This window comes from Streptomyces alanosinicus, from assembly GCF_014650595.1.
Lineage (GTDB): Bacteria > Actinomycetota > Actinomycetes > Streptomycetales > Streptomycetaceae > Streptomyces > Streptomyces alanosinicus.
Window position 1 is genome coordinate 1 of record NZ_BMVG01000005.1, and the last position, 451,226, is coordinate 451,226.

General features: G+C 71.7%; 409 protein-coding genes and 19 pseudogenes. 203 read left to right on the forward strand and 225 right to left on the reverse strand.

Annotated features, from left to right (window positions below; translation table 11 throughout):
• Positions 1-54: 54 nt before the first annotated feature.
• From IE277_RS49460 to IE277_RS13060, 9 genes and pseudogenes are all read right to left on the reverse strand, one after another.
• Positions 55-210: a hypothetical protein gene (locus IE277_RS49460; protein WP_373310773.1), complete on the reverse strand. Its 156-nt coding sequence runs from the start codon at positions 208-210 to the stop codon at positions 55-57.
• Positions 211-408, reverse strand: a pseudogene (locus IE277_RS49465) (IS3 family transposase); the annotation flags it as partial.
• Between the two features lie 93 nt (positions 409-501).
• Positions 502-672, reverse strand: a complete 171-nt coding sequence (locus tag IE277_RS49470; protein ID WP_189951824.1) for a hypothetical protein — start codon at positions 670-672, stop codon at positions 502-504.
• A 252-nt stretch (positions 673-924) separates the two neighbouring features.
• Entirely contained in the window at positions 925-2,760 is a 1,836-nt protein-coding gene (locus IE277_RS13045) for a PrsW family glutamic-type intramembrane protease (RefSeq protein WP_229881515.1), read from the reverse strand.
• 433 nt (positions 2,761-3,193) lie between these two features.
• Positions 3,194-3,817, reverse strand: coding sequence for a DUF6082 family protein (locus IE277_RS13050; protein WP_189951826.1), 624 nt, complete (start codon positions 3,815-3,817; stop codon positions 3,194-3,196).
• An 89-nt stretch (positions 3,818-3,906) separates the two neighbouring features.
• Positions 3,907-4,119: a DUF6879 family protein gene (locus tag IE277_RS49475; RefSeq protein ID WP_373310786.1), complete on the reverse strand. Its 213-nt coding sequence runs from the start codon at positions 4,117-4,119 to the stop codon at positions 3,907-3,909.
• Positions 4,083-4,601: a DUF6879 family protein gene (locus IE277_RS13055; protein ID WP_189951828.1), complete on the reverse strand. Its 519-nt coding sequence runs from the start codon at positions 4,599-4,601 to the stop codon at positions 4,083-4,085. The genes IE277_RS49475 and IE277_RS13055 overlap by 37 nt, the downstream gene beginning before the upstream one ends.
• Entirely contained in the window at positions 4,594-4,863 is a 270-nt protein-coding gene (locus IE277_RS47085) for a hypothetical protein (protein WP_229881328.1), read from the reverse strand. The genes IE277_RS13055 and IE277_RS47085 overlap by 8 nt, the downstream gene beginning before the upstream one ends.
• A 1,286-nt stretch (positions 4,864-6,149) precedes the next feature.
• Positions 6,150-6,731, reverse strand: a complete 582-nt coding sequence (locus IE277_RS13060; RefSeq protein WP_189951830.1) for a hypothetical protein — start codon at positions 6,729-6,731, stop codon at positions 6,150-6,152.
• Between the two features lie 214 nt (positions 6,732-6,945).
• Between IE277_RS13060 and IE277_RS50085 the strand changes: the two are divergent.
• Positions 6,946-7,681, forward strand: a pseudogene (locus tag IE277_RS50085) (winged helix-turn-helix domain-containing protein); the annotation flags it as partial.
• A gap of 1,097 nt (positions 7,682-8,778) precedes the next feature.
• Here the strand turns inward: IE277_RS50085 and IE277_RS13075 are convergent.
• On the reverse strand, positions 8,779-9,225 hold the full coding sequence (locus tag IE277_RS13075; protein ID WP_189951832.1) for an Lrp/AsnC family transcriptional regulator: 447 nt from the start codon (positions 9,223-9,225) through the stop codon (positions 8,779-8,781).
• Between the two features lie 238 nt (positions 9,226-9,463).
• On the opposite strand from IE277_RS13075, the gene IE277_RS13080 reads away from it, so the two are divergent.
• Entirely contained in the window at positions 9,464-9,973 is a 510-nt protein-coding gene (locus IE277_RS13080; protein ID WP_189952528.1) for a rhodanese-like domain-containing protein, read from the forward strand.
• Between the two features lie 29 nt (positions 9,974-10,002).
• Entirely contained in the window at positions 10,003-10,518 is a 516-nt protein-coding gene (locus IE277_RS13085) for an immunity 21 family protein (protein WP_189951834.1), read from the forward strand.
• Positions 10,519-10,546: 28 nt separating this feature from the next.
• Here IE277_RS13085 and IE277_RS13090 read toward each other — a convergent pair whose 3' ends face one another.
• The 4 genes from IE277_RS13090 to IE277_RS13105 all read right to left on the reverse strand — a co-directional run bounded on the left by IE277_RS13090 (position 10,547) and on the right by IE277_RS13105 (position 14,272).
• Positions 10,547-11,785: a cytochrome P450 gene (locus IE277_RS13090; protein WP_189951836.1), complete on the reverse strand. Its 1,239-nt coding sequence runs from the start codon at positions 11,783-11,785 to the stop codon at positions 10,547-10,549.
• A 33-nt stretch (positions 11,786-11,818) separates the two neighbouring features.
• Positions 11,819-13,207: an NAD(P)/FAD-dependent oxidoreductase gene (locus tag IE277_RS13095; RefSeq protein WP_189951838.1), complete on the reverse strand. Its 1,389-nt coding sequence runs from the start codon at positions 13,205-13,207 to the stop codon at positions 11,819-11,821.
• Positions 13,197-13,442 carry a ferredoxin gene (locus IE277_RS13100; RefSeq protein WP_189951840.1) on the reverse strand — a complete coding sequence of 82 codons (246 nt, stop codon included), beginning with the start codon at positions 13,440-13,442 and terminating at the stop codon, positions 13,197-13,199. Before IE277_RS13100 ends, IE277_RS13095 begins: the two co-directional genes overlap by 11 nt.
• 158 nt (positions 13,443-13,600) lie before the next feature.
• Positions 13,601-14,272, reverse strand: coding sequence for a hypothetical protein (locus tag IE277_RS13105; protein ID WP_189951841.1), 672 nt, complete (start codon positions 14,270-14,272; stop codon positions 13,601-13,603).
• Between the two features lie 178 nt (positions 14,273-14,450).
• On the opposite strand from IE277_RS13105, the gene IE277_RS13110 reads away from it, so the two are divergent.
• On the forward strand, positions 14,451-15,320 hold the full coding sequence (locus tag IE277_RS13110; protein ID WP_189951843.1) for an SDR family oxidoreductase: 870 nt from the start codon (positions 14,451-14,453) through the stop codon (positions 15,318-15,320).
• A 19-nt stretch (positions 15,321-15,339) separates the two neighbouring features.
• Here IE277_RS13110 and IE277_RS13115 read toward each other — a convergent pair whose 3' ends face one another.
• Together IE277_RS13115 and IE277_RS13120 are read right to left on the reverse strand one after the other, a co-directional pair.
• Complete coding sequence (locus IE277_RS13115; protein ID WP_189951845.1) at positions 15,340-17,031, reverse strand: DUF885 domain-containing protein; 1,692 nt, start codon at positions 17,029-17,031, stop codon at positions 15,340-15,342.
• A gap of 52 nt (positions 17,032-17,083) precedes the next feature.
• Positions 17,084-17,569, reverse strand: coding sequence for an Lrp/AsnC family transcriptional regulator (locus tag IE277_RS13120; RefSeq protein WP_189951847.1), 486 nt, complete (start codon positions 17,567-17,569; stop codon positions 17,084-17,086).
• A gap of 60 nt (positions 17,570-17,629) precedes the next feature.
• Here IE277_RS13120 and IE277_RS13125 point away from each other — a divergent pair, with 60 nt between their 5' ends.
• Positions 17,630-18,829: a trans-sulfuration enzyme family protein gene (locus IE277_RS13125; protein WP_189951848.1), complete on the forward strand. Its 1,200-nt coding sequence runs from the start codon at positions 17,630-17,632 to the stop codon at positions 18,827-18,829.
• A gap of 32 nt (positions 18,830-18,861) precedes the next feature.
• On the opposite strand, the gene IE277_RS13130 is transcribed toward IE277_RS13125, so the two are convergent.
• The 4 genes from IE277_RS13130 to IE277_RS13145 form a co-directional block, all read right to left on the reverse strand.
• Entirely contained in the window at positions 18,862-20,310 is a 1,449-nt protein-coding gene (locus IE277_RS13130) for a GNAT family N-acetyltransferase (RefSeq protein WP_229881332.1), read from the reverse strand.
• A 298-nt stretch (positions 20,311-20,608) separates the two neighbouring features.
• Complete coding sequence (locus tag IE277_RS13135) at positions 20,609-22,192, reverse strand: alkaline phosphatase D family protein (RefSeq protein ID WP_189951850.1); 1,584 nt, start codon at positions 22,190-22,192, stop codon at positions 20,609-20,611.
• Between the two features lie 209 nt (positions 22,193-22,401).
• Complete coding sequence (locus IE277_RS13140) at positions 22,402-23,232, reverse strand: alpha/beta fold hydrolase (RefSeq protein ID WP_189951852.1); 831 nt, start codon at positions 23,230-23,232, stop codon at positions 22,402-22,404.
• Between the two features lie 105 nt (positions 23,233-23,337).
• The gene (locus IE277_RS13145) at positions 23,338-23,991 is read right to left on the reverse strand and encodes an NADPH-dependent F420 reductase (RefSeq protein WP_189951854.1); all 654 of its coding nucleotides are present in this window, start codon (positions 23,989-23,991) and stop codon (positions 23,338-23,340) included.
• 122 nt (positions 23,992-24,113) lie between these two features.
• Between IE277_RS13145 and sigJ the strand changes: the two genes are divergently transcribed.
• Both sigJ and IE277_RS13155 read left to right on the forward strand, forming a co-directional pair.
• A complete protein-coding gene (gene sigJ, locus IE277_RS13150; protein WP_189951857.1) occupies positions 24,114-24,998 on the forward strand; it encodes an RNA polymerase sigma factor SigJ in 885 nt (294 codons plus the stop codon).
• Positions 24,999-25,255: 257 nt separating this feature from the next.
• The gene (locus tag IE277_RS13155) at positions 25,256-26,017 is read left to right on the forward strand and encodes a GntR family transcriptional regulator (RefSeq protein WP_189951859.1); all 762 of its coding nucleotides are present in this window, start codon (positions 25,256-25,258) and stop codon (positions 26,015-26,017) included.
• 120 nt (positions 26,018-26,137) lie between these two features.
• On the opposite strand, the gene IE277_RS13160 is transcribed toward IE277_RS13155, so the two are convergent.
• The 3 genes from IE277_RS13160 to IE277_RS13170 all read right to left on the reverse strand — a co-directional run bounded on the left by IE277_RS13160 (position 26,138) and on the right by IE277_RS13170 (position 29,423).
• Positions 26,138-27,292 (reverse strand): ROK family transcriptional regulator, encoded by a 1,155-nt coding sequence (locus IE277_RS13160; RefSeq protein ID WP_189951860.1) that lies wholly within the window; start codon positions 27,290-27,292, stop codon positions 26,138-26,140.
• 115 nt (positions 27,293-27,407) lie between these two features.
• On the reverse strand, positions 27,408-28,064 hold the full coding sequence (locus IE277_RS13165) for a response regulator transcription factor (protein WP_189951862.1): 657 nt from the start codon (positions 28,062-28,064) through the stop codon (positions 27,408-27,410).
• A gap of 204 nt (positions 28,065-28,268) precedes the next feature.
• The gene (locus IE277_RS13170) at positions 28,269-29,423 is read right to left on the reverse strand and encodes a sensor histidine kinase (protein ID WP_189951865.1); all 1,155 of its coding nucleotides are present in this window, start codon (positions 29,421-29,423) and stop codon (positions 28,269-28,271) included.
• A gap of 108 nt (positions 29,424-29,531) precedes the next feature.
• Between IE277_RS13170 and IE277_RS13175 the strand changes: the two genes are divergently transcribed.
• Genes IE277_RS13175 through IE277_RS13185 form a run of 3 tightly spaced genes read left to right on the forward strand, consistent with a single transcriptional unit; the run spans position 29,532 to position 31,650 of the window.
• Positions 29,532-30,452: an ATP-binding cassette domain-containing protein gene (locus IE277_RS13175; RefSeq protein ID WP_189951867.1), complete on the forward strand. Its 921-nt coding sequence runs from the start codon at positions 29,532-29,534 to the stop codon at positions 30,450-30,452.
• A 2-nt stretch (positions 30,453-30,454) separates the two neighbouring features.
• The gene (locus IE277_RS13180) at positions 30,455-31,165 is read left to right on the forward strand and encodes an ABC transporter permease subunit (RefSeq protein ID WP_189951869.1); all 711 of its coding nucleotides are present in this window, start codon (positions 30,455-30,457) and stop codon (positions 31,163-31,165) included.
• Positions 31,166-31,206: 41 nt separating this feature from the next.
• Positions 31,207-31,650, forward strand: a complete 444-nt coding sequence (locus IE277_RS13185) for a hypothetical protein (RefSeq protein ID WP_189951871.1) — start codon at positions 31,207-31,209, stop codon at positions 31,648-31,650.
• 4 nt (positions 31,651-31,654) lie between these two features.
• Here the strand turns inward: IE277_RS13185 and mug are convergent, their stop codons facing one another.
• From mug to IE277_RS13230, 9 genes are all read right to left on the reverse strand, one after another.
• Positions 31,655-32,152: a G/U mismatch-specific DNA glycosylase gene (mug, locus tag IE277_RS13190; protein ID WP_189951874.1), complete on the reverse strand. Its 498-nt coding sequence runs from the start codon at positions 32,150-32,152 to the stop codon at positions 31,655-31,657.
• Positions 32,153-32,196: 44 nt separating this feature from the next.
• The gene (purB, locus tag IE277_RS13195) at positions 32,197-33,639 is read right to left on the reverse strand and encodes an adenylosuccinate lyase (RefSeq protein ID WP_189951876.1); all 1,443 of its coding nucleotides are present in this window, start codon (positions 33,637-33,639) and stop codon (positions 32,197-32,199) included.
• Between the two features lie 139 nt (positions 33,640-33,778).
• On the reverse strand, positions 33,779-34,567 hold the full coding sequence (locus IE277_RS13200) for an SGNH/GDSL hydrolase family protein (RefSeq protein ID WP_189951878.1): 789 nt from the start codon (positions 34,565-34,567) through the stop codon (positions 33,779-33,781).
• A 62-nt stretch (positions 34,568-34,629) separates the two neighbouring features.
• Entirely contained in the window at positions 34,630-35,649 is a 1,020-nt protein-coding gene (locus tag IE277_RS13205; protein WP_189951880.1) for a hemolysin family protein, read from the reverse strand.
• Positions 35,646-36,989 carry a hemolysin family protein gene (locus tag IE277_RS13210; RefSeq protein WP_189951883.1) on the reverse strand — a complete coding sequence of 448 codons (1,344 nt, stop codon included), beginning with the start codon at positions 36,987-36,989 and terminating at the stop codon, positions 35,646-35,648. The genes IE277_RS13205 and IE277_RS13210 overlap by 4 nt, the downstream gene beginning before the upstream one ends.
• A 152-nt stretch (positions 36,990-37,141) precedes the next feature.
• Entirely contained in the window at positions 37,142-37,567 is a 426-nt protein-coding gene (locus tag IE277_RS13215; protein WP_189951885.1) for a GNAT family N-acetyltransferase, read from the reverse strand.
• 45 nt (positions 37,568-37,612) lie between these two features.
• Positions 37,613-38,500, reverse strand: coding sequence for a TIGR03621 family F420-dependent LLM class oxidoreductase (locus IE277_RS13220; RefSeq protein WP_189951887.1), 888 nt, complete (start codon positions 38,498-38,500; stop codon positions 37,613-37,615).
• Positions 38,501-38,593: 93 nt separating this feature from the next.
• On the reverse strand, positions 38,594-41,188 hold the full coding sequence (locus IE277_RS13225) for an ABC transporter permease (protein ID WP_189951889.1): 2,595 nt from the start codon (positions 41,186-41,188) through the stop codon (positions 38,594-38,596).
• A gap of 4 nt (positions 41,189-41,192) precedes the next feature.
• The gene (locus tag IE277_RS13230) at positions 41,193-42,023 is read right to left on the reverse strand and encodes an ABC transporter ATP-binding protein (RefSeq protein WP_189951890.1); all 831 of its coding nucleotides are present in this window, start codon (positions 42,021-42,023) and stop codon (positions 41,193-41,195) included.
• Positions 42,024-42,188: 165 nt separating this feature from the next.
• Here IE277_RS13230 and IE277_RS13235 point away from each other — a divergent pair, with 165 nt between their 5' ends.
• Complete coding sequence (locus IE277_RS13235; RefSeq protein WP_189951892.1) at positions 42,189-42,428, forward strand: toxin-antitoxin system HicB family antitoxin; 240 nt, start codon at positions 42,189-42,191, stop codon at positions 42,426-42,428.
• A 4-nt stretch (positions 42,429-42,432) separates the two neighbouring features.
• Complete coding sequence (locus IE277_RS13240) at positions 42,433-42,807, forward strand: fic family toxin-antitoxin system, toxin component (protein WP_189951894.1); 375 nt, start codon at positions 42,433-42,435, stop codon at positions 42,805-42,807.
• Positions 42,808-42,832: 25 nt separating this feature from the next.
• Here IE277_RS13240 and IE277_RS13245 read toward each other — a convergent pair whose 3' ends face one another.
• From IE277_RS13245 to bioB, 4 genes are all read right to left on the reverse strand, one after another.
• On the reverse strand, positions 42,833-43,525 hold the full coding sequence (locus IE277_RS13245; protein WP_189951896.1) for a class I SAM-dependent methyltransferase: 693 nt from the start codon (positions 43,523-43,525) through the stop codon (positions 42,833-42,835).
• 96 nt (positions 43,526-43,621) lie between these two features.
• The gene (gene bioD, locus IE277_RS13250; protein WP_189951898.1) at positions 43,622-44,338 is read right to left on the reverse strand and encodes a dethiobiotin synthase; all 717 of its coding nucleotides are present in this window, start codon (positions 44,336-44,338) and stop codon (positions 43,622-43,624) included.
• A 1-nt stretch (position 44,339) separates the two neighbouring features.
• Positions 44,340-45,629: an adenosylmethionine--8-amino-7-oxononanoate transaminase gene (locus IE277_RS13255; RefSeq protein ID WP_189951900.1), complete on the reverse strand. Its 1,290-nt coding sequence runs from the start codon at positions 45,627-45,629 to the stop codon at positions 44,340-44,342.
• Positions 45,622-46,860, reverse strand: a complete 1,239-nt coding sequence (gene bioB, locus IE277_RS13260) for a biotin synthase BioB (protein WP_189951902.1) — start codon at positions 46,858-46,860, stop codon at positions 45,622-45,624. Before bioB ends, IE277_RS13255 begins: the two co-directional genes overlap by 8 nt.
• Before the next feature lie 147 nt (positions 46,861-47,007).
• Between bioB and IE277_RS13265 the strand changes: the two genes are divergently transcribed.
• On the forward strand, positions 47,008-48,135 hold the full coding sequence (locus tag IE277_RS13265; protein WP_189951904.1) for an 8-amino-7-oxononanoate synthase: 1,128 nt from the start codon (positions 47,008-47,010) through the stop codon (positions 48,133-48,135).
• An 88-nt stretch (positions 48,136-48,223) separates the two neighbouring features.
• Here IE277_RS13265 and IE277_RS13270 read toward each other — a convergent pair whose 3' ends face one another.
• Entirely contained in the window at positions 48,224-48,445 is a 222-nt protein-coding gene (locus tag IE277_RS13270) for a DUF397 domain-containing protein (protein ID WP_189951906.1), read from the reverse strand.
• Positions 48,446-48,454: 9 nt separating this feature from the next.
• Positions 48,455-49,315 (reverse strand): helix-turn-helix domain-containing protein, encoded by an 861-nt coding sequence (locus IE277_RS13275; RefSeq protein ID WP_189951909.1) that lies wholly within the window; start codon positions 49,313-49,315, stop codon positions 48,455-48,457.
• A gap of 213 nt (positions 49,316-49,528) precedes the next feature.
• On the opposite strand from IE277_RS13275, the gene IE277_RS13280 reads away from it, so the two are divergent.
• Positions 49,529-49,966, forward strand: a complete 438-nt coding sequence (locus tag IE277_RS13280; RefSeq protein ID WP_189951911.1) for an ATP-binding protein — start codon at positions 49,529-49,531, stop codon at positions 49,964-49,966.
• 13 nt (positions 49,967-49,979) lie between these two features.
• On the opposite strand, the gene IE277_RS13285 is transcribed toward IE277_RS13280, so the two are convergent.
• Positions 49,980-50,891: a LysR family transcriptional regulator gene (locus tag IE277_RS13285; protein ID WP_189951913.1), complete on the reverse strand. Its 912-nt coding sequence runs from the start codon at positions 50,889-50,891 to the stop codon at positions 49,980-49,982.
• A gap of 83 nt (positions 50,892-50,974) precedes the next feature.
• Here IE277_RS13285 and IE277_RS13290 point away from each other — a divergent pair, with 83 nt between their 5' ends.
• Positions 50,975-51,601, forward strand: a complete 627-nt coding sequence (locus IE277_RS13290) for a LysE family translocator (RefSeq protein WP_189951915.1) — start codon at positions 50,975-50,977, stop codon at positions 51,599-51,601.
• Between the two features lie 7 nt (positions 51,602-51,608).
• Here IE277_RS13290 and IE277_RS13295 read toward each other — a convergent pair whose 3' ends face one another.
• The 3 genes from IE277_RS13295 to IE277_RS13305 all read right to left on the reverse strand — a co-directional run bounded on the left by IE277_RS13295 (position 51,609) and on the right by IE277_RS13305 (position 53,622).
• Complete coding sequence (locus tag IE277_RS13295; protein ID WP_189951917.1) at positions 51,609-52,082, reverse strand: C40 family peptidase; 474 nt, start codon at positions 52,080-52,082, stop codon at positions 51,609-51,611.
• 576 nt (positions 52,083-52,658) lie between these two features.
• Entirely contained in the window at positions 52,659-52,964 is a 306-nt protein-coding gene (locus IE277_RS13300; RefSeq protein WP_189951919.1) for a hypothetical protein, read from the reverse strand.
• A 7-nt stretch (positions 52,965-52,971) separates the two neighbouring features.
• Positions 52,972-53,622 (reverse strand): ATP-dependent Clp protease proteolytic subunit, encoded by a 651-nt coding sequence (locus tag IE277_RS13305; RefSeq protein WP_189951920.1) that lies wholly within the window; start codon positions 53,620-53,622, stop codon positions 52,972-52,974.
• Between the two features lie 86 nt (positions 53,623-53,708).
• Here IE277_RS13305 and IE277_RS13310 point away from each other — a divergent pair, with 86 nt between their 5' ends.
• The 8 genes from IE277_RS13310 (at position 53,709) to IE277_RS13345 (ending at position 60,492) form a co-directional block, all read left to right on the forward strand.
• The gene (locus IE277_RS13310; protein WP_189951923.1) at positions 53,709-53,987 is read left to right on the forward strand and encodes a type II toxin-antitoxin system Phd/YefM family antitoxin; all 279 of its coding nucleotides are present in this window, start codon (positions 53,709-53,711) and stop codon (positions 53,985-53,987) included.
• 226 nt (positions 53,988-54,213) lie between these two features.
• Positions 54,214-54,516, forward strand: coding sequence for an urease subunit gamma (locus IE277_RS13315; RefSeq protein WP_189951925.1), 303 nt, complete (start codon positions 54,214-54,216; stop codon positions 54,514-54,516).
• A gap of 11 nt (positions 54,517-54,527) precedes the next feature.
• Entirely contained in the window at positions 54,528-54,839 is a 312-nt protein-coding gene (locus tag IE277_RS13320) for an urease subunit beta (protein ID WP_189951926.1), read from the forward strand.
• Complete coding sequence (locus tag IE277_RS13325; protein WP_189951928.1) at positions 54,832-56,553, forward strand: urease subunit alpha; 1,722 nt, start codon at positions 54,832-54,834, stop codon at positions 56,551-56,553. The genes IE277_RS13320 and IE277_RS13325 overlap by 8 nt, the downstream gene beginning before the upstream one ends.
• Positions 56,554-56,563: 10 nt before the next feature.
• The gene (locus IE277_RS13330) at positions 56,564-57,238 is read left to right on the forward strand and encodes an urease accessory protein UreF (RefSeq protein ID WP_189951930.1); all 675 of its coding nucleotides are present in this window, start codon (positions 56,564-56,566) and stop codon (positions 57,236-57,238) included.
• Positions 57,239-57,339: 101 nt separating this feature from the next.
• The gene (ureG, locus tag IE277_RS13335; RefSeq protein ID WP_189951932.1) at positions 57,340-58,017 is read left to right on the forward strand and encodes an urease accessory protein UreG; all 678 of its coding nucleotides are present in this window, start codon (positions 57,340-57,342) and stop codon (positions 58,015-58,017) included.
• On the forward strand, positions 58,005-58,778 hold the full coding sequence (locus IE277_RS13340) for an urease accessory protein UreD (protein ID WP_189951934.1): 774 nt from the start codon (positions 58,005-58,007) through the stop codon (positions 58,776-58,778). The genes ureG and IE277_RS13340 overlap by 13 nt, the downstream gene beginning before the upstream one ends.
• A gap of 118 nt (positions 58,779-58,896) precedes the next feature.
• The gene (locus tag IE277_RS13345) at positions 58,897-60,492 is read left to right on the forward strand and encodes an alpha/beta hydrolase (RefSeq protein ID WP_229881334.1); all 1,596 of its coding nucleotides are present in this window, start codon (positions 58,897-58,899) and stop codon (positions 60,490-60,492) included.
• Between the two features lie 73 nt (positions 60,493-60,565).
• On the opposite strand, the gene IE277_RS13350 is transcribed toward IE277_RS13345, so the two are convergent.
• Positions 60,566-61,291, reverse strand: a complete 726-nt coding sequence (locus IE277_RS13350) for a lysophospholipid acyltransferase family protein (protein WP_189951938.1) — start codon at positions 61,289-61,291, stop codon at positions 60,566-60,568.
• 286 nt (positions 61,292-61,577) lie between these two features.
• Here IE277_RS13350 and IE277_RS13355 point away from each other — a divergent pair, with 286 nt between their 5' ends.
• Both IE277_RS13355 and IE277_RS13360 read left to right on the forward strand, forming a co-directional pair.
• Positions 61,578-62,000: a DUF6153 family protein gene (locus IE277_RS13355; protein WP_229881349.1), complete on the forward strand. Its 423-nt coding sequence runs from the start codon at positions 61,578-61,580 to the stop codon at positions 61,998-62,000.
• 97 nt (positions 62,001-62,097) lie between these two features.
• The gene (locus IE277_RS13360) at positions 62,098-62,736 is read left to right on the forward strand and encodes a DUF305 domain-containing protein (protein WP_189951940.1); all 639 of its coding nucleotides are present in this window, start codon (positions 62,098-62,100) and stop codon (positions 62,734-62,736) included.
• 55 nt (positions 62,737-62,791) lie between these two features.
• Here IE277_RS13360 and IE277_RS13365 read toward each other — a convergent pair whose 3' ends face one another.
• From IE277_RS13365 to IE277_RS13410, 10 genes are all read right to left on the reverse strand, one after another.
• Positions 62,792-64,021 carry a PP2C family protein-serine/threonine phosphatase gene (locus tag IE277_RS13365; protein ID WP_189951942.1) on the reverse strand — a complete coding sequence of 410 codons (1,230 nt, stop codon included), beginning with the start codon at positions 64,019-64,021 and terminating at the stop codon, positions 62,792-62,794.
• A gap of 88 nt (positions 64,022-64,109) precedes the next feature.
• Positions 64,110-66,560: a SpoIIE family protein phosphatase gene (locus IE277_RS13370; protein WP_189951944.1), complete on the reverse strand. Its 2,451-nt coding sequence runs from the start codon at positions 66,558-66,560 to the stop codon at positions 64,110-64,112.
• A gap of 147 nt (positions 66,561-66,707) precedes the next feature.
• The gene (gene rocD, locus IE277_RS13375; protein WP_189951946.1) at positions 66,708-67,928 is read right to left on the reverse strand and encodes an ornithine--oxo-acid transaminase; all 1,221 of its coding nucleotides are present in this window, start codon (positions 67,926-67,928) and stop codon (positions 66,708-66,710) included.
• Complete coding sequence (gene ddaH / locus IE277_RS13380) at positions 67,928-68,737, reverse strand: dimethylargininase (RefSeq protein ID WP_189951949.1); 810 nt, start codon at positions 68,735-68,737, stop codon at positions 67,928-67,930. The genes rocD and ddaH overlap by 1 nt, the downstream gene beginning before the upstream one ends.
• Positions 68,738-68,890: 153 nt before the next feature.
• Positions 68,891-69,376, reverse strand: a complete 486-nt coding sequence (locus IE277_RS13385) for an Lrp/AsnC family transcriptional regulator (RefSeq protein WP_189951950.1) — start codon at positions 69,374-69,376, stop codon at positions 68,891-68,893.
• A gap of 76 nt (positions 69,377-69,452) precedes the next feature.
• Complete coding sequence (locus IE277_RS13390) at positions 69,453-69,641, reverse strand: hypothetical protein (RefSeq protein WP_189951953.1); 189 nt, start codon at positions 69,639-69,641, stop codon at positions 69,453-69,455.
• Between the two features lie 110 nt (positions 69,642-69,751).
• A complete protein-coding gene (locus tag IE277_RS13395) occupies positions 69,752-70,702 on the reverse strand; it encodes a cytochrome c oxidase assembly protein (protein ID WP_189951955.1) in 951 nt (316 codons plus the stop codon).
• A 103-nt stretch (positions 70,703-70,805) separates the two neighbouring features.
• Positions 70,806-71,831 carry a 6-phosphofructokinase gene (locus IE277_RS13400; RefSeq protein ID WP_189951956.1) on the reverse strand — a complete coding sequence of 342 codons (1,026 nt, stop codon included), beginning with the start codon at positions 71,829-71,831 and terminating at the stop codon, positions 70,806-70,808.
• A gap of 201 nt (positions 71,832-72,032) precedes the next feature.
• On the reverse strand, positions 72,033-72,761 hold the full coding sequence (locus IE277_RS13405) for a type 1 glutamine amidotransferase (RefSeq protein ID WP_189951958.1): 729 nt from the start codon (positions 72,759-72,761) through the stop codon (positions 72,033-72,035).
• A 21-nt stretch (positions 72,762-72,782) separates the two neighbouring features.
• A complete protein-coding gene (locus IE277_RS13410) occupies positions 72,783-74,021 on the reverse strand; it encodes a MurT ligase domain-containing protein (RefSeq protein ID WP_189951960.1) in 1,239 nt (412 codons plus the stop codon).
• A 149-nt stretch (positions 74,022-74,170) separates the two neighbouring features.
• Here IE277_RS13410 and def point away from each other — a divergent pair, with 149 nt between their 5' ends.
• A complete protein-coding gene (def, locus tag IE277_RS13415) occupies positions 74,171-74,710 on the forward strand; it encodes a peptide deformylase (protein WP_189951962.1) in 540 nt (179 codons plus the stop codon).
• 14 nt (positions 74,711-74,724) lie between these two features.
• Here def and IE277_RS13420 read toward each other — a convergent pair whose 3' ends face one another.
• Positions 74,725-75,369 (reverse strand): TetR/AcrR family transcriptional regulator, encoded by a 645-nt coding sequence (locus tag IE277_RS13420; RefSeq protein WP_189951964.1) that lies wholly within the window; start codon positions 75,367-75,369, stop codon positions 74,725-74,727.
• A 170-nt stretch (positions 75,370-75,539) separates the two neighbouring features.
• On the opposite strand from IE277_RS13420, the gene IE277_RS13425 reads away from it, so the two are divergent.
• A complete protein-coding gene (locus IE277_RS13425; RefSeq protein WP_189951966.1) occupies positions 75,540-76,769 on the forward strand; it encodes an acyl-CoA dehydrogenase family protein in 1,230 nt (409 codons plus the stop codon).
• Positions 76,770-76,852: 83 nt separating this feature from the next.
• Here the strand turns inward: IE277_RS13425 and IE277_RS13430 are convergent, their stop codons facing one another.
• Genes IE277_RS13430 through IE277_RS13440 form a run of 3 tightly spaced genes read right to left on the reverse strand, consistent with a single transcriptional unit; the run spans position 76,853 to position 79,680 of the window.
• Entirely contained in the window at positions 76,853-77,386 is a 534-nt protein-coding gene (locus IE277_RS13430; protein ID WP_189951968.1) for a cupin domain-containing protein, read from the reverse strand.
• A gap of 7 nt (positions 77,387-77,393) precedes the next feature.
• Positions 77,394-78,608, reverse strand: a complete 1,215-nt coding sequence (locus IE277_RS13435; RefSeq protein WP_189951970.1) for a cytochrome P450 — start codon at positions 78,606-78,608, stop codon at positions 77,394-77,396.
• A gap of 7 nt (positions 78,609-78,615) precedes the next feature.
• Complete coding sequence (locus tag IE277_RS13440) at positions 78,616-79,680, reverse strand: type III polyketide synthase (protein WP_189951972.1); 1,065 nt, start codon at positions 79,678-79,680, stop codon at positions 78,616-78,618.
• A gap of 324 nt (positions 79,681-80,004) precedes the next feature.
• Between IE277_RS13440 and IE277_RS13445 the strand changes: the two genes are divergently transcribed.
• On the forward strand, positions 80,005-80,511 hold the full coding sequence (locus tag IE277_RS13445) for a hypothetical protein (RefSeq protein ID WP_308433375.1): 507 nt from the start codon (positions 80,005-80,007) through the stop codon (positions 80,509-80,511).
• An 11-nt stretch (positions 80,512-80,522) separates the two neighbouring features.
• Here the strand turns inward: IE277_RS13445 and IE277_RS13450 are convergent, their stop codons facing one another.
• From IE277_RS13450 to IE277_RS13465, 4 genes are all read right to left on the reverse strand, one after another.
• On the reverse strand, positions 80,523-80,756 hold the full coding sequence (locus IE277_RS13450) for a DUF6213 family protein (protein WP_189951973.1): 234 nt from the start codon (positions 80,754-80,756) through the stop codon (positions 80,523-80,525).
• 25 nt (positions 80,757-80,781) lie between these two features.
• Positions 80,782-82,167, reverse strand: a complete 1,386-nt coding sequence (locus tag IE277_RS13455) for an NADP-dependent succinic semialdehyde dehydrogenase (protein ID WP_189951975.1) — start codon at positions 82,165-82,167, stop codon at positions 80,782-80,784.
• Positions 82,168-82,242: 75 nt separating this feature from the next.
• Complete coding sequence (locus IE277_RS13460) at positions 82,243-82,716, reverse strand: NUDIX hydrolase (protein WP_189951977.1); 474 nt, start codon at positions 82,714-82,716, stop codon at positions 82,243-82,245.
• The gene (locus tag IE277_RS13465; RefSeq protein WP_189951979.1) at positions 82,713-84,251 is read right to left on the reverse strand and encodes an ATP-dependent DNA ligase; all 1,539 of its coding nucleotides are present in this window, start codon (positions 84,249-84,251) and stop codon (positions 82,713-82,715) included. The genes IE277_RS13460 and IE277_RS13465 overlap by 4 nt, the downstream gene beginning before the upstream one ends.
• Before the next feature lie 152 nt (positions 84,252-84,403).
• Here IE277_RS13465 and IE277_RS13470 point away from each other — a divergent pair, with 152 nt between their 5' ends.
• The 6 genes from IE277_RS13470 (at position 84,404) to IE277_RS13495 (ending at position 89,586) form a co-directional block, all read left to right on the forward strand.
• Entirely contained in the window at positions 84,404-84,979 is a 576-nt protein-coding gene (locus tag IE277_RS13470; protein WP_189951981.1) for a helix-turn-helix domain-containing protein, read from the forward strand.
• 107 nt (positions 84,980-85,086) lie between these two features.
• Positions 85,087-86,052, forward strand: a complete 966-nt coding sequence (locus tag IE277_RS13475; protein WP_189951983.1) for an NADPH:quinone oxidoreductase family protein — start codon at positions 85,087-85,089, stop codon at positions 86,050-86,052.
• Complete coding sequence (locus tag IE277_RS13480) at positions 86,049-87,230, forward strand: acyl-CoA dehydrogenase family protein (RefSeq protein WP_189951985.1); 1,182 nt, start codon at positions 86,049-86,051, stop codon at positions 87,228-87,230. Before IE277_RS13475 ends, IE277_RS13480 begins: the two co-directional genes overlap by 4 nt.
• Complete coding sequence (locus IE277_RS13485) at positions 87,227-88,300, forward strand: acyl-CoA dehydrogenase family protein (protein ID WP_189951987.1); 1,074 nt, start codon at positions 87,227-87,229, stop codon at positions 88,298-88,300. Before IE277_RS13480 ends, IE277_RS13485 begins: the two co-directional genes overlap by 4 nt.
• A 124-nt stretch (positions 88,301-88,424) precedes the next feature.
• Complete coding sequence (locus tag IE277_RS13490) at positions 88,425-89,288, forward strand: phosphatidylinositol-specific phospholipase C/glycerophosphodiester phosphodiesterase family protein (RefSeq protein WP_189951990.1); 864 nt, start codon at positions 88,425-88,427, stop codon at positions 89,286-89,288.
• A 103-nt stretch (positions 89,289-89,391) separates the two neighbouring features.
• A complete protein-coding gene (locus tag IE277_RS13495; protein WP_189951992.1) occupies positions 89,392-89,586 on the forward strand; it encodes a hypothetical protein in 195 nt (64 codons plus the stop codon).
• Between the two features lie 2 nt (positions 89,587-89,588).
• Here IE277_RS13495 and IE277_RS13500 read toward each other — a convergent pair whose 3' ends face one another.
• Positions 89,589-90,773: a phosphodiester glycosidase family protein gene (locus tag IE277_RS13500; RefSeq protein ID WP_189951994.1), complete on the reverse strand. Its 1,185-nt coding sequence runs from the start codon at positions 90,771-90,773 to the stop codon at positions 89,589-89,591.
• A 138-nt stretch (positions 90,774-90,911) separates the two neighbouring features.
• The gene (locus IE277_RS13505) at positions 90,912-91,271 is read right to left on the reverse strand and encodes a DUF779 domain-containing protein (protein ID WP_189951996.1); all 360 of its coding nucleotides are present in this window, start codon (positions 91,269-91,271) and stop codon (positions 90,912-90,914) included.
• Positions 91,272-91,405: 134 nt separating this feature from the next.
• On the opposite strand from IE277_RS13505, the gene IE277_RS13510 reads away from it, so the two are divergent.
• Positions 91,406-91,888 (forward strand): hypothetical protein, encoded by a 483-nt coding sequence (locus IE277_RS13510; protein ID WP_189951998.1) that lies wholly within the window; start codon positions 91,406-91,408, stop codon positions 91,886-91,888.
• A gap of 89 nt (positions 91,889-91,977) precedes the next feature.
• Here the strand turns inward: IE277_RS13510 and IE277_RS13515 are convergent, their stop codons facing one another.
• The 12 genes from IE277_RS13515 to IE277_RS13570 form a co-directional block, all read right to left on the reverse strand.
• Positions 91,978-92,661: a DedA family protein gene (locus IE277_RS13515; RefSeq protein WP_189952534.1), complete on the reverse strand. Its 684-nt coding sequence runs from the start codon at positions 92,659-92,661 to the stop codon at positions 91,978-91,980.
• Between the two features lie 129 nt (positions 92,662-92,790).
• Positions 92,791-93,753 (reverse strand): alpha/beta fold hydrolase, encoded by a 963-nt coding sequence (locus tag IE277_RS13520; RefSeq protein WP_229881352.1) that lies wholly within the window; start codon positions 93,751-93,753, stop codon positions 92,791-92,793.
• Positions 93,754-93,803: 50 nt separating this feature from the next.
• Positions 93,804-94,577, reverse strand: coding sequence for a meso-2,3-butanediol dehydrogenase (gene budC, locus IE277_RS13525; protein WP_229881355.1), 774 nt, complete (start codon positions 94,575-94,577; stop codon positions 93,804-93,806).
• Positions 94,578-94,850: 273 nt separating this feature from the next.
• Complete coding sequence (gene sbnA, locus IE277_RS13530; RefSeq protein WP_189952001.1) at positions 94,851-95,885, reverse strand: 2,3-diaminopropionate biosynthesis protein SbnA; 1,035 nt, start codon at positions 95,883-95,885, stop codon at positions 94,851-94,853.
• Between the two features lie 36 nt (positions 95,886-95,921).
• Positions 95,922-96,992, reverse strand: a complete 1,071-nt coding sequence (gene sbnB / locus IE277_RS13535) for a 2,3-diaminopropionate biosynthesis protein SbnB (RefSeq protein ID WP_189952003.1) — start codon at positions 96,990-96,992, stop codon at positions 95,922-95,924.
• Entirely contained in the window at positions 96,989-97,993 is a 1,005-nt protein-coding gene (locus IE277_RS13540) for a TauD/TfdA family dioxygenase (protein ID WP_189952005.1), read from the reverse strand. Before IE277_RS13540 ends, sbnB begins: the two co-directional genes overlap by 4 nt.
• A gap of 64 nt (positions 97,994-98,057) precedes the next feature.
• Entirely contained in the window at positions 98,058-101,324 is a 3,267-nt protein-coding gene (locus IE277_RS13545; protein ID WP_189952007.1) for a non-ribosomal peptide synthetase, read from the reverse strand.
• Between the two features lie 54 nt (positions 101,325-101,378).
• Positions 101,379-103,994, reverse strand: coding sequence for a Pls/PosA family non-ribosomal peptide synthetase (locus IE277_RS13550; RefSeq protein WP_189952009.1), 2,616 nt, complete (start codon positions 103,992-103,994; stop codon positions 101,379-101,381).
• A 339-nt stretch (positions 103,995-104,333) separates the two neighbouring features.
• Positions 104,334-105,104: a type I methionyl aminopeptidase gene (gene map / locus IE277_RS13555; protein ID WP_189952011.1), complete on the reverse strand. Its 771-nt coding sequence runs from the start codon at positions 105,102-105,104 to the stop codon at positions 104,334-104,336.
• Positions 105,105-106,448: 1,344 nt separating this feature from the next.
• Positions 106,449-106,589, reverse strand: coding sequence for an EF-hand domain-containing protein (locus tag IE277_RS49485; protein ID WP_373310776.1), 141 nt, complete (start codon positions 106,587-106,589; stop codon positions 106,449-106,451).
• A gap of 517 nt (positions 106,590-107,106) precedes the next feature.
• On the reverse strand, positions 107,107-108,081 hold the full coding sequence (locus IE277_RS13565) for an NAD-dependent epimerase/dehydratase family protein (RefSeq protein ID WP_189952015.1): 975 nt from the start codon (positions 108,079-108,081) through the stop codon (positions 107,107-107,109).
• Entirely contained in the window at positions 108,078-109,226 is a 1,149-nt protein-coding gene (locus IE277_RS13570) for a glycosyltransferase family 4 protein (protein WP_189952017.1), read from the reverse strand. The genes IE277_RS13565 and IE277_RS13570 overlap by 4 nt, the downstream gene beginning before the upstream one ends.
• Positions 109,227-109,800: 574 nt before the next feature.
• On the opposite strand from IE277_RS13570, the gene IE277_RS13575 reads away from it, so the two are divergent.
• The 8 genes from IE277_RS13575 (at position 109,801) to IE277_RS13610 (ending at position 118,071) form a co-directional block, all read left to right on the forward strand.
• Positions 109,801-110,724: an aKG-HExxH-type peptide beta-hydroxylase gene (locus IE277_RS13575; protein ID WP_189952019.1), complete on the forward strand. Its 924-nt coding sequence runs from the start codon at positions 109,801-109,803 to the stop codon at positions 110,722-110,724.
• Positions 110,721-111,938, forward strand: a complete 1,218-nt coding sequence (locus IE277_RS13580; RefSeq protein ID WP_189952021.1) for a YcaO-like family protein — start codon at positions 110,721-110,723, stop codon at positions 111,936-111,938. Before IE277_RS13575 ends, IE277_RS13580 begins: the two co-directional genes overlap by 4 nt.
• 23 nt (positions 111,939-111,961) lie before the next feature.
• Positions 111,962-112,705, forward strand: a complete 744-nt coding sequence (locus tag IE277_RS13585; RefSeq protein ID WP_189952030.1) for a class I SAM-dependent DNA methyltransferase — start codon at positions 111,962-111,964, stop codon at positions 112,703-112,705.
• Positions 112,702-113,562 carry a class I SAM-dependent methyltransferase gene (locus IE277_RS13590; RefSeq protein ID WP_189952032.1) on the forward strand — a complete coding sequence of 287 codons (861 nt, stop codon included), beginning with the start codon at positions 112,702-112,704 and terminating at the stop codon, positions 113,560-113,562. The genes IE277_RS13585 and IE277_RS13590 overlap by 4 nt, the downstream gene beginning before the upstream one ends.
• 11 nt (positions 113,563-113,573) lie before the next feature.
• Positions 113,574-114,464, forward strand: a complete 891-nt coding sequence (locus IE277_RS13595; protein WP_189952034.1) for a phytanoyl-CoA dioxygenase family protein — start codon at positions 113,574-113,576, stop codon at positions 114,462-114,464.
• Positions 114,465-115,085: 621 nt separating this feature from the next.
• Complete coding sequence (locus IE277_RS13600; protein WP_189952036.1) at positions 115,086-115,721, forward strand: sulfotransferase family protein; 636 nt, start codon at positions 115,086-115,088, stop codon at positions 115,719-115,721.
• On the forward strand, positions 115,718-117,142 hold the full coding sequence (locus IE277_RS13605) for a sulfotransferase (RefSeq protein ID WP_189952038.1): 1,425 nt from the start codon (positions 115,718-115,720) through the stop codon (positions 117,140-117,142). Before IE277_RS13600 ends, IE277_RS13605 begins: the two co-directional genes overlap by 4 nt.
• An 11-nt stretch (positions 117,143-117,153) precedes the next feature.
• Positions 117,154-118,071 (forward strand): sulfotransferase family protein, encoded by a 918-nt coding sequence (locus IE277_RS13610; RefSeq protein ID WP_189952040.1) that lies wholly within the window; start codon positions 117,154-117,156, stop codon positions 118,069-118,071.
• A gap of 154 nt (positions 118,072-118,225) precedes the next feature.
• Here IE277_RS13610 and IE277_RS13615 read toward each other — a convergent pair whose 3' ends face one another.
• A complete protein-coding gene (locus tag IE277_RS13615; RefSeq protein WP_189952041.1) occupies positions 118,226-118,378 on the reverse strand; it encodes a hypothetical protein in 153 nt (50 codons plus the stop codon).
• A 515-nt stretch (positions 118,379-118,893) separates the two neighbouring features.
• On the opposite strand from IE277_RS13615, the gene IE277_RS13620 reads away from it, so the two are divergent.
• From IE277_RS13620 to IE277_RS13635, 5 genes are all read left to right on the forward strand, one after another.
• Positions 118,894-120,012 carry an ISAs1 family transposase gene (locus IE277_RS13620; protein WP_229881358.1) on the forward strand — a complete coding sequence of 373 codons (1,119 nt, stop codon included), beginning with the start codon at positions 118,894-118,896 and terminating at the stop codon, positions 120,010-120,012.
• A 1,032-nt stretch (positions 120,013-121,044) separates the two neighbouring features.
• On the forward strand, positions 121,045-121,263 hold the full coding sequence (locus tag IE277_RS13625; protein ID WP_189952045.1) for a hypothetical protein: 219 nt from the start codon (positions 121,045-121,047) through the stop codon (positions 121,261-121,263).
• 480 nt (positions 121,264-121,743) lie between these two features.
• Complete coding sequence (locus IE277_RS13630) at positions 121,744-123,756, forward strand: glycosyltransferase family 39 protein (RefSeq protein ID WP_189952047.1); 2,013 nt, start codon at positions 121,744-121,746, stop codon at positions 123,754-123,756.
• Positions 123,757-123,889: 133 nt separating this feature from the next.
• Complete coding sequence (locus IE277_RS47095; protein WP_229881518.1) at positions 123,890-124,042, forward strand: DNA-binding protein; 153 nt, start codon at positions 123,890-123,892, stop codon at positions 124,040-124,042.
• 141 nt (positions 124,043-124,183) lie between these two features.
• The gene (locus IE277_RS13635) at positions 124,184-125,272 is read left to right on the forward strand and encodes a tyrosine-type recombinase/integrase (protein ID WP_229881360.1); all 1,089 of its coding nucleotides are present in this window, start codon (positions 124,184-124,186) and stop codon (positions 125,270-125,272) included.
• A gap of 161 nt (positions 125,273-125,433) precedes the next feature.
• On the opposite strand, the gene adh is transcribed toward IE277_RS13635, so the two are convergent.
• From adh to xylB, 7 genes are all read right to left on the reverse strand, one after another.
• Positions 125,434-126,957: an aldehyde dehydrogenase gene (gene adh / locus IE277_RS13640; RefSeq protein ID WP_189952049.1), complete on the reverse strand. Its 1,524-nt coding sequence runs from the start codon at positions 126,955-126,957 to the stop codon at positions 125,434-125,436.
• Between the two features lie 57 nt (positions 126,958-127,014).
• A complete protein-coding gene (locus IE277_RS13645; protein WP_189952051.1) occupies positions 127,015-128,319 on the reverse strand; it encodes a helix-turn-helix domain-containing protein in 1,305 nt (434 codons plus the stop codon).
• 57 nt (positions 128,320-128,376) lie between these two features.
• Positions 128,377-129,045, reverse strand: coding sequence for an N-acetylmuramoyl-L-alanine amidase (locus tag IE277_RS13650; protein WP_189952541.1), 669 nt, complete (start codon positions 129,043-129,045; stop codon positions 128,377-128,379).
• A 163-nt stretch (positions 129,046-129,208) separates the two neighbouring features.
• Positions 129,209-130,222, reverse strand: a complete 1,014-nt coding sequence (locus tag IE277_RS13655) for an acetamidase/formamidase family protein (RefSeq protein WP_189952053.1) — start codon at positions 130,220-130,222, stop codon at positions 129,209-129,211.
• Between the two features lie 155 nt (positions 130,223-130,377).
• A complete protein-coding gene (locus IE277_RS13660) occupies positions 130,378-131,862 on the reverse strand; it encodes an APC family permease (protein WP_189952055.1) in 1,485 nt (494 codons plus the stop codon).
• Positions 131,863-132,191: 329 nt separating this feature from the next.
• Positions 132,192-133,397: an ROK family transcriptional regulator gene (locus IE277_RS13665; RefSeq protein WP_189952056.1), complete on the reverse strand. Its 1,206-nt coding sequence runs from the start codon at positions 133,395-133,397 to the stop codon at positions 132,192-132,194.
• Positions 133,398-133,432: 35 nt separating this feature from the next.
• Positions 133,433-134,887, reverse strand: coding sequence for a xylulokinase (gene xylB / locus IE277_RS13670; RefSeq protein ID WP_189952057.1), 1,455 nt, complete (start codon positions 134,885-134,887; stop codon positions 133,433-133,435).
• Positions 134,888-135,041: 154 nt separating this feature from the next.
• Between xylB and xylA the strand changes: the two genes are divergently transcribed.
• Positions 135,042-136,208, forward strand: coding sequence for a xylose isomerase (gene xylA / locus IE277_RS13675; protein ID WP_189952058.1), 1,167 nt, complete (start codon positions 135,042-135,044; stop codon positions 136,206-136,208).
• A 219-nt stretch (positions 136,209-136,427) separates the two neighbouring features.
• Here the strand turns inward: xylA and IE277_RS13680 are convergent.
• Positions 136,428-137,488: pseudogene (locus IE277_RS13680) on the reverse strand (SWIM zinc finger family protein).
• Between the two features lie 420 nt (positions 137,489-137,908).
• On the opposite strand from IE277_RS13680, the gene IE277_RS13685 reads away from it, so the two are divergent.
• From IE277_RS13685 to IE277_RS13695, 3 genes are all read left to right on the forward strand, one after another.
• A complete protein-coding gene (locus tag IE277_RS13685) occupies positions 137,909-138,334 on the forward strand; it encodes a winged helix-turn-helix transcriptional regulator (RefSeq protein ID WP_229881373.1) in 426 nt (141 codons plus the stop codon).
• Between the two features lie 396 nt (positions 138,335-138,730).
• Positions 138,731-139,291 (forward strand): carboxymuconolactone decarboxylase family protein, encoded by a 561-nt coding sequence (locus tag IE277_RS13690; RefSeq protein ID WP_189952059.1) that lies wholly within the window; start codon positions 138,731-138,733, stop codon positions 139,289-139,291.
• Positions 139,292-139,582: 291 nt separating this feature from the next.
• Complete coding sequence (locus tag IE277_RS13695) at positions 139,583-139,876, forward strand: DUF1330 domain-containing protein (protein WP_189952060.1); 294 nt, start codon at positions 139,583-139,585, stop codon at positions 139,874-139,876.
• A 543-nt stretch (positions 139,877-140,419) separates the two neighbouring features.
• On the opposite strand, the gene IE277_RS13700 is transcribed toward IE277_RS13695, so the two are convergent.
• From IE277_RS13700 to IE277_RS49490, 3 genes and pseudogenes are all read right to left on the reverse strand, one after another.
• Positions 140,420-142,501 (reverse strand): HelD family protein, encoded by a 2,082-nt coding sequence (locus IE277_RS13700; RefSeq protein ID WP_506005341.1) that lies wholly within the window; start codon positions 142,499-142,501, stop codon positions 140,420-140,422.
• A 352-nt stretch (positions 142,502-142,853) separates the two neighbouring features.
• Positions 142,854-143,947: pseudogene (locus tag IE277_RS13705) on the reverse strand (SNF2 helicase-associated domain-containing protein); the annotation flags it as partial.
• Between the two features lie 287 nt (positions 143,948-144,234).
• Positions 144,235-144,594 carry a response regulator gene (locus IE277_RS49490; RefSeq protein WP_189952062.1) on the reverse strand — a complete coding sequence of 120 codons (360 nt, stop codon included), beginning with the start codon at positions 144,592-144,594 and terminating at the stop codon, positions 144,235-144,237.
• Between the two features lie 265 nt (positions 144,595-144,859).
• Here IE277_RS49490 and IE277_RS13715 point away from each other — a divergent pair, with 265 nt between their 5' ends.
• Positions 144,860-145,042 carry a tail-anchor membrane protein gene (locus IE277_RS13715; protein ID WP_189952063.1) on the forward strand — a complete coding sequence of 61 codons (183 nt, stop codon included), beginning with the start codon at positions 144,860-144,862 and terminating at the stop codon, positions 145,040-145,042.
• 223 nt (positions 145,043-145,265) lie between these two features.
• Here IE277_RS13715 and IE277_RS13720 read toward each other — a convergent pair whose 3' ends face one another.
• Positions 145,266-146,126: a hypothetical protein gene (locus IE277_RS13720; protein ID WP_189952064.1), complete on the reverse strand. Its 861-nt coding sequence runs from the start codon at positions 146,124-146,126 to the stop codon at positions 145,266-145,268.
• Positions 146,127-146,563: 437 nt separating this feature from the next.
• On the opposite strand from IE277_RS13720, the pseudogene IE277_RS13725 reads away from it, so the two are divergent.
• Positions 146,564-147,469, forward strand: a pseudogene (locus IE277_RS13725) (oxygenase MpaB family protein).
• Positions 147,470-147,630: 161 nt separating this feature from the next.
• Here IE277_RS13725 and IE277_RS13730 read toward each other — a convergent pair.
• Complete coding sequence (locus IE277_RS13730; protein WP_189952065.1) at positions 147,631-148,230, reverse strand: class I SAM-dependent methyltransferase; 600 nt, start codon at positions 148,228-148,230, stop codon at positions 147,631-147,633.
• A gap of 151 nt (positions 148,231-148,381) precedes the next feature.
• Between IE277_RS13730 and IE277_RS13735 the strand changes: the two genes are divergently transcribed.
• The 5 genes from IE277_RS13735 to IE277_RS13755 all read left to right on the forward strand — a co-directional run bounded on the left by IE277_RS13735 (position 148,382) and on the right by IE277_RS13755 (position 153,491).
• Entirely contained in the window at positions 148,382-149,155 is a 774-nt protein-coding gene (locus IE277_RS13735; RefSeq protein WP_189952066.1) for an MHYT domain-containing protein, read from the forward strand.
• Between the two features lie 89 nt (positions 149,156-149,244).
• A complete protein-coding gene (locus IE277_RS13740; RefSeq protein ID WP_189952067.1) occupies positions 149,245-151,827 on the forward strand; it encodes a sensor histidine kinase in 2,583 nt (860 codons plus the stop codon).
• Complete coding sequence (locus IE277_RS13745; protein WP_189952069.1) at positions 151,824-152,261, forward strand: roadblock/LC7 domain-containing protein; 438 nt, start codon at positions 151,824-151,826, stop codon at positions 152,259-152,261. The genes IE277_RS13740 and IE277_RS13745 overlap by 4 nt, the downstream gene beginning before the upstream one ends.
• Before the next feature lie 20 nt (positions 152,262-152,281).
• On the forward strand, positions 152,282-152,695 hold the full coding sequence (locus tag IE277_RS13750) for a DUF742 domain-containing protein (RefSeq protein ID WP_189952071.1): 414 nt from the start codon (positions 152,282-152,284) through the stop codon (positions 152,693-152,695).
• A gap of 196 nt (positions 152,696-152,891) precedes the next feature.
• Positions 152,892-153,491 (forward strand): GTP-binding protein, encoded by a 600-nt coding sequence (locus tag IE277_RS13755; protein WP_189952073.1) that lies wholly within the window; start codon positions 152,892-152,894, stop codon positions 153,489-153,491.
• A gap of 63 nt (positions 153,492-153,554) precedes the next feature.
• Here IE277_RS13755 and IE277_RS13760 read toward each other — a convergent pair whose 3' ends face one another.
• Positions 153,555-153,983 carry a PPOX class F420-dependent oxidoreductase gene (locus tag IE277_RS13760; protein ID WP_189952076.1) on the reverse strand — a complete coding sequence of 143 codons (429 nt, stop codon included), beginning with the start codon at positions 153,981-153,983 and terminating at the stop codon, positions 153,555-153,557.
• Between the two features lie 89 nt (positions 153,984-154,072).
• Here IE277_RS13760 and IE277_RS13765 point away from each other — a divergent pair, with 89 nt between their 5' ends.
• The gene (locus IE277_RS13765; protein WP_189952078.1) at positions 154,073-154,486 is read left to right on the forward strand and encodes a roadblock/LC7 domain-containing protein; all 414 of its coding nucleotides are present in this window, start codon (positions 154,073-154,075) and stop codon (positions 154,484-154,486) included.
• 126 nt (positions 154,487-154,612) lie between these two features.
• On the forward strand, positions 154,613-155,620 hold the full coding sequence (locus IE277_RS13770; protein WP_189952080.1) for a DUF6397 family protein: 1,008 nt from the start codon (positions 154,613-154,615) through the stop codon (positions 155,618-155,620).
• Positions 155,621-155,653: 33 nt separating this feature from the next.
• On the opposite strand, the gene IE277_RS13775 is transcribed toward IE277_RS13770, so the two are convergent.
• Positions 155,654-156,520, reverse strand: a complete 867-nt coding sequence (locus IE277_RS13775; RefSeq protein WP_189952082.1) for an acyl-CoA thioesterase — start codon at positions 156,518-156,520, stop codon at positions 155,654-155,656.
• A gap of 40 nt (positions 156,521-156,560) precedes the next feature.
• On the reverse strand, positions 156,561-159,074 hold the full coding sequence (locus IE277_RS13780; protein WP_189952084.1) for a DEAD/DEAH box helicase: 2,514 nt from the start codon (positions 159,072-159,074) through the stop codon (positions 156,561-156,563).
• 145 nt (positions 159,075-159,219) lie between these two features.
• Here IE277_RS13780 and IE277_RS13785 point away from each other — a divergent pair, with 145 nt between their 5' ends.
• Positions 159,220-160,014 (forward strand): metal-dependent hydrolase, encoded by a 795-nt coding sequence (locus IE277_RS13785; RefSeq protein ID WP_189952086.1) that lies wholly within the window; start codon positions 159,220-159,222, stop codon positions 160,012-160,014.
• A 53-nt stretch (positions 160,015-160,067) separates the two neighbouring features.
• Here IE277_RS13785 and IE277_RS13790 read toward each other — a convergent pair whose 3' ends face one another.
• The 4 genes from IE277_RS13790 to IE277_RS13805 all read right to left on the reverse strand — a co-directional run bounded on the left by IE277_RS13790 (position 160,068) and on the right by IE277_RS13805 (position 165,096).
• Positions 160,068-160,334: a type B 50S ribosomal protein L31 gene (locus IE277_RS13790; protein WP_189952088.1), complete on the reverse strand. Its 267-nt coding sequence runs from the start codon at positions 160,332-160,334 to the stop codon at positions 160,068-160,070.
• 123 nt (positions 160,335-160,457) lie between these two features.
• A complete protein-coding gene (locus tag IE277_RS13795) occupies positions 160,458-160,928 on the reverse strand; it encodes a DUF5709 domain-containing protein (protein ID WP_189952090.1) in 471 nt (156 codons plus the stop codon).
• A 584-nt stretch (positions 160,929-161,512) separates the two neighbouring features.
• Entirely contained in the window at positions 161,513-163,294 is a 1,782-nt protein-coding gene (locus IE277_RS13800) for an ABC transporter ATP-binding protein (RefSeq protein WP_189952092.1), read from the reverse strand.
• Positions 163,291-165,096, reverse strand: coding sequence for an ABC transporter ATP-binding protein (locus IE277_RS13805; RefSeq protein ID WP_189952094.1), 1,806 nt, complete (start codon positions 165,094-165,096; stop codon positions 163,291-163,293). Before IE277_RS13805 ends, IE277_RS13800 begins: the two co-directional genes overlap by 4 nt.
• Positions 165,097-165,407: 311 nt before the next feature.
• On the opposite strand from IE277_RS13805, the gene IE277_RS13810 reads away from it, so the two are divergent.
• From IE277_RS13810 to IE277_RS13820, 3 genes and pseudogenes are all read left to right on the forward strand, one after another.
• A complete protein-coding gene (locus IE277_RS13810) occupies positions 165,408-165,992 on the forward strand; it encodes a hypothetical protein (RefSeq protein ID WP_189952546.1) in 585 nt (194 codons plus the stop codon).
• Positions 165,993-166,161: 169 nt separating this feature from the next.
• Complete coding sequence (locus IE277_RS13815; protein WP_229881379.1) at positions 166,162-167,775, forward strand: peptide-N4-asparagine amidase; 1,614 nt, start codon at positions 166,162-166,164, stop codon at positions 167,773-167,775.
• Between the two features lie 102 nt (positions 167,776-167,877).
• Positions 167,878-168,118 (forward strand): annotated as a pseudogene (locus IE277_RS13820) (cation:dicarboxylate symporter family transporter); the annotation flags it as partial.
• A 156-nt stretch (positions 168,119-168,274) separates the two neighbouring features.
• Here IE277_RS13820 and IE277_RS13825 read toward each other — a convergent pair.
• Entirely contained in the window at positions 168,275-168,724 is a 450-nt protein-coding gene (locus tag IE277_RS13825; protein WP_189952096.1) for a MarR family winged helix-turn-helix transcriptional regulator, read from the reverse strand.
• A gap of 114 nt (positions 168,725-168,838) precedes the next feature.
• Between IE277_RS13825 and IE277_RS13830 the strand changes: the two genes are divergently transcribed.
• Together IE277_RS13830 and mltG are read left to right on the forward strand one after the other, a co-directional pair.
• A complete protein-coding gene (locus tag IE277_RS13830) occupies positions 168,839-170,647 on the forward strand; it encodes an ABC transporter ATP-binding protein (RefSeq protein WP_189952098.1) in 1,809 nt (602 codons plus the stop codon).
• Between the two features lie 87 nt (positions 170,648-170,734).
• Positions 170,735-171,568, forward strand: a complete 834-nt coding sequence (gene mltG, locus IE277_RS13835) for an endolytic transglycosylase MltG (RefSeq protein ID WP_189952100.1) — start codon at positions 170,735-170,737, stop codon at positions 171,566-171,568.
• Between the two features lie 12 nt (positions 171,569-171,580).
• Here mltG and IE277_RS13840 read toward each other — a convergent pair whose 3' ends face one another.
• The 5 genes from IE277_RS13840 to IE277_RS49495 form a co-directional block, all read right to left on the reverse strand.
• Positions 171,581-172,660: an NAD(P)-binding domain-containing protein gene (locus IE277_RS13840; protein ID WP_189952103.1), complete on the reverse strand. Its 1,080-nt coding sequence runs from the start codon at positions 172,658-172,660 to the stop codon at positions 171,581-171,583.
• A gap of 207 nt (positions 172,661-172,867) precedes the next feature.
• Positions 172,868-173,881: an ABC transporter substrate-binding protein gene (locus IE277_RS13845; protein WP_189952550.1), complete on the reverse strand. Its 1,014-nt coding sequence runs from the start codon at positions 173,879-173,881 to the stop codon at positions 172,868-172,870.
• Between the two features lie 85 nt (positions 173,882-173,966).
• On the reverse strand, positions 173,967-174,704 hold the full coding sequence (locus IE277_RS13850; RefSeq protein WP_189952105.1) for an ABC transporter ATP-binding protein: 738 nt from the start codon (positions 174,702-174,704) through the stop codon (positions 173,967-173,969).
• A complete protein-coding gene (locus tag IE277_RS13855; protein ID WP_189952106.1) occupies positions 174,677-175,579 on the reverse strand; it encodes an ABC transporter permease in 903 nt (300 codons plus the stop codon). Before IE277_RS13855 ends, IE277_RS13850 begins: the two co-directional genes overlap by 28 nt.
• Positions 175,580-175,760: 181 nt before the next feature.
• A complete protein-coding gene (locus tag IE277_RS49495; RefSeq protein ID WP_313884353.1) occupies positions 175,761-175,844 on the reverse strand; it encodes a putative leader peptide in 84 nt (27 codons plus the stop codon).
• A 123-nt stretch (positions 175,845-175,967) separates the two neighbouring features.
• Here IE277_RS49495 and IE277_RS13860 point away from each other — a divergent pair, with 123 nt between their 5' ends.
• Positions 175,968-176,390 carry a secondary thiamine-phosphate synthase enzyme YjbQ gene (locus tag IE277_RS13860; protein ID WP_189952109.1) on the forward strand — a complete coding sequence of 141 codons (423 nt, stop codon included), beginning with the start codon at positions 175,968-175,970 and terminating at the stop codon, positions 176,388-176,390.
• 63 nt (positions 176,391-176,453) lie between these two features.
• Positions 176,454-177,398 carry a recombinase family protein gene (locus IE277_RS13865; protein ID WP_229881382.1) on the forward strand — a complete coding sequence of 315 codons (945 nt, stop codon included), beginning with the start codon at positions 176,454-176,456 and terminating at the stop codon, positions 177,396-177,398.
• 242 nt (positions 177,399-177,640) lie between these two features.
• Here IE277_RS13865 and IE277_RS13870 read toward each other — a convergent pair whose 3' ends face one another.
• Positions 177,641-178,882: an alpha/beta hydrolase family protein gene (locus tag IE277_RS13870; RefSeq protein WP_229881396.1), complete on the reverse strand. Its 1,242-nt coding sequence runs from the start codon at positions 178,880-178,882 to the stop codon at positions 177,641-177,643.
• 76 nt (positions 178,883-178,958) lie between these two features.
• Between IE277_RS13870 and IE277_RS13875 the strand changes: the two genes are divergently transcribed.
• Complete coding sequence (locus IE277_RS13875; RefSeq protein ID WP_189952110.1) at positions 178,959-179,366, forward strand: hypothetical protein; 408 nt, start codon at positions 178,959-178,961, stop codon at positions 179,364-179,366.
• Positions 179,367-179,375: 9 nt separating this feature from the next.
• Complete coding sequence (locus IE277_RS13880) at positions 179,376-179,594, forward strand: helix-turn-helix transcriptional regulator (protein WP_189952113.1); 219 nt, start codon at positions 179,376-179,378, stop codon at positions 179,592-179,594.
• Between the two features lie 42 nt (positions 179,595-179,636).
• On the opposite strand, the gene IE277_RS13885 is transcribed toward IE277_RS13880, so the two are convergent.
• The gene (locus IE277_RS13885; RefSeq protein ID WP_189952115.1) at positions 179,637-180,077 is read right to left on the reverse strand and encodes a hypothetical protein; all 441 of its coding nucleotides are present in this window, start codon (positions 180,075-180,077) and stop codon (positions 179,637-179,639) included.
• A 242-nt stretch (positions 180,078-180,319) separates the two neighbouring features.
• Here IE277_RS13885 and IE277_RS13890 point away from each other — a divergent pair, with 242 nt between their 5' ends.
• From IE277_RS13890 to IE277_RS13900, 3 genes are read left to right on the forward strand one after another with little or no spacing between them, the layout of a single operon-like run.
• The gene (locus IE277_RS13890) at positions 180,320-180,973 is read left to right on the forward strand and encodes a response regulator transcription factor (protein WP_189952116.1); all 654 of its coding nucleotides are present in this window, start codon (positions 180,320-180,322) and stop codon (positions 180,971-180,973) included.
• Complete coding sequence (locus tag IE277_RS13895; protein ID WP_189952118.1) at positions 180,964-182,232, forward strand: sensor histidine kinase; 1,269 nt, start codon at positions 180,964-180,966, stop codon at positions 182,230-182,232. Before IE277_RS13890 ends, IE277_RS13895 begins: the two co-directional genes overlap by 10 nt.
• Positions 182,233-182,270: 38 nt before the next feature.
• Positions 182,271-183,542, forward strand: coding sequence for a COG4705 family protein (locus IE277_RS13900; RefSeq protein ID WP_189952120.1), 1,272 nt, complete (start codon positions 182,271-182,273; stop codon positions 183,540-183,542).
• A gap of 478 nt (positions 183,543-184,020) precedes the next feature.
• Here the strand turns inward: IE277_RS13900 and IE277_RS13905 are convergent, their stop codons facing one another.
• Entirely contained in the window at positions 184,021-185,322 is a 1,302-nt protein-coding gene (locus IE277_RS13905; RefSeq protein WP_189952122.1) for a HAMP domain-containing sensor histidine kinase, read from the reverse strand.
• A 155-nt stretch (positions 185,323-185,477) separates the two neighbouring features.
• On the opposite strand from IE277_RS13905, the gene IE277_RS13910 reads away from it, so the two are divergent.
• The 6 genes and pseudogenes from IE277_RS13910 to IE277_RS13935 form a co-directional block, all read left to right on the forward strand.
• Positions 185,478-186,137, forward strand: a complete 660-nt coding sequence (locus IE277_RS13910; protein ID WP_189952124.1) for a hypothetical protein — start codon at positions 185,478-185,480, stop codon at positions 186,135-186,137.
• A gap of 5 nt (positions 186,138-186,142) precedes the next feature.
• Positions 186,143-186,904, forward strand: coding sequence for an ABC transporter ATP-binding protein (locus tag IE277_RS13915; protein WP_229881398.1), 762 nt, complete (start codon positions 186,143-186,145; stop codon positions 186,902-186,904).
• Positions 186,891-187,553, forward strand: a complete 663-nt coding sequence (locus tag IE277_RS13920) for an ABC transporter ATP-binding protein (RefSeq protein ID WP_189952126.1) — start codon at positions 186,891-186,893, stop codon at positions 187,551-187,553. The genes IE277_RS13915 and IE277_RS13920 overlap by 14 nt, the downstream gene beginning before the upstream one ends.
• Positions 187,550-190,201 (forward strand): FtsX-like permease family protein, encoded by a 2,652-nt coding sequence (locus IE277_RS13925; protein ID WP_189952128.1) that lies wholly within the window; start codon positions 187,550-187,552, stop codon positions 190,199-190,201. The genes IE277_RS13920 and IE277_RS13925 overlap by 4 nt, the downstream gene beginning before the upstream one ends.
• Before the next feature lie 56 nt (positions 190,202-190,257).
• Complete coding sequence (locus IE277_RS13930) at positions 190,258-190,992, forward strand: response regulator transcription factor (RefSeq protein WP_189952130.1); 735 nt, start codon at positions 190,258-190,260, stop codon at positions 190,990-190,992.
• A 626-nt stretch (positions 190,993-191,618) separates the two neighbouring features.
• A pseudogene (locus IE277_RS13935) lies at positions 191,619-191,995 on the forward strand (Sua5 family C-terminal domain-containing protein); the annotation flags it as partial.
• A 92-nt stretch (positions 191,996-192,087) separates the two neighbouring features.
• Here IE277_RS13935 and IE277_RS13940 read toward each other — a convergent pair.
• Positions 192,088-194,751, reverse strand: coding sequence for an ABC transporter substrate-binding protein (locus IE277_RS13940; protein WP_229881547.1), 2,664 nt, complete (start codon positions 194,749-194,751; stop codon positions 192,088-192,090).
• A gap of 176 nt (positions 194,752-194,927) precedes the next feature.
• Positions 194,928-195,104, reverse strand: a pseudogene (locus IE277_RS50090) (helix-turn-helix domain-containing protein); the annotation flags it as partial.
• A 238-nt stretch (positions 195,105-195,342) separates the two neighbouring features.
• Here IE277_RS50090 and IE277_RS13950 point away from each other — a divergent pair.
• The 4 genes from IE277_RS13950 (at position 195,343) to IE277_RS13965 (ending at position 201,285) form a co-directional block, all read left to right on the forward strand.
• Complete coding sequence (locus tag IE277_RS13950) at positions 195,343-196,338, forward strand: hypothetical protein (protein WP_189952137.1); 996 nt, start codon at positions 195,343-195,345, stop codon at positions 196,336-196,338.
• 570 nt (positions 196,339-196,908) lie between these two features.
• Complete coding sequence (locus IE277_RS13955) at positions 196,909-197,271, forward strand: effector-associated constant component EACC1 (RefSeq protein WP_189952139.1); 363 nt, start codon at positions 196,909-196,911, stop codon at positions 197,269-197,271.
• A 4-nt stretch (positions 197,272-197,275) separates the two neighbouring features.
• A complete protein-coding gene (locus tag IE277_RS13960; protein WP_189952141.1) occupies positions 197,276-199,879 on the forward strand; it encodes a caspase family protein in 2,604 nt (867 codons plus the stop codon).
• A 20-nt stretch (positions 199,880-199,899) separates the two neighbouring features.
• On the forward strand, positions 199,900-201,285 hold the full coding sequence (locus IE277_RS13965; protein ID WP_189952144.1) for an extracellular solute-binding protein: 1,386 nt from the start codon (positions 199,900-199,902) through the stop codon (positions 201,283-201,285).
• Positions 201,286-201,985: 700 nt separating this feature from the next.
• Here the strand turns inward: IE277_RS13965 and IE277_RS13970 are convergent.
• Positions 201,986-202,543, reverse strand: coding sequence for a nucleoside-triphosphatase (locus IE277_RS13970; RefSeq protein WP_189952146.1), 558 nt, complete (start codon positions 202,541-202,543; stop codon positions 201,986-201,988).
• A gap of 111 nt (positions 202,544-202,654) precedes the next feature.
• Between IE277_RS13970 and IE277_RS13975 the strand changes: the two genes are divergently transcribed.
• Positions 202,655-203,107 (forward strand): YbhB/YbcL family Raf kinase inhibitor-like protein, encoded by a 453-nt coding sequence (locus tag IE277_RS13975; protein ID WP_189952148.1) that lies wholly within the window; start codon positions 202,655-202,657, stop codon positions 203,105-203,107.
• A 256-nt stretch (positions 203,108-203,363) separates the two neighbouring features.
• Here IE277_RS13975 and IE277_RS13980 read toward each other — a convergent pair whose 3' ends face one another.
• From IE277_RS13980 to IE277_RS14000, 5 genes are all read right to left on the reverse strand, one after another.
• Positions 203,364-204,461, reverse strand: a complete 1,098-nt coding sequence (locus tag IE277_RS13980) for a baeRF2 domain-containing protein (RefSeq protein ID WP_189952149.1) — start codon at positions 204,459-204,461, stop codon at positions 203,364-203,366.
• Positions 204,462-204,849: 388 nt separating this feature from the next.
• Positions 204,850-205,062, reverse strand: a complete 213-nt coding sequence (locus IE277_RS13985) for a DUF397 domain-containing protein (protein ID WP_268252441.1) — start codon at positions 205,060-205,062, stop codon at positions 204,850-204,852.
• Positions 205,059-207,443 (reverse strand): tetratricopeptide repeat protein, encoded by a 2,385-nt coding sequence (locus IE277_RS48775; RefSeq protein WP_189952151.1) that lies wholly within the window; start codon positions 207,441-207,443, stop codon positions 205,059-205,061. The genes IE277_RS13985 and IE277_RS48775 overlap by 4 nt, the downstream gene beginning before the upstream one ends.
• A 209-nt stretch (positions 207,444-207,652) precedes the next feature.
• Positions 207,653-208,072 carry a hypothetical protein gene (locus IE277_RS13995; protein ID WP_189952153.1) on the reverse strand — a complete coding sequence of 140 codons (420 nt, stop codon included), beginning with the start codon at positions 208,070-208,072 and terminating at the stop codon, positions 207,653-207,655.
• Between the two features lie 295 nt (positions 208,073-208,367).
• Complete coding sequence (locus IE277_RS14000; protein WP_189952155.1) at positions 208,368-208,781, reverse strand: DUF5997 family protein; 414 nt, start codon at positions 208,779-208,781, stop codon at positions 208,368-208,370.
• A gap of 82 nt (positions 208,782-208,863) precedes the next feature.
• Between IE277_RS14000 and IE277_RS14005 the strand changes: the two genes are divergently transcribed.
• Positions 208,864-209,682, forward strand: a complete 819-nt coding sequence (locus tag IE277_RS14005; RefSeq protein ID WP_189952157.1) for a LysR family substrate-binding domain-containing protein — start codon at positions 208,864-208,866, stop codon at positions 209,680-209,682.
• 38 nt (positions 209,683-209,720) lie between these two features.
• On the opposite strand, the gene IE277_RS14010 is transcribed toward IE277_RS14005, so the two are convergent.
• From IE277_RS14010 to IE277_RS14020, 3 genes are all read right to left on the reverse strand, one after another.
• Positions 209,721-211,184, reverse strand: a complete 1,464-nt coding sequence (locus IE277_RS14010; RefSeq protein WP_189952159.1) for an MFS transporter — start codon at positions 211,182-211,184, stop codon at positions 209,721-209,723.
• A gap of 340 nt (positions 211,185-211,524) precedes the next feature.
• Complete coding sequence (locus IE277_RS14015) at positions 211,525-212,214, reverse strand: HAD family hydrolase (protein WP_189952161.1); 690 nt, start codon at positions 212,212-212,214, stop codon at positions 211,525-211,527.
• 28 nt (positions 212,215-212,242) lie between these two features.
• Positions 212,243-212,719, reverse strand: coding sequence for an Lrp/AsnC family transcriptional regulator (locus tag IE277_RS14020; protein ID WP_189952163.1), 477 nt, complete (start codon positions 212,717-212,719; stop codon positions 212,243-212,245).
• 230 nt (positions 212,720-212,949) lie between these two features.
• Here IE277_RS14020 and IE277_RS14025 point away from each other — a divergent pair, with 230 nt between their 5' ends.
• Both IE277_RS14025 and IE277_RS14030 read left to right on the forward strand, forming a co-directional pair.
• Positions 212,950-214,446 (forward strand): FUSC family protein, encoded by a 1,497-nt coding sequence (locus IE277_RS14025; protein WP_189952165.1) that lies wholly within the window; start codon positions 212,950-212,952, stop codon positions 214,444-214,446.
• 177 nt (positions 214,447-214,623) lie between these two features.
• Positions 214,624-215,661 (forward strand): lactonase family protein, encoded by a 1,038-nt coding sequence (locus tag IE277_RS14030; protein WP_189952167.1) that lies wholly within the window; start codon positions 214,624-214,626, stop codon positions 215,659-215,661.
• Between the two features lie 146 nt (positions 215,662-215,807).
• On the opposite strand, the gene IE277_RS14035 is transcribed toward IE277_RS14030, so the two are convergent.
• Positions 215,808-216,734 carry a sirohydrochlorin chelatase gene (locus tag IE277_RS14035; RefSeq protein WP_189952169.1) on the reverse strand — a complete coding sequence of 309 codons (927 nt, stop codon included), beginning with the start codon at positions 216,732-216,734 and terminating at the stop codon, positions 215,808-215,810.
• A 257-nt stretch (positions 216,735-216,991) separates the two neighbouring features.
• Positions 216,992-217,966 carry an N-acetylglucosamine kinase gene (locus tag IE277_RS14040; protein ID WP_189952171.1) on the reverse strand — a complete coding sequence of 325 codons (975 nt, stop codon included), beginning with the start codon at positions 217,964-217,966 and terminating at the stop codon, positions 216,992-216,994.
• Between the two features lie 233 nt (positions 217,967-218,199).
• On the opposite strand from IE277_RS14040, the gene IE277_RS14045 reads away from it, so the two are divergent.
• On the forward strand, positions 218,200-218,877 hold the full coding sequence (locus IE277_RS14045) for a uracil-DNA glycosylase (protein WP_189952173.1): 678 nt from the start codon (positions 218,200-218,202) through the stop codon (positions 218,875-218,877).
• Between the two features lie 140 nt (positions 218,878-219,017).
• Here IE277_RS14045 and IE277_RS14050 read toward each other — a convergent pair whose 3' ends face one another.
• Positions 219,018-220,106 (reverse strand): WD40/YVTN/BNR-like repeat-containing protein, encoded by a 1,089-nt coding sequence (locus tag IE277_RS14050; RefSeq protein WP_189952558.1) that lies wholly within the window; start codon positions 220,104-220,106, stop codon positions 219,018-219,020.
• Positions 220,107-220,392: 286 nt separating this feature from the next.
• Here IE277_RS14050 and IE277_RS14055 point away from each other — a divergent pair, with 286 nt between their 5' ends.
• Positions 220,393-221,004 carry an Rv1733c family protein gene (locus tag IE277_RS14055; protein ID WP_189952175.1) on the forward strand — a complete coding sequence of 204 codons (612 nt, stop codon included), beginning with the start codon at positions 220,393-220,395 and terminating at the stop codon, positions 221,002-221,004.
• Positions 221,005-221,324: 320 nt separating this feature from the next.
• Here IE277_RS14055 and IE277_RS14060 read toward each other — a convergent pair whose 3' ends face one another.
• Positions 221,325-223,307, reverse strand: a complete 1,983-nt coding sequence (locus IE277_RS14060; RefSeq protein WP_189952176.1) for a HEAT repeat domain-containing protein — start codon at positions 223,305-223,307, stop codon at positions 221,325-221,327.
• A 177-nt stretch (positions 223,308-223,484) separates the two neighbouring features.
• Positions 223,485-225,212 carry a DNA alkylation response protein gene (locus IE277_RS14065; RefSeq protein ID WP_229881401.1) on the reverse strand — a complete coding sequence of 576 codons (1,728 nt, stop codon included), beginning with the start codon at positions 225,210-225,212 and terminating at the stop codon, positions 223,485-223,487.
• 72 nt (positions 225,213-225,284) lie between these two features.
• Here IE277_RS14065 and IE277_RS14070 point away from each other — a divergent pair, with 72 nt between their 5' ends.
• Positions 225,285-226,043 carry a PaaX family transcriptional regulator C-terminal domain-containing protein gene (locus tag IE277_RS14070; RefSeq protein ID WP_189952177.1) on the forward strand — a complete coding sequence of 253 codons (759 nt, stop codon included), beginning with the start codon at positions 225,285-225,287 and terminating at the stop codon, positions 226,041-226,043.
• A gap of 180 nt (positions 226,044-226,223) precedes the next feature.
• Here the strand turns inward: IE277_RS14070 and IE277_RS14075 are convergent, their stop codons facing one another.
• Both IE277_RS14075 and IE277_RS14080 read right to left on the reverse strand, forming a co-directional pair.
• A complete protein-coding gene (locus IE277_RS14075) occupies positions 226,224-228,647 on the reverse strand; it encodes an SNF2-related protein (protein WP_229881404.1) in 2,424 nt (807 codons plus the stop codon).
• A 179-nt stretch (positions 228,648-228,826) separates the two neighbouring features.
• The gene (locus IE277_RS14080; protein ID WP_189952178.1) at positions 228,827-229,906 is read right to left on the reverse strand and encodes an NADH:flavin oxidoreductase/NADH oxidase; all 1,080 of its coding nucleotides are present in this window, start codon (positions 229,904-229,906) and stop codon (positions 228,827-228,829) included.
• Between the two features lie 131 nt (positions 229,907-230,037).
• On the opposite strand from IE277_RS14080, the gene IE277_RS14085 reads away from it, so the two are divergent.
• Positions 230,038-230,406, forward strand: a complete 369-nt coding sequence (locus IE277_RS14085; protein ID WP_189952180.1) for an ArsR/SmtB family transcription factor — start codon at positions 230,038-230,040, stop codon at positions 230,404-230,406.
• A 40-nt stretch (positions 230,407-230,446) separates the two neighbouring features.
• Here the strand turns inward: IE277_RS14085 and IE277_RS14090 are convergent, their stop codons facing one another.
• A complete protein-coding gene (locus IE277_RS14090) occupies positions 230,447-231,796 on the reverse strand; it encodes a nucleobase:cation symporter-2 family protein (protein ID WP_189952182.1) in 1,350 nt (449 codons plus the stop codon).
• Between the two features lie 175 nt (positions 231,797-231,971).
• Positions 231,972-233,306, reverse strand: coding sequence for an FAD-dependent oxidoreductase (locus IE277_RS14095; RefSeq protein ID WP_189952184.1), 1,335 nt, complete (start codon positions 233,304-233,306; stop codon positions 231,972-231,974).
• A 112-nt stretch (positions 233,307-233,418) separates the two neighbouring features.
• On the opposite strand from IE277_RS14095, the pseudogene IE277_RS49500 reads away from it, so the two are divergent.
• Positions 233,419-233,763, forward strand: a pseudogene (locus IE277_RS49500) (DUF6214 family protein); the annotation flags it as partial.
• A gap of 51 nt (positions 233,764-233,814) precedes the next feature.
• Positions 233,815-234,375: a DUF6214 family protein gene (locus tag IE277_RS49505; RefSeq protein WP_444544841.1), complete on the forward strand. Its 561-nt coding sequence runs from the start codon at positions 233,815-233,817 to the stop codon at positions 234,373-234,375.
• Between the two features lie 97 nt (positions 234,376-234,472).
• Here IE277_RS49505 and IE277_RS14110 read toward each other — a convergent pair whose 3' ends face one another.
• The 4 genes and pseudogenes from IE277_RS14110 to IE277_RS14125 form a co-directional block, all read right to left on the reverse strand.
• Entirely contained in the window at positions 234,473-235,141 is a 669-nt protein-coding gene (locus IE277_RS14110; protein ID WP_189952186.1) for a TetR/AcrR family transcriptional regulator, read from the reverse strand.
• 178 nt (positions 235,142-235,319) lie between these two features.
• The gene (locus IE277_RS14115) at positions 235,320-236,009 is read right to left on the reverse strand and encodes an HAD family hydrolase (RefSeq protein WP_189952188.1); all 690 of its coding nucleotides are present in this window, start codon (positions 236,007-236,009) and stop codon (positions 235,320-235,322) included.
• Between the two features lie 50 nt (positions 236,010-236,059).
• Positions 236,060-236,338, reverse strand: a pseudogene (locus IE277_RS14120) (phosphatase PAP2 family protein); the annotation flags it as partial.
• A 72-nt stretch (positions 236,339-236,410) separates the two neighbouring features.
• Positions 236,411-236,992 carry a DUF5134 domain-containing protein gene (locus tag IE277_RS14125; protein WP_189952190.1) on the reverse strand — a complete coding sequence of 194 codons (582 nt, stop codon included), beginning with the start codon at positions 236,990-236,992 and terminating at the stop codon, positions 236,411-236,413.
• Between the two features lie 144 nt (positions 236,993-237,136).
• On the opposite strand from IE277_RS14125, the gene IE277_RS14130 reads away from it, so the two are divergent.
• Both IE277_RS14130 and IE277_RS14135 read left to right on the forward strand, forming a co-directional pair.
• Positions 237,137-238,876, forward strand: coding sequence for an FUSC family protein (locus tag IE277_RS14130; RefSeq protein ID WP_189952192.1), 1,740 nt, complete (start codon positions 237,137-237,139; stop codon positions 238,874-238,876).
• Positions 238,873-239,565, forward strand: a complete 693-nt coding sequence (locus tag IE277_RS14135; protein ID WP_229881423.1) for a MarR family winged helix-turn-helix transcriptional regulator — start codon at positions 238,873-238,875, stop codon at positions 239,563-239,565. The genes IE277_RS14130 and IE277_RS14135 overlap by 4 nt, the downstream gene beginning before the upstream one ends.
• A gap of 206 nt (positions 239,566-239,771) precedes the next feature.
• On the opposite strand, the gene IE277_RS14140 is transcribed toward IE277_RS14135, so the two are convergent.
• A complete protein-coding gene (locus IE277_RS14140) occupies positions 239,772-240,164 on the reverse strand; it encodes a VOC family protein (protein WP_189952194.1) in 393 nt (130 codons plus the stop codon).
• Between the two features lie 292 nt (positions 240,165-240,456).
• Here IE277_RS14140 and IE277_RS14145 point away from each other — a divergent pair, with 292 nt between their 5' ends.
• Positions 240,457-240,996 carry a GNAT family N-acetyltransferase gene (locus tag IE277_RS14145; RefSeq protein ID WP_189952196.1) on the forward strand — a complete coding sequence of 180 codons (540 nt, stop codon included), beginning with the start codon at positions 240,457-240,459 and terminating at the stop codon, positions 240,994-240,996.
• Positions 240,997-241,031: 35 nt separating this feature from the next.
• On the opposite strand, the gene IE277_RS14150 is transcribed toward IE277_RS14145, so the two are convergent.
• Positions 241,032-241,715 (reverse strand): glycerophosphodiester phosphodiesterase, encoded by a 684-nt coding sequence (locus IE277_RS14150; RefSeq protein ID WP_189952198.1) that lies wholly within the window; start codon positions 241,713-241,715, stop codon positions 241,032-241,034.
• Positions 241,716-242,174: 459 nt separating this feature from the next.
• On the opposite strand from IE277_RS14150, the gene IE277_RS14155 reads away from it, so the two are divergent.
• The 5 genes from IE277_RS14155 to IE277_RS14175 all read left to right on the forward strand — a co-directional run bounded on the left by IE277_RS14155 (position 242,175) and on the right by IE277_RS14175 (position 247,436).
• The gene (locus IE277_RS14155) at positions 242,175-243,572 is read left to right on the forward strand and encodes a DUF6421 family protein (protein ID WP_189952200.1); all 1,398 of its coding nucleotides are present in this window, start codon (positions 242,175-242,177) and stop codon (positions 243,570-243,572) included.
• 38 nt (positions 243,573-243,610) lie between these two features.
• Positions 243,611-244,360: an SDR family NAD(P)-dependent oxidoreductase gene (locus tag IE277_RS14160; protein WP_189952202.1), complete on the forward strand. Its 750-nt coding sequence runs from the start codon at positions 243,611-243,613 to the stop codon at positions 244,358-244,360.
• Complete coding sequence (locus IE277_RS14165; RefSeq protein WP_189952204.1) at positions 244,357-245,427, forward strand: threonine aldolase family protein; 1,071 nt, start codon at positions 244,357-244,359, stop codon at positions 245,425-245,427. The genes IE277_RS14160 and IE277_RS14165 overlap by 4 nt, the downstream gene beginning before the upstream one ends.
• Before the next feature lie 84 nt (positions 245,428-245,511).
• Positions 245,512-246,105, forward strand: a complete 594-nt coding sequence (locus IE277_RS14170) for a transglutaminase-like domain-containing protein (RefSeq protein ID WP_189952206.1) — start codon at positions 245,512-245,514, stop codon at positions 246,103-246,105.
• Between the two features lie 83 nt (positions 246,106-246,188).
• The gene (locus IE277_RS14175; RefSeq protein ID WP_189952208.1) at positions 246,189-247,436 is read left to right on the forward strand and encodes a hypothetical protein; all 1,248 of its coding nucleotides are present in this window, start codon (positions 246,189-246,191) and stop codon (positions 247,434-247,436) included.
• A 54-nt stretch (positions 247,437-247,490) separates the two neighbouring features.
• On the opposite strand, the gene IE277_RS14180 is transcribed toward IE277_RS14175, so the two are convergent.
• Together IE277_RS14180 and IE277_RS14185 are read right to left on the reverse strand one after the other, a co-directional pair.
• On the reverse strand, positions 247,491-248,480 hold the full coding sequence (locus IE277_RS14180; RefSeq protein WP_189952210.1) for a hypothetical protein: 990 nt from the start codon (positions 248,478-248,480) through the stop codon (positions 247,491-247,493).
• Positions 248,481-248,683: 203 nt separating this feature from the next.
• Positions 248,684-249,412 carry a lysophospholipid acyltransferase family protein gene (locus tag IE277_RS14185; RefSeq protein WP_189952213.1) on the reverse strand — a complete coding sequence of 243 codons (729 nt, stop codon included), beginning with the start codon at positions 249,410-249,412 and terminating at the stop codon, positions 248,684-248,686.
• Between the two features lie 270 nt (positions 249,413-249,682).
• On the opposite strand from IE277_RS14185, the gene IE277_RS14190 reads away from it, so the two are divergent.
• The 5 genes from IE277_RS14190 (at position 249,683) to IE277_RS14205 (ending at position 252,790) form a co-directional block, all read left to right on the forward strand.
• Positions 249,683-250,051, forward strand: coding sequence for a TlpA family protein disulfide reductase (locus tag IE277_RS14190; protein WP_373310788.1), 369 nt, complete (start codon positions 249,683-249,685; stop codon positions 250,049-250,051).
• Between the two features lie 83 nt (positions 250,052-250,134).
• The gene (locus IE277_RS49510; protein WP_373310789.1) at positions 250,135-250,215 is read left to right on the forward strand and encodes a putative leader peptide; all 81 of its coding nucleotides are present in this window, start codon (positions 250,135-250,137) and stop codon (positions 250,213-250,215) included.
• Positions 250,216-250,259: 44 nt separating this feature from the next.
• Positions 250,260-250,769: a flavin reductase family protein gene (locus tag IE277_RS14195; protein WP_189952215.1), complete on the forward strand. Its 510-nt coding sequence runs from the start codon at positions 250,260-250,262 to the stop codon at positions 250,767-250,769.
• Positions 250,770-250,985: 216 nt separating this feature from the next.
• Positions 250,986-251,774, forward strand: a complete 789-nt coding sequence (locus tag IE277_RS14200; protein ID WP_189952217.1) for an electron transfer flavoprotein subunit beta/FixA family protein — start codon at positions 250,986-250,988, stop codon at positions 251,772-251,774.
• Between the two features lie 53 nt (positions 251,775-251,827).
• Positions 251,828-252,790: an electron transfer flavoprotein subunit alpha/FixB family protein gene (locus tag IE277_RS14205; protein WP_189952219.1), complete on the forward strand. Its 963-nt coding sequence runs from the start codon at positions 251,828-251,830 to the stop codon at positions 252,788-252,790.
• Positions 252,791-252,869: 79 nt separating this feature from the next.
• Here the strand turns inward: IE277_RS14205 and IE277_RS14210 are convergent, their stop codons facing one another.
• Positions 252,870-253,775 carry an endonuclease/exonuclease/phosphatase family protein gene (locus tag IE277_RS14210; protein ID WP_189952221.1) on the reverse strand — a complete coding sequence of 302 codons (906 nt, stop codon included), beginning with the start codon at positions 253,773-253,775 and terminating at the stop codon, positions 252,870-252,872.
• A 212-nt stretch (positions 253,776-253,987) separates the two neighbouring features.
• Between IE277_RS14210 and IE277_RS14215 the strand changes: the two genes are divergently transcribed.
• Together IE277_RS14215 and IE277_RS14220 are read left to right on the forward strand one after the other, a co-directional pair.
• Positions 253,988-255,286: a DUF6986 family protein gene (locus IE277_RS14215; RefSeq protein ID WP_189952223.1), complete on the forward strand. Its 1,299-nt coding sequence runs from the start codon at positions 253,988-253,990 to the stop codon at positions 255,284-255,286.
• 113 nt (positions 255,287-255,399) lie between these two features.
• A complete protein-coding gene (locus IE277_RS14220; protein WP_189952225.1) occupies positions 255,400-257,580 on the forward strand; it encodes a serine/threonine-protein kinase in 2,181 nt (726 codons plus the stop codon).
• Positions 257,581-257,643: 63 nt separating this feature from the next.
• On the opposite strand, the gene IE277_RS14225 is transcribed toward IE277_RS14220, so the two are convergent.
• Positions 257,644-258,693 (reverse strand): LacI family DNA-binding transcriptional regulator, encoded by a 1,050-nt coding sequence (locus IE277_RS14225; RefSeq protein ID WP_189952227.1) that lies wholly within the window; start codon positions 258,691-258,693, stop codon positions 257,644-257,646.
• 262 nt (positions 258,694-258,955) lie between these two features.
• On the opposite strand from IE277_RS14225, the gene IE277_RS14230 reads away from it, so the two are divergent.
• Entirely contained in the window at positions 258,956-259,906 is a 951-nt protein-coding gene (locus IE277_RS14230; RefSeq protein WP_189952229.1) for an ROK family protein, read from the forward strand.
• Positions 259,907-259,953: 47 nt separating this feature from the next.
• Here IE277_RS14230 and IE277_RS14235 read toward each other — a convergent pair whose 3' ends face one another.
• The 3 genes from IE277_RS14235 to IE277_RS14245 form a co-directional block, all read right to left on the reverse strand.
• Entirely contained in the window at positions 259,954-261,981 is a 2,028-nt protein-coding gene (locus IE277_RS14235) for an NPCBM/NEW2 domain-containing protein (RefSeq protein ID WP_189952230.1), read from the reverse strand.
• A gap of 216 nt (positions 261,982-262,197) precedes the next feature.
• Entirely contained in the window at positions 262,198-262,926 is a 729-nt protein-coding gene (locus IE277_RS14240) for a maleylpyruvate isomerase family mycothiol-dependent enzyme (RefSeq protein ID WP_229881428.1), read from the reverse strand.
• A gap of 68 nt (positions 262,927-262,994) precedes the next feature.
• On the reverse strand, positions 262,995-263,348 hold the full coding sequence (locus IE277_RS14245) for an ADP-ribosylation/crystallin J1 (RefSeq protein ID WP_189952232.1): 354 nt from the start codon (positions 263,346-263,348) through the stop codon (positions 262,995-262,997).
• 195 nt (positions 263,349-263,543) lie between these two features.
• Here IE277_RS14245 and IE277_RS14250 point away from each other — a divergent pair, with 195 nt between their 5' ends.
• Positions 263,544-263,774, forward strand: a complete 231-nt coding sequence (locus tag IE277_RS14250) for a hypothetical protein (protein ID WP_189952234.1) — start codon at positions 263,544-263,546, stop codon at positions 263,772-263,774.
• A gap of 143 nt (positions 263,775-263,917) precedes the next feature.
• Positions 263,918-264,961, forward strand: a complete 1,044-nt coding sequence (locus IE277_RS14255; RefSeq protein ID WP_189952236.1) for an NUDIX hydrolase — start codon at positions 263,918-263,920, stop codon at positions 264,959-264,961.
• A gap of 252 nt (positions 264,962-265,213) precedes the next feature.
• Here IE277_RS14255 and IE277_RS14260 read toward each other — a convergent pair whose 3' ends face one another.
• Positions 265,214-266,569, reverse strand: coding sequence for a dipeptidase (locus IE277_RS14260; protein WP_189952238.1), 1,356 nt, complete (start codon positions 266,567-266,569; stop codon positions 265,214-265,216).
• Positions 266,570-266,700: 131 nt separating this feature from the next.
• Here IE277_RS14260 and IE277_RS14265 point away from each other — a divergent pair, with 131 nt between their 5' ends.
• Positions 266,701-267,942 carry a geranylgeranyl reductase family protein gene (locus IE277_RS14265; protein WP_189952240.1) on the forward strand — a complete coding sequence of 414 codons (1,242 nt, stop codon included), beginning with the start codon at positions 266,701-266,703 and terminating at the stop codon, positions 267,940-267,942.
• Here the strand turns inward: IE277_RS14265 and IE277_RS14270 are convergent.
• Positions 267,932-268,393, reverse strand: coding sequence for a nitroreductase/quinone reductase family protein (locus IE277_RS14270; protein WP_189952242.1), 462 nt, complete (start codon positions 268,391-268,393; stop codon positions 267,932-267,934). The genes IE277_RS14265 and IE277_RS14270 overlap by 11 nt on opposite strands.
• A gap of 126 nt (positions 268,394-268,519) precedes the next feature.
• On the opposite strand from IE277_RS14270, the gene IE277_RS14275 reads away from it, so the two are divergent.
• From IE277_RS14275 to IE277_RS14285, 3 genes are all read left to right on the forward strand, one after another.
• Positions 268,520-269,206, forward strand: a complete 687-nt coding sequence (locus IE277_RS14275; protein WP_189952243.1) for a TetR/AcrR family transcriptional regulator — start codon at positions 268,520-268,522, stop codon at positions 269,204-269,206.
• A 188-nt stretch (positions 269,207-269,394) separates the two neighbouring features.
• The gene (locus tag IE277_RS14280; RefSeq protein ID WP_189952245.1) at positions 269,395-270,624 is read left to right on the forward strand and encodes a sensor histidine kinase; all 1,230 of its coding nucleotides are present in this window, start codon (positions 269,395-269,397) and stop codon (positions 270,622-270,624) included.
• Complete coding sequence (locus IE277_RS14285) at positions 270,621-271,286, forward strand: response regulator transcription factor (protein WP_189952247.1); 666 nt, start codon at positions 270,621-270,623, stop codon at positions 271,284-271,286. Before IE277_RS14280 ends, IE277_RS14285 begins: the two co-directional genes overlap by 4 nt.
• On the opposite strand, the gene IE277_RS14290 is transcribed toward IE277_RS14285, so the two are convergent.
• Both IE277_RS14290 and IE277_RS14295 read right to left on the reverse strand, forming a co-directional pair.
• Positions 271,247-271,531, reverse strand: a complete 285-nt coding sequence (locus IE277_RS14290; protein WP_189952249.1) for a DUF6332 family protein — start codon at positions 271,529-271,531, stop codon at positions 271,247-271,249. The genes IE277_RS14285 and IE277_RS14290 overlap by 40 nt on opposite strands.
• Before the next feature lie 71 nt (positions 271,532-271,602).
• Positions 271,603-273,093: an MFS transporter gene (locus tag IE277_RS14295; RefSeq protein WP_189952251.1), complete on the reverse strand. Its 1,491-nt coding sequence runs from the start codon at positions 273,091-273,093 to the stop codon at positions 271,603-271,605.
• Positions 273,094-273,178: 85 nt separating this feature from the next.
• Here IE277_RS14295 and IE277_RS14300 point away from each other — a divergent pair, with 85 nt between their 5' ends.
• Positions 273,179-273,592, forward strand: a complete 414-nt coding sequence (locus tag IE277_RS14300) for a MarR family winged helix-turn-helix transcriptional regulator (RefSeq protein WP_189952253.1) — start codon at positions 273,179-273,181, stop codon at positions 273,590-273,592.
• A 77-nt stretch (positions 273,593-273,669) separates the two neighbouring features.
• On the opposite strand, the gene IE277_RS14305 is transcribed toward IE277_RS14300, so the two are convergent.
• Together IE277_RS14305 and IE277_RS14310 are read right to left on the reverse strand one after the other, a co-directional pair.
• On the reverse strand, positions 273,670-274,413 hold the full coding sequence (locus IE277_RS14305; RefSeq protein ID WP_189952255.1) for a maleylpyruvate isomerase family mycothiol-dependent enzyme: 744 nt from the start codon (positions 274,411-274,413) through the stop codon (positions 273,670-273,672).
• Positions 274,414-274,492: 79 nt separating this feature from the next.
• Positions 274,493-275,689 carry an MFS transporter gene (locus IE277_RS14310; protein WP_189952256.1) on the reverse strand — a complete coding sequence of 399 codons (1,197 nt, stop codon included), beginning with the start codon at positions 275,687-275,689 and terminating at the stop codon, positions 274,493-274,495.
• Positions 275,690-276,209: 520 nt separating this feature from the next.
• On the opposite strand from IE277_RS14310, the gene IE277_RS14315 reads away from it, so the two are divergent.
• Positions 276,210-276,605 carry a luciferase domain-containing protein gene (locus tag IE277_RS14315; protein WP_189952258.1) on the forward strand — a complete coding sequence of 132 codons (396 nt, stop codon included), beginning with the start codon at positions 276,210-276,212 and terminating at the stop codon, positions 276,603-276,605.
• A 242-nt stretch (positions 276,606-276,847) separates the two neighbouring features.
• On the opposite strand, the gene IE277_RS14320 is transcribed toward IE277_RS14315, so the two are convergent.
• Positions 276,848-277,627, reverse strand: coding sequence for a DeoR/GlpR family DNA-binding transcription regulator (locus tag IE277_RS14320; protein WP_189952260.1), 780 nt, complete (start codon positions 277,625-277,627; stop codon positions 276,848-276,850).
• 123 nt (positions 277,628-277,750) lie between these two features.
• Here IE277_RS14320 and IE277_RS14325 point away from each other — a divergent pair, with 123 nt between their 5' ends.
• On the forward strand, positions 277,751-278,632 hold the full coding sequence (locus tag IE277_RS14325; RefSeq protein WP_189952262.1) for an SIS domain-containing protein: 882 nt from the start codon (positions 277,751-277,753) through the stop codon (positions 278,630-278,632).
• 96 nt (positions 278,633-278,728) lie between these two features.
• The gene (locus IE277_RS14330; protein WP_189952264.1) at positions 278,729-279,586 is read left to right on the forward strand and encodes a class II fructose-bisphosphate aldolase; all 858 of its coding nucleotides are present in this window, start codon (positions 278,729-278,731) and stop codon (positions 279,584-279,586) included.
• Positions 279,587-279,609: 23 nt separating this feature from the next.
• Here IE277_RS14330 and IE277_RS14335 read toward each other — a convergent pair whose 3' ends face one another.
• A complete protein-coding gene (locus IE277_RS14335) occupies positions 279,610-280,743 on the reverse strand; it encodes a methyltransferase (protein WP_189952572.1) in 1,134 nt (377 codons plus the stop codon).
• A gap of 80 nt (positions 280,744-280,823) precedes the next feature.
• Between IE277_RS14335 and IE277_RS14340 the strand changes: the two genes are divergently transcribed.
• From IE277_RS14340 to IE277_RS14350, 3 genes are read left to right on the forward strand one after another with little or no spacing between them, the layout of a single operon-like run.
• Positions 280,824-281,468, forward strand: a complete 645-nt coding sequence (locus tag IE277_RS14340; protein ID WP_189952267.1) for an alpha-ketoglutarate-dependent dioxygenase AlkB family protein — start codon at positions 280,824-280,826, stop codon at positions 281,466-281,468.
• 49 nt (positions 281,469-281,517) lie between these two features.
• A complete protein-coding gene (locus IE277_RS14345; protein WP_189952269.1) occupies positions 281,518-282,756 on the forward strand; it encodes an ROK family protein in 1,239 nt (412 codons plus the stop codon).
• Entirely contained in the window at positions 282,753-283,502 is a 750-nt protein-coding gene (locus IE277_RS14350; RefSeq protein ID WP_229881432.1) for an NUDIX hydrolase, read from the forward strand. The genes IE277_RS14345 and IE277_RS14350 overlap by 4 nt, the downstream gene beginning before the upstream one ends.
• Here IE277_RS14350 and ilvY read toward each other — a convergent pair.
• On the reverse strand, positions 283,487-284,347 hold the full coding sequence (ilvY, locus tag IE277_RS14355) for an HTH-type transcriptional activator IlvY (protein ID WP_189952271.1): 861 nt from the start codon (positions 284,345-284,347) through the stop codon (positions 283,487-283,489). The genes IE277_RS14350 and ilvY overlap by 16 nt on opposite strands.
• Before the next feature lie 88 nt (positions 284,348-284,435).
• Between ilvY and IE277_RS14360 the strand changes: the two genes are divergently transcribed.
• Complete coding sequence (locus IE277_RS14360) at positions 284,436-285,905, forward strand: ketol-acid reductoisomerase (RefSeq protein WP_189952273.1); 1,470 nt, start codon at positions 284,436-284,438, stop codon at positions 285,903-285,905.
• 14 nt (positions 285,906-285,919) lie between these two features.
• Here the strand turns inward: IE277_RS14360 and IE277_RS14365 are convergent, their stop codons facing one another.
• Genes IE277_RS14365 through IE277_RS14375 form a run of 3 tightly spaced genes read right to left on the reverse strand, consistent with a single transcriptional unit; the run spans position 285,920 to position 288,006 of the window.
• Positions 285,920-286,828 (reverse strand): phosphotriesterase family protein, encoded by a 909-nt coding sequence (locus IE277_RS14365; RefSeq protein WP_189952275.1) that lies wholly within the window; start codon positions 286,826-286,828, stop codon positions 285,920-285,922.
• On the reverse strand, positions 286,825-287,409 hold the full coding sequence (locus IE277_RS14370; RefSeq protein WP_189952277.1) for a DUF4865 family protein: 585 nt from the start codon (positions 287,407-287,409) through the stop codon (positions 286,825-286,827). The genes IE277_RS14365 and IE277_RS14370 overlap by 4 nt, the downstream gene beginning before the upstream one ends.
• A 6-nt stretch (positions 287,410-287,415) precedes the next feature.
• On the reverse strand, positions 287,416-288,006 hold the full coding sequence (locus IE277_RS14375; RefSeq protein ID WP_189952279.1) for a TetR/AcrR family transcriptional regulator: 591 nt from the start codon (positions 288,004-288,006) through the stop codon (positions 287,416-287,418).
• A gap of 231 nt (positions 288,007-288,237) precedes the next feature.
• Here IE277_RS14375 and IE277_RS14380 point away from each other — a divergent pair, with 231 nt between their 5' ends.
• The 3 genes from IE277_RS14380 to IE277_RS14390 are packed head-to-tail and all read left to right on the forward strand — an operon-like array spanning position 288,238 to position 291,832.
• On the forward strand, positions 288,238-288,528 hold the full coding sequence (locus IE277_RS14380) for an SHOCT domain-containing protein (RefSeq protein WP_189952281.1): 291 nt from the start codon (positions 288,238-288,240) through the stop codon (positions 288,526-288,528).
• On the forward strand, positions 288,525-289,274 hold the full coding sequence (locus IE277_RS14385; protein ID WP_189952283.1) for an ABC transporter ATP-binding protein: 750 nt from the start codon (positions 288,525-288,527) through the stop codon (positions 289,272-289,274). Before IE277_RS14380 ends, IE277_RS14385 begins: the two co-directional genes overlap by 4 nt.
• Positions 289,271-291,832, forward strand: a complete 2,562-nt coding sequence (locus IE277_RS14390) for an ABC transporter permease (RefSeq protein ID WP_189952285.1) — start codon at positions 289,271-289,273, stop codon at positions 291,830-291,832. Before IE277_RS14385 ends, IE277_RS14390 begins: the two co-directional genes overlap by 4 nt.
• Positions 291,833-292,237: 405 nt before the next feature.
• On the opposite strand, the pseudogene IE277_RS47140 reads toward IE277_RS14390, so the two are convergent.
• A pseudogene (locus IE277_RS47140) lies at positions 292,238-292,807 on the reverse strand (ATP-binding protein); the annotation flags it as partial.
• A gap of 248 nt (positions 292,808-293,055) precedes the next feature.
• Positions 293,056-293,379, reverse strand: a complete 324-nt coding sequence (locus tag IE277_RS14400; protein ID WP_189952289.1) for a hypothetical protein — start codon at positions 293,377-293,379, stop codon at positions 293,056-293,058.
• Positions 293,380-293,684: 305 nt separating this feature from the next.
• On the opposite strand from IE277_RS14400, the gene cds1 reads away from it, so the two are divergent.
• The 8 genes from cds1 to IE277_RS14440 all read left to right on the forward strand — a co-directional run bounded on the left by cds1 (position 293,685) and on the right by IE277_RS14440 (position 301,165).
• The gene (gene cds1, locus IE277_RS14405) at positions 293,685-294,809 is read left to right on the forward strand and encodes an L-cysteine desulfhydrase Cds1 (protein ID WP_189952291.1); all 1,125 of its coding nucleotides are present in this window, start codon (positions 293,685-293,687) and stop codon (positions 294,807-294,809) included.
• A gap of 232 nt (positions 294,810-295,041) precedes the next feature.
• Positions 295,042-296,247 (forward strand): ATP-binding protein, encoded by a 1,206-nt coding sequence (locus IE277_RS14410; RefSeq protein ID WP_189952293.1) that lies wholly within the window; start codon positions 295,042-295,044, stop codon positions 296,245-296,247.
• Positions 296,244-296,645, forward strand: coding sequence for a roadblock/LC7 domain-containing protein (locus IE277_RS14415; protein WP_189952295.1), 402 nt, complete (start codon positions 296,244-296,246; stop codon positions 296,643-296,645). The genes IE277_RS14410 and IE277_RS14415 overlap by 4 nt, the downstream gene beginning before the upstream one ends.
• A complete protein-coding gene (locus IE277_RS14420; RefSeq protein WP_189952297.1) occupies positions 296,642-297,016 on the forward strand; it encodes a DUF742 domain-containing protein in 375 nt (124 codons plus the stop codon). The genes IE277_RS14415 and IE277_RS14420 overlap by 4 nt, the downstream gene beginning before the upstream one ends.
• Positions 296,991-297,593 carry a GTP-binding protein gene (locus IE277_RS14425; RefSeq protein ID WP_189952299.1) on the forward strand — a complete coding sequence of 201 codons (603 nt, stop codon included), beginning with the start codon at positions 296,991-296,993 and terminating at the stop codon, positions 297,591-297,593. Before IE277_RS14420 ends, IE277_RS14425 begins: the two co-directional genes overlap by 26 nt.
• A gap of 112 nt (positions 297,594-297,705) precedes the next feature.
• The gene (locus IE277_RS14430) at positions 297,706-299,010 is read left to right on the forward strand and encodes a cytochrome P450 family protein (protein ID WP_189952576.1); all 1,305 of its coding nucleotides are present in this window, start codon (positions 297,706-297,708) and stop codon (positions 299,008-299,010) included.
• A 104-nt stretch (positions 299,011-299,114) separates the two neighbouring features.
• Positions 299,115-300,377, forward strand: coding sequence for a cytochrome P450 (locus tag IE277_RS14435; protein ID WP_189952301.1), 1,263 nt, complete (start codon positions 299,115-299,117; stop codon positions 300,375-300,377).
• On the forward strand, positions 300,374-301,165 hold the full coding sequence (locus tag IE277_RS14440) for an enoyl-CoA hydratase/isomerase family protein (RefSeq protein WP_189952303.1): 792 nt from the start codon (positions 300,374-300,376) through the stop codon (positions 301,163-301,165). Before IE277_RS14435 ends, IE277_RS14440 begins: the two co-directional genes overlap by 4 nt.
• Here IE277_RS14440 and IE277_RS14445 read toward each other — a convergent pair whose 3' ends face one another.
• On the reverse strand, positions 301,166-301,639 hold the full coding sequence (locus tag IE277_RS14445) for an SRPBCC family protein (protein ID WP_189952305.1): 474 nt from the start codon (positions 301,637-301,639) through the stop codon (positions 301,166-301,168). It lies immediately after the preceding gene.
• A 72-nt stretch (positions 301,640-301,711) separates the two neighbouring features.
• The gene (locus IE277_RS14450; protein ID WP_189952308.1) at positions 301,712-302,542 is read right to left on the reverse strand and encodes a DeoR/GlpR family DNA-binding transcription regulator; all 831 of its coding nucleotides are present in this window, start codon (positions 302,540-302,542) and stop codon (positions 301,712-301,714) included.
• A gap of 292 nt (positions 302,543-302,834) precedes the next feature.
• Between IE277_RS14450 and IE277_RS14455 the strand changes: the two are divergent.
• Positions 302,835-305,155: pseudogene (locus IE277_RS14455) on the forward strand (hypothetical protein); the annotation flags it as partial.
• On the opposite strand, the gene IE277_RS14460 reads toward IE277_RS14455, so the two are convergent.
• The 4 genes from IE277_RS14460 to IE277_RS14475 all read right to left on the reverse strand — a co-directional run bounded on the left by IE277_RS14460 (position 305,149) and on the right by IE277_RS14475 (position 309,848).
• Positions 305,149-307,590 (reverse strand): right-handed parallel beta-helix repeat-containing protein, encoded by a 2,442-nt coding sequence (locus IE277_RS14460; RefSeq protein WP_189952310.1) that lies wholly within the window; start codon positions 307,588-307,590, stop codon positions 305,149-305,151. The pseudogene IE277_RS14455 and the gene IE277_RS14460 overlap by 7 nt on opposite strands.
• Before the next feature lie 105 nt (positions 307,591-307,695).
• Positions 307,696-308,301, reverse strand: coding sequence for an Rv1733c family protein (locus tag IE277_RS14465; protein ID WP_189952312.1), 606 nt, complete (start codon positions 308,299-308,301; stop codon positions 307,696-307,698).
• 241 nt (positions 308,302-308,542) lie between these two features.
• Positions 308,543-309,367, reverse strand: a complete 825-nt coding sequence (locus IE277_RS14470) for an MOSC domain-containing protein (protein ID WP_189952314.1) — start codon at positions 309,365-309,367, stop codon at positions 308,543-308,545.
• A 43-nt stretch (positions 309,368-309,410) separates the two neighbouring features.
• A complete protein-coding gene (locus IE277_RS14475; RefSeq protein WP_189952316.1) occupies positions 309,411-309,848 on the reverse strand; it encodes a DUF6643 family protein in 438 nt (145 codons plus the stop codon).
• A gap of 292 nt (positions 309,849-310,140) precedes the next feature.
• On the opposite strand from IE277_RS14475, the gene IE277_RS14480 reads away from it, so the two are divergent.
• Complete coding sequence (locus IE277_RS14480) at positions 310,141-311,553, forward strand: TerD family protein (protein WP_189952578.1); 1,413 nt, start codon at positions 310,141-310,143, stop codon at positions 311,551-311,553.
• A 6-nt stretch (positions 311,554-311,559) separates the two neighbouring features.
• Here IE277_RS14480 and IE277_RS14485 read toward each other — a convergent pair whose 3' ends face one another.
• Positions 311,560-312,753 (reverse strand): glycosyltransferase, encoded by a 1,194-nt coding sequence (locus IE277_RS14485; protein WP_373310779.1) that lies wholly within the window; start codon positions 312,751-312,753, stop codon positions 311,560-311,562.
• A 39-nt stretch (positions 312,754-312,792) separates the two neighbouring features.
• Here IE277_RS14485 and IE277_RS14490 point away from each other — a divergent pair, with 39 nt between their 5' ends.
• Both IE277_RS14490 and IE277_RS14495 read left to right on the forward strand, forming a co-directional pair.
• Complete coding sequence (locus IE277_RS14490; RefSeq protein ID WP_189952320.1) at positions 312,793-313,581, forward strand: glutamate racemase; 789 nt, start codon at positions 312,793-312,795, stop codon at positions 313,579-313,581.
• Positions 313,582-313,687: 106 nt separating this feature from the next.
• Positions 313,688-314,233, forward strand: coding sequence for a hypothetical protein (locus IE277_RS14495; protein ID WP_189952322.1), 546 nt, complete (start codon positions 313,688-313,690; stop codon positions 314,231-314,233).
• Positions 314,234-314,281: 48 nt separating this feature from the next.
• Here IE277_RS14495 and IE277_RS14500 read toward each other — a convergent pair whose 3' ends face one another.
• On the reverse strand, positions 314,282-315,253 hold the full coding sequence (locus tag IE277_RS14500) for an O-antigen ligase family protein (RefSeq protein WP_189952324.1): 972 nt from the start codon (positions 315,251-315,253) through the stop codon (positions 314,282-314,284).
• A gap of 405 nt (positions 315,254-315,658) precedes the next feature.
• Here IE277_RS14500 and lnt point away from each other — a divergent pair, with 405 nt between their 5' ends.
• The 4 genes from lnt to IE277_RS14520 all read left to right on the forward strand — a co-directional run bounded on the left by lnt (position 315,659) and on the right by IE277_RS14520 (position 320,717).
• Complete coding sequence (lnt, locus tag IE277_RS14505) at positions 315,659-317,269, forward strand: apolipoprotein N-acyltransferase (protein WP_189952326.1); 1,611 nt, start codon at positions 315,659-315,661, stop codon at positions 317,267-317,269.
• An 89-nt stretch (positions 317,270-317,358) separates the two neighbouring features.
• Complete coding sequence (locus tag IE277_RS14510; protein WP_189952328.1) at positions 317,359-317,838, forward strand: NUDIX hydrolase; 480 nt, start codon at positions 317,359-317,361, stop codon at positions 317,836-317,838.
• 54 nt (positions 317,839-317,892) lie between these two features.
• A complete protein-coding gene (locus tag IE277_RS14515; RefSeq protein WP_189952330.1) occupies positions 317,893-318,708 on the forward strand; it encodes a 3-hydroxybutyrate dehydrogenase in 816 nt (271 codons plus the stop codon).
• 89 nt (positions 318,709-318,797) lie between these two features.
• Positions 318,798-320,717, forward strand: coding sequence for a helix-turn-helix domain-containing protein (locus IE277_RS14520; RefSeq protein ID WP_189952332.1), 1,920 nt, complete (start codon positions 318,798-318,800; stop codon positions 320,715-320,717).
• Between the two features lie 78 nt (positions 320,718-320,795).
• On the opposite strand, the gene IE277_RS14525 is transcribed toward IE277_RS14520, so the two are convergent.
• Together IE277_RS14525 and IE277_RS14530 are read right to left on the reverse strand one after the other, a co-directional pair.
• Positions 320,796-320,933 (reverse strand): hypothetical protein, encoded by a 138-nt coding sequence (locus IE277_RS14525; protein WP_189952334.1) that lies wholly within the window; start codon positions 320,931-320,933, stop codon positions 320,796-320,798.
• A gap of 10 nt (positions 320,934-320,943) precedes the next feature.
• Positions 320,944-321,198: pseudogene (locus tag IE277_RS14530) on the reverse strand (hypothetical protein); the annotation flags it as partial.
• 390 nt (positions 321,199-321,588) lie between these two features.
• Here IE277_RS14530 and IE277_RS14535 point away from each other — a divergent pair.
• Both IE277_RS14535 and IE277_RS14540 read left to right on the forward strand, forming a co-directional pair.
• On the forward strand, positions 321,589-322,665 hold the full coding sequence (locus IE277_RS14535) for a hypothetical protein (protein WP_189952336.1): 1,077 nt from the start codon (positions 321,589-321,591) through the stop codon (positions 322,663-322,665).
• A 61-nt stretch (positions 322,666-322,726) separates the two neighbouring features.
• Entirely contained in the window at positions 322,727-323,818 is a 1,092-nt protein-coding gene (locus IE277_RS14540) for a hypothetical protein (protein WP_189952338.1), read from the forward strand.
• Positions 323,819-323,841: 23 nt separating this feature from the next.
• Here the strand turns inward: IE277_RS14540 and IE277_RS47145 are convergent, their stop codons facing one another.
• From IE277_RS47145 to IE277_RS14570, 7 genes and pseudogenes are all read right to left on the reverse strand, one after another.
• On the reverse strand, positions 323,842-323,991 hold the full coding sequence (locus IE277_RS47145) for a hypothetical protein (RefSeq protein ID WP_229881435.1): 150 nt from the start codon (positions 323,989-323,991) through the stop codon (positions 323,842-323,844).
• A gap of 55 nt (positions 323,992-324,046) precedes the next feature.
• Positions 324,047-324,628 (reverse strand): annotated as a pseudogene (locus tag IE277_RS49515) (extracellular solute-binding protein); the annotation flags it as partial.
• A 76-nt stretch (positions 324,629-324,704) separates the two neighbouring features.
• Entirely contained in the window at positions 324,705-325,454 is a 750-nt protein-coding gene (locus IE277_RS14550) for a bestrophin-like domain (protein ID WP_189952339.1), read from the reverse strand.
• A 92-nt stretch (positions 325,455-325,546) separates the two neighbouring features.
• Positions 325,547-326,566, reverse strand: coding sequence for a 3-oxoacyl-ACP synthase III family protein (locus IE277_RS14555; protein ID WP_189952341.1), 1,020 nt, complete (start codon positions 326,564-326,566; stop codon positions 325,547-325,549).
• Entirely contained in the window at positions 326,563-327,216 is a 654-nt protein-coding gene (locus IE277_RS14560) for a DUF8713 domain-containing protein (RefSeq protein WP_189952343.1), read from the reverse strand. Before IE277_RS14560 ends, IE277_RS14555 begins: the two co-directional genes overlap by 4 nt.
• On the reverse strand, positions 327,188-328,939 hold the full coding sequence (locus tag IE277_RS14565; protein WP_229881437.1) for a thiamine pyrophosphate-binding protein: 1,752 nt from the start codon (positions 328,937-328,939) through the stop codon (positions 327,188-327,190). Before IE277_RS14565 ends, IE277_RS14560 begins: the two co-directional genes overlap by 29 nt.
• Positions 328,936-329,952, reverse strand: a complete 1,017-nt coding sequence (locus IE277_RS14570) for a GlxA family transcriptional regulator (protein ID WP_229881439.1) — start codon at positions 329,950-329,952, stop codon at positions 328,936-328,938. The genes IE277_RS14565 and IE277_RS14570 overlap by 4 nt, the downstream gene beginning before the upstream one ends.
• A gap of 284 nt (positions 329,953-330,236) precedes the next feature.
• Between IE277_RS14570 and IE277_RS14575 the strand changes: the two genes are divergently transcribed.
• Entirely contained in the window at positions 330,237-330,911 is a 675-nt protein-coding gene (locus tag IE277_RS14575; protein ID WP_189952345.1) for a hypothetical protein, read from the forward strand.
• A 230-nt stretch (positions 330,912-331,141) separates the two neighbouring features.
• Here the strand turns inward: IE277_RS14575 and IE277_RS48780 are convergent, their stop codons facing one another.
• The 6 genes and pseudogenes from IE277_RS48780 to IE277_RS14595 form a co-directional block, all read right to left on the reverse strand.
• A complete protein-coding gene (locus tag IE277_RS48780; protein ID WP_308433376.1) occupies positions 331,142-331,876 on the reverse strand; it encodes a carotenoid oxygenase family protein in 735 nt (244 codons plus the stop codon).
• Positions 331,842-332,240, reverse strand: a pseudogene (locus tag IE277_RS48785) (carotenoid oxygenase family protein); the annotation flags it as partial. The pseudogene IE277_RS48785 and the gene IE277_RS48780, both read right to left, overlap by 35 nt.
• Positions 332,241-332,283: 43 nt before the next feature.
• Positions 332,284-332,409 (reverse strand): annotated as a pseudogene (locus IE277_RS48790) (carotenoid oxygenase family protein); the annotation flags it as partial.
• A 179-nt stretch (positions 332,410-332,588) separates the two neighbouring features.
• Positions 332,589-334,076, reverse strand: coding sequence for an MFS transporter (locus IE277_RS14585; RefSeq protein WP_229881442.1), 1,488 nt, complete (start codon positions 334,074-334,076; stop codon positions 332,589-332,591).
• A gap of 143 nt (positions 334,077-334,219) precedes the next feature.
• Positions 334,220-335,179, reverse strand: a complete 960-nt coding sequence (locus IE277_RS14590; RefSeq protein WP_189952349.1) for a hypothetical protein — start codon at positions 335,177-335,179, stop codon at positions 334,220-334,222.
• Between the two features lie 597 nt (positions 335,180-335,776).
• Positions 335,777-337,039, reverse strand: coding sequence for a cytochrome P450 (locus IE277_RS14595; RefSeq protein ID WP_229881526.1), 1,263 nt, complete (start codon positions 337,037-337,039; stop codon positions 335,777-335,779).
• Positions 337,040-337,295: 256 nt separating this feature from the next.
• Here IE277_RS14595 and IE277_RS14600 point away from each other — a divergent pair, with 256 nt between their 5' ends.
• Positions 337,296-338,129 (forward strand): PIG-L family deacetylase, encoded by an 834-nt coding sequence (locus IE277_RS14600; RefSeq protein WP_189952353.1) that lies wholly within the window; start codon positions 337,296-337,298, stop codon positions 338,127-338,129.
• Between the two features lie 45 nt (positions 338,130-338,174).
• On the opposite strand, the gene IE277_RS14605 is transcribed toward IE277_RS14600, so the two are convergent.
• Genes IE277_RS14605 through IE277_RS14615 form a run of 3 tightly spaced genes read right to left on the reverse strand, consistent with a single transcriptional unit; the run spans position 338,175 to position 341,367 of the window.
• A complete protein-coding gene (locus IE277_RS14605) occupies positions 338,175-339,017 on the reverse strand; it encodes a carbohydrate ABC transporter permease (RefSeq protein WP_189952355.1) in 843 nt (280 codons plus the stop codon).
• Positions 339,014-340,054 carry a carbohydrate ABC transporter permease gene (locus IE277_RS14610; protein WP_189952357.1) on the reverse strand — a complete coding sequence of 347 codons (1,041 nt, stop codon included), beginning with the start codon at positions 340,052-340,054 and terminating at the stop codon, positions 339,014-339,016. Before IE277_RS14610 ends, IE277_RS14605 begins: the two co-directional genes overlap by 4 nt.
• Before the next feature lie 11 nt (positions 340,055-340,065).
• Positions 340,066-341,367: an ABC transporter substrate-binding protein gene (locus IE277_RS14615; protein ID WP_229881444.1), complete on the reverse strand. Its 1,302-nt coding sequence runs from the start codon at positions 341,365-341,367 to the stop codon at positions 340,066-340,068.
• 286 nt (positions 341,368-341,653) lie between these two features.
• Here IE277_RS14615 and IE277_RS14620 point away from each other — a divergent pair, with 286 nt between their 5' ends.
• From IE277_RS14620 to uppS, 3 genes are read left to right on the forward strand one after another with little or no spacing between them, the layout of a single operon-like run.
• Positions 341,654-342,232: a DUF6230 family protein gene (locus IE277_RS14620; protein WP_189952359.1), complete on the forward strand. Its 579-nt coding sequence runs from the start codon at positions 341,654-341,656 to the stop codon at positions 342,230-342,232.
• A complete protein-coding gene (locus tag IE277_RS14625; RefSeq protein ID WP_189952361.1) occupies positions 342,229-342,621 on the forward strand; it encodes a DUF6114 domain-containing protein in 393 nt (130 codons plus the stop codon). Before IE277_RS14620 ends, IE277_RS14625 begins: the two co-directional genes overlap by 4 nt.
• Position 342,622: 1 nt before the next feature.
• A complete protein-coding gene (gene uppS / locus IE277_RS14630; RefSeq protein ID WP_189952362.1) occupies positions 342,623-344,500 on the forward strand; it encodes a polyprenyl diphosphate synthase in 1,878 nt (625 codons plus the stop codon).
• A 3-nt stretch (positions 344,501-344,503) separates the two neighbouring features.
• Here the strand turns inward: uppS and IE277_RS47150 are convergent, their stop codons facing one another.
• Positions 344,504-344,662, reverse strand: a complete 159-nt coding sequence (locus IE277_RS47150) for a hypothetical protein (protein WP_229881447.1) — start codon at positions 344,660-344,662, stop codon at positions 344,504-344,506.
• A gap of 7 nt (positions 344,663-344,669) precedes the next feature.
• Between IE277_RS47150 and IE277_RS14640 the strand changes: the two are divergent.
• Positions 344,670-344,831: pseudogene (locus IE277_RS14640) on the forward strand (substrate-binding domain-containing protein); the annotation flags it as partial.
• A 19-nt stretch (positions 344,832-344,850) separates the two neighbouring features.
• Here IE277_RS14640 and IE277_RS14645 read toward each other — a convergent pair.
• The 7 genes from IE277_RS14645 to IE277_RS14675 all read right to left on the reverse strand — a co-directional run bounded on the left by IE277_RS14645 (position 344,851) and on the right by IE277_RS14675 (position 352,680).
• Positions 344,851-345,546 (reverse strand): response regulator transcription factor, encoded by a 696-nt coding sequence (locus IE277_RS14645; protein ID WP_189952586.1) that lies wholly within the window; start codon positions 345,544-345,546, stop codon positions 344,851-344,853.
• Positions 345,547-346,345: 799 nt separating this feature from the next.
• Positions 346,346-347,197, reverse strand: coding sequence for a LysR family transcriptional regulator (locus IE277_RS14650; protein ID WP_189952364.1), 852 nt, complete (start codon positions 347,195-347,197; stop codon positions 346,346-346,348).
• Positions 347,198-347,281: 84 nt separating this feature from the next.
• Positions 347,282-347,536: a hexameric tyrosine-coordinated heme protein gene (locus tag IE277_RS14655; protein ID WP_189952366.1), complete on the reverse strand. Its 255-nt coding sequence runs from the start codon at positions 347,534-347,536 to the stop codon at positions 347,282-347,284.
• Positions 347,537-347,611: 75 nt separating this feature from the next.
• Entirely contained in the window at positions 347,612-348,226 is a 615-nt protein-coding gene (locus IE277_RS14660; RefSeq protein WP_189952368.1) for a sarcosine oxidase subunit gamma, read from the reverse strand.
• Positions 348,216-351,086, reverse strand: coding sequence for a 2Fe-2S iron-sulfur cluster-binding protein (locus tag IE277_RS14665; RefSeq protein WP_189952369.1), 2,871 nt, complete (start codon positions 351,084-351,086; stop codon positions 348,216-348,218). The genes IE277_RS14660 and IE277_RS14665 overlap by 11 nt, the downstream gene beginning before the upstream one ends.
• The gene (locus IE277_RS50095) at positions 351,083-351,409 is read right to left on the reverse strand and encodes a sarcosine oxidase subunit delta (RefSeq protein WP_189952371.1); all 327 of its coding nucleotides are present in this window, start codon (positions 351,407-351,409) and stop codon (positions 351,083-351,085) included. The genes IE277_RS14665 and IE277_RS50095 overlap by 4 nt, the downstream gene beginning before the upstream one ends.
• Positions 351,410-351,435: 26 nt before the next feature.
• Positions 351,436-352,680, reverse strand: coding sequence for a sarcosine oxidase subunit beta family protein (locus IE277_RS14675; RefSeq protein WP_189952373.1), 1,245 nt, complete (start codon positions 352,678-352,680; stop codon positions 351,436-351,438).
• A 144-nt stretch (positions 352,681-352,824) separates the two neighbouring features.
• Here IE277_RS14675 and IE277_RS14680 point away from each other — a divergent pair, with 144 nt between their 5' ends.
• The 4 genes from IE277_RS14680 (at position 352,825) to IE277_RS14695 (ending at position 358,268) form a co-directional block, all read left to right on the forward strand.
• Complete coding sequence (locus tag IE277_RS14680; protein WP_189952374.1) at positions 352,825-353,478, forward strand: GntR family transcriptional regulator; 654 nt, start codon at positions 352,825-352,827, stop codon at positions 353,476-353,478.
• Positions 353,479-353,745: 267 nt separating this feature from the next.
• Entirely contained in the window at positions 353,746-354,573 is an 828-nt protein-coding gene (locus IE277_RS14685; protein ID WP_189952376.1) for an FAD binding domain-containing protein, read from the forward strand.
• Positions 354,570-357,287, forward strand: coding sequence for a molybdopterin-dependent oxidoreductase (locus IE277_RS14690; RefSeq protein WP_189952379.1), 2,718 nt, complete (start codon positions 354,570-354,572; stop codon positions 357,285-357,287). Before IE277_RS14685 ends, IE277_RS14690 begins: the two co-directional genes overlap by 4 nt.
• Positions 357,288-357,293: 6 nt before the next feature.
• Positions 357,294-358,268: an antibiotic biosynthesis monooxygenase gene (locus IE277_RS14695; protein WP_189952381.1), complete on the forward strand. Its 975-nt coding sequence runs from the start codon at positions 357,294-357,296 to the stop codon at positions 358,266-358,268.
• Positions 358,269-358,300: 32 nt separating this feature from the next.
• Here the strand turns inward: IE277_RS14695 and IE277_RS14700 are convergent, their stop codons facing one another.
• The 3 genes from IE277_RS14700 to IE277_RS14710 form a co-directional block, all read right to left on the reverse strand.
• Positions 358,301-358,639 carry a hypothetical protein gene (locus tag IE277_RS14700; RefSeq protein WP_189952383.1) on the reverse strand — a complete coding sequence of 113 codons (339 nt, stop codon included), beginning with the start codon at positions 358,637-358,639 and terminating at the stop codon, positions 358,301-358,303.
• Between the two features lie 157 nt (positions 358,640-358,796).
• The gene (locus IE277_RS14705; protein ID WP_189952385.1) at positions 358,797-361,619 is read right to left on the reverse strand and encodes an eCIS core domain-containing protein; all 2,823 of its coding nucleotides are present in this window, start codon (positions 361,617-361,619) and stop codon (positions 358,797-358,799) included.
• A gap of 681 nt (positions 361,620-362,300) precedes the next feature.
• Positions 362,301-363,032 (reverse strand): DUF7873 family protein, encoded by a 732-nt coding sequence (locus IE277_RS14710; RefSeq protein WP_189952386.1) that lies wholly within the window; start codon positions 363,030-363,032, stop codon positions 362,301-362,303.
• Between the two features lie 409 nt (positions 363,033-363,441).
• On the opposite strand from IE277_RS14710, the gene IE277_RS14715 reads away from it, so the two are divergent.
• Positions 363,442-364,392, forward strand: a complete 951-nt coding sequence (locus tag IE277_RS14715; protein WP_189952388.1) for a quinone oxidoreductase family protein — start codon at positions 363,442-363,444, stop codon at positions 364,390-364,392.
• An 89-nt stretch (positions 364,393-364,481) separates the two neighbouring features.
• A complete protein-coding gene (locus IE277_RS14720) occupies positions 364,482-365,285 on the forward strand; it encodes an IclR family transcriptional regulator domain-containing protein (protein WP_189952390.1) in 804 nt (267 codons plus the stop codon).
• 124 nt (positions 365,286-365,409) lie between these two features.
• Here the strand turns inward: IE277_RS14720 and IE277_RS14725 are convergent, their stop codons facing one another.
• Positions 365,410-367,122 carry an MFS transporter gene (locus tag IE277_RS14725; RefSeq protein ID WP_189952392.1) on the reverse strand — a complete coding sequence of 571 codons (1,713 nt, stop codon included), beginning with the start codon at positions 367,120-367,122 and terminating at the stop codon, positions 365,410-365,412.
• Positions 367,123-367,372: 250 nt separating this feature from the next.
• Here IE277_RS14725 and IE277_RS14730 point away from each other — a divergent pair, with 250 nt between their 5' ends.
• Positions 367,373-368,185 carry a TetR/AcrR family transcriptional regulator gene (locus IE277_RS14730; RefSeq protein WP_189952394.1) on the forward strand — a complete coding sequence of 271 codons (813 nt, stop codon included), beginning with the start codon at positions 367,373-367,375 and terminating at the stop codon, positions 368,183-368,185.
• Here the strand turns inward: IE277_RS14730 and IE277_RS14735 are convergent, their stop codons facing one another.
• Positions 368,186-368,692, reverse strand: coding sequence for a MarR family winged helix-turn-helix transcriptional regulator (locus tag IE277_RS14735; RefSeq protein ID WP_189952396.1), 507 nt, complete (start codon positions 368,690-368,692; stop codon positions 368,186-368,188). It abuts the gene before it with no gap.
• Between the two features lie 191 nt (positions 368,693-368,883).
• On the opposite strand from IE277_RS14735, the gene IE277_RS14740 reads away from it, so the two are divergent.
• Genes IE277_RS14740 through IE277_RS14750 form a run of 3 tightly spaced genes read left to right on the forward strand, consistent with a single transcriptional unit; the run spans position 368,884 to position 371,462 of the window.
• Positions 368,884-370,248: an MBL fold metallo-hydrolase gene (locus IE277_RS14740; protein ID WP_189952398.1), complete on the forward strand. Its 1,365-nt coding sequence runs from the start codon at positions 368,884-368,886 to the stop codon at positions 370,246-370,248.
• A 54-nt stretch (positions 370,249-370,302) separates the two neighbouring features.
• Positions 370,303-370,719 (forward strand): rhodanese-like domain-containing protein, encoded by a 417-nt coding sequence (locus IE277_RS14745; RefSeq protein WP_189952400.1) that lies wholly within the window; start codon positions 370,303-370,305, stop codon positions 370,717-370,719.
• Positions 370,716-371,462, forward strand: coding sequence for a sulfite exporter TauE/SafE family protein (locus IE277_RS14750; protein WP_189952402.1), 747 nt, complete (start codon positions 370,716-370,718; stop codon positions 371,460-371,462). Before IE277_RS14745 ends, IE277_RS14750 begins: the two co-directional genes overlap by 4 nt.
• 54 nt (positions 371,463-371,516) lie before the next feature.
• On the opposite strand, the gene IE277_RS14755 is transcribed toward IE277_RS14750, so the two are convergent.
• The gene (locus IE277_RS14755) at positions 371,517-371,804 is read right to left on the reverse strand and encodes a metal-sensitive transcriptional regulator (RefSeq protein WP_189952404.1); all 288 of its coding nucleotides are present in this window, start codon (positions 371,802-371,804) and stop codon (positions 371,517-371,519) included.
• Positions 371,805-371,886: 82 nt separating this feature from the next.
• Between IE277_RS14755 and IE277_RS14760 the strand changes: the two genes are divergently transcribed.
• Positions 371,887-372,468, forward strand: a complete 582-nt coding sequence (locus IE277_RS14760; RefSeq protein ID WP_189952406.1) for a rhodanese-like domain-containing protein — start codon at positions 371,887-371,889, stop codon at positions 372,466-372,468.
• Between the two features lie 56 nt (positions 372,469-372,524).
• Here IE277_RS14760 and IE277_RS14765 read toward each other — a convergent pair whose 3' ends face one another.
• Positions 372,525-372,827, reverse strand: a complete 303-nt coding sequence (locus IE277_RS14765) for a hypothetical protein (protein ID WP_229881450.1) — start codon at positions 372,825-372,827, stop codon at positions 372,525-372,527.
• Positions 372,828-372,981: 154 nt separating this feature from the next.
• Positions 372,982-374,436: an MFS transporter gene (locus IE277_RS14770; RefSeq protein WP_229881453.1), complete on the reverse strand. Its 1,455-nt coding sequence runs from the start codon at positions 374,434-374,436 to the stop codon at positions 372,982-372,984.
• A gap of 70 nt (positions 374,437-374,506) precedes the next feature.
• Between IE277_RS14770 and IE277_RS14775 the strand changes: the two genes are divergently transcribed.
• The 3 genes from IE277_RS14775 (at position 374,507) to IE277_RS14785 (ending at position 377,385) form a co-directional block, all read left to right on the forward strand.
• Positions 374,507-375,055, forward strand: coding sequence for a ThuA domain-containing protein (locus IE277_RS14775; RefSeq protein ID WP_229881455.1), 549 nt, complete (start codon positions 374,507-374,509; stop codon positions 375,053-375,055).
• Positions 375,040-376,146, forward strand: a complete 1,107-nt coding sequence (locus tag IE277_RS14780) for a Gfo/Idh/MocA family protein (protein WP_189952409.1) — start codon at positions 375,040-375,042, stop codon at positions 376,144-376,146. The genes IE277_RS14775 and IE277_RS14780 overlap by 16 nt, the downstream gene beginning before the upstream one ends.
• Positions 376,147-376,377: 231 nt before the next feature.
• Positions 376,378-377,385: a hydroxyacid dehydrogenase gene (locus IE277_RS14785; protein ID WP_189952411.1), complete on the forward strand. Its 1,008-nt coding sequence runs from the start codon at positions 376,378-376,380 to the stop codon at positions 377,383-377,385.
• Between the two features lie 260 nt (positions 377,386-377,645).
• On the opposite strand, the gene IE277_RS14790 is transcribed toward IE277_RS14785, so the two are convergent.
• Positions 377,646-379,355: a carbohydrate binding domain-containing protein gene (locus IE277_RS14790; RefSeq protein ID WP_189952413.1), complete on the reverse strand. Its 1,710-nt coding sequence runs from the start codon at positions 379,353-379,355 to the stop codon at positions 377,646-377,648.
• A gap of 379 nt (positions 379,356-379,734) precedes the next feature.
• Here IE277_RS14790 and msrA point away from each other — a divergent pair, with 379 nt between their 5' ends.
• Complete coding sequence (gene msrA, locus IE277_RS14795; protein ID WP_189952416.1) at positions 379,735-380,256, forward strand: peptide-methionine (S)-S-oxide reductase MsrA; 522 nt, start codon at positions 379,735-379,737, stop codon at positions 380,254-380,256.
• Between the two features lie 64 nt (positions 380,257-380,320).
• Here msrA and IE277_RS14800 read toward each other — a convergent pair whose 3' ends face one another.
• A complete protein-coding gene (locus IE277_RS14800; protein WP_189952417.1) occupies positions 380,321-381,394 on the reverse strand; it encodes an NAD(+)/NADH kinase in 1,074 nt (357 codons plus the stop codon).
• Between the two features lie 195 nt (positions 381,395-381,589).
• On the opposite strand from IE277_RS14800, the gene IE277_RS14805 reads away from it, so the two are divergent.
• From IE277_RS14805 to pqqB, 6 genes are all read left to right on the forward strand, one after another.
• A complete protein-coding gene (locus IE277_RS14805) occupies positions 381,590-383,104 on the forward strand; it encodes a purine-cytosine permease family protein (protein ID WP_373310782.1) in 1,515 nt (504 codons plus the stop codon).
• Positions 383,101-383,652 (forward strand): cysteine hydrolase family protein, encoded by a 552-nt coding sequence (locus IE277_RS14810; RefSeq protein WP_189952419.1) that lies wholly within the window; start codon positions 383,101-383,103, stop codon positions 383,650-383,652. Before IE277_RS14805 ends, IE277_RS14810 begins: the two co-directional genes overlap by 4 nt.
• Before the next feature lie 217 nt (positions 383,653-383,869).
• The gene (locus IE277_RS14815; protein ID WP_189952421.1) at positions 383,870-384,295 is read left to right on the forward strand and encodes a hypothetical protein; all 426 of its coding nucleotides are present in this window, start codon (positions 383,870-383,872) and stop codon (positions 384,293-384,295) included.
• A 175-nt stretch (positions 384,296-384,470) separates the two neighbouring features.
• Positions 384,471-384,869, forward strand: a complete 399-nt coding sequence (locus tag IE277_RS14820; RefSeq protein WP_189952423.1) for an SseB family protein — start codon at positions 384,471-384,473, stop codon at positions 384,867-384,869.
• Positions 384,870-384,923: 54 nt separating this feature from the next.
• Positions 384,924-386,036: a hypothetical protein gene (locus IE277_RS14825; protein ID WP_189952425.1), complete on the forward strand. Its 1,113-nt coding sequence runs from the start codon at positions 384,924-384,926 to the stop codon at positions 386,034-386,036.
• 61 nt (positions 386,037-386,097) lie between these two features.
• Complete coding sequence (pqqB, locus tag IE277_RS14830) at positions 386,098-386,994, forward strand: pyrroloquinoline quinone biosynthesis protein PqqB (protein ID WP_229881458.1); 897 nt, start codon at positions 386,098-386,100, stop codon at positions 386,992-386,994.
• A gap of 58 nt (positions 386,995-387,052) precedes the next feature.
• Here the strand turns inward: pqqB and IE277_RS14835 are convergent, their stop codons facing one another.
• The 6 genes from IE277_RS14835 to IE277_RS14860 form a co-directional block, all read right to left on the reverse strand.
• Positions 387,053-387,451, reverse strand: a complete 399-nt coding sequence (locus IE277_RS14835) for a MarR family winged helix-turn-helix transcriptional regulator (RefSeq protein ID WP_189952429.1) — start codon at positions 387,449-387,451, stop codon at positions 387,053-387,055.
• 86 nt (positions 387,452-387,537) lie between these two features.
• Positions 387,538-387,888: a VOC family protein gene (locus tag IE277_RS14840; RefSeq protein ID WP_189952431.1), complete on the reverse strand. Its 351-nt coding sequence runs from the start codon at positions 387,886-387,888 to the stop codon at positions 387,538-387,540.
• Positions 387,889-388,488: 600 nt separating this feature from the next.
• Positions 388,489-389,520: a LacI family DNA-binding transcriptional regulator gene (locus IE277_RS14845; protein ID WP_189952433.1), complete on the reverse strand. Its 1,032-nt coding sequence runs from the start codon at positions 389,518-389,520 to the stop codon at positions 388,489-388,491.
• The gene (locus tag IE277_RS14850; RefSeq protein ID WP_189952435.1) at positions 389,517-390,422 is read right to left on the reverse strand and encodes a carbohydrate ABC transporter permease; all 906 of its coding nucleotides are present in this window, start codon (positions 390,420-390,422) and stop codon (positions 389,517-389,519) included. The genes IE277_RS14845 and IE277_RS14850 overlap by 4 nt, the downstream gene beginning before the upstream one ends.
• Positions 390,419-391,396, reverse strand: coding sequence for a carbohydrate ABC transporter permease (locus IE277_RS14855; RefSeq protein WP_189952437.1), 978 nt, complete (start codon positions 391,394-391,396; stop codon positions 390,419-390,421). Before IE277_RS14855 ends, IE277_RS14850 begins: the two co-directional genes overlap by 4 nt.
• A complete protein-coding gene (locus IE277_RS14860) occupies positions 391,393-392,709 on the reverse strand; it encodes an ABC transporter substrate-binding protein (RefSeq protein ID WP_189952439.1) in 1,317 nt (438 codons plus the stop codon). The genes IE277_RS14855 and IE277_RS14860 overlap by 4 nt, the downstream gene beginning before the upstream one ends.
• A gap of 235 nt (positions 392,710-392,944) precedes the next feature.
• Here IE277_RS14860 and IE277_RS14865 point away from each other — a divergent pair, with 235 nt between their 5' ends.
• From IE277_RS14865 to IE277_RS49185, 15 genes are all read left to right on the forward strand, one after another.
• Positions 392,945-394,966 (forward strand): beta-galactosidase, encoded by a 2,022-nt coding sequence (locus tag IE277_RS14865; protein ID WP_189952441.1) that lies wholly within the window; start codon positions 392,945-392,947, stop codon positions 394,964-394,966.
• A 109-nt stretch (positions 394,967-395,075) separates the two neighbouring features.
• Entirely contained in the window at positions 395,076-396,638 is a 1,563-nt protein-coding gene (locus tag IE277_RS14870; protein WP_189952443.1) for a glycosyl hydrolase 53 family protein, read from the forward strand.
• Between the two features lie 190 nt (positions 396,639-396,828).
• Positions 396,829-397,116, forward strand: coding sequence for an ArsR family transcriptional regulator (locus IE277_RS14875; protein WP_189952444.1), 288 nt, complete (start codon positions 396,829-396,831; stop codon positions 397,114-397,116).
• A 239-nt stretch (positions 397,117-397,355) separates the two neighbouring features.
• Positions 397,356-397,514 (forward strand): hypothetical protein, encoded by a 159-nt coding sequence (locus IE277_RS14880; RefSeq protein ID WP_189952446.1) that lies wholly within the window; start codon positions 397,356-397,358, stop codon positions 397,512-397,514.
• A gap of 90 nt (positions 397,515-397,604) precedes the next feature.
• Complete coding sequence (gene crcB / locus IE277_RS14885; protein ID WP_189952448.1) at positions 397,605-398,066, forward strand: fluoride efflux transporter CrcB; 462 nt, start codon at positions 397,605-397,607, stop codon at positions 398,064-398,066.
• Positions 398,063-398,443 (forward strand): DUF190 domain-containing protein, encoded by a 381-nt coding sequence (locus IE277_RS14890; protein WP_189952450.1) that lies wholly within the window; start codon positions 398,063-398,065, stop codon positions 398,441-398,443. Before crcB (IE277_RS14885) ends, IE277_RS14890 begins: the two co-directional genes overlap by 4 nt.
• Positions 398,440-398,814, forward strand: coding sequence for a fluoride efflux transporter CrcB (crcB, locus tag IE277_RS14895; protein WP_189952453.1), 375 nt, complete (start codon positions 398,440-398,442; stop codon positions 398,812-398,814). Before IE277_RS14890 ends, crcB (IE277_RS14895) begins: the two co-directional genes overlap by 4 nt.
• A gap of 74 nt (positions 398,815-398,888) precedes the next feature.
• Positions 398,889-399,725 carry an undecaprenyl-diphosphate phosphatase gene (locus tag IE277_RS14900; RefSeq protein WP_189952455.1) on the forward strand — a complete coding sequence of 279 codons (837 nt, stop codon included), beginning with the start codon at positions 398,889-398,891 and terminating at the stop codon, positions 399,723-399,725.
• A gap of 172 nt (positions 399,726-399,897) precedes the next feature.
• Positions 399,898-400,581: a FadR/GntR family transcriptional regulator gene (locus IE277_RS14905; protein ID WP_189952595.1), complete on the forward strand. Its 684-nt coding sequence runs from the start codon at positions 399,898-399,900 to the stop codon at positions 400,579-400,581.
• Positions 400,578-402,017 (forward strand): amino acid permease, encoded by a 1,440-nt coding sequence (locus IE277_RS14910; protein WP_189952457.1) that lies wholly within the window; start codon positions 400,578-400,580, stop codon positions 402,015-402,017. Before IE277_RS14905 ends, IE277_RS14910 begins: the two co-directional genes overlap by 4 nt.
• Positions 402,018-402,057: 40 nt before the next feature.
• Positions 402,058-403,074, forward strand: coding sequence for an asparaginase (locus IE277_RS14915; protein WP_189952459.1), 1,017 nt, complete (start codon positions 402,058-402,060; stop codon positions 403,072-403,074).
• Between the two features lie 163 nt (positions 403,075-403,237).
• The gene (aspA, locus tag IE277_RS14920; RefSeq protein WP_189952461.1) at positions 403,238-404,647 is read left to right on the forward strand and encodes an aspartate ammonia-lyase; all 1,410 of its coding nucleotides are present in this window, start codon (positions 403,238-403,240) and stop codon (positions 404,645-404,647) included.
• Between the two features lie 50 nt (positions 404,648-404,697).
• Positions 404,698-405,636, forward strand: a complete 939-nt coding sequence (locus tag IE277_RS14925) for a glutaminase (RefSeq protein WP_189952462.1) — start codon at positions 404,698-404,700, stop codon at positions 405,634-405,636.
• A gap of 147 nt (positions 405,637-405,783) precedes the next feature.
• Positions 405,784-407,187: a polyprenol phosphomannose-dependent alpha 1,6 mannosyltransferase MptB gene (gene mptB, locus IE277_RS14930; RefSeq protein WP_189952464.1), complete on the forward strand. Its 1,404-nt coding sequence runs from the start codon at positions 405,784-405,786 to the stop codon at positions 407,185-407,187.
• A gap of 5 nt (positions 407,188-407,192) precedes the next feature.
• A complete protein-coding gene (locus tag IE277_RS49185; protein WP_189952597.1) occupies positions 407,193-408,581 on the forward strand; it encodes a glycosyltransferase 87 family protein in 1,389 nt (462 codons plus the stop codon).
• A gap of 59 nt (positions 408,582-408,640) precedes the next feature.
• Here IE277_RS49185 and IE277_RS14940 read toward each other — a convergent pair.
• Both IE277_RS14940 and rho read right to left on the reverse strand, forming a co-directional pair.
• Positions 408,641-409,474 (reverse strand): annotated as a pseudogene (locus IE277_RS14940) (D-alanyl-D-alanine carboxypeptidase family protein); the annotation flags it as partial.
• Between the two features lie 96 nt (positions 409,475-409,570).
• On the reverse strand, positions 409,571-410,719 hold the full coding sequence (gene rho / locus IE277_RS14945) for a transcription termination factor Rho (protein ID WP_189952466.1): 1,149 nt from the start codon (positions 410,717-410,719) through the stop codon (positions 409,571-409,573).
• A 332-nt stretch (positions 410,720-411,051) separates the two neighbouring features.
• On the opposite strand from rho, the gene IE277_RS14950 reads away from it, so the two are divergent.
• Both IE277_RS14950 and IE277_RS14955 read left to right on the forward strand, forming a co-directional pair.
• Positions 411,052-412,356, forward strand: a complete 1,305-nt coding sequence (locus tag IE277_RS14950) for a cytochrome P450 family protein (protein ID WP_189952468.1) — start codon at positions 411,052-411,054, stop codon at positions 412,354-412,356.
• Positions 412,357-412,383: 27 nt separating this feature from the next.
• Positions 412,384-413,322, forward strand: a complete 939-nt coding sequence (locus IE277_RS14955) for a hypothetical protein (protein ID WP_229881463.1) — start codon at positions 412,384-412,386, stop codon at positions 413,320-413,322.
• A gap of 9 nt (positions 413,323-413,331) precedes the next feature.
• Here the strand turns inward: IE277_RS14955 and IE277_RS14960 are convergent, their stop codons facing one another.
• A complete protein-coding gene (locus IE277_RS14960) occupies positions 413,332-413,730 on the reverse strand; it encodes a nuclear transport factor 2 family protein (RefSeq protein WP_189952470.1) in 399 nt (132 codons plus the stop codon).
• A gap of 72 nt (positions 413,731-413,802) precedes the next feature.
• Here IE277_RS14960 and IE277_RS14965 point away from each other — a divergent pair, with 72 nt between their 5' ends.
• Both IE277_RS14965 and IE277_RS14970 read left to right on the forward strand, forming a co-directional pair.
• Positions 413,803-414,366, forward strand: coding sequence for a PadR family transcriptional regulator (locus tag IE277_RS14965; RefSeq protein WP_189952472.1), 564 nt, complete (start codon positions 413,803-413,805; stop codon positions 414,364-414,366).
• Between the two features lie 4 nt (positions 414,367-414,370).
• Positions 414,371-415,123, forward strand: a complete 753-nt coding sequence (locus IE277_RS14970; protein ID WP_189952474.1) for a class I SAM-dependent methyltransferase — start codon at positions 414,371-414,373, stop codon at positions 415,121-415,123.
• On the opposite strand, the gene IE277_RS14975 is transcribed toward IE277_RS14970, so the two are convergent.
• Both IE277_RS14975 and IE277_RS14980 read right to left on the reverse strand, forming a co-directional pair.
• A complete protein-coding gene (locus tag IE277_RS14975) occupies positions 415,093-415,836 on the reverse strand; it encodes a GntR family transcriptional regulator (RefSeq protein ID WP_189952476.1) in 744 nt (247 codons plus the stop codon). The two genes, IE277_RS14970 and IE277_RS14975, sit on opposite strands and share 31 nt — an antisense overlap.
• Before the next feature lie 161 nt (positions 415,837-415,997).
• Positions 415,998-416,150, reverse strand: a pseudogene (locus tag IE277_RS14980) (dienelactone hydrolase family protein); the annotation flags it as partial.
• Between the two features lie 195 nt (positions 416,151-416,345).
• On the opposite strand from IE277_RS14980, the gene IE277_RS14985 reads away from it, so the two are divergent.
• Complete coding sequence (locus tag IE277_RS14985) at positions 416,346-416,531, forward strand: hypothetical protein (RefSeq protein WP_189952477.1); 186 nt, start codon at positions 416,346-416,348, stop codon at positions 416,529-416,531.
• A gap of 57 nt (positions 416,532-416,588) precedes the next feature.
• On the forward strand, positions 416,589-416,741 hold the full coding sequence (locus tag IE277_RS14990; RefSeq protein ID WP_189952478.1) for a hypothetical protein: 153 nt from the start codon (positions 416,589-416,591) through the stop codon (positions 416,739-416,741).
• A gap of 65 nt (positions 416,742-416,806) precedes the next feature.
• On the opposite strand, the gene IE277_RS14995 is transcribed toward IE277_RS14990, so the two are convergent.
• The 4 genes from IE277_RS14995 to IE277_RS15010 all read right to left on the reverse strand — a co-directional run bounded on the left by IE277_RS14995 (position 416,807) and on the right by IE277_RS15010 (position 420,136).
• Complete coding sequence (locus IE277_RS14995; RefSeq protein ID WP_189952480.1) at positions 416,807-417,775, reverse strand: acetylxylan esterase; 969 nt, start codon at positions 417,773-417,775, stop codon at positions 416,807-416,809.
• 100 nt (positions 417,776-417,875) lie between these two features.
• Positions 417,876-418,460 carry an Rv1733c family protein gene (locus tag IE277_RS15000; protein ID WP_189952482.1) on the reverse strand — a complete coding sequence of 195 codons (585 nt, stop codon included), beginning with the start codon at positions 418,458-418,460 and terminating at the stop codon, positions 417,876-417,878.
• Between the two features lie 232 nt (positions 418,461-418,692).
• Entirely contained in the window at positions 418,693-419,412 is a 720-nt protein-coding gene (locus IE277_RS15005; RefSeq protein WP_189952602.1) for a ferredoxin reductase, read from the reverse strand.
• Between the two features lie 118 nt (positions 419,413-419,530).
• Entirely contained in the window at positions 419,531-420,136 is a 606-nt protein-coding gene (locus IE277_RS15010; RefSeq protein ID WP_189952484.1) for a sulfite oxidase-like oxidoreductase, read from the reverse strand.
• 181 nt (positions 420,137-420,317) lie between these two features.
• Here IE277_RS15010 and IE277_RS15015 point away from each other — a divergent pair, with 181 nt between their 5' ends.
• Both IE277_RS15015 and IE277_RS15020 read left to right on the forward strand, forming a co-directional pair.
• A complete protein-coding gene (locus IE277_RS15015; RefSeq protein WP_189952604.1) occupies positions 420,318-421,241 on the forward strand; it encodes an NADP-dependent oxidoreductase in 924 nt (307 codons plus the stop codon).
• Positions 421,238-421,999 carry a GNAT family N-acetyltransferase gene (locus tag IE277_RS15020; RefSeq protein WP_189952485.1) on the forward strand — a complete coding sequence of 254 codons (762 nt, stop codon included), beginning with the start codon at positions 421,238-421,240 and terminating at the stop codon, positions 421,997-421,999. The genes IE277_RS15015 and IE277_RS15020 overlap by 4 nt, the downstream gene beginning before the upstream one ends.
• A 16-nt stretch (positions 422,000-422,015) precedes the next feature.
• Here the strand turns inward: IE277_RS15020 and IE277_RS15025 are convergent, their stop codons facing one another.
• Positions 422,016-422,414: a MarR family winged helix-turn-helix transcriptional regulator gene (locus IE277_RS15025; protein ID WP_229881530.1), complete on the reverse strand. Its 399-nt coding sequence runs from the start codon at positions 422,412-422,414 to the stop codon at positions 422,016-422,018.
• 124 nt (positions 422,415-422,538) lie between these two features.
• Between IE277_RS15025 and IE277_RS15030 the strand changes: the two genes are divergently transcribed.
• Entirely contained in the window at positions 422,539-423,690 is a 1,152-nt protein-coding gene (locus tag IE277_RS15030; protein ID WP_189952489.1) for an ABC-2 transporter permease, read from the forward strand.
• A 125-nt stretch (positions 423,691-423,815) separates the two neighbouring features.
• Here the strand turns inward: IE277_RS15030 and IE277_RS15035 are convergent, their stop codons facing one another.
• The 3 genes from IE277_RS15035 to IE277_RS15045 all read right to left on the reverse strand — a co-directional run bounded on the left by IE277_RS15035 (position 423,816) and on the right by IE277_RS15045 (position 427,793).
• Positions 423,816-425,057 carry a vWA domain-containing protein gene (locus IE277_RS15035; protein WP_189952491.1) on the reverse strand — a complete coding sequence of 414 codons (1,242 nt, stop codon included), beginning with the start codon at positions 425,055-425,057 and terminating at the stop codon, positions 423,816-423,818.
• Entirely contained in the window at positions 425,054-426,307 is a 1,254-nt protein-coding gene (locus IE277_RS15040; protein ID WP_189952492.1) for an AAA family ATPase, read from the reverse strand. The genes IE277_RS15035 and IE277_RS15040 overlap by 4 nt, the downstream gene beginning before the upstream one ends.
• 97 nt (positions 426,308-426,404) lie before the next feature.
• On the reverse strand, positions 426,405-427,793 hold the full coding sequence (locus IE277_RS15045) for a hypothetical protein (RefSeq protein WP_189952495.1): 1,389 nt from the start codon (positions 427,791-427,793) through the stop codon (positions 426,405-426,407).
• Between the two features lie 305 nt (positions 427,794-428,098).
• Between IE277_RS15045 and IE277_RS15050 the strand changes: the two genes are divergently transcribed.
• A complete protein-coding gene (locus tag IE277_RS15050) occupies positions 428,099-428,965 on the forward strand; it encodes a putative protein N(5)-glutamine methyltransferase (RefSeq protein WP_373310784.1) in 867 nt (288 codons plus the stop codon).
• Positions 428,966-428,982: 17 nt separating this feature from the next.
• On the opposite strand, the gene IE277_RS15055 is transcribed toward IE277_RS15050, so the two are convergent.
• Positions 428,983-431,067 carry a SpoIIE family protein phosphatase gene (locus IE277_RS15055; RefSeq protein WP_189952497.1) on the reverse strand — a complete coding sequence of 695 codons (2,085 nt, stop codon included), beginning with the start codon at positions 431,065-431,067 and terminating at the stop codon, positions 428,983-428,985.
• 325 nt (positions 431,068-431,392) lie between these two features.
• On the opposite strand from IE277_RS15055, the gene IE277_RS15060 reads away from it, so the two are divergent.
• From IE277_RS15060 to IE277_RS15075, 4 genes are all read left to right on the forward strand, one after another.
• Positions 431,393-432,274 (forward strand): hypothetical protein, encoded by an 882-nt coding sequence (locus tag IE277_RS15060; protein ID WP_189952499.1) that lies wholly within the window; start codon positions 431,393-431,395, stop codon positions 432,272-432,274.
• A 107-nt stretch (positions 432,275-432,381) separates the two neighbouring features.
• Positions 432,382-432,753, forward strand: coding sequence for a hypothetical protein (locus IE277_RS15065; protein ID WP_189952501.1), 372 nt, complete (start codon positions 432,382-432,384; stop codon positions 432,751-432,753).
• A 133-nt stretch (positions 432,754-432,886) separates the two neighbouring features.
• Entirely contained in the window at positions 432,887-434,902 is a 2,016-nt protein-coding gene (locus IE277_RS15070) for an NADPH-dependent 2,4-dienoyl-CoA reductase (protein WP_189952503.1), read from the forward strand.
• A 48-nt stretch (positions 434,903-434,950) separates the two neighbouring features.
• Positions 434,951-435,496 carry a PadR family transcriptional regulator gene (locus tag IE277_RS15075; RefSeq protein WP_189952505.1) on the forward strand — a complete coding sequence of 182 codons (546 nt, stop codon included), beginning with the start codon at positions 434,951-434,953 and terminating at the stop codon, positions 435,494-435,496.
• Between the two features lie 17 nt (positions 435,497-435,513).
• Here the strand turns inward: IE277_RS15075 and IE277_RS15080 are convergent, their stop codons facing one another.
• Positions 435,514-436,122, reverse strand: a complete 609-nt coding sequence (locus IE277_RS15080) for a hypothetical protein (protein ID WP_189952507.1) — start codon at positions 436,120-436,122, stop codon at positions 435,514-435,516.
• Positions 436,123-436,345: 223 nt separating this feature from the next.
• On the reverse strand, positions 436,346-437,317 hold the full coding sequence (locus IE277_RS15085) for a fibronectin type III domain-containing protein (RefSeq protein ID WP_229881466.1): 972 nt from the start codon (positions 437,315-437,317) through the stop codon (positions 436,346-436,348).
• A gap of 455 nt (positions 437,318-437,772) precedes the next feature.
• Here IE277_RS15085 and IE277_RS15090 point away from each other — a divergent pair, with 455 nt between their 5' ends.
• Positions 437,773-438,474 carry a glycoside hydrolase family 75 protein gene (locus IE277_RS15090; RefSeq protein WP_189952511.1) on the forward strand — a complete coding sequence of 234 codons (702 nt, stop codon included), beginning with the start codon at positions 437,773-437,775 and terminating at the stop codon, positions 438,472-438,474.
• Between the two features lie 21 nt (positions 438,475-438,495).
• On the opposite strand, the gene IE277_RS15095 is transcribed toward IE277_RS15090, so the two are convergent.
• The 3 genes from IE277_RS15095 to dhaK all read right to left on the reverse strand — a co-directional run bounded on the left by IE277_RS15095 (position 438,496) and on the right by dhaK (position 440,568).
• Positions 438,496-438,906: a PTS-dependent dihydroxyacetone kinase phosphotransferase subunit DhaM gene (locus IE277_RS15095; protein WP_189952513.1), complete on the reverse strand. Its 411-nt coding sequence runs from the start codon at positions 438,904-438,906 to the stop codon at positions 438,496-438,498.
• 2 nt (positions 438,907-438,908) lie between these two features.
• Positions 438,909-439,508 carry a dihydroxyacetone kinase subunit DhaL gene (gene dhaL / locus IE277_RS15100; protein WP_189952515.1) on the reverse strand — a complete coding sequence of 200 codons (600 nt, stop codon included), beginning with the start codon at positions 439,506-439,508 and terminating at the stop codon, positions 438,909-438,911.
• A gap of 67 nt (positions 439,509-439,575) precedes the next feature.
• Positions 439,576-440,568 carry a dihydroxyacetone kinase subunit DhaK gene (dhaK, locus tag IE277_RS15105; protein WP_189952516.1) on the reverse strand — a complete coding sequence of 331 codons (993 nt, stop codon included), beginning with the start codon at positions 440,566-440,568 and terminating at the stop codon, positions 439,576-439,578.
• A 931-nt stretch (positions 440,569-441,499) separates the two neighbouring features.
• Here dhaK and IE277_RS15110 point away from each other — a divergent pair.
• Positions 441,500-442,078 carry a response regulator transcription factor gene (locus tag IE277_RS15110; RefSeq protein ID WP_373310785.1) on the forward strand — a complete coding sequence of 193 codons (579 nt, stop codon included), beginning with the start codon at positions 441,500-441,502 and terminating at the stop codon, positions 442,076-442,078.
• On the opposite strand, the gene IE277_RS15115 is transcribed toward IE277_RS15110, so the two are convergent.
• From IE277_RS15115 to IE277_RS15130, 4 genes are all read right to left on the reverse strand, one after another.
• Positions 442,058-443,293, reverse strand: a complete 1,236-nt coding sequence (locus tag IE277_RS15115; RefSeq protein WP_189952518.1) for a cytochrome P450 — start codon at positions 443,291-443,293, stop codon at positions 442,058-442,060. The genes IE277_RS15110 and IE277_RS15115 overlap by 21 nt on opposite strands.
• An 11-nt stretch (positions 443,294-443,304) precedes the next feature.
• The gene (locus tag IE277_RS15120) at positions 443,305-443,514 is read right to left on the reverse strand and encodes an MbtH family protein (protein WP_189952520.1); all 210 of its coding nucleotides are present in this window, start codon (positions 443,512-443,514) and stop codon (positions 443,305-443,307) included.
• Between the two features lie 59 nt (positions 443,515-443,573).
• On the reverse strand, positions 443,574-447,512 hold the full coding sequence (locus IE277_RS15125; protein ID WP_189952522.1) for a non-ribosomal peptide synthetase: 3,939 nt from the start codon (positions 447,510-447,512) through the stop codon (positions 443,574-443,576).
• A partial coding sequence (locus tag IE277_RS15130) for a non-ribosomal peptide synthetase (RefSeq protein WP_189952524.1) occupies positions 447,509-451,226 on the reverse strand: 3,718 nt, incomplete at its 5' end. The genes IE277_RS15130 and IE277_RS15125, both read right to left, overlap by 4 nt.

Consider the following 451,226-nt stretch of genomic DNA (forward strand, 5'->3'; position numbering starts at 1 on the left):
GGCGGCGTACCGACCCCCGCGGCAGGTCCATCCGTCAGCGTGATTCCACGTAACTTATAGATACAGGAACTTGCCGCCGGCGACGGGCAGATAGGTGATATCGCCGACCCAGGCCCGATTGAGGTCGGATGCGGTGAAGTTGCGCCGCAGCAGATCGGGCACCGCCTGGGAGGTGGGGTCCGGAATGGTGGTTCGGTGTCGACGCTTCAACCTCCTTCCCTGGATGGAGTGTTGGCGCATGAGCCGTTCGACGCGTTTGCGGTTGACGACCACACCGCCCGCGCGGAGCTCGGCGGTGATCCGCTTGGCCCCGTACGTCTTTCCGGACTCTGCGTGGACCTTGCGTATCCGTCGGGTGAGTGCGGCGTCCGCGGCCTGTTTCGCGGTGCGGGCCGGAGCGGTTTTCAGCCAGCGGTAGAACGGACCTCGACAGGTTCAACACGGTGCACAGCCGCTTCACGCCGTAGGCGCCGCGGTGGTCGGCAACGAACTCGAAGCGGCTCACCAGTTCGTCTCGCCCGCAAAATACTTGGCCGCCCGGCGCAGGATGCCACGTTCCATCTCCAGCTCGCGCACCTGCTTGCGCAAGGCCGCGATCTCCGCGTCCTTCGCTGTCTCCAGGAAGAGAGAGCCGTTGATGACGGTGAAGGTGAACTCTGCGTCCGCACCCATCGCCACCACCTATTTCGTCGCGCTTATTCCGTCTTGCCGAGCCAAGACGGAAGTGAGTAGAATCCTGAAACCGTACGATTCTACTCCCGGGGGATGACTCGCCAGGGATTCCCTTTTGATTCAGGAATGAAACGATATTGTCTGGTATCTCGTTCTCTGATATCAGGCCGAACTGCACGCCATTTTCGCGCGCGATTCGTCGTGCTTCGCCAAGCTTTGACTTGAACCTCAACATGTCCTTCTCGTTGGAGTTCACTCTGTCCCAGTAGTGTCCGGATTTGGCCTCGTACCAGGTTTCGCTACCGGTCTGCGGGTCGATGTATTTTCCGTCAAATTGGCGACCGCCTGTTTTGAAGCCAGGCCTCCCATCGGAACCTGGAGCGCCATCCAGTTTCTCCATGAGGAAATCTTCATAGGAATCCTCGCTCTCCTGCGCAATCCTCCCGCGGCTCTTAGTATTCGGCTCACTCTGAGGCGACTCAGCTGAAGACGATGCCCCCTGCCCGGTCGTGCCATCCCCTTGCGCGCCAGCTGCCATGACCCGCCTCCGGCGAGGGCGAGGCCTCCAGGAGGGAACAGAGCGAGCAAGGAGAGCAGCAGGAGGGCGAAGCCGAGGTAGACCAGGAAGGTGTTCAGCGCGTCGAGCAGGTGGAACGTGTGGATCGCCCTGCCGCCGGGGCCCACGCTGCCGAACCCGCGCCACAGCAGGAGTGCGCCGGTGGTTGCCGCGCCCAGCGCGGTGCCGACACGGAGGCGATGGACCACCAGTAGTTCCGCCGTGGGATGGGCCGATGCTGTCCGCCAGGTGCGGAACAGGGTGGTGAGCTGGTAGGCGATCCACGCCAGGGCGGCGATGCCGAAGCCCATGAGGATCTTCGGTCCCGAACCGGTACTGAAGAACCTCTGGAGGCCGGCAGTCGAGGTGAACGATCCGACGCCCAGGAACAGCAACGGGGGCAGCGCGAGAACGCACGGGATCACCAGCAGCCACCGCTGCCGAGAACTGCGGGCGCTTCGAGTTGCCTTCAGCAGGCCCCGGACGTCCAGCGTGCGCCAGGCGCCCGGGTTGTCGGACGCCTCCATCAGAGCAGTGATTCCGGCGGCCGCCCGGCGCAGTTGCTCGGTGTCGTCGAGCGGCGCCGACGCCGTGGCGTACAGCAGCGAGCGCCGCAGCCGGACGTAGCGCAGGACGATCAGCAGGCTCCACGGCAGTCGCCAGGACGCATAGCGCAGCAGAGCGCCCATGCTGTCGCCGTCGACCCGTTCCGAAGCAAGCACGACGCCCGGCACAGTGCGCTTTCCACGATGGATCAGGCGCAGGTCGGCAAGCATGGCGATGGCCAGGCACACGAGCGGCGCCGCCCACGCCTTCCCGTTCAGCGAGTCCAGCCAGTGCGCGGCCTCGCTGGTGGGTTTCTGAACCACGTAGTTGTTCACCGTGTGATACCCGGCAGCGGCCGCGATCGGAAGCGCCGAGAGCAGGCGCACCCAACCTTGCGAGCGCCACAGCAGTCCGACCCCGAAGCCGGCCATAGCCGTCCACACCAGGTGGGAGAAGGTTTCGGTGGTCGGCGGGCCGAGCATGTCCAACTGGCTGAACGGCGCCGGAAGCCAAGCTGTCAACACCTGCCCCAGGCCCGGCACATAGGGCGGGGACAAGGAGTCCGGGATGATCCAGCCACCACCACGGCTGATCGCTCGGTTCGCGTCCAAGCCGTACCGCAGGACCGCCTCCAGCAGCCCGAACCCGCCTCCCAGCGCAGCGCCCAGCACCGTGAAGTCGGTCAGACCCCACTGGCGGCGGACCTTCAGACTCATACCGGCCAGCAGGAGCGGGGAAGCCTTGATCAGTTCCTCCACCCAGGGCGCCACCGTGTGGCTGGTCGTGTCCACCACCGTGACCAGCGACTGCCCCGACTCGTGCGCGTAGAGACGGGTGTAGGCGAGCTCCACCAACGCCGTGGCCGCGCCGCACCCGTACACCCCCACCGCGAACGCCAGCAGCACGGTCGACAAGCGCACCGAACGAGTCGGCCAGGACACGGTGAACAGCTGCAGCACACCCCAGACGGCTGCCACCGCCATCATCAACGTCACACCAGGCCCCCGACGCACCGGAACAACCATCGATTCGCGACAGTGAACGAGATGCTATGCAGTCAACTGCGAGCGCAGCGAGAGAGTTGAGAGACGCGGTGAAACGGCTATAAGGAGGATGCAAATCCCACCCCTCTGTGCAGGGCGACCAGCCATCACCTCGACATCGGCCCCAGCCTGCCAATGCCTTGCCTGTTCCCTACTGCGCTTGATGACGCCCCAGGGTCCGGCAGCCGCTGAAGGGCAGACCGGCTGCAGAACCGAAGGGCATCCGGGACACCGTGCCACTGACTCACGGGCACTCTCCCCGTGCGGCTGACTTTCACGGCCGTACCGTGAAGCGAGTCCTATCCGAGCTGCTGGCTGCATCGCTCGACCGTGCTCCGCCCTTCCCAGGGGAGGGCGGAGCACGGACCTCCTCCGACTACTCTGGACCACCGGCGCGCGGGGGAACCACTCCTGGGATTCCGTGATCGGCAAGGGCCGGCTCCGTACGTGGCGGAGTGCCAAGAGACGCCTGGTAGCGGGCATCGATGATCTCGTGTAGCCGCCGTGAGCGTCGAGACGCTGCTGTCGAAAGCCGCGCCTGCCGTGACCGTGCCCAGAACGACCGACCGATCTCACCCGCGAAGATCTCGTCCGCTGCGGCCGCCAGCCACTGCTCGGTGATCTCCCCCACCTCGAACGACATCTCCCAGTGCGAGACGACCAAGTTGATGTACATGTGCTGCCGCCGCAGCAGCACCGTCCGCGTCGAGTCCGGGCCACCCCAGCAGTCCAGGAACTCGGGCTTCTCCATCGCCATCTTGGTCAACTCGATGTGCAGGACCCGCGTGGTCTGCACCCGAGCCGCCTTCGCCTCGCGAGCCTGCAACACGAGTGAAGCAGCAACCCCCACGACGGCCAGCGCGGACAGCAGCGCCGACACTGCACCGTACGCCTGAGCGATATCAGCGATCCGCTGCCAGTCCTCTCCACCACCATCCAGCGCGGGAAGCGCGAGCGGGGACACCACAACGAGCCCCATCGAGGCGATGATGGCCAGCACAACCAGTGACAGGACAGTCGGACGGGACCGATACCAGGGCCGACCGTGCGCTCCCCGGCGAGAATCCGAGCCGGACCCGGCGGGCGGGATCACGATGCTGATCCTTCACGCCGGACACGCAGCAACGGCCCCGTCACCCGAGCATGAAAAGCGGAAAAGTCCTCGCCCGACGCGTACAACTGCTGAAAATCGCTCCGACATGCCTCAACCAGAGCCCTGTTGGTGTGCCTGTAGGCGCCGGCGATGATCCCGTCCGGCTTGTACCTCAGCTCATAGAGACAGAAGGTCCCGAGAATGACCAGCTCGGAAAACCATCGGGGGGGGGTGCCAGTTTGCCAGGTCCGCCATAGCGGACCACAACGCGAATCTCCTCGCCCAGGTCAGCCCGCTCCCGGAGCACAGCCGTCTCCCACAGCACGTATTCCGACGGCGGAAGCTCGACGTACCGGACACGACGCAGCCGCAGGCCACGCTGCTCGGCCGCCACGAACTGCCGGCTCATCGCTGGCCGAGCCTCCACCAGCGCATCGAGAGCTTCACTCCACGCACCCTTGTGGAAAGCCTCCCAAGAGACAAAACCCGGCTCCTGGAATTCCTGGCCGCACTCCAACTTGTCGACGACCGTCACGTCAGCGCGAGCATAGTCACGGCGAAACGCCTCAAAATAGTCCGCAGCCGGGAGAAAGGCGTCACGCTCCTCCTCGGGCAGTGAGGCCAGGCCGCTGATGCCAGCCCAAGCCGCATCAGACTGACTCGGCTTGCCGACACCTCCGCGCTCAGGCATCAGGAATGTCCGGCTTCGCTGCCGAAAGCAGACTCCGCGGAATGATGACCAGCCGCTCATCAGCACCTATCGACACCCCCGCGGGGAGCCGGTCGGCTACGGCCGACGTAACGTCCCGGCCGATCACGGCCACATCCCCATTGGACATTTCCCAAATATCCGGGCAGGTCTCCGTCTGGCTCGTAAGCCCCAGCTCCTGAGGCGACCGCCCCAAGCGGCGGACGAACTCAGCACCGCTGTCAGCTTCCCACGGTCGACCCATGCCCGGCCTCCGGAATGTAATTGAGTGCATCCGACAAGTGATGATCGAAGTGAGGCTAACAACCCGCCCTGAGTCATGCAACGGGCCCAAGCCACCGAGCAGTTGCCGAACCATACCCAGGCTACGCAAGTACGACACAGCACCACTTCTGAAGGGTTCAGAGTCAGGCGACGCTGCCGACATGGTCGGCCAGGGCGACGCGACTATGCCAGCGTCCTGTGCCGCCTGGGTTGTGTGTTGCCTTCTGTGCCTGTTGGCCTGCACACGCCAACCGAAACCCGCAGAAGGAAGACCCCGGGTCTGCACCGACGGAAGCCCAGCACATGGCAGCAACCCCCCCCGACGGGTACGCCGTACGGTGGTGAGCTACCAGGAGGACAGAGGAGGACGCCGGATGCAGCCAGCACGTGAAAGTGGCCAGTCGTGGGCGGGCTTCACCCGCATCGACGCTCGTGCTGTCGGCGGCACCACACCAGGCTCTGTGCTGACCATCCACCTGAGCCGACACGACCCTGAGCTGGGTGCCAATACCGATGCGCAACTGCTGAGCTCGTTCCTCACCGCAGTAGACGCGGGGCCGCACGGAGACGTCGCCAGCAGAGCGGCGTTCACGCGTGGCTCGAAGACATCCCTGCCGTTGCCGCCTGGGTGCGGAAGGACGACACCCCAGAACTGGTCGTGGACAGGCTCATGTCGCAACTTGCTGTGGTGAACACGGCAGGAGCTTTGATCGACGATCGCACCTGCCGTGTCGGGCTCCGATCGACGTTCGAGCGATTGGACAACGAGCACGGCGTGCTACTCACCATGAAAAGCGAGACGGCCGGCGCCCCAGTCGAGCTGTTTCCGGCCCTCCTTCACTGCTGGATGTGGTGGTGGCGCAAACAGGTCGAGGCTCTCAGCCATCGCCCGGAGATGCCTTCGCCGCCCAAGCGCACCCCCAACATGGAGCACTTCGTCGACCAACTCGTCCAGTGGTTGGACAGGCCAAGGAAATACAGCAACGCCAGCCGGTCCAGAACTGGAAGATGCCGCTGCCGCCGGAGCGGCTGGACCTGGTCGAAGACGGCCGACACTACGCCGTGCACTTGGACGACTTCGAACTCACCACCTGGCCGGACACGCCTCCAAAAGACCGCGGCGACACGTACTTCGGAGACATCTTCGAGCCTAACCAGGACTGGCTGCTCTGCACGGGCGCCAGCAGGGCTGCAACACTGGTGACGGACATTCCGCGCTTGGACGGCGGACACGTCCCTCTCAGCTCGGATAGCTACAGCGTCGCATCAATTCTCGACGTCACCGGTCACCGCGGCTGCGATGACCGAGGCCACCGACGTCAGATATGACCACTTCGGCAGCAGTTCGTCCCACAGGGCACTCCGCGGCGGCTGAGACTCCCAGCGGTGGGCCTCCTCGAAACGCCAGATGGCCTCTGCTTCCTCGGGCGACACCTGCAGCCGACGCTCCTCGTACGCGATTTCCTCCCCGGTGGGCTCCCGCCATACGGCTCCTCGCCAGGCCGCGAGGACGTCTTCCGCATGGTGCAGGAGGGATGGCGCACCGTGGATGTAGATCTCAACAAGAGCGATCATGGGCGAACCGCTGGGCAACTGCTTCCGCCACAGCGGAAGCAGTTCCTTGTCGATCCTTGTGACCTTCGCGACGAGACCCGCGATCGCCTCGGTACGCAGCCTGTCCCACTCCTGTGGTCCACGAGGGAAGGCCTGGCCTGCCTCCTCGTCCTTCTGTAATTCCCTGAGGAAGGCGTCTCCGACGGAGATTTCCTCCTGTGTGGGCTCCCACTCGTAGCGGTCGAGCGATCGAGCGATCCCGTTGAGTTGCTGCTCGTCGGTGGCCTTCGTCATAGCGCCAGCCTAGACAGGGTGTGCCACCGGGCACCTTCGCCTCACTGCACGCGCCGGCCAGGAACGCTCCCGCAAGCGGACGGGGGGCTGCGAGACTCCTGGAAGGACTGTTGATGATCAGCTTCCGTGGCCGCAGTCAGGCCTCTAGAGATCTTTAACGATGTGGGTTACGTCGGGTCGTGACGGCTGTCGTGGGCTGCGCTATGCCGGGAGAGTGAGGTATCCCGATGGCGGTGGTCTGACGGCCGAGGAGCGGGCTCGCCGTGAGGAAGTCCGGTTCGCTGCCGCTGACCTGATCGAGGCTGGGGCCAGTGACCGGGAGGTGGCCCGGCAGTTCCGTGTGACGCGGATTTCGGCGAACCGATGGCGGCGGGCGTTGACTTCAGGAGGTCGGCAGGCCCTGGCTTCCAAGGGCCCGGGCGGAGCCCGCTGCAAACTCGATGCGGGACAGCTCCGCGTCCTGGAGGCGGTGTTGGATGCCGGTCCGGCCGTCTCCGGCTGGGGTGAGCGGTGCTGGACACTGGCGAGGATCGCGGAGGTCGTGCGCGGCCGGTTCGGCGCCGAGTACGCCCTGGCCGGGCTGGACCTGCTGCTGCACCGCATCGGCTGGAGCGTGCAGGTCCCCTCCCGCAAGGCCACTGAACGCGACGAGGAGAGGATGGCCGCCTGGAAGGACGAGCAGTGGCCCGTCATAAAAAGAGGGCGGCGGACCTGGGCGCCTGGCCGGCTTCGAGGACGAAGCCGGCCAGGGCCTGAGGCCGCCCAAGGGCCGCACCTGGGGCCGCCGTGGACACACCCCGGTGGTCCGCGTCACCGCCCAAGGCACCAAACGTGTCTCCGTAGCGGCGCTGATCTGCACCAAGCCCGGCCGCAGATCACGGCTGATCTACCGCATCCACCTCGACCGCGGCCCCGCCAAGGGCCGCCGCAAGGGCTTCACCGAGACCGACCCTCAGCCAGCCCCGCTCCACCAGCCGTTTCAACTTGCCCCGCGTTCCCTCGATCTTCGCCGGCATCGCCGGCAGCCCGATCCTCGGCACGATCTGCTTGGCAGCATCGGAGTCGACGCGTCCGCCACGACCTCCACGATGTCGCGGTACACATCCGGCAGCGCATCCGACGACAGTCCCTCCCGCCAATGCGGCACCAGAAGCGCCCCGACCACCCGCACCGGCCGGTCACCGGCCGTCGGCTCCACCAACTGCTCTGCGACCGACGCCTCGTCCGAACCGGACATCTCCGTGACCACCTCGGCCACCGTCTCCCGCGTCACCCGCAGCCGCGACCACGTCTCCCGCTCGGCCTCCAACCGCGCCGTCAACTCAGCGATCTACGACTCAAGCTCCTCCACCCGCACCCGGGCAGCCGCCTCCCGAGCCTCCAACTCCTCGAACAATGAGCCCATCAGAGTCGCCTCCTCCACCGCCACGGTAGAGACAGGAAGACCCGAACACACCCCGATCAGCGTTGCCTCAGCTCACGTTCCCTTCAGAGGAGCCGCACCCGTCGCCGTTGGTCGTCCTTGGTCACTGTCGAGCGGCCTCGGACGGCACAGGATGCCGCGCCCGGCTGTTGGCGGACACCTTCGATGCTGTGCGTCTGAACCTCAGCCGACGGCAGGTAGCGACGATGGTGCGGACGTTGACCGACCGCGCAAGCGTATGTCTCGCTGCACCCCCACCGGCCTCAGCCACGCCCATAGCCCAGAGCAAGCAACGACAGCCCGCCGAGGGGCTGGTGGCCTGAGCCCTCAGGTGGGGAGGCCGCGAGCATTTGCGGCAGGTTGGGGTGCTCACCTGGGCTAACGACCGTTTCGCGCTCTCGTCAGGCCGAGACCTCTTCACCGTGATTCCCCGCTCGATCTGGTGCGGTCATGGTGCAGGACGCTGTACCCGTACCCGTACCCGTACCCGTACCCGTACCCGTACCCGTAGTCGGTGCGGTTGTGCCGCCACTGGACGGCATCCGGTCGTCGTAGCCGCCCTGCACCACTGTGACGCCGGCCTGCGCCGCCTTCTTGATGGCGTGCCGCCACCGCTCGGGCCGGTCAGCGGCCCAGCGCGCGCCGGGGCAGCGGCGAGGAGTACACGACGCTGGTGGTCACGGAGCCCAGCGCGCCGATCTTCCCGGAGATCTCCTCCAGATGAGCCATGGACCGCGCGGCGACCTTGATGACGAAGCAGTCGTCGCCCGTCACATGGTGCGCCTCCAGGATCTGGGGCGTCGCGGCCACCAGGTCGTGGAACGGCTTGTAGTTGCCGTTCGGGTACCGCAGCCGTACGAACGCCAGGATCGGCAGGCCGAGCCGCTCGGGGTCGACGACCGCCGCGTACCCCTGGATCACGCCCGCCTCCTCCAGCCGCCGTACCCGCTCGGTGACGGCGCTCGGCGACATGGCGACGGCCCGCGCGAGCTCGGCGTAGCTGGACCGGCCCTCCCGCTGGAGCACCTCAAGAATGCGCCAGTCGGTGGCGTCCGGGGAATACACGGTCATCACGGATGGATAGCAGGGAATCCCCCGTGCGATCAAGGGGTGTGCCGTGGATTCCGTCTTCAGCCGGGACGTCCCGCGCCCTAGATTCTCCATCATGATCACCAAGATCTCGCAGACCCCGGTCCCGTCGCAGCCTCCGGTGCCGTCGCAGGCCCCTGCCCCCGCAGAAACCCCTGCCCCCGCGACCCCTGCCCCCGCACAGATCCCCGACCCCGCACAGATCCCCGACCTCGCACAGATCCCCGACCTCGCAGGGACCCCCGACCCGTCAAGGACCCCCGTCCCCGCGCAGAACGCCGTCCTGCGCGTCGCCCCCGCCGCCCCCGCCGCGGCAGCCGCCTACTTCCGGGCGAGTCTGGCCTTCCACGCCGATGTCTCCGACGTGGCCACCGCGCTCGCCGCCGAGGGCGACCCCGGCTTCGTCGTCGTGGACACGCGCTCCACGCGGTCCTGGGACCAGGGCCATATCCCCGGCGCCGTCCACCTGCCCACCGCGCTCGTCGCCGAGCAGGCCGCACACCTCCTGGACCCGGCCGTGCCCGTGGTGACGTACTGCTGGGGGCCAGGCTGCAACGGAGCCACCCGCGCCGCCCTCGCCCTCGCCGAACTCGGCTACCGGGTCAAGGAGATGCTGGGCGGATTCGAGTACTGGGTCCGCGAGGGCTTCGCCTACGCCACCTGGCAGGGCCCGGCCCGCCGGGACGCCGACCCCCTCACGGCACCCGTCGAAGGCGAGTGCGGTTGCTGACGCCCTGCCCCCGTGTAGGTTCTCTGCCCATGGCTCGATACGCGGATCCAGGCGCGCTGGAGTGGGTGGAATCGGGCGGCGGCCCCCTGATAGCCGTACCGGAGACGGTGCTGCCGTTCTGGGCGGGCGCCGACAGCGAGGAACTGGACACCGACTACGACCGGGCGTGCGAGGTCGACGGGTACGTCGGCCTGCTGCCCGTCGGCGACAGCGCGGCCCTGGTGTTCGGCGACGAACCCGCCGCCACCTCCTACCTGCCGGACCACGCCACCTTCGTACGGTGGTCCGCCGCGCGCTCCGAGACGGAACTGCTCGCCTCGGTCCCCGCCGCCCTCACCACGGCGGTGTGGGGGAGCGAGGTGCACTGGCGGGTGCCCGGCCCTGTGCTGCTGTTCGACTCGGCCTGGCCGGGCCAGGCCGCCGGCCGCATCGAGCACCTCCGCGTACCGCTGGAGGCGGGCACGTACGCCGTACGGGCCGCGTATGTGCAGCCGGGACCGGAGACCTGGGCGGGGCTGGTGCGGCTCAGCCGGCTCCCGCACTGAACCGGCGTCCGCCGCGGCATCACCCCGCTCAGCGCAGTCCGTCGAAGGCGATCTCCAGATGCCGGGGGCCGCGCAGCACCGCGTTCGGCCGGTACGGCGGCGGATCCTCGACCAGCCGCGGATTCTCCAGCCGCCGGGCCAGCTCGGACAGCGCGATCTGCGTCTCCAGCCGGGCCAGCGGAGCGCCGAAGCAGCTGTGGATGCCGCTGCCGAAACCGAGATGCTGGATGTCACCGCGGTCCGGGTCGAAGCGCTCGGGGTCCGTGAACCGCTCGGGGTCGCGGTTGCCCGCCGCCAGCATCAGCCAGATCCGCGCGCCCTTGGGGATGGTGACCCCGCGCACCTCGATGTCGGCGATACAGGTGCGCTGCGGCACGATCTGCACGGGCGGCTCATAGCGCAGCAACTCCTCCACGATCCGCACCGACAGACCCGGATCCCCGCGCAGCCGCTCCAGGACCTCCGGGTGCCGCAGCAACGTCAGCATGCCGTTGGTGATGAGGTTGACCGTCGTCTCATGACCGGCGATCAGCAGCAGCACCGCGGTGCTGAGCACCTCCATCATCGTCATGGAGCCGTCCGGGCCCTCGCTGTTGACCAGGTCGGACAGCAGATCCTCGCGCGGCTCCTTGGCCCGCTCCTCGACCAGCCCGGCCAGATACATCCCGAGCTGCATCCGCGCCTCCTGCGCCGCCTTCACGAAGTCGGCGTCCGGGTTCTCGCGCGTGTCCGGGTCCAGGCTCGCCACCAGCGGATCGACCCAGGCGCGGAACTTCGGCTCGTCGTCCCGGGGCACGCCGAGCAGCCGGCAGATCACCGTCACCGGGAAGGGGTAGGCGAACTCGTCGACCAGGTCGAACTGCCGCTTGTCCGCCAGGCCGTCGAACAGGCCGTTGACGATGGGGCCCAGCTCGCCGCGCATGTTCTCGATCCGGCGCGGCCGGTGCGGCGGCCCGAAGCCCTGGTTGGCGATACGCCTGAGCCGGTCGTGCTCCGGCGGGTCGAGCCGGATGAAGGACGGTGGCAGCCCTCCCGTCTCCTCCGCCTGGGCCAGCGCGTCGGTCCCTGCGGCGGCCAGGTTGGCGGCGTCGGAGCTGATCCGCGGATCGTGGAGCAGGGCCTCGATGTCCCAGTAGGAGCTGATGACGTACGGGCCGTCCTCCTCCTCGTGCAGCACCGGCGTCTTGCGTAGCTCCGCGTACAGCGGATACGGATTCGCGCGGTTGGCGAAGTCGGTGATCTGGCGGAACAGCGAGGCCTGCGTCATGACACGTCCTTGGAGCGTCGGGCCGGGCGGCGGTCAGTGCCGGGCGGGGTGGAAGACCAGCTGCTGGTCGGCCGGTGAGTAGCCGCTGAGGGTCACCATCGGACCGTGGGTCGGCAGGGACGGGTCGGGGAAGTCGGCGTCCATCGGCCGGCCCTCGGGACGCCGGTCCACCGTCGCGAACTCCACCGGGAACGGCGCGCCCCGCTCGATCTGCCGCTGGTAGAACTCCAGCCACCGGGTGTTGTCGAAGGTCACGGCGGCCACGATCCGGCCCTGGTGACCGTAGACGCCCGCGAACCGGCGCTCGGCCAGCGACCCTTGCGTGATCATGAGCTGGTCGCCCATGGGCGGCACACCGACCGACTTGATGTTCACGCCGAACATCGAGGACCAGAAGGCGGGCATCCACAGGTGCGGGCGCCGCTCGGCGCCGTGGCAGATCATGTTGTGCGCGGCCGTCTCGGCCTGGGCGACGGCATTGCCCCAGTGCTCCAGCGAGAGGAACTGGTAGCCGAACAGCGCGTGCGGGGACCGCGCGACATCCCCGGCGACGAACACGTCGTCGGTGACGATGCCACGGAAGTCGAAGGCCCGGCAGCCCGCGTCACAGGCGATGCCCCGGGGCCCCGCGCCCAGCCCCGACCCGGCCAGCCAGTCGGTGTTGCGCTGCGAACCCAGCGAGACCACGACCACGTCGGCCTCGACGACGCTCTCGTCGGACAGATGGACGGCGCGCACCCGGCCGACCGGGTCCCCCTCCAGCGCGGTCACCATGACATGGGTACGCAGGTCCACGCCGTTCTCGGTCTGCAGATCGGCGGCGACCGCGCCGATCACTCCGCCGAGCGCGCCCGCCAGCGGCGCACCCGCGCGCTCCGCCACGGTGACGGGGAGGCCCATCTCGCGGCAGGCCGAGGCGACCTCCGAACCGGCGAACCCGGCGCCGATCACGAACGCCCGGCGCGGACCCGCCTTCAGCCGCTGGTACAGACCGGCCGCGTCGTCCCGGGTCCGCAGCACGCAGACGCCGTCCAGTCGGGCCTCCTCCGGCTTCGGCCAGGGCCGGGCGCGGACGCCGGTCGCGATGAGCAGCCGGTCGTACTCCACCTCGTCCCCGTCGGCCAGCCTGACCCGATTGGCCATCAGATCCAGACCGCTCGCCGCGACGCCGAGGCGCCACTTGGCGTCGATCTCCCGGCGGTGCGGCAGCTCGGTGCGGTGCGCGGACGCCTTGCCCAGCAGGACGGACTTGGACAGCGGCGGCCGGTCGTACGGCTCGTACGGCTCGTCACCGATCAGGGTCAGCTCACCGGCGAAACCCTCCGCACGCAGCGTCTCGGCGGCCCGCAGGCCCGCCAGCGAGGCGCCGACGATCACGATCCGGCCCTCGCGCCTGAGCCAGTCGACATAGTCAGCGGGCATCGTGCGCCTCCTGGGCGGAGCCGGTGCCCTGCTCGCCCGTGCCGTCCAGCCCGTCCGCCGTGATCGCCTGCACCGGGCAGGCCGCGACCGCGCGGGCCAGCCGCTCGCGCTGTTCCTCGGGCGCGTGCGGGTTGTAGACCAATGACTCCTCGCCGTGCATCGCGAAGACATCGGGAGCGAGGAACGCGCACTGGGCGTACCCCTGGCATTTGTTGAGATCGACGACGAGACGCATCGACGCTCCGCCCTTCCGGTGGCCAGGTCCGGTGCGCGCCGGTCGTTTCGCGCGGCACTCCCGGACGGTGGTCATGTCCCGTGTGCCAGCATGAGCGCGACGGAGCAACATCGCCCGTCGGGAAACCCCCGTTCTGGCCGCCGGAGATCCGGCCGCCGTCACGCGTTCGCCGCGGTGCGGGGCCGGGCGCGGCCGGTCGCCAGGATGACGTAGACGCTGAGCACCAGCGACCAGGCGGGGAAGACCAGCTCCGACCAGGGCACACTGGACGCGACGACGAGCAGGGTGAGGGCGGTCAGCAGCCCCAGCAGCGACAGCCAGCGGGGCAGGACGCGCAGGCGGTGGCCGATCACCGACATCGAGCAGGCGAAGACGGCCGCCATCCGCATGGCGTACTCCGTCATCAGCGTGTACCCGAGATGACGGCCGAAGTCCCAGGCGGCCGGCTGTGGTGCCGTACCGGCGGGGTGCGCGACCGAGAGCACGGCAGCGGCCGCCGCCGCGGCGCCGAACAGGGTGGCGGTGAAGACGAGCCCGCTGCCGAGGAAGACGGTGGCCAGGAACCTGTCCTCGCCCTCACCGATGTGCGCCCGGACCGCGCCCACGAACCACAGGAAGAAGATGCCGGCGAACGGCACGAGCGCGAGGGCCGTGCGCACCGCCTGACGGCGCGCGGAGTCCGTGAAGCCAGGGGCGGTGAGGGCGTCGGCGCCTTCGGGAATGCCCAGCCGCATCAGGACGATCGCCGCGGCCAGCAGCAGCGCGAACACGACGCCCGCCAGCCCGGCGGCCCGCGGTGTCTCCAGCACCTGCTCCGCCTTCTCCTGCACGCCGCCCCGCCTCCTCCGCGTCGCCCCCGGAGACCAGCAAGCCGCCACCCGCCCCCGCCCGCCACCGGGGCACGGCCGGACGGCCGAACGACGGGCGCCGTCGGGCCTGCCCTCCCGTCCCGCCCTCCCGTCCCGTTCCCTCGCGCCTCGCTCCTCCCGCCCCCTACGCTGACCGGCCGTGGCAGCTGACCCGTCTCCGGCCGTCGAGGATCTACGACGTGACACGGCCGTCGAGGATCTACGACGCGACCCGCTGCCCCTGCGCGGCCGTGCCGCCCTGGTCACCGGGGCCTCCCGGCGGGCCGGGATCGGACATGCCGTGGCCCGACGGCTGGCCGCGTACGGGGCGAGCGTCTATCTGCACCATCATGTGGCGCACGACCAGGCCATGCCGTGGGGCGCAGACAGGATCGGGGCGGTCGCGGGTTCCGTGCGCGAGGCGCTGGGGGATCCCGGGGCGCGCGTCGTGGCGGGCCCCGGTGACCTGGCCGATCCCGCCGAACCGGCCCGGCTGGTCGACACCGTCGTGCGTGAGTTCGGCCGCCTCGACATCCTCGTCGCCAACCACGCCCTCAGCGGCTCGGACGGCACCCTGGACGAGATCGACGCGGCGATGCTCGACGCACACTGGGCGGTCGACACCCGCTCGGTGCTGCTGCTCGTCCAGGCCTACGCCCGTGCACGCGCCGTACGGCCGGCCGCCGGCCCCGGTGGGCGCGTCGTGCTGATGACCTCGGGGCAGGACATGGCCGGCGGTATGCCGGGCGAGATCGCCTACGCCCTCCAGAAGGGCGCCCTCGCCTCGGTCACCCGTTCCCTGGCCGGCACCCTCGCCGTACTCGGCGTCACGGTGAACGCCGTCAACCCCGGGCCGGTGGACACCGGTTACGCCACCGGCGAGGCCCACGCGGCCGTGGCCGCGCGCTTCCCCGGCGGCCGCTGGGGCCTCCCCGACGATCCGGCCCGTCTCATCGCCTGGCTGGCCACCGACGAGGCCGGGTGGATCACCGGGGAGGTCATCAACTCGGAAGGCGGCTTCCGGCGCTGACGCCGGGGCCGCCTCGCCGTCAGAGCCGGGACAGCTCGTCGACCAGGTCGTCCAGGCCCAGCGAGCCCTGAGACAGGGCCGCCATGTGCCAGGCCTTCAGATCGAAGGCGTCGCCGTGCCGCGCCCGGGCGTTCGCACGGCCGAGCAGCCAGGCCCGCTCACCGAGCTTGTAACCGATCGCCTGGCCCGGGATCGTCAGATACCGGGTCAGCTCGCTCTCCACGAAGTCCGCCGGCCGGCTGCTGTGCGCGCCGAAGAACTCCTGCGCCAGCTCCGGGGTCCACCGCTCGCCGGGGTGGAACGGGGAGTCCGCGGGAATCTCCAGCTCCAGGTGCATGCCGATGTCGATGACCACCCGGGCCGCCCGCATCATCTGCGCGTCCAGGTAGCCGAGCCGCTGCTCGGGGTCCGTGAGGTAGCCCAGCTCGTCCATCAGCCGCTCCGCGTACAGCGCCCAGCCCTCGGCGTTGGCGCTGACCCCGCCGACCGTGGCCTGGTAGCGGGAGAGGTTCTCGGCCACATGGGCCCACTGCGCGAGCTGGAGGTGATGTCCGGGCACGCCCTCGTGGTACCAGGTCGAGACGAGGTCGTAGACCGGGAACCGCGTCTGGCCCATCGTCGGCAGCCAGGTGCGGCCGGGACGCGAGAAGTCCTCCGACGGCGCCGTGTAGTAGGGGGCCGCGGCGCCGCCGGGCGGGGCGATGCGCGACTCCACCCTCCGCACCCGCTCGGCCAGTTCGAAGTGCGTGCCGTCCAGGTCGTCGATGGCCTTGTCCATCAGGCCCTGCAGCCACTCCCGGACCTCTTCGACGCCCTCGATGTGCCGGCCGTGCTCGTCGAGGTGGGCGAGCGCCACCCACGGGGTCTCGGCACCGGGCAGGATCTTCTCCGCCTCCTGCCGCATCTCGCCGAGAATCCGGTGGAACTCCGCCCAGCCGTAGGCGTACGCCTCGTCCAGGTCCAGATCCGTGCCGTTGAAGTAGCGGGCCCAGCGCGCGTACCGCTCACGGCCCACCGTGTCGGGGGAGCCCTCGATGGCCGGCGCGTACACGTCCCGCAGCCAGTCCCGCAGCTCCACCAGGGCGCCGGTCGCCGCACGGGCCGCCTCGTCCAGCTCCGTGCGCAGCGCGTCCGGACCGGCGGCGGCGAAGTCCTCGTACCAGCCGCGGCCCCGGCCGTCGGTGTCCGCCCAGTCGGTGAGCTGCTGGATGTACGTCGCCGTGGGCCGCGGCGCCGCGAACAGCTTGCGGTCCAGGCCCAGTCGGAGCGACTCACGGTAGCCGGCGAGCGCGCCGGGCACCGCGCGCAGCCGCTCGGCGATCGCCGCCCAGTCCTCGTCCGTCTGGGTCGGGGTGACCGTGAAGACGTCCCGTACCGAGTGGCCCGGTGTGCTCATGTTGCCGACGGCGCGCAGATGCTCGTCCGCCTCGTGCACGGCGAGTTCGGCGGTGAGCCGCTCCCGCAGCAGCCGCCCGCAGCGCCGCTCCACGTCGCTGTCCGCACCGGGCTGCCGCTCCGCCTCGTCCAGCTTGGCGAGCGTGTCCCGGGCCAGGTCCGCGAGGGCTGCCTGGCCCGCGGGCGAGTAGTCGGGCAGCCGGCTCGAACTCTCCTTCACACCGAGGTAGGTACCGGTGACCGGGTCGAGGGCGATCAGGTCGTCCACATACGCGTCGGCCACCTGGCGGGGCAGCGGGGTCTTGGTCTCAGACATGCCGCCCATCCTGGTACGACGAGGATCTTCGCGTCACCCACGTTCGGGGGATTCAGCTCTGGGCGTGGCCGGGAGGCAGCAACGGGCCGCACTCCCACTGCTGGAAGATCAACCGGGTCTCGACCCGCGCCACCTCGCGCCGCGCGGTGAACTCGTCCAGCACCAGCCGCTGCAGATCGGCCATGTCCGCGACCGCCACATGCACCAGATAGTCGTCCGGCCCGGTCAGATGGAACACCGTCCGGGCCTCCGGCAGCGCCCGGATCCGCTCGACGAAGGGGCCCACCAGCTCCCGCCGGTGCGGCCTGACCTGAACCAGCAGCAGCGCCTGGAGTCCACGCCCCAGCTTGGCCGGATCCACCCGCAGCTGATGGCCGAGGATCACGCCCGAGCGGCGCAGCCGGGTCACCCGGTCCAGACAGGTGGACGGCGCCACGCCCACCTGCTCGGCGAGGTCGCGATAAGTGGTCCGGGCGTCGTTCTGCAGCAGCCGCAGCAGATGAAGATCAACCGGATCCAGTGCGACAGATTCGGCCATGGCTCGAACGTAGCACGACGTTCGGATCCGGTGAACCGTTCACTGTTCACCCTTCCGCGCATGGACACAGCGACCACCGGTGCCTACGACGGCGTACGCACCGCATCGAGATCCCTGGCCACCGAGGCCGTGCATGCCGGCCGCGACGACCTCGCCCGCCAGGGCCTACACGCCCCGCCGATCGACCTGTCCACCACCTACCCCTCCTACGACAGCCGCGCCGAGGCCGCCCGCATCGACGCCTTCGCGACCGACGGCGCCGACCCGGTCGGACCGCCCGTCTACGGCCGCCTCGGCAACCCGACCGTCGCCCGCTTCGAGACCGCGCTGGCCCGTCTGGAGGGCACCGAGTCCGCGGTCGCCTTCGCCAGCGGTATGGCGGCGCTCAGCGCGGTCCTCCTCGCCCGCGCGGCCATGGACCTGCGCCACGTCGTCGCCGTACGGCCGCTCTACGGCTGCAGCGACCATCTGCTCACCGCCGGGCTGCTCGGCACCGAGGTCACCTGGACCGACCCGGCCGGCATCACCGACGCGCTGCGCCCGGACACCGGCCTGGTGATGGTCGAGTCCCCGGCCAACCCGACCCTCGCCGAACTCGACCTGCGGGCCGTCGCCCACGCCTGCGGCTCGGTGCCGCTGCTCGCCGACAACACCTTCGCCACACCCGTACTGCAGCGCCCGGCCGAGCACGGGGCCCGCATGGTGCTGCACAGCGCCACCAAGTACCTCGGCGGGCACGGTGATGTGCTCGCCGGAGTGGTGGCCTGCGACGAGGAGTTCGCGGGGCGGCTGCGGCAGATACGGTTCGCCACCGGCGGTGTGCTGCATCCGCTGGCCGGCTATCTGCTGCTGCGCGGACTGTCCACCCTGCCGGTACGGGTGCGGGCGGCCTCCGCGAACGCCGCCGAACTGGCCCGCCGGCTCGCCGCCGACCCGCGTGTGGCCCGCGTCCACTACCCGCGGATCGGCGGCGCGATGATCGCCTTCGAGGTGCACGGAGACCCCCACGAGACCATCTCCCGGGTCCGGCTCGTCACCCCGGCGGTGAGCCTGGGCAGCGTCGACACGCTCATCCAGCACCCCGCCTCGATCAGCCACCGCATCGTCGACGCCGACGACCGCCGCGGCGCGGGGGTGAGCGATCGGCTGCTGCGGCTGTCGGTGGGGCTGGAGGACGTCGACGACCTGTGGGCGGACCTGGACCACGCGCTGGGGGAGTCGGTACGAAGCCCTGCACCGCTGCGGGAGGCGGTCGGCTGAGCGGCACCGGCCGGCCCTGGCCGTGCCGGGAGTCAGTCGCGTCGGGCCGGGTCGCCGAGGTGCCGCTGGGCGGTGTCGTACGGCGGCCGGGACGCGGCCGGTCTGGCGTCCAGGCGGGCCGTGATGACGAGCGTGCCCTCCTCGATCTGGTAGTCCAGCGGCAGCCCGAGGCCGCGCATCGCGGCGACCATGCCGGTGTTGGACGCCTGGGTCACGGCGTACACGCTCTCGCAGCGGGCCTCCACGGCCAGGGCCACCAGCCGGCCGAGCAACTCGCCGCCGATGCCGCGCTGCTGCCACTCGTCCTCGATCAGCAGGGCCACCTCGGTCTCGTCGCCGTCCCACAGCAGATGCCCGAGGCCGACGATGCGGCCCGAGGCCGTCTGCACGGCCAGCGTCCGCCCGAAACGCGGGCTCAGCAGGTGGTTCAGATAGCGGTCCGCGTCGTTGACCGGGCCGTGGTAGCGCATGTCCAGGGTGCGGGAGGAGCACCGCTCGTGCATCGCCTTCGCGGCGGCCAGATCCGTGGTGTCGACCCGGCGGACCGTGATGTCGGCGCCCTCGGGCAGCGTCAGCACGTCCTTGCCGCGCGGGATGCGCGGACCGAGCCGGCTGTCCAGCTCCACCAGGGCACGGGCCCGCGCGAACTCGGTCGGTGTGAACGGCAGATACGGCCGCTCCACGGTGATCACTCCGCCCTCCGGCGCCCGCAGCCGCATCACGGTGTCCTCCAGCACACCCTCGACCGGCACCGGCTCCGCCCCACGGGCCCCGCCGGCCGGCGTGCCGGGCAGCGAGCGGATCGTGCACCGGCCCAGCAACTGGCGCAGTGCCAGCGGCAGTTCGGCGGCGTCCAGCGCGGTGCGCGCGGCCAGGCCGAGGACCCGGGTGGGGGCGTCGACCAGGTCATGGGCGTCGGCCCGCTCGATCCAGGTGCCTTCGCCGCCGGCCTGCGATACCGCGCGGGTGATCTCGGCCGCGGCCAGCGCGGCCGGCGCCCGCAGCAGGAACTCGTCCACGGTGCCGTCGGCCAGCGGGTGCGTCTGCAGGCTCAGGATGTCGACGCGCCGCTCGGCCAGCGCCGTGCACAGCGCCGCCAGCGAGCCCGGCTCGTCCTTGACCGTCGTCCGCATCCGCCACAGGGCACTGGCGCCCGTCACCTCGTCCGCCGGCCCGTCCGGCTGTGCCCGGGGCCCGGCCGGCCGCGTCTCGGCGTCCGGCCGGGCCCCGGTATCGCCGGCCGGCGGTGCGTGGCCGTGGTGTCGTGCCCACCATGTGTGGAAACCGGCCGTCGCGGTCAGCACGAGGGCCGAGATCACCAGCAGGGCGGGACCGTCGGGGCCGTGCCCGATCAGGTTCGCCACGGCGTCGGCGACCGCGACGGCGGTGAACACGGCGGCCAGCTCCACGAGGTCGCGCCGCCAGTGGTGCACGGGCCGACCGTGCTTGGCGCGGGTCACATCAGGCATGTCTGCACTCATGCAACCACTGTGGAGGAACGGTGTTGCGTGATCACGAACGGTTTGTGACCGATGGGTAAAGCATGCTCCGCCCTTTTTGGCACCTTTTCTGCGGCTGGTCGGCCGCGGACCGTACGGCCCCAGATCGTGGCGTTGTCGTCCGCGTCGTCCGCCGCCGACGTCGGTGCCCAGTGCGGGAAAAAGTGCGGGAGAAGGGCCATGGCCTGCAGTGATCGCGTCATACGAAAACCGTAGCCGCGACCACTGACAATCGGCCTGACCTGCGAAAAGGCCCGTAGGGCAGGGGAGTTGCCCGCGGCTACTGGCCGACCCGGCCCGGCTGGAGCGTCTGCGTGAACAGCACCGTGCCGTCGTACTCGCGCAGCCGCACCGTCAGTTCACCGCTGTCGCCGTCGATGTCCACCTCGCCGAAGAACTGGTAGCCCTCGGCCGGCGACACATTGGCGGTCGTGGGCGCCTTGACGAACACCCGGTCCGGGCCGAACGTGCCGTCCAGCGCGTTCGCCGGGAAGGCGCCGGCGTTGAGCGGGCCGGAGACGAACTCCCAGAACGGCTCGAAGTCCTTGAACGCGGCCCGCGAGGGGTCGTAGTGCTGGGCGGAGGTGTGGTGCACATCGGCCGTCAGCCACACCGTGCCGGTGATCCGCCGGTGCTTGATGAAGCGCAGCAGCTCGGCGATCTGCAGCTCGCGGCCGAGCGGCGCGCCCGGGTCGCCCTGCGCCACCGCCTCGAAGTCCGGCTTGCCCTCCACCGGGTCGGGCACGACCAGTCCGAGTGGCATGTCGTTGGCGATCACCTTCCACACCGCACGGGACTTCGCCAGCTCCCGCTTGAGCCATTCCAGCTGCTCACGGCCGAGGATGCCCACGGGGTCCGTGGTCTGGTCGTCCGGCGAGTTCGCGTTGCGGTAGGTGCGCATGTCGAGCACGAACACATCGAGCAGCGGACCGTGGTGGACGGTCCGGTAGATCCGGCCGTCCGGGCGCCCGCTGATCGTGGAGATCGGGAAGTACTCGGAGAACGCCCGGCGGGAGCGGAGCGCGAGGTCGTCGAGCCGGGTGCCGGCCGGGTAGGGGGTACCGGTGCCGATGACCTCGCCCGGGTACCAGTTGTTGCGGACCTCGTGGTCGTCCCACTGGATGATGTTCGGCACCTGGGCGTTGAACCGGCGCAGCGCCGAGTCCAGCAGGTTGTAGCGGAAGTTGCCCCGGTAGTCGTCCAGGGTGGTCGCGACGTGCGACTTCTCCTCGGTGGTGACGTTCCGGTAGACGCTGCCGTCGGGCAGGGTCGCGGTCGCCGGGATCGGGCCGTCGGCGTAGATGTTGTCGCCGCTGCACAGGAAGAAGTCAGGGTCCGCCTTCGCCATGGCGTCGAAGATGCGGTAGCCGCCGATGGACTCGTTGATGCCCCAGCCCTGTCCGGCCAGGTCACCGGACCACACGAACCGCACGCCCTGGCGTCGCCGGGCGGGCGCGGTGCGGAAGGTGCCGGTCACCGGCTCGCCGGTGCGGCGCGGGTCGTCCGGGTCGGCGAGCAGCACCCGGTAGTGGATCTGCTCGCCCGCGGGCAGGCCGTGCAGCCGGGTGGTGCCGGTGAAGTCGGTGCCGGAGCCCAGCAGCGGACCGTGCCATCTGCGCGGGTTGTGGAACGCCTCGGTGGCCGAGGTCTCCACGATCATCCGGGCCGGCCGGTCAGAACGCACCCACACCAGGCCGGAGTCGGCGGTCACATCGCCCGCCTGCACACCCCAGCCGGCCTGCGGGCGCCCGGAGCGGGCGAACGCCGGGGCGGCGGCGAGGCCGACGGGCAGCGCGAGGGCCGCCGACGCGGCGAGCGAGCCGCGCAGGACGCCGCGGCGGCCGGGGAACGATCGGTCTGACATGGGTGCGCCTCCAGGGACGGGTGGGGCCGGTGTGCAGAGCCCACACCTACTGGGACGCCGCGGCGCGCGCGGAAACCCGAAGTGAACAACGGGCCTTGGCGCGAAGGGACGCCGTCTCTCCCCGCCCCGCGTGAACCCGTACGCGCGCGTGGTGAACCCGTACGCGCGCGTACGGCGCCGTACAGCCGGCCGGGTCGCGCCCGGCCGGTTCAGCGGCTGCCGTCCAGGATGACGCGCGCGACCAGCGCCGGGTCGTCGCTCATCGGGCAGTGGCCGCAGCCGGGCAGCCGCACCAGCCGGGCGTGCGGGATGAGCTGCTTGGCGCGCACGCCCTGACGGCGCAGCAGCAGCCGGTCCTGGGTGCCCCAGGCCACCGTCACCGGCAGGCCCGGCAGATCGTCGGTGAACCGGACGGTGGTGCCCGCCCGCAGCGTGGCGTCGAACCCGGTGGCGCCGACGAGCGCGAGCGTCTCGGCGACCACGGCCTGCGGGTCACGGCGGGCCGGGCGCGCGTAGATGGTGCTGGTCAGCGCGGTACGGCCGGCCGCGCTGTGCGACAGCCGCTCCACCAGCGGCAGCGGGAGCCGCTGGGCGACGCCCCGCATCGCGAGCAGCACCGCGAAGGCGTACCGGCGTTCGGCGTCCGTCCAGAACCCGGCCGGAGACAGCGCCGTCACGGACCGCACCCGCTTCTCCCGGCCGAGTTCCAGGGCGAGCAGGCCGCCCAGGGAGTTGCCCGCGATATGCGGACGGTCCAGCTCCAGTGCCTCGAACAGGGCGCCGAGCACGGAGTTGGTGCTGGGCAGGTCGTAGGCGAGGCCGTCCGGCAGGGCCGGGGACGCGCCGAAGCCCGGCAGGTCGACGGCGATCACGTCACGCTCGGTGGCGAGGATGTCCACGACCGGGTCCCAGGCCTGCCGGTGATGGCCGATGCCGTGCAGCAGGACCAGGGGATCCCCGCGCCCCATGCGCGCGTAGGACACGGTCACGTCCTTCGGACCGTGCGGGGTGGGGACCTCGAAGGAGACGGTGGCGGACATGGGGTGCTCCTCGTCTGGGTGCCGGCGGACGCTGTAGACAGCTTGTCAGCAATTACTACCTGCCGGTAGCCCCTGATCGGCGTACGACGCGCACGGTACCGACGGTCAACCCGCCCGGCGCACCTCGATGTTGAAGTCGGCGGTCCCGAACCTCCGCATCATGGTGAGCCACAGCGGCAGATACATCTCCACCGTCCGGGCCGCCTGGATGCCGCCCAGGTCCAGCACCCGCTCCGCCGGCCATCCGAACTCCCCGAGCATGGCCGTCACCTGCCCTTTGGCCGCCGCGTCCTCGCCGCACACGAACAGGTGGTGCGCGCCCGGCACCCGCCCCGGATCCACCATCACCTGACAGTTGACCGTGTTCAGCGTCTTCACCACGCGCGCGTGCGGGAAGGCCCGCTGGATCTGCTCGCCCACGCTGTCCGACTCCACCGGGTCCAGCCGCGCCTCCCCGTCCTGGAAGGCGAGCGGATTGCACACGTCCACGAGGATCTTGCCGTCGAGGTTCTCCGCGCCGGCCGCCCGCAGGGCGTCGAGCGCCACCCGGCCGCTGACCGCGTTGACGACCATCTCGGCGGACGCCGCCGCCTCCGCGAACGTGCCCGCGCGGGCCCGCTCCGCCGCGGCCGTCGCCCACTCCAGCGCGACCGGATTGTCCTTGGTGCGCGACCCGAGGGTCACCTCGTGCCCCAGCTCCACCAGCCTGCCGCCCAGTGTGCGGCCCACCTCGCCCGTGCCCAGCACCGCAAACCGCATCGGCCACCTCCAGGTCACCGGCCGCCGACCCCCGGCGACCCGCGGTCATTGTGATCCGCACCGGCGTCGGACGAGCCGATTCCGGGTGGACACACCCGGCGCGTGTCGGATGGGATGGGGCGGTGACCGCCGACACCGCCACCGACGTCTTCGAAGAGCACCGCCCCCTGCTCACGGGCGTCGCCTACCGCATGCTCGGCCGGGTGGCCGACGCCGAGGACGTGGTCCAGGACGCCTGGCTGCGCTGGTCCCGCGCCGACCGGACGGCGGTCCGCGAACCCCGCGCCTATCTGGTGCGCATCACCACCCGGCTGGCCATCGACCGGCTGCGCCAGGCGCAGGCGCGCAGTGAGACATACGTCGGACCGTGGCTGCCGGAGCCCTACCTCACCGAGTTCGGCGACCTCGCCCCGGACACGGCGGACCGCGCCGTGCTCGCCGACAGCGTCTCCCTCGCCGTACTGGTCGTCCTGGAGTCGCTGTCGCCGCTGGAGCGGGCCGTCTTCGTACTCAGGGAGGCGTTCGGCTACCCGTTCGCCGAGATCGCCGCCCTGCTCGACCGCGGCGAGGCGGCCGTACGGCAACTCGCCGGGCGGGCGCGGCGGCACGTGGACGAACGACGGCCGCGCTACGAGGTCGACCCGGTCCGGCGGCGCGAGCTGACCGAACGTTTCCTCGCCGCCGCGGCAGAAGGCGACCTGGACGGTCTCGTGTCCCTGCTCGCCCCGGACGTCCGCCTGGTCAGCGACAGCAACGGCAAGGCCAGCGCGGCGCTGCGGATCGTGCACACCGCCGACAAGGTCGCCCGCTTCCTGATCGGCGTCACCCGGAAGCTCCCGCCGGCCCTGTCCCTCCGCCCGCTGGAGACCAATGCCGGCCCGGCCGTGCTGATCCTGTCCGACGGCAAGCCCGACAGCCTGTTCCAGCTGGACGTCGTCGACGGCCACGTCACGACCGTGTACGTCGTCCGCAACCCGGACAAGATGCGGCATCTGGTCGCCGGCTGACCCCACGCGCCCCACCCGCCCCACGCGCCCCGCGAGCCCTCGTCCTGAGACGGGGGCTTTGCCGCGATGTCACACTCGCCGCCGCGTGCGAACGCCTCATGAACGCTCCGCGGCAGGTCATCTGTGTGTTCCACAAGGGATCGAGGATTGGTCTTGACCAAGGGTGACGGCCGCCCTATGGTCGCAGAGAAGTGCAACAACCTTTAATAAACAAGGGCGCGAAAAACCGCCGGACCACGGCTCTTGCGGAGGACAGGGTGGGGACCACGCAGCTGGAATCGGTACCGGAACCGAAGTACTGGCATCTCAAGACCGTGCTGACCGAAGCACTGGACTCCGAGTTCTCGGTCGGCGAGATCCTGCCCAACGAACGTGACCTCGCCGCCCGCTTCGGCGTGGCCCGCGCCACGCTCCGCCAGGCCCTCGAACAGCTGGAGCTGGAAGGCCGGCTGCAGCGCCGCCGCGGCGTCGGTACGACCGTCGCGCCCCCGCGCGTGGGCGTGGCCGTCGGCACCGAACAGCACGCCTGGCCCGGCGCCGTCGCCGATGCCTGGCAGCCCGTCGACTGCGAGCAGGCCGCGCCGCCCGCCGCCGTCGCCGCGGCCCTGGAGACCGGCGCGGACGACGCCGTCCACACCGTGCGCCGCTCCCGGATGTCCCACGGCCAGCCGGTCGCCACCGAACTGCTCTACGTCCCGGCGGCCTCCGTGCCCGACCTCACCGCGATCGGCGCCCCGTCCGGCCCGGCACGCGCGCGTGCGGTGCTGCGCGAGCTCCAGCACCGGACACTTGAGGGTCAGGACCGCGCCGTCGAGCTGGGCTCCGCCCGCGCCGACGACGCCAAGGAACTCGACCGGCTGCCCGGTTCGCCGGTCCTGGTCGTCACCACCCGCTTCTTCGCCGCGGGCCGCACCGCCGCCCTGTCCGTGGCGACCTATCGTGCCGACACCTGCCGTCTCACCTTCGGTGACTCTCCTGACGTGGAAATACACCACGACCCGGAACGCCAGGCTTCCTGATCACCAGGTGTCCGGAGAACGCCGGACCGGGCCGGGCCTGAGGAGCGCGGGGAACCGCGCGACCAGCCACGCTGCTGCGCCGCGGTCACCCGACGGGCTCGCACCGCGGTGGCGCGACGCTCAGCGCCGCGTCACCGTGCCGTCCACGGCGAACAGCTGCTCCTCCACGTGGTCCAAGGCCAGGCGCAGCGCTCCCGTGGGCACGACTCCCTCGCCCAGTACGGACAGCGTGACCCGAGGCGGCCGTAGACAGTAGCGGGCCAGTTCGCGGCGCAGCGGTTCCAGGACGCCGTCGAGACCGGCGGCCCAGCCGCCGATCACGACGAGCTCCGGATCGAGCGCCAGCACCAGCGCCGCCACGTCGTGCACCAGCCGCTGGATGAACCGCTCGACGGCCGCACGCGCTCGCTGGTCGCCCTCCCTGGCCAGCGCGAACACCACGGCGACCGCCTGCTCGTCCAGCGGGTGCAGCGGCTCGTCGGTGGTGGACAGCAGCGTCTCCGGGGTCGCCTCCCGGCCCAGCAGATGCAGCGCGCCGATCTCTCCCGCGGCGCCGCCGAAACCGCGGTGCAGCCGCCCGCCGATCAGCGCACCCGCGCCCGGACTCAGCCCGGCCAGCACGAACACCACATCGTCCGTCTCGGCCGCCGCGCCCTTCCAGTGCTCGGCGACGGCCGCCGCGTTGGCGTCGTTCTCCACCAGCACCGGGCACTTGAAGGAGCGGCTGAGCCGCTCGCCCAGCTTCAGGCCCGTCCACTGCGGCAGCGCCGTGCTCAGCCGCACCGTGCCGTCGGTCTCCACGATCCCCGGCGTGCCCACGCCCACGGCCCGCAGCGAGCTACGGGCGACCCCGGCGCGCCGCAGCAGCTCGGCGACCGTGCCGCGCAGCCGGTCGAGCCGCTCGTCCGCCGCGGCCGTCTCGGCGACCTCCTTGGCCTGCGTGCCCAGCACCCGCCCGTCCAGGTCGGACAGGACCGCGGCGACCCGGTGCGGCCCGATCTCCAGCCCCAGCAGATGCCCCGCCTCGGCCCGGAACCGGAACCGGCGCGCGGGCCGTCCCTGACGGCGCGCACTGCCCTCGTCGGCGGCCGTCTCCACGACGAACCCGCCCTCGATCAGCCCCTCGACCACACCCTCCACCGTCGGCCGGGACAGTCCGGTGACCCGGGTGATCTCGGTGAGCGTCGCGCAGTCCGTGGCACGCAGCGCGTGCAGCACCACCGCGGAATTGATCCGTCGCAGCAGCGAAGGATCGCCGCCGGTCAGCTGCCCCACCCGTCCGTCCTTCCAGCTCGCGGGCGTGTTGGCCGGATCGTACTCGTCCCGGCGCGCCCCCGGCGAGTGCCGGGCTCCGCGTCGGGGCCGACGGCAGGGTGCGACGGCCTGCGGTTCAGCGTGGTTCGACGAATCCCGACTCGTACGCGACGATCACCGCCTGGGTGCGGTCACGAGCGCCGAGCTTGGCCAGGACGGCGCTCACATGCGACTTGACCGTCTCCGTGCCCACGACCAGCCGGGCGGCGATCTCCGCGTTCGACAGCCCCCGCGCCATCAGCCGCAGCACCTCCGCCTCCCGTTCGGTCAGCCGGGCCCGCTCCAGCACGGCATGCGCCGGCCGGTCCCCGTCGCCGTACCGGGCGGCCAGACGCCGAACGGAAGCCGGGAACAGCAGCGACTCGCCCTCCGCGATCAGCCGCACCGCGTGCACGATCTCGGCCGGGCGGGCCCGCTTCAGCAGAAACCCGTCGGCACCCGCCCGCAGCGCCTCGTACACGAACTCGTCGTCCTCGAAGGTCGTCACCACAAGGATCTTCGGCGGCTCGGGCACCGTGCGCAGCACCACGCGCGTGGCCTCGATGCCGTCCAGCAACGGCATGCGCACGTCCATGGCGACGACGTCCGGCCGCAGCCGCCGTACCAGCGGGACGACCGCGGCCCCGTCGGCCGCCTCGCCCACCACCTCGATGTCGGGCTGCGCCTCCAGGACAGCGCGCAGACCCGCGCGGACCAGGGGCTCGTCGTCCACGAGGAGTACGGTGACCGGCATCCGGCCAGCCTAGTGTCCCGGCAGGCAACGTTCGCCCCGTCGCGACGCCCGGCACGCCCTCTCGCCGCACCGGCCGAAAGCCCACGTACGCCCAGTACGAGGACTTCCGGCCGGCACTCCCCCAGCCTCCGGCCGGGGGGACCCCCCAGAGCACGCACCGGACGCCGCTCGTGACGGGCGAACGTTGCCTGCCGGGACACTAGATCAATGCAGCGGTAGCTCTGCGTGTACCTGCCAGTCGCCCTGGTGCGGGCCGGTGCGGGCGTCGCCCCCGAGCAGGGCGGCGCGCTCGCGGATGCCGCGCAGGCCGCTGCCCCGCCCGGGGCCGGGTATCGCGCCCGGCAGGGCGTTGCGCACCTCCATGGCGAGCGTGCCGTCGCCGACCGTGACCCGGACCCGCACCGGCACCGCCCCGGCGTGCCGCAGCACATTGGTGAGCGCTTCCTGGAGGATCCGGTACCCCTCGCGGGAGACCGGTCCGGGGACGGCCGCGACCGGACCCGTCACCTCAGCGTCGACCGTCGCCCCGGAGGCCCGCGCCGACTCCAGGAGGCGGCCGGCGTCGGCCAGCGTGGGCCGGGCACTCACCGGCCGCTCGGCCTCCCGCAGCACGCCCAGCACCCGCTCCAGATCCTCCAGCGCGGCCCGGCCGGTCTCCTCGATGGCGTCCAGCGCGCGGTCGGTGAACTCCGGGTCGCCCGCCGCCCGCGCCGCACCGGCCTGCACCACCGCCACCGTCAGCGCGTGCCCGATCGAGTCGTGCAACTCCCGCGCGATACGGGTGCGTTCGAGCAGTTGCTCGGTGCGCTCCTCCAGCGCGGCCAGCCGCTCGCTCGCGGAGGGCCCCAGCAGCCGGCGAGCGCAGGCGGTGACCAGCTCGCCGAGCCCGACGATCACGCCGTACAGGGCGAGCAGCGGCAGCGGGGTGAGCAGGGCCCAGGCGCGGTGCGAGGGCAGCCGGTCCGGCAGCGGCAGCCCGGACGGCGCATGCCCCCAGCCACAGCGGGCCAGTTCGAAACCGGTGCTCAGAAGCCACACTGTGCTGAACATGGCCGCCGCGCCCAGCAGCATCCGCAGCTCCAGCCACAGCACCGTGCGCAGCCGGTCCCGCCAGGTCGCCGACGGCGCCTCGGAGATACCCGGCTCCGCCTCGCCGGGAGTGAGCAGCAGCCGCGCCTGCACGCCCTCGCCCCGGCGCACCGCGGGCAGCAGACCGACCGGGACGAGGAACAGGGCGGGCACCCAGGGGGTCGACATGTCGATGAACAGCCACAGGCTGACGATCAGCATCGGCACCCACAGATGCAGCAGGCGCGTGTACGTCGTCCCGCGCAGCAGCGGGCGCAGGAAGCGGACCATGCGGACATCGTCGCAGGCGGCACTGACAACGGGCCTCCCCCGCACGGGGGAGAGGCTCTCCACCGACGGGGGAGGCCCCGAACACCCGCGAACGGCAAGGCTGGTGCCATGACCAGCATCGACGTACGCGACCTCAGCAAGGAGTACGGCGGACGGCGGGCCGTGGACCAGCTCACCTTCAGCGTGCGCTCCGGCCGTGTCACCGGCTTCCTCGGCCCCAACGGCGCCGGCAAGTCCACCACCATGCGCCTCGTCCTCGGCCTCGACCGGCCCACCTCCGGCGCCGCCACGATCGGCGGCCAGGCCTATGCCGCCCTCCGTGAGCCTCTCAGCCAGGTCGGCGCGTTGCTCGACGCGCGGGCCGCGCACGGCTCCCGCAGCGCCCGCGATCATCTGCGTGCCCTCGCCGCGAGCAACCGCATCCCGGTCCGGCGGGTCGACGCCGTCCTGGAGGAGACCGGGCTGGCCACCGTCGCGCGGCGCCGGGTACGGACGTACTCCCTCGGCATGCGCCAGCGGCTCGGCATCGCCGCTGCCCTGCTCGGGGATCCCGAGGTGCTCCTGCTCGACGAGCCCGCCAACGGCCTCGACCCCGAAGGCATCATCTGGATCCGCACACTGCTGCGCCGGCTCGCCGGGGAGGGCCGTACGGTCCTGGTCTCCAGCCATCTGATGGGCGAGACCGCCGCCTTCGCCGACCACCTGGTGATCCTGGGCAAGGGGCGGCTGCTGGCCGACACCCCCGTCCAGGAGTTCATCCACGCGCGCGTACGGCCCCTTGTACGCGTCCGCACCACCGACACCGCCGCTCTGGACGACCTCCTCGCCCGGCACGGACTCGATGCCTCCCGGGACGAGGACGGGACCCGGACCGTGCGGCACGCGCGCGTGGACGACCTCGGCCGGCTCATGGCCGAGGCGGGCGTGCCCGTCCTGGAACTCGCCGCACAGGACGCCACCCTGGAAGAGGCCTATCTCGATCTGACCGCGGCCGAGACCGAGTTCACCGCACTGCCCCAGGAGACCTGACCATGCCGTTCGCACCTGTCCTGCACGCCGAGTGGATCAAGATCCGCACCCTGCGCTCGCTCCTCGGCGCCTTGGCCGGGACGTTCCTCGCCACCACCGCGTTCTCGGCCGCCGAAGCCGCAGCGGGCGATCACACGGACCCCCTGTACTCGGTGTTCTTCGGCGTGAGCCTCGGCCAGATCGCCGCGATCGCGTTCGGCGTGACGGCCGTGTCGGCGGAGTTCCGGGGCGGCGCGCTGCGGCTGACACTGTCGGCGGTGCCCGACCGCCGACGGTGGTTCGCCGCCAAGGCCACCGCGATCGCCCTGCCCTCGCTGGCCGTCGGCCTCCTCACCGGGCTGGTGACCCTGCTGGTCGGCAAGGCGCTCCTCGGCACATCCGGTCCGACGTGGACCGAGGGCCTGCGCGGCACCGTCGGCTGTGGCCTCCAGCTGACCCTGATGGCACTGTTCGCGGCCGGACTCGCCGCCGTGCTGCGCAGTGGCGTCGCCACGCTGTCCGTGCTGATCCCGTTCGTGCTGATCGTGTCCTTCGTCGTCGGCGACCTGTCCGGCGGCGTCGCCGACTTCCTCCCCGACCGGGCCGGTCAGGTGGCCCTGCACAGCACCTGGGACGGCTCCCTCGGCCCGTGGAGCGGGCTCGCGGTGACCGGGCTGTGGGCGGCGGCCGCCCTGCTGGCCGGCGGATGGAGCCTGCACCGCACAGACGCCTGACGGCCCGCCAATTGTCAGTGCCGCCCGCTTTACTGGATCACATGGACATCGCGAAGTACCTGACCGTGATCGACGCGCTGTGCGCCGGGGAGTTCCCCGCGGACGACGGCCGCTCGGCGCCGGACGGGACGGCAGCCGGTGACCGGACCGTGGCGTTAGAGACCAGCCGGGGGACGAGCGCCGGCGACGCCTCGGTGCGGGAGCGGGCCCTGGCCGATCTCCACGCCTGCCGGGAGGCGATAGCGGAGCGGCTGCACGAGCGCTGGGGCCGGCAGCAGCCCTGGGGACAGCAGACGGTGCGGCTGCGCCTCGCCCGGGGCGAGGAGATACCGGAGCCCTGGGCCGTCCTCAGCCTGCTCACCGACGAACTGGACGTATGGCAGCTGACGGGCACCGCCCGCTGGCTCGCCATCGGCCTCGCCGACCGGGACGACGCGGACGAGATACGGCTTCTCGCCACGGTCACGCAGACACCCCCGCCCTGACCCGCTAAGCCTGCGCAGCGACCCGCAGCCGGGCGAACTCCTGCGCCATCGTCGCCGCCGTCCAGTGCGCGTTCAGCCCGCTGGGATTGGGCAGCACCCACACCCGGGTGTCCCCGAACGTCCGTTCCTGCGGCCCCACTTGAGCCGTGCGGTCGCCGAAGGCGGCCCGGTACGCGGTCACTCCGACCACGGCCAGCCACCTGGGCCTCAGCCGCGTCACCTTCTCGGTCAGCAACCGGCCGCCCTCGACGTACTCCTCGGCGGTCAGCTCGTCGGCCCGCGCCGTCGCCCGCGCCACGACGTTCGTGATGCCCAGCCCGTACGACAGCAGTTCCCGCTGCTCGGCCGGCTTCAGCAGCCTCGGGGTGAAGCCGGACAGCTGCAGCACCGGCCAGAAGCGGTTGCCGGGGCGGGCGAAGTGATGCCCGGTCGCGGCCGTCATCAGCCCGGGGTTGATGCCGCAGAACAGCACCTGGAGGCCGTCCGCGGCGACGTCGGGCACGAGCCGGTCGCGGGCGGCCTCCAGGTCAGCCTTCGTCAGGCGGGTCAGAGGATCGCTCCGGGGGTGTAACCGGCGGCCTCCGGGCGCTGCTTGACGATCTCCTCGATCCGGCCGACGACGACACCGACCTGGTCGGCGGCGGCACCGGTGAAGGACAGCTTGTCGGCCATCAGCGCGGCGAGCTGCCCGCGGTCCAGCGGCAGCCGGGCGTCGGCGGCGAGCTTGTCGAGCAGGTCGTTGCGCTCGGCGCCCTGCTCGCGCATCGCGAGCGCGGTGGCGACGGCGTTCTCCTTGATCGCCTCGTGCGCGACCTCGCGGCCCACCCCGGCCCGCACGGCGCCCATGAGCACCTTGGTGGTCGCCAGGAACGGCAGATAGCGGTCCAGCTCACGGGCGATGACAGCCGGGAACGCGCCGAACTCGTCCAGCACCGTCAGGAAGGTCTCCAGCAGGCCGTCCAGCGCGAAGAACGCGTCGGGCAGAGCCACCCGGCGCACCACCGAGCAGGACACGTCGCCCTCGTTCCACTGGTCGCCCGCCAGCTCGCCGGTCATCGAGGCGTAGCCGCGCAGGATCACCATCAGGCCGTTGACGCGCTCGCAGGAGCGGGTGTTCATCTTGTGCGGCATCGCGGAGGAGCCGACCTGGCCCGGCTTGAAGCCCTCGGTGACCAGCTCGTGGCCGGCCATCAGCCGGACCGTCTTGGCCAGCGAGGACGGCGCCGCCGCCAGCTGCACCAGCGCGGTGACGACCTCGTAGTCCAGCGAGCGCGGGTAGACCTGGCCGACCGAGGTGAACGCCTGCGAGAAGCCCAGGTGCCCGGCGATCCGGGTTTCCAGCTCGGCGAGCTTGGCCGCGTCGCCGCCGAGCAGGTCCAGCATGTCCTGCGCGGTGCCGACCGGGCCCTTGATGCCGCGCAGCGGGTAGCGGGCGAGCAGCTCCTCGACCCGCCCGTACGCCACGAGCAGCTCGTCGGCCGCCGTCGCGAAGCGCTTGCCCAGCGTCGTGGCCTGCGCGGCCACATTGTGCGAGCGGCCGGCCATGACCAGCTCGCCGTACTCGCCCGCGAGCTTGCCGAGGCGCGCCAGCACGGCGACCGTACGGTCGCGGACCAGCTCCAGCGAGAGCCGGATCTGCAGCTGCTCGACGTTCTCCGTCAGGTCGCGCGAGGTCATGCCCTTGTGCACGTGCTCGTGCCCGGCGAAGTCGTTGAACTCCTCGATCCGCGCCTTCACATCGTGCCGGGTGACCTTCTCGCGCTCGGCGATCGAGGCCAGATCGACGGTGTCGAGGACACGCGCGTAGTCGGCGATCGCCTCGTCCGGCACCTCGATGCCGAGGTCCTTCTGGGCCCGCAGCACGGCGAGCCAGAGCTGCCGCTCCAGCTTCACCTTCTGCTCGGGCGACCAGAGCGTGGCGAGCTCGGCGGAGGCGTAGCGTCCGGCGAGGACGTTCGGGATGCGGGGCTTGGCGGGGGCAGAAGTCACGTGTCCAGATTCTACTGGCGGTTTGTGCAGGCCAGCGCCATGGGGTCGTTCGTCGGAAGCTACGAGAGCCCCACCGCTAGGTGTACTGACCCGCGGAAACCCGGGTCAGCTGATCACCCGCATGGTCATGGCAGCGACGCTACGCCTGGCCCTCGTACGGCAGCAGCTCCGGGCGCTTGGGCGGGCGGCCGTCCCCGGAGGAGCGGCCGGTCAGCCGGCGGCCGATCCACGGCAGCAGATGCTCCCGGGCGAACCGAGCGTCCGCGACCCGGCGCGCCGCCCAGCCCGGCGGCGCGGTGGCCGGCGGCGGCACCCGCCACTCGGTGTCCTCCGGTTCGTACCCGAGCGCCTGCCACACCGCCTCGGCGACCCGGCGGTGCCCCTCCGCCGTCAGATGCAGCCGGTCGACGTCCCACAGCCGGGGATCGCTCAGCGAGGGAGCGCCGTACAGGTCGACGACGACCGCGCCGTGCCGGGCGGCCAGCTCCTCGACGCAGGCGAACAGCTCCTCCATGCGCGGCCGGAACCGCTCCAGCACCGGGCCCTGCCGGCCGGGGCTGCGCATCAGCACCAGCTGCTCGCAGGCCGGGGCCAGCCGCTCCACCGCCTCGGTCAGCAGGCCCTTGACCCGGCCCATGTCGCACTTGGGCCGCAGGGTGTCGTTGAGCCCGCCGACCAGCGTGATCACCTCGGCCTTCATGGCCGCGGCCACGTCCACCTGCTCGTCGACGATCTGCCCGATCAGCTTTCCGCGCACGGCCAGGTTGGCGTACCGGAAGCCCGGGGTGCGGGCGGCCATCCGCGCGGCGAGGAGATCGGCCCAGCCCCGGTAGGAGCCGTCGGGCAGCAGGTCCGACATGCCCTCGGTGAAGGAGTCGCCGACCGCGACCAGGCTGCTGTACGGGGGAGGTACGGGATTCGTCTGCATGGCGTCAGCGATGGTATCCCGGCTCCATACCCGCCGGTCGGTCGGCCCGTGAACAGTCGGTGTCACCCAGGCGCAGGCTGCCCGAACAGCTCCCGCAGGACGTCCTCCATGGTCACGAGCCCGGCCAGCCGGCCGTCGTCACCGAGGACCGCCGCGAGATGTGTACGGCTGCCCCGCATCGCGGTGAGCACGTCGTCCAGCGGGGTCCGCTCCCGTACCCGCGCGATGGACCGCATGTCCCGCAGCCGGAACGGCATGTCCCGGGGCGAGGCGTCCAGCGCGTCCTTGACGTGCAGATAGCCCACGATCCGACGGCCCACGTCGACCACCGGGAACCGGGAGAAGCCCGACTCGGCCGACAGCCGCTCCAGCTGCTCCGGGGTGACCCCCACATGCGCGTAGACCACTCGCTCCAGCGGGACCACGACGTCGCGCACCGGTCGGCTGCCCAGCTCCAGGGCGTCGTGCAGCCGCTCGCGCGCCCGGTCGTCGATCAGCCCGGCGTCACCGGCGTCCTTGACGATCGCGGCCAGCTCGGCGTCCGTGAAGGTCGCCGCGACCTCGTCCTTCGCCTCCACCCTGAGCAGCTTCAGCAGCCCGTTGGCGAAGGCGTTGATCGTGAAGATCACCGGACGCAGCGCACGGGACAGCGCGACCAGCGGCGGGCCGAGCAGCAGCGCGCTGCGCACCGGTTCCGCCAGCGCGATGTTCTTCGGAACCATCTCGCCCAGCAGCATGTGCAGATAGGTGGCGAGTGTCAGCGCGATCACGAAGGACACGACATGGCCCGCGCTCTGCGGCACGCCGATCGCGTGGAACACCGGCTCCAGCAGATGCGCGATCGCCGGCTCGGCGACCACACCCAGGACCAGCGTGCACAGCGTGATGCCGAGCTGGGCGGCGGCCAGCAGCGCCGAGACATGCTCCAGGCCCCACAGCACGGCCTTCGCCCGCCGGTCGCCCTCCTGGGCCAGCGGCTCGATCTGCGAGCGGCGCACGGAGATCAGCGCGAACTCGGCGCCGACGAAGAAGGCGTTGACGACCAGGGTCGCCAGGCCGATCAGCAGCTGTACGACGGTCATCGCGTGCCCTCCGCACTCGCATGGGCCTGTTCGTCGTCCAGCGGCGCGTGCAGCAGCACCCGCGCCGCCCGCCGGCCCGTGGCGTCCACCACGTCCAGCCGCCAGCCGGCGACCTCGACCGTGTCACCGGTCACCGGTATCCGGCCCAGCAGGGTCGCGACCAGGCCGGCCAGCGTCTCGTACGGCCCCTCGGGCACCCGCAGACCCACGCGGGCGAGCTGGTCGGTGCGGGCGGCGCCGTCGGCCGAGTACAGCGCCCGGCCGTCCTCGTCCGCCCCGGCGGGGGCCAGGTCGGGCGTCTCGTGCGGGTCGTGCTCGTCCCGCACCTCGCCGACGACCTCCTCGACGATGTCCTCCAGGGTCGCCACGCCGGCCGTGCCGCCGTACTCGTCGATGACGACGGCCATGGTGCGCCGGCCGCCGAGGCGGTCCAGCAGGCGGTCGACGGTCAGGGACTCGGGGACCAGCAGCGGCTCCCGCATCAGCTGGGAGACCCGGCGATGGCGGCGCTCCTCGGCCGGTACCGCCAGGATGTCCTTGATGTGGGCGACGCCGACGACCGAGTCCAGGCTGCCCCGGTAGACGGGGAACCGGGACAGACCGGTGGCCCGGGTCGCGTTCGCCACGTCCTCGCAGGTCGCCTGGGTGTCGAGGGCGACGACCTGGACGCGCGGGGTCATCACGTTCTCCGCGCTCAGGTCGGCCAGGTTCAGCGTGCGCACGAACAGCTCGGCGGTGTCCGCCTCCAGTGCGCCCTCCTTGGCGGAGTGCCGGGCGAGCGCCGCCAGCTCCTGCCGGCCGCGCGCGGAGGCCAGCTCCGCGGCGGGCTCGATGCCGAACCGGCGCACGACGTGGTTGGCCGTGTTGTTCAGGTGCGTGATGAAGGGCCGGAAGGCCGCGCTGAACCAGCGCTGCGGGTTGCCGACCCGCTTGGCCATGGCCAGCGGCGAGGAGATCGCCCAGTTCTTCGGGACCAGCTCGCCGACGACCATCAGAAACACCGTCGACAGGGCCGTGCCGAGCACCAGGGCGACCGAACTCGCCGTACCATCCGACAGGCCCATCGCCCGGAACGGGCCGGCGAGCAGCTTGGCGATGGACGGCTGGGCGAGCATACCGACGACCAGGTTGGTCACCGTGATGCCGAGCTGGGCGCCGGAGAGCTGGAAGGTCAGATTCCGTACGGCCTTCAGGGCGCCCGCCGCGCCGCGCTCGCCGCGCTCGACGGCGCGCTCCAGCTCGCCGCGCTCGACGGTGGTCAGCGAGAACTCCGCCGCCACGAAGGCGCCGCAGGCGAGCGACAGCAGGATCGCCACCAGGAGGAGGAGCACTTCGGTCATCGGGTCACCCCCGACCCATGATCGGACAGGGCAGGACGGCACGCGCGGTGGCGCGGACTGGGAGGCTCGCCCATGGGCGGACGCTCACAACCTTTCATCGAGGGCGGAGTGCTCCCCCAATGGTAAAGGATGGGCAAAGCATCCTTGCGTGGTCAGTCCACGAGCGGCTTCACCCAGCGCCGCCACCGCTCCTCGGGGCCGTACCCGGCCGCGCTCCAGGCGTGGTGCGCGGTCTCGTTGCGGACCAGCACCATCGCGTCCGCGCGCCGCCCGCCGAGCCGTACGAAACGCTCCTCGGCGGCGGCCAGCAGCGCCGAGCCGATGCCCTGCCGCCGCCGCTCCGGATGCACCGCGAGCCGGTACAGATGGCAGCGCCAGCCGTCGAACCCGGCGATCACCGTGCCGACCAGTTCGCCGCCCTGCTCGGCGAGGATGAGCGCCTCGGGATCGCGGGCGACCAGTCGCTCCACCCCGTTCCGGTCGTCGCTGATGCTGGTGCCCTCGGCGGCCGTCTTCCAGAAGGCGAGCACGCTGTCGAGGTCGGTGTGGGCTGCTGGGCGTATACGGAGGTCAGTCATGTGATCACTGGATCACGGGGTGCGTGTCCCGCGGGCGGATTTCCGTCATCCGGGCTCTCCGCGCAGTAGCTCCATCACCGGCGCGAACGCCTCCATGGACGGCTCCAGGACGGTCAGGTACGAGAACCCGAACCGCTCGCGCAGCGCCCGCACCCGCGCCACGACGTGCTCCAGCGGGCCGACCAGCAGGACGGGCAGCTCCAGCGCCGACTCCAGGGTCAGCTGCGGCTGCCGTTCCAGCAGCGGCTTCAGCACCGGTTCCGGATCATCGGTGATCTCCACCTGCTGGATGAGCAGATTCAGCTCGGCCGCCTCGGTCCGGCCCGCCGCCAGGCCCCGGTAGCGGGCCACCCGCTCGTCCAGCTCCGCGGCGCCGAGGGGCACCAGCGTCCCCGGCGCGGAGCCGGGCGCGGCACCGGTGAAGGCCGCGATGTCCGCGTGCTCGGCGGACAGCCGCAGCATCCGGTTGCCGTTGGCGCCGATCAGCAGCGGCACCCGGGACCGGGCGGGCCGGGGCCGGTGCCCGGCTGCGCCCAGCACCCGGTCCAGCTCCTCGACCGTGCGCGCCAGATGGTCCACCCGCTCACCCGGCGAGCCGTACGGCAGCCCGGCCTCCTCGTGCTCCGCCCGCACATAGCCGGTGCCGAGGCCGAGTTCGAGGCGCCCGCCGGTGAGCGCGTCGGTGGTCGCCACCTCGCGGGCCAGCAACACCGGGTTCCAGAAGCCTGCGTTGAGCACGAACGTGCCGAGCCGGGGCCGTTCGGTGGCCGCGGCCGCCGCGACCAGCGCCGGGAACGGCGCGACCATCCCCAGGTGGTCCGGGACGAGGATCACGTCGTACCCCAGCTCCTCGGCGCGCCGGCACTTCGTGCGCCACTCGGCGGCGGGCGCGGGCGTGAGCAGATTGACGCCGAAGCGGAACGGGCGCGTCATGAACTGGCCTCCACGGTTGCCGATTTCAGCCTGGCCTGCGATTCCATCACACGGCCGGGCACGCGCGGCGTGGGCTCGGTCACGCGTGGGCGATCACTCGTGGGCGATCGCCGCCAGCACGTTCATCCGCGACGCCCGTAGCGCCGGCAGCAGCGCCGCCACCACCCCGACCACCGCCGAGCCGAGCACGACGGCCACGATCGTGGTCCACGGGATCGCCAGCGCCGTCAGCCCGCGCAGGGCCAGCACCCGCTGCATGCACACGCCCCACACGAGTCCCAGCGCCAGCCCGAGAATCGCGCCGAACACCGCGATCACCACCGACTCCAGCCGGATCATCCGACGCAGTTGCCGCCGGCCCAGCCCGATCGCGCGCAGCAGCCCGATCTCCCGGGTGCGCTCCACGACCGACAGCGCGAGCGTGTTGACGACGCCGAGCACGGCGATGACGATCGCCAGCCCGAGCAGCGCGTACACCAGATACAGCAGGACGGCGATCTGGTCGTGCACCAGCTGCTTGTAGTCGTCCTGGTTGCGCACCTGGACCTGCGGGAACGGCCTCAGCGCCCGCTCCAGACGAGGGCGCAGGTCCTGCGCCCTGGTGCCGGGGGACGCGTTGACGTAGAGCACCGAGTCCTGTGCGTCCGGCAGATACTTCTCCAGGGTCGCGAGGCCGAGGTAGAGGCCGCCCTGGGCGCCGAACCCGTCCGTCGTGTCCTGGTCGGTGAGCGCCGCCACGGTCAGGTCGGTGTGCCGCCCGCCCGGGAACTCGACCGGCACGACGCTGCCGACGCGCACGCCGTGACTCCTGGCGAAGCCGGCGTCCATGGCGAGCCGCCCGTCCGCCAGCGCGGCCGCCGAACCGCCCCGCGCGTAGGCGATGTGCACGACGTCGTCGAGCCCCGGGCCGTACGCGGCGGCGGACGTCCGGACCCGGCGTCCGTCCGGCAGCCGTACGTCGAGCGGGCTGAGCCGCTGCGGTACGACGAGCCCCACGCCGGGCGTCGCGGCCACCTTGTCCCGCACCTCCTTGGTGAACGGGATGAAGTTGGTGTTCTGGACGATGAAGTCGGCGCCGAGGTTCTTGTCGATCTGCCGGTCGAACGACGCGGACATCGAGGCGCTCGCCACCGACATCCCGCCGACCAGGGCGAGGCCCACCATCAGCGCGGCGGCCGTGGCGCCGGTACGGCGCGGATTGCGCAGGGCGTTGCGCTGGCTCATCCGGCCCACCGGGCCGAACAGCGCGGGGAAGGCGCCGCCCAGCACCCGGATCACCGGCCGCACCAGCAGCGGACCGGCGACGACGGTCGCGATCAGCGTCAGCGCCACGCCGAGCCCCAGCAGCGAGGCGGCCTGCGCGGTCCTCGTGGCGGCCGCGCACCCGGCCAGCGCGGCCGCGCCGACCGCCCCGACCACCCCACCGACGACGGCCCGCACCTTCAACGGCTTGCCCACACCGGCGACTTCGGCGTCCGCGAGCGCCGCCATCGGCGACACGGCCGCCGCGCGCCGCGCGGGCAGATACGCGGCGACGAAGGTGACGCCGAGACCGACGACGTACGCCGAGACGGGCGTGCCCCAGCCGATGACCATCTCCGTGGCCTTCAGGTTCATCCCGAACGCGGTCATCAGCCGGATCAGCGCGAGCGCCAGCCCGATCCCGGCGCCGAGCCCGAGCGTCGAGCCGACCAGTCCGAGCAGCAGCGCCTCCGTGAGCACAGAGCGCCGCACCTGCCGCCGGTCCGCGCCGAGCGCCCGCAGCAGCCCCAGCTCCCGGGTGCGCTGGGCGATCAGCATGGAGAACGTGTTGACGATGAGGAACACCCCGACGAGGAGCGCGACACCGGCGAAGCCCAGCATCACGTACTTGATCACGTCCAGGAACGCGCCGAGGCTGGCCGCCGCCGACTTGGCCTGCTCGTTCGCGGTCTTCAGGTCGTAGGTGCCGGTGCCGGTACGGGCACCGGCACCGCTGCCGAGCGCCGCGCCGATCCGGCGTTTCAGCTCCGCGTCGGACACCCCCTTCACCGCGTCCGCCGTGATGCTGGTCGCCTTCGCGGCCGAGCCGAGCAGCTCGCGGCCCGCGACCGCCGGGTCCAGGAAGAGCAGGGCCGCGCCGGGGTTGGTGGTGGTGAACGTGGCGATGCCGACGACCCGTACCCGGAAGGTGTCCGGCTGTGCCTGCACGGTCAGCGTGTCGCCGATCCGTAGGTGTTTCTTGCCGGCCGTGTCGGCGTCCAGCAGCGCCTGGCCCGCACCGCGCGGCGCACGACCGGAGGTGAGTCGCACCGGGCTGCGGGAGGTGACATGCCACGCCATCGCTATGGTCGGGGCGCCGGTGGTCGGGCCGACGGATCGGTTGCGGCTGTCGACCACGACCGCGTTCTGCACCGACACCTCGGCGCGGGCCGCCGCGACCCCGTCGACCTTCGCCACCCGGTCCCGCAGTGCGGCGGGCAGGGTCTGCACCGAACCGCTCACCCGGGCCGAGCGCAGATCCCGCTGCTGGGGCTGGACCGTCACATCGGCGGCCGTGGAGGCGAACAGCCGGTCGAAGGTGTGGGTGACCGTGTCGGAGAAGATGAGGCTGCCCGCGACGAACGCCACGGACAGGATCACGGCCAGCGCGGACAGCGCGAGCCGCCCCTTGTGCGCGAGGAAACTCCTCAGGGTCGCCTTCAGCACCGGGTCACTCCTCCAGGTCTGTGTCGTCGTCCCCGAGCCGGCCTCGGACGGCATCGAACCAGGGGGTCTGGGGATGCCCCCCGGTAGAGAGGTGCATGTGTTCCAGTACGGCCTCCGCCGTCGGCCGTTCCATCGCGTCCTCGATGTGCCCGTCGGCCAGGAACAGCACCACGTCGGAATGGGCGGCGGCGCCGGGGTCATGGGTGACCATGACGACCGTCTGCCCGAGATCGTCCACGGCGCCGCGCAGGAAGCCCAGCACCTCGCGACCGGCCCGCGAGTCGAGATTGCCGGTCGGCTCGTCGGCGAAGATCAGCTCGGGCCGGGAGGCCAGCGCCCGCGCGCACGCCACCCGTTGCTGCTGACCGCCCGACAGCTGGGCGGGCCGGTGCCGCAGCCGGTCACGCAGGCCGAGCGTGTCGATGACCTGCTTCAGCCACCGCTCGTCGGGCCTGCGGCCCGCGATGTCCATGGGCAGCGTGATGTTCTCGGCGGCCGTCAGCGTCGGGATGAGGTTGAACGACTGGAACATGAACCCGACCCGGTCGCGCCGCAGCCGGGTCAGCTCGCGATCCCTGAGCCCGGTGATCTCCGTGCCGCCGAGCCAGACCTGACCGGCCGACACCGTGTCGAGACCGGCCAGACAGTGCATCAGCGTGGACTTCCCGGACCCCGAGGGCCCCATCACGGCGGTGAAGCGGCCGCGCGCGATGTCCACGTCCACCGAGTCCAGGGCGATGACGGCCGTCTCGCCGGAGCCGTACGCCTTGGTCAGGCCCCGGGCGCGGGCCGCGACCGCGCCGTCCGGGGTGTGCTGCGCAGCAGGTGTGGACAAGACCGCCTCCCGGTCGCCTGAAGCCCCTGTGAACCGTCGTCCGTACCACCGTCGGTACAGCTCTGTCCGAACCGTTGTCCGGGGCGAGCGTAAGGGACACACCGACCCGGCGCAGCCGTTCCGTGCGCCCTTGCCTTGCTAGCGCCCCGGCGCTAGCGTCGAGGCATGGCGAAGACCCAGCTGAACGTGCGCGTGGACGAGGGCACCGCCCGCGCGGCCCGCGAACGCGCCCTGGCCCGTGGCATCAGCGTCAACCGCTATATAGAAGAGCTGGTCAGACAGGACACGGGGGAATCCGGCCGCACGTTCGTCGAGGCCGCCGCCGACTTCATGGAGCAGTACGAGTCCGTGTTCGCCGAGGAGTTCACCGAGACCCGCGGCACCCGCACCGGGGACGGCCGCTGATCTCTTGAACGACGTCAGTATCGACCTCGCCTGGCTCCTCATGCTCGCCGAACAGAAGACCCCCGGGGATCCGCAGGTCACCGACTGGGGCGCGCTGGTCGCCGCCGTCGCCCGGCACCGCGCCGAGATATTCGGGGTGCCCGTCTACGACGACCCGCACACACGCGCCGCCGCCCTGCTCCAGCTGCTGATCCATCTGCCGGCGCTGGAGCGGTCCAACGCGCTGTTCGCCTCGGCGGTCGCCTACGCCTACCTGGTCGCCAGCGGCGTGAAGGTGGCCACCACTCCCGAGCAGGTGCGCGACCTCGCCCGGCTGGTGAAGGAGGGGGAGACCGGAGTGGACGACATCGCGCGCGAGCTGCGCCGCTGGGGCAGCTGACCGACGCCGTCCCGCCGCGGTCCGGTCAGCGGGCCTCCGGCTCCCCCGGCCGCCACGCGACCCCCAGCACGCCGTACGACGTCGGCAGCCTGGGACCCTTCTCCGGCAGCAACAGCGGGCGGACCGGGCCGAGTTCGAAGCCGGCCTCGCGCAGCGCGGCGACCGGCTCGCGGGCCACATGACAGCCGCCCATGAGGGCGGGCCACACGGTGCGGTCCAGGGCCCGCTGGGTCAGGGTCATCACCCGGCCGCCGCCCCGCCCGTGCTCCACGAAGCGCACCTCGCCCCCGGGCCGCAGCACCCGCCGCACCTCGGCCAGCGCCCGCGCCACATCCCGCACACTGCACAGCACCAGTGAGAGCACCGCCGCGTCGAACGCCTCGCTCTTGACGGGCAGCGCCTCGGCCGCGCCCGGCACCACGTCCACCGGCACCTGGGCGCGCAGCGCGGCCTTACGCGCCAACTGCCTGAGCAGCGGCTCCGGTTCGATCGCGACGACCTCGGCGACGGCCCCGGGGTAGTGGGCGAAGTTCAGCCCGTTGCCCGCGCCGATCTCGATCACCCGTCCGGACAGCCCGGCCAGCAGCCGGTCGCGCACCCCGGCCATGCCCAGCCGGGTCTCGGCGTTCACACTGACGCGGGCATAGAAGCGCGCGAAGACCGGGTGATGGACGGGACTCCCCGCCACCTTTCCGGAGGCGGAGGACAGCAATCGCATGACAACCTCCCGGACCAGTACCGCCCTGGAAGGAGTGTCCCCCGTACGAAGCCGCCGCACCCCCGGCACACGCCGGAGGGCGCGGCACTCCCGGGGCTACGGCGCCGTGCGCACCCGGAACGCCTCCGCGTCCCAGCTGCCCTCCAGCCGAGGCGCCAGCCAGCCCGGCGCGGCCCCGCGGAACTCGCCGGGCGGCAGGGCGCCGGCCTCGGCGGGAATCGCCCCCAGCAGCGGAGCCCCGGTCACCTCCGGGAAGTCGGCCACGTTGCAGCGGGAGGCGAGGTCGGGGGAGCCGGGCCAGCTGCCGATCACCACTCCGGCCAACTCCAGCGCGCGGCGGCGCAGTTCGCGGGCCGTCAGCTCGGCGATGTTCAGGGTGCCGAGCCCGGCCGAGGCCACGACCAGCACCGGCGCGCCCAGCAGGGCGGCCGCGTCGGCGAGGGTGCCGCCGGCCGCGTCGAACCGGACGAGCAGTCCGCCCGCCCCCTCCACCAGCACCAGGTCGTGCTCGGTGGCCAGCTTGGCCGCCCGCTCGGCCACCTCGTACGGGTGCACCGGGGCCAGGCCGGCCCGCCGGGCCGCCGTGCCGGGCGCCAACGGCTCCGGAAAGCGCGCGAGTTCCGCGCTCGTCACCGGGCCCGCCAGCCGCACGACCTCGTCCGCGTCCCCGCGCTCGTCCGGCCCCACGCCCGTCTGGGCGGCCTTGAGCACGGCCACCGAGCGCCCCGCCGCGAGCGCGGCGGCGGCGACGGCCGCCGTGGTGACGGTCTTGCCGACCTCCGTGCCCGTGCCCGTGATCACCAGTACCGGCATGTCATCCCTCCCGCGCCGCGGCACACACCGCGCGCGTGATCCGTGCCACGTCCTCGTCCGAGGTGATGTACGGCGGCATCGTGTAGACCAGATCGCGGAACGGGCGCAGCCAGACACCTCCCCGCACGGTGGCCGCGGTGGCCGCGGCCATGTCCACCTCGTGGTCGAGCTGGACGACGCCGATCGCGCCGAGGACGCGGACGTCCCGCACCCCGGGCAGCTCCCGGGCCGGCGCCAGCCCTTCCCACAGGCCCGCCTCGATCCGCTTGACCTCCGCCCGCCAGTCCTGCCCGAGCAGCAGGTCGAGCGAGGCGCAGGCCACGGCGGCGGCCAGCGGGTTGCCCATGAAGGTGGGGCCGTGCGCGAGCACCGGAACCTCGCCCCGGGAGATGCCCTCGGCGATCCGCGTGGTGCACAAGGTGGCCGCCAGCGTCAGATAGCCGCCGGTCAGCGCCTTGCCCACACACATCACATCCGGGGTGACGCCGGCATGCTCCGCCGCGAACAGCGCGCCGGTGCGGCCGAAGCCGGTGGCGATCTCGTCGAACACCAGCAGCACGTCGTGCGCGTCACACGCCTCGCGCAGCACCCGCAGATACGCGGGGGAGTGGAAGCGCATCCCGCCCGCGCCCTGCACGACCGGCTCCACGATCACCGCGGCCAGTTCGTCCGCGTGGCGCCCGATCAGCTCCCGCAGATGGTCGGCGTACGACTCCTCGTACTCCGTGGGCGGCGCGTCGGCGAACAGCTGGCGCGGCAGCACACCGGACCACAGCCCGTGCATCCCGCCCTCCGGGTCGCACACCGACATCGGCTGCCAGGTGTCGCCGTGGTAGCCGCCCCGCCAGGTCAGCAGCCGCTGCTTTCCGGGCCGGCCGAGCGAGCGCCAGTACTGCAGGCACATCTTGAGCGCGACCTCGACCGACACCGAACCGGAGTCGGCGAGGAAGACATGCTCCAGACCTTCTGGCGACATGTCGACAAGGCGCTTCGCGAGCCGTACGGCGGGCTCGTGTGTGAGCCCGCCGAACATCACATGGCTCATCCGCCCCAGCTGCTCGTGCGCCGCGTCGTTGAGGACCGGGTGGTTGTAGCCGTGGATCGCCGACCACCACGAGGACATACCGTCCACCAGCTCGCCCGAGCCGTCGGCCAGCCGCAGCCGGACCCCGCTCGCCGACTCCACGACGAGCGGTTCGACGCGGCCGGGCATCGGACCGTACGGGTGCCACACATGCCGTCGGTCCAGCTCCAGCAGTTCGGACACGCTCAGGCCGGTCGGGTCAGGCATTGGGCGCGAGGTCCGTTCCGGCGCCCCGGCGGCGGACGGCGACGAGATCGGTGCGCGCCTCCTGCGCGGCGGGCGCCTCCTGCGCGGCCGTCGTACCGCACACGTCACCGCCCTCGTGCGAGCCGCAGCCCCCAGCCGAACCACAGCTCCCGTGCGAACCGCAGCCCTCGTGCGAGCTACCGCCCTCATGCGAGCCGCAGCCGGATCCGCGGCCGGCCGCAGCCTCGACCCGGTGCTCCGGCAGCGTCACCTCGCCCGTGCCCTCCACCTCGAACCCGGCGTCGGCGATCATCTCCAGGTCGGCCTTGCCCGCCTGGCCCTCGGTGGTCAGGTAGTCGCCGAGGAAGATGGAGTTGGCCAGGTTCAGGGCCAGGGGCTGCATCGTGCGCAGATGGACCTCACGGCCGCCCGCGATCCGCACCTCGACGTCCGGGCACACGAACCGCACCATCGCGAGGATCCTCAGGCAGCGCTGCGGGGTGAGGTTCCACTCCTTGGCCAGCGGGGTGCCTTCGACCGGGATCAGGAAGTTGACCGGGACCGAGTCCGGGTCCAGCGCACGCAGCGAGAAGACCACGTCGACCAGGTCCGCGTCGCTCTCGCCCATGCCCGCGATCAGCCCGGAGCAGGCGGACAGCCCGGCCGCGTGCGCCTTGTTCACCGTGTCCACCCGGTCGGCGTACGTGTGGGTGGTGGTGATGTCCGCGTACGTCCCCTCGGACGTGTTGAGGTTGTGGTTGTAGGCGTCCGCGCCCGCCTCGCGCAGCCGCTCCGCCTGGCCGTCGGAGAGCAGCCCGAGACAGGCGCAGACCTCGACGCCCTCGTTCTGCTCCTTGATCGCCTTGATCGTGCCGGCGACCCGGTCCACGTCGCGGTCGGTGGGACCGCGGCCGGACGCCACCAGGCAGACGCGCTTGGCGCCGCCGGCCAGCCCGGCCGCGGCGGCCCTGGAGGCGTCGTCGGGCTTCAGCCAGGTGTACTTCAGGATGCCGGTGTCGGAGCCGAGCCGCTGGGAGCAGTAGGAGCAGTCCTCCGGGCACAGCCCCGACTTGAGGTTGACCAGATAGTTGAGTTTCACCCGTCGCCCGAACCAGTGCCGGCGCACCTTCCCGGCCGCGGCCACCACATCGAGCACGTCGTCGTCGGAGGTGGCCAGTACGGCGAGTGCTTCCTCGCGGGTCGGCAGCTCGCGCCGAAGCCCCTTGTCCACCAGCGTGTTCAGCAGGTCCATGAGGTCCGATCCTGTCTTACGGCACCGCCCCGGGCCAAGGAGAGTTTGCACAACGGAGACGGTTCACCGTGTGGGTATTGCCACACCCTGGGCGGCTGGGCGTACCGCTAGTGTCTGTCCGCTACCTACAAATGCCCCGGAGGACCCATGGCGTTCGGCTGGATCGACGAGCAGACGGAGGCGCGCCGGCGCGCCGGACTCGTGCGCACCCTGCGCCCCCGCCCCGCCGCCTCGGCCCTGCTGGACATGGCGAGCAACGACTACCTCGGCCTCGCCCACCACCCCGAGGTCACCGAGGGGGCCGCCCGGGCCGCCCAGCTCTGGGGCGGCGGCGCCACCGGTTCCCGGCTGGTCACCGGCACCACCGAGCTGCACGGCGAACTGGAGCGCGAGCTGGCCGCCTTCTGCGGCTTCGAGTCCGCGCTGGTCTTCTCCTCCGGGTACGCCGCCAATCTGGCCGCCGTCACCGCGCTGGCCCCGCACGGCTCACTGATCGTCTCCGACGCCGGCAATCACGCCTCCCTCATCGACGGCTGCCGGCTCGCCCGCGGCGAGAGGCAGGTCGTGGGGCACGCCGACCCGGAGGCGGTGGGCAAGGCGCTGGCCGCGCACCAGGGACCGGCGATCGTCGTCTCCGACACCGTGTTCTCGGTCGACGGCGACCAGGCACCGCTGGCCGCGCTGGCCGAGGCATGCCGGGAGCACGGCGCGGGGCTGGTCGTGGACGACGCGCACGGGCTCGGCGTGCTGGGCGACGGCGGCCGGGGCGCGCCGCACGCGGCCGGACTGGCGGGCGCCGCGGATGTGGTGGTCACGGCCACTTTGTCCAAGTCGCTGGGCAGTCAGGGCGGAGTGGTGCTCGGCCCGGCGCGGGTGATCGACCATCTGGTCAACGCGGCCCGGACCTTCATCTTCGACACGGGCCTGGCCCCGGCGGCGGCCGGTGCCGCGCTCGCGGCACTGCGGCTGCTCGCCCGCGAACCGGAGCGCGCGGCGCGCGCCCGCGCGGTGGCCGCGGAACTGCACACACGGCTGACCGCCGCGGGCCTGGAAGCGGTGCGTCCGGACGCCGCGGTGGTCTCCGTGCGGGCTCCCTCCCCGGAGCAGGCGGTGCGCTGGGCGGCCGACTGCCGTACCGCGGGACTGGCCGTGGGCTGCTTCCGCCCTCCTTCCGTGCCCGACGGCATCTCACGGCTGCGGCTGACCGCCCGGGCGGACCTGTCCGGGGCGGAGATCGAACGCGCTGTACGGGTCATCTGCGAAAGGCGACCATGAGTCGGCGTGACACGGCCGTGCTGCGCTCACGAGCGTTGCTGGATGATCGGTTCTGATCGGCCGGTGTTCCGGCCGGAGCGCATGGCGGTCACAGGGCGGTGAGGAACCTCACCCAGCTCCGGCCGGAGAAGAGCACCGCGGGCCCGGCGGGGCTCTTGGAGTCGCGCACGGCGAGCAGTCCGGCCCAGGGGCCGGAGTGCGGCCGGGCCGTCTCCACGCAGTTGTTGGCTCCCGTGCTGTAGCTGCTGCGCAGCCAGCGCACGTCGTGCAGATCGGTACTGGCAGGGACGTTCCGAGGCAGTGCTGACATGGTGCCTCCTTACGCGCCGTCACCTATTCCGGCGATGTATTCCAACGAATCCTCGGGTGAGAGGGCGTGCCTGCGAAGGGTGTCGAAGGCCTCCGAGTAGGCCATGAGGTCTTCTTTCCGCTCCAGGTAGAGGCTACTCGTCAACTGGTCGAGAACAACCACGTCCAGATCAGAAGTGCTCGGAAATGAGAAGATAACGAAAGGTCCGGTGAGGCCGACATGCGCCCCGGCGCCGAACGGCAGCACCTGGAGCCGGACTTGGGGCAGCCGGGCCGCCTGCGTCAGCCGCTTCAGCTGACGGGCCATCACCTCGGAGCCCCCGATCTCGCGCCGCAGCACCGCCTCGTCCAGCACCGCGCTCAGCCTCAGCGGACGTTCGGCGCGCAGCACGTCCTGCCGGGCCAGCCGCACCTCGACCAGCGTGTCCAGACGCTCCTCGTCCACGTCCTTCACGGCCGCCCGGGTCACCGCCCGTGCGTACTCGGGCGTCTGCAGCAGGCCGGGCACCACCGTGGTCTCCAGGGTGCGCATCGCGCTCGCCTGCGACTCCAGGCTGATGAAGTCCCGGTAGGTGGGTGGCAGCACCCCGCGATAGGCATGCCACCAGCGGTTGCGTTCGCCCACGTCCTCGGAGCCCGCGAGCATCAGCAGCAGCTCGCGCAGCTGCCCGTCCCGCACCCCGTAGACGTCGAGCAGTAACCGCACGTCGCCTCGTTTGACACCGCTCGCACCCGTCTCGATGCGGCTCACCTTCGACTGATGCCAGCCCGCCAGCCGGGCCGCCTCACCGCTCGTGAGCCCAGCACCGGTACGCAGCGTGCGCAATTCGGCGCCCAGTTTGCGGCGCCGCACCGCCGGCCCGTTCTGCATGGGCTCCTCCTTACTCCTTCCGGGCCGCCCAAATACGGTCTCGCGTCGTAGAGTTCACCGCTTCGGGCGACAGATATATGCATATCCTGGTGGATCGCTCCCCGTGACCGCCCGGTGGTGGCAGGCTGACGAGCAAGCACCAGTCCGGGACCGTATCTCGAACCATCCGCTCCGTGTCGGACTGCGGGCCCGCGGGAAAGGGACGACGTCGCCATGGCAGACCATCTGGAAGCATCCGTCACTCTGCCGAGCGATCCCGCCTCGGTCTCCGCCGCCCGCTCCTATGTCGTGGGCACCCTCGCGGAGTGGGGCCTGCCGTCCGACACCGACGTGGCCGACACCGTCCGGCTCATCGTCTCCGAACTCGCCACGAACGCCGTACAGCACACCTTCGGGCAGTCACCCACCTTCACGGTCGACATCGCGTTGGACCGTGACGAACATCTGCGCATCGGCGTCACGGACAGTCATCCGCGCTTTCCGAAGAGACTGCCCGCCGCCGTCCAGCAGGACAATGGCCGCGGCATGGTCATCATCCGCTGGCTGACCGCCGAATGCGGCGGCAAACTCCGCGTCCGCCCCACCCGGGAGGGCGGCAAGACGGTCTCCATCGAACTGCCGTGGACGACTCCGGCGGAGCCGGTGCCGTAGACGATCGACGCCATCAGCGTCCCGCCCGGCCGAAGGCCCCCCGTAGCAGTGCCCGGAAGGCGTCCGCGGCCGGACCGGTCTCCTCCGCGCGGTAGGCCACCGAGATCGTCCGATGCAGACGGGCCTCCGCCAGAGGCCGTACCCCGACCGGTGTCGCCGCGGTACGAGCCACCATCTCCGGTACGACGGCCACACCGAGGCCGGCGCTGACGAGCGCGCACACCACGGCGTACCCGGGGGTCGGCACCAGCACCGCGGGGGTGGCGCCCGCGTCGGCGAGCAGTGCCTCCACCCCGCGTCGGGCCGGATGGTGCGGCGCCATGCTGATCAGCGGCTGTCCGGCCAACTCGGCGAGCGGCAGCCGGGACGGGGTGCTGCTCAGCGCGTGCCCCGGCGCGGTCACCAGCACCAGCTCCTCCACCAGGACCGGTTCCAGACGCACCGACGACGGCACCGGGGCGGGCTCGGCCGGGTGATAGGTGTGGGTCAGCGCCAGGTCCACCTCGCCGGCCGCCACCGCCGTGACTCCGGCCGGCGGGTCGTAGTCCGCCACCGACAGCGACACATCCGGGTGGGCCCGGCGGAACGCGCTCAGCGCCGGCGGCAGCAGATGCACCCCGGCGGTCGGGAAGGTGCCGAGCCGCAGTGCGCCGCCGGTCAGTCCGGTCAGCCGGGCCAGCTCGTGCCGCGCCTGCTCCAGTTCGTCGAGCACGCGCCGGGCCCGCGCCACCAGCACCTCGCCCGCCTCGGTCAGCCGGGCCCCGCGATGATGGCGCACCGGCAGCGCCGTGCCGGCCTCCCGCTCCAGCTTGGCCAGCTGCTGGGAGAGGGCGGGCGGGGTGTAGCCGAGCCGGTCGGCGGCCCGGGTGATCGAGCCGGCCTCCGCCACCGCCACGAGCGCCGCCAGCCGCGTGGGGTCGTACATCCCCCCAGCCTAAAGCAGCGCTTAAGGTGCTCCCAGCTGATTCGAAATACCTGGTGAAGGCTGCGGTCGGGCACGCTGGCCGTATGGACGCACAGCTCATCGCCTTCACCGCCTTCACCGCCATCGCCGCAGGCCTGGTCGCCATGCCGGGCGCGGACTTCGCCGTGGTCGTGCGCAACGCGCTCGTCTCCCGCCGGGCCGGTGCCGTCTGCGGGCTCGGTATCGCGGGCGGACTGCTGGTGCACGCCAGGCTCGCGGTGGTCGGCGTCGCCGCTGTGCTGGTCGCCGTCCCCGCCCTGTTCCGGGCATTGCAGCTGGTGGGCGGCGCCTATGTGCTCTACCTCGGGGTGCGCACCCTCGGCTCCCTGCGGCGGCTCGCCCAGGGCGGCGAGGAGCCGGGGGCCGAGGCCGCGCATCCGCTGCGGCAGGGTTTCGCCACCAATGTCCTCAACCCCAAGGCCTCGCTGACCTTCCTCAGCCTGCTGCCGCAGTTTGTGCCGGCCGGGCAGCACGCGCTGCCCAGGACGATGCTGCTCGCGCTGATTGTCTTCACGCTGGCGCTGGTGTGGTTCCAGGTCGTCGCTCTGCTCGTGGACCGGCTGGGCCGGTGGCTGTGCCGGCCCCGGGCCGCCCGTGGGCTCCAGGCGGGCACCGGGGTGGTGCTGACGGTGCTGGGAGCGGCCCTGTTGCTGGAGCCGCTCCTGGCCTGACGACGGGTCAGTTGACCCGGCCGTACCAGACGCTGCTGGTCCAGATCTTCTGGAGCCTGACCACGTCCCCGGTCCTCGGCGCGTGCCAGATCTTCCCTTGGCCGGCGTAGATACCGACGTGGTAGACGCTGGAACCCGAGTGGAAGAACACCAGGTCACCGGCCCTACGGCTGCCGGCCGAGATGTGGCGCGTCTTGTTGTACTGCTGGGCGGCGGTGCGCGGCAGGGTCTTGCCCGCCTTCTTGAACGAGTAGAGCGTCAGCCCCGAGCAGTCGAACCTGCGCGGCCCGGTGGCGCCCCATGCGTACGGCGCCCCCTTCTTGGAGGCCGCGACCTGCAGTGCTTTTGTCGCGAGCGTCGCGGCCGAGGCATCGGTGGCGAGACCAGGGACCGCGATCGAGCCGCCCACGGCGGCGAGGGTGAGAGCCGAGGCCGTACCGGCCCGGGCCATGAGCGACGGGACACGATTGAGCGCAGTCATGCGCAACCCTTCGTCAGCCGCCTGTGAAGGATGACCTGTCGGATTCGGGCTGGCGAAGTTGCCCGGCCGCGTTGCCACGGCTTCACCCCAAGGGCTGCTCGGAACCTCCGGCCGTCTGCAAGGCACAGACGAACGTCCGCTCCGGCGACCCGTCTTGCTTGGGTCCTCCACTCCTGCCGATCCACTCCTGTCGACCGGTCATCCGGGTGGCGGCAGGACTCGGCGTCCGCCCGGACCGCCCCGCCGCGGTGGCGGGGGCTTGTCGTCAGACAGGGATCTTCACCTACAGAGGTCTGAAAATCCCAACGGAATCGGGGATTTGTGGCGTTACTCACCACTCATCCGTTCGGGTGGACAGCGATGTGTTCGAGGCGCCGTCAGTTCCCTGTCGTAGCCCCCGACCTGGGGCGGAGTGATCTGTTCCGCATCAGAGATCAACGCGATGCGCAAGTCGGAAGGTCTGGAAAACGGCCTGGATGTACACCGGTCGGCGGTACGCCGTTCGGGCCGTTTCGCGTCCGGTCCGAACGGCGTCCGTCGACGTTCCGGCCCCGTCCGTCTGGTCGGGTGTCCGGATCAGCGGACGCCGTCGGGCGGGAGCGCGACGCGCGCGGTACGACGTTCACCGTCCAGCACCCGCAACGCCCGTGCCAGCGTGTCCCCGTGCAGCTCCGACTCGCCCCGCCGGTGCATCGATGCGAGGGCGTCACGCAGCTCCGCGGCCTTGCGCACCAGGGCCTGGGCCGCGCGCAGCGCGCGATAGGTGTCCTCGCCGTGCGCGGGATTGACGCGACCCAGCAGGTCGGCCGCCTCCAGATAACGGTCGATCAGTTCCCCTTCGGCCCGGGTCAGCGCGGGCAGCGGCGGCAGGTCCGGCAGCATCGGCGGCTCACCTCGCCTCCGGTGCGCCGGGCGTGCTCCGCCGGCCGGGCACGATGCCGTCCACCAGGCCGTAGTCCACCGCCGCGGAGGCGTCCAGGACCAGGTCCCGAGCCAGGTCGCGGTGTACCCGCTCCGCCGTGCGCCCCGTGTGCCGTACGAGCATCTCCTCGGTCAGCGCACGGGTGCGGTCCAATTCCCCGGCCTGGACGAGCAGATCGCTGGGCCGGCCCCGCACCGGCTCGGGGAGCCGGGGCTGCGCGATCACCATGCGTGCGCCGGGCAGGGTGAACCGCTTGCCCGGGGTGCCGGCCGCGAGCAGCAGCGCGGCCTGGGACGCGGCCTGGCCCAGGCAGTAGGTCACCACGTCGCAACCGACGTAGCGCATCGTGTCGTAGACGGCCGTCAGCGCGCTGAACGTACCGCCGGGGGAGTTCACGTACAGCGTGATGTCCCGGTCCGGGGCCGCGTGTTCGAGGTACATGAACTGCGCCATCACGTCGTTCGCGGCCGCGTCGTCGAGCGCGGTCCCGAGGAAGACGATCCGGTCCTCGAAGAGCTTGCCGTAGGGGTCGAGCGTGCGCGCGCCGCCGCTGGTGCGCTCGGTGAACTCGGGCAGGACATGACGGGCGAAAGCTCGGGACGCGAAAGCTCGGGACATGGGACACCCCTTCTCATCGCACGGCCTCCGATGGGCTCGGCTTCTGTAAAAAATGTACAGGACGTACGTGACGTTAGAATGGGGGCATGGCCTACGAGATTCCGGTGACGCAAGCCAGGGCTGAGCTTGCCGACCTGATCAACCGGGTGGTGTACGGCGGTGAGCGCGTCGTTGTGACCCGGCATGGAAAGCCCCTGGTCGCCCTCGTCTCGGCGGACGATCTGGCGCGCCTGGACGCGCTCGACGAGCCGGCCGGGGAACAGGTCATCGGCTCGGTCTCGGTGGTGCGCGAGGCCGGTTCCGCCGGGCGCGAACAGCAGCGGTTCGGGATCGCCGCCGAGCATCACGGTCCCGGCGCGTCCTGATCCGCGCGCCGGTATCGCGCATCCCGTAGCGCGGTCATTGCCGCATCAAAGGCTGGTTTAACGTCGTTGAAACTCCGGCGAACTAACCTGCCCGTCCACGCCATCAGGGGCTTTTCCGCCTGGATTGAGGACAATCCAGGGATTTGTCTGTGTGTTACACCTACCCCGTCGTGATGGCAGCGGCAACCGGACCCCGCACGGTCCGGAGCAAGGACTGAGGTGGGACGTGCAACTGACCCCGCACGAGCAAGAGAGGCTGCTCATCCATGTGGCGGCCGACGTCGCCGAGAAGCGCCGGGCCCGCGGGCTGAGGCTCAATCACCCCGAAGCGGTCGCCCTCATCACGTCGCACATCCTCGAAGGAGCCCGTGACGGCCACACGGTCGCCGAGCTGATGTCCTCCGGCCGCAAGCTCCTGACCAGGGAGGACGTCATGGACGGGGTCTCGGAGATGATCCACGACGTCCAGGTGGAGGCCACCTTCCCGGACGGCACCAAGCTCGTCACCGTCCACGAGCCGATCATCTGAGGGGCGCCGCGATGATTCCCGGAGAGATCCTGTTCGCGGAGGATCCCGTCAAGCTCAACGACGGTCGCGAGGTCACCCGTCTGACGGTCCTCAACGCCGCCGACCGGCCGGTCCAGGTCGGCTCCCACTACCACTTCGCCGAGGCCAACCCCGGCCTGGAGTTCGACCGGGCCGCCGCCCGCGGCAAGCGGCTGAACGTCGCCGCCGGCACCGCCGTGCGCTTCGAGCCCGGCATCCCCGTCGACATCGAACTCGTGCCTCTCGCCGGCGCCCGGATCGTGCCGGGCCTGCGGGGGGAGACCGGAGGTGCCCTCGATGCGTGAGATCGCCCGCGGCGTCTACGCCGACCTGTTCGGACCCACCACCGGGGACCGTATCCGGCTCGCCGACACCGACCTGCTGATCGAGATCGAGGAGGACCGCTCCGGCGGCCCCGGCGCGTCCGGCGACGAGGCGGTCTTCGGCGGCGGCAAGGTCATCCGCGAGTCCATGGGCCAGTCCCGGGCCACCCGCGCCGACGGCACCCCCGACACAGTGATCACCGGTGTCGTCGTCATCGACCACTGGGGTGTCGTCAAGGCCGACGTCGGCATCCGCGACGGCCGGATCGCCGCGCTCGGCAAGGCCGGCAACCCCGACACCATGGACGGCGTCCACCCCGCCCTGGTCATCGGTCCCGAGACCGAGGTCATCGCGGGCAACGGGCGGATCCTCACCGCCGGCGCCATCGACGCGCACGTCCACTTCATCTGCCCGCAGATCGCCGACGAGGCGCTGGCCTCCGGCATCACCACCCTGGTCGGCGGCGGCACCGGCCCCGCCGAGGGCTCCAAGGCCACCACCGTCACGCCCGGCCCCTGGCATCTTGCCCGGATGTTCGAGGCGATGGAGGCCTACCCGGTCAACGTCGGCTTCCTCGGCAAGGGCAACACCGTCTCCCACGAGGCGATGCTCTCCCAGATCCGGGGCGGCGCGGCCGGCCTGAAGCTGCACGAGGACTGGGGCACCACCCCGGCCGCCATCGACGCCGCGCTCACCGTCGCCGACCGCACCGGCATCCAGGTCGCCATCCACACGGACACCCTGAACGAGGCCGGATTCGTCGGCGACACCCTCGCCGCGATCGCGGGCCGGGGCATCCACTCGTACCACACCGAAGGCGCCGGCGGCGGGCACGCTCCGGACATCATGACCGTGGTCTCGCAGCCCAATGTGCTGCCCAGCTCCACCAATCCGACCAGGCCGTTCACCGTCAACACCGCCGAGGAACACCTCGACATGCTGATGGTGTGTCACCACCTCAACCCCACGGTCCCGGAGGACCTGGCGTTCGCCGAGTCCCGGATCCGCCCCTCCACCATCGGAGCGGAGGACATCCTCCATGACCTCGGCGCGATCTCGATCATCTCCTCCGACTCCCAGGCCATGGGCCGCGTCGGCGAGGTGATCCTGCGTACCTGGCAGACGGCCCACGTCATGAAGCGGCGCAGGGGAGCCCTGCCCGGCGACGGACGGGCCGACAACCACCGGGTACGGCGCTATGTCGCCAAGTACACGATCAACCCGGCCCTCGCCCAGGGCCTCGCCGCCGAGATCGGCTCCGTCGAGACCGGCAAGCTCGCCGACCTGGTGCTGTGGGAGCCGGCGTTCTTCGGCGTCAAGCCGCTCCTGGTGCTCAAGGGCGGGCAGATCGCGTATGCGCAGATGGGCGACGCCAACGCCTCCATCCCCACCCCGCAGCCGATCCTGCCCCGCCCGATGTACGGCGCGATCGGCCGCGCTCCGGCCGCCAACTCGGTCAACTTCACGGCCCAGCCGGCGATCGAGGACGGGCTGCCGGACCGGCTCGGGCTCGGCAAGCGGTTCGTGGCGATCGAGTCCACGCGCGGCGTCACCAAGGCCGACATGCGGGAGAACGACGCCCGCCCCGACGTCCGGATCGACCCCGACAGCTTCGCCGTGCACATCGACGGCGAACTGGTCGAGGCCGCACCGGCCGCCGAACTGCCCATGGCCCAGCGTTACTTCCTCTTCTGACGGGATCGTGATGGCACGGGCAGCACTTCTCGTCCTGGCCGACGGCCGCTTCCCCGCCGGAGGGCATGCGCACTCCGGCGGGGCGGAGGCCGCCGTCAAGGCGGGACGCATCACTTCTGCGGCGAGCCTGGAGGACTTCTGCCGGGGCCGGCTGCACACCGCCGGGCTGGTCGCGGGAGCGCTGGCGGCCGCCGCCGTACTCGGCGTGGACCCGGCGGAACTGGACGCGGCGGCGGACGCCCGAACACCCTCGCCCGCGCTGCGGGCCGCCGCGCGCCGTCTCGGCCGACAGCTGCTGCGGGCGGCGCGGGCCGGCTGGCCGTCCCCCGAACTCGACGCGCTGGCACGGGAGTTCCCCAAGGGCGCCCATCAGCCGGTCGTGCTCGGGCTGGCCGCGCGGGCGGCCGGACTGGGCCCGGACGACGCGGCGTACTGCGCGGCGTACGAGAGCGTGAGCGGGCCGGCGACGGCCACGGTACGACTGCTGAGCCTGGACCCCTTCGACGCGACCGGTGCACTGGCGCGGCTGGCGCCGGAGCTGGATCGCGTCGCGGACCGGGCCGTCGAGGCGGCGCGCAGGGCTGCCGCCGAGGGGACCGACGCGCTGCCCGCCGCTTCCGGGCCCCTGCTGGAGGTCGGTGCGCAGTGGCACGCGGCATGGCCGGTACGCCTGTTCGCGTCATAACGATGCGCCCACCCACCCGTCACCCACCCGATGCGCCCGGCTGAACGGCCGTCCCGGCGCAACCTCCCTCGTACACGTAACCCGGCCTCCAGGAGCCGTCCATGCACCTCGACCACACCCACTCCGGCCCCGCCGCCGTCAGCGCCGACGCGCACCGGCCCGACGGAACCCGCCGCGCCCTGCGCATCGGCCTCGGCGGGCCCGTCGGCTCCGGGAAGACCGCGACCGTCGCCGCGCTCTGCCGGGCCCTGCGCGACGAGCTGTCGCTCGCCGTCGTCACCAACGACATCTACACCCGTGAGGACGCCGAGTTCCTGCTCCGGGAGGCCGTGCTGCCGCCCGAGCGCATCACCGCCGTCGAGACGGGCGCCTGCCCGCACACCGCGATCCGCGACGACATCTCCGCCAACCTCGAAGCCGTCGAGGACCTGGAGGAGGCGGTCGGTCCCCTGGATCTGATCCTCGTCGAGTCCGGCGGCGACAACCTCACCGCGACCTTCTCCAAGGGCCTTGTGGACGCACAGATCTTCGTGATCGACGTGGCCGGCGGCGACGACATCCCGCGCAAGGGCGGGCCCGGCGTCACCACGGCCGACCTGCTCGTCGTCAACAAGACCGACCTCGCGCCGTACGTCGGCTCCGACCTCGCCCGGATGGCCGCGGACGCCAAGGCCCAGCGGGCCGAACTCCCGGTGGTCTTCCAGTCGTTGCGCGCCGACGGGGGCGTCGCCGAGGTGGCCCGCTGGGTGCGCGAGCGGCTCGCCGCATGGACGGCGTGACCGCCACGGGGGTCCGGGCGGACGCCCGGATCGTCGCCCGCGCCGACGGCCGGGGCGGCACCGCGCTGCCCGTGCTGGACTCCGACGGCCCGCTGGCCCTGCGCCGCACCCGGGCCGACGGCGCCCGGGCGAAGGTCATGCTGGTCGGCGCGATGAGCGGCCCGCTCGGCGGCGACCGCTTCTCGCTCACGGCGAGCGTGGCCGAGGGCGCCCGGCTGCACATCGGCTCGGCCGCCGCCACCCTCGCACTGCCGGGCCAGACCAAGGACGAGGCCCGCTACGACGTACGGCTCGACGTGGCCGACGGCGCCGAACTGCACTGGCTGCCCGAGCAGTTGATCTCGGCCCGGGGCAGTGACCTGAAGGTCACCACGCGAGCCGAACTGGCCGCCGGCGCCCGGCTCGTGCTGCGCGAGGAGCAGGTGCTCGGGCGGGCCGGAGAGGAACCCGGGCGGCTCACCAGCCGGCTGACCGTGCGGGTCGCGGGCCGGACGGTGCTGGACCAGGAGCTGGCCTCCGGCCCCGGCGCACCGGGCGGCTGGGACGGCCCGGCGGTACTGGCAGGACATCGTGCGGTGGGCCAACTCGTCGTGGTGCGGCCCGAGTTCGCGGAACATCCGGTCGAGGCGCGGCCGCTGGGGGAGTGCGCCGCACTGATACCGCTGGCCGGCCCCGCCGTTCTGGTCAGCGCGGTCGCCCCGGACGCCCTGCGGCTGCGCAGGCTCCTGGACGAAGCGATCGCCCCGTTCAACGGGACATGATCATCCGGTTATCGGATTGGTAAAGATGGGTGGCTACCCCTGTTCTCAGGTGGTTCACAGCCGAGAGGATCCCCGCCTGACCACTCGCAGCGATCCTGATGTAGGGGGAGGGGCCCACTTGAGGGAGAACAGACCGAAGAGCCGCCTGTTGGCGCTCGGTTCGGCCGGAGCGCTCGTCACCGCCACGCTCGTCGCCGGTGCCGTCTCGGCACCCGCGGCCAGCGCCGCCGGCCGGCCCGGCCCGGACCGGGAGGCGAAGGGGGCCGCGATCGCCGCCGCCCGCGCCGCCAAGGCCGGCATCGACTGGCAGGACTGCCCGGCCGACTGGGGGCTGGCCAAGCCCATCCAGTGCGGCTGGGTCAGCGTGCCCGTCGACTACGCCCACCCGTACGGCAAGCAGATCAAGCTCGCCGTCGACCGCATCGGCAACACGGGCACCGCACAGGAGCGTCAGGGCTCCCTCGTCTACAACCCGGGCGGCCCCGGCGGTTCCGGGATGCGTTTCCCGACCCGGGTCGTCAACAAGAACCCCGTCTGGGCGAACGTCGCCAAGGCCTACGACTTCGTCGGCTTCGACCCGCGCGGCGTCGGCCACTCCGCCCCCATCTCCTGCGTCGACCCGCAGGAGTTCGTCAAGGCGCCGAAGATGGACCCGGTGCCGGACACCACGGCGGACAAGACCGCCCAGCGCAAGCTGGCCCGCGAGTACGCCGAGGGCTGTGCCGAGCGCAGCGGCGCGATGCTGCCGTACATGACCACGCCCAACACCGCCCGTGACCTGGACGTCATCCGCGCGGCCCTGGGCGAGCGGAAGCTGAACTACCTCGGCGTCTCCTACGGAACCTACCTCGGCGCCGTCTACGGCACCCTGTTCCCGGGCCATCTGCGCCGGATGATCGTCGACAGCGTGGTCAACCCCGCGCGCGAGAACATCTGGTACCAGGCCAACCTCAACCAGGACATCGCCTTCGAGGGACGCTGGAAGGACTGGGAGGACTGGGTCGCCGCGAACGACGCCGCCTTCCACCTCGGCACCACCCGCGACGCGGTCCAGGCCAAGTGGCTCCAGCTGCGCGCCACCGCCAAGAAGAACCCCATCGGCGGGACCGTCGGCCCGGCCGAGCTGACCTCCTACTTCCAGAGCGCGCCGTACTACGACTCCTCGTGGGTGCCCATCGCCACGGTGTTCAGCAAGTACGTCGCCGGTGACACCAAGGCACTGGTCGACGCGGCCGCCCCCGACATGTCGAACACCGCGGGCAACATCACCGCGGAGAACGGCAACGCGGTGTACACGGCCGTCGAGTGCGCCGACGCCAAGTGGCCCACCAGCTGGCAGAAGTGGGACCGGGACAACACCCGCCTCAACCAGAAGTACCCGTTCATGACCTGGGCCAACGCCTGGATGAACCTGCCCTGCGCCACCTGGCCGGCCAAGCAGCACACCCCGGTCCACGTCACGACCCACGAGGGTCTGCCGCAGGTGCTGATCGTGCAGTCCACCCGGGACGCCGCCACCCCGTACGAGGGCGCCGTCGAACTGCACAAGCGTTTCCAGGGCTCCCGTCTGATCACCGAGAAGGACGCGGGATCCCACGGTGTGACCGGTCTGGTCAACCCCTGCATCAACCAGCGCGTCGACGCCTATCTGCTCGACGGCAAGCTGGACGGTGCGGACGTGACCTGCGGACCGCACGCCACGCCCAAGCCCTGACCGGGCCCATGCGGTGACGAGGGGCGGCCGGACTCTCCGGCCGCCCCTCGCTCATGCCGCGCGGTGCCCGTGGTCAGCCGAGTGGTGCCCGCGGGAACCTGCGCTGTTTCGCGCCCTTCTGCGCGGTCTGGCGTTCCTTGACGACGGCCGCGTACTCGTCGACGTACTCCTGCTCGGACAGGGCCAGGATCGCGTACATGATCTCGTCGGTGACGGCCCGCAGGATCGCCTTCTGCTCCTCCATGCCCGCGTAGCGGGAGAAGTCCAGGGGCTTGCCGAAGCGGATGGTGACGGGGTGGATGTTCGGGACGACCTTCCCGGGCGGCTGGGCCTCGAACGTGCCGATCATCGCGCACGGCACGACCGGCACCCCGGCCTTCAGCGCCATCACTGCGACGCCGACCTTGCCCTTGTAGAGCCTGCCGTCGTGCGAACGGGTGCCCTCCGGATAGATACCGAGCAGCTCGCCCCTGTGCAGAACCCTGAGGCCCTCCCGGATGGCGGCCTGCCCCGCGTCCTTGCCCGAGCGGTCCACCGGGATCTGTCCGGCACTGCGGAAGAAGAACGCGGTGGACCGGCCCTTCAGCCCCGGGCCGGTGAAGTACTCGGCCTTCGCGAGGAACGTGATCCGCCGTCTGAGGATGGCCGGCATCAGGAAGTGGTCGGAGAACGACAGATGGTTGCCGGCGACGATCGCGGGTCCGGATGCCGGCACGTTCTCCAGCCCCTCGATCCGGGGCCGGAAGACCAGTCTCAGGAGGGGGCCCAGCAGCACGTACTTGAGCAGGTAATAGAACACGGCTCGCCCCTCACATCGTCCAGGCCACGCCGGTGTGTGCCTGTCGTCATCTGTAACCGGAACAGGCCATGCTCATGCCGTTTCTGTCGAACCCCGCGCTGTCATGGCCGGTAACGGCCGGGCAAGGAAGGCGCGTTGGGCGCTCGCCCCGGGCCGCCGGGGCCGAGCCGGGGCGGGAGCCGGGACTGGGAACAGGGGGGCCACGGAGAGCCGTTTACCCCGGTCGGGGGAACGGCGGGGCGAGCCGTGCGGGGTCGGTGGCCGGTACGCCCGTACGATGAGATGGATGTACCGCACCGGACCGCGCTCCCCGAGCAGCCCGCCCCGGCGGCGGCAGCGCGGGGTGCTCGTGCTGGCGCTGCTGCTGGGGCTGCTGGGCATGCATGCGCTCGGGCCCGGCGGTGGCACGGGGCATGCGGAGCACGGCAGTCCGGCGCAGCACACCGCGATGCCCGGCGTCGCCTCTGTCGCCGCCGCCGGACCGGACGACTGTCCGGACGTCGGCGGTCACTGCGGCGGCCGGCTGCATCACGCCGACCCCACCTGCGCCTCGGGCGCGGTGAACGGCGGCCCGCAGCTGCCGGCTCTGGTCCCCGGCCCCGTGGCCGTACCTGCGCAGGACCCCTGTCCGCGCTCCCGGGTGGCCACCGGCCCGGACGGCGCACGCGCCCCGCCCTCGCTGGCCGAACTCCAACTCCTGCGGATCTAGGAGGCCCCGCCGGCCGCACCGCCCGCCCCTTCACGGCGGAGCCCGCGGTCGCGCTCAGGCATGCCCCACATCCCCTGAGAACCACAGGAGTCCCCGCATGACCATCCGTACCTCGACGCGCCGTACCCGCACGCGCCGTGCCGCCCTGGCCGCGGTCGCCGTGACCGCCGCCCTCGCCCTCGCCGCCTGCGGCGGCAGCGGTGACGGCGGCGACCATGCCGCGCACGGCGCCTCCGCCTCCGCGAGCGCGTCGGCCGCCCGCACCCACAACGCCCAGGACGTCGCCTTCGCGCAGGGCATGATCCCGCACCACCAGCAGGCCCTGGAGATGGCGCGCCTCGCCGCCGGCCGGGCCTCCTCGGCGCGGGTGAAGGACCTCGCCACCCGCATCGAGAAGGCCCAGGACCCCGAGATCCGCACCATGACCGGCTGGCTCACGTCCTGGGGCGAGCAGGTGCCCATGGCCGGCATGGACCACTCCGGCCACTCCGGCATGCCTGGCATGCCCGGGATGATGACCGACGCCGACATGACCGCGCTGAAGAAGGCCAAGGGCACGGACTTCGACACGAAGTTCCTGTCCATGATGGTCGAGCACCACCAGGGCGCCGTCGAGATGGCCGGCACCGAGAAGAGCAAGGGCTCCTACGGCCCTGCCAAGACTCTGGCCGACGCCATCGTCACCGCGCAGAACGCCGAGATCAAGGAGATGAAGAAGCTCCTCGGCGCGAACTGACGCGGGACGGGGCGGCGGCCCGTGCCCCCGGCTCCGGCCGCCGCCCCACCGCGGCTCACAGCCGCACGACGACCAGCGCCGTGTCGTCGGTCGCACCCCCGGGAGGCAGCAGTTCCAGCAGGACGGCGTCCGCGAGCCTGTCGGGGTCGTCGTCGCGATGCCGGTCCAGGGACGAGGCGAGGCGGGCCAGCCCGGTGTCGATGTCCTCGCCGCGGCGCTCGACCAGACCGTCGGTGTAGAGGACGAGGGTGGCGCCATCGGTGTAGGCCGTACGGGCCTCGGGCCGCGGTACCGGGTCGGGGCGGGCGTCGAGCGGCGGGTCGGTGGCCCGGTCGAGGAACTCCACACGGCCGTCGGGGTGAACGAGGACGGGCGGCGGATGACCGGCGCTGCTGTAGGCGATCGTGCGGTCGTCGAAGTCGATGAAGGTCGTGACGGCGGTGGCGGATTCCGCGCCGTCGACGACATGCGCGTACCGCCCCAGCACGTTCAGCGCCTCGGCCGGTCCCGAGGCCACCCGGCAGGCGGCGCTCAGCGCACTGCGCAGCTGGCCCATGACGCAGGCCGCCTCCAGACCGTGCCCGACCACGTCCCCCACGGCCACGCCGATGCGGTGGCCGCCCACCAGGTCGACGACGTCGTACCAGTCCCCGCACACGTTCAGCGCGCCGACCGCGGGCCGGTAGCGTACCGCCGCGTGATGGTCGCCGACCTGCCGGCGGGCGGGCAGCATCGCCTTCTGCAGGGCGAGGGCCACCTCGCGCTCGCGGGCGTGGGCCTGGCGCAGCCGTTCGTTGAGTTCCTGCAGTTCGCGGGCGCGTGTGTACAGCTCGGCCTCCAGGACGCGGGCCCGGCCACCGGCGGGGCCGCCGCGGGCCCGGATCAGTTCGGTGACCTCCTCCACCCGGTGCACCAGCAGGACCACCTTCCCGTCCGCATCGCACACGGGCGCGTTGACCGGGCTCCAGTAGCGCTCCGCCCACTCCCCGGGCCGCTCGGGATCCTCCACGTCGTACCGCTGCAGGGCCATGGCATCGCGCTCGCCGGTGGCCACGACCCGCGCCAGCGAGGCGGCCAGATTCCGCATGCCCGAGGCGCCCGAGTCGTTCGGGTTGTCCGGGAAGACGTCGAAGAGATAGCGCCCCACCACCTGCTCGCGGGTGCGCCCGGCCACCCGCAGGAACTCCGCGTTGGCGTCCACGTAGGTCAACTCGGGCGTCAGCAGCGCCACCATGCCCGGCAGCGCCTGGAACACCCGCGCGTAGTCGACGGCCGTGTCGTTCATGGCTACCGCCTATCCACCGGAGTCGTGCCCATCCACCGGAGTCATGCCATTTTCCCACGTCACGCGACGTATGCGCGGGCCGCGAAGGTCAGTCAGGCGGGTCGTCCAGAGACTGCTCGGCCCAGATGACCTTTCCTTCGGGCACGAAGCGGGTGCCCCATCGCTGGGCGAACTGGGAGACCAGCAGCAGTCCGCGGCCGCCCTCGTCCATGGCGCGCGGATGGCGCAGATGCGGCGCGGTGGCGCCGCCGTCGGAGACCTCGCAGATCAGCGCCCGGTCCCTGATCAGCCGGAGCCGGATGGGGGCCTCCGCGTGCCGGATGGCGTTGGTGACCAGCTCGCTCACGACCAGTTCGGTGGTGAACGCCAGCTCCGCGAGGCCCCACTCGGCCAGCTGGCGGGTGGCCTCCTTGCGGGCGTCGGCGACCACGGCCGGGTCGGCGGCCAGATCCCAGTCGGCGACCCGGCCCTCGCCGAGCAGCCGGGTCCGGGCCATCAGCAGGGCCACGTCGTCGTGCGGGCGGGCCGGGACCAGGGTGTCGATCACGGACCGGCAGCGCAGGTCGAGGGAGGGAGCGGGCCGCTCCAGCGCGCGGCGCAGCCGGTCGCGGTCCGCCTCTGCGGTCCCGTCCTGCCCGTGGGCCAGCAGCCCGTCGGTGTGCAGGGCGAGCGTGCTGCCCTCGGCCAGGACCAGCTCGACCGCCTCGAAGGGCGGACCGCCCGCCCCGAGCGGCGGCCCCTGTGGCAGGTCGACGAAGCCGACCACGCCGTCGGGCAGGACCACGGCGGGCGCGGGATGCCCCGCGGCGGCCATCGTGCACCGCCCGTCGACCGGGTCGTAGACGACATACACACACCCGGCGCCCAGCGCCCGGGCGTCGGCGGCCTCCGGGACCTCGGGCGCGCCCTCCTCGTCGGACATCCGCGCCACCAGGTCGTCGAGGTGCGCGAGGATCTCCTCGGGCGGCAGATCGAGCGCCGCGAGGGTGCGTACGGCGGTGCGCAGCCGCCCCATGGCCGCGGCGGCGTCGATCCCGTGCCCCGGCACCTCGCCCACGACCAGGGCCACCCGCGCCCCGGACAGCGGGATGAGGTCGTACCAGTCGCCGCCGAGGCCGGTCAGCTCGTCGGCCGGCCGGTAGCAGGCGGCCACCTCCACCGCGTCCTGCTCGGGCAGCCGGTGCGGCAGCAGGCTGCGCTGCAGGACCAGGGCCGCGTCCCGCTCGCGGGTGTAGCGACGGGCGTTGTCCACGCAGACCGCCGCCCGCGACACCAGGTCCTCGGCGAGACTCAGGTCGTCCTCGTCGAACGGCTCCTGCCGGCCGCGCCGGAAGAAGGAGGTGACGCCCATCGTGACGCCCCGCGCCCGGATGGGCACGATCATCACGCTCCGCAGCCCCAGCTCCAGAAAGGTTTCCGCGCGGCCGTCCGGGATGCCCGCGGCCCACTCCTCGGCCGGCGGGTCGAGCCGCTCCTCGCGCCAGGACCGGCCCGTGGTCAGACAGCGGATCGGGGGCGATCCGGCCAGATAGGTGACCACCTCGCCGATGGCGACGACGGCCTCCGGGACCCCGGGATTCACCGACTGGTGCCCCGCCCGCCGCAGCGGCACATGATCGGTGTCGTCCGGCGGCTCCGGCTCGGCGCCGCGCAGCACGGACTCCAGCAGGTCCACGCCGACGAAGTCCGCGAAACCCGTCACGGCCACATCGGCCAGTTCCTGCGCGGTCCGCCGGATGTCCAGGGTGCGCCCGATCTGCTCCCCGGCCCGGTCGAGCAGGGCCAGCCGCTGCCGGGCGCGGTGCCGCTCGGTGACATCGACGACGGTGTAGTACACGCCCATCGCGTGCCCCTGGGCGTCGTCGAGGCGGGTGAACGACATCATGTGCGCCGTCTCCCGGTGCGGCGCGGACCGGATCTGGCCCACATGCTCGTACCCGACCACCGGCCGGCCGGTCTCCAGCACGCGCCGCATCTGATGCTCGATGTCCGCGGAGTCGATGCCGGGCTGGATCTCCGCCAGCCGACGCCCGAGCCGCTCCTCCGGGGAGCCGCCGCCGTACCGCTCCAGGGCCTCGTTCGACCATACGCACCGCAGATCGGTGTCCACGATCGCTATGCCGACGGGGGAGTCGGTCACCATCTGCTCCAGCACCGCACGGCTCATGTCCCAGCCGCGCGCCCCGGACGTCTCGGAGAGCAGAACCAGCCACTGTGGTGCCCCGGCGGGTTCCACCGCAGGAGTGATCCGCACCATCAACCGGACGAGCCGCCCGTCCCCCCGCCGCGCGGTCAGCAGCCCCGCCCAGCCGCCGTCCCGAAGGCACCGCCGGGCCAGCTCGGGTACCCGGGCGGCGTCCTCGGCGGACAGCAGGCGGGCCGCCCCGGTGCCCACCACCGCGGCGGCCGGGTACGCCAGCAGCCGCTGTGCGTCGGGCGTCCAGCCCGTCACCGTGCCCTGTGCGTCGAGCAGCAGGGGCGCGGCGTCCGCCACGTCGAACCGCTGCCGGGCAACGTCCTGCTTCTCGTGAGTGCCCACGGTCGACCTCTCTATAGCTGAGAGTGGTCTACCCTCTCTTGGCTGAATCGTCACCCTTCGGCCATCGGCTGGGGCCGTACGAACGGGCGGGGAGCGGCCGCCCGCCGCTCCCCGCCCGCCGTCGTCGGTCCGGCAGCTTCACCGAGGTCAGGACCCCAGCACCCGTTCCAGCGCCACCAGCGCGGAGCGCAGTTCCTCGGCCGTGACGGTCAGCGGGGGTGCCAGCCGGATCGTGGACCCGTGGGTGTCCTTCACCAGGATCCCCTCCCGCATCAGCCGCTCACTGATCTCACGGCCGGAGCCGATCGCCGGGTCGATGTCGACGCCCGCCCACAGGCCGCGCGCCCGGAAACCGAGGACGCCCTTGCCGACCAGCTCCTGCAGCCCGTCGCGCAGGATCACGCCCAGCTCGGCGGCCCGCTGCTGGAACGCGCCGGTCTCCAGCAGCTCCACCACGGCCGTGCCGACGGCCGCGGCGAGCGGATTGCCGCCGAACGTCGAGCCGTGCTCGCCCGGGTGCAGCACCCCGAGCACCTCGCGCCGCGCCACGACGGCCGACACCGGGACGATGCCGCCGCCGAGCGCCTTGCCGAGCAGCAGCACGTCCGGTACGACGGCCTCGTGCTCGACGGCGAGGGTGCGGCCGGTGCGGCCGAGGCCCGACTGGATCTCGTCGGCGATGAACAGACAGCCCTTGCGGCGGGTCAGCTCCCGCACCCCGGCGAGATAGCCGTCCTTCGGGATGATCACGCCGGCCTCGCCCTGGACGGGCTCGATCAGCACGGCCGCCGTGGTCTCGTCGACGGCCTCCTCCAGCGCGGCCAGGTCGTCGTACGGCACGACGCGGAAGCCGGGCGTGAAGGGGCCGAAGCCCGAGCGGGCGGTCTCGTCCGTGGAGAAGCTGACGATCGTCGTCGTACGGCCGTGGAAGTTCTCCGCGGCGACCACGATCGTCGCCCGGTCGGCGGGCACGCCCTTCACGTCGTACGCCCACTTGCGGGCCACCTTGATGCCGCTCTCCACCGCCTCGGCGCCGGTGTTCATCGGCAGCACCATGTCCAGGCCGGTCAGCGCCGAGAGCCGCTCGGCGAACTCGGCGAGGCGGTCGTTGTGGAAGGCGCGGGAGGTCAGGGTGAGCCGGTCGAGCTGGCGGTGCGCGGCCTCGATCAGCGCCGGGTGCCGGTGGCCGAAGTTCAGGGCCGAGTACCCGGCGAGCATGTCCAGATAGCGGCGGCCGTCGACGTCCTCCACCCAGGTGCCCTCGGCTCGGGCGACGACCACGGGCAGGGGGTGGTAGTTGTGTGCGAGGACCGGCTCCTCCGCCTTGATCAGCTCGTCGGACGTACGGACGGGTGCGGGTGCGGTCATCAGCGGATCTCCTGGGTGCAGCACTTGATGCCGCCGCCGGCCTTGTGGAACTCGGACAGGTCGACGGGGACGGGGACATAACCGTGGCCGGCGAGGTTCTCGGCCAGCGCCTCGGCCTGCGGCGCGATGAAGACGTTGCGGCCGTCGCAGACGGAGTTCAGACCGAAGGCCATCGCGTCCTCGCGGGTGGCGAGCACCGCGTCCGGGTACAGCCGGCGCAGCACCTCCCGGCTGCCCGCCGAGAACGCCTCCGGGTAGTAGCAGATGTTGTCGTCGTCGAGGACGAACAGCGCCGTGTCCAGGTGGTAGAAGTACGGATCCACCAGGGTCAGGCCGATCACCGGATGGCCGAGGAACTCCTGGGCCTCCCGGTGCGCCTCGCGGGTGGTGCGGAACCCGGTGCCGGCGAGCACGTACCGGCCCGTCCACACCAGGTCGCCCTCGCCCTCGGTCACCGCCTCGGGGCGGTACACGTCGTAGCCGGCCCCCTTGAACCAGGTGTCGTAGTGCAGCGACTCCGGGCGCCGCTCGGGGGCGTGGAACAGCGAGCCGAAGACCCGGCCGCCGACCACGAACGCGGCGTTGGCGGCGAAGACCATGTCGGGCAGGCCCGGGACCGGCTCGACCGACTCGACCGTGTGCCCATGGGTGCGGTAGGCGCGGATCAGCGTCTGCCACTGCCCCCGGGCGAGGTCGACGTCGACGGGCCGGTCGGGCTGCATCCATGGATTGATCGCGTACTGCACGGCGAAATGTCTGGGTTCACAGACGAGAAAGCGCCGAGGGCGCTGTACACGGGTTTCGGACACAGAGGGTTTCCTCCGCTTTGCTGTGTGTCACAGGGGGTGAGCACAACGGTAGAAAGGGAGGGGGACGCTCGACAAGAAAAGATAGCTGCGTAGATGTGCAGCATCGCTGCGTTCTTCAGTGGGAAAACGCACTGTTCCTGCGCATGCTCCGCGTCACTCGGGGGCCACGTGGGTCGCGCCGGCTTCGGGGCTTTCCGGGAGGAGGTGCGAGAGCACCATCACGCTGATCGTCTTCCGGATGAACGGCTCGGTGCGGATGCGCTCCAGCACCTCCTCGAAGTGGTCCACGTCCCGCGCCCGCACATGCAGCAGCGCGTCCGCGCCGCCGGTGACCGTCATGGCCGCCGTGATCTCGGGATGGTTCCGGACGACCTCCGCCAGCCGCCGGGGCGGGGCCGCGCCCTCGCAGTACACCTCGACGTACGCCTCCGTGCGCCAGCCGAGCGCCGAGGGCCGCACCGTCGCCGTGAACCCCGTGATCACCCCGGTCTCCCGCAGCCGGTCCACCCGCCGCTTGACCGCCGTCGCGGACAGTCCGATGTCCGCGCCGATCTCGGCGAAGCTGGTCCGCGCGTTCGCCATCAGCGCGGTGATGATCTTGCGGTCGAGATCGTCGAAGGACGTGGCCCTGCTGTTCATGCGGGCACTGTAATGCGGGCACTGAAATCAGCCACGCCCGCGCCGCGGCCTAGGGTCGGGGTCCGCCGGACAGGCCCTAGGACCGGGTGACGATCATGGCGAGGGTCAGCAGGCCGAGCACGACCCAGCCGAACCACAGCCAGCCGTTGCCGCCGAGCGCGACCGTATAGGCGGTCACGACGACGAGTCCGCCGACCGTGAGCGCCCCCATCGCCTTGGTGGAGCCGTTCGTCGAGCCGTTCGTACCGTTCGTGGAACCGGGCATCGCGACACCCTCCTCATGGTCCGTCCACGACCATGGTGCCCCGGATCCCACCCGGAGGGGACGACTCCGCCCAGGGGCGGGGTCCAGGGGCAGCCTCTGGCCCTCGCGCTCTAACCCTCGCGGGTGTTCAGTGAGGCGAGGTAGGCGTTGTACGCCTCCAGCTCCTTGTCGCCGTCGCGGTCGGCGGCGCGGTCCTTGCGCTTGGCCTGGCGCTGCTCGGAGCCGTACCACTGGAAGAGCAGTGCGATCAGCACCAGGACGGACGGGATCTCGCTGAAGGCCCAGGCGATCCCGCCGGCCGCGTTCTGGTCGGAGAGCGCGTCGATGCCGAGCGAGGCCGGCGGGTGCCGGAAGGTGTTCACCATCGGCGTCGACGCCATCATCAAGGCGATACCGAAGAACGCGTGGAACGGCATGCCCGCGAACAGCTCCAGCATCCGCATCAGATACCCCGGCCGGTGCGGACCCGGATCGATACCGATGATCGGCCAGAAGAACACCACGCCGACCGCGAGGAAGTGCACCATCATCGCGATGTGCCCGGCCCTGGAGCCCATCAGGGTGTCGAACAGCGGGGTGAAGTACAGCGCGTACAGGCTCGCGATGAACAGCGGGATCGTGAACGCCGGGTGGGTGATGATCCGCATGTAGCGGCTGTGCAGCAGCGCCAGCAGCAGCTCGCGCGGCCCCTTGCGCCCCCGGCCCGCCGTCGGCAGTGCCCGCAGCGCCAGGGTGACCGGGGCGCCGAGCAGGATCAGGATCGGCGACAGCATGCTGATGATCATGTGCTGCACCATGTGCACGCTGAACATCACCATGCCGTAGTCGTTCAGCTTGGTGCACATCACCAGCGCGATGGTCAGCACACCGATGACGTACGAGACCGTACGGCTGACCGGCCAGGTGTCCCCGCGCCGCCGCAGCCGCAGCACGCCCCAGCCGTACAGGCCGAGCCCGAGCAGGCAGGCGACGAGGAAGAACGGGTCGGTGGACCACTCCAGCCCCCGTGCCAGCGTGAACGGCGGCAGATCCATCATCATGCCGTGCCCGCTGTGATCCATCCGGCGGCTCCTGTTTCGTGGGGGTTGTGCGAGTTGTCCGCCCCCCAGAGTAGAACCGCCCCCGGTCACGACCGTGACCGGGGGCGGGTTGTTCTCGGGTGAACTACAGGACGCACTCCGCCTCGTCGTAGCGCTCCACCGGAACGGTCTTCAGCGTCTCGACCGCCTCGGCGAGCGGCACCATGGCGATGTCCGTCCCGCGCAGCGCCGTCATCATCCCGAACTCGCCCCGGTGCGCGGCCTCCACCGCGTGCCAGCCGAACCGCGTGGCGAGCACCCGGTCGTACGCCGTCGGTGTGCCGCCCCGCTGCACATGGCCGAGGATCACCGGCCGCGCCTCCTTGCCGAGCCGGTGCTCCAGCTCGATGGACAGCTGCCGGGCGATGCCGGCGAAGCGCTCGTGGCCGTAGATGTCCTTGCCGCCCTCGTCGAAGTCCATGGTGCCGGACTTCGGCTTGGCGCCCTCCGCCGCGACCACGATCGCGAAGCGCTTGCCGGCCGCGAACCGCTCGCCGACCTTCGTCGTCAGCTCCTCGATGTCGAAGGGCCGTTCCGGGACGACGATGGCGTGGGCGCCGGCCGCCATGCCCGAGTGCAGCGCGATCCAGCCGGTGTGGCGGCCCATGACCTCCACGATCAGCACGCGCTGGTGCGACTCTGCGGTCGTCTTCAGCCGGTCCAGGGCCTCCGTCGCCACGGTGACGGCCGTGTCGAAGCCGAAGGTGACGTCCGTGACAGCGATGTCGTTGTCGATGGTCTTGGGCACGCCCACGATCGGCAGCCCATTGTCCGACAGCAGCCGGGCCGCCTTCAGCGTGCCCTCACCGCCGATCGGGATGATCGCGTCCAGGCCGAGTTCCGCGACATGGCCCCTGGCCCGCTCGACACCGTCCCGCAGATGCTCCGGGCGGACCCGGGAGGAGCCGAGGATGGTGCCGCCGAGCGCCAGGATGCCGCCCACGGCATCGAGGTCGAGCTTGAGATAGTCGCACTCCAGGAGACCCTTCCAGCCGTCCCGGAAACCGATGACCTCGTCGCCGTGGTCGGCGACGGCACGGTGTACGACGGACCGGATGACCGCGTTCAGGCCGGGGCAGTCGCCGCCGGACGTGAGGACACCAATGCGCATAGCCCGAAATACCTTCTCAACGTGGGCCGGGTAACCGGACCACGTTGTCCGGTGGATTCCCGGTCACCCTACCGGCGTGAGGGGGTCGTTCCGTAGCGGGCGTCCGCTTGCTGGACGTGCCCGCACATGTGAGCGGACAGTCCGTCAGGCGGGCCCACTACGAGACTGCCGGAGCGCGCTGGAGAAACGCTGCAGCGTGACTTACGCGGGCTGCTGAGCAGCGGTGATCCGCTCGTCGCGCAGCGCCTCGTACCAGCGGTCGTCGACCGGCGGCAGCGCGTTGACATCGAGCGCCAGCTTCAGCAGCAGGTCGGCGATCAGCGGGTTGCGGGCGAGGACCGGGCCGTGCATGTACGTGCCGAAGACGGTCCCGTTGTACGCGCCCTCCGTGCCGTCCCCGGTGCCGTTGCCCCGGCCGATCTTCACCCGGGCGAACGGGCGGGCGGTCGGGCCGAGGTGGGTGACGCCCTGGTGGTTCTCGAAGCCGGTCAGCTGGGGCAGCCCGAGCTGCGGGTCGATGTCGCCGAGTACGTCGCCGACGCACCGCTCGCCCTCGCCGCGCACCGAGACCACGTCGAGCAGGCCGAGGCCCGGCTCACGCTGGCCGAGGTCGTTGATGAACTCGTGACCGAGGATCTGGTAGCCGGCGCAGACCGAGAACACGATCGCGCCGTTCTGCACCGCCCGCTGCAGATGCCCGTCGCGGCGCAGCCGCTCGGCGGCGAGCCGCTGCGGACGGTCCTCGCCGCCGCCGATCAGATAGATGTCGCCGGAGGTCGGGATCGGCTGGTCGCTGCGCACGTCGAGCCGGGCCACGTCCAGGCCGCGCTGCCGGGCCCGCCGCTCCACGACGAGGGCGTTGCCCTGGTCGCCGTAGGTGCTGAGCAGGTCCGGGTAGATCCACACCAGCCGCAGTTGGTTGTCGCTCATGAGGTGATCGCCCTTCGAAGATCAGTTGCCGACGCGGCGGCGCAGGTCCTGGAACGCGGTGTAGTTCGCGATGACCTCGATCCGGCCGGGCGGGCACATCTGCACGGCCTGGTCGAGGTTCTCGCAGACCTGGAAGTGCTGGTTCGCGACCTCCAGACGGACGGCGAGGTCCAGCTTGCGGTCGCCGAGCACGAAGATCGGGTGGCCGCTCAGCCGGGTGTAGTCGACGTCCCACAGCCAGGAGGTGTCGGTGCCGTCGGCGCCGCGGGCGTTCACGGACAGGATCACCGGGGCGGGCGGCGGGTCGATCAGCGAGAAGGTCTCCAGCCAGCCGGCCGGGTTCTTCGCCAGCAGCAGCCGCAGATCGCGGCCGAGGAACTGGACGACGTCGTACCGTCCGGCCACGGCCTGTACCTGGTACATCCGTTCCAGGGCGACCTGCGGCGGCACCCCGAAGACGGCGGCGACGGCGGCCGAGGAGGCGGCGTTCGCCTTGTTGGCGCGGCCCGGCAGCTGCAGATGGATGGGCCAGGCCGAGCCGTGCGGGTCGAGCACATGGTCCCCGGACAGCGCCCAGGCCGGCTGGGGCCGGCGGAAACCGCACTCGCCGCAGAACCAGTCGTCGCCGGGGCGCTGCATCACACCGCCGCAGGACGGGCAGGACCAGGCGTCGTCCTTCCACATCTGCCCGGCCGCGACCCAGATCACATTCGGGGAGGAGGAGGCGGCCCAGACGACCAGCGGGTCGTCGCAGTTGGCGACGATGACGGCCTTGGAGCCGGCCAGGCCCTCGCGCCAGTTCTCGGCGAGCATCCGGGTCTCGGCGGCGCGGTCGAGCTGGTCGCGGGAGAGGTTGAGCAGCGCGATGCACTTCGGGCTGGTGTCCCGGGCGACGCCGGCCAGGTACTTCTCGTCGACCTCGATGACGCCGAACTTCGACTCGGTGCCGCCCGCGAGCGCGGAGGTGATACCGGCCGGCATGTTGGCGCCGAGCGCGTTCGAGACGACCGGGCCCGCGGCGCGCAGCGCCTCCGCGATCAGCCGGGTGGTCGTGGTCTTGCCGTTGGTCGCCGACACCAGGACGACGTCCAGGTTCTGTGCGAGCCGTGCGAGCAGGTCGGGGTCGAGTTTCAGCGCGACCCGGCCGCCGATCACCGACCCGCTGCCGCGTCCCGCGGCGCGCGATGCCGCGGCGACCGCCTTGCCGGCCGTCACGGCCAGCTTGGCCCGCGGCGTGAGCGGGTCCGAGTTGCCTGCCATCAGTTCTCGATCCTCCTTGCGTACGCGCCGCGCCTGGGGCCATCCGGCAACGTGGTGTGGTCCTCAGCCTATCGAGATCCATTCGCACACCCGAATCCCGGCCCTCGTGCGCGACGGGTATGAGCTGAAGGAACCGTACCCTTGCCGCTATGCGACACGGCACGATCCCGGGCGCCCACGGGCGCGTCCGCCCCCTTTCCCTGCTCGGAGACGGCACGCTGCACGAGCCCTGCCGGGAGGTCACCGACTTCGGCTCCGAAGTGTCCGGCCTCGTGGAGGACTTGTTCGCGACCATGTACGCGGCGCAGGGCGTGGGACTGGCGGCGAATCAGATCGGGGTGCCGTTGCGGGTTTTCGTCTACGACTGTCCGGATGACGACGATGTGCGGCATCTCGGCCATGTGGTGAACCCCCGCCTGGTCGAGACGGACGGTGTGGTGATCCGCGGCCCGGAGGGCTGTCTGTCCCTGCCGGGTCTGGAGGCGGGGACGGAGCGCTACGACCATGCGGTGGTCGAGGGTCTCACGGTGACCGGGGAACCGGTCACCGTGCACGGCACGGGTTTCTTCGCGCGGTGCCTGCAGCACGAGTACGACCACCTGGAGGGCCGGGTGTACGCGGACCACCTCACGGGGTGGCGGAAACGCAGACTGACCAGGCAGATCAACCGGGCTTCATGGCACAGGTGAGGGGGACCGGCCCCTCAGAACCCCGGACCCCCGATTTTGTCCCCCGCGGCCGCGAGGCGGCCCCACAGCAGGTCGGCGAGCGACCTCACCAACTCGGCGCGGGAACAAGGCCGTTCGCCCAGCCACCAGTCCCCGGCCGCGTGCATCATCCCGACGATGCCATGCCCCCACACCCGCGCCAGCTGCTGACTCTCCGGTCCGAGATCCACCCGCTCCTCGATGACCTGGGCCAGTTCCTCGCCCATCCTGCGGAGCAACGGCGCCGAGTGCTTGCCGACATCGAAGCCCTGGTCCGCGCCCGTGCTCCCCTCCGCCGGGTGCATCAGGAAGCGGTACACCTGAGGACGTGCCTCGATCGCGGCGAGATAGGTGTCCAGCGTGGACTCCACCCGTTCCCGCCGGTCCGCGGGAGCGTCCAGCGCCGCCCGCAGCGAATCGAGCAGCGCGTCCGTGTGGCGCTTGGCGAGCGCCGCGTAGAGTCCGCCCTTGTCGCCGAAGTGGCGGTACAGGATCGGCTTGGTGATCCCGGCCTCCGCCGCGATCGCGTTCATCGACGCCTGTGGGCCGTCGCGCAGCACCACCCTGTCGGCGGCCTCCAGCAGCTCGCGCCGTCGGCGGTCGGCGGACCGCTGTTGATCGGTCCGCTGCGTGGTGTCCATGTGCTCTCCCCACCCGTGCTGATTCGGTGACGCCTGCGCAAACTAACACTGACTGTGCCCCTGACATCGAACGGGATGCCGAGGCGTCATCGACGGTTGACTTTTCCTACCCGTCGGTAACACACTCGGGTTACCGCTAGTAACACCGTACCGCCGCCGCTGGAGGGGACATGGCCGAATTCACCATGGAGCTGAACGACGAACAGAGGGAAGTCCGGGACTGGCTCCATGGCTTCGCCGCCGATGTGATCCGCCCCGCGGCCGCCGAGTGGGACGAGCGCGAGGAGACCCCCTGGCCGGTCATCCAGGAGGCCGCCAAGGTCGGCATCTACTCCCTTGACTTCTATGCCCAGCAGTACTTCGACCCCACCGGCCTCGGCATCCCGATGGCCATGGAGGAGCTCTTCTGGGGCGACGCCGGCATCGCCCTGTCCATCGTGGGCACCGGTCTGGCCGCCGTGGGCGTTCTCGCCAACGGGACCGAGGAGCAGATCGGCACCTGGATCCCGCAGATGTACGGCGACCAGACCGATGTCAAGGTCGCCGCGTTCTGCTCCTCCGAGCCCGACGCCGGATCCGACGTGGCCTCCATGCGCACGCGAGCCGTGTACGACGAGGCGGCGGACGAGTGGGTGATCAACGGCACGAAGACCTGGGCCACCAACGGCGGCATCGCGGGCGTCCATGTCGTCGTGGCCAGCGTCGACCCGGAGCTGGGCTCCAAGGGGCACGCGTCCTTCATCGTCCCGCCGGGCACCGCGGGTCTCGCACAGGGCCAGAAGTTCAAGAAGCACGGCATCCGTGCCTCGCACACCGCCGAGGTCATCCTCGATCACGTCCGTGTCCCCGGCTCCTGTCTGCTCGGTGGCAAGGAGAAGCTGGACGAGCGGCTCGCCCGGGCCCGCGAGAAGGCGAAGGCCGCCGGCGGCGAGCGCGTGAAGAACGCGGCCATGGCGACGTTCGAGGCGTCCCGGCCCGCCGTGGGAGCCATGGCTGTCGGTACCGCCCGGGCGGCTTACGAGGTCGCGCTCGACTACGCCAGGACCCGCGAGCAGTTCGGGCGGCCGATCATCGACAACCAGGGTGTGGCCTTCCAGCTCGCCGACATGCGGACGCAGATCGACGCGGCTCGTCTGCTCGTCTGGCGGGCCTCGTGGATGGCGGTCAACGGCAGGCCGTTCACCGCCGCCGAGGGATCGATGTCCAAGCTGTTCGCGAGTGAGACCGCGAAGAAGGTGACCGCGCAGGCGATCCAGATCCTGGGCGGTAACGGGTACACGCGTGAGTACCCGGTGGAGCGGATGCACCGGGACAGCGCGATCTACACGATCTTCGAGGGTACGAGCGAGATCCAGCGGCTGGTCATCGCGCGCACGCTGGCCGGGATGACCATTCGGTAGCGCCATGGGGGGTGCTGCGCGATCCGGTCACTCCGTCGCGTGTGGCTGGTCGCGCAGTTCCCGGCGCCCCTGGGTGGGGAAACTCACCTGTGTCTCAAGGGTGTCAGTTGCTCGATGTCGTACTTGGCCCTCAGCGCCTCGATGGCTTCCTGGTCCGGCGGGCCGCCGTTACCCAGAATTTCCAGCAGCTCTTCGAAATAGCGCTCGTGGTCGGGTGGCGGGGATGCCTGGAAGAACATCTTCGCCGGTGTGTCCGTCGGGTTCGTGAACGCGTGTGGGCAGCCCGGGGGTACGACGATGACCGTGCCCGGGGTGGCCCGTACCACCCTGCTGCCCGAACTGGACTCCCACTTCTGCCAGTTGTCGGGGGTACGGACGCGCGGCTCGAAGGCGAGGACATCCAGTTCGCCCTCCAGCACGTAGAACAGCTCCTCGCTGCGGGTGTGCACATGGGCGCCCACGTCGAAGCCCGGCGGGACCTCCACCTCGAAGGCGGAGGCCATCCGCGAATGCGTGCCGGTGACCTTGAACGTCACCCGCTGGGCCGGCGTCTCCACGACACGGCCGTGGCCCGGCGGTACATACAGTCCCTCGGTCACTCCCTCGGTCCAGGTCATGGTCGGCTCACCAGGTCACCGGCAGGGCCTCGGGCCCCCGGATCAGCGCGCCCTTCTTGAAGGGCACCTTCTCCGGCGGTACGGCCAGCCTCAGGCCCGGTACCCGGTCCAGCAGGGCGTCCACCAGGAGTTCCTCCTCCAGCCGGGCCAGCATGTTGCCGGGACAGAAATGCGGGCCGAAACCGAAGGACACATGGGGGTTCGGGCTGCGGGAGAAGTCGATGGTCTCCGGGTCGGGGAAGACCTCCGGGTCGCGGTTGGCGGCCAGATAGGAGTTGTACACCGCGTCTCCCGCGCGGATCCGCACGCCCCGGATCTCCACGTCCTCCAGGGCGATCCGGGACAGGCCGACCGCGTTGCGGTGCGGGATCCAGCGCAGGATCTCGTCGATCGCCCTGGGACGGATCTCCGGCTCCGCGCGCAGCCGGTCCACCAGGTCGGGGCGGGTCAGCAGCAGATAGAACATCTGCCCGCTGTTGTTGGTGACCGCCTCGCCGCCGATCTGCAGGAGACCGGCCAGCCCGACGGCCTCCTCCAGGGTGACCTCGCCCCGGCCCACCGCGGCGCCCAGCAGCGAGGCGACGTCCTCGGCCGTGCTGTTCTCGCGCAGCCCGATCAGGTCGGAGAAATAGGCGGCCATCTCCCGCTTGGCCTTCTCGCTCACCTCCTTGCCGTTCGAGGAGGACAGGATCAGCTGCGTCCAGGTGTGCATGGTGTGCCGGTCGGCGGCCGGGACGCCCATCATTTCGCAGATCACCGCGATCGGGAACGGACTGAGGACCGCGGCCGTGAGATCCGCGGGCGGGCCGTCCTGGAGGAGTTCGTCGACCAGTTCGTCCAGCATGGCGCGCGATTTCTCGCGCACCCGCTCCACGCCCTTGGCGGTGAACGCGGCCGCCACCGAGCGGCGCAGCCGGGTGTGGTCGGGCGGGTCGAGGAAACCGACCGCACCCGGGTCCGGGATGAAGTGCGGGGCCAGCCGGGTGACCGGCTTCTTCATCACCTCCTCGCGGCTGAAGCGGGGGTCGTTGGTGACCATGCGGACGTCGTCCATCCGGGTCACCAGCCACGCCCAGCCCTCGCCGTTGGGCAACTGGATGCGGGTGACCGGTCCCTCGCGCATCAGCTCCCTGAGCACCGGGTCGAAGTCCGTCCCGGTCAGGTCGAGCGCGGGCCAGTGCCGGATCGGGGGCAGGGTCTCGGTGAGCGTCTCTTCCGTCATGCCGTATTCATGCCGTTTCTCGGTCAGGGCCACGCCAGCGGCCCAGCGCCATTTCCGCGGTGATGCCGGGTCCGAACCCGGCGAGGAGCCCGCGCGCCCGGTGCTCGGCGCCGCCCTCGTCGAACATCCGGCGCAGCGCGTCCAGCACGACGCCGGAGGCGATGTTGCCGTACTCCGTGAGGGTGGCCCGGCTGAACCGGAACGCGTGCGGGTCGACCTGGAGGAACTTGCTCAGGTCATCGAGGATGCGGGGTCCGCCGGCGTGGACGATGTAGAAGTCCAGGTCGGACGCGTCCCAGCCGTGCATGCCCGCGAGATCCTGCAGCGCCGGGGCCAGCGGCTCCATGGTGGCCGGCACCCGCTTGTCGAGCAGGAAGTGGAACCCGGTCGCACGGACGTCGTACATGATCCACTCTTCGGTCTTCGGGATCAGGTACGAGCCGTTGCGTTCGAGTTCGATGCCGGTGCCGCCCTTGCCGCGGACCACGGCGGCGGCTATGCCGTCACCGAACAGGCCGTTGGAGAGCAGCGAGCCGACGCCGAGGTCGGTGGGCTGGTAGCACAGCGAGCAGAACTCGCAGGCCACTATCAGAGCGTTGGCCTCGGGGTAGGCCGAGCAGAAGTCGTGCGCGCGGTTGATCGCCGCGCCGCCGGCCGCACAGCCCAGCTGGGCTATGGGGAACTGCCGGGTCGTGGGATCGAAGTCCATCTCGTTGATCAGCCACGCCGTGAGCGAGGGCATCATGAAGCCCGTGCACGAAACGTAGATGATCATGTCGATGTCGGTGGTCAGGAGCTCCGCGTCGTCGAGCGCCCGCTGGATCACCGCGGGGACCCGGGCCTTGGCCTCGGCCTCGTAGAGCTTGTTGCGGTCCTCGAAGCCGGGGTGCTTGAGGGTCTCCTCGATGGGCTGCACGATGTGCCGGGTCTTGACGCCCGTGTTCTCGATCAGCCGCAGCGCGAGCGGCAGTTGCGGGTGATCCGCGTGGCGGGAGCGCGCCAGTTCCAGCGTCTCCTCCATCGTGATCACGTGTTCCGGAACCGACACCGATGGTCTGCACAAAGTCGCCATGAACCGTGCCTGCTTTCAGCCTTCCGGAAGGCCTTTGCCCGCCGGTCAGAAGGACGTTCACCTCAAGAGGTGGTTCACCCACGATCACTCGGACCGGCGACGATCTCTCGCCGAACTACTCCAGACCGGGGATGCCGTGCCAGGCTCGGGTGACAAGTGCCACATCCAGGTGAGGGAGAACGCCATGACGGGTAGGGCCCGGGAACTGCTGCGCACGACCACCGGAGCGCTCGCCCCGGACCCGGCGGCCAACCCCGTCGTTCCGCTCGTGGAACGCGGCGAGGCACCCGTACGGACGCTCGCGAGCCTCGCCCTGGAACAGCGGTGGGTGATCCCGGCCGACCGCCGCGCCTTCGAGCACCTGGCGCAACGCGCCGACCCCGGCTGCGCGGCCTTCTTCACCACCCTCGCGACCGGCGAGGAACTGGCGGCGGCGCATCTGGAGGCCTTCGCACGGGCCTGTGGCGTGACGCAGGACCAGTCCCGCGCCTACGTCCCCCTGGCCGGCTGCCAGGCCTACCCCGCCATGTCTCCTGGCTGGCCCTCAACGCATCGCCCGCTGACGTCGTCCTCGCCCTCACGGCGAACTTCTCCGCCTGGGGCGGCTACTGCGCCCGTATCGCGACGGGCCTGCGCACGCACTACGGCTTCGGGGACGAGGCCTGCGCGTTCTTCGACTTCTTCGCCGAGCCGGCCCCCGACCTGGACGCACAGGCGGCGTCAGCGGTGCAGGCGGGCCTGGACTCGGGCACCCTGGACCCGGACAGCGCGCACACGTACGGAACCCTGCTCCAGAAGTACGAGAGCATGTTCTGGTCGACGCTGAGCTGACCCGTCCACCTCTACGGCGCCCCGCTGCTGTGCGCGATACACGCCACGTCGATACGATCCGCCAGCTTGGCCAGCTCGATGGTCAAAGCCGCGACCGTGTCCTCGTCCAGCCCCTGCTCCCCGGTCTCGACGAGCCGCAGCCACCGAGCCCCCACGGTCCGCAGCAACTTACTCACATCGGCCGCACCCACCTGCAGGGCCCCGCGGTCGTCCACGATCAGAGGCAGAGTCACTTCGCCGTTCACAAACCGGATGCTAGCCGCGCGGCGCTCACGCACCCTGCCAAACCGTGGTGATGTTGCAGAACTCGCGGATTCCGTGCCCGGACAGCTCACGCCCGTACCCGGACCGTTTGACCCCGCCGAACGGGAACGCCGGATGGGAGGCCGTCATCCCGTTGACGTACACCGATCCGGCCTCCAGATCGCGGGCGAACCGCTGCACCTCGTCGTCGTCCCGCGTCCACACGTTGGAGCTCAGACCGAACGGCGAGTCGTTGGCGATGAGCAGGGCCTCGTCCAGGTCGCCGGCCCGGTACAGCGTGGCCACCGGACCGAACGCCTCCTCCCGGTGGATGCGCATCTGGCGGGTGATGCCGGCCAGCACGGTCGGCGGGTAGTACCAGCCCGGCCCGTCCGGCCGTGCGCCGCCGCACCGCACCTCGGCGCCGCTGCGCCGCGCGTCGTCGACCAGTTCCTCCAGGTCGGCCCGTCCCTGCTCGGTGGCGAGCGGTCCGACGTCGGTGTCCTCCGCCAGCGGGTCGCCGAGCCTGAGCGCCGCCATCCCGGCGACGAACTTCTCGGCGAAGGCGTCGTAGACATCGCGGTGCACGATGAACCGCTTCGCCGCGATGCAGGACTGCCCGTTGTTCTGCACGCGTGCGGTGACCGCCACCTGCGCCGCCCGGTCCAGATCGGCGGAGGGCATCACGACGTACGGGTCGCTGCCGCCCAGCTCCAGCACCGTCTTCTTGACCATCTCCCCGGCGGTGGAGGCGACCGCCCGGCCCGCCGGCTCACTGCCGGTCAGTGTCGCCGCCCGCACCCGCTCGTCGCGCAGGATGCCGTCCACCGCGCCCGAGCCGATCAGCAGCGTCTGGAAACAGCCCTCCTTGAAGCCCGCCCGATGGAACAGGTCCTCCAGATACAGGGCCGTCTGGGGGACGTTGGAGGCGTGTTTGAGCAGGCCCACGTTGCCGGCCATGAGCGCGGGCGCGGCGAAGCGTACGACCTGCCACAGCGGGAAGTTCCACGGCATCACCGCGAGCACCGGCCCGAGCGGCCGGTAGCACACCCGGACCCGGGACGCCCCGGAGTCCGTCACATCCGCCTCGGCGGGCTCCTCGTCCGCCAGCAGGGACTCGGCGCGTCCGGCGTACCAGCGCATCGCCTTCGCGCACTTCGCGGCCTCCGCACGCGCCTGCTTGACCGGTTTGCCCATCTCCAGGGTCATGGTCCGGGCGATCTCCGGCCGGTCCTCGTCCAGCAGATCGGCGGCCTTGTCCAGCAGCCGGGCCCGCTCGGCGAACGTGGTGGTCCGGTACGTGCGGAACGTGGCCTCGGCGAGCTGGAGCCGGCGTTCCAGCTCCTCCTCGCCCATGGGCTCGTACGTCTTGAGCGTCTCGCCGTTCGTCGGGTTCACCGTCGCGATGGGCATGGCTGACCTCCCTGGGAGCGGGCTTGACTCGACCTTCGCGCGCGGGCGTGCGCTGCGCAACGCGTGGCGTCCGGTTCAGTCCGTGTGCTCGGCCAGCCGGTCGAGAAACGCCCGCTGCGCCGCGACGACCAGCTCGCGGGCCCGGTCCAGGCCGAGCCACTCCACCCGGTCCAGCTCCGGGAACTCCTGCTCCCGGCCGGAGCGCGGCGGCCACTGAAGGGTGAAGGTACCGGGGGTGAAAGCGCTCAGATCGGGGTCCGCCTCGACGGCCCACACCGTGACGATCTTGCCGCTCTTCTGCACGACCTCGCCCAGCGGTACGGCCGTCCCGTCGGGCGGCGCGAGCCCCAGCTCCTCCTGGAACTCGCGCCGTGCGGCCTCCCAGGGCGGCTCGTCGGGCTCGTACTCCCCCTTGGGGACGGTCCACGCCCCCGCGTCCTTCTTCGCCCACAGCGGACCACCCATATGGCCGAGCAAGACCTGCAGGCCGTCGTCGGTGTGCCGGAACAACAGCAGTCCCGCGCTGCGCTTCGTCGCACGCACCGTCATGGTCCGACCTCCGGGTGGGCCGCCAGCAGGGCCTCCACCGTATCGGCCTCCTCGGGGCGCTTGTCCTCGCGGTAGCGGACCACCCGGGCGAAGCGCAGGGTGACGCCGGCCGGGTAGCGGGAGGAGCGCTGCAGCCCGTCGTAGGCGATCTCCACGACGAGTGCGGGGCGGACCCGGACCACCCAGCCGTCGTCCTCGACCGCCAGTTCCCGCAGCCGCTTCGTCTGCCAGGCGAGCATCACATCGGTCATGCCCTTGAAGGTCTTGCCGAGCATCGCGAAGGTGCCGTCCGGGTTGCGGGCGCCGAGGTGGAGGTTGGAGAGCTTGCCGGTGCGGCGGCCGTGGCCCCACTCGGCGGCCAGCACGACCAGGTCCAGGGTGTGCACGGGCTTGACCTTCAGCCAGGAGGCGCCGCGTCGGCCCGCGCTGTAGGGCGCGTCCAGCGCCTTGACCACCACGCCCTCGTGCCCCCGGGCCAGGGTCTCGGCGAGGAACCGTTCCGCCGCCGCGATGTCCTCGGGGCCGGAGGCGACCGTACGGCGCACCCGCAGCGGCTCGGGCACCAGCCGGGCCAGCTCCGTGTGCCGCTCGGCGAAGGGCAGGTCCAGCAGATCGGTGCCGTCGACCGACAGGGCGTCGAAGAAGACGGGGGAGAGCGGGACCTGACCGGCCGCCCTCGCCACGTCCGTGCGGGAGCCGACCCGGCCCGCCGTCTCCTGGAAGGACCGGGGCCGCCCGGCGTCGTCGAAGGCGAGCACCTCGCCGTCCAGGATGAACCGCTCACCCCCCAACTGGCGTGCGATGGTGGTCACTTCGGGCAGCCGGTCGGTGATGTCGTCCAGCGTGCGGGTGTGCACCCGGACCGTGTCGCCGTCCCGGTGGACCTGCACCCGGATGCCGTCCAGCTTCTCCTCCACCGCGCACGCGCCCAGCTTCTCCACCGCCTCGGCGACCGAGGAGGCGCTCCGCGCGAGCATCGGCAGCACCGGGCGGCCCACGGTGAGCCGGAACCGGTCGAGCGCCCCGGGTCCCTCGGCGAGCAGGGCCCGCGCGACCGGCTGCAGCGACCCGGCGAGCATCACGGCCCGGCGTACGGCGGCCGGGTCCGCGTCCCTCGCCAGGGCGAGGCCCTCCACGGCGACCGCGTCCAGCGCGCCCTGCCGCACCTCGCCGGTGAGCAGACCGAGCAGGAAGCGCTGCTCCTCCTCGGTGGCCGCGCCCATCAGCTCGCCGACGAGCCGGGCCCGCTGTGGCTGCGAGCCTGGTCCCGACACCTTGCCCAGCCCGGTGAGCAGCGCGTCGACCTCCCGGACCGTGAGCGTGGGTGCCGCGGCCGGCGGCACCGGGCGGCTGAGCGCCTTCCAGCCGACGCCGAGCCGGCCCTGCGGCAGCCGGCCGGCCAGATACGGGATGACGATCGGCACGTCGTCCGCCTCCGTCTCCCGGAACAGCTCCGCGAGCAGTGCCGTCTTGCGGGAGCGGGCCGCTGTCGCGGCGACTTCCCGAGACACCTGGGCGAGCCGGGCAAGCAGCATGGGGCCATGGTGCCTCAGCGCTCCGCGGGATGCGCGGTACCTCGCGGCCGTGCGTCCGCCCGGTGCGGTGCGCTGTCGGCCGCGGGCGCTGTTGCGGCTGCGTGAGCGCCGCGGGATTGACAAACACATTTGCCGATCCTGCAATGGTGGTCATGAGCACGGACGACGTACTGGCGGAAGTGGGCCCCCGGCTGCGGCGCATGCGCAAGGACCGGGACGTGACCCTCGCCGGGCTGTCCGAGGCGACGGGGATCTCCGTGAGCACCCTCTCCCGGCTGGAGTCGGGGCTGCGCAAGCCCAGCCTCGAACTGCTGCTGCCCATCGCCCAGGCCCATCAGGTGCCGCTGGACGAGCTGGTCGGCGCGCCGCCGGTGGGGGATCCGCGGGTGCGGTCCAAACCGATCGTGCGAGGCGGGCGCACCCACTGGCCGCTCACCCGCCAGCCCGGTGGCCTGCAGGCCTTCAAGGTGCTCGAACCCCAGCGGAAGGAGGAGCCCGACCCGCGCACCCACGAGGGCTATGAGTGGCTGTACGTCCTCTCGGGCCGGCTGCGGCTGGTCCTCGGCGAGCACGACGTGGTGCTGTCTGAGGGGGAGGCGGCCGAGTTCGACACGCGCGTGCCGCACTGGTTCGGTTCGACGGGGGACGGGCCGGTGGAGTTCCTCAGTCTGTTCGGGCCGCAGGGGGAGCGGATGCATGTACGCGCGCGGCCGGCGTCCGGGAAGTGAGCCACACGACGCGCGCCGGGGCCGGGCACGCTGTTCCCTGATCGGCAAGCGACCGCTTAGTATGCCGTCGGACCCGGTCAGACGAAGCAGTCCCGTGGAGGCCCCGCATGCAGGCATGGCAAGTGCACGAGAACGGCGAGCCGAGCGAGGTGATGCGCCTCGCGGAGGTGGAGCGGCCCACGCCCGGCGACGGCCAGGTGCTCCTGCGGGTGCGCGCCGCCGACATCAACTTTCCCGACGCGCTGCTGTGCCGGGGCCAGTACCAGGTACGCCCGCCGCTGCCGTTCACGCCCGGCGTGGAGATCTGCGGCGAGACCGAGGACGGCCGCCGGGTGATCGCCAACCCCGTGCTGCCGTACGGCGGCTTCGCCGAGTACGCCCTCGCCGACGCCCGCGCCCTGCTGCCCGCGCCCGAGTCACTGGACGACGCCGAGGCCTCCGCGCTGCACATCGGCTACCAGACCGGCTGGTTCGGCCTGCACCGCCGGGCCCGTCTGGAAGCGGGGGAGACCCTGCTCGTGCATGCCGCGGCCGGCGGGGTCGGCAGCGCCGCCGTGCAGCTCGGCAAGGCGGCCGGCGCCACCGTGATCGGGGTCGTCGGCGGCGCCGACAAGGCCGCCGTGGCCCGGGAGATCGGCTGTGACGTGGTGGTCGACCGCCGCGCCGAGGACGTGATCGCGGCCGTGAAGGAGGCCACCGGCGGCCGGGGCGCCGATGTGGTCTACGACCCCGTCGGCGGCGAGGCCTATGCCCAGTCCGCCAAGCTCGTCGCCTTCGAGGGCCGGATCGTCGTCGTCGGCTTCGCCAGCGGCAGCATCCCCAGCCCGGCCCTCAACCACGCGCTGGTGAAGAACTACTCGATCCTCGGCCTGCACTGGGGCCTGTACGCGACCAAGAACCCGAAGCTCATCCTGCGCTGCCACGAGGAACTGACCGAACTGGCAGCCCGGGGCGCGATCAAGCCGCTGGTGAGCGAGCGGGTGCCGCTGGACGAGGCCGCCGCGGCCGTGCAGAAGGTGGCGGACGGCCGCTCCATCGGCCGGATCGCCGTGGTGATGGAGGGAGCAGCATGACCGACGCCGACGAACTGGTCCGCCGCACCCGGGAGTTGCTCGCCGAGCACCCCCCGGCGAGCACGGACCGCCTGGACTTCCTGCGGGCCCGCTTCGACGCCGGCCTCGCCTGGGTGCACTACCCGCAGGGCCTCGGCGGACTGGACGCCCCGCGCTCCCTGCAGGCCGTGGTGGACGCCGAACTGGAGGCCGCCGGCGCCCCCGACAACGACCCCCGGCGCATCGGCATCGGTCTCGGCATGGCCGCGCCGACGATCCTCGCGTACGGCACCGAGGAGCAGAAGCAGCGCTATCTGCGACCGCTGTGGACGGGGGAGGAGGTCTGGTGCCAGCTGTTCAGCGAACCCGGCGCCGGCTCCGACCTCGCCGCGCTCGGCACCCGGGCCGTACGGGCCGGCGAGGACTGGGTGGTCAACGGGCAGAAGGTGTGGACGTCCAGCGCCCATGTCGCCCGCTGGGCCATCCTCATCGCCCGCACCGACCCGGACGTGCCCAAACACGCGGGCATCAGCTACTTCGTCTGCGACATGACCGACCCCGGAGTCGAGGTCCGGCCGCTGCGCCAGATCACCGGCGAGGCCGAGTTCAACGAGGTCTTCCTCACCGACGTCCGCATCCCCGACAGCCGCCGCCTCGGCGGGATCGGCGACGGCTGGCGGGTCGCCCAGACCACGCTGATGAACGAGCGCGTCTCCATCGGCGGCATGCGCCTGCCCCGCGAGGGCGGCATGATCGGCCCCGTCGCGCAGACCTGGCGGGAACGCCCCGAACTGCGCACCCATGAACTCCACCAGCGTCTGCTGAAGCTGTGGGTCGAGGCCGAGGTCTCCCGTCTCACCGCCGAACGCCTGCGCCAGCAGCTCGTCGCCGGCCAGCCCGGCTACGAGGGCTCCGGCATGAAGCTCGCCTTCGCCCGCCTCAACCAGGAGATCAGCGGCCTGGAGGTCGAACTCCGCGGTGAGGAGGGCCTGTTGTACGACGACTGGACCATGCGCCGGCCCGAGCTGGTCGACTTCACCGGCCGCGACGCCGGCTACCGCTATCTGCGCTCCAAGGGCAACAGCATCGAGGGCGGGACCAGCGAGGTCCTGCTGAACATCGTCGCCGAGCGGGTCCTCGGCCTGCCCGCCGAGCCGCGCACCGACAAGGACGTCGCCTGGAAGGACCTGGCCCGATGACCGATCTTCTCTACTCCGAGGAGGAAGAGGCGCTGCGCGCCGCCGTCCGCGACCTGCTCACGGACCACTGCGCACCGGCGGACGTCATCGCCCGCGCCGAGTCCGGCGCCCCGCACGACCGCGCCCTGTGGAAGACCCTCGCCGAGGGCATGGGCCTGGCCGGGCTCCTGATCCCCGAGGAACAGGGCGGCCAGGGTGCCTCCGCCCGCGAAGCCGCCGTCGTGCTGGAGGAGCTGGGCCGGGCGGTCGCGCCCGTGCCGTACCTCACCAGCGCGGTCGTGGCCACCGAGGCCCTGCTGGCCTGCGGCGACGAGGAACTGCTGGGACGGCTGGCCGCCGGGCGCACCATCGGCGCCCTGGCGGTCGGCCTGCACGTGGCGCCGGGCGGCGAGGTGAGGACCGTACGGGCGGAGGACGGCGGGCTGCACGGCGAGCTGACCGGTATCGCGGATGCGGACGTGGCCGATGTCCTGCTCGTCCCGGCCGACGACGGCGGCCTGTACGCCGTGGCCGCCGACGCCGTGACGGTCACCCCGCAGACCTCCCTGGACCTGACCCGGCCCCTGGCGACGGTACGGCTGGAGGGTGCGCCGGGCCGGCGCGTCGGCGATGCCGGACCCGCCGTACGACGCGCCCTGCGCACCGCCGCCGGACTGCTCGCCTCCGAGCAACTCGGCCTCGCCGACTGGGCGTTGACCGAGACGGTCCGCTATCTGAAGGAGCGCAAGCAGTTCAACCGGCCGGTCGGCGGTTTCCAGGCCCTCAAGCACCGGCTCGCCCAGCTGTGGCTGGAGGTCGTCAACCTCAGGGCTGCGGCGCGGGCGGCCGCCGACGCGGTGGCCTGCGGCGAGGACGCCGATGTGATGGTGGCCGTTGCCCAGGCCTATGCCGCGCCTGTCGCCGTCCACGCCGCGGAGGAGGCACTGCAGTTGCACGGTGGGATCGGGATGACGTGGGAGCACCCGATCCACCTGTATCTGAAGCGGGCCAAGGCGGACTCGATCGCCTATGGCACGGCGGGGGCGCATCAGGGGGCACTGGCCGGTTTGGTCGATCTTCAGGGGCCGTGACCGTGTCCCGCTTCGGGTGCAGGTGAACGGAGGGTGAACTCCCGGGCGGATGGGGCCTGTTGGGTGTGTGGTGCACGCATACTCCCTTCGGTCCCATCCGGTATCCCAAGGGGAGGCAGAGCACATGGCCCTCAGCACCCGTCGCGGAGCCCTCACCACGCTCGGCGCCGCCCTCGCCGGTGCGGTCGTCCTGCCCGGGGCGCAGGCCTGGGCGGGCAGCCCGCACCGGGGTCGGCGCCCGCTGTGGAACGCGCACGCCCACAACGACTACGAGCAGCACCGGCCGCTGTCCGACGCGCTCGGCCACCGCTTCGGCAGCGTCGAGGCCGACATCTTCCTCGTCGGCGACCAGCTCCTCATCGGTCACGACGCCTCCGAGCTGGATCCGGCCCGCACTCTCGAATCCCTCTATCTCGACCCGCTGGCCGCCCTGGTCCGGGCCAATGGCGACTCCGTGTACCGGGGGTGGCGCCGGCCACTGCAGCTCCTCGTCGACATCAAGACCGAGGGATCGTCGACGTACCGCGAACTCGACCGTCATCTGCGCCGCTTTCCGCACCTGTTCACCCGGTACGACCACGGCCGTATCCACCCCGGACCCGTCACCGCCGTCATCTCCGGCGATCGCGCCGCCCGCGCCCCCATGCAGGCGCAAGCGGAGCGGTTGGCCTTCTACGACGGTCGGCTCGCCGACCTCGGCGGCGCCGCTCCCGCCTCCTTCATCTCACTGATCAGCGACAACTGGACACAGGTGTTCACCTGGTCCGGTGACGGCGCGTTCCCCGACGCCGAGCGGCGGAAGCTGCGCGGCATCACCGCCGCCGCGCACGCCCATGGGCAGCGGGTGCGCTTCTGGGCCACCCCGGACGCCGCGGGCCCGGCCCGCGACGCCCTGTGGACCGAGCTGCTCGCCGCCGGCGTCGATTACCTCAACACCGATGACCTGGCAGGCCTGCAGGCCTTCCTCGACGCCCACCCCACGGCCTGACACCACACGTTCGGGGGACACGTCAGCTGCCCGGACGAACCCTCCGCTACGCCACACTTACGGCCGAACGCCGCACAAGGGGCGTGGCGGAGGAGGTTCCCCGATGGCCGTATCCATCTCTGCGGTGCTGTTGCTGCTGATCCTGGCCGTGATCTTCATGCGCAACGGCGCGTTGAAGGTTTCCCATGCCCTGGTCTGCGTGCTGCTCGGCTTCTATCTGGCCGGCACGAGCATGGCGCCCACCATCCACAGCGGGCTCACCACGACCGCGGACCTGGTGAGCAGTCTGCGGCCCTGAGCTCAGCCGGCCGAGAACACGCCGATGCCGTTCGCGACGGGACGCTCGGCGCCACTGCTGGGGTGGTTACGGACGGTCACGGTGCTCGCGCCCGCGTCGCGGGTGACCAGCTCGCTCGAGCCGCCCCCGTCGAGGTTGAACGCGTCGGACGCGCCCAACGCGCGCATGGTGGCCGCCTCCTCGGCGACCGTCATACCGGTCCGGTAGGCGGCGGCCCCGTCCAGCGCGAGGATCAGCAGATGCCGTCCGCCGTCGGCGAAGCCCACGGCCGTGCGCACCGCCGAGGTGACGTTGTCGAGACCGGACAGCGGCGCCCCGTTCTCCAGGACCGGGAAGCCGCCGATCGCGAACGCGTACGGCACATGGGAGGAGGCCGCCGCCAGACGGTGCGTGACGGTCACCTTGTCACCGACCGAGAGTTTGCGCAGCTGCCGCGCACCCTCCTCGCGGCCCACGAGGACCGTGGTGTCCGCCGGGATCGAGCCGCCGCCCGGGGCGTCGGCGGCGGAGGCCACCCGGCCGCCTTGCACCCTCACCTCGTAGGTGTCGGTGCTGCACGGAGCCGAACGCTGGGCGTCGGTGCCGCACACGGAGCGCATCCGGGAGGCGCTGCCCCACGTCGAGGTGAAGGCACCGACGGAGTTCTCCGGGAGCGCGTACTGGTTGAGTCCCCGCAGGGGGAGCCCGCCCTCGGGCGTGGTGACGCTGCCGACGAGGGACAGCCGGTCGAGCCGGGCCCGCCGGTCGGTGCCCACCCCGAAGACGTCCTGGGTGTTCGTGCCCGGCGGCAGCGAGGGCCCGAACCGCTGGCCGTTCGGCACCGCCGCCTTCAGCACCTGCCCGCCCGCGATGGCCGGTCCGACGCCGGCGCCGGTGGCCTCCACTCCCGGGTGCTGGGTCTCGGTGATGTTGAAGAAGTCACCGTTGACCCCCGCGACCGCCCCGGCCGCGTCCGCCATCCGGGAGACCGTGTCCCGGGCCGCCACCGCGTCCGGGTGCAGCAGATCCACCCGGACACGCTTGTCGGCCAGGTCGACCGTGACCAGATGGGCGTGTGTCGTGCCCGCGCCCGCCTTGACGTCGAACTGCCGGTAGGAGACACCCGGCGCGATGTGCTTGCCGGCCCCTACGGCACTGGCCGGTGCCGCCCCCGCCGGGGCCGCACCGGCCAGTACTCCGAACGCCATGACACCTGTGAGAACCGCTCTGCCCGCTGCCGAACGCCTGCGACGTCTGGTCACCGTGCCCCCTGATGCCTCGTCAACTGTCCCTGTCGTACGGGTTTTACGGGGCAGTGGACCAGAACGCGGCGACCGCAGGGCCGACTAGACGTCGACTACGCGAGAACGGGTGAGAAAACGCACCCCCTCGGGTGCCTCCAGGGAGAAGCCACTACCCCGTCCGGGTACGACGTCGACGATCAGCCGGGTGTGGCTCCACGCCTCGTACTGGCTCCGGGACATCCAGAAGGTGACCGGCTCGGCCACACCGTCCACGGCCAGCTCGGCCAGCAGCACGTCCGAGCCACCGGTACGGAACTCGCCGTCGGGATAGCACATGGGCGCGCTGCCGTCGCAGCAGCCGCCGGACTGGTGGAACATCAGCGGACCGTGCGCGGCACGCAGCCGCCGTACCAGGTCGGCCGCCTGAGGCGTGAGTTCGACGCGCGGGCTTTCCTCGTCCATGGGGCACCGTCCTTCAGAGCCGGGGCGCGGTCGCGGACCCGGCCCAGTCTCATGGATCGTCACAGACCCGTCCAGCACGCGTCGTCGCGTCGACCCGTCGGAGCGGTGGGCGGTGCGCCTGAGAGGATGGGCACATGAGTGCCTTTTCCGGTCGGCCCGAGCCGCGTGACGTGCCCGTCGGCGCATACCCGCGCTGGGACGAGGCGCTGGCGGCCGTCAACCGGGACCTGGCGGTGAGCGCCCCCGAGCAACGGCCCCTGCGCCTGATCGTGTACCCGGAGACCGGGGACGAGTACGTCTACGTGGCCCTCTCCAACGGCGAGGCGCACGGCAGCTCCTTGACGGAGGCGGAGACCGCCGCCGAGACGCTGATGGCGGTCGTCGAGGCCGCCCAGGACACGGTGACGGAGCGGCTGTGGCGGGCGTGGCCCCTGTGCACCGTCCATGACCTCGGTATGCACCCGCGCGACATCGACGGCCGGCCGTCCTGGTGGTGCGCGGGCGGCGCCCGCAAGGGCGACCCGGCTCATGTCCGCGCGACGATCGGCGAACTGGACACCGTCGACCGCGCCCGCCCCGTCACCCGCAAGCGCCCCAAGGCCCGCAGACTCCGCTGACGGAGAGCCGGACGATCGAGCACATCGAGACCGCCCCCGACGACACCGTTCGGCGGGTCACGCCCGGCACCGCCGTCCCGCCGGACGGGTCACGTGTCGGGCGGGGGATCTGTAGGACGGGTGCGGCCGGGGCCGCGGCGTGCGGCTCGGCGGCGCTCGCGGCGGGCGCGGCGCCCCTCGAACAGGAGGGGCAGCATCGACACGACGACGACCAGGGCGACCAGGGGCAGCAGATAGTCGTCCAGGTGCGGGATCGAGGAGCCGAGGGTGTAGCCGGCCAGGACGAGCGCCTGTGACCACAGCACCCCGCCCACCGTCTGCCAGAGCGTGAAGGTGCGCGCGGGCACCCCGAGCGCGCCGGCCACGGGGTGCAGGACCGTCCGCAGCAACGGCACGAACCGGCCGATGACCAGCGCCTTCCCATAGCCGTACCGGGCCAGCAGCTGCTCCGCGCGGGCGGCTGCCGCCTTCACCCGCGGGCTCGACGTACGGGCCAGCAACGCCCGTCCGCCCTGCCGCCCGACCAGGTATCCGACCTGCCCGCCGGCCACCGCCCCCACCGCCGCGCACAGCAGGACCTGCCACAGCGCCAGCCGCGGCGGCTGGCCCGCGCTCCCGGCGCACAGCACACCGGCCGGGAACAGCAGGGTGTCACCCGGCAGGAAGAAGCCGACGACCAGCAGACCGGACTCCGCGAAGATCACCACCAGTACGCCGATCGCCCCGAAGGCGGCCAGCACCGAGGCGCTGTTCAGCGGGTTGACGGCGATCACCGGACCGAGCCTCCTGGCCTTCTCGCAGGGGTACTCGCTCACCAGCATCGCCCGTGCTCCCCGAATCCGCCCGCCCCGGCACCGGGCGAGACGCTCCAGGAGCTCGGACCAGCCGCGGTGCGGTGGGGATCAGGGGCAGGCCGTGAGGAACTCGACGAGCGCCGCGTTCACCTCGTCCGGGCGTTCCTGCTGGGTCCAGTGACCGCAGCCCGCCAGCTTCAGGGGCGCGCGCCGCAGGTTGGGCATCAGGTCCGGGAGTTTCGCGATGAGTTCCGGGGTGCCGGGGAAGGCGGGGACGACGTCACGGTCGCCGTAGATGTAGAGGGCGGGCGGGGTGACCCGGGCGCCCTGCCACGCCGCGGTCAGTTCCCAGTTGCGGTCGAGGTTGCGGTACCAGTTGAGCGCCCCGGTGAAGCCGCGCGAGAAACTCTCCGTGAGCGCGTCGAGGTCGTCCTCGGTGAACCACTCCGGCAGGACCTCGGGGTCCTCCATGTCCACGAGCCAGCCACGCTCGGGGTCGACCAGGGGCTGTCCGCCGTCACCGGCGTGGGGCGCGTCGCCGGAGCCCCAGTAGAAGAACTTCCGCAGCGTGGTGCGCGTGTCCTCGGCGAACTCGGCGTCGGCGACACCGGGGCGGTTGAAGTAGTTCCAGTAGAAGCGGCCGCCGAACATCTTGTCCATGGCGGGCAGCGGAGGCTGCGTCCCCCGGAACGGTGGCGGCACACTCAGCCCCGCCACCGCGCGCACGACGTCGGGCCGCAGCAGCGCGGTGTGCCAGGCGACCGGCGCGCCCCAGTCGTGCCCGACGACATACGCCTTCTCCTCGCCCAGGGCCTGGATCAGCCCGACGACGTCGCCGACGAGGTGGAGGATGGAGTACGCGTCGACGGCGTCCGGGTGATCGCTGCGTCCGTAACCACGCTGGTCGGGGGCGACCACGCGGAAGCCCGCGGCGGCCAGTGGGCCGAACTGGTGGTGCCAGGAGTGCCATGACTCGGGAAAGCCGTGCAGGAGTACGACCAGGGGGCCTTCGCCCTGCTCGGCGATGTGCAGCCGGATGCCGTTCACATCAATCATTCGATGCTCAACCATGTGTCCGAGCGTACGTGAAGTGATCACCGGCAGCCCGCCGTCCGGCACGGTCAGAACATGCGGGGCTGACCGTTCGACGCGCTGAGTCCGCCGTCGACGGGAAGGTGGGCGCCATTGACGAAACGGGCGTCGGAACTGGCCAGGAACGCGATGGCATCGGCGACTTCGGCCGGTTCGGCCGGACGCCGCATCGGGATGCGCTCACGGAACGCGGCGAGCGCGTCCTCGTTCTCGACGATGAACGAGGTCACCGGGGTGCGGGTGAGACTCGGGTGTACGGCGTTGACCCGCACGCCCTCGTGCCCGTGGTCGAGCGCCATGGCGTTGGTCAGGTTGACCAGGGCCCCCTTGGCGGCGTTGTAGGCGGCCAGGCTCCAGTCCGCGCCGAGCCCGGACACCGAGCCGACGTTGACGATGCAGCCACCGACGCGCCGCAGATGAGGCAGCGCGGCCCGGGAGGCGAAGAAGACACCGTCGACATCGACCGCGAAGGTCCGGCGCCACTCGGCGGTCTCGGTGTGCTCGACGGTACCGGCCGTGGCGGACCCCGCGTTGTTGACCAGCACGTCCAGCCGGCCGTACTCCTGTGCCACGTCGTCGATCAGCGCCGTGACGGCCGGCTCGTCGGAGACGTCCGCGGCGCGCGGGACGATCGTCGCCCCCGGCGGAGCGTCGGCGGCGGCCGCCTTCAGCCGGTCCTCGGTCCGCCCGACGGTGATCACCGTGGCGCCCTCGCGCCCGAGCCGGTACGCGGTGGCGGCGCCGATGCCGGATCCACCACCGGTGACGATCGCGACCTTCCCCATGAACCGTTTCCCGTCCACTGTCACTCCTCCTCGCACGCCGACCATGAGTCACCGACGTCAGGTAATCCCGACGGTGCGGACGGCGCAAGACCGCCAAGGGCGGAGCGCGCGGGCCGGCCGGAACCGTTCTCCCGGCGGGGCCGGATCGCGGACGGCCACGTGGACGCGAGGGTGTGTGCCGCTCGATCCCGCCTGATCGACCGGGAGCCCGGCCGGACTTCGCAGCGCAAGCCCGGCCGGGCGTCCCTGACGGCGAACCGGATCCCGTGGCGGCCCACCGCCACCGGGCCGCTACGGCGTGCGCCTGCGGTCCGGTGCCCGTGCCGCGGACTCGGCCTCCGGGGACAGGGCGCTCATCCGCGCGGTGTCCAAGCTCTCCAGCACCTGATCGCCGTACAGGTCCTGAAGCCAGTTGGTCTGGTAGATGGTGTCGAGGTAGCGCTCCCCGAGGTCCGGGGCGACGGCCACCGCGGTCATGCCGGGTCTGCCGTTCCGGGCCAGCCAGTCCGCCGCGGCGCTGACCACCGTCCCGGTGGAGCCGCCGAACAGGAAGCCGCGTCTGGCCAGGCGATGGCACATACGGATGGTGTCGGTCTCCTCCACCCACATCACCTCGTCCACACAGGACTCGTCGAGCAGCGGCGGGCGCATGCTCATACCGACGCCGGGGATCATCCGGCGGCCCGGCTCGCCGCCGAACGAGACCGAACCCAGGGCGTCCACGGCGACGACGCGCACCGGGCGGTGCCACTGGCGGAAGTAGCGGGCGCAGCCCATCAGGGTTCCGGTGGTACCGGCCCCGATGAAGACGACGTCCACATCGGGGAACTGGCGGACTATCTCCGGGGCGGTCGTGCGGTAGTGCGCCAGCCAGTTGCCCTCGTTGGTGTACTGGCTGAGCCACACATACCGGTCGTCGGCGGCACACAGCGCACGGACGTACTCGATCCGTGTGCCCAGGAAACCGCCGTTGGAGTCCTGGTCGGCGACGATGTGCACATCGCTGCCGAGCGCCTCCATCAGGAGTCTGGTCGACAGGTTGCAACGGGAGTCCGTCACACACAGGAACCGGTAGCCCTTGCTGGCGGCGATCATGCTGAGCGCGACGCCCAGGTTCCCGGACGAGGACTCGACGAGGACGGAGTCCGCTGTCAGGACTCCGTCCCGCTCGGCGGCCTCCACCATCTCGTTCGCGGCCTTCAGCTTGATGGATCCGGCGAAGTTGAAGGCCTCGCACTTCAGATAGAGCGGGTGTCCGCAGATCGACAGCAGGTCGACGAAGAGGTCGCCCTCGTTGAAGGCGTAGGGAGCGGAGATGACAGGCACGGCGGGCCTCCTGGTGCCGGGCCGACGACGACGGCCTCAGCCGTACCGGCGCAGCTCGTGGAAGAAGTCATCGATGAGACGGAGATCGCCCGTCCGGGACACCTCGTCGTAGACGTACTTGCCGACGACCAGGTCGAGAACACCGAGTCCGAAGGGTGAGAAGACCACCGGCCGGTCGGTCGGCGGAGCGGCCCGTCCGGCCATCACGTCCTCAAGCGTTCCGTTCAGGAAGTCGCGGTTGCCGGTGAGCTGTTCGACGAGATGAGGGGATGTGTCGGCCTTCAGACAGTGCTCGACGTCGTCGACGAAGTTCGCCGAACCGAGGAGGATCTCGGGGGCCAGGTCGCGCAGCGACACATGCAGGACCAGGGGGTTGTGGGAGAACAGGGCCGGGTCGGTGACATGCGGCCGGCCGGCGACGGTGGCGAAGACCACGAGGTCGCTGGCGCGGACGAGGTCCTCGGCGCTGTCATGGACGGTGATCCGCGCGGTGGTGCCGGCCTGCCGCAGATAGCCGCAGTAGCCCTCCGCGCTGTCGGCGGACACGTCGTGCACTCCGACCGCTTCGAAGTCCCAGCCCGTCCCGGCCAGGAAGGTGTGGATGTAACGGGCGATCAGCCCCGTACCGAAGAACCCGACGCGGGTGGGACGGGTCCGGCCGCGGCTGAGCCAGTCGGCCGCCAGCGCCGCGGAGGCCGCGGTCCTGGTGGCGCTGATGATCGAGCTCTCCAGGCAGGCGAACGGGTAGCCCGTGTCGTGGTCGTTGAGGATCAGGACCGCGGAGGCACGGGGCAGTCCGGCGCCCACGTTGTCCGGAAAGCTGGAGATCCACTTCAGGCCGTCCACGCGGTCCGGTCCGCCGATGGCGGCCGGCAGCGCGATGATCCGCGCCGTGGGACGGTCCGGGAAGCGCAGAAAGTACGACGGCGGGTTGACCGACTCTCCCGCGCCGTGCAGCCGGTAGGCGGTCTCGACCAGCTCCACCAGCTGTCTCTCACGTCCGCTCAGCGCTTGCCGCACCTGCTCACCGCTGATCACCGCGAACGTCGGTGCGTCGGCCCGCCCGGACACGGCCGGCCGGGGTGCGCTCGACAGAAGATCGGTCATCGCTCGCTCGCCTCCTCGGCCGGGCAGTGGTCGGCGGGCCGCAGGGGCTCGCCCATGCCGACCAGTACCTGCCGTTCTCCGCCGAACGCCTCCCGGCTGTGCGCGGTGCGGATGTTGTCCACGAGCATCAGGTCACCGGCCTGCCAGGGTTCGCGTCGGGTGTGCGCCTCGTAGACGCCGTTGATCAGCTGGACGACGTCCTCCTCGATCGGACTGCCGTCGCCGTAGCGGGTGTTGAAGGGCAGTCCGTCCGCGCCGTAGACGTCCACCAGGTACTCACGCACCTCCGGGGCGAGGGTCCACTCGTTGAGGAAGGCGATCTGGTTGAACCAGCAGCGCCGGTTGGTGAACGGGTGCCGGACGACGGCGCCGCGGCGCTGCTCGGTGCGCAGCGTCCCGTCGGGCTGCCAGGTGACGTCGATGGCGTTCGCCCGGCAGTAGCGCTCGATCTCGGCGCGGTCGGCGGTGCCGAACGACTCCGTCAGGCTCGCCCCGATCTCGTCGTTGTAGGCGCGGGTCAGGATCCAGCCCTCCCGCTCGAACCGTTCGGTGAGCCCCGTGGGCAGCGCGCGCAGGATCTGTTCGGCATCAGCCAGTGCCGTCGCCCCGCCCTGCTCGGGCGCCGTGAGGCAGGCGAACAGCAGCAGGCCGGGCACCTGGAGCGGGTAGCTCAGCTCGTGGTGCATGCACATCGGCTGGTTGGCCGGCCAGGCCGTGGAGGAGTACAGCCCCGGGCCGTGGGCCTGACGGGGGGCGAAGGCCTCCCGCTCCGTCAGGAGGGCACCGGCCAGACGCGCGAAGACGGCACCGACCTGCTCGGTGTCCCGCAGTCCGAGACCGCGGACGACCAGCGCCCCGTGCTCGGTGACCTGCGCACGCAGCGCTTCACGGTACTCGGCCGCCCAACTCGGGGCGTCTTCTGGGGGATCGACGCACAGCAGCGCCGGCTGGTCCGGTCGCAGCTCCACATCGAGCGGTGATGCCAGGGATGAGAACGGCATCTCGGGTTTCCTTTCGGTCGACCGCCCGCGGTTCGACGGGGCTCAGAAGGAGACAAGGGGTACGTCAGGGAGAGGAAAGGGGCACGACGGCGCTCAGCACCGCCCGCGCCGCCTCGGCCGGACGGGTGCGCAGGAAGTGATGGCCCCCGTCGGCGAGTTCGAGGAGATCGACGTGCTCGGCCAGGAGCAGCCAGTCCCGGTGGCGGTGGGCGTGACCACCGGTGTGCGGGTCGTCGGCGGCGAGGACCACCGAGACCGCCGCGGACAGCTTCACCGGTGGCGGGCTCCCCAGGGCTTCGCTGAAGTAGCGGTGCGCGCCCGCGCAGTCGTGCCGGTAGGCCGCACCGATGTGTTCGGCGTGCCGCGCGGTCAGCTCCGCGAGTTCCGCGAAGCCGTCGTCCGCGGCCAGCTGCGCCGCGATCTCGGCGTCGCTCCGGCTCGTCAGCTCATCGACGGCGGCGAGCCGGTCGGCGGCGGTGCCGAGCAGCTGCGCACCGAGGAACACCCGGGTCACCCGCACGCCCTGCCGCTCAAGCCTCCTGGCCGTCTCGACGGCCGGCGCGGCCCCCGAGGAATGACCCCAGAGCATGACCTCGGACAGACCGCGCGCCGCGATCTCGGCGGCGACCTGCTCGGCGACCTGCTCGATCGACGCGAACGGCTCAGGACGCGCGGACAGCTGGTGACCGGGCAGATCCACGGCGAGGACCGCCACTCCACCAGCCGCCAGCGCGCCCGCCAGCGGCCGGTAGTTGACCGCGTTGCCGCCCGCGTGGGGGAAGCACACCAGCGTCGGGCGCGGCGCACCGCCCTCGTCCGACAGGGAGACCAGCAGCTCCGGGCGCTGCCGGGCCGTGCCGTCGAGGATCGCGGCCAGATCGGCGAGGACCGGGTGCCGGGTGATGTCCTTCAGGGACACCGCGCGGTCGAGCGCGACGGTCAGCTTGACCGCGGTCAGAGAGGTGCCGCCCGAGTCGAAGAAGTGGTCCGTGCGGCCGATCCGCTCCTCGGGCACCCCCAGCAGTTCGGCCCAGGCCGCCGCCAGCCTCCGCTCGGCCGGGCTGAGCGGAGCGGACGCGTCCTTCGCCGTTTCCTGTGGCGCCGCCACGTCCGCCAGCCCGATCAGCGCCTTGCGGTCGATCTTGCCGTTGGCCGTCAGCGGCAGGCCCTGCCGCCAGTGGAAGGCCGCGGGGACCATATAGGCGGGCAGCGCCGCGCCGAGTGCCTCGCGCAGCACCTCCGGCGGCCTGCGCGTACCGGTGTAGAAGGCGATCAGATGTCTGCTGCCGTCGGCCCGCTCGGCGACGACCACCGCGCCGTCGCGTACTCCGTCCACCCGCAGCAGGGTGTTCTCGATCTCGCCGATCTCGATCCGGAAGCCACGGATCTTGACCTGGTTGTCGCGGCGGCCGAGGAACTCCAGCTTGCCGTCGGGGTGCCAGCGCCCCCAGTCGCCGCCCAGGTAGAGCCGCTCGGCGGGCCGGTACGGGTCCGTGCGGTACGCCTCACGGGTCCGCTCCGGATCGTTGACGTACCCCCGGCCCACGCAGACCCCGGCGAACGCGATCAGCCCGGGGGCGCCCAGCGGGACCAGCGACAGATGTTCGTCGACGACGTAGACGCGTACGTTGTTGACCGCCCGCCCCAGCAGCACCCGGTCGGGCACCGTCTGAAGGATCTCGTGATTGGTGTCGTCCGAAGTCTCCGTGAGCCCATAGGCGTTGAGCAGCCTGATGTCCGGCTGGACCGCGAACCAGCGCTGGACCAGCTCCCGTTTCAGCGCCTCGCCGGTCACCGACACACACCGCAGGTCCGGCAGCGGACGCGGGTGCTGTTCGAGATACGAGACCACGACCTCCAGATAGGAGGGCACGACCTGTGCCACGCCGACGCGGCCCCGCTGCAGCGTGTCGACGAACCGTTCCACGTCGGTGATCACGTCCTGCTCGACCAGCAGGGTCCGTCCGCCGACCAGGAGCGGGGACAGCAGCTGCCACAGGGAGATGTCGAAGCACTGCGGGGCCGTCTGCGCCACCACGTATCCCTCGCCGAGCGCCAGGTCGTCGATCTTGGCGTGGAGATGGTTGAGCATGCCCGCGTGTTCGCACATCGCGCCCTTCGGCTCACCGGTGGAGCCGGACGTGAAGTAGATGTAGGCGAGCCGGCCGGCGTCGACCCGGACACCGGGGTCGCCGTCGGCGTGCGGTTCCGCGTACGCGGCGCCGACCGGAAGCTTCTCGACCTCCGGCAGCGTGGCCAGCGCCTCGTCGAGGGTGCCGGCGCTGCCGGGTTCGGTCAGGACCAGCCGGCAGTCCGCGCGTGACAACGTTGCCGCGATCCGGCCGGCCGGGAAGTGCGGCTCGATCGGCAGATACACGCCGCCCGCCTTGAACACCGCCAACGTGGCCGCCAGCCAGTCGAGGTTGCGCTCGGTGACGACGGCGACCACGTCCTCCCGGTCCAGGCCCCGCGCCAGCAGCGCTCGCGCCAGCCGGTTCGCGCGCCGGTTCAGCTCGTCGTACGTCCACTCCCGCGCGCCGTGCACGGCCGCCACCGCGTGCGGATGCGCCCGTACCCGCTGCTCGAACAGTTCGTGCGCCCGCGCGTCCGGCAGCGGCCGGCGGGGCCCGGCCAGACCTTCCAGCTGCTCCCGTTCCTCCTCGGGCGACAGCAGGCTCTGCCGCGTGTGGTCGGCGTCCGGCTCGGCCGTCATCAGCCGCAGCGCCGTCACGTGGTAGCCGCCGACACGCGCCGCGGCCGGGGCGTCCAGCACGTCCGTGCGGTACCGCAGGCGCAGCGTCAGCCGTCCGCCCCGGTCGGACCAGTGCAGTTGCAGGACGCCGTCGTCGGTGTGGGTCCCTTCGGCTCCCGGCGGCCCGAACACGACCTCGTACGGCGGCTCGGTCAGCCCCAGCTCCCAGCGCAGCTTCTCCACCGGGAACTCCCGGTGCGCCAGCACCTCCGCCTCGGCGTGCTCGGCGGCCGACAGCAGGGCCTGCCAGGATCCCGGGAGTACGGCCAGCCGGCAGGGCAGCGGCTCGCCGCGCACCCCGGTGGTGTACCCCGTGACCACCTCCGGCTCGCCGGAGAGCGCGGCCAGCACCTTGGCGTGCGCGGCGAGAAGCAGCGCGCTGACCGGCACCCCCCGGTGCCGGACCAGCTCACGCATCGCGTCCGCCACGTCGTCCGGCACGGGTGTCTCGTGCTCGGCCGCTCCCTCGGCCGGGGCCGCCTCGGGCGGCTGCCGGACCCAGCGCGGCACCGTGGTGACACCGCCGGCGGTCAGTACCCGGCTCCAGAACTCCCGGTCCGCTTCCACGCGCACTCCCATGGCATAGCCTTCCTCAACTCACCGCCGACGCGTCGACGCGGGGGTATTGGCTGTTTACGTGGTCCGGCCGGCGGCGTGGGGCCGGATGCCGTGCTCCGGCATGTCCACGGCGGGATTGCCGCCCCACTGTGCGTCCGGGGGGACTTCCTCGCCCTTCATGAGGAAGGAATCGGGGGCCAGCACCGAGCCGTCGCCCATGGCCACGCCGTAGTGCACATGGGCGCCGACGCCCAGCGTGCAGGCGGTGCCCAGCGTGGTGATGTCGGACTTGAAGGTGCCGTCCTCCTGCGAGTGGCACTGGAGCTTGCTCCCGGCGTTGAGGGTGCAGTCGTCGCCGATGACGGCGAGCGTCCGGTCGGTGACGTAGCAGCCGTCGTCGAACACCCTGCTGCCGATGCGGACGCCGAGCATGCGCCAGACGAGGCTCTTGAAGGGCGTTCCGTTGAACAGGTTCAGGTAGTGGTCCGGAACCTTCCACACACGCTCGGTCAGCCAGAAGGTTCGTTCGTAGATGGAGCACAACTGGGGGCGGAATCTGCGGAAGGACAGCAGACAGCGCTCCACCAGGACGTAGTACGCGGTGGACAGCGCGAGCGTCAGCACCAGATACGCGGCGATGACCACATGCCCGATCCTGCCGTACAGGCCGACGGAGGCCAGGGCGAGCAGGGTGAGCGCGAAGGTGTGCAGCCAGCGCACGCACAGCATCAGGGCCATCGAGCGAAGGTTGTAGCGGTTCTTCATCGCGAGCCGACGGTGCAGCGTCTCGCCCGTCCTGAGGTGATCGAACCGTGCGTCACGGTCCACGGAGCGGGGGATCTCGAAGCACGGCGAGCCGAGGAGGCCCACGCCTTCACGGATCTCGCCGTCGAGGGGAATCATCACTTTCGTCGCGAGGAGGCAGTTGTCGCCCGTTCTGCCGCCGACGGGATAGGCGATGTTGTTGCCCAGGAAGTTGTGCGGCCCGATCGACACCCGGGACAGCCGGAAGGACGTACTGGAGTAGTCCGCGTTGAGCACGGAGAGACCGTCGGCCACCATCGTTCCGCTGCCCACGGAGACCAGGAAGGGCGTCTCGTGCTGCATCTCGGTGCCGAAGTTGGACCCGGTCTGCTCCACATGTGACAGGTCGTAGCCGAGTCCGCGGAGGTAGTGGACGATGTAGGAGCTGTCACCGAAGAGCCAGGCGAAGAACTTGATGTTCGTCATGCGCGCTGTCGCCTGGTGCACCGAGTAGTGGAATCCGTACAGCGGATAGACCCGGTCGGGCCTGACGGCCAGCCGCAGCAGCCGCGGAACGCTGTACAGGACGGCGAGACCGACCACGACGAAGCCGAAGAAGAGGACCGACGAGATGATCAGCCCGTCGGTGATCAGTTCCGCCGCCGTCAGCGCGCTCGTCTGCGGGTCGAGCCGCTTGCCGATCGCCGGTACCCCGGTGAACAGCATGTACACCCCGCCGACGGCCAGAGGGATGTACACGAAGAGCAGCTGCACCAGGGTGACGCAGCCGAACCAGGCCCGGCGCCCGGTGCCGCACCTGGCCGGCGCGACCCGGAGGTAGTCGACCTTGGTGGGCTCGGCCGGCGAGCCGTGCCAGTGCTCGCCGGCCGGGACCGCCTGGCCGCGGTGGAGGGCGGAGGCATGGCCGAGCTGGGCGCCGTCGCCCAGCGAGGTGTCGATGTCCAGGACCGTCTTCTCGCCGACGAACACATCGCGTCCGAGCGTGATCCGGCCGGTCTGGATGCGGCCCGCGAAGGCCCGGTAACCGAGGAAGAAGGAGTCCTTGCGGACCACCGCACCGGAGCCGATGGTCAGCAGGTCGGTGCAGACCGGCACGGAGTGCGACAGGATCGTGACTCCCCTGCCGATCCGGGCGCCGAGGGCCCGCAGATACAGCACGTACAGCGGAGTTCCGACGAGGAAGACCATGGGATTCGCGTGCAGGAGCACCTTGACGAGCCAGAAGCGCAGATACGTCAGGCCCCAGACGGGAAACTCACCGGGTCTCCAACGGCCGATGAGCAGCCACTTCGCGGCGATCGGGAACGCGCACAGGGCGACGAACCCGATTCCGCCGAACAACAGCGACCGCAGATAGATGTCGACGACGCCTGAACCGGTGGCGATCCACTCGTACCCCGAGGCGGTGACGAACCCGGAGACAAGGGAGTAGCCGAGGAACACCAGCAACTGGGCTGTTCCGCAGAGCAGATGGCTGACCCGGTTCCCGCGCGGCGCCGGAGCCGCCGGCGAGGGCGCAGGAGCCATGGCCGGCAGTGGTGCGGACACCGGCCGGGCGGGGACCGGACCGGCGGGTGCGGGAGCCGCATCGGCTGCGCGGGCCGCAGCGGCGGCGGCAGCGGCCGCATCGCCGAGAGCCGACGCCAGGCTCCGGATCGTGGGATGCCGGTAGATGTCCTTCATGGACGGGGACGGCAGGTCCGCACGTTTTCGGATCCGCGCGCAGAACTGTGCCATGACCAGGGAGTTGGCGCCGAGGTCGGTGAAGAAATGGCTGTCGACCGCGACATGCTCGGCGCCCAGGACGTCGGCCAGTGTCTGCGCGTACTTCTGCTCGGTCTCCCACCCGTCCGGGACGGTGTCGCGCACGGCGACGGCAGGTTCGTGCGGCCCGGATATGGGGACCTCGGAGGACTGCTCCACCATGCGATCTCCCGGAGAGCGTGGACTGTGGCCCGATCAAGGACCGGCGGCTCCAGTCTGTCCATGAATAGATCAGACTGCTACTTGTCTCCACACTCGACCAAGGTGTCAAAAATGCCCGGTTAGGCCGTCTTTCCTCGGTTCCACGCAGGACGGGGGCGCCCGCGGATCACCCGGACGGCGGTACCCCCGGGGGCCCCACAGCTGTCGGCGGTGGGCCGCGGGCCCAGGAACCGCCGTGGGAACGGGGGAAGCCCCCGGCCCGGACACCGCGAGCGGCGCCTGCCGGGCAAAGCCCAGGTCGGGCGCCTTCGGCAGGGGGCTCCGGCCTCGCGACTGTGCCTACTTCGGCACGGTGAGGATTTCGGCTCCGTCGTCGGTGATGGCGATGGTGTGCTCGCTGTGTGCTGTCCGGCAGCCTGTCGCGCTTCGGAGCGTCCAGCCGTCGGCATCGGTGACGAGTCGGGCGGTGTCCGCCATGACCCACGGCTCCAGCGCCAGCAGCAGCCCAGGGCGCAGCCTGTATCCACGGCCGGGCCGTCCGGTGTTCGCAACGTGCGGGTCCTGGTGCATCGTTGATCCGATGCCATGGCCTCCGAACTCGGTGTTGATCGGGTACCCCGCCTCGCTGAGGACCGTGCCGATGGCATGGGAGATGTCGCCGATGCGGGCCCCGGGCCCGGCAGCGGCGATCCCCGCGGCCAGCGCGCGTTCGGTCGCACTGATCATCGCGACGCTCTCCGGAGGCTCTGCGTCGCCCACGATGAAGCTGATGGCGGCGTCCGCGGCGACTCCGCCTCGGGAGACGGCGAGGTCGAGTGTCAGCAGATCGCCGTCGGCAAGCGTGTGGTCGTACGGCCGTCCGTGGAGCACGGCGTCGTTGACGGCCGTGCAGATGTAGTGGCCGAACGGGCCGCGTCCGAACGACGGCTCGTAGTCGACGTAGCAGGACTGCGCTCCCGCATCGACGATCAGGGCCTTGGCCCACCGGTCGATGTCCAGAAGGTTCGTGCCGATCGTGCTGCGGCTCTTCAGCGTCTGCAGGATGTCGGCGACCAGGGCGCCTGTGCCTCTTGCCCGGGCCAGCAGGGTGGGGTTCAGGATCTCGATCATGCGGCGCCCTTCTCATGCAACCAATTACTATACCGGCCATACAATACCGGTATTGTAATTGGGTGCGCGTTCGGGTTCGAGCCGCCACTCGGTTTCGCCTGGTGTGCGGGTACCGCGTGACGGTCGTCCTCCCGGGCGACCGGGTCTGCAGTGGTCCAGCAATGGCGCGGTTCTGCAGCTCAATGCCGCGAGGGGCTGACTCTGTCCGAGTTCGCTGCGCGGCACGGCCGTACGACGGGCGGTATCCATGCGCGTCTGGACCGGTTTGTTCCACAGTCCGGTTCGGAACGTCGACGATCCGTTGGATCGGCTGACGTCTCGACTGGCCGCGGATCCTGGTTACACATGGCGTGAGGTGGGTGCCGAGCGGCGTCTTCGTGAACGAAGTCCTCTGCGACAACTCTGTGGCAGACCTGCTCGTCGCGCTGACACTGCTGGTCGTCGCCGCAGCCGGAGCCCTCACCACACGGTATGAGCGCTTGGTCCTGTCATCCCTGAGAGGCAGGGATGACAGGACGTAGGACGCTGCAACCTGCCAGGTGGCCGGGCCGGGTAAGACCGACCAGCCGGCCTTCGGGCGACCCCGAGACGGACTGTCGTTCGTCACCCGCAGGCTCGCTTGAGCGGTGACCCGTGTCGGCGGGAACCCCTGCGTCTGTCCCCTCGACCTGAATTGGCCGATATGATGCTTCTGTTCTCCCGGAAGGCGTCACTCCACCCCGCGCCGTGAGCCTGCCACTTGGCATGATGTCCGGTTCGTGATCATGCGAGCTCCATGAGAGCAAGGGGGCGTTGTGCGTCGCGGGCGTTGCGGCGCAGGCCGACCGCGATGTTCGTGACGCCGCTCCGCCGAGCGTCTCGGGCCTGTTGCCGCTGACACACGCCAACCCGGCGGCGCGCTTTACGCCCAGCTCGCGCAACGCCCTCGCCAGCCGCCACACCTCTTCCGGCGCCTGCCAGAAGGTGAGCACGCGGGCTCCGGATCCGATCGCCGACCGGTCGGCGCGGTGGTGGACGGCGTCGACGAGATCGGTGACATATGCAGCGGGCACCGGATACTCTTTCGCGGGATTGGCCAAGGCGGCAGTTGCGCCATGGGGAAGGCCCGCCCGCCACAGGCACACAACAACGTGGGGCCGCCTCGCCCATGTGGTCGATCCGCTGATGGGGTGCCCTGCGCGTGGCCTCGGCTCCCAGTGGTTCGCGAAGTTCCTCTGCCTGGCGCGGTCCGCCCACGGACCGCCGACGCCGAGGCGGTCGGGTATGCCCGTATCGGCTGCTCCCGCGCAACCACCCTCCGCCCATCCCTCGACTCGGAAGCCGGCACGCACCGTCTCACCCGCCTCAACTCGTGTAGAAGCGCTGCACGGCCTTCCGGAACTCCTCGGCGCTCAGCTGTCCGTCGCCGTCGGTGTCGAGTTCCTGAACGTACGCGTTCGGGCATTCTCGGCAGACATGCGCAGGAGAGCGGCGGCGAGGAGACACTCATCCTCGGTCAGAGAGCCGTCGTCATCACTGTCGAGCAGGTCGAACAGCGTCCGGCACACCTCCCCCTTGCCCGGACGGTCGGGCGAGCGGAATGCCGGAGAGGCGCGCGGCCACAACTCCTCGACAGACAGGATCCCGTCGCCGTCGCGGTCGCAGAGGGAGAGGAGGAAGTCCCACTGGGTCTTGTTGGCGTCCAGCAGGGCCCGGGACCGTCGGTTGACCGGCCTGTTCAACGCCATGTACCACACTGGCCGGCCCGCGACCGGAGCAGGCCGGCTCGGTGGCCCCGCCGGACTGCCGCCTGCCTGAGACCGGGGGACGTGTGATCGTCCACGGCACTTTGCCGCAAGCGCAAGAGGTGGACCGACACCCCGTCTGCTGCATGCCAAGCGCGGGCTGAAGAACTGGGCGCCGGGAGAGACGTCCATGTTCGCAGCGCGGCTGTGAGGGAGAGGGGGCCGGTGCGCGACAGACCAGGACGAACGCCTTCGGCCGCCCGGAAACGGGGCGGTGTTCATGCGCTGCCGTTCGGGCTCGGGCTTCGCTCGATGGAAGACCTCCTTGGTATGGCTGCGTGAGCGGCCATCGCGGCCAGTCCGTCGAGTAGATCGGTGCGCGGCCGGTAGCCGAAGGCTCGGGCGGCCAGGGTGATGTCGGCGCCGGTGTGCCGGGCGTCGCCGGGTCTGCCGGGCCGCGGGTCGAGGCTGACGGGGCCGATCACGCGCTCTACCGCGGTGATCGCCTGCTTCATCGACACTGGGCGGTCCCCGCCGAGGTTGGCCACCCCCGTGAAGCGGGAACAGGCCGCGTCCCGCATGGCGGTGACGACGTCGCGCACATATGTGAAGTCGCGGGTCTGCTCACCGTCGCCGTACAGCGGGAACGGGTCGCCGCTCTGGGCAGCTGCGACCAGACGGGCGAAGGCCATGTCGGGCCGCTGCCGGGGCCCATACACCGTGAACAGACGCAGGGACACGCTGGGGAGGCCGTAGGCGGTGCCGTACAGCTCGCACAGGTGCTCGGCTGCCAGCTTGGTGACACCGTACGGCGAGACCGGCCGTGGGCACACTGTCTCGGCCGTGGGAAAGGCCGGCGCGTCGCCGTACACGGAAGAGCTGGAGGCGTAGACGAACTTTCGCAGCGGGTGGTTCCGTACGGCTTCGAGGAGAACCTGGGAGGCGAGCAGGTTGCGCCGGGTGTAGAGGGCGAAATCCCGCCCCCAGGAGCGCCGCACGCCGGGCTGCCCGGCCAGGTGGTAGACGACCTCCGCGCGGTCGAGGAGGCGGGAGAGGTCCGCCTCAAGCAGGTCGGCCCGGTGGAATGTGAAGGCGGGGTGAGGGATCAGCTCGTCCAGGTTGCGTAACTTCAGGGCTGGGTCGTAGGTGTCGGTGAGAGCGTCGATGCCGACGACGGTGTCGCCGGCCGCCAGGAGGTGTGCGGACAGGTGGGAGCCGATGAAGCCGGCCACGCCGGTCACCACCGCCCTCATCGGCGTTTCCCGGTGAGCTCGACCGGCGTAGGCAGCACCTGGTCGGCTCGGGCCCGCCAGGTGTGCCGCTCGTGCAGCCGCCGGCGCGCCTCGGCGCCCAGTGCTTCACGAAGGGCCCGGTCCTCAGCGAGCCGTTTCACCGCGTCCGCCCAGGCGTCGACGGAATCGGGTGGACACAGCAGGCAGTTGGCCCCGTCGTCGAGGACCTCCCGCAGTACCGGCAGGTCCGAGGCGATGATGGCCTTCCCGTACGACATGTACTCGAACAGCTTCATCGGTGACACCCAGCGGCTGATCTCACCGGTCCCGCCGACCCCCTCGGCACAGAAGACCTTCCGCTGGTACGGCGCCAGTACGATGTCGAAGGCCCGGTAATAGGGGGAGAGTTCGGCGGGTGGCAGATGCCCGTGGAAGCGCACATTGGATTGGCCGCATCGGCTCTGCCAGTACTCGCGGTCGGTCGCGGTGCCGCCGACGATGTGGAACTCGGCCTCGGGGAGGCGGCCGGCGAGGTCGAGGATGATGTCCGTGCCCCGGCCCGGGTAGAGATGGCCGACGTAGCCGATCCGCAGCGCCCCGGGCCGGCCCGGAAGCCCGGCTGGCGGGCCGCCGTCAGGTACCGGATCGGCGCAGTCGTGGGCGGTGAGCAGGTCGGCCTGCGGCAGGGAGTCGAGCTGGGGGAAGGCCCGGCGGTAGTCGTCGGCCAGTGCCTGGGAGACGAACACCACGCGGCGCAGGTTCCGCCTGCCGAACAGCAGGCGTTCGATGCCGCGGACGACGCGGTCGCGCCACAGCAGATGGGTCTCGTAGACCAGGGGGGCCAGGTCGGAGGCGGCGAGCAAGGCATGCAGATCGCGCCCGTAGAGCAGATCGGGCACGCCCCGGCGGCGTAGGTCGGCACGCACCCGCCACGCGCGGATCCACACGCCCAGCCCCGGTATCCGGGGCCGCGCCACGGTGCGCACCTCGAAACGGTTGCGGGTGCCGTAGTAGGCGTGGACGTCCTCGGCGGGGGCGGTGCCCGGCGGGGCGTAGAGCACGACCTCGTGTCCGGCGTCCGTGAAGGCGTCGCACATCCGCATGACGTGCACACCATTGGCATAGACGGAGGGGATGCTGCCGGAGTGCAGATAGGCGATCCGCATGGCTGACTGGGCCTCCGGGGGCGAGGAGATGACAGTCGCCCATGGTCCCCACGGCCCTCTGGGGCCACAACCGTGCTCGTCGGCCGGCCGACAGCACGACAGGGGCGCACACCGGTGCACGGTCAGCCCGCCGCATGCCTGTCTGAGCCAAGTTCCTGAGCCGCAGGCGTCTCAGAATTCCCGGCACGTCACAGGCGCACCACGCCGGGTGGCACACCGGCGTGCGGCACGCCTGTTGCGCCCTGCCCCCCGAGCCACGGGGCGCATGGGAGGCGGCTCCTGTCCGGTTTCCGCAGGGGCTGGTCGAGGGCCGGTGGTCCGTCGGCCGGGCCTGGGGTAGTTCTCAGCAGGGCGTCGCCCGGCGCTCGCTCGTATCCGACGCCAGTGAGGGGAGGACCACATGGAGGACCGCGTGGAGAACCAGGACATCGAGCAGGTCACCGAGGAGCTGCCCGAATACGCACTCATGATCGACATTCCGGACCAGGACTGATCCGGGACGTTTCGCATCAGCTACCCGCCGCACCCGTTTCCCGACCCGGAGGTGGACCCTGAACTCGGTGGAGGAGAAACGATGCTGCGGGTAGCGCCCGATGCGCGGGAGGCCGCCCGCGACGAAGAAGCGGTAGGTCGCGTGGTGCACGCCGTTCTGGCTACGGCGGGGCTCCGCGCGCCGATGCCGGCTCACCCGGCAATGGTGGCGGCCGCCTTCGCGGTGCAAGCGGGCGAAGACGGGCAGCGCATTCTTCGCGAGGCGGCGATTGCGACGGCACCGCACCGGACCGGACCGGCCGGGCCCGGCCAGATGCCGGCACCGGCCAAACCGGCACCCCATCTCGCCCGGTCGGTGGCCCGCGCCCTCGCCCTGGTACCAGCCGGTGCGGACCCCCGCAGCGGATCGCGGTTGACCGCCTGGCGGCGCGCCGACCGTGCTGTACTGGACGAGAGCCTCACCCGGCTGGCCGACGTCTGGCCGGAGATGCTGGCCGAACTACAGGTCTGCGTGGCCCAAGTGGCGCTCCTGGAGGGCCGGGCCATCGACGGATTCACCGACTTCACCACCCATGGCGCGATCCATGTCCATCGCGCCCGGCTGAGCGCGAGCCCGCTGGGCCTGCCCGGCCCGGTCCGGTTCGCCGAGGCCCTGGTGCACGAGGGCGCCCACACCCGCTGCAACGCGGCACAGCTGGGCGCCCCGCCACTCACCTCCTCGGCCGATGCCGTGGATCCGGTGCAGACCCCGCTGAGGTCCGATCCACGCCCGTTGACGGGATTGTTCCAGCAGACGGTGGTGCTGGCCCGGTGCACGGCGTTGTATGTGCGGTTCCTCGCCGAAGAGACCGAGGCCGCCACTGCTCTGGCGGCCCGCCGGGACCGGCTGGCGGACCAGGCCCGGCAGGCGATCACCGCCCTCAGGGCACACTCCTCGATGCTCACCGAGCACGGGCTGGGCGCCCTGGAGGAGTGCGACTCGCTGCTTCGGGCGACCACGGCATGACCCACGGGGAGCCCGCCATGCCGCCGCTCGCCGCCCGGACCGCACCGACCACGTGGTCCGCCTGGTCCGACTGGTGCCCGCAGATCTTCGGTCCGTTCTCCGTGGAGCCCGAGGTGCGCTTCGGCCGGATCGCGGCCAGGAGCCCGCAGTTCAGCACCACGAGCAGCGCCGGGGGAGACCCCGTCCTGATCGGTAGTGCGGCCGGCGCGGACGCCGCCGAGGTCGCGGTGCGGGCCCGCGGTGAACTGCTGGAGCGGATGGGGAACGTCCTGGCGGCCCGCGCCGCTGAAGCCTCCCCCGCACTCATCGCCACGCATGCCGAACTACGGCGGCGGGGGGCGCCGGTGCTGGACCCCGCTCCGTGGTCGGGTCCGGAGAGCCGGGCAGCACACCAGCTGTGGGTCACCGCACGCTCCTTGCTCTCGGACGCGGAGGTACTGGTCCCCGCCGGGCTCGCCTTCCTTCAACACCGTCCGCCCGCGGGCTGCACGGCACCGGTACGGGCCGGCTCCACCGGTCTTGCCGCCCACCCCGACCGCTCCGCGGCCGTCGGCCATGCGGCCTGGGAGATCCTGGAACGCGATCTGCTGCGCCGCAGCTGGCAGTCTCCCACCGTCCTCCCACCCGCGGCTCACCCCGTTCTCGGCGAACTCACGCCTGCGGTGCGGCGCGTCTGTGAACATCTGGGCCTGCAAGCCACCGCGCTGATCTTGTCCGCCGCCGGGGCCTGCACCGTAGCCGTCTGCCTGCACACCCCCGACCACCGCGAGCAGACTTTCGGCGCCCGCTGCGGCCCGCACAGCCATCGCGCGCTGCTGCTCGACCGAGCGGCCCACGAGGCGCTGATGGTCCGCTGGAGCATGGGCACCGCGGCCGTGCGTCGCGCACAGGAGCGACTGGCACTCACCGGCACGCCGGTCTCCGCGGTCGATCACGCACTGTGGACGTACCACGGAGGCCAGGACGCGCTTGGGTACTGGCTACGGCACGAACCGCGGACCCCGTTGCCACCGCAGGCCGAACGGCTCGCGCCGGTGGACCCGGTCCGTCTGCTGACCGAGTTCACGGCCCAGGACGTACTCGCCATCGAGACCACCCCTGCCGCGCTCCGCGACGAGGGATCGGCCATCGTCCGCCTCATCGCCCCCGGCACCCGTCCCCTGCCCGCCACGGCCCACCCGGGCTCGGGCGCTCCGCCCCACCCCTTCGGCTGATCCTTATCCTCAAGGAGGAACACGTGCCCCCAGGTCTCGGCTACGCCACCGAGCTCGCGGACCGATACGACGACTGGTTCACCCCGCCCGCCTCGTCCACGGAGGCGACGGTGGCGCTGCTGGCACGGCTGGCCGAGAGCGCGCCGGACGGACCGCTGCTGGAGCTCGGGGTCGGCACCGGCAGAGTGGCTCTCCCGCTGGCCGCCTGCGGGCATGAGGTGCACGGTATCGACGCCGCCAAGAGCATGATCGAGCAACTGCGCGCCAAACCAGGCGGGGAGGAACTGGCCGTCAGCATCGGAGACTTCTCCGAAGTGGACCACGAGGGTGAGTTCGCCCTTGTATATGTCGCGGGTTGGACCTTCTTCGAACTTCCCTCCCAGCAGGCCCAGCTTCGCTGCTTCAAGCGGGCGTCGCGTCGGCTGCTCCCGGGCGGCCTGTTCGTCCTTGACGCCCACTTGCCCGAGGCTTTGGTGGCCAGCGCCGGCGCCGGCACCCGGCCCGTGCCGACCGCGAACGGCGAACTGGCCTTGAGAACCCGCCGACTGCAGCCGGCGGGGCAGCGCTACACCTCCGACTACCTGGTCCTCACCGACGGCGTCTTCCGGCACGTCCGGGTGGACTTCCGCTATGCCTCTCCCGGCGAGCTCGACTTGATGGCCGCGACCGCCGGCCTGCACCTGCGCGAGCGGTTCGGCGACTGGTCCGGCACGCCCTTCACCGACACCAGCAGCTACCACGTCAGCGTCTACGAGCTGCCCGCATGAAGCCGGCCACTGCCGCCGGCGGACCGCGCGATCCGCAGGCGTATCTGAGGAACAATCGCGAATTGTGGGAGCGGTGGACCCCGTTGAAGGCCGCCTCGGCCCAATACGACCTGGAAGGATTCCGGTCGGGCGGCTCCCGGATGCGCGCGCTGGAACGCACCGAGGTCGGTGAGGTACGCGGCCGGTCGCTGCTTCACCTGCAGTGCCATGTCGGAGTGGACACCCTCTCCTGGGCGCGGCTCGGCGCCCGTGTAACCGGTGTCGACTTCTCCGCAGAAGGCGTGGCCGCCGCCCGCTCCCTGGCTGCCGACATCGATCCCTCAGCCATCTTCGTGGAGGCCGATGTCCTCACCCTCCCCGACCACCTCGACGGGGTCTTCGACATCGTCTATACCTCCCACGGGGTCCTCGGCTGGCTGCCGGACCTCTGCCGCTGGGCCGAGGTCGTCGCGCACTTCACCGCTCCGGGCGGCTTCGTCTACGTCTTCGAGGGCCACCCGGCGGGCTGGATGCTCGACAACCAGGTGCAGGCACCCGAACTCAGGCCGCGCTACTCCTATTTCGGCGAACCGGAGCCGCTGGCATACGAGTACCGAAGCCCGATCGCCGTCCCCGACCAGCAGGTTCCCGGTGTCGAGTACGTCTGGGGACACTCCCTCGGTGACGTCGTGAGCGCCCTGGCGGCCGCCGGGATGCGGATGGACTTCCTGCACGAGTGGCCCTTCGCGGCCTGGCGTCTGCTGCCGTTCATGACCCAGGACGCGGACGGCTGGTGGCGGCTCCCGGACGGCCTGCCGGACATGCCGTTGTCCTTCTCACTACGCGCGAGCAAGCCGTGCGCCGATCCGTCCACCTGAGGGAGGGATCCGTGCCACCGGCGAGCTTGCAGGAGTCGTGCCTCGCGGAGTTGGACCTGAGCCACATTCTGCGAGGCCGGTTGGCCGTGATCCGCGGCGGGGCCGACCTGCTCGCCACACCCGAACCGCTGCACCGCACGGCACTGGCCTCTGTCGCTTCAGCCATCGCCCCCGGGGCCGCCGAACAATTGGCAGAGCGCGGCCTGGAGCGGCTGCACACCATCGCCGGCGTCGAGGAGATCCGCGCCGTCCGCGACGAGCTGGACGGGTGCCTGAGGCAGGCCGCTCGGCAGCTGCTGCTGCGTTTCGCCCGGGCGCTGCCCCCGCAGGGGCGCCGACTCTATGTAAGCAACCATCTCGGCGTGCGGATCATGCCTCCCCAGGCCGCCGTCGACGGTCGGGAGGGGGAGCTGACGGACTACACCGGTTTCCTGATCCCGGCCCACGCTCATGTGGACTCCTGGTTCAACACGCCCGTCAACTCGGTCAACCTCTGGATGGCCGTCAGCCGCGTACGGCGGGACAACGGCTTGATCATCTGGCCGAACGCGTTCCGGCGGCCCATGCGACATGACGGGGTACGGTTGCTGCCCGGCCAACCGGTCGGCGATCCGGTGGAGGTGGAACTCAACCCCGGTGACCTGCTGCTGTTCGCCGGCGACCATCTCCATGCCACCCGTCCGAACACCGGCCCGGAGACTCGCTGGGTGGTCACCAAGCGGATCTGCCTCGGCCCGCCGCGCTACCACTCCCGTGCAACAGGCTGGGTCCCGTACCTCGATACCCGCCTACTCAACACACCGCTGCGAGCCTTGGCCCCGCTCCGTTCCGCCCTCACCGTCGGCCACGCCCGCCAACTCGTCCGCGACGCCGGTCGACTCGCCGTCCGGCTCCGCCCCTAAATGGCGCGGAGTCGGGCGAGCATCACCACCGCACACCTGGAATCCTTGCTGGCCGGGGCCCGGCCCATCGCGCCTCTCGCCTCTCGGGACTGTGTCAGTTCGTCGCCTACGCCCACCACACCAAAGGCCATCCTCCACAACTCCACCGAGCCCGGAACCGCCGGACAACGGAGGGAATTTCACTGCGCGAGCTCTGTATCGACAGTGGACCACCAGCCCGGACACCCACCCGCACGGGGCCTTCATCGGACTCGGCCTTGCTCCATGCAGCGACTGTCACCGAGCTGCGCCTGCTCACCGACAGCGGCATCGGCCCCCACCACCAGAGCGTCCAGTTCCCCGGCACATCAGTCCCCCCGCTGGACAACGCGACCTGGGCAGCACTCGGCGCCGCCAAGAACACCGACGCTGACTACGGCGCGCATAAGTCAAGTGCACCAGCCGCCGCAAAAACGCGGGCGCTGGACCGGCCGCGACGTTTGCGCCAACCGCGGAGAAGCTCGGGAGAGCCGGGGCGGCCGGGGTCACGTAGAGCCATCGGCCGTGTACGATGCGCTGTGGCCATCCTGGCGTCAGGAGGGCGCGCCTGTCGAGCCGAAACACCGAGGAGGTCGGTGGTCCGTGCCTGGTGATCACGCGCAGTTCGCTTCCGGAAAGGCGCCAGCCAGCAGCCGAAAGGTGTTCGGCCTCGGACTCTCGCGCACCGGAACCCGCTCGCTCACCCGCGCGCTGCGTACCCTCGGGCTGGATGTGAGGCACTATCCCGCCGATCGTGGCACATGGGACACGCTGATGCGCGGCGATGCGCGTTTCCCGGTCCTCGACCACTGCGACGGGATCGCCGACATCACCTGCGTGCCGTACTACGAAGAGCTCGACCAGGCCTGGGCCGGCAGCAAGTACATCCTCACCGTCCGCGACGAGGAGAGCTGGCTGCGGTCGTGCCAGTTCCATTGGGCCCGGCCCGTGGAGAGCAAACGCGGGAAAGGGCAGGAATACCCGGAACTCCAGCGGTTCTTGCGCGCGGCCGTCTATGCGTGCCTCGAATTCGACGAGGACCGGTTCCGCCGCGTCTACCGGCGACATGTCGACAGCGTGCGGCGCTACTTCGCGGATCGCGAGGAGGACCTGCTGGTTCTCGATATCGCCGCGGGGGAAGGGTATGAGCGGCTGGCTCCCTTCCTCGGTCTGCCGATACCCGACGAGCCGTTCCCCCACCAGGGCCGCCGACCGGCCCCGGTAGGGGATCCCCAATGACCGCGACCGGCTCCGGCGGCGTTCGTACCCTGGACCGCGACTTCTCGGCGGACAGCGGGCGCGTGGTGGACCTGGTCTTCCGCACGGTGGGAGAGCGCACCAGCGATCTCGCTCTGTCCTTGGCCATCAGGCACATCCGGCCCCGCCGGGTGCACGTCGTGGAGAACGTCAGACCCTTCCCGCGGGCACTGGAACGCATGCTCGCGATCGATCACGACGGCGCCTCGCATGTCGTGTACGTTGACGCCGACTGCCTCATCCTGGAGGACCTGCGGCCCTTTCTCGACGCCAACGGGCTCGCCTACGTCGACACCTATGTGCAAGACCGGTTCCGCGGCCGCATCCACTGCGGGGTCCACATCACGCGGACGGACCTGGTGCGGCGCATGCGCCGCGTCCGGATGCCGTACGGCACCAGCCATGCGGCCGTTGTACGGCCCGAGGCGTACTGCAGAAACGAAGCGCGGCGGGGGCTCCAGCTGGATGTGCAGCTCAAGGGCTTCTACATCCTCCATGACCACTTCCAGTACTTCGCCGACATTTTCGCCAAGTATGCTCTGCGTGAACTGCGCAGCCGCGGCGAGCTGTCACGCCTGCGGCTGGAGTCGGCCATGCAACGCTGGGACGGCAGCAGCGACTTCACCGTAGCCCGGGCAGCGGTCCACCACAGTAGACGGTCACTGGCGCTGGGGGCCACGCCCAGGCAGTACGAGGCGTATGTACACGCCCTTCCTCGGACAGCGCAGCGGGAGACCGCCACGATGGGCCTGCCCGTACGCCCGGACCTGACGATGGAGCAGGTGCAGCGGGCGATCGCGGCGGACCCCGCACTCGCCCGGCCCCGGCCGCGGCCGAAGGTCTTCGTCCTCGGATTCCCCGGAACCGGCATCCGCAGCGTCGTCGACGCCCTGCACGAGCTGGGCTTCGACCTACCGCACCATCCGTTCGACCACGGCACTCTGGCCGCGGTCAGGCGCGGTGACGCGAGCTTTCCGCTGCTGCGGCACTACGACGGGCTGGCGGGCGTCCTCCCTCTTGTGTTCCTCGCCCAGCTCGACGCAGGCCATCCGGGTGCCCGGTTCATCCTCACCGTGCGGGCCAAGGAGACGTGGCTGAGCACATTACGCCGCCGCGGCACGCCCGGCTGCCCCCCCGACGCACCGCCGCGCGAACACGCGGTCCACCGGGAGGTCACGGACCTGCTGCAGGACGCGGTCCTAAGCAGCACTGACACCGGCCCCGAGGGCCTGTCCCGGGCGTACGACGAGCAGGTGGCCCGGGTCCGCGCACACTTCGCCCGCCGACCCCAGGACCTGCTGGTGCTTGACGTCGGCGGCGGCGAGGGCTGGGCGGAACTGGCCTCCTTCCTCGATGCAGTCCACTACCCCCACCAGCCCAGCAGCCTCTCGGCACCGGATTGAGGACGCCGGCAATGGACCAGGTCAGTCGTGCGAACACCACCGTTGTCTTCATCGGCGGCGCGGGGCACTCCGGATCGACCCTGCTCGGGCTGATCCTCGGTACCCATCCCGCGGTCTTCTACGCCGGCGAGGCCCAGAAGAGTATCTACCTGGATAATCCGCAGGCACCGCAGAGGGCCCGCATGTGCAGACTCTGCGGCCCCGACTGCCCGGTATGGGGCGCGCTGCGGGTGGCCGACGGCCGAGAGCTGTACGAGACGCTGTCGCAGCACACTGGACGGCCGGTCGTGGTCGACTCCGCCAAGCCCGTTCCGTGGATCGAGCAGCAGTCCGGCGCACTGCGCGGCGTGGTCCCGGTCCATCTGATCGTGCTGAGCAGAGACGGCCGTGCAGTGGTCAACTCCCGTGCCCGCAAGTACCCCGAGGTAACCCTGCGCCGTCACGTCGCCGACTGGAAGATGCAGATGCGTGCCACCGAGGAGCTCGCCTCGCGGTGGGAGGGAGGGCGGGTGTGCCGAGTGCGCTACGAGGAGCTTGCCACAGACCCGGACACGGTCGTGCGCCGACTGTGCAGCGTCCTCGGCATCGGCTTCCGGGCCGGCATGCTCGACCCCTGGAGCAGCGAACATCACCCCCTCAGCGGCAACGACGGGACACAGTCCCTGCTCCGGCGGCCCCTGAACGCGGCGCAGCACCGCAGGGTCGCTCCGGCCTGGTCGGTCAGCCCCCGCAGCCGCGCATGGTACGCGGACCACCCGGGCGGTATCAGGCTCGACCTGCGCTGGAAGAGCGAGATGAGCGCCGAAGCACTCGCGACCTTCGAGAAGGTCGCAGGGCAGGCCAACCGGCCTTATGCCTGGGAGCCCGGCGAGGGGCCTCTGACCGCACCCGGCAGCCACGAGCGGCGGGCGGAGCCCTTGCCTCCTTAGCCTCGATCTTGCATAAGGGTCCGTCAGCAAGCTGACGGACCCTTTCTACTCGTTCGGAGCGGAGACTTCTGCTTGTGGGCAGACTGATGGCCCGGCTGCCGCGCCGGGTTCCACGGCTCCGGAGTGTGCTGTCGTAGGGACGGGACCCCGCTGGTCAGCCAGGGCTCGAGAGGGCATCGAGCCAGGCGAGTCGGACCACGGCCATCGTGGTGAGAATGCCCGACGCCGCATACGAGCCCCCGCTCATCCGCGCCGTGAACTCCTCGACGCGGTCGCCGTCGAGGACCAGGTGCGAGTCGCTGTCCACGAAGCCTGAGAGGACCGCTCGTCCTTCCACGTCCACGCACCGGCCCGCGTCCGGAGCCTCGTTTGCCGGTCCGACAGACGACGTGCCCCCTCCGTCACCAGCGCCGCCCTCGCAATGGTGGCCGTCAGCCCCGTGCCGTACGTCGGATCGTTGGTGACCAGTTCGGATATCCCGGTGACGAGCACGGTCCCACTCGGCATGGCCGTCTCGTCTGTCCGCCTTGGCAGCAGAGACCAGCGTGTCGCTGTTCCGGGACGCGAGCCGCGTAAGCCCACTCGCGGAAAGAATTGCGCCACAGGAGAAGACCTGTCACAGCACCAGGGCTTTGGCGTAGTCGCTTGACGTCAGGATCGTGATGGTCGGTCAGTTCGACTGGTTCCGGGAGCGTGACAGGCACGGGCTTCCAAGATCATGGAGTTCTCGACGCCCTGTGATCCGAGTGGAAGACCGTGCCTGTCGACGCATCATCGCCGATCCCGTCTGCCTTTGACCAACTCCGCCGTCATCCGGCGGCCGTGCCCGAGGACATCCCGGGCCTGCTGGAGCGGTTGGGCGAGGTACCCGACCCACGAGATCCCCGCGGCGTGCGACACGCTCTGGTTGTCGTACTCGCGCTGACCGCGTGCGCGGTTCTGGCCGGAGCAACCTCCCTGCTGGCAGTCGGCGAGTGGATAGCTGACGCCCCGTCCACTGTCCTGGAACGCCTTGGCATGCGGCCCGATCCGCTGTGCCCGAAGCGGTGCCTGCCCGCGGAAACGACAGTACGGCGGCTGCTGGGCTGCATCGACGGCGACGCGTTGGACCAGGCGGTGGGCCTCTGGCTGGCCGACAGGCGCGCCAGCACCGACGGTCGGCTGCGCGCAGTGGCGGTAGACGGCAAGAGCCTGCGAGGAGTGGCCAGGGCCAAGGGCCGGAAGATTCACCTGCTTGCCGCCTGCGATCACGTCCGCGGCCTGGTCCTGGCCCAGCTCGACGTGGGCGAGAAGACCAACGAGATCACCTGCTTCCAGCCGCTGCTTCAGAGCATCGCTGATCTGGCGGGCGTGGTCGTGACCAGCGACGCGATGCACACCCAGAGCGAGCACGCCGACTACCTGCTCGGCCGGGACGCGCACTACATCGTGATCGTCAAAGGGAACCAGAAGAAGCTCCGCAAGCAGCTCAAGTCCCTTCCGTGGAAGCAGATTCCGCTGCAGTCACGCAGCAGCGACGCCGGGCACGGCCGGAGCGAGATCCGTCGGATCAAGGTGTGCACGGTGAACAACCTGCGCTTCCCCGGGGCCCGCCAGGCCGTCCGGCTCAAGCGCCGCCGCGTGGACCACAAGACCGGCAGGATCAGCATCAAGACCGTCTACGCGGTCACGAGCCTGAACGCCGAGCGAGCCACACCCGCCGAGCTCGCGAGCTTGATCCGCGACCATTGGAAGGTCGAGGCCCTGCACCATGTCAGGGATGTGACGTTCGCAGAGGATGCTTCCCAGCTGCGAACTGGTACGGCGCCTCGCGCCATGGCCACCTGGCGCAATCTCGCCATCGGCGCCCTCCGCCTGGCCGGCGAGACGAACCTGGCCTCCGCGCTGCGGCACAACGCCCGTGACGCCCACCGACCACTCGCCCTACTCGGCCTCACATGATCGCGAAGTGGACATCACGACACTTTGCCGAAGCCCTGACTGAATGGCCTCGTGGTCAGCGACTCCACGATATCGGGGATCCATTCCTTCGTACGCAGCCATCCGCAGTCGTTCGGAGGCTCTTATCAGGATGAGAAGACACACACGGCGCACGTGTTGACCATTCCGGGAACAGACGCGGCAAGAGGCATGGCCGAGCCAACGGCTGGCTCGGCCGAATTCGCCGCACGAGCTGGGAAGAATCTCACGGTGTGGTATTCCGAACCTGTGACGGACAGCGTGCGAGTCGGTGCATCCCCAGGGCGTGATCAGCGCCGGCTCCACCAACGGCCTGGAGCTGGACTTCTCCGACATGGGCTTCGTGGACATCACGATGGGCGGCTACCCGGAGCCCACACACTGAGCATGCCTCCGCGCCCCGGGGCGGGTGGAGTATCAGCCCTGGGACGCGGAACCGGGAGAAACGCGATCACGTCAAACCCGTGCTCTGATAACGCCGACGCAGAAGGGCGGAACAGTGAGGATCCAATCAGCAGGCTCGTGCATCGTCACAGCGCTGCTTCTGCTTTCCATCGGCGGGTGCGGCAAGACCACGGCAACGGCAGGGAAACCTTCATCTCCGGGCGGAGGACCCACCGTGCACACGCTGCCGGTCAACCCTGCCGCTGCCCAGAAACCGGCCCTCCTGTCGAACACAGACGCACGCAACCTCACCGGCATGACCTGGCGCACGCTGCGTGCCCCCAGTACAGGAAAGCCCCTGGAGATGTCGGTTCACGTGCCGCCGTGCATGACCGTCCGAGGCGTTCACCTGCAGCCTCAAGGAAACGGCGTGCGAGTTGCAGCTCTCGGAAGTGCATCCGCCGGGAATGCCCGATGCGCACAGAGCGACAGGTGGCTGATAGCCGCAGTGCCTTGGTCGGCATCACTACCTGACAAGGTCGTTCACGCTCCTGTGCCGGACAGCCCGACATCTTGAGCCGCACCTGACCCATCCCATGTCGTACACCTCGATGCCGTCCGGTGCGCAGTGTGGACCTCGAAGGCACCTTCGTCACCGTCACTTACCTCATCCGGGACCGGGATTCGAAGTTCACTGCGCTCTTCGACCGGATCCTGGCAGCCGCCGGCGCCCAGACCGTGCTCACCGGCATCCGGATGCCGCGCAGAACTCAATCATGGAGCGCTGGGTCCAGACCTGCCGCCACAAACTTCTCGACCGCACGCACATCCGGAACGAGCGCCGACTGATCCGGGGCGCGTCTCTTGTCTGGACATACGCTGCCGGGACCGGCTCGCCGGAGTGATCCACGAGTACCGGCACGCCACCTGACCTGGTCGGACGAAATATTCGGCAGCCGCACACCGTGAGTGCGGCGCTGTCGTGGTGGGTACGAACGCTGTCCGGAGCGGACTCATGACGGACAACAGGCGGCCGACGCCCCGAATCCTGTAATGGGCAAGCCGTCACCCGGGCCTGGCTGCGCGCCGACCACCGTCGTGCACCGCAATCCGATGGACGGCTGACACGGAGCGACCCGGACGCCGACACTCGGATCCGCCTCTTACCTGTATTTCCCACTACTTCCCATTCGAGTGAGAGAGCGGTGAGACCTATGCGCGGTTAAGCCTCCGTTCAGATTCCGTGCATGTCGACCGACGGATACTCCCCGAGATCCGGATTGCCCACTGCGTCCGGATTGAGTTTTCGGGAGTCCTGAAAGGCCGTTCATGCTCACCCCCCACAGGGAGCCGACCCGAGAGCGCGGCACCGAGCCCGCGCCGGCGTGCGCCATATCCGGCGTGCTGCCCCGTCCTCGCGGCGGCGGGTCGGCGCCGCCCGCACCCCGCACGGGTACGCCGCGGCCGACGTACGAACTCCCGGTGCTGCTGGGCATCGTGGCGGTCGCCGCCGTGCTCACTCTGTGGGGCCTGGACGACAGCTCGTTCCACGGGTTTTACGCGGCCGGCGTGCGCAGCATGACCGACAATCCGGTCGCCTTCCTCTTCGGATCCTTCGACCCGGGCAACACGATCACCATCGACAAGCTGCCCGGCTACCTGTGGCCGCAGGCCCTGTCCGCGCTGGTCTTCGGCTTCCACCCATGGGCGCTGGTGCTGCCGCAGGCTGTCGAGGGCATGGCCTGCGTGGTCCTGCTCCATGGTCTGGTACGCCGCTGGGCGGGCGTGCCGGCCGGTCTGCTGGCAGCGGGCTTTTTGACCCTCACTCCCGTGTTCGTCGGCCTTGGGCGGTCCGTCACGGAGGACTCGCCGTTCACCTTGTTGCTGCTTCTGGCCGCCGTGGCCACCCAGCGGGCGACCGAGCGAGGCCGGGGACACTGGCTGCTGCTCGCGGGAGTGTGGGTGGGCCTGGCCTTCCAGTGCAAGATGCTGGAGGCCTGGGCGGTGCTGCCCGCGCTCGCCGTCACCTACCTCGTCGCCGCGCCCACGGCCCTGCGCCGTCGGCTCGCGCACGTCGCGCTGGCCGGCGCGGTGGCGTTCGCCGTGTCGGTGTCGTGGATGGTGGTGGCCACGCTGACCCCGGCGTCTGACCGCCCCTACCTCGACGGCACCACGGACAACTCGGCGTACGGTCTGGTCGTCGGCTACAACTTCCTGACCCGCTTCCACGGCCTCGACGCGGCCGCCGCCGGCAGCGTCGCCCCCAACGAGAGCCTGCGGACGGCCGGCACCGGGCCCGGCATGGGCGACAGCGTCTGGAAGATGTTCAGCCCTGGGATAGCCACACAGACCGGATGGCTGTACCCGCTCGCCGTGCTCGGGGTCGCGGGCGGCGCATGGGCGCTGTGGCGGCGGCGTGCGGCGCGCACGGACCGGGTGCTGGCCGGCTATGTGCTGTGGGCATCATGGCTGGCCACGTTCTTCCTGGTGTTCAGCTTCGGCAGCGTGACCGGACACACCTACTACATGGGTGTCGTCGCCGTGGCGCTGGCCGCGATGGGCGGCGCCGGCGCCGTGCGGGCCTGGCGGGCGTGGAGCAGAGGCGGCCGACGAGCCTGGGTGCTGCCCGGCGTGATCGCCGTGAACCTCGCCTGGTGCGTGACCCTGACGCTGTGGTACCCGCACTTCTTCCCCTGGTTCGTCCCCACCGCCGCCGCCCTCGGCCTGGTCGCCCTGGTGCTGTCCTGCATCCGCCGACGGCCGCGCCTCGTCACGGCCGGCCTGGCCGCCGGCCTCGCCGCGGTCCTGTTCATCCCGGCCGCCTGGTCGGCGTCGGCGCTGTCCCTGCGCTACAACCAGCCCGGCTCGCTGGCCCGTGTGGGCCCCACCAACCACCGGGTGGGCAACCCGCTCGCGAAACTCGGCCCGACCCGGGAACGCCTGCTGGCCTACCTGACCGCGCACCAAGGCGGCGCCGAGTACCTGGCCGCCGTACCCGGCTGGTGGGAGGCCGCGCCCTACATCATCTCCGCCAACGCGCACGTGCTGCCCATGGGCGGCTTCACCGGCCGGGCCCCGCATCCGACGCCCGGTCGCTTCCGTGAGCTGATCGACACCGGCCGGCTGCGCTACGTCATCCTGAAGCGCGCCCAGGCGACCAGGAGCCTGGGCCACGCGGGCACGCCCACTGCCGTGATCATGCGCTGGACCGTCGGCCACTGCACGGTCGTGCCCCCGGAGGCCTACGGCTCCGGTGACCACGCGGAGGCGCTGTACGACTGCGGCCCACATCACGATGGGCGGCCAAGGCCGAAGCACGTGAAGGTGTCTCATCGCCGGTGACTACGGCGCCCTGTTCCACTTCGCGATCAAAGGGCGCCGGTGCTCGTGTACAGGCGCCTGATGAGGCCACACGTCGGTTGCGGGACTCCCTGAGTCTCCAAGAACACCGCCCGGGACGGCCGGCTCGCCGGAGATCCGTATTGGTCCGTCCGCGTTCCATCGAATGCTTGCGCGCGGGGAAGCACCCCGCATGGTCAAGTTGCCCAATGGCGAGCTGCGCTGTCGTCGCGCTGATCTTGATGCCTGGTGGGATATGTGCGAGAGGGATTCCGGTACTTGGCGATGAGCTACAACCTCCGCTTCGGGGACATACGAGTCATTCATGGCCCTTGGCCTCGCCGACAGCAGGCGCTCGAAGCTGATGACTGCGGCGCGTGAATACCTTGACCAGCGATGGGATCGCACACCGGGAAACACCCGCCGCACCTTGGCCGACGCATTCACCACCATCACGCCCGCCCTGGTGCACCCTGGCACAGCCTGTCCCGAGTCGCGGGTGCTGAGGCGGGCCTTGTACTCGTGGGCATTCAACAAGAACGCCTGGTCCCAAGAGCCGACGGAGGAGTGGCGGAAGGCTCTCGACCGGATGAAGCGGAACTCCCTGCCGGTCAGCGCTCTTGCGGAAGCCGATGTGCTGCGACGGGCACTGGACGCACTGTGTCGCAAGCTGGATGGCAAGGCAGCTGCGGCCAAGACGGCACGGTGCAAGAGGGCCGCGTTCAACGAGGTGCTCAACACCGCAGTGGAGAGAGGATTCTTCACGGAGAACCCGCTCAACGGACTCAGGTGGAACGCTCCGCCGGTCAACGAGGAGGTGGACCCGGCATCCGCTCCCAACCCGGCCCAGGTGGCCCGGCTGCTCGCGGCGGTTGCTCAGCAGCCTGGGCGAGGCCCTCACCTTGAGGCGTTCTTCGGCTGCATGTACTACGCGGCGATGCGGCCGGCAGAGGTCATTCACCTCCGCTTCGAACAGTGCCACCTGCCGGAGACCGGGTGGGGGATGCTCAATCTGTCGGGCGGTGTGGTCACCGCGGGCAAGGGATGGACGGACGACGGCGCTGTGCACGAGGTGCACTCGCTCAAGCGCCGTGCGGCTACTGCCACCCGGCCAGTGCCCATCCCACCCCAGTTCGTGCGGATCCTCCGTGCACACATCGAACGGTTCGGCGTGGCACCTGACGGCCGCCTGTTCCGGAACCAGGCCGGCAACTACGTGGACGCAGCTGCGTACGGTACAACGTGGTCGCGGGCACGGAAGTACGTGCTGCCCCGCATCGAACTCGCCCCCGGATCGGCCAAGCGCCCCTACGATCTCCGGCACGCCGGGATCTCGTTCTGGCTGTACTCCGGTGTGGACCCGGCCGAATGCGCTCGCCGCGCGGGCCAGAGCGTCGAGGTCCTCTTCCGCCACTACGCCAAGTTCCTGGATGGAGTCCGGGAGCAGGCCGACCGCCTCATCGAGCAGTCCCTGCAGGAGTGGGACCGCGTCACCCGGGACGCGGCACCTGCTGGGTAACTGGGGGTTTGGTCCGTGACTGGTCCGGAAGTGCTGGTCAGGAGCGGGACACGGGTGGGAGGAACGGGGAGTTACGGCGTAAACCGGGCCTCGCTCTGAGTGAGGCGAGCGAAAGGCGCCTGACGAGAAAAGCCCCAGGTCAGGCGCCTTTTCTTGGGCCTCTAGAAGAAGCCGAGCTTCTTCGGCGAGTACGACACCAGCAGATTCTTGGTCTGCTGATAGTGGTCCAGCATCATCTTGTGCGTCTCACGGCCGATCCCGGACTGCTTGTAGCCGCCGAACGCCGCGTGGGCCGGGTAGGCGTGGTAGCAGTTCGTCCACACGCGGCCCGCCTGGATCGCGCGGCCCGCGCGGTAGGCCGTGGTGGCGTCCCGGGTCCAGACGCCCGCGCCGAGCCCGTAGAGCGTGTCGTTGGCGATTTTGACGGCGTCGTCGAAGTCGTCGAACGAGGCCACGGAGACCACCGGGCCGAAGATCTCCTCCTGGAAGATCCGCATACGGTTGTCGCCCTCGAAGATCGTCGGCTGGACGTAGTACCCGCCCTTCAACTCGCCGTCGTACTCGACGCGTTCACCGCCCGTGAGAACCTTCGCGCCCTCCTGCCTGCCGATGTCCAGATAGGAGAGGATCTTCTCCAGCTGGTCGTTGGAGGCCTGGGCGCCGATCATCGTGTCGGTGTCGAGCGGGTGCCCCGGCTTGATCCGCCGGGTGCGTTCGACCGCCGCCTGCAGGAAGTCCGCGTAGTGGCCGCGCTGGATCAGCGCCCGGGAGGGGCAGGTGCACACCTCGCCCTGGTTGAGCGCGAACATGGTGAAGCCCTCGAGCGCCTTGTCCCGGAACGCGTCGTCGTGCGCCCACACGTCGTCGAAGAAGATGTTCGGCGACTTGCCGCCGAGTTCCAGGGTGACGGGCTTGATGTTCTCCGAGGCGTACTGCATGATCAGCCGCCCCGTCGTGGTCTCGCCGGTGAACGCCACCTTCGCGACCCGCGGGCTCGACGCCAGCGGCTTGCCCGCCTCCACACCGAAGCCGTTGACGATGTTCAGCACGCCCGGCGGCAGCAGGTCCGCGATCAGACCGGCCCAGTAGTGGATGGAGGCCGGCGTCTGTTCGGCGGGCTTGAGGACGACCGCGTTGCCCGCGGCGAGCGCCGGCGCGAGCTTCCACGCCGCCATCAGGATCGGGAAGTTCCACGGGATGATCTGCGCGACGACCCCGAGCGGCTCGTGGAAGTGGTACGCGACCGTGTCGTCGTCGATCTCCGACAGCGACCCCTCCTGCGCCCGGATCGCCCCCGCGAAGTAGCGGAAGTGGTCGATCGCCAGCGGGATGTCGGCCGCCAGCGTCTCCCGGACCGGCTTGCCGTTCTCCCAGCTCTCGGCCACCGCCAGGGGCTCCAGGTGGGCTGCCATCCGGTCGGCGATCTTCAGCAGGATGTCGCCGCGCTCCGCCGCCGACGTACGACCCCACGCGGGCGCGGCCTCGTGCGCCGCGTCCAGCGCCCGCTCGACGTCCTCCGCGGTGCCCCGCGCGATCTCGGTGAAGGGCTGACCGTTGACCGGCGACGGATTCTCGAAGTACTGCCCGCGCAGCGGCGGTACGTATGCGCCGCCGATGAAGTGGTCGTAGCGCGCCTGGTAGGAGACGATCGCGCCCTCGGTGCCAGGCGCCGCGTAACGAGTCATGCTGGACTGCCTCCCGGTGCAGCGCTGCCCGCCGTTGGGCAGCTGTCGGGCGCGAGGCTAGGCGGTCGGACGTTGCGTGTACGTTGCGCCGCGGGTCCGCCGGGCCCGGCCGGCCGGCGCCGTCAGCTCGGCCTCCAGCGCGGTGAGCCGGGCCCGCACCGGCGCCGTGGGCCGTACCGCGGCGAGCGCCCGCCACACGGCGATGTCGTCCTCGCCCCAGGGCGCATGCGCCCAGTCCGCCAGCAGGTCCGGGTCGCGGTGCGCGATCAGCGCCATGCGCAGACCGTCGGCGAGCCGCTCCCGCAGCCGCATGATCGCCGGCGCCTGCGAACCGGGAAGCAGTGGACCGGTGTACGCCTGCGCCGCCGCCGTGACCGCCCCCGCTCGCAGCCGCCGCTCCACCACGATGACGTCCGACTCGACCGCCGCGGTGAGCCGGTACGGCCGCGAGGCGAGCACCCCCGGCCCCAACACCCGGCGTAGCCGCGCCAGTTCGGCGCGCAGGGTCACCGGGGTCACCGACTCGTCCGCGTACAGCGCGCACAGCAGCTCGTCCCCGGTCAGCCCCTCGGGATGCCGGGCGAGCAGCACGAGGATCTCGCTGTGCCGCCGGCTGAGCCGGACCCGGCGGCCGGCCAGGACGAACTCGGCCTCGTCCCGGCCCAGCGCGCCGAGCAGCGGCGCGTCCGGAGCGGTCGCGGGCGGCGCGAGCAGCGCGAGCTGCGCCTCGGCGGCCCGCGCCACCGCCTGCACGAAACCGAGGCTGTGCGGATGCGCCAGCCCGTCACCGCCGGTGATGTCCACGGCGCCCAGGAGCCGGCCGCTGCGTGGATCGTGCACCGGTGCCGCCGCGCAGGTCCACGGCTGGACCCGCCGGCTGAAGTGTTCCGTGGCGAACACCTGCACCGCGCGGTCCACGGCGACCGCGGTCCCCGGCGCGTTGGTGCCGACCGCGCTCTCCGACCAGCGCGCCCCCGGCACGAAGTTCATCCCGTCCGCCAGACGCCGGGTCGCCCGGTGTCCCTCGACCCACAGCAGCCTGCCGTGTACGTCGCACACCGCCAGCAGATGCTCGCCGTCGGCGGCGAACGTGCCCATCAGCTCCCGGAACAGCGGCATCACCCGGGCCAGCGGATGCTCCGCCCGGTAGGCGCCGAGGTCGCCGTCGGTCAGCTCGACGCCGGCGGCGTCGTCCGGCCCGACACCGGCCCGCGCGCTGCGCCGCCACGACTCCGCCACCACCGGCCGCACCGGGCGCGGCACCGTCCCCACCGTGGTGAACGTCTCGTGCGCCCGGCGCAGCACACGGACCCGTTCGGCCGGGTCGGCCCCTGGCTCCAGAGCCACCCACGGATCGGTCAACCCGGCCTCCCCGGACGGTGCGACGCTGATGTCGGTGCTGCGGTCATCCTCTTCCGGCTAGGCGAAGTTGACCAGTCTCAGGTAGCGGACCCAGTCCCAGTTCGGGCCAGGATCGGTGTGGTCGGTGCCGGGCACCTGGTAGTGGCCGAGGATGTGCTCCCTGTCCTTCGGGATGCCGTACTTGTCGCAGACCGCCGCCGTGAGCTTCGCCGACTGCTCGTACAGCGCATTGGTGAAATAGGCCGGCTGGTCCACCCACCCTTCGTGCTCGATGCCGATGCTGCGGTAGTTGTAGTCCCGGTTGCCCGCGTGCCAGGCGATGTCGGCCTCGTGCACGGCCTGGGCGATGTGCCCGTCCGCCGACCGGACCAGATAGTGCGCGGACACCTTCTTCTCCGGGTTGGCGAAAATCGCCAGTGTGTTGGCGTACGTCTCCTGCGTGACGTGGATGATCACGCGGTCGATGGCGTAGCTGCCGGGACGTTCGGCCGCGGTGTAGTTGGAGGTGCTCGCGGGCCGCCACTCGGCGGGCGGGTAGTCGACGGCCGTGGGCGGCGCGTCGTCTCGTGCGCCGTCTCGCGCGTCGGCGCGCGGGTCGGGAAGCAGCGCGTAGGGAACGGCGGCGAGCACCGCCCCCGTCAACAGCCGTCTCCTGCTCAGCCGCGGCTGTGCCTTGCGCGCCGCTCGTGCCGACTCCGTCGGCCGTGCCGGGCCGGCTGGGTCCATGTCCATCGCGGGTGCCTCTCAGGGTGTGGGGGTGTCAGGAGCCGTGGTGCCTCAGGGGTCGTAAGGGGTGTCGGGAGCCAGAGGGGGAGTCGGAGGGCCGGATGTCTGAGGGCCGGATGAGGGGCCGTACGGGGGAAGGTGTCTCACGGAGGCGTGGCCGGTTTCAGCCGCGCAGCGCTCGTGAGGTCTCCCGCAGCCGCGCGTGCACACCGCGATACGTCTCGCTTGCCGGCAGCCATTCCTTGCGGAGCTTGGCCACGCACGTGTAGTTCGTGTCGCACACGTTGGCCAACGGTGACTCGACGGCCTGGGTTGCGAATTGGTACGCGTCCGGCGCACTGAATCCGTAGTCCCGTACCAGCCACTGCACCAGGTCGAGCTGCGATATCCGGAACGCGTCCTCCAGCGGGCGGGCCGAACCGGTCGAGATGATGTGGGTGTCCGACTCCAGCCGCGGCCATGGCGTGGCGACCTGCTTGATCAGCTCCACGACCACCACCGTGTTCATGGCGCACTCCACGGCCACGCCGCAGGTCTCGCCCTCGCCCTGCCGGGCATGTCCGTCGCCGAGGCTGAGCAGTGCGCCCTCGACATTGACGCCCAGATAGCAGGTGACGCCGGCCCGCATCTCGGGCGTGTCCATGTTCCCGCCGTGCGCGTCCGGCACCAGGGCCGAGCGCACCTCCAGACCGGCGGGGGCCACGCCCACCGTGCCGTGCATGGGGTCCAGGGGCAGGGCCACCTCGATGTCGCTGTCCTGCGCCTGGAACAGGGCGGTGCGGCGCGCGCGGTCCAGCTGCCAGATCCAGACCCGCTCCGGCAGCGGGGGCTGCAGCGAGGCCGTGGTGTGCGTGGAGGTGAGCGCGCCGAAGAGCGGGACCGTCGTGGACGCCGCCCAGTCACGGGCCGGTTCGATCGACACGAAGTGCACGGCCACGGTGTCGCCGGGCTCGGCGCCCTCGATGTGGAAGGGGCCGGTCTGCGGATTGAGGAAGGGGAACTCGCAGACCTCGGAGACGAGGTCCTTCTCGGAGCGCACCCGCCCGGCGAAGCAGTCCTCCGTGTACAGGTCGAGAACCGTGCCGGGCGCGATCCGCGCCACGGGCGGCGCGCCACCGAACGTCCAGGCGTAGTCGCCCGGTTCCGGGCGCACGGTGAGGATACGGGGGTCGGTCATCGTCGAGGTGGTCCCTTCTGACGGGCGGTCGTGGGACGGGGTTTGCGCGGCCGTGGCCGCTCCCGGTCGACGGGCTTGCGACCGGGTGGCTCAGCGGTGTGGTGTCGGTGGGGCGGTCGGCAATCCGGACACGGGGCGGGGCGGGCGGGGGCGGGTCAGCGTGGCACCGTCCCTTCGTGGCGGTGGCCGGTCGGTTCGTACGCGTCGAGGTGCACCCGCGCCGTCTCCGCTATGCGCTCGGGGTGACGACGTATCAGCGCGAGGAGCACCACCACGCCCGCCGCCATCCAGACGCCGACGACCGGGCCGGCGTAGGACACCGGAGCCGCCAGTTCGGTGACGAAGTCGAACACCGGAAGCCCGGCGGCCGTCAGCAGGGCCGGTATGAAGGCCGCCGTGCCGAGCAGCGGGAACAGCAGATGCCGTACCGGCTTGAGGCCGGCCCGGCCCGCCCGCAGGAAGTAACCGGCGCAGGCGAGGTTCACCACGATGTAGACACCGACGACGACGGTGACGATCACGGTGGCGAGCAGCAGATACGCGGTCACGGGGTCGTAGCCGAAACCGAGGCCGAGGGCCGCCCCGACCGCTACGACGGTCTGGAGCGCGAGGCCGGCCACGGGGGAGCGGTGCCGCGGATGGAGGGTGGCGAGCAGGCGGGGCAGGACGCGGATGCGGGCCAGCGCGAAGGCCGTTCGGGTCGAGACGGTGGCGCACGCGTTGGCGTTGGCGATCGTGGAGTTGATCACCGCCAGGAAGACCAGCACCCAGAAGAACCCGAAGGAGGCGCGGGCGACGCCGTCCCAGGAGGCCTCGCCCGAGGCGCCGAACCTCGCGAACCGGTCCGGTCCGAAGTAGACCGTCATCGCATAGGTCGTGATCACATAGAACAGGCCGATGCCCAGGGCCGCCCCGAGGACGGCGCGGCGCATCGTCCGCCGGGGGTCGCGGGTCTCCTCGGCGAGCGATGCCGCCGCCTCGAACCCCGCGAAGGCCAGCACCGTGTACACGGATCCGGCGAACACACCGCCGATCCCGGCGTACCCGTGCGCGGTGTGGGAAGTGTCGAACACCGACAGGGTGTTGGCGTCGCCCGCCTCGCCGATGAGCAGCACCGCGAACACCAGGAAGACGACGATCTCGAAGACCCCGAGGACGGTGCCGAAGCGGGCCGAGGCGCGCACGCCCAGATATCCGGCGACGGCTATCACAGCAGCGCCCGCCAGGGACCACGGCCACCACAGATCCGCCGGATACGAGGACCACTCCTCGTGCAGCGTGCCCGCCGCCGTGAAACCCAGCTGCAGGAGCAGCAGTGGCGGGACCAGCATCTCCACGAAGACGTAACCCCAGCCGACGAGAAAGCCGACGGCGGGATGCAGACCGCGCGCCGCGTACGTGGCCACCGATCCCGCCGCGGGCAGCTCGCGCGCCAGCTCGGCCACACAGGACGCGGTGAACAGACAGGCGACCAGCGCGATCAGCACCGCCAGCGGCAGACTGCCGCCCGCGAAGGCGGCACCGGCCGGGATCGACGCGGCCACCGCGGCGGCCGGCGCCATGGCCGTGACGCTCTGGAACAGCACCTCGCGCAATCCGACGGCGTCGCGCCGCAGCGCACCGTTGGTCTGCTCGTGCATGTCCGTCCCCCGATGCATGTCAGTGCACTGCCACCCGATGTGTGTGAAATACCGTCAACCGTGCAAGGTCAATCGGCTTTGACGGATCGTCGGCCGTGCCCCCTCGCGTGAATCACGGTACGGCGCGGGTGGGTTGGGCAGAAGGGCACGCACCGGTTCCGTGGAGAAGCCCCCGTTTGTGGAAAACGCGGCCACCCGATCGGGTGAACACCCGCGGTCACCGGGCCGTTTGTCCCCAGCCCGGCACAGCGTCAGACCCTCCCGCGGATGCATCACGCTGCCGTGCCGCGCCGCCGCGTGCAGCGCGGTCAACGTGACCGGCCGGGCCGTCAGCCGTGGACCACCGCCGCCGGGTCGTCCAGTACGCCCCGGATCACCGAGTGCGCCGCGCCCAGCAGGGGGCCCTCCGAGCCCAGCCCGGACACCGTCACGGGGCAGGGCGGGCCCGCCGTACGATCCCTCAGCTCCGTCTCCAGGGACGGCAGCAGCCAGGGGGAGAGGCCGGCCAGGGCACCGCCGAGGACCACCGTCTCGGGGTCGAGGAGATTCGCCGCCCCGGTCAGGGCGATGCCGAGCGCGGTGCCGGCGTCCCGCAGGGCTGCCCGTACGCTCGCGTCACCCTGTTCGGCGCGCCCGGCGAGCAGGCCCACCGGATCCTCGCGGGGCGCCAGCCCGGCCGCGCGCAGCACCGCCTCCTCACCCGCGTACTGCTCCAGGCAGCCCCGGCCGCCGCACGGACAGGGCGGACCGTCCGGCCGTACGGGCACATGGCCCAGCTCGCCCGCGAAGCCGCGGGTGCCGCGCAGCAGTCCGCCGTCCACGACGACCGCCGCGCCGATGCCGATCTCGGCCGACACATGCAGAAAGTCCCGCGGGGTGCCGGCACCGAGCCACAACTCCGCGAGCGCCCCGAAGTTGGCCTCGTTGTCCACGGTCAGCGGCCAGTCGGCGGGCAGCAGAGGGGCGAGATCGGTGTCGTGCCAGTCGAGGTTCGGGGCGCGTACGACGGTGCGGCCGTCGCGGGCCACGAGTCCGGGTACGGCGACCGCGAGGCCCGCGGGCCGCAGCGCCTCCCGCTCCGCCTCCGCCACGACATGCCGCACCAGCTCGGTCAGCTCCCCGACCACCGGTCCGGGCGCCCGGCCCCGGTTCGCCGTGTGGCGCACGGCCCGCGCGCGGACCGCTCCGCGCAGGTCGACCGCGCACACCGCGAGGTGGTCGACGCCGATCTCCGCCCCGATCCCGGCCGGGCCGCGGCCGCTCACCGCGAGCGCCGAACCGGGCCGGCCCACCCGGCCCGGACGCTCCGGGCCCAGCTCCTCCAGCAGGCCCCACCGGATCAGCTCGTCCACCAGCGTCGACACCGCCGCCCGCGTCAGCCCGATGCGCGCGGCGACCGCGGCCCGCGACAGCGAACCCTCCGCGCTGACGGCGTGCAGCACACGGGCCAGATTGCGTCGGCGCATGCCCCGCTGGGTGTCCGGCAGGGCGCGCCCGGCGCCTGGTGGTCGGGCCTCGTGCGGAGGTGCGGTCATGACTGAAGTCGATCCTCGGTGTCGGCCGCCCGGCGTCATGCGCGCGGCGTGTTGCCCGTCGCCCGCTCCAGCAGCGGGGCCGCGTCGGAGAGTACCCCGGTGATCCGCTCCAGTGTCTCCTGGTCCCGTTCCACGGCCTCCAGCACCGGGCCCGCGGCCGTGTGCCAGCGCCGGGCCACCGAGGCCGGGTCCTCGCCGGTCAGCAGGCCGGCGGCCTGTGCCGCGGCGCCGAGGGCGACCAGTTCCCTGGCCTGCGGGACCTGGACCGGCCGGCCCGACAGCCGCCGCACGGTCTGCTGCCAGGCCGTCCCGCGCGCGCCACCGCCGATCAGCAGCAGCGGGCTGGTGCGGTCCGCGTCCTCGTCCAGGACCAGGTCGAGCGCGCCGAGCAGCGCGTGCACGGCGCCGTCGTAGGCGGCCTGCAGCAGATGCCCGGCGGTCGTGTCGTGGCGCAGGCCGTGCAGCAGGCCGGAGGCGTTCGGCAGGTTCGGGGTCCGCTCGCCGTCCAGATACGGCAGCAGCGTCGCCGAGCCGCCGGGCTCCACCGCCTCCCGGTCAAGGCTCAGCAGCGCCGCGATCCGGTCCACGGCGAGCGTGCAGTTCAGGGTGCAGGCCAGAGGCAGCCAGTCCCCGTGCGCGTCGGCGAACCCCGCCACCGTGCCGGTCGGATCGGTCGGGCGCCGTCTGGAGACGGCGTACACCGTGCCGGACGTGCCGAGACTGAGCACCGGAGTGCCGGGCCGCAGGCCGAGGCCCAGTGCCGCCGCGGCGTTGTCGCCGGTGCCGGGGGCGACCAGCGTCCCCTTGGAGAACGGCAGGTCGTGGCTGTCGCGCACGGTGCCGGCCACCTCTCCCGGACGCACCACCCGGGGCAGCAGCGCCGGGTCGAGACCGACGTGCGCGAGGGTCTCCGCGTCGTACGTCTCCGTCCCGGACGCCCACCAGCCGGTGCCGGACGCGTCGCCGCGGTCGGTGGTGCCCTGCCCGGTCAGCCGCTCGGTGAGGTAGTCGTGGGGCAGCCGTACCGCCTTCGTCGCGCGGATCGACTCCGGCTCGTGCTCGGCCAGCCATGCCCACTTCGTGACCGTGAACGACGCGCCGGGCACGCTGCCGGTGCGATCCGCCCAGGCCTTCGGCCCGCCCAGTTCCTCCACCAGCCGGCGGGCCTGCGGCGCCGAGCGGACGTCGTTCCACAGCAGTGCCGGACGCACCGGCTCGCCCCGCCCGTCCAATGTGACCAGGCCGTGCTGCTGGCCCCCGATCGACACCGCCGCCGCCTCGTGCGCGGCGTCACCGCACTGGCGCAGCGCCTCGCACAGCGCGTCCCACCACTGACGCGGATCGCTCTCGCGGCCCGCGCCGGAGGACACAGAGTGCGGCGCCTGGCCGCTCGCCACCACCTCGCCGGTGGCCGCGTCGACGACCAGTGCCTTCGTGGACTGGGTGGACGTGTCCACACCGACGACGAGCGGACCCTCGGCTGCTGACATCGGGCTCTCCCTCTTTCCGCGACTTCCCGCGACTTCGCGACGTTCCGCGACTCACCGGGACAAAGACATCTTGTCTCTTCCCAGGGACGCGTCCGCATACTAATTTGTAAACGGCCATGACGAAATAGTCGTACGCGTAGCAAGGAGCCGTGGCATGAGCTACCAGCCCACCCCCGAGGACAGGTTCACCTTCGGCCTGTGGACCGTCGGCTGGCAGGGAAGGGACCCGTTCGGCGACGCCACCCGCCGCGCCCTCGACCCGGCCGAGACGGTGCAGCGCCTCGCCGGGCTCGGCGCCTACGGGGTGACCTTCCACGACGACGACCTGATCCCCTTCGGATCCTCGGACACCGAGCGCGAATCGCACATCAAGCGGTTCCGTCAGGCCCTCGACGCGACCGGCATGACCGTCCCGATGGCGACCACGAACCTGTTCACGCACCCCGTCTTCAAGGACGGCGCGTTCACCGCCAACGACCGCGACGTGCGCCGCTACGCGCTGCGTAAGACGATCCGCAACATCGACCTGGCGGTCGAACTGGGCGCGAAGACGTACGTCGCCTGGGGCGGCCGTGAGGGCGCCGAGTCCGGCGCCGCCAAGGACGTCCGAGCAGCCCTCGACCGCATGAAGGAAGCCTTCGACCTCCTCGGCGAGTACGTCATCTCCCAGGGTTACGACATCCGCTTCGCCATCGAGCCCAAGCCGAACGAGCCGCGCGGCGACATCCTGCTGCCCACCGTCGGCCACGCGCTCGCCTTCATCGAGCGCCTGGAACGCCCCGAGCTGTACGGCGTCAACCCCGAGGTGGGCCACGAGCAGATGGCGGGGCTCAACTTCCCGCACGGCATCGCGCAGGCGTTGTGGGCCGGCAAGCTGTTCCACATCGACCTCAACGGCCAGTCCGGCATCAAGTACGACCAGGACCTGCGGTTCGGCGCCGGTGACCTGCGAGCGGCGTTCTGGCTGGTCGACCTGCTGGAGAGCGCCGGCTACGACGGACCGCGCCACTTCGACTTCAAGCCGCCGCGGACCGAGGACCTCGACGGGGTATGGGCGTCGGCGGCCGGCTGTATGCGCAACTACCTCATCCTCAAGGAGCGTGCGGCGGCGTTCCGAGCCGACCCGGAGGTCCAGGAGGCGCTGCGTGTCTCGCGGCTCGACCGGCTGGCCCAGCCGACCGCCGCCGACGGTCTGCAGGCCTTGCTCGCCGACCGCGCCGCCTTCGAGGACTTCGACGTGGCGGCGGCAGCCGCGCGCGGCATGGCGTTCGAGCGCCTCGACCAGCTCGCGATGGACCATCTGCTGGGAGCACGGGGCTGACCAGGAGGAGGGCCGGAGACGGCACGCGCCGTCTTCCCGGCCCTCCTCGGGTCCACCGGCCGAGCCGCCCGGCCCCAGGAGCGCTATGGCCGCTCGGGGAGCCGCACGTGCCTCGCGGTCGTCTTGCCTCACTGTCGACAAGTCGGCTCGTACGTCCAAGGCGTCGGCGCGATCCATCGTCCCGAAGCAGGTGTCGCGACATTCCATGACGGTGGAGCGTCAGAGGCGCTCCGGGGCCTCCGAATCCGCGCCAGGACGCGCCGAGGCCAGTGCCGTCGCCGGATCACCCTCGGGTCCGCCCGCGGGGATCCAGCGGCCGTCCCGGCCGAGGGGCAGCTGGATCCCTTCGCCGGGCACGGTCCACCGGTTGCCGCTGTGGAGGAACGGCGGCCGTTCCGAGCCCTTCTGCGTCCGAGTCGAACCGTTCCGTGTCCGAGTCGAACTGTTCCATGTCCGAGCGCAGGATCTCTGTGAGGAGCCGGTACGCCTGCACGGCGGTGCGCCCCGCCAGGTGCTCCAGCGCCACGGGATCGATCCCGGGTGCCGACGCCGTCCCTGACGTGAGGGACGGCGGCGTGCTCGGGGTCTGCGGGATTCCGGGCAGTCGGGACAGCGGAGGCAGGATGTCGCCGGTGGCCCACGCCTCCGCCGCATCCACGCCCAGGGCCGCGGGCGCAGAGGGTGCCGTGCGGGATGCCGTGGCGCGCACATGCAGTTCCGCCAGGAACGCGTCCTTCCCGCGCCCGCGCAACAGCAGGAGCAGAAACGGATCTCTTCATCGAGCAGTCGCGCCACCTGGTGACAGAGCGCGGCGGTGTGCCCGCAGTGGTCCCATGTGCCCGCAGTCATACTCGGGCTCCTGATCACCCAGACCCGGCAGAAGCTCGATGCCGCCGACTGCGGCGTCCTCGATCAGATGCGGCGGCAGCTCACCGTGGAGCAGTGCGGTCAGGTACCCGGCCTGCCCCACGGCCACGTCCAGCAGGCGTCCCCACTCCTCCTCGGACAGCTCCGACACGAGGACGTCGGCCCGGTGAGCCGCGCCCCGACGGTCGCGTACGACGGCGGTGACCCGGCCCGGCCGCACGGTCACCGCTCCCGCGCCTCCCGCGCGTGCGAGCCAGCGACCCGCCGTGACCGCGGCTCCGTCCAGGGCTGCGTCCTCCAGGGCCCGCAGCCATGCCTGCCCACCAACTCTGTGCGAAGCCGCGCCCGCGCGCGGGTGGCTGCGCGGCGAACGTGCGCTCCACCACGGGGTCGATCCCGTCGTCGTGGCTCATCGTGCCTCCGTAAGTTGTTAGGCGGCCCGGGAGGGCCGGATGTGGCTGATCGCGCAGTTCCACCAGCGCGGCCAGTTCCGCGTCGGTCAGCTCCGTCGGCGCGGTCTCGCCGGTGCCGAGCACCGCGTCGGCCAACTCCCGCGGCGACAGCGGTTCGTCCCGCAGCCGAGGGAAACTGTGTCGTGGTCATCTGGTCTCCATCTCCGAGCGGGCGTTGAGCCTGGCGGTCACCACCACTGACGCAGCTGCAGCGCAGGTAGTGCTCCCAGGCGGTGATCGTGGGATTCCGCAGCGCACGGTGCGGGGCGACGCGGGTGGGTGGTTGCCACCACGGCCCCCCTCGTTTCGTTTTCCGAAGCGATCGCCGATGGTAGCGTTTCGGAATCCGAAGCATCAACCTTGGAGGCTGGACTCCACGCCATGCCAACCCCAAAACCCGGCAAGCCAGTTCGTGGTTCGACCACCGGTCGCCCCCTCATGGCCGCACTCGACCTGTTCGGGCGGCGGTGGAGCCTGCGCATCCTTTGGGAGCTGCGCGGGGGCCCCCTTGGGTTCCGCCCCCTGCAGAAGCAGTGCGACGACATGTCCTCCAGCGTGATGCGGCAGCGCCTGACCGAACTGCTGGCTGCCCTCGTGGTTCACCAACTACCCGACAGCCGGTACGAGCTCACTCCACTGGGGCGGGATGCCTGCCTCGCACTCGGCCCCCTCGTCCAGTGGTCGGAGCGCTGGGCGGCGATGCTCGACTCGCAACCGGCGCACCGCAACAGCGAGCGGCCCGCCGGCGGCACCTCGCATCCTGACACTGTGGGCGACGGGACGCCCGAGAGGGGTTCTGCCGGCTGACGCTCGCGCGGCCTGGGTTGACGGCGCGCTCGGAACCTCCGTCGGCACCTAGGTCCTCGCCAAGCTGGGTGAGGTGACAGGCATCGCCGTGCAGAGTGAGCACGCGGGCGCCGGTCAGCTCGCCCAGCCGGGTGCTGGGCGCGCTCGATGACATGCGTTCACAACGGCGCTGCAACTCCCGGAAGCCTGCCGGGGCTTGGCTCGGTTCCCACGGGGTGTGCAGCGTCCAGCGCCGCCCGAGCAGATCGAGTGCAGCCATGACCGGGCGCCCTGAATCGGACCCTCGTACCGGTGAACCCGGCCGAGGCGTTCTGGCTTCCATGCTTCCGTGCCTACTCCTTGCGCTTCGGGTTTCGAAGCATCATAGTGATTCGAAAACCGAAGCAGGAGGTGTCCATGCCGCGCATCGAACCGCTCGCCCCGCCATATCCCGCGCCCATCGACCAGGCACTGCGCCGATGGATGCCTCCCGGCGTGACACACGAGCCGCTCACACTGTTCCGGGTACTGCACCGCAACCCGGAACTGGCCTCACGCATGTTCGCCCTGGGGGCCGGCCTGCTGGGCCACGGACTTCTTCCCGCCATCGACCGCGAGATCATCATCGCCCGAGTAACCGCACGCACCGGCTGCGCCTACGAATGGGGGGCACACGCCGCGACCCTCGCCCAGCAGGCCGGACTGAGCCAGGAACAGCTCCAGGCCACCACCGACATCGACGTCGCAGCCAACACCGCGTGGCCGCCACGTCATGCGGCACTGCTCAACGCCGTCGACGAACTGCACGACACAGCACAACTCTCACAACCCGCCTGGGATTCCCTGGGCGTCCACTACGAAGACGCCCAACTCCTGGAGTTCCTCGTGCTGGCCGGCTGGTACCGAACCATCAGCTACCTGGCCAACGGGCTCCTCCTGGAGGAAGAGCCCTGGGGCGCCCCGTTCCCGGCGCAGTGAGCCCTTTCCGACTTCACGCTGAGCTGGCCAGATGTAGAGCGAGGACGGCTTGGGCGGGGCATCGTTCACGACTTCGTCCAGACAGGGATGCCTGGTGAACTGAGCGATTGGTACGAGTTGTAGGCAGGGCTCCATCGCCAACTGAGACATCGTCTTATCTCAACAGCACACCACAATCAGCCAGTTCCTTGCGAACCGCCCTCTGAAATGCCCGGTGATCCGTCGCCGGGGCCGATCAATCTGAGTGTCGGCTCGAAGCCTGGCGCGCTTGTCCGAACACAGGAGGTTTCCATGGCCAAGGGCTACTGGGTCAGCGTCTACCGCACCATTTCCGACCCCGAGAAGCTAGCCGCCTACAACAAGCTGGCCGGTCCGGCCGTCCAGGCCGGGGGCGGGCGGAGGCTCGCCGTCGGCGGTCGGGTCGTCGCCCACGACGCCGGAATCGCCGAGCGCACCGTCCTGATCGAGTTCGACACCTTTGAACAGGCGGTCGCGGCACGCGAGAGCGCGGCATACCAGGAGGCGCTGGCCGTCCTTTCCGACGGCGTCGAGCGCGACTTCCGCATCATCGAAGGCGTCGACTGACCGGCGCACTGACGTTCAGGCCGGCCTGGCGGCCCCGCTGCCCTCGTCGGCAGAACTCACGCTCGCCCGAAGCGAACCGCGAAGCGGTACTCATACGACAGATCGGTCCAGCGGGCAAACGGATCTGATGACCAGCGGCACGTCCAGCATCCATCTGCTGTGCGACCCGTCGGGGCTACTTTCATGAAAGGCCCGCATGAAAGGCCCGTGACCAGCAGGAATGCCGGTCGCGGGCCCTTTTTGCGATCTCCAGTGTGCACGCGAGTGTGCACGAGTGCCTGAGAAAACCTCACGCGCACTCCTGTCCAACATTGCGGGACAAGCCTTACCCGTCCGAGGCGAACCCCTCGGACGGGTAGAACAGCTCGCAGACTCAGGCGGTCTCAGTCTGCAGGGAACCGGCAGCCGGCTCTCTCGTTGGACGACACACGCCGGAAGGCAGGACATCAGGCTGAGCAGGGAGGTCAGGGCTATACCAGTGCGCACGTTGACGGCGCGTTGGGGCACTTGTGCGCCCGCGGCGACCACGCGGGCGGCGCGCCATCATGAGGGCTGGATGGCGATGGTGCACAGACGCTTGGTGGCCCGGGTCAGGGCCACGTACAGGTCCCTCTCCCCGCCGGGGCGGGCCGTGATGATCTCCTCGGGGTTCAGGACGACGACCCCGTCGAACTCGAGGCCACGTGCTTCGGACGCGGGCACGATGCGTGCCTGGTCGGCGATGCCGTGAGCCGTCAACTGGCTCACCCGGGTGTCCGCGCAGATCACTCCCAGGAGTTCGTCCGGCTGCGCGGTGCTCTGGGCGCGCAGTTCCTCCACGACGGCGGTGACCAACCCGTCCCCATGTGTGGTCACGGTGCGCGGGCTCTCACCGCTGCGCAGTGACCGTGTGGGCCGCTGGTCCGGAGCGATCCGCGCGAGCAGGTCCCGGACGCTCTCCAGGATCTCCTGCGTGGTGCGGTAACTGACCGTCAGGTCGTGCAGCCTGAACCGCGTCCCGACATGCGGGCTCAGGGCTTCCTTCCAGTCGCGTGCCGTCGTGGCCGGGCCCGACTGGGCGAAGTCACCCACCAGCGTCATCGCCCTCGCCGGGCAGCGGCGGACGATCATCCGCCACTGCATAGCGGTCAGTTCCTGCGCCTCGTCGACGACGACGTGCCCGTACGTGCGCTCGGGCGGGCCGTCGACCAGGCTCGCCGCCTCGTCCAGCAACGGCACGTCCGCATCGGTCCACGGGGCGTCCGGGGCACGCAGGAGAAGGGACTGCTCCTGCGGGGTCAGGGTCGGCAGGCGCTCGGCCAGGGCGTCGGCATCCGTCAGCAGTGCCTTCACGAGGTCACCGGGTGCCAGCCGCGGCCACAGCGCCTCGACCGCCCGGTCGACACCGGCGTCGTCGAGGAGATCGGCCCCGATGGCATCCAGGTCCAGCTCGTGGACCGGACCCGGGTCGGCGGCGCCCTCGGCACGGCGCTGGGCGACCCCCGTGAACCGGTCGAGGTTCAGGCCCGTCATCTGCTCGGCATCGGCGTCGATCTGCTCCAGGAGGTCGCCCATGTCCCGTTGCATCGCGTCGGTGACGGCGTCGACCAGGAGTTCCTTGAACGCCTGGCGCGCGGGGTTGTGGCCGGACGCGGCCGCCAGGGCGGCGGCGCGTGCAGTGGCGACCTCCTTCTCGGACAGGTGGACCAGTTCCTGCCCGACCCGGACGGTGAAGTCACCGGCGGGGGCCTGGTGGTCTCGCAGCAGGCCGGCCAGGGCGTCGGCGAGGTCCAGGCCGCCCTTGAGGCGCGCCGTGTCGAACGGGTCCACCGCGTCCGGGGACACTCCGGCCAGTTCCTGACAGGTCGCCAGATCGACGTCGTTCTCCCCGAGCGAGGGAAGGACCTGGGAGATGTAGTCGAGGAAACGGGCGTTGGGGCCCACCACGAGGACGCCTTCCTCCGCGGCGCGCGGGAACGCGTACAGGACGTAGGCCGCCCGGTGCAGGGCGACCACCGTCTTGCCGGTGCCGGGCCCGCCCTGCACCACGGTCACCCCGCGGTGGGCGGAGCGGACGATCTCGTCCTGCTCGGCCTGCAGCGTCGCGACGGCCGCGTGCATCCTGCCCGTACGCCGTGCCGACAGAGCCTCGGTCAACGGGCCGTCCCCCACGACGTCTTCGTCGGTCGGGGCGGTCCCGTCGAGCAGTTCGTCGCTCACCGAGACGACCGTGCGCTCCTCGAGGCGCAGGTGCCGGCGCCGCCGCAGATCCATCGGGTGGACCGGTGTCGCCTCGTAGAAGGGCCGCGCCGCGTTCGCGCGCCAGTCCACGAGCAGCGGCAGTTCGTCCTCCTCCGTGTGCAGTCCGATCCGCCCGATGCGCAGGGCCGTGCCGTCCGTCCAGTCGATGCGCCCGAAGACCAGCCCCTTCTCGGCGCCTTCCAGCCGGCCGATCTCCTTGGTCAGACGGTCGGCGGCGATCTCTCTCTCGTACGCCTCGCCGGCGCCGTCCGCCGGAGCCTTCAGCACACGCGCCCGGTTCGCTCGCGCCTCGGAAAGCCGCTCGGTGAGCAGCTCATACAATGAGGACACGTAACCTTGCTCCGATTCAACCGCACGCACGGCAGAATCATTTATGTTTGACAACAAGGGACTCCTTCGATTCGAGCCGCACCATACGGCCAAAGTTCCCTAAAGGTAAGTCTTGACTTACTTGTTGCGTCTATGTCCTTGCGGCTGACCGCACTTCGTGTCATGCATTCCGTCGTTTTCCTTGAATGCCGGTGATGCTTTCCCGTGCACGGGAAAGCAGTGAATCCACGGGAAAGGTTCGTGGTCGCGGCACGGGCCGGGACGGGGCTGGCCTGCATTCCACATGCGGACACCGGAGGCCGCCGTGATCCGGTTGTGCGACGCGGCGAGTTGGGCGGTGTTCCCACCGCCGTGTGCGGCCCGGATGCCGGACCTCAACGACTCGACATGCTGACTTGACAGGGAAGATCAGCGTGATCGTCTTGCCGAGGCCCATGTCGCCCGCCAGACAGCCGCCCAGCCCGAGTGAGGTCATGCGGGCAAGCCGGTCCAAGCCGCGGAGTTGATACGCACGCAGGGTGACGGCCAGGCCGGGCGGCTGTCCGACGCCACGCGCCGTCCCGGGGTCCGTGAGGTGCTCGCGAAGCCCTTCCAGCCACCCCGACGACCGTACCGACCCTGGTGGCCGTCGACCTCTGCCGAGCCCGTCAGCGCGGCGGCCGGCGCCTCGACGGGAGCGAGGGCGCGGTCCTGACGGGCCCGTGCGCGGTCCGCCTGGCGCGGGTCGACCAGGACCCATCCGTCGCGCAGCCGCACCAGGGGGCGCTTGGCCTCCGCGAGCCGGTCCAGTTCCGTCCGGGACAACTCCCGCCCGCCCAGCGCGAACCACCAGCTGAAGGTGACCGTGACGTCCGACGCGAGCAGCGACGAGGGCGCCGCGGCGGGCCGAGGGGCGGCCGCTGCCACTGCCTCGTCCGGCGGGCCTACGGATGCGTGTGTCGTCAGACCGCGCGCCAGTGCTTTCGGCCAGTGCACGTCGACTCCAGCCGAGGCCAGAGCCCGTGTGCCCTCGCTCAGCAGCTCGGCGATCTCGTCGTCGGCGAGGTCCACGGCCTCGGGTACGGCGGCGGACAGCAGCGGTGTCAACGGCGGCCAGGCGCGGGCGGCACGGCGCAGCGCCGGCAGCACACCGGTGTGCGCGCGTGCACAGACCGCCTCGGGCACGGCGCCCGCACCTGTCCACAGGGCGGCCGCATCGAGGACGTCCGCCACGCCGCTCACATCGTGCACCTGTGGCACCGCACGGAACCGGACCGGAGCGTGGTCGTCCCGCTGGGCAGCGTCGTCTGGCCTGTCTGGCCTGTCTGGCCTGTCTGGCCTGTCTGGCCTGTCTGGCCTGTCTGGCCTGTCTGGCCTGTCTGGCTCGTCTGGCTCGTCTGGGCCGTCCATGGTTTCGGGTCCATCGGGTCCATCGGGTGTGTCGAGCCCATCGAGTCCGGAGACCTCCACACGCAGCGACAGCCGCGCACCCGCGTCATGCCCGGCGGCGATGTCGTCGGCCCAGGTTCGCAGAGCGGGCCACCGCTGTGGCTCGGTCGCCGCGTACGCGGGGCCACCGGTCACCGACCGGGCCGCGGGGGAGCGCGGCAGAACATCGGCGACCGCGTCCAGGAAGGCGCGCAGCAGCCGCTCCGGGTCCGGCAGCCGCGGCGGCCCCTCGTCCGAGAGAGGTACCGCATGGGCCTCCGGAGGCATGGCGGCGGCGAGTTCACGGATCAGCTCCGCGTCCCGCGCGGACAGCCGGTCCACCCGCCAGACGTCATGATCGCCGAGGGAGACGTCCGGCATCAGCAGGCCACGTGCCAGGAAGTGCAGGGAAGGAAGTGCGGGGCCAGTCGGCAGGCGGCACCCCAGAAGTCGGCCGAGCGGTGCCGCTGCGGCAGCTCACGCGCGCGTGTGAGCAAGGGCAGGGCACGGTGTGCGGACAGCACGAGCACGGGCGTGCGGACCGGCTCGACGCCGCCGTCCGTCGGCATGACGATGTCCAGTTCCGTCTGCGTTCCGTCGGCGACGGTTGGAGGGACCGCGCCGTCCCGCCGCCAGAACGCGAGCCGGCCCGTGCGAGCCGGCTCGCCGGGCAGGAAGACCGTGCAGCAACGGGCCAGTTCGGAGAGTTCGGGGGGCGGTGTCGTCGGATGGCTCTGCACAGCTCTTGCGCACTCCTCAAATTTGACTAACCGGATGGAGTCGCCGAGGGTACAGCAGGTCGAGGGTGTCCCGGGCATACTGACGTCGTGATCCGGGCTACTTCACCATCTGTTCGACGGCGTCCGTCGTTGGTGGCGTGCGCGGGCCGTGAGCGACCCACCAGGGGGACTCAGGGGCGTCTCAGGGTCGGCTTCTGGAACCGTGGGGACCGCGGGCCCGTTCTCACAGCAGAGAGCGGCAGTGGCCGTGAAGGAGGCGACGCTCATGTCGATGAACGCGAAGATCGCCATCGGAGGCGTGGCGGTCGGGCTGATCCTGTTGATCTGGCTGCCCTGGTGGGTGGCGTTCCTGATCGTGGTCGGCGTTCCGGTCGCCGCGTATCTCACGCTGGACCCCGCACAGCGGCGCAGGCTCCGCCGGGTCACCCGCAAGGAACTCGGCCGCTGAGCCGCTGAGGGCGTGCCTCCGGATCGCCCGGAGAGACCCGCCGTGGCGTCTACGGGGCCGGACCGGTCTTGGGGGCTGGTCCGGCCCTCGCAGGCGGCCACGCGTGGCCTTGCGGGCGCGCTCGCCCTTCGACGCGGACTTGGCCCGGCGCGTGCCTGGCCGCGGGCAGGTCGCGGGGTCTAGAGGAGCCCGGTCGCTCCCGGCTGGTGTGTCGGCGTGCGCCTCAGAGGGGGCGTACGGCCATCTTGTCGAGTGCTTCCAGGAGGCCTGGCAGCTCGGGGCCCCGGCCCACCGGCAGGACTTCGCCGGGTTCGTCGTCGAGCAGGACGAAGGCGATGTCGTCGGTGCGTGCCACGATCGACCAGCCGGGGCCGTCGGCGCGCAGCGTACGGGCGTCCCCCGGGGCGAACGAGGAGCGCACCCGGCCGAGCGGCGGCGGCGAGTCGACGTAGGCGCGCGCCTCCGCGAGCACCCTCCGGACTCCCCGGTGGCCGCTGTGCGGCACGTCCTGCCGGGCCTGTGGCGAGGAGCCCTCGGCCTCCTCCTGCCCTTCCGGCTTCGCCCGCTCGTCCGGCGCGGAGAAGCTCTCGTCGTCGATCTGCCCTCGCCACGCCGCCCACTGCAGCGCGATCTCGTCGGCGCCCAGGCGGCGCTGGGCCGATCCCCAGGAGCTGGTGTCCGGCGGGCTCAGCGCAGGACGGTCCGCGACGTCGGGAGAGGGATCGTGCGGGGCGGGGACACCAGGAGCCGCGACGGCGACCGCCAGAGGCCAGCCCGGCAGGGCGGTCACGACCGCGCGCTCGTCCGGCGACAGCTCGTACTCCATGCCGCAGTCCCAGGACGCGATCGCCACGGCGACCAGCGAGACGTCGTCGATGACGACCGTCCAGCGCGCGCCGTCGCCGTCCTGGCCGAGCACCAGGCCGTACCCGTCGGCGAGGGGCGCGAGTCCCAGCGCCGTGCACGCCTCCGGATAGTCGTCGCCCAGAACGCTCGGAAACTGTGCCGGCGTCAGCAGCACCGCCGTCAGTACGTACAGCGCATCGTCCGTGGCGGCGACGGCCTCATCGTCGGTCCCGGCCATCCCAGCCTCCCCAGTGGTTCATCCTTCGGCGCGCACCCTAGTGCGAGCGGAAGCCGCTTGTCACGACTCCTCACACCACGCGGACCTGCAGGTTTCCGCCTGGACGGGGGCGAAACGACCACAGGTTGCGAGGACTCCCTCAGCCGGTGAGCAGCCCGGGGAGGCCACGGGCCACCGTCCCGGGCGACCCGCCGCGTTCCCGGGCCGCGTGACGAGAGCACGGCAGGCAGAGGCGGCCGCCGCTTCGAACAAGTTGTGCGCACTCCTGTCCCGTGTCCATGGGCCGCACGCGCGTGGCGGCGCGCAACCCGGCTGAGTCCTTCCGTAGGTGGCCGAACACGCAGGCCCCGCTCCCCCGAACAGGCTCATCGGCAGTGCTTCATCTGCCGTCATTCACCGTAGAGTTGGACCTTCCGTGGCAGAAGGGGGACGACCCGGTGAAGCGCTTCGAGCGGCTCGGACAGATCCGCCTGCTGGACGCGGTGGCGGACGCACCGGAGATCTACCGGCTCAGCGCGGCGTTCGAGTTCCCCTGGGACTACACCCGGGCACTCGGACTGGCCCAGTACCGCACCTACGCCGTGCCCAGCATCGGACGGCTGCTCGCTCGCACGGCGGAACTGCCCGAGCGCACGCAGAAGCGGTACGACGACACCGTGCTGCTCCTCGACGCCGTCGTCGAGCACGGCTGCGCCACCGAGGAAGGGCGTACGGCGATCCGGCGCATCAACCAGATGCATCGCAGTTACGACATCAGCGACGACGACATGCGCTATGTGCCGAGCACCTTCGTCGTGGTGCCGCGGCGCTGGATCGACACCTATGGCTGGCGGAGGCTGGACCGGCACGAGATCGTCGCCGCCACCGAGTACTACCGCGCCCTCGGCCGGCACATGGGCATCCCTGACATCCCCGAGACGTATGAGGGGTTCGAGACCCTCCTCGACGCCTACGAGCAGGAACACTTCGACTGAGACGAACAGTCCCGGACGGTCTCCGACGTCACCCTCGACCTGATGGCGTCCTGGTATCCGCGCCCCCTGGCTCCGCTGCTGCGCACCGCGACGCTCGCCCTGCTCGACGAGCACGTGTTGCGGGCGTTCCGGTACGCGCCGCCCGGCGCGGCCGCCACGGCCCTCGTGCGGCGTGCCGTACGCACGCGTGGCCGGCTCGTCCGGCTGCTGCCGCCGCGCCGCTCCCCGCACTTCGCCCGCCAGAACCGCGAGGTCAAGAGTTACCCGGACGGCTACCGGGTGGCCGACCTCGGCACCCACCCGGTCCCCGGACTCCGCGGCTGCCCGGTGCGACATCGCGACACCTCAGCGGCCGACACCGCAGAGTGAGACGAGGCTGTCGCGCAGCTCACCGTCTCCTCCGGAAAGGCCTGCCGACGGCGTGGCTACGGCGGCCCGGGCGATGGCGCAGTACGGCGGCCGAGGTGGCGGCCTTCGTGGCAACCGGGGCCGGAACGGTCTGACCCGCCCGGCCTTCAGCGACGCGACGGTCAGTTCGCGCACACGGCGGTCGCGAGGAAGCGGCTGTCCTCGTCGGCGTACGACGTCATGCTCCATCCCGAACGAGCCAGCAGCGGGCCGAGGTTGGCCTCGGCGCGCAGATCGCCCGGGGTGATCTGCCGGCCCTGACGTGCCGCCAGGGCGGCGCGCCCGACGGGATGGAACAGCGCGAGCGTGCCACCGGAACGCACCACACGGGCCAGTTCCCGCAGGTTCTCCTCCGGGCGCGGCAGATGGGCGATCAGACCCGCCGCGAACACGGCGTCCAGGGACCCGGACATGACCGGCAGCGCGGCGACGTCCGCGAGCAGCAGCCGGCCGTCCCGGTCCCGGCCCGCCCGCACGGCGGTCTGGAGCATCGCCGGGGTCAGATCGGCGCCGAGCACCACCCCGGACGGGCCCACGGCGTCCCGCAGCGCCGGCAGGGCGCGCCCCGTGCCGCAGCCCGCGTCCAGCACGCGGTCGCCCGGCCGCAGTTCGAGGTCGGCGACGGCAGCCGCGAAGGCGGGACCGTCGTCCGGGAACCGGCTGTCCCAGTCGGCCGCACGGGCGGCGAAGAACTCCTGCACATGTGTGTGGTCATCGCTCATGCACGGCATGATTCCTCACCGTCACGGGGGATACATAGGCGCACACGTTCGAGCGTGACCCGATCGTTCCGGCGCATCTGCCTGTCATATTCCAACAGCTTTCGAAACGCGCCCCCTGTGTGCGCTCGCGCCCCCCTAGCGTCCTTTGGCCATGGGACACCTGGACCACGCCGCCTTCGGCTGGCTGACCCCCGCACTGTCGTACGTCATGGCCTGCATAGGCGCCGCGCTCGGACTGCGCTGTACCGTTCGCGCGCTCGCCACCACCGGCCGCGCACGCCGCAACTGGCTCGTCACCGCGGCCTCCGCGATCGGGACGGGTATCTGGACCATGCACTTCGTGGCCATGCTCGGCTTCCGTGTCAGCGGCACCGACATCCGCTACGACGTGCCGCTGACCATCCTCAGCCTCCTCGTCGCCATGGTCGTCGTCTGCGCCGGCGTCTTCGCCGTCGGCTACAGCCGCGACCGCAACCGCGCGCTCCTCCTCGGCGGTCTCACCACCGGGCTGGGCGTCGCCAGCATGCACTACCTGGGCATGGCGGCGGTCCGGCTGCACGGCGGCATCAGATACGACCCCGTCCTCGTCGGAGTGTCGGTACTGATCGCGATCGTCGCGGCGACCGCGGCCCTGTGGGCGGGCCTCAACATCAAGTCGCCTCGCGCGGTCAACCTCGCCTCACTCGTCATGGGAGCGGCCGTCAGCAGCATGCACTACACCGGGATGTTCGCGGTGAGCGTGCGGGTGGACCCCTCCGGCGAAACCCTGCCCGGGGCCACGGCGATGCAGTTCATCTTCCCCCTCGCCGTCGGCCTCGGGTCCTACCTGTTCATCACTTCGGCCTTTGTCGCCCTCTCACCCACGGCAGACGAGCGCGAGGCCTCCGCCTCCGCCCAGCGGCCCGTCGAGAGCATCGCCCGCTAGCGAAACCGGACCGAGCGCAGCGACCGACGTCCCGAGTGCCCCGAGCCAGGTTCCGAGCGAGCCCGAGCCACGTCCCGAACGAGGAGGCCATGCGCCCACCCCGTACCACCTCGAAAGCCGCCGCCCAGGGGCACCTGCCGCGCGGCCGCCGCGCACACGCCGGACCGCCCGCCGACGAGCGCACCGACCACCCGCTCGGCGGAGGACCGGCCACGCCACGCGCGCGTGCGAACCGTCGGCACCTGCGCCCGCGCACCGTGCGCGCGAAGGTCGTCAGCCTGCTCATGGTGCCGGTCGTCTCGCTGCTCGCCCTGTGGGCGTACGCCACCGTCACCACCGCCCAGGACGTGGCCCGGCTGCGGCAGTCCCAGCGGATCGACGCCGAACTGCGCACCCCGGTGGCCGCGGCCGTCACCGCGCTCCAGGCCGAGCGCACCGCTGCCGTGCGCTACGCCGGCACACCGGACGCGGGTGACGGCGGCGACGTGCGAACCCTGGCCGCCCGCACCGACCGGGCCGTGGCCGAGCTGCGCCTCGGCGGCGACAACACCGTCGCCGACGCCGAGGAACTGCCCGCCGGTGTCTCCAAACGCCTCAGCGCCTTCGTCACCGGCGCCGGGCATCTGCGCGCCCTGCGCACGGCCGTACTCGACCACAAGGCCGGCTGGGACACGGCGTACGCGCAGTACACGAAGACGATCGGCGAGGCCTTCGCTGTGGACGGCGCCCTCTCCGGCATCCAGCAGGCCGACGTCGGCTCCGACGCGCGCGTGCTGCTCGAATTCAGCCGGGCCGCCGAAGCACTGGCCCAAGAGGACGCCGTCCTCGGCGGCGTACGGGCCGGCGGGCACCTGCAGGCGGCGAGGCTACGGCTGTTCAGCGCCGCCGTCGCCGCGCGCCGCGCCCTCACCCAGGCCGCCGTCGACGATCTGCCCGCCGCCCAGCGCGCCGCGTGGCAGCAGCTGACCGAAAGCGGTTCCTACACCGCCCTGGGCGCCTCCGAGGACAAGATCCTCGCCGTCGGACCGGGCGCCAAGCCGGCCGACCTGGCGTCGGAGGCCGCCTGGAACGACGCCCACGCGCGCGTGCATGACGGCATGCGGGACATCGCGACGGACACGGGCCGCGTCGTCGCCGGCCGCGCCGACCCGGTCACCCGCGGCCTGCTCAGCCCCGCGGGCGCCGCCGTGATCCTCGGCCTGGCCGCCGTCGCCGCCTCACTCGTCATCTCTGTGCGCATCGGACGCGCACTCGTCGTCGAGCTCGTCAGCCTGCGCAACGACGCCCTGGAGATCGCCCGCCGCAAACTTCCCGAAGCGATGCGCAGACTGCGCGCGGGCGAGGAGATCGACATCCAGGCGGAAGCGCCCGCCGGACCACCCACCGACGACGAGACGGGTCAGGTCTCGGAAGCCCTGACCACCGTTCACCGCGCGGCCCTGCACGCCGCCGTGGAACGCGCCGAACTCGCCAGCGGCATCTCCGGTGTCTTCGTGAACCTGGCCCGCCGCAGCCAGGTGCTGGTCCACCGCCAGCTCAGCCTCCTGGACAGCATGGAGCGCCGCTCGGACGACCCCGACGAGCTGAGCGACCTGTTCCGCCTGGACCATCTCACCACGCGTATGCGGCGGCACGCCGAGAGCCTGATCATCCTCTCCGGCGCCGCACCGGGCCGGGCCTGGCGCGTGCCGGTGTCCTTGACCAACGTCGTACGGGCCGCCGTGTCCGAGATCGAGGACTACGCGCGCGTGGAGGTACGCCAGCTCCCCGAGGCCCATGTCATCGGCGCCGCCGTCGCCGACCTCACCCACCTGCTCGCCGAACTCGTCGAGAACGCCGCACAGTTCTCGCCGCCACACACGCGCGTGCGCGTCACCGGCGAACCGGTTGGCAACGGCTACGCCCTGGAGATCGAGGACCGAGGACTCGGCATGGGCACCGAGACCCTCGCGGAGGCCAATCGCCGCATCGAACAGTCCGAGGCCCTCGACCTGTTCGACAGCGACCGGCTCGGACTCTTCGTGGTGAGCCGGCTCGCGTCCCGGCACGACGTCAAGGTGCATCTGCGCACCTCCCCCTACGGAGGCACCACCGCCGTGGTCCTGGTGCCCACCGCCCTGCTGCACGGCGGCGCGGCGCAACGCGCCTCCCTCCAAGGTGAGCAAGCCCGTCACCGGCAGGAACGCGCGTACACGCGGGTGCCTGAGACAAATTGCGCGCGTGTGCCCGACACACATCAGGGGCAGGAGGCGGTCGCCACCCGGTCGGACCGGCCCGCTCTCGCGGTCGGCGCATCCGTCCCGCGGGGCGCCGCGGAGAAGCCGGGCCACCGCGGGACCGCCGACGAGACCCCGGCCACCCCGGCCACCCCGCCCGCCGGAGTCACCGCGTTGCGGCTGCACCGGCCGCCCCAGGACTCCGACACCTCCGACGACCTCCCGCGCCGCGTGCGCCAGGCGAGCCTCGCTCCCCAGCTCCGGCAGCAGCGCCCCGAAGCGCCCGAGCCGGAGACCGCGCGGCACGGCGACGAACAGCGCACCCCCGAACAGGTACGGGACCGCATGTCGGCCTACCGGGACGGCTGGGTTCGCGGCGGCGGCAGAGAGCCCGGCCGCGGCACCGCCCCGCGACCCGAAACGGGCACTGACAGCAGCGAAGGAGACCCTGCATGATCCAGGACCCGAACACGCGGGCCGGACAGCGCTCCGGCGAACTGGACTGGCTGCTCGACGACCTGGTGATGCGCGTCAGCGAGGTACGGCACGCCGTCGTACTGTCCAACGACGGGCTGGCCGTCGGCGCCTCCACCGGCCTCGTCCGGGAGGACGCCGAACACCTCGCGGCGGTCGCCTCCGGCTTCAACAGCCTCGCCAAGGGCGCGGGACGGCACTTCGGAGCGGGCGGCGTACGGCAGACCATGGTCGAGATGGACGACGCGTTCCTCTTCGTGGCCGCCGCCGGCGAGGGTTCCTGCCTCGCCGTCCTGACCGCCGCCACCGCCGACATCGGCCTGGTGGCCTACGAGATGGCACGCCTCGTCAAACGGGTCGGCGAGCACCTGTACACAGCGCCGCGCGCCGCCGCGCAGCCGCCCGCGGCCGGATGACCCCGAAAGGGCGGCACCCGATGACCGAGAACCGGACGAGCGGCGCGTCGGAGCCGGGCAGCCAGTGGTACGACGGCGAGGCCGGACCGCTGGTCCGTCCCTACGCGATGACGGGCGGGCGCACCCAGCCGGGGCCAACCGGGGTGCGCTTCGACCTGATCGCCCTCGTCACCTTCGACCTCGCGGCAGCGACACTCGACGACGCCGCCGGACTCGGCCCCGAGCACCGGACCCTGATCGACTTGTGCCGTACGGAGACACAGTCCGTCGCCGAACTCGCGGCGGACGCGGACCTCCCCGTCGGCGTGGTCAGGGTCCTGCTCGGCGACCTCCTGGAACTCGGCTGCGTGGTCATCAGCCGGCCCGTGCCGCCGGCGCTCCTGCCGGACGAGCGGATTCTGCGCGAGGTCATCGCGGGATTGCGGGCTCTGTAGATGAACGTTCAGAACCGGATCCGCTCGTGTCGCATCCCGATCCGTGCGCGTCGGGCCCGATTCCTGGCGCGATTCGGTCACATCAGATGCGTTTCGGTCCCGCCCCTCCGAGACGCGGACCCGTTGTCATGATGCTGGTTTCGCCCCCGCACCCGGCGGACGCCGCCCGCAGCCGATCCTCCCGAGAGAAGTGATCATGGTCACCGAGCACTCCGACGCCGCCGACGCCTCCGCCCTGGCGCTGAAGATACTGGTCGCCGGCGGGTTCGGCGTCGGCAAGACGACCCTGGTCGGCGCCGTCAGCGAGATCCGGCCGCTGCGCACCGAGGAACTCCTCAGCGAGGCGGGGCAGCTGGTGGACGACACCGATGGCGTGGACCAGAAGGTCACCACCACCGTCGCCATGGACTTCGGACGCATCACCATCCGCTCCGGCCTGTCCCTCTACCTCTTCGGCACGCCGGGACAGGACCGCTTCTGGTTCCTGTGGGACGAGTTGTCCCAAGGCGCCCTCGGAGCCGTCGTCCTCGCGGACACCCGGCGCCTGGAGGACTGCTTCCCCGCGGTCGACTACTTCGAGCACCGGCACATCCCGTTCGTGGTGGCCGTCAACTGCTTCGCGGGTGCGCGCACCCACGGTGCCCATGACGTCTCCCGCGCACTCGACCTCGACCAGGGCACGCCCGTGGTCCTCTGCGACGCGCGGGACCGGGACTCCGGCAAGGAAGTCCTGATCCGGCTCGTCGAGTACGCCGGACGCATGCACACCGCCCGGCTCCTCGACTCGGTCGGCTGAGCCCACCACCCGGACCGCCCAAACCGCTCAGGCGGTCAGCGCCACTCAGGCCACCCGGATCTGTCAGGCCGCCAGATCCTTCACGGCCACCACCTGGTCGACAGAGACACGGACCAGCAGCTCACCCGGAACGCCGTTGCGGGCGCCGTACTCCTCGGCGCGATCCTCACCCATGTAGCGGGCGGCGATCCTGGTGGCCCAGCGACGCACCTCGTCCAGGTCCTCCGACAGGCGCGCGCGGCCGTTCAGCACCACGAAGTGGAACGGCGGCCGATCGTCGTCCACACACAGGGCGATCCGTCCGTCACGGGCGAGATTGCGCCCCTTCACGGTGTCTTTACCCGTGTTGAAGACCAGCTCGTCCCCGTTCAGCAGAAACCAGATCGGGGCCACATGAGGGCTCCCATCGGCGCGAACGGTGGACAGTTTGCCGGTCCGGGTGCCGTTCGAGACGAACGCCCGCCATTCCTCATCGGTCATCTTCTGTGCCATGCGTCCATCTTGCTTGCCCGGACGCCGGTCCTGGGGAAGGCTGGCGCAGAGTTCCTCCAGCCAGGGGGAGATCACACGGGGAGACGGAGATGGCGCAGAACCAGGGACTCGGGTGGCTCCTGGACGATCTGACCGAGCGTGTGGACCATGTGCGGCACGCCCTGGTCCTGTCGAACGACGGGCTGGTCACGGGCGCGAGCACGGGCCTGCGCCGGGAGGACGCCGAGCATCTGGCCGCCGTGGCCTCCGGGCTGCACAGCCTGGCCAAGGGATCGGGACGCCACTTCGGCACGGGCCGCGTACGCCAGACCATGATCGAGTACGACGACGCCGTGCTGTTCGTGACCGCGGCCGGCACCGGCAGTTGCCTGTGCGTGCTCAGCGGCGCGGAGGCCGACATCGGCCAGATCGCCTACGAGATGACCCTGCTCGTCAACCGCGTCGGCGAACACCTCGGCGTGGACGCAAGAAAGCCCGAGCGAGCCCCCATCGCAGACGCATGACCTGCTGATTCTCGGGCGCGCATGGAGTTATCCACAGGCCCGCCACGGCGTGCGCCGGATTGGCTACGGTGTGTGCACGGCGAACGCACTGGGCGTGAGCCAAGGACTCCACGGGGGAGTACGACCATGTCGGCAAACACCGTCAGCCCGCCCCGGCCCGCGACCTGCACCCCGAGCCACGCCGCTCCGGAACTGGGCCTCAAGCGAAGCGAGTTCGACCTCGCCGTGCACCTCGGCCACATTCGGACCGTGCCCGACGAGGGCGGGGGAGGAGGCCGGAGGGTGGAGCGCGCGGAGATCGACCGCCTGCGCGCACAGGAAGGCCATCCGGAGTCGCTGTGCGCTCGTGTGCGGGTGGTGGGGACGGCAGAGGGCGCGAAGCTCATGGAGATCCCGGTCGGGCGCTTCACCCGGCTCGCCCGACTCGGTCTGCTCGTCCCGGTGAAGTGGTATCTGAACCGCTACCGGGTCGTGGTCTGGCTCTATCTGGCGGAGGACCTGCGCACCTTCGCTTCGGACGCCAAGAACGCCCACCTGCTCAAGGGACGCACGCCGGAGCCGCTGCGCGGCTGGCTGGAGGACGGGGCGGACCTGCGTGCCCGCAACTGGCGGGGACGCCACCTCGGGTTCTTGCTGCGCCAGGCCGAGGAACCGTGGGCGAGGGCCGGAGCCTTGGCGGCTTTCCTCTCGCCCGTCGAGATCGCCGACGTCGTCAAGGATCCGTACGAGCGTGCCCGCCTGAACCGGTTCCGGCCCGTGCCGCCCGGTCAGGGCGCCCCGGGATCGCCCGCCGCGCACCTCGCCGAGCGGATCACGACGGCGCAGGACGCGGACGAGATCGAGTGGCTGCGCAGCGACCTGGCCCAGACGCTCGAAGAGGCCCGCGCCTTCGCACCGGCCCCGCGCCCGGCCCTCCGTCGCGCCGCATCGACCTCGCGAGTGGCCGCGCGACCCATCCCGCCCATGGCCCGGACGGTCACGCGAGCCACCGAGCCGACGGCATTGGTCCCGGCGGCACCCGGCGAAGCGCCGCCCGAAACAGGGGCGGCCGATCCGGTCCTGACGCGGCGCAGCCGCAGCCGCGGCCTGCGCGGCTGGCTGCGGCGGAGAAGTACTCGGCCGGCGCGGGTCTGAACCGACCGGGCTCAGCTCCCGGCGTCCGGTGCGCTAAAGCGACCTGAACAGACCCTCCTGGACGACCGAGACAAGCAGCCGCCCCTGCAGATCGTAGATACGCCCGCGGGCAAGACCGCGCCCGCCGGTGGCGATCGGCGACTCCTGGTCGTACAGGAACCACTCGTCCGCGCGGAACGGCCGGTGGAACCACATGGCGTGGTCCAGCGAGGCCATGTCGAAGTTCCGCGGGCCCCACAGGGGTTCGACCGGGATGCGGACCGCGTCCAGGAGGGTCATGTCGCTGGCGTAGGTCAGCGCGCACGTGTGGACCAGCGGGTCGTCTCCGAGCGGTCCGACCGCGCGCATCCAGACGGCACTGCGCGGCTCGGCGCCCGCTATCTCGTCGGCGTTCCAGCGCAGCCGGTCGACATAGCGGATGTCGAAGGGCTGGCGGCGCGCCATCCTCTCCAACTGCTCCGGCAGCGCGCCCAGATGTTTGCGGATCTCCTCGACCACGGTCGGCAGCGACTCCGGGTCCGGTACCTCGCGGGCCGGCGGCAGCTGGTGCTCGAACGGTCCTTCCTCAGGCAGGTGAAAGGAGGCGGTCAGATTGAAGATCGTGCGGCCCTGCTGCACGGCCGTGACCCGGCGCGTGGTGAACGACCGGCCGTCGCGGACCCGCTCCACCTGGTACACGATCGGCACCCCGGGACGGCCCGGACGCAGAAAGTACGCGTGCAGCGAGTGCACCGGGCGGTCACCTTCCACGGTGCGGCCGGCGGCGACCAGCGCCTGGCCCGCCACCTGGCCGCCGAAGACCCGCTGCAGGGACTCCTGCGGGCTACGGCCGCGGAAGATGTTGACCTCGATCTGTTCCAGGTCGAGCAGGTCGACCAGTCTTTCGGCCGGGTTCGTCATCGGTGGGATTCTCCTTGGCTCGCAACCGGTCGCAAACGGCTCACAACTGCCCGACATCGGTGACACGGACGACGGCACGGCCCTCGGCGTCCGAGGCCGCGAGGTCGATCTCGGCGCTGATGCCCCAGTCGTGGTCGCCGTTCGGGTCGTCGAAGATCTGGCGGACGCGCCAGAGGCCGTTCTCCGGCTCCTCCTTGATGACCAGCAGCTTGGGGCCGCGGGCATCGGGGCCGGTGCCGAGATCCTCGTACTCGTCCCAGTACTTGTCCATCGCCTCGCCCCAGGCGTCGGCGTCCCAGCCGGCCTCGGCATCCAGCTCGCCCAGCTCCTCGACCTGGTCGAGAGCGGCCAGCTCCACGCGGCGGAACATGGCGTTGCGGACCAGGACCCGGAAGGCGCGCGCGTTCGTGGTGATCGGCTTGACCTCGTCGGCCCTCTCCTGGGCCTCCTCGGCGGTCATCTCCTCCGGGTTCGCGAGTTGCTCCCACTCGTCCAGCAGGCTGGAGTCCACCTGGCGCACCATTTCGCCCAGCCACTCGATCAGATCCTGCAGGTCCTCGGACTTCAGGTCGTCCGGGATGGTGTGATCGAGGGTCTTGTAGGCGCTGGCGAGGTAGCGCAGGACGATGCCCTCGGTGCGGGCCAGCTCGTAGAAGGACACCAACTCGGTGAAGGACAGCGCCCGTTCGTACATGTCCCGGATGACGGACTTCGGCGACAGCGGATGGTCGCCCACCCACGGGTGGCTCTTGCGGTAGGTGTTGTACGCGTGGAAGAGCAGCTCTTCCAGCGGCTTCGGGTAGGTGATGTCCTGGAGGCGCTCCATGCGCTCCTCGTACTCGACACCGTCCGCCTTCATCGCGGCCACGGCCTCGCCACGGGCCTTGTTCTGCTGGGCGACGAGGATCTGCCGCGGGTCGTCCAGCGTGGACTCCACCACGGACACCATGTCGAGGGCGTAGGACGGCGACTCGGGGTCGAGCAGCTCGAACGCGGCGAGCGCGAACGTGGACAGCGGCTGGTTGAGCGCGAAGTCCTGCTGCAGGTCGACCGTGAGCCGGACGATACGGCCCTCGGCGTCCGGCTTGTCGAGCTTCTCCACGATCCCGCCGTCGAGCAGCGAGCGGTAGATCGCGATCGCCCGGCGGATGTGCCTGAGCTGCTGTCTGCGCGGCTCGTGGTTGTCCTCCAGGAGATGACGCATGGCCTCGAACGCGTTGCCCGGCCGGGCGATCACCGACAGCAGCATCGTGTGGGTCACCCGGAAACGCGAGGTCAGCGGCTCCGGCTCCGAATCGATCAGCTTCTGGAAGGTGCTGTCGGTCCAGCCGACAAAGCCCTCCGGCGCCTTCTTGCGCACCACCTTGCGCCGCTTCTTGGGGTCGTCGCCCGCCTTCGCCAGCGCCTTCTCGTTCTCGATGACGTGCTCCGGCGCCTGCCCCACGACCAGCCCCGCCGTGTCGAAGCCGGCCCGGCCGGCCCGGCCCGCGATCTGGTGGAACTCCCGGGCCCGCAGGGTGCGCACACGACTGCCGTCGTACTTCGTCAGGGCAGTGAACAACACCGTGCGGATGGGTACATTGACGCCCACGCCAAGGGTGTCCGTGCCGCAGATGACCTTCAGCAGACCGGCCTGGGCGAGCTTCTCCACCAGGCGCCGGTACTTGGGCAGCATGCCGGCGTGGTGGACCCCGATGCCGTGCCGGACGTAACGGGAGAGGTTGCGGCCGAACTTGGTGGTGAAGCGGAAGTTGCCGATCAGCTCGGCGATCTGGTCCTTCTCCTCGCGCGAGCACATGTTGATGCTCATCAGCGCCTGCGCCCGCTCCACGGCCTGCGCCTGAGTGAAGTGCACGATGTACACCGGCGCCTGCTTGCTCTCCAGCAGATCGGTGAGCGTCTCCGTGAGCGGGGTGAGCTTGTACTCGTAGGAGAGGGGCACCGGCCGGGTCGCCGAGCGGACCACCGATGTGGGGCGTCCGGTACGGCGGGCGAGGTCCTTCTCGAAGAACGACACATCACCCAAAGTGGCCGACATAAGGATGAACTGCGCCTGGGGCAGTTCCAGCAACGGGATCTGCCAGGCCCAGCCGCGGTCGCCCTCCGCGTAGAAGTGGAACTCGTCCATGACGACCTGGCCGACATCCGCGTGCTTGCCGTCGCGCAGCGCGATCGACGCCAGCACCTCGGCGGTGCAGCAGATCACGGGAGCGTCGGCGTTCACGGACGCGTCGCCGGTGAGCATGCCGACGTTCTCGGTGCCGAAGATCTTGCACAGCTCGAAGAACTTCTCCGACACCAGCGCCTTGATCGGGGCCGTGTAGAAGGTGACCTCGTCACGGGCCAGCGCGGCGAAGTGCGCGCCCGCGGCGATCATGCTCTTGCCGGAGCCGGTGGGCGTCGAGACGATCACGTTGGCCCCGGAGACCGCCTCGATCAGCGCCTCCTCCTGGTGCGGGTAGAGGGTGAGGCCGCGCTCCTGAGCCCACGACTCGAAGGCTTCGTACAGGGCGTCGGGGTCGGCGGTCGGCGGCAGCTGATCGATGAGGGTCACGCACCCATCTTGCCTGGCGCGGTCCCCAAGAGGGGAATCGGCTGTGGGCACGAAGATCGCGGCAGCTACGCTGTGTCGCCGACGGAGCGTCAGCGCACCAGGACAACTGGACAGCGGCACACGAGGAATGGGGCGGGAAGCGGCCATGATGGGACCAGCACACTCACTGTCGGGGGCCGCGGCCTGGCTCGGGGTCGGAGCCGCCGCCGCGGCGACGGGGCATCCGATGCCGTGGCCGGTCCTCCTCGTCGGGGCTCTGATCTGTGCCGGTGCCGCACTCGCCCCGGACCTCGACCACAAGGCCGCCACCATCTCGCGCTCCTTCGGGCCGATCTCCCACTGGATCTGCGAGATCGTGGACGCGCTGTCCCACGCCGTCTACAAGGCGACCAGGATGAAGGGCGACCCACGTCGAAACGGCGGCCACCGCACGCTGACGCACACGTGGCTGTGGGCGGTCCTGCTCGGCGCCGGCTGTTCGGCGGCGGCGATCGAGGGCGGCCGCTGGGCGGTGCTGGCGATCCTGTTCGTCCACATGGTGCTGGCGATCGAGGGCCTGTTGTGGCGGGCGGCCCGCGGCTCCAGCGCCGATGTCCTGGTCTGGCTGCTGGCCGCGACCAGCGCGTGGATCCTCGCAGGGGTCCTGGACAAGCCCGGCAACGGCTCCGACTGGCTGTTCACCGCGCCGGACCAGCAGTACTTGTGGCTGGGGCTGCCGGTCGTGCTGGGCGCGCTGGTGCACGACATCGGGGACGCGCTGACCGTGTCGGGCTGCCCGATCCTGTGGCCGATCCCCGTGGGCCGCAAGCGCTGGTACCCCGTGGGGCCGCCGAAGGCGATGCGGTTCCGTGCCGGCAGCTGGGTGGAGCTGAAGGTGCTGATGCCCGTCTTCATGCTGCTCGGCGGGGTGGGCTGCGCGGCGGCTCTCAACGTGATCTGAGCCGCCGTTCCCGTCCGGGGCACCGGGCACCGGAGCCGCGGCGCCGTTCAGGATCAGGTCGCCTCGCCCGCCTCCGCCCCGCCGCCGTAGCGGCGCTCGAAGCGGGCGACACGGCCCTCGGTGTCGACCGTGCGGGCCTTGCCCGTGAAGAAGGGGTGGCTCTCGGAGGAGATCTCCACGTCGATCACCGGGTAGGTCTGGCCGTCGTCCCACTCGATGGTCTGCTCGCTGTGAGCGGTCGAGCGGGTCAGGAACGCGTAGCCGGCGGCGCGGTCACGGAAGACCACGGGGTGGTAGTCGGGGTGCTTGTCCTGCCGCATGGCGGCTCCTCGGGCGGGGCGGTCGGTCAGGGGGCGTGCCGGCCGTCCCGGACGTGCCGGTCGGCCGGACCGGGCGGGTCATCCGGACGGTGCAGGACATGCGGACAGGGACCCCTCGTCCACTCAGCCGGACAAGGACTCCTCGTCGACGATGTGCATCGCGGCCTCCTCGGCCGAGGCGGCGGCGCCGTCGATGCCGACATCGGTGGCGACGAGGGCGGCCTCGTCGTCCTCGTGCGCTCCCTCGTCCGGGGCCACCAGCCGGCCGGAACGGAGGGCACCGACCTCGCTGTCGAGGAGTTCTCCGTCGGTTTCGACGCAGTCACCGAGGTCGTCGCCGTCGGGCGCGGCCAGATCGGGCAGCTCCTCTGCGAGCCGCTGGTCCAGGGTCTCGCCCGCCTGCCGCTCGGCCGCCGTCACACCGATGTGTTCCACCGCCCAGGGGCGCTCAGGAGGGGACCAGCCGCGGTCGAGCGGATCCTTGACGCCGTCGAAGTCCAGTGTGTCCTCGACGTCGAGCACTCCCGAGTCCTCCCGGACCTCCGAGGAATCGGGCTGGTAGACGTCGTCCCCCCAGCTGTCGGCGCTGTCCACGAGTACCTCCAGGTGGTGAGGACGGCCATATGCCACCGCACTGGGTGGCGGGCCGCCGGCACGCGTGGCACAGGTGTCGCACGCCGCGAATCCGGTGGATCCGAGGCGCTCCCCGAGCCGGTGCCGTTCTCCAGCCTTCCACCCCTGCTCGGGACCGCGCAACGGCACGGACGCCGGTCAGGGCCCGCGACCGTGCACCGGCATCCCGCAGGCGCCGTGGCACGGCCGCTCGATCCGCCCCGGCAGCCTCAGGCGCCGACGGACGCCGTTGTGGGCAGGCCCGTCACCACCCGGCGGCTCCGGGCGTGGGCACGCTTCGCCGAGTGTCGGCGGGGCGCGGTCCTCCGGCCCCGAGCGCCGGAGGACCCCCTCCCCCGGCAGGCCGTCGCGTCCCAAGCGTCGGCACACCCCGCTGCACGCCGGTCCGCTTCGATCCGGCCGGTCCTGGACCCGGCAGCCCTGGCACGGCATCCGGCGACCCGGTTCCGGGAACGGTCCGTGGCACTGTGACCGTGATCGCGGTGTCCGCTGCCGACGGCGGGCGGAGCGCCCGGGCACCGGGTACCCACGACCGGGCCGGATCCTCACCCGTGCCAGGACCGCCACAGCGCCGCGTACGCGCCGTCGGCCACGACCAGATCGTCATGGCTGCCCAGCTCGCTGACGCGGCCGTTCTCCACGACGGCGATCACATCGGCGTCATGGGCGGTGTGCAGCCGGTGAGCGATGGCGACCACGGTGCGGCCGTCCAGGACCCGGGCCAGGGAGCGCTCCAGGTGCCGGGCCGCGCGTGGGTCGAGCAGCGAGGTCGCCTCGTCCAGCACCAGCGTGTGCGGATCGGCCAGGACCAGGCGGGCCAGTGCGATCTGCTGAGCCTGCGCCGGGGTCAGCGCGAGACCGCCGGAGCCGACCTCGGTGTCCAGGCCGTCGTCCAGGGCTCGTGCCCAGCCGTCCGCGTCGACCGCGCCCAGCGCCGCCCACAGCTCGGCGTCCGCGGCGCCGGCGCGGGCCAGCAGAATGTTGTCCCGCAGGGAGCCGACGAAGACGTGGTGTTCCTGGTTGACGAGGGCGACGTGGGAGCGGACGCGTTCCGCGGGCATCAGGGACAGCTCCGCGCCGCCCAGGGTGATCCGGCCGTCGCGGGGTGCGTAGATCCCCGCGAGCAGCCTGCCCAGGGTCGACTTGCCCGCGCCCGAGGGGCCGACCAGGGCCAGCCGGGTGCCCGGGGCGACTTCCAGGGACACGTTGCGCAGCACGTCGACGCCCTCGCGGTAGGCGAAGTGCACCCGGTCGGCGTGCACGTCCCGACCGTCCGGCGCCAGCGAGGCGTCCTTGGCGTCCGGCTCGATGTCCCGCACCCCGACCAGCCGGGCCAACGACACCTGGGCGACCTGTACCTCGTCGTACCAGCGCAGGATCAGGTTCACCGGGTCGACGAGCATCTGCGCGAGGAGGGCGCCCGTGGTCAGCTGCCCCACCCCGATCCAGCCGTGCAGGACGAACACCCCGCCGACCATGAGGACCGAACCGAGCACGATGACATGGGCGGCGTTGACCACCGGGAACAGCACGGACCGCAGCCAGAGCGTGTAGCGCTCCCAGGCCGTCCATTCCTTGATCCGCTGTTCCGACAGGGCGACGCGGCGGGCACCGAGCCGGTGCGCCTCGATGGTGTGGCCCGCGTCCACCGTCTCGGCGAGCGTGGCGGCCACGGTCGCGTATCCGGCTGCCTCGGAGCGGTAGCCGGCCGGCGCCCGCTTGAAGTACCAGCGGCACCCCGCCAGGAGCACCGGTACGGCGAGCAGCACGGCTGCCGCGAGCGGCGGAGCCGTCACGACGAGCCCGCCGAGCAGCAGCAGGGCCCACACAGCACCGATCGTCAGCTGCGGCACGGCCTCGCGCATCGCGTTGGCCAGGCGGTCGATGTCGGTGGTGATGCGGGACAGCAGATCGCCGGTACCGGCCCGTTCCAGCACGCCCGGCGGCAGCCCGACCGACCGGACGAGGAAGTCCTCGCGAAGATCGGCCAGCATCCGCTCGCCGAGCATCGCGCCCCGCAGCCGCACCTCTCGTACGAACCCGGCCTGCACGATCAGGGCGAGCAGGAACAGCCCGGCGGTCAGACCCAGATGAAGCTCTCGCGACCGGTCCGAGACGCGCTCGACGAGGCCGCCGAGCAGGTACGGCCCCACCATGGAAGCGATCACGGCCACCGTGTTCACGCCGATGAGCAGGAGGAACGCCCTGTGGTGCCGATGGAACAGCTCGGTGACGTAGGCGCGCACGGTAGCGGCTGCGCCGACGGGCAGGGTGGTGGCGGTCGTCGGGGCCGCCGGGTCGTACGCCGGCGGTGCAACGCCGATCATGCGCTCTCCTCGATCTCGTTCCGTTCCTGGCCCGCGCCCACGAGGGCACCTTCGTCGGCTGCGGCCGGCTCGTCGTCCGACTCCCGCGTGACCACCGTCCGGTACCGCGGCTCCCTGTCGATCAGCTCGCGGTGCGCACCGACCGCGACGACCTCGCCGTCGTGGACCAGGGCGACCAGGTCCGCGCGGTCGAGCAGCAGCGGTGAGGAGGTGAACACGACCGTGGTGCGTCCTGAGCGCAGTCGGCGCAGGCCGTCCGCGATCCGTGCCTCGGTGTGCGAGTCGACCGCGGAGGTCGGCTCGTCGAGCACCAGCACCTCGGGATCGGTGATCAACGACCGGGCCAGTGCGAGCCGCTGGCGCTGGCCGCCGGACAGGGACCGTCCGCGTTCGGTGATGCGTGCGTCCATCGGGTCCGTCGTGTCCACAGATCCCTGGACAAGCGCGTCCAGGACGTCGTCGCACTGTGCCGCGGTCAGCGCGTCCGCGGCCCGTACGGCTCCCGAGGCGGGCACGTCGAGCAGCTGGCGCAGCGTTCCGGACAGCAACACCGGGTCTTTGTCCTGGACGAGCACGGCGGTGCGGGCGCTGTCCAGGGGAAGTTCGTCCAGGGCGACGCCGCCGAGCAGCACCGAGCGTCCCCCCTCGGCCGTGTGGCCGCCGAGCCGCGCCGCGAGGCGGCCCGCCGCGTCCGGGTCGCCGCAGACCACGGCGGTGAGACGGCGGGCGGGAGCCAGCAGACCGGTGCCGGGGTCGTACAGGTCGCCGGCCGGCACCTGGGCCTCGCGCGTGCCCTCGGTGGCCGTGGGCCGTTCCAGGGACAGCACGCGGGCCGCCCGTTTGGCCGACGGACGGCAGAAGGAGTACGCCATGGCGATCTCCTCGAAGTGCCGCAGCGGGTAGTTGAGGACCATGACCGCGCTGTAGACGGTGACGAGTTCGCCGACGGTGATCCGGCCCTGGTGGGCGAGGTGGATGCCGTGCCAGACGACGGCGATGAGCAGCAGTCCGGGCAGCAGCACCTGAATGGCGGAGATCAGCGACCACATCCGGGCGCTGCGTACCGCGGCGTGCCGCACCTCCTGTGAGGCGCGGCGGTAGCGGTTGAGGAACAGTTCCTCGCCGCCGATGCCGCGCAGCACGCGCAGCCCGGCGACCGTGTCCGAGGCCAGCTCGGTGGCCCGGCCGGCCTTCTCGCGCTGTGCGTCGGCGCGACGGGTCGCCCGGGGCAGCAGCGGCAGCACCGCGAGGGCCACCACCGGCAGTCCGACGGCGACGATCGCGCCCAGGGCCGGCTGGTAGACGGCGAGGCCGGCACAGACCACCACGACCGTGAGCGCGGCCGCGGTGAACCGGGAGACCGCCTCGACGAACCAGCCGATCTTCTCGACGTCACCGGTGGAGACCGCCACCACCTCGCCGGCGGCGACCCGCCGGCTCAGGGCGGAGCCCAACTGTGCGGCCTTGCGGGCCAGCAGTTGCTGGACGCGGGCGGCGGCCGTGATCCAGTTGGTGACGGCGGTGCGGTGCAGGAAGGTGTCACCGACGGCGATACCCGTGCCACACAGCAGCAGCAGACCACCCGTCAGGACGAGCCGGGTGCCGGAGCGGTCGACGACCGCCTGGACGGCGAGGCCGACACAGAAGGGCAGGGCCGAGACGGCGACGAAGTGCAGCAGGCCCCAGGCGAGCGACTTCAGCTGGCCGTCCAGCTGGTTACGCCAGAGCCACCACAGGAATCGGGGGCCCGATCGTGCGTCCGGAACGCCCGGATCGGAGTACGGAAGGTCTTGGATTTGCATGACGTCCCAGTGGCTCGTGTCAAGGAGGGAAGAGGGGGAGGCGGGGGAGGGATGGGGAGGCGGCGAAAGTGCGGTGACGGGCCGTGAAAGGTTCGCTTCGCAACGTCGTGAATTTCAATCGGTTTTCCTGGCGGAACGGTGCAATCCATCTGCTTCCGGCCACGGGTGCCTTCGGTCGTGGAGTGTGGGTCGGGCGTCACCCGAATGTCCGGAAGATCGCACTATTGCATGGTTTGCGATGCCATGGTCATGTGGAGATTGACGGCGTGCGGCGAATGGCGGTCGTGGTGACGGCCTTCGGCACTGTTCCGATGACTCTGTCCGCCTGTGGCTCCGGCATATCCGAGCCGGCTCGTGCCGAGGACTCCGGCCATGTCCTTGCGGTGTACGGCGAGGGCAGGGACTCGCCCGACTCCACGGCTGTGCTGTACACGCGGGAGGGCCCGAGGTGGCAGCCGATCGCCAGGTGTCCGGCGCACAATGGCCGGAACGGCTGGACCGCGGACCATCGCGACGGTGACGAGCGCGGCCCCGTCGGGGTGTTCGGCCTCTCCGACGCGGGCGGTGTGCTCCACAACCCCGGTCCCCGGCTGCCTTACGAACGGGACCGGGACGCCGACGCTCCCCCGAACGACTGGCACCAGGCGCATCAGCACGACTTCGACCACGTCATCGCCATCGACTACAACCGTCGTCCGGGCCGTCCTTCGGACGACGGAGCACGCCCCGAGGGTGACTGCAAGGGTGGCGGCATCTGGCTGCACCTCGACCGCAGCGATGGCACATCCGCCTGCGTCAGTGTGCCCAAGGACGCCATGAAGTTCCTGCTGCGCACGCTGGATCCGGCGCGGCATCCGGTGATGGTGATGGGGGACCGGGAGGAACTGGGCGCCTGACGCTCCGGCGCCTGCGCCCGTTGCCGCCACCTCTGCCCGCCAGCGATGTCTCCGCCCGTGTCGCAGTCGCCGAAAGGTGTCCCGCCGGCGGCCCGCTCTGTGCCCGATCGCGCCGTTCTTCCCGAGGCCTCATTGCGGGCAGGCGCCGACTCGCCGTAGAACACCGCCCATGAGTAGACAGATAGTCATGTCCATGCTCGCCGGAGTGGCCCTTCTCGCGAGCGCGTTCTTCGGCGCCGGAGCCGGCGCTGTCGCCCAAGCGGCCGATGTCCCGGCCGAGTTCGGTACCGACTGGCACGACCCGGTCACCGCGGCGCCGCCCGTCGACCGGCCGCATTCCACGTCGTGTCAGGTCACCCTCGCCGACGCCCAGTTCCGTGACTTCACGCCCTACCGAGGCGCCTACACCCCGCCCGAGGGCTGTGGAGACCACTGGAGCAAGGTCGTCCTGCGGCTCGACGGCAAGGTGAAGGGCCGTCAGTACGACCGCCTCGGCTATCTGCACGTCGGCGGCGTCGAGATCCTGCGCACCTCCACACCGGAGCCCTCGCCCGACGGCATCGAATGGCACGTCGAGAAGGACGTCACCCGTTACAGCGACACCTTCCGCAGCCCACGGGACGTCGAGATGCTGATCGGCAACACGGTGGACGACACCTACACCGGTGTCATCGATGTGCATGTCAGCCTGACCTTCTACGCGGGCCGCCCCGCCGATCAGGCCCCCGACCGCGTCCTCACGCTCACCGGCACGCCGGACGGCACGACCCTCACCACCCCGCGCAACAGCGAGCGGATCCTCGCCGAGGTCTACGCGACCGGCTCGGGCGGCGGCTGCGAGGAGTTCTGGTACCTCACTGTGGCGGACCCGGCGTCGTACTCCTGCAAGGCCGATCACGGTCCCTACCGCGAGGTACAGATCAAGATCGACGGCCAACTCGCCGGAATCGCCGCGCCGTTCCCGAACGTCTGGACCGGCGGCTGGTCCAACCCCTTCCTCTGGTACGTCCTCCCGGCGCCGCGAGCTTTCGATGTCCGGCCCCTCACCTACGACCTCACACCGTTCGCGGGCCTGCTCGACGACGGCCGTCCGCACCGCGTCGACGTGTCCGTCGTCGGCGTGCCGGCGGGCCGGTCGGGCTGGAGCGCGCCGGTGAACGTCCTGGTCTGGCAGGACGTTCACCGTGCCCGCGTCACCGGCTCGCTCACCGCGGACCGGGCGACGGACATAGCCAATTCCTCCACCTACACGCCCGGTTCCGAGAACCGTGTGAACACCGACGCGGGACACCGGCTCACCGTGTCCGGATACCTTGACACCTCGCACGGCCGGGTCACCACCACGGTCGCCCGGACGCTCGCCAACACCTCCGTCCACCGGTGGACCGATGGTGAGAACACGGACGGGCTGGACGCGACATGGTCGGACGACCAGACGGTCACCGTCGGCGGGCACGGTCCTGACCGGACGGCGCGCACACACCTGACGTACACGCTGAAGGGCACCACCACCATCGGCGCGGACAACCGGCTGCGCACCGTGCTGACGCTCGGCGACCGCGCCTTTGTCGTGGAACCGGGAAGCGGCTGGCGCACCGTGTGGTCCCGGCTCGACGACACCTACAGCGGCGACGCGGCGTACACGACCAACGTCCCGCGCGACCAGCGGCACGCGGTCGGCACATCGAGCGAGCGCTATCGGCGGTACGGCTCCGACGGGTGCTACGACCATGTGCTGGCCACGGCTCAGGGGGTCTTGACGGAGGACCGCGAGCGTTGTTGAGCACACGGATGTTGAGCACACGGATGTGGAGTGCGCCACCCGCGGTGTGATGTACCCGGCTGTGACACGGGCGTCTCAGCGGGGATCAACAACGCCTTTAGAGTGCCGCGACGCGTCGCACGCATACTGGCGTACCTCCCTCTTCGAGCAGGTCGCCTGTGTCCTCGTGCTCGGCGTCGTCGTCGGGAGACCGTGGCCGGAGTCGGCCGCGGTCTCCCAGCCGCTCGGCGATGGTTTCATCCGTCTGATCAAGGCGGTCATCGCCCCGCTGATGTTCTGCGCGGCCGTCGTGGGCATCGCCACGGCCGGTGATCCGAAGGCCTTCAGGCGGATCGGGCTGAAGGTCAGGGAGATCGCCTTCGAGGCCGAGGGGGGATCGGAGGCGGAACCCGCCGTGGGGACATGGCCGACCGTCAAGGAGCCGGCGCCGGAGGCGGGTTGAGTGCCGGGATCGGTGTGCGTGCCCGGGCATTTCGTGCGCCGGAATCGCTCGCTGTGGTCAGCAGCGCGTGCCGCTGTCCCCTTCGATCAGCGTGTCCAGCAGTACGCCGAGTACTTGGCGCTCCTTCTCCGTCAGCGGCGCGAGGATCTCCTCGGCGGCCGAGCGGCGTGCGCCGCGCAGTTCGCGCAGGGTCGTGTGCCCCTCGTCCGTCAGCTCGATCCGGGTCACTCGGCGGTTCGCCGGATCCGGCATCCGCCGTACCTTCCCGCTCGACTCCAGCCCGTCGACCAGCGTCGTCACCGCCCGCGGCACCACTTCCAGGCGCTCGGCGAGGTCGGCCATGCGCGGGGGTGAGGCGTAGTGCGCGAGGGTGCGCAGCAGCCGGGACTGGGCCGGGGTGACGCCCAGGTCGTCCCGTTCCAGGTGGCGTTTCTGGATGCGGTGCACCCGGCGGGTCAGCCGTAGCAACTGCTCAGCGAGCAGGCCGTCGGGATCTGGGGTGGTCATGCGGGAACAATATCAGGATGCCGTTCATTGTGAGTATAGGTAACAATGAGCTACGATCCGTTCGCCATCGTCGACCGCTCTCCGGCCGGCGCCAATTCACCTCCGTAGGAGCCCATGCATCCCGACCGTGAAACGTCCTGGACACCGCCTGCCGACGCCAAGGAACAGCCCCGGCAGGTGCGTCGCATCCTGAAGCTCTTCCGTCCCTACCGCGGGCGGCTCGCGATCGTCGGCCTGCTGGTCGGCGCCGCCTCACTGGTCTCGGTGGCCACGCCGTTCCTGCTCAAGGAAACCCTGGACGTCGCGATCCCCCAGGGCCGCACCGGCCTGCTCAGCCTGCTCGCGCTCGGCATGATCCTCAGCGCGGTCCTCTCCAGCGTCTTCGGCGTGCTCCAGACGCTGATCTCGACCACCGTCGGCCAGCGTGTCATGCACGACCTGCGCACCGCCGTCTACGGCCGCCTGCAGCGCATGTCGCTCGCCTTCTTCACGCGGACACGCACCGGCGAGGTCCAGTCCCGGATCGCCAACGACATCGGCGGCATGCAGGCCACCGTCACCTCCACCGCCACCTCCCTGGTCTCCAACGTCACCAGCGTCGTCGCCACGATCGTCGCGATGCTCGCCCTCGACTGGCGGCTCACGATCGTCTCGCTGCTCCTGCTGCCGGCGTTCGTCTGGATAAGCCGCCGCGTCGGCAACGAACGCAAGAAGATCACCACACAGCGGCAGAAACAGATGGCCGCGATGGCGGCCACCGTCACCGAGTCGCTCTCGGTCAGCGGCATCCTGCTCGGCCGCACCATGGGCCGCTCCGACTCGCTGACCGCGTCCTTCGCCGAGGAGTCCGAGCGCCTGGTAGACCTGGAAGTGAAGTCGAACATGGCCGGCCGCTGGCGCATGGCCGTGATCACGATCGTCATGGCCGCGATGCCGGCCGTCATCTACTGGACCGCCGGTCTCGCCCTCCAGTTCGGCGGCCCCAAGGTCTCGCTGGGCACCATCGTCGCCTTCGTCTCGCTCCAGCAGGGGCTGTTCCGCCCGGCCGTGAGCCTGCTCGCGACCGGTGTCCAGATCCAGACGTCCCTCGCGCTTTTCCAGCGCATCTTCGAGTATCTGGACCTGCCGATCGACATCACCGAGCGCGAGCGGCCCGTCCACCTCGACCAGGTCAAGGGCGAAGTCCGCTTCGAGGACGTCGAGTTCCGCTACGACAGCGACGACAGGACCCGTCCCGTCCTGGACGGCATCGACGTCACCGTCCCCGCGGGCGGCAGTCTCGCCGTCGTCGGTCCGACCGGAGCCGGCAAGTCCACCCTCGGCTATCTCGTGCCCCGGCTCTACGACGTCACCGGCGGCCGGGTCACGGTGGACGGCGTCGACGTCCGGGACCTCGACTTCGACACCCTGGCCCGCGCGGTCGGTGTCGTCTCCCAGGAGACGTACCTCTTCCACGCCTCGGTCGCCGACAACCTCCGCTTCGCCAAACCGGACGCCACCGACGAGGAACTGCGGGCGGCGGCCGGGGCGGCCCAGATACACGACCACATAGCCGCCCTGCCCGACGGCTACGACACGGTCGTCGGTGAACGTGGCCACCGTTTCTCCGGCGGTGAGAAGCAGCGCCTCGCGATAGCCCGCACGATCCTGCGCGATCCGCCGGTCCTCATCCTCGACGAGGCGACCAGCGCGCTCGACACCCGCACGGAGGCCGCCGTCCAGCAGGCGATCGACGCCCTGTCAGCCGACCGGACGACGATCACCATCGCCCACCGCCTGTCCACGATCCGCGGCGCCGACCAGATCGTGGTCCTCGACTCCGGGCGGGTCGCCGAACGCGGCAGCCACGAGGAACTGCTGGAACGGGACGGGCGGTACGCGGCACTGGTGCGCCGGGACGCACAGCTGGAACGGGCGAGCTGAAGGAAGGTGCGACCGGCAAGCTGACGCTGTGACAGCCAAGCGGGACAGATGCCTGGTCCATGACGATTTACACATTATCGTGCCTGCATGCAGAGGAAGATTCCGCCGCGGAGCATGATGCGACCGACACGCCGGGGCAGGCTGCTCCTGGCCGCGGTCGGCGCCGTCGTGGCCGGCACCGCCGTGGCGGTGCCACTGCTGATGTCGGAGGGTGGCCCCGAGGAGCCGCCGCCCCTCTCGTTGGTCGTTCCGGAGGGCTGGCGGGCGAGCCAGGTGTACGACGCGATCGACAAGACCCTCGAACTGACCCCTGGCAGCACCCGCAGGTCCGTCGGGAAAGCCGGTCTGAAGCTGCCCGGCGACGCCCAGGGCAATCCGGAGGGCTATCTGTTCCCGGCCACCTGTCCCGTCCAGAAGGGAGCCACACCCGAGTCCGTGCTCAGCTCCATGGTCGACGCCGCCACCAGCGAGTTTGACGCGGCGCCGATCGCGGCCGGGGCACAGCACAACGCGATGAACGTCTACCAGGCCGTCACCATCGCCAGCATCGTCCAGGCCGAGGCCGCGACACCCGCGGACATGGGCAAGGTCGCCCGGGTCATCCTCAACCGGCTGGAGCGCGGAATGCCGCTGCAGATGGACTCGGTGATCAACTACGCGCTGAACCGCAGCACCGTCCACACCAGCCAGGACGACACCCGGATCGAGAGCCTGTACAACTCCTACCAGCGCATGGGGCTGCCGCCCACGCCGATCGACAACCCCGGTGAGGAGGCGATGCACGCCGCGCTGAACCCGACGCCGGGCGACTGGCTGTACTTCGTCACCGTCAAACCGGGAGACACCCGCTTCACCGCCGACTACACGGCGCACATGCGCAATGTCGCCGACTTCAACACCCTGCACCAGGGCACGGGCTGAGCCGGCGGGACGTCACGCGGCGACCGGCTGTGTCTGCGCCGTCAACCGCCTGATGTCCCGGACGGCCGCGCGGCCGGCCCGGTTGGCGCCGATGGTGCTGGCCGAGGGGCCGTAGCCGACGAGGTGGACGCGCGGATCGGCCACGGACCGGGTGCCCTCGACCCGTATCCCGCCGCCCGGCTCACGCAGCCGCAGCGGACGGAGGTGGTCCAGTGCGGCCCGGAACCCGGTCGCCCACAGAATGACGTCGGCGGTGACGTGCCGCCCGTCGTCCCACGCCACGCCGTCCGGGGTGATCCGGTCGAACATCGGCCGGCGGTCCAGGACCCCGTCCGCGAGCCCCTGCCGGATGGCGTCGTTGAGCGGCAGTCCGGTGACCGAGACCACACTGCGCGGCGGCAGCCCCTGCCGTACCCGCTCCGCCACGAGCGCGACGGCCGCGCGGCCGGTCTCCTGATCGAACGGGCCCTCGCGGAACACCGGTGGCCGCCGGGTGACCCAGGTGGTCTCGGCCGCGTACGGGGCCAGCTCCAGCAGGTGCTGGGTGCCCGAGGCACCGCCGCCGACGACCACCACCCGCAGCCCGGCGAACTCCTCGGGGCCGGCGTACTGCGCGGTGTGCAACTGCCGTCCGCGGAAGGTCTCCTGTCCGGGGTAGCGCGGCCAGAAGGGCCGGTCCCAGGTGCCGGTGGCGTTGATCAGGGCCCGCGTCGACCAGGTGCCGTCGGACGTCTCCACGAGCAGCCGCCCGCCGTCCCCTTCCCTTACGGCCCGCACGTCGACGGGTCGGCGTACCCGCAGGTCGAAGGTGCGCTCGTACCGGGCGAAGTATTCACCGATCACCTCCGCCGAGGGCCGCGCCGGGTCGGCGTCCGTCAGCTCCATACCGGGCAGCGCGTGCATCCCGTGCACCTTGCCGTACGTCAGCGAGGGCCACCGGAACTGCCAGGCGCCGCCCGGCGCGGGGGAGTGGTCGAGGACCACGAAATCGCGGTCCGGCTCGAATCCGCTGCGCCGCAGGTGATAGGCGCTGGACAGCCCGGCCTGACCCGCACCGATGACGACAACCCCTACCTCACGCGATTCGTTCACGCTTCTACCAACCGGGAGCGGGGCGCGGATCTTCCCGGGGCGGGTCGTCGGGTCTCCCGGACGCCGGGCGAGCCTGCCGGGCACCGGGGCGGCGTGGCCGTACCGGTGCGCCGGGCGCCCGCCGGGCGGCCGGGACCCCCGTCCCCTGGAGCCCGGCGGGCGCCACCGCCGTCGTATGCCGGCCCGGAACGGCATCCCGCCGCGGCCTCAGCCCTTCGCCCGAGTCGTCGACGGCGGCAGACCGCCGTTGAACCGGCCGTCCACGAAGGCTGCGAAGTCCACCTTCTTCGGGATGAGCTTCAACTCGGTGAAGGCGTCGGCGATCTGCTGCTCGGAGGCGATGAGCGGTTTGTCGACGGCGACCGCGACACGAGTGGAGTTGGTCCGCTTCACCGAGGCCAGCGCCACGTCGTACGGCAGTCCGGTGTCCTTGGCCCACACCTTGGCCCACGCCTGCTCATGGCTGTACACCCAGACCTGTGCTCGTCGCAGCCGGGCCAGATAGTCCTTGACGGCGGCGGCCTTCTTCGGGTCCTTCAGCGCGGGGGGCGCGGCCACCTGGAAGGTCAGCCCGTTGGTGATGCCGTCGCCCGTGGTCAGCACGCGGCCCTGTCTGGCCTGGAGGATCTGGGAGGTGTACGGGTCCCAGACCGCCCACGCGTCGACCTTGCCCGAGGTGAACGCGGCGAGGGCATCGGCCGGCTGGAGATATGTGACGTGGACGTCGGACAGGCTCAGCCCGGCCGCCTTGAGCGAGGCGACCAGCTGGTAGTGCGCCGACGAGCCCTGGGCCACGGCGATCGACCGGCCCTTGAGCTGCTTCGGCCCGGTCAGCCGGGAGCTGTCCGGCACCAGGATGGTGTCGCCCTTGGAGGTGCCGTGCCAGGCGGCCACGACGGAGATCTTCGAACCGGCTCCGGCCGCGAAGACGGGCGGGGTGTTGCCGACACCGCCGATGTCGACGGCGCCCGCGTTGACGGCTTCCAGCAGCGGCGGGCCGGAGGTGAAGGTCGACCACTTGATCTTGTAGTGCAGGTTCTTCAGCTCGCCGGCGGCGCGCAGGATGGCCTCCGAACCGCCCTTCTGATCGCCGACGTTCAGCGTGACGGAGCCCTCGCCATCGGTGTCGGAGCCGATTCCGGCGGACGAGTTCCCACCGCAGGCGGTGAGCAGCAGGGTGAGAGGGAGGAGCAGCGCGGTGGGGACGAGACGTCGGCGCATGGGGATTCCGTTCATGTGCGGTGGATTCAGCGGAAGTGCCGAGGGAGGCTCAGGCGATTCAGGTGATTCAGGCGATTCAGGCGATTCAGGCGGCCTCGGCGGCGGCGTCGACGCCGAGCCGTTCCAGCAGCGCGGCGCGCAGGGCGGCGAAGCGGGGGTCGGTGATGCCGCGGGGCCGGTCGAGGTCGACACGCTGTTCGTGGACGATCCGGCCGGCGTCCATCACCAGGACACGGTCGGCGAGCAGGACGGCCTCCTCCACGTCGTGCGTGACCAGCAGCACGGCGCAGCCACGGCGCTGCCACACTTCCCCGACCAGTCGCTGTGCCTTGATGCGGGTGAGCGCGTCGAGGGCGCCGAACGGCTCGTCGAGCAGCAGCAGATCGGGCTCGCGTACCAGGGCGCGGGCCAGGGAGGCGCGCTGCGCCTCGCCACCGGAGAGGGTCTTCGGCCAGGCGTCGGCCCGGTGACCGAGGCCCACCTCGTCCAACACCCGCTCGGTGACGGCACGTTCGGGTCGGCCGGGCAGCCCGAGCAGCACATTTCTCCAGACCTTCTTCCAGGGCATGAGCCGGGGCGCCTGGAAGGCGACGGCCCTGCGGCGCGGGACGAGCGCGGTGCCCTGGATGTCGCGGTCCAGTCCGGCGAGAATGCGCAGCAACGTCGACTTGCCGCAGCCGCTGCGACCCAGCAGGGCGACGAACTCGCCGGGAGCGATGTCGAGCCGGAGGCCGTCGATGACGGCACGGCCGTCGAAGGCGCGGGCCAGCCCCTCGACATGGACCGCGGACTTGGTCACCGGCCGGTGAACGTCGGTCGCCATTGCAGCAGCAGCCTTTCGAGGGAGCGGACGACGAAGTCGGCGAGCAGGCCGAGGAAGGCGTAGACGATCAGGCAGACCACGATCACATCGGTCCGCAGGAAGTCGCGCGCCTGCACCATCAGGAAGCCGATGCCTGCATCGGCGTTGACCTGCTCGGCGAAGACCAGTGCGAGCCAGGCGATGCCGAGCGAGTAGCGCAGCCCGGTCAGCGCGCCGGGCAGTGCACCCGGCAGTACGACGTGCCGCACCAGACCCCAGCGGGACAGCCCCAACGATTCGCCCGCCTCGATGAGTTGGGAGTCGACGCCACGGATTCCGGCGTAGACATTGAGGTAGAGCGGGAAGGTCACGCCGAGGGTGATGATGGCGATCTTCGGGGCCTCGCCGATGCCGAACCAGATGATGAACAGCGGGATGAGGCCCACGAACGGCACCGTCCGCAGCATCTGCACCGGCGCGTCCACCAGGTCCTCACCGATCCGGAACAGCCCCGAGACCAGGGCGAGTCCGGTGCCGACGGCGGTCCCGAACAGCAGCCCGAAGGCGACGCGGCGCAGGGAGATTCCCATGGCCGACGGCAGCGAACCGTCCCTCACCAGATCCCAGCCGACCTGGGCGATCCGGCCCGGCGAGGCGAACACATCGGCCGTCAACACACCGGTGGAGGTGAGGAGTTGCCACAGGGCCAGCAGCAGGATCGGGCCCGTGGTACGGCGCAGCCAGCGGGGAATGCGGAGCCGGCGGGAGGGGACGGGGACGACAGGCTGGAGGTCGAGGAAGCCGCGGTCGAGATGTGCAGCGGCGGCATCCACTGAATGGGATATAGCCGAAATATCGGGCTCGGGAGAGCTGGGCGGGGCATGGCTGATGCTCATCGACACTCCATGCGGAAGAGAGCGGAAGAGATGCGGGCAGCGGGAAAGCGGGACTCGGCACCGACACGCCCTGCCTCCGCCTCCGGCGCAGGTCAGGGGCAGGTCAGGAAGAGATCAAGGAGCGGCCACCGAAGGAACCCGGAAGCGAGGGGGCCCGGCGAAAGACGGGACGGAGAAGGCGTCAGCGGCCGCGGCGACACGCGGCGGAAGCCACCCGCAGCAGGTCGATATGACCGCGCGTGGTGAGCAGAGCTGAACGCAACATGCGGCAGAACGTAGCCAGCCCGATGCTCCAGGGTCAACGGCGTCTCGGCCTGTGGACCCCGCGTGTCAGGAATCGGTCGCGCCGACGCGTGTGAAACGCGGCCCATGGGCCAGGATGGGGAACATGCCAGATGCTTTCACCAGCCGAACGCTGCACATCTCCACCGGCTCCCGGGAACGCGTCGTCGATCTCACCTCCGACTGCGAGGACTTCCTGCGGGAGGCGGCGGCCGGCCGCGACGGCCTGCTCAACATCTTCGTCCCGCACGCCACCGCCGGAATCGCCGTCATCGAGACGGGCGCCGGCAGCGACGACGACCTCCTCGCCGCCCTGCACACCCTGCTCCCCGCCGACGACCGCTGGCAGCACCGCCATGGCAGCCCCGGCCACGGCCGCGACCACGTCCTGCCCGCCATCGTCCCGCCCCATGCGACTCTCCCCGTCATCGCCGGCCACCTGGAGCTGGGCACCTGGCAGTCGGTCTGCCTGGTCGACACCAACATCTCTAATGTCAACCGTCAGGTTCGACTGAGCTTCCTGGGCTGAGCAAGATCATCCTGGGTGTGGCCGCCAAATCTCCGTACCTTGCGTGTTCGGAACGGAGAAATCTTGCGCGGTACGGACCTGAACATGATCGAACGCCCCTACGACGGATGCGGGAAGTGCCTGGTCGGCGTGCGACGGCTGTCGAGGATGAAGCTCGCCACGTCGTCTCCCGAGCGGCAACGTGAGGATGTGCTGACCGCCGCGGCATCTGTCGGGGGCCACATCATCGGCTGGGCCGACGACTGGGAGGTGTCGGGCGCCACCGACCCCATGACCCGGCCGAAACTGGGCCCTTGGCTCCGCGATGAGAGGGGTCCGTACGACGGATTGGTGGCCGCAGCCGTGGACCGGCTCGGCCGTAACGTCGTGGACTGCCTGAACACCGGCTACGAGATGCGTGACGAAGGGAAGCTGCTCGTCACCTACGGCCATGACGGCCCGTGGGATCTGGATGACCAGGTCGACGAGAACCGTTTCACCATGGAGGCCTGGGGCGCGCAGATGGAACTGCGGGCCATCCAGCGCCGAAACCGGAACGCCACCCTGAAGATGAGGGCAGCGGGGCGCCCGAAGGGGAAGCCTTCCTACGGATTCCAGTACGTACGGATCGTGATGGGCGGCAAGATCGATCACGTCGTCCTGCATCCGCACGCCTCGACTGTCATCCGTACGGTTGCCCGTCGCATCCTGGCTGATCCCGAGAACGTCACACCCAGCAGTGAGGCGGCCCGCCTGAACCGGACCGGAGAGCTTTCACCCGCTGACCACTTGGCCGTCATGTACGGCAAGCCAGCAGGCGGACACCCCTGGCAGCCGACAAGTCTGAAGAACATCCTTCTGTCTGAAGCGGCCTTGGGCTACTTGATGCACCAGGGCAAGCCGGTGATCGACCGAGACGGAAACCCCGTGCGGCTCTGCGAGGGCTACGTGGGTGCCGAATACCTCCCGGCGCCATCACGATCTGTGGCCTCTTCCAAGCTACTCTCACAGGTTGGGGTGGGTGTGTAGCCCGGGCATCGATGCGGGCGGTGTCAGGCGGGGTTCCTGGTGCGGCAATTCGACAGGGTCGGATCATGCTGCGGCTGGCTCGCGGTCACGGATGTGGTCAGCGCAGGCCACCACGGCCGCTGGCCGGGGTGCCGAGCCGCCGGCCTCGATGGCGGGTGCGGGGCGCCTGAGGTGTCGTCAAACCAGGTTCGGGCTCACCGCAAACCTGACGAGGTGGCCGCGGTGCGGGTATGGCGGTTGACTCATCGGAGAAGCCGGATCTGCGGGTAGCGGGGTGAGGGGTGCTGGAGCAGGTGGTTGTCGAGGTGGCGTAGGTGAAGGTCGAAGAATGCTCGTACGTAGTCGCGTTGGGCGTGGATGGCCTGGTGCGGGTCGAGGGTGCCGATTGCTTGCGTCACCTGGCTGGGCGTCATCCCGAGGGCGGGCGCGGCTTGGGGCAGCAGTGTTTCCAGGTCGGTGAATGAGGTGTGGGTGGAGTCGATGAGGGCCAGTTCGCGTTTCCAGCCGTACTGGCTGGTCCAGAACTGATCCCAGCTGGGATCTTCTGGGCCTGGGCCGGGGTCGCTGCCGAAGAGAAGGAATGGCCGGTCGGTGCCGGCGGTGACGGGTGGCAGGAGGCTGCCGTCCAGGTTGGCGCCGGCCTGCAGGCGCCGGTCGGCGCGGATGGCTGCGGCGGCTGTGGCGCCGCCGAGGGAGTGGCCGAGCATGCCGACGCGGGACAGGTCGAACGCGCCGGCGAGGGTGGGTGGTAGGGGTCGCCGTCCGGCGTCAGTGTTGTGTCCGGCGTTGAGCGCGGTGAGCTGGTCCAGCACGAACCGGGTGTCCGCGGTGCGGACAGTGAGGGCCTTGGCGATCAGGGCGTCGTCGATGTCGCCGGTGATGGCGAAGGTTTCCACTCGGCCGCCGGGAAACTCGACTTGGTCGGCGTCGTAGGTGTGGTCGATGGCCACGACCAGGTAGCCGCGGCTGGCTAGTTCCTCGATCAGAGCAGTGCCGAGGCTGCGGTCGCTGTGCAGGCCCGGTGAGTACAGGACGACCGGTCTCCCGCACCGGCCGTGGTCCACCGGGGCGGCCAGGTGGGCGTGCGTGGTCGGCAGCAGCAGCGTGCCGGACGGGATGCCCTGTTCCCGTTCGAAGAAGGGGACGGCGCCGGGTGACATCCACGGCACGGGCGGGTGCTCATGGGTGGCGCGTGCCGGGTACCAGAGCTGGATCATGAGTTCCCGAGACGGTCGGGAATCCTGCCAGGGATCGACGCGCGCTCGGTCGATCAGGTGCACCGCGATCGTGCCCAGGGGATGTGGACCGGTTGGTGCGGGCAGGGTGAGCCGCACCGGAGTCGGCGTGGGGTTGGCGGCCGGCGAGTTAGCGGCGGGTCGCGACTGGGCGGATGCCGCGGTGGCCATCGGGACGGAAGCGATGGCTGACGCTACGGCGGTGCCGAGCAGCGCCCGGCGGGTCAGGAGCCGTCTGTCGTTCAACATCGCCAAAATGTAAGGCGTACCTTCCATAGAGTCAAGGTTGCTTGACTCTATGGAAAGGGCACCTTACAGTCGTCGCATGGCAAAGCAGGTAGAGCAGGATCAGGTGACGCGCGCGGCCCGCCGCGCTGTACTCATCGACGGCATACCCGTGTCCACTTTGGGTGTGGTAGCCCTGGCCCTGGGCAGCAACGCCCATCCGAGCACCGCTCAGAAGACCTGGTGGATCGCGGCCACCGTCGTCTTCACCCTCGCGATCGCCTGGGTGCTGTGGCGGGCATTCCGGCGCGCGGACGAATACCTGCGCAGGATTCAGTTGGAGAGCATGGCCATCGCCTTCGCCGCAGTCCTCGTGGGGCTGCAAGTGGCTACCCTGCTCGATGCCGCAGGCATCATCCAGCTCCATCAGCTCGCGCAGTTGATCCTCCTCGGCGGCGTGGGCATCTGGATGACGATCGCCGACCTGCGTACCCGCCTGAACCGGTGACGAAGCACTGTGAAGAACCGACTACGCGAACTGCGTGCAGCCCGCCGGTGGAGCCAGGCCGACCTGGCCGACCGGTGTCAAGTTTCCCGGCAGGCCATCAACGCCATCGAAACCGAGCGGTACGATCCCAGCCTGCCTCTGGCGTTCACCATCGCCGACGTCTTCGGCCTGACCATCGAGGAAATCTTCCATCCCGACCGGACGGAAACGACGGACAACCCGGCCTGACCTGTGATGGATGGCTAGGAAGTCAAGTACCGGGGCTGGTGTCTACTCGGGCCCCGTGGGTGCTTGAGAGGCTTTGAGTCGGTTGGCGACGTAGCTGGCGCGGTCTCCCCCGTTGAGCTTGTGCCAGTTGTGGGCCGTGCCGTCGGCGAGGCCGAGGAGATCGGCGAGCATCTTCCAGTGGACGGCGCCGACCATGGCCAGCCATGCCCCGTTGCGGGCCTTGCTGGTGCTGGTGATGCCCAGGCGGGTCAGTCGTCTCTGCAGAGTGTTGGAGGTCATGGGCTGGTCGGGGCGGAGGCCGGGGAAGAGGTAGGGCGTCTCGCGGGTCCTGAGCGGGGCGGCCAGTGGACGTCGTTCGTTGATCAGCCGTTGGAGTAATGCCGACAGTCGCGGCCGGAGCCAGAGCGGGTCTCGGCCGAGTTGAAGACCGAGGACGCCGGGCTCCTCTGGGTGGACCAGGACATGGTTGGTCGTGAGGCTCACGAGTCGGTCAGTTCGCAGCCCAACAGTCACAGACTGTGACGCTAGGCAACAGGCGTCACAGAGGTCCCGGCAGTGATCGAACTGAGACTCCCCGAACCGTGATCATTCCTTGGCGTTCAATCCGGCAGCATTACCGGCGGGACCCCACACACGGGCGTGCGGCACCAGCGGCCTGCTCCCAACCGTCAGGCGGCTGATCAGGGCAGATGGAGAACTGGGACGGGAGTATCTAGGGTCAGCACGTGGCTTTCATCATGGTGTGCGAAGACGACGCGGCGGTCCGTGGCGTCCTCAAGCGCGCCCTAGAGTACGACGGCCACACCGTCTCGGTGGCCGCCACGGCCGACAGCCTGCTGCGGCAGCTCGCACCGGCGCCCCATCTGGTCGTCCTGGATCTCGGGCTCCCGGACGCCGACGGCCGCGACGTCTGCCTGGCCCTTCGGGCTCGCGGTGTCGACGTGCCGGTGCTGATGCTCACCGCCCTGGACGGCCTGCATCACAAGGTGGGCGGCTTCGAGGCCGGCGCCGACGACTACATGACCAAACCCTTCGACATCCCGGAACTGCTGGTCCGGGTCCGAGCCCTCCTGCGCCGGGCCACCGTGGCGCCCGCACCGCGCGAGGTCGTCCTCGATCCGGCGAAGCACGTGGTGACCTACGGCTCGGTGAGCGAGAGCCTGACCCCGACCGAGTTCCGGCTGCTGGGCCGTCTGATCGCCTCGCAGGGCGACGCGGTACGCCGCCACGCCCTCATCGCCGCCGGCTGGCCGCACGGGGCGCAGGTCAGCGACAACACCCTCGACTCCTTCGTGCGCCGGCTGCGGACCAAGCTCGGTCCGCTGGGTGTGGCCGAGCGTCTGGTGACCGTCCGCGGCGTGGGCTACCGATGGCAGTGACGGGATTCCGCAAGCGGGTCGTCGCGCTCACCGTGCTGATCGCCACCGCCGTGGTCGCGGTACTGGTCGTGGTCTCGCATGTGCTGCTGAGCGGGGTGACGGACGCCGACGCGCACGATCTGGCGCGTACCCGCGCCGAGGCGGTCGCGGCGAACGTCACCGTCAAGGGCGGCCGTGTCGTGCTGACGGAGAACAGCAGCGAGGCGCTGGACGAGGTCGCCTGGCTGTATGCCGACGGCCGCCTGATCGACGGGAACGTACCGGCAAGCGTGGTCGATCGCGTCGAGGAGCTGGCGGACTCGGGGCGGTCGCAGACCGCGTCCGCCGGCGATTACCTCCTGTACGCGCGGCAGGTCCCGATCGCCGGCCATCACGTCATGGTGATCGTCCGGGTGGACCTCACGCCCTACGAGACGTCCGAGCAGCGCAGCCTGACCTTGTCGCTGATCCTGGGCGGCCTCACGATCCTCCTCGCCGGCGGTGTCGCGCACCTCGTGGTGCGCCGCGCGCTGCGGGTCGTGCACGAGATGGCCGCCCTCGCCGACGACTGGGGCCATCACGAACCCGGGCGCCGCTTCAACCTCGGAGTTCCCCGCGACGAGTTCGGGGAACTGGGACAGACCCTGGACCACCTTTTGGAGCGCGTTGACAACGCGCTGGCGGACGAGCGCCGGCTCACCGATGAGATCGCCCACGAACTGCGGACACCGCTCACGGTCCTGCGGGGCGAGGCGCAGCTGGCGCAGCTGTCCGGCGAGCCGGTGGCGCCGGAGGCGGTGCTGAGCGAGGTCGACCGCCTCGATACGGCGATCACGACGATTCTGCGCGCAGCGCGCGCACGGACCGACGACGAGGCCCGGTGCGATCTGCGCTCCGCCGCGCGGCAGGCGATCGGCGGCCGGGCGGTCGAGGTCGCCATTCCCGCGAAGGCCGAGGTCGCCGTGGCGCCTGACGTCGCCGTGTCGCTGCTGTCGCCCCTGCTGGAGAACGGTCTGCGGCATGCGCGGTCGCGTGTGTGGATCAGCGCGCGCGTCCAGGGTGAGGCAATCGTGGTCGATGTCCTGGACGACGGCCCCGGGTTCGATTCCGCGGACGTCGACCGGGTCTTCGAAGCGGGTGTGACCGGCGGCGACGGGTACGGGCTGGGGCTGCCGGTGGTGAGGCGTATCGCCGCCTCGGCCGGTGTGGAGGTCCGCGCGATCGCGGACGGCCGCGGTCACGTCGAGGTGACACTCCCGGCCGCGCGTGCGGCCACGTAGTCAGGTTGCTTGCAGGTTCCCCCCGTAAACCTCCCTGCATGACAACGACAACGGAAGCACGCACGCGCAGCGGGCGCCTCATGCTCAACAAGGTCCCCGAGGTCACCGTCTGGTTCTGGGTGATCAAGATCCTGTGCACCACCGTGGGTGAGAGTTTCGCCGACTGGATCAACATGAAGCTGGGCGTCGGCCTGGTGAACACGGCCTGGATCTTCACCGCGGTGTTCGTGGTGGTCCTGGCCATCCAGTTGTGGCTGAAGCGGTACGTCCCGTTCCCCTACTGGCTGACCGTGGTCGTTGTCAGTGTCACGGGCACGCTGTACACGGACATCCTCACCGACCAGCTCAACGTGCCGCTGTGGATCAGCTCCGCCGTGTTCTCGGTCCTGCTCGCCGTGGTCTTCGGCGTGTGGTGGCTGCGCGAGCGCACCCTGTCGATCCACTCGGTCGCGACGCTTCCGCGTGAGTCGTTCTACTGGCTCGCCGTTCTCGTCACCTTCGCGCTCGGCACCGCGACCGGCGACTGGACCCTGGAGCTCACCGGCTGGAGCCCGGGCGCCTCGGTCCTGCTGCCGCTCGGCCTCATCGCGGCGATCACGCTGCTGTGGAAGTTCGGCGCGAACCCGGTGCTGTCCTTCTGGCTCGCCTACATCCTGACCCGCCCGCTGGGCGCCAACATCGGCGACTGGCTCGCCTCCCCGAAGGTCGCGCAGCCGGGCGAGCCGACCGGTCTCGCGCTGGGCACGTTCACCACCAGCCTGATCTTCCTCGGGCTGATCCTGGCGACGGTGGTCTACCTGACGGTGACGCGCTCGGACGTGACCGAGACCTACGAGGCGGCCCACGCCGCACACGCCACCGGCGACCCGCGCAAGGAGCGCGTCGCGCTGGCCGGCTTCGGACTGCTCGCCGTCGCGACCACGGGCCTGCTGGTCTGGGCCCACGGCCAGCCGCATGTCGGCCCGGCGCCGGAGGCCGACAACACCTCCGCCGTCCAGATGGCTCCGGGCGTGGCGGTGAAGAAGTTCCCGCCTGCCAAGGTCTCCGCGCTGCGGACCCTCGCCTCGACCTCGCTCAAGGACGCACGCTCGGGGAACGCGAAGGGCGCGCACGCGGCCGCCCAGTCGCTGCGTGACCTGTGGGACGCCGACCAGGCGTCGTTGCAGCCGCTGGACAACACCGGCTGGACCTCCATCGACGCTCAGATGGACAAGGTGCTCAAGACCTTCGGTATCGATCACTCGAACCCGCCGATGTCGCCTGCGCAGCAGGAGAAGGAACTGAACGCCCTCCTGACGGACATGGGCTGACAGACCGCACAGCGCTCGGCCGGCCCGCCCGGCCGACGGGCTCAGTGTGTCGGGCTGCGCAGAGAACCGCGCCGCCTCGGCACACGCCGGCGAGCCGCGGACAGCGCAAGCGGCCGGGGCCGCCTGTGGCAGCCCGGTTATATCCGCAGGCTCCCGTGGGGCGGTCGAAGCTGGCGTCAATGGCTTCGACCGCCCCGCTGTCGCCGGGGCTGGTCAGTCGCGGTGGCGGCGGATGCCAGAAGCAGGCGTGGGTGACCACTCAGGCCCGGGTCCTGCAGGTCTGCCTTAGCCGGCGCACCACCAAGGGATGCCACCCCGACGTCCTCGTCGCCCAACGATGTGAACGCTTCCGCATCCGGAGCGGGAAACGCATCCGCTGGGGCGGACGCCCTCTCCCTGCGGAAACCTGACCAAACCGGTCAACCTATGTGGTGAAGGCATTACTCGTGCTGAGCGATTACTTCGGCCTCGGCGCTTTTTATGGTTGGTCCCGGTGAACCGGCAGGAGCAGGGTGAAGGTGGCCGGGGTGCCGCGGGTCAGGGAGAGTCGGCCGCCGAGGGAGTCTGCCAGGTCGCGGGCGAAGGCGAGGCCGATACCCGTACCCGTCCTGCTGCCCGTGTGACCCCGATCGAACAGCCGCGCCATGTCGCCGCTCACCTCGCCCTCGTCGGTGACGTCGAAGGCGAGCGCGTCGTCAAGGTCGCGCACCGTTACGCGGACCATGCCCCGGCCATGCAGGCGGGCGTTGTCCAGCAGGACGTCCAGGATTTCGGTGACAGCTCCACCGGGCACGGGCAGGTCGTCCGGCACGTCGAGAGTGAGGTATTCCAGGCGTCTGCCGTCGTCGGCGAACGGGCCGTGCCAGCGCTGTTGCGTCGCCCGCAGCACCTGTCCCACCGGCCGGAGCAGGGCACTGGACCGGGGAGGGCCGGGTGAGCCCGACAGGCGCAGGACCTCCTCCACGGTGCGGTGCAGCCGACGCGTGGTGGCCAAAGCCTCCTCCAGGACGGGCCCAAGCCGTGCGTTCTCGCCTTGCTCCAGGCCCGCCTCCAGGGTGAGCTGGAGACCGGTGAGCGGGGTGCGCAGCTGATGGGAGGCGTTGGCGGTGAAGTCCCGTTCATGGCGGAGGAGTTCGGACAGGCTGTGCAGCATCTCGTTGTGGGTACGGGCGACCTGGTCGATCTCGGTGATGCTGCTGGGGGCCGCGCGGGCGTTCAGGTCGCCGTCGGTGACGGCCTGGCAGTGGCGCGAGAGGTCTTCCAGCGGGGCGGCCAGTGCGCGGGCCTGACGGTGGGCGACGAGGACGGCGACAGCCAGCCCGAAAGCGGCGACGCCCAGGAGGGCGCCCCACACGGTGAAAACGCGGTTGCGCACGGTTGCGACGGGCGAGGACGCCCGTATCACTCCGATCACCTGCTCGGCGTGGGAGACAGGCACGGCGACGACCAGGTCACCGCCCGATCGGCTCCGGACCACCTGCCCTTTCAGGGCTTGGCGGACCGATGTGTCGCCTGATCTTGAGCCGCTGCCAGTCCGTAGCCGCAGCTGTGGGTCGTACAGGCCAAGCCGCGTGCCGGCCGGGGGTCTGGGGAGTTCGACTGGGTCGCCCTTCTGGTAGTCCGGGCTCACCCGCACGGCACCGGCGAGGGCGACCCGCTCCAGGCTGTCCCGCTGGTCGATGTAGAGCATCGACCTGATGGCCCACGCCAGGGGCACGGCCAGGAGGACGACGGCGACCAGGGCGGCGGTGAGGGCGACTCGCACCACGCGCTGTCTCATGTCTTTCATCATGCGGCCGTCGGCCTGGTCCGGGCGGTATGAGCTACGCGCTTTTGCCGTCGTCTAACCGTCGGCGTGCCGGGCGTTAACCGGCCGGCTTCTAGCGTCGGTGGCATGACCGTCTGGTCCAAGGGCTCCTTGGGAGGGCAGTGGCCATGGCAGCACACGCACGGACGTCCGCCGTCGTCGGTCTGGCTCTGGTCGCCGCGGTGACCGCCGCCTCCGGCGGTACCGGATCGCACTCGGGTCCCGCCCCGCCATCCCCCGCACCGGCCTCGCACGCGGCGGCAGGAGGTGGAAACACCCCGAACCCTCCGGCGCCCACCGAGTCCAATCCGCCCGGCGACATCCCCGACAACCAGGTCTACGTCGCCTACCGGCCGGGCGGCGGCACCTTCACCTTCACCGGCTTCACGGTCAAGGTGCCTGAGGGCTGGGCCCGCACCGACCAGAAGAACACGACCGTGTTCACGGACAAGCTGAACACTGTACGGATCACGGCGGCCTCCGCCTCCAGCGCCCCCACGGTCGGCTCGGTCACCAACACGGTCGTTCCCCGGCTGCGCACCCATGTGCCGAAGTTCGCGACACCCAAGGTGTCTGAGGTGACCCGGCATGCCGGCCGTGTCGTCCTGCTGACCTACCAGGGCGACTCTGCCAAGGATCCAGTCACCGGCAAGGTGGTGCGGGACGCGTTCGAGCGGTACGCCTTCTACCGTTCCGGTCACGAGGTGGACCTGACCCTGTCCGGCCCGGTCAACGCCGACAACGTCGACCCCTGGCGGATCGTCAGCGACTCCTTCACCTGGCAGTGACCACCATGGCCGCCAACATCTCCCACGAGATGCGCACCCACGCCCCCGGCGAGGACGTCCTCACCGCCCGCGAGCTGTACCGCTTCTACCGGGCCGGGGAGGAAGAGACGCTCGCGCTGCGCGGGGTCTCGCTGCGAGTCGGGCGCGGCGAGACGGTCGCGGTCGTCGGACCGTCCGGGTCGGGCAAATCGACCCTGCTGGCGTGTCTGGCGGGGCTGGACGAACCCTCGGGCGGCGAGGTCCGCGTCAACGGGGTGCGCATCAGCCACCGGCCGGAGACCGAGCGCGCCCGGCTGCGCGCCCGGTACGTCGGCGTACTCCTGCAGACCCGCAACCTCCTGCCCCATCTGAGCCTGCGGGACAACATCCGCCTGGCACAGCGGGCAAAGGGCCGCGGCCCTGCCACCTCGCCACGAGAGCTGCTGAGCCAGGTCGGGCTCGCCGAGCGGGCCCACGCCCTGCCCAGGCAGCTGTCCGGAGGGGAACTGGCGAGGGCCGGACTCGCCGTGGCGCTGGCCAACTCGCCCGCCGTGCTCCTGGCCGACGAGCCGACCGGGGAACTCGACAGCGACATCGAGCGCATGGTGCTCGCCATGCTGCGCGAAAGGGCCGCCGACGGCTGCGCGGTCGTGATCGTCACCCACAGCGATCAGGCCGTGCGGGTGGCCGACCGGGTCATCGCCCTGATGGATGGAACAGCGACCGACGCCTCGGCCGCCCACGGCGGACGTCTTGAAGGGCAGGAGGTCCGCGATGCCACCGGATGAGGTCCTCGTCGCCTGCCAGGACGCAGCCCTCACCTTCGGCGAGGGTCCGCAGGCGGTCGTGGCCGTCCACGGAACCACCCTGGAGATCGGGACCGACGATCGGCTCGCGGTTGTCGGCCCCTCCGGCTCGGGTAAGAGCTCGCTGCTGCACTTGCTGGCCGGGCTCGAACAGCCCACCAGCGGCATGGTCACCCGTTCCGCGTCACTCGGGCCGTACGACATCGGCCTCATCTTCCAAGGCGACAGCCTGATCCCCGCTCTGAGCGTGGTCGAGAACGCCGCCCTGCCCCTCGTGCTCGCCGGCCGGAGCGAACGGGAGGCACGGCAGGCCGCCCTTGCGGCGCTGGACCTAGTGGGCGCCGCCGATCTGGCCGACCGGCTGCCCGAGGAGATCTCCGGTGGACAGGCCCAACGCGTTGCCGCCGCCAGGGTCCTGGCCCAGGCCCCGCGGCTGATCCTCGCCGACGAACCCACCGGCCGCCTCGACCACGCCACCGGCGCCCATGTGCTGGACGCCCTGCTGGCCGCCGCCGACCACATCGGCGCCGCCCTCGTCGTCACCACCCACGACCCGGGCGTCGCCGCCCGACTGTCCGTGCGGCGCTCGATGCACGACGGCCGGCTGCTCGCCCCCGAGGAGGTCTCGTGATCACCGCCTGGGCGCGCGGCCTGACCCGTCACCGCGCCGGGCGGCTGCTGGCCGCCCTCGCCGGGATCGCGCTCGCGGTCGCTCTCATCGCCGCGCTCGGCTCCTTCCTGACCGCATCGAAGGCGACCATGACCCAGCGCGCCCTGCGCTCGGTCGCCGTCGACTGGCAGGTCCAGGTACAGCCCGCAGCCGATCCGAACACGGTCCTGTCCCTGGTCCGCACGACACCCGCAACCCGCGCCGCCCTGCCGGTCGGCTACGCCCACACCACCGGTTTTGCCGCCCGCGTCCAGGGCAGCACCCAGACCACCGGCCCCGGCATGGCGCTCGGACTCCCGGACGGCTACCGCGCCCTCTTCCCCGACGCCATCCGCACGCTGTCCGGCTCCCCGAACGGTGTCCTGCTGGCCCAGCAGACCGCATCCAACCTGCACGCCGCCCCCGGCGACACCATCGGTATCCACTTCCCCGGCATCGGAGTGCGGCAGGTGAAGGTGGACGGCGTCGTCGACCTGCCCCAGGCCGACTCCCTCTTCCAGACCGTCGGCGCCCCCGCCCAGTCCCAGCCGACCGCACCCCCGGACAACGTCGTCCTCCTGCCTGCCGGCAAGTTCGCCTCCCTCACCCACGGCGCCACCGGCGTCACCACCCAGATCCACGTCGCCCGCGACAACGCCGGGCTGCCCTCCGACCCGGCCGCCGCCTTCACCTCGGTCACCGGCGCCGCCCACCACCTGGAGGCCCGGTCCTCCGGCACCGCACTCGTCGGCAACAACGTGGGTGCCGCCCTCGACTCCGCCCGCCAGGACGCCCTCTACGCCCAGATCCTCTTCCTCTTCCTCGGTGTCCCCGGAGCCGTCCTGGCCGCCGCGCTGACCGCATCGGTCGCCTCCGCCGGTGGCGAGCGCCGCCGCCAGGAACAGGGGCTGCTGCGCCTGCGCGGCCTGCGCCCCACCCAGATCACCGCCCTCGCGGGCCTGGAAGCCGCCCTGATCGGTCTTGCCGGTGGCCTGGCCGGACTGGGCATCGCGGCTCTGACCGGACGCCTCGCCTTCGGCGCCGCCTCCTTCGGGGCGAGCGCGGGCACCTTTGCCGTCTGGTACGGCATCGCCTTCGTCCTCGGCGTCGCCGTCGCCGCGGGCGCCGTCCTGATACCGGCCCTGCGTGACCTGCACACCGTCACCGTCGCCGACACCCGCAAGGAAGCCGGCGCACTCAGCACCCGCAACCCCTGGTGGATGCGCTACGGCTTGGACTTCCTCCTGCTGGTCTGCTCCTGGCTCATCTTCCGCGCCTCCTCCGGCAACCAGTACGCCCTCGTCCTTGCCCCGGAGGGCGTCCCCAGCCTCTCCGTGTCGTACTGGGCCTTCCTCGGCCCCGCCCTGCTGTGGATCGGCGCCGCACTGCTGGTGTGGCGGCTCACCCTCCTCGCCCTCACCCACGGCCGCCCCGCCCTGGCCCGGCTGGCCCGCCCGCTGACCGCCACCCTTGCCGGCACCACCGCCGCCGTCCTCGCCCGACGCCGACGCCCGCTCGCCCGCTCCGTGGTCCTGCTCGCCCTCGCCGTGTCCTTCGCCCTGTCCACTGCCGTCTTCAACGCCACCTACAAACAGCAGGCCGAGGTCGACGCCCGGCTGACCAACGGCGCCGACGTCACTGTCACCGAACCACCCGGCGCCCGCATCCCGCCCGCCGCCGCAGGCACGCTGAAGGTTTCCGGCGTCCGGCACGTCGAGCCCCTCCAGCACCGCTTCGCCTACGTCGGCTCCGACCTGCAGGACCTCTACGGCGTCCGCCCGGACACCATCGCCCAGGCCACCTCACTCCAGGACGCCTACTTCGCCGGCGGCACCGCTCACCAGCTCATGCGGAAGCTGGCCCAGCGTCCGGACAACCTGCTGGTCAGCGTGGAAACCGTCAACGACTTCCAGCTCTCCCCGGGCGACACCGTCAACCTGCGCATCCAGGACGCCCGCACCAAGGCCCTGCGCACGGTCCCCTTCCACTACGCCGGCATCGCCAAGGAATTCCCCACCGCCCCCAAGGACAGCTTCTTCGTCGCCAACGCCTCCTACATCTCCAAGACCACCGGCAGCGACGCGGTCGGCGCCTTCCTCCTCGACACCGGCGGCACGCACCAGAAACAGATCGCCGCACACCTGCGCCATCAGCTCGGCACCGCCGCCACCGTCACCGACCTCACCCAGACCCGCGGCACCGTCGGCACCAGCCTGACCTCCGTCGACCTGGCCGGACTCACCCGCATCGAACTCGCCTTCGCCGTCCTGCTGGCCGCCGGAGCCGGAGGACTCGTCCTCGCCCTCGGCCTCGCCGAACGCCGCCGCACCTTCGCCATCGCCACCGTCCTCGGCGCCACGACACGCCAGCTGCGCGGCATGGTCCTCACCGAAGCCCTCATCCTGGCCGCGGCCGGTCTGGCCGGAGGCGCCCTCATCGGCTGGGCCCTGTCCGAAATGCTGGTCAAGGTCCTGACAGGAGTCTTCGACCCACCCCCCGCAAGCCTCTCGGTCCCCGGCTCCTACCTGGTGCTCACCGCGCTCGCCGCACTGATCGCCGTCACGGCAGCCGCGCTGAACGGAATCCGGCGCGCGAAGCGCCCGCCCGTGGAGGAGCTGCGTGACCTGTGAGCACACCTGCGTTGGCAACCGAGCCGATCCCCGCGCGCCCTCCTACGCTGTCGACCATGCGCACCCCCGCCGCACCGGACCGCAGCCGCATCCGCGTCCTCGTCATCGAGGACGACGCCACCATCGGCCGCCACCTGGAAACCGGCCTGCACAGCAACGGTTACGCGCCCACCTGGAGCCGCACCGGCGCAAGCGGCCTGGCCGAAGCCGCCCACACCCCCTACGACGCCCTCCTCCTAGACCTCGGCCTTCCCGACATGGACGGCCTCGACGTCGCCCGCACCCTGCGCATCCGCTGCCCCGACCTGCTCATCATCATCCTCACCGCCCGCACGGACGACATCGATGTGATCGCCGGCCTCGACGCCGGAGCTGACGACTACCTCGTCAAGCCCTTCAGCCTCACCGTCCTGCTGGCCCGCCTGCGCGCCCACCTGCGCCGACACACCATCACCCCGGCTCCCCAGCCGGTACTCCGGCTCGACGACCTCATGGTCGACACCACGGCGCGGCACTGCAGCCTCCACGGCGAAGAGGTCCAACTGCGCCCCAAGGAGTTCGAACTCCTCGTCCTCCTCGGCCGGCACATCGGCGAGGCCGTATCCCGCGAAACCCTCATGGCCGAGGTCTGGGACGAGAACTGGTTCGGATCCACCAAAACCCTCGACGTCACCATGGCCGGCCTGCGCCACCGCCTCGCCTCGGCAGCCGAAGCATCCGACCGTCCCTGCCGAGTGCCCCGCATCACCACCCTGAGGGGACACGGCTACCGTCTGGAGAGCCGCTCCTAACACGCCGAGGGAGGGCCAAGCGTGGGGCAGGCGGCGACCAAGGGTGTCGTCCCCGGGCGGCGCCGACGGCGTTCCCATGACGGACCCTGCCTGGGTACCCGGCACGTTCACGGTTCGGCACTCAGGCGGCTTGGCCTAGGCCGACGGTGGTCAGGTCCTACTCGGGCAGCGGGCTGAACGGGCAGGCGTGGGAGGCAGTGGGCGAACGATTCCGCTGTGCTGGTGCACCGACGCCGGACGCAACCGTGTTGGGGTCACCAAAGCCCACCCGTGCTGGGACGATGCACCTCATGCAGCCCCTGCCAGCCCCCTGCCCCGCTGATCTGATCCCGGACGTCACAGCGTCTCGTGCTACCGGGCAGCGAGTGTCCCCTGCAGCCGCTGCGAGACGCTCGCCAGAGCCGAGCGTCGCTGGCCGGAAGGCCCGGTCTGCTTGCCCTGCGTCGACGAGGTCCGCTTCACCCACGCCAACTGCCACCGATGCGGCCAGCTGGGGGCCGTCTTCCGTCAGGAGGAAGCAGGTCCGCTCTGTCCGGAGTGCGCCGGAGTCAACTTCGCCTACCGCTGCCCGACGTGCAGCGCGATGGGCAGACTTCTGCACGGTCAGTGCCTCCGCTGTCGGGCCGCTGGGGTACTCGCTCGCAGTCCCCGCGACCAGCCCCGGTTCGGGTGCCGGCCAGCATCCGTCCCACTACGCGCCGCGTGCGCGGGTCGTCCTGGTCGAGCCCGAGAAGGTCGTGGTGGAAGCGGAGATGGCGCAAGAGCTGGGCACCAGGTGGGCGTCTTTCTTCCCTCCTCCCTCGCCGGCGCTCCGTTGAAGGCACACACCGTGCTGACGGTCCCCGACTCGATGGCCGCCTACGCGCACGGGCTGTACAGGTTCCTGCGCGAGTTCGACCAGCGGGGATGCGACCTCATCGTCGCATCCTTGCCGGTGGAGGAGGGGCTGGGACTGGCGATCGCCAACCGGCTCCGCCGCGCCGCGGGACCCCAGCCCTCCTAAGGCGTTCCAAGGTGGACGTCTCCTGCCTGATCGCGAGCCTCCTGGCCCGCCTGCGCGAAGGCATGCTCAGTACGAACTGAACCGGGAGCCTCTCATGGGGTAGCCGCCGCAGTGTCCTCTTTGGGGCAGGGGAAGGTGTCGGGAGGAGTGCCCCACTTCGCGGGGTTCTGCCGGTCGGGCAGGACTCCGCAGCTGAGCAGTGTGGCCGTGGTTCCGCCCGGTTGGGTGATCTCGCGGATGAACACAGCTTTGTCGGGCGGGTATTTGTTCTTGCCGTCCAGTTGCAGCACGCCGGAAGCGCCGGGGTACTGGGACACGCCGTGGGCGGTGAGCCACAGGTAGATGTCGTTGGGCTGGACGTCGTCGGACGTCGGCAGCAGGTCCTCGATGACCTTGCTGACGACACCCACGGTGTCGAAGCCGCCGGCGGCGTCCGCATCCGCGCTGCGTCCGCCGAAGACGGTAGCGAAGTCCTGGGCGAACTGGGCGTAGGGATCCCGGGAGTCCGGGGTGGGGGCGTTCGTCGTCTCGTAGAAGAGCGTCATGTACGGGTAGGTGCGCGCCGTCTGTTCGGGATGAAGCTGGAAGTCGATGGGGGAGCTCTCGGTGATCATGGGGATGGTCGTGCCTTGTGGGGGCTGGCACTGACCGCCCGCAGTCTGCATCGCGTTGAGCAGGCTGGGAAGCACACCGGATCGGGCCAGGTAGACCACGATCCCGTGCGTCGCAGCGACCTTGTTGCACACTTCGCTCGCGATGTCCTCCGGCGTGTTCGCCCCGGGCTTCTCGCTGTACTTGATCTCGTCGATACCGCCGTGTCGGCGGTAGGCGGCGACGAACAGGTTCTTCAGGTCCGTGCTGAAGGCCGTGTCGGTGGGGTCGTACACGACCACGGCGTGCGGTGTGCCGCTGGTGAGTGAGCGGACCGCGGGCGAGTGGCGGATGAAGTCGGCGAGGACCGGCGCGACGCGTCCGTCCGGCGCCGAGATCTGGAAGTACCGCTGTGGCGAGTCGGGGCCGACCATGGTGCTGCCGGACACACCGTTCGCGATGACCGGGATGCCGGCCTGGTCCAGTTCCCGGACCGCGTTCAGCGACTCGGGACGGCTCTGGGTGATGCCGATGACCGCGGCGATGTGGTCCTGCCGCTGACGGCTGATGATCATCCGTGCGACGTCCGGGTCCTGCGGCGCTGCGGCGCTGCGTGCGCCGTACTGGAAGTACTGGCCGGTGTTGGCGATGAGCAGGCGGATCGGCATCTTGTTCTGGCGGACCCCGGTGTTGAGCTTGTGCTGCTGGGCGATGGCGCCACGCAGAATCTGCAGGCCGATCGGCGGGTCGTCGTACACGCCGTTCTGCAGACTCAGGGGAGCGAGGAAGACCAGGGTGCGGTAACGCCCGTCCGGGATCTGGGCGTTCTCCTTCGCGACCTGGTGCTCCAGGTCCCGCAGTTCCCTTCCGCGGTCTCCCGGTACGGCCAGATCACATTGCCTGCCGTCGGTGACGCCCACGCGCTCACCGGTCCTGACAGTGACACATGAGGGAGGCGCGGGGGGCGGAGTGGGCCAGAGGTAGTGCGGGACCAGGAGGATGCCCGCGGTCGCCGCGGCCATGACGGGCAGGGCGGCCGGACGCAACCAGTCGAGCGGGTGGTCCCGGCGAGCCATGACGCCCCAATGGGTGTCGATCTTCGTCTTGGCCGTGCCCTCCGTGTCGTCCTCGGCAGGCAGCGTGATGAGACGTACCGGCTCGTCACTGCCCTCGTTGAGGAACGTGAAGACCTTGTCGGCAACGCCGTTGGGCCGGTCGCAGTCGGCGCCCAGCGGCGCGGCGTAGTCCGGAGGCGGACCCGCGCAGGCGGCCAGGACGAGCAGCGGCTTGGACGGATGGTCACCGGCGAGCTCCTCGAACGTGCCGAGGAAGGCGCGGCCGGGGCCGTCCGCGTCGTCGATCTCGGGAATGAGGACGACGAAGGACCACCGGCGCCGTGCCCACAGATGACTCAGCCAGGTCCTTCTTCGGGTCGCTTGCCGCAGATCGGTCAGCAGCGCGCGCAAGAGGATACGTCGCACGCGCGGGTCCTCCCTGTCCAGCTCGCCGTCCTGACAGAAGGCGAGCGCGGCGTCCAGGAAGCAGGTCACGTTCGCTTCGTCCGCGACCCAGCGCAGGCCCCAGTGCCGCAGGTGGAACCGGTAACAGAGCTTGGGAAAGCCGACGACCAGGGCTGCCACGAGTCCCTGCAACCAGCCGGTCAGGAGATGCTGACCCAGGAAGTCCGCGAGGCGAGCGCAGCCACGCAGCGTCTTCCGCCTTTTGAGCAGGGCTGCGTACAGGTCATCGAGGATCGGCTGCTGCTGGGCCTGGAAGTCGCCCGCGCCGCGTTCGCAGTCCAGGACGGCCCGGCAGGTGTGAAAGGCCGGCAACCGCAGCCTTCCCGACGGCATGGTGAGCTGGAACCGCAGTCCGACCCGGTCGATCGCGGCCAGGAAGCCTCCGCTCAGTTCAGCGTCGTCGATGACGGCGTGCGGTACCTGGAAGTGAGGGTTGCCCCGCCGTCGCGACAGCCGGTGCTCGTATTCCCGGACCATGAAGGCCGGCGCCCGGACATCACCGCCGTCCTGCCTGCTGAGGATCAGGGCAGGCACCTTCTCGGCACGGGACCGCGTGGCCGCGAAGGTGTCGAGCTGACGTATGAGGCGGTCCGACCACCTGGGGTATCGCGGCGCCGAGTCCGTCGGCGTAGGGAAGTTGGGCATGCAGTTCCTCCCTCGGTGAAGCAGGGAGGCCAACATGCCATGTAAGGGAGATGTGAAAATGGGCTATTTCTGCCACTGACTCCTAATGAGTGATTCGGACCGTTCCAAGGCGACGGATGGCAGAACCGCGATGGGCAGGCGAGCCTCTCGCCGCGGAAGCGAGACGCGACAGGCGGGCCGCCCTCCCGCCAGGCCCGCTGCCACTGGCAGGCCGACATCATGCTCACCCACAGCCTGCGGGCGACCTCCGGAGGCTTGGCACCTTCGACAAACAACCCGGCCGCTTCCAGGCGTATCGCTTCGCGACGCTGACGTGCCCTCATCGTCAGCCCGCCCCCATCTGCATAACGCATACCAATGCCATAGCGCCCAGGTGACCTGGCGCCCGAGCGGGGGAGAGTATCTGCTTGCGGCGCGGAGGGCATGCGTCTAGCCTGCGGGCAGGAATGGAGCCTGGGACAGCACCTGGGCCACCCCCGATCATCTTGAGGTACGGAGCGTCGGAAAACGCCCTCGCCACCACCTCCATCCACACTCCTACGCACCCATCCTGCCCGGCTGTCGTCTGCCGGACAGACGAAAGGCGTTCCCTTGACCATCTACTCTCAGCACGCCAACCGTGGGAAGACTCAGATCCTGGCGACGTACCAGGGCTCGTACGGCGTCGTATCCAAGACTGTGACGAGTCTCGGCGACCCTCGCCTCGCGGCTCCGATCGTCGACGCCCTCAATCGGATCTCCGCCTTCGCTACTGTCCCTGTCAGCGTCCACGACCGCCGCGAGCGGCGTATGGACTACTACCCGCACAAGCACCTCGCGGCGCTAACGGACGCCGCTGCGCGAGCTGGTCTTCTCACCGGTGCCCACAGTCTGTGGTACGAGTACGTCTGCCTGCGGCTGTACCAGGCACTCGCCGATCTGGAATGTGCCTTGGCGGACGTGCCCGACACGGTCAGCAGGGCGATCCGTGCCGAACTGGAAGCAGAGGCGAACGAGTTGCGCGTGGCACTCGACGATTTCTCGGCGACGTCCTCCGAGGATGAGCCGGAGATCGAACGTCACTGGGAGTTCGGTCATCCCTTCGTGAAGGACGACGACGGAATGGACACGCTGAGCGACAGGACGCGTGAGCAGTTCGATCGCCGCGAAGCAGGATTCACACCTGAGGAGCGGGAGAAGGCTGCCGCTGACCTCCGGGTGTTGGTCACGGCGCACTCCCTGAGTGGTGGGACGTGGGCTTCACTGGACGATGCCGGCAGCGGGATCTTCGCGGAGCCGTATGACTCTGACGGTTTCTACATGACGGTGCACACACCGGAAGCGGGCGATGACGACGCTTCCTGGGAGATCGAGGTCGGACGTTGGGAGCCGGACGACCCTGACGAGGAGTACGGAGACCACACCAGCGCGACGGGCAGCCCGGTCGTCGGGTGTGCTCTGTCGGTTGCACCGAGCGCCGAGGTGATCGCCCAACTGCTGAAGTCCGTGGAAGAGAAGCCTCTGCTTCTTGCTGAGTGGGCGGACGCGCCGGTCGGAGCGGTCCTCACGGGGACGACGATGGTGGTGACCAAGCGCTACGACTCCTGAACGGTTGCCCGGCAAGGCGTCGTGATGTCAGCGCGGCGGATCGGCCATGGCGATTTCTGCACGCCTCGCCGGTGCTTCAGCCGCCGTGGTCACCCGGAAGGGGATGACCACGGCACCAGGCTGGTATGCGTGGCAATCCGGATAGGCTGGGGTTGTCCTAACGGAGGTTGGCGGACACCAACAGAGACAATCCCGACCGGCAGGTGCGGCTGAGCTTCCTTGGCTGATCACATGTGGCGGGACTGTAGCGTCGGATTCCGGCCGCGCCGGATGTCCCTTGGCCCGTGCGGGATCAGCCCGTGAGCTGCATCTTGCCGGCGCGGGTCGGGTGGCGGCGTTTGAACGTGCGACCTCTTCGCGCGTGATCGCCGGTCGCCAGGTGGACCAGTCGGAAATCTGATCCGTGCGAGGGAGCGTCGGAGGTCTTCGGGCAGGTCGCGGAAGGTTTCCACCGGCCACCTCGGCCCTGCTCCCGCCTCCGGCGTACGGCCGTAACGATTGTGAAGCGCTTGGGGAAGGACCGGACCGAGCCCTCCCGGGTGGCCAACGGCAATGCCATGATGAGGAGTTATGGCTGAGGGGGATGGTGTGGCCTGCCGGGAGATCCGTGTGCGCCTGGACGGGACCGCGAGCGAACGGGACGTCGCGGCGCTGAAGAAGTGGCTGGAGCGCGAGCCACCGCTTGAGATGCGGGTGCACGAGGGCCTCTTACAGATCCATGAGCGGCCCCGTACGGACGGGGGCGGTGCCCCGATGGGCGTGGGCATGGACATCGTCCTCGCCCTGGTCGGCGCGGGGGCTAAGACAATCTTCGACGAGGTGTTGTCCCAGGTCAAGCAGGCGGTGGAGGCCTGGAGCAACAATCGCCGCGAGGTGGAGGACGGCGATCCGCCGACCGGCAGCGTCGGACCGGTGCACCCCGACGCGAGGTAGTCCGGTGAGCCCCTTCGACCCGCGCGGGCAGGTGAACCGGGCGCTGCTCGTCGGCGTGTCCGACTACGACAACACTGAGCCGCCGCACGGGGTGCCCGGCAATCTGCCGGCCGTCCGGCACAACCTGACCGAGCTGAAGCGCGCGCTGCTGAGGGGTGGTGTGCTGGGCGAGGCGGAGATCGTCGTCTCCGACTCGCCCACCCAGGACGAGTTCGTCGACGCACTGCACGCCGCCGTCGATGAGGCCAGAGGGCTGCTGCTGGTCTACTTTGCCGGGCACGGTGCCATCCCCAGTGCGGCGGACGAACTGTTTCTGCAGCTGCGCAACGCGCGTGTCATCGCGGGCGATCACGCCGTGTTCCGCAGCTCGGAGATGTTCACCGACGTCCTCGGCGTGCTGGGCAGCGCCAAGGCGCATCACGTGGTGGTGGTCCTCGACTGCTGCTTCGCGGGCAACGCGGCCCGGCTGTGGGAGGCCGAGGCCGGTCGACGGCGCGCTCTGCTGCTGATGAGCGTGCAGGCCAACCATCGCGTGGACGCGGGCGACGACGCCTCCCCGACGCCGTTCACCGGCGAGCTCGTCCGACTACTGGACGAGAGCCGGGAGTGGGGTTTCCAGGACCTTGCCGAGGCAGTGCGGGCCAGGATGAAACAGGTGGGCCACCGGACGCTGCGCGACGCGAAGTGGGAGCCGCAGAGCAGGGCGGAACCGGAGGCGGACGTGCTGCTGGCGGCGGCCACAGGTCCGAAGAGGGAGCCGGACCCGAAAGAGGAGCCCAAGTCCGGATCTTCTCGCCTGCCGTGGTGGCGCAGACTCCTCGACGCCATCCGCAACGCCGGCGCCGCCGTCCTCGCCACCCTGGCAGTCTGGGCACGCGGCGCCCGGACCTGGTTCCTCGGCCGCGGCGTCCTCGGGCGTATCACCGCCGTCGCCACCGCACTCGGCGTGCTCGTCGGCCTCGTCCTCGGCGGTGTCACCGTCTTCGGCGCAGCCCGCGTCTCCTGCGCCCCGCCTCTGGAAGTGCGCGTCCTGACCGACCCGGACCTGGAGACGACCGTACGCGCGGCCGCGAACGCCTATCTGACGGCGCCGGAAAACACGACCGATGAGGGTTGCCGTCGTACCGGCATCACCGTCTACAGCGCCCGTGCCGCCGACGCGGTCACCGCGTTGCGCGAGCAGACCGACGCGTGGCAGCAGCCGCGTGACGAGGACACCAACCCGCAGCGGGACGTGGGTCCGCAGCCGGACGTCTGGATTCCGGCCGCCGCCACGGACGTCGCCCGGGTCACCGCCGAACAGGACACGCGCGCGTACGCCCAACTGCTGCCGGACACCGGCCCCTTCGCGTACTCACCGCTCGTGCTCGCCGTGCCGAAGAAACTCGCTGCCGGTACGGCGGACGCCGACCGGGTCGGCAGCCCGCTGGTCCGTTTCATGAACGACCTGCACAACAAGGACAAGGCAGCCGAAGTACACCGCCCCGACCCGGAGTTCACCGATGCCGCGCTGCTGGCGACGGTCGGCCTGTACGGTACCGGGACGGTCGACGCGGCGGCGGCTGAGCAACGGGTCGCCCAGGCCGGACCGCCCTCGTCCACCGCCGCCGACTTGTTGTGCACGCTCCCCGACGACAACGCGGTCGACAATCGCACCGCCGCCCTGGCCCCCGAGTTCCTGATGAAGAGCGGTGTGGGCTGCGACCGTACGACGCGGGTGCCGCGTGTCGCCGAGTACCCCGACGACGTACCCGGCCTGACCCCCATCTTTGTCCGGGTCCGCTGGCGGGAGGCAGACCGCGACACGCAGGCCCGCGACGCGGCTGTCGCCGGCTTCCGCGCCTGGCTGACCGGCAGGCAGGGCCTCGCCGCGTTCGCAGACGCCGGCTTCCGCTCGACCGGGGAGGGCCACGCCCTGCTCGACACCAAGCACGTCGGCAGCGGGCTCGTGAGCCTCCCCGGTCCGCTGCCCGCGACGACCGGGCAGCAGACGATGGACACGGTGCTGACGGAGTACCGCGGCGCCGACGGACCCGGCCGGGTGCTGTTCCTGCTTGACAGTTCGGGTTCGATGGGTGCCTGGTGGGACGGCCCGAGCGGCGGCCCCGGCCTTGTGAAGCAGTCGCTTGTCGGACTCGGTGACCAGGACGAGTACGGCGTGTGGGCGGTGGCCGGCATCGAGGGCGCGGCCAAGCACACCGACCTACTGCCCTTCGGCCGCCATCGCCGTACGGACGCCGAGCGCACCATCGACAGCAGGGTCGGCGTGCAGGACGCCGAGGCCGACCCGCACGCGGCGCTGCTGGCCGCGCTCGACGACATGGCGCACCGCGGCATCGACGACGACCATCCCCAGCTCATCGTCTACATCACCGACGACGAGGACAACAACCGCCTCACGGGCGCCAACCTCGACGACGTACTGAAGAAGGCACGCGCGGTGAACGTGCCGGTCGCCATGGTGTCCCTCGCGGGTGGCGGCTGCGCCGCGGGCAAGGCCGACGCGAGGGTCTCCCAGGCGAGCGGTGGGCGGTGTCTGGACGCCGGCGGCGAGCTCGGGGCCGGCCTCAAGGACGAAGTGGCGCGCACCGGGACGGGTGAGGGCTGATGAGAAACGCAGGTTCGTCGATGGTTCGCCGTCTGACCGTCCTCCTCGCGTTGCTGCTGCCGGCCGCCTGTACGAGCGGCCGCGGGAACGGGACGACCGCGACGCCCGCCGACACACCCGGTGAGATCGTGGTCGCCAGCGGACGGGACGTCACCGGCAAGAACGGCATCCGCCAGCAGCTCATCGACGCCTGGAACCGGCAGCAGGAGAAGGAGGGCAGCAACTACCGGGCCCGCCTGGTGGAGCTGCCCGGCTCCAGCGACGAACAGCGCAGCCAGCTCCTGGGCGCCCTGCAGTCGGGCAGCGCCCGCTATGACGTCGTCAACCTCGACGTGACCTGGGTACCGGAGTTCGCCGAGGCCCATCTCGTGCGCGCGCTGCCCGACTCGGCGATCGACACCGGTGATGTCATCAAGTCCGTGGCGGACACGGCACGTTGGGACGGCCGGGTGTACGCGGTGCCGTTCAACAGCGACGTCGGACTGCTCTACTACCGCCGCGACTACCTCAGCGAGGCCGGAGTCCAGCAGACCGACCTGAGCCGCGGGCTCACCTGGGACCGGTTGCGGGAGCTGATCGACAGCATCGAGGGCCATCCGCCGAAGGGCTACGAGAAGGGCTGGACGACGCAGCTCGCCGGGTACGAGGGCCGCACGGTCAACGGCATCGAGGCATTCGCGTCGGCCATTCCCGACTTCGCACTCACGAACTCCTCCGGCCACTACACCGCCACCGTCGACCAGCTGGCCGCCGGGGTGGCCGAACTGCGCCGCCGAACCGAGCGGGCGTACACCCTCGACAACGCCGTCCACTCCGACGAGGCCACCTCGCTCAGCGACCTCGTCGACGGCAGGACGGCCTTCCTGCGCCACTGGCCATATGCCTACCGCACGCTCTACCAGACCTTCGACACCGGGCAGCTCGGCGTGGCCCCGTTGCCCGGGCGTGCCGTGCTCGGTGGCCAGAACCTGGCGGTGACGCAGGCGTCGGAGCGGCCTGGCAAGGCGTCCGAACTGATCAGTTTTCTCACCGGCAAAGAGAGCGAACGCTGCTTGCTGGACGCCGGTTTCGCCGCCACGCGGCAGAGTGCGTACGTCGACGACGGCGTGACCTGCGCGTCCGCGAGGTCCTCGGGCGCCGGCCCGACGACCACGCCCTCGGCCTCGCCGACCGGCGAGCAGACCGACCGCATGCCCCGCGACACCGCCGGCCGCCCCGCCTATGCCCGCATCATCCTCCTCCCGGCCCTCCAGCACGCCGTCCAACGCCCCCGCACCCCGCTGTACGGCGCCTTCACCCAGACCTTCGACGCCCAACTCGGTCCTCTCTTCGGCTCCAGTCCGCCGAGTGATGCGGAACTGGCGAAGAGTCTGGACCGGGCGTTGCGGAGGGCATTGCCGAACTGAGAGACACGCGTGTGCCGGCGCCGGCGCCGGCGCCGGCGCCGGCGTTGAGCGGTGTGCCACGCGTGCGCGGGCGCCTCACCGCCACTCAGCCACCTGCCGGCACACCTCCGTGTGCCCCCCGCCAGCGGCCGCCGGCCGCCCACGCGGCGCCACGCGACCGCGTACCGGTCGGGGCCGATGCCGCGGGCCGAGGGGGGTGACGCCGCGCAGCGTGATCAGCGGGGCGTTGCCCCTGGCCACGAGGCAGACACTGAGGTCGACGAGAGGGGCCTCGTACGTCCCCTCGGTACTGGCGGTCTCCGCGGCGTACGCCCCGCGCGGGTGTCCAGGGCGAGTCAGTGGTCGCGCAGCGGGGCGCTCGGTGGGAGGGCGAGGAACGGCTCGTCGACGGGGTCGGCGAAGTCGACCTCCGCGCGCTGCGGGCGGAGGGGTCTCCGGGAGGGCGACGAGGTGCGGCTCCTCGGTGAGCACCGCGCATATGCGGCGATTCTGGTTGGGCAGCGGCAGCAAGACGAAGGCGACCTCCGTGTCGGCGTCCGCCAGGCCCGTGGTCGGGTCGTCCCAGCCGACCCGGCACGGGCGTACGGCCGCCTCGGGGTGAGCGGTCGCGAAGCGAGAGCGGATCGCGGGCAGCAGGCCCCCGATGGCCCGGGCCGGTGCTCATGTCGACGACCAGAGCGGCAGGCCGAAGGCCGGTCTCTCATCCGTGAGAGGGAGGCCTTCCGTGCGTCCGGGGCTGCTGCAGCCGGACCGCGAGCTCCCCCGGCAGGACGTCTCGGTTTGCCGGAGTGAGCTGGACGACCTCGATGTCGGCGCGCTGCTTGAGGGCGTCGGTGAACGGATCGCGGTGCGTGTGGACCGTGGCGACGACGTCGACTTCCGCGACGAACAGCGCGTCGACCGCGTGCCGGAACGCCGTGCACGCCAGCTCCATCCGCCCCAGCTCGTCGATGAGCACCAGCCGCCTTGCCTCCTCGGTTGCCGCCGGCCGAAGCGACGGCAGCGCCAGTCGTTCCATGACGCCCGGGTCGACGCCGTATTTCCCTACCCGTGGCGGACCGGGCAGGTCGACATGGGCGAGCACTTCCCGTCGGCCTGCCAGGGTCTCCAGGGCGAAACCGACGCGGACGCCGGAACGCCGGATCTCCTCCGTGGTGAAGCCGGTGGCCGCGTGAGTGGGCAGCAGCGCGGCGAGCCGCCGCAGGGCGGTCGTCTTGCCCGCGCCAGGGCGGCCCTCGAGGAGGATCCTTGTCGGCACACTGCCATCTTCACCCCAGCTTCCGGAGGCGGCCCGGGTTGGCTCGGCCGAGCGGCGGTTTTGGAGTGCATACCGGTGCCGATGCCGTCGCCCGCGGGTAGGGCAGCGCGCATGAGCGGAATCGAACTCAGCAGCAACGCGTTTGACGACAAAACGGTGATCCCCCGTCGGTACAGCGGGGAGGGCGAGAACATGTCACCGCCCCTGACCTGGTCGGGGGTGCCCCACGAGGCCACGGAGCTGGTGCTCCTGTGCGAGGACCCGGACGCGCCGGGGACGACCTTCCTGCACTGGCTGGTGACCGGCATCGATCCGGGGACCACCGGGGTGGCGGAGGGCCAGAAACCCCAGGGGGGCCTGCCGTGGCCGAACGGCTTCGGCCGCATGGGCTGGGGAGGGCCGATGCCTCCACCGGGGCACGGGCCGCACCGCTACTTCTTCCGTCTGTACGCCCTGTCCGAGCCGCTGCCGCTTCACGGCCACCCGGGCGCCCAGGACGTGCACCGTGCCCTGAAAGGCAGAGAGCTGGCCTCCGGCACCCTGGTCGGGACCTATCAGCGATGAGCGCGTCATCGCTGGTCATAGCCAGGGGCGCCGTACAGCCGGACGAACCGGGCCGCGGTGACCGTCCTGCGGTGCACCAGGTTGCAGGCCCTCCGCTCGTACAGCTCGACACGCCCCCCTGTCCAAGTGCCCCATCCGCCGCTCATGTGCCGCGCTGCCGCTCCAGCCCGGTGTCGGCATGTCCCGCGCGCGGCGTGATTCGGGGCGGTCGGGCGCAAGCGGCGGCCCGTGATCCGGGAGGCGCAACGCGTGGGCGTCAGGACGGGGTCCCCGGGTCGGTGTACCGCAGCAGGGCGCCCACGCCTTCGTACAGCCTCAGCTCGCTCTCCGGCACGACGACCAGCTCGGCACCGGTGCCGACGAGGGCCCGGACGAGGGCCTCGTCGGCGCGTTCCTCGCGTGGGGCCCGCACGCCGAAGGACATCAGCTCCGCCTCGGTCAGGGCGAGCTGAGTGGGCTGGGAGCCCGCCCAGAGGCGCAGCGAAGACCCTGGCGGCCGGTTCAGCAGCAGTGCCGCGACCTGGCCACGCTGGAGAGCGGCGACGGTGGCGGTCAGCCCGTCCGTCATGGGTCCGTCCACAGCACGCCGGCCGATGAAGGTGTCCACGAGTTCCCGGTCGTGCGCGGCCATGCGGCCGCGGAAGACGCCGTCGAGCTGTGGCTCCAACAGGGCGCGTCCGGTGTCGGTGGGGGTCCTGCCGCCCACGCGTACGACCTTGTCCCGCAGGGTGTGCGGCAGGCGGCGGATCAGGACGTTGCACGCCCACTCGTCCCCGCCCACCACGACAGCGTCGGCGTGAGCGCGCCGCGCCCGTTCGTCCAGCCGGTGACCGAGCCGGAGGGAGGCGCGGTGCCAGGTCGCCACCGCAACCCTGTGGTGCAGCCGCTCACCCGGGGTCACGGTCGACGCGGGCCAGGTGCCGGTCTCCGCCTCCAGAGTTACCCAGCCGTGCGTCTCGGCGGTGGGAAGGCCGCCGTAGTGGACGACTACGGCCATGTAGGGGATCTCCGGAACGTGCTGGGTGACCAGCGGCATCGCGTCCGGCAGGGTGCTGTAGCGCGCGGAGTCGTGCTCGGGCGGCCTGGGCAGCTCCCCGTCCAGGACGAGCGTGCCGTGGGCGGCGAAGATGGCCTGGCCGTGCGCCCCTGGCACCTCTGCGTCGGTGCCGACCACCTTCTCCAGTACGTTCAGCAGCGCCCGGTCCGAGCCCTGACGGGACAGACTCTCGCGCAGCCGCCGCCAGCGCAGCGCTATCGCCCGGTCGGGATGCTCGACGTTTCGGGAGGTGTCCAGGTACACGGAGGCGAACGGGCCCGGCTCCGCGTAGAGGGGTTCAAGGAACGACAACCTCATCGCCACTCCTCGTCGATGGTCTCCCCTCCTTTGATGATGCGCGTCCCGGGGGGCGGTGGAGCTCGACGAGCGCACAGCGGTGTGGAACGCGGGGCGGTCAGGCGCCGGCCGGCAGCAGCCGGCCCATCGTGACCATGGTGGCGGCGACCAGGCCGTCCAGCACCGCCAAGCCGCGGGCCGGACAGCAGGCCCCTGAGCAACCAGGCTCTGTTGCCGGATGAAGGAGCAGTCTGCGCGGGAGCACCAGATCGCGGCGGGGGCCGCCTTGCCTCACGCGAATACCGGTTTCTGGATCGTATCGGCAGCCCGGAGGGGCTCGTGAGCTGCGGATCCAGCACGGGCCCACGGGGGGGGGCGGCCGAGGTCGCCCGCCGCATCGCGGAGCGGGTCACCCGGTGGGTTCGGGTGCGCCTGAGCGATAGGTGTGGACGAACTGGGTCCATGTCTCGGCGCGGAAGACGATCATCCGGCGATGTGGGTCTTTCGAGTCACGTACAACGGCTTTACCCAGCGGGGGGGGGCTGAGAAATTCCATGCAGTTGTTGTTGTGGCCGCTGTAGCTGCTCTTGATCCATATGCGGATCGGCGCGGTGTCTCTCAACGCTGCACGTCCTTGTCATGTCCAGTCTCAGGCGTTTCGTCATCGTGGGGGATCGGCCCGAAGACGTCAAGGCACGCCTGCCGGCAGGCGTGTGTATCGGGGTGTTCGTCGCCCAGCACGCGGATGCACGCCTCGCGGTTCAGCACGGCCAGTGGACGCGCGGCCGTCAGATCGCCTGCCCCGGTCAGGATCCGGATCAGTTCGGTGCGCATGGCCAGGGTGTGCGGGTGGTCGGGACCGAGGACCTCTTCGCGAATGGTGAGGACGCTGCGTGCTGCGGCTTCTGCCTCGGCCCAGCGCTCCTGGCCGCGCAGGATGCCGGCGAGCAGGTCCCGGACGACCAGTGTGCGCGGGTGGGTGGAGCCGAGGGATTGTTCCCGCTCGGTGAGCGTGGCGGAGGCCAGGGCCTCGGCTTCGTCGAGGCGTCCCAGCTGGTACAGCGCCCAGGCAAGTGTGTGGCGCGCCGCGAGCGTGTACGGGCTGGTCGGGCCGTGGGCTGTTTCGCTGGTGGCGAGGTTGGTCCGAGCCAGGGCCTCGGCCTCGTCCCAGCGTTGTTGTTCACCGATGGCCTCGGCCAGGCAGGCGGTGCTCATGATCGTGTCGGGGTCGGCCGGTCCGAGGACCCGGGTCCGGCCCTCGACGGCTCGGCGCAGCTGCCGCTCGTCCTCCGCCCATTCGCCGAGCCCGTACAGCGCGAGGCCCAGCGCATGGGCGCTGGCGAGGGTCTGCACATGGTCGGGGCCGAGCCGTGCCTCGCGGGCGTGCAGGACTTCGCGGTGCTTCTCGACGGACTCGGCATAGCGTCCCAAGTCCGCGAGGGTGCAGGCGAGTTCGTATCGGTCGTCGAGCAATTCGGCCTCCGTGGCAGCGGACACGGACGGGGAAACGCGCACGGCGGCATCCGCCAGGAGATGTGCGGGCGCGTAGTCACCGCGTTCGCGGTTCTGGTCGCGAAGGTAACGGACCAGGTCGAGAGCCTTCGGTACGGCGGCTGAGTGGGCCGTGGCGGTGCGGTGCAGCAGGCTCAGTGTGTGGGGCGTGAACAGCCGCAGGGTCTGCGGGTCGAGGTAGGTGTCCTCGGCCTCGCCGTCGTGCAGCAGGTCGTCCAGCAGCCGGGCCGCGGCGGCCAGGATGCCCTCCCGCTGGTCGAGCGGGATGCGGGCCGCCACGGTGTCCAGGAGCAGGGCATGCGCCTGGACGGAGGGGACGGCGGGTCGGCCGACGTCCCCGGGGACCTTCAGGCCGGCCACCATGGACTGCGACATCAGACCCTGGAGGGCGCTGTCCGCTCTCCGGGTGGGGAGCGGCGGTTCGGTGCGGGCGAGGCCCGTGAGTTCGAGCCGCTGGGCATGGAGCAGGCCGAGGGGCAGGGGATCGGGTGCGTAGCAGGACAGCAGCCACATCAGAGTGGTGGCCTCGGGGATGCCACGGTCGGCCAGGGTGTCCAGCGAGATCTGCCAGGTGGAGCTGATCAGTCGGCGCAGGTCGCGTTCGTCGGGGTCGGCGGCCTCGTCCAGGGTGCCGTTCGGATCGTCACGCAGACGCTGGAGGAACTCGTCCACGGTGACGGGATCCAGGAGCCGTTGGCCGAGGTAGGTGCCTGCCAGGGTGAGCGCGAGGGGATGGCAGCCGAGGCCGTTCGCGAGTCTCTCCAGTGCCGCCTGGTCGTAGCCGGTCACGTTGAGGTCGCGCAGGACGTGTACGGCGTCGTCCAGACCGAGGACGTCGAGGCGGCGCCGCTCGGCGTCCTGCCAGGGGGGCGCGCTGCCGTGCCGTGTGGTGACGAGCACGGTGCCGCGCCGAGAGCGGCGCAGCCAGACGCCGTCACCGAACACGCTGGGGTCGTCGGCGTTGTCGAGGACGAGGAGCCAAGGTTCGGCGGAGGACTGAAGGCGCTGCCAGACGAGATCGGCGGCGGGGCGCCGGCCGGCGCGCGCCGCCTCCACCTGGCCCGGGTCGGCTCCACGGTCGAGGGCGACGGCCAGCATGCCGGCGCGGAACGCGACCTCTGTGGCGGCGTTCACCCACAGTCCCACCACGCCCCGTGTCACGGCTTCGTCGAAGACGTCCTGGGCGAGGGCGGTCTTCCCGCTGCCGGCGGTGCCGTGGAAGACGAACGCCTCGGGCGAGTCGCCGGGATGACCGACGGCGTGCAGCACGTCCCGTCGTAACTCATGACGGTCCCGGAGGGGAGACGGCGACCGCGCGGCGAGCGGCACGCGTACCGAGTCAGGCCCCGACCGGTCGGACCGGGTGGAATCGGGCCTCGCGTCGTGGTGGACGACGTACTGCCCGATCTCCACGATGTACTGGTCCCGGGAGGCACTGTTCCAGCGAGCGTGATCCCGCAGGACGACTTCGCCGTCAGCCGGATCCGGCATCGCGGGCCTGCGTGGTTCGACCATGGGTCACCGCCGCGTCGATGCGTCAGGCGTCGTGTGTGACCGCGGTGAACAGCCCGCCGTCATCCGGTCGCTGGGGGCCATGGCTGACGAACTCACCTCGCTGCGGGGCTTGGACGAAGGACACTCACGAGACCTGGTGACAGCCCGCAGGATCCGGGCCGTTCGCGGAGTGCCGGGGTGCTCGGTCATCGCTCGACGATGTGCTGGTCCCGGCCGGCCTGGTAGATCCGCGCGCTTCCGGACGCGTGCGCCTGCAACCGCACAGAGGGAACAGGGGGTCGTTCGTTCTCCGGCAGAGACGCCCGCGCCTCGGCGAGAACCTCTTCAAGCTCCCGTGCGACGGACGGGTCGGCGGCCAGCAGTCGCAACAACCTGCGACGCCAGTCCCGCTCCAGGTCGTTGGCACCCGCCGAGTCGCCCTCGCGCCGGGCTGTGAGGATCTCCTCGCGCGTCTCCTCCAGCGCCGTGTCGACCTCGTCGGCCTGTGCGGGGCGGACCCGACGCCACAGCGCCACCACGCCCTCGCGCGTGCGCTGCCACGCGTCGGTGGCCATCAGCGCGACGACCGTCGTTCCCGCGGTCTGCGCCAGCACTTCCGGATCCATGACCACTTCCCCCGCACCTCGTGACATGTGATGACGATGATAGGCAGCGCTCTGCCTGTCGAGAGGATGATCTGCCGCGTCGGTGCTCAGGAGGCGCCCATCTTGGCTGAAACGCACGCCTGGGGAGTTGCGAGAGGGACCGAGCGGCAGGCCAGTGACGGGAACAGTAGGGCAGAGCGCCGACAACGCCCTCCGGAGCCGGAGGGCGTTGTGGAGAAACGGTCCTCGAAGCATCGAGAGGAACCCGAAGAGCCGAGGAAGAGCCGAGGAAGGGCTGAGGAAGTGCCGAGGAGGATCAGTCGCGCCCGGCGGCGCGCTCCTCCGCCTTCTCCTCCTTCTCCAGCTTCTGCTGCTTGATGCGGGCGGTCTCCTTGCGGACCTCGGCCTGGGTGGCGCGCTCCTTCTCCAGCCACTCGGGCCGCTCCTGCTTGAGCGCCTCGATCTGCTCGGTGGTCAGCGGTTCGGTGACCCCGCCGCGCGCGAGCCCGGCGATGGACACACCGAGCTTCGCGGCGACCACCGGACGCGGGTGCGGGCCGTTGCGCCGCAGCTCGCTCAGCCACTCCGGCGGATTCGCCTGCAACTCGTTCAGCTCGGCGCGCGTGACGACGCCCTCCTGGAACGAGGCGGGGGTGGCGGGGAGGTACACACCCAGCTTCTTCGCCGCGGTCGCGGGCTTCATCGTCTGGGGGCTCTGCTGCGAACTCATGAGGTCAAGGGTATCGGCCACGTCCGCCGTCGCCGACCACGGCCGGTGCCGACGGGCAGGCCGCGGCCGGTAACCTGGCCTGGTGACAGGCTCGGAGGAATCACCGTCGTTCCGGCTCGCGTACGTACCCGGAGTGACGCCCGCCAAATGGGTGAGGCTCTGGAACGAACGCCTGCCGGACATCCCGCTCACCCTCGTCCAGGTCCCGGCCGCGCAGGCGCCCGAGGTGCTGCGGGCGGGTGAGGCCGACGCGGGGTTCGTACGGCTCCCCGTGGACCGTGCGTACTTCAGCGCGATCCCCCTGTACACCGAGACCACGGTGGTCGTCGTACCCAAGGACCACCTGATCACGGCCGCGGACGAGGTGACCCTGGCCGACCTCGCCGAGGAGGTGCTCTTCCACCCCCTGGACGATGTCCTCGACTGGGACAGCCCGCCCGGCGAGCCCGCCTTCGAGCGGCCCGCGACGACTGCGGACGCGATCGAGCTGGTGGCGGCGAACGTCGGCCTCCTGGTCGTCCCGCAGTCCCTGGCCCGCCTTCACCACCGCAAGGACCTCACCTACCGCCCGGTCACCGACGCCCCCCAGTCGGGCATCGCCCTGTCCTGGCCGGAGGAGGCCACCACCGACCTGGTGGAGGACTTCATCGGCATCGTGCGCGGCCGCACCGTCAACAGCACCCGGGGCCGCGCCAAGGCTCCGGCCGAGCAGGACCAGCAGCGGTCCGATCCGAAGCGTTCGGAATCCAATCCGAAGCGTTCCGAATCCAAGGGTGCGCGGCAGAAGCCGGCGGCCAAGTCCACGGGCCGCAACCCCCGCGCCCGCGCGGCGGGCGGCAACACGCGCACAGCGGGAGCCAAACAGACCCCCAAGCGCGGCAAGCCACGCCGGAGGTCGTGAGTCCCCCCACACTCACACCCACCCACCCCCACCTGCCCCTACGCCTCCTGCCGCGCTGCCTCCCGCTTCTGTTCCGGCTGGGGACGGGCGCGGCGTTCGTGGAGGTCGGCGAAGGCCAGGCAGAGGGCCAGCAGGATGATGCCGATGGAGGTGAGCAGGCCGTACTGGAGGGCGGCCGCCGGCCGCGCATGGTGGGCCAGACGGGCGAAGTACACCGAGCCGACCACGGCGACACCGGCCGCCGAGCCGATGCGCTGCGCGGTCTGCAGCACCCCGCCCGCCGCTCCGCCGCGCCGCACGGGCACCAGGGAGAGCGTGAGAGTCGTGTTGGGGGAGATGGTCAGGCCCGAGCCGATGCCGGCGACGAGCAGCGGGAGCGCGGCTGCCCAGGCCACGCCCCGCCCCGGTGTCCAGTGCACGGCCGCGACGACGCCGAGCATCCCCGCCGTCACCGTGCACAGCCCGGCGATGACCAGCTTGCGTCCGAAGCGCACCACCAGGCGTCCGCCGGCCGCGGCGCCCACCGCCGACCCCGCCGCGAACGGCATGGACGACAGGCCCGCCGCCAGCGCGCCGTAGCCCAGGCCGTTCTGCAGGAACAGCGTGTAGACGAAGAACAGCGTCGTGAAGCCGCCGAAGTACACGAGGCTCAGCAGCGCGCCGAGCGAGAAGGAGCGCAGGGAGAAGAGCCTGAGGTCGACCAGCGGTGCGCGGCCGCGCCGCCCCTGGCGTCGCTCCCATGCCCAGAAGGCCACCAGCAGCCCGGCGCCGATCGGGAGCAGGGCCCACTTCAGCCGCCCCTGCCACTGCTGTTCCTGCACCAGGGGCAGCATCAGGGCGAGCACACCGGAGCCGAGGAGCAGCACGCCGGGTACGTCGAAGCACTCGCGTGTGCCGGCCGAGCCGGGGGCGCGGGGCAGCAGCCGCAGGCCCGCGCAGAGCACGGCCGCCCCGATGGGCAGGTTGACGTAGAACACCCAGCGCCAGGCGTCGGGGCCGCCGGCCGCCTGGATCAGGAGACCGCCCGCCAGCGGTCCGACGGCCGTGGAGATGCCGATCGTGCTGCCCATCAGGCCGAACGCGCGGGCCCGCTCCGCCCCCTGGAACATCTGCTGGATCAGCGCCGAGGTCTGTGGTGCGATCAGGCCCGCCGACGCCCCCTGCAGCAGCCGGAACAGCACCAGCCAGGTGGCGCCGGAGGACAGTCCGCAGGCCGCCGAGGTGAGCGTGAACAGCGCGAGCCCGGTCAGGAAGGTCCGGCGCCGCCCGCGCATGTCACCGAGGCGTCCCGCCGGGACCAGGACCAGACCGAGGGTGAGGGCGTAGCCGGACATCACCCACGACAGGTCGGCCGTGGTGGCGTGCAGTCCGCGCTCCATCGAGGGCAGCGCCACGTTCACGATCGATGTGTCGAGCAACGTCATGAAGGCCGCGGTGAGACAGACGGCGAACGCTTGCCACCGGCGGTCGTGCCGGTCCGGCCCGGCTCGGTCTGGGGTCATGGGATCACGCTAGGCAGCCACCGAGCCCCGCGCACGGCGGGAACGGCCCGCTCCTCCGGCACCGGGCGGGTACGACACACCCTCAGGGCGCGCATGACACCTCCCGCAGACGACGTATGACACCTCCCGCGCTGTCCGCCGCACCGCCGCACCGTGCGCCCGTCCCGGCGGGCCGCCCGTCCCCCACGCGTCCACGACGCCTCCGACGTGCGCGAGCAGACCCCCTTGCTCCGGAAGGGTGCCCCGGCCGGGGAAAAGCGCGCCGGGTGGCCGTGACGTCCCGCAGGCGACAAGGGCGTGCCGCAGGAGCCTCGGCGAGGCCGGTGGACACGGGTGTCGCTCAGGCCGATGTCGCTCGAAGCCACGCGTACGCCGACTGTGCCGTGAACTCCGTCTGGCCGCCGCGCAGCAGCAGGCCGGCGGTGGCGAACTCGGGTGCGGCGGCCTGCGCGGCCACGTACGGGATCGCGATGCACCGCATCCCGGCCGCGTGGGCGGCGGCCGCGCCCGGTGCCGCGTCCTCCAGGACCACGCAGTGCGCGGGGTCCGCGCCGAGCCGGCGGGCCGCCTCCAGGAAGACGTCGGGGGCGGGCTTGCCGTGCGGGACCTCGTCGGCCGAGACCACCGTGCGCAGGAAGGCGTCCAGACCGGTGCCCGTCAGGATCGCGTCGATGGCCTGCGCGGACGAGCCGGAGGCGACCGCCATCGGGACGCCCTCGGCCGCGAGCAGCTCCACGAACTTCCGCATCTCCGGGTACGCGCGCGTGCGGGTGCGGGCCAGTTCCAGATAGCGCCGGTCCATCGCGGCCAGCAGCTCCTCGACCGAGGCGCGCAGACGGTAGCGTTCCCGCAGGCTGATCACCGTCTCCAGGGTGCTGATGCCGACGTAGCCCTCGTGGTCCGCCCAGCCGAAGTCCCGGACGCCGTGCTCGGCCAGGGTCTGCCGGCTCGCCTCGTAGTAGTTCGGCTCGCTGTCCACCAGCGTTCCGTCGAGGTCGAAGATGGCCGCGAGGCTGCCCGGTTCGCTCATGCCGTCCAGCATGCCAAGGGCCCAGTCCTCAGGCGCGGACCGCCCGGCCCACCGACTCCACCAGGGGCAGCAGTCGGTACGGGACCCGCTCGCGCAGCGCGACCTCCGTGCGGGTGCGCACCACGCCCGGCAGGCTGATCAGCTTCTGGATGACGTCCTCCAGATGGGCGTTGTCCCGGCCGACCACCCGGGCGAGCAGATCCCCGCCGCCCGTGATCGAGAACGCCTCCACGATCTCCGGTACGGCGGCCAGCGCGTCCCCCACGTCGTCGAGGTGGCCCTGGGTGACCTCGATGTGCACGAACGCCAGCACCGGATGACCCAGGGCGGCGGGGGACAGGGAGGGGCCGGTGCCGGTGATCACACCGTCCCGCTCCAGGCGGTCCAGCCGGGCCTGGAGCGTGCCGCGGGCGACGCCGAGGGTGCGGGCGTACTCGCGCACGCTGGTGCGCGGCTGCTCCAGGAGGAGCCGCAGGATGCGGGTGTCGAGTTCGTCCACGGCCATGATGAACGACTGTACCAATGGCTCAGCCGCGTCACGTCGGGGTGCGCCGCCCGACCTGGTCCGTTGGCATTTCTGTGAGCCTGGCTTGATGGCGAACTCTATGCCAATGGCCCAGTGATTCGGGGATCACTTGAGCCAGTGAGCCTGGTGATGCTCTCATGGACCCGTCGATGGCGCTGCGGGTCTCCGCGGCGCCTTTTCCGTGCCGGTGTTCCAAGGGGAGGGCAGCAGTGCTGAAGAGGGTGTTCGTGGCTCCGGATCCAGGCCGGGCGCGGTTGCGTTTCGCCGCGCGGGCCGTCCTCGGCATCGGGCTCGCGGTCGTCGTCTGCCTGCTGGCCGGACACTCCCTCGTCGGCGCGGTCACCGGCGGCCTCGCCGCCCTGCTCACCCTGTTCACCGTCGCCGACCCGACCGTGCGCGGACAGGCGGTCACCACCGCGCTGCTGCCCGCCGTGGGCGTGCCGGTGCTCGCGGCCGCGGCCGAACTGCACGCCGCCCCCGTCGCGCGCGATCTCGCCTTCCTCGCCGTCGTCGGCGCCGGCGTGTACGCGCGCCGCTGGGGGCCGCGCGGCCACAGCCTCGGCGTGTTCGCCTTCATGACCTTCTTCGTCGCCCAGTTCCTGCACGCCACGCCGGACCGGCTGCCCGAGCTGTACGCCGCCGTCCTGCTGTCCGTGCTCAGCGCGGCCGTGGTGCGCTTCGGCGTGTGGTGCTACGAGCGTCGGCTTCCCCCGGCCGCCGCAGCGGCGCCGCCCGCCGGGACGGGCCTTGCCCGGGTGACCACGCGGCAGGCCGTGCAGGCGACCGCCGGTGCGGGGTTCGCGCTGGTCGTGGGCCAGCTGGTGTCCGGACAGCGCTGGTACTGGGCCGTCGGCGCCACCTGGTGGATCTTCGTCAACACCGCCTCGCGCGGCGAGACACTGGTCCGTGGCTTCCGCCGGGTCCTCGGCACGGTGATCGGCATCTGCCTGGGCTTCCTCGTCGCCGTGCCCGTGCACGGCGCGCCGCTCCCGACGGCCGTCCTCATCGCCGTCGCCGTCTTCGGCATCTTCTACACGGCCGCCGTCTCCTATACCTGGATGATGCTCTGGGTGACCCTGCTCGCCGAACTGCTCTACGGCCTCCTCGGCGTCCTGAACCCCGGTCTGCTCGCCCTGCGCCTCGCCGAGACCGGCGTGGGCGCGCTCGGCGCCGCGCTCGCCGTGCTGTTCGTGCTGCCGGTCACCACCCACGCCATCACGGACGCCTGGATCCAGCGCGCCCTGCGCTGCGTCCACGCCTGTACGGCCGAGGCCGCGGCCCGGCTCGCGGGTTCCACGACCGCCGACCCGGCGCCGCGCGTGGCCGAACTGGAGCAGCTGCTGGGCCGCGTCCGGCTCGCCGTCGCCCCGCTCGTGCACCCGCTGCATCCGATGCCGGCCCGCAAACGCCGCGCCCGCCGCGTCCTCGCGCTTCTCGACGACTGCGCCCACGAGGTGCGGGGCCTGGTGGCGGTCGCCGCCGATCCCGAGGCCTCGCACGACGCCCGCCTGGCCGCGGCCTGTCGGCGCGTGGAGGCGGCCGTCGAGGCGCTCACCACGAGCCGGCCGGAGCCCCTCCAGCACCCCGCCGAGTCGCCCGCCGAGCCCGCCCTGGCCCATCTGCACGGTCTGGAACGCGCCCTCGCCGACCTGGCCGAACCCCTGCGTGCGGGGTCGGGCTCGGGGGCACGGCTGGTGGGGGCCTGACGGCGGTCGGCCGGGGCACGCACACGGGTCCGCCGGGGCCCGCGCACGCCGGGCGGCGCGAGGTCGCGCGAGCGGACACCTGAAGACACCCGCCGACCACACCCGCCCCTTGGTCTAGACCGCCTTGATCGACTGCTACCGTCGGCCCCGGACGGGCTCGACCGAGAGGGGACAGCGGTGGCACAGGACGGCAGGCCCGGCAGGCGCCGGGCGTTCATCGGCTCGTTCACGGCGGCGGGCGGACCCGGCCTCGTGACCGCCGAGGTCGCGCCGGACGGCGGCGCCCTCACCCTCGGCACCGCCGTGAACGACGTACGCGACCCGTCCTATCTCGCCCTCTCGCCGGACGGCGCGACGCTCTACGCGGTCAGCGAGATCGCCGAGGGCACCGTCGCCGCCTACCGGGTCCACGGCGAGCGCCCGGAACTCGCCGGGCCGCCCGTGCCGGTGGACGGCAGCGGACCGACCCACCTCGGCCTGTACGGCGGGCACCTGCTCACCGCCAACTACGGCTGCGGCAGCGTCACCGCCGTACCCCTGCGCCCGGACGGCACGCTCGCCGCCAAACCCTCCGGCCGGCTCCAGCACACCGGCTCCGGCCCGCACGACCGGCGGCAGCGCGGCCCGCACGCCCACCAGGTGCAGGCCGACCCGAGCGGCCGGTGGGCCGTCAGCGTCGACCTCGGCACGGACTCGGTACGGGTGTGCACCCTCGCGAACGGAGCACCCGCCCTGCACCGCGAGTTCGCCCTGCGCCCCGGCTCCGGACCGCGCCACCTGGCCTTCCACCCGGACGGCACGCACGCCTACGTCGTCAACGAACTCACCCCGACGGTGACCGTCTGCCGCTGGGACGCCACGACGGGGTCCCTCAGACCGCTGGCCGAGGTCCCCGTGCTGCCCGGCGCCCCGGCCGGCGACGCCTACCCGTCCGGGATCGTGGTCGCGCCCGACGGCCGTTTCGTGTGGACCGCGACCCGTGGCGAGGACGTCCTGTCGGTCCTCGCCGTCGAGGGTGACGGGCTCCGGCTGATCGCCACGGTGCCCTGCGGCGGCCGCTGGCCGCGCGCGCTCGCCGAACATCGCGGCTTCCTCTACTCGGCCAACGAGCGCTCCGGGGACGTCTCGTGGTTCGCCGTGGACGAGCCGACCGGGCTGCCCCGCTACGACGGCGCGGTACGGGTCCCCGCCGCCTCCTGCGTCGTCTTCGGCTGAGCCCGGCCCGCCCGGGCAAGCCTCCCGGGCAGCCTCCTGAGCCGGCTCCCGGGCAGGGTTCCGGGCAGGACGAAGGGCCCGCTCCGGGGTGTGGAGCGGGCCCTTCACCGTACGGGCGCCGTGTCGTGGCGGCGGGCGGCGGCTCGTCAGCGGACCTGCATGCCCTGTGCCTGCTGCGGGGCGATGCCCAGCGCCGTCGTGTACTTGGCGAGGGCGAGCTTGCCGATCGTCGGGTACGCGCCCAGCGCCTCGGCCGTGGCACAGCCCGCCTCCTCGGCGGCGGCCGCGAGCAGCCCAGGGTCGATCTCCGGGCCGATCAGGTACGGCGCCAGCGCCAGCTGCTGCGAACCCGAGGAACGCAGCTGATCGGCGACCGAGGCGATCGAACCGTCCTGGTCCAGGGCCGCGGCCATCACCGGCACGGCCAGACGCGCGGCGAGCAGCATGCCGGTGATCCCGGCGGCCTGCACGGCCTCCTCGCCCCCCACGGACGCCAGGATGATGCCGTCCGCGGCGGTGGCCACGGTGAACAGGCGCGCGCGGTCGGCACGGGCCAGACCCGCCTCGGACAGCCGCACGTGCAGCGCCTCGGCGAGCAGCGGGTGCGGACCGAGGACGTCGGTCAGGTCGGCGGCGACCCGGCTGTCCATCACGGACTGGCGGATGTGGCGCAGCATGGCGCTGTCCGGGCCGGCCAGCAGCGGGACGACGACGGCGACCGGGCCGTCGGGCTCCTTGATCCCCTCGATCCCGGCGGCCATGGCCTGCTCGTAACGGGCCGCCCGCTCCTCGGCCGCGCGCACCAGCACGGACCGGAGCGTCGGGAACTCGGTGTCGTCCCCGTCCAGGTACCCGATCCGGACGTCCAGGCCGGGCAGCTCGGAGCGGGCGATGCTCACGACCTCCTCGGCCAGGCCGCGCGTGGCGGCGCTGGGCGCACCGGGCACCGCGAGGGCGAGCGCGGGCGCACCCTCGGGCGCCACCAGCGGTTCCGGCCGGCGGTGCCGTCCGGGCTGGCGGGGTCGCGGCATTCGTACTGGCAGGCCGGACTCGGGCCCAGTGGGGGTGCTCATGGCGCCGCATGTTACTGGCTTAGCGGGTTCCTCCGTTCGGGGAGGGTGCAGGTGAGCGGTTTCCGTCCGGTTTTGTCTGATGAGTTACGCGCCCAGGACACGTGTTCCGGGCACGTGCCGAGCACATCGGACGACAAAGGCGCCGCAAGGGGAGCAAGGGGGAACGAGGGGGAACAAGAAGGGGCAAGAAGGATCAAGGAGGAGCGAGGGGGTGGCAAAGGGGAACGATCCGCTTGTGCGAGAAGCGGATACCGCACTCAATCCCGTTGTACGGAGATCACATGCAGCATGGTCGGTTCACCCGGCAGGGTGAGCCGGCCGGCCGCGAGGTCGGTCGCGATGCGTACCGAGCCGTGCAGCGGGTCACCCTCGGCCGGCACCTGCCGGGCGTGCGGCAGCCGGGCCGCCAGTTCCTCGCGCAGGGGACCGAGCAGCGGGGCGCCCAGCCGGAACAGGCCACCGGTGAGCGCCACTCGGGGCGTGCCGTCCGCCGGGCACACGGCCGCGGCGGACTCGGCCATGTGCCGGGCCGCGGCCCGCAGGATGCCCGCGGCGACCGGGTCGTCCGCGGCGCACGCCGCCACCTGGGGCGCGAAGGAGGCCAGTACGGCGGGTCGGTCGGGGCGGGGATAGAGCTGCCCCGGCAGGCCGCGCACCGGGCCGAACTGCTCCTCGGCGCGGCTCAGCAGCGGTGCGCAGCCGCCGTCCCGGCCGTCGTGGGCGCGCAGCGCCGCCTCCAGACCGGCCCGTCCGATCCAGGCACCGCTGCCGCAGTCGCCGAGCAGATGTCCCCAGCCGTCGGCCCGCCGCCAGGACGTCAGATCGGTGCCGACGGCGATCAGCCCGGTGCCCGCGGCGAGCACCGCACCCGGACGCGGCCCGAGGGCGCCGACGTAGGCGGTGACGGCGTCGGCGGCGAGCGCCACGCGCCGTACGCCCAGCTCCCGGGCGAGGGCGTCCGGGAGCTGGGCCCGCAGGTCGTCACCCAAGGACGCGAACCCGGTGGCACCGACGACGGCCGTGTCCAGCGCGCCCACTTCGGCCTCGGCGGCCAAGGCGCGGGCCAGCGGGACGAGTTGGGCGATCAGATGCGCGGCGTCGATGCCCCGCGCACCCGTGCGGACCGGTTCCCGCGACTCCCGCTGGGCGGCCGGTGCCTGGCCCGGCACGCCGACGGCGACCCGGAGACCGGAGCCGCCGGAGTCCACCGCGAGATAGCCGGGGGCGGTCACGGCAGTCGCCGGCCGGCCGAGATCGGCGAGGGATGCGCCGGGTGCAAGGAGCTCGCCTCCTTCCCGCTGACCGATCGCGCGATCTGGTCGACCGCGCGATCTGCTCGACCGCCTCGACTCGACCGTCTCGACGAGCTTGACGAGGAGGAAGGGTAGCGCCCGGAACGGGCCTCCGCCGGCGGAGGGCTTCGCCTCGTCCGTGCACCGTCCGTGCACCAGTAGAGTGGCATCCCGTGGCACCACGACCCTTGGATGAACTTGTTGAAGCAGGCTGGGCGAAGGCTCTTGAACCCGTGGCCCAACGCATCGCGGCCATGGGGGACTTCCTCCGGACCGAGATAGCGGAGGGCCGGACCTACCTCCCGTCCGGGGCGAATGTCCTGCGGGCCTTCCAGCAGCCCTTCGATGACGTCCGCGTCCTGATCGTGGGCCAGGATCCCTACCCCACGCCCGGTATGGCCATCGGGTTGAGCTTCGCTGTCTCGCCCGAGGTGCGGTCGTTGCCGGGAAGCCTGGAGAACATCTTCCGCGAGATGCACTCCGACCTCGGGCTGCCCAGGCCGTCCAACGGTGATCTGACTCCGTGGACGCAGCAGGGTGTGCTGTTGCTCAACAGGGCTCTCACCACTGCCCCGCGCAAGCCCGGCGCTCACCGGGGCAAGGGCTGGGAAGAGGTGACCGAGCAGGCGATCCGGGCGCTGGCGGCGCGCGGCAAACCGCTGGTGTCCATCCTGTGGGGGCGTGACGCGCGTAATCTGCGGCCGCTGCTGGGCAGCCTGCCGGCGATCGAGTCCGCGCATCCGTCCCCGATGTCGGCGGACCGGGGCTTTTTCGGCTCCCGGCCGTTCAGCCGGGTCAACGACCTGCTGGTCCAGCAGGGCGTCCAGCCGGTGGACTGGCGACTGCCGTAGCGCATGCCGCGCCGGGCCCCACCGGCACGATCGCAAGCCGGTCGCGGACCAGGTGAAGCACCCGCTGACACTCCGACGGCGAGTGGCCCTGCCCGCTGGGAACGGGCCGGGCCACCTTGTGACCCTCCAGCGAGCGTTTCTCAACCGATCACCGCCGCCCGTACACACAGCACGTCCGGCAGATGCCCGGCCAGTTGCTGCCAGCTGTCGCCGTCGTCGGCCGAGGCGAACACCTCGCCATTGCGGTTGCCGAAGTACACGCCCGCGGGGTCGGCGTCGTCTGTGGACAGGGCGTCCCGCAGCACCGTGCCGTAGTGATCCTCCTCGGGCAGTCCCTTCGACAGCGGTTCCCAGGTCCGGCCCGCGTCCGTGGTGCGGAAGACCCGGCAGCGGTGCTCGGCGGGCACCCGGTCCGCGTCGGCGTTGATCGGGAAGACGTACGCGGTGTCGGCCCGGTGCGGATGGGCGGCCACCGCGAAGCCGAACGTGGACGGCAGATCCGCGCCGATGTCGGTCCAGTGCGCCCCCGCGTCGTCGCTTCTGTACACCCCCCAGTGGTTCTGCAGATACAGCCGGTCAGGGTCGCCCGCGTCCCTGGCGATCTTGTGCACGCACTGGCCGAACTCCGGGTTCGGATCCGGCAGGAACACCGCGGACACCCCGGAGTTGGACGGCGCCCAGCTCGCGCCGCCGTCGGTGGAGCGGAACACCCCGGCCGTCGAGACGGCCACGGTCACCGTCCTGGGGTCGCGGGCGTCGGTCAGCACGGTGTGCAGGCCCTCACCGCCTCCGCCCGGCACCCAGCGCGAGCGCGTCGGATGCTCCCACAGCGGCCTGACCAGCTCGAAGCTCTCGCCGCGGTCCTCCGAGCGGTACAGCGCCGCTGGTTCCGTGCCCGCGTAGACCACGTCGGGCTCGGCGGCGGCCGGGTGCAGCTGCCAGACGCGCTCCAGGGAAGCGCCGGTGTCCTGGGGGAACTTGACGGCCGGCCGGGGCGGTTCGGTCCAGGTGCGGCCGAGGTCGTCGGAGTGGAAGACCGACGGGCCCCAGTGGGCGCTGTCGCCGCCGGCCAGCAACCGCGGCCGGTCCTGCCGGGTGTCGATCGCGATCGAGTAGACGGCCTGTGCGTTGAAATACGGGCTGTCGTCGAACTCCCAGGCGCCGCGGGCCCTTCGCCGCCCGATGAACAGCCCTTTGCGGGTGCCCACCGCCAGCAGTACCTCGGTCATGCCGATCACCTCCGGGACGTCTTCGTCCAGGTAGTCATGAGACACGTAGTCGTCGGTTATCGGCCAGTCTGCACCCCACCACTGACAGTCCCCCTTGGACCGCGCGTTTTCGCAGGTCACAGCGGTGTCGTCGGGATGTGACGAAGACCGGCCGCGGCTCGTTGTGGCATGCGCCTGCGCGAACGGGGTGTCTCGTGCGACCGTCGGGGAGACGGCTTCGTGAGCAACGGCGCGATCTCCCGCGTATGGGAGGGCGTTCCGGCCGGTCGGTGCGCTCGTGAGGAGGATGCCTTTGAAGGTGTTCCGTGGTCCGAAGGTGCGGTTGTGGCGCTGGCGCCGTAACCCGCTCAGACGCCGGGCCGACGTGGTGGAGGCCTGGGTGGTGCTCGGCGCCTGGCTGCTGACCGTCCTGCTGGGGATCTCGGCTGGCCTGGTGGCGGCCCGGTCGGTGGAGCACGGACTCGCCGAGGAGCGGGCGGACCGGCGCCCCGTCGTGGCCCGTGTGGTGGGACGGGCGCCGGCAGCCTCCCCCCGGCGCGACCACGCCTCAAGCGGCGCACGGGTCTGGGCCACGGTGCGCTGGACCGTCCCCGACGGCTCCGCCCACACCGGTCAGGTCCGGGTGCAGCCCGGCAGCAAAGCCGGCACACCGGTCACCGTCTGGACCGACCCGCGGGGCCGTCTCGTCGGCCGCCCCACCTCGGTCTCCGAGGCCGCCTTCCGCGGCACCCTGATCGGCTGCCTGGTGGGCCTGAGCGCGGGGGCCGTCCCCTTCATCGGCGGCCTCGCCCTGCGCGCCCGTCTGGAACGCCGCCGCATGGACGCCTGGGACGCGGAATGGGCGCGGCTCGGACCACAGTGGGGCGGATGGTCCGACCACGGCCGCAGGTCCGGCTGAGCCCGGCGCACGCCCGGCTCGGGCCTGCTCCGCCGAGCCCGGCGCGGCCGCCCCTAGGGCCTGTCGTCAAACTCCCTCCCCCACTGCCTTGAGGGCGTGGGAGGTGCCCCCAGCCCGGCGGGGTGTGGCACGCACTCCCCCAGAGGGGGTACCCCCGGCGGCGTTGTCGTCGGTCGCCGACGCTACCCCGCGCTCGGCTGTGCTCGCGCGGGGGCATCCGGCATCCCCACCGTCGACTCCTTCCTCCGCCTTGCAGCTGCACGCGCCAGTCCCCGCCGGGCCCGCCCTCCGGGCGGACGACGGGAGTTTGACGACAGGCCCTAGATCGCCGCCAGCGCCGTCCGGCACGCTCTCAGCAGCGCCTCGTCCTCGGGTATGAGCCGGCCGCCGTATTCCCCCGGGCGGACCGGATGGCGGCGCGGGGCGGCCAGCTCCGCCGCCACCAGGTGCCGTAGGGGCGCGCCGGCCGGGCCCATCGTGGTGAGGCAGCGGGCGATCGGGCCGCGGGTGCGCGGGTCCTCGGCCCACGCCGCCCGGAACACCGGCAGCACCGGCTCCGGATCCGCGTCGACACGCCACAGCGCGCACCCGGCCGCCACCCGCGCCCGCACGGGCCCCGAGCCGGCCGCCCGGCGCAGTGCGGGCCGCGCCCCGCGCGCCGTCGGCCCCAGCCTGCCGAGCTGCTCGGCGGCCAGGCACCGGCTCGCCGGCTCACCCTCGGTCAACTCCCGTAGCAGCAAGGGGAGTACGACCGTGGCGTCCCTGTGCGCCGACCAGAGCGCGCCGGCCGCGACGGCCGCGTGCCGGGTGTGCAGAAGCGCACGGAGCGTCGGCACCGCCCGAGCGGCGGCGCCCAGGGTCCGCAGGGTTCCGATGGCCCGGCCCGCGACCGCGTCCCGCGCCCCGAGCCCGTCGGGCGCACCCGACAGCAGCCGCAGCACCTCCGGGACCGCCTCCTCGTCCCCGGCCGCCGCGACCGCCGCCAGCAGCGGGGCGGCGAGCCGGTCCGCGGAGGGCGAGGCCAGGGGGATGCGGCCGAGCCGGTGCCGTAACGCGGGCACCAGCGGGGTCGCGGCGGCGCCCAGGTGAGCCAGTTCGAACCCCAGGTCCACCGGCGCCGCGGGGCCGGCCAGCAGCTGGGCCAGGGCCGGCAGCGCGCGCGGATCACCGCTCCTGGCCAGCGCCTTGAGCGGACCGCCCAGTGCCGGGGCGCCACGCTCGCCACGGTGCGTCCACAGATCGGGGCGGGCACACACCAGCGCGTGCAGGGCGTCGGCGGCGGGCCCGGCCGCGGTGAACAGCTCCGCCAGGACCGCTGCCGCAGCATCGCGCAACCGGTCCTGGTCCGCCGCCAGTTGGCTGCCGAGCAGCGCGACCGTACCGCTGTGGTCGCCGCGCCAGCCGCGCAGCAGTGTGGCCGCCATCCACACCCCGTTGCACCGGTCCAGCGGGTCGGGACTGGTCAACTGCCCGCCGAGCAGCATGGTCCGCTCGGTCACCCGGTCGCCGAGCGCGGTGTGCAGGGTGCGCAGCAGCCGCGAGCCCTCCTCGTCGGACGGACGGAGCCGCCGGATGCGCCCGACCAGGGTGTCGGCGGCGGCGGGACCGGGCGTCCGGGCTCGCTGCGCCGAGCGCTCCCGCAGCAGCCGGACCGCCGTGGGCACGGGATCGGCGGGCATCCGGGCGGGCGCGACGAGCGCGAGCTGTCCGAGCGCGCCGAGCCGCAGCCCCGGCGCGTACGGCGGCGCGCACTGCTCGGCCAGGAGGTCCACCGCGCCGTCGGCGTGCCCGGGGTGGCGGCGGACGAACAGGCCGAGCGCCTCCGTGAGGGCGAGCAGGACACGGTCGTCCCGCTCGGCCCGCAGCCGCTGCCGTAACAGCTCCAGGACCCGGGCGGGCGCGCCCAGGAAGTGCACGAGGGCCCCGGCGGCCGCGCGGCGCACCGCCGGGTCCGGGTCTCCGGCGAGCCGGACGAACACCTCGGCGCCCGCGCCCACCGCCTCCCGTGCGCGCGGGTCCTCGTCCGCGCTCTCCGCGCCGATGCCGACCAGCAGTTCCACGATGCCGCCCCGGTCCGGCAGCTCCTCGCGGGCCGCGAGCGAGAGCAGGAACGGGACGCAGGCCAAGGTCGAGTCGTACACACACCCCTGGTGGTGCAGTGCGCCGTACATCCCGTCGAGCGCGGTCGCCCGCTCGACGGTGTCCGCGGACGCCAGTGACCGCAACCAGCCGGGCACGTCCTCCGCGCTGCCGTGCGCGTGCCGCAGCGAGGCCCAGTCGACCTCGTCGATCCCCGTGAACACGTTGCCCTCCCCAGACGAGTGCCACCTGATCGCGAGTGTGCACCACGGCACTGACAACGGACCGGAACCACGCGCTGACTGTGTGCGATCCGTCGGCTGTCACCGGCCAGGGTGCGAGCCGCCCGTGCCCGGCCGGCGGGCGTGGCGCGGGCGGCCGGCACTCTCCCGGGGAAGGGGTCAGTTCAGGCCGGGCAGCGCACGCTCCAGGATCGCGTCGAGGCCGGCCCCGGCGGGCAGCGTCCCGAACGCGTGCCCCCAGTCGCCGCCGAGCCGGCTCGCGCAGAAGGCGTCCGCGACCGGGTGCGGGGCGTGCCGGACCAGCAGCGAGGCCTGCAGGGCGAGCGCCATCCGCTCGACCAGCCGGCGGGCGCCCACCTGATCGGTTTCGGCCAACTGGTCCTTGAGCGCGGCCACGGCCGAGTCCAGCCGGGCGTCGGCGCCCCGCGCGAGGGCGAGTTCGCCGAACAGCGCCTCGGCGGTGTCCGGTTCGCGGCCGAGGGCGCGCAGCACGTCGAGCGCGTTGACGTTGCCCGAGCCCTCCCAGATCGACAGCAGCGGAGCCTCCCGGTAGTGCCGGGGCATCCCGGAGTCCTCGACATAGCCGTTGCCGCCCAGGCATTCGAGCGCCTCCGCGGTGAACGCCGGGCCCCGCTTGGTGACCCAGTACTTGCCGACGGCGGTGGCGATGCGCCGGAAGGCCCGCTCCCCGGCGTCCCCGCGCACCGCGCGATCGGCCGCGCCGGCCAGCCGCAGCGTGAGTGTCGTCGCCGCCTCCGACTCCAGCGCCAGATCGGCCAGGACGTTGCGCATCAGCGGCTGCTCGATCAGCCGGGCGCCGAACGCGCTGCGGTGTCGGGCGTGATGGCCCGCCTCGACCAGGGCCTTGCGCATCAGCGTCGCCGAGGCCATCACACAGTCCAGCCGGGTGCAGTTGACCATCTCGATGATGGTCTTCACGCCCCGCCCCTCGGCACCCACCAGCCAGGCCACGGTCCGGTCGAACTCCGGCTCCGAGGAGGCGTTGGAGCGGTTGCCCAGCTTGTCCTTCAGACGCTGGATGCGGAACGTGTTGCGGCTGCCGTCCGGCAGCACGCGCGGCACCAGGAAGCACGACAGGCCCGCTGGGGCCTGCGCGAGCACCAGGAAGACGTCGCACATCGGCGCCGACGTGAACCACTTGTGCCCGCGCAGCGTGTACACCCCGGCCTCGCCGGTGGGTGTGGCCACGGTGGTGTTCGTACGGACGTCGGAGCCGCCCTGCTTCTCGGTCATGCCCATCCCCGCGAGCAGGCCCGGCTTCTCGGTGGGCACGCGCAGCCGCGGGTCGTACGCGCGGCTGGTGAGCAGCGGTTCGTAGATCTTGGCCAGATCCGGCTGGGCGCGCAGCGCGGGCACGGCGGCGTACGTCATCGATGTCGGGCAGCCGTGCCCGGCCTCGGTGTGCCCCCACACCAGTCCGCCCGCGGTACGGGCCACATGGGCGCCGGGCCGCTCGTCCGCCCAAGGCGCGCCGGCCAGCCCCTCTTCGACCGCCGTGCGCATCAGGTGGTGCCAGCTGGGGTGGAAGTCGACCTCGTCGACCCGGTGGCCGTATTGGTCATGGGTGCGCAGCACCGGCTCGTACCGGTTCGCCAGCTCACCCCACTCCTGCGCCTCCGCGCTCCCGGCGCGCGCCCCCAGCCGCCGGAGGCCGTCCTCGGCCCACCCCGCGCCCTCCCGGCGCAGCCCTTCCAACAGGGCCTGGTCGTCGGAGGCGTCGTACGGGGCCGACGGCGGGGCCTGGTTGGTGACGTCGTGGGTCGCGTCGTGGGCGGCGTGCGGCGGCAGAGGCTGCGACTGCGAGGGCGACTGAGCGGGCGTCCGGGTGGGCGTCTGGGTGGGCGACTGCGCGGGAATCGAGACCATGAGAGCATGTTGCGCTCTCTGTGCGACTGTAGCAATAGTGCAATACGGAACCGCCACGTACAGTGCGTGTCCATGCGCATGAACGTCTCGCCCGAGCCCGGGCAGGCAGGCCTGCGGCCGCTGTCCGCGCGGTCGGTCGTGCTGAGCCTGCTCCTCGGCGCGCACCCGGCGGAGCTGCCGGTGAAGGACCTGGTCCGGCTGGTGGAGCCGTTCGGCGTCGGCGGCTCCACGCTGCGCGCCGCGCTGAGCCGGATGGTGACCGCCGGGGACCTGCGCCGCACCGATGCCGTCTACCGGCTCAGTGACCGGCTGCTGGCCCGTCAGCGGCGCCAGGACGCGGCGCTGATGCCCGGTACGCGCGCGTGGAGCGGTGACTGGGAGATGGTGGTGATCACGGCGACCGGCCGGGGCCCCGCCGAACGCGCCGAGCTGCGCGCCCGGTTGACCGCCCTGCGCCTGGCCGAACTCCGCGAGGGCGTGTGGCTGCGCCCGGCCAATCTCGAACGCGCCCTGCCGGACCCGCTGCACACCGTCGCCCTGACGTACGCCGCGCGCCCCGACGAACCCCCGCACGACCTGGTCGCCCGGCTCTGGCCGCTGGATGCCTGGGCGGCCGCCGCGCGGACGCTGCTCGCCCGCACGTCGGCCGCCCGGAGCCCGGCTGACCGCCTGACGGCCTACGCCGCCGCCGTACGGCACCTGCTCACCGACCCGGTCCTGCCGCCCGGACTCCTCCCCGCCGACTGGCCGGGGGAGACCCTGCGCACCGCGTACACCGGCTACCAGCGGGAGCTGGCCGCGACGGTGGGGCCAGGGGAGCGCGCCGCATGACGCCGGTGCCCCTCGAAGCGTTTCTGCGGGCCCGGTTCGAGGAGTTCGAGGAGGAGGAACAGGTGGCCCGTGACGCGATCGCCGGTGCGACCCGGCCCGGGTGCTGCGCGAACTCCAGGCAGTGCCCCTGCTCGCCGTCCCGTTCGCCGGCCGTCCCGGGTACGACGACTCCTGGCGTCCTTAGGCCGGAGAGGCCGGAGACGCCGGAGAAGTACGGTCGTCGCTGACTTCGGCGGGTTCGGCGTCGGTCGCGGAGCCGCCGGCGAAGCCCAGGCGGGTCTGTTCCTCCGCGACGATGAGGCGGGCCAGTGCCGTGTCCGACACGTCGAGGGCGTCCGGGGTCGCCTCCGCCATCGCGCTGCGGCGCGCGTACCGGTCGAACAGCCGGGCCTTCCGCTTCAGCATGGTCACCATCTGCTCGTCGACGCCGCCCGGAGCCAGCAGACGGTGCACCCGGACCGGCCGCACCTGGCCCATGCGGTGGGCCCGTGCCACCGCCTGCTGTTCGATGGTCGGCTTGATCTGGGGCTCGCAGATGATCACGACGGAGGCGGCCTGGAGGTTGAGTCCGACGCCCGCCGCCAGGATCTGCGCCAGCAGCACCGCCGGACCGGAGACGGCCGCGAACTCGTCGACGAGCGCTTGGCGCCGCTCGGGCGACACGCTTCCGGTGAGCGGTCCGATCACCCGGCCGCCGGTCCGCGGCCCGGCGCCGAGGGCGTCCCGGACCACGCCGAGGACATCGCGGAAGGTGGAGAACACCACCACCTTCAGCCCGTTCTCGCCCGCCTCGTGCACGATCTCGCGGAGCCGGACCAGCTTGGCGGACTTCTCCGGGCGGGCGTACGCGGCCCTGCGCATCGCCATGAAGTTCCCGGAGAGCACTGCCTCGCGATACGCCTCCTCGTCCGAGGCGCTCGGTTCCTCCCACTCGTCCGTCTGCTGCAGGGCGGGCAGTTCGGCGAGCACGTCCACCTGGTTGCGGCGCAGGTAGACGGGCGCGACCGCGGTGCGGAAGGCCACGGAGCCGGGCAGTCCGGCCTGGTCGCCGACGCGGTCCGCCACGGCCTGGTCGAGCATCCGGACCAGGTTGCGGAACTCGGCCACCCGGTTCTCCATCGGCGTGCCCGTCATGAACAGGACCCGTTCGCATGTCGCGGCCCACCGGGTGACGGCCTGGGAACGCAGGGTCTTGGGGTTCTTCACGGCGTGCGCCTCGTCGACGACCAGCATCCCGATCTCTCCGCCGCCCGGGACCGGGAATCCGCGCAGCGCGTCGAACGTCGTCACGGCGACGCCGCCCCGTCCCTTCCAGTACGCGAACGCTTCGTGCCGGTCCGGTCCGTGCAGGGGCGTGACGTGGAGCGAGGTGCGCCCCTCGATCTCCCGCGTCCAGTTCACCAGGACGCTCGCCGGGCAGACGACCATGAAGTGGCTCTGCCCCTCGGCGGCCAGATGGGTCAGCGCGGCCATGGCCTGCACGGTCTTGCCGAGCCCCATCTCGTCGCCGAGGATCACCCGGCGCTGCGTCAGGGCGAAGCGCGCGCCGAACGCCTGATAGCCGCGCAGCGACACCCGTAGCCGGGAGTCGTCGAGCCGCTGGCCCCGCACCCGCTCGGCGATGCCCTCGGGCAGGAACCCCTCGGCGGCGGCCGTGTCCGGAGCGCGCCCGGAGATCTCGGCGAGCAGACCGTAGTACTCGGCGGAGCGCAGTTCGAAGTCCACCCAGGCGGCTAGTGCCCCGGCAGGCAACGTTTGCCCGTCAAGGAGCGGCGTCCGGTGCGTGCTCTGGGGGTCCCCCGGCCGGAGGCTGGGGGAGTGCCGGCCGGAAGTCCTCGTCCTGGGCGTACGTGGGCTTTCGGCCGGTGCGGCGAGAGGGCGTGCCGGGCGTCGCGACGGGGCGAACGTTGCCTGCCGGGGCACTAGGTCGGTGGACGGCCCGCGCAGCAGGTCCACCGACGCCTGGGCGAGCGCCTCGGCGGTGCCGGCCTGCTCCGCCTCGGCCACCAGCGCGCGCATCTCCTCGACCGCCGTCAGCGCGCGGGCCTTCCTGGCCTGCCCGGCCATCAGCATGCCCAGGCGACCGGCGGCGGGCCGGGCGTCGTCCAGCAGGGGGCCGAGCCGCCCGGTCAGCGCGCCGGCCGCCTCGACGGCGCGGCGCGCCCCGGGCCCCGCCTCGACGAGCACGTGCAGGGCCATGACGAGCGCGGTGGTCCGCGGCTCCGGACGGTCGACGTCGATGTGTACGGCGGTGCTCTCGTGCACGGCCTCGGACAGCTGCCGGGCGGCCGCGACGATCTGGTCCGCGGTCCGCTCGCCCACTCCCGGTATCTGCCGCAACCGGTACGGACCGGCGTCGAGTACCTGCCGGACCGTGCGCAGTCCGCTCCTGTCGACGCCGCCCAGCCGCAGCCGCCCGCCGGTGGCGTCCTGGAGGCGTGCCACCGGTATGGCGTCGAGCGCCTGCTCCACCGCCGCGTCCTGGATCGGCTTCAGCGCCGCTCGTACCGCCTCGACGGCCTTGCCATGGTCGCCGGCCAGCGACCGCGCCGCCTCATGCAGCCGCGCCGCCCGCGCGACCGTCTCCCGCTCCCTGCGCCCCATCCGCCCTCCCTCGCGCCACATCCTCGCATCGCGAGGGACGGACGCGGGGCGGACCCGGAGCACGTACGGCCGGGCGGGGAGCGGACCGGGTGCGGCACGAACGCGTGGGCCCGGTGCCGGCGGGGCCGCGGATGCCGTCCCGTCAGGAGGGGGCCGCCGGCGCGGCTGTGCGGTCGTACTCAGACCGACCGGTGGTACTGGTCCGGCACGTTGACCTCGCCGCCCAGCTCGCGGGCCGCGTGCCGGGCCCAGGAGGGGTTGCGCAGCAGCTCGCGGCCCAGCAGTACGGCGTCGGCCTCACCGTTGGCGAGGATCTTCGCCGCCTGCTCCGCCTCGGTGATCAGTCCCACCGCGGCGACGGGCAGCGGGGTCTCCGCCTTCACCCGGGCGGCGAACGGCACCTGGTAGCCGGGCCCGGTCGGGATGGTCGCGCCGGAGACGTTGCCGCCGGTGGAGACGTCGAGCAGGTCGACGCCGTGGGCGTGCAGATCGCGGGCGAAGCGGACCGTGTCGTCCGCGGTCCAGCCGCCGTCCTGGAGCCAGTCGGTGGCCGAGATACGGAAGAACACCGGCTTCTCTTCGGGCCACACCGCGCGTACGGCGTCCACGACCTCCAGGGCGAACCGGGTGCGGTTCTCGTACGAGCCGCCGTAGGCGTCGGTGCGCTGGTTGGAGTACGGGGAGAGGAACTCGTTGATCAGATAGCCGTGGGCGCCGTGGACCTCGGCGACGTCGAAGCCGGCGGCGAGCGCCCGGCGCGCCGCGTCGGCGAACTGGCCGACGATCTCCTGGATCTGATCCACCGTCAACTCGGTCGGCACGGGGTGGCGTTCGTCGAAGGACACGGCGCTCGGGGCGACCGGCTGCCAGCCGTGTGCCTCCGGTCCGACCGGGGCGCCGCCCCTCCAGGGCTGGTCGGTCGACGCCTTGCGCCCGCCGTGCGCCAGCTGGATCGCCGGCACCACGCCCTGGGCGGTGAGGAAGCGGGTGATCCGGCGGAAGGCCTCCACCTGGGTGTCGTTCCACAGGCCGAGGTCGTAGGGGGAGATCCGGCCCTCCGGTGAGACCGCGGTGGCCTCCACGATGATCAGGCCGGTGCCGCCCGTGGCGCGCGCCCCGTAGTGCGCGAGGTGCCAGTCGTGCGGGACACCGGCGAGCGGCCCCTCCGGCTCGGCCGAGTACTGGCACATCGGGGGCATCCACACCCGGTTCGGGATGGTCACTTCGCGCAGGGTGATGGGCTCGAAGAGCGCGCTCACGACGGACTCCGTTCGTCACGGGACTGCTGGTCGACTCGTACGATAACCCTCGTACTACGAGATCTGTCAAACTACGATGTCTCTCGTACAATGGTCGTGGTCGACGCGTTCCACGACGAAGGGCAGCCACCGTGACCGACACCGCCACCCCCGGCCGCGCACTGCCGCACCCGGAACGGGAGGAGATCCGCCTGGAGGGCGTGCTGCATGCGCTCTCCGATCCGATGCGGCTGCGGATCGTCCGGGAACTGGCCGCCGCGGAGGCCGAGTTGGCCTGTTCCCGCTTCGATCTGCCGGTCACCAAGTCCACCACCACGCACCACTTCCGGGTGTTGCGCGAGAGCGGGGTCATCCGGCAGGTCTACCGCGGCACGGCCAAGATGAACGCGCTGCGCCGGGACGACCTCGACTGCCTCTTCCCGGAGCTGCTCGACATCCTCCTCGCCGCCGCGGACCGGCAGTCCGTCCGCCTCGGCGACCGCGGCCGAAGCACGTCGTAGGTCACGCCCGGGCGAGATCACCCAACGTGACGAAGTGCTGCTAGCCGGCCTCCTCCGCCTCGGGCAGGGTGCCGTAGTCCGAACCCGCCTTTGCGGGAAGGTGGTTGAAAAGCAGGTTCAGTACGATCGCGGACAGACAGCCCGCGCTGATGCCGCTGTTCATCACCGTCTGGAACCAGTCGGGGAACTTCGCGTAGACCGCCGGCACGCCCACCGGCAGCATGCCGATCGCCACCGACACGGCCACCACGGTCAGATTGTGGTTGCCCTGGAAGTCGACCCGGGCCAGCGTCCGCAGTCCGCTCGCCGCGACCGTCCCGAACATGACCAGTCCGGCGCCGCCCAGCACCGGCGCCGGGATCGCCGCGACCACCGCGCCCAGCTTGGGCAGCAGACCCAGCAGCACCAGGATCCCGCCGGCTGCCGCGACCACCCAGCGGCTGCGCACCCGGGTCATGCCGACCAGGCCCACGTTCTGCGCGAACGCCGTGTACGGGAAGGTGTTGAACACCCCGCCCAGCACCGTCGACAGACCGTCCGCGCGCAGCCCGTCGGCGAGCGAGGGCGGCTCGACCCTGCGGCCGGTCAGCTCGCCGACCGCGATCAGGTCACCGGTCGTCTCCGTCATCGTCACCAGCGCCACCACCAGCATGGACACGATCGCCGACGCCCTGAAGACCGGCGTCCCGAAGTGGAACGGCGTACTGATGCCCACCCAGTCGGCGTCGGCGACCCCGCCGAAGTCCGTGAACCCGAACGGCACCGCGACCGCCAGGCCCACCGCGATGCCGATCAGCACGGCGATCCGGCTGAGGGCGGCCGGCGCGAACCGCTGCACGGCCAGCACCACCAGCAGTACGAAGGCGGCCAGCGCCAGATTCCTCGGCTCCCCGAAGCCCTTCGCACCGACGCCGCCCGCCGCCCAGTTGCCCGCGACCGGCAGCAGCGAGACCCCGATGATGAGGATCACCGTGCCGGTCACCAGCGGTGGGAAGTAGCGCAACAGGCGGCCGAAGACCGGCGCCAGCAGCATGATCGCGAGCCCCGCGACGATCACCGAGCCGTAGATCGCGGGCAGTCCGCCGCCCGTCGTCCCGATGAGCACCATCGGCGACACGGCCGCGAACGTACAGCCCTGCATGATCGGCAGCCGGACGCCGAACCGCCAGAAGCCGACGCACTGGATCAGCGTGGCGATCCCGCACACCAGCAGATCGGCGGTGATCAGATAGGCCAGATCGGCGGGCGACAGCTTCAGCGCACCGCCCACGATCAGCGGTACGGCGACGGCACCCGCGTACATCGCGAGCACATGCTGCAGCCCGAAGGCGGCCAACTGCCGCGCCGGTGGCATCTCGTCGACGGGGTGGACGTCTGCGGGGGTGGCCATGGGTACTCCAACGGTGCCGGGCGGAACATGACATCAGAACAGGACGAGACCGTAAGCTTCTTGAACAGTTTGTTGATTTCCGGTCTGTTGCCGCTGTGTGTCATGCCCGCCGGACCCCCGGGGAATCCCGGGCCGCCGGGCCCAGGGCGCGGCGGGGCCAGGGCGCGGCCGGGCCCTACGCCGACCGGGCGGCCGTGAGCAGCGCGTCCCAGTCGGCCAGCTTGACCACGCTCCGCCCGAGCCGCGCACCCAGTTCGGCCTCGGCCCGCTCGATCGCCAGCCATCCCGCCCACGGCACGGGCTCGACCCCGGCCGCGCGCAGCGCCACCACCGGATCCGCCGGCACCCGCTTCACCAGCAGCGCCGGAGCGTCCGCGAGCAGGGCGGCGACCGTCTCCTTGGCGCAGGGCCGATTGGTGCCGATGACACCCGTCGGACCACGCTTGATCCACCCGGCGACGTACTCACCGGGGGAGGGGACGCCCTCGCGCACGACGCGGCCCGCCGCGTTCGGCACCGTGCCGGTCGCCGAGTCGAACGGCAGCCCGTCCAGCGGCACTCCGCGATAGCCCACCGAACGCAGCACCACCTGGGCGGGCACGTCCTCGAACCGGCCCGTGCCCGTCACCCCGCCGTGCCCGTCCGGCGCCGTCCGTTCGAAGCGCACGGCGCCCACCCGGCCGCCGTCCGCGAGCACTTCCACCGGGCGCAGGAAGAACCGCAGCACGATCCGCCGCGCGGCATCGGCCGACGGCAGGCCGGCCCAGCCGCGCAGCACCTCCAGATTGCGGCGCTGCACGGTCGGCAGCGCGCCGGGATCGGCCGGATCCAGCGCCAAGTCGGCCGGATCGACGGTCACTTCGGTGCCGGGCAGCCCGCCCAGCTCGCGCAGCTCCTTGGTGGTGAAGCGGGCCTGCGAGGGGCCGCGCCGGCCCACCATGCGCACGTCGGTGATGCCGCTCGCCGTCAGCGTGTCCAGCGCCGCCTGCGGGATATCCGTCGGGCGCAGCTCCGCGGCGCCACGGACCAGCATCCGCGTGACATCCACGGCCACATTGCCCACGCCGATCACGACCGCCGAGCGCACTCCGCGCAGGAAGCCCGCGTCGGCCGCGTCCGGATGCGCGCTGTACCAGGCCACGAAGTCGGTCGCCGACCAGCTGCCGGGCAGTTCCTCGCCCGGTATCCCGAGCCGGCGGTCGGTGGCGGCACCCATGCAGTACACCACCGCGTGATACAGCTCGCGCAGCCGCTCCACCGGCAGCCCGCCGGGGCCGCCCACCCGGACGCCGCCCAGGAAGCGCACCCGCTCGTGCTCCAGCACCGTCCTGAGGCTGCCCTGCAGGGACTTGATCTTCTCGTGGTCCGGCGCGACGCCGTAGCGGACCAGGCCGTACGGGCACGGCAGCCGGTCCAGGACGTCCACGCACACGTCGGGGTCCTGCTGGACCAGGCTCTGGGCGGTATAGCACCCGCTCGGCCCCGAACCGACGACGGCGACACGCAGCACGGCGATGCTCCTTGCCCGAAGGAGGGCGTGCGGACGGCTCCAGCATGGCATCCTGACGCCTGTGTCGGCAGGGGCCGGCGGGGTGACGTCGGCGCGTGTCCGTTCGTATGGAATGCGATCATGCGGTTACGTTGCGTGTGTGCTAAAGGCATCCTTGCTTAATCTTTCTGATCGGAACACGGAGGACGGCGCGGTGTCCGTGTGGCCCGCGTGGAAGGTGCGGGAGCACGGCGGCACCACGTCCTGGTTCCAGGTCCGGCTGGCCTTCCCCGACGGCGCCCACGTCGACGCCCTGGCCGTCCTGCACGGCGGATGCGTGTCCATCGAGGACGTCAGCGCGCAGCCGGCCCTGTCCTTCGCCGACCTGACGGCCCTCGCGCGCTGGATCGAGGGCCCGCTCTTCGCGTCCTGCGGCGTGCCGGCGCGGCGGCCTGACGAGGAGGAGGGCGACCAGCGCCCGGCGGGGCGGGACGAGGGCGAGCTGCCGGCGGGGCGGGGCGAGGGCGAGCTGCCTGCGCGGCGGGACGAGGCCGAGTGGCCGGCGCGGCGCCTCGAAGACATGCGGCCGCAGGCGGCACCCGTAGCCGTACAGCCGACGGCCCCGCGCACGGACGGGCAGCTTCACGTCCCGTGCGCAGTAGGGCAGTTGGCGGACCTGCCTGCACACGAGCAGGTGACGGCACCGCGCACACACGAGCAGGTGGCGGTACCTGGCGCGCCCGAGCAGGTGGCGGCACCGGGTGCACACGAGCAGTTGGCAGCCCCGCGCGCATGCGAACAACCGGCCCCGCGCGAAGCCGAGTGCCCGCAGGGGCGGCACGCACCGGAAGCCGGTGACACGGTGGAGGCCGTGTTCGGCGTGGGGCCCTGGCGCGCCCGCCCTGGCTGGCCGCGTGGTGTCGAGGGCCGCCGGCTGGTGGCGCGGGAGTACCGCGCCGCGCAGGCGGGCGGCGTCGACCCGGTGCTCGCGGTGATGACCGCGACCGGACGCAGCCGCCGCCGCTCGCTCCGGCTCATCGCCCAGGCCCGGGACGCCGGTTTCCTGACCCGGCACGCACGCCGCCGCTGAGACGATTCGGCACGCGCCGCCGAGGCGGCTCGGCGCCCTGGGTCCTGTCGTCGAACTCCCGCCTGCCCGGTGGTTCGACGACAGGACCCAGCGGTCCTCAGTCGCCGCTCGGGCGCTCCTCCGTGGCGAAGAACCGGGACAGATCCCGCTCCCGCCCTTCCGGGCGCGCCTCGCTCTCCGGCGGCACCCCGGCGTCCCAGTCGAGCCCGTACCGCTGGAACAGTTCGGCCCGCAGCACCGGGACGGGCATCGCCACCCCCGGGATCAGCGCCGCGTACACCGCGCCCATCAGCAGGGCCCGCAGCATCGGATAGTCGACGGTGACGTTCTGGGAGCCGTACCGGGCGACGGTGTCGCCGAGCAGTTCGCCCAGCCTGCGCTGCTCCGGGCACTGCACGAAGCCCTCGGCCTGCAGCAGCCCCGCCATGTGCTGCCGCATGAGCACCGGCCGGTCGTGGGCCAGGCCCAGGATCGCGTCGATGGCACGGGCCAGCCGCTCCCGGCCGTCCTCGGTGCGCGGCTCCCGCTCCAGCGCCTCCTCCAGCGTGCGGTGCATCAGCCGGTGCACGGCGGACTGCACCAGCTGACGCTTGCCGGGGAAGTAGTACGACACCAGTCCACGCGCCGAACCGGCCCGGTCCGCGATGTCGCCCAGTGTGGCCGCGTCGAAACCACGCTCGTCGACCAGTTCCACGGCGGCCTGCAGCAGCCGCTCCCGGGAACGTCGCCGCAACTCTTCATTGACCGAGGCGCTGCGCGGGGACATCCTGTAACTCCTGCGTTGACTGGCTGCCAGCCAACTATACTCAACGCATCGGGCCCCGCCCTGCGTGGGTCCTGTCCAGGGCTGCCGTCCGTCTGGGGCGACGCGGGGGATCGTCTCAGGCGGACGGCGGGCAGGCGAGCCCTTTCCCCGCGGTCACGCGCTCTCCCGCTGTGCCGGCTCAGCCCACCAGGTCCAGTACCGGGAGCAGCGCGTCGGGCCGCTCCGTCACCGGCAGATGCTCGACGAAATGGACCTGGCAGCCGAGCGCGGCCGCGCCGCCGTCCGCCTCCTTGCTGTCACCCACCATCACCACCTGCCGTGGATCGGCGCCCAGCGCCGCGCAGGCGACCGAGAACAGCCGCGGGTCCGGCTTCTGCACGCCGTGTTCGTACGACAGCGCATACGCGTCCACATACCGGTCGAGCCCGTGGGCGCGGAACACCGGGCGCAGGTCCCAGCCGATGTTGCTGACCACGGCCACGCCGATCCCGCGCTCGCGCAGCGTGCGCAGCACCTCGGCGGCGTCCGGGTACGGAGCCCAGGCCTGCGGGTCCATGTGCCGCTCGTACAGCGCGTCGTACAGGCCGGGATCGGGCAGCGGCACCCGCCGGGTCAGGCCCGTGTAGGCGGCCCGGTGCAGCTCGGCGCTCTTGTCGCGGACCGCCCAGAGCCCGGCCAGGTCCTCCGGCAGCTCCACGGGGTTCGCGCCGCCGGGCAGCGCGCCGGCCGCCTCCAACGCCGCGGCGGCTGCCTTCAGTCGGGGTTCCGGCAGGGCCTGGCCCGTGTCGTTCAGCGCCGCACGCAGCCAGGACTCGGTGGACTCGACGCGGAACAGCGTCCCGGAGAAGTCGAACAGCACAGCAGTCATGCGCCCGACCCTATCGGCCGGCCGCCGGCCGGTGTATCGCGTCGGCCGGGTCACGGCCCCGCGTGGACCAGCACGGCGAGCGCCACCACCCACGCCCCGGACAGCCGGCCGCCGAGCGCGTCCGAGGGCCGGTGGACGGCCGGCCACGCCCGCGTCGCGCCCACCCCCACCACCGAGACCACGGCCGCCGCCACGGCCGTACGCCACCGGCCGTGGCCCGCGCCGAAGCGGTGCGCCGCCCACAGCAGCAGGCCGCACACCACGGTGGCGGTCATCGCGCGGCCGGAGGGGAGGACCGCGTAGCGGGCGGAGTCGACCGGGTCCCACACCCAGTCCGTCGACTCGCCACCACCGCCCGCCTTCCCGGCCCGCGCGTGACCCCGCTCATGAGCGAGGAAACCTCACATGGTCAGCAGCATCGTGACCATGCCGATCCCCATGGACAGCCGGCAGGCCCGGGCCAGTTCCGGGCGGTCGCCCCAGCCGGCGGCACCGGCCCGGATCCCGGCCGCGGCCGTGGACCCGCCCCCGCTCGCCGAGCCGGCGGCGGGCACCAGGCGGGCGCCGGCGAGCAGCACGTAACCCGCGAAGTACGCCAGCAGCACGCCGGTCAGCAAGGGCACCCCGATGCCGCCGTGCGCGTGGTGCGGGCCCGGCGGGGCCACGGCCATCGCCAGCGCCATGTAGACCATCGCGGACGCGCCCACCAGATGGTGCAGATGACGCGGGGCGGCGCGCACGGCCCACAGCGTGCGCAGCGCCGCCGCGCCGAACACGGCCGCATACAGCGGCCACGCCCACCGCGGTGGGGTGAACACCGCCGTCGGTACGGCCATCACGGCCATGCCGAAACCCATCAGCGCCTCTCCGCCGGCGGAGAGGCGCTGCTCCTCGACGCCGCTGCGCATCCGCAGCAGACAGTAGGCGCCGGTCGCCGCGCACAGCGCGACCAGCAGCCACGCTGCCGACACCGGTCCGTGCACGCGCGCACCTCCCCGCTCGACGGTCGGTCCAGGGATGCGATGCCCACGGCGGCCGGAGCGCACGCGAGCGCAAGGGTGTACACGGGGAGCATGCGGTGGAGCGCAGAGGAATTTTACAAGTAAAATACATGCTAAGTTGATGGCATGAGCAGTGCGACCCGCCATCGACTTCCCCTCGCCGGAGTGCTCCGCCTCGGACGGCCCTCCGACATCTGGTTCAAGCCCGCGCTGAGCGTGGTCGCCGCGGTCGCCCCGCCCAACCTGATCCTGCTGGCCCTCGGCCGTCTCGACCTCGCCATGTACACGATGGCCGGATCGCTGTGCGCGCTCTACGGACACAACCGGCCCTACGCCGCCCGCGCCCGTGTCCTGGCCGGAGTGGTGCTCGGCATGGCCGGCGGCCTCACCGTCTCGCTGGTCACCGCGTCGCTCACCGGCGATGCCGTCGTCCTCGTCACGGTCGGCGCCGTCATGGCCGCCGTGCAGAAGGCCGTGTCCGACGCCACCCGGCTCGGACCGCCCGCGAACGTGGTCCTGACCTTCATCAGCTCCGCCTCGCTGTTCGCGCCGCAGACCCTCGGTCAGGTGCCCGGCCACATCGCGCTGGCCCTCGCGACCGGCACCTGGGCCTGGCTGATCGGCATGGCCCCCGGACTGCTGCGCCCGTACGGCCCCGAACGCCGCGCCACCGCCCAGGCGCTGAACGCGGCCGCCGCGTACGCCGAGACGCGCGGCGCCGCCGACGGCCACGCCCGTACCCGTTCCGCGAGCGCCGCCGCGATCCACGCCGCCTGGCAGTCGCTGCTCGCCGCGGGCGCCCGCCCCGACCGCACCCGCCGCGCCCTCGAACGGCTCCTCGTACGCGCCGAGGTCGCCCTCGCCGCCCCCGCCGACACCGACACCGACCCCGCACGGCTGCGCGCCTGGGCCCGCGAGCTGCGCGGCACCGGGCGGATACCGCGCGTCGACTCCCCGCGCGCGTGTGCGGGCGCACTCCTCCGTGCGGAGGACGCGGAGGACGACGAGCTCCTCGGCGTGCAGGCCGAACGCGCCCATCCGCGGCCGTCGGCGCGGCACCGTCTCGCCGCCCTCGCCCCGCTCGCCGCGCGCACCGCGATCGGCTGTGCCCTCGCCGGCTACGCCTCCCTCGCGCTCGGCGTCGGCCGCCCCTACTGGGCCCTGGTCACCGCGGCCTCCCTCTACCAGGCCAATGTCACCCTCACCTGGAGCCGCGGCGTCCAGCGGGTCGTCGGCAACGTCGTCGGCGTCCTGCTCTTCGCCGCCCTCGCCCCGCTCGCCCGTCTGCACCCCGCCGCCCTGGTGCTGTGCGCCCTCGCCCTCACCTTCGGTGCCGAGGCGCTGATCAGCCGTAACTACTGGCTCGGCAGCGTCTGCGTGACCCCGATGGCGCTGCTCGTCACCGAGTTCGCCCGCGCCCAGAACCCGGCCGAGCTGATGACCGAGCGGGTCGCGGACACCGTCGTCGGCGCGCTGGTCGGCTTCGTCGCGGCCGTCGCGGTCACCAACCGGCGTGCGGGCGACCGCCTCGGCCACGCGCTGACCGCGGCGGAGCGCGCCCGCGAGCGGGCCGCCCGGCTGCTGGCCGAGCCGCACCCGGCGCCGCACGCCCTGGAGTCCGCCCGCCGAGCCCTCGCCGCCGCCCTCGTCGATCTGCGTGCCACGGCCGACGCCGCGTCCGGCGAGTGGTGGCAACGCGCCCTGCCCGAGGAGCGGGTCGTGCTCGCCGAGCAGTCCGGACACCGTACGCTCGCGGCGACGGTACGGCGCCAGGGGTTCGTACCGCAGGCCCGGGCCCAGGCCCAGGAGCAGGGCGAGAACCAGGGCCGGGGCCCCGGCAGGACGACGGAGGACATACGGCCATGACGGCGACGAACGGCGGGGCGCCGGTGGACGACGCGGCCGGCGCGGACCCCGCGGACGGACGCGGCGGGCACCGGCCGGCCGAGGGCGACCGAGCCGGCGGCGCGGCGCCCGCGACCGGCGGGGACACCGACCCCGCCACGGCCGCCGGAAGCAGCGCCCCCACCGCTGACGGTGCCGACGGCGGCCGCCAGGACACCGTCGCCGCGGTGGTCCGGCAGTGGCGGACCGTGCACCCCGAACTGGACACCGGGCCCATGGAGGTCATCGGCCGGATCAACCGCTGCGCCGCGCTGCTCCAGCAGGCCGAGGACGCGCCGCTGCGCCGGGCCGGCCTCAGCCGTCCCGAGTTCGACCTGCTGGGTGCGCTGCGCCGCACCGGCCACGAGCTGACCCCGGGGGAGCTGGCCCGGGAGACCTTCTCCTCCGGGGCCGCCGTCACCAAGCGCCTCAAGCAGCTGGCCGAACGGGGGCTGGTCGAGCGGCGCGGCGACACCCGTGACCGCCGGGTCGCCCATCTCCGGCTCACCGACGCCGGCCGCGACCTGGTCGACGGCATCCTCCCCGAGCAGCTCGCCTACGAGACCGCCGTACTGTCCGTCCTCGCGCCCGAGGGCCAGGACGAACTGGCCGTCCTGCTGGCCGAGTTGCTCGGCCGGCTGGAGGGCCGGATGGGCGCGCTGCGGGCGTAGGGGGCGCGGGTGGCGACGAGCGGCTCCGGCTCCCGGCGGGAAGCCGTGCGGGAACGCCGTCCCGGTCAGCCGGGCATTACGGTGGGACACGAGGACGGCCGTGCGGTGCAGTCCTGGACAGCTCTCCACCACACCGGAGGTCTTCACCGGAGGTCTTCGCCATGATCAAGCCCGGCCGGCGTTGACAACGCTCGTGATCAATACATCTAGATGCCCGGCCGATAGCGCATCGGATGGTCCGCCGGGACCTCCACCAGGGCGATGCGGGTGCCGTCCGGGTCGGTGATCCACATCTCGATCAGGCCCCATGGCTCCTTCACCGGCGGCCGGACGACGTCGACGCCCTTCGCGTCCAGTTCCTTGTGCGCGGCCGTGACGTCGTCGACCTGCAGCCACAGCCGGACCGGGGGCGAGGGCGGGGTCTCGGAGCGCCCGGAGACCTCCAGGAAGCCGCCGCCGAGGAAGTAGACCGTTCCGCGCTCGGGCCCCGTACCGAACTCGCGGTAGACGGACAGGCCCAGCTTCTCGCCGTAGAAGGTCCGGGAGCGCTCGGGGTCGGTGGGGGTGAGCAGCGTCCGGCTGCTGAGTACATGCACCATGCAGGCGGAGCCTAGGGCCTGTCCGGCGGATCCTGTCGCAGACGCGGGGGGCGGCGCGCCCCTCTGCGGCGTTGTCGTCACTCGCCGACTCCCCCACGCTCGACTCCGCTCGCGCGGGGGGACCCCCACCGCGTCGACTCCCTCCTCCGCCTTGCCGCTGGACGCACCGACCCCCGCTCACCTGCGCCGATGAGGCACCGTCACTTTCCCGCGACCTGATCCGCCGGAAAGGCCCTAGTGGCAGGGTTACTCTCGACCCTGGCTGAGCCACGCCGAGATCGGAGACCGCCGCATGGAAACCCCCGCCACCGGACCCAGCTTCCGGGACGCCACCGACGCCGACGTCGACGCGCTGGTCGCGCTGATCGAGTCGGCCTATCGCGGGGACGCCAGCCGGGCCGGGTGGACGACCGAGGCGGACATCCTGGACGGCCAGCGTACGGACCCCGAGGGCGTGCTGGAGGTGATCAAGGCGCCCGACAGCCGGCTGCTGATCGTGGAGCAGGACGGCCGGACCGTCGCCTGCTGCCAGCTCGAACACCGCGGCGACCACGCCTACTTCGGCATGTTCGCGGTCAGCCCCGCCCTGCAGGGCGCCGGCCTCGGCCGGAAGGTCATGGCCGAGGCCGAGCGCCGGGTGCGCGAGATCTGGGGCGTCACCGAGATGCGCATGACGGTGATCTCCGTACGGGAGGACCTGATCGCCTGGTACGAGCGCCGTGGCTATCGCCGTACGGGACAGATGTCGCCCTTCCCGTACGGTGAGGAGCGCTTCGGGATCCCGCGCCGCGCCGACCTGCAGTTCGAGCTGCTGGTCAAGAAGCTCGGCTGAGGGTTCGCGGGTGACTGCCCGGCGGTGCGCGGCCCCTACGCCATGAAGCGGGCCGTGCGTTTGATCTCCGGGAAGTCGGTCGTCGCGCCGTCCAGCTCCAGGGCGCGCACCAGCCGCAGATGATCGTGGGTGTTGACGACCCACGCGATGATCCGCAGCCCGGCCGCGCGCGCCTGCTCGACGACCTCCAGGGTGATCCGGCGGATGTCGAGGCAGACGGTCGTCGCGCCCACGGCGGCCGCGCGCTCGGCCACCTCCGGGCCGTAGCGGTCCGCGATCAGCGCCGTGCGCACGCCGGGCACCAGCCGGGTGATCTCGGTGATCGCCTCGTCGTGGAACGAGGACACCTCCACGCGCCCGACCAGATCGCGCTCGTGCATCACCGCCGCCAGCGCGCGGGCCACCGCCACGTCCGTGATCCCGGCCTGCACCGGGAGCCGCACCGCGTCCAGGACCTCCTCGAACACCGGCACCCGCGCCCCGTGCCCCGCGTCCAGGGAGCGCAGCTCGGCGAGGGTCTTGTCGGCGATCGCCCCGGTGCCGTCGGTCGTACGGTCCACTTCCGCGTCGTGCATGACGACCAGGGCGCCGTCCTTGCTCAGCTGCAGATCGAGTTCGATGGCGTCGAGACCGGCCTCCTGTGCGGCGACGAAGGAACGAAGGGTGTTCTCGGGTGCGACGCCCATGACCCCGCGGTGACCGATGGTAAGAAAGTTCAAGGTTCGACTCGCTTCCGTCGACGGCGGCTCGGCACGCGCGGGACGGGCGGACCCCGTCGTCCGTGCGAGCAGAGTCGCAGCCTAATGGCCGGGACCCACGATGAACCCGCACGTGCATGAGGCATCCGGGGCGTGGCGGGCTCTCAGCTGGCCGATATGCGCCTCCATGTCACCCGGGCGTGGGCGCGTCCTCCTCGCCTTGACATCTGCCGGGCAACCCCTTGAACACGCCACGGCACCCGCGTGACCACCCCGCACCGAGGGCGTGACCGCTCGGGGGAGCGCCGCGCGTGAACGCGGGTCATCGCCGACGGAAGTGAGCGTCGTCACGGTAGACGGCAGGAAAAACATCGGTGACCAAGCGGCTCGGCAGAATATTTTCTCGTACAGCCTCTTGATGGCGGAAACCGGGTATGCATACGGTGTCCATACGCGAGGTTCTCCCGTGGAGGATGGGACATGACGGAAATTCTTGTGCAGGCGGCTACGGAGGGGCGGATTCCTTCGTCGACCAGGGTGGTCGAGCACCCGGCCTGGCCGGTGCTCAAGGATGCCGTGGAGCAGATCCGGCCATGGCAGTCGAAGGACGGATCGATCGACTTCGACGCCGAGGGCGCACCGGCCAAGGCGGACGCCGAGGCCGCCGTACGGCGTGTCGTCGACGCGGTGGAGCTGCTCTCGCCGCTGCTCCCGCACGACGAGGCCTACCACCGGGCCCTGGTGAAGGATCTGCGGCGCTGGGCCGAGGGCGGCTTCGAGGCGCCGGACTTCCTGGACTCCCTGCTGGCCTTCCAGCCCGCCGCGCAGCGCGCGGACGGCCTGCAGCACCTGGTCGTCTTCCCGATGTACACGCAGAACGGCAACCCGGACCGCAATCTGGAGGCGGTCGTGCTGCGCATGGTCTGGCCGGAGTGGCTGGCCGAGCTGGAGCGCACCCGCTACGACAACCCGCTGTTCTGCGGCATCACCTTCGAGGACTTCACGTCCGGCTATGACACCAACTCCGCGGTCCTGTTCCCGGAGACGATCGCCGTACGCGAAGCGCCGGAACGTTTCTCCTGGGGCGGCATCTTCTGCGACCGCGAGGCCGCCCGCTTCCGCCGGGTGACCGACGCCGCCGTGGACATCCTGGGCCTTGAGCTGCCCGAGGACATCGCCGCGATGGTCCACGACCAGAAGCGCTGCGAGGAGGCCTTCGTGCTGTGGGACATGGTCCACGACCGCACCCACAGCCATGGCGACCTGCCGTTCGACCCGTTCATGATCAAGCAGCGCCAGCCGTTCTGGATGTACGGCCTGGAGGAGCTGCGCTGTGACCTCACCGCCTTCAAGGAGGCCGTGAAGCTGCAGGGCGACGGTGTCCCGCAGGCCCGTGACGTGCAGTACGCGGTGCTCTTCGACCGGATGTTCCGCTTCCCGGTCACCGGTGACCGCGTCCGCAACTACGACGGCCTCGGCGGCCAGCTGCTCTTCGCCTACCTGCACAAGCACGACGTGCTGCGCTGGACCGACAACAAGCTCGCCATCGACTGGGAGCGCGCCCCGCAGGTCACCAACCAGCTGTGCGCCGAGATCGAGAAGCTCTACAAGGACGGCATCGACCGCCCGAAGCTGGTGCACTGGTTCGCCGGCTACGAGCTGGTCGCGACCTACCTCTCCCCGCACCCCGGCTCCACCTGGGCCAAGGGCCCGGACGCCCTCGACCTGACCCAGCCGCCGCGCAAGCTCGTGGACGACGTGCTTCCGGACGAGTTTCCGCTCAGCATGTTCTACGAGGCCCTGTCCAAGAAGCTGAAGAATGTGATCGCCTCCACCAAGGGCATCACGGCGGACAGCGCCGAGCCGGTCGCCGCGTGAGCGACCGCGGCCGGAACATCAGTCAAGAGGGGAAGAACGTGGCGAACAACGGGTCTCTCAGTGGTGCGGTGATCGCGGTGGCCGGCGCGGGCGGACCCGCCGGACGCGCGGCACTGATGCGCCTGGCCGAGGCCGGCGCGACCGTCGTCGGGGCGGACAACGACCCGCAGCGCCTGTCGGAGGCCGTGGACGCGGCCCGTTACGCCTCCGGTGGCGCCACCGTCACCGGTGACACGGTGGATCTGCTCGATCTGCAGTCCACCCGGGACTGGGCCGCCCACATCGAGAAGGACTTCGGGCGTGTCGACGGCCTCGTCCATCTGGTCGGCGGCTGGCGCGGCAGCGAGACGTTCACGAAGACCAGCCTGGACGACTGGGACTTCCTGGAGCTGCTGCTCGTCAAGACCGTGCAGCACACCTCCCTCGCCTTCCACGAGGCGCTGCAGCGCAGCGAGCGCGGCCGGTACGTCCTGATCAGCGCGGCGGGCGCGAGCAATCCCACCGCGAGCAACGCCGCCTATGCCGCGGCGAAGGCCGCCGCCGAGGCGTGGACGCTCGCCCTGGCCGATTACTTCCGCAAGGCAGGGGGTCCCGAGGGGCCGACGTCGGCGGCTGCCATCCTGGTGGTGAAGGCGCTGGTGCACGATGCCATGCGCGCCGAACGACCCAACGCGAAGTTCGCGGGCTTCACGGACGTCAAGGACCTGGCCGAGGCCATCGAGGGCGTCTGGAGCAAGACCGCCGCCGAAGTGAACGGACACCGCCTGTGGCTGACCGAGAAGCCGTGAACCCTCCCAGGACCGACGCGCGTCGCCATCACGACCCGCACGTTCGCGGTTTCGCAAGCGACAACTACGCCGGAGCCCACCCCGAGGTGCTGGCCGCCCTGGCCCTGGCCAACGGCGGCCATCAGGTGGCCTATGGCGAGGACGAGTACACCGAGAACCTCCAGCGGATCATCCGCGGCCATTTCGGCTCCACCGCGGAGGCCTTCCCGGTCTTCAACGGCACCGGCGCGAACGTCGTCGCGCTCCAGGCGGTCACCGACCGCTGGGGCGCGGTGATCTGCGCCGAGAGCGCGCACATCAACGTCGACGAGGGCGGCGCGCCCGAGCGCATGGGCGGTCTGAAGCTGCTCACCGTCCCCACGCCCGACGGCAAGCTCACCCCCGAGCTGATCGACCGGCAGGCCTACGGCTGGGAGGACGAGCACCGCGCGATGCCGCAGGTCGTCTCGATCACCCAGTCCACGGAGCTGGGCACGCTCTACACGCCCGCGGAGATCCGCGCGATCTGCGAGCACGCCCACGCCCACGGCATGAGGGTGCATCTGGACGGCTCCCGGATAGCCAACGCGGCCGCCTCCCTGAACGTGCCCATGCGGACGTTCACCAACGCGGTCGGCGTCGACATCCTGTCGCTGGGCGGGACCAAGAACGGCGCCGTCTTCGGTGAGGCCGTCGTGGTCATCAACCAGGACGCGGTGCGCAAGATGAAGCACCTGCGCAAGATGTCGATGCAGCTGGCCTCCAAGATGCGGTTCGTGTCGGTGCAGTTGGAGGCGCTGCTGGCGAAGGACCTGTGGCTGCGCAACGCCCGGCACGCCAACGAGATGGCCCAGCGGCTGGCCGAGGGCGTGCGCGCGGTGCACGGTGTGGAGATCCTCTACCCGGTGCAGGCCAACGGCGTCTTCGCGAAGCTTCCGCACGACGTGAGCGAGCGGCTGCAGCAGCGCTTCCGCTTCTACTTCTGGGACGAGGCGGCCGGAGTGGTGCGCTGGATGTGCTCCTTCGACACCACGGAGGAGGACATCGACACCTTCGTGGCCGCGGTCAAGGAGGAGATGGCGCACTAGCGCCAGCCCCGAGCATTGCATAGGTATGCGGTCACCCGAAAAGTCATTGACTGTCGGGTGATCGCATTCCTATGCTCTGCGGGCATGGAGCTGATCCAGAACACCGCTGACCTTTCCGCCTACTTGGCTGCCGACGAGGCCATCGACCATCACCATCCCGTGGTGAGGGAAACAGCCGCCAAGCTGGCCGCAGAGGCAGCCGACTCGTATGCCTATGCGCGGGCCGCCTTCGACTTCGTACGCGACGCCATCCCGCACTCCGCGGACGTCGGGGATCCGCGCGTCACCTGGCGCGCCTCCGACGTGCTGGCCCTGGGTACCGGTATCTGCTACGCCAAGGCCCATGCGCTGACCGCCCTGCTGCGCGCCGAGGACATCCCCACGGCCCTGTGCTACCAACGGCTGGCGCACGACGACGGCGCCGGCCATGCCGTGCACGGTCTGGTCGCCGTCCGCTTCCACGGCGCCTGGCACCGTCAGGACCCGCGCGGGAACAAACCCGGCGTGGACGCCCGCTTCTCCCTGGACGGCGAGCGGCTCGCCTGGATCCCCGACCCCGCGGCCGGCGAGGCGGACCATCCCGTCCTGTACGCCGCACCGCACCCGCGCGTTCTCGACGCGCTGAAGGCGGCCCCGGACCGGTCGCACCTGTGGAAGACGCTCCCCGACACGCTCTGAGGCCGGTCGGGCCGTCCCGGACGGGGCATGCCGTCCCCACCCCGCCTGTCGCCGTCCCGATCGCACTCGCTAATCTCCCCGCCATGAGCAACGGGGGAGCGGAAGAGAAGGACGACGTCACCGGCACGGAGAAGACGCCGCATCCGGAGCGTACGGAGAAAAAGCCGGAGCCAGAGCGCGCGGAGAAGACGTCCCGGCCGGAGCCGACCGCCGCGCCGCGCAGACGCCGGGCGCTTGCCTCGGCGGTGGGGCTGGTCCTCGTGGCCGGCGGCGTCGCCGTGCCGTTCGCGCTCGGCGTGGGGGACGACACCTGCAAGCAACTGCCCGCCGGAATCCGCGCGTTGGCGAAGGACCCGGCGGCGGCGACCCGCGCCCTCGACCCCCGGGACGACATGTCCCGCTACGACGCCGTGCGCGCACTCCTGCCGTCCGGCACGCTGTGCGGCGACGGCGGCCGTGCGCTCGGCCGGGTGGTGGACGCCGCCACCGGTGCCGACGCCGTCGGTACGGTCCACAGCACGGCCCAGGCCCGTGCGATGTACGCGGTCAGCGCGGTCTACGACGGGGCCCCTGTGCCGCCGGGCGCGGAGCCGGGCCTGGCCCGTGCCCTGGCCGGCTATGTCGCCGACACCACGGGCTTCGTCGTCGAGGACCCCGATGCCGCCACCCCGGCCGCCTCCGGCGCCGACGCCGCCCCCGACGAGGCCGGCTTCTCCCGCTTCGGCCGCTTCCTCGCGCCGGGCGAGGCACACCCGGAGTTCGGCTTCGACCACACCGGCACGGTGACCGCCGATCCGGCGCGGCTCTTCGGCGAAGTGGCCAAGGACCCGGAGGCGTTCGCGATCCTGTACGACGCCGAGCGCGCCTACCTCGCCCACTACCTGGAGCGGCTGACCGCGCAGGGCACGGATCCCGACCAGCACCCCGAGAAGGAACCGGGGGAGGCGCGCATGCCCCCGACCCTCGGGCCCGACAACGATCTGCAGGACATCGCGCGCCGCGTCGGCACCCTCATGTACGTCAGGGCGGACGGCGCCCGCGACGGCGGCATCGACGATCTGTACGCCTTCGACGAGGCCGTGCTCCGGCACACCCGGGGCGCCTACCGGGCGGCGGCGGATCGGGTGACCCTCCGGCCGCCCATGAACGGCATCGCCCGCCGGCCGGTGAGCGGGGCCGTGCGCGGGCATCTCATGGACGGGCGCGGTCAGCTGTTCCTGACGTTGGACGCCTGGGCCAAGGCCCGTAAGGTACCGGCCGGCCGGGCGTCGGCGGTCCGCCAGGTCCTGGACGACGCCTACCTCAAGGGTTTCCACTACGGGGCCTCATGAGGGTACGGGGCTCCATGGGGGTACGGGGTCCCATGAGGGCGCCGCGGTCGGATGTCAGCCGGTCAGCCGCAGCCCCGAGCAGCCGCGCCGTGTGACCTGGTCCTCGGCGAAGGCCTTCAGCAGCCTGCGCAGGTCCGCCGTACGGACGCCCGGGATCTCGTCCGAGCCGCGGACCGCGAAGTTGGCCGCCTCGCCGGCACAGCGTGCGGTCGCGGTCAGGGGGCGGCGCACCCCGTCGTCCGAGACCAGACGGTTGCTCCAGTCGCCGTACCAGGCGCCGAAGTTCAGATACGCCGAGGACGGCGAAGTGTCGCGGTCCAGGTCGCAACGCCCGGCGGGAGCGCTGTCGTTCATCACCGGCTCGACCCGCCACCGGGCTGCCTGGGGGAGCCGCGCACGAGCCACCCAGCCGCAGTCGGTGCCGTCCGCCTCGGTGACGGGCACCGAACGCCGCCTCGCGTCGGGACCCGGCTGCGCCGCACCGCCCTTCGGCACGGTCAGCGGCTCGGCGCCGCAACCCAGGTGCCGGGAGGCGGAGTTGACGAAGGGGATGACCGTCTCGTACACGGCGTGGCTCGTGCGGACCGCGGCGTAGCCGACGTGGGCGCTCACCAGCATCCGGCGCGGCCGGCCCGGCACGCCCTTGGCGAGGGCCGGGCAGTGCAGCACGAACTGCGGATCACCGAACTTGTCGAAGAATCCCGGCAGACCCCGCGGCATGGGGTCCATGGGCGAGAAACCCTGGTCCTCGAAGGCATCGAGGAACATGCTGTCCTGGTCGTCCCGCCCGAGATAGGCGGTCATCCGCACCACCAGCGTGGAATCGCCGCGCCCCTCGAAGGACAGACTGCAGCCGTAGTCGTCGAGCCCGGGGTGCTGCGTCGTGTCGGCCTTCGTGAAGTGGCCGCCGCCTGCCGCGAGTTCACGCACCGGTCCGGAGGGGAGCACGCCGTCGCAGGCGGTGCGCACCAGCCACCAGTCCTTCACATACGGCGCGCCGATCCAGCCGGCCAGCGCCAGCACGGCCGCAGCCGCCAACGTCACCTTCCACCAGCGCCGCATCGTCGAGCCCCCGTACAGCGGTCGGCACACGAGGGCCGTCCGGCCCTCCCGTCACGACCGCGAACCCTATCGGCCGGGCCGCCGCCGTAAGCCGCCGGGTGGGTGCGCGGACCGGTGCGCCCGGCCGCCCGAGGGCCCTGGGGCGCCTTTGGACCCCGCAGCGTCTGCGGTCGCCGCGCCGTGGGTCAGTGCGCCTCGGCCGCGCGCAACTGCTCGACCGTCGGTGCCGTGCCCCCCAGGTGGGCGGGCAGCCACCAGGAGTCCCCGGGGCCCTTGGGGCGGCCCGGGTAGGCGCGCTGCGCGGCCTCCAGCACCTCCTGGACGGCATCGCGCAGCCGACGGGTGATCGCGCCCGCGTACTGGTCGCGGGGTGCCTCGACCGCCTCGCCGACCCGGATGGTGACGGGCAGGTGGTCACGCTTGAAGTTGCGGGCCTGGCCCTTCGTCCACAGCCGCTGGGTGCCCCACACCGCCATCGGGATCAGCGGGACGCCGGCGTCCTGGGCGAGCCGGGCCGCACCGGACTTGAAGCTCTTCAACGTGAACGACTGCGAGATGGTGGCCTCCGGGAAGACCCCGACCACCTCGCCGGAGCGCAGCGAGTCCAGCGCGTGCGCGTAGGCCGCCTCGCCCTGCTTGCGGTCCACCGGGATGTGCTTCATGCCGCGCATCAGCGGACCGGAGATCTTGTGCCGGAAGACGGACTCCTTCGCCATGAAGCGCACCAGACGCTTCTGCGGCAGGGCCGCCAGGCCGTTGAAGACGAAGTCCAGATAGCTGATGTGATTGCTGACGAGCACGGCGCCGCCCGAGCGCGGGATGTTCTCCGACCCCTGGCAGTCGATCTTCAGGTCCCAGGCCTTGAACAACGTCTTGGCGAGACCGATGACGGGACGGTAGACCAGCTCTGCCATGGGCGGGACAGACCCTTTCTGCTCTGCTCGGGAAAGGGGGCTCCCGGCGGGAAAGTTACGCAGCCGTAGGTTTACGGCGTATCGCAGATCGTGCCCGAAGAACGGACGGGTAGCCAGTCCTGGTGCCACGCGGCGGCGAGATCCTCGTCACGTCGGACCTCGGTCCCACCTCGATCTATAGATCGTCTTTATACGTGATCCGTGGGTGACGGCGAGCCTTCCGCGCCCGGGATTCCTCCGTGCCCGGGAATCATTGGCGCCCGACGGGTGCTGGTGAAGGGTGACCGACGGCGGCGGGACGGGAGAGTGCGGGTGCGCGGGCGGGACGACGGCAGGCGACTGGGAGCGGCCGAGCTGGGCGGTGAACTCGGCGAGCGGGCCACGCTGGTCCAGTTCTCCAGCGCCTTCTGCGCGCCCTGCCGGGCCACCCGACGGGTGCTCGGGGAGGTCGCCGGCATGGTGCCCGGGGTGACGCACGTCGAGATCGACGCCGAGGCCCGTCTGGACCTCGTGCGCGACCTGGAGATCCTCAAGACCCCCACCGTGCTGGTGCTCGACGCCGCCGGCCGGGTGGTGCGGCGCGCCACCGGACAGCCTCGCAGGGCCGATGTCATCGCCGCGCTGGGGGAGGCCGTGTGAGGGGGCTTCAGACGGCCGTGGGACATCTCCCAGTTCGCGGATCATGCTTGACTGCGCGCGCCATTGATCGTCAGCCTGGCCGTATGCCGAGCGAACTCCTTCTCCATGGGCGGGTCCACGTCGACCTCGCCCGCACCGCGAGCGCCACCTGTCCGGTCTGTTGAGCACCGACGGCCCGGCTCGCGACCTCCAGCAGAAGGACATCCCCATGACGGCCTCACCCGACCTCGGCACGGTTCGGTACGCCTCTCCCGACCTGTTGCGCTCCACCTTCCGCCGGCACGCCGCCGGTGTGGCGGTGATCACCGCACGCGGTGACTCCGGTCCGGTCGGCTTCACCGCCACCTCCCTCACCTCCGTCTCCGCCGAGCCCCCGCTCGTCTCCTTCTGTATCGGCACGGGCGCCTCCAGCTGGCCCGCGATAGCCGAGAAGGACCACATAGGCGTCCACATCCTGGGCGAGCACCAGAGTGAGCTGGCCGCCACCTTCGCGCGCAGCGGCGCCGACCGGTTCGGCGCCCCGACCGTCTGGCGCGAGGGCCCGGAGGGGGTGCCGGTGCTCGGCGGTGTGCTCGCCTGGCTGGTCTGCCGGATCGTCGCCCGCGTCCCGGCCGGTGATCACCGGATCGTGCTCGCCGAGGTCGTCCTCGGCGACCCCACAGGCACCGGCCGGCCGCTCCTCTACCACCAGGGGCGCTTCAGCGGACTGCGGGACTGACCATGTGGGCCGCCGCTGCGGGGCCGTCGAGTTCCGGTTACGCTGCGTTGCGAAGGTCACAGTTCAAAGCGCTTGCTTAGCGGGCATGAACTGGGTGTACTGACGAGTAATATTTCGGTCGGAGCGCGCGGACGCCCCGACCGGGATCGGCCGCTTGAGGCGCCTATGCTGCCTGCAAGAGGTGCCCGGAAATGACGATGCAGTAGGAGAGCCGGCGTGAGCTTGAGGATCGTTGTCACTGTGAAGTACGTGCCCGACGCCACTGGCGACCGGCACTTCGCCGATGACCTGACCGTCGACCGCGACGACGTGGACGGTCTGCTCTCCGAACTGGACGAGTACGCGGTCGAGCAGGCCCTGAAGATCGCGGAGGACTCCGACGACGACGTCGAGGTCACCGTTCTCACGATCGGCCCCGAGGACGCCAAGGACGCGCTGCGCAAGGCCCTGTCCATGGGTGCCGACAAGGCCGTCCACGTCGAGGACGACGACCTGCACGGCACCGACGCCATCGGCACCTCCCTGGTGCTGGCCAAGGCGATCGAGAAGGCCGGCTTCGACCTGGTCGTCTCCGGCATGGCCTCCACCGACGGCACCATGGGTGTCGTGCCCGCGCTGGTCGCCGAGCGCCTCGGCGTCCCGCAGGTCACCCTGCTCTCCGAGGTCTCCGTCGAGGACGGCACGGTCAAGGGCCGCCGGGACGGCGACGCCGCCAGCGAGCAGCTGGAGGCCGCCCTGCCGGCCGTCGTCTCCGTCACCGACCAGTCGGGCGAGGCGCGCTACCCCTCCTTCAAGGGCATCATGGCCGCCAAGAAGAAGCCGGTGGAGTCCTGGGACCTGTCCGACCTCGACATCGAGGCCGAAGAGGTCGGCCTGGACGGCGCGTTCACCAAGGTCGAGGCCGTGGCCGAGCGTCCGGCCCGCACGGCCGGCACCATCGTCAAGGACGAGGGCGAGGGCGGCAAGCAGCTCGCTGAGTTCCTCGCGAGCCAGAAGTTCATCTAAGGGCTCGCACCCGCTGACCGCCCCTCAACTTCGTTACGCAGGAGAGCAATCCCATGGCTGAAGTCCTCGTCTACGTCGACCACGTGGACGGTGCCGTCCGCAAGCCCACCCTGGAGCTGCTGACGCTGGCCCGCCGCGTCGGCGAGCCCGTCGCCGTCGCCCTGGGCAACGGCGCCGCCGACACCGCCGCCACGCTCGCCGAGCACGGCGCGGTGAAGGTCCTCACCCACGACGCGTCCGAGTACGCCGACTACCTGGTCGTGCCGAAGGTGGACGCCCTGCAGGCCGCCTACGAGTCCGTCTCCCCGGCCGCCGTGCTGGTCCCGTCCTCCGCCGAGGGCAAGGAGATCGCCGCCCGCCTCGCGCTGCGCATCGGCTCCGGCATCATCACCGACGCCGTCGACCTGGAGGCCGGCGACGAGGGCCCGGTGGCCACCCAGTCGGTGTTCGCCGCGTCCTTCACCACCAAGTCCCGGGTCATCAAGGGCACCCCGGTCATCACGGTCAAGCCGAACTCGGCCGCCGTCGAGGCCGCCCCGGCCGCCGGTGCGGTCGAGGCCCTCGCCGTGACCTTCTCGGACAAGGCGACCGGCACCAAGGTCACCGCCCGCACCGCGCGTGAGTCGACGGGCCGCCCGGAGCTGACCGAGGCCGCGATCGTGGTCTCCGGTGGCCGCGGCGTGAACGGCGCCGAGAACTTCTCGATCATCGAGGCGCTCGCCGACTCCCTCGGCGCGGCCGTCGGTGCCTCGCGCGCCGCCGTCGACGCCGGCTGGTACCCGCACACCAACCAGGTCGGCCAGACCGGCAAGTCGGTCTCGCCGCAGCTGTACATCGCCAACGGCATCTCCGGCGCGATCCAGCACCGCGCCGGTATGCAGACCTCGAAGACGATCGTGGCCGTCAACAAGGACGCCGAGGCCCCGATCTTCGAGCTGGTCGACTACGGCGTCGTCGGCGACCTCTTCGACGTCGTCCCGCAGCTGACCGAGGAGATCAAGTCCCGCAAGGGCTGATCCCCGCCCGGCTGATGCCTGCCTTCGCTGTACGAGGCCCCCGCGACCGCACCGCCGGTCACGGGGGCCTCGTCCCGTCTCATCCCGGGATCAGGGTCGCCTGCACCGGCAGGTGGTCGCTCGGGAACTGTCCGTTCAGCGAGAACGTGTTGATCGAGGCCAGCTGCGCCCTGACGCCGGGGGTGGCGAGGATCCAGTCGATGCGGTCTCCGTCGCGGGTCAGCGGCTTGTAGCCGTGGAAGGTCCCGTACGGCTCGCCCCGCACGGCCGCGGTCTCCCAGGTGTCGACGAGGCCGGCGCCCAGCAGCGTGTCGTAGACCGCGTTCTTGTGGGCGGCGGCGTTGAAGTCGCCGGTGACGACGAGCGGGAGCGACCGGTCGAGCCCGGCGAGGCGCTGGACGATCAGGGCGGCGCCCCGCGCGCGTGCCTTCTGGCTGCGGTTGTCGAGGTGCGTGTTCAGGAAGTAGAACTCGCGGTCACCGTCGACAAGATCCCGGAACCGCACCCAGGTCACCATCCGCACGGAGCCGCCGCCCCAGGTGTTGGAGCCGATCGTCTCCGGTGTGTCGGAGAGCCAGAAGTGGTCGTACTCCTGCGGGGCGAGCCGGCGGGTGTCGTAGAAGACCGCCATGAACTCGCCGCGGCTGCCGCCGGCGCGTCCGGTGCCGATCCAGTCGTAGTCGGCTCCGAGGTCGGCCTCCATGTCGCGCAGCTGCTGGTAGAGGCCCTCCTGGGTGCCGATGACATGCAGGCCCTCGCGCTGCAGAAGGGCGCTCATCGCCGGTCTGCGGGCGGCCCAGCTGTTGGGTTCGGCGGTGTTCGCGTAACGCAGGTTGAACGACATGACGCGCAACGCCTCGCCCTGCCGTTCGCCGGCCGAGGCGGGGTCCGCGGCGAGTGCTGTACTGGACAGGGGCGCGGGGATCGTGACCGCGAACGCGCTCTTCAGGCCCATACGGCGCGTGATGCGGCTGAGGTTCGGCACGGGCGCTCCTTCCACGGCGGCTTCGGGCGAGTCGGTCAGATGCGCTGTGACGGTAGGGCAATGCGGCCCGGCGCGCTGCCGACTGGATGTGAACACGCCGGGATGGCCGGGTGGCGCGTAGGGAATGCGGTGTTGACCAGCGGGAAGGTTGGCAGATAACTTCGCTATACGGATTGTTGATTCCGTAGTGCGGAAACATTGGAGGGTGTGGGATGGGTCAGCAGGAGAAGGTGGCGACGAGTCTCGCGGGCGCCGTCAGCGAGGAGATCAGCGCCTCCCTGGCATCGGTCGACGCGGAGCTGGAGCGCCGCTACCCCGGGGACCCCGGCACCCGGCAGCCCGTCCACACCGTCTACGTACCCGGTGACGCCTTCGCCGCCGGCACCATCCGCTCCTGGGGCGACCAGGCCCTCGCCGCCCTCGACGAGCACGCCCCCGACGCCGCCTCCTTCGCGGCCGTCCTCGGCCTGTCGGACGAACTGGCCGAACCGGTCTACTCCCGTGTCCGCGCCAAGCTGGAGCGCGAGCCCATCGAAGACCTGCGCGTCGACTTCGAGGACGGCTACGGCGCCCACCCGGACGCCGACGAGGACGCGACGGCGGCCCGCGCGGCCCGGCTGATCGCACAGGCGTATCGCGACGGTACGGCGGCGCCGTACATGGGCATCCGCATGAAGTGCATGGAGGCCGCCGTACGCGACCGGGGCATCCGCACCCTCGACGTCTTCCTGACCGGCCTGATCCAGTCGGGCGGCCTGCCCGAGGGCCTGGTCCTCACCCTGCCCAAGGTCACCTACCCCGAGCAGGTCGGCGCCTTCGTCCGCCTCCTGGAGGCCTTCGAGAAGGCGCACGGCCTGGACGCCGGCCGGCTCGGCTTCGAGATCCAGATCGAGACCAGCCAGTCCATCCTCGCCACCGACGGCACCGCCACGGTGGCCCGTATGATCCAGGCCGCGGAGGGCCGCGCCACCGGGCTGCACTACGGCACCTTCGACTACAGCGCCTGCCTCGGCGTCTCCGCCGCGTACCAGGCCAGTGACCACCCGGCCGCCGACCACGCCAAGGCGGTCATGCAGGTAGCGGCGGCCGGCACCGGCGTCCGCGTCTCCGACGGCTCCACCAACGTCCTGCCGGTCGGTCCGGCGGCCAAGGTCCACGACGCCTGGCGCCTGCACTACGGTCTCACCCGCCGCGCCCTCGCCCGCGCCTACTACCAGGGCTGGGACATGCACCCCGGCCACATCCCGACGCGCTACGCGGCCGTCTACGCCTTCTACCGCGAGGGCTTCGAACAGGCGGCGGCCCGCCTCGCCCGCTACGCCAACCACGCCGGCGGCGACGTCATGGACGAGCCCGCCACCGCCAAGGCGCTCAGCGGCTATCTGCTGCGCGGCCTGGACTGCGGCGCCCTCGACATTGCCGAGGTCGCCCGCCTCAGCGGGCTGACCCGCGCCGATCTGGAGGGCTTCGCGGCGCCCCGGCGAGGTGACCTGACGGCCTCCGCGAAGTAGCGGACCGGTCACAGCTCCCGCCGCCGGCTCGATCCGGCGCCGCCGCCCCGTACGCTGGACGCCACGCATCGACCAGCGGACGCGACACAGGACGACACGGGAACGGGGCGGCGGTGTCTTCGGGGGAGCAAGGACCGCAGGAGTACGGCGACACGGACGGGACCGGCCGGCTGCTCGCCGGGCGCTACCGGGTCACCGCACGGCTCGGGCGCGGCGGCATGGGGGTGGTCTGGCGGGCGGTGGACGAGGTCCTCGGCCGCGAGGTCGCCGTCAAGGAACTGCGGACGTACACGGACGCGGCCGGACCGGAGCTGTCCGGGCTGCGGCTGCGTATGCAGCGCGAGGCCCGTGCCGCCGCCCGGGTCCGCCACCCCGGGGTCGTCGCCGTGCACGACGTCACCGAGGTCGACGGACGCCCGCTGATCGTCATGGAACTGATCGACGGACCCTCCCTCGACGGGATCCTGCGCGAGCGCGGCACCCTCGACCCGTACGAGGCGGCCCGCATCGGCCTGGCCGTGACCGACGCGCTGGCCGCCGCCCATCGCTCCGGCGTCCTGCACCGCGACGTCAAACCGGGCAACATCCTCCTCGACCGCTCCGGCCGCGTCGTCCTGACCGACTTCGGCATCGCCACCATGGACGACCCCGCGGACGGCTCGGCCACCCGTCTGACCCGCAGCGGCGAACTCGTCGGTTCCCTGGACTATCTGGCCCCCGAGCGCGCCCAGGGCGGCGAGCCGGGCGCGCCCGCCGATGTCGGGGCGCTGGGGGCCACGCTGTACGCGGCCGTCGAGGGCACCTCGCCGTTCCGTCGTACGTCCACCTACTCGACGCTCACCGCCATCGTCTCCGAGCCCCTCCCCGAGCCCCGCCGGGCCGGCCCGCTGGCACCCGTGCTGCGGCGCCTGATGGACAAGCGCCCGGACTCCCGCCCGGACGCCGAGGAGGCCCGCGAGGCGCTGCGCGAGGTGGAGCGGGCGCGACCCTCGGACACCCCGACGACCACCCTGCGCCCGACCACACCGGCAACCCCCGCCCCACCGCACCACGACACGCCCTCCGCCCCACCGGACCACGACGCGCCCTCCGCCCCACCGGGATTCGGACCGGCACAGCCGGCCACCGCCAACCCGGCCGACCCGCTTGGCCCGACAGCGAGCGGCTCCGTCGACCCGCACGGTTCTGCCGACTTGCATGACGCTGTCGGCTCGCACGGCTCCGACCGCCTGTACGGCTCCGCCGGCCCGCAGGGTCCCGTCGACTCGCACGGTTCTGTCGGCGCGCACGGCTCCGCCGGGGCGCATGGCCCTGTCGGCCCGCAGGGCCCCGTCGACTCGCACGGCTCCGCCAGCGCGTACGGCCCCGCCGGCCCGCACGGCCCCGCCAGCCCGTACGGCTCCGCCGGGGCGCAAGGCCCTGTCGGCTCGCACGGCTCCGCCAGCCCGCAGGGTCCCGTCGACTCGCACGGCCCCGCCGGCCCGCGCGGCTCCGAGGGGCCGTACGGCCCCGTCGCTTCCCAGGCCGGCGTGCCCATGGGGTCGGTGTCCGCACACCGGGAGGGTGCCGCTCCGCACACCGGTGCGCCCGCCGGGGCGACTCCCGCCGGCGCGTCCGGCGCGCCCACCAGGCCCATGAGTACGACCTCGGGAGCGCCCCGCCGCAAGGGCCGGGTGCTGCTCGCCGCCGCTGCCGTCGCCGTCGTGCTCGCCGGGGCAGGTGTCACCGTGGCCCTGCTGCGCGACCAGGGTGCGCCGACGGCGGGTCCCGGGGCGACGGCCTCCCACACTCCGGCGGCGGGCACCCGACGGGCCGGTACGGAGCGGTCCGCTCAGCCAGGCCATCCGCGCCGGGAGGGCGGAAGGAGTACCGGGCCCACCGGGCAGCCGAGCGGCGCGGGTACTGCCGAGCCGTCGTCGAGCGCCTCCGCCTCCGTCTCCGCGTCCGCGCCGGCCGAACCCTCCCCCAGCCCGACCCCGACCAGCGGTACGAGCCACACCTCCAGCCCCGCGGCGTCCTGCCTGTCCATCGGCGGCGGCAAGTACAACTGCGAGGTCTGGCGCACCGCCACGTCGTACACGGCCTCCGGCGCCGCGGCCGGGACCGTGAACGCGGGCACCAACTACTTCTACTGCCAGGCGAATCTGGGGCGCCGGGAGACCTATGGCCGGTGGACGAACGTCTGGTGGGCGAAGACCGACGACGACAGTGGCAACACCGGGGTCTACGTCAGCGATGTCTACCTCAAGGGCGGCACCAACGACGCACCGGTGCCCGGCCTGCCGGTCTGCTGAGCGGAGCCGCTCTCGAACTCCACCCGCCCGCGGCGCAGTTGGGCGGGGCGAGGGGCGGCCCGATCAGTCCGCGGGGGGCAGCTCACCCGAGCCGCGGGTGATCAGCCGGGTGGGCAGCTCGATCCGCTCAGGAGCGACGCGCCCGCTGTCCAGCTGACGGAAGAGGCGCTCGGCGGCCGTACGGCCGAGGGCCGCCGCGTCCTGGGCGACGACCGTGACGCCCGGCTGCAGCAGATCGGCCAGCTCGATGTCGTCGAAGCCGACGAGGGCGACGTGCCGGGACTGTTCGGCCAGGACCCGGATCACGGTGACCGTCACCCGGTTGTTGCCCGTGAAGATCGCGGTGACCGGGGCGGGTCCGGAGAGCATCTCCTCCGCCGCCCGGCGCACCCGCTCCGGATTCGTCGCGCCGAGGGACATCCAGGCGTCCTCGACCGGTATCCCGGCGTCCTCCATGGCCGCCCGGTAGCCGCGCAGCCGTTCCGCGGCGGTGTGGATCCGGGGCATGTCACCGATGAACCCGATCCGGCGGTGGCCGTGCGCGATCAGATGGGCGACGCCGTCCCGGGCCCCGCCGTAGTTGTCCGAGAGGACCACGTCGGCGTCGATCCGCCCGGCCGGACGGTCCACGAAGACCGTCGCCACGCCCGCCCTGATCTCCGGCTCCAGATAGCGGTGGTCGTCACCGGCCGGGATCACCACCAGGCCGTCCACCCGGCGCGCGCACAGGGCCAGTGCCAACTCCTGCTCGCGCTCCGGGTCCTCGGCGCTGGAGCCGTTGATCAGCAGGGCGCCATGGGCTCGGGCCACCTCCTCGACGGCGCGGCTGAGCGGGCCGTAGAAGGGGTCGGCGAGGTCCTCCAGGACCAGCCCGATGCTCGCCGTACGGCCCTTGCGCAGCACCCGGGCGCTGTCGTTGCGGCGGAAGCCCAGCGCCTCGATCGCCTCCTGCACCCGGCGCTCGGTGTCCGGCGTGACGCCGGGCTCGCCGTTGACCACCCGTGAGACCGTCTTCAGTCCGACACCGGCCCGTGCCGCGACGTCCTTCATCGTCGGGCGGTTGCCGTAACGGTTGCCGGGAAGGCTGTCTGCGCGGCGGGTGGTGTCGGGCACGATGCGGCGTCCTGTCCTGTCGTCCGTATGGTCCGCGGAACCGGTGCGTCCGGGCCGGCGCGTGGGTGCGCATGAAGTGATGCGTCCGGGGTGGTGCGCCGGTCCGGGGATTGTATGAGGATGTGGCGTCGAGCATAGAGCCTGGACAACGTTGTCAGATGCGCGAGACACTGTCCACCGTTTTCTGCCGGCCTGCGCCCCCACCGCTTGACCGGCCTGCTTCTCTTTGGTTCTCAAGCTTCAACGGGGAGATCTGACTCTGATGCACACCGACCTCGTGGCGGCCCTGGACATCGGCGGCACCAAGATCGCCGGCGCGCTGGTGGACGACGACGGACGGATCCTGACGCGGGCCCAGCGCGGCACCCCCGCCCAGCGGGACGGCGAAACGGTCATGCGAGCCGTCGAGGACGTGCTGGCCGACCTCGCCGGATCGCCGCTGTGGGGACGCGCCGGCGCCATCGGCATCGGCAGCGCCGGTCCGGTGGACGCCTCGGCGGGCACCGTCAGTCCGGTGAACGTGCCGGGCTGGCGCGACTACCCGCTGGTCGGCCGGGTGCGCTCGGCCACCGGCGGCCTCCCGGTCGAGCTGATCGGCGACGGCGTCGCGATCACGGCCGCCGAGCACTGGCAGGGCGCCGCCAGAGGCCATGACAACGCGCTGTGCATGGTGGTGTCGACGGGTGTGGGCGGCGGCCTGGTCCTGAACGGACGGCTGCACCCCGGCCCGACCGGCAACGCCGGGCACATCGGGCACATCAGCGTCGACCTCGACGGCGACCCGTGCCCATGCGGTTCGCGCGGCTGCGTGGAGCGCATCGCCAGCGGGCCGAACATCGCCCGGCGCGCCATGGAGCAGGGCTGGCGGCCCGGCCCCGACGGCGACACCTCGGCCGCCGCGGTGGCCGCCGCCGCCCGCGAGGGCGACCCGGTCGCAGTGGCCTCCTTCGAGCGGGCGGCGCAGGCGCTGGCCGCCGGCATCGCGGCCACCGCGACCCTGGTGGAGATCGACATCGCGGTCATCGGCGGGGGCGTCGGCAAGGCCGGCGACATCCTCCTCACCCCGCTGCGCAAGGCACTCACCGACTACGCGACCCTGTCCTTCGTCCAGCGGCTGACGGTCGTGCCCGCGCAGATGGGCACGGACGCGGGGCTGGTCGGCGCGGCGGCCGCCGCGCTGGCCCGGCGGCCGGACGCGACGGCGGGGGTCTGAGCGGCGCGGCGGACGGGCGCGACGACCGCGACCGCCCAGGTGCGCGGTCAGCAGCTCACGCGCGCGTCCGCCCAGTCCGCATGGTCGGAATCGTTGCCGTCTCCCGCGTCGGTGACGACAAGACGGATGACCTGGGCGCCGCTGACGTCGGCGGACACCGGCCGGGCCGGCATCGCGTTGGTCAGGACCCCCGTCGACGCGACCTTCGTGCCGTCCGCCCAGATCTCGAAGGTGACGCTGCCCTTCGTGCCCTTCTCGTCGTCGACCCCGACGTCGGCGGTGACCGTCCGGCAGGCCTTGCCGGTGTAGAAGGAGACGTCGCTCGGCGCGTGGACGCCGAGGCCCTTGGCGTACACCGTGCCGCCGATGGTGATCGGGTGGCCGTCGCCCGGGTCGCTCTCCCCGTTGCTGGTGTCACGCTCCACGGGACCCCAGCCGCTGGTCGCCGACAGCCGGTCCAGGTCGCTGAGATACGACGTCCCGGAGGGCGGCCGTACCACGACGGACGCGGTCAGCGGGAGCGTGCCGGTGACGCGCTGCCCGGACGGTGAGCGGTACCGGGCCTGGAGCGTGAGGCCGTAGGAGCCGGTGGGTGCGCCGGCCGGCGCGGTGACGCGCCAACCGGTACGCAGGACCTGGCCCGTGGCGAGGGCGGTCGCCGAGGTCGACGATATGGGCCGTACGGTCCACCCCGCGGGGCCGGCGAGGGACACCGAGACCCGGCGGGCGGGGGTGCGGCCGAGGTCGGTGACCGTGCTGGTCAGCGTGGCCGGGGTCGCGGCCTCCAGCAGCGGGCTGCCGTCCAGGCCGAGTTCGGCGGCGGGCGGGTTGGCCGCCCAGCGGGGGTCGGCCGAGACCCGCAGGAGGACCGTGGCGTGGGCGGGAACGGTGGCCGCGACGGTCCCGGCGGTGTTGTAGCTGCTGTGCTGCCACAGGTCGCGCAGGGTGTAGGCGGGGGCGTCGGGGAGTCCGACGGCGGCCGCGGTGGTGGCGATCCGCTGGGCGGTACCGGACTCGTTGAACAGCGCGACGGCCCGGCTGCCGTCCTTCATCTCCTTGGCGATCACCCAGCGGCCGCCCGCGGAGGAGACGACCGCGCCCTGCTTGCCCAGCGGGTCCTGGTCGACGGCGACGACCTCCTTGTTGTCCAGGATGTCGAAGGTCGTCTGGGAGGCCTTGCGCAGGTCGGTGCCGATGAGCAGCGGGGCCGCCATGACCGACCAGAGGGAGAAGTGGGAGCGGTACTCGGTGTCCGTCATGCCGCCGTTGCCGACCTCCAGCATGTCGGGGTCGTTCCAGTGGCCGGGTCCGGCGTACGGAGCGAGCGGGAGGTTCTGCTTGAGGATCGACAGCATCGAGCCCCAGTCGTCGCTGATGTCACCGGTGGTGCGCCACAGGTGGCCGACGTCGGTAGCCCACTCCCAGGGCTTGTTCTCGCCCCATTCGCAGATGCTGTACACGATGGGCCGCCCGGTCGCCCTGAGCGCGTCACGCATGGTCGTGTAGCGCTGCTTGGCGTCGACGCCCTGGTTATTGCAGTTGTCGTACTTCAGGTAGTCCACACCCCAGTCGGCGAACTGCCGGGCGTCGCTGTACTCGTGGCCGAGCGCGCCCGGGAATCCCGCGCTGTTGCAGGTCTTGGTTCCGGCGCTGGTGTAGATGCCGAGTTTGAGTCCCTTGGAGTGGACGTAGTCGGCGACGGCCTTGATGCCGTTCGGGAAGCGGGCCGGGTCGGGCACCAGCTTGCCGTCGGCGTCGCGCTGCGGCAGCGCCCAGCAGTCGTCCAGATTGACGTAGCGGTAGCCGGCGTTTTTCAGGCCCTTCGCCACGAAGAGGTCGGCGATGCCCTTGACCATCGTCTCGTTGAACTCGGACCGGCAGTGCGTGGAATTCCAGTTGTTGAACCCCATCGGCGGGGTGAGGGCGAGACCGTCGCCCAGGGCGGGGGCGCTGGCGGCGGGGGCCTGGGCGGGGGCCGCCTGCGCGGGGACGGCGAGGGCCGCCGCGCACAGCAGTGCCGCCGTGAGCGTGCCGAGCACTCTTCGGCGGGGTGTGCGGGTGTGAGGGTGACGCATCGTTGACGTTCCTCCGACTCGCGAACGGTGGATGACGGTATGGCGCCGCCTGGGCGTCATCTGTGTATCGACTGTGCGCGTTTACGGTAGGACGTGTCGGACTGTGTTGGAAGACATGTGCCCCGGTTGTTCGAAACCCCGTCAGAAGCCGGGACCGCAGGGACGTTTCGCCCCCATGGGTGTGATCCGGCGTTCGGATGTGTTGGCTTCCGGGGGTCATGCCTCGTCGTCGACGCGGCCCCAGCCGGGCAGTGGGGGCTGGGGCCAGGCGGGCGGGCGGGGCAGCAGATGCGCCGGGCGGTCGCTCGTCAGCGTGTCGGCCGCGACGCGTCCGCCGAGCCAGCCGAGCACCTGATGTCCGGCCCCGGCGACGGAGGGACCCTCGGCCGCCGGCGACCAGCTCCGGCCGAGGTCCACGGCCCGGACCGAGGCGAGCGGAAAGCCCTGGGCGCGCAGCGTGGCGAGGGTGTCCTCCAGCGCCCAGGAGACATACGCGTCCGGCCACTGCTCGGTGCCGTGGCCCAGTCCCAGGTCGAGGTGGTGGGTCTCCAGCTCCCGCAGGCACCGCAGCAGCAGGTACCGGGCCGGGTGGAGCCAGCCGGCCAGCGCCGGGACCAGGCGGTCCCAGACGGGGGCGGGTGTGGCCTGTGCCAGTCCCGCGAACCGGTCGAGGCTCCCCTGCAGCCGGGCCGTGAGCCGGGCCGTGGACAGCGCCGCGTCCCGCTCGACCGCCGCGGAGAGCGCCGCCGCGTCCGCGCGCGGGGCCGGCTCCTGGCCGGTGTGCGCGAGCCGCAGCAGCCACACATACGCGTCCACGCTGTGGGCGACATGGGCGAGCACATGGCCGCGCGTCCACCCGGGCAGCAGTGCGGGGGCCTGCAGTGCGGCGTCCGACAGGGCCGCCGCGGTCTGCACCAGCCGCTCGCCCGAGCGCACGACGTCCACGACGCGGTCGCCCGCGCTGCCGCCGTCCGTGCTGCCGTCGGCTGCGGCGCCGAAGGGCGTGGGCCCGCTCAGCGGAACTCCCGTACGACCTCGATGCGGCCGACGATATGGGCGTTGAACTCGTCCAACTCCTCGGCCGGCACCCACAGTTCCAGGATCGTCTCGCCGCCGGCCTGCCGGACCGGATACCGCCCGACGAACTCCGTGTCGACCTCGAAGCGGGTCACGAAACCGGCGCCGTCGTAGCGGACGTTCCAGTCCCGGGCGATCCGGATCGCGTAGTCCTCGTTGAGAACCGGGTAGAAGATCGGCTGCTCCGGGAGCCGCGGCGGCCAGGCCCGCCAGTCGAGCGCGCGGACCAGCTCCAGTTCCTCGGGGCCGGTGGGGCGCCAGAGGGTCGTGGTCGGGGCGAGGCTGGTCATGACGGCGCGTTTCTGCTCGGGCCCGCCGCGGGAGCGGGCAGGGCGGGATGCCGGACGATACCGGCCCGGCACAGGCGCGTGCCAACGAATTTCGGCACACCCGGCGCGCTCACGGTGCCGCGAACCGCCGGGTCCGAGGTCGTCCGCTCGCCGGTATCCGCGTGACCCCTGGCCGGATCCGCAGTTGTTCAGCCCATGAAGAAGCGCAGCATGCTCGCCATCGCCTCCCTGGCCACCGGATTCGTGGTGGCCGCCGTCACCCCTTCCCACGCGGCTTCCCACGCGGCGGACAAGGGCCACAGCAGCCCCGACAACGGGGTGACCGTGGACGGCCTCAACGTCACGGACACGCTCGACTCGGCCGGCGGCCACCCGGTCTCGCTGGACAGTTTCGGTATCGACGACGGCAGTCGCGGGCCGGCGTAGATCCCACGGCGCGAGGCGCAGGTGCCGGTGTCCCCGTCGCGGGGGCCACCGGCACCGCTGTTGCGGCGCCCTCACCGGGACGGGGTTTCCGTGGCAGGGTGGAGCGGGCAAGCCTCAGGGGGCCAACAGAAGAGGGGGAGTCCGTGACCGTCGTCTGGATCAACGGCGCGTTCGGTGCGGGGAAGACCACCACCGCACGGGAACTGATCGAACTGATCCCGAACAGCACGCTCTTCGACCCCGAGATCATCGGCGGAGAGCTCACGCAGCTGCTGCCGGCCAAGCGCCTCGCCGAGGTCGGCGACTTCCAGGACCTGCCGATCTGGCGCCGGCTGGTGGTCGACACGGCGGCCGCGATGCTCGCCGAGCTGGGCGGGACCCTCGTGGTGCCCATGACCCTGCTCCGCCAGGAGCACCGCGACGAGATCTTCGGCGGCCTCGCCGCCCGCAGGATCCCGGTGCACCATCTGCTGCTCGCTCCGGCTGAAACGATCCTGCGTGCGCGGATAGCCGGCCGGGAGATACCGCCGGATCTACCCGACGGCGAGATACGGCAACGGCAGTGGGCCTACGACCACATCGAGCCCTACCGCGCCGCCCTCGCCTCCTGGCTCACCGCCGACGCCCACCTCGTGGACACCAGTGCCCTCACGCCGTACGCCACCGCCGTCCGCATCGCCGACGCCGTCGGCACCGGTGCCGTGGCGCCCTGCGACATCGTGCAGACGCCCGAGCCGACCGCCGAGACCCTCGCCGCCGGGGTGCTGCTCTTCGACGAGCAGGACCGGGTGCTGCTCGTGGACCCCACCTACAAGCCGGGCTGGGAGTTCCCCGGCGGTGTGGTGGAGCGCGGTGAGGCGCCGGCCCGGGCCGGGATGCGCGAGGTCGCCGAGGAGACCGGGATACGGCTGGGAGAGGTGCCCCGGCTGCTCGTCGTCGACTGGGAACGGCCGGTGCCGCCCGGCTTCGGCGGGCTGCGGCTGCTGTTCGACGGCGGCCGGCTGGAGTCCGGCGAGGCGTCCCGGGTGCTGCTGCCGGGACCGGAGCTGCGCGACTGGCGTTTCGCCACCGAACAGGAGGCCGCCGGGATGCTGCCGCCGGTCCGCTACGAGCGGCTGCGCTGGGCGCTGCGCGCCCGCGAGCGCGGGACCGCCCTGTATCTGGAGGCCGGAATACCGGTGGGCTGACGGCCGGATGACCGGTGGGCTGACGGTCGGATGACCGGTGGGCTGACGGTCGGATGACCGTTGGGCTGAGCCGTCCGGCCCGTGCCTCGGCGCCGCTCAGCGCGGTGGACTCGCCCGCGCCGCCCACGTCGTCTTCTTGGAGGCAGTGGGCCTCCTGGAAGTGGGTGAGCACGATCCCGTACGTCCCCCGGCGCCGACCGCAGGCGGCGCCCCCGCCCCATGGGCGAGGGTGCCGCCGACGGCAGAAGGGGCTCAGCCCGCCGCGTAGTTGCGCAGGAACAGCGCCTCGGCGACCGACAGCCGCTCCAGCTCCTCGGGGGACACGCTCTCGTCGACCGCGTGGATCTGGGCCTCCGGCTCGCTCAGGCCGATGAGCAGGATCTCCGCCTGCGGGTACAGGCCGGCGAGGGTGTTGCACAGCGGGATGGAGCCGCCCTGGCCGGCGTACTGCATGCTCTCGCCGGGGTAGGCGACCGCCATCGCGTCGGCCATCGCCTGGTAGGCCGGGCTGGAGGTGTCGGCCCGGAAGGGCTGGCCCTGGCCGATCTGCTCCGTGGTGACCCGGGCGTCCCAGGGGGTGTGCGCCTCGACGTGCGCCTGGAGCAGCTTGGCCGCCTCCGCCGCGTCGACGCCCGGCGGGACCCGCAGGCTGATCAGGGCGCGGGCGCTCGACTGGACGGAGGGGGTGGCACCGACGACCGGCGGGCAGTCGATGCCGAGGACGGTGACCGCCGGGCGGGCCCAGATACGGTCGGCGACCGAGCCGGCGCCGATCAGGCCGACCCCGTCGAGCACCTTGGCGTCGCCGCGGAACTGCTCCTCGGTGTACTCAAGGCCCTCCCAGCGCGCGTCGGAGTGCAGGCCGTCGACCGTGGTGGAGCCGTCCTCGGCGCGCAGCGAGTCCAGCACCCGGATCAGCGCGGCCAGCGCGTCCGGGGCGGCACCGCCGAACTGGCCGGAGTGCAGATTGCCCGCGAGGGTGTCGACCGTCACGCGGACCAGGGTCATACCGCGCAGCGTGGTGGTCACCGTCGGCAGACCGACGCGGAAGTTGCCCGCGTCGCCGATCACGATGGTGTCCGCGGCCAGCAGCTCCGGGTGCTCCTCGGCGTACCGCTCCAGGCCGCCCGTGCCCTGCTCCTCCGAGCCCTCGACGATCACCTTGACGTTGACCGGGACGCCGCCGTTCGCCTTCAGGGCGCGCAGCGCCAGCAGGTGCATGAGGACGCCGCCCTTGCAGTCGGCGCTCCCGCGGCCGTACCAGCGGCCGTCGCGCTCGGTCAGCTCGAACGCCGGGGTGGTCCAGGCGGCCTCGTCCAGCGGCGGCTGCACGTCGTAGTGCGCGTAGAGGAGAACCGTTTTCGCGCCCTCAGGGCCCGGCAGGTAGCCGTAGACGGACTGGGTGCCGTCCGGGGTGTCCAACAGCGCCACGTCGACGAATCCCTCGGCGCGCAGGGCGTCGGCGATCCAGTTGGCGGCCGCCTCGCTCTCGCTCTTCGGGAACTGCGCGAAGTCCGCCACCGACCTGAAGGCGACCAGTTCGGTCAGCTCCGCCTTGGCCCGTGGCAGCAGCGAGGCGACGGTCTCGGCGACCGGATTCGACGACATGGGCACGCTCCTCGTGGGTGCGACGTTGTACCGGGTGATAGCCCCGATACTCCCACAGTGGCCTGCGACGACGGCCGCCGTAGGATGCGAGGGACACTACGGCAGCGGCTTGATCGGAGCAGTAGACCATCGTGAGCGGCGAGAACTCTTCGGCGGACGACGTGCAGCGGGTGTGGGACGTCGTCGTGGTGGGCGCGGGACCCGCGGGGGCCTCGGCCGCCTATGCGGCCGCGGTCGCGGGACGGCGCGTGCTGTTGCTGGAGAAAGCCGAGTTGCCCCGCTACAAGACCTGCGGCGGCGGCATCATCGGCCCCTCGCGCGACGCGCTGCCCCCCGGCTTCGAGCTCCCCTTCCGCGACCGGGTGCACGCGGTCACCTTCTCGAACAACGGCCGCTTCACCCGCACCCGCCGCTCCAAGCAGATGCTGTTCGGGCTGATCAACCGGCCCGAGTTCGACCAGCAGCTGGTCGAGCACGCCCAGAAGGCCGGCGCCGAACTGCGGACGGGTGTCACGGTGCAGCGGGTCGAGCAGCACGGCTCGGCGGTCACCGACCGGCGCACGGTGGCCGTCGTCCTGCAGGGCGGCGAGACGGTGCTGGCCCGCGCCGTCGTCGGCGCCGACGGCAGCGCCAGCCGCATAGGAGCCCATGTCGGCGTGAAGCTGGACCAGGTGGACCTCGGCCTGGAGGCGGAGATCCCGGTCCCGGAGTCGGTCGCCGAGGACTGGAAGGGCCGGGTCCTCATCGACTGGGGCCCGATGCCCGGCAGTTACGGCTGGGTGTTCCCCAAGGGCGACACGCTGACGGTCGGTGTGATCTCCGCGCGCGGTGAAGGGGCTGCCACCAAGCGGTACTTGGAGGACTTCATCGCCCGGCTCGGCCTGTCCGGCTTCGAGCCGGCCGTCTCCTCCGGTCATCTGACCCGCTGCCGCGCCGACGACTCGCCCCTGTCCCGGGGCCGGGTGCTGGTCTGTGGTGACGCGGCCGGGCTGCTGGAGCCGTGGACCCGCGAGGGCATCTCGTTCGCGCTGCGGTCGGGGCGGCTCGCGGGGGAGTGGGCGGTGCGCATCGCCGAGGCCCACGACGCGGTCGACACCCGCCGCCAGGCCCTGAACTACGCGTTCGCGATCAAGGCCGGTCTCGGCGTCGAGATGAGCGTCGGCAAGCGGATGCTGGCCGCGTTCGAGAAGCGTCCCGGCCTCTTCCACGCGGCCCTCACCGGGTTCCGCCCGGCATGGAAGGCGTTCCGGGACATCACCCAGGGGTCGTCCTCGCTGGGCGAGATGGTCCGCTCCCGCCCGATCGCCCAGCGTGCCCTGACCGCCCTGGACCGGGGGCAGTCCGTCCCGGCGGAGGAGTCCGTCAGCTCGTGACGGTGATCCGGAAGACCGGGTGGTCGCCGGCGCAGGCGATGATCTCCGCGTCGGAGGACTTGGCGGTCACCCCGGCGAAGTACTGGTTGACCTCCCAGCCCCACTTCTCCAGATAGGTCCGCAGCACGGGGAGCTTCTCGGCGTCGGGAAGCTCCGCCACGGTGAAGGCGCGCACCCTGCGGCCCACGCGCAGCTCGCCGCCGCCGGCGACCCGCATGTTGCGCACCCACTGCGAGTGGCCGCGCGCCGAGATGAGGTACTGCCCGCCGTCGTAGGTGTGCGGGTTGACCGGGATGCGCTGCATCTGGCCGCTCTTGCGGCCCCGCACGGACATCTCCGCGGTGCCCGCGAGGCTGACGCCGTGCCGGGCGAGCCAGCCGATGACGCTGTTCAGCCGCACGTTCATCGGGCTGCCCTTGAGGTAGTACGGCGAAGAGGAAGACGACGACATGGTGACCCCCACGGCTTGGGAGAGCAGTGCTCTCGGACGACTCCAGTGTGGGGCAGGCCGGTGCGCGAATGCAAGAGCGGTGCTCTCTTTTGTGTGCACCGCTCTCCCTCGTGGCAGACTGCCGGTATGAGCACCCCCCAGGGCGCCCGGGCACGGGCCAGGACCGAAGTCACCGTCGCCATCAAGGAAGCGGCCCGCAGACAGCTGGCCGAGGAGGGCGCGGCGAAGCTCTCGCTGCGCGCCGTCGCCCGCGAGCTGGGCATGGTCTCGTCGGCCGTGTACCGCTACTTCCCCAGCCGCGACGAGCTGCTGACCGCCCTGATCATCGACGCCTACGACTCCCTCGGCGAGGCCGCCGAGAAGGCCCGCGACACCGACCCGGGCGCTGCTCCCGTGCCGCGCTGGACGGCCGTGTGCGAGGCGGTGCGCGGCTGGGCGCTCACCCACCCCCATGAGTACGCCCTGATCTACGGCTCGCCCGTGCCCGGCTACTCCGCCCCCGAGACCACGATCAGGGCCGCGGCCCGCGTCGGCCTGGTCCTCATCGGCATCGTCCGCGACGCCCACGAGGGGCCCGGCCTCGCCACGCTGCCCCTGCCCGCCGCACTGCGCCCCGAGGGCGAGCGCATGGCCGCCGACTTCGCCTCCGGCCTGCCCGCCGAGGTGGCCGTGGCGCTGACGGCGGCCTGGGCGCAGCTGTTCGGGCTGGTGGGCTTCGAGCTGTTCGGCCAGTTCCACAAAGTGGTGGAGGACAGGGAAGCCTTCTTCCGCCACGCGGTCACGGGGCTGGCACACGGCGTGGGCCTGCGATAGGCGCACGGCCGACGGGCCTCCACGCCGACTCCTGTGCCGGTCCTGCGCTGTCTTCCCTGCCGGCCCGCACCGGCCTCGCGCCGACTCCCGTGCCGGCCCCGACCGGGTGTCGTACTTCCCGGGGAGTACGAGTGATCACCTCGTCCGGCTGACGTCGTCCCGTGTCGTCGGCGTCTAGCGTGGCGGTCATGGAAGAGCAGCGCGCCCCCGCGCACCGGTGGCGGTACGGGCCTTGGTGGCACGGCGCCCCGGACGGGGACGGGGACGGGGCGGAGCCGGGCCGTGCCCGCCGCCGGCCCTGGCGCTCCACCGTGCTGGTCACCGCGTTCGTGCTGGTCGGCAGCAACTTCGCGGCGCACAGCCAGCATCTGCGCGTCCCGCTGGACGTGACCGCGCGCGTGCTGCTGCTCCTCGCCTCGGTCCTGCTGCTGTGGCGGCACCGGTACCCGGTGGCCGTGGCCTTCGGCACCGCGACGGTGACCCTCGGCTATCTGGCCGCCGGCTACCCCTACGGGCCGGTCCTGCTGACCGTCGCCGTCGGCTGTTTCAGCGCGGTCGTCGCCGGTCACCGGCGGGCCGCCTGGGCCGCCGTCGGCCTGTTGTGGGCCGGGCACGCGCTGATAGCCCTCTGGCTCTACCGCTGGCTCCCGCCCTCGGGGGACCGGCGCGCGAGCCTCACCCAGGAGACCGTCATCGCCACCTGGGTGCTGGCGATCGTCGCCCTGTCCGAACTGGGCCGGGTGCGGCGCGAACAGTGGGCACGGGAGCGCGCCGACCGGACGCAGGCGGCACGGCGCCGCGCGGACGAGGAACGGCTGCGGATCGCCCGCGAGTTGCACGACGTCCTCGCGCACAGCATCTCCGTCATCAATGTCCAGGCCGGCATGGGGCTCGCGCTGCTCGACAGCGATCCCGAGCAGGCGCGGGCCGCGCTCACCACGATCAAGGCCGCCAGTAAGGAGGCGCTCGGCGAGGTGCGCCAGGTCCTCGACACGCTGCGCACCACCGGTGCCGCGCCGCGCGCCCCCGCCCCCGGCCTGGACCGGCTCCCCGAACTGGTGGAGCAGGCCGCCGCGGCCGGGCTGACCGTGCGGATCGAGGGCGAGCCGCCGCACCTGCCCCCGGGCGCCGACCTCGCCGCCTTCCGTATCGTGCAGGAGGCCCTGACCAACGTCGTACGGCACTCCGGATCGCGGCAGGCGTGTGTACGGTTCGTCCACGACGGGGACACACTGCGGCTGCGCATCGACGACGACGGGCCGGCCACCGGCGCCGACGCCGGGGGCAGCGGGAACGGACTGGCCGGCATGCGGGAGCGGGCGGCCGCGCTCGGTGGCACCATCGAGGCCGGACCGCGCCCCGAGGGCGGCTTCCGGGTGCTCGCCGTACTGCCGTCGCACACCAGGGAGGACCAGTGATCCGGGTACTGCTCGCCGACGACCAGTCGCTGGTGCGGGCCGGTTTCAGGGCGTTGCTCGACGCCCAGCCGGACATCGAGGTGGCCGGGGAGGCCGCCGACGGTGAGGAGGCGCTGCGCCAGGTGCGCGAACTGCGGCCGGACGTCGTTCTGATGGACATCCGTATGCCCGTGCGGGACGGTCTCGCCGCGACCCGGCGCATCACCGGCGACGCGGAGCTGAAGGACGTGAAGGTGGTCATGCTCACCACCTTCGAACTCGACGAGTACGTCTTCGAGGCGATCCGTTCGGGCGCCTCCGGTTTCCTGGTCAAGGACACCGAGCCGGCCGAACTCCTGCGTGCGGTACGGGCGGTGGTCCAGGGTGATGCACTGCTGTCGCCGGGTGTCACCCGCCGGCTGATCGCCGAGTTCGCGGCCCGCTCCAAGGAACCCGCTGCGGCGGACGCCCTCGCCCGGCTCACCGAGCGGGAACGGGAGGTGATGGCGCTGGTCGGCATCGGCCTGTCCAACGAGGAGATCGCCCGCCGGCTGGTGGTCAGCCCGCTCACCGCCAAGACCCATGTGAGCCGCACGATGGTGAAGCTGGGCGCGCGGGACCGGGCCCAACTCGTCGTGCTGGCCTATGAGTCGGGGTTGGTGCGGCCCGGCTGGCTGGGCTGAGCCGTCCGCCGGAAGCGCACCAGCACGCCCACCACCCGGGCCACGAACACGATCGGCGCGACCGCCATACCGAGCCGCAACAGGGTCTTGGACAGCAGGTGCGGCAGTTCGAAGAGGAACGCGGGTCCGGCCACGGCCCCGAACACCACCGCCGCCGCGAAGGCCGCGCTCACCAGCGCGTAGCCGATCTCGACCGTCGCCGCGTCCTGTTGGGCTTTGGTACGGCGTCCCCCGTATGCATGCATTTCCCCAGCCTCACAGACGCGCGCCCGGCGGAGCAACCAGCCCCGCCGGGCGCACCTGCGGAGGCTTCCCCCTAGTCACGGACCGCCACGCGCTCCGCTTCCGCCTCCCTCACGGTGGACCTGGCGACGACAACGGACTGCTGGGTGCGACGGTTGCGCAGACCGGTGAGGGTGAGTAGCAGGCCGGCCGCCGCGACGCCCGTGACGACCATGAAGCCGGGCCGGTAGCTGTCGAGGACGGCCTGCGGGGTGGCGTGGGCGGGGGCGCCGGCCGTCACCACGGCCGTGACCACCGCGAGGAAGATCGCGCCGCCCACCTGCACCGAGGTGTTGAGCAGACCGGAGACCATGCCCTGCTCGTGGTCCTCGACCCCGTTGGTGGCCTGGATGTTGAGCGAGGGGAAGACCAGCGCGCAGGCCGCGCCGATCAGCAGCATGGACGGCAGGATCACGGCCGCGTACACCGGGTCGAGGTCGACGCGCAGGAACAGCGCGTAGCCGAGGACCATGAACGCGAAGCCGGTCGCGATCAGCCGGGGCGTACCGAACCGGTCGACGATCGCGCCGACCTTCGTGGCGGACACCGCCACCAGCGCGCCCGCCGGCAGGAACGCGAGCGCCGTGTGCAGCGCCGACCAGCCGAGCAGGGACTGCATATAGAGCGTCGTCAGGAACTGGAAGCCCACATAGGAACCGAAGAAGGCGATCGCGCCGAGCTGGGCGCGGACCTGGCTGCCCGAGCGCAGCACGCCCAGCCGGATCAGCGGGCTCGGCGAGCGCCGCTCGACCAGGACGAAGCCGGTCAGCAGCACTGCCACGGCGAGGAAGGACAGCAGCGTGCGGGCCGAGGTCCAGCCGGCCTGCGGGGCCTGGACGACCGTGAACACCAGCAGCAGCATCGACGCGGTGCCGAGGACGGCGCCGGGGATGTCGTATCCGGCGTGGCCCTCCTCGCGGGCACTGCGCGGCAGCAGTCGCAGACCGGCGAGAAGCGCGAGCAGGGCGATCGGTGCGGGCAGCAGCATGGTGAAGCGCCAGCTGGCCTCGGTGAGCAGGCCCGAGAGCACCAGGCCCATGGAGAAACCGGTGGCGGCGCAGGTCGTGTAGATGGAGAGGGCGCGGTTGCGCAGCGGGCCCTCCGGGAACGTCGTGGTGATGATCGACAGTCCGGCCGGTGCCGTGAAGGCCGCGCTCAGGCCCTTGATGAAACGGCTGGCGATCAGCAGGGGACCCGAGTCCACGAGTCCGCCGAGCAGCGAGGCCAGCGCGAAGACACCGAGGGCGACGAGGAACACCTGACGCCGGCCGAGCAGATCGGCGGTGCGGCCGCCGAGGAGGAGCAGGCCGCCGTAGCCCAGGATGTAGCCGCTGACGATCCACTGCAGCGTGGACGTGGACAGGTGGAGGTCGGAGCCGATGGACGGCAGCGCGACGCCGACCATCGACACGTCCAGCGCGTCCAGGAACATCGCCGCGCAGAGCACCAGCAGGGTGCCCCACAGCCGGGGGGTCCAGCGGACGGCCGGGGACGGGGCCGTGGAAGGGGGGAGCGGAGAGGTCATGCCGACGAGACTACATGCATGTGCATCGAATGCAAATGCATTTAATTCCAGTGCAATGATCTCGCTTCTCTGCTACGGTGCGCTCATGGCGTCAGACAGGGCCGAGCAGACGCTCGTGGAGCAGTGGCGGGACATCCTCGCGCTGCATGCCCGCACGCAGTGCGAGCTGGACCGGGTGCTGCACGGACACGGCCTGTGCGGCAGCGACTTCGAGGTCCTCGACCTGCTCGCCCAGGGCGCGGCGGCGGACGGCGAGTGTGCCTTCCGGGTGCAGGAGATCGCCGAGCGCGTCCACCTCAGCCAGAGCGCGCTGTCCCGGCTGATCGGCCGTCTGGAGAAGGACGGCCTGGTCGAGCGCGCCATGTGTGCCGAGGACCGGCGTGGGGTGCGGGTGGCGCTCACGGCGAAGGGGCGCGCGCTGCACGGTGACGTGCGGCCCGTGCAGCGCGCGGTGCTGGCCCGGATGCTGACCGAGACCGACTGGCCGGGGCCGAGCTGACCGGGGCCGACTGTCCGAGATCGAGCTGTCCGGGGCCGACCGGCTGACGTCGACCGGCTGACCCCGACCGGCCGGGGTCAGATTCCGCCCTTCTCCCGCCACAGCTCGGCGAGCGAGCGGTCACCGGACACATGCGGCACGGGCCTGCGGTTCCACAGCGCCAGATACAACTCCTCGGCCGGCCCGGACAGTTCGGCCTCGACCTCCTCCCCGGCCTTCCGCACGGTCACCGGCGGCTCGGCCGTGAGCCGTACGGTCCACACCGCGTCTGTCCCCTCGTCCAGCGCGCGCACCCGCAGCACCCGGGGCTCCGGTGTGCGCAGCCGGCTCCGGGAGCGGGCGTGGAAACCGCGCAGCAGTTCGTCGATGCCGTCCACCGCGAAGTCCGGTGCGACCGGCGTCGCCGTACCGCCGCGCGCGGCCTCGGCGTCATAGCGGTGGACGGTCGTCTCGTGCGCCTGCCGGCGCGCCCAGAACGCCAGCGGGGAAGGATGGTCGAGCGTCGGAAGGAAGCTCCAGCAGTTCACATCGGCGGGTGCGGCGGCCAGGGTGTCGACCAGCAGGCGGTGACTGTCCCGGTACCAGTCCACCAGGGCGGCGCCGTCCACGTCCGGTACGTCGTCGAGCGGGCGGCGCTCCGTGAGTCCGTCGGCGACGAAGGCCGCGGCCCACCGGTGCACCGCGCCGGTGTGCCGCAGCAGATCGCGCACCTGCCACTCGGGACAGGTCGGCACCTTGGCGTCGGTCCCCGCCGCCGCGGCGGCCGTCGCGAGCAACCGGCCCTCCCGGTCCAGGGTCTGAAGGAAGTCGGCAGTGTCCATGGCGTGAGTGTGCCGGACGGAGCGCGCCCGCGGGCCGGAATGTCCGGCACGGGGGAGAGCCCGCGTTGCGGCGCCGGTGTCAGCCGCCCAGCGTCCGCCGCGTGGCCACCCCGATGACCGCGGCGACGGCGGCCAGCGCCGCCACGCTGGTGAGCGCGGTCGGCAGGGAGAACCAGTCGGCCATGAAACCGATCGCGGGCGGCCCGAGGAGCATGCCGCCGTAGCCCAGCGTCGAGGCGACGGCCACGCCGGACGGGCCGGTCAGTGAGCCCGCCCGCTCCACGGCGACCGGGAAGAGATTGGCGAGCCCGAGCCCGGTGACGGCGAAACCGAGCAGCGCGCCCCACACGGAGGGGGCCAGCGAGCCGAGCAGCATGCCCGCCGCCGCGACGGTACCGCCGGCGATCACCGTGCGCGTCCGGCCGAGCCGCTCCAGCAGGGTGGTGCCGGTCGCCCGGCCCACGGTCATGGCCAGCGCGAAACACGAGTACCCGGCCGCCGCCACGCCGGACGACGCCATCAGGTCCTGCTGGAGATGGAGCGCGCCCCAGTCGGCCATGGCGCCTTCGCCGTAGGCGGTGCACAGCGCGATGAGTCCGAAGACGACGACCAGGCCACGGCTGCCGGTCCGGCGCGGTGCGGCACGGCCTTCCGTCGCGGCACTGCCTTCCGCCGCGGTCGGGGACGGAGCCCGGTCCGCGGGCGCCGGCGGCTCCAGCCGCAGCAGGGTGCGTCCCGCGACGGCCGTGACAAGCAGCCCGGTCAGGGTGAGGCCGAGCAGATGCCGGGTGGGGGAGAGGGCGCCGGCGACCAGCCCGCCGAGACCGGCGCCGATCATGCCGCCGAGGCTGAACGCGGCGTGGAACGTGGGCATGATCGGCCGCCGCAGCGCGGTCACCAGGTCGACGGCGGCACTGTTGAAGGCGACGTTGATGCCGCCGTAGGCGGCGCCGAAGACGAGGAGTACGGCGCCGAGGGCGGGCGCGGAGTGGGTCAGCGGGGGCAGGCTGACGCTGAGGGAGAGCAGCACGGCGCACACCACGGTGACCGGATGGCTGCCGTAGCGGCGGCACAGCCGCCCGATCAGGGTCATGGTGACGACGGCACCGGCGGAGACACCGAGCAGGGCCAGCCCCAGATCGCTGGCCGAGGCGTCGGTCTGCTGCTTGATGGCGGGGATCCGCACCACCCAGCCCGCGAAGATGAAGCCGTCGAGCGCGAAGAAGGCGGTCAGGGCGATGCGAAGACGGGTGAGATCGCTGGTGGCACCCGGCACGACACTGTGCGATCGGGTTTTGTTTATTTGCGGCACAAACTCAGCCTAGGTGGGGGTGCGGGACCGGGGCAAGGGGATACGGGCGGCGCCGCGGCCTCGACGACGCGGCTTCGGTGCGCGGCTTCGGTGCGTGGCATCGGCGCGCGGCTTCGGGACGCGGGCCGCGTGCGTGCGCACCGCCCCGCGCGCGCCCGCCGTCCGGCGCCGCTCACACCGTGGGACAGCCGGATGCCGCCGTCACTCACATCGGCGACAGCGGCTTTTCTCGTGCGTCCCGGGGTGTCCCGGGGTGTCCCGGGGGCTCAGGGATCGGGGCGCGTGGGCGCACGAATCCGCGGATGTGGCCTTGACCTGCGCCGACTTGTGCTCTTCGATGGCGACGGCGGCGTCAATGCGATGCGGTTCCTGCTTCGTTCGGGGTACTTCCGCGGTGGGTGTGCCCGGTCCGCCGCGGGATACAGCTCGGTTAATGCTTGTTCACGAGCTGGTTGCCGACGGGTGAGCGGTCCATGATGTCCTCATGACGTTGGCCTCGCGCGCGCTCGCGCAATTGGCGACCTGGCCCGACCTGAATCGGGCGGTTCCGAGCTGCGGCCTCGGACAGGCGGTGAGTTCGGCCCAGGGCGAGATCGCCCACTTCCACTCGGACCGTGATGTCGATCTGCGGCTGACCGACCGGGCGATCAGGCGGTTCGCCAAGGACCTCCAGGACTCGGGGGTGATCAGGATCGTGCCCGGGTCGCAGTGGGTGACGCTGCGCCTCGACGCGGCGAGCGACGTCGACCTGCTGCTGACCCTGGTGAGCGTCGCGCTCAAGGCCCAACAGGCCTGGCCCGACTCGCTGGACAGACCACCGACCGGTTGCAACGACCAGCGCGGCGCGGGCTTCGTGAAGGCCGACCTCGGCGCCTTCTGAGCCGCCCCCGACGGCAGCCGCCGAGTTGGGTGCCCACGGCTGCCCGGTCCGGGTGGCTACGACCGCCGGGCCGGGCGTGTACGACCGCCTGCCCGAGGCGTGCGTGGCCGGCCGGCCGGCCCGACGTGGCGCCGCGGCGACGGCCGGTACAGCACCGGGCTCCGCCGGCGCGGTCGCGGGCCGCGTCAGCGCGTCCACGGGATCCGGTGAGGCAAGCCGGACACTGCCGTGCCCGGCTCCCGTCACGCCGTGAGGACGCGGACGCCTGCCTCCTCGAAGCGGCGTACCGTCTCCTGGCCCACCGCCGAGTCCGTCACGAGCGTGTTCACCAGATCCGTCCCGCAGATCCGGGCGAACGCCCGCTGGCCCAGCTTGCTGGAGTCCGCCGCGACCACCACCCGCTCGGCGCGCTCGCACAGCAGCCGGTTGATCGCGGCCTCCGCCTCGTCATGGGCCGCGGCGCCATGGGTGACGTCGAAGGCGACGACACCGAGCACGGCCACGTCGAGCGTGATCTGCCCGAGCACCCCGTCCGCGAGCGGACCGATGAGTTCGTACGACTGCGGGCGCGCCACCCCGCCCGTCACCACGATCTTGAACTGGGGCCGTACGGCCAGCTCGTTGGCGATGTTGAGCGCGTTGGTGACGACGGTGAGCGCAGGTGAGCCGGCGGCCAGGTCGCCGCGCACGGCCAGGGCGCGGGCCACCTCCGTCGTGGTCGTACCGCCGGTCAGGCCCACCGCCTCGCCGGGGGCGACGAGTTCGGCGACCGCCTTGGCGATGCGCTGCTTCTCCGAGGCGCGCCGGGCCGTCTTGTAGCGCAACGGCAGTTCGTACGACACCCCGTGCACCACCGCTCCGCCCCGGGTGCGCACCAGCATCTGCTGCTCGGCGAGCTGGTCGAAGTCCCGGCGGATCGTCGCCGCCGACACCGCCAGCTCGGCCGCCGCCTCCTCGACCTCCAGCCGGCCGCGCTCGACGAGCAGTTCCAGCAGTGCCATCCAGCGGGCGTCCCGGGACATCCGCACCTCCGTTCCCTGGTGTTCCGGTGACCCTAGCGCACCCCACTTTGCGCGCGAATGCTTGATTGTGCTCGAAAGCTAGCTATATCTTGCAGGAACAATCAGCTAGGGGAGGGTGTGGGCATGACCCATGTCGAGAACGAGCTGAACAGCCAGCCGGAGTGCTGGATACGGGCTGCCGAGGCGGCGGGGCGGCACCGCGGCGCGCTGCCGGGGCCGGGGGAGCGGGTCGCGATCGTGGGCTGCGGCACCTCGTACTTCATGGCGCAGGCGGTGGCCGGCCTGCGGGAGGGCGCCGGCCAGGGCGAGACCGACGCGTTCGCGGCCTCCGAGTTTCCGTACGGGCGGACGTACGACCGGGTCGTGGCCCTCACCCGCTCCGGTACGACGACCGAAGTGCTCGGACTTCTTGGGCAGTTGAGGGGGCGGACCCGGACCACCGCCATCACCGCCGACCCCGGCACGCCCGTCATGTCCGCCGCCGACGACCTCGTCGTGCTGGACTTCGCCGACGAACGCTCCGTCGTCCAGACCCGGTTCGCCACCACCGCCCTCACCCTCCTGCGCGCCCATCTCGGCCTGCACACCGACTCCGTCGTGGCCGACGCGCGCACCGCCCTCGCCACTTCTCTTCCCGAGGGACTCCTCTCCTGCACCCAGTTCACGTTCCTCGGACGCGGCTGGACCGTCGGGCTCGCAGGCGAGGCCGGGCTGAAGATGCGCGAGGCGTCGCTGGCGTGGACCGAGGCGTACCCGGCGATGGAGTACCGGCACGGCCCGATCAGCATCACCACCGAGGGCACGGCCACCTGGATGCTCGGCGAGGCACCCGAAGGGCTCGCGCGGCAGGTGCGTGCCACCGGCGGGGCGTGGATCGACGGCGGACTCGACCCGCTCGCCGAACTCGTCCGCGTCCAGCGGCTCGCCGTCGCCGTCGCCGCCGCCCGCGGACTCGACCCGGACCAGCCGCGCCATCTCACCCGCTCGGTGATCCTCACCCCATAGGCCCTGTCGTCAAATTCCCGCCTGCCCGGCGGGCGGACGACGGGAATTTGACGACAGGGCCTAGGACCCGGCCCACGCCCCGGAAGGACCCCGCACGTGCCCCTTGCGTCCACCGGCGAGCTGGTCACCGCAGCCGCCGGCACCAGATCCGCCGTCGCCGCGTTCAACGTCATCACCCTGGAACATGTCGAGGCCGTCATCGCCGGCGCCGAGTCGGCCGGTACCCCCGTCGTCCTCCAGGTCAGCGAGAACGCCGTCAAGTTCCGCTACGGCCGGCTGCTGCCGCTGGCCCGCGCGGCCGTCGCCGCCGCCGAACACGCCACCGTCCCCGTCGCTCTGCACCTGGACCATGTGCAGAGCGACCACCTGCTGCGCCAGGCGCACGACGCCGGGTTCAGCTCGGTGATGTACGACGCGGCCCGGCTGCCGTACGCCGACAATCTCTCCGCGACCCGGGCCGCCGCCGACTGGGCCCACTCCCAAGGGCTCTGGATCGAGGCCGAGCTGGGCCAGGTCGGCGGCAAGGACGGCAGGCCCCCGCTGGACGCGCACGCGCCCGGCGCCCGCACCGATCCCGACCAGGCCCGCGACTTCGTGACCGGCACCGGCGTCGACGCGCTCGCCGTCGCCGTCGGCAGCGTGCACGCGATGACCACCCGCACCGCCAGCCTCGACCACGGCCTGCTCAAACGGCTGTCCGCCGGGCTGGCCGTCCCGCTCGTCCTGCACGGCTCCTCCGGAGTGCCGGACGACGGGCTGGTCGCGGCGGTCGCCGGCGGCATCGCCAAGGTCAACATCGGCACCGCCCTCAACATCGCCATGACCGCGGCGATCCGGGAGTTCCTCGCCGCCCACCCGGAGGCCGTCGATTCACGCACGTACCTGAGCGTGGGACGGGAGGCGATGGCTCACGAGGTCACCCGGATCATCGGGGTGCTGTCCGGGGCGGCCTGAGGTCCGTCCCCGGCGGGGGCGGCTCAGTCCTTCCTGACGGCCCTCAGGATCACGAACTTCGGGTCGCTGGCGATCAGTTCGCTGTTCCCGAACAGCCGCCTGAGCGTCACGTGATAGCCCAGGTGCCGGTTGCCGATCACCCACAGCTCGCCGCCGGGCCGCAGCGCGCGCTTCGCACCGCTGAACATCCGCCACGCCGTCGCGTCGGTCGTCGCCTGGTGGGAGTGGAACGGCGGGTTGTTCAGGACCAGGTCCACAGTGCCCGGCGCCACCCCGGCCAGCCCGTCCCCGACCCGGAACTCCGCGTGTCCGGGCACGCCGTTGGCCTTGTACGTCGCCTCCGCGGAGGCCACCGCCTGGAAGGACTCGTCCACGAACAGCACCTCGGCGGACGGGTCCGCCAGCGCCACCGCCGTACCGACGACGCCGTTGCCGCACCCCAGGTCCACCACGCGGCCCGCGCCCGGACCGGGCAGGTGCCGCAGGAAGAACCGGGTGCCGATGTCGAGCCGGTCGGCGCAGAAGACACCGGCGTGGTTGACGACGATGCGCCCGGAGACCGGCCCGATGCCGTTCGGGAGCGTGTAGCTGTACGGCCACGGGTTCGCCGGCCGCGCCGGCGCCGGGTCCGGAGTGCAGAAGATCAACCGGGCCTTCTGCTGTGCCAGCGAGGTCCGGGTCGGCCCGAGGATCCGCTGGAACAACTGCAGCGTGGAGGTGTGGATCTCCTTCACCATCCCGGTGCCCACGACCACCGTGCCCGCGTGCACGGCGGGCGCCAGCCGCAGCAGCTGGTCCTCCAGCAGCGACAGGCTCTTCGGCACCCGCACCAGCAGCACGTCCATCCGCTCAGGCGGCGGATCCTGGGTGGTCAGCAGCTGCACGGCACCGGGCTCGACCCCGGCCCGCGCGAGGTTCGCCCGGGTCGCCTCCTGGCTCAGGAAGGAGTCCGTGATCTGTGTCGGCCGGTGTGCCGCGAGCGCCGTGGCCAGCGCGCCCCAGCGGTCCCCGAGCACCACGACCGAACCCGTGAGCGGCACGCCCTCCTCGGCCAGATGACGCAGCAGGTAGGCGTCGGAGGCGTCCCAGGCACGCAGCCGGTCGCGCGGATCCTCGGGGAAGCGGGCCAGCTCGACCTCGCCCCACGGTGTCGTCATACGGTCGCTCATCGTGTCTCCCAGGCTAGCCGAGCCGCAGCTCAGGAAGGGTGGGGCGGGTCTGCGGCACGATGGAGCGTATGGACGCGGAGCTGTTCGCCCGGGAGCGCGTGGAGGTCGCACCGGGCGCCGTGCACGTCCCGGACTGGCTGGCCGCCGCCGGGCAGCGCGACCTGCTCGCCGCCTGCCGGGACTGGGCGCGGCCACCCGCCGGGCTGCGCACGGTCCGCACCCCGGGCGGCGGCACGATGACCGCCCGGCAGGTCTGCCTCGGCTGGCACTGGTACCCGTACGGCTACGCCCGTACCGCCGTGGACGGCGACGGCGCCCCCGTGAAACCCTTCCCGGACTGGCTCGGCGAACTGGGCCGCTGCGCCGCCGAAGCCGCGCTCGGCCCCCAGCGGCCGTACGCGTACGACATCGCGCTGATCAACTTCTACGACGGCGACGCCCGCATGGGCATGCACCGCGACGCCGACGAGAAGACGGACGCGCCCGTGGTCTCCCTCAGCCTCGGCGACACCTGCGTCTTCCGCTTCGGCAACACCGGGACGCGCGCGAAGCCGTACACCGACGTGGAACTGCGCAGCGGCGACCTGTTCGTCTTCGGCGGACCCTCGCGGTTCGCCTACCACGGCGTGCCCCGCGTATACCCGGGTACGGCACCGGCCGGGCTGGGCCTCGCCGGACGGCTGAACATCACCCTGCGGGCGAGCGGCCGGTAAACCGGCGCCACGGGCCACCGCCGATGCGGATCATGGGAGACTCGGCGTCATGAACGGCAAGGCGGAGCCCCGGACCGCGGGGGAGAGGACCACGTCGAGAGCGCGGCTGGACCGAGGGCGCGGTGCGCTCGGACCCGCGCTGGAGCTGGTGCACACCGGGCGGGCGCCGACCCGCGCCGTACTCACCGCGGAACTCGGCGTCACCCGGGCCACTGCGGGCGCGGTCGCCGCCGAGCTGGAGGCGCTCGGGCTGATCCGGGTGGACGCCCGGCCGGCCGCCGCGGCCGGCTCCCAGGGCCGGCCCTCGCACCGGCTCGACGTCGCCGAGGACGGCCCGGTGGCGCTCGCCGCACAGGTCCACGCCGACGGCTTCCGCGCGGCCCTGGTCGGCCTCGGCGGGCGCATCGTGGCGACCTCGCCCGGCTGCGAGACCGTCGACGCCGACCCGGCGAAGGTGCTCGGCTCGGTCGTCGAGGCGGGCGCGGAACTGCTGCGCACGACCGGCCGCCGCTGTGTCGGCGCCGGACTCGCCGTACCGTCCGCCGTGGCCGAACCCGACGGCCTCGCCCTCAACCCCCTTCACCTGGCCTGGCCCGTCGGCGCCCCCGTCCGGCGGATCTTCGCCGAGTGCGTGCGCGCGGCTGGCCTCACCGGACCGGCCTTCGCGGGCAACGACGTCAACCTCGCCGCGCTCGCGGAGCACCGGCACGGCGCCGGCCGGGGCGCCCGCGACCTCCTGTGCGTGGCCACCGGACACCGGGGTGTCGGCGGCGCCCTGGTGCTGGACGGCCGCCTCCACACCGGCAGTTCGGGCCTCGCCCTGGAGGTCGGCCACCTCACCGTGAACCCCGAGGGCCGCCCCTGCTTCTGCGGCAGCCGCGGCTGTCTGGACGTCGAGGCCGACCCGCTGGCCCTGCTGGTCGAGGCCGGCCGCGAGCCGGGCCCCGAGGTGTCCCTGCTCCAGCAGGCCAACGACCTGCTGCGCACCCAGTACGCCGAGCCGGCCGTCCGCAGGGCGGCCGAGGCGCTGATCGACCGCCTGGGCCTGGGCCTGGCCGGCCTGGTCAACATCCTCAACCCCGACCGCATCATCCTCGGCGGCCTGCACCGCACGCTGCTGGACGCCGACCCGGGCCGGCTGCGCGCCGTCGTCGCCGACCGCAGCCTGTGGGGCCAGAGCGGCGGAGTACCGATCCTGCCCTGCACCCTCGACCACAACAGCCTGGTCGGCGCGGCCGAACTGGCCTGGCAGCCGGTCCTGGACGATCCGCTGGGGGCGCTGCGGTGACCGAGGCGAACGAGCGGGCCCGGCCCGCCCCGGCCGTGGAGATCCTGCCCGCCGGACGCATCCGCCTGGTCGAGACGCCCCTTCCCGGGCTGTCGGAACGGCACCGCGCCGCGATGGACCGCGCGTGGGAGGAAGCGGTACGCGCCAACCCGGCCCTGTTCGACGGGCCGATGGCCGTGCTGACCGGACTTCAGCGGGACGGAGCCGACGGCCTGGTGCTGTTCTGGGCCCGGACCACCTACCGGAACCGGGCGCTGCGCCATGTGCCCGGCGCTCCCCTGCACGGCTCCCTGTCCGTGTCCGTGGCACAGCCGGCCGACGACGGCAGGCTGCTGGTCGGCCGGATGGCCCCCTCCACCGCGGCTCCCGGCCGCTGGCAGCTGCCCGGCGGTGGTGTCGAACCCCCCGACGACGGGCGCGAGTTGAACCTCGGCGCGCTCCGTGCCCACGCGGCACGCGAACTCGCCGAGGAGACCGGTTCCGACACCCCGGCCGACGCGCTCACCCCATGGCTCACCACCCGGGGCGGCCGCGGCAACGTCGGCGTCGTCTTCACCGCCCCGCCACGCCCCGCACGGGAGTTGTACGACCGGTACGCGGAGCTGGCGCGGAAGGAGACCGCCTGCGGCGTCCAACCCGAGTTCACCGAGGTCGAGTTGATCGGCCCACCCGCCGATCTGAAGCGGCTCCAAGGGCCGCACGCCGCGCTGCTGCCGCTGCTCGTACGCCGTCACACCGGAAGCTGAGCGGTCAGGCTCCACAGCGCGGCCACCAGCGGCCGGCGCAGATCGGCCCGGCGTACGCACAGCCCGATCGGGAACCGCTCCGGCGCCGGATCCGCCGGGAGCGCGGCCAGCCGGTCGCGCACCGCGCTGTTCTCCAGCACCAGCCGGGGCACCACCCCCGTGCCGCAGCCCAGCGCGACCAGCGTCAACAGCCCCTCATGGCCGTCCGGTTCGCAGACCACCTCCGGCAGCCGGCCGCGCATACGGAACCAGCGGTCCGCCGCGTCGCGCACCAGCCCCCGGTGCGGCAGCACGAACGGGCCCGAGAGATCCGGGTCCGGGCGGTCGCGGGCGGTCACCAGGACCAGATCGGTGACCGCGACCGTCCGGCTCACCAGGGGATCCGGCAACCGGGCCGGAACGCCCGCCACGGCCACGTCCGCCTCGCCCTCGTCCAGCCGGGCCAGCGCCGCCGCCGCGTCGCCGGTGCGCAGATCCAGGCGCACCTGGGGATGCGCGGCACGGAACGGCGCCAGCAGGTCCGGCAGCAACGCCTGGCAGGCGGTCACCGTCGCGAACACCGTGAGCCGGCCGGTGAGTCGGGCGGGATCCGGGTGCTCCTCGCGATAGCCGCGCCACAACTGAAGTGCCTCCACCGCGTACTGACGGAACCGATGCCCCTCGGCCGTCAGGGACACCCCGCGCGGACCCCGGTCGAACAGCCGGTGCCCCAGCTCCGCCTCCAGCCGCTGCACGGTCCGGGTGAGCGTCGCCGGGCTGACATGGCAGTCCATGCTCGTCCGGCCGAAGTTCAGCGACTGCGCGAGATGGAGGAACAGCCGCAGCTCCCGATGGTCGTCCCGCACCCGCCGACCTCTGCCTTTCAGGATCCGCAACGCACCGCTGCGGATGTTGCGCTTGCCGCAACACTCGGCCTGAGCCTACAACTCGACCATGACCTCGACCACATACACCTCCCGCGTCTTCCCTCTTGAGACCATGGACGTGCCCGGCGGCACGGAGACCGTCCTGCGCGGCGGCCGGCATCTCTTCCCGCTGCTGCCGCGGGCCTTCGCCGGCGTCCGCCGGATCGGCGTGCTCGGCTGGGGCCCCCAGGGCCGCGCCCAGGCCCGCAATCTGCGCGACTCCCTGACCGGCAGCGGCATCACGGTCACCGTCGGACTGCGTCCCGGCTCGGCCTCGGTCGCCGACGCCCGCGCCCACGGCTTCACCGAGGAGGACGGCACCCTCGGCGACTGGCTCACCGTGGCCGCCGGCAGCGACCTGGTCGTGCTGCTCCTCGCGGACGCCGCGTTGGCCGCCCACCACCAGGAGATCTTCGCCGCGCTCAGGCCCGGCGCCGTCATCGGCCTCTCGCACGGCTTCCTCCTCGGCCATCTGCGCGCGACCGGGGACGACTTCCCGGCCGGCCACGGCGTCATCGCCGTCTGCCCCAAGGGCATGGGGGACTCCGTGCGCCGGCTGTACGAGCAGGGGGCGGAGGTCAACGGCGCCGGGATCAACAGCAGTTTCGCCGTGCACGCCGACCCCGACGGCCGGGGCACGGACCTCGGCCTCGGCTGGTCGGTCGCCCTCGGCTCGCCGTACACCTTCCGCACCACACTGGAGAGCGAGTACCGCTCCGACATCGTCGGCGAGCGCGCCATCCTGCTCGGCGCCGTGCACGGCATCGTGGAGAGCCTGTACGGCCGCTACCGCCTCGCCGGGGACGACGCGCCGACCGCCTACGAGCGCTCGTGCGAGAACATCACCGGACCGATCGCCCGCACCATCTCCCGGTCCGGCCTGCGCGCCGTGCGCGAAGGCCTCGACGCCGCCGGGCGGGAGGTCTTCGACCGGGCGTACACGGCGACGTACGGCCCGGCCCGTGAACTCGTCGCCGAGATCTACGACGAGGTCGCCGACGGCACCGAGCTGCGCAGCGTGATCCTCGCCGAACGGCGCCTCGGCACCCGGCCGATGAGCCGGATCGGCGGCTCCCCGATGTGGGCGGCGGGCGAGCGGGTGCGGGCCCGCCGCGACGGCCGCACCCTGCCCGTCGAGCCGTTCACCGCCGCCGTCTTCGCCGCCACCATGACCGCCCAGATCGACGAGTTCGCCGAGCGCGGCCACCCCTGGTCCGAGATCGTCAACGAGTCGGTCATCGAGGCCGTCGACTCCCTGCTGCCGTACATGCACGCACGCGACGTGGCGTACATGGTCGACAACTGCTCCCGCACGGCCCGCCTCGGCGCCCGCCGCTGGGGCCCCCGCTTCCAGGCGGCGTACGAGCAGATCGCGTACCCGGCCGCCGAACTCCCCGCGGACCAGGCTCTGTTGACCGCCTTCGCCGCCCATCCCGTGCACCAGGCCCTCGCGGCAGCGGCGAAACTCCGGCCGTCGGTGGACATCTCGGTGGCGTGAGCGGGTGACCGCACCTACCGCCAGTCGGCCGCGAACGCCCGCCCCGGATGTTCCCTGAAGATCCGCCCCACCAGCTCCTCCCCCAACTCCGCCGCCAGCCGTGGCCAAGCCCTGCGCAGCAGATACGGCATGCCGGGCCCTCCGTCCACCGAGCGCGCCCCGGCGACGACCGTGTCCCCACCGAGGAGGAGCCGGTCACCGAAGCCTGCGTCCGCCAGGGCCCGTACCGCCTCCGGCATCCGCCAGTCCGTCGCGTGCTGGGCACGGGAGGGCCCGTCGAAGGCCAGCCAGCAGCCGGACGCGGCGGCCTGACGGTGTACGACCGGGTCGGGGAAGCGGTTCAGATGCCCCAGGATCACCCGGTCACCGGGCACGCCCAACTCGCCGCACAGCAGGTCGAGTACGTCCAGCGCGCCGGTGCCCAGCTCCAGGTGGACGGCGACGGGCGCGCCGGTGGCGTGGTGCGCCTCGGCCGCCGCCGTCATGGTCCAGCGGGCGTGCGGGTCGAGCGCGTGGAAGCCGCCCGCCACCTTGATCAGACCGGCGAGCGCCCCCGTCGAACCGATGCCGTCGGTCAGCTCGGACACGAACACCTCGGCCAGCCGGCCGCGCAGGGAGTCGAGTGTTTGCGGTGCGTAGTGCGCGGCTTGGTGCAGTCCGGTGGCGCAGACCAGCCGTACACCGGTGGTCCGGGACAGCCCCGGCAGGTCCGCCGCCCGCCGTCCCATGCCGTACGGCGTCCACTGCACGACGGCCGCTCCGCCCGCCGCGCGGAACGCGGCCAGTTCGGCCCGTGCTGCCGCGGGATCGTCCAACTCCTGGCCCGGCAACCGGGGACTGCGCAGGAAGAGATGGTCGTGGGCGTCGCACACACCGAGGTCCTCGGGCCGGATGTCGCCGAGGACCGTGCGGACGCGGCTCACCACTGCCGTCCGCGCGGCAGCCGGTCCAGGCCCGGCGCGGACAGGTGCAGCACCTGGAAGACGTCCCCGTCGGCCTTGGGCGTGTCGTGCTCCCAGAGCGAGAAGTGGACCAGCTCCCAGGCGCGCGTGTCGACGGCCGCGGCCGCCAGCACCGCACCGTCCTCGGCCGCGAGCCGCCCGGTCTCGGCCGCCGCGTCCGCCATGAAGCCGGCCAGTTCCACGCCCTCCGGCACCGGCCGGCGCCGGCACACGGCGTACGCGGGCGCGGCCGTGGTGGCGGCGCCCTCCTCGAAGGCGAGGCCGGTCCACTGCCGTATCGCGGGCCGCCCGAAGTCGTCGACGGGCCGCTGAAAGGCTCCTCCCCACAGGAAGCTGTTCATGCCCTCCACCGTGTTCCAGAGGTAGAACGGCCCGTACTGGTTCACCGGCGAGCCGGCCACCCCGCGCTCGCGCAGCAGGTACGTCTTGACGCCGAGGCCGTCCCAGTCGTCCAGCAGATGTCCGACGCGGGCGACGCGGGAGCGGATGATGCCCGTGTCGTAGTCGGCGGGGAGGGTGAACTCGTACTGCATGGCATGCATGGGAAGTCAGTTCTCCTGTCCGGGAGTTCGGGGTGCGAGCAGGGCGAGCAGGCCGCGGACGCCGGCGTCGAAGGGGGCGGGGGACCCGGCCGCACGGGCCAGGACATAGCCGCCCTGCACGGTCGCGAGGACGGTCGCGCCGATCTCCTCGCCGTCCAGCGCGGGCGCGAACTGACCCTGCCGCTTGCCCTCTTCGACGATCTCCGCGATCCGCCGGCGGATCCGGTCGATCGTCTCGTCCACGGGGGCGCGCAGCTCGGCGCTGGCGATGATGTCCGGATCCATCGTCAGCCGCCCGATCGGGCAGCCGCGCAGTACGTCGCGCTCGCGCCGCAGATACGCCTCGATCCGCTCGTACGGCGTGCCCGGCCCGTCCAGAACCCGCTCGGCGGACGCGCGCAGCTCCTGAGCGGTGCGCCGGATGGCCGCCAGCGCGAGGTCCGGCTTGCCCTTGAAGTGGTGGTACATGCTGCCCTGGCCGGCGCCGGCGCGCTCCAGGATCGCCTTGGGGCTCGTGCCCACGTACCCGCGCTCCCACAGCAGCTCACGCGTGGACTCGATCAGTCGTTCCGGGGTGCTCACGCCGCCACTGTACATACTAGTAGTTACAATCGCCACCTCATTCGCCATCCTCATTCGCCGGTCCATCCGCCGGTTCGTCCGCCGGTCCGTACGGAGCAGCGCGCCGCACGTGCCGTACTCCCCGGGAGGTAGCCGCACGGCCGCCGGCCGCACGACGACCCGGACCCCCTGCCGGAGGGACTCTCGTGGCATCCCCGAAGGAGCCCCCTTCGGCGGACGACCCTTCGACAAGGGAGATGACCCGAGATGCAGACCCTGGCCACCTGGGACGGCGGCCCCGGCCCGTGGATCCTGTTCGTCCCGCTGATCTGGGCGGCCGTCGTGTTCGGCGCCGTCACGCTCCTGCGCCGCACCGCCTGGCGCGGCCGCGGCGGCCCCTGGCGGCCCCTGGACGGCGGACGCCCGGCAGGCGACGCACCGCTCGCCGTCCTCGGCCGCCGCTTCGCCTCCGGCGAGATCGACGAGGACGAGTACTGGCGCCGGCTGTCCGTCCTGGAGGAGCAGTTCGGCCGCGCCGGCAAGGGAGGCGCGGCATGACCGCGACGACCGCACTGCGGGCCGCGGCCCGTGTGGCCGGCGCGGTGAAGGTGTACGGCGGTGGCGACACCGCCGTACGCGCCCTGGACGGCGTCGACGTCTCCTTTCCCGCCGGACGCTTCACCGCGATCATGGGGCCCTCGGGCTCCGGCAAGTCCACCCTCATGCACTGCGCGGCCGGCCTCGACACGCTCACCTCCGGTGCCGCCTGGATCGGCGACACCGAACTCGGCGCGCTCGACGACCGGCGCCTGACCCTGCTGCGCCGTGACCGGATCGGCTTCGTCTTCCAGGCGTTCAACCTGGTGCCGACGCTGACCGTCGCGGAGAACATCACCCTGCCGCTGGACCTGGCCGGCCGGCGCGGCGACCGGGAGTGGATCGACGCGCTCGTCGACATCGTCGGGCTGCGCGACCGGCTGCACCACCGCCCCTCGCAACTCTCCGGCGGACAGCAGCAACGGGTCGCCGTGGCACGGGCGTTCGCCGGGCGGCCCGACGTGGTCTTCGCCGACGAACCGACCGGCAACCTCGACTCCCGCTCCGGCGCGGAGGTCCTCGGCCTGCTCGGCTCCGCCGCGCGGGAGACGGACCGTACGGTCGTCATGGTCACCCATGACCCGGTGGCCGCCGCGCACGCCGACGAGGTGCTCTTCCTCGCCGACGGGCGCCTGGTCGACCGGATGGGGTCACCCACCCCGGACCGGGTCCTGGACCGGATGAAGGCCTTCGAGGCGCGGACATGAACGCCTCGCTCCGGATCGGCCTCACCTCCCTGCGCGCGCACCGGCGCCGCTTCGCCGGCACCTTCCTCGCCGTGTTCCTCGGCGTCGCGTTCCTCACCGGAACCCTTGTCATGGGCGACACGCTGCGGGCGAGTTTCGGCAGCATGTTCGGCGAGGCCACCAGCGGCACCGACGCCGTCGTACGCGGCGCCGACGCCATCACCACACCCGGCGAGGCCCAGGGCGTACGACGCCCGGTGGACACCTCGCTGGTGCGGGCCGTCGAGCGGGTCCCCGGCGTGGCGGCAGCGGAACCGAACATCCAGGGCGCCGGCCAACTCGTCGGCTCCGACGGCAAACCGGTGGGCGGCCAGGGACCGCCGACGCTCGCCGGGAACTGGATCACCGACCCGCGCCTCAACCCGTACCGGCTCGCCGAAGGCCGCGTGCCGGTCAGGTCCGGCGAGGTCGTGGTGAACCGGGGTGCCGCGAAGAAGGGCGGGCTGCGGATCGGGGACACCACCACCCTGCGCACCCCGGACCCCGTGAAGGTCACCGTCGTCGGCCTCGCCACCTTCGGCGGCCAGGACGGCATGGCCCAGGTGACGTTCACCGGCATGACCCGGGCCGACGCCGAGAAGTACCTCACCGCGCGGCCCGGCCAGGCCTCCGCCATCGAGGTGCGGGCCGGACCCGGAGTGAGCCAGCGGGACCTGGTCCGGCGGCTGACCCCGGTACTGCCCGAGGGGGTCGAGGCCGTCACCGGTCAGCAGTCGGCCCAGGAGAACACCGACATGATCTCCAGCCAGTTCCTGACCCTCTTCACCACCTTCCTGCTCGTGTTCTCCGGCGTGGCCCTGCTCGTCGCCACCTTCTCCATCCACAACACGTTCGCCATCGTGGTCGCCCAGCGCACCCGGGAGAACGCCCTGCTGCGGGCCCTCGGCGCGGCCCGCCGCCAGGTGACCGCCGCCGCGCTCGCCGAGGCCTGCCTCGTCGCGCTCACCGCGTCCCTCGCCGGGCTCGCGGGCGGCATCGGCATCGCCGCCGGCCTCCAGGCGCTGTTCCCGGCGATCGGATTCCCCTTCCCCGACGGCGACTTGGTGATCAGGACCCTGTCGATGGTGCTGCCGCTCGCGGTGGGGATCGTGGTCTGCCTCGGCTCCGCGCTGCTGCCGGCCCGCCGCGCCGGACGCACCGCACCGCTCGCCGCCCTGCGCGAGACAGCCGTCGACACCTCGGGCACCTCCCGCCCGCGCGCCGTCGGCGGGACCCTCCTCGGCGCACTCGCACTGGCCGCGGCCCTCGCCGGCGTGCTCCTCACGCCGTCCGTGTGGCTGGCGGGACTGGGCGCGCTGCTCGCCCTGGCGGCCTTCGTCGTCCTCGGCCCGGTCGCCGCCACCACGGCCGTACGACTGCTCGGCGGCCCCCTGGACCGGTTGCGCGGCGTCACCGGCTCACTCGCCCGGCGCAACGCCCTGCGCAATCCGAAACGGACGGCGGCCACCGCGAGCGCCCTCATGATCGGCGTCGCCGTCGTGGCGCTGTTCACCGTCTTCGGCGCCTCGCTGAAGGCCACCATGGACCGGACGGTGTCCCGGTCCTTCGCCGGGGACGTCGCCGTCAGCAGCCCGTCCTTCGGCGCGGGCGGCAGCGGACTCAGCCCCCGGCTCGCCCCCGCCCTGCGGCGACTGACCCAGGTGGACACGGCCGTGGGACTCGGCCGCGGGGTCGCCCGGGTCAACGGCGGCGGGCGGGCGCTGACCGTCACCGACCCGGTCGCGCTCGCCCGCACCCTCGACCTCGGCACGGTCACCGGTTCGCTGCGCGACCTCGGCACCGACGGCATCGCGATCACCCGGGCGGAGGCCGACCGCCGGCATCTGCGCACCGGTCACACCGCGCGCCTGACCTTCACCGACGGCAGGACCGAGCGGTTCACCGTCCGGGCCGTGTACGGCCGGTCGGAGCTCGCGGGCGACTACGTCATCACCCGCGCCGCCTGGGCCCCGCACCGCACCCAGGACGCGGACTCCCTGGTCGCCGTCACTTTCCGGCACGGGGTGGGCACCGACGCGGGCAAGGCGGCGGTGCGCCGGATCGCCGCCCGGTACGGCAACCCCGAGGTGCAGACCCGCGACGAGTACGCCCGGTCATCGGCTGGCGGGATCGACATGATGCTCACCCTCGTCTACGCGCTGCTCGCCCTCGCGGTGGTCATCGCCCTGCTCGGCATCGCGAACACGCTGACCCTCGCGCTGTATGAACGCGGCCGGGAGATGGGCCTGTTGCGAGCCGTCGGCCAGACCCGCGCCCAACTGCGGGCCATGGTCCGCTGGGAGTCGGTCCTGGTCGCCGCGTTCGGCACGGCGGGCGGGCTCGGGCTCGGCACCTTCCTCGGCTGGGTGCTGGTGAAGGCCTCCGACGGCGCGAGCGACACGGCGTTCGCCTTCGCGCTCCCGTCCGCCCGGCTCGCCGTGGTGGCCCTGGTCGGCCTCACGGCCGGCGCGCTCGCGGGCCTGCGGCCTGCCCTGCGGGCGGCTCGGCAGGACGTCCTGGGGGCCATTGCGACGGACTGACATGGCCGCCGACAGCTGGACCGAGGCCCACCCGGCAGGGGGGCGCTCGTGCGCGCGTGCGGGTGCCGGGTGGGCCGGCCACGACGCGCCCGCACGCGGGCACGCTCTCACGCAACACGGCGCGTGGGTGCCTCCCGCCCCGCCCCGCACGGGACCCCGCCCCGCACGGGACCCGTCACCGCCCGGTCAGCCGGAAACGGCCGACCGGGCGGGAGTCTGTGCCCTGGCCACGCCGGACGCGGAGACGCGCGCCACGGCGGGAGCCGGAGCCGGAGCACCCGCCCCGCTCGGGGCCGGTGCGGGCGCCGCGCTCGCGACAGTCACACCTGCCCCCACGCCCACGCCGACCGGACGTCCGGCCGCCACCGGAGCCACGGCAGGTACGGGTGCCACGGCAGGTCCGGGTGCCGCAGCAGGCATGGACGCCGCGGCGGGCGCGGGTGCCGCGGCAGGCATGGACGCTGTCGCCGCCACAGGCACTGTGGGCCGCGGTGTCGACTGCGGCGTCGCCCGCGGCTCCGCAGTACGGCGTGGCGCATGGGCCGGATGCGGCCGGGCCGCTGCCGGCGCGGTCAGCGTGAACCACACGACCTTGCCGTTCTCACCGTCCGGCCGGGCGCCCCAGCTCTCGCTCACCGCGGCCACCATCGCCAGCCCCCGCCCGCACGTGGCGAGCAGTGCGGCGTCGGTCGAGCGCCCGGTGTCGGCCGGCACCGGAAGCCGTGGATCGTGGTCACGCACCGAGACCGTGAGCCGGTCCGGCGCCAGCTCCAGCTCGACCGTGCACGACTTGTCGGGCCTGGCGTGCCGGTGCACATTGCTCAGCAGCTCCGTCACACCGAGCGCGGCCCGGTCTATCAACGGGTCCATATGCCAGTAGCGCAACTGCGCAGATACGATTCTGCGGACCTGGCCGATCCGCGACGGCAGGGCTTGGAGCTCCACCGTGCAGTGCCTGCTTGGGTGACCGATCACGGCTGCGACTCCCCGATGTAGAGGTCCGAAGGGACCGGAAGAACACGGAGAACAACGGATCCAGCAGGGTGCTTGCGTCCAAACGGCCGCCTGCTGTCATGGCCGGCGGGCTGGTTCGCAGCGTTATCGCCGGTAAACCCAGAGTGACGTGTGACCAGCGTGACGCAGTGGATGCGCTGTCGCAACTCGCCGCGACGGTCCGCTGCCCGGAGTACGCCACCGGGGTGATCCCGGCCGGCGGCTGATTCTCAGCCGTCGCGTTTCGCGGCCCGGCGCACCGCCTCGATGAACCGCCGGGCGGCGGGCGGTCCCGGCTCACCCGGAGCGGGGTCCTGCTCGCCGAGCGTCAGCTGATACCGCTTGCCGTTGAGATCGGCCAACGCCTTGTCGTGCGGCCCGAACCACGGCTTGGACGCGCGCACCGCCTGGACGGGGGCGCTGTCGATCTCACTGCCGTAGCTGGTGAGCAACTCCACCCTGCCGTCGTTGATCCGGACTTGCCCGGCGCGGGTGAGCGAACGCAGCCGCTTGCCGATCCGCACGCCCGTGGCCGTGAACTCAGGCTCCGCCATCACTAGCCGCCCCCTTGCCCGTGTGCTTCCGCGATCCAGTGTGCGCCCCCTGGGGACGATCGTCCCGTCGCGTGCAGTCTGCCCCGATGGGGCCGGGAACACCAGTGCACGCGGGACGCCTGCGGCAGCCGCCCGGAGCACTCCCGCCAAATGCGCCCCCGTACGCCCCGTACGCCGGTGCCCCCCACTCGCTTTGGGTGGCTCAAAGATGCGTTTATGCAGGTGGGAAGCGGTGTGAAAGCCGCCTATGCTCGAAATTGCCGACGCGTGAGGCGTCGTCGGCGCCGAGCGTAAGGAGCACCGCCGTGAGCACCACCCACCAGGCCGGAACCGGCGCCACCCTCGATGTCGACCGCAGCGACGCCGCCTACCGCGGCTGGCTGAAAGAAGCCGTTCGAAAGGTTCAGGCCGACGCCAATCGCTCGGCGGACACGCACCTGCTGCGCTTCCCGCTCCCCGAGCAGTGGGGCATCGACCTCTACCTCAAGGACGAGTCGACGCACCCGACCGGCAGCCTCAAGCACCGCCTCGCCCGCTCCCTGTTCCTCTACGGACTCTGCAACGGCTGGATCCGGCCCGGCCGCCCGGTGATCGAGGCGTCCAGCGGCTCCACCGCCGTCTCCGAGGCCTACTTCGCCAAGCTGATCGGCGTGCCCTTCATCGCGGTGATGCCGCGTACGACGAGCGCAGAGAAGTGCCGCCTCATCGAGTTCCATGGCGGCCAGTGCCACTTCGTGGACGACTCCCGGAAGATGTACGAGGAGTCCGCCCGCCTCGCGGTGGAGACCGGCGGCCACTACATGGACCAGTTCACCTATGCCGAGCGGGCCACCGACTGGCGCGGCAACAACAACATCGCCGAATCGATTTTCCGCCAGCTGGAGTTGGAGCGGTTCCCGGAGCCGACCTGGATCGTCGCCACGGCGGGCACCGGCGGCACCTCGGCGACCCTCGCGCGCTATGTCCACTACATGCAGTACGACACCCGTATCTGCGTGGCCGATCCGGACAACTCCTGTTTCTTCGAGGGCTGGACCACCGGCGATCCGCGCGTCACCTGCGACTGCGGTTCCCGGATCGAGGGCATCGGCCGGCCGCGCATGGAGCCGAGCTTCGTGCCCGGTGCGGTCGACCGGATGATGAAGGTCCCGGACGCGGCCAGCGTGGCCGCCGTGCGCGCCCTGGAGGGGGCCATCGGCCGCAAGGCGGGCGGCTCCACGGGCACCGGACTGTGGAGCGCCCTGAAGATCGTCGCGGAGATGGTGGCCGAGGGCCGCCGGGGCAGCGTCGTCACCCTGCTCTGCGACCCGGGCGACCGCTACCTCGACAAGTACTACTCCGACGGCTGGCTCCTGGAGCAGGGTCTGGACATCACGCCGTACGCGGCGGCGATCGACTCGTTCCTGGCCACGGGAGCGTGGCCGGAATGAATCGGTCCCGCCCCTGCGGCGGCCGCAGTCCAACGGGCGGGTGACGGGACTGTGTGGGTTTGGTGACGTCTCAATCGGGCTTGTGCGCAAGCTGGTTGTGTCTGAGCGACTGATAAGATCATCCCACTTTTCAGTGGGCTGACGGCGTGTCAACTTGCATGCCGGGGGGACAGCCGCAGAGGCACCATCGCGCTCATCAGTTGCCGGCGCGATGCGACTTGAAGAGAGTCTCATGACGTCATTGACCCAGGATCCACTGCTGTGGATCTTGCTGGTGGTGCTGATCGCTGCGATCATCGCGGTGATGAGGGCCCGGAGGACCAATATGGCTCTCCGAAGAACGAGGAAGGATCTGGAGGCAGGACTGGGCGAGGCCCGACGGGATGTCGGGCAGTTGCACACGCACGTCGCCGCGCTGACGGCACAGCAACAGCGCGACCTCGCGGACGTACGGGCGGACGCCGAGGCGTCGACCAAGGCGGTGCTGAAGTCCGCGATGGGAACGCTCCAGTCCCTCGCCGAGGAGCAGCAGGTCCTTCTCGACAGCCTGCTGAGGAAGTACGGGGACACCACGGACGTCCTGGCCGACCTGATGTCGGTCGACCACACCGGCAGCCAGTTCGGCCGCCGTGCCAAGGGCATCTCCGTGCTGTGCGGCGGCTGGCTGGGCCGCCGGGACGGCGCCGCCACGGTCTACGACGCGGCCCGCAGCGCCCAGGGCAGGATCAGGGACTTCAACCGGGTCAGCGTCCACTCGCAGGTCAACGTCTCACTCGCCGGCAAGGCGGTCGAGCCGGTCGCCGTCGTGCTGGCCGAACTGCTGGACAACGCCACGAACTACAGCGCGCCCGGAACGCCCGTCGAGGTCAACATCCAGGCCGTACCGACCGGTGTGTGCTTCATCGTGGACGATGCCGGACTCGGCATGGACCAGGAGACCAAGGACCGGGCGGCGGCTCTGCTGTCCGTGAACGGTCCCGTGGACATCACCGGTCTCGGCGATCCGCCGCGGTTCGGCTTCGCCGTGTGCGGCATGCTCGCCGCGCGCTACGGCTTCGCCGTTTCCGTCGGCTCCGTATCCCCCTATGGCGGAGTGCGTGCAGTGATTCGTGTGCCCGAAGGTCTCCTCGCGGCCGATGTCCCTTCCCCCGCGGCCGATGTCCCGGACACCACCGCGGGCCCGGAGGCGGCCCCCCAGAGGCTGGCGTCGGTCCCGGCCGTGGGCCCCTCGCACGTGGTGGGCACGACCCAGGGTGGGCTGCCCAAGCGCCGGCGGCGGGAACGCCCCGTGACGGTGGTCCCGGCCCTCGACAGTGCAGGCCAGGAGGGAACGTCCGAGTCTGCCAGCGAGGTCACGGCGTCGCGACTGGGGGCGTTCGCGCGCGGAACCCAGCTCGGGCGCACCACGAACTCCATGGAAGGACCTGACCACAAGTGAAGATCGACCTGTCCTGGGTGCTGAACGACGTGCTAGAGGTGCGCGGAGCCCGGCACGCGGTCCTTGTCTCGGGTGACGGCCTGCTGCTGCAGCGCTCCGACGACATCCCACGCGACGAGGCCGAGACGAACGCCGCCGCGATGAGTTCGATGCAGTCGCTGAGCCGCGCCGTCGCGGGGTTCGTGGGAGCGGGTCACGGGATCTGGAAGCAGACGCTGCTGGAGTACGACGGCGGCTGGATCTTCCTGATCGCCGCCGGTCAGGGCTCGTATCTCGCGGTCTCGGCGGCGCTCGACGTCGACATGGAGGCCATGTCGTTCCGTATGCAGAAGACGGTGTCCGGCCTGAGCAAGGCCATGAGTGTGGCGCCGCGTGCGGACAACGGCGTGGGCGCATGACGACCCCCGGCGAGGAAGCCCCCGTCACCAGCGCGTTCGTCCGCTCCTACGTCATCACGGGCGGCCGGAACCTGCCGGCCGCCGATGACCTGGCGCTGCACACCCTCGTCACCCTGGCTCCCGAGCGGACCCCTCCGCTCGGAGCCGGCCCCGAGGTCATGGCGATCTGGCAGCTGATCGCGGGCGGCTATCTGTCGGTCGCCGAGGTGGCCGGCCATGTCGGGCTGCCGGTGGGGGTGGCCCGGCTGCTGCTGACCGATTTATTCGAGCAGGGACACCTCCTGCGCCGCGCCGAGCCGCCCCGGGCTCAGAACGTTGACAGAGCGACCCTCGAGAAGGTTCTGAATGGACTCCAATCCCTCATCGGCTGAGACGGCCCCTGGATCCATCTACGTCTCCAGCGCGGTGACCAACGCCGCCAAGATCCTGGTCGTCGGGCACTTCGCGGTGGGCAAGACGACCCTCATCGGCTCGTTGTCGGAGATCACCCCGCTGCGCACCGAGGAGAAGATGACGCAGGCGTCCCTGCACGTGGACGACCTCAGAGGCGTGACGGACAAGCGCACCACCACCGTCGCGCTGGACTTCGGCCGGCTGACGCTCAGCGACGAGCTCGTGCTGTACCTGTTCGGCACCCCCGGACAGCAGCGCTTCATGCAGCTGTGGGAGGACATGGCCCGCGGCGCGCTGGGCGCACTGCTCCTGGTCGACCCCGCCCGGCTGGAGGAGACCTTCCCCGTCATCGACCTCGTCGAGCGGTACGGCCTCGAATACGCCATCGCCGTCAACAGCTTCCAGCAGGGCAGGCTGTACGAGGAGGCGGAGGTGCGCGAGGCGCTCGATCTGCTCCCGGACACCCCCGTCGTCTACTGCGACGCCCGCGACCGGCAGTCCTCGGCCCACGCGCTGATCGCGCTCGTGCGCCATCTGCTCACCCGAGCCGCCTGACCCGCTCCTCCCCGCCCTCCCCCTCCCCGCCCGGACCATCGGTCCGAAAGCCAGCAGAAGGAACCTCATGGACCGCCAGTCAGCCCCCACCCCGGCCGGGGCCAGATGCCCCATGCACGACGCGGCCTTCGCCGCCGACCCCCACCAGGTCTACGACCGGCTGCGCGCCCACGGTCCGGCCGGACCGGTCGAACTCGCCCCCGGGATCGACGCCACCCTGGTCGTCGGCCATGAGACGGCTCTGCGCGTGCTGCAGAACTCCACGCTCTTCGCCCGGGACGCCCGCCGCTGGAGGGCGCTCGCGGAGGGGCAGGTCGCGCTGGACCACCCGGTGCTGCCGATGATGGCGTACCGGCCCAACTGCCTGTTCACCGACGGCGCGGTGCATCTTCGGCTGCGCAAGGCCGTCACGGACAGCCTCGCCCGGCTCAACATCACCCGAATACGGCGCGATGTGGAGCCCCTCGCCGACTACCTCATCGACCAGTTCAGCGAGCGAGGCCGGGCCGACCTCCTCAACGACTACGCCAAGCTGCTGCCGCTGCTGCTGTTCAACAAGCTCTTCGGCTGCCCGGCGGGCATCGGTGACACGCTCACCAGCTCCATGTCGGCGATCTTCGACGGCAAGGACGCCCTGCGGGCCAACGAGGAACTCACCTCCTGCCTCATGGAGTTGATCGCCCTCAAGCGCCGTACTCCCGGCGACGACATGACCTCCTGGCTGATCCAGCACCCCGCCGGGCTGACCGACGAGGAACTCAAGGACCAGCTGGTCATGCTGATGGGCGCCGGCGTGGAACCCGAGCGCAATCTGATCGGCAACGCCCTTCTCCTGCTGCTGTCGCCCGACGACAGCGGACGCGAGTCCGGGCTGCTGATCGAGGAGGCGATCGATCATGTGCTGTGGAACCAGACGCCGATCGCCAACTACGCCACCCACTACCCGGTCCAGGACGTGGACCTCGGGGGAGTGGTGGCCGAGGCGGGCACGCCGGTCGTCATCAGCTTCGCCGGGGCCAACAGCGACCCCGGGCTGATCGAAGCCCGCCGGATGCACAGCAAGGGTGCCCATCTGGGGTGGGGCGCCGGCCCGCACGCCTGCCCGGCCAAGGACCCGGCGCAGGTCATCGCGGTCACCGCGATCGAGAAGATCCTCAACGCCCTGCCCGACCTGACCCTGGCCGTCCACGAGAAGGACCTCCAGTGGCGGCCCGGCCCGTTCCACCGTGCGCTGGTCACGCTGCCCGTGGCGTTCACCCCGACGCCGGCCACCCGCATGGCCTCCGCCCTGCACAACCGGACCGTGCCCGCCGCGGCGGAGCAGCCGCTGCCCACGGCACCGGTCGCCGGCGTACGTCAGGAACCGGCCAGAAAGAAGGGCTTCTGGAGCACCTTCCTGGATATTTTCCGGGTTTGATGTGCAGCATGTGACGGGAGCAACACTGAGAGGCGCATGACAAGGGAGAGGGGAAGGGTAGGTTCCGGCGGTATCGGTAACGCCCAGCCGCAGAGGAGCTTCGCGTGACCGCCGTTGGCGTCATACGCGGTACCACCATCGACCGCCGAGCCGTCATGCCCCTCCTTCGTCGCCTCCGTTCGGACGAGGGACAGGCCGACCCCTTTTCCGTCTGGGACGAACTGCGCGCACTCGGTGAGGTGGTGCCCGCTCCCTGGGGCGGGTACTTCGTGACCGGATTCGAGGCCTGCGACCAGATCCTGCGCGGCAGGGACTGGCTCGTGCCGGACTTCGCCTGGCAGGAACGCCGTTCCGGCATGACACGCTGGCAGGACCCGGCGACCCGGGAGATGACGCGGACGCTCTCCCGTCTCAACCCGCCCACGCACACCTTCCAGCGGCGGGCCCTGGGCAACCTCTTCGACCGGGGCACCCTCGACGTCATGCAGCCCCAGATCACCTCCCATGTCACCGGGTTGCTGGACCGGCTCGGCCTGCTGCTGCGCGCCCACGGCGAAGCCGACTTCGCCACCACGGTCGGCGACCGGCTGCCCATCCAGACCGTCGGCCACTGGCTCGGCATCCCGGCCGAGCACTACCCCCACATCCTGGACTTCACCCACCGTCAGGTCCACGCGCAGGAACTGTCGCCCACCAGGAGCGAACTGGGGATCTCGGCCCAGGCCACCCTGGAGATGCGGGACTTCTTCACCGGTCTCGTCGCCCACCGCCGCGCCCACCCCGGCGACGACGTCCTCACCGGCTGGATCCGCTACTGGGACGCCCAGTACCCCGACGACCGGGCGGCGGCCGACCAGATGCTGTACGACCTGACGATGTTCATCACCATCGCGTCCCTGGAGACCACGGCGACCCTGCTGACCAACGCCGTGTGGTTCGTGACCCAGGACCCCGCCCGGGCCGACTGGCTGCGCCGGCACCCCGAGCATGTCGACGACGCGATCGACGAGGTGCTGCGCTACGACCCGCCGATCCACCTCAACTCCCGCTTCGCGGCGGAGGACACCGTGCTCGCGGGCGTCCCCATCGCCAAGGACACCACCGTCCACGTCCTCTACGGCGCCGCCAACCACGACCCGCGCCGCAACCCGAACCCCCACGTCTTCGACATCCGCCGCAAGGGCGGCCACCTCACCTTCGGCGGCGGCGCCCACTACTGCCTCGGCACGGCCCTGGCCCGTATGGAGGCCCGGCTGCTGCTCACCCAGCTGCTGGATCGATTCCCCACCCTGCGCCCCGTCGCAGGCCCGACGTATGCGAACCGGATGGTCTTCCGGCGCATCACCTCCCTGAGAGTGACGAGATGACTGCCCTGCCCGTGACGACTCTCCCCACCGGCGCCGTACCGCGGACACTGCGGACCCACCGGGAAGGCCCCGTCCTCACCATCGAGCTGCACACCCCCGAAGCGGGCAACACGGTCACCGACGCCCTGCTGGACGACCTCCTCGCGGTGCTCCAGGACCAGGACCCGGCGGTCCGGGTGGTCGTACTCGCCGGCAGCGGCGACGACTTCTGTCTCGGCGGGGACCGCGGCGAGTTCACCCGGCAGCTCGCCCATGACCCCCTGGGCAGTGACATCCGCAGGACGGGGATCAAGGCGCGACGCGTCTGCGACGCCCTGACCACGAACCCGGCCGTCACCATCGCCCGCGTCCACGGAAAGGCCGTCGGGGCGGGCTTCGCCCTGGCCCTCGCCTGCGATCTGCGGGTCGGCTCCGAGGAGGCCACCTTCCGCCTGCCCGAACTCGCGCTCGGGCTGCCCACCGCTTGGGGCGGCCTGCTGCCCCGCCTCATCAGCGAGGTCGGCGCCGCCCACGTCCGCGACATCGTCCTCACCGGCCGGGCCGTCACCGCGGCGGAGGCCCGGTCCCTGTCGATCCTGCAGCGGGTCGTCCCCGCTCACGAGCTGGACGCGGCCGTCGACGAGTGGGCCAGGCCCATCGTCCGCCGCCCCCAGGCGGCGCTGCGGGTCACCAAGACGCTCCTCAACTCGCTGTCCGCCGCCTCGCGTCTGGCCGATGTCTCCGCACTGGACGCGGAACTGATGACCGCGGTCGTGACCGAGGCGCACCACGCCCGCAGCACCGGCTGATCAGCGTCCCGTCAGGCGCCGGTCCAAGGACGTCACCGCCCTGCGGAAGGCGTGGCCCAGGCCCGCCCGGGCCACCGTGAGGACGAACCGGAGCGGCGCCGTCCCATCGGCGGCGAAGGTCCAGCGCACGAGTGTGCCGGTGCCCCGGGGAGTCAGCCGCCACTCCTCGGCCAGGGCGCGGACGCCCGGCGCGTTCGTGGTGTCGACCCGGTAGGCGTACACCTCGGGCGCCTTCGCCACGAGGATCGTCTCCGCGAACCGGATCCCGCCCCGGAGCCGGATCTCTCGCCCCGCGCCGCCGTCGGTGACGCGGGCGGACGCCACCGCCGCGAACCACCGCGACAGGCCGGGCACGTCCTCGGCCAGGGCGTGGAAGACCTGCTCGGGCGGCGCGGACATCTCCCGCGCGAAGACCAGACGGACGGGTGCGACCCCGACGAAGTCGATGTCCACCGGGCGCAGACGACGAGCCATGGACTGTGAACCCCCTTGTGCCACTCCCGCAGGGCGGTCGACCGGGCGGGGGCCACCATAGCTGACGGATTCTCAGATGTCTGTGTCGTCTTCCGTGGGCTCGCCCGCCACAACCACCCGCAGGTGCTCCGCGATCTCCGCGCGCGCGTCGGTCGGCAGGCCCGCGTCGGTCACCAGCGTGTCCACCTGCTCCAGCGTGGCGAACGAACTCAGGCCCACCGTGCCCCACTTGGTGTGGTCGGCGACCACCACGACCCGGCGCGCGGAGTGCACCAGCCGCCGGTTCGTCTCCGCCTCCGCGAGGTTCGGCGTGGACAGACCGGCCTCGACCGATATGCCGTGCACCCCGAGGAACAGCAGATCGAAGTGGAGGGCGGCGATCGCCTGGTCGGCCACCGGTCCCACCAGCGAGTCCGAAGGGGTGCGCACCCCGCCGGTCAGCACCACCGTCGCCGCCCCCTGCCGCTGGCCCGAAGTGCGCTGCGCCGCGTGGAAGACGTCCGCCACCCGCACCGAGTTCGTCACCACGGTCAGATCCGGCACCTCCAGCAGATGCTGCGCGAGCGCGTACGTCGTCGTACCGCCGGACAGGGCGATCGCCGTGCCCGGGGTGACCAGGCGGGCGGCGGCCCGTGCGATGTCCTCCTTGGCCGTCAGCTCCAGACCCGACTTGGCCTCGAAGCCCGGCTCATGGGTGCTGGCCTCGACCACGGGCACCGCGCCGCCGTGCACCTTCTCCAGCACGCCCTGCCGGGCGAGGGAGTCCAGGTCGCGACGCACCGTCATGTCCGACACGCCGAGCTTGCGGGTCAGTTCGTTGACACGCACACCGCCCCGGCGCCGGACCTCGTCCAGGATCAGGGCGCGACGCTGCTCCGCGAGGAGGTTCTGATTCTCGCTCACGTACGCTCCGGTCCTTTCGCCGTCATCCGTCCGACACACCCGGCGCACCGCCGCCGACCAGGAGGAACCGTCCGTCCGGAGATGCGCGGGCGCCCCATCCTTTCACGGGTCGGTACGGGTTGCGCCACCACCTGTCACGATGCGCGCATGTCACGGTCCGCTCCTGCCGTCCCGGCCATCGTCACACGGATGGGGGATATATCACGACGAGGGGTGTACATCCCCATCGGGGCGGACAACCTGAAGCCCGCAGCGACGCATGCCTTCGGCGCGTCACGGGGGTGCGACAACGGTGGACCGCGCACAGGAACGCCCGGCCGGGCAGCGGACCGACGACGCTGCTGCCCCGGGTGCCGAACTGGAGCTGCTGGTGCACGGGGTGGGCGGGGCCACACCCGAGCAGATGCTCGGCGACCCGCGTACCGTCCGGATCACCGGTGACGACACGGCCGCCGTCTACCGGCGCGCCCAGGACGCCCAGGCCGAGGAAGGCCCCGGCGGCGAACCCGTCCAGGAGGCGTACGTCTGGTCCCACCTGACCTCCGGCGACAGCAGCCGCGCCCTCTGGCTGGTGCTGCTGCCCTTCATGATGATCAACCTCGCGCACTGGATGCGCCCCCGCCGCGCCCCGCCCCGCCCCGTCCGGCTGTACGGCCTGCTGGTACGGCTGGCCGCGCTCACCCTGACCGCGCTGCTGGTGGCCGCCGCCTGAGAGGTGGCCCTGGACCTCGTGGCCCGGCAGTGCGCCGGCGTCCACGACTGCACCCGCCGCCATTCCTGGCTGACCTTCCTCGCGCCCCAGGCGTCCACTGCCCCCGGCGGGCACGACAGCTGGTGGAGCCCGCCCGGCCGCCGGCTCGCCCTCGCCGCCCTGGTGCCGGCGGCCCTGACCTGACTGCTCTGGTATCTCTCCCACCGCACATGGAGCGCCTACGAGTCCCACCGGCCGATGTCCCACGACCCCGAACCGGACACCGACGGCAGCGCACCGGCCATGCCCGGCTTCTGGTACGGCCGCCGGCTCGTGGCCCGGCTGCGCGCGGCACACACCGCCGTGGCCCTGCTGACGGTCGCCGCTGCCGTGGCCGCCCCGGCGGCCCGCTTCGACCACCGGCCCGGCGGGCCCGCCGCCCTGGACATCCTGAGCCGGCTGCTCACCGCGGCCCTGCCGGCCTGGGCGGCGGCCGCGGTGGGCGCCGTCTGCCGCCGGGGCCGCAGCGAGGACCGCCTCGACCAGGAACTCGACCGGCATCTCGTACGCGGCCTGCCGCTCGGCGCGCTCACCCTGCTGCTGCTCACCCTGGTCTACGCCGGCTGGGCCCGGCCCGGTTGGCGGTCCACCGGCCGGCTGCCGGGCGATCCGGCCTTCGGCGCCCTCATGCCGGCCCAGGGGCTGCTCGTCGTCGCGCTCGCCGTGGTGGCCCGGGACCGGCACCGGCGCAGCCCCGATCCACGCGCCGGGATGCGCGGCCTCAGCGGACCGGCCGTCGCGCTGCTGGCCTGTGCGCTGGGCGGCGTGATGTCCGGCGGGGTCGCGCAGCGCGTCGCCGACTGGCTGGACGGCACCCGCGCCCTGCTGCCGGGGCCGCCCGTCCTGCTGACCTGGCAGGCGTCCGCCATTCCGCCGGTCCTCGCGGCCCTGCTGCCGCTCGCCGTCGGGCTGGGGTGCGCACCGCCCGGCTGGCCCGCGCCGAACGCGAGCGGGTCCGCCACGAACATCCCGGCGAACCCGAGGACCCGGGCCGTACCCACACCATCGCCCAGATCCGCGCGATGGCCACCCTCACCGACCGGGTCCCGCTCGTCGTCGCCGTGCTCGCCGCCACCACCCTGGTGCTCGGCGCCGGGGCGCTGGCCGGTGCGCTCGCCACGGGGCGGACTCCCGCCGCGGCCGCCCGCCGCGGCAACGACGCGGTACAGGCCGTCGCCGAGACCTCGCAGGCACTGGGTTCGTGGCTGGTCGGCCTCGGCTTCATACTCTTCGTGACCTGGGGCCGGCGCGCCTACAAGGACGCCTCGGCGCGCCGCACGATCGGCATCCTCTGGGACGTCGGCACCTTCTGGCCGCGTGCCGCGCACCCCTTCGCCCCGCCGTGCTATGCCGAGCGCGCCGTGCCGGACCTGACCTGGCGCATGGCCACCTGGACCCGGCGCACCAGGGGCCGCCTGGTCCTCTCCGGCCACTCCCAGGGCAGCGTCCTCGCCGCGGCCGCCGCCTGGCAGCTGCCCCCGTCCGTGCGCGGCCGGATCGCACTGCTCACCTACGGCTCCCCGCTGGAGCGGCTGTACGGCCGCTGGTTCCCGGCCCACTTCGGACGGCCCGCGCTCGCCGCCCTGCACCACGACGTCATCTGCTGGGGCAACCTCTACCGGCGCACCGACCCCATCGGCGGTCCCGTCCGCGTCCCCGACGACACCACCCCCGAGGTCGATCACGCCCCCTTGCCGGACCCGCTCGCCTACGGCCGCACGCCCACGCATCCCCTCCCCGCGCCGATCCTCGGCCACGGGGACTACCAGGCGGACCCCGCCTTCGCCCGGGAACGCGCCCGGCTGCTGAGCCGACTCCGCCCGCGGCTGCCCGGGCAGCGGCCGGAGCCCGGCGCTCAGGGCAGCTGGGGCAGATCCTGTGCGAAGAGCAGGGTCAGGTCGTCGGTGCTGGGGTCCGCGAGCTGTGCGACGCGGCTCGCATGCCGCTCCACCATCGCTTCGAACGTCTGCCGGGCGGTACGGCCGTTGCCGAACGCCGGGCCCTTCGGGATCGCCGTGAAGTACGTCAGCAGCGCCTCGGACGCACCCGGCGCCAGCCGGTACTCGTGCTCGTCGGACTGTTGCTCCACGATCCGCAGCAGTTCGTCGGGGCCGTAGTCGCCGAAGGTGATCGTGCGGGAGAAACGGGAGGCGACACCGGGGTTGACCGACAGGAAGCGCTCCATCTCCGCCGTGTAGCCCGCGACGATCACCACCACCGCGTCCCGGTGATCCTCCATCAGCTTCACCAGCGTGTCGATGGCCTCCTTGCCGAAGTCGCGTCCGGCGTCCTCCGGGGAGAGCGCGTACGCCTCGTCGATGAACAGCACCCCGCCGCGCGCCTTCTCGAACGCCTCCTGGGTGCGGATCGCCGTGGAGCCGATGTGCTCGCCGACCAGATCGACCCGGGACACCTCCACCAGGTGCCCCTTCTCCAGCACGCCGAGCGAGGCGAGGATCTCGCCGTAGAGCCGGGCGACCGTGGTCTTGCCGGTGCCCGGGGAGCCGGTGAAGACCAGATGCCGCTTGACCGAGGCCGCCTTCAGGCCGGCCCGCTGCCGGCGCCGGCCCACCTCGATCATGTCGGTCAGCGCCCGCACCTCCCGTTTGACGCTCTCCAGACCCACCAGCGCGTCGAGTTCCCCGAGCACGTCCTTCGAGGTCCGCACCGGCTTCTCGGGCTCGGCGGCGGTGATCAGCGGCTCCTGCTCGGTGCTGCGCTGCCCGGGGATGGAGCCGAGCAGACCGGGGGAGGAGTGCGCCCTCGTCTGTACGGCGGTCTCGTGCAGCGTGGGCGGGCGCAGCCCGGCGCTCTCGTCGCTGGTGCAGTCCTCCACGACCGGGCCCGTGCCGGACGCGGCGTCGGGGCCCGCGTCGGCGAACTCGTAACCGCCGCGCGCGCAGCGTTCCGTACGGCACCTGCGCAGCGTCGCCCGGCAGCCGTCGATCACATGGAAGCCGTATCCGGCGCTGCCGCTGACCCGGCAGTTCAGAAAGCTGCCGCGGCCGCCCGCGGAGACGTAGAAGCCGGCCTCGGCGGGGGAGTCGACCGTGCAGCGCTCGATGGCCGGGTCGGCGCCCTTGGTGACGATGACGCCGGTCTGGGTGCCGTCCAGGGTGCAGTTGTTCAGCGTGCCGCCGCTGCCGTGGTCGCGGAACCACGCTCCGGTCGCCGCCTCCCGGATCCGGCAGTCGTCGAGCTGCGCCGTCGCCCCGTCGCTCACCGACACCGCCGTGTTGCGCACCTGCGACAGATCGCTGTCCACGACGTCCGCGCGCGAGCCGCGGTCCAGCACGAACAGGGCGTCCGGCACGTCGTGCACCCGGCAGGAGTCGAGGACGGCGGTGGCGCCGTCGCTGACCCACACCGCCGGATAGTCGCCGGTGCTGTCGAAGATCTCGCACTGGTGGGCGTCCACGCGGGTGCCCGGGTCCCACACCGACAGGCCGTTGCGCCCGAACTGACGGACCGTCGTCCGGGTCAGTGTGAGCACGGAGCGGGAGCGCAGATCGACCGCGTTCTCGGGGATGTCGTGGATACGGCAGTCGGCGAGGGTGAGCACCGCGTCCGTGTCCAGGGTGACACCGTCGGCGGTGGTGCGGTGCACATCGCAGTCGGTGAGATGCGCCGTCGCCCGCTGGGTGACCTGCACGCCGGAGCCGCGGACCTCGTAGATCTCACAACCCACGGCCTCCAGCGAGGAGTTCTCGCCGGTCGCGGTCAGCCCGGTGCCGGAGGCATGATGCACCCGGCAGCGGTCCAGCCGCGGATGGCCACCGCCGCGGACGGCCACGCCCGCCTGTCCGGCCGCGACGACCTCGCACTCCTCGAACACCCCGCTCGCGCCGTCGAGTACGGCGATGCCGATGCCGGCCGGGTTGTCGACGGTGCAGCGGCGCACGGTCGGACGGGCGCCGCCGCGCACCTCGATGCCCGCCGCGGACCGGGTGACGATCCGCACGTCCATCAGCTCGGGCGTGCCCTCCTCGACCAGCAGTGCGGGCGCCGCCGCGTCCTGGCCCTCCACATGCACGTCGTGCACCACGGCCGAGGCGCGCACGGTGAGCGGCACTCCGTCCACGGGCGCGATCCGCACCGAGCCGGGGGAGCCCTCGGGGCCACGGAGCGTCACCGCCCGCTGGACCACGAGGTTCTCCCGGTAGGTGCCCGGGGCGATGGTGAGGACGTCGCCGTCGGCGGCGGCCTCCAGGGCGGCGGCGAGCGATACGTACTCACCTGTGCGGCGCCGCCATCGCGACGTACCGGTGTGCGTCACCTGGACCGTGCCCTGTGCCATGGCGTTGCCGTGCCCCCACCTCGTCGTACTGATGGCTCGCCCCCGTAGGGGCCGGTCCACCGTAGCGTGTGCGTGCACGGTGGGTTGACCAGAGCAGCAAGGCGGTCAACTGCCGGTGCCCGCCTTGCCCCAGTCCGGTCCCGCCCGGTCCCAGGCCTGGTCCCAGCGTGCGTACCGCCTGCGGACCATGCGCCACACGGTCAGCCGCCGGCCGCACTCGACCAGGCCCGTGACGAGCAGGGCCGCGCCGATCCCGGCCAGCACGGCGTGTGTCGTCGCGGTGGGGGAGTCCAGCGGACGGGCCGCTATTCGGCCGTGCGGGTCCGTCCAGAGTCCGAAGTGGTCCCCGGCATGCGGTGACTTGAGGTCGGCGAGGGCCGGGCCGTGCCGCTGGGTGCCGTCCGGCGCCGTCCAGTCCGCGAGGACACGGCTATGGGCCTCGCGTGCCGTCGTGGTGTCGGGGTCGGTCTCCAGCGGGGCATCGCCCAGGTCGCGCAGCACCGTGGCCGTGACCAGGTGGCGCGTGTGGTGCTGCGCGCGCACCGATCGCTGCAGCGAGTCCTGGGCGGCGGCGCCGACCAGGAAGCCGGTGACGGGCGCGGCCACGGCGATCAGCGTCAGCGCCACGAGCGCCAGCCACGCCTCGGCCAGATCGGTCGCGCGGCGCAGTGGATTCTCCCGCCACCGCCACAGGCCGCTGACAGCCCGCATCTCCCCACCCCCTTCCGCTCCGTCCCGGCCCTCGGGCCGACGCGCGCGTCCATGGCCCGGAGCAAGAGAGAGCGACATCATGTCCGCCGCAGACGGTCACGAACGTGGCTTCTCATGAATCTCTCATGTCCTCCAACGATCGGGACCCGTCCTCGGTTCCCCACCGAGCCGCGGTCCAGCCGCCGACGGGCGGATCAGAAGCGGATCGGAAGCGGATCGGGAAATGCCCGGAGGCCCGGCCCTAGCCGAGCACCCGGACCGGGTCCCCGACCCTGATGGTGCCGGGGGTCAGGGGGACGAGGTTCTGGCCGAAGATCAGCCGTGTGCCGACCTTGCGGTGCCGCGCCAGGGTGCGCAGGGGCTCGCGGCCGCGGGCGGCGGTGTCCTGGTCGACGGTGGTGACGACACAGCGCCCGCTCGCCTTCGCGACACGGAAGACGACCTCGCCGACGGAGATCCGTGACCAGCGGTCCTCGGCCCAGGCCTCGGTACCGGCGACGACGACGTTGGGCCGGAAGCGGTTCATCGGCAGCGGGCCCTCGTGAGCGTGGGAGCCCTCCGAGATCAGGGAGTTCAGGGCGTCGAGGGAGGCCGTCGTGGCGATCAGCAGGGGGTAGCCGTCGGCGAAGCTGACGGTCTCGCCGGGCAGGGCGTACTCCGGGTCGACCGGGCGGCGGACGGCCGGGTCGTCCATGTGCACCAGGCGGACGTCGGCCCCCAGATAGGCGCTGCACCAGGCGTGCGCGGCCGGCTCCGCGGGGACCGCCTCGACCTTCGTGCCGAAGATGTTCACCGGCACGGTCCCGGCGGGCTCGGGCTCGGGCACCGTCAGCGGCGAGTGGCCGGGCGCGGACAGACGAACGCCGCCGCCGGGCAGAAGCTCGGCGGCGGCCAGCGCGAGGCGCGGCAGTTCACGCTGGGTGACGACCTTTCCCCCGTCGTCGATCAGTGTCCAGCGCCGGTCTCCGGCCAGGCCCCAGGGCTCCACCACGGCCTCCCGCGGCGCGTGTCCCCGCAACGCCTTGACCGGATGGACGTGAATCGACCGCACTTCGGCATTTCCCATGCCGCCATCGTGCCAGCAGGCACCGACAGTGGTGGGGTGCCGGTCAGTAGCCCCGGTACTGCTGGTTGTTGTACGGGTCCTGGTAGGGAGCCGGGGCGGGCCGCGGCGCGGCCGGGCGCATCGCCTCGTAGCCCGTGCCCATCCCCATCGGGCGCTGCGGCTGCGGCGCCTGCGGGCCGGGATAGCCGCGCGGCGCGCTCGCCTGCTGCGGGATGTACGCGGTAGGGGCCTGCTGCAGCGGCGCGGGCTGCTGCGTGTGCGGGTAGCCGTAGGCGGGGGCCTGCGGGGAGGGAGCCGCCGGGAGGGCGGGCAGTGCCGACGGCAGAGCGGGCAGGTTGCTGCCCGTGTCGTAGGCGGCGGGGACCCGGATCGGGGCGATCTGCGGCGTGCCACGCTCGGCCACGAGCGAGTCGTAGATCGGGGTGTCCGGGAAGGAGGCGGAGTAGTAGCCGCCACCATAAGTGGAGCGGGGGGAGGTCATGGCACATAAGTTAAGCCCACGATGTGCTCGTTGGGGAGACCGATAAGAGGGTTGTTTTCCGTGTCCGCAGTGACCGGGGATCCCCAATCCTAGCGAACTTGGCAAAATAGGACGTCGATCGACGTTTTGATCGTGTAAAAGGCGAGCTCCTGCGGGGTTACCGGCAGTTGGCCGACGATCTTTCCGTGCCGGTCGCGGGCGTTCACTGTGCCCGGGAATAGGTTGTGTGGGTAGGGGTGACCGGGACGACCGGGAGACCCGTGAGACGAGACGGATGGGGGCGCACATGTCCATGCCGAAAGGTTCGAACACGCCGGTACCGACCACGGCGCTGCGAGTCGAGCTGGGCTGGCGCTCCGGACCCGGGGTGCCGGACGCGGACGCCTCCGCGCTGCTGCTCGCCGCCGGAAAGGTCCGCTCCGACGGCGACTTCGTCTTCTACAACCAGCCCGCCCATGCCTCCGGCGCGGTGCGCCACGAGGGCAAGAGGACGGCCGGCGCGGGCGTGACGGACATCCTGTCCGTCGACCTCGCGCGCGTGGAGGGCGCGATCGAGCGGATCGTCCTCGCCGCCTCCGCCGACGGCGGGACCTTCGGGCAGGTCCCCGGCCTCTACGTCGAGGTGACCGACGCCGCGAGCGGCCGGCCGGTCGCCCGCTTCGACAGCCCCGGCGCGACCGTGGAGACGGCCTTCGTGCTCGGCGAGTTCTACCGCCGCCAGGGCGCCTGGAAATTCCGTGCCGTCGGCCAGGGCTACAGCAGCGGACTCGAAGGCCTGGCAACGGACTTCGGTATCGCCGTGGACGAACCCCAGAACCCGGCGTCGCCCACCGCGGCCCCCGCCGCGGCGCCCGCCACGGCGGCCGGTGCGCCGCATCCGGTCACGCCGCCCCCGGCTCCCCACCCGGTCGCGCCGCCCCCGCCGGCACCCCCGGTCGCGCCGCCCCCGCCGCCGGTGACCATGTCTCCCGCGCCCATGGCTCCTCCCGCGCCGACGGCCCCACCTGCGCCGATGAGCCCTCCCGCGCCCCTGGCCCCGCCCGCCGCCGCGCCGGCCCCGGCGCCCCAGCCGGTCCGGCTGTCCAAGGTCACCCTCACGAAGGCGGCGCCGTCGGTCTCGCTGGCCAAGCAGGGCGGAACCTCGGGTGCCATGCGCGTGAACCTCAACTGGCAGACGCGTAAACAGGCTTCCGGCTGGAGCCGGTGGGGCGGCGGGAGCGGAGGGGGAGACATCGACCTCGACCTGTGCGCCCTGTACGAACTCGCCGACGGCCGCAAAGGGGTCGTCCAGGCGCTCGGCAACGCCTTCGGGTCGCTCAACCGGCCGCCGTACATCCACCTCGACGGCGACGACCGCACCGGTGCCGTGGAGAGCGGCGAGAACCTCACCGTCAACCTCGACCACCGGCAGGACTTCCGGCGCATCCTCGTCTTCGTCACCATCTACGAAGGCGCCAGCTCCTTCGCCGACCTGCACGCCACCGTCACCCTCCAGCCGCAGCACGGGGCGCCGATCGACTTCTCGCTCGACGAGTGCACCGTCCCCTCCACGGTGTGCGCGCTCGCCCTCATCACCAACACGGGCGGCGACCTCGTCGTACAGCGCGAGGCCCGCTATCTGGTGCCGGATCGCGGGGTGAGCCCGCAGCGGACCATAGACCGCGCCTACGGATGGGGCATGAACTGGTCACCCGGCCGCAAATGACGGGGCTCAGCCCTCGTCCGGCACGGCGCCGGGACGCGCGTACGTGCGGCCCTTCCAGGCCGCCCCGCGCCCCCGGTAGTGCTGCACGGCCGAGTCGACCGTCATCAGCAGATACAGCAGCGCGGTGAACGGCAGCAGCGGAGCGAGCCAGGGCGGCTGGGCGTAGTAGCGCAGCATCGGCATGTACGTCCCGGCCATCACCGTCCACGCCGCCGCGCCGACGAGCGCGATCGCCGCACCGCCGCCCAGGGCCCCCACGGCCACCGCGGCGGGCGGCACCAGGTACACCAGCGCGAGCCCGGCGACCGTACCGAGGAGCAGCAGCGGGTTGTGCCGCAGCTGGGCATAGGCGCTGCGCGAGACCATCCGCCACAGGTCGCGCAGCCGCGGATAGGGGCGCACGCTGTCCACCCGGTCGGCCAGTCCCAGCCAGACGTGCCCGCCCGTGCCCTTCACCGCGCGTGCGAGCGCCACGTCGTCGATGACGGCGTGTCGGATGGTGTCCGGGACGCGCGCCTTCTCCGCCGTCCCTGTGCGCAGCAGGACACAACCGCCCGCCGCCGCGGCCGTACGCGATCCCTTCCGGCCGATCCACCGGAAGGGATACAGCTGCGCGAAGAAGTACACGAACGCCGGGACCACCATGCGCTCCCACACGCTCTCCACCCGCAGCCGCGCCATCTGCGACACGACGTCGTAGCCCCCGGTGCGGGCCGCCGCGACCAGCGCGCGCAGACTGTCCGGCGCGTGCGCGATGTCCGCGTCCGTCAGCAGCAGGTACTCGGGCTCACGCGCGCGTGCCAGGCCGATCCCGTGCCGTACCGCCCACAGCTTGCCCGTCCAGCCCGGCGGCGGCTCGCCCGGCGAGCCCACGGTCAGCGGCAGCCCCCCGTGCCGCCGGGCCAGCTCGCGGGCCAGCTCCCCGGTGCCGTCGGTGCTCCCGTCGTCGACCAGGAAGACCTCGGCCCGCCCCGGATAGTCCTGCGCCAGCAGCGACGGCAGGCTCGCGGGCAGCACGCAGGCCTCGTCCCGGGCCGGTACCACCACACAGACCGACGGCCAGGCGTCCGGTTCCCGGCGCGGCGGAAGCCGTACGTCCGTGCGCCAGAAGAAGCCCTGGCACAGCAGCAGCCAGCACCAGGCGGCCAGCGACACGACGGTGATCCACAGCAGGGCGCTCACGCCCGCAGTCTGCCCCACGGGGCGGGGCCGCGAAGCCCGATCGTCTATCGTGGCCGGGTGAAGATCGCGCTCATGGACTCCGGAATCGGCCTGCTCCCCGCCGCCGCGGCGATACGGCGGCTGCGGCCCGACGCGGATCTGGTGCTCTCGTGGGACCCGGACGGGATGCCCTGGGGACCGCGTACCCCGCAGGACATCACGGAGCGGGCCGTCGCCGTCGCCGAGGCCGCCGCCGCCCACGAGCCCGATGTCCTGATCGTCGCCTGCAACACCGCGTCCGTGCACTCGCTGCCCCAGATGCGGGCCCGCTTCGAACCGACCCTGCCGATCATCGGGACCGTCCCCGCGATCAAGCCCGCCGCCGCGGGCGGCGGACACGTCGCGATCTGGGCGACCCCCGCCACCACCGGAAGCGCCTACCAGCGCGGTCTGATCGAGGACTTCGCCGCCGGAGTCGCCGTCACCGAGGTGGCGTGCCCCGGCCTCGCGGACGCGGTGCACCACGCCGACGAGGCCGCCATCGAGGCCGCGGTCGCCTCGGCCGCCGCCCGCACCCCCGAGGACGTCACCACCGTCGTCCTCGGCTGCACCAACTACGAACTGGTCGCCGGGCGCATCCGAGCGGCCGTCCAGCGGCCGGACCGCCCGCCGCTCGTCCTGCACGGCACCGCGGGGGCGGTGGCCGCCCAGGCCCTGCGCCGGATCGGCGCGGAGCAGGCCCCGGACGCCGTCGCCGACCGCAGCACCCTCACGGTGCTGCTCAGCGGTCGCGAGGCCACGCTCCCGGACACGGCGCTGACCTACGACGAAGGCCGATTCCTCCAGGCCGTCAGCCCCGTCCGCTGACGGTGCGGCGCCACCGGAGCACGCTCCGGCACGGGGCGGCCCACACCGGGCGGTCACCCTCCGCCACGCCCTACCCGCGCAGCGAAACCTGAGTAACCTCATAAACATGAGGGACCACCCCCACACCGACGACGGCCCCCACCCCGAGGTCTGGACCGGGCGGGCCACGAACCGGATCCAGTGGCTGCTGGCGCTGGTCGGCGCGGCCTGCATGGCGCTCGGGATCGAGCTGGCCGTGGACTCGGCCTGGACCTCCGGTATCGCCCCGCTGGTGATGTCGGTCGTGGGCTGCATCGCCGCCGGTCTGCTGGTCCTCTTCGGCACGCTCGCCTTCGTCCACGTCGACCTCAGGCTCGACAAGGAGTCACTTGAGGTGCGCTGCGGCCACATCGGGCTGCCGCGCCGCCGTATCCCGCTCTCCCACGTGGCGGGCGCCGACTTCACCGCCCTCGTCACACCGCGTCACTGGGGCGGCTGGGGCTACCGATGGCGCCCCGAGAAGGGCACCGCCGTCGTCGTACGCCGCGGCGAGGGCATCGTGCTGCGCCTGTGGGACGGCCACACCTTCACGATCACCGTGGACAACGCGGAGTCGGCGGTGCGGGTCATCCGGGCCCGGCTGCGCACGAACACACCGGGTACGGCGCGCTGAGACCGCGCGCCGTCCGCCTGCGCGGGGCATGAGGGCATGAGCACACGCTCAGGGCCGGGGTTCCCCGCCGTCCGGCGCCCAGGGCCGCGCCGTCGCCCAGCCGGTCAGCAGGCCCGCGCCCACGGTCACCGTGGTGAAGCTGAGCGCGTTGCTCACGGTGGCGAGCGCGGCCAGCGCGATGAGGGCGGCGCCGGCGGTCAGGGCGACAGGGGTGGCGCGGGGACTGCGCCACAGCGCGTGCAGCACCCAGCAGAACGCGGCGAGGCACAGGAACGCCCCGACCAGGCCCTGCTCCGCCGCCACCTGCAGCACGGCCGAGTGCGGCCTGCCGTCGGCGGACAGCGGCTGCGGCACCGAACCGTCCGGCTCGCCGAACTGTCCAGGACCGACCCCGAGCCCCGCGTTCCGGCCCGCCAGCCGCAGGGCGTCCCGCCACAGCGCCACCCGGTCCGCGGTCAGCCGGCCTTCGAGCACCTGGGTGAGGCCGCCCGGCAGCACATCCGCGGCGAGGGCCCAGGCCGTGCCCGCCACCACGGCCGTCGCCAGGGCCAGACCCAGCAGGCACACACCGCGGCGGGCCACTGTCCCCGCGGCGAGCGAGCACAACAGGACGGTCGCGCTCGCCAGACAGCCGACGGCCGACCCCAGCACGGCCCCGGTCAGCACGACCGCGGCGGCCAGCACCCGCAGCACCAGCCGCAGCCGCGGTACGGGCGTCGCCCAGGCGGCACAGCACGCGGCTCCCGTGGCCAGCGCCAGCAGGGCGGTCGTCGCACCGGCGTGGCCGAGCGGGGCGGCGTACCGGGGACCGGCGGACAGACCGGGCAGGGCCACGGCCAGCGCGAGTCCGGCCGCCGCGCCGGCGCACGGCGCGGCCACCGGCAGCAGCGCCCCGGAGACCCGGCCGACGGCATGACCGGCGGTCACGGCGAGCACCGTGAGCAGCACGCCTTCGGGCCGGCCGTCGTGGACCGCCGCGGTGATCAGCGACCAGCCCGCGCAGGCCCCCAGCAGGATCATGCCCGCCCCGTCAGAAACGTTTCGCCTGGCGCTGACCGCGTCCGGTTCCACACCGGTCGCGGACCGTGTCCCCGTCGACCCCACCCGCCGCCCCTCGTCCCCGTCCCCAGGCCACGGCTACGCACGGCGCCGGAGCCGGACGCACTGCCGAGGCTGGGCTCACCGTAGCCGCTGATGACCGGTTTGGGGATGAGATGCGGCGGAACGTCGCGCCGGGAAGGGGCGGAGCACGGCTTGCGCGCGGGCGACGGCGGGGCGGGGGCGTGTGCCGCGGATGCCGCGCCGGGCGCGCCGGGACGCGTGCCGGGCAAGGCGGCGACCAGCGACAACCGCGGTCCGCGAAGCCGGCGCCGGTCCTCGGACCGTGCTGTCCGGGGCCGAGGAAGCCGCCGTACACTCACCCGGGTGACCGTCACCGCAACTTCCGTGGACCAGCCGGACCAGCTCCAGCCGCACTCCGCCTCCGGCGCGCGCGGCGGGCGGCTGCTGCGCCTGGTCCCGGCCGTCGCCTCCGCGCTCTGCGGAGTGCTGCTCTACGTCAGTTTTCCGCCGCGCCCCCTGTGGTGGCTGGCGCTGCCCGCCTTCGCCGGTCTCGCCTGGGTGCTGCGCGGCCGCGGCTGGAAGGCAGCCCTCGGCCTCGGCTACCTCTTCGGGCTCGGCTTCCTGCTGCCGCTGCTGGTGTGGACCGGTGTGGAGGTCGGTCCCGGTCCCTGGCTGGCCCTCGTCGCCATCGAGGCGGTCTTCGTCGCGCTGGTCGGCGTCGGTGTCGCCGCCGTGTCCAGGCTGCCCGCCTGGCCGCTGTGGGCGGCCGCCCTCTGGATCGCGGGCGAGGCGGTACGCGCGCGTGTGCCCTTCCGGGGCTTTCCCTGGGGCAAGATCGCGTTCGGACAGGCGGACGGCGTCTTCCTGCCGCTCGCCGCGGTGGGCGGTACGCCCGTGCTCGGCTTCGCCGTCGTCCTGTGCGGATTCGGCCTGTACGAGGCCGGCCGGCTGATCGCCGAGAAGCGCAGGTCGCGCGATGTACGGCGGGCGGCGGCGGCCGCCGCGCTGCTGAGCGTGGCCGTACCGGTGGCGGGCGCGGTCGCGGCCCGGCCGCTCGTGAGCGACAAGGCCGAGGACGGCACCCGGACCGTCGCGCTCATCCAGGGCAACGTGCCCCGGTCCGGGCTGGAGTTCAGCGCCCAGCGGCGGGCCGTGCTGGACTACCACGTGCGCGAGACGCTGAAGCTCGCCGCCGACATCAAGGCCGGGAAGACCCCGAAACCCGACTACGTGCTGTGGCCGGAGAACTCCTCCGACATCGACCCCTTCACCAATCCCGACGCGGCCGCCGTCATCGAGGGCGCCGCCAAGGCGGTCGGCGTGCCCGTCTCCGTCGGCGGAGTCGTCGAGAAGGACGGCAAGCTGCTCAACGAGCAGATCCTGTGGGACCCGGCCAAGGGGCCGACGCAGACCTACGACAAGCGGCAGATCCAGCCGTTCGGTGAGTACCTCCCGCTGCGCGGGCTCGTCGGCGCGATCAACAAGAACTGGACCGGCATGGTCCGCCAGGACTTCAGCCGGGGCGGCAAGCCGGGCGTGTTCGACATCGACGGCGCCAAGGTGGGTCTCGCCACCTGCTACGAGGCCGCCTTCGACTGGGCCGTGCGCGACACGGTCACCCACGGCGCGGAGATGATCTCCGTACCGAGCAACAACGCGACCTTCGACCGCAGCGAGATGACCTACCAGCAGCTCGCCATGTCCCGGATCCGCGCCGTCGAGCACAGCCGCACCGTCACCGTGCCGGTGACCAGCGGCGTCAGCGCGGTCATCATGCCGGACGGGAAGATCACCCAGAAGACCGGCATGTTCGTGCCCGCCTACCTGGTCCAGAAGGTGCCGCTGCGCACGTCCAGGACCCCGGCGACCGAACTGGGCATCCTCCCGGAGATCGCCTTGGTGCTGGTCGCCGCCGGCGGTGTCGGCTGGGCCATCGGCTCCGGTCTGCGCGCCCGCCGGGCCGGTGGCGCTTAGCCATACGACCGGCGTACGCCCTCTGAACCCGTCTGTACGCCCTTCGAACGGCCCGGAGAGCGCGGGCGCGGCCGGTTAGGGTCGTGCCCATGGCTACTCCTGACTTCATCCGCACGCTCCGGGACTCCGCCGGTCAGCAGCTGCTCTGGCTCCCCGGGGTCACCGCGATCGTCTTCGACGACGAGGGCCGGGTGCTCCTGGGCCGACGGTCCGACACCCGCACGTGGTCGGTGATCGGGGGGATCCCGGACCCGGGTGAGCAGCCCGCGGCCTGTGCCGTGCGCGAGGTCTTCGAGGAGACGGCCGTGCACTGCGTCGCCGAGCGGGTCGTCCTCGTCCAGGCGGTGGATCCGATCACCTACCCCAACGGTGACTGCTGCCAGTTCATGGACATCACCATCCGCTGCCGGGCCGTGGGCGGCGAGGCCCGGGTCAACGACGACGAGTCGCTGGAGGTGGGCTGGTTCGCGGTGGACGCGCTGCCCGAGCTCCATGAGTTCAGCCGCTTCCGGATCAAGCAGTCCATGTGCGACGCACCTACATGGTTCGACCCTATGACCAGCGACTGAAGTATGGGTAGTGACCATATGTGGTGACGGGTGGGTTCCGCTTAGGGTCGGCACATGAGCGCGTCCAACCCGCCGCCCGGCCGGCGCCCGCACCCCCTCGCCCTCGACCTCGGCGGCCGCACCGCCCTGGTCACCGGTGCCGTCGGCGGTATCGGCCGCGCCTGCGCGCTGCGCCTGGCGGCCGCCGGCGCGCGGGTGCGGGCCGTCGACCGGGACGCGGCCGGTCTGGCCGAGCTGGCCCAGCAGGCGGAGCAGGCCGGCGACCTCCCGGGAGCCGTCCTCCCGCAGGTCGTCGACCTCACCGACCTCGACGCCGCCGAACGCGCGGCCGCCGGCATCGATGTCCTGGTCAACAACGCGGGCCTGCAACTGGTGCGCCCCATCGAGGAGTTCCCGCCCGAGGTCTTCCACACCGTGCTGACCGTGATGCTGGAGGCGCCGTTCCGCCTCATCCGCGGCGCACTGCCGCACATGTACGCGCAGGGCTGGGGCCGGATCGTCAATGTGTCCTCGGTCCATGGTCTGCGCGCCTCGGCTTTCAAGTCCGCGTATGTGGCCGCCAAACACGGTCTCGAAGGACTGTCGAAGACGGCCGCGCTGGAAGGCGCCGCCCATGGGGTGACCTCGAACTGTGTGAACCCGGCCTATGTGCGCACACCACTGGTGGAGAGGCAGATCACCGACCAGGCGCAGGCGCACGGCATCCCCGAGGAACGCGTGCTGTCCGAGGTCCTGCTGAAGGACAGCGCGGTCCGGCGGCTCATCGAACCCGAGGAGGTCGCCGAGGCCGTGGCCTATCTGTGCAGCCCGCAGGCGTCCTTCGTCACCGGCACCTCGCTGGTGCTCGACGGCGGATGGACGGCCCACTGAAGCACCCGCCCACAAGCACCTGACGGAGTCCGGTCCGGGAGTTTTCCACAGGCCTGCCGGGCCCGCGGCCGATGCGGAATCCTGTGACCATGTCTCGCGATCATGTCCAGTCGGCACCCAGCGCCGGCGCCGAGGCCCCGTACCTCGCACTGCTGGCCCGTGACGCCTCCACGGAGGCGTACGAGCAGCCGGTGCTGCTCGCCCGCGCCGAGGGCAGACCGGCCGACCGGATCGCCGCGCTGGAAGAGGCCAAGCTGCTCGCCCTGCGCGTCCGGGCCGAGCTGGAGGGGCGGCGGCGCCGCGAGGCCGAGCTGTCCGCGCTCTTCGAGACCGCCCACGACCTCGCGGGCCTGCGCGATCTGGATGCCGTCCTGCAGGCCATCGTGCAGCGCGCCCGCTCGCTGCTCGGCACGGACGTCGCCTACCTCACGCTGAACGACCGGGCGCGGGGTGACACCTCCATGCGGGTCACGGAGGGTTCGGTCTCGGCCCGCTTCCAGCAACTGCGCCTCGGCATGGGCGAGGGGCTCGGCGGCCTGGTCGCCCAGATGACCCGGCCGTACGTCACGGACGACTACTTCAAGGACGCCCGCTTCCAGCACACCCTCACCATCGACGCCGGTGTCCGCGACGAGGGCCTGGTCGCCATCCTCGGTGTCCCCCTCATGCTCGGCCCGCATGTCATCGGCGTCCTGTTCGCCTCCGACCGCCGGGCACGCGTCTTCGAGCGCGCGCAGATCGCCCTGCTCGGCTCCTTCGCCGCGCTCGCCGCGGCCGCCATCGACACCGCCCATCTGCTCACCGAGACCCGCGCGGCCCTGGCCGGACTGGAGCGCGCCAACGAGATCATCCAGGACCGCAGCGCCGTCATCGAGCGCGCCTCCGACGTCCACGACCGGCTCGCCGGACTCGTCCTGCGCGGCGGCGGGGTGCACGACGTGGCCGCCGCCGTGTCCGAAGTCCTCGACGGCATCGTGGAGTTCACCGAGACCGACACGGCACCCGCACAGGCGCTGGAGGCGTCCCGTGCCGAAGGACACGCCGTACGGCACGGCAGCGCCTGGATCGCCGCGGTCGCGGCCGGCGGCGAACTCCTCGGCGCGCTGGTCCTGCGCGGACACCCCGGCCTCGACCCCGTCGACCAGCGCACCCTGGAGCGCGCGGCGACGGTCACCTCACTGCTGCTGCTCGCCCGCCGTTCGGCGGCCGAGGCCGAACAGCGCGTGCGGGGCGAGCTGCTGGACGACCTCCTGGGCGCGCGCGACCGGGACCCCCGCCTGCTGCGCGAACGCGCCGCCCGGCTGCACGCCGACCTGGACGCCACCCATGTCGTCCTCGCCGCCCGTCTCGACGGCCCGGCGGCCGACGCCGACGAGGAGGCCGCGGCCCGCCGGCGCCTGGTGGCGGCCGCCTCCCACCTCGCCGCGACCCGGCAGGGCCTCGCCGCCGCCCGCGACGGCGGGACCGTACTGCTGCTCCCGCTCGGCACCGCCGGCAGCGCCACCGACCTCGCCGTTCGCATCGCCCGCCGGCTGGGCACGGCCGTCCGCCAGCCCGTCACGGTCGGCGCCTCGGCCCCGGTCACCGACCTCGCCGCCCGCCCCGAGACGATCGCCGCCGCCTACGCCGAGGGTCGCCGCTGTCTGGACGCGCTGCATCTGCTGGGCCGTGCCGGGGACGGCGCCGCGGCCGAGGACTTCGGCTTCCTCGGCCTGCTTCTCGCGGGTGAACGGGACGTCGCCGGCTTCGTCGACCGCACCATCGGCCCCGTCGTGTCGTACGACGAGAGACGCGGCACGGACCTGCTGCGCACCCTGGACGCCTACTTCGCCTGCGGGATGAGCCCGGCCCGCACCAAGGAGGCGCTGCACGTCCATGTGAACACCGTGGCCCAACGGCTGGAGCGGGTCGGCCGGCTGCTGGGCGCGGACTGGCAGAGCCCCGCCCGCGCCCTGGAGGTCCAACTGGCCCTGCGGCTGCACCGGTTGGCCTCCCCGGAGTCACGCTGACCTCCGTACGCTGACCCCCGTAGGCAGGCGCGCGGTACGGGGGCCGGGCGGAGGGAGCGCGCGGGGGCGCCGCGCCGGTCAGGCCGTCCGCGCCTGTGCGGCCGCGCCGGCGTCGCCGGGCTCGCAGGCCCAGGCCTCCGGGCTGGCGAGGCCCCGATGCCGTGTCTCCCGTGCCACGCCCACCGCGACCAGGGTCACCACCGCGGCGGCGATCACGTACAGCGCGCCCGTCCATCATGACCAGGCTCAGCACCAGCAGCCTCTTGCGCCCCAGCCGGTCACCGTAGTGTCCGAACACGAGCGCCCCCAGCGGGCGGGCCGCGAACCCGACCGCATACGTCAGGAACGACAGCAACGTCCCGACGAGCGGATCGGAGCCCGGAAAGAACAGCTTGTTGAACACCAGCGCGGCGGCGGAGCCGTAGAGGAAGAAGTCGTAGTTCGAGGGTCGGGTATGCGTGTGGCTACCATGCCGGCTCACGGAAGGGCAGTGGCTCTCCCTTGTCTCAGGTGATCTGCCGGGCCGGGGCGTGGCGGGTGCGGGGCCTCCGGCTACTGGAAAGTCACTTCTTGCGACTCAGCATTTGCCACCCCAGATTCCATATCTCCTATGTAGATGCGTGGGTTCAGGGCTGCTAAAGTCCGCATGCGCCGCTCGGGACAGGGTGGCGAAATGGCCGGTCCGAACCTCCAGGTCTGCCCCTGAGCGGCGTACATCCGCGAGGCAGGCAGCCGTTGTGATGCCGTGGCAACTCCGCACCGACGACGCCCGTGCCCCCCTTCCGGATACCGCTTCGTTCCGCGCCGTACAGCCTTCGACGTCTGTCGCTCGTCGCTTGCCGCCTATCGCCCGTCAGATGGGGAGATCCACATGAACACAGGACTTCTGTGCCGCTTCGCCGGCGGCAGGACGCTGCTCCTGGGTGTCGTACTGGCCCTGGCAGTGCCGGGAACGGCCTACGCCAACACCGTGAGCGTGACCGTGAAGACCCCCGGGGCCACCAGCGGACCCGCCACCGCCGACTCCGAGATATCGACCCACGCGGACTGTGCCGCGGGCCTCGTCTCCGGCGGTGGGATCAACCAGGCCATCGGCACCGGCGCGGGGGTGAACGGCAACCACGTCAACGGCACCGCGCCCAGCTCCGACGGCACCACCGAATTCACCGGCTCCACCGGGGTCGTCGGCACCGACGTGACGCACTGGCTCGGCATCGGCGGAAGCGGGGGCCAGGGCAACGCCTCCTTCTCCACGACCCCCTACGCGGTGTGCCTCACCAGCAACCTGATCAACCACACCCAGGTGGTCATGAACAAGGCCAACACCCCCACCACCGGGGCCACGCCGGGCCTCGTCGTGGCGACCTGCCCGGCCAGCACGCGCCTGCTCGGCGGCGGCGCCCGGACCACCCCGGGCACCACGGGCAACCTCAAAGCGATCGCCGGCTTCCCCACCTTCGACAACGCCGCACACGACTTCGGCCAGAAGGCCGCGGCCGACGGAGAGACCAACCCCGACTCCTGGGCCGCCGTCGGCTGGGACTCCGGCACCAACAGCGCCAACACCACCTACGCCTACGCGATCTGCAGCGGAAGCGGCATCAACGTCAGCGGCGCCACGGTGACGGTCCGCCACAGCGAGGTGAGCGGCCCGACCACCGGGAGCACCGGTCAGACGGCGACCGTGGGCTGCGGCGCCAATGACGGCAAACTCGTCAGCGGGGGCGCCGCGATCAGCGGAGGCAACGTGACGACCACTGATTTCACCGGTCCGGGTTCGGGCGGCGACCACCTCAACGGCAGCTTCCCCAGCACCTCCGGCGGCGCCGCGGTCGGCGACGGAACCACCACGGCGGCGTACTGGACGGCCGCCTCCCACACCGGGGGACAAGCGTCGTCCGGCACCTTCACCGATGCCTGGGCGCTGTGTGCCAACGACGGTGTCTGAGCCGGTGGTTGCGGACAACCAGCCAAGCGCAGGGGCACAGGGAATCAAGGGACGGAATCTGATGAGCACGAATCTCCGGCGGAGCTCCGCCACGACCAAGGCGGCGGTCCTGGCCGGCCTGTTGACCGTGGCGGTGTCCGGAACCGCACACGCCAAGACCGCCGACGTCACCGTCAGCACCCCCGGAGCCACCATGGGCCCCGCGACCCCCTTCACCGGGGTCTCCTCGCACGCGGACTGCGCGGACGGCCTGATCTCCGGCGGCGGGGCCGACCAGGGCATCGGCAGCGACGACATGTCCAACGGCAACCATGTGATGGGCATGGCGCCCAGTGCCGACGGTGTCACCGAGTACACCGACAGGCCCGGGATCGTCGGCAGCGACGCCACACACTGGCTGGCGTTCGGCGGAAGCGGGAGCCGCAGCAGCGACTCCTTCTCCACCACCCCCTACGCGATGTGCCTCCACAGCAACCTGATCCGGCACACCCAGGTGGTCATGAACAAGGTCGCCGGACCCTCCGCCGGACTGTCGGCCCGCCTCGTGACGGCGACCTGCCCCGCAGGCACGGCCCTGATCGGCGGTGGCGCCCGGACCACCCCGGCCGGCGTCGGCAGCCTCAAGCCGATCGCGAGCTTCCCCACCTTCGACGACGCCGAGCACCACTTCGGCCAGATCGCCGCGGGCGACGGCGAGACCGACCCCGACTCCTGGACGGCGGTCGGGGGCATCGGCGGCGGACGTGACGAGAACAACATGACGTACGCCTACGCGATCTGCAGCGGGGACGGCATCAGCCTCAAGCACGTCTCCACGACGGTCCACTTCGGTGAGGTGAGCGGTCCGGACACGGCCTCCTCGGGCCAGACGGTGACGGCAGGCTGTTCCCGCGAGGACGGCCGGCTGGTCAGCGGGGGCGCCGCCATCAGCGGAGGCAACGTGACCACGACCGACTTCACAAAGGCGGGTTCGGGCGGCCCCCACCTCAACGGCAGCTTCCCCAGCGACGCCACCGGCACCCCGGCTGGCGACAAGAGTTCCGGCCCGGCGTACTGGACGGCCGCCACCCACAGCGGGGGTTCGCCCGCGCCGAACAGCTACTCCGATGTCTGGGCCCTGTGCCTGGGCGTGCAGCAGGGGCACGACCAGTAGCGTCTTGACAGGAGGGCGGGACTCTACGGCCGGGGCTGGTCCTTGTAGCCGCCGCCCTCCACCACGTCCTCCGCGAAGAGCTGTGCGTTCGCCAGTGCTCTGTCGACGGTGCGGCGGCCGGCGATGGCGGCCGAGAAGCCGGTACGTGGACAGCCGGCTGCCCGGCGGCACACGAACCCAGCCGAGCCGCTCCCCGTGCAGCCTCAGGTAGCTCGTGCGCACCACCGGGGCGGGCGCGTAGCCGAGCTTGCCGGCGACCTTGCTGTACGCCGGGTCCTCCAGGCTTCCGCCGAAGAACGTGGCGTCGTACCACATGGCCGCCCTGCCCTCCCGCATCGTGTCCCGGCACTCGACGGGTCCGGCCTCGGCGGCGTGGGGCTCGCCGTACCGGCGGACCAGGTGCACGTAGAAGCGCACGGCTCGCTTCGTCTCGGGCGAGGTGAGCCGGGGGTTCCAGTGTGCGTCGAACAACAGGTCCTTGCGGTACATCAGGAAGGACGACTCGCCGTAGTACGGCACCGCGTAGAGGCAGTCCTCGTACGACAGGGACGCGCGCACCGTGGGGATGAAGTCCCGTACGTCGTAGTCGCCTTGGTCCGCGTAGGGGTCGAGCCGGGTCAGCCAGCCCCGTGACGCCCAGATCGGCGCCTCGTACGGGCCGATGGCCACGACGTCGTAGCGGCCGGCCTCGGTGGCGATGTCCGGCGGCACCAGCTGCCGCAGCCTGTTCTCGGGCAGGAACTCGAGCCGCACGTCGGTGTCCGGGTGACGCCGCTCGAAGTCGTCGACGAGCTTCTGCATGCCCTGCATGAAGTTGACGGCCGCGACGGTGACCGTGGTCCGTCGTCCCTCGCCATGCCGATGTCCGGAGCAGGAGGCCTCGGGTTCACTTCGGCAGCTGTTCGGAGCCCGCGAACGATACGTAGTCGGACACGGTCGGCAGACAGCCCGGGACCCGGTCGGCGGTCGACACGCCGAAGTAGGTGTCGACCTGCTTCGCGCCGTCGGCCGGAACCCCCATCCCCTTCGTGAGCGCGACCGTCCAGGGCGTCGGCTCGATGGAGTTGCTGTCCTGGAGGGGGTCGTCCATCGCGATGATCAAGGACAGGAAGAGGCCGATGAAGAATGCCAGCAGCCCGGTCAGGGCCGCGTGGTCGGCCGGCCTGACGTCCACCGGTGCCCAGGTCGACGCGATGGTCACGCTCGCACCGATGAAGAGGACGACATACAGCTCGGGTTGCAGCCCGATGTCCACCTCGCCCTGCCGCTGGCGCCGGAGGTTGTTGTACTCGTTGAAGGCCTGGAGGGTCGCGGACTGCGCGTTCGACTCCTGGGTGTTCCTGGGCTCGTAGAACATGAGTGACTCGAACACGGCGTCCAGTCGGCCGCGATCCTCCTCGACCTCACCGCGCCGCTGCCTGGGCCAGACCTCGTCGACGACGTTCTCGGCAAACGCCTGACCGGCGCGGTAGACGGTGGTCAGCTGGGAAGCCTCCTGATTGACCAGCTTCTTGACCTCCACGTAGTGGTCACAGGCGCCGACCGCGAGCAGCCCGACCACTCCGAAGCCGACAAAGCCGCGGGTCAGGACCACGGCCTGGACCCAGGCCGGCCAATGCGAGAAACCATCAGCCATCCGGCGAACCCGCTCCCCACGTCTCAAGGCCCTGCTCCCACAACGTGTGCCGCACCGATCACGACATGCTGTGTGCAGGCGTCGTACGCGGTTCAGTTCCGGTCGCCATGCCAGCGGACGGCGACGGCGCCGGCGAAGTCGCCGGCGTGGGCGAAGCCCCCGAGCACCAGCAGGTCGCCGTCGTTCACCTGCCGGGAGTCGAGCGCGCGGTCCAAGGTGATGGGGATCGCCGCTCCGAACAGATTCCCGTATGCGTCGAAGGTGTTCAGGTGGCGTTCGGCAGGCAGTTGCAGTGCCTCTCGCCAGTTCCGCAGGAAGGTGCGGTTGGGCTGGTTGGTGATGAGGACGTCGATATCGGTGCAGGCCACGCCGAGCCGTCGGCACAGGTCCGTGACCACCTCGGGGACCAGGCGGTTCCCGCGTGCCAGGACCTTGGCGACACTGGCGTCGGTGAACCCGATCCGCAGCTGGGACTCTCCTGGCTCCCAGTACTTGCGACCGTCGTCGACCGCCATGGTCATGTCGCCGGCGTACTCGCCGATATGCCGGGTCACCACGTCCAGGACCGGCGACCGCGCCGATGTCGTCACGTACCCCACACCGCACCCGTCGCCCGGGACCGCCGCCTGGGCGAGCTTGCGGACCTCGGACTGGGTGAACCACTGCCCCGCTGCGCTCTGCGCGTTGCATATCAGCGCGGTCTTCGCATCGGTGGAGGTGAGGATCTGCCGGGCCAGCTTCAGCATGTACACGAAGGAGGCGCAGCCCGCGTTGGCCACGTCGACGAGCCATTCCGGGTTCAGGCCCAGCCGGCGTGCCACCTCGGTGCCGGCGCCCACGAACGGCAGGTCCGGCAACTGGCTGTGCACCAACAGGACGTCGACGCCCCGGACAGCGGCCCTGCCGTGCCGCTCGATCAGGGGCTGTACCGCGCGCTCGACCATGTCCGCGTTGGTCTCGTCCCTGGCCACGTGGTGCCGTAGCGGCGGGACCTTGAACATGGGGTGGTCGCGCAGCTTGTCCTCGGCTCCGGGGAAGTCCGTGTAGAACGCTGCGGGGACCGGCTCGCCGGGCAGGTAGCACGCGACGTCGGTGAGGCTGACGGTGGTCACTGCGCCACCGCCCTCGCCGGAGCCGAACCGATCGGCAGGCTGCCCCGGTGCCGGTGTTCCAGAATGGCCTTGAGGTTGCGCATCTCCAGGGTGTGCCCCGCGTAGAAGAGGTCCCAGTAGTCGCCCACCCAGGGGCGGTCCGGGCGGGGCGCGAGGCCGGGGTGCGGGTTGTCGTCGTAGTAGGGGTGCCGGCAGTTGGTCCAGGTGATCACCGAACCCTGCTTGTCGAGTACCAGCCGGGCCGGTACGACACGCATCAGGTAGATCATCCAGAGCTGCTCGCCCTGGTCCCAGGAGCAGTGGTAGTCCACGGTCATGGCCTCGGGGTTCGCGAGCACCCTGCAGTAGATCCTGGTGTCGTCCTCCAGGCGGTCGCGACCGGCCCACAGCCCGGGTGTGCCGGTGGCCGCGAAGTCCCGCAGGCTGCAGGTCCACTCCTCCAGATGGTGCCCTTGGCGCAGGTAGTCGTAGGCCTGCTCCGGTGGGCAGTCGACGTACTCGTGGATGGTGCAGTACTGCCCGTAGACCTGATGGTGTGGGTAGACCGCGTGGGTGAGTTCCATGCAGTGGGCGGTCAGTTCCTCCTTGCCGGCGTTCTCGATCCGGACCAGACCGGGGATGTCAGCCAACGTGGACGACGGCTTGCTCATCTGAACCCTCCTTGCTCTTGGCGGCTTCGGTGAAGGACTGGAAGGGAAGGAACGGGGGGATCTCCCGTGGGTCACAGTCCACCGCGACGAACGCCGGGCCGCCGCCCGCGTTGCCGCGCAGCAGTGCCGTGCGCAGGTGCGCCGCGTCGGCTGCTCCCGTGGTCTGAAGGGACGGGAAGGCGGTGGCCACTCCGGCGGCGAGGTCGGTCGGGGCGAACAGGTCGTCGCTGCGGACGCCGCCCTGGAGGAACTCCTCCCGCAGCGCGCACATGGCGTGGGCGTTGTTGTTGAAGATCACGAACGTGACGGGTGCGTCGTACTCCACGGCGGTGTGCACCTCCATCCCGTGCATGAAGAAGGCCCCGTCGCCGGCGAGGACGTAGGTGCGTCGGCCGGTGGCGAGCGCGGCGCCGATGCCGGCGCCGAAGGTGTAGCCCATGCCGCCCATGCCGGCCGCCACCACGAAGCGGCCGTGGCGGGGAGCCGGCAGGAGATGGATCGCGGCGGCCCCTGTGTTGCCGGCGTCCACGAAGACGTGTGCGTCCTGGGGGAGTGCCGCCTCCACCGCGGCGACCGCCTCGGCAAGCGGGACGGTTCGCTCCCGCGCCGCAACGGGCGGACCCGGCATGGCCGTGGGAAGGGGGCCGGCATGCGGCGGGCAGGGACGTGGGGCGGACGGCAGCCGGCCGGTCACCGTGCGCAGTGCGTCCCGCAGGTTCCCACTCAGGGCGGTGGCTGCCACGAACGGCGGTTCCGGGCCGAGGCAGATGACGTCCGTCGTGCCCAGGGCCCGGTCGAGGCCGCCGCGTGCCAGGAGCTGCAGCCGGGTACCGACCAGCAGGCACAGGTCGGCCCGCCGCAGACAGTCCTCGACGTTGGCGTGACCCATCACCCCCGCCACGCCCGCGAATCGGGGGTCACGGTTGTCGTAGACGTCCTTGGCGTCCGGGGTGACCGCCACCCAGGCCCCGAGGCGCCGGGCCAGTTCGGCCAGTTCCGCACGTGCGTCGTGGGCGGCGACATCCTCACCGGCGATGACCAGGACACGACCGGCTCCGCGCAGGGCGTCCGACACGGCGCCGACGGCCGCGGCGTCGAGCCGCGGCGCGGATTCCGTCGAGGGGCCGCCCGGTGCCGGGGCCGCGTCGCGGGCGGGCACCTGGATCCGTGCCTGCTGCACGTCCTTGGGCAGCAACAGCACGGCCGGCCCGCGTGGAGCGGCCTGCGCCGCCGCGAGTGCCCGGGGCAGCACCTCCGTGAGCGAGTCCGCGTCATCGACCCGGGCGCAGAACCGGGAGACGGGTGCGAAGACCTCCCGCGCGTCGAACGAGCCCGCCTTCCCGCTGGAGTCCTGGAACGCCCCGTGCCCTTCCTGGCCGGTCGGCGGCTGCCCCACCAGGGCCAGCACGGGCACCCGGGAGGCGTACGCCTCCGCCAGACCCGGTACGAGATTCATCGCCCCACCGCCCGAGGTGGCGGCGACGACGCCGAGGCGCCTGGTGGTCCGTGCGTATCCGTCGGCCATGGTGACGGCGGAGAACTCATGTTTGGCGACGATGCCGCGGACCGCGCCGCCGCGGTGGACCGCGTCGTACAGGTCCTCGATGTTCGCGCCGCCGACCCCGAACAGGTGGGTGACGCCGGCCCTGGCGAGTTCCCCGGCCAGATGGTCGACCACGCGCACCGCCGGTGTTTCGGCCGGCTGCGAGGGTGTGGCGGTCACGCGGGGCTCCTCTCCCTCTCATGGCGGTGGTCGATGCCACCGGATGGTGAGCTGACCTGGAAGCGGTGCCGGTATTCCTTGGGACTGAGTCCCAGGGTGCGTCCGAAGGAGCGGAAGAACGTCTCGGTGGCGGCGAATCCGCAGCGGCCGGCTATCTGCCTGATCGTCAGGTCCGTGGTTTCCAGCAGTTCGCGTGCGCGGGCGATACGGGTCCGTTCGACGTACTGGCCGGGAGTCGTGCCCACCTCGCGCCGGAAGACCCGGGCGAAGTTGCGCTGACTCATATGGGCCTGCCGTGCGATCTCGCCCACGGGCAGCGCCTTGTCCAGGTTGTCGAGAATCCACTCCTGCGCAGCCCGGATCGGCGGATGGTCGGCCAACTGGGCGTCGAGGACGGCGCTGTACTGGGACTGTCCTCCGTGCCGCTTCAGGAACAGCACCAGAAACCGTGCCGTCTCCAGCGCGAGGGCGGATCCGTGATCGGCCTCCACCAGAGCCAGAGCCATGTCGATGCCCGTCGACACGCCCGCGGAGGTCACGAAGGGACCGTCCCAGACGAAGATCGGCTCGGCGTCCACCGTCACATCCGGATAGCGGCACGCCATCGCCTCGCTGTACGCCCAGTGCGTGGTGGCGCGTCTGCCGTCGAGGAGCCCCGCCTCGGCCAGCAGAAAGGATCCGCCGCATACGGAGGCCACTCTGCGCGACCGGGCCGCCGCCCCGCCGATCCAGGACACGAGAGCCTGGTCCGCGAGCGCGGTGTCGAGACTCCATCCGCCCGGCACGAGGAGCGTGTCGATCGGGCCCTGCCCTGCCTCCAGCGGCGAGGCTCCCATCACCACACCCGAACTCATGCGCACCAGGGGTGCGTCGGCAGAGACGAAGTCGGTCCGGTAGCGGGTACCCGAGGGGCCCAGGAGCCGGTTCGCGGTATCGAACACTTCAATCGGTCCGGTGATGTCCAGGGCCATCGCGCCCGCGTACACCACCACAACAACACGTCGCTCCAACACGGTCACAGTCTGTATCGGATCTCGCACTGGCTGCAATGACAGATTACTGACGTATCCGGCCAGCGCGCGGCATCGGGCGGATGGGAAGGGCGCTGGTCAGGCACTTCGCGTGCCGAGCGGACAGCGACGGGTGAGGCAGCTCACAGGACCGCTTGTTTCTCCAACTGGTGGTGTAAATAAGTCAGTTGTTGCCTCTGTCAGGTCGCAACAGGTGGTGATCGCGGTGACTCTTCAGTCGCTTGATGGATCGCCGACCCCCCTCATGCACAGCGAAAGGCACATGTATGGCGAACAACCGCAGGATGCGCCACGGCGGACGGATGCTGGCGCTCACGGCGGCTGCCCTGGGCATGGTCGCGGCGATAGCCGCTCCGGCCTCGGCCGACGACCAGCCCACCCGGGCACGGCTCATAGCCGACTGCGACTCGGGCGAAGGGAAGTGCACCTTCAACGACCCCAAGCTGGGTCAGGCGTTCCTCGGAGACTTCCACCGGGTCTCCGACTCGCTCTACAACTGCAGCACCTCGGCTGCCACCCAGTCGATGACCTGGTCCGACACGGTCGGCTCCACGGACTCGGCGGGCGTGTCCGTGACCGCCGGCGGCAAGATAGCGGGCATCATCGACCTGAGCGTGACGGCGACGTACAGCCACACCTGGTCGAGCAGCCACTCGGAGACCAGCTCCGTCAACATGACGGTGAAGCCCGGTGAAGTCGGCTGGATCTCCCGTGCGCAGGTGATGCAGACCGTCTCCGGCACATGGCAGACCCATTACGACGACCCGAAGTGGGGTCACTACTTCTGGTTCGTCCCCGACGTCATCACGGGGCCCGCGCCGAACGGGACGGACGGCCGGAGCAACGCGGTGGTCGTCAAGTCCAGGAAGATGACCGCGAAGGAGAAGCGGTCCTGCTCCAGCCGCTCCGGTAAGGCCAGGGCGTTCGTCGTCCACGGCTGATCCACCGGTCGCGCCTCCGGCTGCCTCGCGGTGCGTATCTCCGCGAGGCAGCCGGGCCGATCCTGCGCGTCGTGCTCCTAGGGCGTGTTGCGAAAGTCCCGCCTGCCGCCCTCCGGGCGGACGACGGGAACAGCAGGTTTCATCGTCGCTCCTTGTCGTGACGGGGCTTGAGGGGTGCCCGGTGCCCTGGGGGACGGGCACGGCTTGTCCCCCAGGGCGGGTGGCGCTGGTCAGTGCCGGTTCCACTCGGGGGCGCTGTCCGGGATCCAGGAGCCGTGGAGTCCGGCGCTCACCCGGTGGGGCAGGTGGACGGTGGCGACCTGGCCGAGGCCCGAGGCGTCGAGGACCAGCAGGTGCGAGGCGTCCTGCTTGAGGTCGGAGACGACGGTGAGCAGGTAGCCGTCGTCCTCGCGGGTCGCTCCGGCGGCGGGGACGAACACCGCTTCGCTGGGCATGCGGGCGTCGCCGACCTGGTGGATGCGGCGGGCACCGCTGGTGCGGTCGTACTTGACCAGGCCGTAGCCGCCGTAGCCCTTCTCGTCGGGGAAGGAGATGGCGTACTGGTAGCGGTTCTCGGCCCCCAGGTAGTCCTCGTTGAGCGTCGGGAACTCCACCGGCAGGTCGTCGATGATCTGCTCGTCGACGCTGCCGGCCGTCAGGTCGATCACCCAGCGGCGGGTGTACGAGCGGGCGACGGGCTCACTGCCGCGCCCGGGCGCGCCGGTCCACCAGTTCCAGGAGAGGTGGAAGCCCTCGCGGTCCACGGTGGGGCCCTCCAGGACGATGCGCCCCCGGCCGTCCTCGTAGGCGTTGGAGACGTGCAGCATGTTGCCCGGTTCGACGGAGAACCAGCGGATGTGCCGGGCGCCGTCCTTCCCCCCGGGGCATGACACCGATGCGGGAGGGCTGCCGGTCGCTCCAGGCGTAGGGGATGCCGGAGTGGTCGGCCGGGTCGAAGGTGACATTGCCCTCGACGAAGACCACGTGGCCGCGTGTGATGGCGAAGTCGTGCTTGAGCGAGGCGGTCGCTCCCCGCACCTCGGCACTGTGGACGATCTCGCCCTTGGCGTCGGCGACGTAGTACACCAGGTACGGCGGGAACGGCGAGGATCCGAAGAAGTGGAGCTCCCCCGTCAGCGGGTCCTCCTTGGGGTGCGCGGTCATCGCGGTGCGCAGTTTGCCGTCGAAGTCGTAGGCGCCGACCGTTTCCAGGTCCTGGTCGAGTTCGAAGGGGTAGTTCGCCTCGCACAGTGCGAGCAGCCGTCCGGCGTGCTCGATGACGTGGGTGCCGGCGGTGCTGGCGGTCAGGTCCGGTCCGTGCTCGGTCATGTAGGGGGGCGCCGTCCAGGGCGGGGGTGTGCACCCAGCGGTTGCGGTACCACTCGGCGCGGCCCTCGCGCAGCCGGATGCCGTGGACCATGCCGCTGCCCTTGAACCAGTGGGTGGGGGTGACGCCGGGCTTGGGGTTGTGGCCGTTGCGGAGCAGCCGGCCGGTCAGCTCGGGGGGGCAGAGCGCCCTCGACGGTGAGTTCGGTGGAGGTGATCTCGTCGGCGACGGGGGTGTAGTGACCGGTCAGGTAGGGCTTGTCAGCAGCCATGGCAGAAACCTCTTTCGATGAGTGGTGGGTGAGTGGTCGATGAGGTGATCGCTGATGAGATCAGCGATGTGACGGATCGTCAGGCGATGCCGGAGGTTCGTGGGGTGTGCGGGCCGGAGGCCGGGCAGGCGGGGGCGGTTGAGGTCCGCGCGCCGGTACGACGGGTGAGGAGCAGTGCGAGGAGAGCGGTGGCGGCGAGAATCGCGGACGAGACGGTGAACGCGACCCGGTAGCCCGTGGTGAGCGCCTCCGCATGCGACCGGTGGACCGCGGCATGCGCGGTGACCGACCCGGCGAGCGTCGCGAGAGCGGCGAGCCCGATCGCGCCACCCACCTGGCGGGTGGTGTTCACCAGCCCCCCGGCCAGGCCCGCGTCCTGTGGCGGGGCGCCGTCCACGGCGAGTGCGGTGAGCTGGACGAAGGCGATGCTCAGACCGATGCCGACCAGGATGCTCGGACCGAAGATGTCGGCGAAGTAGCTCCCCTCGGCGCTGATCCGCGACAGCCACAGCAGGCCCGCGGCCTCGGTGAGCAGGGCTGCCGTCACGGTCGCGGTGGTGCCGATACGCCGGGACAGGCGCGGGGCCAGGGCTGATCCGAGCATGTTGGCGACGGCGAGCGGGAGTTGGCCCGCTCCGGCCGCCAGGGGGCTGGATCCGAGGACCTGCTGCTGGTAGAGCGGCAGGAAGAAGAACAGGGCGATCCCCACGGATCCCAGCAGGGCCATGAGCAGGTTGCCCGCGGCCACCCGGCCCGTGGTGAACATCCGTGGTGGCATCAGTGCGTTCGGCCGGCGCAGCTCGATCACGGCGAAGGCCGCGAGCAGTACGGCGGCGGCGCCGAGGGCGCCGAGCACCGGGCCGTCCGTCCAGCCGGCGGCGCGTGCGGTGGTCAGCCCCCAGACCAGGGCGGTCACGGCCAGGGTGACGGTGACGGTGCCCAGCAGGTCGAATCGCCCGTCCCTGCGCCCGGCCGACGGCGGGACGAGGGCCACCACGGCGGCCAGGACGAGCGCGGTCCCGAGCGCGACGGAGTAGAAGATCCAGGCCCAGCCCCACGCCTGCGTGAGGACACCGCCCAGCAGGACGCCGCCCGCTCCGCCGGCCCCGGACACCGCGCCCCACACCCCCAGCGCCTTCCCGCGTCCGGGGCCGGGCGGGAACAGGTCCATGGCGAGGGCCAGCGCGGCCGGGGCGATGGCGGCGACACCGAGGCCCTGGACGGCGCGGGCCGCGATCAGCACGGCCGGGGAGGCGGCCGCTCCCGCGGCCAGCGAGGCCGCCGCGAACAGGGCGAGGCCGGCGGCCAGCACCCGGCGGCGGCCGAGCAGGTCGGCCGCCCGCCCGCCGGCGAGCAGAAGCGCGCCGAACGCCAGGCCGTAGGCGTTGACCACCCAGGTGGTGCCCCCGTCCGAGAGGCCGACGCCGGCGCGGATCTGCGGCAGCGCGACGTTCACGATCGAGGTGGCGAGCATGACGGTGAACTGGGCCGCGGCGAGCACCGCGAGCACGGCCGGCCGTCCGGGGGCGGGCGGGGTCCGCCCGGGTTGGGTGCGGGGCGGGTTCATGCCCGGTTGTGTGCGAGGGAGGTTCATGGCGCACACACTCGTGCGGGGTGGTGTCCACTATCCAGGCCCATCAGGGGCGATGACTGTCCACTCCTGTCCGGACCTGTCCACCCCGTCCTGCCGACGCCGGGAGCCTGTGCTCGCTATCGGTGGCCGTGCAACTCCTGTTGCCACAGGGACTCACAGAGCAGGTCCAGGCCCTGGCGCAGATGGCGCCGGTAGGTGCCGTACGGCAGGGCGAGGCGGCGGGCGGCGGCCTCCTGGGTGGGCGCGCCGGAGAAGTGCCCGGCCGTCAGGGCCTCGCGGGCGCGCACGCCGCGCGGGTCACCGGCGAGGTCGTCGACGGCCTGGCGCAGCAGGGCGCGCAGCTGCGGGACGGGGTCGGCGAGGTCGGCGGCCAGCCGGGTGCGGGTCAGGGCGCAGGCGGCGAAGGCGGCGAAGGCGGCCGGGACGCGCCAGTGTGTCAGGGCTTCGCGCACGGCCTGGTCGAACGCGGTGCGCGAGAAGCCCGACGGCCCGGACGGAGCAGGGTCTTCGACGGCCGATATGAAGCGGCCGAGCCAGGCCTCGACGGGCACGTGGCGCCAGTCGACGCCGAACAGGCCGTAGGTGTGCTCGCCGACCCGCGGTCGCGCACCGGTGTCGCCGAGGGTGCCCTCGACGCGCTCGGCCCAGGCCTCGGCGTCCCGCCAGACGGCGAAGCCGTAGGCCCGGCCGCGGGCGCGGGCGGCCTCCGCCTGGGCGCGGGAACTGCTCAGGTCGATGACGCGTGAGGGGACCTGGTACCGCTCGGGGTAGACCGAGAAGCGGCTGATGCCGATGTGTTCGCCGGGGCCGACCGGCGCGGTGGCGTCGGTGTGCTCCCACGCCGCGGCGACGACGGGATCGGTGGCCAGGTCCTCGGGGTCGGGAGGGGCCGGCAGGGCGAGCCGGGCCGTGAACGCCACGATGCGGCCCGTGCTGACGAGACGGTAGACGCTGAAGGCCTGCGGCTGGCGCTGTGCCCAGTAGCGGACCAGTTCCGCCGAGGCGGGCCCCTCGGTCTGCTCCGCCATCCGCAGTACGACGTCCATGTCGTCCGGGTGCAGCGGGCGGTCGTGCACCTCGTCCTCGCGGGACCAGGTGCGCAGCCGGGCCAGGCTCTTCCCCTCGCGGAAGAGGTAAGAGCTCGTCGGTGACGGTCCAGACCCGTTCCTCCGGTGCCTCGCGCAGGAGGCGCAGGTATTCCTCCGCCAGTCGCTGACGCATCGTCACGAACGCGTGGGGAGCCCGCCAGCGCAGGTCGGCGGCGAGCGTCTCGCGTGCCGCGTCGTGCGGGTGCAGCCCCCGATGCGTAGAACGCGAACGGCGCCTGCGGATCGCCGGCCAAGGCCCCCTCGAAGCACGCGAGTTCCTCCTCCCGGCCGACGAAGGCCCGTATAGGCGCTCTGCTCAGTCGCTCACCCACGGACACCATGACCGCTCCCGTCACCACGTCCCGGCACTGGACAGGCACGCCCGGAGACATCCACCGGTCCTCGCGGAGACGGGCACCGGCACGAGGCGCATGTCGTGGTGGTCCGCCGCCCTGCTACGCCACCCCGCTCCGGCTCATCGGAACCACGCCACGCACTCGTTCGGACAGACGGGTTTCAGCCTGTCGAGGTTCACACGGGTCCCATGAACCTCCGGCAGCCGGCACATGACGAAGGCGCACCGGGTCACTTGACGAGCTCCAGGTTCCCGTCGTCGGGGTGGCCGGTGACCAGAAGGGTGGTCTCCTCGACGAGCCGGAAGCGGCCGCCGGGGGCGAACCGGGGGACGAGGCAGACCTGGTAGCGGAACCCCGGGGTGAAGCGGACCTGGTCGAGCTGGGGGAGGAGCATCGCGGCGACCGTCTCGATCTCGGCGCGTGCGAAGGCCGCGCCGACGCACTGGTGGAGTCCCGTGCCGAAAGCCAGGTGCTGGGCGGCGGCGGTGAAGGAGCGGGCGGTGCCCAGGTCCGGACGATGGATGTCGAAGGTGTCCGGGGCGGCGAAGGCGTCGGGGTCGCGGTTGGCCGCGCCGATCATGCAGAAGACGGTGGCGCCCGCCGGGACGGTGCCGCCGGCGAACACGGTGTCCCGCTCCGCCTGGCGGGGGACGAGCTGGACGGGCGGGGTGTGGCGCAGTGTATCGGCGATCGCGGCGGGCAGCAGGGCCGGGTCCCGGCGGACCTGCGCCAGCTGCTCGGGGTGGTCGATCAGGTGCTTGAAGAGGAGTGCGAGGGTTTTGTCGGCGGGCTCGGTGGCCGCGGCCAGGACGTTGATGATCAGCGCGGTCACCTCGCGGTCGCTCATGGCGATGCCGTCGAACTCGGCGGTGCACAGCCTCGATATCAGGTCCTCGCCGGGGTGACGCCGGCGCTGTCGTATGACGGGGACGAGACAGGCCTCCAGTTGCTCGGCGCAGTGCAGGCAGTGCCGCCGGCGTTCGGGGGTGAGGACGACGCTGGTGATGAACTCGGCGACCCCGCGGTGCCAGTCGGCGAACTGCTGCCAGTCCTTCTTGTCCAGGCCGAGCACGTCGAGCGTCACGTGGACGGCGAGGAGTCTGCCGAAGTCGTTGACGAGGTCCAGCCGCCCCCGGGGAAGAAAGGGCGCGATGAGCTCGGCGGCCTTGGTGCGGACGGCGCGTATCTGCTCCTGCAGGGCCGGCCCGGTGAAGCCACACACGACGATCTTTCGCTTGGCGGAGTGCTCGGCGCCGGTCATCCGGGCGAGGACCGGCCCGCGCATCACCGGCTCGGCACGTACCTGAAGCGTCTGGGTGGTGAACGTGTCATGGTCGCTCAGCACGCGCTTCACGTCCCGGTAGCGGGAGAGGAAGTAGCTGTCGATCGCCGGCTCGTGGTGCACCGGTGCCTCGTCCCTCAGCCGTGCGAAGTGGCGGTAGGGGTCGGCGGCGAAGTCCTCGGACAGGATGCTGAAGCGGGGATCGACCATGGGCACGGCGAAAGCTTCTCAGAGCGCGGGGGAAGGGCGGGAGCGGCGGCCGGTCTCCGCTCACGGCACGTGCGGAAGCGAAGCGCACGGGTCGAGTGCCATGGCCCGGGCGTGTTCCCGCGTGGCGGGAACAGACGATCCGGCCGGCAGCGTTGCACCGGGTCCGTGGTACGCCCGGTCACCCGATGTCGGGGCGATCGCTGATACGCCTGCCGCAGACTCGGACCGAGGCCTTTTCACACAGGAGGACTGCTTCATGAACGACCGGCCCTTGACACTGATGGCAGTGCACGCCCACCCCGACGATGAGGCAACCGGAACGGGAGGTGTCCTCGCGCGGTACGCGGCGGAGGGCATCCGCACGGTTCTCGTGACCTGTACCGACGGCAGGTGCGGTGACGGACCGGGGGGTGTCAAGCCGGGCGATCCCGGGCACGACCCGGCAGCCGTCGCCCTGATGCGGCGTCGGGAACTGGAGGCAAGCTGCGGCATCCTGAAGGTCAGTCATCTGGAGATGCTGGACTACGCCGACTCCGGGATGATGGGCTGGCCGTCCAACGACGCCCCCGGATCCTTCTGGCGTACACCCGTGGAGGAGGGCGCCGCCCGGCTCGCGGAACTCCTGCGCCGGTACCAGCCCGATGTGGTCGTGACCTACGACGAGAACGGCTTCTACGGCCATCCCGACCACATCCAGGCCAACCGCATCACGATGGCGGCGCTGGAGATGACCGCGCCGACACCGAAGGTGTACTGGACGACGGCGCCCCGCTCGATAATGCAGCGGTTCGGGGAGGTCATGCGTGAGTTCGATCCGGACTGGCAGGAGCCGGATCCCGCACAGGCCGCCGCGATGGCCGAGATCGGACTCCCCGAGGAGGAGATCACCACCTGGGTGGACATCACCGCCTTCGGAGGCCAGAAGTTCGATTCCCTGGCCGCGCACGCCAGCCAGGGCGAGAACATCTTCTTCCTCAAGATGGGCCAGAAGAGGTTCACCGAGTTGATGGGCGTCGAGACCTTCGTACGTGTCCAGGACACCACCGGCGCGGCCGTGCCCGAGAACGACCTCTTCGCCGGACTGCGCTGATCCGCCCGCCGTCCGGGGGCCCGAGAAGGCTTCCGCCGCGGCGGACTATTTCGCCGCGCCCGCGGCGAGTCCGGTGACGATGCGGTGCTGGAAGAGCAGCACCGTGATCACCAGTGGGATCGTGATCAGGACGCCCGCGGCCATCTGACTGCCGAACGGTGTCTCGTACGTCTGGGCGCCGACGAACTTGGAGACGGCGACGGGCGCGGTCTGCAGCTGCGGCTTGTTGGTCACCGACACGGCGATGAGGAACTCGTTCCAGGCGGCGATGAACGTGATGATCGCGGTGGTGAGGATGCCTGGCGCGGCGAGCGGGATGATCACCTTGCGGAACGCCTGGCCGCGGGTGCAGCCGTCGACCATGGCGGCGTGCTCCAGTTCTTCCGGCATCTGCCGGAAGAAGGCGGTCAGGTTCCACACCGCCAGCGGCAGTGCGAAGGACATGCTGGGCACGATCATCGCCTGATACGTGTTGATCCAGCCGATGCCGGTGAACAGCTTCAGCAGCGGGATCACGATCGAGACGACCGGGAACATCGAGGTCGCGATGATCAGGGTCAGGATCAGCCGCTTGAAGCGGAACGACAGCCGGGCCATGGCGTAGGCGGTGCACATGGCCAGCAGCAGGGCCAGGACGGTGGTGGTGCCGGCGACGATCAGGCTGTTCAGGAGCGCCCGTGCGAAGCCCTGCGCGGGGTCGAGGACGGCCTGGTAGTTCTCCAGGGACACCGGGGAGGGCAGCGGCGAGGTGTCGAAGAGGTCCGAGGCGCGGCGCAGGCTGGACACCAGCATCCAGTAGAAGGGGGCCAGGCAGTAGACCACCACCGCGAGGACACCCGCGTACGGCACGAACGGCAGCCACCCGCGCCACATCGCCGTCGGCCTCATGAGGTCCGCTCCCTACGGCCGGAAAGTGTCCGCTTGCCACGCCCGCGCGCGGATGTGCCCGGGACGGTGTCACCGACGAGGTCGGCGCCGAGCAGTCGTACGAAGGCCAGCGCGACGGCGAAGACGTAGAGGAAGAGGAGGACCGCGTAGGCGGCGGCCGGTCCGAAGCGGACGTTGGACGCCTCGTTCTGGGCGAGCATGGACAGGGTTTCCACCGAGTTCTTCCGGGCGCCGATGAGGATGTAGGGCAGGTCGAACATGCGCAGCGCGCCCAGGCAGCGGAACAGCATGGCCACCAGCAGCGCGGGCTTCACCAGAGGCAGGGTGATGTGCCAGAACTGCCGCAGCGGGCTCGCTCCGTCGAGGCGGGCGGCCTCGTACACGTCCTGCGGGATGACCTGCAGGCCGGCCAGGACCAGCAGTCCGATGAAGGGAGCGGTCTTCCACACCTCGACGACGATGACGGCGACCTTGGCCTGGACGCCCTCGGCGGTCCACAGGATCTGGTGGCCGAGGACGGCGTTGGCGATGCCGTCGCTGTTGAGGATCCAGCGCCAGAGCAGGGCGCAGACGGCCGTGGGCACCGCCCAGGGGACGAGGACGGCGGCGCGCACGAGGCCGCGGCCCCGGAACGCCTTGTGCATGATCAGGGCCATGGCCGTACCGGCCACCGTCTCCAGGCCGACCGTGACGACGGTGAAGACCGTGGTGTTCCGGAAGGCGTTCCAGAAGCGGCCCCCGCCCTGGCCGAAGATGTCGGCGTAGTTCTTCAGCCGGACGAACGGCTCGGTGTCGCCGAAGAAGCCGGTCCTCGCATCCAGGACCTCCGGCCCGTACAGGGACTCCCTCAGTGCCATGAGCGTCGGGCAGAGCACGACGACCGTCAGCACCAGCAGGGTCGGGGAGATCAGCAGGGCTGCCAGCCGCCCCGAGCCGGCGGTCGCGCGGGCCGGCGCGTACGACCGCCGCCGCCGTCCCGGCCGTCGGGAGCGCTGCCCCACGGCGGCGGGCCCGGGCGGGATCTCCGTCCTCGCCATGGCCTCGCTCCTCACCGCGCCGCCACCGCCGTCAGCAGCGCGCTCTGCAGGTCTCGCAGCGCCTGCGCGCTGCTCTTGGCCCCGGTCAGGGCGGCGTACGCCTGCTGCTGGATCGCCGCGGTCACATCGCCGTACTGCACAACCCGAGGGCGGGGCACGGCGTGCAGGACGGACCGCTTCAGCACGGGCAGGTACGGATACCGTCCGGTGAGCGTCCTGTCGTCGTAGACGGCGGTGTAGGGCGGGCCGGAGGCGGCCTGTTCGAGGAACGCGGTGGCGTTCTCCTGGCTCGTGTAGAACGTGATGAAGTCCAGCGCCGTGGCCTTGTTCCGGGCGTAGGCGGACACCGCGAGGTCGTGACCGCCGAGGCTGGAGGAGCCGGGGCCGGTCAGACCGGGCAGCGGCGCGGTCGCGAACCTGCCCGCGATCCGGCTCTTCACGGCCAGGGAGTTCATGTACGACCAGTTGCGCAGGAAGACCAGCTTGCCGCCCTCGAACGCCAGACGGCTCTCCTTCTCCTCATAGGTGAGGGCCTCCCTGGGGATGGTGCCGTCCCTGAAGGAGCCGACGAGAAAGTCCAGCCCCTTCTTCGCCGCGGGCGTGTCGACGTCCGGTCTGCCGCCCGCGTCGGTGACGGTGCCGCCGGCCGAGTCGACGGCCTCGGCGAAGTTCACCGTCAGGCCCTCGTACTTCTGGAACTGCCCGGCGTAGCACGACATGCCCCTGGCCTCGGCCAGCTTCCGCACCCTCGCGCAGTCGGCCTTCATCTCGGCCCAGGTCGTCGGCGGCCGGCTGACGCCGGCCTTCCGCAGCAGGTCGGTGCGGTAGTACAGCAGGCCGCCGCCCGCGCTGTCCGGGACGGCGTAGAGGCCGCCGCGGTATCGGGCCGTCGCCACCACCGGCCCCAGCATCCGGCTCAGCGGGAACCGTCTCCCGGGCAGTCTGTCGACCCACCGGTGGGCGGCGAACTCCGGGGTCCACACCAGGTCGAGGTCGAGCACCGTGTAGGCGTCGGACTTCATCTCCGCGTTCTGGATCATCTGCTGGCGCTGCGAGTCCGGGTCCGCAGGCAGCCGGATGTAGGTGGCCCGCTCCTTCGGGTGCAGCGTGTTCCAGCGGTCGACCGCGGCCTGGGTGGCGCCGGTGGAGTCCCGGCCGGCCGCGAGGGTGATGGGCCCGCGTCCCCAGGACGACGACGTCCCCGCCCGCCCGGAACCGGTGACGCCGGGCGGGCCGCAGCAGGTGATCAGGAGCCCGGCGACAGCGAGCACGGCCGAACACCGGAACACTCTGAGGGCGATCTCGTTGCTCACTGCTCACTCCTGGCCGGGGCCCGGCCCCGCGGAGCCGGCATCACATCACAGGTGGTTTCCCCGCACAGGCCCTCCCGCCGCCCCCCGCACACCCATGGCACCCGATTGCCCACGGCGCCGCGGCCGTGGGCTCCGTCGTCGTACGAGCGCGGGCGGCGGTGTCCGCGCCGGCAGACCGAGCCGGACGCGGCAACCGGACACCGGGTCGTATCAGCCGATGGTGGGTTTGGCGGTACTTCGGTCCGCAACGGTCGTTGGGACGGTCGTGATCGACAACAGTCTTGCTGTGACAGACGGCGGCCGGACGAGCCCGCTGCGGTTCGCCCTGGCCATGGTTCCCCTGCTCGGGGGTGCCGGTGTCCTGCTGGCCGGGAGTGCGGCGGGGGCCGTCTCGGTGGCGTTCGCCGGGGAGGTCCCGGTCACGGTGCACGCCGCCCGAGTGTCCGCCTCGGGTGTGTCGGCCTCCCCGGCCGGCTCCGGCCACGGGGGACTGCTGCCGGCGCTGGCCACGCGGGCGGAGCACGCCACGGTGGAGGACGCCTGTGTCACCTCCACCGCGCACCTCCCGGTCGTCGGAGCCGTCACGGCCGTCGTACATATCGAGCGGGCCTCCGCGTCCGGCCTGACGGTGCAGGCGGGCAAGGCCACGGCCCGGTCGGTGAAACTCTCCGGCGCGAGGTTCACCACCCCACGGGTGGCCCTGGACCAGCCCACGGGCCTGTTCACCGTCGGCGCGAAGAACGTCAGCGCCGGCACGGTGACCACGCAGCCGAACGCCTTCACCGCCGGGACGATCACATCCCGGGGCGTCACCATCGACCTGCGCGAGGGCACGGCCGGCTGCGAGCGGGGAGCGGCCCGGTGACCACGGTGATGCCGGCCGGCCGGCGGTCGCGATGGAGGGGGTGGCGCCAGGGGCGGCCGTTCGTGGCCGGGCTGCTGCTGGGGCTCGGCGGGCTGGAGCTGATCTGCGTCTCCTGGGCCGGGCTGGGCTTCCTGCGGTTCACCGGCACCGCGGGGGCCGCCTCGTGGGCCCTGGGCGCCCTGATCGTCGTCACCGGCATGACGACGTGGCACAACCCGGCCCTGCGCTTCTTCTCCGGTGTCCTGGCCGCCGTGCTGTCCCTGGTCAGTCTGGTCGCCGCCAACCTCGGCGGCCTGCTGCTGGGCTTCCTGCTCACCGCCGTCGGCAGCGCACTGACACTGGCCTGGGTCCCCCCGCAGACACCTTCGAGCCCACACGAGGAGCACTGAGGTGAGGCCGCTGACCATGCCCCCCAGCCATGTCTACCGGCGCAGTGGTATCCACGACGCCTCCCTGCGCCGCGGCTACGAGGCATGCCGCCGCGCCACTCAGGCGACCGACGAGGTCGAGTACGCCGTCTCCCTGCTGCTGCCACCGCCGCTGCGGACCGCGGTCTGGGCCCTGTGGGGCGCCGTCCGGGCCGTGGACGACCTGGCCGACGCACCCGGAGCCGCCGAGGGAACCGGCCCAGGGCGAGCTGCACGGCTGGAGGCATGGATCTCGGCGTTCGACGCGGACCTGCGCGCGGGCCGGGGCAGCGACCCGGTACGGCAGGCGCTGATCCACACCATGCTGACCTGGAACCTGCCGCCGGGATGTCTGCACACGCTGTTCGAGGAGCTGCGCCAGGACGTCCACGGCCGGCAGTTCGCCACCTGGCAGGAGTGGCGGCGCTACAGCAGCCTGGTCAACACCCCGATCGCGTTCTGCGCGGGCTCACTGCTGATGCGGACCGCGGGCCTGTCCGCCGATCCGGAGACGATCGCCACGAGCGTGCCGGACGTGGCGCCGGCGTGGCAGACTGCCGTCGATGCGATCTTCCTCACCGACGCCCTCGTCGACCTCTCCGACGACCTGGGCCGCGGCCATGTACCGCTGCCGCAGGAAGCCCTGGACGAGGTCGGCGTGCACCGGGCGGACCTGCTGGCCCGGCGCACCACCCCGGCGTTCGAGGAACTGGTACGCCGTCTGACCGACCGCGCCCGACACCGGCTGGACCACACCCCGCTCCCACCCGCGCTGCACCCGGCCGTCGCGGTCGCGCTCGGCACCTACACCGACCTGTACCGGCTCCGCCTCAAGGCCGCCGCCGACACCCCCGCCGCCCTGCTGCACCGCCGCCCGGCCCTGCCGCGAAACGCCCGGCTGCGCCTGCTGCTGCCCGCCCGCACGAAGGCCGCACTGGCCTGGGCTCTGTTCCCCTTCCCCGTCCAGCCCTGCCCGCCGCCCCCGCCCCCGGCGGCCGGCGCGCCCGAAGGACCCGACCGGGCCAAGGAGACAGACGCGCGCACCGCTCGGCACCGCGCGATCACCCCTCCGCCTCCCCACCCGTCCGGCGCCCGCCCGCCCCGGCTCCCGCCCGAAGCCATGCCGCGCCATGTCGCGATCGTCATGGACGGCAACGGCCGCTGGGCCACCGCCCGCGGCCTGCCCCGCACCGACGGCCACCGTGCGGGTACCGACGCACTCATCGACGTCGTCCACGGCGCCCTGGAGATCGGCCTCACACACCTGACCGTGTACGCGTTCTCCACGGAGAACTGGAAACGCCCCGCCGACGAACTGCACACGCTGATGTACGAAATCCCCAAGGCCATGCGCCGCGTCGTGGACGAGACACTGGACGTCCGCCTGCGCTGGGCCGGACTCCGCTCCCGCCTGCCGGCCGACGTCATCGAGCAACTCCTCCAGAACGAGCAGGCCACCCGCGATCGCACCGGACTGGTCCTGACCGCGTGCGTGAACTACGGCGGCCGCGCCGAGATCACAGCAGCCGCAGCGAGACTCGCCCGGGAAGCGGCCGCCGGAAGGACCGACCCCGCCTCGGTCTCCGAGCACACCTTCGCCCGCTTCCTGCACGTCCCCGAACTACCCGACGTCGACCTGCTGCTGCGCACCGGCGGCGATCAGCGCACCTCCAACTTCCTTCCCTGGCAGGCCACTTACGCCGAACTTCTGTTTCTCGGCACCCCGTGGCCCGAGGCCGACCGCCGCACCCTGTGGGACGCGATCGAACAGTACGCCCGCCGTACCCGCCGCTACGGATCCGTCCCCCGCGTCCCCGCCCAGCCCGCCTCGCTGAGCGGACAGGGGGCGCCGAGGACCTGACCCTCACCCGTGCCACGCGTGCGCCGCCCCACCGGGCAGGGTCACAGGGCTGCCGCTGCGCTCCGTCCAGCAGGGGACGTCGTTGCCGAGGCCGACGGCGGCGAACTTCCAGGCGGGGTTCTCGGGCCAGGCGTTGCACCAGAAGCCGTAACCGGCGGGCACCTTGCCCTCCTTCAACGACCAGTGCGCCATCGGTGTCCTGGCCGCGCTCGCCCGCGCCGGTGTCGCCGTACCGGGCCAGGTGTCCGTGGCCGGCTATGACGACGACACGCTCTCCCGGCTGAGCTGCTTCAATCTCGCCACCGTCAGCCGGAGTGCCCGGGAACAGGCCGAACCTGTCTGACGCTGTCTCAGGGATCCGGCTGCGCGTACCCGTTCTGCCAGGCCCAGGCGGCGATCTCGACCCGGTTCCGGGCGGCGAGCCTCAGCTGGACGCTGGACAGGTGGGTCTTGACGGTGGAGAGCGAGACATAGAGTTCGGCGGCGATCTCGGCGTTGGTGCGGCCGAGGGCCACCAGCCGGACCACGTCGAGTTCACGCCCGGTGAGCGGTTCCGGGGGTGGCGCGGGCCGGGGTGCCGGGGCGGGCTGGGTGCCGGTGGTGAGATGTCTGAGCAGCCGTACGGTGACGGACGGCGAGATGAGCGAGTCTCCCGCCGCGGCGGCGCGGACCGCTTCGGCGAGGAGGGTCGGTCCGGAGTCCTTGAGCAGGAAACCGCAGGCGCCGCCGCGCAGTGCGCCGTAGACGTACTCGTCGAGGTCGAAGGTGGTGACGACGACCACCCGCAGCGGGTCGACGACATCGGGTCCGGCGAGCAGCCGGGGCGCCTCCAGGCCGTCCAGCTTCGGCATCCGGATGTCCAGCAGGCAGACGTCCGGCCGTACCCGCCGGGCCAGCGCGACGGCCTCCTCGCCGTCGGCCACCTCCGCGACGACGGTGATGTCGGGCTGGGCGTCCAGGAAGAAGCGGAAGCCGGTGCGGACCATGTCCTGGTCGTCGGCGATCAGCACGCGGAGCGGCGCAGCGGGCGGGCTGGGGACGCTCATGGCCTGATCATGCCTCACCCGGGCCGCGGTTCGGCGGCCCGCCGCCGCGGTCGCGGCGACGGGCCGTCCGGCGGTGGTCAGTCGGCCGCTCGTGCCGCGTCGGCGGTCACCTTCCGCAGCAGTGGTCTGCTGCCACGGATCGCGCCCGGCACGGCGCACGCGCCGATGGCACACAGACGCCGAGCTGGATCGCACCGCCGGTGTCGAGGGTGGCACCGGCCGCCTTGTTGAGCTGGTAGGAGCCGTAGGCCCCCATGGCGGTGGTGCCACCGGCCAGCACGACCAGGGGAATGACGGTCTCCCGCACCCGCGCCCTGTCCAGGACCCCCAGGGGGGTGCCCGCCAGCCGCAGCAGGCCGTAGACGCGGCGACGGTCGAGGACGTTCCCGCGCCGAGCGGGGGCAGGGCGGTGACAGCGGCGTCGAGCTGTGCCTGACCGCCCTCGACGCGGGCGATGGCACCGGGGCCGCCGCCGAGGAGACCACCGGCGTCGTCGGTGCGGCCGACGGTGACGGTGACGGTGGCGGTCAGGCCCGCCCGGTGCAGCAGGGTGCGTGCCTCGGCGGCGGTGTGCCTCGCGTCGGCGGCATGAGCGGTGGGCACGGCGACCTGGCCGCGGTCCGGGGAGCCGTCGGCGCCGAGCAACCGGTCCCGCTCGGGGATCTCCAGCACGTCCACGAGTGCCCGGCGTGCCGCGTCGGCGATCTCCCTGATGTCCTCGGGACGGCGGCCGCGGATGAGATCGATGCGTACAAGTGGCATGACGCATGGATGCTCGGACACCCGGCCGAGGCGAGGGTCACTGCGCCGCCGTCTGTACGGCGGCCTCCAGGAATCGGCGGATCAGAGCCCGCTGCGCGTCGGGGAAGTGGACCAGGCTGACGGGGCTGGCCGGCGCGTCGGTGAGCGGGATGTAGCGGAGCGCCGGGTGCCGGGTACGGCGCTGCGCGACCTCCGGGACGATGCCGATGCCCCGGTTCGCGGCCACCGTCTCCAGCCACTCGTCGTAGTTCGACGTTTCGATGATCCGCTCCGGGCGCTGGTCCGCCGGCCACGACCAGGGGCCGGTGGTGCCGCTGACCGTGTTGACGACCAGGGGCCAGTGCCGGACGTCGGTCCAGTCCAGATGGCCGAGGCGGGCCAGATCGCAGTGCTCGGAGCATACGGCGATGCGCGGCTCGTCGAAGAGATGCAAGGTCCGCGCCCCTTTGGGCGCGTCGACGTCGCCCCGGACCACCGCGATGTCGAGCGCGCGCTGGCGCAACGCCTGGAGGGGGTCGTCGGTCCGGGTCAGGGCGACCGTCGCTCCCGTGCTCTCCTCGAAGCGGCTGACCGTCTGCTGCGTCCAGGGATCCGGCAGCAGCCAGCTGAAGCCGAGCCGCAGGGTGACACGGTGGTGTGCTACGGCGAGGGCCTGGTCCAGGGTCGCGAGGACGCGCTCGACGTGCACCAAGAACTCCGCACCGGTGTCGGTCAGTTCGACGTGCCGTGAGGAGCGGTCGAGCAGACGGACGCTCAGATTGCCCTCCAGCTGCGCGACCGTACGGCTCAGCGCCGGCTGGGTGATCAGCAGTTCCTCGGCTGCCCGGGAGAACGAGCGGTGGCGGGCCACGGACGCGAAGGCCCGAAGGTGACGGAATTCGACGTCCATGGTCATCGCGTCCCTCTGCAGCATTCATGCCTGCTGTGCATAGCGCCAGCTTAACCGGCATTTCCGTGCAGACATCCGGTGTGTTCAGGAACGCCAGTAGTTGTTCGCCGCCGCGATGGTCTGGAACTCCAGGGCCTCCACCTGACTCGCGCGCATGAGGCTTTCCGGGGTCGTGGCGTAGTTGGGGCGGCCGCCTTGGAGGACGTCCAGGCCGGGCTGGATGTTGTGGATGGTGTGGCGGGCCAGGGTGAGGGCCAGGGCTCGGCCCTCCTCGGGGGTGGCGGTCAGCAGGGAGTTGCCGGGGACCAGGACCATGCCTTCTTCGGGTACGCGTGCCATGGAGGAAGGGACTGCCCCTGCCCGCGATGCCGAAGACGCCCCCGAGGTTCGCCGCCATGGCCATCGCCACGGCCGTCACCTCCCGTCCCAGCCCCGACCGCCGGTGTCCGACCGGTATTCCGTGCAGGCGTCGAGCAGCCAGGTGGCCAGGTAGGAGGCGAAGGAGGAGCGGACCAGCAGCCGGACGCCGGACGGCTCTTCCTCACGTACCACGAGGGTGACCGGGGCCTGGGCCAGCAGGGTGGTCAGGCAGGAGCCGGCGGGTGTCACCCGCGGATCCAGATCGAGGGCACAGCCCTGGGCCAGTACCGTGCGGACGAGGGGCCCGGACAGGGCCAGCGTGGTGCGCTGTGCCGAGACATCGGTGACGGTGGCGAAGTCGTCACCGATGGCCGAGCGCAGCCGCGCGAGGAGGTCGTCCTGCCGGCCGTCAGGAGCGACCAGCAGCCATTCGTCCGGGCCCGTCCACAGCACCTCCACGTCGCCCGGCGACCCGGCGCGCAGGGGGCCCGGCAGGATGATGCCCAGGCAGTCCTCGACGGCCTTCGCCGCGGCGCTGCCGGGCTCCACGCGCAGCGTGAGCTGGGTCAGAAAGGGCAGCTCCCGCACCCGCAGTCCGGTCGGCAGCTGTGCGAAGCGGTCCTGCCACCCGGACAGCGGGCTGAAGCGCGCGGGTGTCTCAACCGTCACGGCGAGTTCCCTCCTTGTCGAAGAGCACAGGGTCGGTCACGGTCACCGGGACGGTCCGGCCGTCCAGCGGGACGTAGAGGGTCTCGCCGATGCGCCGGGTCCCCGAGCGCACCAGCGCCAGGGCGAACGTCCGCCGCAGGGCGTCGCTCCGGTAGCTGGAGGTGACGTGACCGAGCATGGGGACCGGTGGTTCCGGGATGCTGCTGGTGGCGATGATCTGGGCGCCTTCGGGGAGAAGGACCTGTTCGTCGGCCGGCAGCAGGGCCACCAGCTGCTTGCGGTCCTCGCGCCGGTTCTCCGCACGGGTGAAGGACCGCTTGCCGACGAAGTCCGGCTTCTTCTTCGACACGGCCCACGACATGCCCAGGTCCTGCGGGGTGACGGTGCCGTCGGTGTCCTGCCCGACGATGGGGTAGGCCTTCTCGGCGCGCAGGACGTGCATCGTCTCGGTGCCGTACGGGGTGATGCCGAATGCGCTGCCGGCCGTGTGGAGGGCCTTCCACACGGTGATGCCGTACCAGGCGGGTACGTTGATCTCGTAGGCGAGTTCGCCGGAGAAGCTGATACGGCACACGCGCGCGGGGACCCCGGCGACGGTGGTGTCCTGCCAGGACATGAAGGGGAAGGCGTCGTTGCCGACGTCCAGGCCCGGGGCCGCCAGGGCCAGCACGTCGCGGGAGCGGGGGCCGACCAGCGGGATCGTCACCCAGTGCTCGGTGACGGACGTGAGGTGCACGCGCAGGCCGGGCCACTCCGTCTGCAGCCACTCCTCCATCCATTCGAGGATCCCGGCCGCGTTGCCGGTGGTCGTGGTCAGCAGGAACTCCTCCTCGGCGACCCGGATCACGGTGCCGTCGTCGATGACCATGCCGTCGACGCCGCACATCACGCCGTACCGGATCCGGCCCACCTTGAGGGTGCTCATCAGGTTGGTGTAGAGCCGGTCCAGCAGGATGCCGGCGTCCGGCCCCCGCACGTTGATCTTGCCGAGCGTGGAGCCGTCCATCATCGCGACACCGGTGCGAGCAGCCCGGCACTCGCGCAGTACGGCCTCGTCCGTCGTCTCGCCCGCCCGGGGGTAGTACCAGGGGCGCTTCCACTGGCCGACGTCCTCGAACAGGGCGCCGTGCTCGACATGCCAGGGGTGCAGGGCGGTCACCCGCACCGGATCGAACAGTTCACCGCGGTTGCGGCCCGCGAGGGCGGCGAACGCGACCGGCACGGCGGGCGGACGGAAGCGGGTGGGGCCGAGGTCCGCGACGTCCACGCCCAGCGACTCGGCGACGATGCCCGAGGCCATCACGCCCGACGTACGGCCCTGGTCGTGAGCGGTGCCGATGGTGGTGTAGCGCTTGACGTGCTCCACCGACCGCAGGCCCGCCCCGGTCGCCCGCAGGACGTCGGAGACGGTCGCGTCGCGTTGCAGGTCGACGAACTGTTTCGAGCCGTCCTGGCCGTCGTGACCGTCCTGTGGGCTCGGGACCCGCCAGAGCACCCGGGTGGGTGCTCCGTCCGGGAGCGGGGCCGTGGTCGGTACGGCGATCGTCCCGCCCGTCCTGCCGAGGGCCGACAGAGCCTGCCGGGCGGCGTCCACGCCGTCGGCGAGGGCGCCGGACAGGGTGAACGCACCGCCGGCCGATCCCGCCGTGCGGACGCCGTCCGGTGCGTGCGCGGGGACGAAGGCGCCGATCCCGCCGTCGTAGCGCAGGGTGCCGCGGGCCTGGCTGAACAGGGCCACCGCGGGGTTCCAGCCGCCCGAGACCAGGAGCAGATCGCAGCCGATGCCCTGCCGCCCGCCGAGGCGTCCCTGGCGGAAGGGGGCGACGTGGGCACGCGTGACGCGTTCGATGCCGCTCGTGCCGGTGACGACATGGCCCGCGCGTATGCCGATGCCGCGTTCGGCGCAGGCGGTGCGCCAGTGCTCCGGCACCTCCTCGCGTGCGTCGATCACGGCGGCGATCCGTGTGCCCGCGCCGGCCAGTTCGAGTGCGGCAGGGTAGGCGCTGTCGTTCGTGGTGAACACGACGGCCTGCCGTCCGGGCAGTACGCCGAAGCGGTTGAGGTAGGTGCGGGCCGAGCCGGCCAGCATGATCCCGGGGCGGTCGTTGTTGTCGAAGGCGACCGGACGCTCGTGGGCGCCGGTGGCGTACACCACCTGCTGGGCGCGGATGCGCCAGATCCGCTGCCGCGAGACATGGGCGGGTGCCGCGGCACCGAGGTGGTCGGTGCGCTTCTCCAGGGCCAGGACGAGTCCGTCGTCGTAGTGGCCGAAGGCGGTGGTGCGTTGCAGTACCCGCACGTCCGCGCAGTCGTCGAGTTCCGCGAGGACGGTGCCGACCCATCGCGTCGCCGGTGCGCCGTCGATCCGTTCCTGGCTGCCGAGCAGCGACCCGCCCGGCTGCGGCAGTTCGTCGACGAGGATCACCCGGACTCCGGCCCGGGCGGCCGCCAGCGTGGTGGCCAGGCCCGCCGGGCCCGCGCCGACGACCAGCAGATCGCAGTGGGCGTGCATGGTGTCGTAGCGAGCGGTGTCCGGCTCGCCGCTCAGCCTGCCCCGGCCGGACAGACCCCGGGCGACGAGGCCGTCGTACAGCTCCACGGTGGTGGCCGTGAGCATGGGCTCGGGGAAGGGGGCTTCGATCTGCACGAGCGCGTTGGGCTCCTCGGCTCCGGCGGCCAGGACACCGCGCGGCCGGCCGTACCTGATGCTGTCGGCCACGTGGTGCACGCCGTTGGCCAGCAGGGCGGAGGCGAGGGTGTCGCCGGGGTGCCCGGTGTAGGCGGTGCCGTCGAAGGTGAAGGAGAGCGTGGTGTCCCGGTCGACGCGACCGTGGCCCGGCGCGCGGAAGGGGGTGTTCATCGGCCGGCCTCCTGGCCCTCGGCATGCTGTGCGGCGGGTGCGGTGCCCGTCCGGGAAGGGCGCTCGGCCCGGTTGTCGTGGACCGAGAGGAACTCGTGGGTGACGGTGTCGCGCAGGGCGTTGAACCAGCGCCGGCAGCCGGCCGAGTGCACCCACCGTTCGGCGAACGGGCCCTTGGGGTTGTCGCGGAAGAAGACGTACTGGGCCCACTGTTCGTCATCGAGTGCGTAAGGGTCGTCGGGGTAGGCGATGTGTGCCTGCCCGCCGTAGTGGAATTCGATCTCCTCGCGCTCACCGCACCAGGGGCAGGCTATGAGCTGCATGTCGGTCTCCTCGGCCAGGGCGGTGGTCAGTGCGCGACGGCGGCCGCGCCGTGCTCGTCGACCAGGGCGCCGGTGGTGAAACGAGCGAGGGTGAAGGGCGCGTTGTAGGGGTGTGGTCCGCCGGTGGCGACGGTGTGCGCGAAGCACCAGCCGACGCCCGGGGTGGCCTTGAAACCGCCGGTGCCCCAGCCGCAGTTGAGGTAGAGGTCCTCGACGGGGGTCAGGCCGACGATGGGGGAGGCGTCCGGGGTGACGTCGACGATGCCGGCCCAGGTGCGCAGCATGTGGGCGCGGGCGAAGACGGGGAAGAGTTCCAGGGCGGCGGCCATCTGGCGCTCCAGGATGTGGAAGGCGCCGCGCTGTCCGTAGCCGTTGTAGCTGTCGATGCCGGCGCCCATGACGAGTTCGCCCTTGTGGGCCTGGGAGACATACACGTGCACGGCGTTCGACATCACCACGGTCGGGTGCACGGGTTCGAGGAGCTCCGAGACCAGGGCCTGCAGCGGGTGGCTCTGCAGGGGCAGCCGCAGACCGGCCAGGGCGGCCAGCACGGAGGAGTGCCCGGCGGCCGCCAGCGCGACCTTCCCGGCCGCGATGGGGCCGCGGGTGGTCCGCACGCCTCGTACCCGGCCGTCGACGATGTCGAGGCCGGTGACCTCGCAGTCCTGGATCAGGTCGATGCCGTACGCGTCGGCCTTCCGGGCGAAGCCCCAGGCGACGTAGTCGTGCTTGGCGATGCCCGCGCGCGGCTGGTAGGTGGCGCCGAGCACGGGATAGCGCACGTCCGGTGAGATGTTGACGATGGGACAGACCTTGGCGACCTCGTCCGGCTCCAGCCACTCGGCGTCGATGCCGTTGAGCTGGTTGGCGTGGACGCGCCGCTTGCTGTCGCGGATGTCCTGGAGGCTGTGGGCGAGGTTGAGCACGCCACGCTGGCTGAACAGGATGGGGTATTCGAGGTCCTCTTCGAGGGTCTCCCAGAGCTTGAGGGAGTGCTCGTAGATGCCGGAGCTCTCGTCCCAGAGGTAGTTGGAGCGGATGATGGTCGTGTTGCGGGCCATGTTGCCGCCCGCGAGCCAGCCCTTCTCCAGGACCGCGACATTGGTGATGCCGTGGTTCTTGGCCAGGTAGTAGGCCGTGGCCAGGCCGTGTCCGCCGCCGCCGACGATGACGACGTCGTACGACGGTTTGGGGTCGGGGTTGCGCCACAGGAAGTCGGGATGGTCGGGCAGGACGTCGCCGGGGTGGGGGTCGGGGACGTGGGCAGTCATGAGAGCTCCCTGGAGACCGACTGAAGGGCAACTGGAGATGACTGTGCTGGCAGCTGATGATCGACTGAAGTGAGACTGATATATCAATCTGCTGTTGCGCTACGCTAAGAGGACGGATCGGCTCGCGTCAAGGGAGGGTTTCGCGTGGCTGCGTCGACCGTCGCCGGTCAGGGCGATGGAACGCTGGCGGATCAGGCCTACCGCTCCATCTCGGACCGCCTGGTGACCCTCCGGATCCGCCCCGGAGAGCCCATCAACGACGAGCGGATCGCCGCCGAACTCGGCTTCGGGCGCACTCCGGTCCGAGAGGCCCTCAAGCGACTGGAACACGAGCGGCTCATCGTCGCCTACCCCCGGCGCGGAACCTTCGCCACCGAGGTGCAGATCGCCGATCTCGGACACATCTCGGAAGTCCGCAGACAACTGGAGCCGCTCGCCGCGAGCCTGGCCGCGCGCCGCGCCGGCGAGGGCGACCGCGACGCCCTCGACCGGCTGCCGGCACTGCTGGCGGACGCGTCCGGCAGCGGCACGGACCTGATCCGGCTCGACATGACCGTGCACCGCGCGATCTACGCCGCGACCCGCAATCCCTACCTCGAAGACACGCTGATCAGGTACGACAACCTGGCCACGCGGATCTGGTGCCTGTTCCTCGACCGGCTGCCGGGCCTGGCGGGTCACGTCCATGAGCACGGGACTCTGCTGCGCGCCATCATCGACGGCGACGAGGAGAAGGCCGCAGCTCTCGCCACGGCACACGTGGAGGGCTTCGAGGCGGCGATCCGCTCGGTCATCTGACCTGCGCCCCGTTCCGAGTCTCGGCCCTGCGTCGAGACTGTCCGGGGCCGAGCGGCTACGTGCAGTCGTCCTCGGTCGGATCCCCGTCCGCATGCTGCGCTAGGGTGGTGGAACAGAAGTGTCTGTGCCCGCCGGTCTCCCGTGGCTCAGCCGCCCCGAACGGTGTGGCGCGGCGGCTGGCATCTGCTCGGTCCGCGGGAAATCAACAGCGCCGGTGCCACGGGACAGTCGGCTCCCGTAGGCCCGTTCTCCCGTAGGTCGGTTCTCATGGACCTCAACACCATCACCGAAGTAGTCCGGCGACCGTCCGAGCGGCCCAGCGCGGACTGGCACGAGGGCGACGCCTGGCTCGCAGGCGGAACATGGCTCTATTCCACGGAGCAGCCGGACCTGCGAAGGCTGATCGACCTGACGGCGCTGCGCTGGGAGCCTCTTGTCCCGACGGGCGACGGTCTGGAGATCAGCGCCACCTGCACCATTCGCGACCTGTACGCCTTTCCCCGGCCGCAGGGCTGGACCGCCGCACATCTCTTCCGTACCAGCTGCGAGGCGTTCCTGTCCTCGTTCAAGGTCTGGAACGCGGCGACCGTCGGCGGAAACATCTGCATGTCCCTGCCGGCCGGCCCGATGATCACGCTGACGGTCGCGCTGGAGGCGCGCTACGAACTATGGGCACCCGACGGCTCCGTACGCTTCGTCGACGCCCTCGATTTCGTCACGGGCGATCACCGCAACGTCCTCGCCCCCGGGGAGATCCTGCGGCGCGTCACCGTTCCGGAGCACGCGCTGCGCAAACGCACCGCGCACCGTCGCTTCTCGCTGACCCGGCTCGGCCGTTCGACGGTGTTCCTCGTCGGCACGCAACGTCTGGGCGCCGATGACCTGCTGCTGACCGTCACCGCCGGCACCACGCGGCCGGTCCGCATCGCCTTCGACTCCCTGCCCGATGCCCGGACGTTGCGGCGGAGCATCGACGCCGTACCGGCCGACGTATGGTTCGCCGACCCCAATGGGACCCCTGACCACCGTCGCCATCTGACCCGGCACTTCGCCGAAGAGATCCGCCGCGAACTCACGGCTGGGGACCTGGCATGAACTACATCGTGAACGGCAAGGAATTCGACCGGGAGCCGGCCCCCGGTCAGTGCCTGCGCACCTTCCTGCGCGAACTCGGCCACTTCGGCGTCAAGAAGGGCTGTGACGCGGGCGACTGCGGCGCCTGCACGGTGTGGCTGGACGGCACACCGGTCCACAGCTGCATCACCCCCGCGTTCCGCGCGGACGGCCGTGACGTGACCACGATCGAGGGCCTTGGACGGCCCGGCGCCCCGCATCCCATGCAGCGGCAGTTCGAGGACGCCCCGGGTTTCCAGTGCGGATTCTGCACCGCAGGGATGATCATGACGTCGGCGACCTTCACCGAGGACCAGAAGGCGGATCTGCCCCGGGCGTTGAAGGGGAACCTCTGCCGCTGCACCGGATACCGGGCGATCGAGGACGCCGTGAAGGGCGTCAGAGCGGTGGAGACGGCGGCGCCGGGCAAGGCCGTCGGGGCGAGTGTCGGCGCGCCCGCGGGCCACGACGTGGTGACGGGGCACGCCGAGTTCACCATGGACACACACATCGACGGCATGCTGCACCTCAAGGTGCTGCACTCACCGCACGCGCACGCCCGGATCCGCTCGGTCGACAAGAGCGCCGCCCTCGCGGTGCCCGGCGTGCAGCGGGTCTACACCTGGGAGGACGTACCCCGGAAACGTTTCAACACGGCGATCCACACCGACCACCTGGTCGACCCGGACGACACCTTCATCCTCGACGACATGGTCCGCTTCGCCGGCCAGCGCGTCGCCGCGGTCCTGGCCGACACGGTCGGGGCGGCCGAGGAGGGATGCCGGCGGCTCGTCGTCGAGTACGAGGTGCTGCCGGCGGTGTTCGACCCCGAGGCCGCGATGGCCGACGGCGCACCCCAGCTGCACGGCTGCGACGATCCGTTCGTCCGCGACCCCGTCCACAACATCCTCGTCGAACTCCACTCGCACATCGGCGACGTCGACGCGGGATTCGCCGCGGCCGACGTCATCCACGAAGGCACGTACTTCTCACCACGGGTGCAGCACGCGCATCTGGAGACCCACGGCGCGATCGCCTGGATGGAGGACGGCCGGCTGAACGTCCGCACCAGTTCGCAGTCACCGTCGATCGCGAAGGTCAAACTGGAGTACCTGTTCGCGCTGCGCCCGGACCGGGTGAGGGTGTTCTGCAAACGTGTGGGCGGCGGATTCGGCGGCAAGCAGGAGGTGATCGCGGAGGACCTGGTCGCGCTGGCCACCCTGGACACCGGGCGGCCCAGCTGCCTGGAGTACACCCGTGAGGAGGAGTTCACCACGGCCTCACCGCGGCATCCGATGACCCTGACGGTCAAGCTCGGCGCGAAGGCCGACGGAACGCTCACCGCGTTCCAGGTGCGCAACGTGTCCAACACCGGCGCCTACGGCAACCACGGCGGCGAAACGGTGTACGCGGGCGGAGCCGCCGTCATGATCTACCGCTGCCCCAACAAGAGGTACGACGCGTACTCCGTCTACACGAACACAGTGCCGAGCGGGGCGCTGCGCGGCTACGGGATGACACAGCCGGCGTTCGCCGTGGAGTCGGCGATGGACGAACTGGCCCGCGCCCTGCACCTCGGCCCGCTCGAACTGCGCCGACGCAATATCGTGCGGCCGGGTGAGCCCCTGGTCGCCCTGCACGACGGCCCCGACGACGTGATCTTCACCGAGGACGGACTCGCCCCGTGCATCGACCTGGTGGGCAAGGCCCTGGCCCGTACGGCAGGCCGGCCGCCGCCGGGCCCCGAGTGGCTCGTCGGAGTCGGTGTGGCGAGTTCCCTGCACGAGACCGCGCCCCCGACGGAACACCTCTCCGAGGCCTGGGTCACGCTGGGCGACGACCTCCTCTACGAACTGGCCGTCGGTACCGTCGAGTTCGGCGAGGGAACTTCCACGGCCCATGTCCAGATCGCCGCCGACCAGCTGGGCACGACGCCCTCGCGGATCCGCCTGGTGCAGTCCGACACCGATCGCACGGGATTCGACACCGGTGCCTTCGCCAGCGCGGGCCTCTTCGTGGCGGGCAACGCCGTACTGCGGGCGGCGGGCGCCGTGCGCGACCGCATCCTGGAATTCGCCGCGGCGCACACGGGCGTCCACGTCGTGATGTGCACGATGGACGACGACGGTGTCGTCTGCGGGGACCGGCGGGTGTCGCTGGCCGAGCTCGTCGCGCTGGCACGGGCGCGTGGCATCCGCTTCACCGCCGCGCGCAAGGCATACGGCTCGCCCCGGAGCGTCACCTCCAACACACAGGGGTTCCGGGTCGCCGTACACCGCGTGACAGGTGAGATCCGGATCCTGTACAGCGTGCAGGCGGCGGACGCGGGAGTGATCATCAACCCGGCGCAGGTCCGGGGGCAGATCGAGGGCGGTGTCGCCCAGGGCATCGGCTTCGCCCTGACCGAGAACCACCACCTCGACGACAGCGGCGTCATGGTCAACCCGAACTTCCGGAACTACCGCATCCCCACCTACGCCGACATTCCCCGAACCGAGGTCCTCCTGGTGGGCTCGGCGGATTCGGTCGGGCCCATGCGGGCGAAGGGGATGGCCGAGTGCTGTATCAACCCGGTGGCCCCCGCGCTCGCGAACGCGGTGCATGACGCCACGGGCGTCCGCTACCGGGCGTTGCCGCTGACTCCGGAACGCGTTTACGGCCGACTCCCCGCGGAGCAGTCGGTGTCGACAGGCTGAGTCACCATGAACACCGAAAAGAACGTAGCCGCCGCGGCGACGGCGATCATCGGCCAGCGGGTCCTGCCCGGCATGGAGCGGGAGTTCGAGACATGGCAGGAGGACCTCAACGCCGCGGCCGCCTACTACCCCGGTTTCCTCGGCGCCGAGATCTCCCCGCCGACCCCGCTGCAAACCGACTGGGTCGTGGTGTACCGGTTCGACTCGGTGGCGCATCTGCAGGCGTGGATCAACAGCGCCACCAGGCAGACGTATCTCGACGTCGGTGCCAGGTACTTCGACGGTCCGGCCACCCAGCAGGTGGTCAGCAGCGGCACCCATTCACTGGATCCGCTGGTCACCGTGGTGGTCACCCACCGCGTCCTGCCGAACCAGGTCGCCGACTTCCTCGCCTGGCAGCACCGCCTGGTCCAGGAGGAGAGCAAGTTCGAGGGGTTTCGCGGAACCGAGCTCTTCCGGCCCGTCGAGGGGCTGCAGGAGGAATGGACCACGCTGTACCGCTACGACAGCGCCGAGCACCTCGACGCCTGGCTGACCTCGCCCGAGAGGCAGGAGATCCTGGCCGAGGGCGAGAAGTTCAGCGACTTCCACCTGCATACGATCGACAACTCGTTCGGCAGCTGGTTCGCCTTCGAGGGCAACGGCAAGGAGGCACCGCCGCCGCCCTCCGAGACCAGAACCTCCCTCGCCATCTGGGTCGGTCTGTATCCGACCGTCGTGCTGCTGACGCTCGCCCTGTCCCCGCTGCACATGCCGCTCTGGATCGGGCTGCTCGTGGGCAACCTGCTGTCGAGTTTCCTCATGAGCTTCCTGACCATGCCCTACTACGTGAACCCGCTGCTCGGGCGATGGCTGCGGCCGGCGCCGGACGAACCGGCGGCCCGGAGCAACCTCCGGGGCCTCGGTGTCGTCGCCGTGGCGATGGCCTTCTGGGCCGTCGTCTTCTACCTCGTCACGGTCCGGTTCTGGACACTGCCCTGACCGGCGGCCGCCCGGAGATCATCATCGGTGCGTCACTGGATGGTCCAGCCCACGCTGCCGACCCCCGAGCTGTAGAACGCGCAGTTGCCGTTGGACTCACCGTACTGTCCCGGGTCCAGCGTCACCCAGTTGCCGGAGACGTCCGGGGCCCAGCCGCAGACGATCTCGGCGCGGAACGTGATGGCGTGGTCGGTGTTGTTCGTGCAGCCCGCGATGCCGACGTCCGGATCGTTGTTGTGCACCCAGCCCTGGCAGTCGACGGTCCCCGGCGTGGCGGCCTGCGCCGGAACCGCCGCACCGGCGACGGTGAGGCCCACGGCGGAGACCGCGGCGGCCAGGCCGGCCGCAAGGATGCGCTTCCTGCTGTGCATGGTGTACCCCCGTGAGGTCGAGTCACTGTCCTGTCTTCCTGCGACCAGTGAAGGGCACCGGGGTCCCGGCGTGAACCTGGGACATCTCAGGGTGTATCGGCACCAACCGGCCCTCGGAGTCGGTGAACAGGACATCGATGCGGGGCCCGCCCTCGTCTCACGTCTCCTCCGCGATGACATGTTCGTACCAGTCGGTGCCTCCGTTGGCCGGCAGGTGTCCGGGGTCATGCCGCCATTCGCTCGCGGTCACCCGGAAGCTCGCGCCGGGCAGGAGCAGCACCTCGTCCTCCGATCCCTGGTACTTGTGGAACGGATCGATGTCCCGGCCGTACTTGCCGTTGAGGGTCAGCTCCAGCAGGATCCGGTGCCTGGCGACTCCGTCCACCTTCTGGCGGCGCATGAAGTCGAGGCCCACGTCCTCCTTGCGACTGGTGCTGTCGAACGACGTGGTGAAGATCGCCCCCGGCCGGTAGTTCAGCGCCGCGTACTTGCCGTACCTGCTGTAGCCCTCGACGCCGCCGAGGTTCCAGTCACCCCGGTAGACCTTGCCCGTGACACCGGGCAGCCGGGTCATCGCGTCCATCGTCATGTCGGCGTGCGCCTTCAGTTCCTCGAACAGGATCGGGGCGATCTCGTCGATCCTGCGGTCGATGATCGCGAGCGCGTTCGTCCTGGCCGGCCCGTCCGGCCCCTGGGCCGCCGCCAGCTGCGGTTCGATCACCGGATCCTCGTCGATGGTGACCAGCGACTCGTGGTCCGGGTCCCGCGCTGCGTTCCTGAGCTGCTTGATGATCTCCCGGAGCGAGAAGAACTCGGCGGTGGCGACCGCCGGGACGTTGCCGCTGCCGAACGGGGCGTACCCCTCGGGCAGCAGCCGGCTGCGCACCGCCGCGTTGATCATCTGGTGGGCGCCGCCGGTGTAGGTCATCAGAGCGGTCGCGTGAGCGAGCTTGAACTTCTTGGCGAGGCCGGCGGTGGAGGCGTTGCCGTTGTCGGCCTTCCACTTGGCCAGCGGGGAACCGGCCGCGTCGCCGGCGAGGAACTCCTGGTACTTGTCGTTCGCGTCGGCGACCCCGTCGGGTCCGGGCTCCATGAAGCCGCTCGCGCGCGGATCCTGGACCCGGGGCCGGCCCGCCTCGGCGAGATACATCAGCTCGTGCGGGAACTGCCCGTCCACACACACGTGCTGACGCAGCTCCTCCTCGGTGAAGGGCGCGATGTTCTGGTACATCAGCGCGGCACCCTTGGCCGACCGCAGCACCGACTCCTTGGGCCCCTTCACCCCGGCCACCCATGAGCCGCGGAGGATCTCGTAGAGCGAGTGGTCCCAGGACGGCAGCATCCAGCCCATCAGCGCCATCCGGAAGTCGAACGGGCTCACACCGTCCACGTTCAGCCACTGGAAGGTCTTGAGCATCCGCGTCGTGGTGCCCGACATGCCCGCGACCATCGGGATACCGCGGGAGGCGTTCGCCTTGGCCCAGCCGGACTCCTGGTTGATCTCGTAGTAGGCGCTGCCCTCGATCCACGGGAGCTTGTCGTGGGGACCGGGCCGGCCCGCGAAGGCCAGCTCCCGGGCGCTGAGCGGGGCGCCGGCGTTCCTGTACATCTCGGGGGTCTTGCGCTTGTCGTCCCGGTCGGCGTCGCTCCGCTTCACCCGGGGACCCTGACTGTTGATCATCTCGGCGGTGTCACCGAGGAAGTACTCGCTGTCCGACTGCCAGATCAGGTTGCCGAGCGCATAGGGGTCCTTCGCGTAGTTGTAGCCGACCTTCGTCCCGCTCAGGGCGGTGCCGGCGACCGTACGGCCCCAGCTGTTGAGGAAGTCCGAGTGTTTCTTGACCTCCTCCTTGTTCATGCCGAGCGTCGCCGCGTACTGCGGTTTGGGCCCGATGACGTTGTTCAGGACGGCTTTGAGGGAGAGTTTGTCCTCGGCACCGGGCTGTGTGGTGTTGTAGTAGGCGGCGTTGTAGACGGCCGTCATCAGCTCGCGGACGTTGCCCTCTTTGGTGAAGAAGTTGTTGATCTCGGCTGTGGTGAGCTTCTCGCCCACCTGGCCGCCGCTGGTCCTGTCGTCGGTGAAGAAGGACTTGTTGGCCTTCGCGGTGTCCTTGCGCTCCGCCTTGGCGTACTCCGTCAGCAGCCGTTTGAGCCGGGCGACGGTCCTGCGGGCCGCCGTCAGGGACTTCGGATGTGCGAAGGCGTATCCGCCCAGGCGCTGCTCGAACGTCTCGGCCGCCTGCTGCCAGCCGGTTCTGGCGTAGTACTCCGCGTGCTCGAAGGGCACGTCACCGTCGCCGTAGCGTTGTACGACGCCCCGGTCGGCGTTCTGCCCACCGGTGCTGCGCTGCACATCAGGGCCGGCGGCCGGAGCCGGACCGGTGAGCACCCGGCGGGCGTTGGCCTCCGCGGCGCGTTCGAAGCGGTCGGACGGGTCGGAGATCCTGAGCCCGTCGCCGTGGTCGGTGCCCGCGACCGGGCCCTGGCGCTGCTGGATGACATGGGTCAGCTCATGGGCCAGTGTGTGCCGGTCGCCGCCGCCGTCACCGATGACGACATGGCTGCCGGAGGTGTAGGCCCGGGCGCCGATCTCGGCCGCGGAGCGCCGGGCGGCGGGCCCGGTGTGCAGCCGTACGTCGGAGAAGTCGGCGCCGAGCCGGGCCTCCATGTCCGAGCGGACGGTGTCGTCGAGCGGCCGGCCCGGGCCGCGCAGCACGTCGGGGACCGACGAGCGCTGCACGCCGGCCGTGGCCGGTGCGGCCGTACGCTGTACCGTCGTGTCGTGCCCGTGTCCGGCGTCGTGTCCGGGGTGCGCGTCCTCGATCATCCGCTGTACCGCGCGGTTGCCCGCGGAGCGTTGCAGCGCGGCGATGTGGTCCGGCGACAGACGGTGGGGCGAACTCGCCTGCTGGGACCGCGTGTTGGGCGCGGTCGTCGATGTCTTCTCGGCCGGTTGCGGCTGCGGGTCACGAGCGCGCACGAAGGCCCGCCTTTCTGCTCGGAGGCGGTGTGGCTCCCACGTTCCCGAGCCGCCGCCGTCGCAGGGATGTCACCCGCTCACCCTAGGAACCGGCCGGCCGGAGCGGCAGGGACGGCCGGGCAGACTCCGAGCCCCTCCGGGGGACCGTACGGGCACCGCCACTTCTGTCGTCCGGGCACGCCCGTGGACGTGGCGCGGCCTGTGGACGTGGCGCGGCCTGTGGACGTGACGGAGCCCGGGAGTCGTATCCAGCTCCCGGGCCCCTGGGGATGCCACCCAATTGCGCACGCCGGCGGCGTTTAAGAGGACGGATCAGTCATCAGGCCGTCGTGTTCTTCCTTTGAACTACCGCACCGTGAAAGAGGTGCAGGCGAGAGTCGAACTCGCACCCGACGGCGGTCGTCCGGCCTCGGTCGATCCGGCGATCGGCGGCGATGCTGAGACTGGAGCGAGAGTCTGAGATTGATCACGGCTGCCTCTGCCATGTTGGGCTACCCCGGCCCGTAGTTCGCGCTGTGCCGGGGGAAGGACTCGAACCTTCACTGTCACCGTGTCTTTCAGGCTGAACTTCAGTGTCAGCTTGCGCTCATCGCGCGAACCGGTCCTCATACCGGCCCGCGCCTGTCGCGCACCCCCGCGCTCGCACGCGGGGGCGATCATGGACGCTACCCGTCGTCGGCGTCAGCCGAGCAGGTAGCCGAACACCGCGTCGCCGACCCGCTGGTCGGTGATCTCGGCGCCATTGGCCTCCTCACGGGCGAACTTGACCGCCTGCTGGAGCTTTTCGACCCGCTCCACCAGTTCGTTCACCCGACGCGCCGGAAGCGCTCCGGAGAACTTCACGGTCGTCCAGTACCCGATGGGCACGTCTTCGTAGTACACCTCGACCTGCGCCGGGTGCTTGTCGGTCGCCTCCGCCTTGACGTGGTTGCGCGGGACCTTCTTGGTGCGGATCGTGCGCACCGGGTCCGTCTTCCACCAGTCCGTGGACGGGTCCTGCGACCAGGACTCGGCGGCGTCGAGCGTAGGGAGCTTCCGGACGAACGTGTGCAGGTCGGTGAGCTGCTTCTCCAGGAAGAGGAGGTAGCTGACCGGGACATCGGTGACGATCGTCCGGCCGTCGACCGTGATGTCCGCGCGGGCCGTGCAGTTCGCCCAGTCCTTGGTGGCGGTCACGTCGAAGAGGCGGGTGAGCGACGCGGACATCTCCCGCAGTACGTCCTCGGCCTGCACCTGTACGCGCGTGGACTCGGGCGGCAGCTGCTCGCCCTCCTCGTCCTTCGGCTGGTACGTACGCGAGATACCGGCCAGCAGTGCCGGCTTCTGCACCTTGTGGTGCGCCGCGGTGATGTCCTGGAGCGACTTGCTCTTGACGCCCTTTTCGACAGCGATGATCTGGTTCAGCTTCGCCACTTCGGGTCCCCCTTCGAACTGCCGGAAACGTATCCCGCCGGCCCGAACACCCGCACGTCATTATTCGGCGGGCGAGGGGACGGCAGACCGGTCCGAGCACCCAGCCCCGCGCCGTACCGTCCACACTGCCGGCCGCACCCCCGTGACGGCCGGCAGTGGGGAAAGTGCCTGGCAAGCGCGAGGCGGCATCACTATGTCTCTCCGAAAGGGCAAATGCAACCTGCTGATTTCCCTTCTCATCTCGTGAGAAGTTCAAGATCGAACTTTCTCGTCGAGTGAGAAAAGGCCTGCCCTTTCTCGCCTCGTGAGAAAGATGCATAAGACAGGTGCCCAGGTCGGAGGGCGTGGCGCCGATGTCCTAGCCTGTCGTGGGTACACATCCGGACCGCGGCGAGTCGATAGGAGTGCTGTGCGCGCCATTGTCATGAGGGAATTCGGCGGGCCTGAGGTCCTGCGGCTGGAGGACGTTCCCGACCCCGAGCCCGAGCGCGGACAAAACGTGCTGGACGTGCGGCTGGCAGGGGTCAACTACGCAGATGTGCATGTGCGGGGAAATACCTATCTCGCGCCGGTCGAGTTGCCGTACATCCCCGGCAACGAGGTCGTCGGCACCACGGCGGACGGCAAGCGCGTCGTGGCGCTGACCCGGGGCGGCGGCTATGCGCAGAAGGTGGCCGTGCACCGCAGGCTGCAATGGGAGGTCCCCGACGAGATCACCGACGAACAGGCCGTGCCGCTGGCCCTGCAGGGAAACAGCGCCTACCACCTCCTGTTCACGGCCGCCCAGCTCACCAAGGGGCAGACCGTCGTCATCCCCGCCGCGGCCGGCGGTGTAGGAACACTGGCCGTTCAGCTGGCGCACCGGGCGGGTGCCCGGGTCATCGCCCTCGCCGGCACGGAGGACAAGCGCCGGCTGGCCCTGGAGCTCGGGGCGACCGCTGCCGTCGACTCCGCCGACGAGGACGGTCTGACGGAGCGGATCCTCGACGCGGCGGGCGGGCCCGTGCACGCCGCCCTGGAGATGACGGGTGGCAGCACGCTGCTGCGGACCCTCGACGCGGTCGGCCCGCGCGGCAGGCTCGTCGTGTACGGCTTCGCGGGCGGGCAGCTCGCCGACGTCCCCGTGCACACACTGCTGCAGAAGTCCGTGACCGTCGCCGGCTTCTGGCTGCCGCACCTGTACGCCGACCGGACGCTCCCGCTGGCCGCGTCCATGCGGCAGCTCTTCGACGCCGTCATCAACGGCACACTCAAGATCGTGACCGGGGGGATCCACCCGCTCTCCGATGCGGCAAAGGTGCATGAGGTGCTCAACAACCGAACGGGTACGGGCAAGTTCAGTCTCGATCCCACCACGTAATAGTCTTGTCCCCCTGTACACGGCGCCGGCGCCGTGTACGACCGCGCCCCAGGAGGACGGGCGCGGAGGCGCTGAAGGGGGTACGGCTGATGAGTGGACAGCGTGGAACCGGGACCAGCTACGCCGACCGCTTCATGCGGGTGCAACAGGCGTTCGTCACGCTGGGCCCCGGCGCCCACCGGTTGTCCGAGATCGCCAAGACCGCCGATCTCGACGACTCCACCACCGGCCGCATGCTCACCGCCGGCACCTACAACAACACCTTCGTCCGTATCGACCGGGGCCTGTACCAGCTCGGCAGCACGGTCGGTGACCTCGGGCTGCACGCGCTCTCCGAGGACAACCTCTCCGGCCGCGAGGCCACGGAGGTCCTGCAGGGCCTGCGCGCCGCGACCGACAACGGTCTGGTCTTCCTGTACATGAGGGCTCCGTTCGGTATCGCGGGCCGGCAGTGTCTCGACATGGCGGTGGGGGATTCCGATCTCGTCGAGCTGGGCATGACGCCGCGCGATGTCCTCTCGGTCACCCGGTCGCTGCGCACCGGCGCCTCGGGCCGGACGATCCTCGCCTATCTGCCCGAACAGGTGCAGCAGCGGGTGGCCGCCGACCCGGTCCCGGAGGAAGCCGGTCCCGGCGTGATCCGGGACGGTGACGAACTGCTCGCCTCCCTCGCCGACATCCGCGACCAGGGCTACGCCCTCGGGTACCAGGAGTGCATGGCGAAGTGGAACTCCGTCGCCGCCCCGGTCATCTGGGACGGCTCGATCTGGGGCGCGGTCCTGCTGCTCAAGCCCATGGACGTCATGCCGGAGGCTCCCCTGCGCTACATCTACGCCACCATCACGGCGGCCGCCGCGCTCAGCGGCCTCGGCGGGGCCTGGCAGACGGACTGATCATCCACCGCCCGGTGCGTGGGGCGGCCAACGTGTCGTGACGGCTGTCGGATCGGGGCGGCCGGGCAGTCACCGCTCGGTGCTGCCCGGCCGCCCGGTGCGCCGGTGCCGGTGTGGCTGGGGCTCAGTGCCCGGCGGCCTCCTCTGGGCGGGCGTGGCGCGGCAGGAGGAAGGCGAGCAGGAAGGTCAGGGCGAGCATGCCGTCCACGATCCAGAGCATCGTCTTCATCACGGAGCCGAAGCCACCCCGGAAGGCCGATGACGCGGTGGACTGCAGCGCGGCGGGTATCCGCTCGCCGGCCTGAGGCGAGGTCACGGCGGACCGGGTGTCCTTCTCCAGACGGGCGCAGGACGCGGGGGTCGCGGCGGGGTCCTTGGCGACGGCGCGGTCCGAGGCGCAGGTGCGCAGGTCCGCCACGATGTGTTCCCGGGCGGCCGGCGCGACATGCGCGGCGGCCAGCTGCCCGCGCAGACCGTCCGCGCGGTGGTCGACGGCGGTGGCGATCCCGCCGCCGAGCAGACCGAAGAACACGGTGCCGAGGAGCGCCACCCCGAACGCGCCGCCGAGCTGCTGAACGGCGGTCATCGTGCCGGACGCCGAGCCCGTCTCGTGCTGTTCGACGCTGGCCAGCACGATGTCGAAGAACGGCGCCATGAGCAGGCCCATTCCGATGCCCGAGACGAGCAGGGACGGCACCAGCTGCCAGGGGCCGACGCCGCTGCCCGCGAGATCGAGGGTCAGCCACACGCCGAACACGCCGAGCGCCATGACGAGGGCGCCCGCCTGCAGCACGGCCCGGCCGAACCGGGCGACTCCCTGAGCGACGCCGAAGCCGACGATCATGCCGCCCGACCAGGGCACCATCACCAGGCCGGCCTTGAGCGGTGAGTAGCCGAGGCCGATCTGGGTGTAGAGATTGAAGACCAGCATGAAGCCCTGCATGGTCGAGAAGAAGACCAGTCCGAGCGTCATGCCGCCGCTGAACCCGCGCTTGCGGAAGAGGCTCGGGACGACCAGCGGGTCCAGGCCGGCCTTGCTGCGGCGCGACTCGTACGTGCCGAAGACCGCGAAGACGGCCGCCGAGGCGCCCATCATCACGAACGTCCACACGGGCCAGTCGTACTCCCGGCCCTGGACGAGCGGGAAGATGATGAGCAGCGCGGCCAGGGAGACCAGGACCATGCCGGGGATGTCCAGGCGCGGCCTGCTGCCGGTCCGGCCCCTCGGCAGATAGCGCAGGGCACCGAGGAAGGCCGCGGCACCCAGCGGCAGATTGATCAGGAAGATCATCCGCCAGCCGGTGCCGAAGTAGTCGGCGTCCACGAGCCAGCCCGCCAGGATCGGCCCGCACACCGCGGACAGCCCCATGACCGGACCGAACATGCCGAAGGCCTTCTGGGACTCCTTCGGCGGGAACATCTCCTTGATCATGCCGAGGCCCTGCGGCAGCATCACCGCGCCGAACAGTCCCTGGACGACACGTGCCCCGATCAGCATCTCGGGCGACACGGACAGCGCGCACAGCAGCGAACCCAGGGTGAAGCCGGCGGCCCCGACCAGGAACATCCGGCGGCGCCCGTGGATGTCTCCGAGCCGCCCGCCGGTGACGAGTCCGACGGCCATCGACAGGGTGTACGCGGCGGCGAGCCACTGCAGGGTGGAGGCGCCGCCGCCGAGGTCGGCCCGCATGGAGGGGCCGGCGATGTTCGTGACGACGGCATCGAGGAGATCCATCACCTCGGCCGCCAGGATCACGAAGAGCGCAGCCCAGCGCCACCGGTACGGCGCTGGCGAGTCGGTGGGCGCCTCGACGGACGCGACACCGGTGGTGGACATCGGAACTCCTCGGAAGAGGGCCGCGCGGCGGTGGTGCCGCGAGCGCGGTGGGCTGGACGGGACAGGTGAACGCTGTTCACTATAGCCGAACAGTGCTCACCGGGAGAACGGTGTTCATTAAGATATAGCGCAAAGCTCGACGCCGGACAAGATATATCGCGTTCGGAGTCCGGGTGGGTGCTGCCCGCCGGTGGAAGGTGACGGCGGACACCTCGGAGAACACTGTTCTCCCGCCGCCTAGACTGTGGTCATGACCGACGCGGCCGCCGGCGCCCCCGAACCCCCTCCGCCGTCCCCCTGGGATCGCGAGCGTCCCGCGCGCGCCCACGTCGTTCCCGCGCGTACACCGCTGTCCCGGCAACGGGTCGTCGAGGCCGCCTTCGCCGTGCTGGACCGTCAGGGCCTCGACGGACTGTCGATGCGTCAGGTGGCCGCCGAACTGGGGGTCGCGGTCTCCGCCCTGTACGCCCATGTCCGTTCCAAGGACGACCTCTTGGAGCTGATGTACACCCGGCTCTTCGACGGCTTCGAGGTGCCCGCGCCCGATCCGGAACGATGGCGGCAGCAGGTGCGGGACTACGCCCGCGCCGGCCGGCGCCGGCTGCTCTCGCACCGTGACATGGCCCGGATCTCCATGGCCCATGTCCCCTTCACCGCCGAACTGCTGCCGCACGTCGAGGCGTTGCTGGCCGTCTTCCGCACCGCCGGGCTGCCCGACCGGATCGCGGCGGAGGCCGGTGACCTCATCTCCACCTATATCGACGGCTTCGTCCTGGAGGAGGGGATGTGGCAGGACCGGGCCGCCGGGCACGGCGGTGACGGTTCCTCACTGGCCCGGCCCGACTGGCGGGAGATGGCCGACGAGATGAAGAACTACTTCGCCTCTCTCCCCGTGGAGGACTTCCCGCATCTGCGCGCACTGGCCGGGCTGATGGTGTCGGACTCCTCCGACGAGCGCTTCGACGTGGGCATTGAGATCATCCTGCGCGGCCTCGCCAGCTATCTCCCGGACCCGCCGGCCGCCGCGCCCGCGGAGGGCGGCCGGGCCGCGAACGCCACCTGATCAGTCCGCCGGTGTCCCCTCGGCCGGTTCGCCGAGGTGTTCGGCGAGTTGGAACAGGGCGGGCAGCGCGTCGGTGATGGCCGTCCTGGCGCTGTCGTCGAGTGCCGCCAGCGCGGCGTCGATACGGCGTTCATGGGCGGTGGTCCAGGAGGCGAGCTTCTCGCGGCCGGCGTCGGTGAGGGTGACGACGGAGGCGCGGCGGTCGGCGGAGTCCACGTCACGTGCCACGAGCCCCGAGGCGATCATCTGGCCGATCAGTCCGCTGACCGTGCTCGGCGCCAGCCGCCGGCGCGCGGCGAGGTCGCTGATCCGCGCGGGGGAGTGCTCGCCGAGCACCTGGAGCAGCTCGACCTGTGCCATGGGCAGGGTCTCCCACGGGTAGTCGGTGCGGATCGAGGAGCGCAGCGCGCGGCGCAGCCGGGTCACGGCCTCGGTGAGCTGACGAGCCTCGGGCGCCTGGGGGGCGGAGCCGGGCGCGGAGACGTCGGAGCGGGGCTGCGCGGACATGCGGCAAGGGTAGCCGGACCGCGCCGGGACGCGGGCCCGGCGTCCAGGCCCGGACGCCCGTCCGCCGCGCCTTGTCATGGGCTCGCGAGCCGTCCCATGGCGCTTTCCCTGCTCCCGAAAATACCCCCCGGGGTACTCGTGCTACCGTCGATGTATACCCCCGGGGGTAATTTCCGTGAAAGGAGTACCTCGTGTTCTTCGTCGACACGATCGAGACGGCCGGGCTCGGCAACCGCAGCTACCTGGCAGGCGGCGAGCGGGCAGCCGTCGTGGTCGACCCGCCCCGCGACATCGACCGAGTGATCGCGGCGGCCGTGCGGCGCGGGGTGCGGATATCCCACGTCGTCGAGACACATGTCCACAACGACTACGTCACCGGCGGCCTGGAACTGGCCCGCGTCACCGGCGCCGCATACCTCGTCCCCGCCGGGGCCGCGGTCTCGTACGCCCGCGTGCCGGTGCGGGACGGGGACCGCCACGAGATCGACCCCGCCGCCGGCCTGGTACTGCGCGCGCTGGCGACGCCCGGCCACACCCCGCACCACACCTCCTACGCGCTCGACGAGCACGGAACGGCCGTCGCCGTGTTCACCGGCGGCTCCCTGCTCATCGGCACCGTCGGCCGCCCCGACCTGGTCGAACCGCGGCTGACGGAGCCGCTGGCGCGGGCCCAGCACGCCTCCGCGCACCGGCTGGCCGCCGAGCTGCCGGACACCACGGCGGTGCTGCCCACGCACGGCTTCGGCAGCTTCTGCTCCGCCGGCCGGACGGCCGGCGAATCCACCACGATCGGCGCGGAGAAGACCTCCAACGAGGCCTTCACGCGGGACGTGGACACCTTCGTCGCCGACCTGCTGGCCGGCCTGGACGACGTACCGGCGTACTACGCCCACATGGGCCCGGCCAACACCGCCGGACCCGCGCCCGTCGACCTGACCCCGCCGGCCCTCGCCGACGCCGACGAGATCGCCGTCCGGCTCGCCGCCGGAGAGTGGGTCGTCGACCTGCGCCACCGGCTCGCCTTCGCCGACGGCCATGTCGCGGGCTCGGTCAACATCGAGGCCGAGGGGCAGCTCGCCACCTATCTGGCCTGGCTGGTTCCGTGGGGCAGGCCGGTGACCCTGCTCGCCGACTCCGCCGAGCAACTCGCCGCCGCGCAACGAGAGTTGGTCCGGGTCGGCATCGACCGCCCGGCCGCCGCGGCCACCGGGGAACCGTCCGGCTGGGCACGTGAGGGCGAGGCCCTCGCCTCCTTCCCGCAGGCCACGTTCAGCGACCTCGCGGAGCGGTCCGGGGACGGCGTCGTCGTACTGGACGTCCGCCGGGACGCGGAGCGGGCGACCGGCTTCATCGAGGGCTCGGTCCACCTCCCCGTGCACACCCTGCACCGCCGCCTGCACGAGGTCCCCGAGGGCGAGGTGTGGGTCCACTGCGCCGGCGGCATGCGCGCGGCCATCGCCGCCTCCCTGCTCGACGCGGCGGGCCGGCGGGTCGTGGCCGTGGACGACGCGTTCGACGCGGCCGAGAAGGCCGGGCTCACCGTCCGCGCGCGCTGACGACGGCCGCCACAGATCATCGCACCGAGAAGACGAACAGGAGCGAGAACCACGATGAGTCCCTTCGGACCCGGCCGGAGCGCCCCGGCACGGGTGAACGCGCTGGAGGCCGCCGCCGACACCGGGCACGGTCACACCTCCGGCACCACCTGCGGCACCACTTCCGCAACCGCCGCCGGAACCTCCGTACTGCTCGACGTACGCGAAGCCGACGAGTGGCATGCCGGGCATGCCCCCGGCGCCGTCCATCTGCCCCTCGGCGCGCTGTTCTCCGGTGCCGCGTTGCCCCATTCGGCGCAGGCGCTGCCCGTCGTCGTGATCTGCCGGTCGGGCAACCGGTCCCGGCAGGCCGCCGAACTGCTGTGTGCCCGGGGCGTCGAGGCCGTCGACGTGGTGGGCGGCATGCGGGCCTGGGCGGAGGCGGGGCTGCCGGTCGTGGACGCGCGGGGCGGGAACGGGACCGTCGCGTGAGCGCGGTCATACTCGCGCTGATCGCCGGCGCCGTCATAGGCCTGGCGCTCGGCGCCCTCGGCGGCGGTGGCAGCGTCCTGGCCGTCCCCGCCCTGATCTATCTGCTCGGGTTCACCCCGGTCGCGGCCACCACGGCCAGCCTCGTCATCGTCAGCGTCACCTCCGCGACGGCCCTGTCCGCACATGCCCGCGACGGGCATGTCCGCTGGCGTACGGGGCTGCTGTTCGCGGCGGCGGGGATCGGCCCCGCGATGCTGGGCGGCGCGCTCGCCGGACGTCTGCCGGCGGCCGTGCTGACCCTGACCTTCGCCCTGGTCGCGGCGGTCGCCGCGCTCCGCATGCTCAGGCCCGGGCCCGCCGCCGAGAACACCGCCCCGGTACGGCCGGGCCGGGCGGCGGCCGCCGGTGCCGGACTGGGCGCGGTCACCGGCGTCCTCGGGGTGGGCGGCGGCTTCCTCGCGGTGCCCGCGCTGGTCAATGTCCTCGGGATGCGGATGCGGGCGGCCGTGGGCACCAGCCTGCTCGTCATCACGGTCAACTCGCTGGCCGCGCTGGCGATGCGCGCCGGTACGGCCGAAGGGCTGGACTGGGCGGTCATCGCACCGTTCGCCGGGGCGGCGGTCCTGGGTGCCTGGGACGGCAAGCGGCTCTCGGCGAGGCTGCCGGGCGGGGTCCTCCAGCGGGTCTTCGCCTTCGTCCTGCTGGCAGTGGCCGGCGTCATGCTGCTGGACGCGGTGGTGTGATGACCGCCGCCCACCGGCAAACCGGGCTTCCTTACGCCGGCAAAACGGGCTTTCTCACGCCAGCGACAGGAACAGCTTCTCCAGCCGCGCGCGCATCGCCTCCGTGTCCTCGCCGTTCTTGCGGCCCGATTCGATGTCGGCCACGCACTGCTGCAGGCCGGTGGCGATGATGGCGAAACCGGCTCGGTCGAGTGCCCGTGAGGCGGCGGCCAGTTGTGTGACGACGTCCTCGCAGTCCCGCCCCTCCTCGATCATCCGGATCACGCCGGAGATCTGGCCCTGCGCACGCCGCAACCGGTTCAGCACGGCCTTCAGGGACTCGCCCGCAAGCTCCAGTTCCACGATCACTCCTCAAGAAAATACCCCTAGGGGTACTGTACGTCCCGGTTAGGGACGGCGGCGACCATCAAGGATCATCTCTGCCATGACCACCACCCCTCGTGCCCTCGACACCGACCAGGCCCGCGCCCGGCTGCACGACCTCACCGTCATCGATGTGCGCACCCCCGGGGAGTACGCCTCCGGCCATCTGCCCGGCGCCCTCAACGTCCCCCTGGACCAGATCAGGCGCGCGCTGCCCGAGATCCGGCAGGCCGCCGGACGGGGCGACGTCCTCGTCGTGTGTGCCTCCGGCGCACGTTCGGAGAACGCCTGCAAACTCCTTGCCGAGCAGGACATCCCGACCGCCACACTCGTCGGCGGCACCACCGCGTGGGCCGTCGAGGGGCACGATCTGCACCGGCCCGCCGCCTGTGAGACCCGGGCCGGCTGGGCCATGGAGCGGCAGGTCCGCTTCACCGCCGGGACGGTCGTACTCCTGGGCCTGCTTCTCGGCTTCCTCGTGCACCCGGCGTTCCAGCTCCTGTCGGCCGGCATCGCGGGCGGCCTTGTCTTCAGCGCGCTCACCGACACCTGCGGCATGGCCGTGGTGCTCGGCAAGCTGCCGTACAACCGGCCCCGCCCGGCCGACCTCGCCGCGACGCTCGCGGCACTGCGCCGCGGCTGACCGCCCTCAGCGGCCGACCGTCCGCCGTGCCGGCCGACTGCCGCGGCCGGCCGTCCTCAGTGAGCGGCGTCCCGCGGCCCGGCGTCGGCGGACTGTTCGGTCGCGCCGGCCTGGCCCGCCTGCTGCAGGAGCAGGCGGGCCAGGCCGCGCGCCTCGGCCGGGGTGAGGGCCGCCCAGACGCCCGGCTCGCCGCCCTGGTCCTCTCCCACGTTCAGGGCGATGCGGCGGACGGGCCGGTCCGGGGGGCCGAGCCGCAGGTGCCGTACCTCGATCCTGCGACCGCAGCCGGTCACCAGGGGGATCTGTTCGGCACGGCTCACCTCGATGCCGTGGAGCCGGTCGCTCGCCGTCGTCGTCATGGGTCTCACGCTCCTCCGCCGGCCGGTTCGGTCCGGTGCGGTCGCCACCCCGGGGTCCGATACCTGGCGGGGTATCAGGAGTAGCGCTCCGTGCGAGGGAGTTGTTCCCGGCCGGGCCTCACAGAGCCTGAAAGGGGATCTGCCGTCGGCGTGGTCACCGGGCTGACCGCGCCGGTTCCGCAACCGTGCGCGGGCTCAGCCATGCCGCCGCCACGGCGAGCGCCGAGGCCGCCACCAGGACGGCCGCGGCCCAGCGGCTCCCGGTTTCGATGTCGCTGCCCGCCAGGTGCAGGGCGAGGGTCACCAGGGCGACGCCCAGCGCGGTGCCGAGCCCTCGTGTCATGTTCACCAGGCCACCGCCCGTACCGGAGGAGCAGGCGGGTATCGCGCCCATGACCATGGCGTTGTTGGCCGGGGTGAAGATGCCCAGCCCCAGTCCGGTCAGCGTCAGCACCGGCACCAGCCCGCCGATCACCGGCGGGACCACCAGCAGCCCGGTCACCGCCGCGGTGAAGACACCGGCGCCGGCCAGGCAGCGCGCGCGGTCCGGGAGGTGGTGGGGCAGAAGCCGGTCACCGCCCGTCGCGGCCAGCGCGAACCCGGCCGGCAGGGCGGTGAGCACCAGCCCGGCGGTCAGGTCCGAAGAGCCTCGCGCGGTGAGGACGACCGGCACCAGCACCAGCGGGCCGAACAGCACCAGGTAACCGCTCAGCGCCCCCATCAGCCCGAATGCCACCGGCCGCACTCGGAGCAGGGCCAGGTCCAGCAAGGGCGCGGTCGTCCGCCGCTGCCGACGGACTAAGGCCCGGCCCGCCGCTGCGGCCACCGCGAACAGAGCGACCACGCCCCAGTCCGGCACCGGCAGCCCGGACGCCGCGGACACGGCCATCAAGGCGCCGGTGGTCGCCGAGGCCAGCAGGAGGAGGCCCGGCCAGTCGAAGCGGGCGACCCGGGTCCTGGCGCGGGTGCGGGGCAGCAGATAGTGGCCGCCGATCAGAGCGACCACGCCGACGGGGACGTTCACCCAGAACACCCACCGCCAGCCCAGCGTCGTCACCAGCGCCCCGCCCACCGTCGGCCCCAGGGCCAGCCCCAGCGCCTGGGCGGCGGCCTGCACCCCCAGGGCGCTGCGCATCCGCTCGCGCGGCGCGCTGGTGGTCACCAGCGCCACGCTGTTGGCCTGCATCATGGCCGCCCCTGCCGCCTGCACCACTCGGAAGCCCACCAGTGCCGCCAGCGAGGGCGCGAGGCCGCAGGCGGCGGAGGCCAGCGTGAAGACGGCGAAGCCGTACAGGTAGAGGAGCTTGCGGCCGTGCGCGTCCGCCAGCCGGCCGGCCGGGACCAGCAGCGCCACCAGCGTCAGCAGATAGGCCAGCGACACCCACTCCACGGCGGCCAGCGAGCTGTGGAACCCGGTGCGCAGACTGCCGTAGGTCAGGGTCACGATGCTGGCGTCCAGCTGCCCCATGAACGCGCCGAAGCACACCGTGCCCACGGCCAGCCACCAGCCGTTCGGCCGTGACCTTATCCCCTCGGGACGGGGCCGCTCCACGGTGAGTACGGCGGGCCAGCGCCTCCTGGACGGGTGGGGACTCATGTCGGTGGCCATGCGTCCAGATTACATCGGTCACCGAAATATTTTGCCCACGTCCTATCCGCCGCGGGGATGCCCGCTCCCCATGGTGCCGACGGATCACCATCCCGTCCGGGGCCGGTCGGAAAGCGCATGCTCCAAGTTCGTTCAGTGTGTTGACAAATATCCGTGGCGGTTCATACGTTCACCGGGGCACCGTGCGTGGCACCGCCCGAGCAGCGCCAAGTCCCCCGGGCTGGCCGGCTGGCACGGCGGCATCGTCGACTGCTTCCACGACCACGGCTACCATCTGCTGACCGGCGGCACGTTCGTGATGCACCCGCCGGGCTTCCACGACCACACCGTGCACCTGCTGCCCGAGCGGGCCGACCACCCCGTCGTCGCGGGGCTGGACGACTTTTCCGTGCGCACCGAGCAGTACTGGGTGCTGACCGACCCGCACATCGACGTGCTGGCCACCACCGTCTTCCCGCCCGACGACCTGCGCGACCGGCCCGCCGTGATGCCCGCCGTGTGGACCAGGACCTGGGGAGCGGGACGGGTCTTCTCGACCATCGGGCACAAGCCCGACGACTTCGACGTGCCCGAGGTGCGCACGCTGACCGAGAGGGGACTGCTGTGGGCGAGCCGCTGAAGCCGTTGCGCAACGGCATCGTGGGCGCCGGGAAGATCAGCGGCGCCTGCCTGTCGACGCTGGAACGGCTGACGTCCCTGCGGCTGACCGCCGTCACCGACCTCGACCGAAGCCGCGCGCAGGCCGTCGCGGAACACGCGCCGGCCGGGCGTCCGGTGCCCGTGGCCCCGTCCGTGGCCGCCCTCGCGGCCAGGGACGACATGGACGCCGTACTCAACCTCACGATCCCGGCCGCGCACGCGGACGTAGCCCTGGCGGCGCTCGGCGCGGGCAAGCACGTCTACGGCGAGAAGCCCCTCGCGGCGAACCGAAAGGAGGCCGACGCCGTGCCGGCCGCCGCGCGTGAGGCGGGAACGCGGGTCGCCTGCGCGCCCGACACGGTCCTCGGCACCGGAACCCAGACCGCGCGCAAGGCGGTCGACGACGGACTGATCGGCAGGCCGCTCGCGGCCACCGCCTTCATGACCGGCGCGGGCCGCGAGAGGTGGCACCCCGACCCGGAGTTCTACTACTGGTCGGGCGGTGGCCCGCTCCTCGACATGGGGCCGTACTACCTCTCCGCCCTGGTCCATCTGCTCGGTCCGGTGGTCCGCGTGATCGGTGCCTCCTCCCGGCCCCGTACCCGACGCACGATCGGCAGCGGGCCCCGCGCCGGACACACCTTCCCGGTGGCGGTGGACACCCATGTCACCGGCGTCCTGGAACACACGGGCGGAGCCCTGTCCACCCTGGTCATGAGCTTCGACATCCATGCCGCGCGGCTGCCGCGCATCGAGGTGCACGGCACCGACGCCTCGCTGTCCGTGCCCGACCCCAACGTCTTCGACGGCCCGGTCGAGATCCACCGCGGCGACGGGTGGGAGACGCTGCCGGTGTCCGCCGGCTACCGCGGCGCGGGGCGGGGCGTGGGCCTCGCCGATCTGGCCGAGGCGTTGCCGGCCGGGCGTGCGCACCGTGCCTCGGCCGAACTCGCCGCGCACGTCCTGGACATCATGCTCACGCTCATGGACGCGGCCGAGCAGGGTCGCGCGCTGCCGGTGACCAGCACCTGCGAGCGCCCCAGCCCGGCCGCCGACGGCCCCGCCCGCTGAAGAGCCAACGCGGGCGACGCGCCCCGGTGAGTGCTCGGCGAGACGCGGCCTGCCGTCTTCGAGGAGGCGGTGCGGAATCTCGCGAGGCGGCGTGGAATCCGGCCGTGGACCCGGAGGTCCTCCGCGAGCCGATGGCCGGGCCGCCCCGCGGCGGATCATCATGGCGTCCGGCCCCCGGCGGCCGCTCACCAGAAGATCTCCTCCCCACGCCCGAAACGAGGACCGCACGACATGACTGCCCGACCCGACCTGCCCACCGCGGTCTGCGTCATGGACCCGGCCATTGCCGGCCAGGTGCTCCCCGCGCGGCTGCGCGCACGCCTGTCCGCATCCGTCCGGCTCGCCCCGGGCCCGGCCCCCTCGGCGCCACGGGCGACGTTCCCCGCCCAGTTCGCCGAGGCGGAGATCCTGATCAGCGGCTGGGGCTGCCCGCGGCTCACGGCCGGCGTCCTGGACCGGGCGCCCCGCCTGCGCGCCGTGATGCACGCCGCCGGCACCGTCAAGTCGCTGGTGAGCGATGCGGTGTGGGAACGGGGCATCGTCGTGTCCTCGGCGGCCGACGCCAACGCCGGACCCGTCATCGCCTACACGCTCGCGCTCATCACGCTCGCCGCGCGGCGCACCCTGACCATGGCGGCCCGCTACGGCGCCGGCTGGCCCCGCGCCGATGACCGTTCGGGCGCCGACGGCAGCACCGTGGGCATCGTGGGAGCCTCCCGCATCGGCCGCGGTGTGCTGGCCGGACTGCGCGGCTCCGACGCGGGCCACCGGCTGTTGCTGACCGATCCGTGGGTGACGGACGAGGAGGCGCGGCGGCTGGGCGCGCAGCGGGTCGAACTGGCCGAGCTGTGCCGTCGGTCGGCGGTGGTGAGCGTCCACACCCCGCTGCTGCCGGAGACGACCGGTCTGCTGGACGCGGAGATGCTCGGGCTCGTCCCGGACGGCGGCGTGCTCATCAACACGGCCCGGGGTGCCGTCGTCGACACGGAGGCGCTGACCCGTGAATGCGTCTCCGGCCGGCTGGAGGCGTACCTCGACGTGACGGACCCCGAACCGCTGCCGGCCGGCCACCCCTTGCTGTCCCTGCCCCATGTGCTGGTCACCCCGCACATCGCCGGCGCCCAGGGCAGCGAGGTGCAACGGCTGGGACGGTATGCGGTGGCGGAGGTCGAACGATGGCTGACGGGCGCGCCGCTGCTCGGCGCGGTCACCCGAGAGGCGCTCCCGCACCTGGCCTGAGCCCTCGACCGGCCTGAGCCCTCCCGCCGCCGCGCGCCCGCTCGCGGCGTGCTCGACCGTGCGGCGGACGCCGATGTGCGGGACCTGCCGGGCATCGCCGTCCGCTGGTCCTGGATGCCGAGGCACGGCACGCGGTGCGGGCGGCGGCCGAGAAGGCGGGCCGGCAGGTGCACGCTTACCTGGGATGCGCGACGGCGTCCCGGTGACCCGCGCCGTGACCGTGGAGGCGGACGGCCGGCAGCGTGCCGCCGGGGACGGCTCTAACCGAGGGTGAAGTCGTCGGTGTGGACTGCGGACTGGCCGTACCAGCCGTGGACGTAGACGGTGACGGTTCCGCTGCTGCCGGTGGTGAAGGCGGCCGTCAGCTGGTTCCAGCTCGTGCTGTTCGACCATGTGCCGGCGGTGGCGCCGCCGCTGACCCCGATGTAGGCGTAGGGGCCCTGGACCCAAGCGGTGAGCGTGTAGCTGTGGTGGGGGGAGAGGGCGACGGTCCGGTCGCACTCTCCGGTGCCGCCGGCGCTCGGGGTGACCTGCAGGGCATGGCTGCCGGAGTGCACCGGGTCGGTGACCACCGTGCTGTCGCCCGTGCAGGTCCAGGGGCTCGGACTGCCGCTCTCGAAGCCGGCGTTGGTGAGCGGGCCCCCGCCGCCCCCGCCCCCGCTGGAGGTGACGGTGAGCGTGTAGGTCGCGCTGTGGCTGCCGCCGGCGGCGGCCGTGCCGGTCACGGTGATCGGGTAGGTGCCGGCGGCCACGGACGCCCCGACCGTCGCCGTCAGCGTCGAGCTGCCGCCGGAGGTGAGGGAGGCGGGGCTGAAGGAGACGCCGACACCGGAGGGCGCACCGGAGGCGGACAGGCCGACGGACTCGCCGCTGCCCGCGGTGACGGCCGTGGCGACGGTCGCGGTGGCGGAGCCGCCCTGGGCGACCGACGCGGAGCCGGGGGCCAGCGACAGGGAGAAGTCACTGGCGGTGCCGCCGCCCCCGCCGCCCGTACTGCCCTCGTAGGGCACGAACGCGTCCGTGAACGCGAGGCTGTTCTGGCTGATCTCGCTGCACGTGGGCAGGGAGTTGGCGCTTTTGCTGCACGGCTGGTCCCGGTTGACCGACCAGAACGCCAGCCGGCCGACGCCGTTCTGCGCGGCGAAGTTCTCCACCGTCCGCGCGTCCGCGAGGGTGAACGTGGAGCCGTCGTCGTTCTTGCCGATCATCGGGGTGATCCCGAGGTCGGCGTAGGTGTAACCGGAGTCGACGGACTGCATCTGCGCCAGCGTGGCCCTGGCGGCGTCGACGGCCCCCTGGCCCATCTCGGTGCCGGTGCCCGCGTAGTAGTCCATGGCCATGATGTTGACCACGTCGATCCTGATGCCCGCGTTCTTGGCGGCCTTGAGGATGTTGACGCCGTCGTTGGTCAGGCCGCTCGTCAGCACCGGCAGGGTCATCGAGAACCGCAGGCCGGGGTCGGCCGCCTTGAGGTCCTTCATCGCCTGCATCTGACGGACCGCGGCCGCGGTGTCCGCGACGGCGGCGCCCTCGACGTCGAAGTCGAGCCGGGTGACGCCGTAGTCGTTGATGAGGGCCTGGTATCCGGCGTCGATGCTGCTCTGTGTGGAGCAGGTCCAGGCGAGCGGCTCACCGCTCGCTCCGCCGGAGGAGATGATGACCGAGGCGCCCTCGGACTTCGCCCTGGCGATCTCGGGGTCGGTGTAGGAGTCGTTGCCGATGGGGAGTGTGTCGCCCCATATCTGGTTGCAGCCCTCGCCGAGGACGAAGGCCGCGGTGTAGGCCTTGAGGTGGTGTCCGGCGACGGCCGTGTCGAGCATGCCTTCCTGGCCGTTCGACATGTCGACATAGGGAGCCACGGAGTAGACGCTGCTCGTCGCGGCGCTGCCGGCCGGAGCCAGGGCGACGGCGGCGCCGGTGGCCGTGAGGGCGAGCGCGCACGCGGATGCCGCAAATCTTGCCAGGTGCATGACAATGCCCTCTTTCGGGGATGCCTCCCGGGCGGGGAGTGGTGGGGAGTGGTGCGGTGGTGCCGTGCCGGGCCAGCGTTGGTACATACCAAACAGCCCGCGTGGTGCCCCGTCAAGAGGACTAGACCAACTGCGTACATCGGGGTTCCCGATGCCTGCTCCCGCCGCCGGCCGGGCCGTAACTCGTCGGCATCGAGGGCGAGTTGACCGGATCGCGCCCACCTGGCACGCCGGACGGCGGCGTCTGCCGGCCGGCCGGGGGCCGCGTGCCACAGGAACCGATGGATGGTTGCTCGCGGCCGGTATTAGGCTGGGTGATCGGTGACACCGGCATGTCGACGACCGACCGCGCCGGGCTCGAAGCGTCAGGGAGTGACCGATGGCTGTGGGAACCGAACGGGCCGTACTGGCGGGCGGTTGTTTCTGGGGCATGCAGGACCTGATCCGCAAGCAGCCGGGCGTGGTGTCCACGCGCGTCGGCTACAGCGGCGGCGACACGCCGAACGCGACGTACCGCGACCATGGCGACCACGCCGAGGCCATCGAGATCCTCTTCGACCCCACGGTCACGAGCTACCGCGACGTCCTGGAGTTCTTCTTCCAGATCCACGACCCGAGCACGAGGGACCGCCAGGGCAACGACATCGGGCGCAGCTACCGCTCCGCGATCTACTACGGCGACGAGGAGCAGCGTCGCGTCGCCGTGGACACCATCGCGGACGTCGAGGCGAGCGGGCTGTGGCCGGGCAAGGTGGTCACCGAGGTGGAGCCCGTGGGCGACTTCTGGGAGGCGGAGCCCGAGCACCAGGACTACCTGGAGCGCTACCCCAACGGCTACACCTGCCACTTCCCGCGGCCGAACTGGAAGCTGCCGCGGCGAGGAACGCCCACGACGAGCTGACCTGTTGCCTCGGCCATGCCCTGGTCGCTGGTCGCCGGTGACTGGTGGCTGATCGCCGGCGACGTCAGGACGGCCGCGGCCCGTGGCCCGGGGCCGTCGGCAGCGCGAGGTGGGCCAGGTCGTCCGGCGGCGGTGTGGTCACCGGCCACAGGGGAGCGGCCTCGCCGTCGGCGAGGGCGGCCGGCGCGTCGGTGAGGTTCATGCGCTCGCGCAGCCGGCCGTAGAAGTCCGTCGGGCCCAGCCGGACCGCCTTCAGCCGGCGCGGTGCGGCGTACACGCCGATCCAGTCCCCGGGGCTCAGCACACCGCGCAGCTGGCCGTCGATGCTGACGGCGGCCTGCCCCGACCGTTCGAGGACCCGCAGCGCGACGGGCTCGTCGGGGGCGGCCACGACCGAGCGGTTGAACACCATGTGCGGGGCGACCGGCGTGAAGACCAGGCCCTCCGCACGCGGCGAGACGACCGGACCACCAGCGGCGAAGCTGTACGCGGTGGACCCCGTGGGCGTGGCCACCAGCAGCGCGTCGGCCGAGTAGCAGGCCAGCAGCCGGCCCGCCAGATAGACGCCGACCGACACCTGCCGGTCCCTGGCGAGCTTCTCCACGACGACGTCATTGAGGGCCGTGACATTCAGGGCGACACCCCAGTCGTCACCCGTCTCGCACTCCACCCGCACCCGGGGCGGCGGCAGCATCGGCCCGCGGCCGTACCGCAGCAGCGTCTCCATCTGCGCGGGCACCCCCAGCCGGCACGAGGCCCGCATGGTGAGCAGCATCCGGCTCTCCACGGTGATCCGCTCCGCCCGCACCGCGTCCAGCGCCGCACGCACCGCCGAGGCCGGGACCTCGGTGAGGAAGCCGACCCGGCCGAGGTCGACGCCGAGCACCAGCGCGTCGTTCTCGGCCGCCAGCCGGGCGCCGCGCAGGAAGGTGCCGTCGCCGCCGAGCGTGACGATGAGATCCGGATCGCCCGCCGCGTCGACCTCCTCCCGCGCACTGTGCCGCGCTCCCTCCCGCCATACGTCGATGTCGGCGCACCCCACGGCGCGTTCCGCGCACCACTCGCGCACCGTGCGCGCGGCGGCCATGGCCTCGGCGCGGCCGCCGTGCACCACCAGGCCGATCCGGTTCACCGTCATGTCCGCCTCTCAGCCGGCTGCTCCCGCCCGCCATCCTCGCCGCGCACCGCACGCCGGGGCACACGCCACGCCGCCGGTGCCCGAGCCCGCCGTCCGGCACAACGGATCTTCCTTGACGCCCGAGGCGCCCCTGCCTAGCGTCGAGCAGACACGTCTGAACAGGCAGGACAGGCGGTGAGGACAGGTGGTTCGGCGATGAGACAACCGCAGGATTCCGTCGGCGCCACGGACGGCGGATCCCCCGGCCGGCCGATGCGGATGGAGACCCACGGACTCGACGTGATCCAGGACGCGGAGCGCAAAGGCACGCCGCGCACCCTGTTCTGGCCCTGGTTCGGGGCGAACGTCTCCGTCCTCGGCCTGAGTTACGGCGCCTTCGCGTTCGGCTTCGGCATCTCCTTCTGGCAGGCCCTCGTCGCCGGCGCGCTCGGCATCGTCGCCTCCTTCCTGCTGTGCGGGTTCGTCGCGGTCGCCGGCAAGCGCGGCTCGGCCCCCACGATGGTGCTCAGCCGCGCCGCGTACGGGGTGCGCGGCAACCGGCTGCCGTCCGTGATCTCCTGGATCCTCACCGTGGGCTGGGAGACCGTTCTCACCGCGCTCGCCACGATGGCCACCGCGACCGTCCTCGGCCGTCTCGGCTGGGGCGGCGGCACCGCGACCAAGGTGGTCGCCCTGCTGGTCGTGGCCGCGCTGACCGTCGTCGGCGGCGTCATGGGCTTCGACCTGATCATGCGGCTGCAGACCGCCATCACGGTGATCACGGGCGTCCTGACCGTCGGCTACGTCGCCCTCGTCGCCGACCACATCCACTGGGGCACGGTCAGCGCCCTGCCGGCCGGATCCGCGCAGGAGTTCATCGGCGCCCTGGTGTTCATGATGACCGGCTTCGGCCTCGGCTGGGTCAACGCCGCCGCCGACTACTCCCGCTATCTGCCCCGGAGTTCGGCGAGCCGGGGCGTGATCGGCTGGACCGCCTTCGGCGCCTCCGTGGCCCCGCTGCTCCTGCTGGTCTTCGGGCTGCTGCTGGCCGGCTCCTCGCCCGCACTGAGCAAGGCCGTCGCGGCCGACCCGATCGGCGCGCTCACCACGATCCTGCCCACCTGGTTCCTGGTGCCGTTCGCCGTGGTCGCCGTCCTCGGCCTGGTCGGCGGAGCCGTCCTCGACATCTACTCCTCCGGCCTGGCCCTGCTCTCGGCCGGCCTGCCGGTACCCCGCTACCTGGCCGCCCTCCTCGACGGCGTCCTGATGATCGCCGGCTCGATCTACATCGTGTTCTTCGCCGGTGACTTCCTCGGCCAGTTCATGGGCTTCCTCACCACGCTCGGCGTCCCCATCGCCGCCTGGTGCGGCATCATGCTCGCCGACCTCGCCCTGCGCCGCCGCGACTACGACGAAGCGGACCTCTTCCGCCCGCACGGCCGCTACGGCGACATCCCGCTGCCGCCGCTGCTCCTCACCCTCGCCGCCACGGCCGTGGGCTGGGGCCTGGTCACCAACAGCGCGGCCGACTGGCTCACCTGGCAGGGCTACCTCCTCGGCCCGCTCGGCCTCGGCGGCAGGTCCGGCGCCTGGGCCTACGCCAACCTCGGCGTCCTTGCCGCACTGGCCCTCGCCTTCCTCGGCACCCTGCTGACGGGCCGGCGCCGGGTCCGCGCCCAGGAAACACGGGAGCCCAGCCCGGCGGCCGGCGAAGGGGTGCTGAACCGATGACCGCCGGACACCTCGCCGTCATCGACATGCAGCGTGTCTTCGCCGACCCGGCGAGCCCCTGGGCCGCCCCCCGCTACGCCGACGCGGCGGTCGGCGTCCGCGGTCTGCTGCCGGCCTTCGCCGACCGCGTCACCTTCACCCGCTTCGTGGCCCCCGCGCAGCCGGCCGGGGCCTGGCGCGCCTACTACGCGCAGTGGCCCTTCGCCCTGCAACCCCCGGACGCCGAACTGTGGCACCTTTCCGACGAGTTCACCGACCGTGCCCGGCATGTCATCGACGCGCCCACCTTCGGCAAGTGGACCCCTGACCTCGCCGCCCGCGCCGCCCCGGACGGCCGTCTGGTCCTGGCCGGTGTCAGCACCGACTGCTGTGTGCTGTCCACCGCCCTGGCCGCCGCCGACGCCGGCACCGAGGTCCTGGTGGTCGCGGACGCCTGCGCCGGCGTGGACGACGACTCCCACCTCAAGGCCCTGCAGATCATGGAGCTGTACCGCCCGCTCGTCCGTGTCACCACCGTCGACGACCTGCTCGCGGAGGCCGGGCCATGACCGGCGTCCCGCTTCGAGCTGACCCTCGCCTTCGGCTGACCCGACATCGACTGCACGGAATGCACACTGCTTTGTGCACTCTGTGCCGGCGACTCGGTTCCTCTCGCGAAGGAAACTGGTCCCACGTTTCGATTGGGGCGCCCACACGGGCGACAGGCGAAATCGGGCCTCGACAAGGGAGAGGCACGAATTCGCAATTTCATAAAAAGGGGGACATATGGCACTGCGAACGCGGCTTGCGGGACTGATCGGTTCGGGGGCCCTCCTCGCCGGCGTCTTCGTCGGTGTCGGCTCCGCTCCGGCCTCGGCGGCAGGGGTGACGTTCGGCTTCCACCCCTACCCCGACGGCGGCGGCCGGATCTACGCGTCGCAGAACGGCAACTACCTCGGAGACGTCACCTGGTACGCCGACGGCGATGCCACGTATGACGGTGACACGCTGTGCGCGGTCGACGCGTATCCGGACGGCCGGTACGTGAGCGGGTACGCCACCTTCGGCCGCGGCGTCAACACCAACGGGATCAACTCCCCCGGCAGCCGCTGCAAGGGCGGTGACGTGAAAGAGGGGCAGAAGTTCAAGATTCAGATGTGTCTGTTGGGCTCCACGCCGGTGTGCTCGCCGAACTACGGCGTCACCTCCTGACCGAAGGACCGGCCCTGGGGCCCCGCACCTGGTTCGAGGGTGCGAGGTCCCACCGGATCTCCCGCACGTCCGCACGCATGCACCGTGGCCCAGCGGGTACGCGAGGTCCGAGCACGCCCGGGCGCGGATCCGCCCCCGGGCGGCCCGTACGACCGCCGCTACCTGGGGATCTGCCATGGAGACACCCGCACACAAGGATCTGTCGACGCCGGCCCAGCGGGCGCTGGACGCGCTGGCCGTGAATACCGAGGACCAGTCCGCGCTGGACGTCCTCGCCCACAGTGACGTGCTCGTCCCCGTGCCGGACGACGCGGCCGACGCGGACGGTGCCGACGCCACGACCGTGGCCCTTCCCGTCCTCGAACAGCCCGGAGGCGAACCGGTCGTCCCCGTGTTCACCACGGAGGGCGAGATGGCCGGCCTGCTGCCGTTCGTCTCCCGCTACCGCCTCGTCCCGCTGGGCGCCCTCGCCTCCCAATGGCCCGAGGAGGACCTCTCCCTGGCCATAGACGGCAGCTCCGCCCACGCCCTGACCCTGACGTCACAGGGGGTGCGTACGCTGCTGGCCCGATGAGGGACCCGCCCGCCCCACCGGTCGCTCCACCCCCGCGGGCGCAAAAATGGCCCCATGGAATACATCTCCGGCGCGGCCGGGGCCCTGGTCCTCATCCTGGTCCTGAGCAGCATCCTGCGCACGCTCGTCGTACCCAGAGGCCTCTACTCCGCGCTGGTGTTCCGCCTGTGGTGGAGCCTGCGCAGACTCCTGCGGCTCACCGCCGTCGGCGGCGGCTACCGCGCGATGGACCGTGCCCAGACCTGGCTCGCCCCGCTGATGCTCATCGGCATGCTCACCTGCTGGCTCGCCGGCGCGCTGCTCGGCTTCGGACTCCTGCTGTACACGCTGTCCCCGCTGTCCTGGACCACCGCGTTCCGGGAGGCGGGCTCCAGCCTGTTCACGCTCGGCTTCGCCGGCGGCGCCCGGCTGAAACTGTCGGTGATCGACTTCGTCGCCGCGGCCACCGGCCCGGTCCTGATCGCCCTGCAGATCGCCTACCTGCCCACCCTGTACGCCGCCTACAACCGCCGCGAACTGGAGGTCACCCTGCTCCAGTCGCGGGCCGGTGAACCCGCGTGGGGCCCGGAGATCCTCGCCCGGCAGTGGCTGGTCGACACCGAGACCGCGCTCCCCGCGCTGTACCGGGCCTGGGAACGGCTCGCCGCCGACATGGGCGAGAGCCACTCGACATACCCGATCCTGCTCACCTTCCGCTCCCCGCGCCCGCACCGCAGCTGGCTGGTCGGGCTCGTCGCGGTCATGGACGCGGCGGCGGTGCAACTCGCCCTGGCCCCGCGGCTCGCGCCACCGGAGGCCCGGCTGGTGCTGCGGGCCGGGTTCACCGCCCTGCGCGACATCGCCCGCGCACTGCGCATCCCCTTCGACGCCGACCCCGCGCCGGACGCGACGATCCGGCTCACCTTCGCCGAGTTCGACGCGGCCGCGGCCATGCTGGAGTCGGCCGGGTTCCAGGCCGAGCGCCCGCCGAAGGAGGCCTGGCCGCACTTCCAGGGCTGGCGGGTCAACTACGAGGCCGTCGCCTACGAGCTGTGCCGCCGCTGCGACGCCGTACCGGCCCTGTGGACCGGCCCCCGCGACTTCCCCGGCGGCCCGATCCCGCCCGCGCGCCCGGCGGACCGGCGGCCCGCCGAAGGACGGCCGGAACTGCCCCCCGCCACCGGATAGTCCCGGCCCCAGGCGGGAAGATCCCAGCGGAAGAATGGTCCGGACTCATGCGAAGGAGCCGATGGTCGTGAGGGTCGTCCTGCTGGGCACCGCCGCCGGGGGCGGCTTCCCGCAGTGGAACTGCGCCTGCTCGCTGTGCACGGCCGCCCGGGACGGCAAGCTGCCCTCCCGCACCCAGGAGTGCGCCGCCGTCACCGGCAACGGCCGCGACTGGTGGCTGCTGAACGCCTCGCCCGATCTGCGCACCCAGCTCACCGCGACCCCGGCGCTGTGGCCGGGCCCCGGTCCCCGGGACACCCCGCTGCGCGGTGTCCTCCTCACCGACGCCGAGGCGGACCACGTCAGCGGCCTGGCCGAACTGCGCGGAGCGGCGGGCCTGAAGGTCTACGCCGCCGCGCCGGTGCGTGCCGTACTGGGCCCGGGCCGCGCCGCCCTGGACCGCTACTCCCCCTGGGAGTGGGCGGACAGCCTGGCCGACGGCGGATTCGTGCTGGCCGGCGGGCTGGTGGTCACCGCGCATCCGGTGGGCGTCAAGATCCCGAAGTACGTCCCGGCGCAAGCCCCCGACCCCACCGGACCGTGGGTGACGGCGTACCGCGTGGAGGACCTCGCCAGCGGGGGAGTGCTGGTGTACGCGCCCTGCGTGGGCGCCTGGAGCCCGGCGCTGGACGACTTGTGCGCCGAGGCCGACTGTGTGCTGCTGGACGGCACGTTCTTCGCGGCCGACGAGATGGGGACGGCGGTGCGCTCCGGTGCCCAGCAGGCCGCCATGGGACATCTGCCGGTCACGGGCCGGCGCGGCACGCTGGCGGCCCTGGCCCGGCACCCCGGCGCACGCCGGATCTACACCCACCTCAACAACACGAACCCGCTGCTCGACCCGGCCTCACCGGCACGCGCGCGGGTCGCCGAGGAGGGCGTCGAGGTGCTGCCCGACGGAGCCGAGCTGGTGCTCTGACGCCGTCGTCCGGCCACCTTGTGTCGCGGCGTTCCCGCCCGTCGGCGTTCCCGGTCGGTCAGCGTTCCCGCTCGGTCAGCATGCGCTCCAGCACGGCGCGCTGGAGCGGCTGGACCTCGGCGTGCAGCGCGCGGCCCTTGGGGGTGAGGGCCACCCACACCCCGCGCCGGTCCTCGGCGCAGACCGAGCGCTCCACCAGACCGTCCTTCTCCAGCCGGCCGATCAGCCGGGACAGCGCGCTCTGGGTGAGATGGACCCGGCCGACCAGGTTCTGCACCCGGCACTGGTCGCCCTCGGCGGGGGACTCGACAGCCAGGATGTCGAGCACCTCGAAGTCGCTGGCGCCCAGCCCGTGCGGGTGCAGGGCCCGGTCGATCTCGCACATCGTGTGGGCGTGCACGGCGAGGATGTCCCGCCACCGTTCCTCAAGCCGGGCGTCGGCCGTCTTGACTGCCATACCCGCACCGTAGCACCGATCCGGCCAATCGTTGAGCGTGCAACTAGTGTGGCTGCGGGCACGGCCGGGGCTGGGGTGAGCGGTGCTCAGACGGCCGGGTCCTGGAGCAGGCCGATCAGATTGCCGTCGGGGTCCTTCACGGAGGCGACCAGCCGGCCGTTGCCGACGTCGCGCACGTCCTGGACGACTTCGGCGCCCGCCGCCAGCAGGGCCGCGAGGCGCTCGCGAAGATCGGTGACGTGCCAGAACGGCACCGGCCCGGTCAGTCCCTGGGCGTGCCCGTTCGGGTCGAGGCCGACGTCCTGTCCCTCGGCCTTGAAACCGATGTAGTAGGGCTCGTCGGCGTACGGCTCGACGCCCAGCAGCGCGGAGAACAGGGCCTTGGCCCGCTCCGCGTCCTTGACGGGGTAGATGATCGTCTGCACGCCTGCGCTCATGAAACTCACTCCTCGTGGTGCGGGGTCCGACGGGTCTTCCGCCGACGCACTTCACGCTAGGACCGGGGAGCCCGCCCCGGCTTCTTCGATCCTGACCGGTTGCGGGCTCCCCGGCGGCCCTACGCGTGGTGCGGCACCTCGGCGACGGTGAGACGGGCCGCGCTGCGGGCGGCAACGAGCGCCCCCACCCACGGCGATCACGAGCCCCGCCGGCGCCAGTTCCGCCGGCCTCGGCGCGTGCCAGACGTCCGTCATGGACGACGGCAGGGTGACGTCGATCCCCGCGGCCATCCGTGGGACGACGACCTCGTGGGCGGCGACGCCCTGCTCGCGCCACAGATCACCCGGCGCCTGGTGGAGCGGTACGCGGCCGAGGCCGGGCGGACGGCCGAGCCCGTGCCCGCCGACCTGGCCGCGCCCACCCCGCGGGAACGCGAGGTGCCGACCCTGCTCGGCCGCGGCCAGTCCAACGCGGAGCCAGTGCCCCGGCAGGCAACGTTCGCCCCGTCGAATATGCGGCTCCGCCGCGCGGGCGCGACCCGCCACAAGGACGCGGCAGACGCCCGGCAGCCTTCCCCGGCACTTCGCGGAGCGCCCGGCTCAAGCCGAATCGCGCCGCACCAACTCCGTGGGCAGAATCACCGCCGCCGCGTCCTCCCCGCCGATCTGCGCGAGCAGCACCCGCACCATCTCGCTGCTGATCCGGTCCCACGGCTGTCGGATCGTGGTCAGCTCGGGGGTCACGGCCGTAGCCGCCGGGGAGTCGTCGAAACCGCCGACAGCGATGTCGTCCGGCACCCGCTTCCCGGCCCGGTGCAGCGCCGCCAGCACACCCTGCGCCATCAGGTCGGAGGCGACGAACACCGCGTCCATGTCCGGGGCCTGCGCCAGCAGCCGCTCCGCGCCCGCCTCTCCGCTGGCCCGGCTGTAGTCACCGGAGACGATCAGGCTCTCGTCGACCTTGATGCCGGCCTGCGCCAGTACCTCCTCGTACCCGGCGAGCCGCTCCACCCCGCCGGGGGTGTCCAGCGGACCGGTGACGACCCCGATCCGGCGCCGGCCCAGCGACAGCAGATGCCGGACCATGTCCCGGGCCCCGTCCCGGTCGTCGGCGGCCACATAACTCACCTTGGAACCGAGCCCGATCGGCTTGCCGCAGGCGACGAGCGGCACGCCCGCCGCCCGCAGCTCCTCCGCGACCGGGTCGCCGGAGTGGCTGGAGACCAGCAGCACCCCGTCGACATGCCCGGCGCTGATGTACCGCGTGATGCGCCGGCGTTCGTCCTCGGTGCCCGCGATCATCAGCAGCAGCGGGATGTCGTGCGCGGCCAGTGCCTGGGTACAACCCCGCAGCAGCACATTGAAGTTGGGGTCCTCGAAGAACCGCTCCTGGGGCTCCGTCAGCAGGAAGCCGACCGAGTCCGAACGGCCGGTGATCAGCGAACGGGCGTGCCGGTTGACGACGTACCCGGTCTTGCGGATCGCGGCGTCGACCGCCTCCTGCGCGGCGGGACTGACGTAGTGTCCGCCGTTGAGCACACGTGAGACGGTGCCGCGCGAGACGCCTGCCTCGCGCGCCACGTCGTGGATCGTCGGCGGTTTGCGCCGGCCCCCCGAATTGCTCATGGTCATGACTTTACGGCTCCCGAGAGGAGATCGAGGCTCCAGAACCGCTGGATGACCAGGAACAGCGCGATCAGCGGGAGGACCGCGAGGAACGCGCCCGTGATCACCAGGGTGTACAGCGCCGGTGTGTTGGAGCCCTGCTCCAGCAGCGTGTACAGGCCGAGCGTGAGCGGGAACTTCTCGTCGTCGCTGAGCATGATGTACGGCAGCAGGAAGTTGTTCCACACGGCCACGAACTGGAACAGGAACACCGTGACCATGCCGGGGATCATCATCGGCAGCGCGATCCGGGTGAAGATCCGCCACTCGCTCGCCCCGTCCATCCGCCCGGCCTCCACCACGTCGGCGGGGACGGCGGCGGCCGCGTAGATCCGCGACAGATACACGCCGTACGGGGAGAGGATCTGGGGCAGCAGCACGGACAGACAGGAGTCCGTGAGGTCGGCCTTCGCCAGCAGCAGGTACTGCGGGACGGCGAGGATCACCGGCGGCATCAGCACACCGGCCAGCAGGACGTTGAACATCGCCTCGCGGCCCGTGAACCGGTAGGTCGCCAGGGCGTAGCCGCCGAACGCCGAGACGGCCGTCGACAGCAGCGCGCCGAGACCGGCGTACAGGGCGGAGTTGCCCATCCACTGCCAGTAGATGCCGCCCCGGTAGGCGTTCAGGTCCTTGATGTTCTGGGTGAACCCGGTGCCGGGCAGGAAGGTGAACGTGGAGAACAGCTCATGGCCGGACTTGGTGGACGCGATCACCACCCAGGCGACCGGCAGCAGCGTGTAGACCGCGCCGATCAGCAGAGTGATCGTCGGCACCAGCGCGATCCGGCGGCGCAGCGGTGGCCCCTGCGCCGCACCGGGCGTGGTGCCGGCGGCCGGGGCCGCCTTGCGGACGGCGAGCGTACTCATCCTGCGGCCTCCTGCTTGGTGCGGCGGTTCGCGGCCCGCAGGAACCCGAAGGACAGCACCAGGGTGGCCAGTGCGATCAGGGTTGCCTCGGCGGCGGCCGCGTAGATGTCGCCCCGGTGGAAGGCGTCCTGGTACACCTTCATCAGCGGACTCCAGCTCGTGTTGAGGGAGTTGGTGAGGGGCTTGAGGGTGGTCGGCTCGTTGAACACCTGGAGCGTCGCGATGATCGAGAAGAAGAAGGTCAGCACCAGCGAGGGCGCCACCATCGGGATCTTGATCCGCAGGGCGATCTGCAGCGGGGTGGCGCCGTCCAGCCTGGCCGCCTCGTACACCTCGACCGGGATGGACCTCAGCGAGGTGTAGATCACGATCATGTTGAAGCCCGTGCCGCCCCAGACCGCGATGTTCGAGATGGCGAGGTACAGCGGACCGCCGTCGAGCAGGTTCGGCTGCGGCATATGCAGCTTCTGGAGGACGTAGTAGAAGGGGCTGACGGACGGCAGGTACAGGAAGCCCCACATCAGCGCCGCCACGACACCGGGGATGGCGTACGGCAGAAAGATCGCGAGCCGGGTGACCGGGGCGAGCCGCACCCTCTCGGAATCCAGCATCAGCGCGAACAGCAGCGCGAGACCGAGCATGACCGGGACGACGATGCAGCCGTAGCCGAGCACGCGCAGCGCGCCGTGCAGCAGTTCGCTGTCCTGGAAGGCGTCGGTGTAGTTCTCGAAACCGGCCCAGACCTCGTGCCGGGCACCGGCCCCGAGGCCGAGCCCGGAGACGTGCACCTTGCGGAAGCTGAGGAAGACGGCGTACCCGATGGGCAGCGCGAAGAAGAGGGCGAAGAGGACCGATGCGGGAAGAAGGAAGAAGTAGGGGGCGCGAAGCGCTCCTTTGCGGGCGGTGGCGGGAGACGGGTGGGCGTACGGGGCCCCCTTGACCCCGTACGACTTCCGGCCGGTGGTCGTGCTCACCGGGAGACCCCGAAGCCCTGCTTCTTCATGTCGGCGACCGTGGCGTCCTGCATCTTCTTCAGGGCGGCACCGAAGTCCGACTTGTCCTTGGCGGCGGCGCCGAACGCGTCGTTGAAGCTCGCGTAGGCGACGTTCACGTTCGGGCCCCAGGCCGAGGGCACCGTGGTCTTCGCGATGCCGGCGGCCTTGGTGTAGAAGTCCGGCTGGTTCGAGAAGAACGCGGGCGGGTTGGAGAAGGCGCCGCTGAGCTGGGCGGAGGTGGAGGCCGGGTAGATCCCGCCGTCCGTGGCCAGCGCGTTCAGGGCGTCGTGGTCGGTGTTCAGCCAGGCGGCGAACTCGGCGGCCGCCTCCTTGTGCGCGGAGTCGGTGGTGACGGCTGTGGAGGAGCCGCCCCAGCTGCCGGTCACGTCCTGGTCCTCGGACCACTGGGGGAGCGGGGCCATGGCCCACTTGCCCTTGGTGTCCGGCGCGGCCGTCGTCAGGGTGCCCGGCGCCCACACCGCGCTGACCCAGCCGATCTCCTGGCCGGTGTTCATCGCCTTGTTCCAGGCCGGCTGGTACATCGGCTGGTTGTCGATGACGCCGTCCTTGACCAGCCCGCCCCAGAACGTGGCGACCTTCCGCGTGGCCGCGTCGTCGATGGCGACCTTCCACTTGTCGCCGGAGGTGGTCCACCACGTGGCGCCGGCCTGCTGGGCGAGGCCCGCGAAGAGACCGGAGTCATTGGCGGAGAAGGTGGTCAGGTACTTGTCCGGTGCCTGCTTCTTCAGCGCGCGGGCGGTCTCGGCGAACTGCTGCCAGGTGGTGGGGACCTTCAGGCCGTACTTCTTGAACAGGTCCGCGCGGTAGTAGAACATCATCGGGCCGATGTCCTGCGGCACCGCGTAGACGGCGTTCGTGCCGAGCGTGGTCTGCTGCCAGACACCGTCGGCGAACTTGCCCTTCACATCGCCGACTTCCTTGGATATGTCGGCCAGGGCGTCATTGCTGACCAGGGTCGGCAGCGCCTGGTACTCGGCCTGCACCAGGTCCGGGGCCTTCTTCGCCTTGTGCGCGGTGAGGATCTTGGTGACCAGCGTGTCGCCGGACGCCTGCTTCTTCACCGTGACGGTGATCCGGTCCTTCTTGCCCGGCCCCTTGTTCCACAGGTCGACGACCTTGTCCATGCCGGGCGTCCAGGTCCAGTACGTCAGCGAGACCGGACCGGACTCGGACTTGCTGTCGTCCCCGGAGCCGCAGGCGGCGAGGGTGGTGGCGCCGAGCGCGACGGCGAGGGCGGATGTCACGAGGCGGCGACGCTTCGTGTGCGGCATGGTTTCTCCCCTGACCTGGGTCCCCGCCTGCTGCGGGGACCTGCCATGCAGATGTGCACGATCACATGACCTGGGCACCCACCGGGAGGGATTCCTGCCATGCTTCTGTGAGCGTTCACAGTAGAGAAACATCCCGGACACTTGTCAATGGTTGTTGCTGTGCGGTTATGTTGGGCTTGCACCGCTGCCGCTGTGTGTGAACGTTCCCAAATGATCGATTCAACGGGAGACACCCATGCCGGACACCAGCCCCAGGGGCCTCACCAGGCTTGCCTTCGGTGGCGACTACAACCCCGAGCAGTGGCCGGAAAACGTCTGGCAGGAGGACGTCCGCCTGATGCGCGAGGCCGGCGTCACGATGGTGAGCGTCGGGATCTTCTCCTGGGCCCTGCTGGAACCGGCCCCGGGCGAGTACGACTTCGGCTGGCTGGACCGGATCATCGACCTGCTCCACGAGAACGGCATCCGCGTCGACCTCGGCACGCCCACCGTCGCCCCGCCCGCCTGGTTCTACCGGGCGCACCCCGAGGCCCTGCCGGTGACCGCCGAGGGCCTGCGCCACGAGTTCGGCTCACGCGGCGCGATCTGCCACAGCAACGCCGACTACCGCGCCGCCGCCCGGTCCGTCACCACCCAGCTCGCCGAACGCTACGGCGACCATCCCGCGCTCGCCCTGTGGCACGTGCACAACGAGTACGGCGTCCCCGTCTCGGCCTGCTACTGCGACTCCTGCGCCGCCCACTTCCGCCGCTGGCTCACGCAGACCTACGGCACCGTCGACGCGGTCAACGAGGCCTGGGGGACAGCCTTCTGGGGCCAGCGCTACACGAGCCTGGAGCAGATCAACCCGCCCCGGGCCACCCCGACCGTCGGCAACCCCGGCCAGGCCCTCGACTACCGGCGCTTCGCCGACGCGACCATCCGTGAGAACTTCCGCGCCGAACGCGACATCCTGCACCGCCGCTCCCCGGGCATTCCGGTGACCACCAACTTCATGACCGCGCTCAGCCAGTGCGACGCGCTGGACTACTGGGCCTGGGGCCGCGAGGTCGACCTCGTCACCAACGACCACTACCTGATCACCGACGGCCGCCGCACCCATGTCAACCTGGCCATGGCCGCCGACCTCACCCGCTCGGTCGCCGGCGGAGCGCCCTGGCTGCTGCTGGAGCACTCCACCTCGGGCGTCAACTGGCAGCCCCGCAACCCCGCCAAGGTGCCCGGCCAGATGGCCCGCAACTCCCTCGCCCACGTGGCGCGCGGCTCCGAGGGCGCGATGTTCTTCCAGTGGCGCCAGTCCCGGCGCGGCGCCGAGAAGTTCCACTCGGCGATGCTGCCGCACGGCGGCACCGACACGCGCGTGTGGCGCGAGGTCGTCGAACTCGGGGCGACCGTCGACTCGTTGAGCGCGATCCGCGGCACCCGCACCGAGGCCGACGTGGCCATGCTGTGGGACTGGCAGTCCTGGTGGGCGCAGAATCTCGCCTGGCGCCCCAGCGAGGACCACGACCCGCGCGAACGCGCCGACTCCTTCTACGAGGCCCTCTACGACCGCCACCTCACGGTGGACTTCGCCCACCCGGAAGCCGACCTGTCGGCCTATCCCCTTGTCGTCGTACCGGCTCTGTATCTGATGACGGAGGCCTCCGGGAACAACCTCCGGGAGTACGTCGAGGGCGGCGGCACGCTCGTGGTCTCGTACTTCTCCGGTGTCGTCGACGAGCACGACGCCGTGCACGAGGGGGCCTGTCCGGGCGCGTTGCGCGATGTCCTCGGCCTGACCGTGGAGGAGTTCTCACCGCTGCTCAAGGACGAGCGGGTGCGGCTGGCCGGTCCCGACGGATCCGAGCTGAGCGGGGACGTCTGGACGGAGTTCGTCGTGCCGCGCGGCGCCGAGACGGTGTGGCGGTACGCCGACGGGCTCCCGGCCGGCCACCCGGCCGTCACCCGGCACCGGCACGGCCGCGGCACCGCCTGGTACGTCTCCACCCGCCTGGACGCCCAGGGCCTCGACGCGCTGATCGGCCGGGCGGCCGACGACGCCCGGATCGCCCCGCGCGCCGATCTGCCCCGCGATGTCGAAGTGGTGCGCCGCAGGGGCGAGTCCGGAACCTATCTCTTCGCGATCAACCACACCTCCGGCGACACAAAGGTGCCGCTGGAGTCGCCCGGCACCGAGCTGCTGACGGGCGAACGCGCCGCGGGCCGCCTTCCGGTGCCCGCGGGAGCCGTCCGGGTCGTACGACTCGACGGCTGAGCCGGCTCCCTCCGCCCGCGTGTGCCACGAGAGCCGCGGGCGGAGGGGTTCTCCTCCGGCCCCACCGGAGGACACCCCCTCCCCAGTCATGTCGAAGGGACGACGGACGATGAAGTTCCATCCCAGACGCACCATCAGGGCCCTGCTGCTGCCGCTCGCCGCCGGGCTCGCCCTCACCGCCCTGCCCGCCCAGACCGCCTCCGCCGCGAGCACCCTCACCAACGGCGGCTTCGAGTCCGACGGCACCGGCACGGGCACCCCCACCGGCTGGTCCGAGTACGGCGACACCGGCGCCTCGTACACCGAGTCCGGCGGCCACAGCGGGAGTTACCGCCTCACCCAGTACGCGGCGTCCGCGTACAAGGTCGAGACGTACCAGTACCTGTCGGGCCTGACCGACGGCACCTACACATTGACCGCCTGGGTCCGCTCCAGTGGCGGACAGAACGCCGCGTATATCGCGCTCAAGAATTGCGGGAGTGCGGAGCAGCGCACCGATCTGCCCATATCGTCAACTGGGTGGATCCGTATCGTCACGCCGATCAATGTGACGAACAGTCAGTGCACCATCAGCATCAACAGTGACGCGAACGCCGGTAACTGGATCAACGTTGACGATCTGACCTTCACGTCCGGCACCACCGGTACCTCCATCCACGGAGCCGACATCTCCTCCCTCGCCAAGAGCGAGGCCAAGGGCGGTGTCTACAGGACGAGTTCCGGCTCCACCGGCGACGCACTCTCCATCCTGAAGTCGTACGGGATGAACTACGCCCGGCTGAAGGTCTGGGTGAACCCGGCCGACGGCTTCAACGACAAGGCGCACGTCCTCGCGATGGCCAAGCGGGTCAAGGCCCAGGGCATGAAGCTCCTGGTCGACTTCCACTACTCGGACACCTGGGCCGACCCCGGCGCCCAGACCAAACCGGCCGCGTGGACGGGCCATGCATACAGTCAACTCAAGACAGACGTGTACCACCACACGTACGACGTCCTGAACGCCTTGAAGGCTCAAGGCACCACCGCCGACATGGTCCAGATCGGCAATGAGATCAATGCCGGCATCCTGTGGGCCGAGGGATCCACGGACAACTGGAGCCAGCTCGCCGGTCTGCTCAACTCGGGCTACGACGCGGCCAAGGCCGTCAGTTCGTCCACCGTCGTCGCGTTGCACCTGGCCAAGGGCGGCGACAAGGCCGGCACCGAGTGGTGGTTCGACAAGGCGGTCGCAAGCGGCGTGAAGTTCGACGCGATCGGCCTGTCGTACTACGGCTACTGGCACGGCCCGCTCTCCGACTTCCAGACCACGCTGGACGACGCGGCCGCCCGCTACGGCAAGCCCGTGTTCGTCGCCGAGACCGCCTACCCCTTCACGCTGGCCCAGGACGACTCCCTGGAGAACCAGATCGACACCACGAGCGAGCTGGTGAGCGGCTACCCGGCGACCGTCGCCGGCCAGACCAAGTGGATGAACGACGTGGCGAGCATCGTGGAGGCCGTACCGAACGGCCGCGGCCTCGGCGTCTTCTCCTGGGAGGCGACCTGGACCGCCGTCAGCGGCAACGGCTGGGACCCGACCGACGCCACCTCCGGCAACGGCTGGGAGAACCAGGCCCTGTTCGGCTACGACGACAAGGCGCTCGCCTCCATGACGTGGTTCAGCCACCGCTGAACCACCGGTGACGGGCCCGGCCGTACAGGGGCGGCCGGGCCTGCGCCCATTTTCCGGGGTCATATGCCCCCGCCGCGGTCGCACGGCCGTTCGGTACCGGACAACGACGGCGGAGTGCCGTACGGGGCGGTGCTGACCGGTCCACAGTGGGAACACTGCGTACGAGGAGGCCGGGGACGGAGGCGGACGGATGATGGGAACCCCCTCGGGCCGGATGCGGCAGACGATTCTGGAGTGGCTCAAGGACCCCGCGGCCCACTTTCCGGCGCCTGCGCGGCGCGACCTCGCCACGACCGGGGTCACCGCGCGCGCCGTGGCCGCCAAACTCGGCGTACGCCGCCGGACCGCCCGCGCCCACCTGGACTTCCTCACCCGGCTCGGCCTGCTGCGCACCCAGCGCCAGCGTCTTCGCACCTACTACCGGCGCGACGAGATCCGTATCGCCGAGGTGGCCCGGGTGTTCGAGAAGGGGTGGTGAGGGACGGCGCCGGTGAGATGACGTCGCAGCGAGCGGGGAGGGCTCGGGGCGCGGGGCGCCGGGCGCGGCGTGCCCCCGGCCGGCCGGCGGCACGGGCCGCCCCGTGGCGAAGGGCACCCCCATGGACCGACCCACGGCACTCGTCCCGCTCCACCACCTCACCGGGCCGCGCGCCGGCCACGCCGAGCTCTTCGCCACGCTTCCACGCGCCGTACCGCCCGAGCGGGACGGCCGGGGTGATGGCCCTCGACGGCGCCGGGCGGAGCGTGCGGCACCTCGTCCGCCGCCGTTCCGGCTTCCGCATGGTCACCGGTGTCCGCGTGAGCGGGGACCGTCTCGTCCTCGGCAGCCTCCGCGAGCGCGGCGTCGCGGTCCGCGCCCGGCCCGCCGCCCGCTGACCCGGCGGTACGCTGGTGCCCGGCCGTGATCACCCGACTGGCGCAGGCCGAACAACCCGTCGGGGCGGGCCGAACAGGAGACGCATCAGCATGACAGCCCCGGAAGCCGAGAGCCTCCGTGTCCGCCCCGCACCGAAGCGGCGGTCCGAGTGGCGCACCCAGGCGCCGGTCGTCGCGGTGGTCGCCGTCGGCGGCGCGCTGGGCGCGTGCGCCCGCTACGCGCTCACCCTCGCCTGGCCCATGCCTCCGGGCACCTTCCCCTGGGCGACCTTCTGGACCAATGTCGTCGGCTGCGCCGTGATCGGCGTTTTCATGGTGCTCATCACCGAGGTGTGGGCCGCCCACCGCCTGGTCCGGCCCTTCTTCGGCACCGGCATCCTGGGCGGCTTCACCACCTTCTCCACCTACGCCGTCGACATCCGCAGGCTGGCCGACGCCGGCCGTGCGGACCTCGGGCTCGCCTATCTCGCCGCGACGCTGTGCGCGGCCCTCGGCGCGGTGTGGCTCGCCTCGGCGGCCGCGCGCCGGGTACTGATCGGGAGGCAGCGATGACCTCACTCAGCGGCCGGGCCCTCAGGCTGACCGTCTACATCGGGGAGGACGACACCTGGCACCACAAGCCCCTCTTCTCCGAGATCGTGCACCGCGCGCACGCGGCCGGACTCGCCGGCGCGAGCGTCTTCCGGGGCATCGAGGGCTTCGGCGCCTCCTCCCGCATCCACACCTCCCGCCTGCTGTCCCTGAGCGAGGACCTGCCCGTGGCGGTCGTCGTGGTGGACACCGAGGAGCGGGTACGGGCGTTCCTGCCGCAGCTTGACGAACTGGTCGGCGAAGGCCTCGTGACGCTGGAGGAGTGCGAGGTCGTGCGGTACGTGGGGCGCGCGGGCGGCCGGCAGGACACGGATCCGAAAGGTGAGAAGTCATTGTGAACTGGCTGCTGGTCATCGCGGGGGCCGTGGTCGGGGCGCCTCTGCGCTATCTCACCGACCGTGCCGTGCAGGCCCGCCATGACTCGGTGTTCCCCTGGGGCACCTTCGTGGTGAACGTCAGCGGCTGTCTCGTCCTCGGGCTGCTCACCGGTGCCGTCTCCGCCGGGGCGGCCGGGCCCCACCTGCAGCTTCTGCTGGGCACCGGACTGTGCGGGGCGCTGACGACGTACTCCACCTTCTCCTACGAGACGCTGCGGCTGACCGAGGCCGGCTCGGGCCTCTACGCTGCCCTCAATGTCGTCGCGAGCCTGGTGGCCGGGCTGGCGGCGGCCTTCGCCGGCGTCTCACTCGCCGGAGTCCTGTGGGCCTAGCGCTTGCCATACGGCAGGGCGCAGCAAGTACTGTCTACAGCACTGTCGACCAATACTCCTCAGAACTGGATCCCATGAGCGCCATCTCCGTCGGTCAAGCCGTCGTCCTCGGAGTAGTCGAGGGGGTGACCGAGTTCCTCCCGGTGTCCTCCACGGGCCACCTGAAGATCGCCGAGGGACTCATGAACATCCCGGTCGACGACAAGTCCGTCGTCGGGTTCTCCGCCGTCATCCAGGTCGGCGCGATCGCCGCCGTGCTCGTGTACTTCTTCAAGGACATCAAGCGGATCGTCTCCGCCTGGTTCCGCGGTCTGACGAACCGCGAGGAGCGCTACCACCACGACTACAAGTTCGCCTGGTGGGTGATCGCCGCCACCATTCCGATCGTCATCGTGGGTCTTGCCGCCAAGCCGCTGATCGACGGCCCGCTCGCCTCGCTGTGGGTGGTCGCCGGCTCGCTGATCGCCGGCTCGGCCGTGATGTGGGCGGCCGACCAGATGGGCCGGCACAAGCGCGGCGAGGACGACACGTCCTTCAAGGACGCGATGTGGGTCGGCTGCTCCCAGATCCTGGCGCTGCTCTTCCCCGGCTTCTCCCGCTCCGGTGCCACCATGTCCACGGCGCTCATCCGGGACCTCGACCGCGTCGCCGCCACCCGCCTGTCGTTCTTCCTCGGCATCCCGGCCCTCACCGGCGCCGGTATCTACGAGCTGAAGGACGCCCTCGGCGCGGGCGTGGGCGCGGCTCCGCTGGCCGTCGGCACCATCGTCTCCTTCGTGGTCGCCTACGCCTCCATCGCCTGGCTGCTCAAGTTCGTCGCCAAGCACTCCTTCAACGCGTTCGTGATCTACCGCATCGTCATCGGCGTGGGTCTGATCGGCCTGCTCGCCACGGGTGTGCTCAACGCCTGACCGAACCCTCCTGATCACCCACGGGGTGCGGATGCCTGCATTCAGGCGCCGCACCCCGTGAATGTTTCCTTGCGCGACGCCTTGACAGTCCCGGCGGGCAACCCTCAGGATCGCTCCCGTGAACCTGTCAGACAGCCAGACAGGTGGTCTGGGTCCGCGGCGCGTGAGCGCCATGGAAGCGGTCCTCGGCCATCTGCGCGGCGCCATCGAACGCGGCGAGTACGCCATAGGCGACAAGCTCCCCTCCGAGGCCGAGCTGTGCCGCACCCTTGAGGTGTCCCGGCCCGTGCTGCGCGAGGCGCTGCGCGCGCTGCAGACAATGGGCCTCACGGTCTCCCGGACCGGCAAGGGCACCTTCGTCGTCGCCAGCGCAGTCGAGGACCCCACCTTCGGCGACTACGCGGCCAGTGACCTGCTCGAAGTGCGCCGGCACATAGAGATCCCGGTCGCCGGATACGCGGCCGCGCGCCGCACCCCGGAGAACCTGGACCACCTGGCCCACCTCCTGGACCGCATGGAACGCGAGACGGACACCACTGCCTGGGTCGCGATGGACACCCTCTTCCATCTCGCGATCGCCGAGGCCGCCCAGAACCCGGTCTTCCGCCGGGTCATCGAGGAGATCCGCGACGCACTGGCGCGTCAGTCGGCCTTCCTCAACGAACTGGGCGGGCGGCGCCGTGAGCGGTCCAACCGCGAGCACCGGGCGATCGTCGAGGCGCTGGTCGACGGTTCCGAACACGACGCGGTGGAGGCCATGAGCCACCATCTGGACCGCGTCGAGACGACCCTCACCGACATCGTGCGTCCCCAGCGGACGGACGACCTCCCCACGGAAGGCGGACCCGAGGCGTGAGCGAGCAGCACCTCAAAGACGAGACGCGCCCCTCGTCCGGCCATGTCGACGCCGGAGACGCCGGCTACAGCAAAGGCCTGAAGCACCGGCACGTCAACATGATCGCCATCGGCGGAGCCATCGGCACCGGCCTCTTCCTCGGCGCGGGCGGCCGGCTCGCCGACGCCGGGCCCTCCCTGTTCATCGCGTACGCCGTCTGCGGCGTCTTCGCCTTCCTGGTCGTGCGCGCCCTCGGCGAACTCGTCCTCTACCGCCCGTCGTCGGGCGCCTTCGTGTCGTACGCCCGGGAGTTCCTGGGCGAGAAGGGCGCCTACACCGCGGGCTGGATGTACTTCCTGAACTGGGCGACCACCGGCATCGCCGACATCACCGCGGTCGCCACCTACACGCACTACTGGGGGATGTTCTCCGACGTCCCGCAGTGGGTGATCGCGCTGATCGCGCTGGCCGTCGTCCTGACCGTGAACCTGATCTCGGTCAAGATCTTCGGCGAACTGGAGTTCTGGTTCGCGATCGTCAAGGTCAGCGCGCTCGTGATCTTCATGTGCATCGGCATCTTCCTGCTGGTCACCCAGCACCCGGTCGACGGCCACCACCCCGGCCCGTCCCTGATCACCGACAACGGCGGTGTCTTCCCCAACGGTCTGCTGCCCATGCTGCTGATCATCCAGGGTGTCGTCTTCGCCTACGCCTCCGTCGAACTGGTCGGCGTCGCGGCCGGCGAGACCGAGAGTCCCGAGAAGATCATGCCGAAGGCGATCAACTCGATCATGTGGCGCGTGGGCGTGTTCTACGTCGGCTCCGTCATCCTGCTCTCGATGCTGCTGCCCTGGAACGTGTACAGGGCCGGCGAGAGCCCCTTCGTCACCGTCCTGTCGCACATCGGCGTCCCGGCGGCCGGCGGTGTGATGAACCTGGTCGTCCTCACCGCGGCCATGTCCTCGCTGAACTCCGGCCTGTACTCCACCGGCCGCATCCTGCGCTCCATGGCCATGAGCGGCTCCGCGCCCGAGTTCACCGGCCGGATGAGCCGCAGCCAGGTCCCGTACGGCGGAATCCTCCTCACCAGCGGTATCTGTGTCCTCGGCGTGGGCCTCAACTACGTCGTCCCCGCCGACGCGTTCGAGATCGTCCTCAACTTCGCGGCGATCGGCATCCTCGCGACCTGGGGCATGATCATGATCTGTCACCTGCTGTTCTGGCGGAAGACCCAGAACAGCGAGCTGACCCGGCCGTCGTACCGGCTGCCGGGCTCTCCCTGGACCGAACTCGTGACGCTGGCGTTCCTCGCCTCCGTCCTGGTCCTCATGTACGCCGACGGCGGCGCCGGACGCACCACCGTGCTCTGTCTGCCGCTGATCGTCGCAGCGCTGGTCACGGGCTGGTACGCCGTCCGCGGCCGCATATCCCGCATATCCACCGGCGCCGACGCGTGACCCGCGTACCGGCCGACCCCGACACACCATGCAGGCAGTGATGTACAGCAGTTCCCCCGCCGACGCACCCGTCGTCCGCGAACCCCTCCACGCCCCCGTCGCCCACCTCGTCCGCGGCGGGGTCGTCGAGGGGATCCACTACGGCTCCGTCGTCGTCCTCGGCGCCGACGGCCGGGTGGAGTTCCAGCTCGGCGACATCGAGGCCGCCTTCTATCCGCGCTCGGCCGTCAAACCCCTCCAGGCCGTGGCCATGCTGCGGGCCGGGCTGCCGCTCGACGGCGCACTGCTGTCGCTGGCCGCCGCGAGCCACTCCGGCGAGGAACGCCACCTCGCCGGCACCCGGCGCATCCTCGAACTCGCCGGGCTCACCGAGGACCAGCTGCGCAACGTCCCCGACATGCCCTTCGACCCGGCCGTCCGGGACGCGTGGGTCCGTGAGGGCCGGCTGCCCTCCCGGCTCGCCCAGAACTGCTCCGGCAAGCACGCGGCCATGCTGTGGACCGCCCGGCTCAACGGCTGGTCGCTGGCGGACTACCTCTCCCCGGAGCACCCGCTCCAGCAGGCCATCCAGGAGATCGTCGAGGACCTGACCGGCCAGCGGGTCGCCCAGGTCACCGTCGACGGCTGCGGCGCGCCGCTGTTCTCCATCTCCCTGCACGGCCTGGCCCGCGCCCTGTCCCGGATCACCTCGGCGGCCCCGGGCACGCCCGAGGCCCAGGTGGCCGACGCGATGCGGGACCACGCCGAGATGGCCTCCGGCTCCGGCCGCGATGTCGCTTCGCTGATGCGGGCCGTGCCCGGGCTGCTCGCCAAGGACGGCTTCGAGGGCGTTCAGGTCGCGGCGCTGCCGGACGGCCGGGCCATCGCCGTGAAGATCGCCGACGGGGCGAACCGGGCGCGGATACCGGTCGCGGCGGCGGCGCTCGCCCGCGCGGGCGTCGACCTGGAGCTGCTCACCGAGTTCGCGGGGGAGCCGCTGCTGGGTGGCGGTGAGCCGGTGGGGTGCGTGCGGGCTGTGCGTGCGCTGGATCCGGTTCCGTTCACCGCTTGCGCGTAGCGCGTCGCCGCATGCCGATCCCGTCAGGGGACTGCGGGCCGTCGCCGGTCTGCCGGCCGTCTGTGGCTTGTCGCGCCCACGCGGCGGAGCCGCACATCGACACAGCCCCGCGCCCCTTTCGGGCGTTGTCACCTCCGTACCTCGATATAAGGACCCCACCCTCATGACTGCCGCCACCCGCCGCGAACACGATCTGCTCGGCGACCGTGACGTACCCGCCGACGCGTACTGGGGTGTGCACACCCTGCGTGCGAGCGAGAACTTTCCCATCACCGGTACGCCGATCTCCGCGTACCCGCATCTGATCGACGCCCTGGCCGCCGTCAAGGAGGCCGCCGCGCTCGCCAACGAGGAGCTGGGGCTGCTGGCGCCCGAGAAGGCGCGGGCGATCGTCGCCGCCTGCCGGGAGATCCGGGCGGGCGGGCTGCACGACCAGTTCGTCGTCGACGTCATCCAGGGCGGCGCCGGTACGTCCACCAACATGAACGCCAACGAGGTCGTGGCGAACCGGGCGCTGGAGCTGCTCGGCCACGAGAAGGGGCAGTACACGTATCTGCACCCCAACGAGGACGTCAATCTGGGGCAGTCCACCAACGACGTCTATCCGACCGCCGTCAAGGTGGCGACGGTGTACGCGGTGCGCGGTCTGCTCAAGGCGATGGCCGTCCTGCAGGACGCGTTCGCGCGCAAGGCCGTGGAGTTCCGTGAGGTGCTCAAGATGGGCCGGACGCAGCTCCAGGACGCCGTGCCGATGACGCTCGGTCAGGAGTTCTCGGCCTTCGCCGTCATGATCGAGGAGGACCGCAGCCGTCTCGCCGAGGCCGTCGAGCTGATCCATGAGATCAACCTCGGTGCCACGGCGATCGGTACCGGGCTCAACGCCCCGGCGGGATACGCCGAGGCCGCTCGCCGCCATCTGTCCGAGATCACCGGGCTGCCGCTGGTCACCGCGGCCAACCTGGTCGAGGCTACCCAGGACTGCGGTGCCTTCGTCCAGATGTCGGGTGTGCTCAAGCGGATCGCGGTCAAGCTCTCCAAGAGCTGCAACGACCTCAGGCTGCTGTCCTCCGGTCCGCGCGCGGGCCTCGGTGAGATCAACCTGCCGCCGGTGCAGGCCGGTTCGTCGATCATGCCGGGCAAGGTCAACCCGGTGATCCCCGAGGTGGTCAACCAGGTCGCCTTCGAAGTGATCGGCAACGACGTCGCCATCACCATGGCCGCCGAGGCCGGACAGCTCCAGCTGAACGCCTTCGAGCCGATCATCCTGCACTCCCTGTCGGAATCGGTCACCCATCTGCAGAGCGCCTGTCTGACGCTGGCCGAGCGGTGCGTCGACGGCATCACCGCCAACACCGAGCGGCTGCGCGCCACCGTGGAGAACTCCATCGGCCTGGTCACCGCCCTCAACCCGCACATCGGCTACACGGCCGCCACCGACATCGCCAAGGAGGCCCTCGTCACGGGCCGCGGGGTGGCCGAACTGGTGCTGGAGAAGGGCCTGCTGCCGGCCGAGCGGCTCGCCGAGCTGCTGCGCCCCGAGGTCGTCGCGGGCAGCGGGGCGCCAGCCGCCTGACCTGCGACAACGTCAGCCCGATTACGCCACGGGACCGGACGGAAGGCACAATGGTGATCATGACAACGACGTCGTCCCTCGCCTTCCTGCCGGTCCTGGAGCGCATAGCCGAGGAGATGCAGCACACGCCCGGCCGCGGCCGGGCCGCCGACTACATCCCGGCCCTCGCCGCCTGCGACCCGCGCAGCTTCGGCATGGCGGTCGCCGAGCTGGACGGCACGGTGTACGGGGTGGGGGAGTGGCGCCAGCCGTTCTCCGCGCAGTCCATCACCAAGGTCTTCACCCTCGCCCTGGACCTGGCCCGCGAGGGGGACGAGCTCTGGGAGCACGTGGGCCGCGAGCCCTCCGGCAACCCCTTCAACTCCCTGGTCCAGCTGGAGTACGAGAACGGCATCCCGCGGAATCCTTTCATCAACGCGGGTGCCCTCGTCGTCACCGACCGCCTCCAGACCCGTACCGGCGACGCGGCCGGGCAGCTGCTGGACTTCCTGCGCGCCGAGAGCGGCAACGCCGACCTCGACTTCGACCTGGAGGTCGCCGCCTCCGAGACCGCCCACGGCGACCGCAACGCGGCCCTCGCGCATTTCATGGCGTCCTACGGCAACATCGACAACGACGTGCCGACCCTCCTCGACCAGTACTTCCGGCAGTGCTCCCTCACCGCGTCCTGCGCCGACCTGGCCCTCGCCACCGGATTCCTCGCCCGGCACGGTATCCGCGCCGACGGCGGCCGGCTGCTCACCCGCAGCCAGGCCAAGCAGGTCAACGCCGTGATGCTGACCTGCGGGACGTACGACGCGGCCGGGGACTTCGCCTACCGCGTCGGCCTGCCCGGCAAGAGCGGGGTCGGCGGCGGGATCATCGCGGTCGTACCGGGCCGCTGCACGCTGTGCGTATGGAGTCCCGGCCTCGACGAACGCGGCAACTCGGTGACCGGAGTGGCGGCCCTCGACCGGTTCACCACGCTGACCGGGCTCTCCGTGTTCTGAGCACGCGGAGTTTCCGGCACCCCCGGCACCCCCGGGACGCCCGGAAGCAGGCGTTTCTCACACGCCGGTCACGTGCGGGCCGCCCGCCGGTGAGTGGAGCGTCGCCTTCCGGCCACCCGGCGTTGACACGCTGAGCCAGTGTTGGCCATGGCATTCCCCTTCGATCTCCGCCGCTGCCAGGTGCTCGGGCTGGCAGGCACCGCCTTTCTCGCCCTGGGCGGTGAGACGGCCGGTGCCCTGCCCGTGCAGGATCTGCTGACCCCCGCCTCGGCGCAGGCGGCACTCGGCCTCGTCGGGGTGTATTTCGGTGTCGTCCTGCTGATAGCGGCCTGGGTACTCCTCGGCCGCCTGGTGCGCGGCCCCCAGCCGCCCACCCCGCGCGCCCTGCTGCTGGTGCTCGCCGTGTGGGCGGCACCGCTGCTGCTCGCGCCCCCGCTGTTCAGCCGGGACGTCTACAGCTACCTCGCGCAGGGCGCCATGGTCGATGCCCACATCGACGTCTACGCCCATGGCCCCGCCCAGCTCGGCGGCCCGCTGGCCGACGAGGTCGCCCCGATGTGGCGGCACACCGGCGCCCCCTACGGCCCCGCCTTCCTCGCCCTGGCCTCCGCGCTGTCCGGCCTGACCCGCGGCGAACTGCCCGCCGGTCTGCTCGGCATGCGTCTGGTCGCGCTGCTCGGCGTCGCCCTGATGGCGCTGGCACTGCCCCACCTCGCCCGGCACAGCGGCGCCGACCCGGCAGCGGCCCTCTGGCTCGGCGCCCTCAACCCGCTCGTCCTGCTGCATCTGGTCGCCGGTGCCCACAACGACGCCCTCATGCTCGGTCTGCTGGGGCTCGGCCTGGTCGCCGCGCGCGGGCCCCGGCCGCTCGGCGGCATCGTCGCTGCGGTCCTCGTCACCCTGGCCGCCCTGGTCAAGGCGCCGGCCGCGCTCGGTCTGCTGGCCGTCGCGGCCCTGCAGATCCGCGCCGGCCGCCGCCCGCTGCCCGCCGTCACGACCGCGGCGGCGGCCTCCGCCGTGACCACGGTCGTCGCCACCGCCGTCGCCGGCACCGGATACGGCTGGATCCGCGCCCTGTCCACCCCGGTCTCCTCGCACAACTGGGCCCTGACCAGTCTGCTCGGCCGCGCCACCGGCGCCCTGCTGGAACACCTCGGCAGCAGCCTCGCCCCGCTGGCCGTCCCGGCCTGGCATCTGCTCGGACTCGCGGCCACCGCAGTGGCCATCGCGTGGATATGGCTGCGGCTGCGCCTCAGACCGGTGTACGCCCTCGGGCTCAGCCTGCTGACGGTCGCCGTGTTCGGACCGGCGATCCGCCCCTGGTACGTCCTGTGGGGGCTGTTCCTGATCGCCGCCGCCGCACCCAACACCTCGGTACGGCACCGGGTGGCGGCCCTGGCGGGGGTCCTCGCGCTCGCCGTCCTGCCGAGCGGCGGCCCGGCCGACCTCGGGCAGCTGGTACTCGCCGTCTCCGGCGGGGTGCTCGGCGTGGTCGTCCTGTGGCAGGCCCACCAGGCGGCCCAGGCCCCGGCGCCGGGACGGACGGCATGAGCGGGCTGCTCAGACCCCGTACGGACCGCGGCCGGGTGCTGCTCGTCCTCGTCCTCGTCGCGGCCGTGACACTCTTCACCGCCACCGTGCCGCTGCTGCGCGGCTTCTTCGACCTGCGCGTCTACTACGGCGCCGTGCACACCTGGGTGCACCACGGCGGCCGGATCTACGACTACCGGGTGCCGGGCACCACCTACGGCTTCACCTACCCGCCGTTCGCGGCGCTCGCCATGCTGCCGCTGGCCCTGCTGGACCGGACCTCGGCGATCGTGGTGTCCCTGCTGGTCAACCTGGCAGCGCTGGCGGCGATCCTGCGGATCCTGGCCGGGCCGGGCTGGCGGCGCCACGGCTGGTTCCGCTGGGCGCTGTGCCTGTGCCTGCTCGCGATGTTCGAACCGCTGCGGGACACCTTCAGCTTCGGCCAGGTGAATCTGGTCCTGCTCGCCCTCGTGCTCGGCGACTGCTGGCTGCTGGCGACCGGCCGGGGCCGCTGGGCGGGCGTCGGCATCGGGCTCGCCGCCGCGGTGAAGCTCACGCCCGCCCTGTTCATCGGGCTGCTGCTGCTCGCCGGGCGGCGCCGGGCGGCGGGCCTCGCGACGGTCGTCGCCGCCGCCGCGACCGCGCTGGCCGCCTGGGCGGACCCCGGGGCGTCCCGTTTCTACTGGACCGAGGCGCTGTGGGACACCGGCCGGGTGGGCCGGCTCGACTATGTGTCGAACCAGTCGCTGCAGGGTGTGCTGGCCCGGCTCGGCGAGACCGGCCGCCCGCTGTGGGCGACGGCGGTCCTGCTGACCCTGTGCGTCTGGGCGTGGCGGACCCGAGGGGCGGTGAAGGCCGGTGACCGGACGGCGGCCTTCGCGCTCACCGGGGCCGCGGCCTGCCTGGTCAGCCCCATCACCTGGGTGCACCACCTGGTGTGGCTGCTGCCGTCCTTCGCCGTGCTGCTGCGCACCGGGCATCCACGGATCGCGGGCGCCCTGTACACCGTGCTGTGCACCAGCGTGGTCTGGCTGTGGTTCGACGACGCCTCCGGCATCGGCGGCTTCCTCGGCAGCAACACCTACACCTGGATCACGCTGGGACTGCTGCTCGGTCTGCCGACGGGTCAGCCGCGCAGGGTGCGCCTGCCCCTGGCCCGCAGTCTCAGTACCACGGTCGTGACGCCGAGCCCCGACAGTCCGGCGACGACGGCGGGGACCGTCCAGTCCGGGACGTCGCCCGCCGGCTGCGACGTGGCCGCGGCCGCGGCCACCGGCGTGGCCGGCGGCGACGTCCGCCGCGGCTCGGGGCGCAGCCCGTCCAGCGAACCGACCGCATCCACCCGGCCGGCCGCGTCGAAGCCCCAGTCGAGCAGGTCGCGCGCCTCGTCGTACACGGTGGACCCCTCGGCCTGAGGATTCATCACGGTCACCAGCAGGGTGCGCCCATGCCGGCGGGCGGCGGCGACCAGTGTGTTGCCCGCGTTGGTGGTGTAGCCGTTCTTGATGCCGATCAGCCCCGGATACCGCTCCACCCCGCCCGCGCCGGTCAGCAGCTTGTTGGTGTTCCGGATGCCGTACGACCAGCCGTCACCGGGGAACATGGCCTCGGGGGTGGAGCAGTAGCGGGCGAAGTCCTTGTTCTGCAGCCCCGCCCGGCCGAAGACGGCCAGGTCGAAGGCGGAGGACACCTGGCCGTCCTCGTCGTAGCCGTCGGGGGAGACCACATGGGTGTCCAGGGCACCGAGGGCACGCGCCTTGGCCTGCATCTTCGCGGCCGACGCCTTCCAGCCGCCGTTCAGCGCGGCCAGCACATGCACGGCGTCGTTGCCGGAGCTGAGGAAGACACCGCGCCACAGGTCGGACACCTGATAGGCGTGTCCCTCCTGGATGCCGACCAGGCTGCTGCCGGCGCCGATGTCCGCCAGCTCCTCGGTGCGCACGGTGTGCCTCATCGTGGCGGGCAGGGACGGCAGCACGGTCACCGCGAACAGGGTCTTCAGGGTGCTCGCGGGCGGCAGTCTGCGGTGCGCGTCGCTCGCGGCCAGCACCTCGCCGTTGCCGGCGTCGGCCACCACCCAGGACAGCGCGGACACCTCGGGCACCTCGGGCGCCCCCCGGCGCAGCCGGACCTTGGTGCCGGAGTCGTAGAGCAGGGACGGGCCGGGCATGGCCGGCCGGGGCGCGGGCGGGGCGGGTTCCCCGGTCCGGGAACCGGCGGTGGAGACGGCCGGCACGAGGGCCAGCATGCCCACCACGCACAGGGAACAGGCCGTCGTGGCCGCCCGATGAGAGAGACGGGTGATCATATGGCCAACGTAGGAACGGCTCGGGTATCCCTCGCGCCGTGACGGCCGTTCGGCCCACGCGAACAACCCGGATGCCGGACCCCGGCCCACCGCGGGTCAGCCGGCGGGCAAGGTGGGCCGGATCTGCCGCAGGAACGCGGCGTTGTCCGGGGTGGCGCGCAGCCGCTCCAGGAGGGTCTCCAGGGTGGCCGGACCGCCCTCACGCGAGCGCAGCACCCGACGCAGACCATGGACGGCCGTCAACTCGGCCGGAGTGAGCAGGAGTTCCTCGCGGCGGGTACCGGTGGCGTCGAGGTCCACCGCGGGGAACAGCCGCCGGGCGGCGGCCTCCGGGTCCAGGCGCAGCTCCATGTTGCCGGTGCTCTTCAGCTCCTCGAAGTAGTAGCCGTCGGCCCGGGAGCCGGTGTCCACCAGAGCGGTGGCCAGGATGGTCAGCGAGCCGCCCTCCTCGGCCTGGCGGGCGGCGCCGAAGAACCGCTTGGGGCCGAGCAGCGCGCCCGCGTCGACACCGCCGCTCAGGGTGCGGCCGCCGGCGGCGGAGGCGTTGTTGTGCGCCCGGCACAGCCGGGTCAGCGAGTCCAGCAGGACGACGACGTCCTCACCGGCCTCCACCCGGCGTTTGACCCGCTCGATCACCAGCTCGGCGAGGGCGATGTGCTCCTTGGGCGCCCGGTCGAAGGTGGAGGCGTACACCTCGCCGCGCACCGAGCGGCGCATCTCGGTGACCTCCTCGGGCCGTTCGTCGAGCAGCAGGACCATCAGCCGGCACGCGGGGTGGTTGCCGGCCACGGCGGCGGCGAGCTGCTGGAGCAGCACCGTCTTGCCGCTCTTCGGCGGGGCCACGAGGAGTCCGCGCTGGCCCTTGCCGACCGGTGCGAACAGATCGGTGACCCGGCCGGCGAGCCCGGACGCGGGGTGTTCCAGGCGGATGCGCTCGTGCGGGTGGAGCGGGGTGAGATCGCGGAAGTGGCGGCGCCCTCGCAGATCCGCCGGGTCGTGACCGTCGACGTGCGTGACGTCGGTCAGGGCGCGCTGAGCGCCCCGGACGCCCTCGACGAGGTCGCCCTTGCGCAGACCATGGCGCCGGATCAGCGCCGGCGGGACCTGGGGGTCGGCGGGGGAGGACAGCAGGCTCGCGGCCCGCAGCCACCCCTTCCCGTGCGCGTCGATGTCGAGGACACCGGTGACGAGCCGGGCGGCCGGAGCCTGCTGGGCCACGGCAGGGTGTTCGAGAGTGGTGGTCATGGGGGGGAGTCCTTTCACGGACGGGAGAAAGAAAGAGAGGGGAGGGGGGAGAGGCCGCGAGCGGGAGGCGCTGACAGCTGCCTCCGGGCGGCGGGAACGGCACCTCGGACACGGCACAGAAGCCCTGGTCACGAGGTGGTGCAGAGAAGAAGCCCGGGGCCGGTCGAAAGCCTCGGCCGAGGGGCTGATGGAGAAGCGGCGGCATCGGTGTCCGTACGACGGGACACGCACATGCGCTGATCGCACTATACCCGTGCCGCTGTGTCCGTCAACATGAAACCGTCCGTGGCTGTTCCCGCCCCGGATCGTCCCGACCGTCAGGAGACGCACCCGTGGAGACCTCCTCCGCCCGGCCCCCGTACCGTCTGGATCCCTCCGGTGGCTGCCCGCACGCCGTCAACGCGCGGCTGCTGGCGGGTGGTGCCGTGGCCCCGGTGGAACTGCCAGGCGGGATCGGGGGCATGGCCGTACTCGGGCACGAGGCGTTGAAGGAGTTCCTCCAGCATCCCGAAGTCGCCAAGGACGCACACCACTTCACGGAGCTGCGGGAAGGGCGGATACCGGCCGGCTGGTCGCTGCTCACCTTCGCCACCGTGCGGGGCATGACCACCGCCGACGGTGCGGACCACCGGCGGCTGCGAGCCCTGGCCGGACGGGCCTTCACGCCACGCCGGGTGGAGCAACTGCGCCCCAGCATAGAGGAGTTGACCACGCATCTGCTGGACGACCTGGCCCGTGCCGCGGCGGCCGGGGACGGTGTCGCCGATCTGCGCCGGCACTTCGCGCTGCCCCTGCCGATGGGGGTCATCTGCGAACTCCTCGGCGTGGACGTCGTGTTCCGCGACCGGCTGCACCACCTCGGCAACCGGGTCGTGGCCACCGACAGCGAGCCCGCCGACGCCATCGCCGCCAACCGTGAACTCGTGGCGATCCTCGGTGAGATCGTGGCGGCCAAGGCGGCGGCGCCCGCCGACGACCTCACCAGCGCGCTCATCGCCGCCCGGGACGAGGGCGGCGACCGGCTCGGCGACGAGGAGCTGATCGGCACCCTCCTGCTGATGATCATCGCCGGGCACGAGACCACCCTCAACCTGATCACCAACGCGGTACGCGCCCTGTGCGCCCACCGTGACCAGCTCGACCTCGTGCGCGCGGGCCGGGCGAGCTGGGCCGACGTGGCGGAGGAGACCCTGCGCTGGGACGCCCCGGTGAGCTACTTCCCGTTCCGCTACCCGGTGCGTGATCTGACCGTCGACGGCACCCGGATACCCGCCGGCACCCCCGTGCTCGCCGGCTACTCCGCGGCGGGCCGCGACCCCGCCGCACACGGCCCCGACGCCGACCGGTTCGACGTCACACGCCCGGCCCGCCCCGACGCCGTACGCCATCTCTCCCTCGGGCACGGGGCGCACTACTGCCTCGGCGCGCCGCTGGCCCGGCTGGAGACCGGTATCGCGCTGGAGCGGCTCTTCACCCGCTTCCCCGGTCTCGAACTCGCCGCCGCCGACGCGGACCTGGCCCCGCACGCCGGATTCGTCGGCAACAGCGTGCGCATCCTTCCGGTCCGGCTCGACCAGGTCAGGGAATCGCAACAGATGTCTGCAGACCATAACGATCCCGGACGTCCGGGTACTTGACCGTCAACCGTGGACTATGTTCTAGCCATGTCCACGCCACCGCAGCCCCCGCAGCCGAGCGACCAGCCGACTCCCCAGCAGCCGGCCACTCCGCCGCAGCCGACGGCCTATCCCTACCCCAACCCGCAGTCCCCGCCGGCGGGCAACTTCTACGCACAGCCCACGATGATCGGCCAGCCCGCTGCGCAGCCCGCACCGGGCCTGCCGGGCCAGCCGGGTCAGTTCGGCCAGCCCGGACAGTTCGGCCAGCCGCAGCCGGGCAACCCCTACACCCAGGCGCCCCAGTTCGGTGCCGCGGTGCCCGTGCCGCCGTCCGGTGGCGGTGGCGGTGGCGGTGGCGGGGCGGGCCGGGCGGTGCTGTGGGCCGCGGTCGGCGCCGTGGTCGCCTCCGCCGCCTGGGCGGGCGGGGTCTTCCTGCTCGGGGGCAAGAGCGACAGCGCGGACCTGCGCGGCTACAAGGCGCCCGGCAACCTGTGCTCCAGCGCCGACTACTCCTCCTTCAAGGCCGAGTACCCCGAGAGCGGCTCCTCGCCGACCAAAACCTCCCTCAAGAACCCGGCGCTGGACGAGGGTTACTGCAGCCTGGGCCTGAAGAAGACGGGTTCGTCGTACTCCGACGCCTATCTGTCCATGCAGCTCGACCTGCACAAGAAGACGGACCCGGGGCCGGAGTTCACGGCCATGTGGAAGAACTACGGCGACAGCCACACCGGTTACGACGTCTCCGCGGTCGGCGGCATCGGCGACGAGGCCTATCTGGTCAGCCAGGACACCAGCAGCGGCTCCACCACCAGCGGTTCCCGCTACGCCACGCTCGCCGTCCGCGACGGCTGGGTGACGTACACGATGAGCTACAGCGTCTACTTCACCTCGTACGACCAGGACAAGAACCCGCCCTCGCTCAGCGAGGTGGACGGGTGGCTGAAGAAGGACGCCAAGGCCACGCTGGGGCAGCTGAAGGGCTGACGGACGCGCTCACGCCGACCGCGCCTCCGCCTCCTTCGCGATGTCGTCGAACCGGGCACCCATGGCCTCGGCGAGGGCGTGCGCGCCGGACAGCGGGCGCACCATGACCATGAGGTCGTCGATCAGACCGTCCTCGTTCACATGGATGAAGTCGCAGCCGGTCAGCTCGCGGTCGCCCACCCGGGCCGTGAAGACCAGCGCGTGGTCGGGGCCGGCCGGATCGCCGATCTCACGGTCGTACCGGAAGTCCTCGAACACCTGGGAGACCGCGCGCAGGATCGCCGCGGTGATCGCCTTGCCCGGATACGGCTTGAAGACGACCGGGCTGGTGAAGACGACGTCCTCGGCCAGCAGCGCCTCGACGGCGTCGATGTCGCCGGCCTCGACCGCCCTGCGGAACGCGTGCATCGGACCACCTCGCATAGTCAATTAATTGAATAGGTGTGGATGAGATTAATCAACGGCTGTTAACCTGTCCATATGTCGCTCAAGTACGCCGTCCTGGCCGCCCTGCTGGAGGGCGAGGCCTCGGGCTACGAGCTGTCGAAGGGGTTCGACGTCTCGCTCGCGAACTTCTGGCCCGCCACCCCGCAGCAGCTCTACCGCGAGCTGGAGCGCCTCGCCCAGGACGGACTGGTCCGGGCCCGGACGGTGCAGCAGGAACGGCGGCCGAACAAGCGGATGTTCACGCTCACCGAGGCCGGCCGGGCCGAGCTGGGCGCGTTCGCCGCCGAGCCCCCGAAGCGGCCCATGGCCGTCCGTGACGAACTGCTCATCAAGATCCAGGCGATGGACGGCGGTGACCCCGAGGCGACCCGCGCGCTGATCGAGGAACGCATGGGCTGGTCCCGCGGAAAACTCGACCGCTACCGGCGGGTGCAGAGCCGCCTCCTCGACGGCCGCACCGAGGACGAGTACCTACGCGAGACCGACCGCGTCGGCCCGTACCTCACCCTCATGGCGGGCATCTCCTTCGAGCAGGAGAACGTGCGCTGGTGCGAACGGGTCCTCACGGTGCTGCGCCGGCGGGTGGCCCTAGGCTGAGCAGATGTTCGGTCCCGAAGGCCCCAGCCTGCGTGAACTCGCCGCACAGGCGCTGTCGTCCGTCGAGCACGGCTACGACCTGCTCGCCCCCAAGTTCGACCACACGCCGTTCCGGACACCCGACGAGGTGCTGGGCTCCGTGGCGAAGGCGCTCGTCCCGCTCGGCCCGTTCGAGGACGGGCTCGACCTGTGCTGCGGTACGGGCGCGGGCGCCGAGGCGCTGACCGGGCTGTGCCGCCGCAGCGTCACCGGGATCGACTTCAGCGCGGGCATGCTCGACGTCGCCCGGCGCCGGGTGCGGCCCGCCGGCGGCCCCGGGGTCGCCTGGGTGCGCGGCGACGCCCGGGCCCTGCCGCTGCGGGCCGCCTTCGATCTCGTGGTGTCCTTCGGCGCGTTCGGTCACTTCCTGCCGCGTGAACTGCCGGGGCTGTTCGCCCAGGTCCACTCCGTCCTGCGGCCGGGCGGCCGGTTCGCCTTCCCGGTGCTCGCCCCGCCCCGTCCCACGCGGGCCGGTTTCTGGATGCTGCTCGGCTTCGACACGGTGATGCGGGTGCGCAACGCGCTGTGGCGGCCGCCCTTCGTCATGTACTACCGGACCTTCGGACTCGGCTTCGTGCTCGGGGAGCTGAGGCGGGCCGGGTTCGCCGTCGACCTGTACGCCCTGCCCGAGTTCGGGCGCCGGGGCGACGGCAGCCCACGGGCCCGGCTGGTGGTGGCCCGGCGCACTCAGCCCGCCGCCGGCAGGGTGAACTCGTAGACCAGGGTGTCCCGTTCGGCGTCCACCACCAGATCGGTGATCTCCAGCGGCCGGGCGTACTGGTCGTGCACGCGCCGGGTCACCCGCACCGAGGCGGCCCCGTCGACCTGGCTGATCGAGTCGCGGTGGTGCAGACACAGGCCGGCCTGGCGCATCCAGTCGTAGGCCCGCAGCAGCTGCGCCGGGGTGGCGCCATCGGCCCGGCCCCGGTATCGGGCCAGCTCCGCGACCTCGGCCAGCGCCACCGCCGAGAACGACGTGACCGCCGTCCTGAGCGAGCGGCCGTCCGGTGTGGCCGAACGATAGCGGTGCATCAGCGTCGGCCGGTGCGGCGCGAGGCCCAGCGCCCGCGCGTGCTCCGGCGGCGGCGCCTCCCAGGTCACCGTGGCCCGGTCGACCGTGGCCGGGTCGGTCGAGCGGGCCCCCAGCGGGAAGACCGGGGTCCCCCGCGCCTCGACCGGCTCGGCGGACAGCGCGGCATGGCTGCCCCGGCGGTCGGTGGCCACGAGACCGCCGCGCCGGAGCACCTCCAGCGCCTGCCGGACGGTCTCCCGGCTGACCTGGAAGTGCGCCGCCAGGTGCCGTTCGCCCGGCAGTCGTTCACCCGGCGGAATGGTGCCGTCGCGCAGTTCGTCGAGCAGCAGCGCCGCGATCCGTCCGTACAGGGGCCGGTCGTCGCTGGGTGCGGGTTCGTGCGGGGTGGTGCGGGCCATGCCGCGCCCTCCTGTAGTGACAAGACGTAGCCATGCGGGCTCATTGCGCGACCACAATTAGCATTGGTCTAAACCACGAGGGAAGACCGCTCCGACGTTTCGGCCGAAACCGGCCCACCCTTGCCGTCAGCTCAGTCCGGCAGGGGCGGGCACTCGGCGAGCAGGCCGAAGGCCGGCGCCACGTACCCCGGTTCGGCGAGGGCATCGGCCCGGCGGCGCTGGAAGCCGTTCGGGCCTGGCCCCTGGGGCCGATCAGGACCGCCGGCCGCCGGCCGCCGACCGGCAGCGGCGGGGAGCGCGAGGTGCCCGATCATCGTCAGGCCGTCTGCCGCGGGTGCACAGCAGGATCGGCGGGCTTTCGCCCGGCGCGGGCTGGCCGTACTGGCCGGGCTCGTCGTCGCCGGGACGAGCAGCACGCCGGCCTACGCGGCACAGAACCGTCCAGCGCGTGCGGCCCGCCTTCGTGCCGACGACGCGACGAATGGCGCTTCTGCGAACGCTGCTACGGGATGATCCACGTGTACTTCGGGCTGGACGTAGACGTATGCCCGGCCGCCAGTGACGGCCACTCCGTCGCGGGATACCGGTTCCGCATCCCCTACGACGTGCCCGAGACCCCGACCGCACAGGCCGCCTGGCGGTCCTGCGAGAGGTGCCTCGGCATGTTCTACTTCGGCTACCCGGGAGGCGGCTGATGCCCCGCCGGCGGCTCCCACCTGGCGAAGGGGCACAACTACGTCCTTCCCCATGATGTGGTCGAGACCCCCGCGACCCAGGCGTACTGGCCGTTCTGCGACAAGTGCTACGCCCTCTTCTTCTGGGGCTACCCCGCCAAGGGCAGTTGTCCGGCCGGCGGCGCTCACGAGGCGCAGGGGTTCAACTTCGTCATCCCGCACTACGCGTAACGGCCCGCACCGTGCGGCGAGACACGGGCCGGGCGGGAGACAAGCCCCTCGCCCGGCCCGTCGTCTCAGGCGTAGGCCCGCAGCCAGCGCAGCTTCGCCGCCTCGTGGAAGGGGCCGCCGCCCTCATGGTCGTTGAAGTCGTAGACCTCGATCGCCTTGTCCTCGTGCGCCCAGGCGTTGAAGGCGGCGAACACCGTCGACGGCGGGCAGGTCTGGTCCTCCAGCGCCGCGGAGAACAGCGCCGGCGCGCTGCCCCGCGCCGCGAAATGCACCCCGTCGAAGTACGACAGCGTGCGCCGCACCTCCGCCGAGCGGCCGCGGTGCGTCTTGAGGAACAGGCCGATCTCGCGGTACGGATGACGGTCCGTCAAGGTCGTCGCGCGCGGGAAGTCGCACAGGAACGGCACGTCCGGCGCCACCGCGACCACGCCGGGAACCAGCGCGCCGACGGCGAGGGCGATGCCACCGCCCTGACTCGAACCGAGCACCACGGTCCGCGCCGCGTCGGTCAGCGGATGCGAACGGGCCGCCTCGACGGCGCGCACCGCGTCCGTGTACACCCGGCGGTAGTAGTAGTTCTCGGGTGCGTCGATGCCGCGCGTCATAAAGCCGGGGTACGCCGGCGCGGCGCCCACCGGGTCCGCCGTACCACCGCCGCCGCCCCAGGAGCTGCCCTGGCCGCGGGTGTCCATCACGAAGTGCGCCCGGCCCGTCGACGCCCACAGCAGGTTCTCGTGCGCGAGCCCGCGCCCACCGCCGTAGCCGATGAACTCCACGACCAGCGGCAGGGGTCCGCTCGCGGCGGCCGGCAGCCGCAGCCAGCCCTTGACCGGGTGCCCGCCGAACCCGGCGAACGTCACGTCGTACACCTCGACCGTGGACAGCGCGGTGTCCACCAGTTCGAAGCGTGCGTCCAGCGCGTGCTCGCGTGTCTCCTGAAGGGTCTTGTCCCAGAAGGCGTCGAAGTCCTCGGGTTCCGTGGACTCGCTGCGGTGTGCGCGGAGTTCGGCGAGGGGGATGTCGAACAGGGCCATCAACAACCGCCTTTGCGAGGAAGCAGCATCAGCTCACGGTACGCGGGCGGTCGGAGGACTGGCCAGTAAGCGGTTGCCGTCTGTCGGCGGGCGGATCACCTCACGCCTGGGGCTGGGTCCACCGCGGACCCGTCCGCTCCCACTCCCGCTCCCACTCCGCGAGCCGGTGCCGCAGCGCGATCCGGCGCTCGACGGCGTGTCCGAGCAGGACGAGGGCCGCCGTGGCGCCCGCCGCGCACACCCCGACCGTCACCGCGTGCTGCAGGACCGTCGAGCGGTCCGGCGGCGGCCGTACGGCACGGCCGCGGGTGTCGAACCACACCGTGACCGTGTCTCCGGCCCGGGTCCCCGCCGGCACCCGCGCCCACGCCGTGCGGGCGCCCTTGCCGGGCTCGCTCCAGCGGACCTCGGCGCGGTAGGGGCGCTCGCGGGCGCCCTCGACGGCGGACAGCGGCTCGGTCCGGTCGCCCGTCACCAGCGCGCGCATCCGGTGGCGTTCGGCCCGCTGCGCGGCCGCGACGGTCCCGGCGTGGTCATCGGCGCGCAGGCCCGCGGCCACGCCGACCAGGGGTACGACGACGAACAGCAGGACGGTGACGATCAGCATCGTCCATGCCTCCAGGACATCCGAGCGGCGCCGCAGGCGATTGCGCCGCCAGCGCCAGCCCCGCACCCGGGTACGCATGTCCACCTCCTCGCACCGTCGCGGCGGTGGGCCGGCGAACCGGTCGCCCGGTCCGTCACCTCCCTCACCGCTCACGCACACGAGCGTCCACACACGTCTCGTACCCCGTACGGAGCACCCGCGCTCACGTCATGTACCGCGAGTTCAAGCCCACCTGGAGCGCGGGAACCCGCCACGCGCCCCACGATCACACGACCGACCCCGGCGTACGACCCCGGCGTACGACCCCGAGTCAGCCGAAGCGCTCGATACGGATCCGGTCCACCGGCTGTCCCGCGGCGACCAGCAGTTGTGACGCATGCTCGGCAAACCCGTTGGAGCCGCACACATAGGCCTCCCACCCACCAGAAGGCGGCTCGGCCAGGAGCGGCGCCACATGTGCGGCCGCCAGCCGTCCCACGGGTACACCTGGTGGCGCGCTCCGGGTGAAGACGGGTGTCGTCTCCGCGCCCAGCTCGGAGGCGTAGATCAGTTCCTCGGGGTTGCGCGCGGACACCAGCATGCGCAGCGGCACCGTCAGGCCGCGCCCGCGGTGGTGCCGCACCATCGACATCAGCGGGACGACCCCGGAGCCGGCGCCGAGCAGCAGCGCGGGCCGGTCGCCCGGCCAGGCGAAGAAACCGCTCAGCGGCCCGCGCACCTCGACCGTGTCACCGGGGCGGGCCACGGTGTGGAACCAGCCCGAGACCTCGCCGTCCGGCACCTGGTCCAGGGTCAGCTCGATGTGCCCGGATTCGTCCGGAGCCGACGCGATCGAGTAGTGGCGCTGCGCCACATAACCGTCCGGCGCGGTCAGCCGGAGCATCAGGTGCTGGCCGGGCAGATGGCCCGCCCACTGCGGCACCGCCAGCCGGAAGGTGGCCGTGTGCGGTGTCTCGCGCCGGATCCGCGTCAGCGTGGCGGTCTGCCACACCGCCGCCGTCTGCTCGCTGACCGCGATGCGTCCGGGCACCGCGAACCGCGCGGCGCGAACGCGGGCGTCGGCCGCCGGGGCTGTCGAGGCCACCGGGGCTACCGGGGCCACCGGGGCCGTCGGGTCCGCCGGCGCCGTGCCGGTCGTCGTCACTCTGTCAGTCACCGGAGTACCGCTGCTCCTGCCAGGGGTTGCCGCGCTCGTGATAGCCGTTGCGCTCCCAGAAACCCGGCTCGTCGTGGTCGAGGAGGGTGAGGCCCGCGATCCACTTGGCGCTCTTCCAGAAGTACAGATGGGGCACCACCAGCCGCGCCGGGCCGCCGTGCTCGGACGGCAGCGGCTTCCCGTCGTACTCCCAGACGATCCAGGCCCGCCCGCCGGTGAGGTCGGTCAGCGGCAGGTTCGCGGTGTAGCCCGTGTGGGAGGAGGCGAGCACATGGGTGGCGGACACATGGGGCCGCACCACAGCGAGGAACGCGTCCAGCGAGACACCGCCGAACCGCACACCGAACTTCGACCAGCCGGTCACACAGTGGATGTCCCCGTCGTACGCCGACGCCGGCAACGCGTGCGCGGACTCCCAGTCCCAGGTGTGCGGCCGTTCGACCAGGCCGTCGATGCGGAAGGACCAGTCGGCCGGCGCGAGGTCGGGGGTGACCTCGGCGGACAGGACGGGCCAGTCCTCGCCCGCGTCGTACTGCCCGGGCGGCAGCCCCGGGTTGTGGACGCGCGGGCGGCCCGTGAAGCCTCGCGTGACGTTCATCCTTCAACCGTACGCTGTCGCTCCGTGTGCTCCGTCCCTGGTCACCGCCCGGACACCGCCCGGATGATTGCGCACTCATGAACTCTTTCGAGCCAGGGGAATACCTCTGCGGCGCTTCTCCTTTGCGCTCGATGCCGGCACCGGTACACCGGTGACAGCGCGAGAGAAGCGAGGAATGAGCATGCCCAAGGCGTACGTCTACACACGGCACGGCGGACCGGAGACCGAGGCGCTGATCGACGTGGACCGCCCGAGCCCCGGCCCCGGCGAGATCCTGATCGCGGTGCGCGCGGCCGGCGTCAATCCGGTGGACTGGAAGCTGCGCCAGGGCTTTCGCCGGCCCGGCGAGAGCGAACGCAGCTTTCCCACGGTCTTCGGCAGCGAGGCGGCCGGCGTCGTGGCGGAGGTCGGTGCGGACGTCTCCGGGTTCGCCGTCGGCGACGAGGTCTTCGGCAGCACCGCCCACGGCGGATACGCCGAGTACGCCCTGCTGACCGCCGCCGTGACCGCCCACAAGCCCGCCGCGCTGTCCTTCCGTGACGCCGCCACCCTCCCGGTCGCCGCCGCCACCGCGTACGACGGGGTCCGCCAGCTGGACCTGCCCGGGGGCGCGACCCTGCTGGTGACGGGCGCCGGCGGCGGGGTCGGCAGCGCCGCCGTACAGATCGCCCGCGCCCTCGGACTGCGGGTCGTCGGCGTGGCGAGCGAGGGCAAGAAGGACTTCGTGGAGTCGCTGGGCGCCGTGCACGTGGCCGCCGGGCCCGACCTGGCCGAGCGGGTGCGCACCGTCGCCCGCGACGGGATCGACGGGGTGTACGACCTGGTGGGCGGCCCGGTCCTCACCGAGTCCGCCGAACTGCTGAAGGACCGCGGCAAGCTGGTCACCGCCGGCTCCCCGCAGGAGACCGTCGCCGCGCTGGGCGGCGACCGCGTCCAGCGCGCCCGCACCGCCGCGGTCCTCGACGAGGTGGCCGACCTCGCCGTGCGCGGCGCGCTGAAGACCCATGTCACCGGCGTCTTCCCGCTGGCGCGGGCCGGCGAGGCACTGCGCGCCGTCGAGGAAGGACACACCCTCGGCAAGCTCGTGATCGAGGTGGACGCGTGAGCGTCATAGCCGGTCCGGGCGTCGGCGGGCAGGCCCCCGCCGACGCCCCGCACATCCTGGACAACCCCGCCCTCGCCTCGCTGACCGGCCCGCACGCCCACTTCGCCGAGCGGCGCGGCCGGGTGCTGCGCTACCCCGTCGACGTGTCGCCGTGGCTGGCGCTGCCCGACGAGCCGCACGCGCGGGACTGGGCGGACCTGGCCGCGCTGGCCGGTCCCGGCGCGGAGATCCCGCTGCCGGGCTACCGGGGCGAGGTGCCGGACGGCTGGGAGATCACCTTCCGGGTCGAGGGCGTGCAGTTCGTGGACGACGGCCTGGCTGCCGCGCCGGACGCGGAGGCGGTGCGGCTCGGCCCGGCGGACGTCCCCGAGATGCTCGACCTCGTGGCCCGCGCCCAGCCCGGCCCCTTCGGGCCGCGCACCGTCGAACTCGGCACCTACCTCGGGATCCGCCGCGGCGGCGCACTGATCGCCATGGCGGGGGAGCGGCTGCACCCGCCGGGCTGGACCGAGATCAGCGCGGTCTGCACCGACCAGGCCTTCCGCGGCGAGGGCCTCGCCACCCGGCTGATCCTCGCGGTCGCGCACGGCATACGGGAGCGCGGCGAGACCCCGTTCCTGCACACCGGCGCCCACAACACCGACGCGATCCGGCTGTACGAGTCCCTGGGCTTCCGGCTGCGCCGCCGTACGGCCTTCCTCGCGGCCCGTGCCCCGGAGCGGACGGCGGACGACCGGGCGGCGGTACCGGTGGCCTGACCTGCGGGAACGCGGGTCAGTCGGACCCGGTTCCGCCCGGACCCGCGTTGTACCGCTCCAGGTAGGCCGCGAAGCGCACCAGGTCCTCCTGCGGCCAGTCCGCGAGCCGTTCGCGGAAGGCGGCCCGGCGGCTGTCGGTGACCTGGGCGAGGATCTCCCGGCCCGCGTCCGTCAGATGCAGCACCTGGACCCGGTGGTCCTCCGGGTCCACACGGCGCTCGACCAACCCGGCCCGCTCCAGCGCGGCCACCTGTCGGCTGACCGTGGACTTGTCGAGCGCGTAGTGCGCCGCCAGGTCCGTCGCCCGGCAGCCGTCGCGCTCCTCCAGGTGGCCGAGCAGGGTGTACGACACCAGGGACAGCTCGGGGTGCATACGGCCCGCCGAGGCACGGGCCCGGCGGGCGAAGATCGTCATCTCGCGCTGGATCGTCTCCACGGCCGACTCCGCTGCGCTCACGGGAATACCTCCTCCGACGTTCTAGTTGTATAGTACAACTTGAGTGAGGGTTGTATAAGCCAACTATTGGAGGTCGCTCGCGATGAGGTCCCCGGCACTGCGCCATGTGCTCACGCACCTGATCACCCCGCTGCTGATGTGCATAGGCATGGGGCTCGCCTACATGGGGGCCTTCGTCACCCCGGAGCCACACCATCTGCCCGTCGCCGTCGTCGGCACCAGCCCGCAGGCGAAGGTCTTCGCCCAGACGGTCAAGGACACCGCCGGGGACAAGCTCGACGTCCGCACGGTGGCCACCCGGGCCGACGCCGTGGACCTGCTCACGTCCCGCGATGTGACCGGCGCCTATGTGCCGAGCGCACACACCCCCGAGCTGCTGGTGGCCAGCGCCGCCTCCGACATGGGCGCGACCGCCGTCGAGAAGGTCTTCACCCCGGTCGCCGCCGGGCAGGGCGTGCCGCTGAAGGTCACCGACGTGGCCGCGCCGGTCGCCGACGACCCCACGGGGCAGGGCCTGTTCTTCCTGCTGATCGCCCTCAGTATCGGCTCCTACGCCTCGGTGGCCGCCCTCGGCGCCGCGGGCGCCGGACTCGCCATGCGGGTGCGGGCGCTGCTGGTGCTCGGTGTCTCCGCAGCGGTCAGCGGCATCGGCGCGCTGCTCGCCGGACCGGTGTTCCACCTCGCGCACCATGACCTCGCGGGCGTGTGGGGCATGGCCTGGCTGTACTCGGCCGGCATCCTCTTCATCGGCGTCGGCCTGCACACCTTCCTCAAGCGGTGGACCACGCTCACCATGATGGTGCTGTTCGTGATGCTCAACTTCACCAGCTCCGGCGGGCTGTTCCGCCCCGAGCTGCAGAACGGCTTCTTTGGCACCCTGCACGCCTTCTGGAACGGCGCGGGCTTCGTCGAGGGCATCCGCAGTCTGCTGTACTTCGGCGACGACGGTCTCGCGCGCACTGTGTGGACCCTCGTGGTCTGGCTGCTGGTGGGCCTGGTGGTGACCGGGATCGCGGCCCTGTACGAGCGGCCCCGGCGGGCCCGGCACGCGGCCGGTCACGGCGAGACCGCCCCGCAGCCGACTTTCACGCCGACTTCCACGCCGACTTCCACGCCGGCCACCACGCGGCTGTCCGCCTCCGTGCCGGCCCCCGCGCGGCCGGCCGGGCCGGAGACCGAGGCGGCGGCCGAGGCAGAGATCGAGGAAGAAGTCGAGGAGACGGTCGGCGTCTGACCCGAAGCCGGCCAGGAGGGCCGGCCAGGAGAGCGGCCGGGAGAGCCGGGCAGGGGGAGGCCGGCCAGTGACAGGGAGCACGCCCGGTACCGACGGGCGCGGCTCCCTGCCGGCAGGTGATCCCGTCATCCCGCCGCCGACCCGATCGTCACCACCCGCGCCCAGTCCGGCGGCGCGTCCGGCCGGTACGCGGGATCGCTCTCGTCGTACGACCCGCCGGTCCGGGGGAACAGCCCCACCACCGTCCGGCACGCCGGCTGCCGCGCGGGCCACGGCGTCTGTCCGTCGGTCAGGACCACCACCACGTCGGGGCGCGTCCGCAGCGCCCGGTCGAACCCGGTGCGCAGATCCGTTCCGCCGCCGCCCACCAGCTCGATGCCCTCGGTCGCGCACAGCGGCCGTACGGTCTGGGCCGCGGCATCGCAGGACAGCACGGAGACCAGGTCCCGGCGGCCGCCCACCGCCCGGGAGATCGCCGCCACCTCCAGCAGCGCGCTGCCCAGTTCGGCGTCACTGACCGATCCCGAGGTGTCGACGACGACACAGACCCGGGGCGGCCGGCGCCGCAGACTCGGCAGCACGACCCGGGGCAGCCCGGCCGAGCGCCGCGCCGGGCGGCCGTAGTGGTAGTCCTCGCCCGCACCCGCCGCCGAGATCGCCGTACGCAGCGCCGAGCCCAGCAACTGGCGCCACGGCTGCGGCGGATGGAACACTTCCTCCGCCCACCGCCGCCAGCCCCGCGGGGCGCTGCCCGGGTGGCCCTTGATGCCCTGCGCCACCCGGAACCGGATCGCGTCCCGCTCCTGCTCGCTCAGCCCGTGCGCGCCGTCCGGCCCCAGCTCCCACCCCCGCACCAGCCCGTCGGCGCCGCTGCCGCAGTCCAGCCAGGCCAGGCGCTCCAGGCGTGGCCCGAGGCGGAACTGCGGCAGGTACTCCTCCATCAACTGGCCCTCGGGCAGCTCCAGTCGCTCCGGTGTCACGGCGTCCTCGGGCCGCTCCAGCCCGTCCCCGTACACGTCGTCGTTGATCTCGCAGTCCGCCGCGATGTTCATCCGCAGCCGCTCCGCGGGACCGGTCAGCCGGTGCTCACGGGCGTACCGGTCGCCGCGCCCGTGATGGTCGCGCAGCAGATGTGCCACCTCGTGCACCCACACCGCGGCCAGCTCCGCCACCGGTGTGCGGTCCACGAACGCCGGGGACACATAGCAGCGCCAGTACCGGTCGACCCCCATCGTCGGCACCTCGCGCGACTCCACCGGCCGCAGCGCGAACAGCGCCGTCGCCAGATACGGCCGGACACGGGCCGCGTGCAGCCGTGCGGCGAAGAGCTTGCCGAGGTCCAGCGCGCCGGGCGCCCGCGCCGTCATCGGCGGGCCCCGGCGGTCCGCGCGGCCCCGCGGGCGGCCCGGTCGGCCCGCTGGGACAGCGACACCACTCCGGCGAGCCGCTCGACCGCCGCCGGTACGTCCCAGTCCTCCCGGCGCAGCGAGGCCAGTGTGGTCGCCGGGACGACCACCACGTCCGGCGCCCCGGTCTCCATCGCCCGCACCAGCACCGCCCAGGCGGCGTCCCAGCGGGCGCGCTCCGGGCGCCCACGGACCGCGGCCACCACACCGTCCAGCACGGCCTGCCGCAGATCCCCGCGCTCGGGCAGTTCGGCACCCGCCGGGTCGGCGAGCAGTGTCTCGGGGTCCGGCAGGTCCATCCGGTCCAGGCTCGCCAGCAACTCCAGTCCCGGGCCGTCGCCCACGGTGCCCCGGACCAGCAGCGACAGCACGTCCCGGGACGAACCGGCCGCGGTCGCGAAGGCGATCAGCCGCAGCGTCGCCTCCCAGCTGCGCGGCGACGGCCACGCGCCGCCCCGGCGGCTCTCCCCGCCGGGCAGCCGGTGGACCAGCGTCGGCCGTGCGACGAGGAACTCGCACACCGCGCGCCTCGCGTGGGCCACCGCCGCCGGCAGCCGCTCCGGGTCGAGCACGGGCAGGGTCGCGCGCGGCCAGGTCCCACCGAGGCCCCGTACGACGACGTCGTGGTCGTGGGCCCATTGCAGATGCACGAACCGGTTGGCCAGCGGGGGGCTCAACTCCCAGCCGTCGGCCGCCGAGGAACGCGGATTGGCCGCGGCCACGATCCGCACCCCGGGCGGCAGCCGCAGGGCGCCGATCCGCCGCTCCAGCACCAGCCGCAGCAGCGCCGCCTGCACGGCCGGGGGAGCGGTGGACAGTTCGTCCAGGAACAACAGCCCCCGCCCGGCCCGCACGAGCCGCACCGCCCAGTCCGGCGGGGCCAGCGGCACGCCCTGCACCGCCGGATCGTCGCCCACGACCGGCAGGCCGGAGAAGTCGGACGGCTCGTGGACACTCGCGATCACGGTGGTGAGCGGCAGATCCAGGGTGGCCGCGAGCTGGGTCAGCGCCGCGGTCTTGCCGATGCCCGGCTCACCCCACAGCAGCACCGGGAGATCGGCGGCCACGGCCAGCGTCAGCGCCTGAAGCTGGATGTCGGTGCGTGGCTCGGTGGTGGTGTCGCGGAGCAGGGTCAACAGCGTCTCGGCGACGTCGAGTTGGGAGGTGGCCGGCCGATCGGCGGGCAGGGGTGCGGAGATGTACGAGGTCATGAGGGCATCACCTGGGGTGTGAAGTCGGACGTCTGCAGTCGGAAGTCTGAAGTCATAAGAGAGAGAAGGGAGTTCGGGGTCGGAAGGTGCGCGGGCGTCAGAAGAACGTGACGGTGCGGGCCTGCCGCCGGGTGAGGCGGCGGCCGGGGTCGGTGCGGCGGCTCGGTGCGGTGGACGTGCGGCCGGAGCCGGTCAGGCCGGCTCGGTACAGGCCGTAGGCGATGCGGCGCTCGGCGGCCGCCGCGAGTTCGTCCCGCAGCGGCCCCGCGCGCAGTACCGCGGCGGGGCCCAGCAGCCCCTCGACCACGGCGAGGGCGCCGTCCGTGTCACCGTGGTCCAGCCGCTCCCGCACACTGCTGAGGCAGTGCGGATCCCGGTGCGCCTCGTCGATGATCCGCAGACAGGGCAGTGGCGGCCCGCCGAGCGCGGCCAGCAGTTCCTCGCGCCGGATCTCGTCCGGCTCGTGGTCCAGCGGGACCAGCACGCCGTCGACCAGGCCGATCCGGTGCGTCGCTCCCCGGCATTCCACCCGACGCGCACCCGCCACCGGATCCTGGTCGCGGACCGCACCCGATGCCCGGTGGCCGGGCACCAGCGCGGCCGCGACCAGCGGATGCAGCCGCTCCGCCGTGAGCAGCCCGGCACGCAGCAGCTCCAGGTCGGGTGTCACCCACGTCGCCGCGTCGGGCAGCACCGGCACGGCGGACCGGCCGCCCGGCGGACGCTCGGTGACGACCCGGAGCCCCGGCGCACCGCTACCGCCCGCGTCCACCGCCAGAACCAGGCGGCGCCGGCCGCCGATCCGTACGGCGAACGGCGCGCCGAGGCGGCCTTCCGGGCCGTCCGTGCGCAGCAGGACGCCGGCCTCGGCCGCCCACCGGCCGACGGCACAGCCGAGGTCCGGCGGCGCCAGTCCCAGAGGATCGTGCTCGGGTGGCGCGGGACCGTCGGCACCCGAACGCGCCCGCAGTTCCCCGGCCCGGCCGGCGTCCCACAGATGCCGGTGCAGATCGAGCCGGAAGCGGCGGTTCGGGCGGGGATGCGGATGGCGCCCGCTCTCCGGCCGCGCCGGATCCCACAGCGCGAGGCTGATCCGCTGTCCTGCGTCCGCCCAGGCGGGCGGCGTACGGGCCACGAGATGCAGCGGGCCGGCCCGGCCGCACCGCTCGTACCGGGCCAGGGCGAGGGTCAGCCCGGGGCGCAGCAGTCCGTCGGGCGCGATCCTCGGCATGTGCCAGCGCAGCAGGTCGGGGGCGAGCGAGCGGAGGTCGGCGCGGAGCAGGGTCGCGATCTCCCGGCCGTGGGCGCGGGCGACGGACGCCGGATCGAGATCGACGTCGATCCGGGCGGCGGCGCAGGCCCCGGCCCAGTCGCCGGCCGTACGGCGGCCGGTGGCGACCTCGATCATGGACGGTGGCACGGCGTACGTCCGTACACGCAGCCACAGGGAAAGACGGGAATCCCCGTACGCGGAGGAAGGGAGCATCAGCGCTCACCTTGCGCGGACGGGACCCCCAATCGCTGAGAGGCGTGAGTCATCATCGGGGCGATGCTAGCCGGGCGCCGAACGGAGTGTCACATGGTTTTCCGGCAACTCCGCGCGGCCGGCGGCCGATCGGCTCGCCGGGCCCGGAGGGCTGATGAGCGTTGGGGTATGGTGGCCGTCCGGTCGCGGACGGTCGCGGCCCCGAGCGCCGAGGAGGTGGGACCCATCACTGCTGTGTCAGCCGGGGTGCTCTCTCCTCAGGACGGCGCGGTGCACCGGCAGCGGTGACCGCGGGAGCGCCCTCGATGTCTCGCGCTCCCGAAAGGCTCTCCGCCTCCATGCCCTCTCCCGGATTCCCTGCTTCTCCTGGTTCCTCCGATTCTCCGGTTCTTCCCGGTTCCCCGGTTTCCCCTTCCGCCGTCGTCGCCGCACTGCGCGCCGCCGGGTGCGTCTTCGCCGAGGACGAGGCGGAGTTGATCCTCGCCACCGCCCGTACCGCCGGCGAGGTGACCTCGATGGTGGAGCGGCGTGTCGCCGGGCTCCCGCTCGAACAGGTCCTCGGCTGGGCCCGGTTCCATGGGCTGCGCGTCCTGGTGGAACCGGGCGTGTTCGTGCCCCGCCGCCGTACCGAGTTCCTGGTCGACCAGGCGCTGGCCCAGGCGCCGCGGGCGGCCGTGGTCGTGGACCTGTGCTGCGGCTCCGGCGCACTCGGCGCGGCCCTCGCCGCCGCTCTGGACGGCGCCGAGGTGCAGGCCGCCGACATCGACCCCGTGGCCGTACGGTGTGCCGGGCGCAATCTCGCCCGCTACGGAGGCCTGGCCCACGAGGGCGATCTCTACGACGCGCTCTCCGCCGACCTGCGCGGCCGCGTCGGCATCCTCACCGCCAATGTGCCCTACGTCCCCACCGCCGAGCTGCCCCTGCTGCCGGCCGAGGCCCGCGACCACGAACCGCGCGTCGCCCTGGACGGCGGAGCGGACGGCCTGGACGTGTTGCGCCGGGTGGCCGCCGGGGCGGCCGAGTGGCTCGCGCCGGGCGGCTGTGTGCTGACCGAGACCAGCGAACGCCAGGCACCCGACGCCGTCCGGGCCTTCACCGACGCGGGCCTGACGGCCCGTCTGGCGGTGTCGGAGGAACTGTCCGCGCACGTCGTGATCGGCATACGACCTTGACCGGCATACGGCCGTGATCACAGCGGCCGTTGCTGCGCCCGTGCGATGAGCAGGGCCACGTCGTCGTGGTTGTCGGGGTGGTGCAGGGTCCGCAGCAGCAGGTCGCAGGTCTCCTCCAGGGGGCGGCCGGCGTGGCCGTCGAGCAGGGACAGCAGGAAGTCCAGACGTTCGTCGAGGGAGTGGCAGCGGGTCTCCACCAGACCGTCGGTGTAGAACACCAGCTCGTCGCCTGGCTCGAAGTCGACGGTGACAGTGGAGAACCGCACCCCGCCCACGCCGAGCGGCACCCCGGTCGGCAGGTCGAGCAGTTCCGGCGGCCGGCCCGGACGGACCCGGGCCGGCGGCAGATGGCCGGCATTGGAGATCCGGCACTGCCGCAGATACGGATCGTGGACGGCGTACACGCACGTCGCGATGGAGTGGTCCAGGTCCGAGGTCGTCTTGTCCAGGTGCTCCAGCAGCAGTGCCGGGTCCAGGTCGAGGGCGGCCAGTGTGGCCGTCGCCGTGCGCAGCCGGCCCATGGTGGCGGCCGCGCTGATCCCGCTGCCCATCACATCGCCGACGACCAGCGCCGTCTTGCCGCCCTCCAGCGGGATCACATCGAACCAGTCACCGCCGACCTCGCTGGTGGCCCCGGCGGGCTGGTAGCGGGAGGCGACCTCCAGGCCGGTCGTGACCGGCGGCCGGCTGGGCAGCAGGCTGCGCTGCAGGGTGAGGGCGGTGTTGCGGGCGTTCTGGTACCAGCGCGCGTTGTCGATCTGCACGGAGGCGCGGGCGGCCAGCTCCCGGGCGAGCAGCACATCATCCTCGCCGAACGGTTCCGGGTTGCGGGTGCGCTTGAGGTCCAGGGCGCCGAGCACCTCGCCCCGCGCGATCAGCGGCACCGCGAGATACGAGTGCAGTCCCGCCCGGCCCAGCAGCGCGGCCGCCTCGGCGGAGCGGGCGATGCGCGGCAGGTCCTCGTCCTTCACCTGTGGCACCAGCACCGCCTCGCCGGTGCGCACACACTCGGTGATCAGCCGGTCGGACCCGTAGCGGGTGATCCGGCCCGGCGGGTCGGCGGCCCGCACGGCGTCCGAGTCCTCCGCCGGGCGCACCGCGAGGGCCCGGATCACCGCCGGCTCCGCGGGGCCGAGCGTGCTGGGCCGGCCCTCCACCACCGAGTCCAGCAGGTCCACCGCGGCCACGTCGGAGAGTTCCGGCACGGCGACCTCGGCCAACTCGCAGGCGGTGCGGTCCAGTTCGAGGGTGGTGCCGATGCGGGTGGAGGCGTCGGCGATCACCGCGAGCCGGCGCCGGGCGGCCTCCGCCTCCAGGGAGGCCCGGTGCTGCTCGGTGACGTCGACCACCGAGATCGCGACACCGAGCACATTGCCCATGGCGTCCTCCAGCCGGTACAGCGAATGCGCCCAGGTGTGGTCCTCGTCCGGGTCGGCTGGGGTACGGCCGACCAGGGTGTTGTCGATCACGGGCTCACCGGTGTCCAGCACCCGCCGGGCGTCGGTGAGCATCGGCTCGGAGTTCAGCATGGGGAGGACCTCGGGCAGGGTCCGCCCCACGTGCTCGGCGGCCGGCACACCGTTGATCTTCTCCAGGGCCGGGTTCACCGAGACGTACCGCAGCCCGGTGTCCAGGACGGCGTAGCCGATCGGCGACTGCTGCACCATCCGCTCGGACAGCGCCACGTCCTGTTCGAGGCGTCGTACGGTCGACTGGTCGGCGGCGAGCCCGAGCGCGTACACCTCACCGCGGTCGTCCAGCAGCCGCATGTTGCGGAACTCCACCAGGCGGGTGCTGCCGTCCTTGTGCCGGACCGGGAAGCCGCCCGCCCAGCTCTGCCCGGTGCGCATGACATCGGCGAAGAGCCTGCCGACCAGCTCCAGATGCTGTTCGTGGACCATGAGCCGGGCGGCGTACTGGCCGAGAGCCTCCCGCGCGGTGTATCCGAACAGTTCCTCCGCCTGCGGGCTCCACAGCACGATCCGGCCGTCGGTGTCCAGCACCACCGACGCCACGCCCAGCACGTCGAGCAGACCGCCGGGCCGCATCGGTCCGCGCGCGGGTGGGCCGCCCTCCGGCACCGGAGCCCCGGCTGCACTCATGCCACGCACCGCCTTCGCCCGTCCGCACGGCATGTTGTCCCCCGTGCCGACTCCCCTTGATCCACCGCGCTCACACCCGACTCTCCGACGCCTCGCCGGTTACCTCCACCATCTCTCACCACAGCGGTGCACGTCCGCCGAAGCCGTCACGCAGGGGCCGGGCCCCTTCCCGGACATCCTGCACGCCTCTTCGGCGGACCGGGAGAGTTCACGCTCATGTTGCCGCATTGGCCTGTACATGACTATCGCGCCACGCCAGACTGTCCGCCGACCGAGTGTTCCCGCCCCCGGGCCCTGTGCCCCTGCCCCGTTCGAGGAGTCGGCCATGCCCGCGTCCGCCCGGCAACGTTGTCACGCAGTTCTCGCCGGACTCGTCACCCTCGCCACCACCGCTGTCGTGTCCCTCGCCGTGCCCGCGCCCGCCGCCGCGGCCGACACCTGGACGGAGACCGGCTCCGACCACGCCCGCGCGCTGGACGAGAGCCAGGGACTGACCTCCGTGGAGGTGCCGGCGAACAGCCCCAACCGCTACACCGGTATCGGCACCATCCCCCTCAGCGTCTCCAGCCGGGGCTGGAACCACGTCGGCGACCCCGACGCCTCGTACAACGGCTACTACATCGAGCCCTATCAGCAGGACTCCGGCAACTCGAAGATGTACCGCGTGCAGGCGCCCGACGGCACCTGGTCGGAGTACGTCCACACGCTGAGCCCGGGTGAGGCCCTGAACAACTCCTGGGACGCGATCTCGCCCGACGGCCAGTGGATGCTCTCGGGCGAGTGGGGCACGATGAACCGCTTCCTGGTCTTCCCGACCCCCGGTGTCAACCCGGGCGCCTCGCCCTCGGCGAACCTCCCGCAGGCCTCCACGGTCAACCTGGACCACCCCGTCCGGGACATCCAGGGCTGTGACTTCTCCGGCCCCACCACCCTGCTGTGCTCCTCCGACGACCCGGACGGCAGCCTCTTCGGCATGACCAAGCCGCTGCTGCAGGTCGACCTGTCGGCCCCGCCCAGCGGCTCCGGGGACGTCACCGGCCATGTCACGGCCCTGCGCCAGCTGCCGCTGCGCAGCTCCTGCTCCGGCACGTTCGAGGTGGAGGGCCTCGACTACGACCGCCGCACCGGCATCCTGCGCGTGATCGTGATGTCTCCCGGCTTCTGCATCCTCACGGACAGCAAGACGTACACGTTCTCCCGCGGCTGAGCGGCTGAGGTGTGCCGGACGCCCGGCGGTGCTTTCCTGGGGGTGGACGTGGTTCGGCTCGGCGTTCGGCGGGGCACCCCGTTCCACCGCCAGGAAAGGAGCGATCAATGAACGACACGGCACGGTCGCATCCGGAAAACGTCACGGTGGAGATCAGCGGCTCCAAGGAGGACGCCCGCCTCGTCTTCGACGCGTTGCGCACCTGTTTCGCGTCCGACCGGGGTCCGGACGAGATCCCTCAGCAGCTCCACGAGATCCGGCCGATGGTGTGGCTCGGCACGTACGACGTCGCGGACGTCCGTGGGCAGGGCTGCCCGCCGGTCCATCTCGGCGCGTCCGTCCAGGCGGACGTCCAGGGCGGCTACTGGGCCGTGGACCGGTTCCGGCACACCCTGGACTCGCTGTTCACCGTCGAGGAGACCTGCACGGCCTCCGGTGACCAGGAGCGGGACCTGCATCTGCGGCTGGAGAGCCGCTGACCGTCCGCCATGGCCGGTGCGGAGTGTCGGCGCGGAGTGGCTGGCGTCACCCCTCAACGTTTGTGCAACTAGTTGCATAAAGGGTCGGGCTTCCTCTAGAACAAGGGTGACGACACCGCGCACGGAGGGCCCGATGAGCCGTTACCCGCACCTGATGACCCCGCTCGACCTGGGCTTCACCACCCTGCCCAACCGCGTACTCATGGGTTCCATGCATGTCGGCCTGGAGGAGGCCGAGCGCGGCTTCGAGCGGATGGCGGCGTTCTACGCGGCCCGCGCCCGCGGCGGCGTGGGCCTCATCGTCACCGGCGGCATCGCCCCCAACGACGAGGGCCGGCCGTACGAGGGCGGCGCCAGGCTCACCACCGAGGCGGAGGCCGAGCAGCACCGGGCCGTCACGGAGGCCGTGCACCGCGAGGGCGGCCGGATCGCGATGCAGATCCTGCACTTCGGGCGGTACGCCTACCACCAGGACCTGGTCGCCCCGAGCGCCCTGCAGGCCCCGATCAGCCCCTTCGTGCCGCGTGAGCTGAGCGACGCCGACATCGAGCGCACCATCGAGGACTACGCCCGCGCCGCCCGCCTCGCCCGGCAGGCCGGCTACGACGGCGTGGAGATCATGGGCTCCGAGGGCTATCTGATCAACGAGTTCATCGCCCGGCAGACCAATCAGCGCACCGACCGCTGGGGCGGCTCCTACGAGAACCGGATGCGCTTCCCCGTCGAGATCGTCAAGCGTGTACGCGAGGCCGTCGGCGAGGACTTCATCGTCATCTACCGCCTCTCCATGCTGGACCTGGTCCCGGGCGGCTCCTCGCTCCAGGAGGTCATCACCCTCGGCAAGGCGGTCGAGGCCGCCGGGGCGACGATCATCAACACCGGCATCGGCTGGCACGAGGCCCGCATCCCCACCATCGCCACCTCCGTCCCGCGCGGCGCCTACACCTGGGTCACCAAGAAGCTCATGGGCGAGGTGTCGGTGCCCCTGGTGACCACCAACCGCATCAACACGCCGGAACTGGCCGAGGAGTTGCTCGCCGGCGGGCACGCGGACATGGTCTCCATGGCCCGCCCGATGCTCGCCGACCCCGACTTCGTCGCCAAGGCCGCCGCCGGCACCCCGGAGGCCATCAACACCTGCATCGGCTGCAACCAGGCCTGCCTCGACCACACCTTCAGCGGGAAGATCACCTCCTGCCTGGTCAACCCGCGCGCCTGCCACGAGACCGAGCTGGTGCTCGCGCCGACCCGGCTGAAGAAGCGCGTCGCGGTCGTCGGTGCCGGCCCGGCAGGCCTCGCCTGCGCGGTCTCCGCCGCCGAACGCGGCCACGAGGTCACGCTCTTCGACGCCGGGAGCGAGGTCGGCGGCCAGCTCAACGTGGCCCGCAAGGTCCCCGGCAAGCAGGAGTTCGACGAGACGCTGCGCTACTTCCGCCACCAGCTCGACGCGCACGGCGTCGACGTACGCCTCGACACCTGGGTCACCGCCGAGACCGTCGCCGGCTACGACGAGGTCGTCGTCGCCACCGGCGTCACCCCGCGCACCCCGGACATCCCCGGCGTCGACCACCCCCGCGTCCTCGGCTACCTGGACGTCCTGCGGGGCGGCGCCCCGGTCGGCGAGCGGGTCGCCGTGCTCGGCGCCGGCGGCATCGGCTTCGACGTCGCCGAGTTCCTCACCGACGGCGGCGACAAGGCGAGCGAGGACCCGGCGACCTACTTCCGGGGCTGGGGCGTCGACATGGACTACCAGGCGCCGGGCGGCCTGGCCGCGCCCGAGCGGCCCGCCCCGCCGCGCCAGGTCCATCTGCTCCAGCGCAAGACCACCAAGGTCGGCGCCGGACTCGGCAAGACCACCGGCTGGATCCACCGCACCGAGCTGAAGCACCGCGGCGTGACCATGGTCCCGGGCGTGCGCTACGACCGGATCGACGACGCCGGTCTGCACATCACGGTCGGCGAGGAGAGCACGGTGCTGGAGGTCGACACGGTGGTGCTGTGCACCGGCCAGGAGCCGCGCCGCGACCTGTACGAGGAGCTGGCCGCCGCCGGGCGCAGCGTGCATCTGATCGGCGGCGCGGACGTCGCGGCCGAACTGGACGCCAAGCGGGCCATCAAGCAGGGCACGGAGCTGGCGGCGGCGCTGTAGGGCGCCTCGCGCACCTCCCCGGGATATGCACCTCCCTAGGATGAGCCCATGTCACTCCCGCACGCGATCCTCACCGCCCTGCTGGAAAAGCCGTCGTCCGGACTGGAACTGACCCGCCGCTTCGACAAGTCGATCGGGTACTTCTGGTCCGCGACGCACCAGCAGATCTATCGCGAGCTGGGGAAGCTGGAAGCCGAGGGGCTCATCCGCGCACTGCCGTCCGAACAGCCGGCGCGCGGGCAGAAGAAGAGCTACGACGTGCTGCCCGCGGGCCGCGCCGAACTGGCCCGCTGGACCGCCGCCGCGCAGGACCCGAAGCCGCAGCGGGATGTGCTCCTGCTGCGGCTTCGGGCCGCGGCGGTGGTCGGCACGGCGGGCCTTGCGGCGGATCTGCGGCGCCATCTGGAGCTGCACCGGCGGCAGTTGGCCGAGTACCAGGAGATCGAGAGGCGCGACTTCCCGCCGGACCGGGACGCCCCCGAGGACCGGCTGCGCCACCTCGTGCTGCGGGCCGGCATCGACCTGGAGACCTTCTGGACCCAGTGGCTCACCCACGCCCTGACGGAGGTCGCCGCCCTGCCCGACGCCGACTGACGTCCGCGCGGGGCGGCTCAGAGCCGGTACGGCCGTGAACGGCGGCGCAGATACCAGCCCGTGGCGATCACCCCGCCGCTCACCAGAGCGGCGCCGAGGCCCAGCGTCAGCGGCCCGTGGTCGCGGGCGGCACCGCCCAGGCCGCCCATCACCCCACGGGAGGGCGCCGGTGAGGACGTCGACGAGATCGTGGGCGACGTTCCTGTGCCCGTGCCCGTGCCCGAACCCGTAACAGCCGTACCCGCGTTCGTGCCCGTGTTCCCGCCCGAGCCCGGCGAGACGATCACCGACTGGGTGCCCGCCGGGCCGCCGCTGGAGCAGAGCACGACCACCGTGTACGTCCCCGGGCTCACCCCCGTCCAGGCGGTGGACTGGCTGATCGTCGTGCCCGCCAGGGCCGACTGCCGGCCCTGGGCGAAGTTCGCCTGCCGGCTGGTGAGCAGGGCCGCGTTGCCCCAGCTGCCGTTGATCTGGGTGCACGCGCTGGTGACCACCGAGACGGTGGACCCGGCGGTGCTGACGGAGACGCCCGAGGCCGCGGCGCCGGGCCCGGCGAGGGCGGCCGGGAGCGCCGCGGCGGCCGCCAGGGTCAGACCGGAGCGGACGACAAGTCGCGAGGTGTGCATGGGCCGGCCCTCCGGCGGCACGGTCGGCGGTACGTCTCATGCGCCGCCGGGGGTCGGGAAACGGCCGTGCTGCCTGGGCAGCAGCCAACGCGGCCCCGGGCTCGCCCGCACCCGGGAGACACCCGGGCAAGTGACGTTTTCCCTCGTCCGGCGCAGGACGGCACGGCGCGGGGATGCACAGGTCAACCGCCTGTGGTCACCGTCAGCCGCCTGCGGTCCATCGTCAGCGTCCTGTGGTCACCGTCCGCTCCGGCGACCAGCCGCCCCAGGTGCCGTCCGGCAGCCGGGCCCGCAGCCGCACCCGGTGCTCCTCGCCCGCGCTCCGGCCCGCATAGAAGCTGTAGCCGGCCCGGCCGGGCGGGGGTGTGCCGCCCCACACCAGCGAGGTGGCCGAGGCGCCGTCGAGCTGGATCCGGTACTCGGTGATCACGCCGTCCACCTGGGGCGGATCCCAGGAGAGGTCGATGTAGTACGCGCCGCCGGCCTGGTGGGTCCGCGCGGTGAATCCCGTGGGCGCGCTGCTCCGGCCGTCGTCGGTGCCCGGGGTGGTGAGGCGCACCGGTCCGCTCGCGGGGGAGAGGTTGTCCGCGGCGTCGCGGGCCCGCACCGTGAAGACGTAGCCGGTGCCGGGGCGCAGCCCGGTGACCACGGTCGCGGTCTGGTTCCCGCCGACGCTGTGGATCTTCGCCCCGCCCTGGTACACGTCGTACGACACCACACCCCGGTCGTCCCGCGAGGCGCCCCACGACAGCTGGACCTCCCGGCTGCCGACGGCCCGCCCGGCGGGATGCGACGGCCGGGTCGGTGCCGAGCGGTCCGCCGCCACCATGACCGGGGTCCGCGCCCGCACCGCCCGGCTCGGCGGGCCGAGCCGGCCCTCGGTGTCCCGGGCCCGCACGGTAAAGGCATACATGGTGGACGGCCTGAGCCTGGTGACGTCCACCATGTGCAGCGAACCCGGCACTTCCTCGACCTTCGTGGTGCCCCGATATACCTCGTAGCGGCGGATGCCGGGGCTGTCCGGCACCGCGTTCCACATCACATGCACGCTCGTGGCGCTGCCCGCCTGCGCGGTGACGCCGGTGGGCGCGCCGGGCGCCCGGCCTTCGTCCTCCTCGGCCCGGCCCCAGCCGCAGGACGCGACCAGCAGCAGAGCCCCACAGACCGGTACCAGCGGCCACGGAACGCGTCGCACGGCTCTGCCTCCCCGGGGACGGCGGCATGGGCACGATGTAAAGGTCCGGACCAATATGGCGCGGCAGGCGCGGTCACGGCAAGAGGGCCGAGACCCGGTGGTGACCATCTCGGGACGTTACGTATGCTGAGGCTTCCGACGGCTGAACTGCCCGAGAGGACACGGCAGTTCATGCCTGTGGCGCGGACACGCTGTCGTCGCCGAAGCCGCGCCGACGCGGGCGGCCGGGGGATCCGGACCGGCACCGGACCGGATCCCCGGCCCCTGTTGTCACTGGGCCTGCCGAAACCTCGCTGAGTGTTTTTTGTCCCTCACGGGGTGTCAGAAGCGTGCTCCATACGGCCGCTTCGGAGCGGCCCGGAGGGCCGGTGGCACCGATGCGCACCACAGTGGGCTGGATGTCCGCCCGGAGCGGCCGGACATCTGTACCGTCCCTGACGAGAGGGTCTCTCATCGTGCGTGTCCCGTCCCTCACCCTGGCCGCGGCCGGCGCCACCCTGCTCGCCCCGGCGACGCTGCCCGTCCCGGCCGCCGCCACCCAGCCCCCGGAACCGCCCGCGACCCTCAGCGAAGGCGCCGTCCCCGCCGCCGACCTGCTCGCCCGGCTCGGCGAGTGCCACGAGATCTCCCACGGCCGCTACCGCACCGACGCCGACAGCCCCGCGACCGTACCCGTCTGCGGCACCAAGGACGTCGTCTACTGGAAGGCCGACCTGGACATCGACTGCGACGGCCGGCCCGGCGCCGAGTGCAACCGCGGCACGGACCCGCAGTTCTCCTCGACGACCGCCTTCCAGCAGTCCGACGGCCGCTATCTGAAGGCCGAGACCCTGCCCTACATCGTCGTCCCGGCCCCGAGCGCCGTCTGGGACCCCGGCAAGCTCGGTGTGCGAGGCGGTGCCGTGGCCGCGGTCGTCTACCAGAACAAGGTGCAGTACGCCGTGGTCGGTGACACGGGCCCGGTCGATGTCATCGGCGAGGCCTCCTACGCCACCGCCCGGGGCCTCGGCATCCGCACCGACCCGGGCGGCGGCGGGGCACCCTCCGACGTCACCTACATCGTCTTCGAGAACTCCCGCGTGGACCCCATCGAGGACCATGCGGCGGCGGTGGCCACGGGAGAGCGGCTGGCCAGGCTGTTCGTCGGGGACCAATGACCGGCCGGCCCCGATGGCGGGTCACACCTTGCGGTAGCCGTACGCCTCCGCCGCCGCGGCCTCGACCGCGTCCAGGTCGGCACCGGTCGCGGCGGTGACCACCGCGGCGACCGCGCCCTCGACGAACGGCGCGTCCACCAGCCGTGTGCCCTCCGGCAGTTCGTCCCCCTCGGCGATCAGCGCCTTCACGGTGAGGACGGCACTGCCGAGGTCGGTGAGCACCGCGACGCCGACCCCCCGGTCCACCGCGGCCGCCGCCGCGCAGATCAGCTCGGCGCTGGTGCCGAGCCCGCCGCCCTCGGTGCCGCCCGCAGGGGCCACGGGCACCGCCTCGGCCCCGCCCGCCAGGCCCTTCGCCAGCTCGGCGACCGAGGCGGCCACCTGAGCGCTGTGCGACACCAGCACGATCCCGACCCGCTTGTCGTCGCTCACCGTCAGCCCTCCGCCGCTTCTTCCAGTGTGGCGATCAGCAGCGCCGACGAGGTCGCGCCCGGATCCTGGTGCCCGATGCTGCGCTCGCCGAGATAGCTCGCCCGGCCCTTGCGGGCCTGCAGCGGGATGGTGGCCTCCGCGCCCTGCTCGGCGGCGGCCCGCGCGGCGGCGAAGCCGTCGCCGAGCGCGTCCACGGCCGGCAGCAGCGCGTCGATCATGGTCTTGTCGCCGGGAGCCGCCCCGCCGAGCGCCATCACCCCGTCCACGCCCGCGCGCAGCGCCTCGGCCAACTGCGCCGTGTCGACCTCGGAGGCATCGCCGAGCGCCTTGCCGGTCCGGCGCAGCAGCGTGCCGTACAGCGGCCCCGACGCGCCGCCGACCGTCGAGATGAGCTGTCGCCCGGCGAGGGTCAGCACGGCGCCCGGGGTGTCCGGCGCGTCCTTCTCCAGGGCGGTCGCCACGGCCCGGAAGCCGCGCTGCAGATTGCTGCCGTGATCGGCGTCGCCGATGGCCGAGTCGAGGTCGGTGAGCCGCTCCGCCTCACGGTCGACGGAGGCGGTGGCCGCCGCCATCCAACGGCGGAAGAAGTCGGCGTCGAGCACAGGATCTCCTTGCGTGGTAAGGGTGTTCACCGGTGTGGCCCGGGTGAGGGGCACCTCGTCCGCCCTATCACATCCCCCAGCGCAGGGCCGGGGTCTTCACCGGTGCGTCCCACAGCCGCAGCAGTTCCTCGTCGACCTGGCACAGCGTCACCGAGGCGCCCGCCATGTCCAGGGAGGTGACGTAGTTGCCGACGAGCGTGCGGGCCACGGCCACCCCGCGCTCGGCGAGCACCCGCTGCACCTCGGCGTTGAAGCCGAACAGCTCCAGCAGCGGGGTGGCGCCCATGCCGTTGACCAGCACCAGCACCGGGTCGCGCGGCGGCATGTCCTCCAGGATCGCGTTCACCGCGAAGTCGGCGATCTCCCCGGACGTCATCATCGGCCGCCGCTCCCGGCCGGGCTCGCCATGGATGCCGATACCCAACTCCAGCTCGCCTTCCGGCAGTTCGAAGGTGGGGCTGCCCTTCGCCGGGGTCGTACAGGCGCTCAGCGCCACACCGAAGCTGCGGGCGTTCTCGTTCACCTGCCGGCCGATGGCCTCCACGCGCTCCAGCGGCTGCCCCTCGGCCGCGGCCGCGCCCGCGATCTTCTCCACGAACAGGGTCGCGCCGGTGCCGCGCCGGCCCGCCGTGTAGAGGCTGTCGGTGACCGCCACGTCGTCGTTCACCAGCACCTTGGCGACCTGGATGCCCTCGTCCTCGGCCAGTTCGGCCGCCATGTCGAAGTTGAGCACGTCACCGGTGTAGTTCTTCACGATGAACAGCACCCCGGCGCCGCTGTCCACGGCGGCCGCGGCCCGGGCCATCTGATCCGGAACCGGTGAGGTGAACACCTCGCCGGGACACGCCGCGGAGAGCATCCCCGGGCCGACGAACCCGCCGTGCAACGGCTCGTGCCCCGAGCCGCCGCCGGACACCAGCGCGACCTGCCCGGCCACCGGGGCGTCCCGGCGGACGATCACCCGCCTCTCCACGTCCACGGTCAGATCGGGATACGCGGCCGCCATCCCGCGCAGCGCATCCGCCACGACGGTCTCCGGGACGTTGATCAGCATCTTCATAAGTGTCTCCCCGGGGGTTTAGCACTTGGGCCCAGAACCTGCTTCTTCGCAGCTCACCGGCGTTGAGGACAGTTTTTGATCTTGGCGGTTCGGTGCGGTCCGAGACGGGTCGTGGTCCCATCTATGGGCAGTATCGACCTTGCGGCAGCGAAGGTCACCCGCGACGGTGTGGTTTTACGGTTCGTGGCGTCCGGTCGACCGACGGTGCTCGCGAAACCACGTCGGACGCACCGCGCCGCGCGACTTCCCGCTGGCTCAATATTTCAGCTTACGTAGAGCCGTGACCGGGGGAGGCGGGGCGTTCGATAACCCAGTGGAAAGGTTTGAGCCAATGTGAATCGTCTGTGCGCACAGTCACGGACACTCACTTTCCGTATGGATAGGGCATTTTCCCTGATCGATGGGTCAAACGTGGACGTGGTCCGAAAGTCCGGCGGGGTGCTGTCGGGGTCTGTGGGCGGTTTGGCATCGCCAGGGTGGCGCATAAACATCCGTTGAGGCCTTGATCGAGTTCTATCATGTGTAATGAACAGCGATTCCACAAAGCCATGGAGAGAACGAGTACGACGCATAACAAACGCTATACGGGGGAACCATGAGTACGACGGCAAGCGGCCTTTCGTGCGAAGAGTCATCCATACGCAATTCCGTCTCCGGAAGCTCCGCCGACGAGGTCAAATCCGCTCTGGCCCAGGCGCAGGCGCTCATCCAATCCGCGTTACGGATCCATGACAATGCCTCGGGGCCCGGTCCGGGCCCGGTCCAGTCGCTCCGCACCGACGAAGCCTTCCGCGCCGCGATCGGCCACTGGCAGTCCCAGCCTCGGCGCGCACCCCTGGAACTCTCCTACGTCGACGTCAACGCCTTTTACTCGTGTAGCTACAGTGGCGCATGGCCAACGCAAGAATGGCTGCTGAAGCGGGGAGCTCCGTTGCGTGTGCTGACCGTGGCGGCCGGCGAGGGCTGCCGCACCCGCTGCCTGGACCGAGTGCTGCACAGCGGTGGCCAGGTGCGGATGTCCATGCACCCGCTGCCCGGCTTCGCCGTGCTGAACCGCACCGTGGCGATCCTGCCCGTCGGCCACCGGGACATCTCTCAGTCGGTACTGGTCCGCGAACCGCACACGGTCAACTCCTTGGGTGTGCTGTTCGACGCGGTGTTCAGCAGGGCCGCCGACTGGTCCATCGCGATGCGCTTCACCTCCCCGGACGGCGGCGAGGAGGACGAGATGCCGCTGAAGGTCCTGCACCTCATGGGCACCGGCCGCACGGACGAGGTGGCCGCTCGCGAACTCGGCATGTCCGTGCGCACGTTCCGGCGTCATGTCTCGGAGGTCATGCAGCGCCTCGACGCCTCGTCCCGGTTCCAGGCCGGGCTGCGCGCCGCCGAGCTGGGGCTGACGACCGGGGCCGCGTCGGCGCCGGCGGAGGCGCCCCGGCGCGGCCGGCCGACGGCCCCCGGCGCGCCCGGCCGGCCGGGGTGCTTCGCCTCAGCCGGTCCGCGGCCGTAGCCGCACCGGCAGGGACTCGAAGCCCCGGATGAGATGAGAAGCAGCCCGGACCGGCTTGCCCACCGGTTCGGGCAGCTCCGTTCGGGACGTCAACTCCGTGAAGAAGACGGTGAGTTCCGCCAGGGCGAGCGCAGCGCCCAGGCAGTAGTGCTCGCCCGGGGCGAGCGCCACATGCCGGTTGGGGGTCCGCAGCGCGTCGAAACGGTCGGGGTCGGGAAAGACGGCGGGGTCGCGGTTGGCGGCGGGTAGCCACACCGCGACCCGGTCCCCCGCCCGCACCGGATGCCCCGCCAGCTCGGTGTCGCGGGCGGCGGTGCGCAGGACGTGCATCGCCGGGCTGGTGAACCGCAGGATCTCCTGGGCGGTCGTCTCCATCGGATGGTCCGCGCGGCGGGCCACCTCCCACTGATCGGGGTGCCGCATCAGCGCGAGCAGTCCGCCGACCGTGGCGTGCCGGGTCGTCTCGTTGCCACCGGAGACGAGTCCGTCGCAGTTGAGGTAGATCTCCTCGTCGGTCAACGGCCGCCCGTCGACCGTGCCCTGGACGAGCGCGGTGACGACGTCGTCCGCCGGCTCCCGCCGCCGGCGTTCGGCGAGTTCGGCGTAGTACATCAGGATGTCCGTGTGGGCCCGGGCCGCCGCGGCGCGGTCGGCCGAGCCGGGCCCCGCGTGGCCGAACGCCGTCATGGTCCGGTCCAGCATGAACGGCCGGTCGGCGGGCGGCACGCCGAGCAGATCGCAGATCACCGTCACGGGCAGCCGGGCCGCGACGTCCACGAAGTCGCAGTCGCCACGCTCCAGCGCCTCGTCGATGACCTCCGTCGCGGTGGCCCGCATGGTGTCGCGCAGCCGGGCCACCATGCGGGGGGTGAAGGCGGCGTTCATGACCTGCCGCAGCCTGGCGTGCCGGGGCGGGTCGGTGACGATGAGCATGCGCTGCGAGGCCGCCTCGGTGGCCCCCGGCGAGTCGTCCAGCCGCATGCCCCGGCCGGAGACGAAGGTCTCCGGCCGGCGCAGCACCTCAAGGGCCTCGCGGTGACCGAGCACCGCCCAGAACGACTCCTTGCCCGTACGCTCGTTGCGGTACACCGGCGACTGCGCGCGCAGCCGCGCCCACAGGGCCGCCGGGTCGCCGTCCCGGTACAGCGACGGGTCGGCCAGGTCGGGGCCGTCGGTCGTCACCGGCTCGGTGCCCGTCGGTTCGAGGAGGGTCATGGCCGGCCCCGTCAGCCGTCGCTGGCGCGGATCAGGCTCGCGGGCCGCATGTCGGTCCAGTGCTCCTCGACGTAGTCGAGGCACTCCTGACGGTCCGCCTCTCCGTGCACCGTCGCCCAGCCGTCGGGAACCGCGGCGAACGCGGGCCACAGGGAGTGCTGACCCTCGTCGTTGCGCAGGACCAGGTAGCGGGCGTCGTTGTCCTCGAAGGGGTTGCTCATGGTGTCGCTCCGTGAGTCGAAGGTGAGTCGGACGTAGCTGGGGCACTGCCGAGCGGGGGTCACCCCGTGGCGTCCAGCCGGGCCCGGACGATGGGTCCGAGCCGGGCGAGTTCGTCGGGCCGGGTCATCCGGCCGTGGGTGGTGGCGATGTCGTGGGCCTCGATCCGCCCGGTGACGTAGGGCCGCCAGGCCTCCGCGTCGGGCAGGCCCTCGGGCCGGCCCAGGGTGGCGCGGAAGTGCAGCAGGTCGCCGTCGTACGGGGTGGGCCGGTGCGCCCGGGCCGCGTGGGCGCCGGCCGGCAGGATGTCCGCGATGGCCGCCAGATGGTCCTCGGTGAAGTCGGCGAGTCCGGCTGCGCGAAGCAGCCGTGCGGCGCGGGCGGTGTCGAGCGGCCCCTCCGCGCGGTCCGGCGGCTCGACGCCGAAGTACTCGGAGAACAGGAAACGCAGCACCTCGCTGCGGTCGGTGGGCTCGTCGGCCGGCAGTGCCTCGGGCGGATAGGAGTCGAGCAGGGCCAGCAGCCCCACCCGGTGGCCGGCCGCCCGTAGCCGCGCCGCGACGGCCTGGGCGAGCTGCCCGCCGAAGGACCAGCCCAGCAGGTGGTACGGGCCGGTGGGCCGGACGTCCAGGATGCGGGCACAGTAGTCGTCCGCCATCCGGTCGACGCCGTCCTCGACATGGTCCGGTTCGGTCAGGCCGCGCGCCTGGATGCCGTACACCGGCCGGTCGGGCGGCAGATGGCGGAGCAGCCCGGTGTAGCACCAGCTGAATCCGCCGGCCGGGTGCAGGCAGAACAGCGGCGGCCGGTTGCCGGTGTCGCGCAACGGCAGCAGGACGGTCCAGGCGTCCCGGGGCTCGCCGCCGCCGAGGCGGCCCGCGAGACCGGCGGGTGTGGGGGCCTCGAAGAGGGCGCGCAGCCCCAGTTCCACGCCGAGCACGGACCGGACGCGGGCGGCGAGCCGGGTGGCCAGCAGGGAGTGCCCGCCGAGCGCGAAGAAGTCGTCCTGCGCGCCCACCCGGGGCAGGCCCAGCACCTCCGCGAACAGATCGCACAGCACCTGCTCGTCGGGGCCCGACGGCGGCGCCTGCCCGGCCGCCTCCGCGTCCGGGGCGGGCAGAGCGCGCCGGTTCACCTTGCCGTTGGGAGTGCGCGGAATCGCGTCGACGACCACGAGGGCGCCGGGGACCATCGCGGCGGGCAACCGGTCGGCGGCGTACCGGCGCAGCGCCACCGGGTCGAGCGGGGCGCCGCCGCGGTCCGGGACCACGTAGCCGACCAGGGCGCGGGCGGCGCCGGGCAGGTCACGCACGGCGACGGCCGCCTCGCTGACGTCCGGGTGCCCGGCGAGGACCGCCTCGACCTCGCCCGGCTCGACGCGCACCCCGCGGACCTTCACCTGGTCGTCGGCGCGCCCCAGGAAGACGAGACTGCCGTCGGGACGCCACTTCACCAGGTCACCGGTGCGGTACATCCGGGCGCCGGGCGGGCCACAGGGATCGGCGAGGAAGCGCTCGGCGGTGGCGGCGGGCCGGCCCAGATAGCCGCGGCCGACGCCGACGCCGCCGTAGTACAGCTCCCCGGGTGTGCCCGGCGGCACCGGGCGCAGGGCGGAGTCCAGCACGAGCGCACGCGTGTTCCACAGCGGACGGCCGATGGACTGATCGTGCGCGTCGCACACGGCGTACAGGCTCTCGCTGCTGACCTCGGTGCAGCCACAGAAGTTGATCAGCCGGGCGTCCGGGCAGCTGAGGGCGAGGCGGGCGGGCAGTTCGGGCGGCATGGGTTCGCCGCTGCTGAGCACCAGCCGCAGGGAGGCGAGCCGTCCGCCGGCCGACCCACCGTCGGCGGCGGTCTCCTCCTCGTGCAGCAGCGACTGGAGAAGGCTCGGTACGGCGGTCAGCACACGGGTGCCGCTCTTGCCGACGAGGTCGGCGAGGGCGGCGGGGTCCTGGGCGGTGACCGCGTCGGCGAGGACGACCCGGCCGCCGTGCACGAGGGTCTGGAGGATCTCCACCGTGCCGTCGATGAAGCTGATCGAACTCTTCGCGCACACGGGGTCGTTGGCGTCGAAGGAGTACAGCTCCGCGAACCAGGCCATACGGTTGACCAGGCCGCTCTGGATGCCGACGACCCCCTTGGGGCGGCCGGTCGAGCCGGAGGTGTAGACGACGTTCACGGCCGTGTCGCCGGTGACGGGCCCCCGCAGCTCCGCGGGGCCCAGAGGTGCCGCCGAGCAGTCGGCGAGGCGGTCCTGGAGGGCGGGTGCGTCGAGGACGGTCCACTCCCCGCCGGGCAGGGCGCCCAGGGCCGCGCTGTCCGTGAGCAGCAGGGCGGGCCTGGCGTCGTCGAGCATGTGGGCGATGCGCTCCGCCGGGTAGCCGGGGTCCACGGGCAGGTAGGCGGCGCCGGTGCGGACGACGGCCAGCAGCGCGACGACCAGCAGGACGGACCGGCCGGTGGCGAGCGCCACGATCCGCTCCGGTCCCGCGCCGAGCTCGATCAGGTGCCGGGCCAGCCGGTTGGCCCGGGCGTCGAGTTCGGCGTATGTCAGCTCCTCGTCGCCGCAGACCAGGGCCGGCCGGTCCGGGCGGGTGCGGACGGAGGCGTCCAGGAGCTGCGCGAGGGTGGAGTGGGGCACCGCGTGGCCGGTGTCGTTCCAGCCGGTCAGCACGGGACTCAGCCGCGCGGGCGGCAGGGGCTCGACCCGGCCCGTCGCCTGGTCAGGGTCGGCGGCGAAGGCCGCGAGGACCGCGCGCAGTCCGGCCAGGATCTCCTCGGCCCGCGCATCGTCGATCAGGTCGGGCCGGTGGTCGAGGCGCAGGTGAAGACGGGTGCCCGGGACGACGGCCAGCATCACCGGATAGTGGGTGGCGTCGTGGCCGGTGACACCGGTCACGGTCAGCTGCCGCGCGGAGAGGGCGCCGGATCCGGTGGGGTAGTTCTCGAAGACGACGACGGTGTCGAAGAGCTCCGAGAGTCCGGCCGCCTTCTGGATGTCGGCGAGCGGCAGATGGTGGTGCGCGCTCGTCGCCAGATGCCGGTCACGGACCTGGGCCGCGATGTCCGCCAGGGGTACGGCGGGAGCCGTGTGGACCCGGGTGGGCACCGTGTTGATGAACAGCCCCACCATGCCGTCCACACCGGGCAGTTCGGCCGGTCGCCCGGACACCACGGTCCCGAAGACGACATCGTCGCGGCCGGTCAGCCGGCCCAGCAGCACCGCCCAGGCCGCCTGGAGGACGTTGCTGAGGGTCAGCCCGCGGGAGCGGGCGAGATCGGTGAGCGCCCGGGTGAGGTCCTCGTCCAGGTCGGCCGCCCTGCGCAACGGGACCCGAGGTGCCGCCGCGCCGGCACCGGTCGGAGCCAGCCGGGTGGGCTCGTCCAGGCCCGCCAGCTCGGCGCGCCAGGCGTCACGGGCGGCCGCGCCGTCCTGCCCGGCCACCCAGGTCAGGTAGTCGCGGTAGGCCGGGGCGGGCGGCAGGGCGGCCGGGTCGCCCTCGGCGTCGTACAGCGCGAACAGCTCGCGCACGAGCACCGGCGTGGACCAGCCGTCCAGCAGGATGTGATGGACCGTGAGCGCCAGCCGGTGGTGGTCCGGCGCGAGCCGCAGCAGGGCGGTGCGCAGCAGCGGGGGAGTGGCCAGCTCGAAGCGGCGGGCGCGGTCTGCGGCGAGGAACTCCGCTGCCCGCTCCGCGCGCTCTGCCGCCGGCAGGCCGCTGAGATCCAGCTCCGTCCAGGGGAGCGCGACCGCGCGCGGCACGACCTGGACCGGCTGGTCCAGGCCCTCCGACCAGAAGGCCGCGCCCAGGTGGGGATGGCGCACGAGCAGGGCCTCGGCGGACCGGCGCAGCCCGGGCGTGTCGAGGGGGCCGTGCAGATCGAGGACGAGCTGGGTGACGTACACGTCGGGCCCGTCCCGGTGGTAGAGGCTGTGGAAGAACAGGCCTTCCTGCAACGGGGACAGCGGCAGGATGTCGCTCAGTCCGGACGGGCTCACCGCGGGAACCTCCAAGCTGCTTCGAGTCGGTCGAGCTGGTCCTGGCTGAGGCTCACCAGCGGCACGTCGGACGGGGTGCGCCCGGCGTCGCCCGGGTCGTGCCGGGCGAGCGCGGCCAGCACCGACAGCCAGGTCTCGGCGAGAGCCCTTACGTCGCCCTCGTCGAGCAGCGCCGTCGGCCAGGTCCACCCGGCGCGCAGCACCGGCCCGTCGGGGCTGTCCTCGGCGACGACGTTCAGGGCGAGGGTGTGGACCACGGGCAGGTCCGGGTCGGCGCCGCCGCCGAAGGCGCCCGGCGCCGGGTCGACCGCCCAGTCGGCGGCCGGGCCGCCGGCCGGGAGCCTGCCGAGGTAGTTGAAGCCGACGCGCGGTTCGGCGAGCGCGGCGAGCCGGGGCGCCGTCCGTTCGCCGAGGTGCCGCAGCAGACCGTGACCGATGCGGTCGCCGGGGGCGGACCGTACCTGTTCCTTGATCCGCTTGACCGCGTCGTCGAGCGCCGGGCCGCCGCGCAGCGCATCGTCCAGATCGGTGTGCGCCAGGTCCAGGCGGACCGGATGGGCGCTGGTGAACCAGCCGACCGTGCGCGAGACGTCCGTGCCGGGCAGGTCCGCGCGGCCGTGCCCCTCCAGTTCGACGAGCAGCGCGCCGCGTGGGGTGCCGCGGTCGCGGCGCCAGTCGGCCACCGCCAACGCGAGTGCGGTGAGCAGCAGTTCGTCGGGGCCGCAGTGGAACGCCGAGGCGACCGTGGTGAGCAGGGCCCGACCGGTGCCGGCGTCCAGGCTGTCCGTGAGCTGCCGGACGGTGCGCGTGAGGTCGCGGCCCGGGACGGGGTCCAGGCCGGGCGCGAGCGGCGCCGGCTCGGCCAGCGTGCGGAGCCAGTACGGCAGTTCGGCGGTGCGGTGTGCGGCGTGCGCCTCGGCGGCGAGCAGGTGCGACCAGCGCCGGAAGGACGTGACGACGGGTTGGAGGCGCGGCTCGCGGCCTTCGGTGAGCGCTCGGCCGGCCTCGGCGAGATCCTCCAGCAGGATGCGCCAGGAGACGCCGTCGACCGCGAGGTGGTGCACGGCGAGGAACAGCCGGCCCGCCTCCTGAGCGCCGTGGTCGAACCAGACGGCGGCCACGGTACGGCCGTCGCCGGGGGCGAGTTCCCGCACGGTGCGCGCCGACTCCTGTGCGATCACCCGCCCGAGCTCCGCGTCACCGCGTCCGCGCAGGTCCACGCGGCGCAGCAGCTCGGCGGCCCGGACGGCGCCGACGGGCGGGACCGTCAGGTTCCAGGAGCCCGCACCGTCGTCGTCCTGCCGGCGCAGCCGCAGCATGTCGTGGTGGTCGAGCAGGGTCTGCAGGACGGCGGCCACGGTCTCCTGCCGTACACCTGCGGGGGTCCGCAGGAGCATCGACTGGTGGAAGCCGTCGGTGGGTCCGCCGAGGCCGTGCAGCCACCGCATCACCGGCGTCGGAAGCACCGTGCCGGCGCCGTCGTCCGGCTGGACCGTCTCCCGGGCCTCCCCGGCCGCCGCGGCGACGCGCGCGAGCGCGGCCGCGGTGCGGTGCCGGAAGACGTCACGCGGCGACACGGCCAGGCCCGCGGCGCGGGCGCGGCTGCTGACCTGGATCGCGGTGATGCTGTCGCCGCCCAGGTCGAAGAAGTCGTCGTCCACGCCGGCGTCCGGGACACCGAGCGCCTCGCGCACGAGGGAGCACAGCTGCTCCTCCACGGCCCCGCGGGGTGCCCGGCCCCCGACGGCGCTCACCGGTTCGGGTGCGGGGAGCGCGGCCCGGTCCAGTTTGCCGTTGGGCGACAGCGGCAGCCGGGGCAGCATGACGAAGGCGGCCGGCACCATGTAGTCGGGGAGCGTCCGCGCGGCGAAGGCCCGCAGCTGCGTGCCGTCGGGTCCGTCCGTGCCGCGGGCGGGCACCACATAACCGACGAGCCGGCTGGTGCGCGGGCCGGTCACCACGTTGACCGCGGCCTGGGCGACACCGGGGTGCGCTGCCAGGACGGTCTCGATCTCGCCGAGTTCGATGCGGTAGCCGTGTACCTTCACCTGCTCGTCGACGCGGCCGACGAACTCCAGTTGCCCGTCCGCCCGACGCCGGGCCAGGTCGCCGGTGCGGTACATGCGGCTGCCCGGGGCGCCCCACGGGTCGGCCACGAAGCGCTCCGCCGTGGCGGCGGGCCGGTACCGGTAGCCACGGGCCACCCCCGCCCCGCCGATGTACACCTCGGCCACGACACCGGGTGGTACCGGCCGTAGCCGCTCGTCGAGCAGATGGACGCGCACACCCCGGACGGGGGTGCCGATGGGCGGGGTGCCGGACCCGGCCAGGGGCTCTGTGACGGTCGCGGAGACGGTGGTCTCGGTCGGGCCGTAGGAGTTGAGCATCCGGCAGCGGAGCGCCCAGTGTTCCACCAGTGCCGGCGGACAGGCCTCGCCGACGACGAACAGCGTCGTGTCCGGCAGCAGCGCGTCGTCCGGCAGGATGGCCAGCACGGACGGGGGGATGGCCAGATGGGTCACCTTCTGCGAGGTCACCAGCGGCACGAGGTCCTCGGCGGCGTTCCACGCACCCGTGGGGTGCATCACCACACAGCCGCCCGCCAGCAGGGTGATCCCGATCTCCCAGAACGCCCCGTCGAAGCTGGGCGAGGCGAACTGGAGCACCCGGCTGCCCGGCCCGACCCCGCCGAGCTCCTCCTGCGAGGCCGCGAGCAGGTTGGCGACGCCCCGGTGCGGCACCTCCACGCCCTTGGGGCGGCCGGTGGAGCCGGAGGTGTAGATCACGTAGGCGATGTGGCCGGGGCGCAGCGGGACGCGACGCTCGGTGTCGTCGAGGCCGTGCGCGGGCGCGGTACGCAGGGCCGCGACAGTCTCGGCGGCGTCGAGGTCCACGACCGGTACGGCCGCGCCGGCGGGCGAGCCGACGACCAGGACCGGGCGGGCGTCGTCGAGCATGTACGCGATGCGGTCGGCGGGATAGTCCGGATCCAGGGGGAGATAGGCGGCGCCCGCCTTCAGGACGGCGAGCATCGCCTCGGCGAGCCGGGGGCCGCGCGGCAGCCGCACCGCGACCACCGTGTCCGGCCCCGCACCGTGTGCGACCAGCACCCGAGCCAGCCTGTTGGCGGCCTCGTCGAGCTCGCGGTACGTGCGCTGTTCGCGGCCCGCCGACACGGCGACGGCGTGCGGGGCCTCACGGACCCGTGCCTCGAACAGGGCGCAGGCCGTGGTCTCGACGGCGGCCGCCACTGCGGGCCGCTCGGTCGCCGCGAGCGCCGCGTACTCCTCCTCGGCCATGATCTCCAGGTCGCCGAAGGGCACGTCGGGCCGGGCCACGGCCTGTCCCAGCAGCCGCAGCAGGCGGGCCGCGAACGCGTCGACGGTCGCCGCGTCGAACAGGTCGGTGCTGTACTCGACGCTGCCCTGGACCCCCTCGGCGCCCAGGTCACCCACGACCCGCTCGGTCAGCCCGATCGTGAGGTCGAAGCGGGCGGCCCGGGTGCCCACGGGCCGCGGGCGCACCCGCAGGCCCGGCAGCTCGACGGCGGTGTCGGCGTTGTTGTCCAGCGCCAGCATCACCTGGAACAGCGGGTTGTACGCGAGGGAACGCCCGGCCCCGACGGCCTCGACGAGTTGTTCGAAGGGGAGGTCCTGGTGGGTGTAGGCGTCGAGGTCGGTGGTGCGGACGCGGGTGAGGAGGTTTCGGAAGGTG

What these genes read in the sequence shown, in the direction of transcription:
- IE277_RS49470 (WP_189951824.1), bottom strand. Translation starts at nt 672, where the DNA reads ATGGGTGCGGACGCAGAGTTCACCTTCACCGTCATCAACGGCTCTCTC.
- IE277_RS13045 (WP_229881515.1), bottom strand. Translation starts at nt 2,760, where the DNA reads ATGATGGCGGTGGCAGCCGTCTGGGGTGTGCTGCAGCTGTTCACCGTG.
- IE277_RS13055 (WP_189951828.1), bottom strand. Translation starts at nt 4,601, where the DNA reads ATGCCTGAGCGCGGAGGTGTCGGCAAGCCGAGTCAGTCTGATGCGGCT.
- IE277_RS47085 (WP_229881328.1), bottom strand. Translation starts at nt 4,863, where the DNA reads ATGGGTCGACCGTGGGAAGCTGACAGCGGTGCTGAGTTCGTCCGCCGC.
- IE277_RS13060 (WP_189951830.1), bottom strand. Translation starts at nt 6,731, where the DNA reads ATGACGAAGGCCACCGACGAGCAGCAACTCAACGGGATCGCTCGATCG.
- IE277_RS13075 (WP_189951832.1), bottom strand. Translation starts at nt 9,225, where the DNA reads ATGACCGTGTATTCCCCGGACGCCACCGACTGGCGCATTCTTGAGGTG.
- IE277_RS13085 (WP_189951834.1), top strand. Translation starts at nt 10,003, where the DNA reads ATGGCTCGATACGCGGATCCAGGCGCGCTGGAGTGGGTGGAATCGGGC.
- IE277_RS13090 (WP_189951836.1), bottom strand. Translation starts at nt 11,785, where the DNA reads ATGACGCAGGCCTCGCTGTTCCGCCAGATCACCGACTTCGCCAACCGC.
- IE277_RS13095 (WP_189951838.1), bottom strand. Translation starts at nt 13,207, where the DNA reads ATGCCCGCTGACTATGTCGACTGGCTCAGGCGCGAGGGCCGGATCGTG.
- IE277_RS13100 (WP_189951840.1), bottom strand. Translation starts at nt 13,442, where the DNA reads ATGCGTCTCGTCGTCGATCTCAACAAATGCCAGGGGTACGCCCAGTGC.
- IE277_RS13115 (WP_189951845.1), bottom strand. Translation starts at nt 17,031, where the DNA reads ATGTCTGAGACCAAGACCCCGCTGCCCCGCCAGGTGGCCGACGCGTAT.
- IE277_RS13120 (WP_189951847.1), bottom strand. Translation starts at nt 17,569, where the DNA reads ATGGCCGAATCTGTCGCACTGGATCCGGTTGATCTTCATCTGCTGCGG.
- IE277_RS13125 (WP_189951848.1), top strand. Translation starts at nt 17,630, where the DNA reads ATGGACACAGCGACCACCGGTGCCTACGACGGCGTACGCACCGCATCG.
- IE277_RS13130 (WP_229881332.1), bottom strand. Translation starts at nt 20,310, where the DNA reads ATGAGTGCAGACATGCCTGATGTGACCCGCGCCAAGCACGGTCGGCCC.
- IE277_RS13135 (WP_189951850.1), bottom strand. Translation starts at nt 22,192, where the DNA reads ATGTCAGACCGATCGTTCCCCGGCCGCCGCGGCGTCCTGCGCGGCTCG.
- IE277_RS13140 (WP_189951852.1), bottom strand. Translation starts at nt 23,232, where the DNA reads ATGTCCGCCACCGTCTCCTTCGAGGTCCCCACCCCGCACGGTCCGAAG.
- IE277_RS13145 (WP_189951854.1), bottom strand. Translation starts at nt 23,991, where the DNA reads ATGCGGTTTGCGGTGCTGGGCACGGGCGAGGTGGGCCGCACACTGGGC.
- IE277_RS13165 (WP_189951862.1), bottom strand. Translation starts at nt 28,064, where the DNA reads ATGCCGGTCACCGTACTCCTCGTGGACGACGAGCCCCTGGTCCGCGCG.
- IE277_RS13170 (WP_189951865.1), bottom strand. Translation starts at nt 29,423, where the DNA reads ATGGTCCGCTTCCTGCGCCCGCTGCTGCGCGGGACGACGTACACGCGC.
- IE277_RS13175 (WP_189951867.1), top strand. Translation starts at nt 29,532, where the DNA reads ATGACCAGCATCGACGTACGCGACCTCAGCAAGGAGTACGGCGGACGG.
- IE277_RS13180 (WP_189951869.1), top strand. Translation starts at nt 30,455, where the DNA reads ATGCCGTTCGCACCTGTCCTGCACGCCGAGTGGATCAAGATCCGCACC.
- IE277_RS13185 (WP_189951871.1), top strand. Translation starts at nt 31,207, where the DNA reads ATGGACATCGCGAAGTACCTGACCGTGATCGACGCGCTGTGCGCCGGG.
- IE277_RS13200 (WP_189951878.1), bottom strand. Translation starts at nt 34,567, where the DNA reads ATGCAGACGAATCCCGTACCTCCCCCGTACAGCAGCCTGGTCGCGGTC.
- IE277_RS13205 (WP_189951880.1), bottom strand. Translation starts at nt 35,649, where the DNA reads ATGACCGTCGTACAGCTGCTGATCGGCCTGGCGACCCTGGTCGTCAAC.
- IE277_RS13210 (WP_189951883.1), bottom strand. Translation starts at nt 36,989, where the DNA reads ATGACCGAAGTGCTCCTCCTCCTGGTGGCGATCCTGCTGTCGCTCGCC.
- IE277_RS13215 (WP_189951885.1), bottom strand. Translation starts at nt 37,567, where the DNA reads ATGACTGACCTCCGTATACGCCCAGCAGCCCACACCGACCTCGACAGC.
- IE277_RS13220 (WP_189951887.1), bottom strand. Translation starts at nt 38,500, where the DNA reads ATGACGCGCCCGTTCCGCTTCGGCGTCAATCTGCTCACGCCCGCGCCC.
- IE277_RS13235 (WP_189951892.1), top strand. Translation starts at nt 42,189, where the DNA reads ATGGCGAAGACCCAGCTGAACGTGCGCGTGGACGAGGGCACCGCCCGC.
- IE277_RS13245 (WP_189951896.1), bottom strand. Translation starts at nt 43,525, where the DNA reads ATGCGATTGCTGTCCTCCGCCTCCGGAAAGGTGGCGGGGAGTCCCGTC.
- bioD (WP_189951898.1), bottom strand. Translation starts at nt 44,338, where the DNA reads ATGCCGGTACTGGTGATCACGGGCACGGGCACGGAGGTCGGCAAGACC.
- IE277_RS13255 (WP_189951900.1), bottom strand. Translation starts at nt 45,629, where the DNA reads ATGCCTGACCCGACCGGCCTGAGCGTGTCCGAACTGCTGGAGCTGGAC.
- bioB (WP_189951902.1), bottom strand. Translation starts at nt 46,860, where the DNA reads ATGGACCTGCTGAACACGCTGGTGGACAAGGGGCTTCGGCGCGAGCTG.
- IE277_RS13265 (WP_189951904.1), top strand. Translation starts at nt 47,008, where the DNA reads ATGGCGTTCGGCTGGATCGACGAGCAGACGGAGGCGCGCCGGCGCGCC.
- IE277_RS13270 (WP_189951906.1), bottom strand. Translation starts at nt 48,445, where the DNA reads ATGTCAGCACTGCCTCGGAACGTCCCTGCCAGTACCGATCTGCACGAC.
- IE277_RS13275 (WP_189951909.1), bottom strand. Translation starts at nt 49,315, where the DNA reads ATGCAGAACGGGCCGGCGGTGCGGCGCCGCAAACTGGGCGCCGAATTG.
- IE277_RS13280 (WP_189951911.1), top strand. Translation starts at nt 49,529, where the DNA reads ATGGCAGACCATCTGGAAGCATCCGTCACTCTGCCGAGCGATCCCGCC.
- IE277_RS13285 (WP_189951913.1), bottom strand. Translation starts at nt 50,891, where the DNA reads ATGTACGACCCCACGCGGCTGGCGGCGCTCGTGGCGGTGGCGGAGGCC.
- IE277_RS13290 (WP_189951915.1), top strand. Translation starts at nt 50,975, where the DNA reads ATGGACGCACAGCTCATCGCCTTCACCGCCTTCACCGCCATCGCCGCA.
- IE277_RS13295 (WP_189951917.1), bottom strand. Translation starts at nt 52,082, where the DNA reads ATGACTGCGCTCAATCGTGTCCCGTCGCTCATGGCCCGGGCCGGTACG.
- IE277_RS13300 (WP_189951919.1), bottom strand. Translation starts at nt 52,964, where the DNA reads ATGCTGCCGGACCTGCCGCCGCTGCCCGCGCTGACCCGGGCCGAAGGG.
- IE277_RS13305 (WP_189951920.1), bottom strand. Translation starts at nt 53,622, where the DNA reads ATGTCCCGAGCTTTCGCGTCCCGAGCTTTCGCCCGTCATGTCCTGCCC.
- IE277_RS13310 (WP_189951923.1), top strand. Translation starts at nt 53,709, where the DNA reads ATGGCCTACGAGATTCCGGTGACGCAAGCCAGGGCTGAGCTTGCCGAC.
- IE277_RS13320 (WP_189951926.1), top strand. Translation starts at nt 54,528, where the DNA reads ATGATTCCCGGAGAGATCCTGTTCGCGGAGGATCCCGTCAAGCTCAAC.
- IE277_RS13325 (WP_189951928.1), top strand. Translation starts at nt 54,832, where the DNA reads ATGCGTGAGATCGCCCGCGGCGTCTACGCCGACCTGTTCGGACCCACC.
- IE277_RS13330 (WP_189951930.1), top strand. Translation starts at nt 56,564, where the DNA reads ATGGCACGGGCAGCACTTCTCGTCCTGGCCGACGGCCGCTTCCCCGCC.
- ureG (WP_189951932.1), top strand. Translation starts at nt 57,340, where the DNA reads ATGCACCTCGACCACACCCACTCCGGCCCCGCCGCCGTCAGCGCCGAC.
- IE277_RS13340 (WP_189951934.1), top strand. Translation starts at nt 58,005, where the DNA reads ATGGACGGCGTGACCGCCACGGGGGTCCGGGCGGACGCCCGGATCGTC.
- IE277_RS13355 (WP_229881349.1), top strand. Translation starts at nt 61,578, where the DNA reads ATGTACCGCACCGGACCGCGCTCCCCGAGCAGCCCGCCCCGGCGGCGG.
- IE277_RS13360 (WP_189951940.1), top strand. Translation starts at nt 62,098, where the DNA reads ATGACCATCCGTACCTCGACGCGCCGTACCCGCACGCGCCGTGCCGCC.
- IE277_RS13365 (WP_189951942.1), bottom strand. Translation starts at nt 64,021, where the DNA reads ATGAACGACACGGCCGTCGACTACGCGCGGGTGTTCCAGGCGCTGCCG.
- rocD (WP_189951946.1), bottom strand. Translation starts at nt 67,928, where the DNA reads ATGACCGCACCCGCACCCGTCCGTACGTCCGACGAGCTGATCAAGGCG.
- IE277_RS13385 (WP_189951950.1), bottom strand. Translation starts at nt 69,376, where the DNA reads ATGAACAGCAGGGCCACGTCCTTCGACGATCTCGACCGCAAGATCATC.
- IE277_RS13390 (WP_189951953.1), bottom strand. Translation starts at nt 69,641, where the DNA reads ATGCCCGGTTCCACGAACGGTACGAACGGCTCGACGAACGGCTCCACC.
- IE277_RS13395 (WP_189951955.1), bottom strand. Translation starts at nt 70,702, where the DNA reads ATGGATCACAGCGGGCACGGCATGATGATGGATCTGCCGCCGTTCACG.
- IE277_RS13400 (WP_189951956.1), bottom strand. Translation starts at nt 71,831, where the DNA reads ATGCGCATTGGTGTCCTCACGTCCGGCGGCGACTGCCCCGGCCTGAAC.
- IE277_RS13405 (WP_189951958.1), bottom strand. Translation starts at nt 72,761, where the DNA reads ATGAGCGACAACCAACTGCGGCTGGTGTGGATCTACCCGGACCTGCTC.
- IE277_RS13410 (WP_189951960.1), bottom strand. Translation starts at nt 74,021, where the DNA reads ATGGCAGGCAACTCGGACCCGCTCACGCCGCGGGCCAAGCTGGCCGTG.
- def (WP_189951962.1), top strand. Translation starts at nt 74,171, where the DNA reads ATGCGACACGGCACGATCCCGGGCGCCCACGGGCGCGTCCGCCCCCTT.
- IE277_RS13420 (WP_189951964.1), bottom strand. Translation starts at nt 75,369, where the DNA reads ATGGACACCACGCAGCGGACCGATCAACAGCGGTCCGCCGACCGCCGA.
- IE277_RS13425 (WP_189951966.1), top strand. Translation starts at nt 75,540, where the DNA reads ATGGCCGAATTCACCATGGAGCTGAACGACGAACAGAGGGAAGTCCGG.
- IE277_RS13430 (WP_189951968.1), bottom strand. Translation starts at nt 77,386, where the DNA reads ATGACCTGGACCGAGGGAGTGACCGAGGGACTGTATGTACCGCCGGGC.
- IE277_RS13435 (WP_189951970.1), bottom strand. Translation starts at nt 78,608, where the DNA reads ATGACGGAAGAGACGCTCACCGAGACCCTGCCCCCGATCCGGCACTGG.
- IE277_RS13440 (WP_189951972.1), bottom strand. Translation starts at nt 79,680, where the DNA reads ATGGCGACTTTGTGCAGACCATCGGTGTCGGTTCCGGAACACGTGATC.
- IE277_RS13455 (WP_189951975.1), bottom strand. Translation starts at nt 82,167, where the DNA reads ATGCCCATCGCGACGGTGAACCCGACGAACGGCGAGACGCTCAAGACG.
- IE277_RS13460 (WP_189951977.1), bottom strand. Translation starts at nt 82,716, where the DNA reads ATGACGGTGCGTGCGACGAAGCGCAGCGCGGGACTGCTGTTGTTCCGG.
- IE277_RS13465 (WP_189951979.1), bottom strand. Translation starts at nt 84,251, where the DNA reads ATGCTGCTTGCCCGGCTCGCCCAGGTGTCTCGGGAAGTCGCCGCGACA.
- IE277_RS13470 (WP_189951981.1), top strand. Translation starts at nt 84,404, where the DNA reads ATGAGCACGGACGACGTACTGGCGGAAGTGGGCCCCCGGCTGCGGCGC.
- IE277_RS13475 (WP_189951983.1), top strand. Translation starts at nt 85,087, where the DNA reads ATGCAGGCATGGCAAGTGCACGAGAACGGCGAGCCGAGCGAGGTGATG.
- IE277_RS13480 (WP_189951985.1), top strand. Translation starts at nt 86,049, where the DNA reads ATGACCGACGCCGACGAACTGGTCCGCCGCACCCGGGAGTTGCTCGCC.
- IE277_RS13485 (WP_189951987.1), top strand. Translation starts at nt 87,227, where the DNA reads ATGACCGATCTTCTCTACTCCGAGGAGGAAGAGGCGCTGCGCGCCGCC.
- IE277_RS13490 (WP_189951990.1), top strand. Translation starts at nt 88,425, where the DNA reads ATGGCCCTCAGCACCCGTCGCGGAGCCCTCACCACGCTCGGCGCCGCC.
- IE277_RS13495 (WP_189951992.1), top strand. Translation starts at nt 89,392, where the DNA reads ATGGCCGTATCCATCTCTGCGGTGCTGTTGCTGCTGATCCTGGCCGTG.
- IE277_RS13500 (WP_189951994.1), bottom strand. Translation starts at nt 90,773, where the DNA reads ATGGCGTTCGGAGTACTGGCCGGTGCGGCCCCGGCGGGGGCGGCACCG.
- IE277_RS13505 (WP_189951996.1), bottom strand. Translation starts at nt 91,271, where the DNA reads ATGGACGAGGAAAGCCCGCGCGTCGAACTCACGCCTCAGGCGGCCGAC.
- IE277_RS13510 (WP_189951998.1), top strand. Translation starts at nt 91,406, where the DNA reads ATGAGTGCCTTTTCCGGTCGGCCCGAGCCGCGTGACGTGCCCGTCGGC.
- IE277_RS13520 (WP_229881352.1), bottom strand. Translation starts at nt 93,753, where the DNA reads ATGGTTGAGCATCGAATGATTGATGTGAACGGCATCCGGCTGCACATC.
- sbnB (WP_189952003.1), bottom strand. Translation starts at nt 96,992, where the DNA reads ATGACCGATCTTCTGTCGAGCGCACCCCGGCCGGCCGTGTCCGGGCGG.
- IE277_RS13540 (WP_189952005.1), bottom strand. Translation starts at nt 97,993, where the DNA reads ATGCCGTTCTCATCCCTGGCATCACCGCTCGATGTGGAGCTGCGACCG.
- IE277_RS13545 (WP_189952007.1), bottom strand. Translation starts at nt 101,324, where the DNA reads ATGGGAGTGCGCGTGGAAGCGGACCGGGAGTTCTGGAGCCGGGTACTG.
- IE277_RS13550 (WP_189952009.1), bottom strand. Translation starts at nt 103,994, where the DNA reads ATGGTGGAGCAGTCCTCCGAGGTCCCCATATCCGGGCCGCACGAACCT.
- map (WP_189952011.1), bottom strand. Translation starts at nt 105,104, where the DNA reads ATGATCGAGATCCTGAACCCCACCCTGCTGGCCCGGGCAAGAGGCACA.
- IE277_RS13565 (WP_189952015.1), bottom strand. Translation starts at nt 108,081, where the DNA reads ATGAGGGCGGTGGTGACCGGCGTGGCCGGCTTCATCGGCTCCCACCTG.
- IE277_RS13570 (WP_189952017.1), bottom strand. Translation starts at nt 109,226, where the DNA reads ATGCGGATCGCCTATCTGCACTCCGGCAGCATCCCCTCCGTCTATGCC.
- IE277_RS13575 (WP_189952019.1), top strand. Translation starts at nt 109,801, where the DNA reads ATGCTGCGGGTAGCGCCCGATGCGCGGGAGGCCGCCCGCGACGAAGAA.
- IE277_RS13580 (WP_189952021.1), top strand. Translation starts at nt 110,721, where the DNA reads ATGACCCACGGGGAGCCCGCCATGCCGCCGCTCGCCGCCCGGACCGCA.
- IE277_RS13590 (WP_189952032.1), top strand. Translation starts at nt 112,702, where the DNA reads ATGAAGCCGGCCACTGCCGCCGGCGGACCGCGCGATCCGCAGGCGTAT.
- IE277_RS13605 (WP_189952038.1), top strand. Translation starts at nt 115,718, where the DNA reads ATGACCGCGACCGGCTCCGGCGGCGTTCGTACCCTGGACCGCGACTTC.
- IE277_RS13610 (WP_189952040.1), top strand. Translation starts at nt 117,154, where the DNA reads ATGGACCAGGTCAGTCGTGCGAACACCACCGTTGTCTTCATCGGCGGC.
- IE277_RS13630 (WP_189952047.1), top strand. Translation starts at nt 121,744, where the DNA reads ATGCTCACCCCCCACAGGGAGCCGACCCGAGAGCGCGGCACCGAGCCC.
- adh (WP_189952049.1), bottom strand. Translation starts at nt 126,957, where the DNA reads ATGACTCGTTACGCGGCGCCTGGCACCGAGGGCGCGATCGTCTCCTAC.
- IE277_RS13650 (WP_189952541.1), bottom strand. Translation starts at nt 129,045, where the DNA reads ATGGACCCAGCCGGCCCGGCACGGCCGACGGAGTCGGCACGAGCGGCG.
- IE277_RS13655 (WP_189952053.1), bottom strand. Translation starts at nt 130,222, where the DNA reads ATGACCGACCCCCGTATCCTCACCGTGCGCCCGGAACCGGGCGACTAC.
- IE277_RS13660 (WP_189952055.1), bottom strand. Translation starts at nt 131,862, where the DNA reads ATGCACGAGCAGACCAACGGTGCGCTGCGGCGCGACGCCGTCGGATTG.
- IE277_RS13665 (WP_189952056.1), bottom strand. Translation starts at nt 133,397, where the DNA reads ATGACCGCACCTCCGCACGAGGCCCGACCACCAGGCGCCGGGCGCGCC.
- xylB (WP_189952057.1), bottom strand. Translation starts at nt 134,887, where the DNA reads ATGTCAGCAGCCGAGGGTCCGCTCGTCGTCGGTGTGGACACGTCCACC.
- xylA (WP_189952058.1), top strand. Translation starts at nt 135,042, where the DNA reads ATGAGCTACCAGCCCACCCCCGAGGACAGGTTCACCTTCGGCCTGTGG.
- IE277_RS13685 (WP_229881373.1), top strand. Translation starts at nt 137,909, where the DNA reads ATGCCAACCCCAAAACCCGGCAAGCCAGTTCGTGGTTCGACCACCGGT.
- IE277_RS13690 (WP_189952059.1), top strand. Translation starts at nt 138,731, where the DNA reads ATGCCGCGCATCGAACCGCTCGCCCCGCCATATCCCGCGCCCATCGAC.
- IE277_RS13695 (WP_189952060.1), top strand. Translation starts at nt 139,583, where the DNA reads ATGGCCAAGGGCTACTGGGTCAGCGTCTACCGCACCATTTCCGACCCC.
- IE277_RS13715 (WP_189952063.1), top strand. Translation starts at nt 144,860, where the DNA reads ATGTCGATGAACGCGAAGATCGCCATCGGAGGCGTGGCGGTCGGGCTG.
- IE277_RS13720 (WP_189952064.1), bottom strand. Translation starts at nt 146,126, where the DNA reads ATGGCCGGGACCGACGATGAGGCCGTCGCCGCCACGGACGATGCGCTG.
- IE277_RS13730 (WP_189952065.1), bottom strand. Translation starts at nt 148,230, where the DNA reads ATGAGCGATGACCACACACATGTGCAGGAGTTCTTCGCCGCCCGTGCG.
- IE277_RS13735 (WP_189952066.1), top strand. Translation starts at nt 148,382, where the DNA reads ATGGGACACCTGGACCACGCCGCCTTCGGCTGGCTGACCCCCGCACTG.
- IE277_RS13740 (WP_189952067.1), top strand. Translation starts at nt 149,245, where the DNA reads ATGCGCCCACCCCGTACCACCTCGAAAGCCGCCGCCCAGGGGCACCTG.
- IE277_RS13745 (WP_189952069.1), top strand. Translation starts at nt 151,824, where the DNA reads ATGATCCAGGACCCGAACACGCGGGCCGGACAGCGCTCCGGCGAACTG.
- IE277_RS13750 (WP_189952071.1), top strand. Translation starts at nt 152,282, where the DNA reads ATGACCGAGAACCGGACGAGCGGCGCGTCGGAGCCGGGCAGCCAGTGG.
- IE277_RS13755 (WP_189952073.1), top strand. Translation starts at nt 152,892, where the DNA reads ATGGTCACCGAGCACTCCGACGCCGCCGACGCCTCCGCCCTGGCGCTG.
- IE277_RS13760 (WP_189952076.1), bottom strand. Translation starts at nt 153,983, where the DNA reads ATGGCACAGAAGATGACCGATGAGGAATGGCGGGCGTTCGTCTCGAAC.
- IE277_RS13765 (WP_189952078.1), top strand. Translation starts at nt 154,073, where the DNA reads ATGGCGCAGAACCAGGGACTCGGGTGGCTCCTGGACGATCTGACCGAG.
- IE277_RS13770 (WP_189952080.1), top strand. Translation starts at nt 154,613, where the DNA reads ATGTCGGCAAACACCGTCAGCCCGCCCCGGCCCGCGACCTGCACCCCG.
- IE277_RS13775 (WP_189952082.1), bottom strand. Translation starts at nt 156,520, where the DNA reads ATGACGAACCCGGCCGAAAGACTGGTCGACCTGCTCGACCTGGAACAG.
- IE277_RS13785 (WP_189952086.1), top strand. Translation starts at nt 159,220, where the DNA reads ATGATGGGACCAGCACACTCACTGTCGGGGGCCGCGGCCTGGCTCGGG.
- IE277_RS13790 (WP_189952088.1), bottom strand. Translation starts at nt 160,334, where the DNA reads ATGCGGCAGGACAAGCACCCCGACTACCACCCCGTGGTCTTCCGTGAC.
- IE277_RS13800 (WP_189952092.1), bottom strand. Translation starts at nt 163,294, where the DNA reads ATGATCGGCGTTGCACCGCCGGCGTACGACCCGGCGGCCCCGACGACC.
- IE277_RS13805 (WP_189952094.1), bottom strand. Translation starts at nt 165,096, where the DNA reads ATGCAAATCCAAGACCTTCCGTACTCCGATCCGGGCGTTCCGGACGCA.
- IE277_RS13810 (WP_189952546.1), top strand. Translation starts at nt 165,408, where the DNA reads ATGACTCTGTCCGCCTGTGGCTCCGGCATATCCGAGCCGGCTCGTGCC.
- IE277_RS13815 (WP_229881379.1), top strand. Translation starts at nt 166,162, where the DNA reads ATGAGTAGACAGATAGTCATGTCCATGCTCGCCGGAGTGGCCCTTCTC.
- IE277_RS13825 (WP_189952096.1), bottom strand. Translation starts at nt 168,724, where the DNA reads ATGACCACCCCAGATCCCGACGGCCTGCTCGCTGAGCAGTTGCTACGG.
- IE277_RS13830 (WP_189952098.1), top strand. Translation starts at nt 168,839, where the DNA reads ATGCATCCCGACCGTGAAACGTCCTGGACACCGCCTGCCGACGCCAAG.
- mltG (WP_189952100.1), top strand. Translation starts at nt 170,735, where the DNA reads ATGCAGAGGAAGATTCCGCCGCGGAGCATGATGCGACCGACACGCCGG.
- IE277_RS13845 (WP_189952550.1), bottom strand. Translation starts at nt 173,881, where the DNA reads ATGCGCCGACGTCTCGTCCCCACCGCGCTGCTCCTCCCTCTCACCCTG.
- IE277_RS13850 (WP_189952105.1), bottom strand. Translation starts at nt 174,704, where the DNA reads ATGGCGACCGACGTTCACCGGCCGGTGACCAAGTCCGCGGTCCATGTC.
- IE277_RS13855 (WP_189952106.1), bottom strand. Translation starts at nt 175,579, where the DNA reads ATGAGCATCAGCCATGCCCCGCCCAGCTCTCCCGAGCCCGATATTTCG.
- IE277_RS49495 (WP_313884353.1), bottom strand. Translation starts at nt 175,844, where the DNA reads ATGTTGCGTTCAGCTCTGCTCACCACGCGCGGTCATATCGACCTGCTG.
- IE277_RS13860 (WP_189952109.1), top strand. Translation starts at nt 175,968, where the DNA reads ATGCCAGATGCTTTCACCAGCCGAACGCTGCACATCTCCACCGGCTCC.
- IE277_RS13870 (WP_229881396.1), bottom strand. Translation starts at nt 178,882, where the DNA reads ATGTTGAACGACAGACGGCTCCTGACCCGCCGGGCGCTGCTCGGCACC.
- IE277_RS13875 (WP_189952110.1), top strand. Translation starts at nt 178,959, where the DNA reads ATGGCAAAGCAGGTAGAGCAGGATCAGGTGACGCGCGCGGCCCGCCGC.
- IE277_RS13895 (WP_189952118.1), top strand. Translation starts at nt 180,964, where the DNA reads ATGGCAGTGACGGGATTCCGCAAGCGGGTCGTCGCGCTCACCGTGCTG.
- IE277_RS13900 (WP_189952120.1), top strand. Translation starts at nt 182,271, where the DNA reads ATGACAACGACAACGGAAGCACGCACGCGCAGCGGGCGCCTCATGCTC.
- IE277_RS13905 (WP_189952122.1), bottom strand. Translation starts at nt 185,322, where the DNA reads ATGAGACAGCGCGTGGTGCGAGTCGCCCTCACCGCCGCCCTGGTCGCC.
- IE277_RS13910 (WP_189952124.1), top strand. Translation starts at nt 185,478, where the DNA reads ATGGCAGCACACGCACGGACGTCCGCCGTCGTCGGTCTGGCTCTGGTC.
- IE277_RS13915 (WP_229881398.1), top strand. Translation starts at nt 186,143, where the DNA reads ATGGCCGCCAACATCTCCCACGAGATGCGCACCCACGCCCCCGGCGAG.
- IE277_RS13920 (WP_189952126.1), top strand. Translation starts at nt 186,891, where the DNA reads ATGCCACCGGATGAGGTCCTCGTCGCCTGCCAGGACGCAGCCCTCACC.
- IE277_RS13930 (WP_189952130.1), top strand. Translation starts at nt 190,258, where the DNA reads ATGCGCACCCCCGCCGCACCGGACCGCAGCCGCATCCGCGTCCTCGTC.
- IE277_RS13940 (WP_229881547.1), bottom strand. Translation starts at nt 194,751, where the DNA reads ATGCCCAACTTCCCTACGCCGACGGACTCGGCGCCGCGATACCCCAGG.
- IE277_RS13955 (WP_189952139.1), top strand. Translation starts at nt 196,909, where the DNA reads ATGGCTGAGGGGGATGGTGTGGCCTGCCGGGAGATCCGTGTGCGCCTG.
- IE277_RS13965 (WP_189952144.1), top strand. Translation starts at nt 199,900, where the DNA reads ATGGTTCGCCGTCTGACCGTCCTCCTCGCGTTGCTGCTGCCGGCCGCC.
- IE277_RS13975 (WP_189952148.1), top strand. Translation starts at nt 202,655, where the DNA reads ATGAGCGGAATCGAACTCAGCAGCAACGCGTTTGACGACAAAACGGTG.
- IE277_RS13980 (WP_189952149.1), bottom strand. Translation starts at nt 204,461, where the DNA reads ATGAGGTTGTCGTTCCTTGAACCCCTCTACGCGGAGCCGGGCCCGTTC.
- IE277_RS48775 (WP_189952151.1), bottom strand. Translation starts at nt 207,443, where the DNA reads ATGCCGGATCCGGCTGACGGCGAAGTCGTCCTGCGGGATCACGCTCGC.
- IE277_RS13995 (WP_189952153.1), bottom strand. Translation starts at nt 208,072, where the DNA reads ATGGATCCGGAAGTGCTGGCGCAGACCGCGGGAACGACGGTCGTCGCG.
- IE277_RS14000 (WP_189952155.1), bottom strand. Translation starts at nt 208,781, where the DNA reads ATGAGTTCGCAGCAGAGCCCCCAGACGATGAAGCCCGCGACCGCGGCG.
- IE277_RS14010 (WP_189952159.1), bottom strand. Translation starts at nt 211,184, where the DNA reads ATGACCCCAGACCGAGCCGGGCCGGACCGGCACGACCGCCGGTGGCAA.
- IE277_RS14015 (WP_189952161.1), bottom strand. Translation starts at nt 212,214, where the DNA reads ATGAGCGAACCGGGCAGCCTCGCGGCCATCTTCGACCTCGACGGAACG.
- IE277_RS14020 (WP_189952163.1), bottom strand. Translation starts at nt 212,719, where the DNA reads ATGGCCGTGGACGAACTCGACACCCGCATCCTGCGGCTCCTCCTGGAG.
- IE277_RS14035 (WP_189952169.1), bottom strand. Translation starts at nt 216,734, where the DNA reads ATGAGCACCCCCACTGGGCCCGAGTCCGGCCTGCCAGTACGAATGCCG.
- IE277_RS14050 (WP_189952558.1), bottom strand. Translation starts at nt 220,106, where the DNA reads ATGACCGAGGTACTGCTGGCGGTGGGCACCCGCAAAGGGCTGTTCATC.
- IE277_RS14055 (WP_189952175.1), top strand. Translation starts at nt 220,393, where the DNA reads ATGCCTTTGAAGGTGTTCCGTGGTCCGAAGGTGCGGTTGTGGCGCTGG.
- IE277_RS14065 (WP_229881401.1), bottom strand. Translation starts at nt 225,212, where the DNA reads ATGGTCTCGATTCCCGCGCAGTCGCCCACCCAGACGCCCACCCGGACG.
- IE277_RS14070 (WP_189952177.1), top strand. Translation starts at nt 225,285, where the DNA reads ATGCGCATGAACGTCTCGCCCGAGCCCGGGCAGGCAGGCCTGCGGCCG.
- IE277_RS14075 (WP_229881404.1), bottom strand. Translation starts at nt 228,647, where the DNA reads ATGGGGCGCAGGGAGCGGGAGACGGTCGCGCGGGCGGCGCGGCTGCAT.
- IE277_RS14090 (WP_189952182.1), bottom strand. Translation starts at nt 231,796, where the DNA reads ATGGCCACCCCCGCAGACGTCCACCCCGTCGACGAGATGCCACCGGCG.
- IE277_RS14110 (WP_189952186.1), bottom strand. Translation starts at nt 235,141, where the DNA reads ATGTCCCCGCGCAGCGCCTCGGTCAATGAAGAGTTGCGGCGACGTTCC.
- IE277_RS14115 (WP_189952188.1), bottom strand. Translation starts at nt 236,009, where the DNA reads ATGACTGCTGTGCTGTTCGACTTCTCCGGGACGCTGTTCCGCGTCGAG.
- IE277_RS14130 (WP_189952192.1), top strand. Translation starts at nt 237,137, where the DNA reads ATGAGCAGTGCGACCCGCCATCGACTTCCCCTCGCCGGAGTGCTCCGC.
- IE277_RS14135 (WP_229881423.1), top strand. Translation starts at nt 238,873, where the DNA reads ATGACGGCGACGAACGGCGGGGCGCCGGTGGACGACGCGGCCGGCGCG.
- IE277_RS14140 (WP_189952194.1), bottom strand. Translation starts at nt 240,164, where the DNA reads ATGGTGCATGTACTCAGCAGCCGGACGCTGCTCACCCCCACCGACCCC.
- IE277_RS14145 (WP_189952196.1), top strand. Translation starts at nt 240,457, where the DNA reads ATGGAAACCCCCGCCACCGGACCCAGCTTCCGGGACGCCACCGACGCC.
- IE277_RS14155 (WP_189952200.1), top strand. Translation starts at nt 242,175, where the DNA reads ATGACGGAAATTCTTGTGCAGGCGGCTACGGAGGGGCGGATTCCTTCG.
- IE277_RS14170 (WP_189952206.1), top strand. Translation starts at nt 245,512, where the DNA reads ATGGAGCTGATCCAGAACACCGCTGACCTTTCCGCCTACTTGGCTGCC.
- IE277_RS14175 (WP_189952208.1), top strand. Translation starts at nt 246,189, where the DNA reads ATGAGCAACGGGGGAGCGGAAGAGAAGGACGACGTCACCGGCACGGAG.
- IE277_RS14185 (WP_189952213.1), bottom strand. Translation starts at nt 249,412, where the DNA reads ATGGCAGAGCTGGTCTACCGTCCCGTCATCGGTCTCGCCAAGACGTTG.
- IE277_RS49510 (WP_373310789.1), top strand. Translation starts at nt 250,135, where the DNA reads ATGCCGAGCGAACTCCTTCTCCATGGGCGGGTCCACGTCGACCTCGCC.
- IE277_RS14195 (WP_189952215.1), top strand. Translation starts at nt 250,260, where the DNA reads ATGACGGCCTCACCCGACCTCGGCACGGTTCGGTACGCCTCTCCCGAC.
- IE277_RS14205 (WP_189952219.1), top strand. Translation starts at nt 251,828, where the DNA reads ATGGCTGAAGTCCTCGTCTACGTCGACCACGTGGACGGTGCCGTCCGC.
- IE277_RS14215 (WP_189952223.1), top strand. Translation starts at nt 253,988, where the DNA reads ATGGGTCAGCAGGAGAAGGTGGCGACGAGTCTCGCGGGCGCCGTCAGC.
- IE277_RS14230 (WP_189952229.1), top strand. Translation starts at nt 258,956, where the DNA reads ATGCACACCGACCTCGTGGCGGCCCTGGACATCGGCGGCACCAAGATC.
- IE277_RS14235 (WP_189952230.1), bottom strand. Translation starts at nt 261,981, where the DNA reads ATGCGTCACCCTCACACCCGCACACCCCGCCGAAGAGTGCTCGGCACG.
- IE277_RS14245 (WP_189952232.1), bottom strand. Translation starts at nt 263,348, where the DNA reads ATGACCAGCCTCGCCCCGACCACGACCCTCTGGCGCCCCACCGGCCCC.
- IE277_RS14250 (WP_189952234.1), top strand. Translation starts at nt 263,544, where the DNA reads ATGAAGAAGCGCAGCATGCTCGCCATCGCCTCCCTGGCCACCGGATTC.
- IE277_RS14260 (WP_189952238.1), bottom strand. Translation starts at nt 266,569, where the DNA reads ATGTCGTCGAATCCGGTCGCCGAGACCGTCGCCTCGCTGCTGCCACGG.
- IE277_RS14270 (WP_189952242.1), bottom strand. Translation starts at nt 268,393, where the DNA reads ATGTCGTCGTCTTCCTCTTCGCCGTACTACCTCAAGGGCAGCCCGATG.
- IE277_RS14275 (WP_189952243.1), top strand. Translation starts at nt 268,520, where the DNA reads ATGAGCACCCCCCAGGGCGCCCGGGCACGGGCCAGGACCGAAGTCACC.
- IE277_RS14280 (WP_189952245.1), top strand. Translation starts at nt 269,395, where the DNA reads ATGGAAGAGCAGCGCGCCCCCGCGCACCGGTGGCGGTACGGGCCTTGG.
- IE277_RS14290 (WP_189952249.1), bottom strand. Translation starts at nt 271,531, where the DNA reads ATGCATGCATACGGGGGACGCCGTACCAAAGCCCAACAGGACGCGGCG.
- IE277_RS14295 (WP_189952251.1), bottom strand. Translation starts at nt 273,093, where the DNA reads ATGACCTCTCCGCTCCCCCCTTCCACGGCCCCGTCCCCGGCCGTCCGC.
- IE277_RS14300 (WP_189952253.1), top strand. Translation starts at nt 273,179, where the DNA reads ATGGCGTCAGACAGGGCCGAGCAGACGCTCGTGGAGCAGTGGCGGGAC.
- IE277_RS14305 (WP_189952255.1), bottom strand. Translation starts at nt 274,413, where the DNA reads ATGGACACTGCCGACTTCCTTCAGACCCTGGACCGGGAGGGCCGGTTG.
- IE277_RS14315 (WP_189952258.1), top strand. Translation starts at nt 276,210, where the DNA reads ATGACGTTGGCCTCGCGCGCGCTCGCGCAATTGGCGACCTGGCCCGAC.
- IE277_RS14320 (WP_189952260.1), bottom strand. Translation starts at nt 277,627, where the DNA reads ATGTCCCGGGACGCCCGCTGGATGGCACTGCTGGAACTGCTCGTCGAG.
- IE277_RS14325 (WP_189952262.1), top strand. Translation starts at nt 277,751, where the DNA reads ATGACCCATGTCGAGAACGAGCTGAACAGCCAGCCGGAGTGCTGGATA.
- IE277_RS14335 (WP_189952572.1), bottom strand. Translation starts at nt 280,743, where the DNA reads ATGACGACACCGTGGGGCGAGGTCGAGCTGGCCCGCTTCCCCGAGGAT.
- IE277_RS14340 (WP_189952267.1), top strand. Translation starts at nt 280,824, where the DNA reads ATGGACGCGGAGCTGTTCGCCCGGGAGCGCGTGGAGGTCGCACCGGGC.
- IE277_RS14345 (WP_189952269.1), top strand. Translation starts at nt 281,518, where the DNA reads ATGAACGGCAAGGCGGAGCCCCGGACCGCGGGGGAGAGGACCACGTCG.
- IE277_RS14360 (WP_189952273.1), top strand. Translation starts at nt 284,436, where the DNA reads ATGACCTCGACCACATACACCTCCCGCGTCTTCCCTCTTGAGACCATG.
- IE277_RS14370 (WP_189952277.1), bottom strand. Translation starts at nt 287,409, where the DNA reads ATGCATGCCATGCAGTACGAGTTCACCCTCCCCGCCGACTACGACACG.
- IE277_RS14375 (WP_189952279.1), bottom strand. Translation starts at nt 288,006, where the DNA reads ATGTACAGTGGCGGCGTGAGCACCCCGGAACGACTGATCGAGTCCACG.
- IE277_RS14380 (WP_189952281.1), top strand. Translation starts at nt 288,238, where the DNA reads ATGCAGACCCTGGCCACCTGGGACGGCGGCCCCGGCCCGTGGATCCTG.
- IE277_RS14385 (WP_189952283.1), top strand. Translation starts at nt 288,525, where the DNA reads ATGACCGCGACGACCGCACTGCGGGCCGCGGCCCGTGTGGCCGGCGCG.
- IE277_RS14390 (WP_189952285.1), top strand. Translation starts at nt 289,271, where the DNA reads ATGAACGCCTCGCTCCGGATCGGCCTCACCTCCCTGCGCGCGCACCGG.
- IE277_RS14400 (WP_189952289.1), bottom strand. Translation starts at nt 293,379, where the DNA reads ATGGCGGAGCCTGAGTTCACGGCCACGGGCGTGCGGATCGGCAAGCGG.
- IE277_RS14410 (WP_189952293.1), top strand. Translation starts at nt 295,042, where the DNA reads ATGACGTCATTGACCCAGGATCCACTGCTGTGGATCTTGCTGGTGGTG.
- IE277_RS14420 (WP_189952297.1), top strand. Translation starts at nt 296,642, where the DNA reads ATGACGACCCCCGGCGAGGAAGCCCCCGTCACCAGCGCGTTCGTCCGC.
- IE277_RS14425 (WP_189952299.1), top strand. Translation starts at nt 296,991, where the DNA reads ATGGACTCCAATCCCTCATCGGCTGAGACGGCCCCTGGATCCATCTAC.
- IE277_RS14430 (WP_189952576.1), top strand. Translation starts at nt 297,706, where the DNA reads ATGCACGACGCGGCCTTCGCCGCCGACCCCCACCAGGTCTACGACCGG.
- IE277_RS14440 (WP_189952303.1), top strand. Translation starts at nt 300,374, where the DNA reads ATGACTGCCCTGCCCGTGACGACTCTCCCCACCGGCGCCGTACCGCGG.
- IE277_RS14445 (WP_189952305.1), bottom strand. Translation starts at nt 301,639, where the DNA reads ATGGCTCGTCGTCTGCGCCCGGTGGACATCGACTTCGTCGGGGTCGCA.
- IE277_RS14460 (WP_189952310.1), bottom strand. Translation starts at nt 307,590, where the DNA reads ATGGCACAGGGCACGGTCCAGGTGACGCACACCGGTACGTCGCGATGG.
- IE277_RS14465 (WP_189952312.1), bottom strand. Translation starts at nt 308,301, where the DNA reads ATGCGGGCTGTCAGCGGCCTGTGGCGGTGGCGGGAGAATCCACTGCGC.
- IE277_RS14470 (WP_189952314.1), bottom strand. Translation starts at nt 309,367, where the DNA reads ATGGGAAATGCCGAAGTGCGGTCGATTCACGTCCATCCGGTCAAGGCG.
- IE277_RS14475 (WP_189952316.1), bottom strand. Translation starts at nt 309,848, where the DNA reads ATGACCTCCCCCCGCTCCACTTATGGTGGCGGCTACTACTCCGCCTCC.
- IE277_RS14480 (WP_189952578.1), top strand. Translation starts at nt 310,141, where the DNA reads ATGCCGAAAGGTTCGAACACGCCGGTACCGACCACGGCGCTGCGAGTC.
- IE277_RS14495 (WP_189952322.1), top strand. Translation starts at nt 313,688, where the DNA reads ATGAGGGACCACCCCCACACCGACGACGGCCCCCACCCCGAGGTCTGG.
- IE277_RS14500 (WP_189952324.1), bottom strand. Translation starts at nt 315,253, where the DNA reads ATGATCCTGCTGGGGGCCTGCGCGGGCTGGTCGCTGATCACCGCGGCG.
- IE277_RS14510 (WP_189952328.1), top strand. Translation starts at nt 317,359, where the DNA reads ATGGCTACTCCTGACTTCATCCGCACGCTCCGGGACTCCGCCGGTCAG.
- IE277_RS14515 (WP_189952330.1), top strand. Translation starts at nt 317,893, where the DNA reads ATGAGCGCGTCCAACCCGCCGCCCGGCCGGCGCCCGCACCCCCTCGCC.
- IE277_RS14520 (WP_189952332.1), top strand. Translation starts at nt 318,798, where the DNA reads ATGTCTCGCGATCATGTCCAGTCGGCACCCAGCGCCGGCGCCGAGGCC.
- IE277_RS14535 (WP_189952336.1), top strand. Translation starts at nt 321,589, where the DNA reads ATGAACACAGGACTTCTGTGCCGCTTCGCCGGCGGCAGGACGCTGCTC.
- IE277_RS14540 (WP_189952338.1), top strand. Translation starts at nt 322,727, where the DNA reads ATGAGCACGAATCTCCGGCGGAGCTCCGCCACGACCAAGGCGGCGGTC.
- IE277_RS14550 (WP_189952339.1), bottom strand. Translation starts at nt 325,454, where the DNA reads ATGGCTGATGGTTTCTCGCATTGGCCGGCCTGGGTCCAGGCCGTGGTC.
- IE277_RS14560 (WP_189952343.1), bottom strand. Translation starts at nt 327,216, where the DNA reads ATGAGCAAGCCGTCGTCCACGTTGGCTGACATCCCCGGTCTGGTCCGG.
- IE277_RS14575 (WP_189952345.1), top strand. Translation starts at nt 330,237, where the DNA reads ATGGCGAACAACCGCAGGATGCGCCACGGCGGACGGATGCTGGCGCTC.
- IE277_RS48780 (WP_308433376.1), bottom strand. Translation starts at nt 331,876, where the DNA reads ATGTCACCTTCGACCCGGCCGACCACTCCGGCATCCCCTACGCCTGGA.
- IE277_RS14585 (WP_229881442.1), bottom strand. Translation starts at nt 334,076, where the DNA reads ATGAACCCGCCCCGCACCCAACCCGGGCGGACCCCGCCCGCCCCCGGA.
- IE277_RS14595 (WP_229881526.1), bottom strand. Translation starts at nt 337,039, where the DNA reads ATGGTCGATCCCCGCTTCAGCATCCTGTCCGAGGACTTCGCCGCCGAC.
- IE277_RS14600 (WP_189952353.1), top strand. Translation starts at nt 337,296, where the DNA reads ATGAACGACCGGCCCTTGACACTGATGGCAGTGCACGCCCACCCCGAC.
- IE277_RS14605 (WP_189952355.1), bottom strand. Translation starts at nt 339,017, where the DNA reads ATGAGGCCGACGGCGATGTGGCGCGGGTGGCTGCCGTTCGTGCCGTAC.
- IE277_RS14610 (WP_189952357.1), bottom strand. Translation starts at nt 340,054, where the DNA reads ATGGCGAGGACGGAGATCCCGCCCGGGCCCGCCGCCGTGGGGCAGCGC.
- IE277_RS14645 (WP_189952586.1), bottom strand. Translation starts at nt 345,546, where the DNA reads ATGAGCGTCCCCAGCCCGCCCGCTGCGCCGCTCCGCGTGCTGATCGCC.
- IE277_RS14650 (WP_189952364.1), bottom strand. Translation starts at nt 347,197, where the DNA reads ATGGACGTCGAATTCCGTCACCTTCGGGCCTTCGCGTCCGTGGCCCGC.
- IE277_RS14655 (WP_189952366.1), bottom strand. Translation starts at nt 347,536, where the DNA reads ATGGCACGCGTACCCGAAGAAGGCATGGTCCTGGTCCCCGGCAACTCC.
- IE277_RS14665 (WP_189952369.1), bottom strand. Translation starts at nt 351,086, where the DNA reads ATGAACACCCCCTTCCGCGCGCCGGGCCACGGTCGCGTCGACCGGGAC.
- IE277_RS50095 (WP_189952371.1), bottom strand. Translation starts at nt 351,409, where the DNA reads ATGCAGCTCATAGCCTGCCCCTGGTGCGGTGAGCGCGAGGAGATCGAA.
- IE277_RS14675 (WP_189952373.1), bottom strand. Translation starts at nt 352,680, where the DNA reads ATGACTGCCCACGTCCCCGACCCCCACCCCGGCGACGTCCTGCCCGAC.
- IE277_RS14685 (WP_189952376.1), top strand. Translation starts at nt 353,746, where the DNA reads ATGGACCTCAACACCATCACCGAAGTAGTCCGGCGACCGTCCGAGCGG.
- IE277_RS14690 (WP_189952379.1), top strand. Translation starts at nt 354,570, where the DNA reads ATGAACTACATCGTGAACGGCAAGGAATTCGACCGGGAGCCGGCCCCC.
- IE277_RS14695 (WP_189952381.1), top strand. Translation starts at nt 357,294, where the DNA reads ATGAACACCGAAAAGAACGTAGCCGCCGCGGCGACGGCGATCATCGGC.
- IE277_RS14700 (WP_189952383.1), bottom strand. Translation starts at nt 358,639, where the DNA reads ATGCACAGCAGGAAGCGCATCCTTGCGGCCGGCCTGGCCGCCGCGGTC.
- IE277_RS14720 (WP_189952390.1), top strand. Translation starts at nt 364,482, where the DNA reads ATGAGTGGACAGCGTGGAACCGGGACCAGCTACGCCGACCGCTTCATG.
- IE277_RS14725 (WP_189952392.1), bottom strand. Translation starts at nt 367,122, where the DNA reads ATGTCCACCACCGGTGTCGCGTCCGTCGAGGCGCCCACCGACTCGCCA.
- IE277_RS14730 (WP_189952394.1), top strand. Translation starts at nt 367,373, where the DNA reads ATGACCGACGCGGCCGCCGGCGCCCCCGAACCCCCTCCGCCGTCCCCC.
- IE277_RS14735 (WP_189952396.1), bottom strand. Translation starts at nt 368,692, where the DNA reads ATGTCCGCGCAGCCCCGCTCCGACGTCTCCGCGCCCGGCTCCGCCCCC.
- IE277_RS14745 (WP_189952400.1), top strand. Translation starts at nt 370,303, where the DNA reads ATGAGTCCCTTCGGACCCGGCCGGAGCGCCCCGGCACGGGTGAACGCG.
- IE277_RS14760 (WP_189952406.1), top strand. Translation starts at nt 371,887, where the DNA reads ATGACCACCACCCCTCGTGCCCTCGACACCGACCAGGCCCGCGCCCGG.
- IE277_RS14765 (WP_229881450.1), bottom strand. Translation starts at nt 372,827, where the DNA reads ATGACGACGACGGCGAGCGACCGGCTCCACGGCATCGAGGTGAGCCGT.
- IE277_RS14770 (WP_229881453.1), bottom strand. Translation starts at nt 374,436, where the DNA reads ATGGCCACCGACATGAGTCCCCACCCGTCCAGGAGGCGCTGGCCCGCC.
- IE277_RS14775 (WP_229881455.1), top strand. Translation starts at nt 374,507, where the DNA reads ATGGTGCCGACGGATCACCATCCCGTCCGGGGCCGGTCGGAAAGCGCA.
- IE277_RS14785 (WP_189952411.1), top strand. Translation starts at nt 376,378, where the DNA reads ATGACTGCCCGACCCGACCTGCCCACCGCGGTCTGCGTCATGGACCCG.
- IE277_RS14790 (WP_189952413.1), bottom strand. Translation starts at nt 379,355, where the DNA reads ATGCACCTGGCAAGATTTGCGGCATCCGCGTGCGCGCTCGCCCTCACG.
- msrA (WP_189952416.1), top strand. Translation starts at nt 379,735, where the DNA reads ATGGCTGTGGGAACCGAACGGGCCGTACTGGCGGGCGGTTGTTTCTGG.
- IE277_RS14800 (WP_189952417.1), bottom strand. Translation starts at nt 381,394, where the DNA reads ATGACGGTGAACCGGATCGGCCTGGTGGTGCACGGCGGCCGCGCCGAG.
- IE277_RS14805 (WP_373310782.1), top strand. Translation starts at nt 381,590, where the DNA reads ATGAGACAACCGCAGGATTCCGTCGGCGCCACGGACGGCGGATCCCCC.
- IE277_RS14810 (WP_189952419.1), top strand. Translation starts at nt 383,101, where the DNA reads ATGACCGCCGGACACCTCGCCGTCATCGACATGCAGCGTGTCTTCGCC.
- IE277_RS14815 (WP_189952421.1), top strand. Translation starts at nt 383,870, where the DNA reads ATGGCACTGCGAACGCGGCTTGCGGGACTGATCGGTTCGGGGGCCCTC.
- IE277_RS14820 (WP_189952423.1), top strand. Translation starts at nt 384,471, where the DNA reads ATGGAGACACCCGCACACAAGGATCTGTCGACGCCGGCCCAGCGGGCG.
- IE277_RS14825 (WP_189952425.1), top strand. Translation starts at nt 384,924, where the DNA reads ATGGAATACATCTCCGGCGCGGCCGGGGCCCTGGTCCTCATCCTGGTC.
- pqqB (WP_229881458.1), top strand. Translation starts at nt 386,098, where the DNA reads ATGGTCGTGAGGGTCGTCCTGCTGGGCACCGCCGCCGGGGGCGGCTTC.
- IE277_RS14835 (WP_189952429.1), bottom strand. Translation starts at nt 387,451, where the DNA reads ATGGCAGTCAAGACGGCCGACGCCCGGCTTGAGGAACGGTGGCGGGAC.
- IE277_RS14840 (WP_189952431.1), bottom strand. Translation starts at nt 387,888, where the DNA reads ATGAGCGCAGGCGTGCAGACGATCATCTACCCCGTCAAGGACGCGGAG.
- IE277_RS14845 (WP_189952433.1), bottom strand. Translation starts at nt 389,520, where the DNA reads ATGACCATGAGCAATTCGGGGGGCCGGCGCAAACCGCCGACGATCCAC.
- IE277_RS14850 (WP_189952435.1), bottom strand. Translation starts at nt 390,422, where the DNA reads ATGAGTACGCTCGCCGTCCGCAAGGCGGCCCCGGCCGCCGGCACCACG.
- IE277_RS14860 (WP_189952439.1), bottom strand. Translation starts at nt 392,709, where the DNA reads ATGCCGCACACGAAGCGTCGCCGCCTCGTGACATCCGCCCTCGCCGTC.
- IE277_RS14865 (WP_189952441.1), top strand. Translation starts at nt 392,945, where the DNA reads ATGCCGGACACCAGCCCCAGGGGCCTCACCAGGCTTGCCTTCGGTGGC.
- IE277_RS14870 (WP_189952443.1), top strand. Translation starts at nt 395,076, where the DNA reads ATGAAGTTCCATCCCAGACGCACCATCAGGGCCCTGCTGCTGCCGCTC.
- IE277_RS14875 (WP_189952444.1), top strand. Translation starts at nt 396,829, where the DNA reads ATGATGGGAACCCCCTCGGGCCGGATGCGGCAGACGATTCTGGAGTGG.
- IE277_RS14880 (WP_189952446.1), top strand. Translation starts at nt 397,356, where the DNA reads ATGGCCCTCGACGGCGCCGGGCGGAGCGTGCGGCACCTCGTCCGCCGC.
- crcB (WP_189952448.1), top strand. Translation starts at nt 397,605, where the DNA reads ATGACAGCCCCGGAAGCCGAGAGCCTCCGTGTCCGCCCCGCACCGAAG.
- IE277_RS14890 (WP_189952450.1), top strand. Translation starts at nt 398,063, where the DNA reads ATGACCTCACTCAGCGGCCGGGCCCTCAGGCTGACCGTCTACATCGGG.
- IE277_RS14900 (WP_189952455.1), top strand. Translation starts at nt 398,889, where the DNA reads ATGAGCGCCATCTCCGTCGGTCAAGCCGTCGTCCTCGGAGTAGTCGAG.
- IE277_RS14905 (WP_189952595.1), top strand. Translation starts at nt 399,898, where the DNA reads ATGGAAGCGGTCCTCGGCCATCTGCGCGGCGCCATCGAACGCGGCGAG.
- IE277_RS14915 (WP_189952459.1), top strand. Translation starts at nt 402,058, where the DNA reads ATGTACAGCAGTTCCCCCGCCGACGCACCCGTCGTCCGCGAACCCCTC.
- aspA (WP_189952461.1), top strand. Translation starts at nt 403,238, where the DNA reads ATGACTGCCGCCACCCGCCGCGAACACGATCTGCTCGGCGACCGTGAC.
- IE277_RS14925 (WP_189952462.1), top strand. Translation starts at nt 404,698, where the DNA reads ATGGTGATCATGACAACGACGTCGTCCCTCGCCTTCCTGCCGGTCCTG.
- mptB (WP_189952464.1), top strand. Translation starts at nt 405,784, where the DNA reads ATGGCATTCCCCTTCGATCTCCGCCGCTGCCAGGTGCTCGGGCTGGCA.
- rho (WP_189952466.1), bottom strand. Translation starts at nt 410,719, where the DNA reads ATGACCACCACTCTCGAACACCCTGCCGTGGCCCAGCAGGCTCCGGCC.
- IE277_RS14955 (WP_229881463.1), top strand. Translation starts at nt 412,384, where the DNA reads ATGTCCACGCCACCGCAGCCCCCGCAGCCGAGCGACCAGCCGACTCCC.
- IE277_RS14960 (WP_189952470.1), bottom strand. Translation starts at nt 413,730, where the DNA reads ATGCACGCGTTCCGCAGGGCGGTCGAGGCCGGCGACATCGACGCCGTC.
- IE277_RS14965 (WP_189952472.1), top strand. Translation starts at nt 413,803, where the DNA reads ATGTCGCTCAAGTACGCCGTCCTGGCCGCCCTGCTGGAGGGCGAGGCC.
- IE277_RS14970 (WP_189952474.1), top strand. Translation starts at nt 414,371, where the DNA reads ATGTTCGGTCCCGAAGGCCCCAGCCTGCGTGAACTCGCCGCACAGGCG.
- IE277_RS14975 (WP_189952476.1), bottom strand. Translation starts at nt 415,836, where the DNA reads ATGGCCCGCACCACCCCGCACGAACCCGCACCCAGCGACGACCGGCCC.
- IE277_RS14985 (WP_189952477.1), top strand. Translation starts at nt 416,346, where the DNA reads ATGATCCACGTGTACTTCGGGCTGGACGTAGACGTATGCCCGGCCGCC.
- IE277_RS14995 (WP_189952480.1), bottom strand. Translation starts at nt 417,775, where the DNA reads ATGGCCCTGTTCGACATCCCCCTCGCCGAACTCCGCGCACACCGCAGC.
- IE277_RS15000 (WP_189952482.1), bottom strand. Translation starts at nt 418,460, where the DNA reads ATGCGTACCCGGGTGCGGGGCTGGCGCTGGCGGCGCAATCGCCTGCGG.
- IE277_RS15010 (WP_189952484.1), bottom strand. Translation starts at nt 420,136, where the DNA reads ATGAACGTCACGCGAGGCTTCACGGGCCGCCCGCGCGTCCACAACCCG.
- IE277_RS15015 (WP_189952604.1), top strand. Translation starts at nt 420,318, where the DNA reads ATGCCCAAGGCGTACGTCTACACACGGCACGGCGGACCGGAGACCGAG.
- IE277_RS15025 (WP_229881530.1), bottom strand. Translation starts at nt 422,414, where the DNA reads ATGACGATCTTCGCCCGCCGGGCCCGTGCCTCGGCGGGCCGTATGCAC.
- IE277_RS15030 (WP_189952489.1), top strand. Translation starts at nt 422,539, where the DNA reads ATGAGGTCCCCGGCACTGCGCCATGTGCTCACGCACCTGATCACCCCG.
- IE277_RS15035 (WP_189952491.1), bottom strand. Translation starts at nt 425,057, where the DNA reads ATGACGGCGCGGGCGCCCGGCGCGCTGGACCTCGGCAAGCTCTTCGCC.
- IE277_RS15040 (WP_189952492.1), bottom strand. Translation starts at nt 426,307, where the DNA reads ATGACCTCGTACATCTCCGCACCCCTGCCCGCCGATCGGCCGGCCACC.
- IE277_RS15045 (WP_189952495.1), bottom strand. Translation starts at nt 427,793, where the DNA reads ATGCTCCCTTCCTCCGCGTACGGGGATTCCCGTCTTTCCCTGTGGCTG.
- IE277_RS15050 (WP_373310784.1), top strand. Translation starts at nt 428,099, where the DNA reads ATGTCTCGCGCTCCCGAAAGGCTCTCCGCCTCCATGCCCTCTCCCGGA.
- IE277_RS15055 (WP_189952497.1), bottom strand. Translation starts at nt 431,067, where the DNA reads ATGAGTGCAGCCGGGGCTCCGGTGCCGGAGGGCGGCCCACCCGCGCGC.
- IE277_RS15060 (WP_189952499.1), top strand. Translation starts at nt 431,393, where the DNA reads ATGCCCGCGTCCGCCCGGCAACGTTGTCACGCAGTTCTCGCCGGACTC.
- IE277_RS15065 (WP_189952501.1), top strand. Translation starts at nt 432,382, where the DNA reads ATGAACGACACGGCACGGTCGCATCCGGAAAACGTCACGGTGGAGATC.
- IE277_RS15070 (WP_189952503.1), top strand. Translation starts at nt 432,887, where the DNA reads ATGAGCCGTTACCCGCACCTGATGACCCCGCTCGACCTGGGCTTCACC.
- IE277_RS15075 (WP_189952505.1), top strand. Translation starts at nt 434,951, where the DNA reads ATGTCACTCCCGCACGCGATCCTCACCGCCCTGCTGGAAAAGCCGTCG.
- IE277_RS15080 (WP_189952507.1), bottom strand. Translation starts at nt 436,122, where the DNA reads ATGCACACCTCGCGACTTGTCGTCCGCTCCGGTCTGACCCTGGCGGCC.
- dhaK (WP_189952516.1), bottom strand. Translation starts at nt 440,568, where the DNA reads ATGAAGATGCTGATCAACGTCCCGGAGACCGTCGTGGCGGATGCGCTG.
- IE277_RS15115 (WP_189952518.1), bottom strand. Translation starts at nt 443,293, where the DNA reads ATGACCCTCCTCGAACCGACGGGCACCGAGCCGGTGACGACCGACGGC.
- IE277_RS15120 (WP_189952520.1), bottom strand. Translation starts at nt 443,514, where the DNA reads ATGAGCAACCCCTTCGAGGACAACGACGCCCGCTACCTGGTCCTGCGC.